This is a genomic window from Arthrobacter sp. 754, from assembly GCF_040548695.1.
GTDB lineage: Bacteria > Actinomycetota > Actinomycetes > Actinomycetales > Micrococcaceae > Arthrobacter.
In genome coordinates this window covers 570202-1027233 of record NZ_JBEPSC010000001.1, presented here as the reverse complement: position 1 = coordinate 1027233, position 457032 = coordinate 570202, and the positions used below count along the sequence as shown (strand labels likewise).

The window sequence follows — 457032 nt, the reverse complement described above, 5'->3', positions numbered from 1 at the left end:
TGCATGCCCTCCGCTCACCCCAGTTGCCAGCGTGCAGCCAGGAACTCGAGTTCCTGACGGACCTGACACAACGGGAATCGTACGGCGCCGCCGTCCTCGACGTAGCCCAGTCCACCGGATCCCTTGCAGCCATGCGCCCCTTCCTCGAAGACCTCCGGCCCGTGGACGCGACAGTGGACTGGCCGGAGCCCTCCACGGAGTGGCGCAACCGTGTCATGGCCAAAGAGCCCGGCAGTGCCCGGCTGATTGCCATTGCCCAGGCGCCCCTAAAGGACAAGCCAAGAATGCTGTTCCGTGCGGTCTTCCCGCGGCCGGAGGTCTTCCTGAGCGGGAACATCTATGCGGACATGTCCTTCCGTGGACGGCTCCGGCAGCACCGGGCCAGGTGGGCCCGGTTTCTGCGTTCGCTACCCAATATCGTGCGGGACCTGAGCAAACGCCGCCGCTGATGGTGCCGTGCTGACGCTGCGCAGATTCGCTGGCATTGCGCATATTCCGTGACGCCCCCTGCATAACGGTGGCGCCGGGGAAGATGCGCGTCATAGCCGGGTTCGCGCGTCGATATCGGCAGAACGCGTACGACGGCGGGGCACGCCGGCCGCGGCCAGCTTGCGTTCCAGCGTCCCGGCTTTCATGAGCTCGGCCCAGTCCCACCGCACCACGTCGAGACCCGTGGCACGGCTCCGGTTTTCTCGGTTCTTTTCCGCCACGACGGCCTGCGACGGGGTCCGGCCGTTGAGGTACGCGGCCTTGGCGTACTTCTCCTCACCGTCGAACTCGCCCACAACCTTGGACCGCTTCCAGTAGAAGTCGGTGTAGCCCACCAGGCCAGCGGAGTCGTAAATGGCCTGCTGGAGGAAGGGGGCTTCGAAACCGGCCACATGGATCAGCGCACGGCTCAGCGACTCACCGGCCGAGCCTGAGGCAGGATCGGAAAACTCGATGACCGCCCGGATCCTCCTCCCGGCGGCAGCTGAATACGCAGACCCGATGCCGGCCTCCAGTTCAGCCTTGGTCACGGCGGCCAGGCGCCGGGCCCGGTCAGGCCGGAGCACATGGTCCACTGGAGCCACAGCGTGGGTGAAGGGCATGAACGCGGCAAGGTCCAGGACGGTGCGGATGCGGTCCGTGACAAGAAGACCCTCCCGCCGGACGACTTTCAGTCCCGCCGGCGCAGCGAAGTGGCGGCTGACTCCGGCACGTGACCGGCCGCCGTCGTTCTTCAGGGTGAGGGCTTCGACCGGATGGTGCTGGCCGATGGTGGGGATTCCCCACACGCTGGCGGCGGAGTGCCGCGCGAAGACCGTGGGTTTCTCAAAGGTCTGGGCTGCTGCCTGGACGCGGAGGCGGTACTGTTCCCACGGTTTCAGTTCCCTCCAGGCCTGACCGTCGGTGTAAACGCCCTGCCGGATGCGGACCAGGGTGCCGGCTTTCACCCGCTTGGCGAGATCGTTCGGGGTCAGCCCGCGCAAGAGTCGCTCGCGGGACAGGATCAGCGGGGGAAGGTCGGTCATATCCCGACGCTGCCAGCAAGAGTGCCGCGGTGGGAGGGCCAGGAGCAGTTATGTGGACAAGTGCAGGCGACGCGCCTGGTCCCTGACGACGCGCAGGTTCCTGGGCGCACCCCGGATTTGGGCTGCGCAGGGGAATAGGCGCGTCGAAAAGGAATTTGCGCGTCGAAAGGGGGCCGCACGGGCACGCAGAAAGACCAGGCAGAGGGCGGTCGGCGGAGCAAAACCTGGCGGGTTCCTTGACGCCTCCAGCGGCTTCCACATATCCTGAACGAACGGTCGGTAAATAATTCAGTCCACGATGACCGTGCATAGGAGCAATCATGGAAGCCACCGCACTGAGCGACGCCGAAGGCCAGGCGAACTTTGACCGCGTGATCGCCGAGGATTCGCGGATCGAGCCCAAAGACTGGATGCCGCCGGCCTACCGCAAGACCCTGCTGCGCCAGATCTCCCAGCATGCCCACTCGGAGATCATCGGCATGCAGCCGGAGGCCAATTGGATCTCCCGCGCCCCGAGCCTGAAGCGCAAGGCCATCCTCATGGCCAAGGTGCAGGACGAGGCCGGCCATGGGCTGTACCTGTACTCCGCCGCGGAGACCCTCGGCCAAAGCCGCGACGACATGATGGACGCGCTCATCGCGGGCAAGGCCCGCTACTCCAGCATCTTCAACTACCCCGCACGCACCTGGGCGGACATGGGTGCCATCGGCTGGATGGTGGACGGTGCCGCGATCGCCAACCAGGTGCCGCTGTGCCGCGCCTCCTACGGCCCCTACGGCCGCGCCATGGTCCGGGTCTGCAAGGAAGAGTCCTTCCACCAGCGCCAGGGCTTCGAGATCCTGCTGGAACTCGCCAATGGCACCCCGGAGCAGCGGGAGATGGCGCAGGACGCCGTGAACCGCTGGTACGCCCCGGCCCTGATGATGTTCGGCCCGCCGGATGACGATTCACCCAACTCCAAGCAGTCCATGGCCTGGAACATCAAGCGCTTCAGCAACGATGAACTCCGCCACCGGTTCGTGGGCATGATGGCTGAGCAGGTCAAGGTCCTGGGCCTCAAGCTCCCGGATGACCAGATCCGCTTCAACGAAGAGACCAAGAAGTGGGAGCACGGCCCGCTGGACTGGGACGAGTTCCACGAGGTCCTGGCCGGCCGCGGCCCCTGCAACGCCCAGCGGCTGGACCGCCGCAGGGAAGCGCACGACGACGGCGCCTGGGTCCGCGAGGCAGCCGCCGCTTATGCGGTAAAACAGCAGGCAAAACAGTCAATGGAGACGAAGGAATACGCAGCATGAGCCCCCACGGCAACCCGGAAGTCCCGGCCAGCTCGGCCACCGAAATCAACCGCGAGGCAGAAAAGGTTTCAGCAGGCCCGGCCGCAGAAACCCACACGAGCCACAGCCAGGGCTGGGGCCTCTGGGAGGTCTTCGTCCGGTCCAGCCGCGGCCTGAGCCACGTCCATGCAGGGTCCCTGCACGCGCCGGACGCCGCCATGGCCCTGCGCAACGCCCGCGATCTGTACACCCGCCGCAACGAGGGCGTGTCCATCTGGGTGGTCCCGGCGGACGCCATCGCCGCCAGCGATCCCGATTCGAAGGGTGCCTTCTTCGAGTCCCCGCAGGGCAAGGACTACCGCCACGCCACGTACTACACCAAGAGCGAAGGGGTGAAGCACCTGTGAGCGGCCACGGCAACATCTCCACCGGCGTGGCAGGCGACAGCAACGCCTCCGCCACCCGCATCACCCCCGGCAACGCCCTCCGTCCCGAGGACATCGCCCTCGAGGTCCGCACCGGCTTGGCCCGGCCCACGGAGGATGTGGCCGAGTTTGCCCTGCGCCTGGGCGACGATGCCCTAATCCTGGCCCAGCGGCTGGGCCACTGGATCTCCCGTGCCCCTGAGCTGGAGGAGGACGTGGCCCTGGGCAACATCGCCCTGGACCAGCTGGGCCACGCCCGCTCCTTCCTCACCTACGCCGGCGGCGCCTGGGACAAGACCGAGGACGAGCTGGCCTATTTCCGCCGCGAGCATGAGTTCCGCTCCGTCCAGATCTTCGAGCAGCCCAACGGCGACTTCGCGGCCACCATCGCCCGGCAGTTCATCGTGAGCTACTACCAGTACGAGCTGTACCGCAGGCTGACCAAGTCCACCGATGCCACGCTCGCCGCGATCACAGCTAAGGCCGTGAAGGAAGTGGACTACCACCGTGACCACAGCGCCCAGTGGGTCCTCCGCCTGGCCGGCGGCACGGACGAATCCCGCCGCCGGATGACGCATGCCCTCAAGCTGATGTGGCCCTACGTCGAAGAGCTGTTCCGCGACGACGAGCTGACTGCCCGCCTGGCCGAGACCGGCGCCGCCGTCCAGCCCTCCTCCCTGCGTGCCGAGTTTGACCGGCTGACCGGCGAGATCCTCGCCGAAGCCGAGCTGGAGGTCCCGGACGTTCCCCCGGCACCCGGCGGCGGCCGGCGCGGTGAGCACTCCGAGCACCTGGGCTACATCCTGGCCGAGATGCAGGTGCTGGCCCGCGAACACCCCGGAGCAAGCTGGTGACCGCCGTGTACATCGAACCCATTACCCGGCGGAGCGCTGCCGAGCAGAAGGCCTGGGATATTGCCGCGACCGTCTGCGACCCGGAAATCCCGGTGCTCACCATTGCGGATTTGGGGATCCTTCGGGACATCCACGTAGCAGAGGACCAGAGTGTTCGGGTCACCATCACGCCCACGTACTCGGGCTGCCCGGCCATGGACGCCATCCGGGACGACCTCAAGGCCGCGTTCGCCAAGGAGGGCTACGCCAGCGTGGACGTTGACCTGGTGCTCGCCCCGGCTTGGACCACGGACTGGATGACCGAGTCCGGCAAGGCCAAGCTCAACGAGTACGGCATCGCGCCTCCCACGGGCAAGTCCGACGCTGCACGGCATGCAGGCCCCATCCGCCTGAAGATGGCCGTGAAGTGCCCGCAGTGCTCGTCCCTGAACACCAAGGAACTCACCCGCTTCGGTTCCACCTCCTGCAAGGCGCTGTACGTCTGCCAGGACTGCAAGGAACCGTTCGATTACTTCAAAGTCCTGTAAGGAAGCCCCATGCCTGTTGTCCGCCAGACCGCCGCCGAGACGGCGCAGGCCACCGGCCGCCGTCGTCCGTCCTTCCACACCCTCACCGTCTCCGAGGTCCGCCGGCTGACCGAGGACGCCATCGAGGTCACGTTCGGCGTCCCGCCGGAGCTCGCCGGCCAGTTCGACTACCTGCCCGGGCAGTACGTGGCCCTGCGCACCACGCTGCCGGACGAGAACGGCGAACCGAAGGAAATCCGCCGCAGCTACTCCATCTGCGCGGAGCCTCGCAGCTTCCCGGACGGCAGCAGCGAGATCCGGGTGGCCGTGAAGAAGGACCTGGGCGGGCTGTTCTCCACGTGGGCCAACGCCGAGCTGAAGGCCGGGGACACCCTGGAGGTCATGAGCCCCATGGGCGCGTTTGTGTCCAAGCACGGCCGGGACGGCAAGCCGGTGGACCAAAACGTCATGAACTCCATGAACCACCCGGAGGAGCTGGCGGGGGAGCCGGGCAGCTTTGTGGCCATCGCGGCGGGGTCCGGCATCACCCCGGTGATCGCGATCGCCCGGACGCTGCTGGCCGCCAACCCGGAGACCCGCTTCGACCTGATCTACGCCAACAAGGCCGCCATGGACGTCATGTTCCTGGAGGAGCTGGCGGACCTGAAGGACAAGTACCCGCAGCGCCTGGCCATCCACCACGTGTTGTCCCGCGAGCAGCGGATCGCGCCGCTGCTGTCCGGCCGGATCGATTCCGAGAAGCTGCAGCAACTGCTGGGTACCGCCATCCACGCGGACGATGTGGACGAGTGGTTCCTGTGCGGGCCGTTCGAACTTGTGCAGCTGTGCCGGGACACCCTGGCCGAGCGCGGCGTGAAGCCGGAACATGTCCGGTTCGAGCTGTTCACCTCCGGCAAGCCGGACCGCCCCGAGGGCAACGCCGGCCGTCCCGTTCTGGTGGACGAGTCCAAGGAGACGTACAAGATCACGTTCAAGCTGGACGGCCTGCAGGGCGAGGTGGCCAGCCCCACCCACGCCCGCGAGTCCATCCTCAACGCCGCGCTGCGGGTCCGCCCGGACGTGCCGTTCGCGTGCGCCGGGGGAGTGTGCGGCACGTGCCGCGCCAAGCTGGTCACCGGCACCGTGAACATGGACGAAAACTACGCGCTGGAGCAGGATGAACTGGACAAGGGGTACGTGCTGACCTGCCAGAGCCACCCCACCAGCAAGGAAGTCACCGTCGACTTCGACGTCTGAGAATTTCTCTTCGCCCACGAACCAGGAGCCCCATGATTTCCCTCTCCATCGCCAACGGCGTCGCCGAAGTGGTCCTGAACGCCCCGCACAAGCTGAACTCGCTGGACGAACAGGCTCTCGCGGATTTAACCCAGGCGTACGACGACGCCGCTGCCGCCGCATCCCGCGGTGAGGTCCGGGCGCTGCTGCTCAGGGGAGAGGGCCGCGCCTTCTGCGCGGGCCGGGACATCCAGAACGTCTCCCCGGAAAGCGACGACGCCGAGGCGTACCTGGCGGGGCTGGTGCAGCCGCTGCTGCAGAAGATGGCAGCATTCCCCGCCCCGACCTTCGCAGCCGCCCAGGGGGCCTGCCTGGGCGTGGGGCTGGGCCTGCTGCTGGCCACGGACGTGGTGTACGTGGCGGAGAACGCAAAGTTCGGGTCGCCGTTCGCCAAACTGGGCGCAACCCTGGATTCTGGCGGGCACTGGTACTTCACCGAGCGGCTGGGCATGCACCGGACGCTGGACCTGATCTACACCGCTGTGCTGATGACTGGAACTGAAGCCGTGGCGCAAGGGATGTTCAGCCGGGCCATGCCCGCGGATGAACTTCTGGACAACACCCGGGCAATTGTGTCGAAGGTGGCCACCGGGGCAACGGGTGCGTTTAATGCCAGCAAGGAGCTGGTGGCGCACATCCGTGACCAGCGGCTGGGCCTGTGGGAGGCCATGACGGAGGAGAACGCGGAGCAGGCCCGCCTCTGCAAGACCGACGACTATGCCGAGGGCTTCCGGGCCTTCCAGGAGAAGCGTGAGCCAAAATTTACGGGATAGAAATTGCTATCTGGAGGGCTTGATTTGTAGGGTTCACCTATGACAATGGGGAAATCTATAACCAAAGCCGTCATTCCTGCTGCCGGCCTGGGAACTCGCTTCCTGCCCGCCACCAAGGCGATGCCGAAGGAAATGCTGCCGGTGGTTGACCGTCCGGCCATCCAGTACGTGGTTGAGGAAGCCGTCAACGCGGGCCTCACCGACCTGCTGATGATCACGGGCCGCAACAAGCGCGCCCTCGAGGACCACTTCGACCGTGAACCGGGCCTGGAGCAGGCACTGGAAAGGAAGGGCGACCAGGACCGCCTGGACCTGGTGCAGGAGGCGTCCCAGCTAGGCCCCATCCACTACGTCCGCCAGGGCGAGGCCAAAGGCCTGGGCCACGCCGTGCTGTGCGCTGCCCAGCACGTGGGCAACGAGCCCTTCGCGGTCCTGCTCGGTGACGACCTCATTGACGAGGCTGAGACCCTGCTGAGCACCATGATGGAGGTGCAGCAGAAGACCGGCGGTTCCGTTATCGCCCTGATCGAGGTGGATCCCACCGAGATCAGCGCCTACGGCTGCGCGGACATCTCAGCCATCGAGGGCGAGGACTACGTCCGCGTGAACAGCTTGGTGGAGAAGCCGGCTGCAGGCGAGGCACCGTCCAACCTGGCAGTCATCGGCCGGTATGTGCTGCACCCGTCCGTTTTCGGTGTCCTGGAGAACACCGAGCCGGGCCGCGGCGGCGAAATCCAGCTCACCGATGCCCTGCAGACTCTTGCCGCCGGCGAGCGCGAAGGCTCCGGCGTGTACGGCGTGGTGTTCAAGGGCCGCCGCTACGACACCGGCGACAAGCTGAGCTACCTGAAGGCGGTCATCACCTTGGCTTCCGAACGGGTGGAGTTCGGTGAGGACCTGAAGACCTGGATGAAGGCTTTTGTCGGGTAGCCTCTGAAGCTTCTGTAACGCCCTACGGGCCCGCCACCGCGAGGTGGCGGGCCCGTAGCTGTTTAAGGGCCGCAGCGGCCAGCAGAGCCCCTATGACAGCCCCTCCAGTATTTGTGACAACATCCAGCGGGCTTGCGAACCGGTTGTGAAGAAACAGAAGCTGACCCAGTTCCATAATCCCGGAGACGATCAGTCCAAGTGCGCCGATTTGCCACCAGCGTTTTTCGGCGAACGCCAGTGATGCCACCGCGCCCAGCGGAATAAAGAGCACCACGTTGGCAGATGCCTCAACGAACTGGTAATTGAACCATCCCGGAATTCCGCGGGCGTGGAGGAATCTCAGAAGGGCCGATAGCTGCCCCTGCACGGGCTGATCCACAGGGCTTGGCCAGTAAGCCACGAAAGCCAGTGGGATCAGCATGGCTATCAGGACAGTGCGCCAGAGCTTTGGGTTTTTGAGGTAGTTCAAGGGGCGCTCAGGACGTTCGCAGCAGGGCCAGTGCAGCAGTTCCAAGCGCGGTGACGGCCAACAGCCCTAAGAGGATATAGGGGAGGGCCTGTGTGCGGGGGAGGGGTATGGAGTAGTCGAACTGCCGCGGTGCTCTTCGCCAATGTCTCCCCATAGCTCTAATAGATACCACAGGTTAAATGCAGAGGGTGGATGGTTCTCCGGTTTTCCGGAGAACCATCCACCCTCTTTGGTGTTTGTAGGTGCTGCGGTTACGCTGCTGCCTCGGTCTTGGCGCGGCGGCGTACGACAACTACAGAGGCTGCGCCGGCGGCAAGTGCGCCAGCTCCAACCAGAGTCCACAGGATCAGGCCTGAGTCGGATCCGGTGTTGGCAAGGCCGGATCCGGTGTTGGCGAGTGCAGCGCCACCTCCGGTGTTGGACAGCGGTGCACCATTGCTGGCGAAAGCGGGATCCACAACAACCGTGACGGGGCCAACCGTGCTACCTGAAACATTGCCCGTTGCGGTGATGAAGTAGGTGCCGGCTTCGGTGATCGTGATCGGCACGGAGAAGTTGCCCTGAGCGTCCGCCTGAGCGCCGAAGGTCTGCGCCTGGAAAACGGGGATCTTTACGGCAACTGACCTGCCCTGGGATGCGGGCGGGTTACCCGGCGTCACAGTGATCGTCAGGGATTCACCAGCAAAGGGGCCGCGGCCGCGAAAGACAAATTGTTCGCCCGGACCAACGGTGCCGTCAGACACGGCGGCCTGCGGCGGGATGGGCGGGTAGTTGGCGGCGATGGCCGGCGCGGTGCCGACCAGTGCGAGAGATCCTGCAAGTGCGAGTGCTGCGAGCGTTTTTTTCATTAGTGTCCCCCCGGAGACGTTTATGTTTTGATGTACCCGAATTGAGGAGGTTTCCTCTCCGCACGAGACCTGTGCAGAAATCCCGGATATATATCCCACAACGACATTACCATCCGCGTCGAGCAGCTAGCAATCTCTATCCAGTCGGTTTACATAGTGTTAACGCACTGTCTATAACTACTACCCACACGAGAGAATTTCTGTGGGCAGGATCACATCTTTGACAGCTTGGATAGTAGGTGTGACGACGACGTTAGGTTCCGTGTGTTGCACGATCTTCCCGAAAGTAAACTCCACGGTGCGGCTTTCACCTGGTGCGAGTTTGATCGCCATGACGCCTACGGGTCTGTTGCTGTGGATGTAGGTAGCGAAATCGGTTCTCTGTCCGTCCAACCTGGCTGTCTCTGCGTTGGCCTGAACAGGACCGTAGGCCACAATGTTTGTTTGCACGGACCCCGGGGGCACCCCGAAGGAGCCGCCACCCGTCACATAAGCCGGAAGAGTCGTCGCTGCATCCGCTGGTGCAGTGTTCGTGCTCCTAATGCGTAAAGTGATTTGCTCGTATCCGTCCTTGGGACATTCCTTCACCAGGTGGACAGTCCGCTTTACGTAATAGTCCATCTTCGCGCCGGTGCCGTCGTTGAAGTAGACACCGAATTGTGAGGGGGCAATGCTGGGTCCAGCAATGGATCCGCTCAAGGGGTATTGGGCGATGACAGACTGTTCGTCCGTGAGGCCCGACCAGACCAGCACGCGCCCCTCGTCGCTACCGCGAGCGAGCCCTTCTACGAGGCCTTTCGCGTTTCCTTTACCGTCCGACAGGGCGGCGAAGATTTCTTGAGCCACCCCGGCGAAGTAGGCGTCCTGGAGACGGGGCTGTTCGAGCTTGGCATACACGTCAGAAAGCAAGGTCTGAACGACATTGTGGCCGGTCAACTCTGTAGGCAGGCCAGCATCTTCGAGTGCCACGAGTTCAGGCTGACTGATGTTCACCGGACCAGTGGCATCCAAGATGTATCCCAGCGCCACGGGGTCAATCGATATCACCCCGTCAACGCGCTGTCCCGTCTTCCTCTCCCACATGGTTTGGGCAGTGGCGGCCGCTGTCGGGAAATCGGGAGTTAAGTTCACATCTTGCATGAACTTCCCCGCGCGACCGGAGTAGATTGCTTGTTGTTCGGGGTCTAGATGCACAATCGGCGACATCGCGCCGAGAGCTGCCGCACTGCTCTGCGAGCCAAGGCTCAACTTGCCCTTGTCCAGGCCTACAACGGCCAGAGCCCCGGGTATGCCGCCCGAAGCCCTTACCTCCGCATTATTTTGAATCATGAGGAGGTAATTGCGCGGTGTCTGCGCCCCGAGCATGCCCGGCGTGATCTTTGCGGCGGCGGCGGCAGCGTTCAGGGCTCCGGTAACGTCGTTTAGTTGGTCTCTCGCTTGAGTCAATGGGTCGGCCACCTGCGGTAACAGCCTGCTGGCGTCGATCTGATCTAGCCTGTCAGCTGACAGCCAGACGGCGTGCGCTGCAGCCGAGATGCTTGGCGAAGCTTCCTCCAGCGTTGCCAGATCAGCACCTTCGCTGGTGGGAAGCAAAGCTTCCCAATCCAGGGTGCCATAAACACTCACCAGCGGTTCGAGACCAAAGCCGACCACATCGTCCGCCGAGCGTGCAACCTCTGCCACAGCGCTGAAGTTTGAACCTAGCCCAGGCAGGCCTGTGGCTAACGTCCACAGGGGATCGTTGGCTGCTTCCTTTGCTGCAACAGTGTGGGCGCGCAGTTGTGTCACGGTTTCAAGAGCTTTGCCGGAGCTGTCGCTCGTGATGTTCTCTTTCAAGGTCGGGATCAAAAGTGTTGCCGTATTGAGTTCAGAGCTGATCGCCGATGCCTTGCTTCCCAGCCAAGCCGCACTTGCAATGGCGACGAGAATGAGACCACCAAGTGACAACAGCGCAAGCATTAGTGACCTGCGATGCCGTGGTTTGCGAGACTTCGGAACGCTAAGACCGCTGGATCCCAGGTCACGCTCCGCAGGTTGCTGAGTGTCCGCCATCTCAGGGTCGACCCAGGCCTCGGTAGACCCAGCCGGCTGCGCGCCACTTGGCGGCGTCCAGGACATTCCGGCCATCAAGGATCCGGCGCGAAGAAACAGAGCTTCCTAAGCCATAAGGGTCCAGGTCGCGATATTCCTGCCACTCTGTGAGTAACAGCAGAGCATCCGCCTTCATCACGGCAACGGAAGTCTCCACTTCGTAGTGCAGTTCAGGAAATCGACGAGCGGCATTCGGTAGGGCCTTAGGGTCTGTAACTGTCACAACCGCCCCTTGCAATTGGAGTTGAGCAGCGATGCTTAGGGCGGGGGAATCGCGAACGTCATCACTCTCAGGCTTGAACGCAGCGCCCAATACCGTGACTCGTTTGCCTAAAAGGGTTCCTCCGCAAAGGTCGCGAGTAAGCTCCACCACACGGGTTCTTCGACGCATATTGATGGCATCTACCTCGCGCAGGAAGGTAAGTGCCTGATCGGCGCCAAGCTCTCCCGCCCTCGCCATAAAAGCGCGGATGTCCTTGGGCAGGCATCCGCCGCCAAAGCCGATGCCCGCATTGAGGAATTTTCGGCCGATCCGATCGTCCATACCAATGGCGTCAGCGAGTTGAGTGACGTCTGCTCCTGCCGCCTCGCAAACTTCGGCCATTGCATTAATAAATGAAATTTTGGTTGCGAGAAAGGAATTTGCGGCTGCCTTCACGAGCTCAGCCGTCGGGTGGTCGGTCACTAAGCGGGGCGTGCCCGATGCGAGCGGAGTCGAATAGACGGCGTCCAAGACGGCAACTGCAGGATGGTCTTCCGAGCCGTCCAAGACTCCGTACACGAACCGATCGGGCTGTAGCGTATCCGAAACTGCATGGCCCTCCCTGAGGAATTCTGGATTCCAAATCACGTGCGCATCGGGTTGTTTGGCTCGGACTATGTCCGCCAAGCGTGAGGCCGTTCCGACGGGCACTGTCGACTTTCCGACCACAACATCGTTTGGAAAAAGATATGGGAGAAGTCCGGTTGCGGCGCCGTCTACGTACGTCATGTCGGCAGCATTTTCACCCGTTTTTTGAGGCGTGCCGACGCAAATGAAGTGCACAGCACTTCCTGCGGCAGCGGCTAAATCGGTGGTGAAAGTCAGACGTCCCGTATCCTGCACTTCCCTCAAAAGCTTGTCGAGTCCTGGCTCGTAGAACGGTGCACGTGCCGCAGACAGTTCTTCGATTTTTCGCTCGTCCACATCAACCCCGACCACCTCGTGGCCCAACTTCGCCATACAAGCCGCATGAACAGCGCCCAGATAGCCGCAGCCGATTACAGATATGCGCATTGTGATATTTTCCTTCCCCAAGGGGTCAGCTATTAGCGTGGCTTTGAAACGAGGTTAGCGAGATTAGTAGGCGCCGGTGCTACCAAAGACAGCACGGACTGTCCGGAGGATGATGACGAGGTCGCCGGCTAGCGACCAATTTTCCACGTAGTACAAGTCCAGTCGGACTGAGTCCTGCCATGATAGGTTCGAGCGCCCACTCACCTGCCAAAGTCCCGTTAGCCCCGGCTTCACCAGCAAACGACGACGTACGTCGCTTTCGTAGGCCTCGACTTCCCGGGAAAGAGGAGGACGTGGGCCAACCAAGCTCATGGAACCACTAAGGACGTTTAGCAGCTGAGGCAATTCATCCACGCTGAATCGCCGCAGGAAAGCGCCAACGCGCGTCACGCGTGGATCGTTCTTAATTTTAAAGAGCGGACCACTACCTTCGTTCTTTGGGGCCAACTCCGCAAGGCGGGTTTCGGCGTCGGACACCATTGAACGAAACTTGAGCATAAAGAAGGGGTTTCCCTCCATTCCCACGCGTTCCTGACGGAATAGGACCGGGCCCGCACTATCCAGCTTTATCAATAGGGCCACCAAGATCATTGTGGGCGATGCCAGCAAAAGCAGTAGGGCCGCGGCGAACACGTCAAAAAGCCGCTTGGCGACGCGTTGCCCGCCTTCAAGCGTGGGCGTCGTCACATGAATGAGCGGAAGCCCGGCTACCTGTTGAGTGTGTATTCGAGGCCCGGCAATATCCGTTAGTGCAGGCGCCATGATTAGACCAATGTTCCGAGCCGCCAGCTCCCAACCCAAGTGACGCAGCGTTTGAGGTTGAAGTTGAACACCGGCGGACACTGCTACTGCATCGGCACCGCATGCCTCCAGAGCCGTGACTATGGAGTGTGGATCGGGTTTGTGGCCCACGATCTTCAGTCCCGAGTTGGGTTCCACGCCAACGCCAGCTTCTAGTCCAGGAATGTATGCCGCGACTGGGAGATAACCAGCGTGCTTGGCCCCATGCAATGACGCCGCCAGGTGCGCAACAGCCCCGGGACCTCCAAGCAAAAGCAGACGAGACATGCTCTGCCCTTGCCCGCGTTTGATGCTTAGGTGTTGCCTGATCAACCATCGAGCGAGTAAAAGTCCGAGTAGCCCAACTGGCAGAGCGAGTCCTACGTAGCCGCGAGCGGTATCAATCCGGAATACATAGGAAACAATTGCAACGATGCCAAACAACCACAGGGAGGCTGCGGCGACTCGCTTGTATTCGTCGGGTCCGGACCCAAGAATGCGGCTCTGTCGGCTGTTCCACGCTCCCAGCATTACCCACCACGCGGCAGCAAGGACGACAGAGAACCAGACGTACAGGACATCTTGGCCAGCAGAACTAGAATCTTGGTCCAGACCAAAGCGGATTAGGTAAGCTCCCACCACTGCCCATATGACAACAAAGGCATCGACTGACCGCAGACGCCGGGAAGAACGCCTCCGCCAGTTGGCGTCCTCACTCAACGAGTTCCCCCATTTCCAAGGCCGATTAGCTGCGAACGGAGAGAAAGTTGTCCCTGAACCACTTGACGGTTCCGCGAACGCCTTCTTCAAGTCCGATTGATGCGGACCAGCCGGCGTCGGCCAACTTGGACACATCAAGTAGCTTCCTCGGTGTGCCGTCAGGCTTTGTGGTGTCCCACGCAATTTCGCCTGTATAGCCAACCGCTGATGCCACCAACGTGGCAAGCTCCTTGATGGTGACGTCGCTTCCTGTCCCAACATTGACTTGGGACGGGCCGTCGTAGTTCTCCAGCAAGTGAAGACACGCTGACGCCATGTCGTCCACATGCAGGAACTCCCTGCGAGGTGATCCCGTTCCCCAGTTGGTTACAACCTGGGCCCCTGACTTTGCCGCCTCGTCGTAGCGCCTTATCAAGGCGGGCAACACATGTGAACCAGTTGGCGAGAAGTTGTCTCCAGGGCCATACAGGTTTGTCGGCATGGCGGAGATCCAGGGAAGTCCGTATTGCCGCCGGATAGCCCGGATGTGCATAATGCCGGCAATCTTAGCAATTGCATAAGCATCGTTGGTTGGCTCCAAGTGGCCGGTAAGCAATGAATCTTCGCGAATCGGCTGCTGTGCAAATTTCGGATAGATGCAGGATGAACCTAGGAATAGGAGACGTTCCACACCATGTTCCCGAGCGGCATCGAGGACGTTTACCTGGATCCTCAGGTTGTCGCTAAGGAAATCAACGGGATAGGTACTGTTGGCAAGAATGCCGCCGACCTTTGCTGCGGCCAGCACCACATAGCGAGGCTTCGTCTCCGCGAAGAAGGCGAAAACCGCATCGCGGTCCGTCAGATCGAGTTCTGACGACTTGCGCCCTACCAGATTGGCGAAGCCCTCGGCTTCCAAATTCCTCCAGATCGCTGAGCCCACGAGTCCGCGATGTCCAGCGACATAGAAGGTCGAGGCGCGGTCAAGTGGAGCAGGCTCGAAGGTTACATCTTCAGACACTAGCTTTTCCAGCTTTCCAACTCGACAGTGTCGATCCAATGGTTCCCAGCGTGCTTAAGGGCTTCGATGTCAGCGTCCACCATAATGCGAGCCAACTCAGGAGTATGCACTGAAGCCTTCCAACCCAGCTTCTCCTGCGCCTTCGACGCGTCACCGACCAAGGCGTCCACTTCCGTGGGACGCAAGTAGCGCTCATCGAATTGGACATGGTTTTCCCAATTCAGGCCGGCGTGCTCAAAAGAAATCTGGAGAAAGTCGCGAACGGTGTAGTTCCCACCGGTTGCAAGCACGAAGTCGTCGGGCTCATCAGCCTGGAGCATCCGCCACATACCTTCGACGTACTCGGCGGCGTAGCCCCAGTCCCTCACGGCATCGAGGTTGCCCATATACAAAAGGTCCTGTTTCCCGGCCTTAATGGCGGCTACGGCACGGGTTATCTTACGCGTGACAAAGGTCTCGCCGCGGCGGGGTGATTCGTGGTTGAACAGAATGCCGTTGACCGCAAACATGCCATAGGCCTCACGGTAGTTCTTTGTGATCCAGTAGCTGTATACCTTCGCTGCTCCATACGGAGACCGTGGATAAAACGGAGTTTCCTCGTTCTGCGGGGGAGGGGTAGCTCCATACATCTCTGAGGACGAGGCTTGGTAAAAGCGTGTTTCGATGCCGGACATCCGGACGGCTTCAAGCAACCTTATGGTTCCAACGCCTGTCGTGTCGGCTGTGTGCTCGGGCTCGTCAAAGGAAACTCGAACGTGTGACTGTGCTGCAAGGTTGTAGACCTCATTGGGCTCTATTTCAGCCAATAGAGTCACCAACCGTGCACCGTCGCTCAGATCGCCATAGTGCAGAAAAAGCTTAGCCTTGAGGTCGTGAGGGTCGACGTAAAGGTGATCTATGCGTGCCGTATTGAACGTGGATGCGCGGCGGATGAGGCCGTGAACCTCGTAACCCTTGCGGAGTAGCAATTCGGCTAGGTACGAGCCATCCTGTCCGGTGATGCCAGTAATCAGTGCGCGCTTTGTCATTTTGCCCCCATGAAGCGAAAAAAGAGTCGCGTAGCCTAATGGCTGCGCGACGTTGCCAGACTCGTAATGAACACATCATAATGGTCAACAGCTGCAGACTTGGACAGTGTGTCACGACTGAAGCGAAGTCCGCGTGCTCCGAGTTCCGAAGCCGCTGATGAGTCCTGACCGAGAGCCTGCGCAGCGTCAACGAGGGCAACCGGGTCGGCGGCATTTACTCGTATGCCTCCGCCGGACGCAGTGATCTCGAACGAAGTGACACTCTCCTGATCTGTGGCAGCCAACACCGGCACCCCCGCGTTGAAGTAGGACGTCAATTTACTTGGGACAGCCATGTCTTTGACCCCGGGCAGCTCATTCACCAGCAGGACGTCGGCTGCGGCGAGAGCCAACTGAAATTCGTTCCCAGGCAACGGATCGACAAATTCCAGGTTGCCAACATCCTTCGCGAGTGACTCAAGATGCTTGCGTTGATTCCCGTCGCCCATAAGAACGAAACGCAACCGGCTCTGGCGGGACTGAGCAATCCGCGCAGCATTGATCACATTTTCGAGTCCCTGCTTTTTACCCATGTTTCCTGCATGCAGAACAACGATATCCTCGTTCTCCCAACCGAATTTTTGACGAAACGCCTCCCGTCCCTCTGTTGGGGACGCAGACAGATGCGTCCAGTTGCGGATAACAGCCACGGCGCCCCGTGAAACACCAAGGGAACTTACGATGTGTTCGCGGAACCGTTCATGGATTGCTACTACGCCATCAGCCGAGCGCAGGATTCTTGATTCAATGCGAGCGACCATGCCCGCCGCCCGACTGCCGCTCGCTCCGGTTTCTATCAGCCCTCGGCTGTAGATGTCCTGAACCCATATACCGATCGCCGGTCTCCGCCGCTGAGCGCGTGCGCGAAGCATGACGAGTCCACTCGAAAACAATGCGGGGCTGACCAAGAGCACGACATCTGGCCTACCCCAGGCGGCGCATAATGCCCTCACCCCGAAGCTCAACTCCATGTGCATTCGTTGTATTGTGTTCGGTCTGCTGGGAACATGATGGCGAAGGCGCCGTACCCTGATGCCGTTAATGAGTTCATCTCGTGACCACCCGTCGTATCCCTCCCGCCTTCGCCATTCCGGGTAGTGCGGGTAGCCCGTTATGATCCGGACAGTGTGACCGGCATCTGCTAGCCCTTCCGCCAGGCTGGCAGTGTAGGGAGCGTTGCCCGTGGGTTCCGGGGCATAGTTGAGGGCAAGAATAGTCACGCGCAATTTTGGTGGAGTCACAAGTGCAAGAATAGCGTCGGGAAGTGGACGCGTGATCGACTGACCCAACGCGCAGCTGATCGGGGGAACATGAGCAAGGAACATCGGGTCATTGACCTCTCCCGCGCACCGGGTGAGCGCACAAGTTGGGGCAGGCCGAAGGTAGTGGTTTACCTCTGGGCTGCAGCGGAACTGTTGTTTGTTACGAACGCGTGGCAGATTAGTTCGAAACTGAGGATAAAAGTACTCCGTGTGTTTGGTGCAAAGATCGGTTCTGACGTGATTTTCCGTCCGAGGACGCGCGTCAAATTCCCGTGGAACCTGCATGTGGGAGATCGCGCCTGGATTGGCGAGGGTGTATGGATACACAACCAAGACGATGTCATCCTGGGTCACGATTCGGTCGTTTCACAAGAGACATTTATCACAACAGGTAGCCATGCGCACCGACGAGACATGGCGCTGATAACCAGGCCGGTGATTGTTGAGCCTGGCGCATGGCTGACAGCTCGTTCAGTCGTGCTGGGTGGGACGACTATCGGAACGTCCGCGATAGTCACACCAAACTCGGTGGCGGGACCAAACCAAGTGCTCGAGGCCGGTGGAATATATTCAGGCAATCCTGCCCGAAAGTCGGGCGAGCGGTTTCCCGAGTGATGAATGCCCTGATTGTTCGGCTTGAACGTAGATCGAGATGAGATTGTGAAACCTTCTACTTTAGTGAATGCGACCGTCGTAATTTTAACGAGAAATGAGGCGCGTCATATTCGACGGGCAGTCGAAAGTGCGCGCGATTTCCGCTATGTCTTGGTGGTTGATTCGGAGAGCGATGACGCTACGGCTCTAATTGCCGAGCAAGCGGGTGCGCGTGTGTTGCAGTTCAACTGGAACCGTCAATACCCCAAGAAGAAAGAATGGAGCCTCGCTCATACTGAAACAGACTGGGTTTTCTATCTGGATGCTGATGAGTACTTTGAGCCGGGTCAAATTGAAGATATTCGGCGGATCATTGACGACAGTTCGGCCGCAGCCTACGAAGTTCCACTTCGGTATTTTTGGGTAGGGCGTGAACTCAAGCATGGTCACCGCGTAACAAAGCGAATCGGAATGCGCAAGAGTAAGTCGTTCTGGCCGAGACCTGATGATCTTGACGTGGGAAATATGTGGGAAGTAGAAGGTCACTACCAGCCTCAGATCACTGAAGGATCAGTCATCAGGGCACAGTTGCCCATTGGTCACCAGGACGAGGACGGCTTGTATGACTACTTTGGTCGACACAACCGCTACAGCGACTGGGAGGCCCACATGCTACATAAAGGCGATGAGGTGTCCCGTCAGAGTAGGTCACGATTGGGTCGTATCGCAGTGAAGTTGCCAGCCAAACCCGTTGTGTTTTTTATTTATTCCTATTTCTTACGGCTCGGATTCTTGGACGGCTCGGCTGGTCTGAGTTATGCGATTGCTCTTTCGTTTTACTACTGGCAAATTGATCTTAAGATTAGGGAACTGAAAAACTCATAGAATCCACAAGGATACAGCTACCGACTAGAAGTTGAGGAGAAGCAAAATTAGCGAAATTCATCAAGCTTATGATTTTTGCGTCGTCGGCGCGGGCACCCTCGGCATCTACTTGGCCGGCATGCTTGCCTCTACCGACAAGAAAGTGCTTCTTCTTGAGGCTGGACGTAGTGCAGGAGACGGGCGGACATCAATCGTTCAATCCGCGGCCGCAAAAGCGGGCGGGCACACTGGCATCCAGGACGGCTGGACCACCGGCCTAGGCGGAACTAGCCAAATCTGGGGAGGCCAACTATGGCCATGGGAACGCTGGGAAATGAGCTTGGACTCAGTTGCTGGGTTGAACCAGTGGCCCATCGAATACGATGAAGTCTTCCCCTACTATGAGAAGGTCTTGGTTGGGATCGGGCTGTCGGGCGCCCACAGTGACATACATGAGGGTCGACATCTGATGGCATCTTCGAAATCGTCGAGCACAGATGTAGATATAAAGTTTTCGACTTGGATGGGATGGAGATCGCGGAACTTTGCCGTCAATCCCGTGTTGCGGCGAAAGTTGTCGGGCGCACATGTTGTTGAGGGATCAATTGTTTACGGGATCAGAGAGAACTCGGGTGAAGTTGCAGAGATTGAGGCGACAGATCGATTCGGGGAGACAGTAACTTACCGCGCGAGGACCGTGATTCTTGCTGCGGGGACGTTCGGAAACACCCGTATCTTAGCGGGCAGCGACGTCGCTGCCGATCTGCCTCAATTGGGCTCTGGATTCGTCGACCATGTATCCAAGCGAGTGGCGGCCTTGTCAGTTACTGACTGGGATAGATTCCGTGATTTCGCCAGTCACCGGCGATATAAGGGAGTTCTATGCTCCCCACGCTTAGTACCCACGGAACGGTTCGTACGTCGAAGCACTCTACTTCCGAGTTACGCCCACTTTGAGTTCGAGCTACCTGCAGAATCATTCCCGCGCCAAGCACGAGATCTGCTAAGGGCGAGGCAGGCAAACGCAAAGTCGCCAGGGCTCTTGTCGGTATTGACCTGCGGGGTGAGAGACCTGCCCCAGCTTCTGGAGTCAATTTCCAAATCCATAGTCAAGAGTCAGAGACCCATTTTCAAGTCCTCTAATGTGTATTTACGAGTCGATGTTCAGCAACCTACACGACGCGAGTCTCGCCTCACATGGCAAAATGCAGGCACGCCGGGAAAAGAAGTCCAGCTGGAGTGGTGTGTCGGGGCTGAAGAGAATGACTCAGCAAATGCGTTTGGCAGGGAAGTCCTCGCCGTTTTGGAAGACATGAATGTAGGAGCCAATACCCGCGAGCTTCTACCTGACGCTGGTTTCAAGGATATATTTCACATGATGGGCGGCACATCGATGGCCACGTCTGCAATGAAAGGCGTTGTGGACACTAATCTCAAGGTGTTCGGAATGGACAACGTCTACGTTGCGGGAGCGTCTGTATTCCCCAGTGGGGGTCTGGCCAATCCCACTTTTACCGCCCTAGCCCTAGCACACAGATTAGGCCTGTATCTTGAATCAAATTGACTCCACGACCATCCCAGGCGCGGCGGGACGGCTAACGTCCAGGGTCGGGTTGGGGCTAGCAACTCTTATGCGCGAAGGTTCACGCACGAGACGGCAGAGAATCTTCGACACTGCGTACGAGGCCGGAATCCGCCATTTTGATGTAGCACCCTTGTATGGGCTAGGGATTGCTGAGAACGAATTGGGCCGTCTACTTCCGCGGACTATGGGAGACATCACAGTCGCGACCAAGTTTGGATTGCTTCCTTCCCCCGGCACACGCATAGTTGCCAAAGTTCAACGGCCCCTTCGCCAGCTACTAGCTCGTTCGGATCGACTTCGAACGATGGCACGCTCTTACTCGAAGCCGGCCGTCGCGGTCGAGGCTCCAAAGATAGCCGATGTTCGTGCGAGTCTTCGAAGGAGCTTGCGCCTGCTGGGCCTGGAGCATATCGATATTCTGCTACTGCACGATATGGCCTGGGCGCCGGAGGTCGAGGATTTGTGCGGCGAACTAAGCGGGAGTGGCGCTCTGCCGGAAGTCGGGGTACTTGGTGTGACGGGTGACGCTGCAATCCTTAATCAGTATCCTGAATCCTTCCTGGCCGATGTTAAAGTGCTCCAGTTGCCGGGCAGTTCCACAATTCCGAGCGTCAGTCGCCGTGGTGGCGCTCTCATCATCAATTATGGGCTATTGTCTACGTCACTTTCCCAATTAGACAGCTGGCTGGACGAAAATAGCCAAAGTCAGAAAAAGCTGGAAGAAATTGTGGGACAAGAGCTCCGTACGATTGAATCGAGAGCCTCTCTTCTTGCGTCTCTGTCACTATCCCAGGACAATTCCTCGATCCTACTCCTTGGCTCCACTCAACCTTCACACATCCAATCGCTTTGCACGGGTGTTAGCCGAATTCATCCAACTCTACTGGAAAATCGGAGTTTGGTCGAAAGTCTTCTTCGAAATAGCGAAAATGGGAGGTTTAAATATGACGCCTAAGAATGGAAAAAAAGTCTTGAAGATTTGTCAGGTAAACTCCGTTGTAGCAGAAGTCTATGGTGGCCCGTCAATTGGTTCAGTTGCGCTCAACTCAAAACTCCGTGAACTCGGTGTCGATGCAGTGTTGTACGGAACAAATCTAAACGGGGCGCCCGGGTCGCGAATCAGCTCAGCGGAAGAAGAGCGGTACAGGGAAAGCGGAGCTGTAATAGAGCTTTTCGAATCGACATGGCCTTCGTCAATGCAGAATGGTCGAGGATTCTTGAGGTCTCTAATCCGGATTGGCCCAGATTCTGATTTATTCCATTTAGACGGTCAGTATCAATTGCCCCTCATCTATGGATATTTTGTTGCTCGGTGGTTCAAGGTCCCCTATGGTATCCAAGCACACGGCAGCCTCGAGCCCTACCAGCGCGCAAAGTCCCGTCTCAAGAAGTGGATTTATGGTGCCGTAATTGGAAACCGTATTCTCAGAGAGGCAACGTATGTTCATTTCGCGTCGGCTTCTGAGGCCGAGAGAGCCAGAGACGTCGTCCGACCAGACCAGGAAGTTATCGTCCCGCTGGGAGCAAGCTTGCCGGCAGAAAAGGCTCTTTCCTCACTTTCTAATCTTTTCAGTGAAACGGAGAGAAATGAGCGAGTACTATTCCTGGGTCGACTAACCCACAAAAAGCGTCCCGACTTACTACTGGAGGCTTGGGCTCAGGCTACTCGCTCAAGAAACTCAGTGTTAATCATTGCAGGTCCCGATGAAGATGTGACAGCAGCTGAACTGCGGCGGCTCGCAAGTATTCTTGGTGTAGCCGAATCGGTGGTATTTACTGGCCAAGTCACTGGGCCGGAAAAATCTTGGCTTTATCGCAATTGCGGAACGTTTGTTTTGGCATCTGAAAATGAGAACTTTGCACTGACCGTAGGTGAAGCAATGCTAGGAGGATGCCACGTAATAGCATCCACTGGTGTCGCAGCCAGCGAATTCTTAGTACTCGCGGAATCCGGGCGCGTCTTGGCGGATATGAATGTGCGCTCCTTGTCTAACGCAGTGTCAGAGGCGTTGGCAAATGACGATGTTACTGCTAGGTCGGGTCGCCGAGCAGCCGCGTACGCGGACGAGCACCTTAGTTGGCGGCCATTGGCATCTGCCCTAGCTGAAATTGCTGGGCGTACCCGTAAAGCGTAGATTGTATGCATCCATAAAAACAAACAATCCTCCTGATTTATATTCCTTTGGTGATACTTGGTAAGTGATACAAGCTTATTGAAGCAGATCCTTGGTTTCGGTTCTTCAACGCTGCCGTCCGTTGAACCTGGGCACTACAGGCAGAGAGGACGTCGTCACGTGCTGGGCATCTTTCAGAATAAAACCTACATGCGTAGAAATAGCGAGGTTGGAGTTTTCGGACGTCATCAATCGTCGCGATCAATCGTTATCTTTGAACCGCTGCTATTTGGTAAGTGCCTGCGATGCAGCAGCAGAGTTTGATAGGTCGAAGACATTGATCCTTGTTCAGTACGTGAGATCCAGTGTTACTGGACGTGTAGCGGAACTTCTAAGTGTTGGCTATACACCTTGAAGGGACTTTGGCGCCTACTACTTGGAGTTGGACTAACTCAAATTGCCCTGCTGGCTACGGGGGTGCTCGTCGCTCGGAGTCTCGGACCTGAAGGACGTGGCGACGTAGCGACTGCCATGCTGGTGGTCACTTTGTTGTCGTTCGTTTCGGGCAACTCGACGTCGAGCTTGGCCAATCTGTATGCTTCAAACGGTGCAGCTGTGTCGAATGTTGTATCTACAGTCTCTCGTTCGATACTTCCAATAGCCTTTTATTCCGGAGTTCTGGGCTGTTTCATATTGCTGGCCTTGGGAATTCATTTGGCGACCGCCCTCGCTAGCACTATTTTGGTTTTTGTATTAGCTCTCAACCCCGCTATTGGCGGTGCATTGACTGGTGCAGGGTGCTTCGTTCGAGCTGCGATTTGTCAATCCTCGGCCTCCGTAGTTTATGCCCTGGCTCTTACGGGCATATTGCTGTTCTCAGTGGTCACTTTCGAAGGCGTAATCTGGGCCTGGTTTGGTTCCAACTTGATTGCGCTTGGTCTTGGGTTATTCCTCATCCGAGGTGGCGGCGCCACAGCAGATCCACCGAAAATTAGGATGCGATCTCCCGCGGCAATCCGTCGTAGGGGTCTGCGTGGGCTCTTTTCATTGCATTCCCCGTTGGAGAGTTTTCGCATCGATCAGCTGGCCGTTGTTGCAATGTCCGCCAGTACAGGCCTGGGTCTGTATACAGCGGCGCTGTCGCTGGCAAATCTTCCTAAGTTGTTGGGGCAAACCCTCGGAACCCTAGTCGCTGTTGCGCTTTCCTCTAGGCGCAGATTGCGCGTACTTCTAGCGGCAGCGCTCGCTCCTATCCTCGCTGGCGTTGCGATGGCCGCCCTTTCGGGGGTTGCAGTTGACTTTTTATATGGCCCAGAGTTTCGGGCGGCAGCTTCATTGAGCTTTTGGCTTTGCCTTGCGGGTGGATTCATGGGGGCGCGTAAGATCGTGAATGAAGCTTTGCGGTTTCATAAGCGTGACGGTGCAGCATCCGTAAGCGAAATCGCTGCATCGATTCTATTCCTCGTGTTGGTTGTCTCCACATATGGCTTCCTTGGACTCAACGGTATTGCCATGGCCCTATGCGCTGCCGCTTTTTCTTCATGCGCGATTGGTGTAGCCACCCTGATTCGAATCGGCAAAAGCTCCGGTGAAGGTATGAAGAATTAACATGATATTTTTGACATTTGTCCATCAGTAATAATAGTCATCGACCAGCTGTTGTCGGTGAACTGTTTTTCACTTTGAAGTTATGGCACTCCCAATTTGTAGTAATTTAATCAACGGCTGGTGAGTCCTCTGCTACACGAAACTATTTTCCCCGGAAACCTTGAAGAGATTCCCTAACGCTTGTACAGCTTCTTAGCTGTTGACGGCAGCCACTGTCACCAGGTGTTCTACATTGACGCAAAGTGCCTTCGATCCGGGACGGGGCCGTCGTTGGACCGTTGACGGCTCTCCGTGGTTCGTGGTGAAACGGACTCCGTGTCTTGAAAGCTGAAGGGCTCGTAGCCCTGCTCTGATGGATGTTCTCTACGCATTCATCAAGAGTCAGGAGCTACGAGCCTTGATCGAGCCTACTTCGCCGCGCCCAGATGCTGCCACCGCGATTTGCAACCTGCCCGACTACCGCGTCACCGCAACTGATGTCCTCGCTTTCGGGCAGCGTCGGGTCCACGTCGAAGCCACTGCCGAGTCCGGTTGCCCTTGCTGCGGCGTGATCAGCGCCCGGGTGCATTCACGCCGACCACAACGTCTGCGTGATATCCCTGTCGCCGGCCCGGTCGAGGTGATCTGGGCCAATCGGAGATTCTTCTGCGATGAGTACCTTTGCCCGAGGCGGACATTCGCGGAAGAAACAGCCCAGGTCCCGCGCCGGGCGAGGTCCACCCGCCGGCTCCGCGACGCCCTCGTAGCAGCCGTCATTGGATCCGGAAGGGCCGCCGCGGAGGCGGCGTTTTCGTTCGGTGTCTCGTGGTGGTGCCACCGGGAACCTGCAGACCGCCTGGCTGGTCAAGGAGCAGCTCCGGACGCTGCTGGCCACCGGGTCCCTGGCCGACGCTGCCGCCGCGAAAAACCGGCTGCAGGCCCTGGTCGAACAGGCAGCTCAGCCTGAAACGAACCGGCTCTGGCGCACAGTCTGCCGATGGTGGAAAGAGATCGAAGTCCTCATTGTCACCGGCGCGACAAAGGCGAAAGTGGAAGCCCACAACACCGCGATCAAGCACATCAAAAGGACAGGGCGGGGATTTACCAACGCACGGAACTACAAGACGCGTATCCTGTTGCGCAGTGCCGCCAGAACATCGGCATGAACATCCATCACGGCAGGACATTCACCACGAACCGTGAAGAGCCCCGTTGACTGACATTCCCGGGCTAGTGAGTGGGAAAGCGCCAGTGGCCTTTGGGGCCGAGCGGCCCAGACGGGCCCTTCGCAGATGAGCATGTTTAGGGCGTCTAAACTTCGGGTTCTTCTGCGCACAGGATCCCTGGAAGCCGCCGCGGCAGCGAAAGGCGAACTTGAGGAACTCGTCAAGAAAGCAGCACGGCGGGAGACAAACAGGCTCTACCGCACCGTTTGCCGGTGGTGGAAAGAGACCGAGGTGCTCATGATCACGGGGGCGACGACAGGCAAGGTAGAGGCAAACAACACAGCTATCAAAAATATCAAGCGCACCGCCCTTGGCTATCGCAACCCTGCCAAAGTCAAGTCAGTTCCCGCCACCACTTCCCTCAATCGGGTCTGCTTGGAAGCAGGCTAGGGGCGACGATCTCTTTCACGAGCCACGACGCCCAGTCGAAACCGGAACCACCGCGGCCCGTCCCAAGGGCACTGTAAATGACGACCACCCGCCCTCAACAGCGGGTCTTAATAGACATAAGCCACTTTCGACCGGTTGACAGTCTAGCTTTCTGGTCCTAATTCGTAGCCCAGCCTGACTTGCACGGCCCGCAGCAGGCATCCCGTGGCAACTCCCATGGGATACGGTCTTGACATGGGACTAATGGAAAAGATGGTTTACCGCCGAAAAATCCGTGTGGTAAGGGAATTATTGTTGCTCGTGGCAGGACTTGAAGTCCAAGCAGGGACGAAGATTGGTAAAGATCTGCAGCTTCAGCACCGGGGCATGGGGATTGTCATCCATCCAAGCACCACCATTGGGGACCGCGTGACGCTGTACCACCAGGTAACGATCGGCAGGAAAGATGCGCATATACCCGAAGCGGATAGTGTGATGGAGGGCATCGTGATCGGTGACGACGCGATCCTATTCCCAGGCTCAAAAGTCCTGGGTGGCCCCGGAGTTACCACTGTAGGGGCCCGAACAATCCTGGCGGCTAACGCCGTGCTGACACAGTCAACCGGCGAAGACGAGATTTGGGCTGGTATTCCGGCCCGCAAGGTCGGGGACCGTAAGGTTCAATAAAACCGGAAAATCTCCTTGGTAGGACAGCCGGAGGTGTCAAAGCCGGGCCAGCATCGACCCCGGGCTCTTAGCCGCATCGGCAGCAAGCCGCAGGAACCCGGCAGCCGTGACGCGGTTACATACACGTTGGTCGAAGGGTGAGCGCCAGCTAAGGTACGTTTTTTTGTTGGCGTAGCCGGATAATGTCTATGCAGAGTCCCACGCCGTCACGGTAGTTCAGCGCGAGATTTGTCGTTGCGGGTGACAGCAGCGCCATTGTCTGAAGTGGCTGATGACCTTCCGACGGTGTCGCGGCGCCTATAGGTCTTGGGGTCGAATTGCACAGGGGCGCCCGCCGCGTAAGCCGCGGCGTCTGCGGTGTCCGATCCGAAGGTCCCGGGATGACGGCTTGGCATTCCAGCCAGCAACCCCGAGATTTAGGACGTCCTGGGTTTCGATACGCTCATCTCAACTGCCGGACTGCTCATGGTCGCCTCCGCCGCCTTTCGCACGATCAGGCTGGTGTCGCCGGACCCCTGCACCGAATCATGGTCAACGCCAAGTGCTGGGCCATACGCACGACCAGCCGTGAGATGACCGCGCCCAGCTTCCCGGGAACCCTGGTGCGGAGCAGCAGCAGGTCATCGGCGGCCTTCTGGGCGGCAGGCTCCGCCAGCGTGCTGTCGTTGAGGAACTTGAAGCAGCCACCCTGCGCGGGGCTCGGGTCCGCCCGGTCGTGCCACTGCCGCCGGGCGTCCATAACCGATCAGCACACTCCCTGAACCGGCCTTTCTTCTTCGCGGTACGTCGCGGTCGCGGTTTCAGCCGCCGCAGGAGCGGACGCCCCCAATCGGGGCTACCGAGATGAACGGCTTGCCTACCTGCAGCGTCTGCCTGGTTTCGCCGTGCAGCGCTTGGCAGTCTGCTAGGCGATGGGCTGGTCCAGGCGGATCTCATCGCCGACGGACACGAGCCAGTTGACCAGTGCGGCTTCGGTTAGGCCTTCGCCGAGGTCGGGCAGCAGGAATACTTTCGGTTTACACGGCGGATGGGCACGGCGAGGGGGCGCCGAATAACCTCGACCGAAGGATCAACGCCAAACTCACTAGGGACCGGAGAATGACCGTGACTGGGGCGGCCGAAAACGTCCAGATTTTGCGAGCCCACGCCTATACCCGCATCGCCAGGCTGACCAGCGAAGGTGTGCTGACTAAATTCATCGCTTTGGTGGACCCCATCAAGGCCGGACTGAAGTCGTTCGCCCATGTACGCTGAAGGGTAGCCGACACTCCTTGCGTGAATTGCGTGAATTGCGTGAATTGCGTGAATTGCGCGAGGAGCTCAGCTCACTGCCGGAGGTGCATCGCATCGCCCTCCTGAGAGGCGATTTTGACGTGTTCCTGCTGATGCGCGCCATCGACAACACCGACCTGCGACAGGTGATCTTCAACCAACTGCAGTCGATGCTGGGGGTCCTGGATCGCAGAACATTTCTGGTGATTGAGGATGCGGAGACGCGTTGAGTGTCGTTCGGAAACGGCCAAGGGCACTCGTCAGTTCGTGAACGCTCGATACGTCCCTGTCCAGCTTGGCTGCATCCCTGTAGGCCCCGACCAAACGCCGTGGCTTGAGACGGGTAGAATTGCAAAGAAGGTACAACAAAGTCTTCCGACAGGCTCATCAAACTGCGCTTCCGTCGCGCCAAACAGGGGGAATTAGTCTTGGATTTAAGCGAATATATGCGCGTTGCTCGGCGCCATTGGGTCATGATCCTCGCCATGACATTGAGTGGGTTGCTAGCTGGCGGTGCACTATCAGTTCTTACTAAAGCCACCTACACCGCCGACACTCAACTCTTCGTCGCCATCCAGAGCTCCGGGACAGTCCAAGAACTTCAGCAAGGCAACACATTCAGTCAGGCGCGTGTTCAATCCTATGTCAAGACGGTGTATTCTCCGGCTGTTCTTCAACCAGCGATAGATTCCTTGGGCTTGGCAATGACCGCAGTGGATCTAGCTAGTCGAGTCAAGGCGAGCAGCGATGTCAATACGGTACTAATTGACATCTCGGTCTCTGATAGCTCGCCCGTTCAGGCGGCTGCGATAACCGAAGCCGTAGCCAACAGTCTGATCAAGGCGATCGATTCATTTGAAAAGCCGAAGACCGGTGGCACATCACCCGTGAGTCTCTCGATCATCAAACCAGCTCTAGCCCCGGCTAGTCCCTCCGCCCCAAATACCCGTCTCAACTTGCTGCTGGGACTCCTCTTAGGACTGGCTTTTGGGATGGCTGGCGCCATCCTTAGGTCGACGCTCGACAACCGTATCAGGGGCGAGGCTGACCTTCGTCGAGTTACGGACGCCCCTCTTTTGGGCGGAATTTCATTTGATCAAGACGCGATTAAGCGTCCACTCTTGAGCCAGACGGCTCGACAGAGCCCTCGTGCCGAATCCTTCCGCCAGCTTAGAACGAACCTCCAATTTGCTAATGTCTCTGGGAAGGCGAGGACTCTCCTCATCACCTCATCTTTGCCAGGCGAGGGCAAGAGTACAACATCCATAAACCTTGCCATTACTCTCTCTCAAGCGGGTCAAAGCGTTTGTCTCATTGATGCGGATTTACGCCGGCCCATGGTCAACGAATATCTTGGCCTCGACCGTGGCGCAGGGTTAACGACGGCACTTGTTGGAATTGCCGACGTAAACGATCTCCTCCAGCCCTGGGGTGAAGGCAACCTTTTCGTACTAACATCTGGACAGATCCCTCCCAATCCGAGCGAGCTGCTAGGTTCAGAAGAAATGTCGAACTTGCTGCAGGGTTTGGAGCAAGCTTTCGACGTCGTTATCCTCGATGCACCACCGCTTCTCCCTGTAACAGATGCCGCTGTTCTCTCACAACACGTCGGCGGCGTTGTTATTGTTGTGGGTTCCCACAAGCTCAGAGCTCAAGATCTCGAAAAGTCCATGAGGGCCCTTGGAATGGTCGCCTCCAACATATTAGGTGTGGTGCTTAATCGGCTACCCGCAAAGGGGCCGGACGCATACGCATACAGCTACTACGGCCCGACTAATACGGCAAAGGCACGGACCTCGACCACGTCGGGTGTACACGATGATCAGAGCACCGCAAATTACGCTTCGGAGTTACTGAAATAATTTCCCGAGCGCTCCTCAATCTTGACGAAACCACGCGAAGCCGCCTACCGCGCGCCTGTACAAATAGCTAGCATAAGGCCATTGTTACTGCTGCCATTTGGTGCTAACGATTGACGGTTACTCGTTCGCCGCTGCCGCATCCTTGAAACCCCGTGCGGAGCGGGTTCCGCCCTGTTATTTGACCTTTCAGTGAGGGGCTTACGCACGGCAGGTCCGGCTCCCTGGCGCCCGGTGTTCGGCCGGCCTGTGCTCCTGCTGTGAGCCAAGGGCCACTGGCGAAGATCGGGCTTAAACTACTCGAGCACGACATTCACTGGGGAGCACCACTGGCAGGGCTCGGGGTTCTCCTCCCTGACCTACCAGTTCGGCGTCTCCTGGCACACTGCGTGGACGCCCTCGAGGCAGAAAGCCCTCAGAAGCATCGGGACTACTGACCGGCCGGCCGACGTCAACGCGCTCGGCGTCAATGTGCGCTGGATCTGATTTCTGGACGGGCGGGGAGCGCGATCGTCGCGATCGATCCCTCGGCCGCATTCCCGGAGGCGTTGCGGATGTGGCTTCCACGTACCGCCGTCGCGGTTAATCATTTCCACTTGGTCTCCTTAGGCAACCAGGCCATGACCGACGCCCAGAGGAAACTGTCGAAACAGGCTAAGGCCGCTGCGGCCGTGGCGTGGGCACGCCGGATGCCTCGAGAGTCCTCGCAAGGCAGGACATGAAACTGCACAAGCCTTGAGTCTTCCTTGAGTAAGTCTTGCGACTTGCTTTATAGCATCAACTGCTATGGGGACTAATCATTTGGACGGCCATCAGGTGTTGCTTTCAGATAAGGCCGTGAACGCTGTGGCACGGCATATGTACGGCGAAGCTGAGTATGATGCGCTGGAGTATTCCGCCACCAAAGACGAATACCGTAAAAAGGCTCGGGTTTTGCTTCAGCTTGCGGTGGATGCAGCCGAGGCCGATTAGCGTATATAGGCCGGGATGGGGAACCCCTTTAGACGGTGATGGCACCGGGCTCCTGACGTACCAACACCGCTGGAGGTTCACCCCGTCTTACTTGCCCCTTAGACCAGCCCGAGCGTCGTCAGGTTGTGGGTTGCCACTTGGGCTAAGTTTGAGCATAGGTGTCAGCCGTGGCAGTGAAGACTCTCACTTGAAGTCGACTTGTATCATGGTGGCGTTGACCGGAGCCACAAGACTGCACGGAACGATGCGGCCCGTATGATTGCCTCTTGCACCCGTCAGGGCCGCGCCGGAGTGCTACGCACGCGGGCGTAACCTCCGCGGAAGTGCAAACAGTCTACAACTCGCCGTGCATTAGAGTTTGTTGCTGTTGTCATGTCTTAGTTGGGGGAATCATGAATTATCGGCCTGAAGTAGACGGCCTTCGAGCGGTCGCCGTGTTGAGCGTTATTTTCTTCCACGCTGGTTTTGGCTTATTCGGTGGCGGTTTCGTCGGAGTCGATGTATTCTTCGTCATCAGTGGCTATCTAATTACCACGATCATCGTCAATCAATTGGCGACTGGCACATTCCACCTTGGCAAATTCTTTGAACGCCGAGTGAGGCGGATTTTGCCCGCCCTCTTCGTGGTGATGCTGCTCTGCATTCCATTCGCCTCCCTTTGGATGCTCCCCGATGAGTTGGAGAACATGGGGCAATCGCTCGTTGCCTCTACGTGGTCATCGAACAACATCCTCCTAGCCATGACAGCGGGCTACTGGGAGGCCGCTTCGGAATTCAAACCATTGCTGCACACGTGGAGCCTGGGAGCCGAAGAACAGTACTACTTCTTTGTTCCTCTAATCCTTATGGTCATCTGGCGCTTCGCCCGCACCAAGATAATGATTCTCCTCGGAGTTATGGCCGTGGTGAGCTTTGCATTGGCCCAGTACTGGTTGGTCACCAAACCCGACTTTGGGTTTTATATGCTCCCTTCCCGCGCTTGGGAACTTCTCGTCGGCGCGCTCGTGGCACTCTCGATGCGAGGCAGGCATGAGCTGCCAAGGGTGTCGCCGCGGCGGCGCCACTTGGCCTCCCGCGGGGGATGGCAGTCCCGGCTGCTTCCGCTGGCAGGTTTGGGCATGCTGTTGGGTTCGGTGGCCACTTTGGATTCCACCAACCCCCTTATGGCGACAGCCATGACCTTTCCCGTCGTGGGTACAGCGCTCATCATCCGCTACACCGAGCCCGGGTCGCTGGTAGGAAAAATTCTGGGGCAAAGGATCCTCGTCGGCGTGGGCCTAATCAGCTTCAGCGCCTATCTGTGGCACCAGCCACTCTTTGCCTTTGCCCGCATCTATTCGCGTGAGGCACCCAACGCCCTCGTTTTCATTGCGCTCATACTGGCTACGGTCGGCTTGGCTTGGGTTACCTATCGCTGGGTTGAGACGCCGTTCCGGAAGCCCGGTCAGATCAGCCGCCGAGTGCTCTACTCGTCTGTGAGTGTCGCGGCGCTCTTGACTACCGGAATTGGCCTGAGCATGAATGCTACCAACGGCTTCCCCGGACGAATTTATGCTGATAACGCGGATGACTTCGCTGGAAGCATGACGATCAGTTACAACGAAAAGGTCTTCGAGCTGAAGCAGGCCTCATTCCCGGAGGTTGCACCACCCGGAGCCGTGAACATGCTAGTTGTAGGCAATAGTTTTGCACGCGACTTCACCAACGCGGTGCGCGAAGTTTTCCCGGCGGAAGCATGGAATATCGTCTACCGCGATGATCTCTATGATTGCTCCTCCGGTAAGATGCTTTCGCAAGACATTTACGTAGATGCGGACGTCGTCGTGTTCGCGAGTGGAGTAGCATCGCCGGACTGTGTTCAAGAGTCCATCACACGGATTGAAAGCGACGGCAAATCCGTGTTTTATGCAGGGACGAAGCACTTCGGGGACAATCTGAACTGGTTAACTCGTGTGCCGGAACAAGAACGCGGACACCTGACAAACGTGATTCCGGCGCTGACGCTGACTGAGGAAGCGGCGCTGAAACAAGATGTCCCCGCAAAGAACTTCATTTCGTGGTTTGATCACGTGGCAGAGGACGGGCGGGTGCCTTTCACGGACAGCTCCGGCCGGCTGCTTTCGGGGGATCGCAGGCACTTCACTGAGTTTGGCGCGAGGTACTTTGGAGAGCGTGCGTTGCTGGATTCGCCGCTGGCTGCGCTCGTAAAAACGAGCTAGCAGACGCTTCAGGGCTTCCCAGCAGTTTCGAGCCCACCGATAAATCCCGTCCTTCAAAGGTCGGTGCTTCGTGCTTCAACTGCAACACCCAGGTCCCTTAACCAGAGTTGATCACCCTTACACTTCGCGCCATGGGAATCAATGAACGGGAGTGGTCGGCACCTACTGTGGCCACCTGCGCAACGCCCGCACTTGGCGGAAAATCGTGCTTTGGTGTGCCGTTGCGACGGCCATCTTGGTGTTCGTAGTTGGCGTTCTGGCGACTACAGGATACGCATCTGGGCCCCACCAACGAAAATCGCCGGGGCGCTGTGCGGCGGCGGGTCGTTCGCCCAGTAATTCAGCAGCCACGGTTACCGGACGGACCCGGACCCGGACGAAAATCCCATGTAAGCATTTTGCGGCGCTTCCCGGGACATGAGCGCATTGTGACGTTCCCCGCGCGCAATCTTGGGTGGTCGCTCGGGAACGGGGGCTGACATGCGGTCACTGCTAGATTTGAACCATGGACGGAAAAACAGTAGCTTCGCTCGGCGGATTCACGGTCGGCGCAGTTTGCTTGGCAATTGGGGCTCATGCCTTTTATGGATGGTGGGCTAGACCTATCCCTGTGATCCTTGTTGCAGCAGCGGCTTGGGAGAAAATGCCTAACCGGAGCGATGACTGATGCAAAAAAGCCCTCTACCCCTAACAAGTGCTGACCTCGCCTTCGCGCCGTTAGCTCTGGCGGCGATAACGGCAACCTGGGTGCCGCTGGCTGTCGGCGGGCTTCAGTTGGTGGACATCTTCATTGCACTGTCCGCGCCGCTCTGTCTCGTCCATATACTAGCCACGCGTCGGCAGATTCCACGACTTCCGTGGTGGTTGATGATCGGAACTCTGGGGATAGTCCTCGTGATCGTGGCACACACCTTTTTCCCCACCTCTGACTCTTATATGGCCCGCCGCTCGATCCTGTCCGCTAAGGACATGGTTTTTGACACTCCGGAGGCGTCCGCATTGGGCGGGGTTCAGTGGATTCTGGCGCTGCTCGTTCTGCCAGCTCTAGTTGCCATAGCCGTTCAAGGAAAAAAGCAGCGGGCGTCGGCGCTACTGCGGTTTTGGATGTTGGGCGCTAGTATTTCCTCCCTTGTAGCCATCACAGATTACGTAGGGGTTACTAGTATTAACCTTGCTCTGACCGGCCTGGTGAATATCAGCGGACGGGAGGGCGGGCTTACTCTGCATCCCAACAACATGGGTATTGCCGCGGCGCTGACAATCCCGGTGGCCATACACTACGCGACACGTAATCGCTTTCTCGGATCGGTCTGCATCGTCACCTTGGCTGCAGGTGCTTTTCTTTCCGGGTCGCGCGCCGCACAGATCGCCACATTGGTTGCTGTGGTCGTCAGCATCGCATGGTCAAAAAGGAAGGGGCCGATCGTCCGGCGCTTGGCAGCAACGGTTATTGCATCCGCCGTCGTGGTGCAGACCCTGTTCTCAGACATGATCACCAAGGCTTTTGGCCTTTTCAGGTTCGACTCGGTTACTGCAGATGATAGCGACGCCGGACGAGCGGTCATCTTCGCCCAGGGATTATCTGACTTCTTTGAGCGGCCGTTCTTCGGCGTTGGACTTGAGGTGATAGCTCACGCCCACAGTATCTATGTGCAGATTCTTGCGGCAGGAGGCCTGGTCTTAGCTCTCACAATGGCATGCTTCCTCTGTGGAGCGCTGGCCCGGTCTACTACCTTGGCGCGAACTGGGGAGGTTCTGGGACCGGTCTTTATGGGTTCGCTGGCAGCGTGGCTGGTGGCTGGCATCGCCTCAAACCAGCTAACCGACAGATACATCTACTTTGGTATCGCGGCCATGGTGGCGCTTGACGCCTACGGTCGGGCCGAGGCAGACGAGCCAGTACTGGCGATCGCCACTACCGCGGTCTCGACTAGGCGAAAGCTGCCGCGACTGCCGGCGACTGCCCTGCTGGGGGCGAGCCGTCGGTGATTGCCGACGAGCGAGGCGGCAATCACTGAATGCTGTCCCGATAGGCCTTACGCTGGCTGCGAACAGCGCCGTTCGCGCCGGGGCCGCAGCCGCCGGTGCTCGTTCATCGACGCCTACGAGGCCAGCTGGTTCACGGCTGCCAACAGCCCGGGATTCGACTTTGACGGGGCGCACCCGAACACCGCCGGGCACGCGCATCTTGCCGAGAAGTTCCTGGAGTCCTGGGCCACTTTGACTCAGTGAGCCGCCTTCTGCGGACGCGGCCATTTTTCGTAGACACCGTCTGCTAACGCGTATCAACATCCTCAAACACCAGGAAAGTCTGCGTATCCAGCACGCCCGGCATTGACTGGAGCTGGTCGAAGATCACCCGGCGCAGATCAATATTGTCGATGGCGCGCACGAGCAGGATCACATCAAAATCGCCTCCCACCAACGCAATGTGGTGCACCTCCGGTATCGAGCGGAGCTCCTCGCGTAGCTCACGCCAGGAGTGCTGGCTTACCTTGAGCGTCACATACGCAGAGGACTTCAGGCCGGCTTTGATGGGGTCCACCAGGGCCGTGAACTTGGTCAGCACTCCCTCACCCGTCAGCCTCGCGATGCGCGTATAGGCGTGCGCCCTGGAGATATGGACGTTCTCCGCCACCTGCGTGACGGACATCCGCCCGTCCCGGGTGAGTTCCGTGATGATCCTCCGGTCGACGTCGTCCAGCGGCACCTCGGCGTTGTCCCCTTCACGTCCTGCCAATTCGTCCACCAGTCCCATTCGTTGTCCAGCTCACACTTGCGATTCGTCTTCCAGACTAGGCTGTTTCGACGGTACCCTCCACAATTCTGGGAAGTACTGGATACGAAACGTGCCTGGGGACGATACTGGGAATGACTAGTGGCTACAGAAGGACTGACCAATGACGATCTCCGCGGACCACTCTGCGCCGGACCAGGCCCAACGGCTACCGGCTGAAGATGCCGTATCGGAAGCGGTGCGGAAGTTCGGCATCACTGCCGAGGACTACATGCTTCCCGCCCACCATCAGATTGAGATGGTAGCCCCGGACGGACGGCTCAAGGCCGAAAGCGAGCAGGGCACCGAACCCGGCCACGAATACCCGCTGCCAGCCGACGAAGAACTGTTGGCCGCCTACGAGCAGCTTGTGGTCGGGCGCCGGGTCAACGACCAGAACTCGGCGCTCGTCCGCCAGGGGCGCATGGCCGTCTACCCGTCCAGCCACGGCCAGGAAGCCTGCCAAGTGGCAGCCGCACTCTGTCTTTCCGAGGGCGACTGGATCTTCCCCACCTACCGGGACGCTGTCGCGGTCATGGCACGGGGAGTCGATCCTGTGGAGGCCATGACCATCTTCCGCGGTGACTGGCACAGCGGTTACGACCCCGCCAAACACAAGGTGGGAATCCAGTGCACGCCGCTCACCACCCAGCTTCTCCACGGCGTGGGCGTTGCCCATGCGGCGAAGCTCCGCGGCGAGGACACCGTGGTGCTGGCAATGTGCGGCGACGGCGCCACCAGCGAGGGCGACTTCCACGAAGCCCTCAACTTCGCTGCCGTCTTCCATCTGCCCGTGATCTTCTTCGTCCAGAACAACAAGTACGCCATCTCGGTGCCCCTGTCGCAGCAGTCCGTGGCGCCGTCGCTCGCCCACAAGGCAGTGGGCTACGGCATGGCCGGCGAAAGGGTGGACGGCAACGACGTGGTGGCCCTACTCGCCGTCCTGGACCGGGCAGTCAAGCTCGCCAGGGACGGGTCGGGGCCGCTCCTGGTGGAGGCAAACACGTACCGGATGCAGGCACACACCAACGCCGATGACGCCACGCGTTACCGGCCGGACAGCGAAGTGGCCGAGTGGCTGGCCAAGGACCCCATCAGCCGGATGAAGACCTACCTCACGGACCGGGGCCTGCTGGACGACGACGGCGAGTCCCGGATCGCGGCGAAGGCGGAAGCAGTTGCCACCCAGCTCCGTGAGGGCCTGAGCGAGGACGTTCCCGTGGACCCGCTGGAACTCTTCCGGCACGTCTTCTCCGCCCCCACACCCCAGCTGCAGGAACAGTCAGCCATGCTCGCGGATGAACTGACCCGCGAAGCGTCCTCCGAGGAGTCCACCAAATGAGTCCCACCGTGACCACATCCTCCGAGGCTAACGGCAATGTCAGTGCCGCCACCGCACGGGCTGCCGCCTCCGCCGCGGCAGTCCAAGAGGCAACGGGACCGCAGGCCATCACCATGGCCAAGGCCCTCAATACCGCCCTGGCCGACGCGATGCAGGCCGACCCGTCCGTCCTGGTCTTTGGCGAGGACGTTGGCCTCCTGGGCGGGGTCTTCCGCATCACCGACGGCCTGACCAGGACTTTCGGCCAGCAGCGCTGCTTCGACACCCCGTTGGCCGAGTCCGGCATCGTGGGCATGGCCGTGGGCATGGCCATGAACGGGATGCGTCCCGTCGTGGAGATGCAGTTCGACGCGTTTGCGTATCCGGCGTTCCAGCAGATTGTCAGCCATGTGGCCAAGATGCACAACCGCACCAAGGGCGCCCTGAAGCTGCCCATGGTGATCCGGGTTCCGTACGCCGGCGGCATCGGGGGAGTGGAGCACCACTGCGACTCTTCCGAGTCCTACTACGCGCACACCGCAGGCCTCAAAGTCTTCACGCCCGCCACCGTCGCCGACGCCTACCGGATGCTGCGGGAAGCCATCGATTCGGATGACCCGGTCATGTTCATGGAGCCCAAGAAGCTCTACTGGTCCAAGGACATGGTGGACCTCGCGGACCTCCGGGCCCAGCACGCCGCCAACACGGAAGCCGGCACGTCCTCCGAAGGCCGGGCCGCCGTCGCCCGTCCCGGGACTGACGCGACCCTGATCGCCTACGGCCCGTCCGTTCCGACGGCGCTGGCCGCCGCTGCTGCGGCCGCCGAGGAAGGCCGCTCACTGGAAGTCATCGACGTCCGCTCGATCGTCCCCTTCGACGACGAAACCGTGTGCGCGTCCGTCCGCAAGACCGGCCGGGCCGTGGTGATCGCTGAAGCGCATGGCTTCGCCTCCGTCTCCTCTGAAATCGTGGCGCGGGTCCAGGAACGCTGCTTCCACTACCTTGCCGCGCCCATCCGCCGCGTGACGGGATTCGACATCCCCTACCCGGCACCGAAGCTCGAGCACTACTACCTGCCCGGCGTGGACCGCATCCTCGACGCCGTTGACGACCTCCAGTGGGAAGACTGACAATGACCGCAACGCAAGTATTCCTGCTCCCCGACCTGGGCGAAGGCCTCACCGAAGCCGAACTGCTCAACTGGCTGGTAGCCGTGGGGGATGAGATCCGGGTGGACCAGCCCATCGCCGAGGTGGAGACTGCCAAGTCCGTGGTGGAAGTGCCGTCGCCGTACGCGGGCACCGTCACGGTGCTCCACGGCGAACCCGGCCAGACCCTGGAGGTCGGCAAGCCGTTCATCTCGGTGGCTCCTGTGGGCGCGCCGGTTCCTGCGGCTGAAGCCGCGGCCGATACGTACCGCGAGGAGGAGAAGGCCGGGTCCGGGAATGTGCTGATCGGTTACGGGACCCCGGGCGGCAGCGGCGCCACCGGACGGACCAGGGCGCGGCGCAGCAGCGTGGCCTCTCTGGACTCCGGCAACGACAGCGCATCTCCGGAGCCTTCTGACGCAGAGAAAGCGGCCGATGACCTGCTGCTGCTCCGCACACGGGTCCCCGGAAAGCTGGGTGCCGTCATCTCCCCGCTCGTCCGGCGGATGGCCCGGGAACACGGCGTTGACCTCGGCGCGGTGCACGGGTCCGGCGACAGCGGCCTGATCATGCGCAAAGATGTGGAGGCTGCCATCAGCAGTCCGGCGCCTGCTACGGCACGCCCAGCAGACGTGGAGACGCCGGTTTCCGTACAGGCTCCATCACCCACGCCGACACCGGCTGCCGGAGGCGCCGATTCCCGCACGGGCCTGGGCATTTCCGCCCGGACACCGGTGAAGGGTGTCCGCAAAGCGGTCGCCGCCAACATGGCCCGCAGCCGTACGGAGATCCCGGAAGCCACCGTCTGGGTGGACGTGGACGCCACCGCGCTGGTGGAGCTCCGGGCGGGGCTCAAAAAGGCAGACCCGCACAAAACGCCGGGGCTGCTCGCCTTCATCGCCCGTTTTGTCACGGCCGGGTTAAAACGGTTCCCTGAGCTGAACACCCGCATCGAAACCAACTCTGAGGGCTCGCAGGAGATCGTCTCCTTCAGCGGGATCAACCTTGGCTTTGCGGCCCAGACTGACCGCGGGCTGATGGTTCCCTCCATCCGTAGCGCCGACAAACTCAGTGCCCGCGAACTGGACGGGGAGATCCGCCGGCTCACCGCCGTCGTACGCGACGGCAAGGCGACGCCGGAGGAACTGGGCAGCGGCACGTTCACGCTGAACAACTACGGTGTGTTCGGGGTGGACGGTTCGGCGGCCATCATCAACCATCCCGAGGTGGCGATCCTCGGGGTGGGGCGCATCATGGACAAGCCGTGGGTGGTGGACGGCGAACTGGCCGTCCGAAAGGTCACCGAACTGACGCTCACCTTCGACCACCGCGTGTGCGACGGCGGGACGGCTGCCGGATTCCTGCGGTTCGTTGCCGATGCGATCGAAAACCCGGGGTCGGTGCTGGCGGATATCTAAACTGCTTCGACGAGCGGAGGGATGCTCGTGCCGCCGAGTGGCGCCAGGTGTTAGGTGCTGACTCCTTGGGCTCCGCACCGTAGTGGAGCGACCAGCGGACCCGTGCCGTCGGCGCGCCAGTTCAGGCCGTGTCGCGGCGCAAGCCTGGCCAGAGAGTCTGTTGGAGGCGAGCATCACGCCGGGATGGCATCCCATGCAGCCGCGACATGCCGGCGCCTCCTGACCATGAATGTGACAGCGGCCCCGCCGGTCAAGGACAGAACTGCTCCTACTGCGATGGCCCAGGCCGGGTTGTTTACTCCAGCGGTGGCGTGACTCTCCACAGCGTCTTCGGATGTACCGCCCGCAGGAATGATAGAGGCGACAGAAGTCGAGCTCACCGGCGGGGTCAGAACCGCTATTGACGACGTTTCCGGAGATGCCTTTTCAGCTTCTTTGACTTCATTCACCACCGGCAGAGGAGAAATTACCTCGGGTTTGGCCAGCGTCACTTCCTGCGCCTCGCTGCTGGCAGCAGGGATAAGTTTGACCTTGGGCCCGGCAGCCTGCGGTGAGGGAACATCGGTCCGCACAGGAGCCTGCTGTGCCCGGGCAGCGGCGGGAACCGTGGCAGCCGCAGCAGAAGCTGGTGCTGCCAAGGGGGCGTCTTCAGTAAAAGAAGGTGCGGAGTCAGGAGCAGCAGGAGCGGACTCAAAAGGAGCAGCAGTTTCAGTGGGGCTGGGCGCGGGGGCAGCCTCAGTGCTGGAGAGAGTGGAAGCTGCTGATCCTTGCAACCCACAATGTGTGCCTACCCCAGCCCATGCATCCCCGAGCTGGAGATTGGAGCAGGACGGTGGAACGGGTGGAGTACCCATGACAAAGAGCAAACGGTTAGGGGTCGCTCCCTTGTTGGCACCGACCACACCGGTTGTAGCGTTGGCGATCATCGCTTGGTGAACCTGCGCAGGAGACAGCGTGCGGTCACGGGAGAGCATGACTGCCGCTGTACCGGAAACGAGAGGAGTGGCCATCGAGGTGCCGCTCATGGTGTTGGAGCCGGTGGGTGAGTTGTTCCAGGCGGATCTGATGGATACTCCCGGCGCTTGAATGTCCACGCACGAACCGTAACTGGACCAGGATGCCTGAGCGTCGTTGATGTCCGTCGCGGCAACGGTAATGGCGGACGCGATGCGGGCGGGGGAGTAAATGCAGGCGTCCACCCCCTCATTGCCTGCTGCCGCCACCACCGTGATGCCGTCATTTATCGCGCTTTGAACGGCCTGGTCAAAGGAGTCACTGGTGAACCCGCCGATGCTGAGATTCATGACTGCTGGCTGGCCGGCGACGTGATGGGCGACCACCCAGTCGATGCCAGCTATGGCGGTCGAGTTCCAGCCGCTTCCATCGCATTCGACCACCCGGACGGGAATGATATTTGCTTTTTTGGCAACGCCGTAGGTTGTTCCGGCGGCCGTTCCGGCGACGTGCGTCCCATGCCCGTTGCAGTCATTGACCCCGTTACCGTCACCGATTCCGGTCCAGCTGGCAAGAACTCTGCCGGTGAATTCCGAGTGCGACATGTAGAGGCCGGTGTCAACGACGTAGACGTTCACTCCGGCGCCTTCATCACCAATGGCGAATTGGCCGTCCCGTCCTGTTCGCTGATCTATCCGATCAAGGCCCCAGATGGATGTAGCGCCCGAAATTGAGAAAGGGGTGTCCCGCTCAACTGATGCTACGTCTTCGGATTTCTTTAGTGTGTCTATCTCAGTGGACGTCGCCACAATGACTGACGCTTTCATTACGTGAGAAAGGGTCTCTGTGACTTCGATCCCTCGTTGTTGGAGGGAACTGGATACCGCTTCTGCATTCACATCGTTGCCATATCTCACGATGTAGCGCTGCTCCCCGTCAGGCAGGGCAGAGGAAGGCGAAGGAGAAGGAAATGTCTGTGAGGGCGGGCGGTCAGTTTCAGCATCAGCATGAGCAACAGCCGGGGCCGACAACAGAGCCAGTGCTGCAAGGACAACGCATGTAATGGTTCTCACGCGTGGGTTCCGCCAACCGCGAGGGGTAAGCCGGCATTGTCGAAATTCGCGCTCTGGGTGACCATGGGCTCAACCGTACAGCCGGGACTGATCATTCGACGGCCGAATAGTAGCTGGCTTTCCAAACGTTTCTCGGCGGCCGCATGGGTCATACAGACCGAGGCGGCCCCGGCCGGGTCATAGACGAACCGACCCCGGAACGACTTATACTTCACCCACAGGTTCAGGCGCTTGGTACCGGTTCGGCTGGAAGTCGGGGGAACAATGGCTGGGGAGCATCACGATGATCTGCTGATGCAGTCTTTGCTGCTGGATGAGATCGGCCAGTCGGTGATCGGCATGGACAGCAACTGGCGGGTCACTTACTGGAACCGTGCCTCGGAGCGTCTGTACGGTTTCAGTGCTGCCGAGGTGCTGGGGATGACTCCGATTGACCTGGGTATCGTCAGCAGTCTCGCCTCGCATGGTCCGGGCCCGACCGGTCAGGAGATCGCCGACAGGTTGGCCCAGGGCCAGGATTGGTCTGGAGAGCTGTGGATGCGGCACCCGGCCGGACGGGAGTTTCCGGTCCACGGAACGGTCAGCCCGATCAGGGGCAGGCACACCGTTCCCGTGGACATCGTCGCGATTTCCAAGGACATCACGGACCGCAAGCACACAGAGGCCGTCCTGCGCCGGTTCTCGGCGATGGTGGAGTCCTCCGGGGACGCGATCATCGGGGCTGACCTGAAAGGGAAAATTACCAGCTGGAATGCGGGCGCAGCCAGAATGTTCGGCTGGAGTGCCGCGGAAGCCGTCGGCCAGGCCCACCATCTGCTCACTACCCGGGACGCGGCGGACTTCAGTGACCAGGTCACTGCGCGCATCCGCAACGGAACCTTCGTCACCGGAGTGGAGGCCCGCTGGAAACACAAGGACGGGTCCTTGATTGACGTTGAACTGACGGTTTCCCCGGTCTACGGCCAGGACGGCGAGCGGCTCGGGGCGTCCGCCATTGCCAGGGACATCACCGAAATCAAGCGGCTGAAGTCAGAAGCCGCGGCGGAGCGGCGCCGGCTCCTGGCCGCCCAGGAGATGGCGCATGTTGGAAGCGTCGAGCACACCCTGCCCACAGGGGAGATCTGGCATTCGGAGGAATTTGCGCGGATCCTGGGCATGGGTCCGGGTGAATCCCCATCGCGGGAGTGGATGCTGGAACGGACGCATCCGGAGGACCGTGACCGTGTCAGCCAGGTATGGCGAAGCCTGGAGGCCGGCCTGGGGTTCGCGGACTTCGAGTACCGGTTCATCAGGCCCGATGGCCGAGAGCGGTGGCTCCATTCACGGATCCGGAGCGTGAACGGCCCTGACGGAAAACCCCTGCGGTTCCTCGACACAGTATTGGACATCACGGACCGCAAGAACGCTGAACAGATCCTGGAATGGCAGGCCCGCCACGACGCCCTCACCGGGCTGCCGAACAGGTACCTGATCACCGAGGTACTTCAGAGCTTCCTCGACCGGGGCGCCCGGCCGGTGGTGATGTTCGTCGACATCGACCGGTTCAAACTGATCAACGACGGCATCGGCCATGGAGGCGGGGACAAGATCTTGATGCTCCTGGGGGACCGGTTGCTGAAGGCGATCCGGGCCGGGGACACTGTTGCCCGGTTTGGCGGGGACGAATTCATCATCGTCTGCGAGAACATGCGGATGCGTGCCGCCAAGCTGCTGGCTGAACGGATCAGAGACTGCGTCAGGGCCCCTTTCGAAGTCGATGGCCGGCAGGTCTTTCTCAACGTCAGCGTCGGTATCTCCCTGGCCGGCCCGGATGAGACTGCCGAGTCCATGCTGGGCGGGGCAGACACAGCCATGTACCGGGCGAAATCAACCGGCGGTGACGCGTCGGTCATCTACGACGCGCGGATGACCCGGCAGGCCAGTGGGCGGCTGGATCTGGAGTCCGATTTGCGCCAGGCCCTGGACCGCGGAGAACTGTGCCTGAATTACCAGCCGGTGATGGACCTCGATACTGAAGCGCCCGTCGGTTTTGAGTCGCTGCTGCGGTGGAACCACCGGGAACATGGCCTGATCATGCCGGACACGTTCATCCCCATCGCCGAGGAGACCGGGCTGATCCTCCCCATCGGCGGATGGGTACTGCGGGAGACCCTGCGCCAGGTGCAGCAGTGGCGCGACGAGGTGCCCGGGGCCGGCGACTTGACCGCAGCGGTGAACATTTCCGGGCGCCAGATCGTTGCAAACGATTTTCCCGACATCGTGGAGGCCGCAATTCTTTCCGCCGGTATCGATCCTGCCGCGGTGCATTTGGAAATAACCGAAACAGTTCTCATGGGTGAACCGGACCTGCCGAAGGAGAGCCTGCAGCGTCTGCGCCGCCTGGGTGTGCAGATCTCGATTGACGATTTCGGCACCGGCTACTCGTCCCTGAGCTACCTGAAGTGGCTCTCGGCCCGCACGCTGAAGATTGACCGCACCTTCATCCGCGAACTTGGCATCGACCCCCACGGTGGGACAGTGATCGAACTCGTCGTGGGCATGGCCAAAAGCCTCCGGCTGGACGTCGTCGCAGAAGGCGTCGAAACCCAGGGACAGCTCGCCGAACTCCGCCGCCTGGGCGTCAATCTGGCCCAGGGCTTCTTATGGAGCGAGCCGCTGGCCCCGGAACACGTCCCGGCATGGCTCAACACACAGACCGCACTTCCGCGCCCGCGAGAATTCACACAGCGGCAGGCGTGAGTGTTATCCCACTTTCAAAGGTGCGGTAGGAACGAACAGCGGCCGGAATACTGGGGTTTGTCGCCGATGCGATAGTGAACCCGGGGTCCGTGCTGGCCGATATCTAGGCCGCGTACTAAGCGTTCATCCAGCCTTCACCCAGCGGGGTTATAGAAACGTTATGTAAGCTGGATGGGTGAATTCTTGGTCAAGTAGCGGAACTTTAACAACTCTGGAACGCCCTGTTGCGCCCAATAACGGGCTCATTTCGGGACGGAAACACGCCCTCGACGGGCTGCGGACCGTGGCGGTAGCGATGGTCTTCCTCTTCCATACGGTGACGGAACTGACCCCCGGCGGGTCCATCGGCGTCGACGTTTTCTTCACGCTCAGCGGCTTTGTGATCACTCTGCTGATCATGAAGGAGTACCAGGCCACCGGCCGGCTGCGCCTGGGTGTCTTCTACGCCAAGCGGCTCGCCCGGCTCTGGCCTGCGCTGCTGGCGGTCTGCGCCGTCGTGGTGACCGTGGCTCTGGTCTTTCCCCAGTCAGGGTGGGGCGGCCAGGGCGCTAATGCCATCCCTGCGGCGGCGTACGTGATGAACCTGGCCAACTTCGGCGCCTTCGGTTCCTCCACCGGCGGCAACGCGCTGAGCCCCACCTGGACACTGGCCGTGGAGGAGCAGTTCTACCTCGTCTGGCCGTTGCTCCTGTTAGTGATGCTGCGGTTCTGGAAGGTCCGCACGGTCGCCTGGTTGACCGCAGTCCTGGCCGCCGGGTTCCTCGTCTCGCGGTCTCTGCTCGTATTCGGCGGGGCACCGCTGGCCCGGCTGTACAACGGGCCCGACACCAGGGCCGACCAGCTGCTGCTGGGGTGCACACTGGCCCTCGTGTTTGCGTCCGTCACCCCCGGGTCCCGGGTCCAAGCCTCCCTGCAGTCCGCGGCCCGCTGGGCCGGCCCGCTCGCCGGGCTCGCCCTGGTGGCCGCGGTGTTCGCCCTCAAAGAGCCGGCCACGCCGGGAGCCTGGTTTGCTGTCTTCTGGTCCGCGGGCCCCACGGTTTTGGCACTGCTGTCCGGCGTGGTCATCGGCTCGCTCGTCCTCCGGCCGGCCGGTTTCGCCTCGAGAATCCTCAGCCACCCCTGGCTTGCCAACCCCGGCCGCGACCTCTCCTACGCCGCGTACCTCTGGCACCTGCCGGTCTACCTCCTGTTGATCCCGCTGGTTCCGTCCCTCTGGCTCCGAGTGCCGCTGGCGGCAGCCCTGACCGTACTGATGGCCTGGCTGTCATTCCGGTTCGTGGAACGGCCCCTCCGGCGCTGGGCCTCCAGGAAGCTGGAGCCCGACGTCGGCACGGTTACGGCGCGTCGACCATCCTGACGCCGTCGGTCAGGTCCTGCCAGAGCTCCGACTCGGTGGCCAGGCTGCCGGGGCAGGCCAAGGCGAGTTCCATGAGCCCGTTGCTGCTGGCGGTGGCACGGACGGCCATCCGGTAGGTGACGTCAACGTCCTTGTCGTTCTTGAAGCGGAGCCGGGCTTCCTGGAGTTCGATGTCCTGTCCGCCGTCGCGCAGGCTGACGTAGGTTGACGCGGCGTCGTCGACCACTTCCACAGGCTTACCGGCGGACGACCTCACGGCTTCGATTTCCGAGGCCATGACCAGCGCCGTGGTGGCCTCATCGCCGGTTTCCCCGGTTGGCTCCAGGACCGCCTGATAGGTGGTGAAGGTGCACTGCAGGCCGGCGTTGCGGTAACGCAGCATGCCGTCCTTGACCTCTTCCTTGGTCCAGCCCTTCGGCTCCTGGATGGCCCAGGCGGGCGGGGTGCTGAAATCCGACTCGTTGAACAGGTAGATGGCACCCGCGGCCTCTGCTCCGGAGCTGGGCGAGGCGTCGGCCGACTCCCGGGGAGGGGCCGATTCGCTCGCGCTGGGAGCAGGGGCGGGCACGGCATCCGGCCTCTTATTTCCGCCGGAGAGGCCATTGAACGCCAGGACACCCGCGACGGCGATGACAGCCACCACGCCCACTCCGCCGGCCACCCAGCCCCACACGGGCATACCCGGCTTCGGTGCGGGCTGGGTGAAGGCGGGAGCCTGACCGTACTGCTGGGGGTGGGGAGGCGGCCAGCTTTGGCCCTGCCCGTCGTCCGGCTGCTGCGGCTGGTTGTTGGGCTGCTGCGGCCATCCTGGCTGCTGGTTGTTATTCACTTGTTCCCCAATATTCGGCGCGAAAGTACAAGGACCATCATGCCTTTGCCCGGCGGAGGCCGCGATGGGGAGCGGTGCCCATGACGTCAGCCCACGTGGACCCAGGGGCGTTTGGTGACGTCCGGCACCGCCTCGCGGAGAACTTCCCTGGTGACGGGGGCGATCTCGCCTTCACCCAGGAACAGGAACTTCACGAGGTTGGTGACCGGGTTCCCTTCGGTCCAGCGGAAGTAGATATGGGGCATCAGCCCGGTGACGTCCCTGATGTGGAGCAGGACCGACGCGATGGTGTTCGGGACAACGGGCCCGTGAACTTCGAGAATCCTGTACCCGTGGCGGATCACGCCGCGGACGTGGAGTTCGGTTTCGAAGTCGGAGGAATCGTCCACCACCACCTCCAGGAACAGCGACTCCTGCCCGAGGGGGAGGTGGCTGACTTCGATGGCTGAAGCAAGTTTGTCCTGGTAGGCCTCGGGAGAGGTTCGGAGCGGCTCGTGGGCAATGATGGCGATGGGGCCTTCGAGGGTGCCGGACATGAATTCCAGGGCCTGCCGGTCCAGGTGGACGCGGGTGGCGTGCAGTTCGAAGGAGCGCCCCACCCGGGAAAGCAGGGAAATCACCACGATGCCCAGGATGAACATCCCGGCGATCCGGATCCCTTCAGGGCGTTCGAAGATGTTGGCAACGGTGGTGTAGACAAAGACCACGGCGATGGCGCCGAAGCCGACGGTGCGTTTGCGCTGGGCACGGCGGCGGGCCGAGAGGGTAACCGCGGCGGCGGCGGAGGTCATCAGCACCAGGACGCCGGTGGCGTACGCGCCGCCCTGGGCGTCGACGTCGGCCTTGAACAGGAAGGTGATGAGGAACCCGACGGCGGTGAAGACGAGCACCAGCGGGCGCACGGCTTTGGCCCATCCCGGGGCCATGCCGTAGCGGGGAAGGTACCTGGGCACCAGGTTCAGCAGCCCTGCCATGGCGGAGGCGCCCGCGAACCACAGGATGGCGATGGTGCTGATGTCGTAGATGCTGCCGAAGCCCACGCCGAGGTATTCATGGGCCAGGTAGGCCAGGGCGCGGCCGTTCGCCTGGCCGCCGGGCTGGAACTCCTGCTCCGGGATCAGGACCACCGTGATGAAGCTGGTGGTGATCAGGAATCCGCTCATGATCACCGCGGCCGTGGTGAGCATGCGCCGGGTTCCCCGGATCCGGCCCGCCGGATTCTCCGCGGTGTCGTCCCCGTCCCCCCGGACCTGGGGCATGACGGCCACCCCGGTTTCGAAGCCGGACAGCCCAAGTGCCAGCTTCGGGAAAACAATCAGCGCGATCGCCACCGCCATGAGCGGGTTCCCATGGGACGTCAGCAGGGCGGTCCACCAGCCGCCGACGGCAACCGGGTGGCCGAAGACCTGGACCAGCGTCGCGGCCACCACCACAGCGTTAAGGCCGAGGTACAGGACCACCAGAACGACGGCGACGCCGACGGCTTCCCTGAATCCGCGCAGGAACACGGCGCCCAGCAGCGCGAGCAGGAAGAGGGTGACCGGGACTTGCTCGCCCTGCAGCCAGCCCGGGGCCACGGGGTTCTGGATGAGGTGTGCCGTCGCGTCCGCCGCGGAGAGGGTCATGGTGATCATGAAGTCCGTGGCGGCGAACCCGAGCAGGACCAGGACGAAGAGCTTGCCGCGCCAGCGGGGCAGCAGGCGCTCCAGCATGGCAATCGACCCTTCACCGCTGTGGCTTTCGCCGGCGACGCGGCGGTAGACCGGCAGGGCGCCCAGCAGGGTCACGGCCACCAGCACCAGCGTTGCCAGCGGTGAGATGACCCCGGCGGCCAGTGCCGCGATGGCCGGCTGATAGCCCAGGGTGGAGAAGTAATCCACACCGGTGAGGCACATGACCTGCCACCACGGATGCTGCTGGTGGCTGTCACCGCCGACGGCGCCGGGGCCGGGATGGGTGCCTTTGCGGTCCTGGAGCCCGAACAGCAGCCAGTTCTTCAGGGCCTGGGTGCCGCGTGGCCGGGGCTCGGAAGGATCAGCAGGGGGCCTGCTCAACGTGGTCATGGTGTCTTCCCCGCGCTGCGCACTGCACCGCGTCCACTGCCGAAGCTAACACCGGCGCTGAACGGCGGATCGGGGAGAGGGTTTTTATTTGCGAATCCTTAACGCGCCAGGAGGATGTCCGGAAAGCCGTGGCCGCGAACATGTCCCGCAGCCGCGCGCAGACCCGCGGAGCCTCAGGTGGGTACCGACTCCGAGTGCTCCGCACACCGCACCGAGGCAATCAGCGGGCCGCCGCCGTCGTCCTTCTGATAGCGGGTCACGTGGTTGGTGGTCTTGCCGCACGACGGGCAGAAGGTCTTGTGCTGTTTAGTCCCCATACCCAGAGTGTAAGGGTACGGAAGTTACGTGCAGGTAAATCCTATGACGGATGACGGACCGCTAGATTTGGCGGGTGAAGAGAAACGGTGGGGGCGTCAGCGTGACCAGGCAGGAGTGGATCAGATACGGTGCGCTTCTGGTGCTGGCGGTGGTTGCCTTCGGGGTGGCCGCGCTCGCAGTGATGAATACGCGCGGTCCAGGCGACGCCGCAGGCACCGCGACGGCAACGCCGGCTGCTTCGCCCTCTGCCACAGCCACGCCCTCTGCCAGTGCGACGCCGGGGCCCACGCCGACAGCGACGCAGACTGCCGCCGCGTCGGCCCAGCCGCTGAAAATCCGGATTCCCGCCCAGCCCGTCCTGCTGATTGTGGGCGACTCGTACACTGCGGGCGACGGCGCAGACCGGGTGGACCAGGGTTGGGCATACCTGGTGGCCGGCGAGCTCGGCTTCCCTGCCAACATCGACGCCATTGGCGGGACAGGATTCGTGTGGGGCGGTGGTTCGCGGGACGACCGCGGCCAGGAATACGGTGTCCGGCTGCGGGGAATTGCCGCCACCACCCCTGCCTTCGTCCCCAACCTCCTGATTCTTCAGGGCGGGCAGAACGATGCCCTGTCCAACAACCCTGCCGCAATCCAGTCCGCCACCACAGAGACCGTCGAACTGGCCCGGACGCTCTGGCCGGGCGTCCAGGTGGTGGTCCTGGGGCCCTCCGCGCCACAGCCGCTGGCTGACTATCTCCGCGACGCGAACAACGCCGTCCGTGCAGGAGCCGCAGCCGCCAACACCCCGTTCATCGACGCCTACGGTGCCGGCTGGTTCACGGCCGCCAACAGCCAGGAGTTCTATGCCGACGGCGCCCACGTGAACACTGCAGGCCACCGCTACCTTGCCGACAGGTTCCTGGCGGCATGGAACACCCTGGTCCAATGAACCGGCCTCCGCGAAGGGCCCGTGGGTAGAATCAAAGGCCAAAGACGAACGCAAGTGCTTTCCGGAGGTACGGAGTAACAATGTCAGAATGGCTCGACGTCGGCGCGGACAACTACGTGCTGGTCACCGAAGGTTCACTGTTGAATACCGGCCTGATTGTGGGCTCGGAGCGGGCCATGGTGATCGATACCGGCTGCGGGCCGCGGCAGGGGAAAGAGATCCTCGAAGCGGTGCGGGAGAAGACGGACCTGCCGCTCGTCGTCGTCAACACCCACGCCCACTACGACCATTTCTTTGGCAACGCCGTGTTCGCGTCCGACGGCGTCACAGAGTTCTGGGGGCACGAGAACTGTGCGCGCGAGATCGAGGCGCACGGGGACCTGCAGCGCCGGTTTGTCGGAACGCTGGAGCCGGAGATGTCCACCGGCGAGGGCGAGAACGTGGAACTGGTGGTGCCCAACGCCATCGTCAAGGACCAGCCCGTGCTGGTGGATCTCGGCGGGGTGACCGCCACGCTCTTCTACCTCGGCCGCGGCCACACGGACGGCGACCTCCTGGTGGGCAGCCCCACCACACTCTTCGTGGGCGACCTCGTGGAACAGGGCGCGCACCCGTCCTTCGAGGACTCCTACCCGGAGGAATGGGCGGATTCGCTCCGGCACATCTCAGCCCTGCGCCACCGCTACGAGTTCCTGGTGCCCGGCCACGGCGAGACCTGCAGCGACCAGTTCGTCAAGACCATGGCCAACACCATGACCACCGCCGTCCGCCAGGCCCAGCAGTCCATCCGCGAAACCCCCACCGACGCCACCAAGGCCATCCCCGTGCTGCCCTATGGCCCGGAGCAGTCCCGCTGGTTCATCAAGCGGCTGCAGGAGACCCGGCCGCTGCACTAGGTTTGCTGCACCAGGGGAGAGTGACCGGATGACACCGGCAGCAGCGATCCAGGCGGAGCGGGTATCCAAAACGCTGGGCGGTCTCCGCGTCCTGGACGCTGTGTCCCTGGACGTGGGTCCGTCAGAGATCCACGCCCTGGTGGGACTGAACGGGGCCGGAAAGACGACGTTGATGCGGATCCTGCTGGGAATGCTGAAGCCGGACCACGGCTCGCCCCGCCTGGCGGGGCTTCCGGTTTCCGGCGCAGAGGCACAGTTATGGTCCCGGGTGGGGCAGATGCTCGAGACCCCGTTCGCCTATCCGGAGCTGACCGCCCGCGAGAACGTGTACTGCTCCGCGCGGCTGCACGGAATGAGTAAGGACGGCGCAGAGTCCGCCGCAGCACGGGCGTTGTCAGAGCTGGGTCTAGGGCAATATGCCGACCAGCGGGCCGGGACCCTGTCGCTGGGAAACCGGCAGCGTGTGGGCCTGGCAGCTGCCCTGGTCCACGGCCCGGACGTCCTCGTCCTGGACGAACCGACCAACGGACTGGATCCCCGCGGTGTCATCGTGCTTCGCCGGCTGCTCCAGGAGGCATGCCGGGACAGGGGCGCCGCCGTCCTGGTCTCCAGCCATCACCTTGACGAGGTCTCGCGGATGGCGGACAGGATCAGTGTGCTCCACCGGGGACGGGTCATCGGCACGCTGCAGCCGGGGGCTGTGGACCTTGAGCGTAGTTTCTTTGACCTGGTACTGCAGTCCGACCTGAACGACCACGGGCTGGAGCCATGATGGGCGCTTCCGGACAGGCCATCGAATTCGAGGCCCTGAAATTCCGGCGAGCGCCGGTGGTGCGGACGGTCTCTGCCCTGCTCGGTGTTGCCCTGCCGGTTCTTGCTGCGGCTTTCATGGTTGCCGCCACCGCCGACGGGTCCAGCCAGATCGGGCTCAAAGCCGCGGCCATGCTGACGGGTACCGGCTGGACCGGATACCTGGCGATGGTGGGGATGCTGGAATCCGTCGGGGGGCTGATGGGGGTTGGCTTCGTGGTGTGCTGGTGCTTTGGGCGTGAGTTCACCGAAAAGACCCAGGCCTGCCTGTTCGCCCTGCCTGTCAGCCGGCGGCGGCTTGCGTACGCGAAGTTTACGGTGATCATGCTCTGGGCCCTGCTGCTGTGCCTGGTCAGCGTAGCGGTCGCCTTTCTTGCCGGAGCCCTTATCGGTCTGGGCATACCCGGGCCTGAGGATCTGTTGGTCGCGGGCAAGGCGTTGGCCGCGGGCGTCCTGGCGGCCCTGCTGGCCTGTCCCCTCGCGGTGGTGGCCAGCATGGCCCGCGGCTATCTTCCCGGCGTCGGCGCACTGGTGCTCCTGGTGGTCATCACCCAGGTGGTGACCGCGTTCGGTGCCGGGGCGTGGTTTCCCTATGCGGCCCCCGGGTTATGGATGGGCATGGGCGGCGCGGCGGCGGCCGAAACGGTCACCCCGCTGCAGCTCTTCCTCTGCGCCCCGGTCTCCGCGCTGGGCATCATCATTACCGGCCAATGGTGGAAGGGCATGCAAATCAGCTCCGGGTGAGAAAGGGCAACAACGACAAAGCAGCCCCGGCCGTCTGGCCGGAGCTGCTTCTGGTGATGCCGAGGTATCAGTTATTCACGATACGGACAGGGCCCGTAGCGGTGTCGCAGATGGTTGCATCGTTGCCTGACGCGTCCACTGCCTCGCCCAGAACGGCGATTGATCCGATGTCGGCAACATCGCAGAGCGTGGCGGCGACGGCCGCTGCAACGTTGACATCAACAGCGTCCTTGACGATGACATCGCCAACGGTGACATTGACCAGGCCGTCATTGAGGGTGTTGTTGCCCACGGCCTGTGATGGTGCTGCGACGGCGCCAAGCAGGAAAAGAGTTCCGGCGGCTGCTGCGGTGGCTTTTTTGGTAAATGACATAGTTTTGCTCCCTTTGTATGGGCCCCGGTGCGGGGTCCTCGATTGGTTGCTTCTTGTGCGGCCGTGGAATACGGCGGTGAAATCGGGCTAGCTCGCGGTTGCGGCAGTTGGTGGGCATTGGCCCCAGATTCTTCCAACCACTATCGAGTTACATTATTCGCTGAGCGCCGTTCACTCAGAAAACACTAATGCTAAGTATGCTTACGGTCAAATCGGGCAGCTACCTCGGTGCCAGCGAGAGGGCCTCGGTGTCCGCCCCGGGGAGGGTGATTGCTGCCGTGGTTCCCTCACCCATGCTGCTGAAAAGGGTGATGTTTCCCCTGTGGTTTTCGACGATGGACCGGGTGATGGCCAGCCCCAGGCCGGCGCCAGGAATCGTGGACGAGTGTGAGCTGGCGGCCCGGAAGAAGCGGGTGAACGCCTGTGCCAGTTCCTCCTCAGTCATTCCGACCCCGGTGTCGCTGACTTCGCATCTGAGCTGGTTTCCGGCTGTGCTGACCCGTACGGTGACGGTGCCGCCGTCGGGGGTGTATTTGATGGCGTTCGAGATCAGGTTGTCCAGGGCTTGGCCGAGCCGGTCCGGGTCAAACCGTCCGGTGGCTGGACTGTCTGTTTCCAGCGATAGGAAGACGCCGCCGGCCTTGGCCTTGGGCTTGGCGGCTTCCACACTTTGGGCGGCGACTTCGGCAAGATCGGCCGGACGGGGGTCGACTGTCAGGGCGCCGGCGGCGACGGTGAGCAGGTCCCCGACCAGGTTCAGCAGCCGTTCGGCGTTGCGTTTGGCCACGGTCAGGTAGTGGTCCATTTCCGCGTCCAGGGGGCCTTCGTCCAGCGCCAGGGCAAGGTAGCCCAGAATCGACGTCAGCGGGGTGCGCAGTTCATGGGAGACACTGGCGACGAACTGGTCCTTCGCGGACAGCGCTTCGACCAGCGCTGTGACGTCGGTGAAGGCAAGAACCGCGCCCGAGTGCGGCCCGTCGGAGTCTTTGATGAGCCTGCAGGTCGCTGAGTAGGCCCGTTGCCCTGTTCCGGTTCCGATCCAGATCAGTTCGTCGGTGAAGGCCTCGCCTCTGGCTGCCCGGGTCCGGGGGTGCAGGTCGGGCGGCAGGGGATGCTCCCGGTCGGTGCCGTAGACGGGAATGCGGTACTGGTCGGCAGCCGGTAAGTCACTGAGGGGGTTGACGAGTTGGCTGCTCAAGCGGTGGTTCACGAGTATGGTCCGGCCCTGGGCGTCGAGGGCGCAGACGCCGACGCTGACGGTGTCCATGACTGTGCCCAGCAGCTGCTCGCGGTGTTCACTTGCAGTCAGGAGCTTCCGGACCTCAGTGTCCTGGTCTTCAAGCAGCCGCCGCTGACGGGAGATCGCGTTCGCGACCGCGTGGGTTGTGAGTGCGATGGCGCCAAGAATCACCGGCAGGAGCGCAATCCTGATGAAGGAGGCGCTGGTGAAGCCGGTGCCGAGGATCACCGGGGGGAGAACGGCGCTGAGGATGGTCGCGAGTACGGCGAGGACTACTCCGCTCGGATGCTTGCCGACAGAGAGCCAGACGACCGGAAAAACGAGCAGGAAGCCCAGTACGGCGAGGTATTGGTCACCTGCCTCCCGTGACAGGCCGATGGCCAGGCAGTCCAGCACGGGGATGATAAGTACGGCTGGCCTGGGTAACCGCTCCCACGGAACGAGCGCGCAGGCAGCGAGCAGGACCAGATGGACTGCCAGGCTGTACAGGAATGGACCGGACCACTCGAGCGCCGGATGCAGAAACGTTGTAAGCAACGTAACGAGCAGCATCGTCATGGACAGCGGAAGCTGGAACATCACGGTCCGCCCGCGATGGCCCAGCGTGCGGAAGTACCTCTCGACCGCTTCAAAAAACAAGATGTCCCCCATCCATGCCTGAATTCTGGCCTTAATTACGAAGCCTACTGCCAGTCCCGGGTCTGGTCTGGGAATCCGGGCGTCGTCCGGACCTGGAACAGGTCCTAACGCACCGGTTCGGTTCCCGGAAGACCCGAAGCGGCCAGCCGGCGTCCCACCAGCACCGCCGCCAGTGCCAGCGCACAGCACACGGCCATGGACACCGCCATCGGGACCGCGCTGTGCTCCCCGGCCACGCCGGTGAGCGGGGACACGAGCCCGCCCACGAGGAACTGGAGCAGGCCCAGCACGGCGGACCCGGCGCCGGCCCGCCCGGGGACGCGCCCCTGGGCGAGTGCGGTGGTGTTGCCCATGACGAAGCTGACGCACAACTGCGTGAGGAACAGGTGCACCAGCGTGGTCCAGCCGGTGATCCCGGCCAGGATCAGGCCCAGGCCCGCCACGTTGACGATGGTCATGACCACCACCGCGGTCCGCAGGATCATCGCGGGTTCCACCCGGTCCACCAGCCGGGTGTTGGCCAGCGCGCCCACGATCATCGCGCCCGCGTTGACGGCGAAGATCACCGAGAAACCCAGTGCCGAGTAGCCAAGCACGTTCTGCACCACAAAGGACGATGCGGAAATGTAGGAGAACAGCGCCCCGAAGGTGAAGGCGAAGGTCAGCGCATAGGCCATGAACGACGGCGTGCGCAGTACAGACCAGGACGCGCCCACCACCGCCCCGACCCCGCCGCGGTGGCGCTTGTGCGGCGGCAGGGTTTCCGGGACCACAAACACTGAGCTTGCCAGCATCAGGGCTCCGAAGCCGGTCAACGCCCAGAACACTGCCTGCCACGGCGCCACGGTGGCGATCACGCCGCCGAGGAGCGGTGCCACCACCGGTGCGAGGGAGGTGATGGTGGCCAGCATCGAGTAGAGCTTGGCGGCCTGCCGGCCGGTGGCCATGTCCGAGACGGCAGCCCGCGCGATCACCACCCCCGCCGCGCCTGCCGCACCCTGGAGCGCGCGTAAAGCCAGGACCACCTCGATGCTGGGAGCGAGGGCAATGGCCACCGAGCTGAGCAGGAACAATACGTTCCCGGCGACCATCAGCCGGTGGCGGCCCAGGACGTCGGAGATCGGCCCCAGCAGGAACTGGCCCATGGCCATGCCCACCATGTAGGCGGTCAGGGTGAGCTGGACCGCGGAGGTGGACGTCCGGAAGTACTCCACCATGTGCGGCATGGACGCCAGGTACATGTCCGTTGCCATGGGGCTGACAGCACTGAGGATCCCGAGCGCCGCCACCAGGAACATCCGGTCCTTGCGCCCCGTGAGGTTCAGGCGGGACCGGAAGCGGTCCTCGTGGTGGGGAGAGTCCATGGAGATCCTTCGGCATGGTTGGGGTTGCCTGCCGATTCTAATAGTCCGGTAAGAGCGGGCAGGCTATGTGTCGCCGGTGGCGTTGGCCCACGGATTGCCTCTTGACGGCCGCCAATTTCAAGTTAACGTTGTTAATATGAAAATGGTCGGGGAGACCAGACGGCCTTACCGGATGGGCGCCCGTTCCGAGTCCGCCGCCGCAACCGGCGAGGCCATTCTGGATGCCGTCACCGAAATCTTCTGGGAACAGCCGTCGGACCAGATCCGGCTTGAGGAAGTGGCGGCGAGGTCCGGAGTCACCGTCCAGACCGTCATCCGCCGGTTCGGAAACAAGGAGAAGCTCTTCGCCGCCGCGGCCGGACGCCAGTCGGAAAAGGTCCGGGAAGCCAGGGCACACGTGACCCCCGGTGACGTCGCCGGGGCCGTTGCCAACCTGATGGACCACTACGAGCTCATGGGCAGCCGCGTCCTGCGGATGCTTGCCGAGGAAGAGCGACTGCCCGCCATCAAGGGTCTGGCTGACGAGGGACGGCTCTTCCACCGTCAATGGTGCGAGCAGGCGTTCGCGCCGTTCCTGCCCGGCCGGCGTGGCTCCGTCCGTACCCGGCGGACCGCCCAGCTGGTGACCATCTGCGATGTCTACACCTGGAAGCTGCTGCGCCTCGACAGCGGGCTCAGCCGCAGCCAGACCGAGCAGGCCCTCCTGGAGATGCTTGCTCCCTTCACAATGAATGCTCCTTCATAAAGGACGTGACCTGATGTCCACCATCCTCGCCTACACCTCGCCCGCCATCGGGCATCTCTTCCCCATGACCCCGGTGCTCCTGGAACTGCAGAACCGCGGCCATCAAGTGCACGTCCGCACCCTCGCCAGCAAGGTGGGGCTGATGCGGGACCTCGGATTCACGGCCGTTGCCCTGGATCCCCGCGTCGAGGCCATTTCCCATGACGACTACCTGGTCCGGGGCCCCAGACGCGGCCTGGCAGCCGCGGCCCAGACCTTCGCCGCCCGCGGCCGGTTCGACGCTCCCGCGTTCCAGGCAGCAGTGGATGACGTCCGGCCGGATGCTGCACTTGTGGACATCAACGCCTGGGGCGCCTGCTTCGCTGCCGAAGCGTGGGGCGGCCCGTGGGCGTCCTTCTCGCCGTACATCCCGGTGCTTCATTCGCCCGGTACGCCGCCGTTCGGTCCCGGTGTGCCTCCGCTGGGCGGTGTGGCCGGCCAGGTCCGGGACGCGGTGCTCCGCAGGCTGGTGCTGGGCGCTGTGGAGGGGGCACTGACGCCGGGTATCAACGCGTTGCGGGCAGACGTGGGGCTACCGCCAGTTGTATCCGCCGAGGAATTCCTGCGCAAGGCGCCGCTGATGCTGGTGACCACCGCCAAACCCCTCGAATACGCCACCACGGACTGGGGGCCCGACGTCGTCATGATCGGTGCCTCGGCGTGGGACCCGCCGCAGGAAACGCCCGACTGGCTCGATGCCATCCAGCAGCCGATCATCCTGGTCACCACCTCCTCGGAGTTCCAGGACGACGGGGTGCTGGTCCGCACGGCGCTGGAGGCCTTCCGCGGTGAACCCGTGCACGTGGTGGCCACAATGCCTGCGGGCATCCCTGCCGGCCTGGACATTCCGGCCAATGCCACGGTGAAGGCCTTTGTTCCGCACAACGCCGTGCTGGACCGCGCGGCCGTGGCCGTCACCCACGGCGGCATGGGGGCGACCCAGAAGGCGCTCGCCCACGGGGTTCCGGTGTGCGTGGTCCCGTTCGGCCGTGACCAGCTGGAGGTGGCCCGCCGGGTGCAGGTGAGCGGCTCGGGCACCCGTCTGCCGCGCAGGAGGCTCTCTCCGGCGCGGCTCCGCAAATCGGTTGCGGCGGCGATGGCACTGCGGGCGGGAGCCGAACGGGTGGCTGAAGGCTTCAGGGCGGCCGGCGGGGCTGTGGCCGCTGCCGACGCCATCGAGTCGCGCCTGATCTCCACACCGGAACGTCCGGTGCAGAACCGCGGAAACCGGGAATTGGACAAGGGACACGGCCCTGAGTGATTTGTCACAGGTGTGACCTGCGGCTAGCGTTGCTGGTGATCACATGGGGGATCACTGCTACCAACGGAGGCCGCTTTGGCTCTCATTGACTATGCCCTGGCGCTCTGTGCGCTGCTCGGCACCTTGCTCATTCCGTTCGCTGCCATGTACCAGGTCCTGCGGCTGAAACGGCGGGCAGTGCGGGTGCCCGCTACGAGGAGTAACCGAAGCTGACATGCCGTACGTCGACATCAACCCCCACAAGGGCCGTCCCAAGTGGCAGGCCTACGCCGTGCTCGCAATCCTTTTGGTCCTCACCGCCGGCGTTGTGGTGGCCGCCCTTACCCGGATCTGACCCCGCGGTTCCGCCCAGCACCTAGACTTGCAGTTCAGTAAGTGCCGCAGAACAGTTGCCGACGTCCGGGGGGACAGACATGCCAGATCCGGCGGATAAGAACGCACGCGCCATTGCAGACCATGCAGGGCAGCCGCCCGCGACCCGCCGACGCCGCGACCTGCGCCGCGCCGACGGGCCGCTGCCGGATGCCCGGACAGGAACCATGCCAGCAGTAACTCCCGACCTTTCCGAGACGCCAGCGCCCGACGCCGGCACACCGGTTCCGCGCCGCAGCTCCTGGGCGGAGGCCGCTGCCGCCGCCGACCAGGCCAGCACCCCGGCTTTCCTTCCCGCCCCCACCCGCCGCCCGGCGAGGCCACCGGTCACGCCACAGCCGCTGGGCGGCATCGGTGCACAGCTCCCGACGGCGGAGGCGCCGGACGCACACCAGCCAGCCGAGGCCGTGCCCGCCACCTCCACAACGGTGGACGACGGCGTGGACGCCGCGCCGCCGTCGTCGTCCGTTCCTGACGAAGCGCCGGCCTTCCGGCGGGCCCGGCCGACCGCTGCGGACGTTATTGCGGACACCCCCATGCCTGACTTCATCAGCTCGCCGGGACTGTTTGTCCGGGAGCAGAAGCCCCGGCCGGTGGGCGGCGTCCGCGGCGCGGTCTACAACATGACCGGCGGGGCCTGGAACATGGGGCCCAGCGCCAAACAGCGTGACGAGGACGAACTCGGCCGGCGCATCGCCCGCCAGCTGCAGGGCAGCTACAACACCGCGGTGCTGAGCCTCAAGGGCGGCATCGGCAAGACCTCCACCACGGTGGGCGTGGGCCTGACCCTGGCCGAATTCCGCGGCGACGCGCCCTGCGCCATCGACGCGAACCCGGACTCCGGCGACCTCGTGGAACGCGCCCTGGGCGAGGGGATCTACCAGCAGTCCAGCCCGCGCACCATCACGGATCTGCTCAACAACATCGAATCCATCGACTCCCTCACGGCCCTGGCCCGGTACATGCACCACGCCGGCCGGCTGCACCTGATCGCGGGGGAGCAGGACCCGGAGGTCTCGGACTCGCTCACCGCGGCCGAGTACCTGCGGATCCGGAAGCTGATCTCCAACTACTACTCCGTGGCCCTGACCGACTGCGGCACCGGCGTGACGCACAACGCCATGAGCGGGATCCTCCAGTCAGCGGACAACCTGGTGATCGCCGCCGGGTACGCCGTTTCAGGTGCCAAGCGTGCCCGCAGCACCCTGCACTGGCTGGCCAGCCACGGGTACGAGGACCTGGCCCGGAACGCGATTGTGGTCATCACGGACAAGGACGAGGTTTCCTCCCGCGTGGACAAGGACGCCATCGAGGAACACCTCGCCGGGATCTGCCGCCAGCTCATCGCCGTCCCGCACGACCGTGGCGTTGCCGACGGCGACCTGGTCACCCTGGACGTTCTGCGGCCGGAGACGCGGCGGGCCTACAAGGAGATCGCGGCGGCGATTGTGGACGGGTACCGCTAAAGGGACTGCATGCCCATGTGGTCAGAGGGCCTGACCGCGCCCCGGGCGCTGTCATAAGCGGCGTGGGCGCTGTCATAAGCGGCGTGCGCGCTGCTCACGTCGCCGTGGACAACAGCCTCGGTGTGCTCAGCGCACTGGACCTCGGCAGTCAGTGAGCCGCCGGCGTCGTCCTTCCGGTAGTGCGTCACTTGGTTGGTGTTCCTGCCACAGGTGACGCAGTAGGTCAGGTGCTGTTTTGTCCACATGGATGAATAATACGCACGTTCGGGTTTCGCGGAAGTAACTGTGCGGGAAATTGTGGGTCTCCGCAATCGGCAGGGGCGGGCCGCAGGAGTGCATCCAGGGTAGGGGTGACGCAGGGCAACGGCGGTATGCTCAGTACATTCTGGTGGGGTCCGGAATGGGGTCGGTGAGGGAAGAGGAAGGCCTTGGCCACGACCTTCGTGAAGCGTTGCCTGAAGGCGTCCGCGCTGGCGGTTCTGGTGTGCCTCGGAGCTGCAGGCTGCGACCCCGCGAGCCCCTCCGTGGACGGCTCGGGAGGCGGCGGACCGTCCGTGCATTTCACTGCGGCAGGGGATGTAGGGCTGGGTGATGCCGCCGGGAACGTGCTCGACAAAATGGCCGAGCTGAAGCCTGACCTCAATCTTGCCGTCGGGGACTTCTCCTACCAGGCAGGCGCGGAGGGGGCGTTCTGCGACATGGTCACCGGAAGGCTCGGCAAGGAGTTCCCCTACGAACTGATTGCGGGGAACCACGAGAGCGACGGCAGCGACGGCGACATCGGCAAATTCGTCAAGTGCCTGCCCAACAGGCTCCCGGGACTCCAGGGCGAGTACGGCAAGCAGTGGTACGTGGACGTTCCCCAGGACCAGCCCCTCGTACGGTTCATCCTCATCTCGCCGGGACTGACCTTCCAGGACGGGGTGCAGCTTGACTACTCGAAGGGCAGCGAACGCCTGGCCTGGACTGAATCCGCCATCAACGGCGCCCGAGAAGCGAAGATCCCCTGGACCGTGGTGGCCATGCACAAACTGTGCTTCAGCATGGGCCGCTATGACTGCGACGTGGGCGAGCCCCTGACCAACATGCTCATCAGCAAAAACGTGGATCTGGTGGTCACCGGCCACCAGCACGCCTACCAAAGGACCAACCAGCTCCGCGTCGGTGACCGCTGCAGCTATATAAGGGCCGGAACGTTTGACCGGAACTGTGTGGCCGACACCGACAGCAAACATGCCCAGGGCAACGGCACCGTCTTCGTCACGGCCGGGACCGGGGGCTACGGCCTGCACGGCGTCAACGGCAACGACACCGAGGCCGGCTACTTCAAAGCCTGGTCCGGGGCCAACAACGGCGGGGCCTTCGGAGTCCTGGATGTCACGGTCAACACGAAACGGCTGGACGCCAAGTTCGTGCCAGCGCAGGGGTCCCTATTTAAGGACTCCTTCGTCATCCAGCGCTGAGGGCCCACACCGAGGCTCCGCCGCCCAGCCGGCACGCTATGAGATGGCCTCCAGCCATCTGGACAGCCGCCTTCGTGGGGCACTTCGACACAGACACGCCGTCACCTGAGTCCGAATTGCCCGCCAGCGGCGGCAATGTGCCCCACGAGGGAGAGGCAGACCCGTGCTCACCGTTTCGCGGCCGTGGCATCCAGCCACTGATCGAACGTCTGGCGTCCGACGGCGGCAGCCGGTCCCGGGAGCAGGTAACCCTTGCGCATCGCTTTGCCTACGGGTCCGGGGGCAGGCACCTGCACCACCAGCTTCCGCCGGCCAGTCTTGCGGACGTAGGCACGGGCCAGGTTTGCCAGCAGCTCCTTGCCCGGGCCGCCCATGTCAGTCAGGCGTCCCCGGGGTCCCGCCTCCGCCGCGTCCACGAGGGCCTCCGCGACCTCCGCGGCAGCCACCGGCTGCAGCAGCATGCGCGGAACCATGGCCAGCGGACCGGCAGACGTATAACCGAGGGTCATCGGCACGAACTCGTGGAACTGTGTGGACCGCAGGATGGTCCAGGGCACGTCCCCATGAATGACGGCTTCCTCCTGCGCGCGCTTCCCGGCGTAAATGCTTGACGGGGCCTTTTCGATGCCCACCGTGGAGAGCAGCACGTGATGCTTCACGCCGGCCTTCTTCTCCGCGGCCAGCAGGTTCTGGGTGCCGGTGGTGAAAAAGTCAACGTTCTTTTTCGTGGACAAATCCCGGATGCCGGACACATCGATGGCCACGTCCACCTTCTGGAGGGCTTCGTTCAGCCCCTTGCCCTTGACCAGGTCCACGCCTTCGCCACGCGACAGGCTGACCACCTCGTGGCCACGTTCACGCGCAATGCGGACCACATGCCGCCCCACTGTTCCGGTTCCCCCGGCAACCGCAATCTTCATACTTCGAAGTTTATGCCGGGTCAGGGTTCCGCAGGGAAGCACGGCCGGTCCCCGTGAGGATTTCCGCAATGACGCTGGCCAGCGGCTTTCTACTGGCCCTCGACCTGCGCAGCAATTCCTCAAGGGCGCGGTCCGGGCTGAAGCCGTATTGGTGCATCAGGACACCCTGCGCCCGGCCGGCGTCGTCCCGGCTGTGCAGGGCAGCCCCCAGAACCTCCGTAAAGCGCCGCGGAGCGTCGGAACCCTGCACGTTGTCCAGCAATGTTGATGCGGCAACGGCGAATTTCTCCAGGGTCCGGGCGGTGGCGGCGTCGAACACCGCGGGCTGCGGTGAGTAGATTTTCAGTGTCCCCAGGCACTTGGTGCCCACCGTCAGGGGCGAACTGACCACCGACCGGATGGACAAACCGCTGACGCTCCGGGACCACGGCGGCCACCTGTCATCAGTGCCCGCGTCCCGGACCAACACGGTGCCCCGGGTGGACCACGCCGTCAGGCAAGGACCTTGGCGGAGCCCATACTGCGCGGCGTCAGCTTCCAGCACCACGGCATCTGTGGAACCCACGCTGGCCCCGCCGTCGTGTTCGTCGCCGCCCTCTTCGTCCAGCAACGACACGCCGGCACCTGAACCAGGCGGGAGAGCGTCACGGATTCCCTCAGTAAGCTGCCCCACTGCACGGTGGGCCTTTTCCCTGGTCAGAAGGAGGCCGTTGATGCGCGCAGCAGTGAAGGCTAATTCGTTGAGTGGGAGACGTTGGGGCACAGGAGCAGACCTTCGGCATCAGGACACTTGTGTCCTGGAGGGTGCCCCCTGCTTGGGCCGGGAACGGGAAACTGCACCCGCTCCACAACCAGCATACCGACAGATCAGGCGGCGAGGAGAGCCGTTCCAGCCAGGGCAGGGGCGCGCGGGGCCAGGACACTGACATTGCACCGCTTCTGCTGGGGGTCGATCTTCGAGGGAAGGTGGTGGTTCCGGGAGCAGTCCTGCAACTGCTCCAGCGCTTCGTCGTCGACCCACGCGTTGCTGATGTCCAGCTCGAGGGTGAGCCCCTGCTTCAGTGAGTTGGCGCGTTTGACCACTACATAAAGGGCCTGGACGCTGTGTACGGTGATGTGGCCTTTGGCGACAACCTGGGCACGTGCGTGGTCGAGATCCACGCGGACAAGAATGTTGAGCTTCGAGTTCATGAGGTAAAGCCTTCCCCGGCATCGGCTGCGACGCTGCAGCCCTTGCGTGTGGCCCGTTTGCATAAGCCTTGTCCAGAGTAGGCATCCAATGTGAGCCACGCAACACTACTGGCGGGTAGGTTACGGAAGGTGTGTCACGCCATCTCCTTCGGGGGAGTGAACAATGGAGGCATGTCACGAGGTAATCTGCGCATTGTCCCGGGAGCGGCGCCGGGGGAGGGGAAGACGCTGGCCCTGCTCGAGGAGGGCCGCCGGCTTGCTGCCGACGGCGCCGACGTGGTGGTCGGTGCCGCTGATGTGGGGCCAGGAGCCGGGCCGGGGGCCGGCGATCTCCTTGACGGCCTGGAACGGTGCCCGGCTCCGGGCGCAGAACAGGGAACCGGGCCGGCGCTCGACGTCGACGCGCTGCTCAGCCGCTCGCCCGCCGTCGTCCTGGTGGACGACCTCGCCGCCAGCGACGCCGGCGTTCCCCGCTGGCAGCAGGTCGAGAGGCTGCTCGACGCCGGAATCGACGTCGTCTCCACCCTGGACATCCGCAACCTCGAGTCCCGGTCCGAAGACCGTGCCCTGCACAGCAGGAGCGTACCGAACGGGGAGCGGGTCGTGGTCGGGATCAGCGGGAAACCCGACGATGAGGCACTGATCCGGCGGGCAGCGCGGATGCTGGCCGCCGCCGCGGGCGGTGAACTGCACGTGGTTCACGTGCGCACCGCCGCGGCCCGGGCCGTCCCGTCCGGCAAGGAACTCGACCGGCTGCGGACGGTGACGGCCGGCGTCGGCGGCGTGTTCCATGCGATCGGCGGGGAGGACATCCCGACGGCGTTGCTCCGGTTTGCGCGGAGCGTCACCGCCAGCCAGCTCATCCTGGGGACGTCCCGCGGCAGGCGGGCCCTGCCGCGGGCAGCGGGGCTGCCCGGCAGGGGCGGGACCGTGGCCGCCGTGGTCCGGAACGCCGGCAGCATCGATGTGCACCTCGTGGCGCAGAAGGCTGGCCTGCCGGACCGTACCCGCGCCCGCCCCGGCCTGGGGCGGGCCCGGCAACTGCCCGCCTTCGTCCTCGCGGTGGGCCTGCCGCCGGCCCTGCAGTTCTTCCTGGAGCAGCTGCCGCACGACCAGCTGTCCACCGACATGCTGGTCCAGCTCACCGGCGTCATCGCCGTTGCGCTGCTCGGCGGGCTCTGGCCGGCGCTGGTGGCCGCGGTCCTGGCCGGATTGACTGTTAACTACTTCAGCGTCCGCCCTGTGGGATCGCTGACCGTGATCGACCCCGAACACGTCCTGGCCCTGCTGATTTTCGTGCTCGTGGGAGTGGCCGTCTCGCTGGTGGTGGACAGGTCCGCCCGGCTCAGCAAGGAAGCGTGGCGGGCCGGCAATGAAGCCTCCGTCCTGGGTGAACTGAGCCGCCGGGCCGTCGCCGAAGGAAACAGCATCCCGGCGTTCCTGGACCAGGTCCGCGAACATTTCCAGGTGGCCGGAGCCGGGCTGTGGGTCCGGCAGCAGGCAGGGGAGCGCGGCGGGCACCCGGTAAGGCGCCCGGAGAGCTGGGCGCTGCGGGAATACTCCGGTGCTTCGCGGCCGGCGGTGCCTGACCAGACGAACATCGCCGAGCAGCTGGACGGGGAGAGGATGCTGACCCTCACCGGCCGGGAGCTTTCCCAGGACGAACGGCGGCTGCTGGCAGCGTTCGGCGCCCACCTGCTGGCCATGATCCAGCGCGAGGAGCTCTCCGCGAGCCAGCGCGAAAACCTCCGCCTGGCCGAGGGGAACAAGATGCGGACCTCCATCCTGCGGGCCGTCTCCCACGACCTCCGCACCCCGCTTGCCGGCATCAAACTCGCCGCCAGCAGCCTGCGGGACCGGAGCATCCGCTTCAGCCCGGCCGAGGAGGAGGAACTCCTTGCCACTATTGAATCCGGGGCCGACCGGCTGGACCGGCTGGTCAGCAACCTCCTGGACATGTCCCGGATCACCGCCGACGCCGTATCGCCCCTGATCCGCCCGGTCCACTGGGCCGACGCCGTGGGCGAGGCCCTGCGCGGCCTGGACTCCGACCGGTTGCGGCTGCTCCTGCCGGACAACATGCCGCCGGTGGACGCCGACCCGGGGATGCTGGAACGGGTGATCGCCAACCTGGTGGAAAATGCCCTGAAGTATGCGCCCGACTCGGACGTGGTGATCTCCGGCTCGGTGGGCGGGGCCGGCAGTGCAACAATTGGGGACACCCCCGCCAGCGAACTCACCGTGGTGGATCACGGCAGGGGCATCCCCGCCGAGGATGTCCTGGCAATGTTCAGGCCGTTCCAACGGGCTGACGACACCAACCCGGGCACCGGAATCGGGCTGGGACTGGCCGTGGCCAAAGGCTTCACCGAGGCCATGGGCGGGGTCCTGCTGGCCGAGCCCACTCCGGGCGGGGGACTGACCATGGTGGTGCGCCTGCCGCTTTCGACGGGCGCGGCCCCGGCACGCCGCCCCGAACCGGGCATCCGCACGCAACCGGACATCCGCACTGAACCAGGCAAGGGAGGGACGGCATGGCGGCAGTACTGATCGTTGATGACGAGGTCCCCATCCTCCGCGCCCTGCAGATCAACCTGCAGGCCCGCGGCTACTCAACCCTGACGGCCTTCACCGGCCACGGGGCGCTGGAGCAGGCAGCCGCGCACCAGGCCGACGTCGTGATCCTGGACCTCGGGCTTCCGGACCTCGACGGCGTGGAAGTCATCCGCCGGCTGCGGCGCTGGAGCGACGTGCCCATCGTGGTCCTGTCCGCCCGGCACGGATCGGACGACAAGATCCAGGCCCTGGACGCCGGCGCGGACGATTACGTGACCAAACCGTTCGGCATGGATGAACTCCTGGCCAGGCTGCGCGCGGCCCTGCGGCGCGGGACCTCAGCCGACCTCCCCGTGGTGGAAACCGAGCACTTCACCGTGGACCTGGCGGCGAAGCGGGTCACCCGGGCCGGCGAACCTGTCCGGCTGACTCCCACTGAATGGAAGATCCTGGAGCTGCTGGCCAGGAACCGCGGTGCCTTGGTCACCCACGACGAACTGCTTAACCAGGTCTGGGGTCCGGCGTACGCCGGCGAGACCAACTACCTGCGGGTCTACCTGGCCCAGCTGCGGCGGAAACTGGAAACCGACCCCGCCAACCCGCGCCACCTGCTCACCGAACAGGGCCTCGGCTACCGCTTCCAGGAGTGAGCCCGACGGCCCCGGTGAGCGCCGCCGTCGGGCGTTACACGGGACGCTATACCGGGCGTTAAGAAAGCATTAAGATCCCCGGAATTCCGGGGTTTTGGGCCCTGACCCGGTGCTACGCTCCGTTGGTTATAGGCGGCACACTGCTCCCGGAGCGGGCTGTACGTGCCCGCCCCCGCAGCAAAGAAGGACATGTCCTTGACGGCTTCAGCCCAGTTTTCCATCCCAGCCACCGTGCCCAACCCGGAACAGGAACCCAAGCCCGGTAACGCTCTGGTCAGGTGGCTGCTGGAGCACAAGGTCCACCACCCGGCCGGTCCCGAGTCAGCCGAAGACCACGTCCACCAGCAGAGCTGGTGGAAGGTCATGTGCCTCACCGGCGTGGACTACTTCTCCACCCTGTCCTACCTGCCGGGCATCGCCGCGCTCGCCGCCGGCGCCCTGTCGCCGCTGGCCACCCTGCTGATCGTGGCCCTGACGCTGGTGGGGATGCTGCCGATGTACCGGCGCGTGGCCGTTGAGAGCCCGCACGGCCAGGGCTCGGTGGCGATGCTCGAGCGGCTCCTGCCGTTCTGGCGGGGCAAGATATTCGTCCTGGTCCTGCTCGGCTTTGTTGCCACCTCCTGGATTGTCACCATCACGCTGTCCGCCGCGGATGCCACCGTCCACCTGCTCGAAAACCCCTACCTGCCGCCGTTCCTGGAGGGCCAGGCGGTGCCCATCACCGTGGCGCTGCTCCTGATCCTGTGCGGCGTGTTCCTGCTGGGCTTCTCCGAAGCCGTCGCCGTCGCCATCCCGCTGGTGGCGGTGTTCCTGGTGCTGAACGCGGTGATCATCGGCGTCGGGATGTACGACGCCGTCACCTCGCCGGGTGCCCTGAGTGACTGGACCGCGGCGCTCACCTCCGCCGGAGGCGGGATCGGAGGCGTGGTAGGCCCCGCGCTGGTGGCGTTCCCCCTGCTGGTCCTGGGGCTGTCCGGCTTCGAAACCGGCGTCAGCATGATGCCGCTGGTGGCGTCCAAGGGCGCCACGCCGGAGGAAAAGCTGGCCAGCAGGGTGAAGAACACGCGCAAGCTCCTGACCGTGGCCGCCCTCATCATGAGCGTCTACCTGATCGGCAGCAGCTTCGTCACCACCGTCCTCATCCCGGCCGAGGCCTTCCAGGCGGGCGGCGAAGCCAACGGCCGCGCCCTGGCGTACCTGGCCCACGAACTCCTCGGCAACGGCTTCGGCTCGGCGTACGACGTCAGCAGCATCCTGATCCTCTGGTTCGCAGGGGCCTCGGCGATGGCCGGCCTGATTAACATCGTGCCCCGGTACCTGCCTTCCTACGGCATGGCTCCGGACTGGTCCCGCGCGGTCCGCCCCGTGGTTCTGGTGTACACGGCCATCAGCATCCTGATCACCCTCGGCTTCAAGGCCGACGTCAATGCCCAGGCCGGCGCCTACGCCACCGGGATCCTCGCCATGATGGTCTCCGGCGCGGTGGCCGTCACCATCTCGGCCATCCGCCGGAAACAGCGGGGTGCCGCAATCGGGTTCACTATCCTGACGCTGGTGATGCTCTATGCCCTGGCGGCGAATGTGATTGCCAAGCCGGACGGCATCACCATCTCCGGATTCTTCATCCTGGGCATCGTGGCCGTGTCCCTGGTGTCGCGGATCAGCCGCACCACCGAGCTGCGCGTGGACACGATCAAATTCGACGACAACGCCCGCCGCTTCGTCAGCGACACCCTGGAATTCGACGGCCGGATCAACCTGATCGCCAACCGGCCGCAGAAAAGGGACGCCGCGGAATACGCCGACAAGGAAGCCACCCAGCGCGAGAACAACCCCGTTCCCGGCACCGCCGACGTCATCTTCCTCGAAATCGACATCACCGACCCCTCAGGTTTCAGCGAAATCCTTGAAGTGCGGGGGATCGAGGTGGACGGCCACCGGGTCCTGCGGGCGGACAGCCCGGCCGCGCCCAACGCGATCGCCGCCATCCTGCTGGCACTCCGGGACGCCACCGGTGTCCGGCCGCACGCCTACTTCGAGTGGGCTGAGGGAAATCCGCTCGCCCACCTGATGCGCTACCTGCTGCTGGGACGCGGCGACACAGCCCCCGTGGTCCGCGAAATCATCCGCGAAAACGAGCCTGACCCTGACCTCAGGCCGGGGGTCCACGTCGGATGAGGACCGTCGGATGAGCACCAAGGTGGACCGGGTCGCGAAGAAGGAAAACTTCATCCGGCGGGCACTGTCCCATCCGGTCCGTTCCCTCCCGCTGGCCTTCCTGGCGGTGATCATCCTGGGCGCCGGGCTGCTGATGCTCCCCATTGCGCGGACGGATTCCGGCGCCGACATATTGATGCCCGCGCTCTTCACGTCGGTCTCGGCCGTCTGCGTCACCGGCCTGGTGGTGGTGGACACGGCAACGTTCTGGACCCCGTTCGGCCAGGCCATCATCCTGGGACTCATCCAGGCCGGCGGGTTCGGCATCATGACGCTGGCCACGCTGCTGGCGCTGCTGGTCCGCAAGAGCATCGGGCTGCGCGGCCAGCTGGTGGCCCAGTCCGAAACGCACACGCTCAACCTCGGCGACGTCCGGGCGGTGCTGGTGCGGGTGGCCAGGATCATGCTTGTCTTCGAAGGGGCAACCGCGGTTCTCCTCACCGGCCGGTTCTGGCTGGCCTACGACTCAAACCCGGCCACGGCCCTGTGGCACGGCATTTTCCATTCCGTCTCGGCGTTCAACAACGCCGGCTTCTCGCTTTTCAGCGACAACCTGATCGGCCTGGCGTCCGACCCCTGGATCATCACGCCCATCTGCCTGGCCATCATCGCCGGCGGCCTGGGCTTTCCGGTGATCATCCAGCTGCTGCGCGGCGAGAAGCCCAGGAACTGGAACATCCACCTGCGGCTGACCGTCTACGGAACGCTGCTGCTCCTGGCTGTGGGAATTGCGCTGTTCGCCGCCTTTGAGTGGAACAGGAACGAAACGCTCGGGCAGCTGTCCCTGACCGGCAAGATCATGGCTTCGGTGGCCGGCGGCGTCTTCCCCCGCACGGCGGGCTTCAACAGCATCGACTACGGCCTCGCATCGCCGGAGACGCTGATGGCCACCAACATCCTGATGTTCATCGGCGGCGGCAGCGCCGGAACGGCCGGCGGCATCAAGATCACCACGTTCCTGGTGCTGGGCTTTTCCATCTGGAACGAGGTCCGCGGACGCGACGAAGTGGTCATCGCACACCGCTCGGTCAGCCCGTCATCCCAGCGGCAGGCCCTGTCCGTGGCACTCCTGGGTGTGGCCGCCGTCGTCGCCGGGACCATGCTGCTGCTCATGCTGACCGACTACAGCCTCGAAAAAGTCCTCTTCGAATCGATTTCGGCGTTCGCCACAGTTGGCGTGAGCACAGGGATCACCTACCACCTGCCGCCGTCGGCGGAGTGGGTGCTGATGGTGCTGATGTTCACCGGGCGCATCGGGACGGTGACGGTGGCCTCCGCCCTTGCCCTGTCCGCACACCCTCGACTGTTCCGGCTGCCTGAAGAGCGGCCGATCATCGGCTGACCGGCCTGCCCGCTCACCGGCACTATGGAAATTAGTGATCCCGTTTCCTTTATGAACGTTCAGGCCGCCCACCAATTCCGGCGCTGCCGCCAAGGACCAGCGCTGGCTTTCCGGTTCAAAAGAGATCACCACTGACTCTTCGGCCCGGCGCGCCTCGTCGATGGCAAGGAGCAGTGCGTCCTCAATGTGCCGAGCGTATTCCTGCCGTTCGGCAAACGAGCCCGGCAGTTCGCCGTCGTCAATTACAACGTGGGCCTTCCCCTCCATAATGACCTTGAGCGAATAACCCTGGTCCTCGTGAAGCGACCCGCGGGTTGACGCAATTTCCGTGACCTTATCCGCCCGGACCAGACTGTTGTGTATGGTGCGGATCCACACTTCACCCATGGAACCTCCCTCTGGTTTGACGAGGGCGCAGCTGCAGTGCCCCTCAAGGCAAACGGTAGTCCTCCTGAGGCTTCTTGTGACCCCCTGAATCTGCTCCAATTTTCTTACTTTCAAAAAAACTAAGATAACATAGCAAATATGAAATCTACCGTGCCGCTGCTCGCGCCACTCCTGCGGTCCAACCTGCAGGGTGACGTACTGGCGGTGCTCCTGTTGAGCCCGGAAGAGCAGTGGAACATCACTGCCCTGGCGGAGCGCGTTGCCACGAACCTTCCCTCGGTCTTGCGCGAAATCAATCGACTGCTTCAGGGTGGCATCGTCCGTGAGCGCAAGCTCGGCCGAAATCGGATGATCTCGGCAAACAGGGCACACCCCCTGTTTCATCCCCTGGTTCAGATGCTGGAGTACTCTTACGGACCACTCGTAGTCCTCCCCGAGATTCTCTCGGGAATTTCGGGAGTCGAAAAAGCGTACATATACGGCTCGTGGGCCGCGCGCCATGAGGGCGTGGAGGGAACCGATCCGGCTGACATAGATGTGCTGGTGGTTGGGACGCCCAACAGACTTGCCATAGCGGATGCGGCGGAGGCTGCCAGCCGCAGGCTCGGCCGAGAAGTGAACATCCGGACTATCTCTGCCGAGTCGTGGAAGGATGACAGCGAATATTTCATCAGAAGCATCAAAGAGCGTCCGATACTTGAACTCGACGTGGAACGGGGGAGCGACTCATGACACCTCACTGGCCTTTTGGGGAGGCTCACATCGAAGGTCTCCTTAGGAACGGGGAACTCGACCTCGTCGCTCCCGATAGAGGCCTTGCCCTGAAATATCTCGAGCAGGCCGAGCAGCACCTCAGGGGTTCGGAAGCGGCCCACGACGTTGACCCGACCGGAAGTTTCAATTTGGCCTACGACGCAGCCCGCAAGGCCATGACGGCGCTGCTGCTCACCCAGGGCCTGCGGCCAAAAGGCGATGGCGGACACAGGGTCGTCCAGGAAGCCGTCCTGGAACAAGTAGGGTCGGCGGGCCAAGAGGTATTTGGCCAATTCCGCTGGATGCGACAATTACGCAACGACAGCCAGTACCCGGCCGTCGGCAAGCCCGTGGCCGGCCCGGAGGAGGCCGTCGATGCACGAACCGCGGCACGTGACATCATCGAGAAAGCCTCCGAACTAGTGAGAGTCATGCCGCCCTTCCAGAGGTGAGCGCAGCCGCCTGCGGCGCGGAAGTGACGGTTTGAGCACGCAAGGGGAGGACGCCGCTGCGGCCTAAGATAAATCTGATGACTTCGCCAGGATCCCCGCAGCCTTTCAACTTCCGAAGCATCGCCATACCCGCATTCGGCCCAGCGCTGCTCTTCTGCATCGGCGAAGGCGCTGTCCTCCCGGTGGTTGTCCTGTCCGCCCGCGACCTCGGCGCCTCGGTGGCCGTGTCCGCGCTGATTGTCACGCTGATCGGGCTCGGCTCGTGGTTCTTCAACCTGCCGGCGTCCCTCATTACGCTCAAGTTCGGCGAACGCTGGTCCATTGTCGGCGCTGCGGCGACAGGCGCCCTGGCGCTCGCGGCCGCCGCCATGTCCTCCCTGATCCCCAACGGACTGTGGCTGCTCGCGGTGGCGATGGTCGTCGTCGGGATGGCCGCGAGCGTGTTCAGCCTGGCCCGGCAGAAGTACCTCACCGAGGCCGTGCCCATCCAGTTCCGGGCACGGGCGCTCTCCACGCTGGGCGGCGTGAGCAGGATCGGTGTTTTTGTCGGCCCGTTCATCGGCGCCGGCGTGATGCAGTTCGCCGGGATCGCCGGGGCGTACTGGGTGGGCGTGGTGGGCATGGCGGCGGCCGCGGTCCTGGCCGTCACCATCCCGGATCTGGTGGTCCCGCCCGCGCCCGACGGCGGACACAAGGGTCCGGAGCCGACGCTGCGGAATGTGGCTGTGTCGCATGGCCGCGTCTTCCTGACGCTGGGCGTGGGAATCCTGCTGCTGAGTGCCCTGCGCGCGTCCCGGCAGGTGGTGATTCCGCTGTGGGCGGACCACCTGGGGATGGACCCGGCCCAGGCGTCAGTGATCTACGGGCTGTCCGGGGCGATTGACATGCTGGTGTTCTACCCGGCCGGGAAGGTGATGGACCGGCGCGGCAGGCTGTTCGTGGCCATCCCGTCCACGGTCATCATGGGGATCGCGATGTTCCTGATCCCGCTCACTGCCTCTTTCACCGGGCTGCTGCTGGCCTCGCTGCTGATCGGCTTCGGGAACGGCATCAGCTCCGGCCTGATCATGACGCTCGGCGCCGACTTCTCGCCCGACCGGGGCCGCGGCCAGTTCCTGGGGCTGTGGCGGTTCATCGCGGATGCGGGCTCCACGGGCGGGCCTGTCCTGCTCTCCGGGGTGACGGCCCTGGCGACGCTGGGTGCGGGCGTCTCGGCCACGGGGGTCCTGGGCTTCGCGGCGGCGGGTGTGTTCGCCGTCGTGTTGCCGAGACTGAGGCACCGGCGGAATTACTAAGGCTACTTCGGATTAACGGTATCCTCGAAGTGTCCCCTCATATCGGAACCCTGGAAGGGGAACTTCATGCTTCTCATCTTCGGCCTCAAAACCGTTGTCCGCGCCCTGCCCGGGCGGGCCGCCACCTGCCAGAACTGCGGACAGTTCGTCCAGCATTACCTGGACGAGCACGCCCGCAAGTTCACACTGTTCTTCATTCCCATCCTGACCACGTCGCGGACCTACCAGATCACCTGCTCGAACTGCGGCCGGGTCTCCTCGATCAGCTCGCGGGAGCGGAAGGCTCTGGTGGGGCTGTAACCGGCACGTCCGTCAGGCATTTGTGCTGGTCAGGGCGTGGCGGGCCGCAAGGTGCTCCACCACATACTCCGCGTCCCGGCCAACCCCGCCCACGATCGCGGAGGTCAGGGCGTACTGGAACGGCATGCCCACGAAGTACAGGCCCGGGATCTCCGCCACCACGCCCCGGGTGGTTGCCGGCCACCCGAGATCATCCACGGGCAGGCCTTCGATCCAGCCGAAATCCGGGCGGAAGCCTGTTGCCCAGATGACGGTCCGGAGGTTGGCGGGCGCGGCGCTTGGGGCGGTACCCGGCGCGGCACCCGGGGCGGGGGTCCCGCCGTCGGAGGTCCCGGCGCCGAACACCGGCTTGCCGGCTGAGGCGCCGGTGAGGCGGGGGAGACGGATGACGCCTGCGCGCTCGACGTCCTCCATGGACACCCGGATGAGCGGGGCGCCGCGGCGATGGAAGCCCTGCGCCACCTTTCGTCCGGGCTTGGTGTCCAGCGTGAGCACCGAATTGACCAGGCGCCAGTAGAGCGCGCCGGCATAACGGAAAACGGCGTCGGGGATGTGCGGAGTGGGCCGTCCTGCCAGGAAGACCTGTCCGGAACGGTGCTTGTGGGCGAGTTCGAGGGCGATCTCCGCGCCGGAGGTCCCGGCGCCCACCACCAGGACGTCGCCCCCGGGAAGGCCCGCCGGGCTGCTGTAACCCGAGGAGTGAAGCTGCTGGATTTCTCCGTCCAGGTCCAGCGCCACGTCGGGGATATTGGGGGCCGAATTGGGACCCGCAGCAACCACCACGGCGTGTGCCTGCAATGGCCCATCGCTGGTCTGCACCTCGAACATGCTCCCGGCCTTGCGTACGGAGAGGACCTGAACCCGAGTGCGTACCGGCAGCTGGAAATGCTGCGCATAGCTCTCCAGGTAATCCGCGAACGCATCTTTGCCGGGGAAAGATCCGGCCGGTGCGGGGAACTTCAGTCCGGGAAGTGCGCTGTACCGGGCGGGCGTGAAGAGGCGAAGTGAATCCCAGCGGTCCCGCCACACGTCACCCACCCGGGCGTTGCCCTCAAGGATGACGAAGTCCATGCCGGCCCGCTTCAGGAAGTAGCCGGAAGCGAGGCCTGCCTGCCCTGCACCGACCACCACAACGTCAACTGTCTGTGAATCCATCGATGGCTCCTTAGCCAAACCCGGGGCGCTCCAGGCCGGAGGCCCTTCGGATTTCACTAGAATAGCATTCCAGTCAGTGGAGGACTAGTCTAAATTTTATGACTGATTCCCGGGCCGCAGTTGCGGAGTCCGACGCAGGGCCGAGGCCCACCCGCCGGGCGGTCCAGGCTGCTGAAACGCGGGCCCTCATAGTGGACGCGGCCGGGCGGCTCTTCGCCAAACAGGGCTATGTGCCCACCACCGTCGAGGCCATCGCTGCCGAAAGCGGCGTTGCGCTGCAGACCGTCTACAACTCCGTGGGGAACAAGGCTGCGCTGCTGTCCGCGGTGCTGGATGCGGCGGCGTCGGGCCCCCACTCGCCGTCGAACGTCCTGGAACTGATGCGGCGGCGGACCGCTGAAGCGCCGGACTTTGACGCCCTCATCGCCGTCCTCGCCGACTGGTTCCTTGAGGTCCATCAGCGCACCGGGCCTGTGGTGGGGCTCATCGCCCAGGCCGCCGCCGTCGACCCCGCCGTGGACAAGCTGCAGACGGCCCGGGCCCTGCAGCGGCTCGATAGGTACCGGGAGGCCGCCGCCGCGCTGCGGTCCCGCGGCGGGCTGGCGTCCGGGATGTCCGACGCCGATGCCGCCGCCGCCATCTGGTCGCTGGGCCACCCGCAGACGTACCGGACACTCGTGGGGGAGGGCGGCTGGACCAAGGCTGCCTACCGCGACTGGCTGGTCCGTTCCTTGGCGGCGGCATTGGCGTAGCCTGCACAGGTCAGGGCGGCGGCCGGGGTCAGGGCGACGCCGGGCGCACGACGATGGACGAGCCGCACTGGCTGATGAGCGTGCCGGAGCTTGAGGCTGCGGTGGCCGTCTTCGCGCCGGTTGGGGACGTATCGGTCAACGAGAGGAAGCCGACCTCGAGGGCTGCGTTCGACTTGGACGCGATGTTCGACGTTACGTCGCCCACCTCGGCCATGCCCGACGCTGGCGTGAAGGTCGTCGTCGCCGAGGTGGTGGAGTTCCGCACACCGTGTGCGGTCAGCAGCAACGCACCCGGTGTCGCCGGAGTGACCGACGGAGCCCGGACATCCGGGTAGGCCACCCCGCTGTTGGTGTCCGTGGCGGGCGTGACGTCCAGCGGCGTGGTGGTGTCTGCGCCTTGCACCGCAACCGTCGCCCAGGCATACCGGGAGGCGGGTTCAGGCACGCTCGGCGCGGTGTCGCCTGCCTGCATCACCCGGTACCAGACCGCCTGGTGCGCCGAGGTGGATCCGGCGCTGGTGAAGTCGGCGACTGCCCGTGTCCACCCCGCCGGAGCAGTGGTGTTCGCCGACCCCGCCACAGTGACCTGCGAGAACAGGAAGACCGTGTCGCCGGGCTGCCAGCCTGCCGGCAGGGTGGGCGTGTACGAACCCGTTGCAGTCAGCTCGCCGGCTCCGGAGGCCGACGACCGGACGGTCGGGGAGGTCGCCGGTGTTGGTGTCGGTGTGGGGGTTGGGGTCGGCGTCGGGGTGGGCGTGGGCGTGGGTGTGGGCGTGGGTGTGGGGGTCGCGGTTACCGTCGGCGTTGGTGTGGGGGTCGGCGTCGGGCTTGGCGAGGGTGCTGGGCGGGTGAGCGTAAAACGGTCGGAGTAGGTCCCGCCGGAGGCGCCGACGAACTGGCCGGTCAGCGTCGTATCGGTCACCGACACTTTGAGGAAGCCGTAGGTCGGGTTGTTGTTGCTGCCCATGAAGGTCTGGAAGTAGGGCGCCGTCGTCGTGTTGCTCTCGCTGTTGATGGACCTGCCGCCCGAACCTACGGTCGCAAGGATCGTCCCGGTCCCGGCGGCAAACTGGCCTGTGGGGTTGGTGTCGGCGACACAGTCTGGGTTAAAGCTGCTGACAGGGATCGCCGTACACGTGCCTTGGAGCGCGAGCGGGTAGCTGCGCGCATAAGCATGGTCGTGCGCCTGCAGGTAGAGGTCCACCTTCTTGGCCACCAGCAGGTTCATCAGGTCAGGGCTGCCGCCGCAAGGGTAGTTGACCATGGTCAGGCAGGCCATGTGCATGCCAACGACGACGAACGGGATCCCCGCAGCCCGTGCCGCGTCGATCGTGGATGACACGAAGTCGTAGCCCTGTGTGCCCACCTTGTAGGACCAGTTCTGCGTCGTCCCGCTGAAGGTCAGCTTCGGGGACACCATGATCACGCGAACCAACGGGCTCGCCGCCGGGTAGTCCGTGTAAAACTGCTGGCCGTAGGCTCCCATTGAGCCGAGCTGGTCCGGCAGGCATGCGGCGAAGTTCGACCACACCCCGTCGGGGCCGTCGTCCTCGTGGTTCCCGGACACCACCTCATAGGGCATCGCTCCGGCGTGCTGCGAGACGAAAGAACACCAGGAAGTCTCCGGGGTTATCTGGGAGTAGGACAGGTCGCCGAGGTTGAACATTGCCGCGGCTCCCGCGTTGCGTGCCGCGTCGATTACCTTGCCGGTCACCGTGTTGCCGCCGGTGTCGCCGACGAATCCCAGGCTCACCGTGGATGCGGCGGCGGCCGGGGAATCCTGCGATGCGGTGAGAGCGAATCCGTTGGCTAGAACCAGTGCCCCGCCGAGCAGGACGGCCAGAACCCGGCGCAGGGGGCGGCGCACGCGCGGCGCACCGGGGAGGCGGCGGTTCATCGACAGCTCCATTCGGTCGCGCGGCGCAGCCCGTTGGCTGCCGCAGAGAATCCGACCACAACGGTGGTGGCGCCCTGCCGTGACACGGAGTTCGCTGCCCCGGACACGCCGACGAACTGGCCGTCCGAACCCGGTGGCAGGATCCGGGCGTTCTTACCGACCCACATCACCGCCTGCGGACGCGACGCGCGGAAGGACGGCGTGCTGCCCGTTCCGACGGCGATTCCCGGTATGCCTGCCAGTGCGTTCGAGGCGGGGCCGGCGGCCGCTGCGCCCAGGTCGGTGATGCGGCCGGAGGCGTCCCAGTTGACCGCGTGGGTTCCCGCGGGCACGGCACTCTGGCCGAGGGCCTGCCCGGTGGAGTCGATCGCGAGTACCACACCGCCCTGCCCGGCGAGGGTCGGCAGGGCCTTCGGGGTGCCGTTCGGCGCCCATAGGACCGGCGTACCACCGTCGGCGAGGGTCACCCCGCCGATCGTGCCGTTCGTGCCGATCGCGAACGCGTGACCGCTCGTCGCGCCTGGGGGAAGTTTGAGCTCGCGGGGTGCCGCGGTCACGGCGGACCAGACAGCGGGACGCTCGTCGTCGTCGGCGCCGGGCCCGTCGGCGTGCTCCTCATCGTTGATCAGCGCCCCGACTACGACGCCGCTGTCCGACACCATCGACGGGAGCGCGATGTCACCGGGGCTTACGGGGAGCCGGTGGTACTGCCCGTCCTGCCACCACCAGCCCACCAGCACTTCACCGGCAGCGTCATACCCCGTGCCGACGACGACTCCGGCCCCGTTCACCGAGGTGGGGACGGCGGTCTGGAGCGGGATCGAAAGCGGGGTCGCCGTCCCGTCCCGCCAGAGGACGGGCGCGGACTCGCCCATGGCAGTGTCGGCGATGCCAGCCACCAGGCCGCTGCTGCTCGTCGCGACCGCGTTGCTGCCCCGGCCACCCAGGCTGTCGAGCAGCCGCACCGTACAGTTGGTGGCAGGGCGCATGTCACCTTCGGCTGCCGACGCCGCAACGGGCACCATCACCAGGGCACCCTCCGCGGCAAGCAGCAGCGCTGTCAGCAGTGCCTGGAGCCGCGTACGCCCGGCTGGGCGAAAAAATCCAAAGTCGTGCAATGTTGCTCCCCGGAGTCGGACTCCATGTTCCCAGCAGCATCTGCAGCACAATCGATCATTGCCATGGCCGCCTGTGCATCCGAGCCTAGGATTCAGTTCAAGCGGGTGTCACGAGTAACTGGTACCTACTTCGACGGCGCTGCGGTACTTGGGAGCCGGTATTTGGGAGGAACTTGTCAGCCAGGTTGTCCACATAGACGGGCGGAACGTGTTGCCATCGGGACACCCGAGGATCACCCTGAAGTAGCCGCATCGTTTCGACTGTGGTTGTTTCGACTGTGGAGGTCAGGCATGAGCACCGCCCCGGATCAAGTGTTCGACGTCTCTCCTGACGGTGACAAACACGAGCTCAAGCGGGTCATGGGACCTAAGCTCCTGCTCCTGTTCATCGTCGGAGACATCCTTGGCGCGGGCGTCTATGCCGTCACCGGAACCATGGCCGGGACCGTGGGCGGCATTGTCTGGCTGCCCTTCCTGCTGGCCTTCGTCGTGGCCACGCTGACCGCCTTTTCGTACCTCGAACTTGTCACCCAGTACCCGCAGGCGGCGGGCGCTGCCCTCTACACCCACAAGGCCTTCGGCATCCACTTCGTCACGTTCCTGGTGGCCTTCGCCGTGGTCTGCTCCGGGATTACCAGCGCCTCCACGTCCGCGAACGTCCTTGCGCAGAACTTCTTCGGCGGGCTCGCGATCAACGGCTGGATGGATGTGCCCGCGCAAGGCGTGATCACCGCGGTTGCCATGGGATTCATGCTCCTGCTGGCTGTCATCAACCTGCGCGGCGTGGGCGAGAGCGTGAAGTTCAACGTGGTCCTGACCATCGTTGAAATGACCGCCCTGTGCATCGTGATCGGCGTCGGCTTCTACGTGATGGCGCAGGGCACGGGGAACCCGGCGGAGATCTTCGTCTTCAACGACTACCAGGACAAGGGTCTGTTCCTGGCCGTGACTGCGGCCACCTCCATCGCTTTCTTCGCCATGGTGGGCTTCGAGGACTCGGTGAACATGGTGGAGGAAACCCGGAACCCGGAGAAGATCTTCCCGCGCACCATGCTCACCGGACTGGGCATCGCGGTGATCCTCTACATGCTGGTGGCCGTCTCCGTGGTCAGCGTCCTCTCGCCCACCGAGCTGGAGAACATCAGGGAAGCCGAAGGTGCGGCCCTCCTTGAAGTGGTCCACAAGGGCTCACCGGACTTCCCCATCGACAGGATCTTCCCGTTCCTCGCGGTCTTCGCCGTTGCCAACACGGCCCTGATCAACATGCTGATGGCAAGCCGCCTGATCTACGGCATGGCACGGCAGAACGTCCTGCCGCGGCCGCTCGGGAAAGTGCTCCCGACGCGCCGCACCCCGTGGGCAGGCATCCTGTTCTCCACCGTCCTGGCGCTGTTCCTGATCTGGTACGTCACCAGCGATCCCAAGAGCAACGTGGTGGCCAATCTCTCCGGCACCACGGCCTTCCTGCTGCTGCTCGTGTTCACCGTTGTCAACGTCGCCTGCGTGGTCCTCCGCCGAAAGCGTGACCCCAACCGGAAGGTGTTCTTCACTTCGCCCGGCCCGTCACCGCTGGTGGCCGCGCTGCTGTGTGCGTTCCTCGCCGGACCGTGGGTGGGCCGCAACATCATCCAGTACCAGATCGCCGGGGGACTGATGGCGATCGGCGTCGTGCTCTGGTTCATCACCTATCTGATCAACAAACGGACCAACACTGCTGAAGGCGAACCCGTGGGCATCCAGAAAGTCGGCAAGGACGACAGGCTCCCGCCGCCTCCCCACGGTCCCTAGGGTCCGTGGCGGCGCATCGCCGGGCTTCAGAAAGAGGTATTGACTCCGGCCCAACGCTTGAGATCGATGGCTCTGGGGGCAGCCACACTGGCGAGTTCTGCTCGGCGTGCCATAGGCGGAAAGCAGGTGCCGGCATCCTGCCGCCGAATGAACATGCGAAGTGCAGCCATATCTTTGATGCCATCCTCCGTTAGGAGGTTTGTCCACTCAGCAGCCATCACCCGCACGGGGCATTCTTCAGCAAGCTCACAGATGCTGATCATCCAGTTCACCGTCTTTTTAGGCACGGCCTTACGGCGGCGTTACTGCTCAAAGTGACTCAGACGGCCCGTATTTTCAAGCACCCAATGCCGATAACGCGGCAGTAACGCCCCTGCGGCTTTACTTTCCTGTGGAAGCGGAACCGGCCGCCCCCGGGCGGCCTGCTGGCGAGGAGACATTCGATGACTTGGTTTGGTTGGGAGAGCATGGGCGGCGTCCTGACATCGGGCCCCAGCGTATCGTCGTGGTCCACGGGCCGGCTGGACACTTTCGTCCGCGGGACTGACTCGGCTCTATGGCATAAGTGGTTCCAGAACGGGTGGTCCGGTTGGGAGTCCCTGGGTGGCGTGCTGACCAGTTCTCCCGGGGCGGTCTCGTGGAGCGACGGGCGGATCGATGTGTTTGTGCGCGGCACGGATTCGGCGCTGTGGCATAAGTGGTTCCAGAACGGGTGGTCCGGATGGGAGTCCCTGGGCGGTGTGCTCACGTGCGCCCCGTCGGTTTCCAGCTGGTCGGCCGGACGCCTTGACGTCTTTGTGCGCGGCACGGATTCGGCGCTGTGGCATAAGTGGTTCCAGAACGGGTGGTCCGGGTGGGAGTCCCTGGGCGGTGTGCTCACGTCCGCCCCGGCCGCCGTCTCATGGGGCAACGGGCGGATCGATGTTTTCGCCGTCGGCACCGACTCGGCACTGTGGCACAAGTGGTTCCAGAACGGGTGGTCCGGGTGGGAGTCCCTGGGCGGTGTGCTCACGTCCGCCCCGACTGTTTCCAGCTGGGCCCCGGGGCGGCTGGATGTGTTTGCTGTCGGCACTGACTCGGCGTTGTGGCATAAGTGGTTCCAGAACGGCTGGTCTGGTTGGGAATCGCTGGGTGGTGTCCTGACGACCGAAGCTGGGGCGGTGTCCTGGGGACCAAACCGGATCGACATCTTTGGAGCCGGAACCGACAGCGCCATGTGGCACAGGTGGTGGTCGCTCCGCCCCACCGTGCGCCTCCACGCAAAAGTCCTGACCGCCCCCTCCGTTGCCGTTAACACTGCCGTTCAGCGGATGCGGGACGTGTACGCAACGGCGGGAATCGGCGTGGAACTGGTGTCCACTGAAAACCTGAACCTGCCCGCCCTCAACGACATCGACGTCGGGAGCTGCGTTATGGGGGCGACGACTGCGGAGCAGAACCAGCTCTTTGCCAACCGCAACAACGCAGGCAACAACGACGTCGTCGTGTACTTCGTCCGATCGACCGTTCCCCCGTTCAACGGCTGTGCCGCCCACCCCCCGGGCCGTCCGGGTGCAGTGGTGGCTCAGGGCGCCACACAATGGACGCTCGGGCATGAAGTGGGGCATGTCCTCGATCTGCGGCACGTCAATGACAACGACAGGCTGATGACAGGAAACGGCACCGGCAACATCACCAATCCGCCACCGGATCTGGTCAACACCGAGGTGACTACCATGATCAACAGCGCCTTCACCCAGGATCTATAAGGAGCTAATCATGAGCGTAACGATGGAGGCCGTGCTCGAGGTCCTTGAACCTGACGAGCCGAATTACGACAAAGCCGCGTCCCTGGGCCCCGACGCACTCCCGCACCTGAAGACTTTGGTTATGGGGAATGACCCGATGCTGGCCGCCAAGGCCGCCTACGCCGCCAGCCTCCTCGAAGGCGACCAAGGGAAGGACGTTGTGGCGGCCGCAGCCCACAGTGAAACGGCGAGTGTACGCGTGGCAGCCGCGGCGGCTGCCACCAACCTTCCCACTGATTCTGCGGCTGAGGTACTGATGGACCTGGTTGACGACAGCGACGAGGGGGTCCGCAAAGTGGCTCTCTCCTCGGTTCCCGCCGATGCGCCACCGGAGCTCTCTGCGAAGCTTGAATCCCAGCCCGGCCGGGCGGCAGGCGCAGGCAGCGAAGCCGTTGCGGAGGCCCCGGAGGGGGAAGGCACCGCGGCCCGGATGCCGGGGGAGGGGCAATCCATGATGCCCCAGGAGAAGCCGGCCGCAGGGTTGATGCCCGGCGAAAAACCGCAGGCATCCGGGGGTGATGCGCAGGGTACTGGGCTGATGCCCGGTGAGAGGCACTGACAGGCGGCTGACCGGTAACCCGCCGAGAGCATATTGGAGGGATGCGTAATCGCCGAAAAAATGCCGGAGACGCGAGTCCCCCGCTCACTGACGGAACTCATCATCGAGGCCGGCCACCGGCCCTCACCTGGCATCACAGACGCCACGCGGCTGGCGGCCGCTGCCCAACGGGGTCGGCAGTTCGCCGATGAGAGTACCCGGACGGGGGTCACCAGGTCCACCCTTCTCTGGGCGCTCATGACGGTCGACACAGCGGTTAATGCCGCCCTCACCCGGAGTGGGGTGAACCGCGCCGACCTCGCCGGCATCCTCGCCATTGACGAGGCCGGAAAGCTGCCTGCACGGGAAGATGCTGAGCCCGAGCCTGAACTCGCCCGGGCCGTGGTTGACTACCTGAACCAACTTGCTCCTGATTCCGACGTCGGAACCCCCAGCCTGTCCTGGGCCATCGTATTTTCCGCACAAAACCAGTCCGGGGGCGCGCTCCCGCGGCGCCTCGAAAAGCTGGGGATCGACTACCAGGCCGCATTTGCCGCCCTGGAAGGAATAGGGGCAATCAACCCCTTCGGGCCGAAGGTCGCGGGCCCTGGCCCGAAGCAGGCCAAGGGCTCTGATTCTGAGGCCACTGGCCCCCGCCCGGAGCCGGAAGTCTCCGACAAGACCGGCTGGGTGCACGACGGTCTTGCTGAAAAGGACATGCTGGGACGCGATTATCTGGCCACAACGCTGGCGATGAAGCTCAGGGAGCTCAGGGAAATGCGCACCGGGACATCACCGAAGGGCGAGTCTTTCATGGTCCACATCGATGGTCCGTGGGGGTCGGGCAAGAGCACTCTGTTCAGGTTCCTCAGGAAACAGCTCGAGGCCACCGACGATTTCCTGATCATTGAAATCAACGCCTGGCGCGAGCAGAAGGTGGGGCTCCAGTGGTGGACCTTGCACAACGCCCTCCGTGAGGCAGTGGAGAAAGACGCGATCCGCCTCTCCCATTGGACAGCCCTGGCGTGGGTCCGCGCGAAGGCAACGAGCCGCGCGCATGTCATCCAAACCCGCTTGGTTCCTTTTCTTTCCGCCGTTGCTGTGCTGACCGTGGGACTCTTCGGACTCACGCTGCTGGCGAATCTCGACCTTAAAGCGGGGGCGGAGATGGCTGATTCGATAGGGAAGATCGCTTCCCTCCTGGTGCTGGGAGTGGCGGGCCTGTCCGCGGCTTACCGGTTCCTGCTCCCGGACTCGCACCGCCCGGCGAAGGACTTTGTTTCGGCTGCGACCAACCCCATGGTGGAGGTGAGGCGGCTCTTCGGCAGGACTTTGGGGCGCACGAAAAAATCGGCGGTGTTTCTCATCGACGACCTTGACCGCTGCGAGCCCGAGTACATTGTGGATTTCCTCAGCGTCATCCAGACCCTGGTCCGCGATGCGCGCCAGACAGTGGCCGGCCCGGCTTCCAAGGCTCCACCTCCGGGACCTTATGCGTTCGTCGCTGCTGACGGCCATTGGATCCGAACCAGTTACGAGGCCCACTACAACTCCGCCAGACCCGCCGAAGTGCTTGGCCGGCCGCTCGGCTACCAGTTCCTTGAGAAGATCTTCCAGCTCCAGGTGCGCCTCCCCTCAATATCCGAGGCAACCAAACAGGCCTTCTATGAGTCGTTGCTGAAACTCCAGCCCGGCAGCGATGCAACCGCTGAGGGGCAGGAGAACCTGAAGGCAGAGGTCCTGTCCCGGGTTCGCGACGCAGCGACGGGAGAGGACATCTCCAGGGCGGCCGCGGGCGCCAACCAGCTAACTGACGCCGCACTGCGCCTGGAAGTGCTCGGAACAGCCGCGGTCAGGTTTTCCGAGTCGCTAATCCAGGAGAGCACCCGCCACGCGCTCGCACCCTACGGCAGGTTTTTGGAACCGAACCCGCGGAGCATCAAGCTGTTCGTGAACACTTACAACGTACTGCGTTCCTTACGCATCCTTGAGGGCTTGACCAGCATTCCAATCAGGTCCCTCGCCCTTTGGGCGGTCCTGGAAATCCGTTGGCCCTTGCTTGCCGACCATCTCAGGGCTCACCCCGACGACATCAGCCTCAAAGGGAGCACCGCACTAAAACCACCGAAACCGATACAGGACCTTCTGGGGTCTGCTGAGGTGAAAGCGGTCATTGCAGATCCCGGGCTGGGACCGCTCACTTCGAACGACATCCGTGACTGTACCGGGCGGGCTGCCTCACGACCCTGAGTTATGCCGACTGCACCCCCGGGCACCGCTGCTGTCAGCGCCCTGGCGCGTCCGGCCGCCGGGCGGCGTAGGCAAACAGTGATGTTGTGGCCACGGTGGCAAGGTATCCGGCGATCACAATGAGCGAGATCCCGGCCCAGAAGTAGTTGGTGGTGCTGCCCTCCTGGGCAGGACCCGGCGCGATCTTGGCCAGCGAATACACGGCCACCGCCGCGGACGCGAGCCCGATGGCCACCGGCAAAGTCAGCCAGATCCTGGCCGACCCGATGTGCCTGCCGAAGCCTTCCCACACGTTCCATACCCCGCCGGTGCGGATGATCAGCCAGCCCGCGGGGATCATAAAGGCGCCCACCAGCAGGAAGGCGGCGACGACGTCGGCCGGGCGGTGCCACTGGTTGATCAGCGTGGAAACTCCGGACGCGATTGCGAACGTTCCGCCCACAAACCCGGCCATCGGACGCCAGCGCGGCGAGGACATCAGGAACACCGCAGCCGCCGCCGACGCTGCCAGGGTGGTGTGCCCGGACGGCAGCGAGTTCAGTTCCAGGGTCACCACGCCTTTGTCCGGGCGGGCCGGCAGCACGTCCTTCAGGATCTGCGTGGCTATATTGGCGCCGACGCAGGCCGCCACCGCGATCCCCGCCGCCGTCCAGCGGCGCCGGATCACGGTGACAAACAGGACCACGACGGCGGCCACCACCAGTGAGATGGTGGGCAGCCAGTCGAGGAATTCGGTGGCCGCCTTGCCCGCCGGCCCGTGGATGTCCACGGCTTCAACCAGCGCGGACTCGTCGATGAACTGGCCCGTGGTGGTCTGGACGAAGTAGTAGTACGTGGCGATCAGTCCCACGATGCAGGCCAGCGTGGCGAAGGCGAACATGAAGCCGGAGCCCGGGGCGGGGCGCATCCGGTTCCGGGCCGGGGCCTGTCGTGAAAAGGTCATCGGTTAAGGGTGTCACAGAAACCTTGGACCCGGCTTCACGTGAGCGACGCGGCCAGCTCCTCGATGATTTCGAACTGTTCGCGCACGCCGCCTTCCATGCCGGACTGCGCAATCATGTCCCGGACTTCCCTGCTTCCCGCATCGGTGCGGATCCGCACGGTGGTGCCGCCGCCGTCGGCCTCGTCAAAGGTGACGGTGTTGACCACGCCGCCGTCCTCACTGTCCGGGCCTGCGTCCGGCGTTTCCATGACCTCGGTGTTGACGATCCGCTCATTGGGCACGATCTCCCGGTACCTGCCGTGGAACGCGACCTCGAATTCGCCGTGCGCCACCATGACATACCGCCACGCCCCGCCCACCCGGAAGTCCATGTCCGCCACCGTCATCTCGCCGCGGCGTCCGGCCCACCATTTCCTGACGAGCTCCGGCGTGGTCCAGGCCCGGTACACCAGGTGCCGCGGCGCGTTGACGGTCCGGGTGATCAGGATTTCCTGGTCGCTGGGGAAGGTGACTTCCATGGTGCCGCTGCTTGTCTGTGCCATTGCCCTGCTCCTTACCTATGTGTGCTGCTGGACTTATGTGTCCTGCTGGTTCTCTTCATCCTTGAGGTCCTCCAGCACGTCCTCGAGGAGCTCAAACCGTTCCTCCCAGAGGTGCCGGTAGCTGGCAACCCAGTCATGGATGGGCTTGAGGGCCTGCGGATTCAGCCGGTAGAGCCGCTGCCTGCCCTCGCCGCGCACGTCCACGGCGCCCACCTCGCGGAGCACCCGGAGGTGCCGCGACACGTGCGGCTGGGCCAGGCCGAGGAGCTCCACGAGATCGTTCACCGGGCGCTCACCCTGCGTGAGGGCGTCCAGGATTTCCCGGCGGCGCGGCTCAGCCACCGCATTGAATGCATCTGCCGTTGTCGCTGCCCTTGCCATGCCCAAATTGTATACCCATATTGATATGCATTGGAAGGATTGGGGGTCTTTTGAACCTTCACAAAACCGTGAATCTGAGTAGTGTTCGAAATATGGAAACCATCATCCAGACCGTTGATTTGCACAAGCACTTCGGCAGGGTCCGCGCCCTCGACGGACTCAACCTCGACGTCCGGCGGGGCGAGATCCACGGGTTCCTTGGACCCAACGGCGCCGGCAAGTCCACCACGCTCCGCGTCCTGCTGGGCCTGGCCAGGGCCACCTCCGGCTCCGCCACAGTCCTGGGGCTGGACCCCTGGAACCGGTCCGTGGAACTGCACCGCCGCCTGGCCTACGTCCCCGGCGATGTCCGGCTCTGGCCCAACCTTTCCGGCGGCGAAACCATCGACCTCCTCTCGCGCCTGCGCGGGGGCGCCTCCAACGACGCGGCGTACCAGCAGCGCAAGGCATACCTCTGTGAGGCCTTCGACTTCGACCCGGGCAAGAAAGGCCGCGCCTATTCGAAGGGCAACCGGCAGAAGGTGGCACTGATCGCCGCCCTCGCCACCGACGCCGAGCTGTACCTCCTCGACGAGCCCACGTCCGGCCTTGACCCGCTCATGGAGGCGGTCTTCCGGCGCGAGGTGCTCGCCGCCGTCGAACGCGGGGCCACGGTCCTGCTCTCCAGCCACATCCTCTCCGAGGTGGAGGTGCTCTGCCACCGAGTGAGCATCATCCGCGCCGGCAGGGTGGTGGACGGCGGGACCCTGGACTCGCTGCGCCACCTCACCCGCAGCGAGGTCTCCTTCGCCGCCGACGGAGTGGACACCCGTGCCCTGGGCGAGCTGGGTGCCGTCCATGACCTGACGGCCGACGGCGGCAGGGTCAGGTTCGGTGCCGACTCGGACCGGATCGCTGAGGTGCTTCCGGTCCTTGGCGTCCTCGGCGTCCAGGGACTGATCATCACGCCGCCGTCCCTCGAGGAGCTGTTCCTGCGCCATTACGGCGACACGTCGGTGCGGGCCGGCGGGGATGTGGCCGCGGGGACCGCTGAAGGGGAGGCCGCCGGGGAGCACGCCCGGGAGCACACCCGGCGCCGGCACCTGCTCGGCGCGAGGGGACGCGGCTGAGATGGGCGAACTCCGGATCCTGTGGGGCCAGCGCCTGCGGCGCGACCGCTGGCAGCTCGCCATCTGGGTGCTCGGCATCGGCGCCATGGCGCTGTTCTCCGCAACAGCAATCCATCAGACCTACGGCAATGAGGCGGACCGCGCACAGATCCTGCAGGTCGCCATCGCCACCCCTGCCATCCTGATGCTCCGCGGCCTGGCCCGGGGCGCAAGCCTGGGAGCTTTCACGTTCTTCCAGATCTACTCCTTCCTTGCCCTGCTGGCCGGCCTGATGAGCACCTTCCTCGCCGTCCGCCACTCGCGGGCCGACGAGGAAAGCGGAAGCGCCGAGCTGGTCGCCTCAACCCCGGCCGGCCGCCTGATCCCGGCAGCCGCCACCATCCTGCACGGCACCACCGCCAATGTGCTGGTGGCGCTGTCCGTCTTTGCGGGCTTTTCAGCCGCCGGGCTGGACGCCGCCGGTGCCCTGGTGGCCGGGGCCGCAACGGGCGCGGTCGGCCTGGCCTTCCTGGGCGTCGGCCTCCTGGTGGCCCAGCTGATGGGAACCTCCCGCGGCGCAAACGGCTTCTCCTCGGCGCTGGTTGTCCTGGCCTACATCCTGCGCGGCATCGGGGACGCCACGGGTACGCCCAGCGCCGACGGGACCGTCATGACCGCGGGCGCGGCAAGCTGGTTCTCCCCGATCGGCTGGGGCCAGCAGACATTTGCCTTCACGGGCGAGAGGTGGTGGCCGTTGCTGCTGCCACTGGCGCTCGCCGCCGTCTGCGGGGCCGCTGCCTGGCTGATCCTGAACCGGCGGGACAGCGGCGCGAGCGTGTGGGGGGCGCTTCCGGGCCGGGCCGCGGCGCGCCCAGGGCTGAGCAGCCCCACCGCGCTGGCCCTGCGGCTGCAGACCGGTTCGATCATCGGCTGGTGCATCGGGGGGCTGGCCCTGGGGCTCCTGGCCGGCTCGCTCAGCAGCGCGATCGCGGCCGCGGACAATGTCGGCGGCAATATCACTGCCGCGCTGCGTGCCATGCTCCAGTCCCAGGGCGTGTCCCTGACACAGCTGATGATTTCGGCGATGTTCTCAATCGCCGGGATACTGGCGGCCGCCTGCGGGCTGCAGGCCGTCATCCGGCTGCGCCAGGAAGAGGCAGCCGGCACCGCCGAACTCCTGCTCGCGGCCCCCATCAGCCGGATGCACTGGCTGGTCAGCTACCTGCTGCTGGGCACGGCGTCGGTGCTGCTGGTGATGTTCCTGACGGCGTTCGGAACCTGGGCGTCCCTGGCCGGCTCGGCCGACACGTCCGTCAGCGCGCAGGCTGTGTGGGAGACCGCCGTGGCCCAGCTTCCCGCGGCCCTGATCTACCTCGCCATCCCCGCCCTGGTGTTTGTGCTGTGGCCCTCGGCCACCATCGCGGCGGGGTGGGCGCTGCTGGGGGCTGGCGTGGTGACGGGTATTTTCGGCGGAATGATCGGCCTGGACCAGTCCATCCGGGACCTCTCGCCATTCACCCACACCCCCGTTCCCAGCGGTTCGACGACGGACTGGAGCGGCGCGTGGTGGATGCTCGCGATCGCGGTGGTTGCCGGTGCCGCGGCCGTCATTGGCATGCGGCGGCGGGAAACGGGGACGGCGTGAGGGCCGGCGAGGCCGGGGTTAACGCGGCTGAGGCCAACGCCGGGGTCAATGCGGCTGGGGTCAACGCCGGGGTCAACGAAACGGACGTCAACGCGGCTGGGGTCAACGCCGGGGTCAACAAAACGGACGTCAACGCGGCTGCCGAAAAGGCGGCGGCAGGCTTCGCGGCGGCGGGCTTCCCCAAGATGCCCGCCCGTGCCCTGATGGCCCTGGTCTCGTCCGAGGACGGGAGCCTCACCGCCGCCGAGCTTGCGGACCGGCTGGGCGTGAGCGCGGCCGCGGTGTCGGGGGCCGTGCGGTATCTGCAGACAGTCGGGTTCGTGCAGCGGGTCTCGCAGCCGGGCAGCCGCCGGGATCTGTACGCCCTCCACGACGACGCCTGGTACATCGCCACGATGCGCAAGAGCCCCATCTATCAGAGCCTTGCCGTGCTGACCGATGCGATTGCCGAAGCGCTGCCCGCGGGATCGGCCGCGGGCGCCCGGGTATCGGAAATGGGCCGCTTCTACCGCTTCCTGCACGCCCGGGTTCCCGCCCTCCTCGATGACTGGGAACGCCAGCGAGACAGCGAATCAGCAGGGGCCATGTCCCAAGGAGGAAGGCCATGACCATCATCGACAACGCCGTTTATGTCGACGGGCTTCGGACAGAGGACCCGGAAAGCCTGGACGAGACATACTTCGTCCTTCGCCAGCGCGAAGGGATGGCATGGATCGGCCTGTACCGCCCGGACGCCGGCGAACTGCGGTCCGTCGCCGAGGAGTTCGACCTCAACGCGCTCGCCGTCGAGGACGCCCTGACCGGCCACCAGCGAGCCAAACTGGAGCACTACGGCGAGTGCGTCTTCGTGGTGCTGCGGCCCGCCCGCTACCTGGACGACGTCGAGAAAGTGGACTTCGGCGAGATCCACGTCTTTGTGGGGCCTGACTACGTGGTGACTGTCCGGCATGCCGAATCACCGGACCTGGCCCGGGTCCGCCGCCGGATGGAAGCCATGCCCGAGTTCCTGGCACTCGGGCCGGACGCGGTGCTGTACGCCATCCTGGACCAGGTGGTGGACGAGTACGAACCCGTTGCCGCCGGCCTGGAGAACGATGTTGACGAGATCGAGGACGACCTCTTCGGCGCCGATCCGGACGTGTCCCGCCGGATCTACGAGCTCTCCCGCCAGGTCATCACATTCCAGCGTGCCACCGGTCCGCTCGTCCCCATCCTGCAGGGACTGCTCACCGGGACCCCCGGGCGCCCGCCGGCCGACGAACTGCGGGACCACCTCCGTGACGTCCTGGACCACGCCATCCGGCTGAATGAACGGGTGGCCTCCTTCCGTGCACTGCTGCAGAACGCCCTGGCCGTCAACGCAGCCCTTGTGGCCCAGCGGCAGAACGACGAAATGCGCAAGCTCACCGAATCCAGCTTCTCCCAGAACGAACAGGTCAAACGCATTTCCTCCTGGGCCGCCATCCTCTTCGCGCCCACGCTGGTGGCCTCCATCTACGGGATGAACTTCCACGACATGCCCGAACTCAACTGGCTCTTCGGCTACCCCTTTGCGCTGGGTTTGATGCTGGCCATGGGGGTAACGCTCTACCTGACCTTCAAGCACAACAAGTGGATCTAGGTTGTCCACATAGGCTTCCCGGGGCGGCGTGCGCTGGCCGGGGCGCCGGTACAGTGAACCCATGCCCGCCCTTCCTTTCGCCCTCCCTCCCGCCGGGGAACTGCTGGCCAACGCGCATGTGGTGAGCCTGCCCATGCGGGTGAAATTCCGCGGGATCATGGTGCGCGAGTCACTTCTGCTGCGGGGCCCGCTGGGCTGGGGCGAGTTCTGCCCGTTCCCTGAATACAGCGACGCCGAGGCCTCCCGCTGGCTCGCTGCCGCCATCGAGGCCGGCTGGTCCGGCTTCCCTCCTCCTCTTCGGCCGGTGATTCCCGTCAACGCCACGGTGCCCGCCGTCCCTGCCGGGCGGGTGCCTGAAGTGCTGGCACGCTTCGGCCGCGTGGACGCCGTCAAGGTCAAGGTGGCCGAGCAGGGCCAGACCCTCGACGACGACGCCGCCCGTCTCGCCGCCGTCCGCTCCGCCTTGCCGGACGCCGCCATCCGCGTGGACGCCAACGGTGGCTGGGACGTGCCCGCCGCCGTTGAGGCGCTCACCCGGCTCGCCGCCGTCGGACTCGAATATGCCGAGCAGCCCGTACCCACCATTGACGGCCTGGCCGAGGTCCGCTCGCGGTTGCGGGCCGCGGGCACTCCGGTGCTGATCGCCGCGGACGAGAGCGTCCGCAAGGAATCCGATCCCCTTCGCGTGGCCCGGGCCGGCGCGGCGGATCTCATTGTGGTCAAGGTGGCACCGCTTGGGGGAGTGCGGCGCGCCCTGGACATCGTGGCGCAGGCCGGGCTCCCCGCCGTCGTGAGTTCCGCGCTGGACACCTCCGTGGGCATCCGTGCCGGCCTCGCCCTGGCAGCGGCGCTGCCGGAACTGCCGTATGCGTGCGGCCTGGGAACGGTCTCGCTGTTCACCTCGGACATCACCCTGGACCCGCTGGTGGCCGACGACGGCGCCATCCGCCTCCGCGACGTCGCCGCCGACGCCGGGCTCCTGGAGCAGTACGCCGCCCCGGCCGACCGCCGCGACTGGTGGCTGGACCGCCTCCGTCGCGTCCACGCCCTCCTCGGCTCCACCGCCTAACCCAAGCCCCGCCCCCCGCTCACCCCGCCCCTCACCCCGGGACGCTCTGGCACTTCCTGCACGCTTTCGGCCAACCCTCTGGCACTTCCCGTGCCTTTTCCAGCAACGCTCTTGCATATCCCTGCAGGTCACCGGCCATTAACCGGGATTTCATCTTGCTGACGGCTCCACGTTGGAACGGGCTGACAGGGTGGGCGGGACCCGATCGTCATACTGGAGGCAACCCTTGTCTGAAACGACACCCCGCAAATTCTCCCTGCTGCCCATGCTTGGCCACACCAAGGGCAAGCGCAGCGCCGTCACCTGTGCCCTGAAATGCGACAACGCATGCTCAGGCGACGTCTGCAACACCAGCTCAAACAGCTACTTCCGCGACATCGCGTCCGCCACGATGTCCCGCCGCGCCGCCCTGGGCTTCGGCGCCGCAGGTGCGCTCGCCGTCGTCCTCGGCTCTGCTGTGACGTCCGCGGAACCGGCAGTTGCCGGCGGCCCGGGCCTGGCACCCGCTGCGAAGGAGGGCTTCGGTGCCTCGAAGCTGAAGTTCACGCCGATCGCTCCGGTGGACAAGCGGGTTGACGCTGTTACTGTTCCTGAAGGTTTCACCTGGCAGCCCGTGATCCGCTGGGGTGACCCCATCTTCAACGGCACACCTGACTTTGACATCAACAACCAGACGGCCGCCGCCCAGGAAAAGCAGTTCGGCTACAACAACGACTACTCGGACATTATCGAGATCCCTGACACCAAGGGCCGCCGCGCCGTTCTGTTCGCCAACCACGAGTACACCAACGAGGGAATCATGTTCCCTCCCACGATGCCGGCTGCGCAGATGCGCGCTGTGGGACAGGCCGCGCATGGACTGTCCGTCGTCGAGTTGGAGCGCAAGAACACCACCAAACCGTGGACCTACGTCAAGGGCGCGGCACTGAACCGCCGCTTCCTGAACAGCACAACCTACGAACTGACCGGCCCGGTCGCCGGTTCGCCGCTGGTGAAGACGGCTGACGACAAGGCTGGCCGCTTCATCAAGGGCACTTTGGGCAACTGCTCCGGCGGGACCACCCCGTGGGGCACCATCCTCTCCGGCGAAGAAAACTTCAACGGCTACTTCGTGGCCCCCGGCACCTCTGATTACGACAAGCGCTACGGCCTCACCAGCAAAGCCACCGCGCGCCAGTGGGAAATTGACGAAGCTCGCTTCGACACCCGCAAGCCGGGCTACGAAAACGAAGCCAACCGCTTCGGCTACATCGTCGAAGTCGACCCGTTCGATCCCACTTCCACCCCGAAGAAGCACTCCTCGCTGGGCCGCTTCAAGCACGAGGGCGCCAACGTGATCATTGCCGAGAACGGCAAGGTTGTGGCCTACTCCGGCGACGACGAGCGCTTCGATTACCTCTACAAATTTGTCTCACGGGACTTCTACAAAGAGGGCGACCGCAAACACAACATGACGCTGCTCTCCGCCGGCGACCTGTATGTTGCGAAGTTCACGGGCAACTCTGCTGACTTCAAGGCCGGCGAGGTTCCGGCGGACGGCGCGTTCGATGGCACCGGTCAGTGGCTGCCCCTGGTAGTCAACGGCGAGTCCGCTATTCAGGACATGAGCGTTGAAGAGGTCTTGGTCTACACCCGCGTCGCGGCAGACAAAGTCGGCCCCACCAAGATGGACCGCTGCGAAGACGTCCAGCCGAGCCTGCACACCGGCAAGGTCTACGTCGCGTGTACCAACAACAGCAAGCGCGGCATCGAGGGCAACGTCTTCGCCGACGAGACCAACCCCCGCAACAAGAACAAAGACGGCCACATCGTCGAAATCACCGAGGTCGGCGGCCAGGACTCCACGACGTTTGCCTGGAACCTGCTCATCGTCTGTGGAGATCCCGCCGTCGACAAGTCCACCTACTTCTCGGGCTTCCCGGCGGACAAGGTCTCGCCCATCTCCTGCCCGGACAACCTCGCCTTCGACTCCGTCGGAAACCTGTGGATCTCCACCGACGGCGCGCCCTCCGGCATCGGCAAGGCTGACGGCCTGTTCAAAGTCACACTTGACGGCGCTGAGCGCGGAAACGTGGAGCAGTTCCTGGCCGTCCCGCGTGAAGGCGAAACCTGCGGTCCGATCGTGCACGACGAAGAGCGCACCGTATTCGTCTCCGTCCAGCACCCGGGCGAGGAAGGCTCATTCGCGGCCCAGCGCTCCTACTTCCCGGACTACGTGAAGGAAGGTGCGACGCCGGCAGCGGGCCAGGCCCGCGCTCCCCGTCCGTCCGTGATCCAGGTGTTCCGCACGGACGCATAGGGATCCGCACCAACGCTCTCTCACCTCCCGCAGGTTTTTGACCAACGCTCTCTCACCTTTTGTCCCGTTCGGGGCATTCGGTGGGAGAGCGTTTGGTTTAAGGCGACGGGAAGTGCCAGAGCGTTTGGTTCAAGGCGGCAGGAAGTGCCAGAGGGTCGCGGGGTGGCAGACTGGACCGGTGACTTCCCTGAACTCCCTCGCGGCGGCGAGGCTCGCCGTCGACGCCCTGACCGACGGCGGTATCCAGTACGTGGTGGTCTCGCCCGGCTCCCGCTCCGCCCCCATGGCCTACGCCCTGGCAGAGGCCGAAGCTGCCGGCCGGGTGGAGCTCCTGGTCCGCATCGACGAGCGCAGCGCAGGTTTCACCGCCCTGGGCCTGGCCCTCTCAACCGGCTCCCCGGCGGCCGTCCTCACCACGTCCGGCACCGCCGTCGGGAATCTGATGCCCGCGGTCATGGAGGCAAACCACGCCGCCGTCCCGCTGGTGATCCTGTCAGCTGACCGGCCCGAGGAGCTGCTGGGGACCGGCGCCAACCAGACCACCGTCCAGCTGGACCTGTTTGGCGAGCACGTGCGCTTCGCAACCGACGTTCCTGCCGGCAGCGACCCGGTCCGCGCCGTGGAAACCGCGCTGTCCGCAGCCACCGGCGCCTTCTCCGACCTCGCTCCCGGACCTGTCCAGCTCAACCTCGCGTTCCGCGACCCGCTGGTCCCGGCACCGGGGGAGGGGCTTCCGACGGCGGCCGCCCGTCCGAGGTTCCGCATCGGCACCGACCCCCTCACCACGGACCTGCAGCCCACTGCCGCCACCTTGGAGGAACGGCGCACCGTGGTGCTGGCAGGGCACGACGCCGGGCCGGTCGCCGAGGCGTTCGCGCGCGCCCACGGCCTGCCGCTGCTGGCCGAACCGTCGTCGAACGCGCGCTTCGGGCCCAACGCGGTGGGGCCCTACCGCCTCCTGCTCCAGCACTTCGGCCCTGATTCGGCGATGCCCATCGAGCGGGTGGTCATCTTCGGCCGGCCCACGCTGTCCCGGCCGGTTTCCGCCCTTTTGGAGCGCGCCGACGTCCCGTCCGCCCTGTATCAGCCCGTCCCGGTGGCCTGGTACGAGCAGGGCAGGCGGACCGAGTTGCCGCTGGAAAACCTTGCCGATCTCGCCGAGTTCGCTGGCCGCGGACCGTCCGCCTGGCTGGACACTTGGCTGCTGGCCGGCTCTGCCGCGCAGCACGCACTCGACGGGGTCCTCGCCGCGGAAGTCGATGCGACCGGCCCCGCAGTCGGTTCGCTGGTCTGGAAGCACGCCGGCGGCCAGCTGATGCTCGGATCCTCGAACGGCATCCGCGACGTCGACCTGGCCGGCCTTCCCGCAGCCGCGCCCGCCGCCACCGTCTACGCCAACCGCGGCCTTGCCGGGATCGACGGAACCATCTCCACCGCCACCGGCCTCGCACTCGGCGGCCGGCAGGAAACCACCCTCATGCTGGGCGACGTCACCTTCCTGCACGACGCCGGCGGCCTCCTCCTGGGCTCCGGCGAGGACCAGCCGCAACTCCGGATTGTGGTGCTCAACGATTCCGGCGGCGCCATCTTCAGCCTCCTCGAGCACGGTGCCGTAGAGGAATCCGGACGTTATGCGGACACGGTCGAACGGCTCTTCAGCACCCCCCACACAGTGGACATCGCGGCACTGGCGGCGGCATACGGCGTCGGGCACTGCTCAGTCAGCACGACGGCGGGACTCGCCGAAGCGCTCACCGCACCCGTGACGGGCCGCAGCATCATCGAAGTCCGCACGGACCGCACCGACCTCCGCGCCCTCCATGCCCGGATCAACAAAGCCGTGGCCGCCGCCGTCAACGGAGTCCTGGCGGGCTAGCAGCGCGTCGAAAGGCGGCGGCCTACTCTTCGATCTCGATGTGCGTCGGATCCAGGACGCGGCGCAGGAATTCCTTGGTGCGGGCCTGGGTGGGTGCGGAAATGACCTGCTCGGCCACACCCTCTTCAACCACCACGCCGCCGTCCATGAAGACCACGCGGTCGGCCACTTCGCGGGCGAAGCCCATCTCGTGGGTGACCACCAGCATGGTCATGCCCTCCTTGGCCAGGTTCCGCATGACCGAGAGGACGTCGCCCACGGTCTCGGGGTCCAGTGCGGAGGTGGGCTCATCGAAGAGCATCAGTTCGGGGTCCATGCTCAGGGCACGGGCGATGGCCACGCGCTGCTGCTGTCCGCCGGAAAGCTCGTCCGGGAAACGGTCAGCGAGGTGGCCCAGGCCAACCCGCTCCAGGTTGTGCAGTGAGACTTTGTCGGCCTCTTCCTGGGACCGCCTCAGGACCTTGGTCTGGGCGATCGAGCAATTGCGTTTGGCATTCAGGTGCGGGAACAGGTTGAACTGCTGGAACACCATGCCCACCTTGCGGCGCATCTTGTCGATGTCCACATCCGGATCGGTGGCCTCGAAGCCGCCCACCTGGATGGCGCCTTCGTTGGGCTGCTCGAGCAGGTTGACGCAGCGCAGCAGGGTGGACTTGCCGGAACCCGACGGGCCGATCAGGCACACCACCTCGCCGGGCGCCACGTCCAGGCTGATGCCCTTGAGGACCTCGTTGCTGCCGTACGACTTGCGGAGGTCCTTAATGGACACACCCGCCGCGTGAAGGGTGCCGGTGTTGCCGGCGGAGGAATTTACGACGTCGTTCATGGCTTCCCTGCCTATCGCTTGGTCCGCGCGGAGCGGCTTTCGAACTTCCGGGCCAGGAGGCTCAGCGGGATGGTGATGACCAGGTAGAAGGCACCTGCGACCAGGAGCGGCGTCAGTCCGGCGCCCAGGCTGGAGATGCCGTCGCGGCCGAACTTGGTGAGCTCGTACTGCGAGGCGGTCAGGCCCAGCACGTAGATCAGCGAGGAGTCCTTGGTCAGCAGGATGACCTCGTTGGTCAGCGGCGGCAAAACGATCTTGAACGCCTGCGGGATCACGATGGACACCATGGCCCGCCACTGAGGCATGCCCAGCGACCGTGCGGCTTCCAGCTGCCCCTTGGGCACAGCCTGCAGGCCTGCGCGAAGGGTCTCGGCGATATATGCCGCAGCCACCATACCCAGTGAGATCATCACAATGATGGTGACGTTCCACTGGACGCCGAACGCCAGGGGCACACCGTAACCGAAGGCGATGAAGACCAGCAGCGCCGGGATCCCTCGGAAGAACTCGATGTAGCCGGTGGCTATCCAGCGGTAGAGCGGGAAACTGGAGAGCTTCATCAGGGCCAGCAGCAGGCCGCCGGTGAGGCCCACCGCGAAGCCGAGGAAGGTATAGATCAGGGTGTTTTTGAGGCCCACCAGGAAGATGTCCGGAAACATCGGGCCGATCTTGCCGAAGTTGAAGACGCTGTTGCCGATGGTTTTCCAGTCGGTGGCCAGGACCAGCGCGACCACGGCCACAATGAAGATACCGATCTGGACATACAGGCTCACTCTGGCCCGTTGACGTGCGGTCATTGCCATGGGATGCTCACATTCGTTTGCGTGGCTGAGGCCCCGGACGGACTGCAGTGCAGTCTCGTCAGGGGCCCCAGCGGCGTAATTCTCAGGGCTGCAAGGCCTCAAGCGTGCATGAGGCCGACGTGCTTGCTACTTGGCCGTCTGGCCGAACCAGGTGGTTTCGAACTTCTTCAGGCTGCCGTCATCCGTGAGCCGCTTGAGGGTCGCGTTGACCTTTTCGGCCATGGCCGTGTTGCCCTTCTTGATGGCGATACCCAGCTTCTCGCCGGTGGCGTAGTCCTCGACGCGCTTCCACTCGGGCTTGTCCTTGATGGCATAGGCGAGAACGGACTGGTTTCCCAGGGCAGCGTCGATGGTGCCGGCCTGGATTGCCTGGACCAGAAGGCCGGAGTCCTCGAACTGCTGCGCGTCGATGCCCTTGTCGGCGGCGTACTTGGCCCCGGTGGTGGCCTGCTGGACGCCCACCTTCTTGCCCTTGGCGCTGTCAATGCCGGTGATGCCCGAGGCGGTGGAGGCCAGGAGGGTCAGGTCGTCATCCATGTACGGGGTGGAGAAGTCCATGGCCGCTTTACGGACGTCTGTGATGGAGATGGAAGAGACGCTGAGGTCGCACTGGGTCAGCGCGGTGCCGGTCTCGATCGCTTCGAAGGAGCTGTCCACAACGTTCAGTTCAGCCTTGAGGTCTTTGGCGACCTCGGCAGCGATGTCCATGTCGAAGCCGACAATCTTGCCGTCCTTCTGGAATTCGAACGGCTCGTAGGGGACGTCGGAGCAAACGGTGAGCTTGCCGGCGTTGATGAGCTGGACGCCGCCTTCGGAAGCTGCAGGGGTTGAGCTTCCGCCGCCGCAGGCCGTGAGGGTGAGGGCGCCGGCGGCAAGGAGGGCTGCTGCCTTGGCGGCGATTTTGGCGTGTGCCAGGGACTTGAGCTGCATGTTTCTTACCTTTTGTTGCAGGAGTGTGCGGTACTAAATCGGTTCATAGTGTATCGCCGAATGTGAGATGTGCATCACACGAAACACATTTTTACTATTGGATAACTAAACCACGGCAAGATCAAGTCCTGCGGGAGAACTAACTGCGGATTCCGAGGGATTCCAGCATCGGGCGGAACTTCGCCCACGTCTCCGCCAGCTCGGCCTCGGGCTGCGATCCGTCCACTATGCCGCAACCGGCATATAGCCGGACGGTGTGCAGGTCCTCGATGACGGCGCCGCGGAGCGCGATGCCCCACTCGCCGTTGCCTGCAGCGTCCAGCCACCCGACGGGTCCGGCGTAGGGCCCGCGGTCCAGGTGCTCCAGCTTGCGGATCAGGGCACCCGCCACCAAGGTGGGCGTCCCGCAGACGGCGGCGGTGGGATGCAGCGCGTTGATCAGCGCAAGGCAGGTGGGCACGTGGCCTTCAACTTCGGCCAGTTCCGCCTTGACGTCAGAGGCAAGGTGCCACACGTTCGGCAGTTCCAGGATAAAGGGCTCGTCGTGCGCGTTCATGGCCTCGGAAAACGGCGCCAGCTGTGAAGTGAGCGACTGGATGGCGATCTCGTGTTCGTGCCGCTGTTTCTCGGATCCGGCCAGCACCCGCTCGGCATAATCCATCGGAATCCCGTCCTCGCCGTGGGCATCCCGGCGGTCAAGGGTTCCGGCCAGGACGCGGGCCTGGGCGGTGCGGCCCTCCACCTGGATGAGCATCTCGGGCGTCGCGCCCACCAGCCCGTCCACACCGTAAGTCCAGCATTCGCGGTACCGGAGGGCGAGTTCGCGCAAAACCTTCGCTGCGCTGACGCCGGCCGGAAGGGTGGCCACGATGTCCCGCGCCAGCACCAGTTTCTCCAGCGCCCCGGTCCGGATTTCCGCCACGCCGGCCGCGACGGCCGCCATCCAGTCTTCCTCGCTGAGCGAACCGGTGTGCAGGGTTGCGCCGGCCGCCAAAGGCGAAGGACGTACGACGGCGCCGCCTCCCTTCCCGGAACCGGCGGGGGAGGTGCCGTCCCCGCCGGAGGGAACTGCCGACGTCGGGTCGTCACTAAAGGGGAGGTTCCCATCAGGGCTGCCGCCGCTGAGCCAGCCGTCAAGCGCAGCGAGGGCGCCCTCGTGGGTGAGTTCGCCGTCGTCGAACGTTAACTGGGTGAGCCAGTACCGGCCGTCACGGACGCCCACCACAATCTCGGGCACGATCAGCCGTGATTCAAACGGAGACTTCTTCGAGAAGGCGAACGAGCCGAACGCGACGGGGCCGGTGCCGGGAAGTTCCACGGAGTCGGCGATGTCGGCTTCGAGGACGAGGTGGCGCCACCAGATGTCCGCCTCGAGGAAGCGTTCGGGGCCGGTGGCGGTGAAGCGTGCGATCTCGCCGAAGCCCACCAGCCCGGCTTCGCGGCGTGTCCAGCAGAGGATGTCGTCCCGGACCAGAAACTGAGGCAGCCCCTCGGGGGATGCTTTTCCATCCAGCGGGACGGTCAGGGTCTTCAGGAGGCTGGTGCGGAACGTGCTCGTCATGATGAGACAACACTACTCGTTACAAACTTCACCGGGCTTTCAGCCCACAGCCCAAGATCCGCGTGTGGTTCGTGGCCGCGCGGAACATTTGCGACAATGGCATGGTGAACCGAGCATCCTTGGATAAGCGTCCGGACGAAGTAGCCACGATGTTTGACGACGTCGCACCTAAATACGACGTCGTCAACGATGTCCTCTCCATGGGACAGACCCGCCGCTGGCGCAAGGTTGTGGTGGAAGCCGTGGACGCGAGGCCGGGCCAGCGCGTCCTGGACCTGGCCGCGGGAACCGGCACATCCAGCGAACCATATGCCGATGCCGGCATAGATGTGGTCGCCTGCGATTTCTCTCTCGGAATGCTCAAAGTGGGCAAGCGCCGCCGCCCCGACATCAACTTCGTGGCCGGTGACGCCACCAACCTGCCGTTCGCGGACAATTCCTTTGACGCGAGCACCATCTCGTTCGGCCTGCGAAACGTCAACGAGCCTAAGAAGGCCCTCGCAGAGATGCTCCGCGTCACCAGGCCCGGCGGCAAGCTGGTCATCGCTGAGTTCTCCCAGCCCGTGGTCCCGCTTTGGCGCACCATGTATACGGAATACCTCATGCGTGCACTGCCAGCCATCGCCGTGAAGGTGGCGTCCAACCCGGACGCGTATGTCTACCTCGCGGAGTCCATCCGCGCCTGGCCGGACCAGGACAACCTGTCCGCATGGCTGCAGGAATCCGGCTGGGAAAGCGTCACCTACCGCAACCTGACCGGCGGGATCGTGGCCATCCACCGGGCCACCAAACCGCTGGAGTCAACCCCGGACGGGGCAGCCTCCGCCATCGCCGCGCACAAGGGCCCCGTGGCCAAGCTCCGCCGCAACATCACCCGCTGACAGCGTGAAGGTACTGATTGTCGGCGCCGGGCCGGCTGGGTCCACCGCCGCGTATTACCTTGCCCAGGCCGGCATCGATGTGACGGTCCTGGAGAAGACCAGCTTCCCGCGCGAGAAGGTCTGCGGCGACGGCCTGACCCCGCGCGCGGTCCGCGAAATCCAGAAGCTCGGCCTGCCGCATTCTGAGTCGGAGGGCTGGCGCCGGAACAAGGGCCTGCGCCTCCTCGCCGGCGGCCGGACCATCGAACTGCCCTGGCCTGAGGTCTCCGACTTTCCGCAGTACGGCCTGATCCGCACCCGCCTCGGCTTTGACGAGGAACTGGCCCGCCACGCCCAAGCCGCCGGCGCGGTGGTTCTCGAGCGGCACAGCGTCACAGAAGCCCTGCGTTCCGACGACGGGCGCGTGACCGGAGTCCGCGCAGCGCTCCTTGACGAGTCCGGGCGCAAGACGGGGGAGACGCGCGACTTCAGCGCCGACGTCGTACTCGCCGCCGACGGCAACTCCACCCGCACCGCCGTGTCGCTCGGCATCCAGAAGCGCGACGACCGCCCGCTCGGCGTCGCGGTGCGCACCTACTTCACCTCGCCACGCCACGATGACGACTGGATGGAAGGCTGGCTGGAACTCCCCGGCCGCGACGGAAAACTGCTCCCCGGCTACGGCTGGGTGTTCGGCGTCGGCGACGGCACCTCGAACGTGGGCCTGGGCATCCTGAACTCGTCCAAGGAATTCGGCAAGCTCGACTACAAGCAGGTCCTGCGCGAATGGACCGCCGCAATGCCCGCCGAGTGGGGCTTCAGGCCCGAAAACCAGGTGGGCGAGATCCGCGGCGCCGCCCTTCCCATGGGCTTCAACCGCACCCCGCACTACTCGCCGGGCCTGATGCTCCTGGGCGACGCCGGCGGCATGGTGTCCCCGTTCAACGGTGAGGGCATCTCCTATGCCATGGAGTCTGCGCGGTTCGCGGCCGAGTTCATCATCGATGCTTCCTCGCGCTCTGCTTCCAACGGAACGCACGACGCCGACGCCCACCTTTCGGGTTACGCGGACTATGTGCGGGACCAGTGGGGCTCGCACTTCACGCTCGGCCGGGCCTTTGCCGCACTGATCGGAAAGCCGGCGGTCATGAAGCTCGCACTGCGGACCGGCATGCCGATTCCCGTCCTGATGCGCTTTGTGGTGCGGCTCCTGGCGAACCTCACCGACCCGGCTGCGAAGGGCTTCGAGGACCGCGCCATCCGGGTCCTCGAGTCCCTGGTTCCGGCCACATCCAATACCTCCCCGGCTACGAACCAGCGGTATCCGCAACAAAAAGTTAGGGTTAACCCGTGACTAACTCCGCAGACCACAGCTGGACGCACGCCGGGCACGGCCTGCCGGACTCCGAACCCAGCCTCAACACCACCGCCATAGCTACGGGGCTCCAGCTGCCCGCGGGCTTTGCGGCGATCGCGGAGGACGCCGAGCTGGGCCCCGCCATCACCAACAACCTGGCGCGGGTGGAGAAGAAGCTGCGCGAGGCCATCGCCAACTCCGATCCGCTGGCTGACGCGACGTCGCGCCACCTGGTGGAAGCCGGCGGCAAACGCATCCGTCCGCTGCTGACGCTGCTGTGCGCGCACCTCGGTGACGCTTCGCTGCCCGCCGTTGTGCAGGCGGCCGTGGTGGTGGAACTGACCCACCTGGCGACGCTGTACCACGATGACGTGATGGACTCGGCACCGTTCCGCCGCGGCGCTCCCACGGCGCACGAAGTCTGGGGTAACTCTGTTGCCGTCCTCACCGGCGACCTGATCTTTGCCCGCGCCTCCATCCTCGTGTCCGAGCTCGGATCGCGCGCCCTGGGCATCCAGGCCCGCACCTTCGAGCGCCTGTGCCTGGGCCAGCTGCACGAAACCGTAGGCCCGCGCCCGGACGAGGACCCGGTGGAGCACTACCTCTCCGTCATCGCGGACAAGACCGGTTCCCTGGTGGCTGCTTCCGGCCAGCTTGGCGCGATTTTTGCCGGCGCCGACCCGGCCTATGAGAATGTGCTCGTGGAGTACGGCGAAAAGGTGGGCGTGGCCTTCCAGCTCGCCGACGACGTCATCGATGTCACGGGCGTCAAGGTCAAGTCCGGCAAGTCCCCGGGCACCGACCTCCGCGAAGGCGTCCCCACGCTGCCTGTGCTCTTCCTGCGGCGCGATGCCGCTGCCGGTGACCAGTCCGCCGTCGAACTTTTGAAGCTCATTGACGGCGACCTGACCTCGGACGAGGCGCTGGCCTCCGCAGTGGCCGGGCTGCGCGAGCACCCGGTAACCGCCGAGTCCTGGGTTGTTGCCCGCGGCTGGGCCGATGAAGCCATTGCTGCCCTGGCCCCGCTGCCTGAAGGTGTTGTGAAGGATTCGCTGTCCAACTTCGCGCTGGCAGTGGTGGACCGCGCCAGCTGATACTGGCTTTCCGGCCGCTGGCTGCCCTGATCCTGGTCTCCCGCTCGCAGCCTTTCCTTGAATTAAACGGAATAGCCCCGGGTTCTCAGCAACGATACGAGTCATACGTTGCGTCGAACCGGGGCTATTTCTCCGTTCGCATCAGATCCGCCGGAGGCGTTTAGCGGATCCGTGAATAGTCTATGACAGGTTTGTCACAAAGCGCAAGCCTGCTGTTATAGGTGTGTCACAGGCTTCCTCGCCCCTTTCGTGGGGCACTTTGCGGCCGCTTGGATTTAGTCCTCGGTCTGAAGGCGGCGAGTCCGTGTCGAAGTGCCCTGCGACGGCAGTCTTTTCCACATGGCGCAGCTTGGGCCCGCCATCTGCTGCGGTGCGGGGGCACTTTGGAGCCATGGATATTCAAACTTTCCTTGGTGCCCGCGCCGGCGTAGCCCGGGCATCGACGCTCCGTGGGGCAGGATTCTCGCGGACCCACCTCGAGAAGGCGTTGGCCGCCGGGCGCATTGTCAGGATTCGGCGAGGTGTCTACAGCACGCCGCGTGTGGCGGGAGCATTCGGCATGGCGCTGCAGCACAATGCCCTGGTCACGTGCCTGTCGGCCGCCCCGACCTACCGGCTATGGACTCTCCATGAAGCGTCTTCTGTCCATCTGAGTCCGGGACACAAGACGGCGCCACCGGGAACCCTGGCTCATGGTCGGTGCCCTCATCCCACCCACCCCTGGTTGCCGGTCGCTGGCCTGGCCGACGTACTGATTCATTGTCTGCGCTGCCTGCCCACGGTGGAGTCGCTTGTCATGCTCCAGTGTGCAGCCCAACGTGGCGACATCACCCTGGACTTCCTGCGGCGCAAGCTCCCCGGGAACCGTAATGCCCGCGCCAGGGCCCTCCTCGACAACGTCATCCCGCGGGCGGACTCCCTGCTGGAGGTGCTGGCCGACTACCACTTCCGCCGTGCGGGTCTACAGGTGCGGCGGCATGTAGAGATTCCAGGAGTGGGAGAGGTGGATTTCCTGATTGAGGATTGCCTCGTTGTGGAGACCGACGGAGACACCCACTTGGAGCCTCGCCAAGTGAAAAAGGACCGAAAGCGCAACAATGCCACCTTAGTTGGCGGGCGCCTCGGCCTCAGATTTGGCTACGACGACGTCGTCCATCACCCTGAGCAGATGGTGGCCCAGGTGATGGAGGTACTCGAGTTGTGCCGGCAGGGAGCCTTCGGCGCAAGGTGAGTCCCGCCGTCGTAGGGTTCAGCGGGAGGTGAGTCCCGCCGTCGTGGTGCACCTTGGGTTACGTAACTGCGGAAACGGGCCCAATGAGCGGCGAGTCCGTGTCAATGTGCCCCGTTTTGGTTGGGCGGCGGCCTCGAACCTGGCAGCGGTACGCGGACCTGAAGGGGGAGAGGGCTTAGTCCTCTTCGTCGTTGAAGGCCCACTCGAACATGTCGAAGACGAATTCGGAGAAGGTGCCTTCCTCGGATTTCCACTGGCCGCGGGCGTTGTTGCGGCGGTACACGATGGGGTCCGGGACGCTGAGGTCGCCGACGCGGATGCCCCAGGTGAACTGTTCCTCTTCGTCCTCGAGGAACATCAGGAAGCCTTCGTCGTCGACTTCCAGTTCTTCCGGATCCCAGAAGTAGTGGTAGGCCTCCATGAGGTCCTCGCAGCCGCCGACCGCCTGATAGAACTCCTTCAGCACCAGCGGAACCTGGAACTGGTGTTCGGCGAGGGCAGCTTCCAGCTCCTCCGTGGAAATGCCGTCCTCTTCCTGCCATTCGTCTTCGAGATACTTCGGAACCAGCGCGCGGAATTTCTCGAGGAACATGTCAGTCATGGCTCTAATCCTAGCTAATCGCCGGGACCCGAAAATCCGCCCGGAGAGCCGCCGGAAGAGCCGCCGGGTGAACCGCCCGAAGGACCGGCCGAAGGACCACCCGCCGAGCCCCCGTTCCCACCCCGCCGCTGCCAGCCATGCACCGCCAGCGGCGCCTGCCAGTGGCGGCGCCAGGCCAGGACCCGGAAAGTGAAGACGACGGCGGCAACGGCAGCCGCGGAGAGCACGTTGAAGCCGCCCGCAACCCAGAGAACAGCCGTCAGCGCAGACCCCAGGAACGCGGGCAGGGCGTAGATGTCCTTGGGGTTGAAAAGCTCCGGCACCTCATTGGCCGTCACGTCCCGCAGCAGGCCGCCACCCACCGCCGTCATGACGCCCAACAGCACAGCCGCCACGGGATGCATGCCGGCAGCAAGGGCCTTCACCGTGCCGGTCATGCAGAACAGGGCCAGCCCGCCGGCGTCGAACAGGGTAAGCAGCGACTTGAACCGCTTAACACTGGTGTACAGGAAGTAGACCAGGACCGTGGCCAGCAGCGGCGGGAACAGGTACGCGGGGTTGGTGAAGGCGGCGGGCGGGCCGCTGGCGAGGATGAGGTCGCGGATCACGCCGCCGCCCAGGCCCACGAGGGAGGCCAGGAGCAGAGAACCCACAATGTCGATGTTCTTCCGCGCCGCCAGCAGGGAGCCGGACACCGCGAAGAAGAACACGCCCAGCAGGTCCAGCCACACGGGAGCGTTGTCAAAGGCGAAGGTCATCGGTGTCCCGGCTACGTGAAAGTTGGGCGGACAGGGCGGCTCCAACGTTACGCTAGCCCCTATGAATAACCCGATCATGATCGCCTGTGCCCACGGGACGTCCAGCGCCCAGGGTGCGGCCGAGGTCAACGCCCTGCGCGCCGGCATCGCCGCGCTGCGCCCCGGCCTTGACGTGCGGGAAGCGTATGTGGACGTCCAGCAGCCTGACCTGGTGGACGTGGTGGCAGGCCTGCCCGAGGGTGCGGAAGCCGTCGTCGTGCCCTTGCTTTTGAGCGTGGGATACCACGTTAAAGTGGACATCGCGCGGGCCGTGAAGAGCAGGCCGGGGAGCCTGGCCGCCTCGCCATTGGGCCCTGATCCGAGGCTTGCGGCGCTCCTGGACCAGCGCCTCCGCGAGGCCGGCGTCACCGACCGCGACCTGATCGTCCTCGCCGCCGCGGGCTCGTCGAACCCCAACGCCGCCATCAGCGTGGAGGAGCTCCTTGGCCAGCTCCGTGAGTTGCGGAGCAACCGGATCGTGGCCGCCTACGGTGCCTCGGCCAAGCCGTCAGTGCCCGACGCCGTCGCCATGCTCCGCGAGGAAGCGGCCGGGGGTGCCGGGGCGGGGGAGTCCGCGGGAGCCGTGGACCTGGGCGGCCGGGTGGTGATCGCGTCCTACCTGCTGGCGCCGGGCTTCTTCCACGACCAGCTGGGCAAGGCGGGTGCCGACCTCGTCACGGAGCCGCTGCTGCCATCGCCCGTGCTCGCCGAAATCGCGCTGGACAGGTACGACGTCGCCGTCGCCGGCGGGCACTAGGGAAGGGTCCCGGGAAGCACAGCGGCAGGGCATCTTCAAGGCTCTTCGGCGTTTCGTGACGAAATGTTTCCCTAGGTGACTCAACGTTTCCGGACCTTTGTGACGCCCTTCGCGGGCACCCTACAGTCGATGCATGACTGATACAGCTCTAGCCGGAGCGTCCGCGGACCCCGCTGCCACCAAGCGCCCCGCACGCACCGCCAACCGCCCCGCCGCCAAGCCGCACGGGCAGTGGAAAGTGGACGGCAAAACACCGCTGAATGCCAACGAAACCTGGAAACAGGAAGACGACGGCCTGAACGTGCGCGAGCGTATCGAGTCCATCTACTCCAAAGAGGGCTTCGACTCCATCCCCGGCCAGGACCTGCACGGCCGCTTCCGCTGGTGGGGCCTGTACACCCAGCGCAAGCCCGGGATCGACGGCGGCAAGACCGCAACGCTTGAGCCGCACGAGCTCGAGGACAAGTACTTCATGCTCCGGGTAAGGATCGACGGCGGCGCGCTCACCACCGAGCAGCTGCGCGTCATCGGCCAGATTTCCGTTGATTTCGCCCGGGATTCCGCCGACCTCACCGACCGCCAGAACATCCAGCTGCACTGGATCCGCGTGGAGGACATCCCCGAGATCTGGACCCGCCTGGAAGGTGTTGGCCTGTCCACTACCGAGGCCTGCGGCGACGTCCCGCGCGTCATCCTTGGCTCCCCGGTTGCCGGCATCGCCAAGGACGAGATCATCGACCCCACGCCGCTGATCGAAGAGCTGGGCGAACGCTTCATCGGCAACCCGCTGCTCTCCAACCTGCCGCGCAAATACAAGACCGCCATCACCGGCCACCCCAGCCAGGACGTGGTCCACGAGATCAACGACTTCGCCTTGGTTGGAGTCAGGCACCCCGAACTCGGCGTCGGCTACGACCTCTGGGCCGGCGGCGCGCTCTCCACCAACCCGATCCTGGGCAAGCGCCTCGGCGCGTTCGTCCGCCCCGAGGAAGCTGCCGAAGTATGGCTCGGCGTCACCAGCATCTTCCGCGACTACGGTTACCGCCGCATGCGCACCAAGGCCCGCCTGAAGTTCCTGATGGCTGACTGGGGTCCGGAGAAGTTCCGCCAGATCCTCGAGGACGAGTACCTCGGCTACAAGCTGGCCGACGGTCCCGCCGCCCCCAAGCCCACCTCCCCGGGCGACCACATCGGCGTGCACGAGCAGAAGGACGGCAAGTTCTTCATCGGCGCCACCCCGCTGGCCGGCCGTCTCTCCGGCGCGCAGCTGGTCAAGCTTGCGGACACCCTGGAATCCCGCGGCTCCTACCGCCTGCGCACCACCCCCCACCAGAAGCTCGTTGTGCTGGACGTTCCCAAGGAGCAGGTGGAGCCACTCGTGGCCGAGCTGGACACCCTGGGCCTGTCCGCCCGCCCGTCCGTCTTCCGCCGAGGCACCATCGCCTGCACCGGCATCGAGTACTGCAAGCTGGCCATCGTGGAAACGAAGGTCACCGCAGCCACCGCCGTCGCCGAACTGGAACGCCGCCTGGCAGACCTCACCGAGTCCGGCGAACTGCCGCACGCGCTGTCCCTGCACATCAACGGCTGCCCCAACTCCTGCGCCCGCATCCAGACCGCGGACATCGGCCTCAAGGGCATGATGCTGCCAACGCCCGACGGCGACCCCACCCCGGGTTTCCAGGTCCACCTGGGCGGCGGGCTGGCTTCCAGCGACCGCGAGGAAGCAGGACTGGGACGCACCGTCCGCGGCCTCAAGGTCTACGTCGAGGACCTGCCCGACTACGTCGAGCGCGTCGTCCGCACGTTCGTCGCCCAGCGCGCCGAAGGCCAAACCTTCGCCGAGTGGGCCCACGCAGCAGATGAGGAGGCCCTCCAGTGAGCAAACACGCAGCAGGAGTTCCAGTGGCAGGCGATGCCGCCCAGGGAGTGGCATCGGGCCTGTCGGAGCCGCGCGCTGAGCTGATCGAAGATCAGCTGCGCGGCGAAGGGGCGGGGGCGGCATCGCCTGCCGCGGCGCCCACCCTCCGCACCCACGACGAGCTCAAGGCCATCGCGGAGTCCGGTGCCGCCGAGCTCGGCTGGGACGCCCCGGCCCGCGACGTGATCGCCTGGGTGGAGCGCAACTTCGACCTCTCCGCAGTAGCGGTCGCGTGCTCCATGGCCGACGCCGTCCTCCCGGCGCTGGTCGCGGACCAGATGCCCGGCGTCGACGTCCTGTTCCTGGAAACCGGCTACCACTTCCCGGAAACCTACGCCACGCGTGACGAGGTGGCCGCGAACCTCCGCGTCAACGTCGTGGACGTGCTGCCGGAGAACACCGTGGAGCAGCAGGACCGGCTCCTGGGCAAGGACCTGTTCGCCCGCGACGCCGCCCAGTGCTGCGCCCTCCGCAAGGTTGCCCCGCTGCGCCGCACCCTGGCCGGCTACGAACTCTGGTTCACCGGCGTCCGCCGAGACGAGGCCCCCACGCGGACCAACACCCCGCTGGTGACCTGGGACGAGGTCAATGGCCTGGTCAAGGTCAACCCGGTGGCCGCGTGGAGCTTCGACCAGCTGGTCCAGTACTCCGATGACAACCTCCTGCCCGTCAACCCGCTGCTTTCCCAGGGTTACCCCTCGATCGGCTGCCAGCCCTGCACCCGGAAGGTTGCGCCGGGCGATGACCCCCGCGCCGGCCGCTGGGCAGGCACCGACAAGACAGAATGCGGACTACACGTATGAGCACTTTCCTAACTGAGGAGTCCAGTCAGGTGACTGAAGCTGCCGTTTCCACGCGCCTTTCCAGCCTGGACACCCTCGAATCCGAAGCGATCCACATCATCCGCGAGGTTGTTGCCGAGTTCGAGAAGCCCGCACTTCTGTTCTCCGGCGGCAAAGACTCCGTGGTGATGCTGCACCTGGCCACCAAGGCGTTCTGGCCGGGCAAGGTCCCGTTCCCCGTCCTGCACGTGGACACGGGGCACAACTTCCCCGAGGTCATCGACTTCCGCGACCGGACTGTCGAGCGGCTGGGACTGAAGCTCGTCGTCGGCTCCGTCCAGGAGTTCATCGACCGCGGCGAGCTCGCCGAGCGTGCCGACGGCACCCGCAACCCGCTGCAGACCGTCCCGCTGCTGGACGCGATTCAGCAGAACAAGTTCGACGCCGTGTTCGGCGGCGGCCGCCGTGACGAGGACAAGGCCCGCGCCAAGGAGCGCATCCTGAGCCTCCGGGACGAGTTCGGCCAGTGGGATCCGCGCAACCAGCGCCCCGAGCTGTGGAACCTGTACAACGGCCGCCACACCGTGGGCCAGCACGTCCGCGCGTTCCCCATCAGCAACTGGACCGAGCTGGACATCTGGCGCTACATCGAACGCGAGAACATCGAGCTGCCGGGCCTGTACTACGCCCATGACCGCGAAGTGTTTGCCCGCGACGGCATGTGGCGCGCGGTGGGCGAGGTTTCCCAGCCGCTGCCGCACGAGGAAGTCATCACCAAGACGGTCCGGTACCGAACCGTGGGCGACATGTCCTGCACAGGCGCCGTTGAATCGGCCGCCGCCACCGTGGGCGACGTCGTGATTGAAGTTGCAGCCTCCACCATCACCGAACGTGGTGCCACCCGCGCAGATGACCGCATCTCCGAGGCAGCCATGGAAGACCGCAAGAAGGATGGTTACTTCTAAATGAGCATCGACACTTTGGCCGCCGAGCTGGAAACAGCCCTGCCCACCACACTCTTCCGCTTTGCCACCGCAGGATCGGTCGACGACGGGAAGTCCACCTTGGTGGGCCGCCTCCTGCACGACTCCAAGGCGATCCTCGCTGACACGCTCGACGCCGTTGCCCGCACCTCCTCGGACCGCGGCTTCGGCGGCGAGAAGGGCGGGATCGACCTCGCCCTCCTGACCGACGGCCTGCGCGCCGAGCGTGAACAGGGCATCACCATCGACGTGGCCTACCGCTACTTCGCCACGGACCAGCGCAGCTTCATCCTCGCGGACTGCCCCGGACACGTGCAGTACACCAAGAACACGGTGACCGGCGCGTCCACGGCGGATGCCGTCGTCGTACTCATTGACGCCCGCAAGGGTGTCCTGGAGCAGACCCGCCGGCACCTGTCCGTGCTGCAGCTGCTGCGCGTGGCGCACGTGATTGTGGCCGTGAACAAGATCGACCTCGTGGACTTCAGCGAGTCAGTGTTCCGCGAAATCCAGGCCGACGTGCAGCAGGTGGCCCGCGAACTGGGCATCGGCTCCGGCGAGCTGGGCACCGCCGACCACATCGACGACCTGCTGGTCATCCCGGTGTCCGCCCTCGACGGCGACAACGTGGTGGACCGGTCCGAACGCACCCCCTGGTACGACGGCCCGGCCCTGCTGGAGGTCCTGGAAACCCTGCCCGCCGCCGACGAGATCGACACGCAGCTGGAGAGCTTCCGCTTCCCCGTGCAGCTGGTCATCCGGCCGCAGGGTGCGCTGGCTCCCGACGCCGTTGCCGCAGGCCTGGATGTTGAGGCCTACCGCGACTACCGCGCCTACGCCGGCCAGATCACCGAAGGTTCCGTGAAGGTGGGGGATTCCGTGTCGGTGCTGACGCCCGGCCAGGCTGCCCGCACCACCACCGTGGTGGGCATCGACTTCGCCGGTGAGTCCCTGCAGGAAGCGTTCGCCCCGCAGTCCGTGGCGATCCGCCTGGCTGAGGAATTCGACGTCGCCCGCGGTGACACCATCGCCGCCGCCGGGACCGTCCGCGAATCCTCCGCCGACCTGTACGCCGCCCTCTGCTGGCTGTCGCCGAAGCCTTTGCGGGAGGGTGCCAAGGTGCTGGTGAAGCACGGCACCCGCACCGTCCAGGCGCTGGTCCGCAACGTCAGCGGCAAGCTGGACCTTGCTTCGTTCAAGCTCGAAGCCACCTCAAGCCTGGAGCTCAACGACATCGGCCACGCGCAGCTCCGGCTCGCGGCCCCGCTGCCGCTGGAGAACTACACGCACCACCGCCGCACCGGCGCGTTCCTGGTCATCGACCCGCTGGACGGCAACACGCTGGCCGCGGGCCTGGTCAAGGACCACCCGGGCGACCACGAGGACGAGCGCTACTCGATCTGAGTTTTACCCGAGACCGCGGCTTGTTCGCAGATCCGGACCTTCACGGGCCGGTTCCGCGAACAGGCCGCGGTTTTGCCGTTCCGTATCCTTAAAGGGAGGGAGGCGACGCGGTGGAGACCATCAACAGCAAGCTCATCAACTGGGCCTCGATCCTGGAAGAGAAGACCCGCGAACAGGCCCTCGCCACGGCCACGCTGCCCATCATCTACCCGCACCTGGCCCTGATGCCGGACGCGCATTTGGGCAAGGGCGCCACCGTGGGCTCGGTCATTCCCACCCTGCACGCGATTATTCCGGCCGCGGTCGGGGTGGACATCGGCTGCGGCATGATCGCCGTGCGGACCCAGTATCTGGTGAAGGACCTGCCCAGGAACCGGAAACCCCTGCGTGAGGCCATCGAGCGCGCCATCCCGCTGTCTGCCGGCCACAACAACAGGATGGTCCAGGCCACCGCCGTTCCGCGGGTCGCCGAGCTTTCGAAGCTGGCAGCCAAAGCCGGCTTCAATCCCGCCCAGTATGTGGAGAAATGGGACCTGCAGCTGGGCTCGCTTGGCTCGGGCAACCACTTCATTGAGGTCTCCGCGGACGAGAACGACGCCGTCTGGCTGTTCCTGCACTCCGGCTCACGCGGCGTGGGCAACAAGATCGCCCAGCACCACATCGGCGTCGCCCAGAGTGTCACCAGCAAGCGCGGGACCCGCGTGCCCGATCCGGACCTGGCGTACCTGGAAGAGGGCACGCCGGAGTTCAGGAGGTACATCGAGGAGCTGCGCTGGGCCCAGCACTTTGCCCTGCTGAACCGCGAGGAAATGATGGACCGCGTCCTCATGCAGTTCCGCAATTGGGTAGGCGGGCCGGTCAAGGAACGGGAGCGGATCAACTGCCACCACAACTTCACCCAGCTCGAGACGCACTACGGCAAGTCGGTGTGGGTGTCGCGGAAGGGCGCCATCAAAGCCGAGCGGGGCGATCCGGGACTTATTCCGGGGTCCATGGGGACGGCGTCGTACGTTGTTGAAGGACTGGGGAACCCGGCCTCCCTGAACTCCTCCCCGCACGGTGCCGGCCGCGAATACTCCCGGAACGCCGCCCGCAAAACCTTCTCATTGACAGAACTCAAGCAGGCCATGCACGGCATCGAGTTCCGGGCCAGCGAGGCATTCATCGACGAAATCCCGGCCGCGTACAAGCCCATCGACGTGGTGATGCGCGACGCCGCGGACCTCGTGAAGGTACGGCACAAGCTGCGCCAGCTCGTCAACGTCAAGGGCAACTGAAGTCCGCGGAGACCGTCCCCAAGCCACTCAATGTGACGCTAGATGAACCAGCGTGACCCCCCGTTTCCGCGTCATTGAACGGGTTTATGACACTCCCTATGGTGAAACAATGACTAGTTCCAAGCCCGGGATGATCCGCATCGTGGCAGGCGAAAGCGCAGCTCCCCAGCGCAAGCGTGCCATCGAGGCTTTCCTGGCTATCGGTCTGGTCCTCCTGATCGCCGTCGGCGCCGTGGTGGCGTCCACCATCTCCCGTAACACGGACGCGCAGGCCGCAACACCCGAGCCCACCCCGGCCGCCGAGCTGAAGCTGGGCTACTTCGGAAACCTGACCCACGCCCCGGCGCTGGTGGGACTGAAACAGGGAATCCTGGCGCGGAACCTCGGCAGCACTAAGCTCAGCACCGAGACATTCAATGCCGGTCCGGCCGCCATCGAAGCGCTGAACGCCGGTGCCATCGACGCCACGTACATCGGCCCGAACCCGGCGATCAATTCGTTTGTCAAGAGCCGTGGCGAGTCCATCAGCGTCATCGCCGGTGCCGCCGCGGGCGGTGCCCAGCTGGTGGTGAAACCGGACATCACCTCCGCCGCCGACCTCCGCGGCAAAACCCTCGCCTCCCCGCAGCTGGGCGGCACGCAGGACGTGGCCCTCCGCGCCTGGCTTTCCGGCCAGGGCTACAAAACCAACGTGGACGGCAGCGGCGACGTCGCCATCAACCCCACCGAGAACGCCCAGACGCTGAAGCTTTTCCAGGACGGAAAGCTCGACGGCGCGTGGTTGCCCGAGCCGTGGGCCTCCCGCCTGGTGCTGACTGCGGGCGCGCACGTGCTGGTGGATGAAAAGGACCTCTGGGACGGTTCCGCCTCGGGCAAGCCCGGTGAGTTTCCCACCACCATCCTGATCGTGAACAGGAAATTTGCCGCCGCGCACCCTGAGACCGTGAAGGCCCTGCTCAAGGGCCACACCGAGTCCGTGGCCTGGCTCAACAACACACCTGTGGCTGAGAAGTCCGCGGCCATCAATGCCGCCCTGCAGGAATCCGCCGGCGCTGCCCTCCCGGCCGACGTCCTGGACAGGTCCCTGCAGAACGTTGTCTTCACCGTTGACCCGCTCGCCGGTACCTACCCCAAGCTGCTCAAGGACGGGGTGGAGGCCGGCACCACCAAGCAGGCCGACATCTCCGGCCTGTTCGAACTCCGCGCGCTGAACGAAGTCCTCGCAGCGGGAAGTGCCGGACAGCACATCTCAGCCGCCGGCCTCGGCCAGGACTGACCCCGCGTTACAAGCCATCCACCAACCTAAGGACGGGACCATGCCAGTCGTACTGGAAAACCTGGGCAAGCGCTTCGGCGACGGCGCCCCGGTGCTGGACGACGTCAACGCCACCATCGGCGCGGGCGAGTTCGTCGCCCTCCTCGGTGCGTCCGGCTGCGGCAAATCCACCCTGTTGAACATCATGGCGGGACTGGAAGTCCCGACGTCGGGCGCCCTCGAAGTGCCCAGCGACGGTGCCGCATTTATGTTCCAGGACGCCGCACTTTTCCCGTGGCTGACGGCGCGGGAGAACATCGAGCTGGCATTGAAGCTGCGCGGCGTTGGCAAGTCGCAGCGCCGGGTCAAGGCAGATGAGCTCCTGGATCTGGTGCACCTCGGCGAGGCCGGGGACAAGCGCCCGCACGAGCTCTCCGGCGGTATGCGCCAGCGCGTGGCACTGGCCCGCTCGCTCGCGCAGGACCGGCAGCTGCTGCTGATGGACGAGCCTTTTGCCGCGCTCGACGCCATCACCCGCGACCTCCTCCACGACGAGCTGGAACGCATCTGGAAGGAAACCGGGCGCACAATCGTCTTTGTCACACACAACGTCCGCGAGGCCGTGCGGCTGGGCCAGCGCGTCCTGCTGCTCTCGTCCCGCCCCGGCCGGGTGGTCCAGGAATGGGCTGTCTCCGAGGAACACCGAACCGACGCCGGCCTGGCCGGCCAGCTGACCGGGGTCATCACCGCCCGGCTGCGCGAGGAGATCCGCCGCCATGCCAAATAACCCCACCCCTCTGGCCGAAGAGAAGCCGGTAGCGGAGCACGCTTCCACGGAAAAGGTCCACGCCGCGTTGACCCGCTCGTCCACCGGGAACGAGGATCTGCGCGAGCTTGAAGCAGGCCTGGATTCCCTGCAGTCCGACGCCGCACGCAAGCACCGGATCGACTGGAGCCGCATCCTCTTGCCGGTTGCCGCCCTGGTGGTCCTGGTCCTGGTCTGGCAGTTCTACGTCTCCCTCGGTGTCAAGCGCCGCGACCTGGTTCCCGGCCCGCTCGATGTGCTGGGCCAGATCGGCGTGCTGTGGGGCGAGGGCAAGCTGCAGGAGGCTGTATGGACCTCGCTCCAGCGCGGCATCGTGGGGTTCCTGATTTCTGTGGCGATTGCTACTCCGGTGGGGCTGCTGCTGGCCCAGGTAGCGCCGCTGCGCCGGGCGTTCGGCCCGCTGATTTCCGGCCTGCAGGTGCTGCCGTCGGTGGCCTGGGTTCCGGCCGCGATCATCTGGTTCGGCCTTACCGACGCCACCGTCTACTTCGTGGTGTTCATGGGCGCCATCCCGTCCATCATCAACGGCCTGATCTCCGGCGTGGACCAGATTCCGCCGCAGTACCGCCGCGTGGGGACCGTCCTTGGTGCTAACCGCCTGCAGATGGCGCTGCAGATTGTCCTTCCCGCGGCCCTGCCCGGCTACCTCGGCGGGCTGAAGCAGGGCTGGGCGTTCTCGTGGCGCTCCCTCATGGCCGCCGAAATCATTGCAGTGGGCGGCACCATCGGCTTCGGCCTGGGCTCGCTGCTGGACCAGGGCCGCGTCCTGTCCGACATGACCGTGGTGATGGCCGCGATCCTGCTGATCCTGGCCGTGGGCATCCTGATCGAACTCCTTGTCTTCGCGCCGATCGAGAAGCGCCTCCTCCGCAGCCGCGGCCTTCTCGCCGGCAGCACCCGCTAGCCCTCTGTTTCCTGCAACGCGGGGTCAGATCCAGCCCAAAAAACACCGGTTATCGGGCCGTATCTGACCCCGCGTTGCTTCTAGGCCGGCGACGGAACCCCGGGACGGCACCCCGCGACGGAGAGCCCGACGGCGAGTCCCGCCGTCGTGCGCTGCCGTGCTGGGCGACCTAACGGCGTCCGAAAGCCCGCAGCGCCGGGGCACATTGACACGGACACGCCGCCAAAAAGGGCCGGTCCAAGGCCATATACCGCCAATGTGCCCCGTTGCGGCTGCATCAGAAGCTACGGCTTTGGGAACGGCGGCGGCCCCAGGATCTCGATGCCGCCGTTCAGCCGCCCGGATTCGCGGATGCGGTCAAAGTCCACAATGCCCGTAACGTCGCCGGCGGCGAGCGGTTCGCTGGCGCCGACATAGAAAGCCTGAGCGCCTCCCGGAGTGTGCAGGCACAGCACGCGGGTTCCATCCTGCGTGACTTTGAAGGCGTGCGGAACGCCTCTCGGTGCAATGGTCACCCCGCCGGCCGCGACCCGGTGCTCCACACCGTCCATGTTCATCAGAATCTCGCCGGAGAGGATGTACATCGTTTCGTCGGATTCCGGGTGGGTGTGGAGGGGAGTCACCTTGTTCAGGGCCATCTCATCCTCGAAGAGCAGGAACGCCCCGGCCGTGTCCTCCTCGGTGGCCTTCCAGGTCTGCACGCCGCCGCCGAAGAACCAGCGCCTCTGCCCCTCGCCGGGTTGGCGGATTATTGCTGATGCTGAATTCTTCGTCTTCATGGTGTCCGCCTCGGTGTTGAGAACCTTTATGGGACACATGTCCCATAACAAGACTCGTGTATCATGAGTGGCGTGTCAAGACCTTATCTGGACGTCGGAAGAACAGGGCAGAAGCGCCGCACCCTGGATGCGCTGGTAGCGGCGGCGCGGAACATCGTGGCGTCCGGTGCCACCCCCACCGTGGACGAGGCCGCCCTCGCTGCGGGGGTCGCGCGGAGTACGGCCTACCGGTACTTTCCCAGCCAGCGGGAGCTTTTGGCTGCGGCCCATCCGGAAACCGGGCGGAAATCGATGCTGCCCGAGGACCCGCCGGAGGGGGCAGCCGAGCGGGTTGATGCCGTGGTAGTCGAGTTCACCCGGATGATCATCGAGACCGAGGCGCAGCAGCGGACCATGCTGCGGCTGTCCCTCGAAGCCGCAGAGGGTCAGGAGCGCAGCCTGCCCCTTCGTCAGGGCCGCGCGATCGCCTGGATCACCGAGGCCCTTGCCCCGCTTCAGGGCCAGCTCACGGAGGCGGAAATCCATCAGCTAGTACTGGCGATCCGCAGCGCCACGGGAATTGAGGCGCTTGTCTGGCTGACCGACATTGGCGGGCTGAGCAGGGACGCCGCCGTCGCCTCGATGCGGTGGACGGCGAACGCACTCCTCAACCAGGCGCTGTCACGAGGGCTGCCGGCCGCCGAATGATCTGCCGTCCCTCCAACGAGGGGTCAGTCCCGGCCCAATAACCATCATTTATCGGGCCGGGACTGACCCCGCGTTGGTGGTTTCTGGGTTGTGCTTACGACGACGACGGCGGCCCGGCCTATGTGACGCAGCGTTACCTTACGTGAACTGGTGTTTCCGCGCCGTTGTTGGCGAATGTGACGGCAACCTACCGTTGATCCATGGCAATTCAGGATATTTACCCCACAGCGCTGCGGCTGCTCGGCCGCCCGGTGCTGGTGGTGGGCGGCGGCCCCGTGGCTGCGCGCCGCGCCAAGGGGCTGCTCGACGCCGGTGCCCGGGTCACCGTGGTCGCCCCCGTTGCCTCCGCCGCGCTCCGCGAACTGGCCGACGCCGGTCTCCTCACCTGGGAGCCTCGACCGTACCGCCCGGAAGACGTCGACGGCGTCTGGTTCGTCCAGACCGCAACCGGGGATCCCGCTGTGGACACCCGGGTCTCGGCCGACGCCGAGGCGCAGCGCATCTGGTGCGTCAACGCCTCCGACCACGAAGCCTCAGCCGCTTGGACTCCCGCCGTTGCGGTTGTCGATGATGTGCACATCGCCGTGAACGCCGGGGGAGACCCGCGCCGCGCCATGGCCCTGCGCAACGCCGTCGCCACCGCCCTGGAGACCGGCGACCTCCCGCTCCGCCGCCGCCGCGCCAGCGGGGCCGGATCAGTGGCCCTCGTGGGCGGCGGACCCGGCGACACCGGACTCATCACCGTCCGCGGTCGACGGCTCCTCGGCCAGGCCGACGTCGTCGTGGCTGACCGCCTCGGCCCCCGCGAGCTGCTCAACGAACTCGCCCCGGACGTCCGCGTGATCGAAGTGGGCAAAACCCCCGGCCACCATCCCGTACCGCAGGCTGAGATCAACCGGATCCTGGTGGAGGAGGCCCTCAAGGGTCACCGTGTGGTCCGGCTCAAGGGCGGGGACCCCTACGTCCTGGGCCGGGGCGGCGAGGAAGCCGAATACTGCCGGCAGCACGGCGTCGAGGTTGAAGTCGTTTCCGGCGTCACCTCTGCCATCTCCGTACCCGCCGCCGCCGGCATCCCGGTGACGCACCGCGGCCTGGCCAAGGGTTTCAGCGTGGTCACCGGCCACGAGGAGCTGTCCGAGGTTCCCGCCCGCGCGGACCACACCATCGTCCTGCTGATGGGCGTTGCCGCGCTCCGCGATTCCGCATCCGCCCTGGGCAGAGCCGGTTTGCCTCAGGACACTCCGGTTGGCATCGTTGAGAACGGCTATCTGCCGAATCAGCGCGTGACGATCGGCACGCTTGGTTCCATCGCCGACCAGGCGGAAGCCGCCGGCGTCGCGAATCCCGCTGTGATTGTCATCGGTGACGTGGTGCGCGTCAGCCCGTTCGCGCCGTCGCACTTCAAGACCGCCGATTACGGCACCACCAGCCCGAACAAGCCCCGAGTCCTCACCTCCTAGCTTCGAAGAAAAGGAACACAGCCGTGTCAACCAGCACCTCCGTAGGATCTGCCGAACGTCCGCTGCGCGTCGCCGTGGTGGGCTCCGGCCCGGCCGGCGTCTACGCCGCGGACATCCTCACCAAGAGCGAAGCCGTCAAGAGCGGCGAGCTGACCGTCAGCATCGACCTCTTTGACCGCTACCCGGCACCCTACGGCCTGATCCGCTACGGCGTGGCCCCGGACCACCCGCGCATCAAGGGCATCGTCAACGCCCTGCACAAGGTCCTGGACCGCGGCGACATCCGCTTCTTCGGCAACGTGGACTACGGCACGGACATCTCCATCGAGGACCTGCGCACCCACTACGACGCCGTCATCTTCGCCACCGGCGCCATCAAGGACGCGGACCTGAACATTCCGGGCATCGAGCTTGAGGGCTCCTTCGGCGGCGCGGACTTCGTCTCCTGGTACGACGGCCACCCCGACGTTTCCCGCGAATGGCCGCTGGATGCCAAGGAAATCGCCGTGATCGGCAACGGCAACGTGGCCCTGGACGTGGCGCGTGTGCTGTCCAAGCACGCCGACGACCTCCTGGCCTCCGAGATCCCGGACAACGTCTACGCCGGCCTGAAAAACTCCCCGGTCACTGACGTGCATGTCTTCGGCCGCCGCGGTCCCGCCCAGGTCAAGTTCACCCCGCTGGAGCTCCGCGAACTCTCCCACTCCAAGGACGTGGACATCATCCTCTACGCCGAGGACTTCGAGTTCGACGAGGAATCGGACCGCCAGATCCAGAGCAACAACCAGACCAAGACCATGGTTGGCACGCTCACCAACTGGATCGCCGAGCAGCCCGAGGACCTCTCCGAGCTCAAGGCCTCCCGCCGCCTGCACCTGCACTTCCTGCACAGCCCGGTGGAGATCTACGACGACGCCGAGACCCCCGGCCGCGTTGCCGGCATGAAGTTCGAGCGCACCGAGCTGGACGGCACCGGCAACGCCCGCGGCACCGGCGAGTTCGTGGACTACCCGGTCCAGGCCGTGTACCGCGCGATCGGCTACTTCGGTTCGGCCCTGCCGGAGATCGAGTTCGACCACAAGAAGGGCGTTGTACCGAACGACGGCGGCCGCGTCCTGGATGCCGCCGGCACCCACGTGCCGGGCATCTACGCCACTGGCTGGATCAAGCGCGGACCCGTCGGCCTCATCGGCCACACCAAGGGCGACGCACTGGAGACCGTGACCTACCTGCTGGAGGACCGCGAAAACCTGCCGGTTGCCGCCGTTCCCGAAGCGCATGCCGTCGTCGAACTCCTCGATGCCCGCGGCGTTCAGTTCACCAGCTGGGAAGGCTGGCTCGCCCTGGACGCCCACGAGCTCGCGCTCGGTGCCGCGGCCACCGAGGCCGGCGGATCCCACGGTGTTGAGGTCAAGCGCGAGCGCATCAAGGTGGTGCCGCGCGAGGACATGGTAGCCATCTCCCGCGACGGCGTGGCCGCCCAGGTCTAGCCCCATCCATCCAGCGCACCCCCTACAACCAACGCGGGGTCACTTTTCGCCCTCCCGGACGGGTTTATTGGGCGCAGAGTGACCCCGCGTTGCTTCTTAACCCGCCCCCAGGAAGCCTCCGTGGGTAGGATGTGCACAGGAGTTTTTGACTGGGTTGGGGGACCGGATGACGCATGCACTTGAGCTGGATCAGAAAGAACAGGCCGCGGCGTGGGACAGGCGGTGCCGGAAACTGCTGGTGGGCTATGGATTACTGACGTTTCTGACCGGGATGCCCGTGATGGGTGCCTTCTTCTACTGCCTCACCTGGTTCATCGAGCTGCTGACGCCCTTGGTGAACGGGGAACTGGCTTACGGAATGCCTGGCTACTACGAGTATCACTCGGCCAAAGACTCCGTCCTGGTAATCACCGCTGTCCTGCTTGTTGTCGTCATTGCGTGGACGGTGTGGGCCTACCGCTGGTACAAGAAACGCATTAGCGCACTCGGCCCCCGGCCAGGCGGATACCCCGGGAGATGGAAGACCTGGCTCGGCGCCCCGGACGCGGCATAGGCACCCTCCGGAACCAGGCGACTGACAGCCTACAACCAACGCGGGGTCACTTTTCGCCTTCCCGGACGGGTTTTTTGGGCGCGGAGTGACCCCGCGTTGCTTTTAGTTCCCCGCCCCGCCGGCGGCCATGAGTTCGAGCCGGTTCAGGGTTTCCCGGTTCCGCACATCGATCACCGGGCTGCGCAGCGCCTTGGGAACCAGTTTGCCCGGTCCGCGGATGGCGTCCTCCGAAATGGTCACCAAGGACTGCGTTCCCCGGTCCTCGAGCGTGATGACAACCTTGGCCTCGCCCAGCGGCCAGCCCCGTGCGACCAGTTCCAGGGAGCGGCCCGGTTCGACGGCGGTCACCCGCGAGCTGTCGTTGATCACCAGCGGCCAGACGCCCACTGAGTGGTGGAGCCGTGAGCCGACCTCCGGCCAGTGTGCGTCCACTGCACGGATCCGGGAGGCGCCCACCACCCAGCCGGAGTACAGCCAGCCGTCGGCGATCACCTTCCAGACGTCCTCCGCCGGGGAGTTGAACAGTTGGCTCACGGTTGACATGGCTTTCCTTCCGTTGATGGATCTGGTGGCTGCTCGTGCGGTTACATCCGGCCGAACCGGGCCCGGACCAGCGCGAAGATGCCGTAGCAGATGAAGCCGACTCCGATCGCGACCAGCAGGTAGGGGCCATAAGGGTGTTCCCGAAGCGCCTTCAGGCTGCCGTCCAGCCCCGTGGACTCCTCGGGTCTCTGCTTCGCGGCGGCGATGACGAACAGCAGCCCGACCAGGTTGAGCGCGATCCCTTTGGCCACGTGCCCCGTGACGCCCAGCAAGTCGATAAGCTTTCCGCGCCGCCTGCCCTCGAACCGGAACAGCTCTTCTTTGAACCCGCGACGCACCCCCTTCACCACAAAGTAGACGCCCACGCCCATGATTGCCAGGCCCACAGCCACGAGCAGCGGGAGACCCAGGGGCGCATGAAGGACGGCGGTACTGAAATCCCGCGTTGTGTCGCCGGAGTCCCCGCGCATCCCGACGGCGAAACTCGCGAAGCTGAGTCCCACGCTGCCGTAGGCGAGAAAAAGAAAGCCGGACGAAACCAGCTTCCCCAGCTGTTCCTTCCGGGGCAGGTGCCGGGCACGGAGCGTTGCCTCACTGAGCTGCCAAAGCGCCAGGCCGGTGCACGCAACCACGCAGGACCACAGCACGGCAGGCCCCCACGGGTTCGCCGCGAGCTGCTCGATGGCGCCGGTGGCCTCGGCCTGGCCCGGCTGACCGAAGGCCAAAGCAATGGCGATGGCGCCCACAATCATGTGGAGCAGCGCCATCACGGCAAAGCCCGAGCGCGCAACAACATCCAGCGCCTTGGTGTCCGACGCCTCCTCGACGGCGTCAGCCGCCTCGCTGATGGTGGAATCTGCATCGGACATGGTCAGCCGTTCATGGGTCCTTCGGCGTGCAGCTTGGCGGCGCCGGGTCCCTCGACGTGCACGGTGCAGCGGACCACGAGCTTGCCGGGAGCATGGTCCAGCTCCACCAGGCTGTCATTTGCGCTGAGGGCGGTGAAGACTTCGGAGCCGGCAACCACGGCCACACCCTTGGCCCGGGCGGTCTCAGTGGCGTTTTCCAGAGCTTCCTTCTCGAGGCCGGAGATGTACGCTTCGTCATCCTGACGGGCGGGATCGCCGAACGCCCAGCCGAACAAAGTTCCAGTGTTTTCCATGGCGACGATATTACGCGCAACCATACTGGAAGTCGGGGTTTCGTAACATTAGTAAGTGTGCTTACCATGGGCTGACCATGACTTTGATGGGACACGGCGGTGAAGACCGCTCCAGCGGCACCTCAGAACCGAATCGACGTAAGGAAACACATCATGGCAGGAAATCTTCTGGCCCGCTCAATTCATGATCTGACGGCCGGCGCGTGGTTTGGCGGATCGCTGATGGGAGCCATCGGACTGAACGGGGCCGCGGCGGAGGCCAAGGACCCGGCCGAGCGCACCAAGCTTTCCAGCTCCGGCTGGATGAAGTGGGCGCCCATTCAGACGGCGGCATTCGTCTCGCACCTGGCGGCGGACCTCGCCATCGCCTGGGAGAACAAGGAGCGGATCGCCAAGCAGGACGGCGTAGCACGGGACACGGTGATCAAGACGGCAGTGACCGTGGCCGGCGCAGCGGTGACGCTGTACGCAGGCATCCTCGGCAAGAAGGTGGACAAGCTCTCGGACCAGGGTGCGGTGGGCGCCACCGAGCCCCGGCCCGAAGCCTCGGATGAGCTGAAGTCGGCACAGCAGCAGCTCAAGGTCCTCCAGTGGGCCATCCCGGCCTTTGCCGGTGCCGTGATCATCCTTGGCGCCAAGCACGGCGAAATGCAGCGCCCGAAGAACGTCTTCGCCGGCCTCCGTTCCTAACCAGCAGGCAAGACCGGCATCGCGGGGTCACTCCGTGCCCAATTCAGCGACTTGAATGGGCGGGGAGTGACCCCGCGTTGTTGGAAGTACGACGTCGGGCCGGCACCCAGGTGCCTGCCCGACGTCGTGCGTTGTCCCGGCGAAGCGTCAGACGGGCTGGGTGTTGGGCGGCGGGAGGTCCGGGTTCATGTCCTGAAGGTTCGGGTCCTCGGCCGTCCACACCTGGATGATCGCCCACACCACGGCCGCGAGCGGGACGGACAGGACGGCGCCGATGATCCCGGCCAGGATGGTGCCGGCGGTCAGGGCCATGAGGATCACCAGGGCGTGGAGCTGCAGGGATTTGCCCATCACGATCGGCTGGAGCAGGTCGCCCTCGAGCTGGTTCACCGCCACCACCACGGCAACCACAATCAGGGCAACCACCGGACCGTTGGCAACGAGGGCAACCAGGGCCGCCAGGATGCCGGCAACTGTTGCGCCCACCAGGGGGATGAACGCCGTGATGAACACGATGATGGCCAGCGGAATGGCCAGGGGTACCTGGAGGATCAGCAGTGCTGCACCGATGGCCACGGTATCCACCAGGGCGACGATGGCTGTGCCTCGGACGTAGCCACCCAGTACTTCCAGCGTGCGGCGCCCCACCCGGCGCAGTTTCTCCTCGCGCTCACCCTTGAAGGGGCGGAGCATGAAATTCCAGATCTTGGCGCCGTCTTTGAGGAAGAAGAACAGGATGACCAGCAGCAGGCCGGCTCCAGCCAGGAATTCCGTCACCACAGACAACCCGGTGATGGCGCCGGAGCGGGCCTGGCTGCTGGTGGCGAACTGGATGATCCCCTCCCTGGCCTGGTCCAGCTGGGCCGGGTCTATCGGGATGGGGCCGTTGATCAGGAACTGCTCCAGTTCGTCGAGCCCGGCGGAGGCCTTCTCGGCCAGTTCAGCCCACTGGTTTCGGACCGACAGGTAGATAACCGTGCCCACCCCGGCGAGCACAACCAGAAGGGCCACAAACGCCACCGCGGTGGCTGCGCCGCCGGGAAGGCCGCGGCGGCGGAGCATGTTCACGAAGGGTCCGATTGCCGCGGCAAGAATCAGCGCGATCAGGACGGGAATGACGAGCAGCTTGATCTGCATCAGCGCGTAAACGGACACGGCAGCAACTACCAGGATCAGCAGGATCTGGGCGGACCGGATTCCTACCCGGCCCAAGGCGTCGGCCCACAGGGCGCTGGGCGGCTTTCGCCCCGGCGGCTGGGTGCCGGATGCGGCCGCAGCAGGTGGCTGGGCCGCGCTGCCCGGCGGCGCGGGCGGCTTCGGCGACGGCTCGTGCTCGGACAGGTGCGCTTCTTGCGCCATGGGTGCTCCTTCATCGGCCGGCACCCTGCGTGCGCGCGGCACCCAGGGATCTATTACCTACGTCAAACAGTAAGCCTACTGATGGTCTGGGTCCCAGCGGGGATTACGCGCGCAGCCACTCTGCACAGGAATGCAGGTTCCGGTTGACGGTGGCCACGGCGGCCTCCGGGTCGCGGGCTTCAATCGCCTCAACCAGCTCGCCGTGGCCCTCGTCCGTGAGGCCGTCAAGCCTGCCGCGGCGCTGCTGCTTCAACAGTTCCTGATGGAACACACCGCCGAAGCTGACGTAAAGCTCGTGCAGCAGCGGGTTGCCGGAGGCCCGGGCAACGCCCTCGTGGAATGCCCAGTCGGCCCGGGCCCAGCCCTCGTAATCGGCGGCCTCCCACGCGAGGGCGCGGGTGGTGAGCGTGGCCCGCAAGGAAGTGACGTCGTCGGCCGTTGCATTCCGGGCGGCAAGGCGGGCTGCCTGGGTGTCCAGCCCGAGCCTGACCTCGAGGATGTGTTCCTCCGTGTGGTCCTGGTACATCCGCCGTGCGGCGCCGGACATCTCGCTGGTGGCGCGGACGTAGGTCCCGTCGCCGCGGCGGACCTCGAGCATCCCGCCGTGGGCCAGGGCCTTGATGGCCTCCCGGAGCGTGCCCCGGGAGACGCCAAGCCGGGCCATCAGCTCGGGCTCGGAGGGTATCCGCTGGTTCAGCGGCCATTCGCCCGAGTGGATCATTTCCCGCAGCTTGGCGGTGACTTCGTCCGCAAGCGGCTGGCGGTGCGAGGTGCTCAGCGTCATGGCGTCCTAGTTCTTCCGGCCGGTGGTCCGGCCCGTGGCAGCGCCCGTTGCAGCGCCGCGGGTAATCAGGTGGGCCACCAGGACCTGGACCAGCGCGATGCCCAGCAGCAGCGCCAGGGGAAGCGTCCAGCCGCCGGTGGTGCTGTTCAGCAGGCCGGCACCGAACGGGCCTGCCGTGGCGAGCAGGTAGCCCGTGGACTGGGCCAGGGTGGACAGCGCTGTGGTTTCGGCGGTGCTGGTCCCGCTCCGGCTGATCATCACCATCACCAGCGGAAAAATTCCCAGGCCGAAGCCCAGCAGGACGGCGGGAAGAACCGCGAGGCTGACGGGCAGGAACAGCAGCGATGCCAGGCCGGCCACCATGATGATGCTGACCGAATAGAGCGCCGGCCGGAGCATTCGGGGCCGGGCGCCGACGGCGATCAGCAACATGCCCGCAGGCACTGACACCAGCTGCATGAGCCCGTAGAGGAGGCCGCTGTCCGCGGAGCTGATGCCGCGGCTGATCAGCATGGAAGGAAACCAGCTGATCAGTGAATAGGCAAGCAACGCCTGGAGCGCGAAGATGGCGGTGAGCAGTTGGCCTTTCCGGGTGCGCAGCAGTGGCCACGGGGAAACCCGGGCGGAGGTTCTGCGGACACTGTTGCGGTGCGCGTGCAGAGCCATGGGAAGGAAACCCAGGAGAGCGGCAACGGCAAGGAATCCGATGGCACCCAACGCGGCGGACGGCGATCCCAGCGCGAGTGCCAGGGGGACCGCGGTCACCGAAGCGACAGTGGCGCCCGTGGTCATCGTGACCGTGTACAGCCCCGTCATCAGTGAGGTCCGGCGGGCAAAATGCTCCCGGATGAACGACGGCATGGCCACGTTGCACACAGCCAGGCCGGACATTCCCACCACCGTGCCGGCCACCAGCATTCCGGTTGCCGGGATCCCGCGCAGCAGCAGCCCGGTGGCCAGCATTGCCAGCGAGAGCAGGATGGCTTTTTCGACGCCCAGCCGCCCGGTCAGCCACGAGGTCGCTGCCCCTGCCACGGCAAAACAGAGGATGGGGATGGACGGGATGAGCGCGGCCACCAGCGGACCGTAGCCCAGGACAAGCTGCAGATCGTGCAGGAGCGGGGAAGCGCCGGCAATCCCTGCCCGCAGGTTCAGCCCGATGAGCACCACGGCGATCACACCGAGTACGACGGCGGCGCGCGGCGTCGTCGCGGGAGCGGACGGTGCCGCGGGCTGCGGAGCCAATGGCGCGGCGGACGGTGCCGCGGACTGTGGAGCCGGTGGCGCGGCGGGTTGGCCGGTGGGACCGGAAAGTGTGGCGGGCATCCTTCAACGGTAGACGTTGGACGTTTGATGTTTCCGCATTTTGTGGGGAAACTCTCTCTTCTGCGGCGTCCAATCAACGTGGGGGCCGAGTTCACATTCGCGGCATACAATCGTTGCCTGTGACGGTCCACGCCCGGTTCTGCGGGTCGCATGCCCCATCAACGGTGAAGGATGGCGATTATGGATTCCCAAGGAGTTGAGGTCGAAAAGAAGTACGACGTCGGCGCTGACACCGAGGTGCCGGAGCTCGCGGAATTGCCGGGGGTTGCCCGGGTGGGGGAGCCTCGTGTGGACAACCTCGAAGCCGTCTATTTCGACACCCGTGCTCATGAACTGGCGTCCCGCCGCATCACCCTCCGCCGCCGCACCGGCGGGGCTGACGCCGGGTGGCACCTGAAACTGCCGTCGCAGGGTCCCGGGCCGGACTCGGAACCCCAAGGACCAGGCTCGGAACCCCAGCGGCCCGACGCGGAACCCCAGCGGCGCCGCGAACTGCACGCCCCGCTGGGCCAGCCCGCCGTCGTTCCAGACAGCCTGCAGGCGTACCTGTGGGTTTACCTGCGAGGCGAAGACACCAAACCGGTGGTCCGGCTGCGAACCCAGCGCACCACTTACCCGATGTACGGCGACGACGGCGTCCATCTGGCCGACCTCGCCGATGACTGCGTTACCGCCGAGGCGCTCGGCAATGGCGCCGGCCCCGGCAGCACACAGCAGTGGCGCGAGTGGGAACTGGAGCTGGTGCACGGTAGCCCGGACCTGTTCCCGGCCGCGGAGGAGCTGCTGGCGGCCGCCGGCGCGCTCCCTGCGAAGCATCAGTCCAAACTGGCCAAGGCGCTGGGGCAATCCGGTCCGGGAGAATCCGGCACAGGGCAAACCGGCCCCAAACCCGGCGTTGCACTTGAGGCCCTGAAGGCCCCCGGCAAAAAGGGCCCGGCCGCGGATCTCCTGACCGCCTACCTGGCGTCGCAGGTCCGCGAAATCCTGGTGAACGACCCTGGTGTTCGGCTGGAGGAACCCGAGGCCGTGCATGACCTCCGCTCGGCCACCCGCCGGGCCCGCTCGGCGCTCGAAGCCTACCGGCGGTTTTTCAACGCCCTGGCCGTCCGCCATCTCGCTGCCGAACTCAAATGGCTGGGCCGGGTGCTGGGTGTGCCGCGGGACGCCGACGTCATGCTGGACCGTCTCCGGTCGCACGCGGCGGACCTGCCGCCGGGATCCGCCTCTGTGGCGGTGGTGGACCGGCTGGAGGATGAACTGGGGGCGAGCCGGGACGCAGCCCACCGGAAGCTCCAGATGGCGATGGTTTCCGCGCGCTATTTCGACCTTCTGGACGCCCTCGAGGCGTTCCTTGGCAATCCGCCGGTCAGGCAGGGCGGTGCAGCGCCGGCCGGCGAGGCAGCCGGCAAGCAGATGGCCAAGGCTGCCAAACGGCTCCGGCGCTCAGACAAGGCGGCCCGGCGTGCACGCCGGGGAGCGGAGCACGAGACTGCCCTGCACAGCGTGCGGAAGGACGCCAAGCGGCTGCGTCACGTCGCGGAATCGGCGGAGCCGGTGCTCGGCAAACGTGCCGCGAAAATCGCCAAGGCCGCGCACAGCCAGCAACAGATCCTCGGCGAATTCCACGACAGCGTGGTGGCCCGTGACCTGCTGGCCAGGCTCCTCGCAGCGCCGGAACTGCCCGAAGCTGTTGCGTCGGCCTACGTCACGCTCCACACACAGCAGGTCCAGCTCGCCGCGGAGGCCGAAGCCCAATACCTGAAGGAGCGCAAGAAGTCCCGCAACCTCCTGCAACGCAGGGTCACTTAACGCCCTCTCCGGGCCCGGTTTTGGGCGTTAAATGACCCCGCGTTGCTGTTTGTGAGGGCTGCTGTTTGTGAGGGCTGCCGGTGTGAGGGGTGCGCTTTTTGCCGGGGGAGACGGTTTGTCAGGCCTGGCGGCCGCCAAGCCGGGCAACAGCGAGGGCAAGCCACAGCTGCACCCTGTCCGCCGTGACGGCGGGGTCGTAGCCGGTCAGCTCGGTAATCTGTGCCAGGCGGTACCGGACGGTGTTCCGGTGCAGCGTCAGGGCCTCGGCGACGGCGGCCACGGAACCGTTGTTGTTCAGGTAACTCTCCAGCGTGGTCATCAGCTCGGCACCGTGGGCTGAATCGAAGGCGCGCAGCGGATCCAGCGATTCGTGGGCCATGTCAGCCAGCGGCACGTCCTCGCTGGCCAGCAGCAGCGAGGTCAGGCTCAACCGCTCGGGCTCGTTCACGGGAAGCCCGTGCCTGGCGGCGTCCCGCGCCTCGAAGTAGCTCCACCGCAGGCCGTTCGGTTTGGTATAGGCACCGCCGATGCCGATCGTCGCGTGGATCCCGGCCTCGGCCAGGTGGTCGCTGAGCTTCCGGGCCAGCGCAGGCGCCCCGCCGCCGTCGTCGTTAATCACCACCACGAGGTCCTTCCCGACGACGGCGGCCACCGCGTTCTCCAGCGGCTGCGGCACCGAGGTGCTCACCAGTGCCTTGTGATGGGCGGCCGACACGGCCAGGAGGACCACGTTCTTCCGGGTGCTGTTGACCCCCACCCCCGCGAGCCGGCGTTGGGCTTCGCTTGTTTCGAGGGAGCCCTGGATGACGTCGCCGAGGACCTGGCCGCAAAGGGCGCGCTGGGCCTGGCGCTGCTTGACCATGTTGTTCAGTTCCACGCTGATCAGGTTCTGGGCATACCCGATGATGCCCGAATCCTCGAAGGGATGGCGGACCCACAGCGTGCAGGCATCCCGGCGGCCCGTGGGAACCGGATAGGACGCCCACCCGTCAGCGGTGGGATGGCCGCCGGTGCTGTTGTACAGCAGGGCGGTGAACTGGGTGAGGGCAATATCGGTCCGCAGCATGCCGCCCAGCTGCTTCAGCAGCTCGGCGAGCCCGCCGCCGGTGAGCAGTGCCCGGGCCAGGATCTGGTGGCCGGCGATCAGGCGCTCCAGCTTGGCGAAGTGGTCAGCCGACTGGGCGTCCGCCACCAGTTTGCCGATCGCGATAAAGGGCGTCTCATAGGGGACTTCGACGATGGGCAGTCCCCACCGGTTGGCTTCGGCAAGCAGGGCCGGCGGGACGGCGTCGTGGGTCAGCCCGATCCCGAATCCGATGCCCACCGCGCCGGCGCGCTGGACCTGCCGGACGAACCGCCGCTGCTCAAACGCGGACCGCAGGCGCAAGCCGGTGGTGAGTACCAGCTCGCCGCCGTTGAGGAACCGCTGCGGATCCTCGAGTTCGGTCACCGCCACCCAGTTGATGTCGTGGTGCCAGGTGGTTTCGGCAAGGCCTGCCTTGGACAGGTGGAGGGACTGCACACCTACCAGGGCAGCGAGGGAAATGGCCATCTGGACAGGATATCCGGGGCTGGTCAAACGCACTAAACACTTCGCTGACCAGTGTGCACGTGGCTATTCCGTGGGTGTGGCCGCTGGCATAGGCTCGAAGCAGCCCCATCTACCCGCTTCACAGCTGGTGACCCTTAGGAAAGAGGTTGTACGCCGTGGTTCAGACCTTGCAGAATTTCATCAACGGTGAGTTCGTTACGCCCGCGGGAACCGCCGTGCTGGACATCGTCAATCCCACCAACGGCGAGGTGGTGGCCACGTCGCCGGTCTCCGTCCAGGCCGACGTCGATGCAGCCATGAACGCCGCCAAGGATGCCTTCAAGACCTGGAAGCACGTCACCCCCGGACAGCGCCAGCTGATGCTGCTCAAGCTGGCCGACGCCGTCGAGGCCCACAGCGACGAGCTCGTCGAGGCCCAGCACCGCAACACCGGCCAGGTGCGCTCCCTCATTGCCACCGAAGAGGTGGCCGCGGGCGCCGACCAACTCCGGTTCTTCGCCGGCGCTGCGCGCATCCTTGAGGGCAAGTCCGCCGGCGAATACTTCGAGGGCCACACCTCATACGTCCGCCGCGAACCCATCGGTGTGGTGGCGCAGGTGGCGCCCTGGAACTACCCCTTCCTGATGGCCATCTGGAAGGTCGGTCCGGCCCTCGCCGCCGGCAACACCGTGGTCCTCAAGCCCTCCGACACCACGCCCGAATCCACGCTCGTGCTGGCCCGCCTGGCCGGCGAAATCCTGCCTGCCGGAGTCCTGAATGTGGTGCTGGGAACCGGTGAAACCGGCGCGCTGATGGTGGAGCACAAGGTGCCCGGCCTGGTCTCCATCACGGGTTCGGTCAGGGCCGGCATCGCCGTTGCCTCCGGCGCCGCGAAGGGCCTCAAGCGCGCACACCTGGAGCTGGGCGGCAAGGCCCCGGCCATCGTGTTCAAGGACGCGGACATCAAGAAGAGCGCCGCCGCCATCGCCGAGTTCGCCTTCTTCAACGCCGGCCAGGACTGCACCGCCATCACCCGCGTGCTCGTGGAGGACTCAGTCCACGACGACGTCGTTGCCGCCATGGTGGAACACACCAGGACCCTGCACACCGGCTCCCAGAACGACGCCGAGAACTACTTCGGCCCGCTGAACAACGTGAACCACTTCAATGCCGTGACCTCCGTGGTGGAGCACCTTCCGGAGAACTGCCACATCGTTACGGGCGGGCACCGGGCGGGGGAGAAGGGCTTCTTCTTCGAGCCCACCATTGTCACCGGCGCCAAGCAGACGGACGACATCGTCCAGAAGGAAACGTTCGGCCCGGTCATCACCGTGCAGAAGTTCGCCTCCGAAGCGGAAGCGCTCGAACTGGCGAACGACGTCGACTACGCCCTGGCCTCCAGCGTCTGGACGTCGGACCACGGCACGGCCATGCGGATGAGCCGCGACCTGGACTTCGGCGCCGTCTGGATCAACACCCACATCCTGCTCACCGCCGAAATGCCCCACGGCGGTTTCAAGCAGTCCGGCTACGGCAAGGACCTCTCCATGTACGGCGTGGAGGACTACACCCGGATCAAGCACGTCATGTCCGCGCTCGACGCCTAAACCCCATACACTCAGCAAAGAAAGAGCCCACCATGACCACCACCGCAAGCGAAATCACCTACCGGCTGGAGCAGAAGCGCCGCGTCCAGGCCGACTTCCCGGGGCCCAAGTCCATCGCCCTGACCGAACGACGCAAGGCTGTTGTCGCGGCCGGCGTCGCGTCCAGCGTCCCGGTCTACGTTGCTGACGCCGACGGCGGCATCATCCACGATGTCGACGGCAACTCCTTCATCGACCTCGGCTCGGGCATCGCGGTGACCAGCGTGGGCGCGTCCGATCCCGCCGTCGTCGGTGCTGTCAAGGAAGCGGTGGAGCACTTCACCCACACCTGCTTCATGATCACGCCGTACGAAAGCTATGTTGCCCTCGCCGAGCAGCTCAACCGCCTGACCCCGGGCACGCACGAGAAGCGCACCGTGCTGTTCAACTCCGGCGCCGAGGCCGTGGAGAACGCCATCAAGGTGGCCCGCCTGGCAACCGGCCGGGACGCCGTCGTCGCCTTTGACCACGCCTACCACGGCCGCACCAACCTGACCATGGCACTGACCGCCAAGGCCATGCCGTACAAGGCAGGCCCGGCCGGCAGCTTCGGACCGTTCGCGCCCGAGGTCTACCGCGTGCCCATGAGCTACCCGTACCGCGAGGAAAACCCCGCCATCACGGGTGCGGAGGCCGCCAAGCGGGCCATCACCATGATCGAAAAGCAGATCGGCGGCCAATCCGTTGCCGCCATCATCATCGAGCCGATCCAGGGTGAAGGCGGCTTCATCGTTCCCGCCGACGGCTTCCTGCCGGCACTCGCCGACTGGGCCAAGGAGAAGGGCATCGTCTTCATCGCGGACGAGGTCCAGTCCGGCTTCTGCCGCACCGGCGAGTGGTTCGCGGTCAATCATGAAGGCGTCGTCCCGGACATCATCGCCATGGCCAAGGGGATCGCCGGCGGCATGCCGCTGTCAGCCATTACCGGCCGGGCCGACCTGCTCGACGCCGTCCACCCGGGCGGCCTGGGCGGCACCTACGGCGGCAACCCGGTGGCCTGCGCCGCCGCCCTGGCCGCGATCGGCTCCATGGAGGAATACGATCTGGCCGGCCGTGCCCGCCACATCGAGGAACTGGCCACCGGCCGGCTCCGGGAACTCCAGGCCAAACTGGCCGCTGCGGGCACCGCCGTCATCGGCGACATCCGCGGCCGCGGCGCCATGCTGGCCGTTGAACTGGTCCACGCCGGCACCAAGGAACCCAACCCGGAGCTGACCAAAAACGTGGTTGCGGCCTGCCTCAACGAAGGCGTCATCATCCTCACCTGCGGCACGTACGGCAACGTCATCCGCCTGCTGCCCCCGCTGGTGATCACCGACGAGCTGCTCAACGACGGCCTGGACGTCCTGGCCCACGCCATCAAGGCCAACGCCTAGCAGCGCACCACTGCCCGGGACCCGCCACTACCCGGGACCGGCGACGTCCCTCGGACAGATTGACGTCGCCGGGCGTAAAATTGGACTCAGCAAGGCTCCTCCCTCGGACAGGACTGACATGCTGCGGACACCTTTTTGTGAACTCGTCGGCGTGGAACACCCCATTGTCCAGGCGGGCATGGGACCTTTTGGCAGCGGTTCCGAACTGGCAGCAGCGGTGTCCAATGCCGGCGCCCTCGGCACCTTGGGCGGAGTTGTCCGCCCCGCCGAAGACCTCCGGCAGCAGCTGGCTCTTCTGCGCTCCATGACCGACCGTCCCTTCGCGGTCAATTTCACCCAGCCGTGGCTTCAACAGCATCCGGAGTCGTTTGAGATTGCCCTGGAGCTGCATTCACCAGTTATTTCCCTCGCACTGGGTGAACCAGGGGACCTGCCGGCGCGTGCACATGCGGGCGATGCCCTCTTCATTCAGCAGGTGCATACCGTCGAACAGGCGATTCTGGCCGCTGACAGCGGGGTGGACGTGATCATCGCCCAAGGATCCGAGGCCGGCGGGTTCGGCGGCAGGATTTCGACACTGGCGCTGGTCCCACAGGTGGTGGACGCAGTGAGTCCGCTTCCGGTGCTGGCTGCGGGCGGCATCGCCGACGGCAGGGGCCTGGCCGCAGCGCTGGTCCTTGGCGCGCAGGGGGCAAACATCGGTACGCGGTTCGTCGCTGCGGAAGAAGCCTCGGTCAGCGACACATGGAAACGCGCCATTGTGGCTGCCGCCTCTCAGGACGCCGTGAAAGTGGAGGTGTGGGATGACATCTTCGACAAGCCCGGCAACGGCGCCTTCGATGTTGTTCCGCGGGCCCTTGAAACGCCTTTTGTTGAGCACTGGCAAGGGCAGCGCAGGGTTGCCGCTGCTGAGCGTTCGCGTCTCCAGGGAGAAATCATGGCGGCCATCCAGCAGCAGAACATGGAGCGCTTCGTGCCCTTTACGGGGCAGTCCGCCGGTCTTATTGCTGACATCAGGCCTGCCCGGGACATAGTTCTAAGCCTCGTCGAGGAGGCAACGGCAGCGCTGCAGGGGACCTCCCGCCGTTATGACGAAAAACCGCTATGAGCGAAGAGCAGTCCGCGCCAGCTTCTTGGCCGCAGAATTCCTTCGTGTAGCGCGGAGCATGTCCACGGTGAGCACCAGCAGTGCCAGCCAGACAACGCCGAAGCCGATCCAGCGCGAGGTGGTCATGGCCTCCTGGAAGACCACCAGTGCCACGATGAACTGCAGCACCGGCGCGACGTACTGCAGCAGTCCGATGGTGGTCAGGGGCAGGCGCCGCGCGGAGGCGCCGAAGAACAGCAGCGGCACTGCGGTCAGAACACCGGAGGCCAGCAGCAGCCAGAAATGCCCCGCGCCGTGGCTGGTCAGCGTGGCCGCACCGCTGAGGCCAAGGAACACCATGGTGGCCGCAGCGAGCGGGGCCAGCACGATGGTCTCCACGCTGAGGCTGGTCACGGCGTCCGCTTTCGGCCCCACCCGCTTCTTTACAAACCCGTACAGCCCGAAGCTGACGGCCAGGGTCAGTGCGATCCACGGCAGCTTTCCGTAGCTGACGGCGAGTACGCCCACGGCAATAAAGCCGATGCCGACGGCGGCCCACTGGAGCGGGCGCAGCCTCTCCTTCAGGATGAAAACGCCCAAAAGGACGGACACCAGGGGGTTGATGAAGTAGCCCAGTGACGCTTCGACAGCCTGCCCGGTGGTGACGCTGTAGGTGTAGGTCAGCCAGTTGACGGCGATGAGGGCGGCCGCCAATGCCAGCGTCCAGAACACCGAACGGTCACGGAACGCCGCGGCCAGGGTGCGCCAGGACCGCGTGACAGTGATCAGGAGAGCGCAGAAGACGAGGGACCAGACCACGCGGTTGGCCACAATCTCCACTGCCCCGGCCGGCATCAGTGCGAAGAAGTACAGGGGGAGCAGTCCCCACAGCCCGTACGCCCCGAAGCCAAAGATGATTCCCGCCGTCATCTCTTTGTCCACGGCTTTCAGTCCCGGGGCCTTGGCCCCGGGTGTCCCGGACCCTGCTTTTCCTGCCGTCGTCGTCGGGGCGGTGGTTTCGGTGGGGGAGTCGGGTCCCTGGGGAGTAGGCACCCTTCCATAACATCATGAGGAGTGGGCCTATTCCGCCAGATAGTCAGTAGGCTTGCTTTCATGACATGCCTGACCCTGCAGAAGGCCGCACCATGAGGCTGCGGCGCAGCAACGCCTCGGGCCGGGGCTACCGCCGCGTGGCCGCCGGAACTGGCTTCAGCTACCGGGACCTGGACGGTTCCACCCTCCCGCCGGGCCCTACCCGGGACCGGCTTGAGAGCATCGGCATTCCGCCGGCCTGGACGGACGTATGGATTGCCCCGTTCGAAAACGGGCACATCCAGGCCACGGGGCTGGACGCCGTCGGCCGGCGGCAGTACATCTACCATCCGGAATGGCGGGAACGGAAGGACCGGCTGAAGTTCGACAGGTCTTTGCAGTTGGCAGAATCACTCCCGGCCGCCCGCCGGAAGGTCACCATGGACCTGCGCAGCGAGGGATTCCCGCGCGAGCGGGTCCTGGCGGCGGCGTTCAGGATGCTGGACAGCGGATCGCTGCGGGTCGGGTCCGAGAAGTACACCAACGAAAACGGCAGCCACGGCCTGGCGACACTCCTCTGCGCTCATGCGCAGGTGCGCAAGGACACTGTCCTGCTGCGCTTCCCGGCCAAGAGCGGCAAGGACTGGGAATCGGAAATCCGCGACGCCGACCTTGCCGCCCTGGTGCGCCTGCTCAAACGCCGCGGTCCCAACGCCAGGCTCCTCGCCTACAAGGAGGGCCGAAGCTGGCGGCCGGTCACCAGCGCGGACATCAACGCCTATGTGAAGGAGCGCACGGGCTCGGACTTCACCGCGAAGGACTTCCGCACCCTGCGCGGCACCGTCTCCGCCGCCGCGAGCCTGGCCCGGACGGGCACCCAGCGGACCACCGCCAAACGGAAGCGCGCCATCAGCCGGGCCATGCAGGACGCCGCCGAGGTGCTGGGCAACACCCCCACGATCGCCCGCAAAAGCTACGTGGATCCCCGCGTGCTGGACCACTTCTCCGCCGGGGAGACCATCGACCCGAAGAGGGTTGACTCCGCCGAGTCTGAACTCCGGGCGCTCCTGTACCGGGAAGGGGACGTCGTCCCGCTGCCGAAAAGCGGCTGAAGCCTGGCGTCACGGCTCGACCGGCACGGCCTGCAGCCAATTAGAATGGGACATTGTGCGCAACCCGCACTGTGCGCTCCCCGGCGCAACCTCCCCACGATGAAGGGCTCCCGGTGTCCAACCCAGGCGAAACCACCTCCAAGCGTCCACTCCGCGTTGCCATTGTTGGCGCCGGACCGGCAGGTGTTTATGCGGCGGACATCCTGACAAAGTCCAGCGGTGTGAAGGACGGCGACTTCGAGGTCAGCATCGACCTTTTCGAGGCGTACCCCGCGCCCTACGGCCTGATCCGCTACGGTGTTGCCCCGGACCACCCACGCATCAAAGGCATTGTGAACGCCCTGCACAAGGTGCTGGACCGCGGCGATATCCGTTTCCTGGGCAACGTCACTTACGGCCGCGACCTCACGCTGCATGACTTCCGGGCGTTCTACGACGCCGTGATTTTTTCCACCGGCGCCATCAAGGACGCGGACCTGCCCATCCCCGGCATCGAACTTGAAGGCTCGTTCGGCGGCGCGGACTTCGTCTCCTGGTACGACGGCCACCCGGACGTGCCGCGCGAGTGGCCGCTGGATGCGAAGGAAATCGCGGTGATCGGCAACGGCAACGTTGCCCTCGACGTCGCCCGCATGCTCGTCAAGCACCCCGAAGAGCTCCTGTCCACCGAAATCCCGGACAACGTCTACCAGGGACTGAAAAGCTCGCCGGTCACCGATGTCCACGTCTTCGGCCGGCGCGGTCCTGCCCAGGTGAAATTCACCCCGCTGGAGCTGCGCGAGCTGAGCCACATGAAGGATGTGGACATCGTTCTGTACCCGGAGGACTTCGAATTCGATGAAGCCTCCGATGACGCCATCCGCAGCAACAACCAGATCAAGACCATGGTGAACACCCTCACCAACTGGCTGGTGGAGGAGCACGCCGAGGCCGAGGAGCCGTCCTCACGCCGCCTGCACCTGCACTTCCTGCACAGCCCGGTGGAAATCTACGGGAGTGGGAGCGGGAGCGACGACGGCGGGGCCGGGAAGGTGACCGGCATCAAGTTCGAGCGCATGGAACTGGACGGGACCGGCAACGTCAAAGGCACCGGCGAGTTCATCGACTACCCGGTCCAGGCCGTGTACCGCGCCATCGGCTACCACGGCTCACCGCTGGACGAGCTGGAATACGACGCCAAACGCGGCGTCATCCCCAACGAAGGCGGCCGCGTCCTGGACGCCGGCGGAAATCCCGTTCCCGGCATCTATGCCACGGGCTGGATCAAGCGCGGACCCGTGGGCCTGATCGGCCACACCAAGGGCGATGCCCTGGAGACCATCGGCTTCCTGCTCGAGGACCGGCTGCAGTTGCCGCCCGCGGAAAACCCCGATCCGCAGGCCATCATCCACCTCCTGGAGGAACGCGGCATCGAGTACACCACGTGGGAAGGCTGGATCAAGCTCGACGCCCACGAGGCAGCACTCGGTGCCGAATGGGTGGCGCAGGACGCCGAGGAAGCCGTGGTCCGGGAACGCATCAAGGTTGTGCCCCGCGAGGACATGATCAGGATTTCCCGGGGCTAAACTTTTAGGCAGTACACAGTGGGAGTTCGATGAGGAACCTGATCCACCCCGCAGCCCCCGGCGGCGACGACACCGCAGGGCGGCTCCAACGCGGTGCCCTGGCCGGCCATGAGCAGCTGGACGGCGGCCTGCTGTTCCCGGCCGCCCAAGAAATCCCCGGCCTGCGCAAACTGATCAGGGAATCCTGGCAACGGTCCGCCAGCCTCAAGGCCAACCCGGACAACCCTGAAGCCCCGCTGGCCATGGATGCGGACGAGCTCGAGGAATACCGCCGGCAGCACCCGCTCGCCAGCATCATGCCCGTGATCCACAAACTCCTGGTCCAGCCCAGCCACGACAGCGGGTTGCTCGTGGCCGTGGGCGACGAGGTGGGCCGGTTGCTTTGGGTGGAGGGCGACCCCGGCATGCAGCGCCGCGCGGAAGGCATGATGTTCGTCCCCGGCGCCGACTGGTCCGAGGCCACCGTCGGCACCAGCGCCCCCGGAACCGCCCTGGCCCTGGGCCGGGGCATCCAGATTTCCGGGGCGGAGCACTACCAGCGGTCCGTCCACCCGTGGAGCTGCACAGCCGTGCCGTTCCATGACCCGGATTCCGGGGCGCTGCTGGGCGTAGTTGACATCACCGGCACCGCCGCCGCGGTGGCACCCCACACCCTCTCGCTCGTCGAAGCCACCGTTGCCGCCGCCCAGGCACAGCTCCGCGTCGAGCGGCTCCAGCTCGCGGCCACCCTCGCCAGCCGCCCCGCACGACGGCGGAACACCGGCGCCGCTGCGGGGTCCGGTTCCGGGCGGGCCGGCTCTGCCCGGGCCGGCTCGGGCACGAAGGAAAGCAGCCTCTACCGCAACAGTCTCCAGCTGCTGGGCCGCGACCAGGCGTTGCTCAGCATCGAAGGCAAAACCGTGGCACTCTCCGCCCGGCACAGCGAAATCCTGGCCCTGCTCAGCGCCCACCACGACGGCCTGAGCGCCGAGGAGCTGTGCGTCCTCCTCTACCCGGGCGACGGCTCCACCATGACACTCCGCGCCGAAATGGTCAGGCTCCGCAAGGTCCTCCAGCAGCTCAATCCTGCTGCCGTCCCCGAATCCCGGCCGTACAAACTCGCCATGGACCTAGTCCCGGACAGCGGCCAGGTGCTCAGCTGCCTGCAGCGCGGCGCCCACCGCATCGCCCTCGAAATCTACCGCGGCGCACTGCTGCCGAAGTCCGAAGCGCCCGGCGTCATCGACCTCCGCGAGCGTGTGGCATCGCTCATGCGGGAGGCCGTCCTCACGGACGGCAGCGCCGAGACCCTGCTCAAGTATGCGGAGCTCCCGGAGGCAAGGGACGACGTCGGGGTGCGGCTTGCGGCCCTCAAACTCCTGCCGCCCCGCTCGCCCAAGCGGGCCGCCGTCGTCGCCGATCTTGAACGGCTGGAAGCCGAACTGAGCGCCTAAACCGAATCAGTTGCACGCCAGTGAGCTGGCTCACATGCCTGCAACCTGACTGCAACCTTCCCACTCCTACGCTGGATCCAACGGCGGCCGCAGCATCAGGCGCCGCCTCATGCACAGCAAAGGAGCTAGCAATGACTGTTTACGCCCAGCCCGGTACCGAGGGTTCGAAGGTCACCTTCAAGGACCGCTACGAGAACTACATCGGCGGCGAATGGGTTGCCCCCGTCAAGGGGCAGTACTTCGAAAACATCACCCCCGTCACGGGCAAGGTCTTCTGCGAAGTTGCCCGCGGCACCGCGGAGGATATCGAACTGGCGCTGGACGCCGCGCACAAGGTTGCACCGTCCTGGGGCAAGACCTCGGTGGCAGAACGTGCAGCGGTCCTGAACAAGATCGCGGACCGCATCGACGAGAACCTGGAAATGCTGGCCGTCGCCGAATCATGGGACAACGGCAAGCCCATCCGCGAGACCCTCAACGCGGACATGCCGCTCGCTGCGGACCACTTCCGCTACTTCGCCTCCGCCGTCCGCGCCCAGGAAGGCCGGCTGTCGCAGCTCGATGACGACACCACCGCCTACCACTACCACGAGCCGCTCGGCGTCGTCGGTCAGATCATCCCCTGGAACTTCCCCATCCTGATGGCGGTCTGGAAGCTCGCCCCGGCGCTCGCAGCCGGCAACGCCGTGGTCCTCAAGCCCGCCGAGCAGACGCCGTCGTCCATCCTGGTCCTGATGGAGCTCATCGGTGACCTGCTCCCCGCCGGTGTCCTGAACGTGGTCAACGGCTTCGGCGTCGAGGCCGGCAAGCCGCTCGCCTCCAGCCCGCGGATCCGCAAGATCGCCTTCACCGGCGAAACCACCACAGGCCGCCTGATCAGCCAGTACGCCAGCCAGAACCTGATCCCGGTCACCCTGGAACTGGGCGGCAAGAGCCCCAACATCTTCTTCAGCGACGTTGCCGAGTCCAACGACGCTTTCTACGACAAGGCGCAGGAAGGCTTCGCGCTGTTCGCCTTCAACCAGGGCGAGGTCTGCACCTGCCCGTCCCGCGCGCTGGTCCAGGAGGACATCTACGAATCCTTCATGGCAGACGCCGTGGCCCGGGTGGAAAAGATGATCCAAGGCAACCCGCTGGACACCGAAACGCAGGTGGGTGCTCAGGCCTCTAACGACCAGCTGGAAAAGATCCTTTCCTACATCGACATCGGAAAGCAGGAGGGCGCCAAGCTGCTCACCGGCGGCGCCCGCGCCGAGCTCCCCGGCGACCTGGCCGGCGGCTACTACGTCCAGCCCACCGTCTTCGAGGGCCACAACAAGATGCGCATCTTCCAGGAGGAGATCTTCGGCCCCGTGGTCTCGGTAGCGAAGTTCAGCGACTACGACGACGCCATGGGCATCGCCAACGACACCCTCTACGGACTCGGCGCCGGAGTCTGGTCCCGCAACGGCAACGTGGCCTACCGCGCAGGCCGCGAAATCCAGGCCGGCCGTGTCTGGGTCAACAACTACCACGCCTACCCGGCCGGTGCCGCGTTCGGCGGCTACAAGTCCTCAGGCATCGGACGTGAGAACCACTCCATGATGCTGGACCACTACCAGCAGACCAAGAACCTGCTGGTCAGCTACAACGAAAACAAGCTCGGCTTCTTCTAAGCCCGGCTGGGTGGGGCGGCCTCCCGGCCGCCCCTACCCCTTCACGATCACTACAACAACGCAAGGATTTCGCCAATGACGACGACAATGCAAGCAGCAGTAGTAACCGAATTCGGCAAGGATCTCCAGATCCAGGACCTCGCCATCCCCACCCCGGGGCCGGGGGAAGCCCTGGTCAAGGTCATCACCACCGGCGTCTGCCACACCGACCTTCACGCGGCGGAGGGCGACTGGCCCGTCAAGCCGTCGCCGCCCTTCATTCCAGGCCACGAGGGAGTGGGTGAAGTCGTTGCCCTCGGCGAAGGCGTCACTGACCTCGCCGTCGGCGACCTCGTGGGCAACGCCTGGCTCTGGTCCGCGTGCGGCGACTGCCAGTACTGCCGCACCGGGTGGGAAACGCTCTGCGAGGCACAGAAAAACGCAGGCTACAGCGTTGACGGGTCCTTCGGCGAGTACATGCTGGTGGACTCCCGGTTTGCCGCCAGGATCCCGGCCGGCTCGGACCCGGTGGAGATCGCCCCGGTGCTGTGCGCCGGCGTCACGGTCTACAAGGGCCTGAAAATGACTGAGGCCAAGCCGGGCCAGTGGGTCACCATCTCCGGCATCGGCGGGCTGGGGCACATCGCGGTCCAGTACGCAGTGGCCATGGGCCTTCGGGTTGCCGCCGTCGACATCGCCGACGACAAACTGGCCCTCGCCAAAGCCCACGGGGCCGAGCTCACAGTCAATGCCCTGCACGAAGATCCAGCAGAAGTCATCCAGCGCGAAACCGGAGGTTGCCATGGCGTCCTGGTCACAGCAGTGCACCCGTCAGCCTTCGGCCAGGCCATCGGCATGGCACGCCGGGGCGGGACGATTGTGTTCAACGGCCTGCCGCCGGGCGACTTCCCGGCGCCCATCTTCGAGATTGTGCTCAAGGGCCTGACCGTCCGCGGCTCCATCGTGGGCACCCGGCAGGACCTCGAGGAAGCCCTGGACTTCTACGCCCAGGGCAAGATCCACCCCACGGTCTCGGTCCGCGGACTCGGCGAAGTCAACGCCGTGCTGGATGAGATGAAGCACGCCAAGATCGACGGCCGTGTGGTGCTGAGGTTCTGATGCCCCAGCCGAGGCTCGACGCCGCAGTGACGCTGCCCGGGGAGGACTTCTCCCGGGTGGCGCTCACCGCGGAGGCCGTGGAACTGCTGCGGAAACTGTGGCTGCACCACGGCCCGCTGATGTTCCACCAGTCCGGCGGCTGCTGCGACGGGTCCTCGCCCATGTGCTACCCGGCCGGGGAGTTCATCACCGGGGACTCCGACGTCCTGCTGGGTCTGTTCGACATCTCGGACGGGATCGAGCCGCAGCCGCTGGAGTTCTGGATGTCCCGGGAGCAGTTCAGCTACTGGAGCCATACCCACCTCGCGGTGGACGTGGTGCCCGGCCGGGGCAGCGGGTTTTCCGTTGAGGCGCCGGAGGGGAAACGCTTCCTCATCCGGTCCACGCTGATGGACTGGCCCGTCTAAGCCGTTCGACGCTCAAGCCTTGAGGCCCTCCGAAAGGAGGGCCTCAACGTGTTTTCCGCAATTAAGTTCGGCTTCCTGCCCATCTCACCATGCGGAACAATTGGGAGGGTCCAGTGGATGGACCGTAAAGTTGATAAGTCTGTTTCCAACACAATCAGGATTGTGGAACTTCTTATGAACCTTCTCCGGACCAAATCCATCGAGCAGTCCATGGCTGACGCCGATGAGCCCGGACGCAAGCTCAAGCGTTCGCTCAGCACCTGGGACCTGATGATCATGGGCGTTGCCGTAGCTGTCGGCGCCGGCATCTTCTCAGTGGGTGCCAAGGCCGCGGCCAACTTTTCCGGCCCGGCAGTAACTGTCTCCTTTGCGGTTGCCGCCATCACCTGCGCCCTGGCCATCATGTGCTACGCCGAGTTCGCCACCGCCATCCCGGTCGCCGGCTCCGCCTATGTCTTCACTTACGCCACCATGGGCGAGCTCCTGGCCTGGATCATCGGCTGGAACCTCATCCTGGAACTGTTCACCGCCGCGGCAGTGATCGCCAAGTACTGGGGAATCTACCTCAGCAAGGTGTTCGCGCTGATGGGAGCCGACATCCCGCCGGCGCTGTCCATCGGCGGCGTGGACCTCTACTGGGGCGCCTTCCTGATCGTTGCAGTCTTCACCGTGCTCCTGGTGCTCGGCACCAAACTCTCCGCCCGCGTCGGCAACATCTTCACGCTGGTCAAGATCGGCGTCGTCCTGTTCGTGATCGTGGTGGGCTTCACCTACGTGAAATTTGAGAACTACAGCCCGTTCATCCCCACTGCTGTTCCTACCGGCGGCGGCACCGCCGACGTCCTTAAGCAGTCGTTCTTCGGCTTCCTCACCGGTGCCGCGCCCGCGCAGTACGGCACCCTGGGGATCTTCGCCGGCGCTGCCCTGGTCTTCTTCGCCTTCATCGGCTTCGACGTCGTGGCCACCTCCGCCGAGGAAGTCAAGAACCCGCAGAAGACCCTGCCGCGCGGCATCTTCGGCGGCCTCGCCGTGGTGACGGTGCTCTACATCCTGGTGTCCCTCGCGCTGACCGGAATGGTGTCCTACACCGACCTCGCCGCAGCCGAGAACCCCACCCTCACCACAGCCTTCGAGGCCGTCGGCAACACCACCGCCGCCAAGGTCATCGCCTTCGGCTCCCTGATCGGCCTCACCACGGTGATCATGGTGCTCCTGATGGGGCTCTCCCGCGTGGTGCTGGCCATGAGCCGCGACGGCCTGCTGCCGCGTGCCCTCTCCAAGACCAGCGATAAGCGTTCGACGCCGGTCCGCCTCCAGATCCTCTGCGGTGCGCTGGTCGCCCTGGTGGCCGGCCTGACCAACGTGGATCTGCTGGAGGAAATGATCAACATCGGCACGCTCTCGGCGTTCGTCGTCGTGAGCCTGGGCATCCTGGTGCTCCGCAAGAAGCGTCCGGACCTGAAGCCCTCCTTCCGGGTGCCTTTCGGCAAGGTCCTCCCTGTCGTTTCGGCAGTGCTCTGCTTCTACCTCATGACCAACCTCGCCGTCGAGACGTGGATCTTCTTCGCCGGCTGGCTGGTCATTGGCATCGCGATCTACTTCGCCTACGGCCAGCGGCACTCCCGCCTGAACGAAAAGTTCGCCGAGGCCAATGAGGCAGTAAACCGCGCCGCCGCGGACGCTGCGCCGGAAGCCGCCGACGACGACGAGCTCACCCGGGTCTGACACCTTGCAGACCGCTGTTGCCTGAGCCGCCGCATTGAACGGAACCGCCCGCCGACCACCGTCGGCGGGCGGTTCCGTTTGTCCGGGCGCGCTTCGTCTGTCCGGGCGCGCTTCGTCTGGCGCTCTCGTTTGGCGGGCCGGACCTGAGCAACGCGGGGTCACTCCGCGCCCAATCCACGCCCGGAATTGGGCCGGAAGTGACCCCGCGTTGGCCTTAGTTGCTCCTGACGGTGTGGCCGGCGGCGCCGTTAGGTAACACTTACTGCCGCCGCCGTCGTGGAGCTGTAACAATGTGGTTCGTGTGGTTCCTGTGGTTGACCTCACATTAGAGTTGGTTCAAACTTAAATTCGAACGCCTGTTCGAATCCCGAACATCCGGGCGTAGGGTGAGCGTAGACCCGCGCCATGTGCACATAGGAGTGAACATGAAACGTCGTATTTTCGCAGCCTTGGCCGCCGCGTCAGTCTTCGGCCTTGCGGCCTGCGGAAGTGGCTCGCCAAGTTCCACCGGCGGCGGCACGGCTTCCGGCGCAGCCACCGGTGACGCCACCCTTACCAAGGTCAGCGTCGGGGTCATTCCGATCGTCGACTGCGCGCCGATCTTCCTGGGTGCCAAGCAGGGCTTCTTCAAGGAAGAGGGTCTGCAGCTTGACATCCAGACGGCCACCGGCGGCGCAGCGATCGTTCCGGGCATCGTCAGCGGCAGCTTCGACTTCGCCTTCTCGAACCTCATTTCGGTCATGGTCGCCAAGGATAAGGGACTGGACCTGAAGTTTGTCGCCAACGGCGCCTCCACCACCGGGGAAAAGGGCAAGGACATCGGCGGGGTCGTCGTCCCTGCGGGATCGGGCATCAAGTCCGCGAAGGACCTTGCCGGTAAAACCGTTTCGGTGAACAACCTCTCCAACATCGGCGACACCACCATCAAGTCCGTCATCGAAAAGGACGGCGGCGATCCGAGCGGCGTGAAGTTCGTTGAGGTTGCCTTCCCGGACGCCCCTGCAGCCCTGGCCAACAAGCAGGTGGAGGCGGCGTGGATCCTCGAGCCTTTCCTGTCCAAGGCAGTAGCTGAAGGCGGAACGATCGTCTCCTCGAACTTCGTGGAGATGAGCCCGGAACTGGATATCGCCGGCTACTTCACCAAAGCGGATACCGTCGCGGGCAAGGCGGAACTGACGGCGAAATTCACCCGCGCGATGAACAAGTCCCTTGAGTATTCCCAGGCCCACCCGCAGGAAGTCCGCGACATCGTAGGCACCTATACCAAGATCGACGAGGCAACCCGCGCGAAGATGATCCTGCCGCGCTACCGCGTTGAGTTCAACAAGGATGCTTTCAAGACCCTGGGCGAGGCTGCCGCGAAGTACGGCACGCTGACCAAGGCCCCGAGCGCCGGCGATCTCCTCCCGTGAGCCTGAAAACTCCAGCCTCCGGTGGCGCCGCCCCGAGCGTGGAGCGGCGCCGCAGGAAGCCCAGCGGGATTCCATCGAAGCAGCTGCTCGGGGTGGCGGGGATCATCGGGTTCCTGGTTACGTGGGAACTTATTCCCCGGCTTGGCCTTATCGATCAGCGGTATCTGCCGCCGGCCAGCGAGGTCATCGCCGCCCTGGCTGTCGATTTCGGGCTCACCGCTTTCTGGGTTTCGGTTGGCGAGACCATGAAGGCCTGGTTCCTTGGCCTGGTCATCGCTGTCGCCCTGGCGGTGCTGGCCGGCTTCATCATCGGCTCCAGCAACTTTCTCAGGAAGGCCACCAACTCCACGGTTGAATTCCTGCGCCCCATCCCGTCCGTGGCACTGATTCCACTCGCCGTGCTGCTCTTCGGCGTGAAGATCGAATCCTCCCTGATGCTGATTACTTACGCCGCCTTCTGGCAGGTCCTGATCCAGGTCCTTTACGGTGTGGCCGACGTCGACATGGTCGCCAACAACACCGCGAAGACCTACGGCCTGGGACGGATGGCCCGGATCCGCTACGTCGTATTCCCCACGGCCCTTCCCTACCTGATGACCGGCGTCCGGCTCGCTGCAACGGTGGCGCTGGTCCTGGCCATAACGGCGGAGCTGGTGATCGGCTCGCCGGGACTTGGCCGCGAAATCGCGCTCGCGCAGTCCGGCGGCGCCATCTCGGGTATGTACGCCCTGGTCCTCGCCACCGGCTTGATCGGCGTCCTAATCAACGTGCTGATGCGGTTTATCGAGAAGAAGACACTGTCCTGGCACTCCTCCGTCCGGTCTGAGGTGATCGTATGAAAAGTCTGAAGACTCTCGGCTACATAGTGGGCCTGCCGGTTCTGCTGGTCCTGGTCTGGTGGGCTTCAACGCTGGGGAAGCCAAACTTCTTCGTCCCCACGCCTGCCAACCTGGTCGAAACGTTCGGTGAAGTCTGGTTCGGGGACCGTTTCTTCAGTGATGTACTGCCCAGCCTGGGACGGCTCCTGGTGGGTGTGGTTGCGGCCATCATCATCGGCGTCGTCGGCGGCGTCCTCATCGGATCGATCAAGTGGCTCCGGGCCCTGCTGGAGCCCACACTGGAATTCTTCCGGGCTGTCCCGCCGCCCGTCCTGGTCCCGGTGCTGATGCTGCTCATGGGCATCACCGACTCCATGAAAGTGGTTGTCATCATCTCCGGCTGCGTCTGGCCAGTGCTGCTGAACACCATTGAGGGCGTCCGTGCTGTTGACCCGGTGCTCTCCGACTCCACCCATACGTATGGCATCAGTGGCTGGGCCCGCGTCCGTTACCTGGTGCTGCCCTCCGCCAGTCCGCAGATCCTTGCCGGTGTGCGCCAGTCATTGTCCCTTGGGCTGATCCTGATGGTCATCTCCGAAATGTTTGCCTCGTCCTCCGGACTGGGCTTCACCATCGTCCAGTTCCAGCGGTCCTTCGCCATCCCGGAAATGTGGTCCGGAATCGTGGTTCTCGGCCTGCTGGGCGTGGCCATGTCATTCATCTTCCAGTGGGCCGAGCGGAACATCCTGCGCTGGTACCACGGCCAGAAAGAGGTAGAAAATGCAGCCTGACCCAACTCAGGGCAGCCCGGAGCCGATGCTCTCCGTCCGCGGCGTGAAGAAGGTCTACCAGACCGACGGCGGCGACGTCGAGGCTGTCCGGAACCTGACTTTCGATCTCCGTGCGGGCGAGTTGGCCTGCCTGGTGGGCCCGTCGGGGTCCGGTAAGACCACCCTCCTGAAATGCATCTCCGGGCTGATGGCCCCCACCGAAGGTGAAGTGCTGCTGGACGGCAAGCGCGTGGTGGGGCCGCCGAAGAAGATGGCAGTGGTGTTCCAGGAGTATGGCCGCTCGCTGTTTCCCTGGATGCGGGTCCGCGACAATGTGGAGCTTCCCCTGAAGAACCAGGGCATGCCCAAAGCCGAGCGTGACCGGATCGTCGACGAGGCGTTGGAAGCCGTGGGCCTGTCGCACGTTCCGCGCTCCTACCCCTGGCAGCTCTCCGGCGGCATGCAGCAGCGCGTGGCAATCGCCCGTGCGATCGCCTATCAGCCCGAAGTCCTGCTGATGGACGAGCCGTTCGCCGCAGTGGACGCCCAGACCCGCGCGGACCTGGAGGACCTCATCCGCGTGGTCTGGAAAAAGTTCGGCGTGACCGTGCTGTTCGTAACCCACGACATCGACGAATCCGTCTACCTTGGCGAGCGGGTCATCATCCTCTCCAGCTCCCCGACGGTGATTCAGGAGGACATCGTGATTGACCTCCCGGAGGTGCGCGACCAGTTGGAGACCCGTTCACTGCCGCGGTTCACCGAGCTGCGGCACCACGTCTACGAGCAGATCCAGCTGGCCAAAAAGGGCCACCGGCCGGCCGCTGCCGGCAGCCCTGCCGCAGGCACGCCTGCACCAGGCACAACCACGGCTGGCTCGACGTCGGCCTGAGCAGTACCTGCCCGGCTGTCCCGACCGGGCAGCCGGGCAACCAAACCGGGTGGGCCGTCACGGAGCCGCGTGCCGGCCCACCCACTCCACCAGTGGCCGCAGCTTGTCCCAACGTTCCGCGATCTCCTGGACCGCAGCCGGAGTCGCCGCCCAGTCAGGCTGGCCCAGCCCGACGCCCGCGGACAACGACTTGTGCTTGAGCAGCTCAGCCCGCGGATGGTCCCGGACATAGCCACGGGGCACGGTCTTGAGCTTCTCGCCCTCCACCGCGAAGCCGGCAGCAGCTACGCCGTCCACTATCTGCCGCAGCGACTCTCCTGTCCCGGACGCGTCCACGGAGTTCCGGAAACGGGCGAGCTGGGCCGGGGTGTGGGAGTGGTATCCGCCGCCCACCAGGAGCCCGTCCGCGCTGACCTGGAGGTAGTACCCCACGCCCTCCTGCGCCGAGGCGAAAGCGCCCTGCGCGGTCTTGTAGGGCGACTTGTCCTGTGAGAACCTGACGTCCCGGTTGGGCCGGAAGATCTTCGCCGGCCCGAACCGGGGTTCCAGCTCCGCCAGCAGGGCCGTGAGCGGATCCCGGACCAGGCTGATGTAGCTGTCCTTGTGCTCCAGCCACCACTCCCGGTTGTTGTTGTCCTCAAGCTCCGCATAGAACGCGAAGGCCCCTGGGGGAATGCCTTGGAAAGTAGTCATGCTGTGATCCTAGGGATCACGGGCAGCGCCAGCCAGAGCCGCCCGCGCCTATGTGGAAATCTCCCATGGAGCGCCCGGAACGTATGGAGTGCCCGGAACCCAGGACACCGGCATGCAGGACACCCCGCCACGGATAAACCGTGACGGGGTGTCCTGTTGCCGGAACTCGTGCCGGAACTCTTGCCGGCACGATGGCCGACAAGAGTGGCTAGCCGATCTTGTTGGCAGCCTCGGCGTCGGAGTCGGCGGCGGCGACGGTGCCCAGGTTGGCGCGCAGCTTGGCGCCGAGTTCGGCGTCGACGTTGGTCCAGTACTGGATGGCGCGTTCCTTGATCTCAGCGGTCTTCACGCCGCCCACGGCGCCGGTGATGGTGTCGAGCAGGCGGGCCTTGGCGCCGTCGTCGAACACCTCGCGGTACAGCGTGCCGGCCTGGCCGAAGTCGCCGTCCTCGGCGTGCAGGGAGTGCGCGGAGAGCGTGAGCTCGCCGTCGTTCTCCCAGCCACCGGCGGGGGAAGCCGGCTCAAGGGCTGCCGGGCCACCCACCGAGTTGGGGGCGTAGACCGGAACGGACGGAGCGTTGAAGTGGTACCGCCCGGCGCCGTCCTGGCTGTAGTTGTTGACCTGGTTCTTGGGCAGGTTCACGGGGATCTGGGCGTGGTTAGTGCCCACGCGGTAGCGGTGTGCGTCGGCGTAGGAGAAGATGCGGGCCTGCAGCATCTTGTCCGGGGAAGCGGCGATGCCCGGGACGAAGTTCGAGGGCGCGAAGGTGGCCTGCTCGATCTGCGCGAAGTAGTTCTCCGGGTTCCGGGTGAGCTCCATGGTGCCGACGTGGATCAGCGGGTAGTCCGCGTGCGGCCACACCTTCGTGAGGTCGAACGGGTTGAAGCGGTAGGTCTTGGCGTCCTCGTAGGGCATGACCTGGACGTGCAGCTCCCAGGACGGGAAGTTCCCTGCGGCGATGTTTTCGGACAGGTCGCGGATGTAGAAGTCCGCGTCCGAGCCGGCCAGTTCTTCGGCCTGGTCACCGGTGATGGACTTGACGCCCTGGTTGGACTTGAAGTGGTACTTGACCCAGAAACGCTCACCTTCGGCGTTGATCCACTGGTAGGTGTGCGAGCCGTAGCCCTGCATTTCACGCCAGGAAGCCGGCAGGCCGCGGTCGCCCATGAGCCAGGTGACCTGGTGTGCGGACTCCGGGGACAGGGTCCAGAAATCCCACTGCATGTCGGCGTCGCGCAGGTGGGTGCCCGGGAGGCGCTTCTGGGAGTGGATGAAGTCCGGGAACTTGATGCCGTCGCGGATGAAGAACACGGGGGTGTTGTTGCCCACGAGGTCGTAGTTGCCCTCGGAGGTGTAGAACTTGACGGCGAAGCCGCGGGGATCGCGCCAGGTGTCAGGGGAGCCGGCCTCGCCGGCGACGGAGGAGAAGCGGATCAGCATCTCGGTCTCGACGCCGGGCTGCAGGAACGCGGCCTTGGTGTACTTGGAGACGTCCGAGGTGGTCTTGAAGGTACCGAAGGCGCCGCCGCCCTTGGCGTGCACTACACGCTCCGGCACACGCTCGCGGTTGAACTGTGCGAGCTTTTCGATCAGGTAGTGATCAGTGAGGATGATGGCACCGTCGGCGCCGACGGTCTGGGAATGCGCGTCGGACGTGACGGGCGCACCTGACTGGGTGGTTGAAATGGCAGTCATTGTTCTCCTATTTCTCGATTACTTGTGAGGGATGTTCTGAAGGAAGTTTTTGGGACTGCTGGCAGTCCTGGCAGATGCCCTGGTACATCACATCGGCAATCTGGATGGTCATCGGCTTGGCGTTTTCGTCCCAGTGCGGGGTGAGGCAGGGGGCGTGCCCGACGGCGCACTCCACGTCCTCAACGCGGCCGCAGCTGATGCAGATGGCGTGGTGGTGGTTGTCGCCGACGCGCGTCTCGTACAGGGCGGGCGAATGCGGCGGCTCGAAGCGGCGGAGCATGTGCAGGTCCGTCAGGTCGCCCAGGACCACGTACACAGACTGTGCAGTCAGTTCGGGGAGCTCGGCGCGGGCGGCGGCCAGGATGCTCTCGGCCGGGGAGTGCGGGTGATGTTCGACGGCAGCCAGCACGGCGAGCCGCTGTTTGGTCACCCGGCGGCCGTGGGCACGCAGGGCAGCAGCCCATGCGTCGTGGCCGCCAAAGTTCTCCGTCATGGCTCCATTGAAGCACTTATTATGAACTCATCACAATAAGGCTTGGCTAACCTCCGGAAGCTTGAGCAGCACTTCCAAGGGATTGACCGGCTCGCCCACCGAGCGGCCCAGGGCATGGATCTCCAGCCGGGGACCTGCGGCATCGGCAGCTACGCAGCTGAGCCCGCTGACCCCGAGGCGCGTGACCAGGCCCGGCAGGGCAGCGGCCGCTGCCAGCAAATCAGCCGGGGCGATGTGCGGAGTGCCGGAATCCGTTGCCAGCATGGTGTGCCGCGGCCCGAGATCGGGTTCCGGCGGCCAGGACAGGACCGCGGGCAGGTCAACGGCCGGCGCCGCCCCGGCCTCAGGTTCCGGGACAACAGCCGTTCGCTCCAGAGCCGAGCGCCGCAGCGCAGCCCGGAGGCCGTCGTCGTACTTCATGAGTTCTGTGGCTGCAACGGGCAGACGGCGCTGCGCCGGAAGCAGCAACTGCGCGCCGGGGCTGACGGTCTCGCCGTCCCAGCGGCCGAAGAGATGGAACGTCGGCGTGGAGGATTCCACCTCGGGCTCGCCGATCGCTGCGCCGATGGGGTGCCACTGGTGCGCAAAAACCACAGCGAAGCCCGTGGCGCCCAGCACTTCGGCCAGGGCGCGGCGGGCGGCGCCCGCACACACCAGCCAGTCCTTGGCCGACTGCAGATCGAAGGCTATGGCCGGGTTGCTCAGCCGGATGAGGAGATGGCCGGCGGTCAGGGCTGTCCGGGGACGGGCCACTTCCCAGATTTCCGATGCGTAAAGCAGCCGCCTCGACAGATTCATGTGCCAACTCCTTCCCCCGCCTGAGGATAGCAAGCGTGTGACAAAAGAGGTGACGGATGAGCCCACTAGGGTTGCAGGGTGGGGAAACTGCTGGCCGATATCACACCGCTCAAGGAGAGCCCTGCGTTCCGCCGGCTCTGGCTTGGCTCCGCCGTTTCCGCCGTCGGGAGCCAGCTCACGCTGGTGGCCGTCAGCCTGGAGGTCTACAGGCTCACGCATGACAGCTTCTACGTGGGGCTGCTGGGTGTCTTCGCCCTGGTTCCCCTGGTGTTCGGCGGGCTGCTGGGCGGGTCCATCGCCGATTCGCACGACCGCCGCAGCGTTGCCCTCCTTGCCACCTCCGTCCTGTGGCTGACCACGGGCCTGATCGCCCTCCAGTCCTGGCTGCAACTGGGCAACGTCTGGGTGCTCTACCTCCTCGTGGCGCTCCAGAGCGGTGCCCAGGCCATCAACCAGCCGGCACGCAGCGCCATCATCCCCGTCCTGATCCGCAAGGAACTGCTCCCCGCCGCCAACGCCCTCAGCATGGTTTCCTTCGGGCTGGCCATGACTGTGGGACCGCTCCTGGCCGGCGTGCTGGTGGCCTGGGTGGGCTTCGGCTGGACCTACACCATCGACTTCGTCAGCTTCGCCTTTGTGCTGTGGGCCGTGTTCCGGCTGCCGTGCATGCCGCCTTCGGGCAGTGCGGGGCGGGCCGGCATCAGGTCCGTCATTGAGGGCTTCCGGTTCCTGGGCACCCGGCCCAACCTGCGGATGACGTTCATCATCGACCTCGTGGCCATGATCCTTGCCCAGCCGCGGGCGCTGATGCCGGCGATCGGCGCGGTGATGATCGGCGGCGGCGAGTCCACGGTAGGAATCCTGCTCGCTTCCACCGCGGTGGGCGCGTTCCTGGCCGGGCTATTTTCCGGGCCGCTGGGCCATGTCCGGCGGCAGGGGAGTGCCGTGGTGTGGTCCGTGATGGGCTGGGGCGCGTCGATCGCCGGCTTCGGTGTGGTGGTGCTTCTGGCCGGAAGAACGGACGACGGCGGCGTGACCGGTTGGCTGGTGCCGGCGGCTTTGTGCTGTGCCCTGGCAGGGATCGCAGATTCCATCAGCGCGGTCTTCCGCCACACCATCCTGCAGGCAGCGACGCCGGACCACCTGCGCGGACGGCTGCAGGGGGTTTTCATCGTTGTGGTGGCCGGCGGCCCGCGCGTGGGTGACCTGCTGGCAGGCGCCGGGACTAAAATTTTGAGTGAGGGCTGGGTGCTGTTGCTCGGCGGGATTCTGTGCATCGCCGTCGCATTGCTGGCGGCGCAGCTGCAGCCGGGCTTCAGGAAGTACGATGCCCATAACCCGGTGCCTTAGGACCGGCCACACGGAGACGGAGGAGCCGACGTGCACAAGCATTACAACGGCCTCAAGACTGCTGCGCTTTTCGGCGCACTGTGGGCTGTCCTGCTTGCCCTGGGCGCCCTGATCGGCCTCAACACCCGCAGTTCCGCGCCCATCTGGATCATGGCCGTCATCGGCGTCGCCACCACTGCCTACGGCTACTGGAACAGCGACAAGATCGCCATCCGCTCCATGCAGGCCTACCCCGTCACGGAGGCCCAGGCGCCCCAGCTCTACCAGATCGTCCGCGAGCTCTCCGTCCGGGCCAACCAGCCGATGCCGCGGATCTACCTCTCGCCCACCATGAACCCGAACGCGTTCGCCACCGGCCGCAATCCGCAGAATGCCGCGGTCTGCTGCACCGAAGGGATCCTGCAGTTGCTTGATGCCCGGGAGCTCCGCGGGGTGCTGGGGCATGAGCTGATGCACGTGTACAACCGGGACATCCTCACCTCGTCGGTGGCCGCCGCGGTGGCGGGCGTGATCACGTCCGTGGGGCAGATGCTGCTGTTCTTCGGCGGCGGCGACCGGCGCAACGCCAACCCGCTGGCCACGCTGGCGATGGCCCTGCTCGCACCGTTTGCGGCCTCGCTGATCCAGCTCGCCATCACCCGGACCCGGGAGTACGACGCCGACGAGGACGGTTCGCAGCTGACCGGGGATCCGTTGGCGCTCGCCTCAGCCCTGCGAAAGATTGAGCAGGGCGTGCGGATCGTGCCGCTCCCGCAGGACCAGAAGCTGGTCAACACCTCGCACCTGATGATCGCCAACCCGTTCCGGGGCGGTGGAATGACCAGGCTCTTCGCCACCCATCCGCCGATGCAGGACCGGATTACCCGGCTCGAACGGATGGCCGGCCGCCCGCTGACCTAGCTGCGGAAGTTGACGAACTGCAGGTCAGCCTCGTCGAAGTCCTTCAGCAGTGCCATGACGGACTGCAGGTCATCGCGGGACTTGGACGAGACGCGGAGTTCGTCGCCCTGGATCTGGGACTTGACGCCTTTGGGCCCCTCATCGCGGATCAGTTTGTTGATCTTCTTGGCCAGGTCCTGCTCGATGCCTTCCTTAATGGTGGCTTCCAGCCGGAATTCCTTGCCGGACGGGTACGGCTCGCCCGTGTCCAAGGACTTCAGTGAGATGCCGCGGCGGATCAGCTTGGACTGGAGCACGTCCAGGACTGCCAGGACGCGTTCCTCCGAGTTGGCCTTCATCAGGATCTTTTCGCCGCTGAAATCGACCTCGGCGCCGACGCCCTTGAAATCGTAGCGCTGGACCAGTTCCTTCTGCGCCTGGTTCAGTGCGTTGGCAACTTCCTGCTTGTCCACTTTGCTTACGACGTCGAACGTTGACTCGCCTGCCATGACTCTCCTTACGTTGATGGGTACCCTGACATGCCTCTGCAGGGCGGGGATCTCTGTATTCCAGCCTAATACGGATCCGCTGCTGCGCGGCGGTGTACAAGTCCCTGTTGCGGATTCACAGTTCCCTCCTAGCGGACGCCCGGCGGGAACGAAGCCGGGCCGGTGAGAGTTGGAGGAGTTGAAAAGCAGTCCGAAAGGGAAAGCAATGCACCGCAACGCCGTCCGCTACGTCACCCGAACAACCTCCGCCGCCGCCGGAGCAGTCGTCACCGCTGCCACCTCCGTTGCCGCCGCGGCGATCGCCGCCTCCATCATTTTCAGTCCGGTCCCGGATGCCTCGGCCCGCATGGACGGCGTGAGCGAGGACCTGCTGCGCGCCGTCCAGCTGAACCAGATCACTGAGGAGCAGGCGGTGAAGTTCGAGGCCAGACTCGCCGGACGGATACTGGGCGAGGCGTAGTTTTCCCGCCAGTTCCGCGGAATTGAGGGGCTTTGCGGGCCGTTTTCCACTGCCCTCCGCGCCGATTCGATTCTTCGGCAGAAGTTCTGTAAAGTTGTCTTGCCCGCGGTTACTGGAAGCGGAACGGCCCGGAAACGGACGTTCTGAACACTGCAGCCGGGGGTGATCTTCTTTTGAAGTTCGGCAGATTACCCGAGCGGCCAAAGGGGGCTGACTGTAAATCAGCTGGCAACGCCTACGGGGGTTCGAATCCCTCATCTGCCACCCAACGAAAAGGCTCCGGAACCACCAGGTTCCGGAGCTTTTTTGTGTCCAAAAACAGTTGCAAACCGTCGTCGACATCCGCGCTGGCCCCGGCGTAGGCTGGCAGCATCGGCGCACGAGCCCCGGTGCCCTGCGTCGATACCTCAATCGATGAAGGAGGACCAATGAGTGCTGTACGTGAATTCATGACTACTGATGCAAGGTGTATTCCGGAGAACCAGTCCCTCGTAGATGCCGCCAAGATGATGCAGGATCTGGACTGCGGATCACTGCCAATCTGTGGTGATGACGGCAAGTTGAAGGGCATGATCACTGACCGTGACATCGTGCTCAAGTGCGTCGCCGCCGGCCGCGACCCACGCGAAGTACTGGCCCGCGACCTCGCCACTGGCAAGCCGTACTGGGTGGATGCCGACGCGAATGTGGATGCCGCCATCGAGCTGATGGAGAGGCACCAGGTCCGGAGGCTGCCGGTCATTGCCGACCACAAGCTGGTCGGGATCATCAGCCAGGGCGACATCGCTCGCAATTACTCTGAAGCACGTGTGGGCGAACTGGTGGAGCACATTTCGGAACGTCACTCGGTGTAGCCGGATAAGGCCAACAAAGACCAGCGCCACGGAGTCCGCTCCGTGGCGCTGGTCTGTCATTACAACTGAGTCAGTTCAGTGCGATGAGGAGCATCTGGCTGGTGCCGGGGATGCAGGTCTGCAGGATGGCCCTGGGAAAACCGCCGAAAACCCGAATGACATCGTTGGTGGTCCCGGGGTTGGGTACCTGGCCACGCCCGGTCGCCGTGAACGTCCCGTAGCCCGGGATGCTGACAGTTTCGCCGACGCCGATCCCCGAGAAGCGGGCCCAGCCGCCGCAGAAATCGTGCTCCGTGATGAAGAGCGAGTAGCCGTCGTTGGGTGTGTAGTGGATGGGCCCGATGCACGCGTCCACCATGGACTGGCCGCCGGAACCTGCCACGTAGATGGTCCGGACGGCAGGTGCGGCCTGGACTACCGGCGCCGTAGCCGGCGCAGGTGCAGCAGCAACCGGTGCCGCAGCCGCCACTGCCGGCGCTGGCGCTGGCGCTGGCGCAGGTGCCGCGACGGCGGGTCCGGTCAGCTTCAGGGTCTGGCCGGGGACGATGATGCTATAGGCGCCCAGTCCGTTGGCGGCGAGCATCGCGTTCATGTCCACACCGAACCTGGCCGCGATCCCGCCGACGGTATCGCCGGGCTCCACCGTATAGACGTTCGTGTCAGGCGCAGGCGCAGGCGCAGGAGCAGGCTCAGGGACCGGGGCCGGCGGGGGAGGAGCCGCGGGTGCAGGGGCAGCCTCCGCCGGGGCGGCCGACGACGCCGGTGCGGCGTCCGGTTGGACCGCGCCAACATACGCTTCGTCCAACGGCAGTGCCACCAGTGGCCGGGCGACGGCCACAAGCGGTGCTGCCGCCGTCGTCATGTTGTCCGCGGGCGGGGTAATTTCAGCTGTGCGGGGCGGTCCCGCAATGGCTCCGACGGCCACGGCGGAGGCGACTGCCGCGATGGCCATCCCGGCCCACAGCCGGTTGCCGACGGGATTGCGGCCTGGAGTGAGGTCTGCCCGCGGGATATCGGTTTCGAAGTTTCGGTGGGGTGGTTCGGTCGTATTAACGGTCAACTGATTCATGGGGTTGCCCATCGCAGGTCGGCCCCGGTCGGCGGCACAGCAGTGTAAATCCGCTAATGCCACGTTGCAGGACGGATCGGGGTGTGATGCGCAAACGCGGTCCCGGCCGTGACCGGACCGCGCACGGATGCGCACGATGGGAGCCGTCCGCATACCCAGAAGATACGGAAACTCCACTATGAAGCGGCATCATCCACCCCAGCTCGGAGGATGCGCCAGCAACTTATTCGGCCCTAGGAACTCCGAGTCTAGGAAACAGGAACGGGGGCGGCACGAGTAGGAGTTACCCGAATTTCCCTGTGGATTACTTAGCCGGACGCAGCCATCTACTCAACCTTTTGGGGTCACTACCTGCGTACCCGCAGGTCAGAGGCTGCCGCGTTCCTTGAATTCGGCGATTTCGCGCCGCAGCGAAGCGATCTCCTCCACCAGCTGGACGGGCCAGGAGCCTCTCGAGGCGGTGACGGATCGACTTTACCGGCGATGTTACCGCCGGGTAACATCAGGGAATGCACCTCCTCCTGCGAACCATCCTGATGCTCTTCACGTCCGCCCGCCGCCCCGCGCTGACCATCTGGGACACTTCCTCCCTGCCGCTCAAGGTCCTGCCCACGGACATCGACATCGCCATGCACGTCAACAACGGCATGTACTTTTCCCTGATGGACCTGGGCCGGTTCGACCTCATGGTCCGCAGCGGCGTCTGGAAAACCATGCGCCGGCGCGGCTGGAGCCCCGTGGCGGCGGGGGAGACCATCGCCTTCCGGAAATCGCTGCAGCTGTGGCAGAGATACACGATAGAGACAAAGATCATCGGTCTGGACGCCAAAGCCATCTACTTCGAGCAGCGCATGGTGGCCGACGGCGAGATTTACGCCCGTGCCTACATCGCCACACGCCTGGTCAGCAAGGGCAAGCCGGTCAGCCAGGAGGAGATCCTGCGCGAGTTCGGCCAGCCCCCGGCGGGACTCGAACTCCCCGCGTGGATCCATGAATGGCGTGAAACAAACGCCCTCCCCGGCAGCCGGACGCCGGCCCCGCACGTGTGGGAAGCTGTGGCAGAGGCGGACCTAAGCGCCCACATCCCGGCGGCTCAGGGCAACGGCGGCCAGGACCACCAGGCCGGCTGAAATGCCCCAGAGCCACCCGGCAGCGGCCCAATCCGCGCCGTTGGCCACTGGCGAATTGCCGTAGGCCCAGTGGTACGGGCTCAGGTTCAGCAGCCACTCCACGTCCTGGCTTTGGCGTCCTACGGCGTTGAAGACATAACCGAGGACCCCCACCGCGGCACCGGCGGCCAGACCGTAAGTACGGCGGCCGGTGATGGCTCCTACGCACAATGCTACTGTTCCGCTCAGGAGGGCCAGCCCGGCGAAGAGAACTGACGCCCCGAAGAGGTTTTCCGGCCGGATCTCCAGCTGGGCCGGTTCGTTGAGCAGCCGGATCAGCACAAAGACCAGCGCCGTCAGCAGAACCAGCCTCAGCAGCAAGGCGAGGGCGCGCTCCAACACCACTTGGGCGCGCGTAACGCCGTGGGCAAGGGTGAGTTCGAGCTGGCCGGACTCCTCGTCCCCGCCCACCGCAGCGGCGCCCCACGCAACGGATGCGATGGTCATCAGCATGAACCCGATCAGCCCGAATTGTGTGGCCTGGGTATACCCCGGCCCGGTGGCGATCTGATCATAGTTCAGGGCCTTGGTCATCTCGGCGGGCAAAGCTTTGATCAAATCCCGCATCTGCGCGCTGCCGCCCAAGGACTGGTACAGCGGCAGGTACAGGAAGATCGCGGCGGCCAAGCCGGCTCCCCAGCCCAGGGTTGAGCGCCAGGTGTCAAAGAACGCCCGGCGGAACAGCGGAAGGGTGGTGCTCACGGTGCAACCTCCTGCGGGCTCGAGTACATCTTCAGCACCGAGTCCTCCAGGTCGGGTTCCTCGAGCACGAGGTCCTTGAGGTGCAGCAGCGTTCCCAGGGTGCGGATGAGTGGCTGGATATCACCCTCAAGAGTGGCGGAAAGGGTCACTCCGTCACCGGACTCGAGCACCTCCACATGTCCGACGCCGGGCACGGACCCCAGCAGCGCCGCGGCGTCGTGCGCTGTAATCCCGTCTGCCGTGAGCCGCATCCGCCGGACGGCGGCCTCGCGGAGACCGGCCACGGATTCCACGGTGATGATCCGGCCGTCGCGCAGGATGGCTACCGTGTCTGCGGTCTGCTGGACTTCGCTCAGGACGTGGGAACTGAGGAAGATGGTCTGGCCTTTGTGCCGCGCCTCGCGGACCATCGCGTGGAACTCCTGCTGGACCAGCGGATCCAGGCCGCTGGTGGGCTCGTCCAGGACCAGGAGTTCGGGCTCGTGCATAAACGCCTGCAGCAGGCCGAGTTTCTGCTTGTTGCCCTTGGACAGTTTCCGGGTGTGCCGGCCAAGGTCCAGCCCCAAACGCTCGGCCAGTTCATTGATCCGTCCTGGCGGAACGGGACCGCTGATGGCCGCATAGTGATCCAGGAGCTTGCGTCCAGTCACGCGGCCCTCAAGGAACAGCTCGCCGGGAAGGTAACCGATCCGGCGCCGGAGTTCCGGCCCGCCCACCCGTGGGTCAACGCCCAGGACCCGGACTTCCCCGGAGGTGGGACGGATGATGTCCAGCAGGCAGCGCATGGTGGTGGTTTTGCCTGCGCCGTTGGGGCCAATCACGCCGAAGACGGAGCCGGCGTCGACGGCGAAATCGATACCGTGGAGCACTTCACGCCGGCCGAATTTCTTGGTGAGCGACCTGACGGAAATTGCAGTGGTCATGCACCCTCCTTTGCCCGGTGTCCGGCGGCTGATGAGGCCAAGGGTAAGCTCCCGTGAGGCCGTCTGTACACGGACTTTCATCCTTATTCCCGATGACGCGGGAAGCGAACAGGGGACCCGTGGCCGCGACATCCGCCGCACGCTCGCGTACCGTTGAAGCCATGGCTACCCTAGACATCACAGGTGAACAGTTCGCATCGACCATCGAGGGCAATGACATTGTCCTGGTGGACTTCTGGGCTGAGTGGTGCGGTCCGTGCAAGCAGTTCGGGCCCACGTACAAGGCGGTATCGGAGAAGCACACCGATGTCCTGTTCACGAAGGTGGACACCGAGGCTGAGCAGCAGCTCGCCGCCGAGGCCGGAATCACCTCCATCCCCACGCTCATGGCGTTCCGTGAAAAGGTCCTGGTGTTCTCGCAGCCCGGCGCCCTGAACGCCCAGCAGCTCGAACAGGTGGTTGACGCGGTCAAGGCCCTGGACATGGACGAGGTCCACGCCCACGTGGCGCGCTCGCAGGCGGAAGCCGAAGCAACCGCCGGCGAGCCGGCCGGACCGCAGGACTGACTTTCGTTAAAGCAACGCGGGGTCACTTTCCGCCCAATAACTTCGGTTCTTCGGGCGAAAAGTGACCCCGCGTTGCTGTTTGCGGACGGCTAGATGCGCTCCACTTTGACCGGTTCGGCCAGCAGGGCGCTCAATGACTCGTTCAGGTCCTGGACGGCTGTGCCCTTGGAGTGCTTTTCCAGCTCTTCTTCCGACGCCCACTGCTCGGTCAGGACCAGCTTCTCTTCGGTGGCCTCGGTCAGCTCGTAGCGGATGCAGCCGGGCTCGTTCACCACCTCGTCAATGGCGATTTCCAGGGCGAGCTTCACACGGAAGAACTCGCCCTCGTTCGGGATGAATGTTGCCTTGAGGTCGATGGGTGCAGTCATGGATTTCACAATACCGGGGAGCGCAGGGTGTAGCGTGCCATCATGCGCGCTTACACAGCCGGGGACACTGACGTCCCGTTGCTCGAAGAGACCATCGGGACGAACTTTGAGCGTGTGGTGGCCCGGTTCCCCTTCCACGACGCACTGATCGAGGCCGCGGCCGTGCCCGGCGCCGACGCCCGCCGCTGGAGCTACACCAAGATGAACGACGACGTCGACCGCCTCGCGCGTGCGCTCCTCGCCTTGGGTGTTGCCAAGGGTGACAGGGTGGGCATCTGGAGCCCGAACTGTGCGGAGTGGACCATCCTGCAATACGCCACCGCCAAGGCCGGCGCCATTCTGGTGAACGTGAATCCCGCGTACCGTAGCCACGAGCTGGAGTTCGTGGTGAAGCAGAACGGCATGCGGATGCTGGTGGCTGCGCCCTCGGACCGCACTGCCGATTACGTGGCGATGGCGCGCAAGGCGCTGGCAACCTGTCCGGAGCTCCGGGAACTGGTGTTCCTGCCGGACTCCGGAACGGAGGGGCTCGACGCCGGCGTCCCCCAAAGTGCTGAGGAGCTGACGTACGCCGAGCTGCTCAAGCGGGCTGACGACGTCGGGCATTCCGGCCTGAAGGCGCGGATGGCCGAACTTGACCCGCACGACCCCATCAACCTGCAGTACACGTCCGGGACCACAGGTTTCCCCAAGGGTGCCACGCTGACCCACCACAACATCCTGAACAACGGCTACTCGATCGGCGAACTGCTGGGGTACACCGAACATGACCGGGTGGTTATTCCGGTGCCGTTCTACCACTGCTTCGGGATGGTGATCGGCAACCTGGCCGCGCTCAGCCACGGTGCTGCCACCATCATTCCCGGCCGCGGCTTCAACCCGGCCGCGGCGCTGGAAGCCGTGCAGGACTTCGGCGGAACGTCGCTCTACGGCGTGCCCACCATGTTCATTGCCGAGCTCTCCCTGCCTGACTTCGCCTCCTACGATCTCTCAACACTGCGGACCGGCGTGATGGCGGGCTCGCTGTGCCCCATCGAGGTGATGAACAGGGTGATCTCGGAGATGAACATGAAGGATGTGGCCATTTGCTACGGCATGACCGAGACGTCGCCGGTGTCCACCATGACCCGCGACGGCGACACCCTGCAGCAGCGGACCGAGACGGTTGGCCGCACCATGCCGCGGCTGGAAAGCCAGATTGTGGATCCTGCGTCGGGCGAGGTGCTGGAACGCGGCGAGATCGGCGAGCTCTGCACCCGCGGCTACGCGGTGATGCAGGGCTACTGGGACCAGCCCGACAAGACCGCGGAAGCAATCGATGCTGACGGCTGGATGCACACCGGCGACCTGGCCCGGATGGATGAGGACGGCTACGTGGTGATCGAGGGCCGGATCAAGGACATGGTGATCCGCGGCGGCGAGAACATCTACCCGCGCGAGGTTGAGGAGTTCCTGTACGGCCACCCCTCGATCCAGGACGTGCAGGTGATCGGCGTGCCGGACCCCAGGTACGGTGAGGAACTGATGGCCTGCATCATCCTCAAGCCCGGCGCGGAACCGCTGGACGCGGCCGCCGTCGCCGAATTCTGCCGCGGGCAGCTGGCGCACTACAAGATCCCGCGCTACGTGGACATCCGCCAGAGCTTCCCGATGACCGTCTCCGGAAAGATCCGCAAGGTTCAGATGCGCGAGGAAGCCGTGGCCCGGCTCGGCCTCTGACCACACCAAAGCAACGCGGGGTCACTCGTGGCCCGATAATTCGGCTTCTTTGGGCACGGAGTGACCCCGCGTTGCCGGGTCCGGGGCTGTCCTGTGGATAACTTCTGAAGGGAATCCTGCCAGGGTGCAGACTTGGTGCCATGGTTACGGCGAAGCCACTTCCCGAGGAGCTCTCCAAGCTTCCGTTCACGGTCTATCAGGCACGGGCCCTGGATGTTGCACCGAACCGCCTGCGGGCCAAGGACCTGGTGGGTGCCGGGCGGCTGATTCGGACGCACGCCGGGCGGGACCTTTCCCTGGTGGACCGGGCACGCGTGCTCTGCACTGCTACTCCGGACGCCTGGGTGTCCCACGAGACAGCGGCTGCTTTCTTCGATTTGAGCCTTCCTCCCTGGCTGGACCAGGAGCCGCGTTTCCACCTCAGCAAGCCGCATGGATTGCCCAGGGTGCGGCGCGCCGGCGTCGTCGGTCACCGCGTGCACGTGATCCCGGGCGAAGTCGTGGAAATAGACGGGATCAGGGTGAGCGGGCCTGCGCGGACGTGGCTTGACCTGGCCCATGAGCTGCCCCTGCGATATCTCGTGGCCATGGGAGACCAGCTGATCCGCGTTCCCCGGCCGGAGCTGGAGTTCCGCAGCACGCCCTTCGCCCATACCGATGGTCTGCGCCTGCTGATCCGGCAGCATCCCAACATGAAAGGCGTTGAAAAGGCGCGGCTGGCGCTGGATGAGATGCGGGTAGGGTCTGATTCGTTCCCCGAAACGTTCCTTCGGCTGGCGCTCGCGGACGCGCACCTGCCTGAACCCGAATTGCAGCTCCGTCTTGATCCCGACGATCCGAGGTCGCCCGCAGCCGATCTTGGCTTCCGGAAACACCGGATCGCGGTGCAGTACGACGGCGAACATCACCGGTCGCGGGAACAGCAGTCGCGCGATAACCGCCGCGACGAATTCTTCATCAGCGCGGGATGGTCCTATTTCAAACCGAACGCAGACGATCTCGCCGAGGATTTTCAGGGCCTCATTGCCAGAATCAAACGGGCCCGCCGCTAATAAAACCAACCCGGGGTCACTCCTGGCCCGATGACCGAGGTTTTTTGGGCCGGGAGTGACCCCGCGTTGCAGCGTTATTCGGGCTGGTTGCCTGCGGCGCCGTTGATGGTGAACGGTGTGGAGACTCCCTCGTACATGAGGTGCGCGACGAGGCCGTCGACAGCATGCGGGAGGGTGTGGCAGTGATCGCTCCAGATGCCCGGGTTGTCGGCCATAAAGGCTATTTCGTAGGACTCGCCGGGATGGACGTCGAGCGAATCCACCCACCACGGGCTTCCCGATGCCGGCGCCCCGTCGCGTGAAAGTACGACGACGTGGTGGCCGTGCAGGTGCATCGGATGCACCTCGCCGGTCTCGTTGACGATGCGCATCGCCACGACGTCGCCCTCGCTGACATGGAACATCGGGACGTCGGGGAAGAGCTGACCGTTGATGGTCCAGAAGTTGCCGGGGCGGCCGTCGATCAGGCCGTAGCGCCGTCCGATTACGTAGTCGAACGTCCGGTCCGGCGAACCCGCGTCGAAGCCGAGTGGGGCCGGGGCGCCGTAGGCCAGCAGGTCGAGCGTCTCGGCAGGCTGGCGCACTGGTGGCGCGGTCATGGCCGGATCGCCGATGGAGATGCTTCTGGCCCCGCCGGCATGGAGGCGCACCGAACCCTGCCCGGGCGCCGGCACCGTGACATCCAGACGCCCGCCTGCGGGGATGAGCACTCTCCTTCCTTCCACGGGCGTAGGGCCGTTAACCTCGTGCCCGTCAGTTGCGGCAACCCGGAAGGGAGCGTCCGACCAGACCGCAGCGGTGCCCTGGTCTGTGTTGATGATGCGGAACCGTACTGTGGAGCCGGGGACGGCGGCCACATGGTGGTCCTCCACCCGGCCGTTGAGCGTGTGCTGGCCCCCGTAGACGTGCAGGAGGGCAATAACGTCAGTTCCGGCGTCGGGTCCGGGCCCGCCGTCGTCGACCGCGCCGTTGTTGTCCCCGCCGGCCGGCGCCCCGGCCGCCAGCCCGGCGGGCGGCCCGGCGGGTTCGATCACAACCGCACCGAACAGCCCGCCTTCGACCTGCTCATGCGAGACCTGGTGCGAGTGGTACCAGTACGTCCCGGCGTCGGCGACGACGAACCGGTAGACGTGACGGCCACCGGCGGGGACCGCGTCCTGCGTGATGCCCGCGACGCCGTCAGCGGCATTCGGCACGTCAATGCCATGCCAGTGCAGGGTGGCTCCGGCCGCGACCGACTCGTTGACGAACACCACCTCCACGAGATCTCCCTGCCGCGCCCGGAGGGTCGGGCCTGGGGATGTGCCGTTTACCGTGTACCCCTCAACCGGATGCCCGCCAGGAATGTTGATGGCCTGCTGCCTGGCCACGAGTTCGACGCGGACATCAGGATGCCGGAGCGGGTCGGCGATCAGCCCCGTCACGCTGACGGCACTCACCTGACCGGGTGCGCCGGCGCCTGAACCGCCGGCGCCTGAACCGCCGGCGCCTGAACCGCCGCTGCCGGTGCCGGCATGGATATGGCCCGGGTCCCCCCGGCCCATATCCATGACGCCCATGTCCATGACCGAGTACTCGCCAAGCAGCGTCGAACTCCACGCCAGGGCGCCCAGGCCAAGCGCGCTGGTCACCGCGACGGCGGCGCCAACACGCCGGAACAGCTCACGTTGCGATGACATCGGAGGCGGGCTGCTCAGCCCTGACGGTCCTGGACTGCCTGATGCGCAGCGCCGCGTGCACGGCGGTGAGCAGTACGGCCAGGGCGTTGGCGCCGTGGATCAGGCCGAGGTAGGGCACATCGGTGATGGAGTATCCAAGGGTGATCTGCAGCGCCACCAGGCCAAGCACAATGGCCGCCCACAGGCGGGCAGCGCGTACCTTCACGAAGAATGCGACGGCCAGCAGGGCGAGGGCGGCCACCGGGATGACCATTCCGCCCACGATCCCGTGGATCGGGAACCCGAGCTCGCCGACGAAATTAGCCTGGCGGCTCTCCACGAGCGCTTTGTCAACGACGTGCCCTTCCTGGATGTAGTGCGCCACGCCGCCGAGGGCGAAGGCGATCGAGGCGGCCTGGACGGCGACCCCGACGGCGACGATCCAGGCGATGATCGAATAGGTCCTGCGCATGATGTCCTCCTGATCGTGCGGATTCCGCTCAGTGGCATCCGCCTTGGATCCGACGTTAGGCGTGCGGTTGTGAGGGCGTAACGCGGGTGGCCGCAGGGGGGATGGAGGCCAGCCGCGGGGGAGGGTAAGGAGGACCCCCTCCCGGGAAACGCACGGGAGGCGGATCATGGAATTGTGCTCCGACGATGGGGATTGCTTGCCACGCTGGCTCCGATCGGGGCGGCGGCGCTTCTTTATGTCGTGATCATCCGCGGCTTCGTGGACTCCAGTGCGGATCATGCCCTTGCCTGGCCCTTGCTCGGCGTGCTGCCCACGTTCGTTTTCGGCATGTGGCTGCTCACGGTGTCCTCATCCCGGTCTGCGGTTTTCATCGCGATGGCATCCACCGCCATGGCAGTCGGCTCGGCGAGTGAAACGGCGGTGCTCCGGAACGCCTGGTGGATCCAGGAGCCGTGGTTCCCGCTCCTGAACATCATCGGCGTAAGCGCAGATGCTGTGTCGACAGCCGCCTTCCTGACCATGTTCGTCACCTACCCCACAGGCACCCTGGAGCGGAGATGGCAACGGATCGCCGTCGTTTTCCTCTGGGTACCGGTGCTGGTGGGCCCGCTGACCCTGCTGACAACCCCACACCTGGTCCTGCAGCCATACTTGGGCATCAGCGGGGACTCCGTACCGAACCCCTACGTTGTGCCGTGGCTGGAATGGGCCGCCCCGGTGGTGTACTACTTCCTCATCCAGCCAACCGTGAGCGTGCTGCTAGGGCTTGGGCTGTTCTACTCCCGGGCCCTCTTCGGCGGTACCGAGGTCCGCGCGCGGATGCGGGTGGTCACGTGGGTGGTCACGGGGTCCCTGGTCAGTTTCATGCTGTGGTCCACCGTCCCGCCGCCGTGGGACGCTGCGGCCGCCTTTGCCGTCTTCGCTTCACTCATCGCGATTCCGCTGTCAGCCATCCACGGCATCTTCCGGTACGGAGCGTTCGACATCGCACCGGATGACCGCGGACGGCTTGTAGCCCGCTCGTCCGACCTGCTGATCACGGTGCTGTACGGGATCGGCACCGCGACGCCGGCGGTGCTTCTTGCTGACAGCCTGCCGGTGATCGGCGCCGTCCTGCTCACCGCTGCGCTCGCCATCTGCCTGCTGCCGGTGCGTGGCTGGCTGCAGAGGTGGATTCACCGCTCGGTCTTCGGGGACCGGGACCGCCAGTTGAGGCTGCTCAGCGAGCTTGGTTCCCGCCTGGAGCAGTCCGTCGAGCCCGGGGATCTGCTCACCCGGCTGGCAGAAACCGTGCGGTACGGACTTGACGCCGGCTGGGTGCGGATCCGGCTGGCAGCAGCTGACGGCGGGCTCGCCGGGTCGCCGATGGGCCTGGCCGGTGAGGTGGCAGGGGATCCGGTTGACTCCTGCGTCCTGGCGCGGGCCGATGAGATCCTGGGGCGCATCGACGTCGGCCCGCGTCGGCGCGGAGACTACACCGACGCTGAACGTGCGCTGCTCCGGACGGTCGCCGGACAGGCCGCAGCATCCGTCGCCAATGTCCGGCTGAGTGCCCAGCTCGCCCAGCAGCTCACAGACCTGACCGCCTCCCGGGAGCGCCTCGTTGCTGCCCAGGACGATGAGCGGAAGCGCCTGGAGCGGGACCTGCATGACGGAATCCAGCAGAATGTGGTGGCACAGATAGCCGGTCTTCGTCTGGCCCGTAACCGCCTCCAGCGCGGCGAGCTCACCGCCAACGAGCTGGTCGAACTGCAGGAGCAGGCCAGGGAAACGCTCACCGACCTTAGGGAGCTCGCGCACGGCATCCACCCGCCCGTGTTGAGTGACAACGGCCTCGTGGCGGCCATCGAGTCGAGCGTGGCCAGGTTCCCGATCCCGCTGACCGTCGAAGCCGCTGACGGCATACGCGCCGAGCGTTTCCCTGAGGACGTGGAGACGACGGCCTACTACGTTGTGCGGGAGGCGCTCGCAAACACCGCGAAGCACGCCCACGCTACCGCCGCCGCCGTCGGCCTCGAACGGCAGAACGGACATCTCCGGATCGCGATCACCGACGACGGCTGCGGGATCAGCACACCCCTGCGCGCCACCGGGGGCGGCCTGGCGAACATCCGCGACCGGGTGGCCGCGCTGCGGGGCACGGTGAACGTCTCCGGCAACGACCCGTCCGGCACCACCGTGCAGGTGGACCTCCCCGTCGAGCGGGAGGAGCGCCGAGTTGGATGAGCCGGGCGTCCTGCGGGTGGTCATCGCCGAGGACAACTACCTTGTACGCGAGGGGATCCGCCGCCTGCTGGAGGACTCGGGCGAAATCGATGTGGTCGCCTGCACAGGAAACGCCACAGAGCTCCTTGACGCCGTGCGCCGGTTCTCCCCGGACGCGGTGCTCACCGATATCCGGATGCCGCCCGGCCATCACATGGAGGGGATCGGGGCGGCCCGCCTGATCCGCTCATCGCACCCGGACACCGGCGTGGTGGTGCTCTCCCAGCACGCTGACCAGAGCTATGCGCTCGCCCTCTTCGCCGAAGGATCCGCGGGCCTCGGGTATCTGCTGAAGGACCGGGTCGGCGACCTCGAGGACCTCGTGCACGCCCTTCGGGAAGTGCGGGCTGGCGGCTCGGTCATTGATCCGCAGATCGTCGACACGCTGGTGCGCCGACGCAGCGCGGCCGCGGCGAATCCGCTCGCCGACCTCTCACCGCGTGAGCTCGACGTCCTGCGGGAGATGGCGCAGGGGAAAACAAACGCGGGCATCGAGCGCTCGCTGTTCCTGTCCTCATCCACCGTGGAAAAGCACGTCAACGCAATCTTCACTAAGCTCCGCCTCCCCGCGACGGGAGTACACCGCCGGGTTGCCGCGGTGCTCGCGTTCCTGCAGAGGAACGGCGAGGACACCGCGGCCCAGGAACACGAAACCTGAGGTCCGGCCCAGGTGCAACGCGGGGTCACTCCTTGCCCGATAATTGAGGTTTATCGGGCGTGGAGTGACCCCGCGTTGCTTTAAACAGGTGGGGCTAGCGGAGGTTGCGGTTGATGGCCCGCACGCCAACGGCCAGGCCGACGGCGGCGGTCACCGACGCTGCCAGCAGGCCCAGGAGGGTGTCCGTCCCGGCGGCGCCGGCGAACAGTTCGCGCTCTGCGTTGACGAGGTAGGTCAGGGGGTTGAACAGGCTGGCTGTCTTCATCCAGTCAGGCCCCGCTTCAATAGGGAGCATGATGCCGGAGAGGATCATCAGCGGGAAGAGGAGGGTCTGCTGCACACCCCAGAAGATCCACTCCTTATTCTGTGACACCAGGGCCAGGGCGTAGGAAAGCGCACCCAGGCCGATGCCGAAGATGCCCAGGATCACCAGGCCTGCCAGCACATGCAGCGGGTGGAAAACGAAGCCGAACGGGATGCAGGCCAGCACAATGATCAGTCCCTGCACCACCAGGGGTGCCCACTCCTTCAGGGCCCGCCCGATCATCAGCGACGAACGGGACAACGGGGTGGCCAGGATCCGTTCGTACGAGCCGGTCATGAGCTCATACTGCAAATTGGAGCCGGTCATGGAGGTACCGAACAGGGCAATCATCACCACGACGCCGGGCAGGAACCACTGCAGCGTGGACTGGCCCCCGAACGCCGGGGCACCCACGGCCGCACCGAGCAGCGGACCGAACAGCCCCAGGAACACGAGCGGCTGCAGGAGCGAAAAGACCAGCGAGAAGGGATCCCGCAGCGGCAGCAGCATTTCGCGCCAGAACACGTACTTCGTGTCCCGGAGCACCTGGCCGAGACCAGGTTTCGTCAGGACCTCTGCAGCACTTTGAACGGTCATCAGCGGTTCGCTCCTTCGCGCAGGTTGCGCCCGGTCAGTTCCAGGAACACGTCGTCCAGCGTGGGCGGTTTCAGTTCCAGCGACTGGGCCGGGGCGCCGGCGTCGTTCATCTCCTTCAGCAGTGCAGGAGCCAGCCGCGCGCCTTCGGTGAGCCGGAGCCGGAAGCGGACGACGCCGTCGTACACGTTTTCGTTCACCTCGCCGCCGGCGGCGGCTCGGCCCAGCAGCCCGCGCACTCCGGACGCCGCGTCCGCCGCCACCTCGACAGCCAGCAGGTCACCGGCGAGGTTGGCCTTGAGCCGGGCAGCCGTGTCGTCGGCGATGATTTCGCCGTGGTCGATCACGATCACCCGTTCTGACATCAGGTCGGCCTCGTCCATATAGTGCGTGGTCAGCACGATGGTGGTGCCGTGCTCGGCCCGCATCCGCATGATGTGCTCCCACAGGTTGGCGCGGTTCTGCGGGTCCATGCCGGTGGAGGGCTCATCGAGGAACAGCAGCCGCGGGGAGTGCATCAGGCCCAGGGCAACGTCCATCCGGCGCCGCTGCCCGCCGGACAGCTTGACGACGGTGCGTTTGGCGAGGTCGGTGAGGTCCAGTGATTTCAGCAGCTCCTGTGCCCGCGCGGCGGCATCTGCGCTGTTCATGCCGTAAAACCGCCCCTGCATCATTAGTTCGTCGATGACCCGGAAGCTGTGGCCGCCGCCGTTGCCCTGGCCGATGTACCCGATCCTGGCGCGCACGCCGGCCGGGTCCGCCAGCACGTCCACGCCGGCAACGGTGGCTGTGCCGGAGGTGGGCCTGAGCAGTGTGGTGAGCATCCGGAGGGTGGTGGACTTGCCTGCGCCGTTCGGGCCGAGGAACGCCACCAGCTCGCCCGGCGCAACGTCGATGTTGACGCCCTTGACGGCCTCGACTGCTTCCTTCTTAACGACGAAGGTCTTGGTCAATTTGTCAGTGTGGATCATGGCTGACTCCAGAGATTTCGGCATTCCGGGGCTCTGGTTCGGGCTCCATGGCGCCACGGTATACCCTTCGGAGCGGTCAGTCCACGGCAAATCCGTCAGTGCCGGCGGTGGTCCTGGATGGTGATCCGCGGCCCGAACGTGGGTTTGCGGAAGCCGCTCAGGCCGATCATGCGGACCACGCGCTGCCGGTGGCCCTTCCACGGTTCCAGCAGGGCCAGCATGCCGGCGTCATCGGTGCGCCGGCCGGTCAGGGCGGCCCCCACGTAGGCCGCCAGGTGGTAATCGCCCACCGCGATGGAGTCCGGGCAACCGTGCGTCCGCTGCACCACTTCCGCCGCGGTCCACACACCGATGCCGGGAATGAGCTGCATCTTTGCAGCTGCCTCGGCTGCCGGCAGCGCCGCCAGCCGTTCAAGCGCGACGGCGGAGCGCAGCGCCCGCATGACGGTGTCCGAGCGCTGCGGGCCGACTCCGGCCTGGTGCCACTCCCAGGACGGGATGCGCAGCCACTGCCCGGGGGTGGGCTGGACGAGGAGTCCCTCCGGCGCGGCGGTTCCGGCAGCAGGCGCCGCAGAGCCAAAGCGGTACATCAGGTAGCGGTAGCCCCGGCGCGCTTCGATGACGGTGACCTTCTGCTCGAGGATGGTGGGCACCAGGCAATCGACCATCCGGCCGGTGGAGGGGAGCCGGACCGCAAGGTTCCTGCGGCGGGCCTCACGGACCATCCGGGGGAGGGTGGCGTGGAAGGCCGGCTCGTCAAAGGCGGACCAGTCGTCGCCCGAGCCCAGGAGGCGGGGCACACCGGCGATACCGGCCTCTGCGCCGGGACCCCAGGCCTGGGCATCCACATGGGCTTCCCGGATGGCCCCGCCAGCCGCCCCCGTGGCCCCGCCGGCTGCCCCCGGGACCCGGCCGCCGCCCGCCCCGCCGGTTAAGGTCAGGCGCAGCGTGACCGGACCGTCCGCCGTCGTAAAGGCAGTCCAGAACCCGTCCGGGCGGGACGAAAACGAAGGATCCCCGGTGCCCCTGAGCAGAACTCCCAGGGTCTGGGACAGGCTGTACGGACCGTCCGGATACCACCGCAGGGAAGCGTCCGCTGCGGCGGCCAGGCCGGCCGGGAGCTCTGCGATGGTCACTGAACCATCGTCCCACGCGGGGCTGACAGGAGCCCCACCAGCGGAGCAGGGGAGGGACCAAAGACCCGTCGCGGAGGACCGATCCGGGACTAGAATCCCAGGTGTGGCGCGGACCGCCGCGTCTTCCCTACGACGTGTCAGGTGAGTGCAATGGGTGGAGTGGTCCATTTTGAAATTCCCGCCGATGATCAGGAGCGGGCCCGGAGCTTCTACAAGGACATTTTCGGCTGGCGGATCGACCCCATGCCCGATATGGCGTACAACATGGTGATCACCACGCCCATGGACGAAGCCACGGGCGCACCCACGCAGCCCGGTGCCATCAACGGCGGCATGATGGCCAGGGAAGGGGAGATCACCAGCCCTGTCATCACGGTGGATGTGGAGGACATTGACGCGACCCTGAAGACGGTGGGGGAGCGCGGCGGGTCGGTGGTCATGCCCAAGAACGAGATACCTGGCATGGGCTACTTCGCCTACTTCAAGGACTCCGAGGGCAACATCCTGGGACTGTGGGAGAACCTGCCCGCCGGTGCCTAAATCGGTCGGCGGTGAGGAGACGGTAACTTTGTACCTATGAAGTACGCCCAGTCCATTTTGGACCTCATCGGCAATACCCCGCTCATCAAGCTCAACCATGTGACCGACGGCGTCAAAGCCACCGTCCTGGTCAAACTGGAGTACCTGAATCCCGGTGGTTCCATCAAGGACCGCATCGCGATCAAGATGATCGAGGATGCCGAACGCGACGGCAAGCTGCTCCCCGGCGGAACCATCGTGGAGCCCACGTCCGGCAACACCGGAGTGGGCCTGGCCCTGGTGGCGCAGCAAAAAGGCTACAAGTGCATTTTCGTGGTCCCGGACAAGGTGGGCGAGGACAAGCGCGCCGTCCTGCAGGCCTACGGCGCCGAAGTGGTGGTGACGCCAACCTCTGTCGCGCCGGACAGCCCGCAAAGCTACTACAGCGTCTCGGACCGGCTGGTGACCGAGATCCCCGGCGCCTACAAGCCGGACCAGTTCTCCAACCCGGCCGCCCCGCGCAGCCACTACGAGACCACGGGGCCGGAAATCTGGCGGGACACCGAGGGCCGGATCACCCACTGCGTGATCGGCGCCGGCACCGGCGGCACCATCACCGGGACCGGGCGCTACCTCAAGGAAGTCTCCGCTGACCGTCCGGAGTCCGACGGCGGCGTGGTCAGGATCATCGGGGCGGACCCCGCAGGTTCGGTGTACTCCGGCGGGACGGGCCGCCCTTACTTCGTCGAAGGTGTCGGCGAGGACATGTGGCCGGCCAACTATGACAAATCCGTCCCGGACCAGGTCCTGGCCGTCAGCGATGCCGACTCCTTCGCCATGACCCGGCGGCTGGCCCGCGAGGAAGGGCTGCTGGTGGGCGGCTCGTCCGGCATGGCCGTGGTGGCTGCCCTGCAGACCGCCCGCGACCTGCCCGAAAACGCGGTGGTGGTGGTCATCCTGCCGGATTCCGGCCGCGGCTACCTGGCCAAGATCTTCAACGACCAGTGGATGCGCTCCTACGGCTTCCTGTCCGGCGGCGAGGAAGCGTCCGTGGGTGAGGTGATCAAATCCAAGACCGGCGAAATGCCGGACCTCGTCCACATCCACCCGAACGAGACCGTGCGCGATGTCATCAACATCATGAACGAGTTCGGCGTCAGCCACATCCCGGTCCTTTCGCAGGAACCGCCGGTGGTGATGGGTGAGGTCCTGGGCGCGGTTGATGAACGGTCCCTCACCTCCAAGCTGTTCCGCGGCGAGGCCAAGCTGACGGACAAGATCTCCGAGCATATGGGTCCCAAACTGCCGGTCATCGGCTCGCTGGAGACCATCTCGGCGGCCCGCGAACTGCTCTCCGACGTGGACACCGTGATGGTGACGTTCGTCGGCGCACCTGTGGGGATCCTGACCCGCCATGACCTCCTCGCGTACCTCAGCAACTGACTGCCCCGCAACTGACCTGCTTCAGCAACGAACTGCAAAGGAACCCCATGTCTGCAGAAAACCAGGGCTTCAACACCCGCGCCGTCCATGCCGGCCAGGCCTTCGAGCCCCGCACGGGAGCCGTGGTCCCGCCGCTGCACTTCAGCTCCACCTACGCCCAGGACGGCATCGGCAACCTGCGCGGCGGCTACGAGTACGGCCGCGGCGGCAACCCCACCCGGGATTCGCTGCAGGAGCAGCTCGCAGCGCTCGAGGGCGGCAACGCTGCCTTTTCCTTCAGTTCAGGCCTCGCGGCTGAAGATTCCCTGATCCGGGCCCTCACCAGGCCCGGGGACCATATTGTGCTCGGCAACGATGCCTACGGCGGCACCTACCGCCTCATCAGCAGGATCCTGGGCGACTGGGGGATCGGCAACACCCCGGTGGACATGGCTGACCTCGATGCTGTCCGCGCTGCCGTCGCTGCGAACAAGACCCGCTTCGTGTGGGTGGAGACCCCGTCCAACCCGCTGATGAAGATCACCGACATCGAGGCGCTCGCCGCCATTGCGCACGACGCCGGGGCCCTCCTGGTGGTGGACAACACCTTTGCGTCGCCCTACCTGCAGACACCGCTCGCCCTGGGTGCCGACGTCGTGGTTCACTCCACCACAAAGTACATCGGCGGCCACTCCGACGTGGTGGGCGGTGCCGTCGTGGTCAACGACGCGGAGCTTGCCGAGAAGATCGGCTTCGTCCAGTTCGCCGTGGGCGCGGTCTCCGGCCCCATGGACGCCTTCCTGACCACGCGCGGCCTGAAGACCCTCGGCGTGCGCATGGACCGGCACAGCGAGAATGGCCAGGCGGTGGCCGAATGGCTGCTGCAGCGCCCCGAGGTGGAAGCCGTGCTGTACCCGGGCCTGCCCTCCCACCCGGGCCACGAGCTGGCGAAGAAGCAGATGAAGAGGTTCGGCGGCATGGTCTCCGTCCAGTTCAAGGGCGGCGAGGCAGCGGCCCGCACGGTGGCTGAAAACACCTCCGTGTTTACCCTGGCGGAATCCCTCGGAGGCATCGAGTCGCTGATGAACTACCCCTCGGAGATGACCCACGCCTCGGTGAAGGGCACGGAGCTTGCCGTTCCGGTCAACCTGATCCGCCTCTCGTGCGGCATCGAGGACGTGGAGGACCTGATCGCGGACCTGGAGAAGGCCTTCACCTTCCTCAAGTAAGCAGCCCCGGGAACCTGGCTTTCTTAAAGAAAGTCAGCTACGGTTTCCGGTATGCCTCTCCGTTCAGACTGGTCCCAGCGCACCTGCAGCCTGGCCCGCGGCCTCGACATCCTGGGTGACCCCTGGAGTGTCCTGGTGCTCCGCGAGGTCTTTTTCGGGAACGGGCGCTTCGACGCCATGAAGTCCCGGCTCGCCGTCGCGGACTCCGTGCTCACCAAGCGCCTCGCGGGCCTGGTGGAGGCGGGGCTGCTCAGCAAAAGGGCGTACGACGACGGCGGCCGAACCCGCCACGAATACGTCCTCACCCCCAGCGGTGAGGACACCCTCCCGGTCCTGAACGCGGTCGCGATCTGGTCCGAGAAGCACCTCCGCGCGCCCTCGGACACTGCTCACATGTTCGTGGTCCACTCCGGCTGCGGCCAGCGCACCAGCTCGGCGGACACCTGCACCGGCTGCGGCCAGCGCCTCACCGCAGCCAACACCAGTTGGCACAGCCTCACCCGGACGCCGGACCCGGTTCCGTTGGCCACCGCAGCGCTACAGGCCACCGCAGCACTGCAGAACGGATCCGCAGCATGAGCGTTCCCGGGACCACCAGGCAGGCAGCACCGAAAAAGAGGATCCACCCCGCGTGGATCGTTGCGGCCGTGGCGTTCCTGGCCCTTGTGGGAGCTGCGGGATTCCGCGCCGCCCCGGGTGTCCTGATGATTCCGCTGCAGCAGGAGTTCGGCTGGTCCACCACGGTGCTTTCGGCGGCCGTCAGCATCAACCTGGTCCTGTTCGGCCTCACCGCTCCCTTCGCCGCGGCCCTGATGGAACGCTTTGGTATCCGTGCCGTGACTGCCACCGCGCTGGTCCTGATCGGAGCGGGCAGCGCGCTCACGGTCCTGGTCAACCAGTCGTGGCAGATCCTGCTGACCTGGGGCCTGCTCATCGGGCTGGGGACGGGCTCCATGGCACTCGTCTTTGCCGCCACCATCGCCAACACCTGGTTTGCCAAGAGCCGGGGGCTGGTCATCGGCATCCTGACCGCCGGCAGCGCCGCCGGCCAGCTGGTGTTCCTGCCGTTCATCGCCATGCTCGCCCAGGACCCCGGCTGGCGCCAGGCATCGCTGCTCATCGCCGCCGGAGCCCTTGCGGTTGTCCCGCTGGTGCTGAAGTTCCTCAAGAACTCACCGGCCGACGTCGGCGCCCTGCCTTATGGCGAAACGGCACCCGAGGTGCCGTCACGGCCGGCGGACAGGGTTCCCGTAGCGGGTCCTGTTCCGGACAGCGGCCGGAGCAGCAATGCCGCCGTGCGGGCCCTTCAGGTTCTCAAACGGGCCAGCAAGGTAAGGACGTTCTGGGCTCTCGTAGCGGGTTTTGCCATCTGCGGGGCCACCACCAACGGGCTGATCGGCACGCATTTCATCCCCTCCGCGCACGACCACGGCATGCCGGAAACCACGGCCGCCGGGCTGCTCGCCGTCGTCGGAATTTTCGACATCGTGGGGACCATCGCCTCCGGCTGGCTGACCGACCGCTACAACCCGCGCATCCTGCTCGCCGTGTACTACCAGTTCCGGGGGATCGGGCTGCTGGTCCTGCCGCTGCTGCTCAGCGCCACGGTCCAGCCCAGCATGATCGTCTTCGTGGTGATCTACGGGCTGGACTGGGTGGCCACCGTGCCGCCCACCGCCGCGATCTGCCGGCAGACCTTCGGGGCTGACGGCAGCGTGGTGTTCGGCTGGGTGTTCGCCGCCCACCAGCTTGGCGCGGCCGCTGCCGCCCTCGGTGCCGGCGCCATCCGTGACGCCACCGGCCAGTACACCTACGCCTGGTTCGGTGCCGCGGCCATGTGCACCATCGCAGCCGTGATCAGCGCGACCATCCGCAAGGATAAGGCTGCCAGGGAGCCCGTGCCCGCCCGAGTGGCGTAGCCGGGACTGCCATCCCGCAGGTTATTCGGCGGTCCCGATGCGGAACGTCAGCGTGCGGGCTTCCGGGCGGAGTGCGAAGTCCGGCCAGACGTCCTGGCCGCAGGCCCGCGAACCCAGGCCATGCTGGGCGGCGTCGAGGTAGAGGTAGCTGTGAGCACCTTGGGGCAGCTCGTGGGGGTGGGCCGCGGAGCTGACCTCCTGCGCCGTGTGGCGGGCCAGGGTGAAGCCGGGCCGGCGTCCCCGGGCATCCGCGATGGCGTCGATCCTCAGCCAGGGTGCGCCCGCGTTGTTCAGCTCAAGTGAACGCAGGGCACTGCGGTGCCCGCTCTCCTGGGGCTTCGCGTAAGGCACCGTGAGGTCCCCGATTGCAGCGGAGTACCGGCCAATCAACGCAGCGTGCATGCTGTCCGGATACGATTCCCTGGGCCCGGCACCAAACCAGGAGGCGCCGTCAACGGATGCGGGCAGGTCGAACCGGACACCCACGCGCGGCCAGACCATGTCCCAGCCTGCGCTGGGAATGATCTCCAGGCGCAGCCACAGCTCACCGTCCGTCAGCTGCCACTGCTCCTCAACAGTCACCGAGTCCGCGCTGTCGGCCGGGGCATACCGCGTCCGGACCACCACGCTGTCGGCTCCAGCGGCGAGGTCCTCCACACGGGCGCTCAGGCGGTCCAGGCCCGCTTTCCGCCAGACGGAGGCCGATGAAGGCGCCGGAACGCCGTTTCCGTTGTTCAGCCAGGGGTCGCCAAGGTCGTAGCTGCCGAAGCCGGCCCCGTAGTCGTTGTCCGTAGGTGCGCGCCACAGCTCGAGGCGTGGTCCGGCTGCAGGCAGACCGCCAAGCGACACGAGGCGGCCCTCCTCGAACACCGCGGGTCCCAGGGTCGCCGTGCCAGTCGCCACGGAGCCGCTCCGGCCGGCCGAGGCCACCGGGCGCGGTGCCTGTACGGCCGGCGCGGCCTCCGAGAGATCCAGTTGGGCGGCTGAAATCACGTGCCCGGCCGGTGCCCAGTCGGTGTCCTTGCGCAGGACGGCTTCAACTGTGAGCCAGTGTTCTCCGTGACCGGCGGCGGCAAACCCAGGCAGTTCCACCCGGACGGATTCGCCTGCGGCGAGCGCAGCGCCGGCCGCCCCTGAGACTCCCAGTTCTCCCGAATCGCTGCGGACGCCGTCCACCTCGGTCCGCCACTGGACCACGACGTCGGACGCATCGGCAGAGTGCCGCAGGTTGGCGACCGTAACGAATCGCCGCGCGCCGCCGTCGTGCTGTGTTTCCGCGGCAGAATCGGTACCGAAGCTGAGCCGGAGGGGCGCAACGATCTGCTTGTATTCGAACAGTCCCGGGCTGGGCGTCGAATCTGAGAGGACCATTCCGTCCATGACGAAGTTGCCGTCGTGGATGACCTCGTTGAAGTCGCCGCCGTAGGCAAAGAACTCGGTTCCGTCCGTCGTGCGGGTGCGGATGCCGTGGTCGCGCCATTCCCAGACGAAGCCGCCGTGCAGCCGGGGGTAGCGGTCCACGAGGTCCTCGTACTGGTCGATCGCGCCGGGGCCGTTGCCCATGGCATGGACGTACTCGCACAGGATGAAGGGCTTGGTCCGCTGGCGGGCCGATTCGGCCGCGGAACAGCCGAGGAGCAGCGAGCCGGAGTCGTCCCGGCCGATCGCCTCGGTTTCGGGCACAGAGGAGTACATCCTCGAATAGACGTCGGTGTAGGCGCCGGTGTAATCGCCCTCGTAGTGGACGGGGCGTCCGGTGTCCCGGGAATGCGCCCAGGCCGCCATGGCTGCGAGGTTGGCCCCCGTGCCTGCCTCGTTGCCGAGGGACCACATGATGATGGACGGGTGGTTTTTGTCGCGTTCGATGGTGCGCTCCATGCGGTCCACGAAGGCCTCGCGCCACGCCGGATCGTCGCTGGGGTTGCCGGCCCACTCCTGGGCGTGGAAGCCATGCGTTTCGAGGTCACACTCGAGCACCACCCAGAAGCCCATCTCATCGGCAAGGTCCAGCAGGCGCGGGTGCGGGGGGTAGTGGCTGGTGCGGATTGCATTGACGTTGAACTGCTTCATGAGGGCAAGATCGGCGCGGGCAAAGTCCTCATCGAAGACGCGGCCCCGGTCAGGATGGGTCTCATGCCGGTTCATCCCGTGGAAGACCACGCGGCGGCCGTTCACCAGGAAACGGTCCCCGACGATCTTCACAGTCCGGAAGCCCAGGCGAAGCGAGATGGTCTCGCCGGCGCTGGCTACCGTGGCGTCGTAGAGCCGGGGCAGTTCAGCAGACCACGGTTCCACTGCGTCGATCCCGATTGGGGCAACGTCCGCCGCCGAGTTCCATGTGACGTTCACACCCAGCTCCGGCACCGAAAGCGTCAGCGGAAAGGCATCATCGTGTGCCGTGATTTCAGGATCGATCGCGCCGGGACCGGACTCACCGGAGCCGCTGAATGAGGTACGCAGCCAGACGTCGTCGATGCCCCGGGCCGGCCGTGCCTGGAGCGTGACGTCGCGGAAGATGCCCGGCAGCCACCACTGGTCCTGGTCCTCGACGTAGCTCGACGCCGACCACTGGTGCACGCGGACCGCCAGGACGTTCGCCCCGGGGCGCAGTGCGCCGGTCACATCGAATTCCTGGGCGAGCCGGCTTCCGGTGCCCACGCCGATGGCCACACCGTTGACCCATACCTTGTAACGGGATTCGACGCCGTCGAACCGCAGCAGGATCCGCTCGGCCGCAGTCCATGACTCACTTAGTTCGAAGGTGCGCCGATAGTCGCCGGTCGGGTTTTCATCAGGGACGTTAGGGGCGTCGGTGGGGAAGGGAAACTGCACGTTGGTATAGATGGGGCGCCCATAGCGGCTGTCGCCTTCCAGGACCCAGTGGGCCGGGACCGGGATCTCGTCCCACGAGGAGTCATCGAGGGCCTCCTCGGCGATGCCCTCTATGGCCTCGCCGGCGGGCAGGACGCCGCGGCCGCCCGGGGTTCCCGGGGCGCCGGGCAGCAGCCGGAAGCGCCAGTTGCCGTTCAGTGACTGGGTGGGAGCATCGCTGTGCAGCCACGACCGGGCGGCTGACCGCCGGCCGGATCCGGGTCCGCGGTCCGTGATGTAGGAGTGATCGGTGCGCGCGGTTGCCGTGAAGTCGGTCATGTCTTTACTGCTCCTTTTGAAAGTCCAGCGCCGCGCAAATGTGACCTACGGCACGCGGGGATCCGGTCAGGAGAAACGCTAACACAAAATTCGAGTAGCTACTCAAGTTTCGGTCACGGGTGAATGTCCGCGCCTGTACACTGGCTTGCCATGACCACAAAAGCGGCGGGCCAGCCAAGCCGGCGTGGACCCTATTCGAAGTCCACTGAGCGCCGGCAGGCCATCATTGCCGCGGCCCACGCCGTGTTCGCTGCCCATGGGTACCGCGGGGGTTCGCTGCAGGATGTCGCCGACCGCGTCGGCATGAGCCAGACCAGCCTCCTGCATTACTTCCCGTCCAAGAGCGACCTGCTCCTTGCCGTGCTCGACTGGCGGGACTCGACTACCGGAGACGGGACAACACCTCCTGATTCGGAGGAAAAGCTCGTGGACGCCGTCATCAGCCAGGCACGCTTCAATGAGGGGATTCCCGGGGTTATTGAGCTGTACACGGTGCTTTGTGCGGAATCCGTCACAGACGGCCATCCGGGGCGGGAGTACTTCACGGAGCGTTTTGACCGGCTGCGGCGCAGCTACACCCGGCGGTTCAAGCAGCTGGCCGGCGAAGGGCGGCTGCGGCCAGGCGTGGAACCCGAAACCGCCGCGGCATCGCTGATCGCCCTCTGGGACGGAATCCAGACGCAGTGGCTGCTGGCGCCCGAAAGCGTGGACATGGCCGGGTGCCTCCGCGGATACCTGGAACTGGTCCTGCTGCCCGAATGAGTCCAGAGACCGCACGCAGCCACCACTAGGCTGGTCCAATGGCATCCACCCCACCTGACAGTATGGCCCGGCCCACCGCGCTGATCACGGGAGCGGGGAGGCTTGCAAGTATCGGCGCGGGGATCGCCCGGCAGCTTGCGGCCGAGGGCTGGGACCTCGTCCTTGCCTACTGGCCGGGCTACGATGCCCGGATGCCGTGGGGAAGCCAGCCGGACGACGTCGTGCGCCTGACCGCCGAGCTGGAAGCGATCGGCGCCCAGGTCCACGCCCTGGCCGCTGACCTCGAGGACCCGGAGGCAGCGGACCGGCTCATCGCCGAGGCGACCAGCCTCGCCGGGCCCCTTCAGGGCCTGGTGCTCAGCCACGCGGAGTCCGTTGACTCCGGGATTCTGGACACCACGCTGGAAGCGTTTGAGCGCCACTTCGCCGTGAACACGCGTGCCGGCTGGCAGCTGATCGCCGCGTTTGCGAGGCAGGCACCGCACGACGGCGGCGCCATTGTTGCGCTGACCAGCGACCACACAGCATTCAACCTTCCGTACGGGGCATCCAAGGGCGCCCTGGACCGGATTGTCATTGCCGCGGCGCGCGAGCTGGGGCCGCTGGGCATTTCGGCGAACGTGCTCAACCCCGGGCCCATCGACACCGGCTGGATGAGCCGCGAGGTCCGTGAAGAGCTCACCGCCCGGCAGCCCGGCGGCCGGCTGGGGACACCGGCGGACATCGGCGCCACCGTGGCGTTCCTGCTCTCACCCGCGGGCCGCTGGGTGTCCGGCCAGCTGGTCAAGGCCGACGGCGGCTTCTCGGCCTGAGTGCCCTGATTTCGGAGCCCGTGCTACCGGAACGCGTTGAGGCCGGTGATGTGCTGGCCGAGGATCAGGGTGTGGACTTCGTCCGTGCCCTCGTAGGTGCGGACGGACTCGAGGTTGGCGGCGTGCCGCAGCGGCGAATAGTCCAGGGTGATGCCATTGCCGCCCAGGATCGAACGGGCCTCCCGGGCGATCGCGATGGCCTCGCGCACGTTGTTCAGCTTCGCCAGCGAGATCTGCTCCGGCTTGAGCCTGCCCGCGTCCTTGAGCCGGCCCAGGTGGATGGCCAGCATGGTTCCCTTCTGGATCTCCACGACCATGTTGACCAGCTTCTCCTGGGTCAGCTGGTACCCGGCCAGCGGCTTCCCGAACTGCAGCCGGTCCAGGGAATACTTCAGGGCGGCCTCGTAGGAATCCCGGGCCGCGCCCATGGCGCCCCATGCAATCCCGTAGCGTGCCTCGTTCAGGCAAGTGAAGGGGCCGCGCAGGCCCAGAGCCGCCGGCAGCATCGCCTCCGGTCCCAGCCGGACGCCGTCGAAGTCCACATCGCACTGGATGGAGGCGCGCATTGACAGTTTCCCGGTGATGGGCGTGGCCCTGACCCCGGGCGTTCCGGCCGGCACCAGGAAGCCGCGCACGCCGTCGTCGGTCCTGGCCCAGACCACCATCACCCCGGCCACGGACGCCAGCCCGATCCAGCGCTTGGCACCGTCCAGCACCCAGCCGGCGTCGTCCCCGGTCCCGTCCCGGCGGGCAACCGTGGTCATGGAAGACGGGTCCGATCCGGCGGTGGGTTCGGTCAGGGCAAAGCACCCGATCACCTCGCCGGCGGCCATCCGGGGGAGCCACTCCTGCTTCTGGTCCTCGGAACCCCACTTGTGGATTGCCGTCATGGCCAGCGAACCCTGCACCGAGACGAAGGTGCGGATCCCGGAGTCGCCGGCTTCAAGTTCCATGGCGGCAAGACCGTATTCGACGGCGCTGCGGCCTGGACAGCCGTACCCCTCGAGATGCATGCCCAGGACGCCGAGTTCGCCCAGCTCGGGGGCGAGTTCCAGGGGAAAGACAGCGTCGTCATACCAGCGCGCGATGCCGGGTTTGATGCGCTGGTCCGTGAAGTCGCGGACCCGCTGCCGCACCGCCAGTTCGTCCGGTGTCAGGAGGGAGTCCAGGGCCAGGACGTCGGAGGGGTCCGGTCCCAGTGGCGCGTCGGCGTCGTAGCTCATGAGAGCATCCTACGGGCCTGCCGTGACCCCCGGCTTTCCGGTGAAGTACTCCCGCGTCGAGGGCAGGAACCGGCAGAGGACGGCCAGGACAACACCAAGGGCCAGGAGCACCACGCCGCTGACAAAAGCTCCGCCGACGCCGAAGATCTGGGTGTCACCGTAGGCCGGGTCCCACATCTGAACGGCGGAGATAAAGAATGCCGCGGTCAGGAGCAGAGCACCGGTGAGTGGCAGGATGCCGCGGAACCAGAGGTTGCGGGCTGAACTCCGTAGCGTGCCGCGGAAATACCAGACGCAGGAGAACCCCGTCAATGCGTAGTAGAACGCGATGAACAGGCTGATGGCGCTGATGGAATCGGAGAGCAGGTTCTCGCTCAGGAAGCTCATGGCCACGTAGTACACGACGGCGGCGGCGCCCATCACCTGGGTGGAGAATCCCGGCGTCTGGTTGCGCGGATGGACTTCACCGAACTTCGGCGGCAGCGCGCCGTGCACGCCCATGGACAGTGTGCCGCGGGCCGTCGGCAGGATGGTGGTCTGCGTGGAGGAGAGTACGGACGCGAGCACCGCCACGATGATCAGCCAGCCCCACTGGCCGAGGACCACATCCTTCATGGCCAGGAAGACGTCGTTCTGATTCGCCTCGTTGGCCAGTCCGATGCCTTCCGTGCCCACGGTGGCGTACATCATCACCAGCAGGGCAACCGATACATAGATGGCAACCAGGACAAACGCCGAAATGACCGCACCGCGGCCCGGCGTCCTGGAGGGATTCTCGGTTTCCTCGTTCACTGCCAGGCAGGTATCCCAACCCCAGTAGATGAACAGTGCGAGCAGGGCCCCGTGCACTACAGCACCCGGATCGGCAAAAGCGCCGGCCGGATTGAACCACTCGAAGTCGAAGGCCTGGCCCTCAGGGGCGCCGCCCGCGATTCTGGAAACCAGTGCCACGGCGAAAATGCCCAGCGAAACGTACTGTACGTACGTCAGGACACGCTGTACGTGCTCGCCCAGCCGGATGCCGCGGTAATTAACCAGGGTCATGAAGACGATGAACAGCACCCCGGTGGCCGTGACCACCACTTTGTCTGCGGCCAGCGAACCGTCGCCGATCAGGAGCCACAGGTACTGCCCGGCCACCTGCGCCAGGTTGGCCAGCACCACGATGCCGGCCAGGGCAACGCCCCAGCCCCCCAGCCAGCCGGCCCATGGCCCGAACGCGCGGCGGGACCACGTAAACGTGGTCCCGCAGTCAGGCATGGCGCTGTTCAGCTCGCGGAACGCGTACGCGATGAAAAGGACCGGGATGAAGCCAAGGATCAGGATGAGGGGAGTGTAGTTTCCGTTGACGGCCACGATCAGGCCCAGGGTGGCTGCCAGCGAATACACGGGCGCCGTGGACGCCAGGCCCAGCATGACCGAGTCGCCGAGGTCCAGGATCCCGGCGCGGAGCCCCTTTGCCGGGACGGCACCGCCGGACGGTCCTCCGGGGCCGCCGCCCGCCGTCGTGGTCTCTGTGCTCATAGTGCGATACCTGCCTTGCTGGAGTGGGCCTGCACCGAAAGCGGAGCGGGGGCGTCAATGGTGTTGGGCACAAAACGGCAGAAGTAATCGGTAATGGGGCCGTCGGATTCCCTGATCCCGCACCCCACGGACTCGCCATCGACCACCCAGAGCCCCAGGACCGGGTGGTTGCCGTCAAAGTCCGGCAGCGGGTGGTACTGCTGGTAGCACCAGCCTTCGCGGCCATAGCCGCCGGGCTGCTCGAGGCTGATGCCGGCGGCGTGGATCCTGATGTTGTCGCCTTCGCGTCCGTGCAGCGGCTTGGCCACCCATTCCTTCAGGGGCCCGGGCTCGTTGAGATAGGCGGGCAGCAGGTTGGGGTGATTCGGGTAGAGGTGCCACAGCGCGGCGAGCAGGGCCTTGTTCGAGAGCAGCATCTTCCAGGCCGGTTCCACCCAGCGCGGATTGTGCGCCCGCTGCAGCAGCCGGTGACCGAACGGCTCCTTCATCATCAGCTCCCACGGGTACAGCTTGAACATGGTGCTGATCATGAAGTTGTCCAGGTCCACGAACCGGTTGAGGTTGGGGTCCCAGCCGATGTCGGACATGTTGATGCCGATGGTGGTCCAGCCGGCCTGGCTGGCCACATCCCGCATGTAGGCGGCAGTCATCCAGTCCTCACCGGACTCCTCGGCCTCGGAGTGGGCGATGTGGAGGGTGCTCATGCCGGTCCGGTACTGCATCTTCTTCCACTGCCGGATCAGGGCCTCGTGGATGCCGTTCCACTGGTCCTTTTCGGGAAAGACGTCCTGCAGCCAGAACCACTGCGCCACGGCGGCCTCGATCAGGCCGGTGGGGGTGTCCGCGTTGTACTCGAGCATCTTGGCCGGGCCGCCCTGCCCGTCGTAGATGAAATCGAACCGGCCGTAGACATCCATGTCACCGGCCTGAAGCGACTCGGCCGCCAGTTCCAGAGCCTGCGGGCCGATGCCGATGTTTCCCATGGCGCCGGAGGCCAGGAACCTGGCCGCTTCCAGGCACATCCTGTGCATGTCCTCGGCCGTGACCTCGAGCGTTTCCACCTCGTCCATGGTGAATTCGTAGTAAGCGGCCTCGTTCCAGTACTCAATCTTCCGGCCGTCGGGCATGGTGGTGGTGGAGAAGACCAGGCCCTGCTCTTCGATCTTCTGCTTCCAGTCAGGCCTGGGCTCCGATAACAACCGCTTCACGCCTAGCCCCCCGTGCTTCCGCCCTTGGAGCTGCTGCCGAAGCCGCCCCGGCTGACCGTTCCGCCCTTGGTGCTGTACCCCGTGGACGCTTTGGCTCCGCTGGGAATGGTGCTGGTGTAGCTCGGGTATGAGGAACGGTTCTGGCCCACAGCGGGCACGCTGGCACCGCGGGAGTAGAAGTACCACGCAAACAACCCGCCTCCGCGACCGGCCGAACTGTTGCACTGGGTGTCCTCCACGCGCTCGCCGGTCTCGTCGTTGAAACACACCTGCGCGTACTCGGGCTCATCCTCGTTGCTGGCCACGATGGCGGTGATGGTGCCCGCGAGGAGCGCCGTGACGCCCAGGCCCACCACCACAGTCCGCCGCTGGGAGCGCTTCTTCCGCGCAGCCGCCTCATGGACCTGGCGCTCGCGGTCCTTCGCGAAGGGGTCCACCATCTGCGTGGGCTCATTGAGGAGTTCAGGGCGAAGTTCAGGCTTGGGCACCTGCCACGGCGGGGGCTTCGGCGCGCCTTGGGCGCCGTCCGCGTCAGGGCCTTGGTCCTTGTCAGGACCTTTGCCCTGGTCCTTGTCCGGGTCCATGACTTCCCCCTTGGTAGTCCATGCTGAATGTGGGCGGTCTGAAGGGCGCAACCCTGCGCCAGGAAAGCTCAATCCTGAAATCAGCCTAGCCGCTGCCCCTTGCTGCTGCGAGCAGAAACGGGGGGAGAACTGCCCACGCTTGACCAGCGGCTGGATCCGGCCTCGGGAACCTACACTGGAGCCATGGAAACCGCATCAGTACTTGCCGTCTGCCGCGTCCACCAACTGCTTCCGGACGACTCAAACGTGGGCGTCACGGCCATCGACAAGCGGCCCGTGGAGGGTCCGGTCAAGGTCCACAAACTGGGCCTCCGCGGCGACATCCAGGCCAACCGGGTCCATCACGGCGGGGAGGACCAGGCACTTTACGCATACTCCCAGGAGGACGCCGACTACTGGGCCGAAGAGCTGCAGCGGGACCTTCCTCCGGGGTTTTTTGGCGAGAACCTCCGGGTATCCGGCATCGAAACCACTGGGGCAGTGATCGGAGAGCGCTGGAAGATCGGGCTGGAGGTGGAGGTGGAGGTCACCTCGCCGCGCACGCCTTGCTCCACATTCCAGCGGCGGATGAAGGAGCCCCGGTTCGTCAAACGGTTCACCGAGGTTGGGCGTGTGGGAGCCTACCTGCGGGTGGTCCGGACCGGCACCATCCAGGCCGGCGACCATATCCACCGGCTTTACGTCCCCAAGCACGGCGTCACCGTCGGCAAGTGGTTCAGCGATCCGGACACTGATTCCATGGAGGCGTTGCGGGATGCCGATGCCGACGGCGAGATCCGCCTCCAGCAGCCGGAATTCAACCAGAAGTTCGAGGCGCTGCTGCGGCAGCTGGCCCGGTAACCGCCGGCCGGAACCGGCTCTTTTGGCCGGTACCGGAAGCCGTGTGCGCAAGGTCACCGCCGCCGTCGTACCTTCAATTACCCGCAACGGGGATCCATACCTTACACTTGAAACATCCCCCACTCCGGAAATCCCTTTATTCTGCCCAATTTTTGAGGCAGGACTGGCAAGTGTTGGGGCCCGCTAATGCGATGCGGGCATTTTCATAGGGAGAGCCGGCTAAAGAAAACGCTGTACAGACTGCTGGGATAGCAGCCAAGAGATGCAGCGGGAAGTCCTGCCACGGGATTGCGAAAGCGCCGGACTTCTATGTGACCGGCCGGTCAATGATTGCCCGGCACCCCCACGGCACATGTACTGCGGCTCCGCTCACCTCGGGTAGTGCCGCCTGGCCCCCTATGGATGAGGAAATTTCCCTATGCCCGAAAATCAAAACGACTCCGTCAACACCGAAAACACCGTGAACGACGTCGAGACCGCACCCGCCGCAGTCTTCATCGAAGCACCGATCGAAGCACCGCAGGCAGAAGCTGCAGAAGTCGAAGCCGTAGTGGCCGAGGCCCCCAAGGCTGAAGAATCACCCGCCGAAGAAGCACGCGCCGAAGAAGCCCCCAAGGTTGAAGAAGCCCCTGCAGCTGACCCCACCAGCGGCGAGGCCGGCACCGAAGCTGACGGCATCCGCTTCGCCGATCTCGGCATTGACGGCCGCGTCCTGGCAGCACTGCAGGACGTCGGCTACGAAAAGCCTTCCCCCATCCAGGCCGCAACCATCCCGTTGCTGCTTGAAGGCCGCGACGTCGTGGGCCTCGCCCAGACGGGCACCGGTAAGACTGCAGCATTCGCAGTACCGGCACTGTCCCGCCTGGCCGAGCTCCACGACCTCAACGGCCCGTCCCGCAAGACGCAGGCCCTGGTCCTGGCACCGACCCGCGAACTCGCGCTCCAGGTTGCCGAGGCTTTCACCTCCTACGCCAAGCACATCGATGACTTCACGGTCCTCCCCGTTTACGGTGGCTCCGCTTACGGTCCCCAGCTCGCGGGCCTCCGCCGCGGTGCCCAGGTTGTTGTGGGTACCCCCGGCCGCGTGATCGACCACATCTCCAAGGGATCGCTCGACCTGTCCGAACTCCAGTACCTGGTGCTGGACGAGGCCGACGAAATGCTGCGCATGGGCTTCGCCGAAGACGTGGAGCAGATCTTCCAGCAGACCCCGTCGGACCGCCAGGTTGCACTGTTCTCGGCCACCATGCCGAGCCAGATCCGCCGCATGTCCAAGCAGTACCTGAACAACCCGGCCGAGATCTCGGTGAAGTCCAAGACCACCACCGGTGCCAACACGCGCCAGCGCTACCTGCAGGTCATGGGCCCGCACAAGCTGGACGCGCTGACCCGCATCCTCGAGGTTGAAGAGTTCGACGGCGTCATCGCCTTCGTGCGCACCAAGATGGCTACCGAGGACCTGGCTGACAAGCTGAAGGCGCGGGGCTTCCAGGCCGCCGCCATCAACGGCGACATCCCGCAGCAGCAGCGCGAACGGACCGTTGAGGCGCTGAAGGAAGGCCGCATCGACATCCTCGTGGCCACCGACGTCGCGGCCCGCGGCCTTGACGTCGAGCGCATCAGCCACGTGATCAACTACGACATCCCGCACGACACCGAGTCCTACGTGCACCGCATTGGCCGCACGGGCCGTGCCGGCCGCAGCGGTGACGCTGTGCTGTTCATGACGCCGCGGGAGAAGTACCTGCTGCGTTCCATCGAGAAGGCAACCCGCCAGCCGGTGGAGCAGATGCACCTGCCCACGGCCGAGACGGTCAACACGCTGCGCCTGGGCAAGTTCGCCGAGCGCATCACGGAGACCCTCGAGTCCGAGGACGTTGCCGCGTTCCGCGATCTCATCTCCTCCTACGAGGAAGAGCACAACGTGCCGGCCTCGGAGATCGCTGCCGCGCTGGCCGTCATGGCCCAGGGCGGACAGCCGCTGCTGGTCAAGGAACTGCCCGCAGCTCCTGAGTTCCAGAAGCGCGAACGCTCCAAGGACGGCTTCGGCTCACGCGGCCCCACCCGCACGCTCACCGAGGGCAACGCCACCTACCGGATCGCCGTCGGACGCCGCCAGCGCGTCATGCCGGGTTCCATCGTTGGCGCCATTGCCAATGAAGGCGGCATCTCCTCGGCCCAGATCGGCGGCATCGACATCCGCTCGGACCACTCCCTCGTGGAGCTCCCGGCAGACCTCAGCCCCGAGCAGCTGCGCGCCCTGTCCCGCACCCGGATCGGCGGCGAGCTGATCAACCTCGAGCTGGACAACGGCCGCAAGCCGTCCGGCGGAGGCGAGCGTGGAGGCTACCAGGGCAACCGTGGAGGGGACCGAGGCGGTTACTCCGGCGGAGACCGTGGCGGCAACTTCAAGGGCAACGGCGGGTTCAAGAAGGAATTCCGCAAGTCCGACGGCGAGCGCAGCTCGGCTGACCGCGGTGGCCGCTCTTACAGCGACCGTTCAGAGCGCTCCGTAGGCGCAGACAGCGGTGCAAACCGCGGCCAGGCCAGCGACTCCCGCTTCGGCGGCCACGGGGACGGCTCACGCAAGCCCCGCACCGAAGGCGGACAGGGCGGTTTCAACCGCAAGGGCAAGTGGTAACCGTCAGCTAACCTGACACGTTTCGTCCCGAGGGGCCGGCTTTCGAGCCGGCCTTTCGGCGTTTAACGTCCGACGGCGGCCCGCCGCGGCGGGTGCGGTCCTTGGCAGCAGGTGCCTGCCCCCATACGATCGAGGGGCTACCGACGGCGTAGCTGCGGATCGACCTGGCCTGTTTTAGGCTGGTCGGCGCAAAGCCCAATGAAAGGCATCACTGTGGGATTCCTGGACGATCTGAAGAAGAACCTCGGGCTTGGAGACAAGAACGAGGCGAAGGACGCACCCCAGGCCGGGGCGGGCGTGGACGCCGGCACGAACAGCACCACCACGCAGGCGGCTCCGGCGGATGTGGCGCCGGAAGTGAACCAGAACGAGGCAGCAGCCCAGGCGGCGGCTGAGCAGGCTGCAGCGGACCAGGCAGCAGCCGACCGCGCAGCAGCGGACCAGGCTGCGGCTGCCCAGGCTGCGTCCGACCAGGCGGCAGCCAACCAGGCCGCGGCGGATGCTGCAGCCGCGCAGCAGGCTGCCGATGCGCAGGCTGCCGGTGCCGTGGCGGCGGCGCCCGCTGCCACCCAGCCGGCAGCGGTGTCGGAAGTGGTTGTTGAGGCCGGCGACACCCTCAGCGGCATCGCCGTGCAGTTCGGGGTGAGCCTGGACGCCCTGATCGCCGCCAACGCGGACACCGTCCCGAATCCGGACCTGATTTACCCCGGACAGGTACTGCGCCTGCCCTAGTTCCTCTGCCGGATTGAGGCCATAAAAAGGGCGCCGATGCAACTGTTTCGGCGCCCTTTGACCGGCCCTGATGCCGATTTGTTGGTGGCGAAATCTTCCGGTAGAGTATTTACTCGTTGCCCCCCTAGCTCAGTGGTAGAGCGCGTTCTTGGTAAGAACGAGGTCACCGGATCGATTCCGGTGGGGGGCTCTGGATGAGGGCCTGTGTCAAGGCGGTTTTTGACCGGCTGGCGCAGGTTTTTCTCATTCGTGGCGGTGTAGCTCAGTTGGTTAGAGCGCACGACTCATAATCGTGAGGTCGGGAGATCGAGCCTCCCCACCGCTACAGAGCAGGACCCCGAAGGCCAAACGCCTCCGGGGTCCTTTTGCATTCCAGGATCTGACGGGCCGACGCGCCGGCAGATCCAGGGCCGACGCCTACCCAACCCTGTCCCGCGGGGGCACAATGGGGCGCATGGGCAAGCTCATCTACCATTCCTCCGCTTCGCTGGACGGGTACATCGCGGACCGGGACGGCAATTTCGACTTCAGTGCGCCGGACGAGGAAGTCCATGGTTTCGTCAACGACCTCCAACGCGACGTTGGCACCTATCTCTTTGGCCGCAACATGTACGGGGTCATGTCGGTCTGGGAAACGTGGGACACCACGGATGAGCCGGCCGTTGTGCAGGATTTTGCGCGGATCTGGCACGGAACGGACAAGGTTGTGTACTCCACCACACTCCCCGCAGCCTCCACCGCCCGGACCAGGATCGAGCGGACCTTCGATCCTGCCGCTGTCCGCGAGTTGAAGGCCGGAACCGGGCAAAGTATCGGCATCGGCGGCCCCACCCTCGCCACCGCCGCTCTGCAGGCCGGGCTGGTGGACGAATGCAGTCTCTTCGTCACCCCGTTCGTGGTGGGCGGCGGCAAGAAGTACCTTCCCGATGGCCTGAACCTGCGTCTTGAACTCCTTGAGGAGCATACGTTCGGCAGCGGCACGGTGTACCTCCGCTACCGCGTGCTGCCCTGACCGCACGCGGAGACCACGGCGTGCCCCAGAGCGCCGCGGACGCTCGCTGGTCTGGTAGGGGCAGAATGGGGACATGACCCGCATCGCAATCATCGGCGGCCACGGCAAAGTGGCCCTCCACCTGTCCACCCTGCTTACCGGGGAAGGCCACAGCGTCACCTCGATCATCCGCAACCCGGAGCACGCGGCGGACGTCGCGGCAACCGGTGCCGCGCCGTCGGTCCTGGACGTTGAAAATTCGACGACGGCGGAAATCGCCGAGGCGCTCAGGGGACATGATGCGGTGGTCTGGTCTGCCGGTGCCGGCGGCGGGAGTCCCGAGCGGACGTATGCGGTGGACCGCGACGCTGCGATCCGGTCGATGGACGCGGCGGCGGAGGCCGGCGTCGGGCGTTACGTCATGGTCTCCTACCTCGGCGCCGGTCCGGACCATGGGGTGCCGGCGGACAACAGCTTCTTCGCCTATGCGGAGGCCAAGGCGGCCGCGGACCAGTACCTGCGCGGCACCGGCCTGGCCTGGACCATCCTGGGCCCGGGTGCGCTGACGGACAAGCCCGGGACGGGGCTGATCGAGGTGGATCCTTCTTCCGTTGGCAGCCGGGAAACGTCCCGCAGCAACACCGCCGGTGTGGCCGCGGCCGTGCTTGACCTGCCCGAGACCGCTGGGCGGACCATCGAATTTACCGACGGCACACTGCCCATCGCGGCGGCGCTGCAGCCCCCGGCCTAACCGCGGCCGGCCTTACGCCCGCGCCGGCAGTTCGAGGTCCAGGGCATGGGCTTCCACGTAGTCCAGCGCATGCCTGACTGCGCCGACCGTCACGATTGAATCGCCCAGGGGCGACGCCGTGACCCGGGGGACCGTGGCGGTGAACCGGGGCAGCCGTTCCATGATGCCCGGGAGCAGCAGCCCCGCTGACTCGGCCACGGCGCCGCCGATCACCACCTGCTCGGGGTTGGCCATGATGGCCACCGAGGCGATCACCCGCGCCAGGCGTTCTGCCAGCCTGTCCATGACGACGACGGCGGCGGGGTCACCGGCTGCCGCGGCCGCGAACACTTCACGGGCTTCGACGGTGGGCGGTTCCCCGGGCCTGGCAAACCACTCGCGGGCGAGGTAGGCGATGCCGTCGGCGCTGCCCACGCCCTCGATCATGTCCAGGTAGCCCATCTCGCCCGCGGCCCCGCTGTGTCCGTGCAGCAGCCGGCCGGATTCGATGATGCCGGCGCCCATCCGCTCGCTGGCCAGGATGACCACCAGGTCGTTCACGCCGGTTCCGGACCCCCGCCAGCGTTCACCCAAGGCGGCCAGGTTGGCGTCGTTTTCCAGTAGCACCGTCCAGCCATGGCGTTCTGCAAGGGCGGTGCGCAGCCCGACGTCGAACTGCCGCCAGAAATGCCTTGTCAGCAGGACGTTGCCGTCCCGGTCCACGGGCGCTGCCAGGCCGGCGGTCACCGCCAGGACAGCGGCCGGGCTGGTCCCTGCCTCGGCCAACGCCTCACCGCACGCCTGGTTCACCACATCGATCCGTTCGCCGGCCGGAATCTCGGCGCTTCGGAAGGAGCGGCCTGCCTTGCCCACAATGGTTCCGCGCAGGTCTGCCACCACCGCAGTGGTGGTGGCAGCGCCGATGTCGATGCCCACAACGAAGCCTGCCCGGGGGTTCAGCTCGAAGCGCCGGGCGGGCCGGCCCTGCAGCGACCCGGGCTCGCGGCCGGAGTCCAGCTCGCTGATCCACCCCCGGCGGAGCAGGTCTTCGCACACGGCAATCACGGAAGCCCTTGTCAGGCCCGTGGCAGCCATCAGGTCGGTGCCGGTGGCCACCCCGGTGCTCCGCAGGAAGGCCAGGGCGGCGTGGGCATTGACCCGACGCATCATCTGGGGCGTGGCCGCACCGCCTGCTTTCATGTGATCTTGACCTTCCGATACCCGGGACCGATAATTGATGGTGAGTATATTTAGATTCTATCTAAATTGCTTCCCCTGAGCGTAACCAACACCAAATGACCACGGCCGAGACCTCCGAAGGATTCCCTTGCCCAACACCGCCACGCTGGCAACCCTGTCCGATTCAGACCGCATGAGCGATCCCAACTGGTGGCGCCAGGCCGCCGTGTACCAGATCTATCCGCGCAGCTTCTCCGACTCGAACGGCGACGGCATCGGAGACATCAAGGGCATCACGGCCAGGGTTCCGTACCTGAAGGAACTGGGGATCGACGCCGTCTGGCTCAGCCCGTTCTACCCCTCGGCCCTCGCTGACGGCGGCTACGACGTGGACGACTACCGCGATGTGGACCCCAAGCTCGGTACGCTGGCGGACTTCGACGAAATGGCCGCCGCGCTTCACCGGGCCGGAATCAAGCTCATCGCCGACATCGTCCCCAACCACTCCTCCAACAGGCACGAATGGTTCACGGAAGCCCTCGCTTCCCCGAAGGGCTCCGCTGCCCGCGACCGTTACATCTTCCGCGACGGCAAGGGCCCCAACGGCGAGTTCCCGCCGTCGGACTGGGATTCAGTCTTCGGTGGCCCTGCCTGGGAGCGCATCATCGAGCCTGACGGAACCCCGGGCCAGTGGTACATGCACATCTTCGCCAAGGAGCAGCCGGACCTGAACTGGTCCAACCGGGAAGTCCGCGACGACTTCCTGAGGACCCTGCGCTTCTGGTCCGACCGCGGCGTTGACGGCTTCCGCGTGGACGTGGCCCATGCCCTCACCAAGGACCTCACCGAACCGCTGCTGTCCAAGCTGGAACTGAGCGCCGCCAACACCGGCGTGGACGGCTTCGACGACGGCACCCACCCTTTCTGGGACCGCGACGAGGTGCACGAGATCTACACCGAATGGCGCGAGGTCTTCAACGAATACAACCCGCCGCGCACCGCGGTGGCCGAGGCATGGGTCCACGCCACCCGGCGCGCCCGCTACGCCAGCCCGGAAGGGCTGGGGCAGGCGTTCAACTTCGACCTCCTCCAGGCCGATTTCGACGCCGAGGAGTTCCGCGAAATCATCACCCGCAACCTCGCCGAAGCGGCAGCTACCGGTGCTTCCTCGACCTGGGTGTTCTCCAACCACGACGTCGTGCGGCACGCCACGCGCTACGGCCTGCCGCAGTTCCCCAAGGACAGGACCAAGAAGCACGCCAAGGGCCAGGACGGCAAAGACTGGCTGCTGGCCGGCGGTCCGAAAGAGGAGCTGGATGTGGAGCTCGGTGAGCGCCGCGCCCGCGCAGCCACCCTGCTGATGCTCGCGGTTCCGGGTTCCGCCTACCTTTACCAGGGCGAGGAGCTGGGCCTGCAGGAGGTGGCGGACATTCCCGACGCCGAGCGGCAGGACCCCTCCTTCTTCCGGAACAAGGGCGTTGAGGTGGGCCGGGACGGCTGCCGCGTGCCGCTGCCCTGGAACGTCGAGGGGACCTCCTTCGGTTTCGGCGACGGCGGCGCACACCTCCCGCAGCCGGACTGGTTCAGCAAGTACGCGGTAGAGGCACAGGACGGGACCGAGGGCTCCACCCTGGAGCTGTACCGCAAGGCCCTCAAGCTGCGCCGGGAGCTCCAGGCCAGTGAGGAACTGACCTGGGTCCCCACGGCCAACTCGAAGGTCCTGCATTTCAGCCGTCCCGGTGGCTGGCAGTCAGTGACCAACTTCGGGGATCTCGCCGTCGAACTGCCCGCCGGTACCGTCCTGGTCAGCAGCGCGCCGCTGGAAGACGGCAAGCTGGCCGCCAACAGCACCGCCTGGCTGCGCTGACATAGCTGAATTCCCAAGCAGGTGGCGGGGCCCGGCCGGGCCCCGCCACCTGCGCGTCTGCCGCGGCTCGGAAAGAGTCATGAAAGAGTGAAGCAATGACTGAACACACCGCCCCATCGTCCGCGCAGGAGCTCATCTACGGCTGCATGGGCCTGGGTGGCAGCTGGTCCGACGAACCTCACGGCGCCGACCACGTCGACGAGGCCGCTGCCGCCATCGAGGCCGCGCTGGAGATCGGCATCACCCTGTTTGATCACGCCGACATCTACCGCAGGGGCAAGTCCGAGGCCGTGTTCGGTGAGGTCCTCGCGGCCACGCCGGGCCTCCGCGACCGCATCCGGCTGCAGACAAAATGCGGGATCCGGCTGGGCGAAAAGGGAATCCCCGGGCACTATGACCTGAGCCGGGACGCCCTCCTGGAGCGGGTCGGCGGCAGCCTGGCGAGGCTGCAGACGGACTTCGTGGACGTGCTCCTGCTGCACCGCCCCGATCCGCTGACTGACCTCGGGGAGGTGGCGGGCGCCGTCGGGCAGCTGATCGCCGAGGGCAAGGTACGCGCCCTGGGCGTGTCCAACATGTCCGGCGCGCAGATCCAGGCGCTGCAGGACCGGCTGGAAGTACCCATCCTGGCCAACCAGCTGGAGATGAGCCTGCTCAAGCGTGCCTGGCTGGAGAGCCAGGTGCTGGTGAACCATCCGGAGTCGCTGGATTACGGCTTCCCGCACGGAACGCTCGAATACTGCGCCCGGAACGGCGTCACGTTGCAGGCCTACGGCGCGCTGGCGCGCGGACTGTACACCGGTGCTGCGCCGGAAGATCCGACGACGGCTGAGACGGCCGCCGCAACGCTGGTGGCGGAACTGGCCGGGAAATACGGCACCACCGGTGAAGCAATACTGCTGGGATGGCTGATGAAGCACCCTGTGAAGATTTCGCCCGTGATCGGTACGGTCAATCCGGCCCGTATACGGGCCTGCGCGGACGCCACCCGGATAGCGGAGGCACTGACCCGCGCCGAATGGTACGGGCTGTGGATCGCCGCCCGGGGGAGCAGCATCCCCTGATACGTGACGCGGCACGCCCTTATTGGTCGTATTGGTCACCAGTGGGCGCTATCGCTTAGCGCTGGCGGTGCCCTGCCGGATACGGTAGATACATGACGTCAACCATCGCCACCGAGACCGTACGGCCGGAACGCAATATCCCAGCAGAAATCGCCCGTTCATGGCTCCTGGTGAACGCAATGAAAACCGAACTGTTCGGCCAGTCCGCCGCCTCGCGCGCGGATTCGATCATCCTCGATATCGAGGACGCCGTAGACCCTTCGCAGAAGGACCAGGCCCGCGGGCACGTCATTGACTGGCTCAGCGGCGGCGGCCAGGCGTGGGTCCGCATCAACGACGCCACCAGCCCGTTCTGGGCCGACGACCTCGCCGGACTGCGCGGAACCCCCGGCCTGCTCGGCGTGATGCTCGCCAAGACCGAATCCGCTGACCAGGTCACCGAGAGCTTCCACCGGATGGACGGCAAGACGCCCGTTATCCCGCTGGTGGAATCCGCCGTCGGGATCGAGGAAGCCAACAACATCGCCAAGGCGCAGGGCGCGTTCCGCCTCGCGTTCGGTTCCGGTGACTTCCGCCGCGACACCGGAATGGCTGCCACTGCCGAGGCCATGGCCTACCCGCGCGCCAAGCTCGTGGTCGCCAGCCGGGTCGGAAACCTGCCCGGTCCGATCGACGGGCCCACCGTGGGCACCAACCACCCCATCCTGCGCGAGCAGACCGGCATCACCGTGATGATGGGCATGACCGGAAAGCTGTGCCTGGCCATCGACCAGACCCCGGTAATCAACGAAGTCATCAGCCCCACGCCGTCCGACGTCGCCTGGGCCACCGACTTCATGGCCGACTTCGAGGCCAACGGCCGCGTCATCCGCGACGGCTCGGACCTGCCGCGCCTGGGCCGCGCCGAGAAGATCATGAAGCTCGCCGTGGCCTTCGGGGTCCAGCCCGCACTGTAACGCCTCACCCGCAACGCGGGGTCACTCAACGCCCGATCCCGCCGTCGGATTGGGCGTTATGTGACCCCGCGTTGCTGTTGCTGGGCACGAAGTACCTCGGGCCGCGGGGCTCGGTAGACTGTCCCGGTGCTCAAAGAATTCTGGGAGTCTGCGCCCACCTCGTACAAAGTCCTGGTTTTCAGTGCCATGGGCCTCATCGGCGTCGGGCTCATCCTGAACATTGCGGGCAACACCGGCAACAACCGGGACCTCGCCGTGGCGTCGCTGGCGGTCATCGGGCTGGGCCTGGTCCTGCATATTGTCGGCCTGGTGGTCCGCGGCCAGGCGATCCGGAAGAACCTCAGGCGCTAGCGGCGGCCGCGTTCCTGCTCACATGGCTGCGGGCGTGTTCCACAGCGGCCGGAAGGTCCTCGAACAGGTGCTTGTGGTGGCGGAGCGAGCGGATCACGCCAACGTTGGTCACCAGGGCCAGATGATCGGGCCGGACTCCCTTCAGCAGGACCGTGATGCCGCGCAGCTCCAGGGCGGCTATGACCTCCACGAGCGCATGGGCTCCGGTGGCGTCCAGCATCCTCAACTGGGAGAGCCTGATGATGGCCACCTGGACGTCCCGTACCTGGCTGATCTCCTGGAGGATACGCTCCGCGGCGCCGAAGAACATGGCACCATCGAGCCGGAAGACGGCAATATGCTCGTCACCTGCGGCGCGTGGCCCGGAAATCTCCTCGCGCTGCACACTGCTCAGCGAAGCGAATTTCCGCAGGGTGAAGAGGGCCGCGGCTGCCAGCCCGATCTGGATCGCAATGATCAGGTCGAAGGCTACCGTGATGATTGCCGTGAGGATGAAGACAGCGGCATCTGACCGCGTTGACCGCAGGATCGCCGAGACCGTCCGCCGGGACACCATTCGTGTAGCCGTGACCATCAGGACCCCACCCAGGGCCGCGAGCGGAATCTCTCCCACCAGCCCGGCGGCCAGGTAGACAATGCCCAGGAGCACCACGGCATGCACCACCGCGGAGAGACGCGTCCTGGCGCCGGAGCGCACATTCACGGCCGTCCTGGCGATGGCCCCCGTGGCCGGCATTCCGCCGAACAGGCCCGCGGCAATGGAGGCCAAGCCCTGGCCTGTCAGCTCGCGGTCGGGGCTGTAGGGGCCGCTGGGGGTTCCGTCCGGTCCCGCCATCCCGCCCGCCACGCGGGCCGACAACAGCGATTCGATGGCTGCGAGGGCTGCAATCGCGACGGCGGGCATCGCCAGCGCGCCCATGGAAGCCAGGTCCATGGCGGGAAGGGAGGGCGACGGCAGGGAATGCGGCAGCGCGCCGATCCGGGGCACGGCAAGCCGCAGGAGTCCGGCAGCCGCCGTCGCGAGGAGCACGGCGAGCAGGCTGGCCGGGAGAGCCCGGAAATACTTCTGGACCAGGACCATTACGACGGCGACACCCGCCACGATTGCCAGCGTCAGCAACACTGTGGGGGACTCCGCCCCGGACGCCGCTTCGATGGCCGCCAGCAGGGTGTTGTGGCCCGGGGTGCCCGCCGTGCCTGTGGCCAACGGAACCTGCTGGAGGAAGATGATGGCGGCAATGCCGAGGGTGAACCCCTCCACCACCGGCCAGGGAATGAAGGCCACCGCCTTGCCCAGTCCGCTGATGCCCAGGATGCAGACCATCAGCCCGGCCATCACCGAGACCAGTGCCACGCTTCCGGCTCCGTACACCGCCACTACCGGAGCCAGCACCACCACCATCGCTCCGGTGGGACCCGATACCTGGACATGCGAGCCGCCCATGACCGCAGCCACCAGTCCTGCCACGATCGCAGTGATGAGCCCGGCCTCGGCACCCACGCCCGAGCTCACGCCGAACGCCAGCGCAAGCGGCAGCGCCACAATGCCCACCGTGATCCCGGCCAGCAGGTCCGTCCGCCAGGAATGCCGGAGCCCGGCGTAGTCCGCCCGGGACGGCAGGAACCGCGTGAGCCCGCGGGAACCGGAACGCAGGGCCGTGCTCACGAGGCGGACCCGGCCGACAGGTGCCCGGCCGGCAGCTGCTGCGCCAGCCGGAGCTGTTCGTTGGAGCCGGCGAGGCTGTCCAGCAGGAAAGTGCGCGCGATGGCCAGCAGTTCCGATATGCCGGGGTGCGCCAGACTGTAGGTGACAGCGTTCGCCGTGCGCACCGACGTCACCACTTTGTGCTTGCGCAAGGTAGCCAGGTGCTGGGAGAGATGGGAGGCCTCAAGCCCGGTTTCCGCGAGCAGGTAGCTGACAGGGGCGGTGTTCTCCGGAGCCGCAGCCAGCAGTTCCAGGATCCTGATCCGCGCAGGGTGCGCCAGCGCCTTGAAGAGGTTGGCTTTGATCTCGTACAGCGGGGCCTGGGCGGCGGACAACATGACTGGCTCTCCTCTGCGGCGCCGGACCGGGCCACTTGATGGAATGATAAATCCATCATATCAGTGCGACACAAGGCCCTTCCGGCACAGCCCAAAGGATAGGCTTGGAGCCATGACTATCAATCCGGATCTGCAGGGCCGCAGCTACCCTGCCGCAGAGGTGTACGACGTCGGCCGCGAGAAGATCCGCGAGTTCGCCCGCGCCGTCAAGGCCACCCACCCCGCCCACTTCGACGTCGAGGCCGCCAAGGCCCTGGGCCACCGGGACCTCGTGGCGCCCCCCACGTTCGCCATCATCATTGCCCAGCGCGCCGATGCCCAGCTGATTGAGGATCCGGAGGCCGGCATCGACTTCTCCCGCGTGGTCCACGCAGACCAGCGCTTCACCCACCACCGCCCCATCATCGCCGGCGACCGGCTGGTTGCCGAGCTGCACGTCGACGGCGTCCGCGCCATGGGCGGCGGTGCCATGATCACCACGCGCTCCGAGATCTTCGCCGTATCCGACGGCGGCAACTCCGACGGCGGCAGCGATGGCCGCGAGCCGGTCACCACCACCACCTCATCCATCCTGGTCCGCGGAGAGGGACAGTAACCATGAGCCCCACCTTCAGCGAACTCACGGCCGGCCAGGACATCGGCAGCCGCACCATCGAGGTCACCCGCACCGACCTGGTCAAGTACGCCGGTGCCTCCGGTGACTTCAACCCGATCCACTGGAACGAGGCCTTCGCCACCGGGGTGGGATTGCCCGGCGTGATCGCCCACGGCATGTTCACCATGGGTGCCGCGGTGCAGCTGGTGACCGACTGGGCAGGCGACCCCGCCGCCGTCGTCGATTTCCAGACCCGTTTCACAAAGCCGGTCCCGGTGACTGATACCACGGGCACCCCGGAACCCGGGGCCACCATCGAGGTCAGTGGCGCCATTGGAAAGCTCGACGCCGACGCCGGCACCGCCCGCGTTGACCTCACCGTCATCTCGGCGGGCCAAAAGGTCCTGATGAAGGCCCAGGCCGTCGTCAGGGTGTCCTGACCCGCCCGGAGTCTGCGACCACCCCGGCGGCGACTGCTGCCGAGGTCATGCGCTGGCGCAACGCCGTCGTGGTGGCCTATGGCGCCAGCGGAGTGGCCTTCGCGTCGTGGGTGTCACGGCTGCCTGCGATCCGCGACGGCTTGGATCTGACTCCCGGCAACATCGGGCTGCTTCTGCTCTGCATGACGCTGGGATCATTCCTGTCCGTATCCGCCTCCGGGCTGATTGTGCTGCGGCTGGGCTCCAGGCTGACCATCCGGACCGGCAGCCTCATGGTGGGCGCCGGGCTGGCCATCACCGGCTTCGGTACGTCCGTGCTGGCCAATCCCGTGGCAGTAGCAGTGGGGCTGGCCGTCATCGGCCTCGGCACGGCCAGCTGGAACACCGCGTCCAACGTGGAGGGCGCGGCCGTCGAACGGGCCGTGGGCCGTCACATCATGCCGCGTCTCCACGGGGCCTTCAGCCTGGGCACCGTGGCAGGCGCCGGGCTGGGCGCGTGGGCGGCGGCAGCGTCGCTTCCGGTGTTCTGGCATTTGGCCGCGGCGGGCGCCGTCGTGGCAGTTTCCGTGACGACGGCGGCAGCATGGTTCCGCGCCGATATCACCCCGGTGGCCGGCGAACGCACTTACGTTCCGGACAACTTTGAGGATCCTTCCACGGGCCCCATCGCCATCATCGCCCCGGGCACCCGGCCGCTGGAAGGCTCCGACGTTCAGGCCGACACCGTTCAGCGCCGCAATGTTCCGCTGGACAACAAACGCAAGATCGCCGAGGCGTGGCGGGACCGGCGCACGCTCCTGCTCGGGGTGATGGTGCTGGGACTTGCCTTGGCCGAGGGAGCCGCCGGCGACTGGGTGGCGCTGGCGCTTGCCGACGGGCATGGCCAGTCGGATGCCGCCGGGGCAGCTGGCTATGGGCTGTTCGTGACCTTCATGACCATCGGCCGGTTCGCCGGGACGCTGGTGCTTGACCGCTTTGGCCGGGTCCCCGTGATGCGCTGGTGCGCCGCGCTGGCCGTGTTCGGGCTGGGCCTGTTTGTGTTCGCCCCTGTTCCCTGGCTCGCGTACGTGGCCCTGGCCATTTGGGGACTCGGCGCCTCCTTGGGCTTCCTGGTGGGGATGTCTGCCGCGGCGGACGATCCCGCTAAAGCAGCGGCGCGCGTCTCGGTGGTCTCCACCATCGGTTACGGGGCGTTCCTGTGCGGGCCGCCGCTGCTGGGCCTGCTCGCTGAACATGTGGGCATCCTGCACTCCCTGCTCTCGGTGATGGTCATGCTGGCGGTTAGTTTCGTGCTGTCGCCGGTGGCACGAAAAAGTCCGTCGACGCCACTGCGTTAAGCTGGGACGGTGACCCAAACACTGCTCTCCCACCTGACCACGTCCGCCGTCGGAGGCCCTGCCGGCACCTTCATCGAGGCCAGGACCGAGGCGGAGATCATCGACGCCGTCCGTTCCGCCGATGCCGCGGGTGAGCCGCTGCTGATCATCGGGGGCGGGTCGAACCTGCTGATTTCCGACGACGGGTTCCCCGGAACAGTGGTCAAAATTGCCTCCGAGGGGTTCACGGTCAACGCGGAGGACTCCTGCGGCGGCGTGTCCGTGGTGGTGCAGGCCGGACACAACTGGGATGCCGTGGTGGAGCATGCGGTCCTGCATGCGTGGTCAGGCATCGAGGCGCTGGCCGGAATCCCCGGCCTGACCGGAGCCACGCCCGTCCAGAACGTGGGTGCCTACGGCTCCGAAGTCTCCCAGACCATTGCGGCCGTGCGCACCTGGGACCGGACGCGGAACGCCGTGCAGACCTTCACCAACTCGGAGCTGAAGTTCGGGTACCGGGATTCCATCCTCAAGCAGACCACGGTGAACGGGTCGCCCCGCTACGTGGTGCTCACCGTGGAGTTCCAGTTGCCGCTGGGCCGGATGAGTGCTCCCATCCGCTACGCCGAGCTGGCCCGCTCCCTGGGCGTGGAACAGGGCCAGCGTGCGTACGCCAACGACGTCCGCCGCGAAGTGCTCAGGCTGCGCACCTCCAAAGGGATGGTGTGGGACGCGGCGGACCGTGACACATACTCCACCGGCTCGTTCTTCACCAACCCGATTGTCCCCGCGGATGTGGCGGCAGCCCTGCCTGAATCGGCGCCCAAGTACCCTGCCGGTCAGGACGGGCTCGTGAAGCTGTCAGCAGCCTGGCTCATCGACCAGGCAGGATTCGGCAAGGGCTACGGGCTGGAGGAGACCAGCGCCTCCGGCGGACGGGCTTCCCTGTCCACCAAACACTCCCTGGCAATTACCAACCGCGGCTCGGCAAGTGCCAAGGACATGCTGGCGATCGCGCGCGAGGTGCGGGCCGGCGTCGTCGAACGCTTTGGCATTGAGCTGCAGCCGGAACCGCTGCTGATTGGCCTGGCGCTGTAGTTCCTCGCGGACATCGGGCGGAGACGGCGGACTTCGGGCGGACGAGGGCCAGCTGGCGGATGAGGGAGTGAGTGGCATGGCGTCAAACCGGATCAGCCGCAGGCTCGTGGGCAGGCTCCGTCTCGCCTCCCAAGGACTGCTGGGCCCCGGGCTGGGCTCGGTTCCGGACGCGGTCCGCTGGATGACGGCCTCCCAGGCGCAGGATCTGCAGGCGGCGCTGTGGGCAGTCGGTGCACGGGTTCCGGGTGCCGGTCTGAGTGATGTCAGGGTTGCGCTGGACAGCGGCAGCGTGGTGCGCTCCTGGCCGATGCGCGGAACGCTGCACCTGGTGGCGCCGGAGGATCTGCGGTGGATGCTGGACCTCACCGCTGAACGCCTGACCCGAAGCATCGCCGGCAGGCACCGTGAACTGGAGATCGCCTGGACGGACATCGAAAAGAGCCGCGACGTCGCCCTGGAGCATCTGGCGGGCGGCGCTGCCTTGAGCAGGGCGGAACTTTTCGCCGTCTTTGAGTCGGCCGGACAGCCCACCACCGGCCAGCGCGGGATCCACATCCTGGGGACACTGTGCCGGCACGGCTGGCTGGTCCAGGGGCCCCTGGCCGGAAACCAGCAGCTGATGGTGGCATTCGAGGACTGGATTCCGGTTTCGCGGAAGCTTGGGCGCCAGCAGGCGATGGCCGAGTTCGCACTCCGCTACTTCCGCAGCCACGGCCCGGCCACCCTCCGCGACTTCGCCTGGTGGACCCAGCTTCCCCTGACCGAAGTGCGGGCCGCGTTCGAGCAGGTCCGCGGACAGCTGGTGGAGCTGGAGTTCGAGGGTACAAGCTTCTGGATGTCGCCGGAGACGGCGGCCCTGCTCGACGACGGCGTTCCGGGCCAGCGCTCCGTCCACCTGCTCCCGGGCTTCGACGAGTTTGTGCTCGGCTATACGGACCGGAGCATGGTCCTGGCACCGGAGCACGCCAACAAGATCGTCCCGGGCGGCAACGGTGTGTTCAAGAAAACCGTGGTGGCCGGGGGAGAGGTGATCGGCACGTGGGCCCGCGAAGGCACCAGCCGGAGCGCCGCCGTCGTGCCCCAACTCTTCGACGAAGCCAGACCGCTCGGGCCGGGTGCCCAGGCTGCCTTCAACAAAGTCGCAGACCGCTACCTCACGTTCCTCACCACCTGACAAAAACCAACGCGGGGTCACTTACGGCCCTTCCGCGGCTGCGGATCGGGCGGTAAGTGACCCCGCGTTGGTGTGTTGCCGGGAGGAGTGCTAGAGGTTCCCGGTGGCGATGTTGAGCATGCGGCGCAGCGGCTCCGCGGCACCCCAGAGGAGCTGGTCGCCCACGGTGAAGGCGCTGATGTACTGCGGGCCCATCTCCATCTTGCGGATACGGCCCACCGGGATGTCCAGGGTGCCCGACGCGGCCACGGGGGTCAGGCCGGCCATGGAGGCTTCCTTGGTGTTCGGAATAACCTTGGCCCACTCGTTGTCATCAGCGAGCAGCTTCTCGATCTCGGCCACGGAGAGTTCCTCGCGCAGCTTCAACGTCAGCGCCTGCGAGTGGGAGCGCATGGCGCCGATCCGGATGCAGAGCCCGTCCATGATCACGTGGTTCTCGTCGGAGGTGCCCAGGATCTTGTTGGTCTCAACCCCGGCCTTCCACTCTTCCTTGGACTGTCCGTTGCCCAGGTCCGCGTCGATCCAGGGGATCAGGGAGCCGGCCAGCGGCACGCCGAACTGGGTGGCGTCGATGCTGGTGCGCTGGTGGGCAAGGACCTTGCGGTCGATTTCGAGGATGGCCGACGCCGGGTCGTCCAGTTCGGAGCTGACCTCAGCGTTGAGAGTGCCGAACTGGCTGAGCAGTTCGCGCATGTGCCGGGCGCCGCCACCGGAGGCCGCCTGGTAGGTCATGGAGGTGCCCCACTCGACCAGGCCGTTCTTGAACAGCCCGCCCAGACCCATCAGCATGCAGGACACGGTGCAGTTGCCGCCGATGAAGTCCTTGGTGCCGTTGACCAGGCCCTTGTCGATGACGTCGCGGTTGATCGGGTCCAACACGATGATCGAGTCGTCATTCATGCGCAGCGTGGAGGCGGCGTCGATCCAGAGGCCGTCCCAGCCGCGGCCGCGCAGCTGGGTGTGGACGCGCTTGGTGTAGTCGCCGCCCTGGGCGGTGACAATAATGGGCAGCTTCGCCAGGGTGTCGACGTCGAACGCGTTCTCGAGTTTGCCGGCGCTGCCTTCTGCTGTTCCAGCAAGTGTCGGCGCGGCACCTCCAGCGTTCGAGGTGGAGAAAAATACCGGGTTGATCTTGGCGAAGTCGCCCTCGTCCTGCATGCGCTGCATGAGGACGGAGCCCACCATGCCGCGCCATCCGACCAGGCCGACGGAAGGGGTAGCTGCTGTAGTCATTCGTACAGTTTAGACTTCGGAACCGGCAGGGCGCAGTCGGTTACGTCACTGCCAGGAACGTACGACGGCGGCGCGGCGTGTGGCTGGGCGGTCACCGATGGTCGTGGTGTTCTTCTCCCGGAAATGGACGGGTGCTGTCCGGAAAGTTTTCCCGGGTGATCTCAATCCCGGACGGGTTGTCTTCGAACCAACTGCGCGCAGTGTCGTCAGACAGGGCGAAGCGGGGTTTGGGCTGCCCTTTCAGCCGCCGTAGTTTCGAGGCCCGCCACTCCCTGCGCAGGTTGCGGATTCCCAGCAGCCACCCCCCGGTAAAGAGGGCTGTGCATACGAGCGCCAGCAGGCCGAGGATGAGGTTCAGGCTGAGCACAGCGGCAATCAACAGAAGGGGTGCGACGATGGCCGGTATGGTCATCAGGATCGTTACAACGTAGGTGCCGGTGGTGGTGTGGACGGTGTAGTTACCCGATGGCTGCGCTCCGCCAATACCCCATTCATCCCGGCTATAGGCGTGGACTGTCCGTTCCATCCCCGTGGCGTAAAAGTAGGGACGCTCCGCGAAGGTCAGTGGCTGCGTGGGGTCAGCCTTCAAGGGGTGACCCCGTTTCGGACCTGAACTCCGCCGGGGCGGCACTGCTGCGCCAGCGCGTCCGGAGTTCGGCGACTTCGGCGCCCCACATAGTTCCCGCCACAAGGCATCGTCCCCCCAAATGTCAGCAGCAAATATTCTTCCGGCTGCATGCATAACCCTAATAGTGCAGCAATGAGCCGGCGATGGGCTGTGCTCCCCATGCGCCGCTGACCTGCTACTTCCGGCTGGACTCCTCGAGCACCGCAGCTTTGCGCGCCCGTACAGCGAAGAAGGCGCCGAACGCGAAGACCTGGGTCACTATCACCAGCACGATGGCGCCGGCGATCTTGTTGCCGCCCAGGATCATGGTCAGCCCGACGATCGCGGAGAGCAGCGCAAGCAGCGGAAGCAGCATGTAGCCCAGCACGAACAGTGTTTCCGGTTTTTTCAGCATTTTCAGCCCTGTGTCCTGACCCATTTGGTGAACCTGTAGCGTGTTCCGTTGGCCGCCGTCAGCCAGCCGTCCGGCGGAACGGAGGCGGCGGCTTCCCAGGTCTCATCGAGCTCCGGGGCGTAGGTGTCGCCGGTGGCTTCCACGTCGATGGTGGTGACCACGGCGACATTGGCGAGGTCGGTGGACTGGCGGAAAACCTCGCCGCCGCCCAGGATCCATACCGTCTCGCCGCCGTCGACGAACTGGGACTCCAGCAGCGCGTCGTCCAGGGAAGGGACGACGACGGCGCCCTCAGCCTCGGGCGTCCCGCCCCAGCCCTTCTGGCGGGTGATCACAATATTTGTCCGGCCTGGGAGCGGCCGGTACTTCTCCGGGAACGAGAGCCATGTCTTGCGCCCCATGATCACCGGACGGCCCATGGTGAGCCTGTTGAAGTGCTTGAGGTCTTCGGGCAGGTTCCACGGCATGTCGCCGTCCTTGCCGATCACTCCGCCGGAAGTCTGTGCCCACACGAGGCCGACGCCGGTGACGGATGCGGCCAGCTCTTCCGCGAAGGACTGCGGGTCTGCGGTGTTCTCGGTGCTCATACGGCGATCGGAGCCTTAATCGTGGGGTGGTGCCGGTAGTTCAGCACTTCGAAGTCCTCGAGGGTGTAATCGAAGATCGACTCCGGCTTCCTGGTGATCTTCAGCTGCGGGTAGTCATAGGGTTCACGGTCCAGCTGCTTGAGGACCTGGTCCATATGGTTCTCGTAGATGTGGACATCCCCGCCGGTCCAGACGAACTCACCCGGTTCCAGGCCGACCTGCTGGGCGATCATGCACGTGAGCAGCGCGTAGGACGCGATGTTGAACGGCACGCCGAGGAACATGTCGGCTGAACGCTGGTACAGCTGGCAGGAGAGTTTGCCGTCGGCAACATAAAACTGGAAGAACGCGTGGCACGGTGGCAGGGCCATGTCCTGGAGCTCGGAGACGTTCCACGCGGACACAATGTGACGGCGTGAATCAGGGTTGGACTTCAGGTTCTCCACCAGCTCGGCGATCTGGTCGATGTGGCCGCCGTCCGGAGTGGGCCAGCTGCGCCACTGGACGCCATAAACAGGCCCGAGTTCGCCGTCCACGTCAGCCCACTCATTCCAGATGGTGACACCCTGGTCCTGCATCCACTTCACGTTCGACTCGCCGCGCAGGAACCAGAGCAGCTCCACCGCGACGGACTTGAAGTGGACCCGCTTGGTGGTGATCAGGGGGAAGCCCTTGGAAAGGTCGAAGCGGATCTGGCGGCCAAAAACGCTGGTGGTGCCGGTTCCCGTGCGGTCGGATTTGTGCGTGCCGTGGGTCAGGACGTCGCGGAGGAGGTCTTCATAGGGCGTCGGTATGCTCACGCCACAAGTCTACCGGGGCTAATCGTCGAAGGGTTTGAACTGCTCCACTGCCACGATGCGGTTTTTACGGCCCGCCGCCACGTGGCAGACCAGCAGCTCTCCGGGCGACAAATACGGGTCCGAGGAGGGCAGGAGGGTCCGAAGCCGCGGTGCCATGTGCTTGCCAAGCTGGGCGAGCACGGTGGGCAGGGCTGGCCGGTGAGTGCAGACGGCGACGGCCTGCTGCTTGTCCAGGAGCGCGGCGATCACGGCAGCTGTTTTCTTGGGGGTCCGGTTGTGGCGGTGTTCAGTAAGCGCATCCACAAGCTTGACCTTTGCCCCGGTCGCCCTCGAGTAGGGAGCCACCGTTGCCACGCAGCGCCGCCACGGGCTGGTGACCACACGGGGCGGCCACCATGCCTGGAGCAGCCGGCCCACCGCCTGCGCCTGCCTGGTCCCGGTTGCGGCCAGGGGCCGTTCACCTTCTGCCTTGGACCAGGACGAACGGGGTTTCGCCTTTGCATGACGCACAAGAATGAACGGCCAGGTGTTCAGTTCGTCCCTTGCATGGGCGGCCTGCAGGTGTTCCAAGGGGACGACGTCGGAGGGGTTGGACAGCAACCGGGCGGCCTTTTCCGGGGCGCACCACATGATGCTGTCAACCTCGTTGCCGTCGGGGATCAGCCGGGCGCCGTTGGCATGGACGGCCCAGTAATGGACCACCTTGAGTCCGGATGCCACCCGGTAGTGGATAGGCGGCAACGGGATGCCAAGGGATGCGGACAGGCCGATCTCCTCCAGGACCTCGCGCGCCGCGCACTCCGGAATCGTCTCGCCGTCGTCGATTTTTCCTTTTGGCCAGGACCAGTCGTCGTACCGCGGACGGTGGATCAGGAGGACCTCAAGGCCGTTCGAGTTAACGCGCCACGGAACCGCGCCCGCGGCGACCACCGCGACCGCTTCGCCGGGATGGTCCGTCTGGTCCGGTACCAGGGTGTCGCTCACCAACGCGCAGCCCTACCGCCGGCTCAGGCTGCGCTGGCGGGTACGCGATTCCAGCAGCCAGGACTGGATGTCGTCCAAGGCGGTGCCGTCGTCGGCGATGTGGTGGCGGGCCCAGATTCCCTGGTTGTCCAGGTGCCAACTGGCCGTCTCCGGGTCCATGTACCGATGCAGGAGATCCAGGACGTAGGTGATGTCGTCTGCGTTGGACAGCTGGACCAGGGCTTCCACCCGGCGGTCCAGGTTCCGGTGCATCATGTCGGCCGAGCCGATGTAGACCACGGGGTCCCCGCCATTGGCGAAGGCGAACACCCGCGAGTGCTCCAGGAAGCGGCCCAGCACCGAACGCACGGTGATGTTGTCGCTGAGGTCCGGAACGCCCGGACGCAGCGAGCAGATGCCGCGGACGATGATGTCCACCTTCACGCCGGCCTGGGACGCGCGGTAGAGGGAGTCAATAATGGCCTCGTCCACCATGGAGTTGACCTTGATCTGCACCCTCGCGGCGAGCCCGGCGCGGGCGTTGCGGATCTCCGTCTCGATGCGGTCGATCAGACCCGAACGGACCGAGCGGGGAGCCACCAGGAGGCGCTTGAACGTGGATTTCGGTGCGTAGCCCGAGAGCTGGTTGAAGAGCTTGGAAAGGTCCTCGCCCACCTGCTCGTTTGCCGTCAGCAGGCCAAGGTCCTCGTAGTAGCGGGCAGTGCGGGGGTGGTAGTTGCCGGTGCCGATATGGCAGTAACGGCGCAGGCCGTCCACTTCCTGGCGGACCACCAGGGACAGCTTGCAGTGCGTCTTCAGGCCCACGATGCCGTACACCACGTGGACGCCGGCCTGTTCGAGCTTGCGCGCCCAGGAGATGTTGGCCTGCTCGTCGAACCTGGCTTTGATTTCCACCAGTGCCAGCACCTGCTTGCCGGCCTCGGCAGCATCGATCAGGGCATCAACAATGGGGGAGTCGCCCGAGGTCCGGTACAGGGTCTGCTTGATTGCCTGGACCTTGGGGTCTGCGGCCGCCTGCTCCAGGAACGCCTGCACCGAGGTGGAGAAGGAGTCATAGGGGTGGTGGAGCAGGATGTCGCGGCGGCGCATGGCCGAGAAGACGTTGGCGGCCTTGGACGTTTCGGACTCGTTGAGGAACCGGGACGTGTGCGGCATGTGCTTGGGATAGTGCAGATCAGCGCGGTCGATGCCGGCAATGACCGACAGCCCGCGGAGGTCCAGCGGAGCCGGGAGCGAATACACCTCGGACTCTTCCACCCCGAGCTCGCGGATCAGCAGTGCACGGATGTTGGGGTTGATGTCGTGCGTTACCTCAAGGCGGACGGGAGGCCCGAACCGGCGGCGAAGCAGCTCCTTTTCCAGGGCCTGCAGGAGGTTCTCGGCGTCGTCCTCTTCCACTTCCAGGTCCTCGTTGCGGGTGACGCGGAAGATGTGGTGTTCCAGGACCTCCATCCCGGCGAACAGCTTGTCCAGGTGGACGGCGATGACTTCTTCGAGGGCGATGAACCGCGCGACGCGCCCGGCCACGGCGCCGGCCCGCGGGCCATCGATGGAAATCAGGCGGGGGAGCTGGTCCGGGACCTTGAGGCGGGCGAAGAGCTCTTTATCGCTCACCGGGTTGCGGACCACCACGGCGAGGTTCAGCGAGAGGCCCGAGATGTAGGGGAAGGGGTGTGCCGGGTCCACAGCCAGGGGCGTCAGGATCGGGAAGACCTTTTCGGCAAACATGGCGCTGAGCTGCTGCTTGGCCGTATCGTCCAGTTCGTCCCAGTGCATCAGGTGGATGTGCTCGTACGCCAGGGCCGGGCGGATCTGCTCCGCGTAGACCTGGGCATGGCGCTGCTGGAGGCGGTGGGCTTCGTCACCGATCTTTTCGAGAACTTCCACAGGGCTTAACCCGGCGGGGGAAGGCACGGCGAGGCCGGTGGCGATGCGCCGCTTCAGGCCGGCAACCCGGACCATAAAGAACTCGTCAAGGTTGGACGCGAAAATGGAAAGGAAAGCCACGCGTTCGAGCAGGTGCAGGGTGGGATCCTCAGCGAGTTCCAGAACACGGGAGTTGAAAGCAAGCCAGCTGAGTTCCCGGTCCAGGAACCGGTCTGGCCGGATGTCACCCTCGGGGGCGGGGTTGGGCGCAAACTCGGGGATGTCGATCCGGTCCTGCGTCGCGCGCGACGCCGGGACCTCGGACGAACCGAAGCGTGCTCGCACTGGCACTGAAGCGCCCTCGGACGTGACTGTTCCGGCGGGTTCCGGGTTCATGGTCTCTCCTTGTTGGCTGGCGCTTGTTACCTGGCGCTTGATGCTGGCCGACTGCCTGCGCGGTCCTTTACCAACCTTACAATCAATCCCCGGCGTGAAGCCCTGTATTTCCGGCCGGCCGAAGCCGTTCATCCGGCGAGTGGGCTAATACACGAAGCCGGTGCCGGGCGGTACTAGACGGCGGCCAGCGGCCCGTACATGACGTCCATGTCCCAGCGAGTGAAGCCCAGGCCACGGTAGAGCGCGACGGCGGCGGTGTTGTCGGCGTCCGTGTAGAGCATGACCGCGTGCAGCCCGAGGTTCTGCAGGTACCTGATTCCCGCCACGGTGAGGGCCTTGCCCAGCCCCATGCCCTGGGCCGCGGGTGTCACGCCCACCGCATAGACCTCGCCGATCGCGGGGTGGTCGCCATGGCGCGGGTGCACTTTGGTCCAGTGGAATCCCAGCAGCCGGCCATCGGCGTCCACGGCAAGCAGGAAGCCGGCAGGGTCAAACCAGTCCTCTGCCATCCGTGCTTCCAGGTCCGCGCGGGTCATGGAGCCCTGTTCGGGATGGTGTGCAAAGGCGGCGCGGTTCGCAGCCAGCCAACTTTCCTCGTCCTGGCCTGGAACAAACGCGCGAAGCCTCACCCCGTCCGGAAGGCCGGCGTCGGGAAGTTCCGCCGTGGCGGTGGTCAGCCGCATCTTCCACAGCTCGCGCACCGGACCGAAACCGTAGCGTGCGGCGAGATCCGCCGCTGCCTCATGGTTGCCGTGGGACCACGCCTTCAGCCCGTCCAGACCCCGATCGGCCTTCAGCGCGCCCACCAGGCGGTCCGCAACGCCCTGGTTCCGGTAGCTCGGGTGGACCGCGATTTCCAGCACACCGCTGCCGTCCGGTTCCCCCACGACAACCGCGAACCCGGCCAGGTCCTGGCCGGAGGACGGGTCCGAGTCCTCGTCCGGCGCATAGAGGGCGAGGGTCAGGAGGGAATGCCCATCGGAGTCACCGGCGCGCAGCATGATGACGGTTTGCTCGGATAAGGACGGGTTGCCGTCGGATTCCTCGGCAGCTGCCAGGAGCGCGGTGCAGTCCTTCAGCAGTTGGTCATCCACGCCGCCGTGGACAACGAGGACGGGCCATTTCTCCGGGTGCGCAGGACTCATGAGGCTAGGCTATACGCCCGGGCCGGGAGCCGCCCGATTTTGTGGCAGGCCGGATCCGCCCGTATAGTCGTTATCTCACCCGGCAGTACCGGCCGGGAGCGAGGGGGATCCACCAGTGGGGTGGCCTCGATACGTTCGACCCGTATGTCCTCCACGAACAAAGCAACAGCCCCGGCCCAGTTCAAGTGGTCCGGGGCTGTTGCGTTATCTCAAGCTTCCGTCAGTTCGTCTTCCTGCTGCCGCACCAGAGTGAGGCGGTAGCCGACGTTGCGGACCGTGCTGATCAGGTTCTCGTGGTCGGCACCGAGTTTGGCCCGCAGCCGCCGGACGTGGACGTCCACCGTACGGGTGCCGCCGTAGTAGTCGTAGCCCCACACCTCGGTGAGCAGCTGCTGGCGGGTGAAAACGCGTCCGGGGTGCTGGGCGAGGTACTTGAGGAGCTCGAATTCCTTGAACGTCAGGTTCAGGGGCGCGCCGTTGACCCGGGCCGTGTAGCTCGCTTCATCGATGACGACGCCGGCCGCCCGGATTTCGGTGGGGGCGTCGTCCTTGTCCGGGACGGCACGGGCAACCGAGAGACGGATCCGGGCTTCAACCTCGGCAGGCCCGGCGGAGTCAAGCACGATGTCATCGACGGCCCAAGCCGAGGAGACAGCTGCCATGCCGCCCTCTGTCAGGATCAGGACCAGGGGAGCGCTCAGGCCCGTGGCCTTCAGGAGCTGAGTCAGGGAGCGGGCGCCGACCAGGTCTTTGCGGGCGTCCAGCAGGACAATATCGCAAGGGTCCGTCTCGAGCAGGGCCGTGGGCTCGGCGGCGAGGATATGGACGCGGTGGTTCAGCAATTCGAGGGCAGGCAGGATGTCCACCGATGAGCCGGTGCTGTTCGTCAAGAGCAGGATGTGCGACATTGTTCCTCCATGGGGCGTCCGCGCATCTTTGGGCGACTGAACCGGGTTTTCACCGGCCTGAAACTGTCTCACTGCCGCGGCCTGGACCGGGTAAGGATCTATCCGGCCGGCAACCGTAGCAGGAAGCGTAGCTGAACTCTGAGTATACCCAACGGCCCTTCCGCAGCCATGGATGCGGCTCCCGGAGGCATTCGTTTTGCGACATATGAGGGTCACATAAGGCAGGATTGAGCCGTGGGGCACAGAGCCCCCTGCCACGCATGGGCGGAGCCGCCCGGTCCACAGCCAGGATGGGATGCATCAAATTGAGTGCAGAGTCGAAGCCCCTTATCGGTAGGGATTCCGTATGACTGCCGAGGTGCAGGCCCCGGTACGGTCGATGGGCTCGTGGGTCATCGGCCTGGCCGGCATCACGGGCCTCGTGGCGATCATCGCCGGCCTGTACGCCTCCCGCGAGGCGCTGACCGTCGTCGCCGTCCTCATTGCCTTGGCCGTGGGTATCGGTTGGCCGCACTTCCTGCGGATTCCGGCCAAAAAGACCCTCGCTGCCGTTATCGGCCTGCCGGGTGCCGGTGCGGCACTGGCGGCGGGTTCCGTCCCGGCTCCGGGCTTCCTTGACTGGACCCCCGGTTTCATCGCCCTGGGCATGATGGCCGTCTTTGTGGTGCAGCTGATCCGCGGCACCGGCCAGGCGCAGAGGCTGGAATCAACTCTGGGGTGCTGTGCGGGCGTTCTGCTTTCCTGCCTTGGTGCGGGCTGGATTGCCGGTGCGCGGTTCAACGGCGTGAAGGAAATGCTGCTGGTTGCGGCCATCAGCGCTGCGGTGGCGCTCCTTGCCGGACTCATCAGGTGGCCGGACAGCATCATCGCCCCGTTGGGCATCGTTCTCGCGGGGCTCGCCGGTCCGCTCGCTGGCCTCGTTTTTTCCGACATTGCGGTCCTCCCGGCAGCCATCTTCGGGGTGGTGGTGGGCGGCGTGCTGGTCAGTTTCCGCCGGCTCGTCACACTTCGGGGCGGTCCGCTGAACCTTCTTGCGGCCCTTAGTATGGGCCTTGCGCCCGTCTCCGCGGTGGGTTCGCTGGCTTACTTCATAGACAAACTACTCATCTACTAAGCGTTAGGATGGCATCATGTCCGTACTTGCATTTGAAATCTTCTTCCTTGTCCTGCTCGGCATTGCCAGCCTTTCCATGGCCTGGTTCGCAGGGTTTGTGGTTTACCGCCTGTTCAAAGGCCAGAAGTAAATCCCTTTTCGGAGCTAGCTGTTTTCAGAGGTAGTTGCTGTGCCGATTGAAATACCCACAGACCTGACCCCCGAACTCGTTCCGCTTTCCTGGCTCATTGGTGAGTGGGAAGGCCGCGGCCGGCTCGGCAGCGGCGACGAGGACTCGGAGCACTTTGCGCAGCACGTCTCCTTCACGCACAACGGACTGCCCTACCTGCAGTACCGCGCTGAGAGCTGGCTGACGGACGACGACGGCATGCGGCTTCGGCCGCTCACCGTCGAGACCGGTTTCTGGGCGCTTGAGCGCAAGCAGCTGGAAGGCGACAGCGGCCCCGGCCTCGTCCCGGGGGACATCGTGCCTGTCCTGAAGAGCGCAGACGACGTCGAGGAGCTGCGCAACAAGGACGGCGGGTTCGACATCTCTGTCTCCATCGCCCACCCCGGCGGCATTTCGGAGCTGTACTACGGACAGATCAAGGGTCCGCAGATCCAGCTCACCACCGACATGGTGATGCGGGGCAGCCACTCCAAGGACTACAGTGCAGCTACCCGGATCTTCGGCCTGGTTGACGGCAACCTGTTGTGGCGCTGGGATGTGGCCTCGGGTGCGCAGCCGGGCAAGGGCCTGGAGGCGCACGCTTCGGCTGTCCTGAAAAAGGTTTCCTGACCAAGGAGCACACTGTGGATGAGACCCGGAACACCTCGGACTACAGCGACCTCAAGGCGCTGTTCTTCAACGGGACGCTGAAGAGATCGCCACAGACCTCCAACACGGACGGCCTGATCAACATCAGCAGGCTCATCATGGAAAAGCAGGGCGTCAGCACCACGGTCATCCGGACCGTGGATCACGACATCGCCAGCGGCGTGTACCCGGACATGAGGGAGTACGGCTGGGCCTCGGATGAGTGGCCGGACCTGTACCCGGCAGTCCAGGAAGCGGACATCGTGGTGGTGGCCGGACCCATCTGGCTCGGTGACAACTCCTCGCAGACGAAGAAACTCATCGAGCGGCTCTACGCGCATTCGGGCCAGCTGAACAGCAGGGGGCAGTGGGCCTTCTACCCCAAAGCGGGCGGGTGCCTCATCACCGGAAATGAGGACGGCATCAAGCATTGCGCCATGAACGTCCTCTACAGCCTCCAGCACATCGGTTTCACCATCCCGCCCCAGGCGGATGCGGGCTGGATCGGGGCGGTCGGGCCGGGCCCCAGCTACCTCGACGAAGGCTCCGGCGGCCCGGAGTCCGACTTCACCAACCGCAACACCACGTTCATGACCTGGAACCTGCTCCATCTCGCGCGCATGCTCAAGGACGCCGGCGGCATCCCGGCCTACGGCAACCTGCCCGAGGAATGGAAAGCCGGCACGCGCTTCGATTTCGAAAACCCGGAATACCGCTGACCCCTCCAGGATTCACGAGTCGTGCGGGGACCGGAATACACACCGACTAAAGGACGTTGCCCCCAGTATGACTACTCAGAGCCCTCTCCTGTCGCGCCCTGGCGCCGTCGAAGGAGCCGGCGCGGACGCCGGCGTCGCCTCCCACTACGGTGAGCCGCTGCGGGAGCAGCGCGCACTGGCAGCGGGCACCGCCGTCGTCGACCTTTCCCACCGCGGCGTGGTGACCGTAACGGGCCCGGACCGGCTGAGCTGGCTGAATACCCTCTCCTCGCAGCAGGTCACCGGCCTGCAGCCCGGCGAGTCCAGCGAACTGCTGCTGCTGAGCGTCCAGGGGCGTATTGAGTTTGACGCGCGGGTCATCGACGACGGCGGGACCACCTGGCTGATCGTCGAGGCCGCCGAGGCTGCGCCGCTGGCTGAGTGGCTGAACAAAATGAAGTTCATGCTTCGGGTGGAGATCGAGGACGTCTCAGCCGGCTGGTCCGTTCTCGGGTCCACCAAGGCTGTGCCCCAGTGGTCCGCCCTGCTGGTCTGGCAGGATCCGTGGCCGCACGTGGGAACGGGGGGCTACTCCTACTCGGTGGTTCCCGAGGACCGGCACCCCGGGCTGGAACGCCCCTGGTTTGAATACCTCGTTCCGGCAGCCCAGCTGGAGCAGACCGTCGGCGACCGTCCCCTGGCCGGGACCCTGGCCGCGGAGGCGCTGCGCATTGCGGCCTGGCGTCCACGGCTTGGCGCGGAAACCGACGACAAAACCATCCCGCACGAACTGGACCTTCTCCGGACAGCTGTGCACCTGGCCAAGGGCTGCTACAAGGGCCAGGAAACCATCGCGCGGGTCCACAACCTCGGGCATCCGCCGCGGCGCCTCGTGTTCCTCCAGCTGGACGGCTCCCAGCACACCATGCCGATGCCCGGAAATCCGGTGATGCTCGGCGAGCGCAAGGTGGGTGTGGTTACGTCGGTGGCGCAGCACTACGAGATGGGCCCGGTAGCCTTGGCCGTCATTAAGCGGTCCGTTGCGCCTGATGAAATACTGACCGTCATGGACGGCGAGGAACCGTATACCGCCGTCCAGGAAGTGATCGTTGCGCCCGACGCCGGCCAGGTGGTGGGACGCCAGACAGGATTCCTCAGGGGGACACACTGATGAGTGAAAACGCCGCACCCGCTCCTGGCGCACCCGCTCCCGCCGCACCCGGTCCGGCCCGGCCCGACGACGAGGCAGTTGCCCTTGCCCACAGGCTCTTCCAGGCAGCCCGGGACGGCGACACCGGCCTCCTGCGCAGCTACCTGGAAGCCGGGGCACCCGGCTCCATGACCAACGCGGCCGGCGACTCCCTGCTGATGCTGGCTGCCTACCACGGCCACGCGGACACGGTGCAGCTGATCCTTGAGCACGGGGGAGATGCCAACACCGCCAACGACCGCGGGCAGACCCCGCTGGCCGGGGCCGCCTTCAAGGGCTACGCTGACGTGGCCCGTGTGCTGTTGGACGCGGGAGCCGACCCCGACGCCGGTGCCCCCTCGGCACGTGCTGCAGCCCGGATGTTTGCCCGCACCGAGATACTCGACCTCCTCGGATAGACCGGACGCCGTCCGCGCGGTCCAAGCTGCCGGACAGTTTGACCGGGACCGCCCGGCAGCCCACAACCGCTAAGGAAAAACCCGTGGAAAACGTAGCAAGGCCGTGGCCTGCCCTCTGGTCCCTGGTGATCGGCTTCTTCATGATCCTGATCGACACCACCATCGTCTCGGTGGCCAACCCCCGCATCATGGAAGGCCTGGGCACGGACATCAACGCGGTGATCTGGGTCACCAGCGCATACCTCCTCGCCTACGCCGTGCCGCTGCTGATCACCGGGCGCCTCGGTGACAGGTTCGGTCCCAAGAAGCTGTACCTCGCCGGCCTTGTGGTGTTCACCCTTGCCTCGCTGTGGTGCGGGCTCGCCGGCGACATTCAGACGCTCATCCTGGCCCGGGTCCTCCAGGGCCTCGGCGCCGCCATCATGACGCCGCAGACCATGGCCGTGATCACCCGCATCTTCCCGCCGGACCGCCGCGGCGCCGCCATGGGCCTTTGGGGAGCCACCGCCGGCGTGGCCACGCTGGTTGGTCCCATCCTCGGCGGCGTGCTGGTGGACAGCCTGGGCTGGGAATGGATCTTCTTCATCAACGTGCCGGTGGGAATTGTGGGCTTCATCCTCGCCTGGCGCTTTGTCCCCTCCCTGAGCACCCACCCGCACAGGTTCGACATCCCCGGTGTGGTGCTGAGCGCCGTCGGCCTCTTCCTCCTCGTGTTCGGCATCCAGGAGGGCGAGACCTACAACTGGGGCACCATCGCCGGGCCCATCAGCGTGTGGGGCCTGATCATCGCCGGACTCGTGGTGCTTGCGGCGTTCATCCTCTGGCAGCGCTTGAACAAGGGTGAACCGCTGCTCCCGCTTGACCTGTTCCGGGACCGCAACTTCTCGCTGGCCAACATCGGCATCACCACGGTGGGGTTCACGGTCACGTCCTTCGGACTGCCGCTGATCTTCTACTACCAGATGGTCCGCGGCATGACGCCCACAGAGTCGGCCCTCATGATGGTGCCCATGGCCCTCATCTCCGGCGGCCTGGCCCCGGTGGTGGGCAAAATCATCGACCGCGTCAACCCGAAGTACATCACGGCTGCCGGCCTGGTCCTGATGGCCGTGGCGCTGTTCTGGAACTCGGCGCTGATGCACCCGGACACGCCCATTTTGCTCTTCCTCCTGCCGAGTGCGGTCCTGGGCTTTGCCAACGCCGGTATCTGGGCGCCCCTGAGCTCAACGGCGACCCGCAACCTGCCGCCGCGCCAGGCAGGCGCCGGGTCCGGTGTCTACAACACCACCCGCCAGATCGGTGCGGTGCTTGGCAGTGCCGCCATCGCTGTCCTGATCCAGGCCCGGCTCGCGGCCGAGCTTCCGGCCGCCGGCCAGGGCCCGGAAGGCACCACCATGACCGGGACACTGCCGGAAGCGCTCCACGAGGGATTTTCGACGGCGATGGGACAGTCAATCCTGCTCCCCGGCTGCGTGATCCTGATCGGCGCGGCCGTGGCTTTGTTCTTCGCCAAGCCGCAGGCAGCCAGATGGGGTCAGCCGGGTGTCCCCGCATCCGCCGGTGCTGAGGCGGGCAGCGGCACCCGCCAGGGGTAGCTACCCTTCAGCACCCCGGCCCAGGTGGACGCTGGTCTGGATGCCGCCGGCCGCAAGGCCGAGCTTCCGCCCCAGCGCCAGGGCCCCGGTGTTGCTGACTTCGGCGCGCCACTGGATGGTGAGTCCTGCCGCGAGGGCCTCGTGGGCTGCGATGGAGGCGGCCAGGGATCCCAGCCCGCGCCGCCGCCACTCAGGGTCCACCAGGACTCCCAGATGGCCAAGGAGGCCCTCCCATTCGGTGTAGGCACCGCAGGCCACCGGGACCCGCCGGCCGTCCACTTCATGGAGGATCGTGTACCGGTTTTCGAGTTCGGAGAGCCCCACTTCATTGACGTCGTCCGGCGGGCACAAGCCCTCCAGCTCGATCGCCTCCGGGTTGCCATGGGAAACGGTCAGCTCTTCCGAGGGCTGCCTCAGTGGCAGGTCGTCGGCAAAGAACAGGGCCGCCGCGCCAAGTCCGTGACCGCCATGCGAACGGGTCAGGGTCAGGAGGGTCACGTGGTGGGCCATCTCTTCGTCAGGAATTCCCGCCGCTGCGTCAATGACCCACTGAGGGCCAACCAGCGCCGAGCTGCCAAAGAGCCGGACGAATTCGACCGTCTTAACCGTTTCGTCCGCCCTGACCACCCGCTCACCGGTTGCGAGTGACGCACCGAAAGCGTCGTCGTCGAGCCCCAGGTGCCGGGCCCAGGCAAGCTGGATGATGGCGGCGGAACCGGGGTCAAGTGTCATGTGCCCAGCCTAGGGGGAGCGGGCGGCTCAGCCGAACAGGACAGCAGCTTCGTCGTACCGGTTCTGCGGAACGGTCTTCAGCTGGCCCAGGGCCTTCTCGAAGCCCACGTGCTCAATGTCGGTGCCCTTGAGCGCCACCATGGTGCCCCAGTAGCCTTCCACCACGGAGTCGATCGCGGCCATGCCCAGCCGGGTCGCCAGGACGCGGTCGAATGCGGAGGGAACGCCGCCGCGCTGGATGTGGCCAAGGATGGTGGCGCGGGTTTCGATACCGGTGCGGGCCTCGAGCTCGGGAGCGAGCTGGTCCGCGATGCCGCCCAGCCGGGGCCGTCCGAAGGTGTCCAGCCCGCGCTCGGAGTGGGGGGATTCCATGTGCTCGGGCACAAAGCCTTCGGCTACCACCACCAGGGGCGCGCGGCCGCGGTCGTGGGCTTCCTGCACCCACTCGGTGATCTGCTCGATGCTGACCTTCTGCTCGGGGATCAGGATGGCGTGTGCGCCCGCGGCCATGCCGGCGTGCAGGGCGATCCAGCCCACGTGCCGGCCCATGACTTCGGCGATCATGCAGCGGTGGTGGGATTCGCCGGTGGTCCTGAGCCTGTCGATGGCCTCGGTGGCGATCTGGACGGCGGTGTCGAAACCGAAGGTGTAGTCCGTGGCGTCGAGGTCGTTGTCCACGGTCTTGGGGACGCCCACGATCTTGAGCCCGACGTCGGTGAGCCGCTTGGCCGCTGCGAGGGTCCCTTCGCCGCCGATGGCGATGATGGCGTCGATGCCCAGCCGGTCCATGTGGGCTTTGATGACCTCGGGGCCGCCGCCGTTCTCGAACGGGTTGGTGCGTGAGGTGCCCAGGATGGTGCCGCCCTGTTTGGCGATGCCGCGGACCATGGTGCGGGGGATATCGATGATGTCCCCCTCCACGACGCCGCGCCAGCCATCGAGGAAACCTACGAATTCGTGGCCGTGGATGGCGATGCCCTTCAGGACGGCGCCGCGGATGACCGCGTTCAGTCCGGGGCAGTCGCCGCCGCTGGTGAGAATTCCAATTTTCATGTCTCGGCTCAAATCCTGGTTCAGTGGGTGTACAGGCAGAGCGCCACGCTGAGCTCACCTAGATTGTAGTGGCGGGTGTGGGGTACGACACAAACCGGTGACGGTCCATGGACAGACACCGCGAAGGCCCCCGTCCCGTGTGGAGTTGTCCACGGTGGGGCGGAGGCCTTGGGAGGTTCGGTTACGGACCTTTCAGGGACCGGCGGTCCAGGAAACCCTCGAGGGGGATGGAGTTCCGTTGGTCCGGAAGGATGAGCCAGGCGGCCAGGTAGAAGACCACCGCAGGGCCGGGGAGGAGGCAGAAGACCAGGAAAGCGATCCGGACAAATGCCACATCCACGTTGAGCTTGGCCGCGATGCCGCCGCAGACTCCGCCCAGCCAGCGCTCGGGCCCGCGTTTCAGGCCGAAGCCCCTGACGATGCTGAAGAATTTGTCCATGGTTCAAGACTTCCCTGTTGTTGTCCGGTTGTCACGTTTGCGGGCCGAGAGGAGCCCGCCGACCACCAGGGCCGCACCGGCACCGATCATGAGTCCGATCAGCACGTAGGTGCCGTTGAGGGTGATGATGCCCAGCTGGCCGACGATGATCAGGGCGGCGAGGGCCACTACGATCAGGCCCCAGACCACCGTGCCCACCCTGGCCGTTGGTTCGGCCTGGTTCTGTTCCGCATCAGGAATGATGCTGCTCATCTCAGTTGCCTTCCTGGATAGTGACGTTGCTGACCGTGCCGTTGATCCTGATGACCAGATGGCTGCCGGGCCGGTTGGTGTTGTAGCTGCTTTCGCGGGTGGTGGCGCCGCCACGGCGGTTGTTTCCCTCATTCAGGTTGCCCAGGGTCATGTCCGCTTTGATGTCCACCGGAACGTTGTCGGGGATGACGACAGTGACGTTGCTGGCGGTGAAATTCAAAGGAACTACGACGTCGGAACCCAGTGGGGGATTCAGCTGCAGGGTGGTGAGGTCCACCGTTCCATCGCCGGCAGTGATATCGAGGCCTTTGGTGGCCTGCTCAATGCTCGCCGGCGCCCAGTCAACGCGCTGGAAGCGGACCCTGTCGCTGTCGCCCACAATGTTGAAGATTCCCCCGGTGACCAGGGCAACCACTGCGAAGAAGCTGAGGATGCCGGCGGTGCGGCCCCGGATTCCGGAGAGGAGGATGCCCAGCCCGAGGACGGCGGCAGCACTGGCCCAGACCACAGCGTTGGCCGAATCGCCCAGGTTGATCAGGTTCCCGGCGTCGAGGGCCTTAAGCCCGCCGCCGACCAGCAGGGCGGCACCTACGCTGATGGCCACTGCGGGCGTGCCGGGACCGGCGGGCCGGTCTCTGGGTTCGCGTGCCGGACCATAGGGAGGCTGGCCTCCGCCGGTCGGTGTTCCACCATAGGGAGCGGACCCGCCATACGGAGCGCCGTACGGAGCGCCGCCGTAGGGCGTGCCGCCATGGGGAGCGGCAGGGTTGGCCGGCGAATAAGGCGGGGTGCCCGCCGTCGTCGTATCAGCCAAGGAATGGGAGGGACCATACGGGGTGTGCGGGAAGCCGGTGGAGCCAGCGGCGCTGCTGCCGGTGCTGCCGGCGCTGCCCGGCTGGGGGAGATTGGTGCTCAGGGGAGTTCCATTCGTGGCGCTGTTGCGCTGGACCAGGTAGTAGATGAACAGTCCGACGGCGCCCACCCAGAAGAGCGTCCACAGGAAGGGGCCGAAACCGCGGTCATTCCATCCCCAGAAGCCGCCGCCAAGGCCGGTGAGCCCCAGAATGGTGGCTATCAGGGAGCCTGTCATGCCGCTGGACCACCGTCCCGCGCTCGCTTCCTGGACGTGGATTCGTCCGTCCGGCTCCGGCAGGAACGCCCAGGCCAGGCCGTACAGGAGGACGCCGATGCCGGCGAAGATGGTCAGGACAATGAAAATGCCGCGGACTATCAGCGGGTCCACGCCCATCCGGTAAGCGATGCCGCTGGAAACGCCGCCGATCCACCGGTCGCGTCCGCGCGCGATGCCGTGGCTGCGGATCCAGGGGAAGAAATCGGTCGGCTGGCCGGGTGCCTTCGCTCCGGCGTACTGGTTCGGGTAGGGGCCGGACTGCTGGCTGGCAGAGGGACCGGCATACGGGCCGGCGTACGGGCCCGGGGCGGCGGGCGGCGGGGTGTCGGGCCGGTCGCCCTGCTGGGCGCCTTCCGCCGTGTCCTGCGGCGTTGCAGGCGGGGGAGGCAGAAGCGGTTCGGTTTGACGGGGCGCAGGGAGGGGCTCCGTGGGCTGGCCGTCGTCGGGGGTGGGGGTCTGCGAGTTCATACTTCGATCCTCCGCTCCGGGCACGCCAGGCTCTACTGGGGAAGACCCTGATCCGTCCCTGAGATCCCCCCGGTTAGGGTCCGAACCGGGTCCGGGATACCCTGATCCGTGCTTGGATTGATCCATGAACCCCGTCCTCATCCGCCCGCCCCTGGTGCGCAGCGGCGACCGCATCATCGCCGGTGTGTGCGCTGGCCTGGCAGACCATCTGGGCTGGCCGGTCAGGACGGTCCGGATCGCCATGGTCGTGGCATCCCTGGCAGGCGGTGCGGGCGTGGCGTTCTACGCCTGGCTCTGGATCATGGTGCCCACTGCCGACGAGAGCGCCCGGCGCAACGCCCGCCGCCCGGCGTCGGTCATTGCGCCCGCCGTGAGCCAACCCACAGCTGCCGCGGGCGGCCCATGGATGGCCCCTCACTCGGCGGTTGCCCCGCCTCTCTGGGCCACGGCCGACGCCGGTGCAGGCGGCGGTTATCCTGGCGGGTTTGCTGCCGGACCTGCTTCCGCGCCGGCCGCCGGTCCTGCCGGTCCTGCCGGTCCTGCCGGTCCTGCCGGCGGAGCCTATGCGGCCGACGGGTCGGTGGCTGCGGCGGATTACCCGGGCGCTGTTCGTCAGCCCTGGTTTGCGGTCCGCGGGATGCGGTACGGCAAGGAGATCCTCCTGGGCGCCGGCCTGCTCCTGGTCGCCGGCATCCTGATCGCCCAGCTCCTGGGCATCGACGTTCCGCTGGGAACCCTGATTCCGGCCGCTGCTGTCCTTGGCGGGGCCTCCATAGCGTGGATGCAGCTGGATGAGACGCGCCGGGCAGGGCTGGTGAACAAGACGAAGGCCGATCAGGCCGGCGGCTGGGGACGCCTTGCCGCGGGGCTGGCGCTGGTGGTGGCCGGCGTCCTGGTGATGGTGTCCGGCTCGGGGTCGTGGGAACAGACATGGCTGGCCCTGCTGGCCTCCGTTGCGGTCCTCGGCGGGGTGGTGCTGGTGCTGCTGCCCTGGGCCTTGAAGTTCTGGCGGGAGCTTGAAGCAGAACGCGCCGGGAGGGTCCGGGAAACGGAGCGGGCAGAGATCGCGGCGCACCTGCACGACTCAGTGCTGCAGACCCTTGCCCTGATCCAGCGTCGGGCCGGCAACGAACACGACGTGGTCCGCCTGGCCAGGGCCCAGGAACGCGAGCTCCGGGGCTGGCTTTTCCAGGATCCGGGCAAGGACGCCGGGCAGCTCTCGGACCGCATTAAGGCAGTCGCCGCAGAGGTGGAGGACCTTCTCGGCAATGCTGTTGAGGTGGTTAGCGTGGGCGACACGGGCATGACCGAAGCCTACGAAGCCCTCGTCCAGGCCAGCCGTGAGGCCATGCTGAATGCGTCCCGGCACGGCGGCGGGGCGGTATCGGTCTACCTCGAGGTCTCCGGCGACCATACCGAAATTTTCATCAAGGACCGCGGGCCGGGATTCGACCTTCGGGATGTCCCGGAAGACAGGCTGGGTGTCCGGGAGTCCATCATCGGCCGGATGCGGCGGCACGGCGGCGCGGCTTCGATCACCAGCACTCCGGAGGGCACCGAAGTCAGGCTTCGGATGCCGGCGGGGTTGCCGGGGGCAGAGACCGTGAACGTGGAAGGGAAGTCATGAGCATCGACCAAGGAGCCGGAGCCGGCGCAGGAGGAGGCCCGGTCAGGGCTGCAAGGTCGGTACGGGTGGTGATCGTGGATGACCACGCGATCTTCCGCTCCGGGCTAAAGGCGGACCTCGATGAGAGCATCCAGGTGGTTGGGGAGGCGGCAACGGTGGAGCAGGCCATCGCCGTGATCGCACAGGAACGGCCGGACGTGGTGCTTCTGGACGTGCACCTGCCGGGCGGGCTCGGCGGCGGGGGACGGGAAGTCATCGCAGGCTCCGCTTCCCTGTTGGCCACCACCAAGTTCCTGGCGCTCAGCGTGTCGGATGCTGCCGAGGACGTGGTGGCGGTCATCCGTGCCGGCGCCCGCGGCTACGTCACCAAGACCATCTCCGGTGCCGAGATCACGGACGCCGTGTTCCGGGTGGCGGGCGGCGACGCCGTGTTTTCGCCGCGCCTGGCAGGGTTTGTCCTCGACGCCTTCGGGACCGCGCCGGCCGACATCGCCGACGAGCTGGACAAGCTGTCCGCCCGCGAACTCGAGGTCATGCGCCTGATCGCCCGCGGCTACAGCTACAAGGAAGTGGCCAAGGAACTTTTCATCAGCATCAAGACCGTGGAAACCCACGTGTCCGCGGTGCTGCGCAAACTCCAGCTGTCCAGCCGCCACGAGCTCACTAAGTGGGCCGCAGAGCGCCGCCTCCTCTAGCCTCACCCCAGACGCTCTATCACCTAACGTCGCTTAAACCCAAGCGCTCTATCACTTAACGTCGCTTAACCGCCGACGCTCCATCACTCTCCTAAAGAAAGTGATAGAGCGTCCGCGGTTTTCCTGCAGGAAGTGAGAAAGCATGCCTATTTGGCCTTGCCCAGGAAGTCCTGGAGCCGGGCCACGCCGGTGGCGAGGTCGTCGTCGCCCAGGGCGTAGGAGAGCCGGAGGTAGCCGGAGGGGCCGAATGCCTCGCCCGGGACGACAGCCACCTCAACCTCGTCAAGGATCAGCGCGGCCAGCTCAGCGGAGGTCGACGGCGTCGCAGTGCCTGCCGCCGTCGGGAATTCCTTCCCCAGCAGCCCGCGGACGTCCGCGTAGACATAGAAGGCCCCCTTCGGCGTCGGGCATTCCACGCCCTCGATGGCATTGAGCCCGGCGACGATCGCCTTGCGGCGGCGGTCGAAGGCCACCTTCATCTCATCGACGGCGGTCAGCGGGCCGGAGACCGCGGCGAGGGCGGCGATCTGCATGATGTTTGAGACGTTGGAGGTCGCGTGTGACTGCAGGTTGGTCGCGGCCTTGATGACGTCTGCCGGTCCGATCATCCAGCCGACGCGCCAGCCGGTCATCGCGTAGGTCTTGGCGACGCCGTTGAGCACCACCACTTTGTCACCCAGCTCGGGAGCAGCGGTGGCGATGGAGGTGAAGGGCACTCCGTCGTAGGTCAGGTGCTCGTAGATCTCGTCGGTGACCACCCACAGTCCCTTGGCGGCGGCCCACTTGCCGATCTCAGCCACCTGCCCGGGAGAGTAGACAGCCCCGGTCGGGTTGGACGGCGACACGAACAGCAGGACCTTGGTCCGGTCGGTGACGGCAGCTTCCAGCTGGTCCACCGTGACCAGGTACTCCTGCTCCGGGCCGGCGAAGACCTCAACCGGCACACCGCCGGCGAGCCGGATGGCCTCCGGGTACGTGGTCCAGAACGGCGTGGGCATGATGACCTCATCACCCGGGTCCAGGAGGGTGGCGAACGTGTTGTAAACAGCCTGCTTGCCGCCGTTGGTCACCAGGACCTGGGACGGTTCCACGGCATATCCGGAGTCGCGCAGGGTCTTCTCGGCGATGGCCTTCTTCAGTTCGGGCAGGCCGCCGGCGGGGGAGTAACGGTGGTACTTGGGCTGGCCCGCGGCCTCGATGGCCGCCTTGACAATGTAGTCGGGGGTGGGGAAGTCCGGTTCACCCGCACCGAAGCCAATGACCGGACGCCCAGCTGCCTTCAGCGCCTTGGCCTTGGCGTCAACGGCCAGGGTGGCGGATTCGGCAATTGCGGATATGCGCTGGGAAACGCGGGCGGCAGACATGGCAGGTCCGTTCTTCGCTTGCAGCCCGAAGGCTGAATGGTGGAATTCGACGTGAACTACTCTATGCTGTTCAGCGGATCGTTCGGATTGCCGGCGTGGATGTGACTGCAGGTCAGGACACCCCCCAAAAGGCAGGAAGAACGGCCCGGAACGAGGCTGGTTCGACGTACGCGAAGTTGTTGCGTAGACTGGTTCTCCGGTGTTGAAAACACGGATGATGGCGTGCGCCCCAGTGAAAGCTGGCGTATAACGCGGGATTTTGGTTTTTGATCCATAGGGTAGTGGCGCAATTGGTAGCGCAGCGGTCTCCAAAACCGCAGGTTGCAGGTTCGAGTCCTGTCTGCCCTGCGCAAGCTGTCCCGGTATGAAGCCGGGGCAAGCGCAGCAACCATGGTTCTGATCAGAGCCGGGTAATCCAACATTGCAAAGATGAGCGAGGACCAGGTGACCGAAACAGCTGCCAGCAGCTCCAAGGGCCGCCCAGCTAAGAAGGCCGCCAAGGCAAACTTCTTCGCTCGCATTGCACTCTTCATCCGCCAGGTCATCGGCGAACTGAAGAAAGTTGTTGCACCAACCCGCAAGGAACTGATCAATTACACGCTCGTGGTGCTGGTGTTCGTGGCCATCATGATGGTCATCGTCAGCCTGCTGGACATCGGATTTGGATCCGTTGTCGGCTGGGTCTTCGGCGGAATTGCTCCCTGGGACCGCTAAGGGCGAATCGTCCGCAGGCCGTGTGGCCCTGTCCGGGTAACCGGAAGGGAAGCCGCTCGGTGTGCGGAATTGAGCCATTTAAATAGGCATGTTAGGCAATGAGGAAGCAGGAGACCAAGTGTCTGAGCAGGAGCTCGAGGTAACCGAGACTGAGCTGGAAGAGTCCACGGACAACACGGCGGCCGCCAAGGCTGAAACCGGTGAAGAGTCCGAGGTTGAATCCGCTGCGCCCGAATCCGCCGACGCCGATTCCGACGACGATTCTGACGCTGCCGTAGACGCCGCTTCAGAGGAAGACGGCTCAGAGGGTGACGCCGCTGACGGCGAACCCTCCGAGGTCGACTCAGAAGCAGGCGATGCTGAGGAAGGCGACGCTGACGCGTTGGCCGCCGCGGCCGCAAAGGCTGAGGTTGACCCGGCCGACGAATTCAAGGCCAAGCTGCGTCGCCAGGAAGGCGACTGGTACGTCATCCACTCCTACGCCGGTTACGAAAACCGCGTGAAGGCCAACCTTGAGACCCGCATCCAGACCCTGGACATGGAAGATTACATCTTCGAGATCCAGGTGCCCATGGAAGAGGTCGTTGAGATCAAGAACGCTCAGCGCAAGGTCATTAACCGCGTCCGCATCCCCGGCTACGTCCTGGTCCGCATGGACCTGACGGATGCCTCGTGGGGCGCCGTCCGCCACACCCCCGGCGTCACCGGCTTCGTGGGCAACGCCCACAACCCCGTGCCGCTGCGCCTTGACGAAGTCTTCTCCATGCTGGCCCCGGTCTTCGAAGAAGAGCAGGCTGAAAAGGGCAAGCCCGTCAAGCACGCTGCTGCTCCGGTTGATGTCGACTTCGAGGTGGGCGAGTCCGTCATCGTCAAGGAAGGTCCGTTCGAGACCCTCCCCGCAACGATCTCCGAGATCAAGGTCGAATCCCAGACCCTCGTGGTCCTGGTGTCCATCTTCGAACGCGAAACCCCGGTCACCCTGGCGTTCAACCAGGTCAGCAAGATCTAGTAATAAGCACAGAATTCGTTCCGGACTGCCCGCTTAGCAGCCCCGGAACGGCCGGTCGCCTCGCCATGGCGGCCAACAACCTGAGGCACGCTCCTGTGTCCCAGGAAGATATTGAGAGAAGGACCTTACATTGGCTCCCAAGAAGAAGGTCACCGGCCTCATCAAGCTGCAGATCCAGGCAGGTGCCGCTAACCCGGCCCCGCCGATCGGTCCTGCGCTTGGCCAGCACGGTGTCAACATCATGGAATTCTGCAAGGCGTACAACGCTGCCACAGAAGCCCAGCGCGGAAACGTCATCCCCGTGGAAATCACGGTTTACGAAGACCGTTCATTCACGTTCATCACCAAGACTCCGCCGGCCGCGGAGCTCATCAAGAAGGCTGCAGGCGTTGCCAAGGGTTCACCCACCCCGCACACCGTCAAGGTTGCCAAGCTGACCCAGGCCCAGGTCAATGAGATCGCCACCACCAAGATGGAAGACCTCAACGCCACCAGCCTCGAAGGCGCAGCAAAGATCATCGCCGGTACCGCCCGCTCCATGGGTATCACCGTAGAAGGCTAAACAGCCTTCCCCGTCGGGAAACCGGCACCACTGAAACATTGAACTGTTGGCATACGGATAAATCAGTCGGATCACCAACTTGTGGCAGGGCCCAGCGCGGTCCGCAGACCACAACTGCACAAGGAGAAATAGCAGCATGGCAAAGCGCAGCAAAGCATATGAGGCAGCAGCCGCCAAGATCGACGCGGAGAAGTTCTACGCGCCGTTCGAGGCAGTAACCCTCGCCAAGGACACCAACCCGTCCAAGTTCGACGCCACCGTTGAGGTCGCCTTCCGTCTCGGCGTTGACCCGCGTAAGGCTGACCAGATGGTCCGCGGTACCGTCAACCTGCCTCACGGCACCGGTAAGGTCTCCCGCGTCCTCGTTTTCGCAACGGGCGACAAGGCTGAAGCAGCAATCGCTGCCGGCGCCGACTTCGTTGGTTCCGATGACCTGATCGAAAAGATCGCAGCCGGCTGGACCGACTTCGACGCCGCCGTCGCCACCCCTGACCTCATGGGCAAGGTTGGCCGCCTCGGTAAGGTCCTGGGTCCGCGTAACCTGATGCCGAACCCGAAGACCGGCACCGTAACCGCCGACGTCGCCAAGGCCGTCAACGACATCAAGGGTGGCAAGATCGACTTCCGCGTCGACAAGCACTCGAACCTGCACTTCATCATCGGCAAGGTTTCCTTCGATGCCCTGAAGCTGGCCGAGAACTACGCAGCAGCACTGGAAGAGGTCCTTCGCCTGAAGCCGTCCGCTTCCAAGGGCCGCTACATCCAGAAGGCCACCGTTGCCACCACGTTCGGCCCCGGCATCTCCGTGGACCCCAACGTCACCAAGGTTCTGACTGAGGTCTGATCCTCCACCAGTTCCCTGCCGGATCCGTCCGGCACACTTAGGACCGCCCGGCATTGCGCCGGGCGGTCCTTCGGTTTAAGCCTGCCGACTTACTAGGCTGGGGGAATGACGGGTCAGCCGCTGGTGATCACCGCCGTCGCAATTCCTTCAACGCCCGACGCCGGATCGCACCAGGGCGCCCTCGGCGCCGGCGACGCCTCCCGCGTTGCCGAGGTCGCCGGCGCTGTCAGCGGCCTCCCCGAGTACCAGGCGCTGCGCGAAGCGCACGAACTGGAAAAGTGGGGCGACCTGGACCGCTGTCCCACTCTCAGCGAGAGCCTGGAATACTGGCGCGGGAGCGACTACGAGGACAGGCAACTTTTTATAGCACGGCTGGGTCAGGAAACGGTTGGCACCTGCTCCGTCACACTTCCCCTGCGCGAAAACACCTATACGGCCGGAATCTCAGTGGACGTGGCGGGAGCTTACCGGCGCCAAGGGTGGGGACGCAGGCTTCTGGAGCACGCCGAGGCCGTGGCGGTGCGGCGGGGCCGGACTTCCCTTGATGCATATTGCGAGGTGCCGGCGGCGCAGGTGGGCCGGGCAGCCAGGTTGCTGCATGCGAAGTCCGGGGCGGGCGGTCTGCCTGCTGATGACCCCGCCGTAGCGTTTGCGGCAAGTGCAGGATATGAGCTCGAGCAGGTTGAGAGAGCCGGCCGCCTGGCCCTTCCCGTGCACCCGAACCATCTCGAGTCACTGGAGACGGAGGCGTCCTCCAAGGCAGGCGGTTACGCGGTGGCGGACTGGGCAGACACCTGCCCTGACGAACTTGTGCATCAGTACGCGGCCCTCAAGGCGCGGATGAGCTCCGACGTGCCCATCGCCGGGCTGGACTGGGAGGCGGAGGTCTGGGATGCAGCCAGGGTGCGCCATGAGGAGCAGGCGAACATCCGCAGCGGGGTGCAAAGCCAGGTCGCCGCGGCACTGCACCGGACAAGCGGGGAACTCGTTGCCTACACGGTGCTGAACTGGCGGCCAGGGGTGCCCGGGTCGATTACCCAGCAGGACACGCTGGTGGTCGAAGAACACCGGGGGAAACGGCTGGGCCTGCTCATCAAGGCCGCGAACCTGCGGGCGGCCCAGCAACGCTGGCCGGCGGCGCGCTCGGTGCTGACATGGAACGCGGTGGAAAACCGGCATATGCTGGCGATCAACACTTTGCTTGGCTTCAAACCTGCAGGTTATGAGGGCGAATGGCAGAAACGGCTGGGATGATGCCCCTTATGGCAAACGATGTACGGATCGAGCAGCTGTGGATCCCGGACTCACTGGACGCACCCGAGGCGTCGGACTTCCTGGCCGCCGTGGAGGTGGGCAGGAAGGTCCGGATGCAGACCTGGGGGAGCGATGACCTGGCGTACACACCGCTGGAGAAGCTCCTGGAACTGGCGGACCCCTATGAGCGCCAGATCATCCTGGTTGCCAAGGTTGAGGGCCAGATTGTCGGAACCGTGGACATCGCCCTGCCTCTGACGGACAACCTGGACGTGGCGGAGTTCACGCTGGATATCCTGCCCGAATTCCAGCGGCAGGGAGTGGGCCGCAAGCTGCTCCACGAGGCAGAGCACCTGGTTCGGAGCGAGGGCCGCACCTCCATTCTGGTTGACACCAACCACCCCGGGGCATCCCTGCATGAGTTCGAAAAGGCTCAGCTGGTGCCGGGTTCAGGTCAAGGGTTTGTACCGCTGGAAAGCCGCGAGGTCGAGTTCGCCCAACGGACCGGCTACACCCTGCAGCACATTGAGCAGTTCAGTTCCTGCGCCCTGCCCCTGGACACCAAGCTGGTGGCCGATCTCCAGGCCGAAGCGGATGAAGCGAACAACGGCCGCTACCGGCTCCATCACTGGACCGACCGCTGCCCTGATGAGTGGCTCGAAGCCGTGGCCGTGCTCGAAAACCAGGCGGGCGCCGACGTCGACCCTTCCCTTGAGACTCCCGTCGAGCAGGACATGGTGTTCGACGGCGCCCTCCTCCGTGAAGCGGAAGAGGTCACCATCGCGCAGGGACGGCGGACGGTGGTCACCGCCGTTGAACACCTTGCGAGCGGGGCACTGGTGGGCCTGACCACCATCAGCGTCCTGGCCCACCGCCCCGACGTGGTCTTCCAGGATGACACCCTGGTCCTGCAGGGGCACCGCGGCAACAAACTGGGCCTGCTGATCAAACTGGCCAACATGGAGCGCCTCACCGAGCAGTTCCCCGATGCGCGCGTCATCTACACCTGGAACGCCCCCGAAAACAGGTACCTGCTGACCGTCAACCAGCAGCTCGGCTTCACCACGGCCGGCGTGACCGGGATCTGGCAGAAAGAGCTCCCGTCCCTGAAGTCAAGCGTCAGCTGAGGCCGATTTGGTGGCACGGCTGCACGTCCCGTAAGCTTGAACTACCAAAGACCGTCGGTTGTTGGAAATCCACTCCCCTGAGCAAAGCTCAATTCTGTAGTTCTGCGCGGGGGATTGAAGTGGCTTTCCGGACGAAGGACCCTCACGCAGGGCGGCCGGCGCAGGTGAACGAAGCAAAGCTCCACGGAATACCCGTGTTGAGCCAAGCCCCGTGCATCTGCGCGGGGCGTTTTTTAGTTTTAGCGATCCTGAGGGAACCTTCGAATACCGGCACTATCCCCGGAAGGAGGGTTATGGCAACGCCTACAAAGGTTTCAGCAGTAGCTGAGATCACTAACGATTTCAAGGAATCGAACGCCGCTGTCCTGACCGAATACCGCGGGCTCACCGTTGCACAGCTCAAGCAGCTGCGTGTTTCTCTCGGCCAGGACACCAAGTTCTCGGTCGTCAAGAACACCCTGACCGCCATTGCAGCCAAGGAAGCCGGTGTTGAAGCTTTCAACGACCAGCTCTCCGGCCCCACTGCAATCGCGTTCATCAAGGGTGACGCAGTTGCAGCTGCCAAGAGCCTGACGGATTTTGCCAAGGCCAACAAGCAGCTGGTCATCAAGACCGGTTACTTCGAGGGCAAGGCACTGAACGCCAGCGAAGTTGCCGCACTGGCAGCGCTCGAGTCCCGCGAGCTGCAGCTTGCCAAGGTTGCAGGCATCCTCAAGGCACCTGCTGCCGCGGCTGCACGCATCATTGACGCACTGCGCCTCAAGCTTGAAGAAGAGAACGGTGCACCGGCAGCTGCCGAGGCTCCCGCCGCTGAAGAAGCTCCTGCCGAAGAGGCTTCTGCCGAAGAGGCTCCCGCCGCAGAAGCTGAGGCCCCGGCCGAAGCTCCCGCTGCCGAAGAGAAGTAGTTTCTCTTTACCCACCAGACTCCGGTGTGAAAATGCGGCTGAGGCCGTTGAACACCACTACAGGAAGGACGCCACATCATGGCGAAGCTCACCAACGAAGAGCTCATTGAAGCTTTCAAGGAACTGACCATCATCGAGCTCTCCGAGTTCGTTAAGCTCTTCGAAGAGACCTTCGAAGTTACTGCTGCTGCTGTTGCCGTTGCAGGCCCCGCCGGTGGCGGCGCTGCTGAAGAAGCTGAAGAGAAGACCGAATTCGACGTCGTTCTCGAAGCTGCCGGCGACAAGAAGATCGCAGTGATCAAGGAAGTCCGCGCTATCACTTCCCTGGGCCTCAAGGAAGCAAAGGACGTTGTTGACAGCGCTCCGAAGGCTGTCCTCGAAGGCGTCACCAAGGAAGCTGCCGAGAAGGCAAAGGACCAGCTCGAAGCTGCCGGCGCCCGCGTTACCATCAAGTAACTCACGCTGCTTCACGAAAACCCCGTCCACTTCGGTGGGCGGGGTTTTCTGCATTAACGCCAGTCTCTAACTCCAACGCGGGGTCACTTCACCCCAACGCGGGGTCACTTATGGCCCTTAAAGAGCCCGGTATTGGGCGGTGAGTGACCCCGCGTTGCTAGTTCGGGTCGCTGATGTCCGCGACCACGGCGCCCAGCGCCGTGGTCAGGGCGTCGGCATCGACGAACGCGCTGTAGCCATGTTCGCCGGCGCCCATGGAGATCCTGCGCCCTGAGATGGCTACGTCCGCATAAACGGGCCACGCCGTGGTGCTGCCGAGCGGGGTGATGGTGCCGCGCTCGTAGCCCGTGGCCTCCAGGGCGACGTCGGCAGGCGGCAGCGAGAGCTTGTTGACCCCCACCAGGTTCCGGAGCTTCGGCCAGGAGATCTGGCGGTCGCCGGGGACGAGCGCGAACAGGAAGCTCCCGTCCTTGTGCTTGACCACCAGGGACTTCACGATCTCCGCGGGGGTGATGCCCAGGATCCCGGCTGCCTCCTCAAGGCTTTTGGCCGCGAGGCGCTCGACGAGCTGGACCTCCAGGCCGCGCGCTGCGGCGTCCGCCAGGAATCTCTGGCGCCCGACGGCGATGCCCCCGGCACCGACCTGCCCCGCCATCAGTCCCGGTACAGCAGGAGGGCTTCGCCCTGGCCGCCGCCGCCGCAAAGGGAGACCGCGGCTTTGCCGCTGCCACGCCGCTTGAGCTCATGGGCCGCGTGGAGGGCCAGCCTTGCGCCTGACGCGCCGATCGGGTGGCCCAGGGCAATGGCGCCGCCGTGGAGGTTGCACTTTTCCAAGGGGTAGTCCAAGTCCTTCAGGGACTGCACCGCAACCGAACCAAATGCTTCGTTGATCTCGATGAAGTCCAGGTCAGCAGTACTCCAGCCGGCCCGTCCCAAGGCCTCGTTGATCGCATTTGAAGGCTGGGAATGCAGCGAATTATCCGGGCCGGCCACCTGCCCGGGCTTTCCGATGACGGCCAAATATTCCAGGCCGTTCTCCTCGGCAAACCGGCGCGACGCCAGCACAAGGGCGGAGGCGCCGTCGGACAGGGGGGAGGAGTTGCCGGCGGTGATGGTCCCGTCCGTGACGAATGCGGCCCGCAGCCCGGCGAGGGACTCCACCGAGGTGTTGGGCCGGACGCCTTCGTCTGTGGAGACCACGATGGGGTCACCCTTGCGCTGCTTGACGCTGATCGGGGCGATTTCGTCGTCGAAGATCCCATTCTTCGCCGCAAGTGCTGCCCGCTGGTGGGACTGTGCTGCCACGTTGTCCTGTGAGGCACGGTCGATGCCCAGGCTGAGGTTCTTGGTTTCGGTGGACAGGCCCATGGACTGACCGTCGAAAGCGTCGGTGAGGCCGTCGTGGGCAGCCACGTCAAGAGCCTGGATGGCACCGTAGGTCCAGCCCTGCCGGGAGCCAGGCAGGAGGTGCGGCGCGCGGGTCATCGATTCCTGCCCGCCGGCCACCACCACGGTGGCATCCCCGCTGCGGATCAGCCGGGCCGCGTCAATCACAGCGGTCAGCCCGGACAGGCACACCTTGTTGATGGTGACTGTGGGAACGTTCCAGCCGATGCCGGCACCGATGGAGCTCTGGCGGGCCGGGTTCTGGCCGGCGCCTGCCTGCAGCACCTGGCCCATGATGACGGCGTCCACCTGGCCGGCGTCAATGCCGCTCGCGGCAATCGCCGCCCTGATCGCATGTGCACCGAGTTCGACGGCGGTGAAGCTTGCCAGCTGCCCGTTCAGCCGGCCCTGTGGCGTGCGTGCCCCTGCAAGGATGACAACGTCAGTGTTGTCTGTGGAATTGCCCATGGTTATCTCTTCCAACCCTTTTGTTGTCTTCTTCAATCCGGAACGATCTTGCCCCAAGGCTATCGTGAGCACCGTCACCTAACTATCCAAACGCAGGAGCGCTCCGGTGCATTCCGGCGGCGGGCCCGCGGGCCGCAGGGGAGAACTACCCATGCGGCGAATGTGCACTGCGTGGCCGGCCTGCGTAGGGTGGACGGCGACGGCCGTGCCGGAACATACAAACGCTGGACAGACAAACGCAGAACAGCCAGTGGAATAAACAGGGAGCAGCATCTTGAAGAAAATCCTCGCCGCGGCCGCCGTTGCAAGCCTCGCTGGACTTACCGCCTGCAGTTTTTCCACTCCCGCGCCGGAGAACCCCACCACCGCAGCAGCCTCTGCAACGTCCAGCCCCGCGACCTCGCAGGCGTCGCCGTCGCGGTCATCCACAGCCCGGTCTTCCACAGCCTCAGCGGCGCCTCAGGCGGGCGGCGTCAAGGCGGCCTGCGAGCTGTTCAATTCCCTCTACGTGCAATACCGGGCTGCCGCGAATGACTCCGACGCCTACGAGGACGTTTACCGCGCGGCGCGCGATGCCAAGGACGCCTACTCCGGGAACCTGAAGGGCCTGTTTGCTTCCCTCGGCGCCCTTGCCATTGACCACTCCTCGGCGGTGGATACCGGCGGACAGCCGGAGCAGGCATCCAAGGATGCAGTCCGGGATGCGGTCTTCGCGAACGCAGGAGCGTGCACGGCAGAAGGCATCACGCTGACGCTCTGAGCCTGTCGGAGACGCAACATTCCGGGGCTCGGGCACTCAAAAAATCGGTGCTTGCAAAAGGTGCGGATGTGGGGTAGACACGTTAATGGTTTTGCCGTATCGTAGATATTTGCGTCTTCCCTGTTTACCTTCAGCCTTCATATAGCGGTGGGCTTTGCCTGGCAGCTGACTATTAACGTGCCGTCAACAACGTCACACAATGGTCGGCCCAGGCCCCGGGTCATATAGCGGAACCGGATGGTAGCGCTGCAGAGACACTCTGCAGGGTGCACAGCGGGGGAGATCTGAAAACGCCTGAAGGTCTGTGGAAGGATCCCTCTTGGTCGCCTCGAGCACCTCTAATGTAAATAACACTGCCACCGCTATCGCATCAAACACCACTGATGGTGCCACTCGCCGGCTCTCATTCGCAAAGATTCACGAACCTCTTGACGTTCCGAATCTGCTTGCCCTGCAGACGGACAGCTTTGACTGGCTGGTCGGCAACGAACGCTGGCAGGCACGCGTAGCGAAAGCCGTCGAAGAAAACGATCTCAGCGTCGCCACTTCGTCCGGACTCTCGGACATCTTCGAAGAGATCTCCCCGATCGAGGACTTCCAGGGCACCATGTCCCTGAGCTTCTCCGATCCGGAGTTCGCTGATCCCAAATACACCATGGCCGAGTGCAAGGACCGGGACGCAACGTACTCGGCTCCGCTGTACGTTAAAGCCGAGTTCATGAACAACAACACGGGCGAAATCAAGCAGCAGACCGTGTTCATGGGTGACTTCCCGCTGATGACCGAGAAGGGCACCTTCGTCGTCAACGGCACCGAGCGTGTCGTCGTGTCCCAGCTGGTCCGTTCACCGGGCGCCTACTTTGAGCGCACCGCTGACAAGACCAGTGACAAGGACATCTTCACTGCCAAGATCATCCCGTCCCGCGGTGCATGGTTCGAACTCGAGATCGACAAGCGCGACCAGGTCGGCGTCCGCCTCGACCGGAAGCGCAAGCAGTCCGTCACGGTGCTGCTGAAGGCGCTCGGCTGGACCGAAGGCCAGATCCTCGAAGAATTCGGCCAGTACGATTCCATGCGTGCAACGCTGGAGAAGGACGCCACCGAAACCCGCGAAGACGCGTTGCTTGACATCTACCGGAAGCTGCGACCGGGCGAGCCGCCCACAGTCGAGGCTGCCCAGTCCCTCCTGGACAACCTGTACTTCAACTCCAAGCGCTACGATCTGGCCAAGGTCGGCCGTTACAAGATCAACCGCAAGCTTGGCATCGACCGCTCCCTTGGCGACAAGGAAGCTTCGGTCCTGCACGTTGAAGACATCGTTGCAATGATCAAGTTCCTCGTTGCCCTGCACGCCGGCGAAAAGACCCTCACGGGCAAGCGCGACGGCCAGGACCACGAGCTGCGCGTCGAGATCGATGACATCGACCACTTCGGCAACCGCCGCATCCGCGCCGTCGGCGAGCTCATCGAGAACCAGGTCCGCACCGGCCTGTCCCGTATGGAGCGCGTTGTCCGCGAGCGTATGACCACGCAGGACGTCGAAGCCATCACGCCGCAGACCCTGATCAACATCCGCCCGGTTGTTGCAGCCATCAAGGAGTTCTTCGGAACTTCCCAGCTGTCCCAGTTCATGGACCAGAACAACCCGCTCTCGGGTCTGACCCACAAGCGCCGTCTGTCCGCGCTTGGCCCGGGTGGTCTGTCCCGTGACCGCGCAGGCATGGAAGTCCGAGACGTTCACCCGTCCCACTACGGACGTATGTGCCCCATCGAAACCCCTGAAGGCCCGAACATCGGCCTGATCGGTTCGCTGGCATCCTACGGACGCATCAACCCGTTCGGCTTCATCGAGACTCCTTACCGTCTCGTCTCCGAAGGCGTTGTCTCCGATGAGGTCCAGTACCTCACCGCCGACGACGAAGCAGAGGTCCTGATCGCACAGGCCAACGCCCCGCTGGATGAGAACAAGAAGTTCGCCGAAGAGACCGTCCTGGTCCGCGCCCGCGGTGGGGGAGGCGAGCCCGTGCTGGTTCCCGCCGCCGAGGTCGAGTTCATGGACGTTTCCCCGCGCCAGATGGTGTCCGTGGCCACGGCCCTGATCCCGTTCCTCGAGCATGACGATGCAAACCGCGCACTCATGGGTGCCAACATGCAGCGCCAGGCTGTGCCGCTGGTCCGTTCCGAGGCCCCGTTCGTGGGCACCGGCATGGAACGTGCAGCCGCCGTCGACGCCGGTGATGTCACCATCGCCAAGAAGGCCGGTGTGGTCACCGAGGTCTCCGCTGAGCTGGTTATCGTGCTCAACGACGACGGTACGGAAACTAACTACCGCATCAACAAGTTCGCACGCTCCAACCAGGGCAACTGCTACAACAACCGTGTCCTGGTCAACGAAGGCCAGCGCCTCGAGGTCGGCGGCATCATCGCCGACGGTCCGGCAACGGACCAGGGCGAGCTCGCCCTGGGTAAGAACCTGCTCGTGGCATTCATGTCATGGGAAGGCCACAACTTCGAGGACGCCATCATCCTCTCGCAGCGCATTGTTGCCGAGGACGTTCTTTCCTCCATCCACATCGAGGAGCACGAGATCGATGCCCGCGACACCAAGCTTGGTGCCGAGGAAATCACCCGTGACATCCCCAACGTGTCCGAGGAAGTCCTGGCAGGCCTGGACGAGCGCGGCATCATCCACATCGGTGCAGAGGTTGAAGCCGGCGACATCCTGGTCGGAAAGGTCACCCCGAAGGGCGAGACCGAGCTGACCCCGGAAGAGCGCCTGCTGCGCGCCATCTTCGGTGAGAAGTCCCGCGAAGTGCGCGACACCTCCCTGAAGGTTCCGCACGGCGAGTCCGGTACCGTCATCGGCGTCCGCGTCTTCGACCGCGACAACGACGACGAACTGCCCCCGGGCGTGAACCAGCTGGTTCGCGTATACGTGGCCGCCAAGCGCAAGATCACCGACGGCGACAAGCTCGCCGGCCGTCACGGCAACAAGGGTGTTATCTCCAAGATCCTCCCGATCGAGGACATGCCCTTCCTTGCCGATGGCACCCCGGTTGATATTGTCCTGAACCCGCTGGGTGTTCCGGGCCGCATGAACGTCGGCCAGGTGCTCGAAACGCACCTCGGCTGGGTTGCCAAGACCGGTTGGAAGATCGAAGGCGAGCCCGAGTGGATCAAGCAGCTGCCGAACCTGCCGCGCGAGAGTGGCTCCACCACTGTTGCAACGCCGGTGTTCGACGGCGCCCGTGAAGAAGAAATCACGGGCCTGCTGGACTCCACCAACGTGACCCGCGACGGCGACCGCCTGATCAACTCCTCAGGCAAGACCCGCCTGTTCGACGGCCGCTCCGGCGAGCCGTTCCCGGATCCGATCTCGGTCGGCTACATGTACATCCTGAAGCTCCACCACCTGGTGGACGACAAGATCCACGCACGCTCCACCGGCCCGTACTCCATGATCACGCAGCAGCCGCTGGGTGGTAAGGCACAGTTCGGTGGCCAGCGCTTCGGTGAAATGGAAGTGTGGGCGCTTGAAGCTTACGGCGCCGCCTACACGCTCCAGGAACTCCTCACGATCAAGTCTGATGACATCCATGGTCGTGTGAAGGTCTACGAAGCAATCGTCAAGGGCGAGAACATCCCCGAGCCGGGCGTTCCTGAGTCCTTCAAGGTCTTGATCAAGGAAATGCAGTCGCTGTGCCTGAACGTGGAAGTACTCTCCACGGACGGAACCACAATTGAAATGCGTGACTCTGATGACGCAGTCTTCACGGCTGCGGAAGAACTGGGCATCGATCTGTCTCGTGCAGAGCCCAGTTCCGTAGAAGAGGTCTAGTCAGGTGACGTACCGGGAAAAGCAAGCGGCCCCGCCGCGCTGACTTTTCCCGGTACGTGGCCTCCCTCTTCCCGTAACCCAAGACTTCAGAATTTAGAGAACAAGAGAGAACAGGGACCATATGTCCAGCGAATCCTCCTTCGGCCTCATGCAGATCGGCCTCGCCACCGCGGAAGACATCCGTGGCTGGTCGTACGGCGAGGTTAAGAAGCCGGAAACCATCAACTACCGCACGCTCAAGCCCGAGAAGGACGGCCTCTTCTGCGAGAAGATCTTCGGCCCTTCCCGCGACTGGGAATGCTACTGCGGTAAGTACAAGCGCGTGCGCTTCAAGGGCATCATCTGCGAGCGGTGTGGCGTTGAAGTTACCCGCGCCAAGGTCCGCCGTGAGCGCATGGGCCACATCGAGCTGGCCGCCCCGGTCACGCACATCTGGTACTTCAAGGGTGTTCCGTCCCGCCTGGGCTACCTCCTTGACCTGGCGCCGAAGGACCTCGAAAAGGTCATCTACTTCGCTGCCTACATGATCACCAGCGTTGACGCTGACGCACGCCACGAGGAACTGCCCAACCTGCAGGTTGAGCACGACATCGAGAAGAAGCAGCTGATCGACAACCGCGACTCCGACATCGCCACGATCGCCCGTGACCTCGAAAACGAGATCGCGCGCCTCGAAGGTGAAGGTGCCAAGGCTGCCGACAAGAAGAAGGCCCGCGACTCCGCCGACCGCCAGATGGCCAACGTGCGCAAGCGCGCCGACGCCGAGATCGAGCGGCTCGAGCAGGTCTGGGACCGCTTCAAGAACCTCAAGGTCGCTGACCTTGAAGGCGACGAAGGCCTCTACCGCGAACTGCGCGACCGTTACGGCATGTACTTCGAAGGCTCCATGGGTGCCGAAGCCATCAAGAAGCGTCTTGAGAACTTCGACATGCAGGCCGAGTCGGACCTGCTGCGCGACATCATCGCCAACGGCAAGGGCCAGCGCAAGACCCGCGCCCTGAAGCGCCTGAAGGTGGTCAACGCGTTCCTGACCACCAACAACAGCCCGCTTGGCATGGTTCTGGATGCCGTCCCGGTAATCCCGCCGGAACTGCGCCCGATGGTCCAGCTGGACGGTGGCCGCTTCGCGACCTCCGACCTCAACGACCTCTACCGCCGCGTGATCAACCGCAACAACCGTCTCAAGCGGCTGCTTGACCTGGGTGCTCCGGAGATCATCGTCAACAACGAGAAGCGCATGCTTCAGGAAGCCGTTGACAGCCTCTTCGACAACGGCCGCCGCGGCCGTCCGGTCACCGGACCGGGCAACCGTCCGCTGAAGTCCCTGAGCGACATGCTCAAGGGCAAGCAGGGCCGTTTCCGCCAGAACCTCCTCGGCAAGCGCGTCGACTACTCCGGCCGTTCGGTCATCGTCGTCGGCCCGCAGCTGAAGCTGCACCAGTGTGGCCTGCCCAAGCAGATGGCGCTGGAGCTCTTCAAGCCGTTCGTGATGAAGCGCCTGGTTGACCTCAACCACGCCCAGAACATCAAGTCGGCCAAGCGTATGGTCGAGCGTTACCGTCCGCAGGTCTGGGACGTGCTCGAAGAGATCATCACCGAACACCCGGTGCTGCTCAACCGTGCACCTACCCTGCACCGCCTCGGTATCCAGGCGTTCGAACCCCAGCTTGTTGAAGGTAAGGCAATCCAGCTGCACCCGCTGGTTTGTGGCGCCTTCAACGCTGACTTCGACGGCGACCAGATGGCAGTCCACCTGCCGCTGAGCCCCGAGGCCCAGGCTGAGGCACGCATCCTGATGCTGTCCTCGAACAACATCCTGAAGCCCTCTGACGGACGCCCGGTCACCCTGCCTTCGCAGGATATGATCATCGGCCTTTACCACCTGACCACCAAGCGTGTCGGTTCAGCTGGCGAAGGCCGCGTCTTCTCGTCCGTTTCGGAAGCCATCATGGCCTACGACCTCCGCGAGCTGCACCTGAACTCGCAGGTCAAGATCCGCCTTGAAGGCTTCGTTCCGTACGCGGGCTGGGAAGCTCCGGAAGGCTGGGAAGCCGGCCAGCCGGTTCTCGTCCAGACCTCCCTGGGCCAGGTCATCTTCAACCAGACGCTGCCCGCGGATTACCCGTGGGTTGAGAATGTTGCAGACAAGGGCGAACTGTCCACGATCGTCAACGACCTCGCAGAGCGCTACCCGAAGGTGGTCACGGCGGCAACGCTGGACAACCTGAAGGATGCCGGTTTCTACTGGGCCACCCGCTCGGGCGTTACCGTTGCCATCTCGGACATCGAGGTACCCAAGGACAAGCCGCAGATCCTTGCCGGCTACGAAACCATGGCCGCCAAGATCCAGGGCCAGTACGACAAGGGCCTGATCGACGACGACGAGCGTCGCCAGGAACTGATCGAGATCTGGAACAAGGCAACGAACGAGATCGCCCAGGCGATGCGTGACAACCTCTCACCGATGAACACCATCAACCGCATGGTGTCCTCCGGTGCACGTGGTAACTGGATGCAGGTCCGTCAGATCGCGGGTATCCGTGGCCTGGTGGCCAACCCTAAGGGTGAGATCATCCCGCGTCCCATCAAGTCCTCCTACCGCGAGGGCCTGTCGGTGCTGGAATACTTCATCGCCACGCACGGTGCCCGTAAGGGTCTGGCTGACACCGCGCTGCGTACCGCCAACTCGGGTTACCTGACCCGTCGTCTGGTGGACGTCTCGCAGGATGTCATCGTTCGCGAAGAGGACTGCGGCACTGAGCGTGGCCTGGTCACGCCCATCGCTGTCCCGGACGCCAACGGCGAGCTGGTTCTGGACGAGAACGTCGAGAACAGCGCCTACGCCCGTACGCTCGCTGTTGATGTTGTGGACTCCAAGGGCAATGTCCTGGCGGCCGGCGGCACCGACTGCGGCGACGTCGTAATCGCTGAGCTGTTCGCAGCCGGCATCACCGAGGTCAAGGTCCGCTCCGTACTCACCTGTGAGTCCAGCGTCGGCACCTGCGCCCTGTGCTACGGCCGTTCGCTGGCCACCGGCAAGACCGTGGACATCGGCGAGGCTGTGGGCATCATCGCCGCACAGTCCATCGGTGAGCCCGGCACGCAGCTGACCATGCGTACGTTCCACACCGGTGGTGCTGTTTCCGCCAGCGGTGGCGACGACATCACCCAGGGTCTGCCTCGTATCCAGGAGCTCTTCGAAGCCCGTACTCCCAAGGGTGTTGCACCGATTGCTGAAGCAGCCGGCCGCATCACCATCGAAGAGTCCGAGCGCCAGATGCGCCTGGTCATCACCCCGGATGACGGAACAGAAGAGATCGCTTACCCGGTCCTGCGCCGTTCACGCCTGCTGATCGAAGATGGCGATCACGTCACCGTCGGCCAGAAGCTGATCAACGGACCGGTGGATCCCAAGCAGGTTCTGCGCATCATGGGCCCCCGTGCTGCACAGAAGTTCCTGGTGGACGAGGTCCAGGGCGTGTACCGCAGCCAGGGCATCGGTATCCACGACAAGCACGTCGAGGTTATCGTCCGCCAGATGCTGCGCCGCGTCACGGTCATCGAGTCCGGCGAATCGGACCTGCTGCCCGGCGAACTCGCCGAGCGCAGCCGCTTCGAGGAGGCCAACCGCCGCGTTGTGTCCGAGGGCAAGACTCCGGCTTCCGGACGTCCTGAGCTCATGGGCATCACCAAGGCGTCCCTGGCCACCGAGTCCTGGCTGTCCGCAGCTTCCTTCCAGGAGACCACCCGCGTCCTGACGCAGGCGGCCATGGAAGGCAAGAGCGATCCGCTGCTCGGCCTCAAGGAGAACGTCATCATCGGTAAGCTGATCCCGGCCGGCACGGGTCTCCCGCGCTACACCGAGGTCACCGTCGAGCCCACTGAGGAAGCAAAGGCCAACCTGTTCACCGGCCCGAGCGCATTCAGTGACTTCTCGTACGATTCCCTGGGCGGCGACGGAGCTCCTGAGTTCCACGCCATCCCGCTGGATGACTACGATCTCGGTAACGACTTCCGCTAACCGCTAAAGCAACGCGGGGTCACTTACGGCCCAATCCACACCTCGGATTGGGCCCGGAGTGACCCCGCGTTGCTGTTTAAGGTACGACGGCGGGAGGCGGCGCTGTCATATACACCCGATTCAGGCGCTCGGGCAAGCCGTGCTAGACTTTGTGTAATTGTTCTGTGTGGCAGTGGATGAAGGCCGCCGCAGCATCATTTTGGTTTTGTTCTCATGATGCTTCGGTGGGAGCTTGTTTCCGGGTTGCGGGCTAGGTGCGCAACGAATGCCACGCTTTTGCACGCCTAAGCAAGATTCTAGACCTCACGGCTGCAGGGACAACGCCAAACCGGTGCAACACAAGGGCTGACGCCCGAATGCACCGGTAGAGATCAAACCAACGGAGAACACGAGAGTGCCTACGATTAACCAGCTGGTCCGCAAGGGCCGCACGCCGAAGGTCAAAAAGACCAAGGCCCCTGCCCTGAACGGCAGCCCGATGCGCCGCGGTGTTTGCACCCGCGTTTACACCACCACCCCCAAGAAGCCGAACTCGGCTCTTCGTAAGGTCGCACGCGTGCGCCTCAACGGTGGCATTGAAGTTACCGCTTACATCCCCGGTGTAGGCCACAACCTGCAGGAGCACTCCATTGTGCTCGTTCGCGGTGGTCGTGTTAAGGACCTTCCGGGTGTCCGCTACAAGATCGTCCGTGGCGCCCTCGATACCCAGGGTGTGAAGAACCGTAAGCAGGCACGCAGCCGCTACGGCGCAAAGATGGAGAAGAAGTAATATGCCTCGCAAGGGTCCGGCCCCCAAGCGGCCGCTCGTACTAGATCCCGTTTACGGCTCCCCGCTGGTCACTCAGTTGATCAACAAGGTTCTCGTTGACGGCAAGAAGTCCACCGCAGAGCGCATCGTTTACGGTGCCCTCGAAGGCGCCCGCGCCAAGTCCGGCGGCGACCCCGTAGCAGCCCTCAAGAAGGCCATGGAGAACGTCAAGCCTTCCCTCGAGGTCCGCTCACGCCGCGTTGGCGGCGCCACCTACCAGGTTCCGGTTGAGGTCAAGCCGGGCCGCTCCACCGCCCTCGCACTGCGTTGGCTGGTTGGCTACTCCAAGGCCCGCCGCGAAAAGACCATGACCGAGCGCCTCCAGAACGAAATCCTGGATGCCTCGAATGGTCTCGGTGCCGCTGTGAAGCGTCGCGAAGACACCCACAAGATGGCCGAGTCCAACAAGGCCTTCGCACACTACCGCTGGTAATACTTCCCGGACGCCGCCGGCTCAACAGAGCCGGCGGCGAACGTGCAGTCCATCCGAAAGGGAGACACCGTGGCACAGGACGTGCTTACCGACCTTAGTAAGGTCCGCAATATCGGCATCATGGCCCACATTGATGCCGGCAAGACCACCACCACCGAGCGCATCCTGTTCTACACAGGTGTGAACCACAAGATCGGCGAAACGCACGACGGCGCTTCGACCACTGACTGGATGGAACAGGAAAAGGAACGCGGCATCACCATCACGTCTGCCGCCGTGACCTGCTTCTGGGAAAACAACCAGATCAACATCATCGACACCCCCGGCCACGTTGACTTCACCGTTGAGGTTGAGCGCTCCCTGCGCGTCCTCGACGGCGCTGTTGCCGTTTTCGATGGCAAGGAAGGCGTTGAGCCGCAGTCCGAGACCGTCTGGCGCCAGGCTGACAAGTACAACGTTCCGCGTATCTGCTTCGTCAACAAGATGGACAAGCTCGGTGCTGACTTCTACTTCACCGTAGACACCATCATCGGCCGCCTCGGGGCCAAGCCGCTCGTCATGCAGCTCCCGATCGGTGCCGAGAACGACTTCATCGGCGTCGTCGACCTGCTCTACATGCGCGCACTGGTCTGGCCCGGCGACTCCAAGGGTGACGTCACCATGGGTGCCAAGTACGAGATCCAGGAGATCCCGGCTGACCTCAAGGAGAAGGCTGAAGAGTACCGCGCAACGCTCGTTGAGACCGTTGCAGAGTCCTCCGAAGAGCTCATGGAGAAGTACCTCGAAGGTGAAGAAATCTCCGAGGAAGAGCTCAAGGCCGGCATCCGCAAGATGACGATCAACTCCGAGCTGTACCCCGTGTTCTGTGGCTCTGCCTTCAAGAACCGCGGTGTCCAGCCGATGCTTGACGCCGTCGTCGACTACCTGCCGAACCCGCTCGACGTCCCGCCGATGATCGGTCACGATCCCCGCGACGAAGAGAAGGAACTGACGCGCAAGCCGTCTTCCGAGGAGCCGTTCTCGGCTCTGGCGTTCAAGATTGCCACGCACCCGTTCTTCGGTCAGCTCACCTTCATCCGCGTGTACTCCGGTCACGTGGAAGCAGGCTCGCAGGTGGTCAACTCCACCAAGGGCAAGAAAGAGCGCATCGGCAAGCTGTTCCAGATGCACGCCAACAAGGAAATGCCGGTTGACGGCGCTACCGCTGGCCACATCTACGCAGCGATCGGCCTGAAGGACACCACCACGGGCGACACCCTGTGCGACTCCTCCAACCAGATCGTCCTCGAGTCCATGAGCTTCCCGGAGCCCGTGATCTCTGTTGCGATCGAGCCGAACACCAAGGGAGACCAGGAGAAGCTCTCCACGGCCATCCAGAAGCTCTCCGCTGAGGACCCGACCTTCCAGGTCTCCCTCAACGAAGACACCGGTCAGACCATCATCGCCGGCATGGGCGAGCTCCATCTGGACATCCTGGTGGACCGCATGCGCCGCGAATTCAAGGTCGAGGCAAACGTGGGCAAGCCGCAGGTTGCTTACCGCGAAACCATCAAGCGTGCTGTAGAGCGTCACGACTACACGCACAAGAAGCAGACCGGTGGTTCGGGCCAGTTCGCAAAGATCCAGATTGCGATCGCTCCTTTGGACACGTCCGAAGGCGAGCTGTACGAGTTCGAGAACAAGGTCACCGGTGGCCGTATTCCCCGCGAATACATCCCGTCGGTGGACGCCGGTATCCAGGATGCACTGAACGACGGCGTCCTGGCCGGTTACCCGGTTGTCGGCATCAAGGCCACGCTGATTGACGGCGCGTACCACGATGTTGACTCCTCGGAAATGGCGTTCAAGATCGCCGGCCGGATGGCTTTCAAGGAAGCTGCCCGCAAGGCGAACCCCATCCTGCTCGAACCGCTGATGGATGTCGAGGTCCGCACCCCTGAGGAATACATGGGTGAAGTTATCGGTGACCTCAACTCCCGCCGTGGCCAGATGCAGTCCATGGAAGATGCCCAGGGCGTCAAGGTCATCCGCGCGCACGTCCCGCTGTCCGGCATGTTCGGCTACATCGGTGACCTGCGCTCTAAGACCCAGGGCCGCGCTGTGTACTCCATGACGTTCCACAGCTACGCCGAGGTCCCGAAGGCATACGCCGACGAGATCATCCAGAAGAACCGCGGCGAGTAGCCTCCAGGCTCTCGCAGCAACAAACTCGGGTGCGTTTCCGGTTCCGGAAACCCACCTGGTGCAGATGGCCGGCTCCCCGGTCAGTGCCATCCGGTCCAGCCGGGGCCGGCCATCTGCACCGACAGGCTCGTGGGACTAGTATTAGTTCCTGAATCTGCAATTTCATCAATCCAAAGCCCCCCAAGTAGACTTACTCAAAGTTTCGCCGCGACAAGCGCGGTCGAAGGGTAAGTCATTTGAAAACGTTCTAGGAGGAACCTGTGGCAAAGGCAAAGTTCGAGCGGACTAAGCCGCACGTTAACATCGGCACCATTGGTCACGTTGACCACGGTAAGACGACGTTGACGGCCGCGATTTCCAAGGTGCTGTACGACAAGTACCCGACACTCAACGAGCAGCGCGACTTCGCGTCCATTGACTCTGCTCCCGAAGAGCGTCAGCGCGGCATTACCATCAACATCTCCCACGTTGAGTACCAGACCGAGAAGCGCCACTACGCACACGTAGACGCTCCGGGTCACGCTGACTACATCAAGAACATGATCACCGGTGCTGCACAGATGGACGGTGCAATCCTCGTGGTTGCCGCCACTGACGGCCCGATGGCTCAGACCCGCGAGCACGTCCTGCTCGCCCGCCAGGTTGGCGTTCCCTACCTGCTGGTTGCTCTGAACAAGTCGGACATGGTTGACGACGAAGAACTGCTGGACCTCGTTGAAATGGAAGTTCGTGAGCTGCTTTCCGCTCAGGGCTTCGATGGCGACGAAGCACCCGTCGTTCGCGTCTCCGGCCTGAAGGCCCTCGAAGGCGACCCGGTTTGGGTCAAGTCCGTCGAGGACCTCATGGAAGCTGTCGACAACTCGGTACCGGACCCCGTTCGTGACCGTGACAAGCCCTTCCTGATGCCGATCGAAGACGTCTTCACGATCACCGGCCGTGGCACCGTTGTTACGGGCCGCGCCGAGCGTGGAACCCTCGCCATCAACTCCGAGGTCGAGATCGTCGGCATCCGCCCGGTCCAGAAGACCACGGTTACCGGTATCGAGATGTTCCACAAGCAGCTCGACGAAGCATGGGCCGGCGAGAACTGTGGCCTCCTGCTCCGCGGTCTGAAGCGTGATGACGTAGAGCGTGGCCAGGTTGTCGTCAAGCCGGGTTCCATCACCCCGCACACCGACTTCGAGGCTAACGTCTACATCCTCTCCAAGGACGAAGGCGGGCGTCACAACCCGTTCTACTCCAACTACCGCCCGCAGTTCTACTTCCGCACCACGGACGTAACCGGCGTTATCACCCTGCCTGAGGGCACGGAAATGGTTATGCCTGGCGACAACACTGAGATGACCGTTGCGCTCATCCAGCCCATCGCCATGGAAGAGGGCCTCGGCTTCGCTATCCGCGAAGGCGGCCGCACCGTTGGTTCAGGACGCGTCACCAAGATCATCAAGTAACTTCTTGCTGATCTGTGATTGATCGCTGAACCGCAAGGCCGTCTGACGGCCTGAGGTGAAGTTTGGAACAGCCCCGCTGCTGGTGCAGCGGGGCTGTTCTTTGCTACAGTTAATCCAGTCATTGGATTAATGTTCAAGTTCAAACCGGACAGACGGCCTGTCTTCGGGAGAGGGACCATCGTGGACGATGAATCTTACGAAGCGGGCTATCGTGCCGGCCACCTGCAGGGGTGGCTGGACGCCATGGCCAGGGTTCAGGGCCTGACGACGGCGGGCAGTGTGCCCGCGCGGGCACCGTCAGTGCCTGCCTCGGAAGCCACTGGCCCCTTGGCGCCGGCGTTGCCGTTCGCTGAAGTATCGCCGCCTCCACCTGCGACGACCCCCGAACCTCCTGTGCGGGTGACTGTTCCGGCTCCGCCGGTTTCGCCGTCACCCCCGCTGTCGCCCTTGCACCCACGTTCCGGTTCCCCACGTCTGCCTGGCCGCCCCCGGGTTGCCGTGCCCCGTGCGGTCTCGGAGACGCCCGCCGAGCGGCAGGCGCGGCGGGAAAAACGGGACCGCCAGAACATCAACATCACCCTGTATGTCGCCAGCCTGTTGTTGGTGGCAGCTGCTGCGTTGTTCATTGGTACGAGCCTGCCACCGGTGCTGCGCTTCGCGGGTGTCTGCGTTGTGACCGCGCTGTTCTACGGTGCGGGGTTTGTGCTTCTTGCCCGGGTGCCCCGGCTCAAACCAGCGGCAGTGGCCTTTACAGGCACGGGCCTGGCTATGGTTCCCGTGACCGGACTCGCTCTGTACAACTTCGCCCTGCACGACGGCCCGGCTGCCTGGCTGATCACGTCGTTGATCGGCACGGCCGGCTACGTAGCGGCAGCGGTGCGCCTCGAAAGCCGGGTGCTGGTGTACCTCTCGCTTACCTTCGTTGCATCTGCCGCGTGCTCCGGTGTCTCCGTCCTTGGCGGTGCGTTGGTCTGGTACTTCGCCGTACTCATAGGCGTCGCCGTCATCCTGACGGCGCTTGCTCTGGTCAGGCCGGGCTGGTTGCCGCCGGTTTACGTCAGGCCGCTGACGGTGCTGCACCCGATGTTGGTTCCGGCTGTGGCGGCCACCGCCACGTTCCTGCCCGTACGGCTGGACAAGGCGGAATACGCCTTGGTCATGGGAATGTGCGGACTGTACTTCGCACTGATGTCTGCGGCTCCGTTGAGCCCGGTGGTTCCCGCTCGGCTGAGGCTGCTCAACCTCTACGGTGCACGTGCCGCCCTCACCCTTGCCGGCGTCGTCGAGGTCTGGCACCTGAGCGGCCGTGGGAGTGTCGCTCTGCTTGCTGCCGCCGCCCTGCTTGCCGTCCAGGCTGTGGCAGTGGCGTTGCTGTCAGAGCGGCTGGCCGCTTGGTTCCCGCAGCCCCCCACAACTGACTTGCCGGCCGTCCAGGACGCGCCGGGCCAGAGCGGCGGGCGCTGGCGCGTCGACGCGTCGTTGACTTTTGGACTGCAGATCGGGGCAGCGGCGTTGTATTGCCTCCAAGAAGTTGGTGTCCGAATCCTTCGCGGTGCCGCCTTCGGGGCAGTGGACGCGGGTTCTGTGCCGCTGTGGGTTCCGGTAGCGCTGTCTGTGGCCACGGGCATGGTGCTTGCCCTCAGGTGGGCGGGCCGGAGCGAATGGGCGCCCGTAGCCGGGCTGGCATTGGCAGTTGTCGCGTCTCCTTCGATGGGCGCATGGCCGCTGGCTGTCCTGCTGGTCCTCTCGGCCGGCTACTGGGCGGTCCGCGGCGTGTACTCCGCGGGTGATTTTCGGGGCCGCCTGATCACGGGTGCCCGGCTGGCCCTGACCTTGGCGGTTCCCGTGACGGTCGCGGCGGTGCTGGATGACAGTCCGGGGTGGGCGGAGGCTTCCGTGTTCGCCCTGCTGGTTGCACTGGTGTGCCAGCAGCTTGTGACCGCAATCCTGGAGCGTTCACGGGTCCGGACGTTGGCGCCGCAGGCCACCCTTGGAGTTTTCGGTGGCGGCGGGATGCTGGTCCTGATCGGGCTGGCGGCCTTGGAGGCGTCGCCCGACCGGACCCTTACGGCCGCCGGACTGCTCGTCCAGCTGGTAGCAGCACTCGTCGTCGGGACGCTGCTGGTTCCACGGCCCGCCGCGGAACGGGGCTGGTCTGCCACGGTGTGGGAAGCCTTGCCGCTTGGCATGTCCCTGGTCACCGCTGCGGTCGCGTTCGAGGCCGTGTCCCAGGCTGCCGGAAATCTGGCGCTTCTCCTGGTGGTTGCCTATCTGCTGGTCACGGCTGCGCGACTTCGCGCACGCCAGCACCGCTGGACTTACTGGTGGTTGGGCCGGGCGGCGGCCACGGTCCTCGCACTCACGGCGTTCCACCAACTGCAGGAAGAGGGCGGCCCGCTGGTCATCGCGCAGGACGTGCTTTATCCCGGCACGGTCCTCGTGACGGTCCTGGCACTCCAGCTGAGCTTTCCGCTGATCGCGGCCGCCCGCCGTCGGGCGCCCCGTTTCATTCTCGCGGACGCCGGCGCTGTCCTTCTTGTCCAGCTCGCCTGCGCTGCCGCTTTTGCCGGGGGTGACTGGGCAGGCTGGCAGGGGACCGTGGCTGTGGTCCTCGTGGCCCTCTGCGCCGCGGCCGCAGGCTATTTCCTCCGGAGTGAATCCGGCGCCGTCTGGCTGGCCCCCACTGCCCTGGTCCTGCTGCTGGCACTGACCGGCGGCGGCCTCCTCGAAATTGAACTGATCATCGGTGTGTTTGCCGTTTACTCCGCACTGATGGTGGTGGCCGAGCCGCAGCGTGTCCGGAAGGGCTGGTACTTTGTCGCTGCCCGCGTGCTGACTGCGGCTCTGGCGCTGGTGCTCAGCTACGACATCACAGCTTCGCCCACAGTGGTGTCCCTGACTTTCGCTGTGGTGCTGGCCTCCCAGCACGCGGTCCGCTGGATGATGCGCTCTCGGCTGTCCGAAGTACCGTTCCAGCAGGCGGCAGTCTGGATCACCCTGGCAGGGCAGGCCCTGCTGCCCCTGGCGTACGTCGTGCAGCCAGGCACGGCTGGGCTGCTCGCCCAGGACGGCGACGGCGGCCGCTGGGTAGTACTGCTGGAACTGCTGATGCTCGTGGCTTCCTCCGTAGTGGCAAGAAAACTCTTTGCCGCGCGGGGCGCCCTGTACTTCGCTGTCTACGCAGCACTGTTCTGGGTGCTTGCGCTGGGTCCGCTGGTCACTTTCGGCGGGACGTTCCTGGCGTCCCCGGTCCTGAGCCACACCGGAACCACTGCGGTACTGCTGTTCCTTGCCGTGATTTCGACCGCTGCCGGCGTCATTCGGCGGAACCGGAACGCGGGTGTGGACGACGTTGAACACTGGTTGTGGCTGGTCATGGCCGGATCCTCTGCCGCTGTGGCCCTAATCGTCTCGCCTCTTGCCGCGGACTGGGTGGCCGGCGGCGCGGTACTGGTCCTTTCGGGCGTCGGTTTTACTGCCTCACACGTCGAGAAGGTGCCGGAGTACTACCCCCCGGCAGCCCTGGCGGCAGTTGGCGGCGGTGTCATTCTTGCAGCCGAAGCTTATGCAGACCTGCCTGGTGCCTGGGGCGTATTCCTGCCGTGGCTGAGCGGGGCGGCGGCTGCTTCCGCCATCCTGTACGCTGCGAGGCTCTACCGCAGCGGGCCGCTGGGGAACGATCCGGTACGACGCTGGTCACTGGCGGGGGCAGCTTTCCTCGGCCTCATCGTCGCGGCCCTGGTTGGGGTCCGGCATGATGCAACGTCCTGGACGGCGGCTGCAGTGCTGGCCATCGCTGTCGCGGTTGCTTACCGGGAGGCACCGGCCTGGTCGCGCCGTGTTGTCTTCGAGGTTGGCGCGATTTTGGTGACCGCAGCGGTCCAGCGTGCTGCCCTCTTCGAGCTTGACGGGCAGGGAGGCGGCGCCGGCAGGCTGTGGGCCGGTCTGCCCGATCCGTTCTGGGCGGTTCAGTGGTATGTGCTGCTGGCGGCCGGTCTCGCTGCCCTGAGGTATGCCTCCGGCAGCCGGCCCGCCGGTCGTTTCCTGGCGGGTGCGGCGTCTGTGCTGCTGTCAGTAAGCGGGCTGGGCGTGGTGTTCGGCGGCGCCGGCGGCCAGCAGCTCTGGGTGCTGGTACTACTTGCCCTGCTCCTGGTGGCTGGACTCGGCTTGGGGGAGCGACTGTTTGTCTGGTGGGGTGCTGCCGGCGTTGCCGCCTGCATCCTGTGGGCGATGAGGAACTATACGTTCCTGCTGCTGGCGGTCATCGCTGCCGGGCTCATCGTCTTTGCCGTCTGGCGCCTGAACCGTGGCCCGGCAGCTGGTCCGGCGGCCGGCCCAGCGCTAGGGCCGGCTGTAGGCCCGCCAAGTTACGGGCCTGGACGTGACGCGCCTGGGGAAGCCGGACCTGAGCCCGTAGGGCAGGAGCCTGCCGGAGCCCGTGAGCCGTCCGGCAGGCCCTGATACTGTTGCTGGGAGCGAGAGGAGTACATCATGGAATGGCTGATTTTTTTGATCATTGCAGCGGCAGTGGTGGCCGGAGTGTTCTGGGCCAAGAAGCATTTCCGCAACGAGATTGACCGCGCCAAGCGCATCAACCGGGCGAACAAGAACCAGTAGGCTGCCGGCCGGGCAGAGAGCCGAAACGCGTCAGCCCAGCCGCGATTTCCGGGCGTGGCTGAGCGCCTGGTACCAGTAGAAGGATTCCTTCGGGGTCCGCTCCAACGTTTCGAAATCCACGTGCACCAGCCCGAACCGCTGGGAGTAGCCGGCCGCCCATTCAAAGTTGTCCATCAGCGTCCAGACGTAGTAGCCGCGGAGATCGACGTCGTGGGCAATCCCCCCGGGCGCGGTCGCTTCCATGGCATGGTGCAAGTGCCCCGAAATGTAATCGATCCGCTGATGGTCCTGGATAGGTCCCGTCACATGATCCGGTTCAGGGAAGCTCGCGCCGCTTTCAGTGATGTACAGCGGTGGCAGGTTCTCCCCGTAGCGGTCCTTGAGCTCGCGCAACATGGTGCCCAGGTGCTCGGGGGCCACCGGCCAGCCGAAACCCGTCGTCCCGTACTCGTGGAACGGCACCTGGTGCGCAGGAATCCGGACCATCGCTTCCGCGGGAACGGCAATGCTTTCGTAAGCGCCGCGCCCGGCCGCTACCCGCACCGGCTGGTAGTAGTTGACACCGTAGAAGTCCAGAGGCTGGTGGATCGTCTTCAGATCGGCATCGGAGATCCTGCCGAAGGAACGCAGCCATGGCTTGGCCAGACGCAAAGAGGAAGGGTACCGGCCCACAAGGATCGGATCGGCATAAATCCGGTTCAGCATCAGGTCGAACACCTTCGCGACGGCCCTGTCGGTGATCTTGCCTGTGGCCGGCTGGACCGGGGAGTGCAGGTTTGTTACCCCAACACCGCCCCGGACTCCTTCGGCCCGCAATGCCTGAACGGCCAGGCCGTGGGCGAGTAGCTGGTGGTGGACAGCGGGGAAAGCGTCGAAAAGCAGGCCCTGACCGGGAGCATGGACGCCCAGTGCGTAGCCGTTGAGCACCACGGAGGCAGGTTCGTTGAGGGTGACCCACTGGTCCACCCGGTCCCCAAAGCGGCGGCCGGCCGCTGCAGAGTACTCCGCGAAGCGCTCCGCGGTGGCCCTGTTCATCCAGCCGCCGCTGTGTTCCAGGGGCAGGGGTGTGTCCCAGTGGTACAGGGTGGCCATGGGGGAGATGCCCGCTTCGAGCAACTGGTCGATCAGGCGGTCGTAGAAGTCCAGGCCCTGTTCGTTATATGGACCGCGGCCGTCCGGTTGGATCCGCGGCCATGAGATGGAAAAACGGTAGGAATCCACGCCGAGCTCCCGCATCAGTGCCACGTCTTCTGGAGAGCGGTTGTAATGGTCGCACGCCATCGCGGGGGAGTGTCCATCCATGATGGCGCCGGGCTTTTCTGCGAAGGCATCCCATCCTGAGGCGCCGCGGCCATCGGCCGACAGCGCGCCTTCGATCTGGAAGGCTGCTGACGCGACCCCAAGGGTGAACGAGCGCGGCAGGCGGGCGGCCAGATTCCTCACGGAAGCGTCATGTTCGACGGTCATTCCCTTATCATCCATTCGGATGTTGCCGAAGGCAATGACCCGGGACGGACTGCGGCGGGAACCCGCCGGTGCTGCCGGCCAGCGACCCCACCTGCAGGGACGGCGTCGAACGCGGGAACGTGCGCCTCCCCTCGGCCCAATAGCCCAGATTCGCTTCTACGCATAATATCCGGCATACTAGATGAGTTGTTCAAGCGCTTCTTCGTGTCCCGATCCGGATAATGCCGGGTGTCAGGGTCCAAGTTGAAGACCAAACATAACCCACTCCCCACGGAACTGCGGATTTGTATGCGTGCCAAGCGCGACACGCCCGACCGCGGGGGTCGGTTACGCCGGCAGGTTGAGGAACCCGGATTCTTCCGGATTCAGCTTGTGCGGCGGGTGGCAGTTCAGACTTCAAATGCTTCGGCAGCCACATGCAACACGCAAGTAAACAGAGCAGCCCTCACCGGAGCAGCACTAACTGAAAGAGAGTCAGGCGACATGGCGGGACAAAAAATCCGCATCCGGCTGAAGTCATATGACCACGAGGTCATTGATGTTTCAGCACGGAAGATCGTTGAGACGGTCACGCGCGCAGGCGCCACGGTAGTTGGCCCCGTGCCGCTTCCGACGGAGAAGAACATCTACTGCGTAATCCGCTCTCCGCACAAGTACAAAGACAGCCGCGAGCACTTTGAAATGCGCACGCACAAGCGTCTTATCGACATCATCGATCCCACGCCCAAGGCTGTTGATTCGCTCATGCGTCTCGACCTGCCGGCAGACGTGAACATCGAAATCAAGCTGTAGGGAGGTGCTGAGAGACTATGACCGCAACCCGTAACGTAAAGGGCCTGCTGGGCACGAAGCTCGGCATGACCCAGGTCTGGGACGAGAACAACAAGCTCATCCCCGTCACTGTGGTCCAGGCAGATTCGAACGTCATCACCCAGCTGCGCAACGCAGACACTGATGGCTATGTCGCTGTTCAGATCGGCTACGGCCAGATCGATCCCCGCAAGGTCACCAAGCCGCTGGCTGGTCACTTTGAAAAGGCAGGCGTCACGCCTCGCCGCCACGTCGTCGAACTGCGCACTGCAGATGCTGACACTTACGAGCTGGGCCAGGAGCTTTCTGTTGAGCTCTTCGAAGCCGGCCAGAAGATCGACGTTATTGGCACCACCAAGGGTAAGGGCTTCGCCGGTGTTATGAAGCGTCACGGCTTCCACGGCGTTGGAGCTTCCCACGGTGCCCACAAGAACCACCGTAAGCCCGGTTCAATCGGTGGCGCATCCACCCCGAGCCGCGTCTTCAAGGGCATGAAAATGGCCGGCCGCATGGGCGCCGTTCGTCACACCACGCTGAACCTCACGGTTCACGCAGTTGACGTCGAGAAGTCGCTGCTCCTGATCAAGGGTGCCGTCCCCGGCGCCCGCGGCCAGGTCGTACTCGTACGCACCGCCGTGAAGGGAGCCTAGTTCAATGACTAGCACTGTCAAGGTTGACCTGCCCGCAGAGATCTTCGACGTACAGACCAACGTGCCTTTGCTGCACCAGGTCGTCGTTGCCCAGCTCGCTGCTGCTCGCCAGGGTACCCACAAGACCAAGACCCGCGCCGAGGTTTCCGGTGCAGGTCGCAAGCCGTTCAAGCAGAAGGGCACCGGCCGCGCCCGTCAGGGTTCAATCCGTGCTCCTCACATGACCGGTGGTGGCGTTGTCCACGGTCCCACACCGCGTGACTACAGCCAGCGCACCCCCAAGAAGATGATTGCTGCTGCACTGCGCGGCGCACTCTCTGACCGGGCCCGCAACGGACGCATCCACGTTGTTGCTGAACTGGTGGAGGGCACCAAGCCGTCCGTCAAGAACGCACTTGCAACCTTGCGCGGAGTTTCCGAGCGCAAGAACCTGCTGGTTGTCATCGAGCGCGCCAACGATGTTGCAGCACTTTCCGTGCGCAACCTCGCCGGTGTTCACGTTCTGTACGCAGACCAGCTGAACACCTACGACGTACTCGTCTCTGACGACGTTGTCTTCACCAAGGCTGCCTACGAAGCATTCGTTGCTGACAAGGCAGTAGCTAAGAACGAGGAGGATGCCAAGTGAGTGCAGCCACCATCAAAGACCCGCGCGACGTCGTGCTTGCACCCGTCGTATCGGAAAAAAGCTACGGCCTGATCGATGAGGGCAAGTACACCTTCCTGGTGGACCCCCGCTCGAACAAGACCGAGATCAAGCTGGCCGTGGAGAAGATTTTCTCCGTCAAGGTCGAATCGATCAACACCATCAACCGTGCCGGTAAGCGCAAGCGCACCAAATTCGGATGGGGTACCCGCAAGAACACCAAGCGTGCAATTGTGAGCCTCAAAGAAGGCACCATCGACATCTTCGGCGGTCCGCTCTCGTAGCGGAGACCACTTTAACGAGGAAATAAATTATGGGAATCCGTAAATACAAGCCGACTACCCCGGGCCGTCGTGGCTCGAGCGTAGCGGACTTCACTGAAATCACGCGGTCGACGCCGGAAAAGTCGTTGGTACGTCCCCTCCCGAAAAAGGGTGGCCGTAACAACTCCGGTAAGATCACGACCCGTCACAAGGGTGGTGGCCACAAGCGCCAGTACCGTCTGATCGACTTCCGTCGCCACGACAAAGACGGCGTCAACGCCCGCGTTGCCGAAATCGAGTACGATCCGAACCGCACGGCTCGCATCGCCCTCCTGCACTACGTTGATGGCACCAAGCGTTACATCATCGCCCCGAACAAGCTCTCCCAGGGTGACGTAGTAGAAGCAGGGTCCGGTGCTGACATCAAGCCCGGCAACAACCTGCCGCTGCTCAACATCCCGGTTGGTACCGTAATCCACGCAGTTGAACTGCGTCCGGGTGGCGGCGCCAAGATGGGCCGCTCCGCCGGCGCATCGATCCAGCTTGTTGCCAAGGAAGGCCGCTTCGCCCAGCTGCGTCTGCCTTCCGGCGAAATCCGCAACGTTGACGTGCGCTGCCGCGCAACCGTCGGCGAGGTCGGCAACGCCGAGCAGTCGAACATCAACTGGGGTAAGGCCGGCCGCATGCGCTGGAAGGGCGTCCGCCCGACCGTCCGTGGTGTCGCGATGAACCCGGTTGACCACCCGCACGGTGGTGGCGAGGGTAAGACGTCCGGTGGACGTCACCCCGTCAACCCGAACGGTAAGCGGGAAGGCCGCACGCGCCGCCCCAACAAAGAGAGCGACAAACTCATTGTTCGTCGCCGTCGTACTGGCAAGAACAAGCGATAGGAGCCTGGACACATGCCACGCAGCCTGAAAAAAGGTCCTTTCGTTGACCAGCACCTCTTTGTAAAGGTGGACAGGGAAAACGAAAAGGGCACCAAGAACGTCATTAAGACCTGGTCCCGCCGTTCGATGATCATCCCCGACATGCTCGGGCACACGATCGCCGTACACGACGGACGCAAGCACATTCCGGTGTTTGTCACTGAGTCGATGGTCGGGCACAAGCTCGGCGAATTCGCTCCCACGCGGACATTCCGCGGCCATGTCAAGGACGACCGTAAGGGCAAGCGCCGCTAGGCGCCTGCACTTACGTCAAAGACGAGAGAAGGAAAGCAATGGAAGCCAAGGCAATTGCGCGTCACATCCGCGTAACGCCTATGAAGGCCCGGCGCGTCGTCAACCTTGTTCGTGGTAAGCAAGCGAATGAGGCTCTGGCAATTCTGAAGTTTGCCCCCCAGGCAGCTTCGGAGCCGGTATTCAAGGTAGTTCAGTCGGCAATCTCCAACGCCCGGGTCCTCGCGGACCGCGACGGCGTGGCGTTTGACGAAGGTGACCTCATCATCAGCGAAGCGTTTGTTGATGAAGGCCCGACCATGAAGCGGTTCCAGCCGCGAGCCCAGGGTCGTGCATTTCAGATCAAGAAGCGCACGAGCCACATCACCGTGGTAGTCGCTACCCCGGAGAAAGAGGAGGCTCGCTAAGTGGGACAGAAAGTTAACCCGCACGGGTTCCGACTCGGCATCACCACCGATCACGTATCGCACTGGTTTGCTGACAGCACCAAGGCCGGCCAGCGGTACAAGGACTTCGTTCGCGAAGACATCCGTATCCGCCAGCTCATGTCCGTTGGCATGGAGCGCGCCGGTATCGCCAAGGTTGAGATCGAGCGCACCCGTGACCGTGTCCGCGTGGATATCCACACGGCACGTCCCGGCATCGTCATCGGTCGCCGTGGCGCCGAAGCAGACCGCATCCGCGGCGAGCTGGAGAAGCTCACCGGCAAGCAGGTTCAGCTGAACATCCTCGAGGTCAAGAACCCCGAGATGGAAGCACAGCTTGTTGCCCAGGGCGTTGCTGAGCAGCTGACTTCCCGCGTGGCTTTCCGCCGTGCGATGAAGAAGGCCATGCAGTCCGCGCAGCGTGCAGGTGCCAAGGGCATCCGTATTGCGTGCTCCGGTCGACTGGGCGGCGCAGAAATGTCCCGCTCGGAGTTCTACCGCGAAGGCCGTGTGCCCCTGCACACCCTCCGTGCGAACATCGACTACGGCTTCTACGAGGCCAAGACCACCTTCGGCCGCATCGGCGTGAAGGTCTGGATCTACAAGGGTGACGTCACCGCCAAGGAACTGGCTCAGCAGGCAGCTGCTGCTCCGTCCCGTGGCCGCGGCCCCAGCGACCGTCCGGGCCGTCCCGGCGGCGCTGACCGTGGTGACCGCCGCCGTCGTACCGACCGTCCGGCAGCAGAGGCAGCTCCGGCTGCCGCCGCTCCGGCAGTTGAGGCTGCACCCGCTGCAGTAGAAGGAGGACAGGCTTAAATGCTTATCCCACGTCGAGTCAAGCACCGCAAGCAGCACCACCCGGGTCGTACCGGTACTGCTACTGGCGGCACCAAGGTCTCCTTCGGTGAGTACGGCATCCAGGCTCTGAGCCCGGCATACGTTACCAACCGTCAGATCGAGTCTGCACGTATTGCGATGACCCGCCACATCAAGCGTGGCGGTAAGGTCTGGATCAACATTTACCCGGACCGTCCTATCACGAAGAAGCCTGCCGAAACCCGCATGGGTTCCGGTAAGGGTTCACCGGAATGGTGGGTCGCTAACGTCAAGCCGGGCCGGGTTCTCTTTGAGATCTCCGGCGTCGAAGAATCGGTAGCCCGCGAGGCCCTGCGCCTTGCAATCCACAAGCTCCCGTTGAAGGCACGCATTTTGCGTCGCGAAGGTGGTGAATAGAAATGGCAGTAGGATCCAAGGAACTTGCATCCGCACAGCTGGACACGTTCGACAACGAGCGCCTCGTTGAAGAACTCCGTAAGGCTAAGGAAGAGCTGTTCAACCTGCGTTTCCAGTCCGCCACCGGTCAGCTGGAGAACCACGGTCGTCTGCGCGCGGTAAAGAAGGACATCGCACGCATCTACACCGTTCTCCGTGAGCGCGAGCTGGGCATTCGTGCCGAGGTTGCCGCACCCGTTGTGGAAGCCAAGGAAGAAAAGAAGTCCAAGAAGGCAGCAACCAAGAAGGCCGACAAGGCTGAAACGGTTGAGACCGAGGAGGATGCCAAGTGACTGAAAAGGACGAGAACGTGACGGAAACTGTTTCCGCGGCAGCTACAGCTGCCGAGCGCGGTGACCGTAAGACGAAGCGCGGCTACGTGGTCTCGGACAAGATGGAAAAGACCATCGTTGTCCAGGTTGAGGACCGCGTGAAGCACGCCCTTTACGGCAAGGTCATCCGCCGCAACACCAAAATCAAGGCTCACGACGAAGAGAACACCGCCGGCATCGGCGACCTCGTTCTCCTCGCCGAGACCCGCCCGCTGTCCGCTACTAAGCGGTGGCGCCTGGTCGAGATCCTCGAAAAGGCCAAGTAACACCTGCAGCTCTGGTTCCAGAGTTGCTTTGGAAGCCCCCGTTCCCCTTTGTGGGAGCGGGGGTTTCCTGCGTCCGGGGGAGCGGGTGGCGTGCCGGCGCTGGGCGGCTGTCACGCACAGCACGGTTTTATCGACTGCCCGCCGGCGGCGGGCCGGGTTTTCGGGTGAGCGGCGCGTCAGGGGGGCCAAAAGCCTGCCGTGCGTGACGCCGTCGTCCGTCTTGCCTGGACGCTCTGTCACTTAACGCAGGTTTTTGGGGAACCCTCTCTCACCTCTCGTCCACAGGGCGGGAGGAAGTGACAGAGGGTTGTCCGGAAAGGCGCATTAAGTGCCAGAGGGTCGATGGAAAAGCGGCAGGGAGTGCCAGGGCGTCCGGGGGAGTGGCGATGGGCTTCCGCGTTGGGCGGTGGCAGTCCCCTGTGATATGGGGGCTGGGCTTTCCTGTGCTAGGATATTGAGTTTGTATGGCGCCGTTCGTGCGCCGTCATCTACCTCGTAAACAATCGTGCCACGGCATAGTGCCCCCTTGCGCAACGGATCCGTCCGGACCGCCTGGGAAGCAAATGTTTTTGGCACGGGAGTTTAGGCCTGGTCTGGCAAAATCCAGGCAGGTCAAGAGACACCCCGATCAACCGTTCCGCAAGGCTCATTCCGTAGGAAGATTTTCGGTCTGAGAACCGGCGCGACGCAAGGAGTAAATAGTGATTCAGCAGGAGTCGCGACTCAAGGTCGCCGACAACACGGGTGCTAAGGAAATCCTTACCATTCGCGTTCTCGGTGGATCTGGCCGTCGCTACGCAGGCATTGGCGACGTTATCGTCGCCACCGTCAAGGACGCAATTCCGGGCGGCAACGTAAAGAAGGGCGATGTTGTCAAGGCAGTCATCGTCCGTACCAAGAAGGAACGCCGCCGTGCGGATGGTTCCTATATCAAGTTTGACGAGAACGCAGCTGTGATCCTGAAGGCTGACGGTGACCCCCGCGGTACCCGTATCTTCGGACCGGTTGGTCGTGAACTCCGTGACAAGAAGTTCATGAAGATCGTTTCTCTGGCTCCGGAGGTGCTTTAGTCCATGGCTAAGATCAAAAAGGGTGACCTGGTTCAGGTCATCACTGGCGCCAAGGCTGAGCGCGGCGGCGACAAAGGCAAGCAGGGCAAGGTTCTGCGCGTATTCCCCGAGACCAACCGCGTGTTGGTCGAAGGCATTAACCGCGTAACCAAGCACACCAAGGTCGGTCAGTCGCAGCGCGGCACCAAGACCGGTGGCATCGAGGTTGTCGAAGCTTCGATCCACATCTCCAACGTGGCTCTGGTTGACCCGTCCACCAAGAAGCCCACCCGCGTCGGTTTCCGCACCGAGTCTGTTGAGCGCAATGGCGTGAAGCGGGACGTGCGGGTTCGCGTGGCCAAGAGCTCCGGGAAGGACATCTAATGACTGAGACTCTCGAGACTCCGGCAGCGAAGATCGTTCCTCGTCTGAAGACCAAGTACGCCGATTCCATCAAGAGCACGCTCGTTGAGGAATTCAAGTACAGCAACGTTAACCAGGTTCCCCGTCTGGTGAAGGTCGTTGTGAACATGGGTGTTGGAGATGCCGCCAAGGACTCCAAGCTGATCGACGGCGCTGTCCGCGATCTGACCCTGATCACCGGCCAGAAGCCGCAGGTAACCAAGGCCCGCAAGTCGATCGCACAGTTCAAGCTGCGCGAAGGCATGCCCATCGGCGCACACGCTACCCTGCGTGGAGACCGCATGTGGGAATTCCTGGATCGTCTGGTCACGCTGGCTCTGCCCCGTATCCGCGACTTCCGCGGCCTCAGCGGCAAGCAGTTCGATGGCAACGGCAACTACACCTTCGGTCTGACCGAGCAGGTTATGTTCCACGAAATCGACCAGGACTCCATCGACCGCGTTCGTGGCATGGACATCACCGTCGTAACCACTGCCAAGACCGATGACGAAGGCCGCGCGCTGCTTAAGGCGCTTGGTTTCCCGTTCAAGGCCGAAGACTAATCTAACTACGTAACAGGTCCTTCGGGGCAGCCGGACGCAGGCAACTGCGCCAGTGCCACCGAGGAAACCGTTATGAGGAAGGGCAAGAGCCCACCATGACAATGACAGATCCTGTCGCAGACATGCTTACGCGTCTGCGCAATGCAAACTCGGCATACCACGATTCCGTGTCCATGCCGTACAGCAAGCTCAAGGCACGCGTTGCCGACATCCTGAAGGCTGAAGGTTACATCGCCTCCTGGAAAGAAGAAGACGCTGAGGTTGGCAAGAAGCTGACCCTCGAGCTCAAGTTCGGACCGAACCGCGAGCGTTCAATCGCTGGCGTTCGCCGTATTTCCAAGCCGGGACTGCGCGTTTACGCAAAGTCCACCAACCTCCCGCACGTGCTCGGTGGCCTGGGTGTCGCAATCCTGTCCACCTCTTCCGGCCTCTTGACTGATAAGCAAGCCGGCAAGAAGGGCGTGGGCGGCGAAGTCCTCGCCTACGTCTGGTAACGGGAAAGGAAGAGAATAATGTCACGTATTGGACGTCTCCCCATCACCGTTCCCGCCGGCGTTGAGGTCAAGGTTGACGGCTCTGTCGTCAGCGTCAAGGGCACCAAAGGCGAGCTGAACCACACTGTGGCCAGCCCGATCGAGGTTTCCCTGGATGCAGACACCCTGACTGTCGCCCGCCCGAACGACGAGCGCGCCTCCCGTTCACTCCACGGCCTGACCCGCACCCTGATCTCGAACATGATCGAGGGCGTTACCAAGGGCTACGAGAAGAAGCTTGAAATCGTTGGTACTGGTTACCGCGTTCAGGCCAAGGGATCTGACCTTGAGTTCGCTCTCGGCTACAGCCACCCGGTAAATGTTTCCGCACCGGACGGCATCACCTTTGCAGTTGAGACCCCGACCAAGCTCTCTGTTTCAGGAATCAACAAGCAGCAGGTCGGCGAGGTTGCTGCCAACATTCGCAAGCTGCGGAAGCCGGACCCCTACAAGGGCAAGGGCATTCGCTACGCAGGCGAAGTCATCCGCCGCAAGGTCGGAAAGGCTGGTAAGTAACCATGGCCATCTCAATCAATAAGAAGCGTACGAACAAGAGCAAGTCTGCTTCGCGCAGCCGTCGCCAGCTTCGTATCCGCAAGCGCATCTCCGGTACGGCTGTACGTCCTCGTCTGGTCGTCAACCGTTCCGCACGCCACGTATTCGTCCAGGTTGTCGATGACACCAAGGGCCTGACCGTAGCGAGCGCGTCCACTCTGGAAGCCGACCTTCGTGCATTCGAAGGCGACAAGAAGGCCAAGGCCAAGCGCGTTGGCGAGCTCGTTGCCGAGCGTGCGAAGGCTGCCGGTATCGAAGCAGTTGTCTTCGACCGCGGTGGTAACAAGTACCACGGCCGGATCGCCGCCGTCGCTGACGGTGCACGTGAAGGTGGGCTGTCACTGTGACCGAAGCAAACAAGGAAAAGGACACTGTGTCTGCAGATCAGAAGGCGACTGAAGCCGTAGCTGCTCCGGCCACTGAGACCACTGCTCCCGCTGCTGCCGACGACCGCCGTGGTGGCGCTCGTCGTGGCGAGCGTGGAGACCGTGGCCAGGGCCGCGGCGACCGTGGTGGCCGTGGCGGCCGCGACGGCGGCCGTGAAGCTGAGAAGAGCCAGTTCGTAGAGCGCGTTGTCACCATCAACCGCGTTTCCAAGGTGGTCAAGGGTGGTCGTCGCTTCAGCTTCACCGCTCTGGTCGTCGTTGGTGACGGCAACGGTATGGTCGGCGTTGGCTACGGCAAGGCTAAGGAAGTTCCTGCCGCAATCGCGAAGGGCGTTGAAGAGGCTAAGAAGTCCTTCTTCCGCGTTCCCCGCATTGGCAACACCATTCCCCACCGCGTTCAGGGTGAGGCTGCTGCCGGCGTCGTAATGCTGCGTCCGGCTTCCGCCGGTACCGGTGTTATCGCCGGTGGTCCGGTCCGTGCAGTACTGGAGTGCGTGGGCATCCACGACATCCTCTCCAAGTCGCTCGGTTCCTCCAACGCCATCAACATCGTTCACGCGACCGTTGATGCCCTGAAGCGCCTCGAAGAGCCGGCAGCAGTGGCAGCACGCCGCGGCCTGCCCCTCGACGAGGTTGCTCCGGCGGCAATGGTGAAGGCTCTCCTGAACCAGAAGGCGGGTGTCTAAGTCATGGCTAAGAACCTGTTTCCCTCCGACCTTCAGTTGGAGATCACACAGATCAAGTCCGCCATTGGCGGCAAGCAGAACCAGCGCGACACCCTCCGGTCACTGGGCCTGAAGCGGATCGGACACACCGTTGTCCGCACCGCCGATGCCGTGACTGTTGGAATGCTCAACACGGTTCCGCACCTGGTAAAGGTAGAGGAGGCGAAGTAAATGGCAGAGAAGAACACTGCTGAGAAGGCACAGAGCGCCAACGCTGAGAAGCAGAACGCCCTGAAGGTTCACCACCTGCGTCCCGCCCCGGGTGCCAAGACCGCCAAGACCCGCGTTGGTCGTGGTGAAGGTTCCAAGGGTAAGACCGCCGGCCGCGGTACCAAGGGTACGAAGGCCCGCTACCAGATCAAGGCTGGCTTTGCCGGCGGCCAGCTGCCGCTGCACATGCGCCTGCCGAAGCTGCGCGGCTTCAAGAACCCGTTCCGGGTTGAGTTCCAGGTTGTAAACCTGGACAAGCTCAACGAGCTGTTCCCGGAAGGTGGCGCAGTCACCGTGGAGAACCTGGTCGAAAAGGGTGCCGTTCGCAAGAACCAGCCCGTCAAGGTGCTTGGCACCGGCGACATCACCGTCAAGGTTGATGTCACCGCCCACGCATTCTCGGCCAGCGCCGCAGAAAAGATTGCTGCAGCAGGCGGAAGCACCACCGCGCTCTAGTAGACGGTGGGCTGATGCCCGTTGTACGAAACTCCCGGGATGCAGGGCCGCAAGGCCTTGTATCCCGGGAGTTTCTTCGCGTATTACCCCCGCAATTTCCCGGACGACACCCGCGCGGGGCGCCCCGCTGATTATTCGCAGGGCGCATCCACCCGTTAGACTCGGTTGTTGGGATTATTGATCCCCATCACACCACGCTTATTTACAACTCAGGAGGACGCGTGCTTAGCGCATTTGGCCGGGCCTTTCGCACGCCTGATCTGCGACGCAAGTTGTTGTTCACGCTGGGAATCATCACCATCTTCCGCTTGGGTGCCTTCATTCCCTCGCCTGGTGTGAATTACCAGAACGTCCAGCAATGCTTGCAGAGCGGTCAGACGGCAGGCGGGCTCTACCAGCTCGTCAACCTCTTCAGCGGCGGTGCCTTGCTTCAGGTGTCCATCTTCGCCCTGGGCATCATGCCGTACATCACGGCCAGCATCATTGTGCAGCTGCTTCGGGTGGTCATTCCCCGGTTCCAGGAGCTGTACGAGGAGGGCGCCTCCGGGCAGTCCAAGCTCACGCAGTACACCCGCTACCTCACCATCGCGCTTGGGCTGCTGAACGCCACGACACTGGTGTCGCTGGCACGTTCAGGACAGCTGCTTCCGGGCTGTGCGCTGCCGATCATCCCTGACAGCAGCATCATCACCACCATCCTGCTGATCATCACTCTTACCGCAGGCACCGGCCTCATTATGTGGATGGGCGAACTCGTCACCGAGAAGGGTGTGGGCAATGGCATGTCGCTGCTCATCTTCACTTCCATCGCGGCGACCTTCCCCACGTCCCTGGGCGCCATCTGGAGCTCACAGGGCCCGGGTACCTTCTTCATGGTCCTTGCAATCGGCCTCGTGACCGTGGCCCTCGTGGTGTTCGTCGAGCAGTCCCAGCGGCGCGTCCCCGTGCAGTATGCAAAACGCATGATCGGACGCCGGACCGTGGGCGGCACCAGCACCTACATCCCCATCAAGGTGAACATGGCAGGCGTGATCCCCGTGATCTTCGCATCCTCCATGCTCTACCTGCCGGGACTGATTTCCCAGTTCAACCAGCCCAAGAACGGCGAGCCCATGCAGCCGTGGGTTGAATGGATCAACAACAACCTGACCCGAGGAGACCACCCGATCTATATGGCGCTGTACTTCGCCATGATCGTGTTCTTCACCTACTTCTACGTCGCGATCACCTTCAACCCTGAAGAGGTCTCGGACAACATGAAGAAGTACGGCGGTTTCATTCCTGGTATCCGCGCCGGCAAGCCGACGGCGGATTACCTGCAGTACGTGCTCTCCCGGATCACACTGCCCGGCGCCCTGTACCTGGGCTTCGTGGCGCTGATTCCGCTGGTGGCACTGGTACTGATCAACGCGAACCAGAACTTCCCGTTCGGTGGCACCTCGATCCTGATCATGGTGGGCGTTGGCCTTGAAACCGTCAAGCAAATAGACGCGCAACTACAGCAACGTCACTACGAAGGGCTTTTGCGATGACGAAAATGTTGATTATTGGACCTCCCGGCTCGGGAAAAGGCACGCAGGCGGAACGCATTTCCGAACGCCTCGGCGTTGTGGCCATCTCTACCGGTGACATCTTCCGCGCCAACGTTAAGGGCGAGACACCGCTTGGCATCGAAGCCAAGAAGTACATGGACAACGGCGACTTCGTTCCGGACAGCGTGACCAACAAGATGGTCCGTGACCGCCTGAGCGAGTCCGACGTCGAAGGCGGGTTCCTCCTGGACGGCTACCCGCGCACCACCGCGCAGGTGGATTACCTCGACGGGATCCTCGCCAACAGCGAAGAGAAGCTCGACGTCGTACTTCAGTTGACTGCCGACGACGAGGAACTCGTTCACCGCCTTCTGGGCCGTGCCAAGGAAACCGGCCGGAGCGACGACAACGAAGCCGTCATCAGGCACCGGCTGGACCTCTACCACGAGCAGACCGAAGCCGTCGTGGCCAAGTATGCCGAGCGCGGCATCCTGACCCAGGTGGATGGCATCGGCGGCATCGACGAGGTCACTGACCGCGTCATGAGTGCCATCAAGGCGGCCCAGGCCGCCTGACGCAGGCAAGCAGGATCTACGAGGCTCCTCCCGGCACCCGGGAGGAGCCTCAGCCATTGAGAGGACACACCATGGCCTTCGGCCAGCCCCGTATCGAATACAAAACCAACGCCCAGATGCGCACCATGCATGAGGCCGGACTGGTCCTGAGCCGTGCACTGGATGCCGCCCAGGCCGCAGCGGTGCCCGGCGTGACCACCAAGCACCTGGACGAAGCGTTCGCGGCCGTGCTGAACGAGGCGGGCGCCAAGTCGAACTTCCTGGGTTACCACGGCTTCCCTGCCACCATCTGCACCTCGGTGAACGAGGAAGTGGTCCACGGCATCCCCGGCAGCCGTGTGCTGAACGACGGCGATATCATCTCGATCGACGGCGGCGCCATCGTGGACGGCTGGCACTCCGACTCGGCGCGCACGGTCATTGTGGGCGAGGCTGATCCGGAGGACCAGCGGCTCTCCGACGTCACCCAGGCCGCCATGTGGCGCGGCATAGCGGCGCTGGCCTCCGGGACCCACGTGGGAGACATCGGTTCAGCCATCGACGACTACGTGTCCTCCGTGCCGGGCAAACCGCTGGGGATCCTCGAGGACTACGTGGGCCACGGCATCGGCTCCGAGATGCACATGGCACCGGACGTGCTGAATTACCGCACCAGCCACCGCGGCCCCAGGATCCGGCCCGGGCTGTGCCTTGCCATTGAGCCCATGCTGGTCCGCGGCAGCATTGAAACCGCCGTGCTCGACGACGACTGGACCGTGGTGACCACCGACGGCAAGCGCTCCTGCCAGTGGGAGCACTCGGTGGCCGTCCACGAGAAGGGAATCTGGGTACTGTCAGCCCCCGACGGCGGAGCGGAGCACCTGGTGCCGCTCGGCGTCGTGCCCGTCCCGATTCCCTAGCTTTCGACGCGCAAAGACGCCAAGGACACAGAAAATCCCTGGCGACACCTGAATTCGGGTGTCGCCAGGGATTTTGCGTGTCGCAGAGCAGGCGAGGGCGGGGGTCAGTTCAGCTTAGGCTTGACGTCCTTGGTGTAGATGCCTTCCAGGGCTTTCTTCAGTTCGGCCATGGTCGCCTTGACGTTTCCCTGCTGGGTGAGGATCTTCGCAGCGGCCTTGGCCATCTCCTGGTCGGCGCCGGGGAGGAAAACCCGGGCGCGGTCCTGGACCTTGGTCACGGCGAGCTGGTCCATGGCGGTCTTGATCTGGGGCGTCTTCGCCAGCACCGCAGTCATGTCTGCCGAGGTACGGGTGGACATGTACCCGGTGGCGGCGGAGAAGGCTGCCGTGTTTTCCGGCTCGGTCATGAATTTGATGAACGTGCCGGCGGCCAGCTGCTCTTCCTTCGTGATCCCGCTGGGGATGCCCAGTCCGGCACCGCCGGTGGGGCACACTCCGCTGGTGGCTTTGGGGCCGCCCGGGAGGAAGCCGACGCCTACGTTGAAAGTGGCTGAGTTCAGCACGCCCAGGAGCGAGCCGGTGGAGGAGATGGTGGAGGAGGTCAGGCCCGCCGAGAAATCGTCGGCCGCTTCCTTGGAGGAAACCCCTGCCCAGTTGTGCTTGTAGATGGAGTCCTGTGCCCACTGGAGGGCTTCGACGGATTCCGCCGAGTCACAGGTGATCTCCCAATCCTTTGACCAGGCACCACCCCAGCCCCAGAGGTTGTTTTGCAGGGTCCAGCCGGCGTAGCCGGCCAGTGCCGGGTAGATGTACGCGTACTGGGCTCCGGAGGATGCCTTCAGCTTGGGTGCCCACTCGCCGAATTCCTGCCAGGTGGCGGGTGCGCGGTCCGGCAGGCCTGCGGCCTTGAAGTGGTCCTTGTTGTAATAGAACAGGGGAGTGGAACGTCCGTAGGGGAGTGCCCACTGCTTGTTGTCGTACTTGTAGTCGTCCACAAGGGACTTGCGGAAGTCGTCAACTTTGATGTCCAGTGCCTTGATGAGCCCGTCCACCGGAATGATGCTGCCGTTGGTGAAGTAGCGGAACCACCAGACGTCGGAGAGGACCACTACCCCGGGAAGCCCTGTCTTGGCCGCCTGGGATGTCTGGAACTTCTGGGCGATTTCCTCGTAGTTCGCGCCTGCGGTGACCAGGTTGATCTTGATGTCGGGGAATTTGGCGTGGAATTTCTCGATGATTGCCTTTTCCACGTCCTGTGACTTGCCGGGGTGGTTGCTCCAGAAATCGATCTTCGCCGCCGGCTTCACACCGCTGAAGTCGATGTCTGCTGCTTCGCTGGCGGCCGGGGTGCCTCCCGTGTTGGGTCCGCCGCAGGCCGAAAGTGCCGCCGCGCCGGCGGTGGCGCCGGCCAGTCCGAGGAAAAGCCTCCGGTCAAGATTTGTTGCCATCATGGTTCCTTTCGATTGTTTCGTTGAGGATTTCGCTTCTGATGTGAAGTACGACGGCGGCCGGCGGGTCAGCCGGTGACGCTGCCTTGGGTGAGCCCGGCAACGATGTAGCGCTGCAGGGCTGCGAAAACGATCAGTATGGGAACAATGACCAGGACGGCGCCCGCCATGAGGATGCCCCACCCGGAGGCGTTGCTTTCGGAGTTCTGCAGCAGGGTCAGCCCCACTGGCAACGTCATGGTCTCCGGGCGGTCGGTGATGATGAGCGGCCAGATGTACTCGTTCCACTCACTGACCACCGTCACCAGTGCCACGGTGGCGATGGAGGGAACGGACACGGGCACCACAATCTGCCACATGCGCCGCCAATGGCCCGCGCCGTCAATCTCGGCGGATTCCAGGATGGAGGCCGGCAGGGTCATGAAGTGCTGGCGCAGGAGGAATGTCCCGAACGCTGTGCCCAGCCCAGGCAGGATGATGCCCCAGAGGGTGTTCTTGCCTCCCATGCCCGCGATCAGGATGTAGTTGGGCAGGATGGACACCTGGGGCGGCACCATCAGGGCCACGAGAATCAGCATGAAGATGACGTTCTTGAACGGGAACCGCACGAACACCAGCGCGTAGGCGGTCAGGATGGCCAGCAGCACCTTCACGGTTGCGCCCACCACGGTCACGATCGTGCTGTTGATGAAGAACTGGGCGAACGGCACAGTAGTCATCGCGATGTTGTAGTTCGTGAAGTTGAGGCTTTCCGGCAGGATCTTCAGGTCCATGGTGATGATCTCGCCGGGCTGCTTGAACGAGCTCAGGATCATCCACAGCAGGGGCAGGAAGACCACCAGTGTGGCGATGATCAGCGGAATGTAACCGCCGGCAATCGTCCTGATCAGGTTCGGGAGCGAGAACGGACGGTCCCGGGGGACGAAAGGTTCGGGTTCGGCCACCGGAGGGAGTGTGGGGTCAGGGTTGACCGGCGATAGCGAACTCACGAGTAATGCACCTTCCGTTCCACGAACCGCAGCTGGAGGACAGTAATGACCAGGAGGATGGCGAAAAGGACAACGGAGATCGCGGCCGAGTACCCGGCCCGGTTGAACGCGCCGAAGGCCTGCAGGTACGCCTCGTAGATCAGGGTGCTGGTGCCGGTTCCCAGGGGGGTCATGATCCGGATCAGGTCAAAGGCCTGGAGGGAGCTCAGCATGGTGGTGATGAGGAGGAAAAAGGTGGTGGGGGACAGCAGCGGGACGGACATGCTGAGGAACCGCCGGAAGCCGTTTGCCCCGTCCAGCGCAGCCGCCTCCATCACGTCCTGGGGAAGCGACTGAAGGCCGGCCAGATACACCACCGCACAGTAGCCCAGGTTCTTCCAGACATAGACCAGGATGACCATGACCAGGGACAGTTGCGGGTCGTTGATCCATTGCGGGCTCTGCTGGCCGATGCCACGCAGTATCCAGGCCAGGACTCCATAGCCCGGGTCGAAGATGAACAGCCACACCAGGCCCACCCCCACGCCGGAGAGCACATAAGGGGCGAAAACGGCAGAGCGGGCAAACGTCGTCCCGCGGACCCTGGAGTTCAGTGCCAACGCTATGAGCAGCCCCAGCACCATGGAACCGCCCACCGTCACCAGCGTGAACACTGCGGTGGTCCCCAGTACCTTCGAAGCGTCGTCGCTGCTGAAGAAGGTGACGTAATTCTCGATCCCCACCACGGTTGCCGAGGCGGACCCCAGCGTCCAGTCGAGCGTTGAGTAGTAGATGTTGCTGATGAGCGGACGGTAGGTAAACACCGCAATCAGCAAGAGGTTGGGAAGGGCCAGGGCAAGAAAAACGAAGAAGTCACGGCGGGAGCGGCCAGACCAGCGTCGTCGGCGCAGTTCTCTCGCCGTGCCGGACGGTCCGGGTGGTGCCGGCGGGCTGGTCGATGGAGTCGAATCGAGTTGACGGGTCATTCGGTTCTCTAACGGACGGGGCCTGCTTGTGGCTGGCCGGCGGGCAAGGGATCTAGCCATACTTCACCACAGAGATGGTGGGCAGGACCCTCGCACAAGCCCTCGTCAGAGGTTTATTGTTGAAGGCTTCATCGCCCGCTAATGCTGTGTTCGTTGCAGTATTGCACAACGTTCGCTTTTAGGCCCGGATGTCCAGTCCTCCTATACAGCACAATGGGAATCATGGGAGCGATCACGGACGTGCAGGGGATACGGGTGGGCCATGCCGGGAAGACCGGGGACGGGTGGCTGACCGGAGTCACGGTGGTGCTGCCGCCGCCAGACACGGTGGGGTCGGTGGACGTCGGCGGGGGAGGCCCCGCCACCCACGAGACCGACGCCCTGGACCCCACCACGCTGGTGACGACGGTGGACGCCGTTGTCCTCACCGGCGGCAGCGCCTACGGACTGGCTTCCGCCCACGGCGCCCAGCAGTGGTGTGAGGAGAACGGCCGGGGTTTCGCCGTGCCCGGGGGAGTCGTCCCCATCGTTCCCGCCGCTGCCATCTTCGACCTGGGCCGCGGCGGCAACTTCTCAGCGCGCCCGACGGCGGACATGGGCTACGCGGCGACCCTCGCCGCCGCCGCGCAACCGGAAGGGCACGACGTCGAACGCGGCAACGTCGGCGCCGGTACCGGGGCACTCATCGCCAGGACGTACAAGGGCGGCCTGGGCACAGCCTCGGCCACCCTCGAGAACGGGGTAGTGGTCGGGGCGTTGGCCGTGGTTAATGCGCTTGGGCTGCCTGTGGTTGCTCCGGGGAATCCCGAACCCAGCGACGCCCCAGGACTCAACACGACGCTGGTGGTCGTCGCTACCAACGCCGTCCTGGATGTGGCCGAGTGCAAGCGGACGGCGTCCGCAGCACAGGCCGGTATTGCCCGGGCTCTGAATCCGAGCCACACCCTGGCGGATGGCGACGTGGTCTTTTGTTTGGCCACGGGGGAGGTTGCGCTGGACCGGAGCACCGAAACTGCCCGGCAGGTGAGCCTGATTACCCTGCAGAGTGCGGCAGCCGACGTCGTACGCCTGGCGATCCTTGACGGGGTGCAGAGCGCGGAGACGGTGAGCACTCCTGCCGGCGAATATGGTGCGTTCGGCGGTCTGTAGGTTAGTATTCTCGATTTAACATTTACGGGGATAAAGGGTAGTGTTGCTTGTTGGTTGTCTGCCCTGCTGTGCCCTGTTTGGGGCCAGAGGTGACAACCGATCCAACAAAAACGTTCGTGGTCATGTCCGGTGCAATCCGGCGGGGCCGCGGCAACAACAGTTAGCGGAGGGTATGGCCAAGAAGGACGGGGTCATTGAGATCGAGGGCGTTGTGACTGAGGCGCTGCCTAACGCGATGTTTCGCGTTGAGCTCACCAACAAGCACATCGTACTTGCGCACATCTCAGGCAAGATGCGCCAGCACTACATCAGGATTCTCCCTGAGGACCGGGTAGTGGTGGAACTGAGCCCGTATGACCTCACTCGGGGTCGTATCGTCTACCGCTACAAGTAAATTCTGGGCAGCCTCAGCATGAGCTGAGCGCTGCTCCAGTTGACCAACTGCCACACGCAAAGGAATGCCATGAAGGTCAAGCCGAGCGTCAAGCAGATCTGCGAAAAGTGCAAAGTGATCCGCCGTAATGGCCGGGTCATGGTGATCTGCGAGAACCCGCGCCACAAGCAGCGCCAGGGCTAATTTCCCCTCACGGGAAATCCTGGGTTGCTAACCCACGCAAGTAAATAAAAAGGCAGCACAAGCTGAACTGGGACGTATGGGCCCGGACAGCTAACCCCCGGTCGGAGGCTGGGGCCGCACAGAACGTGCGGGTGTACTGCCTACGACCTCCGGTTTATTCAAGGAGCACTGCCACTATGGCTCGTCTCGCTGGCGTAGACATTCCCCGCGAAAAGCGGTTGGAAATTGCGCTTACTTACATCTACGGCGTGGGCAAGACCCGTGCACACGAAACCCTGGCTGCCACTGGCATCAGTGCTGACGTCCGCGTTAAGGACCTCACTGACTCCCAGCTGGTGGAACTTCGTGACTACATTGAAGGCAACTACAAGGTTGAGGGTGACCTTCGCCGCGAAGTAGCAGCAGATATCCGCCGCAAGGTTGAAATCGGCAGCTACGAAGGTATCCGCCATCGCAAGGGCCTGCCAGTACGCGGACAGCGTACGAAGACGAACGCACGTACCCGCAAGGGCCCGAAGCGTACCGTGGCCGGCAAGAAGAAGGCCCGTTAAATCCCTCGGGATTAACCGGCTCCCCAATAACTTTCTGTAGGAGAAAAAATGCCCCCGAAGACTCGTGGCGCGGTTCGCAAGCCGCGTAAGAAGGACAAAAAGAATATCGCGCTGGGCCAGGCGCACATCAAGAGCACTTTTAACAACACCATCGTGTCCATCACGGACCCGAACGGCGCTGTTATCTCTTGGGCTTCCTCAGGTGAGGTTGGCTTCAAGGGCTCACGCAAGTCCACCCCGTTCGCTGCCCAGATGGCTGCCGAAGCTGCTGCCAAGCGCGCTCAGGAGCACGGCATGCGCAAGGTTGACGTTTTCGTCAAGGGACCGGGTTCAGGCCGCGAGACCGCAATCCGCTCGCTGCAGGCCGCTGGCCTGGAGGTTGGCTCCATCCAGGACGTCACCCCCGCAGCGCACAACGGCTGCCGTCCGCCGAAGCGCCGCCGCGTCTAAGGCTTTTCCAGCAGCAGGAGCTTGCCCGGACCGTGGATGGTCGGGGCAAGCCCAGCCGCGTTAAGTCTTCAGACCGAATTTCCACCACCTGTGTTGCGTCATATAGCGGATGCTCGCCGAAAGGAAACCTAAGTGCTCATTGCACAGCGCCCCACCCTCTCCGAAGAGGTCGTCTCCGAAAACCGCTCGCGTTTCATCATTGAACCGCTGGAACCGGGCTTCGGCTACACACTCGGAAACTCACTCCGCCGTACCCTGCTCTCCTCCATCCCCGGCGCTGCTGTCACCAGCATCCGGATCGATGGCGTGCTCCACGAGTTCACCACGGTTCCCGGTGTCAAGGAAGATGTCACTGAGATCATCCTGAACATCAAGAGCCTGTCGGTCTCCTCCGAACACGATGAGCCGGTTGTTGCTTACCTGCGCAAGCAGGGCCCCGGAGTCGTCACCGCCGCGGACATCGCTCCGCCGGCCGGCGTCGAATTCCACAACCCGGATCTGCACATTGCCACCCTGAACTCGAAGGGCAAGTTCGAACTCGAACTGACCATCGAGCGCGGCCGCGGCTACGTTTCGGCAGCTCAGAACAAGTCCGGCGACTCCGAGATCGGCCGTATCCCGGTCGACTCGATCTACTCGCCGGTCCTGAAGGTTACTTTCCGCGTGGAAGCAACCCGTGTTGAGCAGCGCACCGACTTCGACAAGCTCATTGTCGACGTCGAGACCAAGCAGGCCATCGCCCCGCGCGATGCCGTTGCTTCCGCAGGTACCACCCTGGTGGAACTGTTCGGTCTGGCCCGCGAGCTGAACACCGCAGCTGAAGGTATCGAGATTGGCCCGTCGCCGACGGATGCTGCCCTGGCAGCAGACATGGCACTGCCGATCGAGGATCTGGACCTCACGGTCCGTTCCTACAACTGCCTCAAGCGTGAGGGCATCCACACCGTGGGTGAACTCGTAGCCCGCTCAGAGGCTGACCTGATGGACATCCGTAACTTCGGTGCGAAGTCCATTGACGAGGTCAAGGCAAAGCTGGTTGAACTGGGCCTGTCCCTCAAGGACTCGCCTCCCGGTTTTGACCTCGCAGCACGCGCCGCAGCAATTGAAGAGAACGACGCCGACTTCGGCGACGACGAACTCTAAAACAGATCTTGGCCGGCGGGCACCACGGTGTGCCCACCACCGGCTTCCATATGAGGAGAAACAATTATGCCTACCCCCACTAAGGGTCCGCGCCTCGGAGGCGGCCCGGCTCACGAGCGTCTCATGCTCGCGAACCTGGCAGCAGCACTGTTCGAGCACAAGCGGATCACCACCACGGTGACCAAGGCCAAGCGGCTCAAGCCGTACGCCGAGCGCCTCGTGACCTTCGCCAAGCGCGGCGACCTGGCTTCACGCCGTCGCGTGCTCGGCCTGATCAGCAACAAGGGCATCGTCCACGAGCTGTTCACCGACATTGCCTCGGCAGTGGAGAACCGCGATGGCGGCTACACCCGCATCACCAAGATCGGCAACCGCAAGGGCGACAACGCTCCCATGGCTGTCATCGAACTGGTCCTCGAGCCGGTTTCCGCCAAGCAGGCCGTTGTAGCTGAGGCTACCTCTGCCGCCAAGCGCGACGCTGACAAGAAGGAAGCCGCTGCTGCTGCTCCTGCTGCCGAAGAAGCTCCCGAGGCTGAGGTCGTTGAGACCGAAGCTGTTGAGGCTCCTGCCGAGACCGAAGCTGCTACCGAAGAGGCTCCGGCCGCTGAGGAAGCCCCGGCCGAGGAAGCTGCTGCTCCCGAGGCCAAGGAAAAGGACGCGAAGTAATTCGCTGATTCCTTCGCATAGACTTGTGTCTATGAACGACCAAAAACCCGCGGCCCCCGGTACAGGGGGCGGCGGGTTTTTGCGTATCCGGTTTGATCTGTCGTACGACGGCGGCCCCTTCAATGGGTGGGCGGTGCAGCCGGGCATGCGGACCGTCCAAGGCGTGTTGGAAGAGGCGCTGGCGCTGTTGATCCGCAGGCCGATCCGCGTGACCGTGGCGGGCCGCACCGACGCCGGCGTCCACGCCCGCGGCCAGGTGGTCCACCTCGACCTGACCGAGGCCGAGTGGCTGGGACTGCCCCGGGGGCACGAACTCGATCCCGCCGTCGCACTTCTCCGCCGGATCCGCGGCGCACTGAGCCGCGGCCTTGGCGACCTGACCGGCTCCATTGAAGTCCACAGCGTCTCCCTGGCCCCTGAGGGCTTCGATGCGCGGTTCTCCGCCCTGTGGCGGCGCTACAGTTACCGCATTGCGGACGGCCCGGCGCTGTGGGACCCGCTGGAACGCTACTTCACACTCTGGCACCCTAATCCGCTCGACGTTTCACTGCTCAATGAGGGAGGCTCCAAGTTGCTGGGGCTGCAGAACTTCCTGTCGTTCTGCAAGCCTCGGGAAGGCGCCACCACCATCCGTGAGCTGCAGCGGTTCGAGTTTGCCCGCAGCGAGGACGGCGTCATTGTGGCCACCGTGCAGGCGGACGCCTTCTGCCACAACATGGTCCGTTCCCTGGTTGGCTCCGCCTTATACGTGGGCGAGGGCGTCGAGGAGCCCGGCTGGCTGCACGAGCGGCTGCTGGCCAAAAAGCGCGACGCCAAGTCCATCCTGGCCGCACCGCACCCGCTGGTCCTGGAGGAAGTGGCCTACCCCTCCGACAGCGAGATGCTGGCCCGCGCCGAGCTGACGCGGGCAGTGCGGCAACACTAGTCGCCGGACCCATGGATCGCGGGTCAGAACGACCGCGGGTCAAAACGACGACGGAGGCCCGTCTGCCGGGAGCGTCACCGTGAAGGTGCTACCCTTGCCGTGGTCACTGCTGCAGGTGACCCCGCCCCCATGGCGTTCCACGATCATCTTGGTGATGGACAGGCCGAGGCCGGCTCCGGGGATGGCTGCCGCGCGGGCCGAATCGGTGCGGAAGTAGCGGCGAAAAACCCGGGCGGCGTCGTCGGGGCTCATTCCCATCCCGGTGTCGTGGACGCGGAGCTGCACCAGGTCCCCGGTGGTGCCCGCGCTGATGTCCACCACACCGCCGTCGGGGGAGTATTTGATGGCGTTGGACACCAGGTTGTCCAGGGCCTGCCCGATTCGCAGCGGATCCGCGTACGCCCATAGTGGCGAGGGAATGTCGGCCGCCAGCCGGACGCCTGAACGGTCTGCCTCGGCGCGTGCGGAGTTCAGGCTGCTCTCCACCAGGCTGGCAAGGTCGGTGCGTTTGGGGTGCACTTTCAGGGCTGCAGATGCTGTGGCCGACAGGTCCGCCAGCAGGGCCAGTAGGCGTTCCGAGTTGCGCTGCACAACGGCGAGTCGCTGGGCGGTGACCGGGGACAGCTCATCGCTCGCTTCCAGGACGAGGTCCACGTTGCCCAGGATCGAGTTCAGCGGTGTCCTGAACTCGTGCGAGACGTTGGAGATCAGCTCCTCGTTCGCAGCCAGGGCCTCCACCCAGCCGGTCACGTCGCTGTAAACCACTACCGCGCCGTTGAGCCGGCCATCCTCGTTGACGAGTGGCCGAGCGGCTGTTGAGTAGGCGCGCTGGGCAGGTTCTTCCCCGGCCCAGACCAGGTAGTCGGCAAAGGATTCGCCGGCGATGGCCCTGTTGATGGGCCGCTTCTCGGGTGGAAGCAGGGTCTGCCTGTCCTGCCCGAAAATGAGCTGGTGCCCCTGGCCCGGCATCTCGTCCGCCACGCCGGTGGCCTGCCGGAAGATGCGCTGCCGGTTGTTCGTGACCAGGTACCGGCCTGAACGGTCGACGGCGGCAACGGCGACGTCGGTGGCGTCCAGGATGGTCATGAGCAGTTTCTCGCGCTCCGTGCTTTGCGCGAGCAGCTCCCGGAGTTCCTCGCCCATGCTCTGCAGCTGCCGCTGCTGGAGCCGCGTGTTGGCGCTGGCGAACCGGATGGCGAGTGAGACTGCGAGCATCATGAGCGGGAAAAGGATCAGTGAAGTGATGTCCGCTGCCGTGAGGTGGGGGAATTTGCCTGATATTGACGGGAGCATGATCAGGAGCGGCCCTACTGCGCTCAACACGAGGCTGGTCCGGACCAGGATGCCGGACGCGGCGAGCCAGATGACTGGGAAGACGACAAGGATGGCAAGGCCCGGAAGGAGCGGGGCCGCGCCGTTCCTCAGGAGGCCGATTGCGAGCAGGTCAAGGGCAGGAATTACCAGATAAGCGCTGTGCGGCAGGCGTTCCCAGGGAATGAGGAAACAGGCGAAGAAAAGGAGGATGTGGACTGCCATGCCGGCCAGGTACACAGGGCTGGCCAGGAGCGACGGCCAGACAAAGGGGGTCATGAATCCGAGCACGGAGACAATCAGGGAAAGCGGAAGCTGGCAGAGGGCCACCTGGGCGCGGGGCCCGAGGGTCCTGAAATAGAGGGTCACTCCCCGAAGCGGGGGTCGTAAAGGCATAGGGCGTCTCCAACTTTCCTGACGGCCCCAATTCCGTCGCAAATCAATTCCTGCCCCCAAATACCTCCGGGCAGTCAGTCCACCCTCTGAATCCTAATGTGTAACGGGTGTCATAGTTATTGACTTTTCACAAAGAAGGGCGAATTGGAGTGTCATCTGCCGTTCATACTTGTAGCGTATAGAGAGTTGGAGTGGTTGAGGGGATTGGCGCTGGGCTGATGGGGGCCTCTTCCACCTGGCATCAGGGAAAGTTAATGGAAGATCTTGGGGTAGCAGTAGTAATTGAAGACGATGCGGACATCCGCAACCTCCTGGAGGGGGTGTTGCGGCAGGCGGGATTCGAGGTCCATACCGCGGCCGACGGCCGGGAAGGCGTGGAGGTTGTCCGGCATAACAATGCGCAGGTTGTCACTCTCGACATTGGCCTTCCGGACATCGACGGTTTTGAGGTCCTGAGGCGGATCAGGTCCTTCAGTGATGCCTACGTGGTGATGTTGACGGGCAGGACGGACGAGCCGGATCTGCTCTCCGCCCTGAACGCGGGGGCGGATGATTACATCGCCAAGCCGTTCCGGCCGCGGGAGCTCCGGGCCAGGGTTGCCGCCATTATGCGCAGGCCCCGCCACGACATCAGCCGGCCACACCAGACTGCGGCAGCTTGGGCGGCTCCACCGGCGGCGCCGGCAACGTTCACCCAGGCGGGCGTCCTGCAGCACAACGGACTGGTGCTGAACTACCGGACCCGCACCGTGGCGATCGGTGAGGCCAACCTGGGGCTTACCCGCAGCGAGTTCGACCTCCTGCATACCTTGCTCCGCGGCGAGGGAGCCGTGTGCACCAGGTCCGATCTTGTTCGCGCGGTCCGGGGTGACCTCTATGAGCCAGATGCCTACATCAGCGAGGCCGATGAACGTGCCGTGGAGGTCCACATCGGGAATCTCCGCCGCAAGCTTGGGGAGGATCCGCAGTCACCACGCTGGCTGCAGACCGTGCGGGGCGTCGGCTACCGGTTGGCGCCTAAACGGTCAGATCTGCCGAGACGGCCCTAACTGTCCTTCAGGATGTAGCTGGCCTGCAGTTCTGAGACGGTCTGCAGGCCGTGCTCGGCCACGCTTTCCAGCAGTAATTCGCCTTGGACGAAGTCGGTCCTGCGGATGGCGTCCTCGAGGGCCTGGGCCAGCACCGCCAGGCGGAGCCCGCCCACCATGGTGGACGCGATCCGCAGGCTGATGACGGCGTCCAGGGCGGCCGGGCGGTCCTGGATGCTAACTGCGGCCGCGAGTTTGCCGAAGCGCTGGTCCCACAAAGCGGCATAGTCGCGGGCGAATGCCTGGGCGAGGTGGGGACCGTCCAGTTCCTCCTCCAGCTCCGCCAGGATCTCCGGTTCAACCCACCGTGCCTCCGCGGCGTCTGCTGTGGGTAAGTCCGGGCCTACGTCCGCAACGGGGCCCGCTGCCGACGGCTGAGCTGGAACACCCCCGCTGCTGGAGGTGATTGGTGGACTGTCCATGAGTTCAAGGCTACTTCCTGTAATCACTCGGGCGCCTGTTTTTACTAGATCCTGTGGAAAACTTGAGTCATACTTGCCCCCGGGAGTTCAAGCCGTCATTGGCTGCTGAATGTGACAACCGTGTTGATAACGGCCGGGCCGAGGATTGCTATGAAAAGGACCGGGAAGATGAAGAACAGCAGCGGAAAGAGGATCATCACCGGGAGTTTCATCGCCTTTTCTTCGGCCCGCTGGCGGCGTTTGACCCGCATGACCTTGGCCTGGATCCGCAGCACCCGGCTAATGGCAATGCCGTAAGTATCCGCCTGGACAACTGCCTGGACGAAGCTCCGCAGTTCCGGAATGTTGGTCCGCTCGGCGAGGGCCTGGTAGGACTCCCGGCGGCTCCGGCCCACCTGCATGTCCTGTAGGGTCCGGACCAGCTCCTCCGCCAAGGGTCCCTTGCCGTTTTCGCCGGCGCGGGCCATCGCCCCCTCAAAGCCGAGACCGGCCTCCACGGAAATCAGCATCTGGTCAAGCGTGTTGGCCAGCTCAAGCTGCATGGCCTTCTGGCGCTCCATGCCTTTGCTGTAGAGCAGCAGGTCCGGGATGAAGTAGCCAAGGAAGAGCAGGAAGAGGCCGGCGAGCTTCATGATCGGCGTGGTGCCGACTGCGCTCATGTAGAGGCCAAAGGAGGCGCCGGCTATGCCGAGGGCAATTTTCGAGCCGAGCACCTTGCCTAGGGGCATGGACAGCGGACGTCCGGCGAGCGACAGCAAGCGGTCGAGCTTACGGACGTAGGCAGGGGGAGTCAGGCGGTGACCGATCCCGGCCACAATGCCGGGAGTGTTCTTCTCGGCCGTCTCAGTTGCCTGGTGGCCCCGGGTAAGGATGGCCACAGTGGCAGTTCGGGCCTTCCTGTCGACGGAGAGGATGGACCAGGTCAGGTAACCGATGGGGACGGATACCAGCAACAGCGAGAAGATTATCAGCGGACTCATCATCGCCTCAGAACTTCAGATCGATGATTTTGCGCATCCACAGGCTGCCGATCGTCATGAGTACCACGGATGCTCCGATCATGGCCCATCCCAATGGATGGGTGAACATGGAGTTCATGTAGCCGGGGTTGACGGTCATCAGCATCAGCACGATGCCGAAGGGCATCGCAATGAGAATGTAAGCGGAGAACTTTCCCTCTGCGGCGAGGGACTTGATGTGTCCTTTGATTTCGCTGCGTTCGCGAATGGTTTCGTTCACCTGGTCCAGAACCTCGGCCAGGTTGCCGCCCACTTCGCGGTTGATCTGGATGGCCTGGGCGATCCAGACGAAGTCCTCGTTCCGCATGCGTTCCGACGTGTCAGTCAAGGATGCCAACAGATCGCGGCCCAGGCTGGTCTCGGTGATGACGCGTCGCATCTCCTCGGATGTGGGGCTTTGCGACTCGGCCGCGGCTGCGTCGATGGCGCGCAGAATACTGTGGCCCGCCCGAAGGCCTCCCGAAAGCAGTTGCAGTGTGTCACCGAGCTGCGCATCGAACTTTGCCCGCCGTTTCCCGGCAAGGAATCCAAGCACCACGTGTCCTACGACGGGTGCCAGGACAACCAGCAGGACGGAGATCACTGGTACCCCGATTACCAAACCCACGAGGGCCCCCACCATGGCACCGGCAATGACCAACACCATGTATTCGGTTTGGGTGAAGCGGACACCGGCGTTCTCTAATGCGTCGCGGTTGTAGAGCCGGACGTTCCTGGTTCCAAGGAACCGGTCCAGGGCACCCACCGTCGCATCGGCCAGCCGGGTAAGGTTCGACGGCGGATCGGCTTGGAAGGGACGTCGCCGGTCGAGCGCGATTTCGCGAGTACTGGGCAGTATCAGCACGAAGCCCAGCACGATGGGGGCAAGGAACAGGAGCGCGGCTCCAACGACGATGAGCATCTCGTTCTAGGCCTTTCCGCTGCCGGCTGGGTTCGCACCAGCAGGACCCCCACCAGCTGGGGTGGCAAACACCGACGGCGATACGTGGATTCCAAGGTCCTCGAAACGGTCAATGAAGCGCGGCCGGATTCCGGTGGCCACAGGCTTGCCCAGGAACCGCCCGTGGGCGTCCACACCGGCGGAGTAGTCGAACACAAACGCATCCTGCAAGGTCACGATGTCCCCTTCCATGCCTTGGACCTCGGTCACGTGGGTGATTCGGCGGGATCCATCGCGAAGGCGCGAGATCTGTACGATCAGGTTCACTGCGGAGGCAATTTGCTCGCGGATGGCCCGCAGGGGCAGATCCATGCCGGCCATCAACACCAGCGTTTCCAAGCGGGCGACGGCGTCGCGCGGTGAGTTGGAGTGCACCGTCGACAGGGAGCCATCGTGGCCGGTGTTCATGGCCTGCAACATGTCCAACGACTCGCCTCCGCGGACCTCACCCACCACGATGCGGTCTGGGCGCATACGCAAGGAGTTCCGGAGGAGCTCGCGAATGGTCACCTCACCTTTGCCCTCGGTGTTCGGCGGGCGGCTTTCCAGCCGGACCACATGGTTTTGCTGGATCTGGAGTTCCACAGCATCTTCAATCGTTACGATCCGCTCGTCCGCCGGCAGGAAGGATGACAAGACGTTGAGCAGGGTGGTTTTTCCAGTACCGGTTCCGCCCGAGACGATGATGTTGAGCTTGGCCTTCACGCAGGCGTTCAGCAGTTCTGCCATCTCGGGAGTGAGTGTGCCGAAATCGATGAGGTTACGGACAGTGAGGGGTACCTTGCTGAACTTACGGATGGTCAACGAGGAGCCGCCGACGGCCAGGGGAGGGATCACCGCATTGACACGGGAACCGTCTTCCAGACGCGCATCCACCAGGGGAGAGGACTCATCAATGCGGCGGCCCACCTTGGATACAATGCGTTCAATAACCTTGCGGAGGTGCTCCTCCGAACTGAAGCGCGAGTCTGCCAAGGTGAGGTGGCCCTTACGTTCCACGTAGATCTGGTCCATGCGGTTAACCATGATTTCGGTGACTGCAGGATCGTCAAGCAGGCGCTGCAGTGGGCCGTAACCCAGGACGTCATCTGCCACATCTTGGACCAGCCGCGTGCGCTCCTCTGCGGAGAGCGGAACTTGTTCGGCGTCGATGATACGCGTGAGCTCTTCGCGGGCAGAGGTCTTCAGTTCGTGCTCCGTGATGGCGGAGTCGTTGAACCGGGCCCCGAGTCGTTCAAACAAGGCCGTCGCTGCCCGTTGTTTAAGGGCGGCGAAAACATCGACGGGTTGTTGGAGTCTTGGCTTCGGCTCTTCAATGTGCGCGCTGGCGGGCGCGACAGCGGCGGCTGCGGGTGCCGTCGTCGTCCGTTTTTCCTGGGTCTGTTCCAGCCACTGCACCCGCTGGGCGGGAACCTCGGGACGCGGCACGTCGAGCGTGGGAGCGGAGGCCTTGGCAGATGCGGGCGGGGCAGGCGGTTGGGTTTTCGCCTGCGCGGCATTGATGCGCTCTGAAAGTTTCATCTAGACCACTACCCTTCGGTGCAGTTTGCGCTGGGACTTTGCCCGCCACGCAGGGTTGAATCGCTCCACGAGGTGATTAAGCCCCTTGACGGCAGGGTCCTTCACTGGCTCTTGGAGGACCGGGATTCCTCGGTTTGTGGACAGGGCAACTGCGCGGGAGCGTGGGATGCTCACATCAATGGGCGCCCCGATCGTTGACTCGAGGTCCTGGACGGTGAGGCCGTTCTTGGAGTCAGCCATGTTGAGCACCACGTGGCGGGTGTCGGGAACGATATTTAGCTGGCGCAGGATATCCAGGCCGGAACGCAGACCACGCACGCTGGGGATGTCCATTCCGCTGACCCAGACCACATCGGTGCACTTTTCCATAGCCGCCAGGCCAATCTCGGGCAGCCCCGGCGCGGTATCCACAACCACGTACTGGAACTGCTCTGACAGCTGTTCGATCAGCCGGCTGATCTGGTCCGGAGTGATCTCGTCGGCATCGACCGGAGTGGGGGGAGCGCAAAGGGCGTAGATGCTGCCAGGATGCACCGTGAGGAAGGCCTTGAGGACCAGGGAATCCTGGCTTGCGGCCGGGGATACGGCGTCGGTCACGGTGTGTTCCGGGTTCAGATAGAGCCCTGAGGCGACGTCACCGAACTGGAGGTCGAGATCCACAATGACGACGCTCATGGGTGCGATCTTTCCCAACCCGATGGCGATATTGGTGGCGATGGTGGTTTTGCCCACGCCGCCCTTGGGAGAGAAGACGCCGATCACCAGTCCCTTGTTGCTCTGAGCCTCCTGCTGGGGTGCGAGTGTGCGGTGCCGGCTGGCGAAGGACTGGCTGGCACGCTCCAGCAGGACCCGCAGCTGGGCGGCGTCCGAATCGGGGGAGGCGATATCGGTGATGCCCGCACGCATGGCATGCAGGAGGAAGTCGGGCTCGGGTTCTGCGGCGACAATCACGGCGAGTTCGGGGAAGCTGACCTTCAGGACAGTAGCGAAACGGAGTGCTTCGTCCAACGGGACCTCAGGTCCCATAATCAGGACCTCAGGCTGTTCTTGGTCCAGGCTCGCAAAGAGCTGGTGCGGGTCAGCGGGCAGCATGCTGGTGGAGAAGGTCTGCACACCACCCTGCAGACCACCGGCGACGGCCTGGCGGAGACGGGAGTCGAAGTCAGCATCCGGTGTGATGAGGACGAAGCGGCTCATTTGTAGAGGTCCTGCCTGGTCATGACGCGGGGTCCGCTGTCGGTAGCGTCGAGGGGTTCCTTGCTGAGCCAGACGGAGGCGAATTCTGACGCGAAGACAATCTTGTCCGCGTTGATGTCGTTCACGGCAACGGTCACCATCAGGGAACCGGTGGGGAGATTGACATCCCGCGGGTCCGGTGCGGGCGCATCGGTTGCCGTGGGGGCGGGCTTTGCCACCGCCCCTTCCGGAGCGCGTTGAATGGCGGTGACTAGCACTTTGTGGATGGAGAGCTGGACGGTCTCCTTATCCGGCTTCGCCTCGATCCCGCCATTGGGAAGGGAGATGAAGATGCCGACGGTGTCTCCGGGGGCCAGGCGTCCGCCCACGACGCGCTGAGGTTCAAGCTGGAAAGAGACTTCCTGAAGCCCTGCCGGAACATGCACCGAGCCGGCGGTCTTCAATTCTTCGGGGGAGACTAGACGTTCGGCCAGAAGCTGCTCACCGGGGACAAGGTCTGCGGCGGTTACCTTTCCAACTGCTCCGTCCAGCGTGTTAAGCGCGGTTTTTGCTACAGCGGTGCCCGGAATTTGATGAACTTCCACGGCTGCTTTGAGGGTGTCGACGGACGACCCGGCAGGGACTGCCTTGCTGACAACGAGGACCCCCACCGGGTCCAGACCGCTGACGGCCCGCTGGTCTGCGCCCTGGGCGTACGACACCACGATGACCGCCCCTACGATGGCCAGCAGGACTGCGACCACGCCTGCCAACAAACGTGACTTCACTGAATGCTCCTGTAGTTACTAATCATGGTGGCGTACTGGCCGGGAAACCAACGACCGTGGCGCCATCCGGCTTGACCTCACCCAATGTGTAGCCCTTCGCCAGGGAAACGTATTTGACGAACGTTCCGATAATTCCGCGGCACGGTTCCCTGCACTCCAACGCCGCCGGAACGTCCGGTGTTCTATTGCGGAAGGTGTAGGGAAGCCCCGGGTTGCCAACCTTCCACCCGGCAACTTTGAACGCGGCGAAAGTGGTAAGCCCGAAAACTGCATTTGTTCCTGTGCCGGTCACTTTATTGAAAATCGGCAGCAAGATGATGACGTCCTTGCCGGCGTTCATGTCTGCTGCCCAGGAGTTCAGTGTGTCTTCACAGTGGGGGGGCGAATTATTTCCGGTATCGCCGTTGCCCTCGGCCGCTGCGATGTCCACAACAGCTCCGCACGAATTGAGGTCTTGCTGGAGACCACCGAACCCGCCTTCAACTGCTGCGCCGGACGGTCCGTAGAAACAGCCGGGATTGGCTCCGGTTCCATGGAGGCGAAGGAGCTGCATAACGTCTGTCTGGCCGCGGACTTGGCAGATGGATACCGTAATAGGAAAGACGGTCAGTCCTTTTTCCGGGCTGCCCCAAACGACGGTCGACGGGGCATTAACCTCGGTGGTGTTGAAGCCCAGTGCGCGGGCAAGAAAGAGGGACACCTGATTTGGGGCGTGACCGGCTTCCTGGGATCCGACGGTGGCCGTCACGGTGCGGGTAGTCGTGTTGAGCACTATCGACTTGATATTGCTCAGTCCATCATTCGCGTTGCGGTTCGCGAGGCTCCTTGCCAGGGAAGAGGTGCTAGAGCAGTCGACGTCGCTGGTGTTTTTCGCGCACTTTTGGGCCACCGCCAAGGCTGCAGCGTCCGCTCCGTTTCGGAGTTGGGCGCGCTCGGCATACATCATGGCGACGTCTACGGCCATGGCGCCGAAGCCCAAAAGGGCTACCAGTATAATGGCGACGATCACGCTCACGGCGCCGCGTTCGCCGTCGATATTCTTCTTCGTTGGTGCTAGCCGCCGCACAGCATGGCTCCGTTGCCGGTCATCGTGAACGGTCCTGCTATTCCGGTCAGAGAGGACAGGGAATATGTGATGGTCACTGTAGCCTGGGGACTTGTCCCGGTGCTGACCATCGAGGGGCATGGCGTACCAAAAACTATGTTGGCGTCCTGCAAGCCCGGCTTCAGGGAAACCGCTGCGGACTTTGCTGCTGACCGCGCTGTGGTTGGGTTGCCGGTGATTGCCATCACCCGCACGCCTTCGCGGGCAGCGGCGGAAAGCGAAGCCTGAGCGTTATAGGCGCGGCTGAATTCCATAATGCCCAGCAGCAGCATGACAAGGACGGGTGCCACGATCGCAAACTCGACCGCAACGGCTCCGCGCTCGTTGTTCTGCATACGGTGCACCTTTGGTTGAACTGGTTCTATTGCATGGGCGTAGTTGGAAACACGATGTGCGGCGCAGGTACGCCTCCTGCACCGCACACATCGTTGGATAACACTTGTAACGGGTGGTGTGCACCCGTCCGAGGCCTAAAGCTCGGCGTTGATGTTTTGGAAGAACCCATTCAAGGTCCCGCCCAGAGTGCTGACTGCGACGATGATCACGACGGCGATGAGGCCAACCATGATGCCGTATTCGACGGCGGTCGCGCCCTTTTCATTGCTGAGGCGGTTCTTGAGGTTGAAACCGATGGTCTGAAGCGTGGCGATGAGAGAAAGCATTTCGTTACTCCTGAGCGAGTTGGGGTGGCTGGTCCTGCACCAGCTCTGACAAAAACATAGCAACGCTTGATGGCATATTGACGGGAATTTGCAGCATCCTGTGCTAAGGCTTCCCAAGGGGCTCATTTCCTGCGCTTATCCTTGGTTTCCGCTGCGAAGAAACTTGGAATCCGTGGCGTTCGGGCACACACAAACGGACCCCCTCGGTTCTGGGTTCCGAGGGGGTCCGGTCTTTGGGGCGCCCTAAGGCGCAGTGGGTCGGCTAGTTAGCTGAATGCTTCAACGATCTTGATCGCCGCCGGTCCGAGGAGCACGATAAAAAGCACCGGGAAGATGCAGAGGAGGAGAGGGAACAGTACTTTGACAGGGAGCTTCATCGCCTTTTCCTCGGCGCGCTGGCGGCGCTTTACTCTAGCCTGCTTCGCCTGGGTCCGAAGGACCTTAGCTATTCCGATGCCGTACTTGTCTGCCTGTACAACTGCCCTGACAAAACTACGAAGATCCTGAACTGAGGACCGCTGGGCCAGAGCTTCATAAGCTTCCTGCCGGGGACGACCAACTTGGATGTCCTGCAGCGTGCGGGTGAGTTCCTGTGCCATAGCTCCTCCACCATTGCCGCCAGCCCTTGCCATGGCCGCCTCAAAGCCCAGGCCGGCTTCAACGGAGATCAGCAGTTGGTCAAGGGTGTTGGGCAGTTCGAGCTCAATCTCCTGCTGGCGCTTCACTCCGGCGTTATAGATCAGCAGATCCGGAAGGAAATACAGAAGAGCGGCCAGGAATATGCCCAACGCGATGACTTGAGCGGACGGAGAATTAGCGTAGAGGAAAAGTCCAATTGCCGCGCCGCCTACGGCCAGCAGAGGCTTGGCAATAATCAGCCTGTCCAGTGGCATCGATGTGGGCCGGCCGGCCAGGGAGAGCCACCTGTCCAGCTTAGCCTCGTAGCCTTTGGGCGTTAGTCGCTTGGACAGAACCAGGAACGCCGGGGATCGCTGACCTATGCTGCCACCGTCTTGTGCGAAGCCTTGGGTCAGGTTGACCCGGACAGCCAAAATGCCTTTCCGGTCCGACGTCACAACGCCCCAAACGAGGTACGACATGGGCAGTACGATGAGCGCAATAAACAGCCATTCAATGGGAGCCATCGTTTTTCCTTAGAACTTGATCTTCACGACGCGGCTCATCCAGAACCCGCCGACGGCGAACATAACCAAAGCGCCAACCATCATCAACACGCCCAGCGGCTTTTCAACGAAGACGTTGAGGTAGCCGGGATTGATGAAAGCCAGTACGAAGGCAACCCCGACGGGCATAGCCATCAGGACATAAGCGGACATGCGTCCTTCAGCGCTGAGGGATCTGATCTGACCCTTGATTTCACTTCGCTCCCGGATGGTTCCCGCGACTTGCTCCAATACTTCGGCCAAGTCGCCGCCCACTTCGCGATTGATCTGGATGGCCTGGGAAATCCAATGGAAGTCTTCGCTGTCCATGCGCTCCGCGACGTCGTCGAAAGCGATCCGGGCGTCCTTTCCGATCCTCGTCTCATTGACGATCCGGAGGAGTTCCTCGGACGTTGGTGCGTCAGCCTCGTTGGCTGCCGCTTCCACTGAGCGAAGAACGCTGTGGCCGACCCTAAGGCCGCCGATAAGCATCTGGATGGTGTCTGTGAGTTGGCTTTCAAACTTCGCTCTCCGCCTGTCCCTGAGAACACTGAGTGCTACACGGGCAAGGAACGGGGTGGCAACGCCGGCCATCATTCCCAGGACTGGGTGTGTCAGCAGCGCTACGAATGCGGCGATGAGGACTGAAGCAATGCCGACACCGACGGTGAAGTCGGCTGGTGCAACCTTCACGCCTGCGTTGTAAAGGACTTCCCTGTTGTAAGGCCCCCCTGAGTCTCCGATGACGTTTTCGACAGCGGTCACAGCGGACTGCGACATCCGCGAGACCGCAGACTTGTCAGGTTCGGCCGCCGGGCGCCTACGCTCGAGAGGAATCGAGCCCAAAGTCGGTTTGAAGACGACAAAGACCACTAGGAGGATTGCCACCAGGCAGAGCGCCACTGCCACAATAAAGACGAACGGCGTATCCACTGCTACCGCCTCCCGACGGGCACGGCGCCAGTGCTGAAGATGGCTGGTGAGACTGCAATCCCCAGTTCCGAAAAGCGGTCCAGGAACCTTGGCCGAATGCCTGTTGCAATTGGTTTTCCGAGGAATCGTCCCTGCGAATCCACGCCCGCGGAATAGTCGAAGAGGAAGGCGTCCTGCAATGTGACGATTTCCCCTTCCATACCTTGAACCTCGGTAACGTGGGTAACGCGGCGAGTGCCGTCCCGGAGGCGGGTCACCTGAATAATCAGATCGACCGCAGACGAAACCTGTTCCCGGATCGCCCTCAAGGGGAGATCCATCCCCGCCATCAGGACAAGAGTTTCAAGCCTGGCGATCGCATCCCTCGGAGAATTGGCGTGCACCGTGGACAACGAGCCGTCGTGGCCCGTATTCATGGCCTGAAGCATGTCCAGCGATTCCCCGCTTCGGACTTCCCCGACGATAATTCTGTCCGGCCTCATGCGGAGCGAGTTCCGGACAAGCTCGCGGATACTGACCGCACCCTTGCCTTCAATGTTGGGTGGGCGGCTTTCAAGACGCACAACATGTTCCTGCTGCAACTGAAGTTCGACAGCATCTTCGATGGTGACGATTCGGTCTTCTGGTGGAATGAACGATGACAGAACGTTGAGCAGTGTGGTTTTGCCTGTTCCGGTGCCCCCCGAAACAATGATGTTCAAGCGTGCCCGTACACAGGCGCTGAGCAATTCCGCCATCTCTGGAGTCAGTGAGCCCCAATCGATAAGGTTCTGCACTGTCAACGGCACGTGACTAAACTTTCGAATGGTCAACGACGGGCCATTGACTGCGAGAGGGGGGATGATGGCGTTCACACGGGAACCGTCCTCGAGACGAGCGTCTACCAGAGGAGAACTCTCGTCGATCCTGCGGCCGACCTTGGAAACGATTCGCTCGATAACGGTCCGGAGATGCTCATCCGAGCTGAACCTGGTCCCTGTCAACGTCAAGTGTCCGTGGCGTTCGATGTAGATCTGGTCAAAGCGGTTCACCATGATTTCGGTGACCGATGGGTCTTCCAGCAGACGCTGCAGCGGACCATAGCCCATCACTTCGTCGGCAATCTCGCGGATCAGCCGACGACGTTCCTCAGGCGTTAGAGGAACCTGTTCCTGATCTATGACTGACGAGAGCTCCTCCACGGCAGTTGCCCGGAGACTCTCTTCTGATGAAGCGGTGTCTCCGAAGCGAGTGCCCATCCGCTCGAACAGCGCTTGAGCTGCTCTCTGCTTGAGGCCCGCAAGAGCATCTACAGACTGTGAAGGGGCTGCGGTCAAGCCTGAAGCCCCGGAAAGCAATGGCCCGTGGGACGTCGGGGTCGGCGGGGCAGCAGGAACAGGGATGGCAGCGGATTCCGAGGTCCCTGCCGGTGCCTGGGTGTCGGCAGTGACTTCGGGACGGCTGCCGGAAGCACCGCCGGCGGACCTGGAAAGACGATCTGAGAGTTTCACGAGACAACCACCCGTCGGTGCAGCTTGGTATGTGTGGAGGAGATCCATTGAGGATCAAACCGGTCGACCAGTTTCTTGAGCCCTTTGGCCGCAGAATCTCTTGCATTGCTTTGCAGAATAGGAACGCCTCTGTTCGTCGAGAACGGCAGGGTCCGTGAGCGCGGAATGACAGCGTCAATCGGCATCCCGATCGTTGCTTCGACGTCCTGTACGGAGATACCGCTTTTCCGGTCAGCGAAGTTCAGGACGGTGTGCCGGCCTTGCGGCAGGAGCTGAAGCTCCCGCAGTACGCCGAAGCATTTATGCAGTCCTCGGATGCTCGGCACGTCCATTCCGCAAACCCAGACACCGTCGGTAGCCAACTCAAGGGCGGCCAGGCAGTGCTCGCCGAGCCCGGGAGCAGTGTCAATGACAACGTATTTGAACTCGCTTGCCAGCTGGTTGATCAGCCTGGTGACGTGTTCCGCAGAAATGTAATCCGATTCAGCAGGTGTTTTGGGTCCACAGATCGCATATATTCCGGCCGGGTGCACGGTGAGGAATGCTTTGAGCACCATGGAGTCCTGTGAAGCGGCCCCGTGGACTGCGTCGGAGATGGAGTGTTCGGGCTCCAGGAGGAGCCCTGAGGCCACATCGCCGAACTGCAGGTCGAGATCGACGATGACCACGCTCATCGGGGCAACTTTTCCCAAACCAATGGCAAGGTTCGTGGCGACCGTGGTCTTACCTACGCCGCCTTTGGGCGACATCACTGAGATTACGCGTCCTCGATCCTGTGCGCCCTCTGCTGCCGGAGCCATACCGCGACGCCGGCTTGCAGATGCGAGGCAGGCACGTTCCAGCAGGACACGGAGATCGCTGACGCCAATCTCAGAGGTGACAACATCCCGGATTCCCGCGTGCATGGCCCGCATAACTAAGTCCGGCTCCGGTTCAGCGATCAGCAGCAGGCTGATCTCGGGATACTGGAGATCAAATACTGTAGCCAGCTTGAGGGCCTCGTCCGGCATGACCCCAGGGCCAAGGATAAGGACCTCAGGCGGTGAACCATTGAGCTGTTTGAAGACGTCGTCCGGCCCGCCTGAGAGTATGTCGGGAGACAGGGTCTGGAGCTCCCCATGGAGTGCCCCGGTAATTGCCTGGCGAACCCTGCCCTCAAAGTTGCGGACTGCAGTGATAGCCACGAAACGGCTCATTAGAACAGCCCTCCGAAGGTTGTAACGGGCGGATTGGTCTTGGCTGTGTCTGCGGTCTGCTTGGCCAGCCAGAGTTTCCCGAATTCCGCGCTGAAGACCAGCTTGGCGGCGTCGGCGTCGTTTCTGGCAACGGTGATGAAGGCAGAGCCACTGGGCATTTCCACAGCCTTCTCCGAGGTGCCTGAGCCGGAGCCCTCTTTCGATGGCGATGGAGCTTTCTGCACTGCCGTAATAAGAACATCGTGGAAGAGCAAGCCGGTTTTCTGATCGTCTTTTTCGAATGAAGTGAATATAGTCACCGTGTCTCCGGCTTCAATCCGACCACCCAGGATTCGTTCGGGCGACAGCAGAAGAGTGACTTCCTCAAGGCCTTGGGGAACCGGCACAGTGCCAGGAGTCAACTCGCGGGGATCTACCAGACGGGCTGAAAGCAACTGTTCCCCTGGCTCAAGGGCAACTGCTGTGACTTTCCCCGCCTGTTGGTCGAGGCTGGTCAGGGCACCCTCCGGAACGGCAGACTTCGGCAGCGCTTGGGACCGGACCTTGCCGGTAAGATCTGCCGACGAGGTACCGGCCGGTACCTGTTGGGTGACAACGAGGACGTCCACAGGCTCAAGGCCTGCCTGCGCTCGGGCGGAGGCGCCCTGGACATAAACAAAGAGGAGAATTGCTCCGACTACTGCAAGCAGTAATGCAGCCAGGCCTCCCAGTAGGCGTGATTTCACTTCGTTTGCTCCTTCATGATGGTGATAAAGCGAGATAGGTGATGGGCGGTTCTATTTAGTTAGATGAACCTTTGTGGCACCGAAGTTGAAACTTCCACTGGCGGCCACGGTGCCCTCGTCGATGGTGACGAAGCGAGTGAAATAGCCTTGAAGTCCCCTGCACTCACCGCTGCAGTCCGGGGCGAGATCGTCGTCGACCTCTAAGGAGCCGCCGAACCTGTAGCCAGTGACTTCAAATGCGGCAAACCCGATCAGCTTGTACTTTGTTTTGTCGCCGCCTCCATCCAAGGCGGAGCTGAAGAGTGGAATGAGTACGGGTTCGTTAAGGATCCCGGCTAGCACGTCTTGGCAGACTTTGTCGCTTCCCCCAACTTTGGGAAACGAGTTTCCCGGTTGGCCCAAGACCGTGCCGCCTGCAACGATGTCCGTCGAGCACTCAGCATTTGGTACCAGCCATCCGAAGCCGCCGGGTTCATAGCCGTTCTGAACGGCGCAGCCAGGGTAGTCGGGGGCATTTTTGTCGTATCGAAGCAGAATGTGTGTAGGTATGGGGTCGCCCGTGAATTTTCCGCTGGTGTCGAGTTCCGTCAGCTGGCTTGGCGTGAGGTACTTACGGAACACGCACTCGCTGACGGTCCACGGAAGTGTGGAACCAGAGCCAGGAGGGCCCCAAGATACCTCAGCGGCTGCAGTGATGCCTGTGGCGTCCATGCCTAAGACCTTGGCGAAGAAGAGGGAGAAATGATCTGCTCCGGTCCCGGCCTCACGGGCGTTCGTTTCCACCCGAACTGTATTGGCGTTAGGCTGCGTGACGGAAAAAACTCCCGTGGAAGCGTCGTTCGCATTTTCGTTAGCCAGCCGATTGGCGGATGCAGCCATGGCGGCAGTGCAATTCAGCCCTTTGGCGCAATCGCCGCCAATCGCCAAGGCAGTCGCGTCGGCTCCGTTCTGCACCTGCGCCTTCTCCGCGTACATTGCCCCGACGTCCACCGCCAAGGCGGAGACACCCAGGAGAGCCACCATCAGCACAGCCACAAATATCGTCGCAGCGCCCCGCTGAGGTTCCTGCTTTGTGTTCCTTGAGCCGGCCTTGGAAAAAGGAAGTCGCGTCATCCGCCACATCTCATTACCCCCACTCCAGTCATTTTCAGCGGAAAGACGCCTGGTGCGCCGAAGAAGCCAGCGTCAAGAAAACCTGTCATCGAGGACAGGGTCACCTTCGTGGTGACAGTGACGTTCGCCCCAGAAGTGCAGCTGGTTGCATTATTGGTGACTGTCACTCCGAGTCCGGCCAAAGCCGGCGCCGCAGCGAGAGCGGTTCCGCTGACGTCCAGTCCCGCTTCGCTGTGGTGAATGGCTGCGTAGCGCGCGCCTTCGCGGGCTGCCTGGGTCAAAGACACCTGGACGTTCAGGGCTCTGCCGAATTCGATAATTCCCAGAAGTATCAGCAGCAGCAGCGGGAGAACGATTGCCATCTCGACCGCTACAGCGCCTCTTTCCTTCCTGTCTGACTGCATGACTCTCCCCAGTGCGTCCCCGCGGTTTTAGTGAAAAGTTGGGCTCTTGTGGTGGCCAAGTTTGGTCACCACAAGAGCCCTTGGAGCCCTAAAGGGCTGTCGAAACTTGGGTGAAGAGGTCTGCGACCTTCGGACCAAGGACGATGACGGCCGCCATAACCACTACTGCGATGAAGGCGACCATGATGCCGTACTCCACCATGGTGGCGCCTTTCTCATTTGTGCTAAGGCGGGTCTTGGCGGTGTAAAGCACCGACGTGAGTGTTGCAAGGAATGCGTTCATTTTCTAGTCCTAACGGAAGTTGGAGCCGAGGCCGCCATACGTGCCGGGCGGGGGACAAAACGTGCGGGGTGCAGTTCCGACCCCCGTTTCCGGCCTGGACCTAGATGGCGTTCGATACGCTTGTGAAGAGGCCTGCGATCTTCGGGCCGAGAATGATGACGGCTGCCATCACCAGAACTGCGATGAAGGCAACCATGATGCCGTATTCAACCATCGTTGCGCCCTTTTCTTCGCGGTTAAAGCGATCCTTGACGCCGGCGATGAAAGCAGTCATTGAGACCATAAGAGAAGTCATTGTATTTTCCTTAATTCGATGAAATTTGAAATGGATACTTTCAACGAATTTCCAGCTGCCCCCATAATTCTTAGCGGTTGCCGGACTTCGCTAAGAAGAGATTGTCATTGGGGGTTCGACGCATCAATGCGTAGTTGTACTCGACTTTTTCAGGGGCCCCTATATGTGCGTACTCAGAACTCTCACGCGAGTACTCATAAAGCTAAAGGCATCTACGGCTGACTACTTGGACCCTTGCTGACCAGGCAGTCAGGGATGGAGGCAATGCTCGAAGCCTGTACTAGGGCATCAATGCGGAAATTGCCAGTACTGCCCCGACCATGGACGGCCCATGAGCCACCTCTGACGGGCGCTGTTTGCTGCTTCGTGCTACGACAAGCACGGTGACAAGGCCGTTCAGAATGAAACCCAGCAGTCCGCCGTACAGGAGTTGGCTCCAGCCTAGGTACCCCAAGTAGAGGCCCACGGGCGCAGCGAGCTTAACATCTCCCATTCCCAGGCTTGCTGGCGAAATTAACGCCAGAATCAGGTAGATGACAAAGAGAATCGTGGCGCTGGCCAGAGCGCGAACGAGACTGGACCACGGCTCCCCGCCAAATGTGGCGCCGAAAAAGAGCAACAGGCCCCCTGCCATTAGGGCAAGAACCAAGGGGTTCGGCAGTAAATGCAGGGAGACATCAATTCGGGCCAGCTGCACACCAAGAATGACGAAGAGGATGAATGCGGGCAATGCTAAATGCGCACCGAATCGGAACGCAAAGGCTGCACAGAAAACGGCGGTGACTATCGACGTCGTGATCCTTGCGCTCATAACAGGCGGCGGACCGACGCGGGGGAGGAGCCTGGCAATGAGCAGCTCAGTCAAGGGTGAGAGAGTGAGTCCGAAGAGGCCAATGGCGGCCACGAACAGTGGTCCGGCTGAGCCAGCGTCACCCCAAGAAGTCACTGCGTCCCCTGCATCGTCGGGCCGGCGGACGGCGAAGGACCTGTCCGGTCAGTCCATTTTGACCCTGGGGCCCGGTTCAAGCTAACATTGGTAGTCGTTGTGCGTGTCCTTTCTCGATGATGCGTGCCCGCTTGAGAATCCGGTTGCAGGATAACTACTCAACGTGCACATTCGGGACCTTAGGATGACTGGTTACATAGAGCCCTCACCTCTGTTCCGGTAGCGCATAGATAGTAGGTGCACACCTTAAGTGACGCCTAGACAAGAACGCCAGAACAAGAACGAGGCAAAAACCGTGCGTACGTACACCCCGAAGCCCGGCGATATCAACCGCCAGTGGCACGTCATTGACGCCACAGACGTTGTCCTTGGTCGTCTCGCGAGCCAGACCGCAATCCTGCTGCGCGGCAAGCATAAGGCCACCTTTGCGTCCCACATGGACATGGGCGACTTCGTCATCATCATCAACGCTGAGAAGGTTGCCCTAACCGGCGCCAAGCTGGAGCAGAAGCGCGCATATCGCCACTCCGGCTACCCGGGCGGCCTGACCTCCGTCAACTATGCGGAACTCCTGGAATCCAACCCGGTCCGCGCCGTTGAGAAGGCCATCAAGGGCATGCTCCCCAAGAACTCCCTCGCTGCACAGCAGCTGGGCAAGCTGAAGGTGTACCGCGGTGCCGAGCACCCCCACGCCGCCCAGCAGCCCAAGACTTTCGAAATCACCCAGGTCGCCCAGTAGTCCTGGCCACCAACAACTTATCTATACAAGGAGAATCGTGGCTCAGAACGAAGAGACCACCGAAGCCGTTGAGGCTGAGGAAACCCTGACCAGCTACACCTCTGAAAGCGGAGCTGCTGAAGCTGCTGCGCCGAAGAAGGAGCGCCCGGCACTGACCGTTGCCGGCGCAGCTGTTGGCCGCCGCAAGGAAGCTGTTGCCCGCGTCCGCGTTGTGCCCGGCTCCGGCAAGTGGACCATCAACGGCCGCGCGCTGGACAACTACTTCCCGAACAAGCTGCACCAGCAGGACGTCAACGAGCCCTTCAAGATCCTTGATCTTGACGGCGCCTATGATGTCATCGCCCGCATCCACGGTGGCGGCATCTCCGGCCAGGCCGGCGCACTGCGCCTCGGCATCGCCCGTTCACTGAACGAGATCGACATCGAGAACAACCGCGCCATCCTCAAGAAAGCCGGCTACCTCTCACGTGACGCCCGCGTCATCGAGCGTAAGAAGGCCGGTCTCAAGAAGGCCCGTAAGGCTCAGCAGTACTCCAAGCGCTAATCCCGTTTGCACGGAAGCCCGTCCCGCCAATGGTGGGGCGGGCTTTCTGCGACTCAAAGAACACTCATTTTGGAAGAACACTCACTTTGGCAGCCGCTGCCGAAGATCAAAAACGTCCATCGAACCTATTTGCTCAGAGACGAAGTTGGCCCGCACCCAGTCGGTTACTTCGTCGGCAAACTCCGCCTCGGGCTCGATGTCCTGAGAATCGTGCCGCACAAGGTAATACCTCAGCTGACCGGATTCGATGTAGTCGTTGAACTGAGAAATTCTGGGGTATGGGGTACTACCGTTAAACCCTCCAACAGGAATTACCGGTAACTCTAGGCTGAGCTGATAATGGGCGGCATTCAGGGAACCCGGAGAAGCTGCAGCCCAGCGTGACTCTACGTTCCCTGATTGGACGAGGAACTCTACGACATCGGCGTCGGCCGGGTGGCCGAGAGCGGACCCTCTGATCCGCTGGCTATTGCCGTCAGGCCAAAGAGACGGATCAGGCGAATCCAGAACCGCATGGCTTCCGATCATGGAAGCGGCCGGGGAAACTCCCGTGTGGGGACTGGCGATGGCAGAAACGGAAAACAACAAGGGTCCTAGCGCGCAGGTCGCAGCAGTGAAGGCGACAGCGGAACGGCGTGCAATTCGATGGCGGAGCCGAAACACGATCAGTTCGCAGCTGATCAGGCACAAAGCCACAACGGCCAACGCGAAAACAGGTCCCAACGATGAGGCATTTGTTAGGTATCCAAAAGCAATAATTCCACTTGCCAACACTGCGGAGGACAAAACGAGCCTGTACGGTAGCCACCTTTGGGCAGGCCGGAGTATCTCCCAGGTTCCACCAATGAGCATCGCAATCGGCGGCGCTAGGGCAATCAGGTAATACGGATGTATGACGCCGCCCATGAAGCTGAAAACAGCCGCGTAGCTCAATAGCCAGCCGCCCGCAAAGAGCAGAGTTGCGCGGCGAGGGTCTAGACGGGGCTGGTGGCGGAGGTAGACCAGCGCCGCGACCAGAACAAGAATGGCTGCTGGCAATAACCACGCACCCTGGCTCCCGAACGACGAATACTGTATTAGCCTGAGCAGTCCGGGAGTCGCCGGGGTTTGCCCCGGCGTCCCTCCCCCTGCCGCCCCCAGAATCCGGCCCAGGCCGTTCTGCCTGAGAAGGACTTCAACGAAGCTGTTGGTGAACGACCCCCCGGCATAAGGTCTGTCGTCTGGTGGTGTCCCCTCCGCCAGGACTATCCACCAACCTGCTGTTACGGCGACCGCGGCTAGACCTGCGAACAGCTGCAGCAGTCGCCGTTTGAGGCGTCCGGGACCGGAATACAAGTACACCACCCCTAGGGCCGGTAGCAGCAGCAGTGCTTGCGCAGATTTCGTTAGGAATGCGAGGCCTATGACTGCCCCGGCGCCCAGTACCCAGCGCCACCGTCCATCTTCCGACGCCAGAACCATGAAGTAAGTTGCCAGCGTCAGCAAGAATAAGAGAAGCGCATCCGGATTGTTATAACGAAACATCACCGCGGCCGCGGGAGTCAGCAGCATGATTATGCCCGCTACCATGGCAGAACTGTGACGAAAGTGGCGGCGGACTATGAGGTATGTGAGGACCACCGTCCCAACCCCGAGAAGTGCCTGCGGCACAAACAGGCTCCACGAGCTTAGGCCGAACAGTCGGATCGATAGGGCCGTGAGCCATAGGCTTGCTGGTAATTTATCAACGGTGATGCTGTTGCCACTGTCCGAGGAACCGAAGAAGAATGCCTTCCAATCCTCAGCGCCAGCCTGGGCGGCCGCCGCATAATAGCCATTGCCCCAGCCATTCAAATCCAGGCGCCAAACGTAGGCAACAGCAGCAGAAATGACAAGCGCGGCCAGTCCTACTGCTTCTCTTCGCTTCAATGCCGTACCTCCCGCTCGCCGCAGCCGGTAACACTGCGAGACCCCAATGCTCTGTAGGCGAACATACAGGAGGTGTTGGGGATCGACCACTAACACCACTTGAAAATGCAGAAAGCAATGGAATATGGGGATAAGCCCCCGCGCCCCCGTCCCCTAGACTTGACCCGATGTCTACATTATTTGGAACTGATGGTGTCCGGGGTCTTGCTAACGGCCTGTTGACTGCGGAACTGGCGATGCAGCTGGCTCAGGCTGCCGCCGTCGTGCTTGGTCATGACCGCAACACGAACGGCACCAGGCCCCGCGCCGTGGTTGCACGCGACCCCCGCGCCAGCGGCGAATTCATTGCCGCCGCCGTCGAGGCGGGGCTCTCCAGCTCGGGGATCGACGTCTACGACGCCGGCGTCCTTCCAACGCCTGCCGCGGCGTACCTCGTAGCTGACCTTGACGCTGACTTCGGCGTCATGATCTCGGCCTCACACAATCCCGCACCGGATAACGGGATCAAGTTCTTTGCCCGCGGCGGCCAGAAACTTCCTGACGACGTGGAGGATGCCATCGAGGAGCAGATGGGTAATGAGCCACAGCGGCCCGTCGGCGCGGACGTCGGCCGCATCCAGCGCTTCTCCGACGCCGAAGACCGCTACATCGTCCACCTCCTCGGCACCCTGCCGCACCGTCTCGACGGCATCAGGGTGGTCCTGGACTGCGCCCACGGTGCTGCCAGCGGCTGTTCTCCCGAGGTCTTCAAAGACGCCGGCGCTGACGTCATAGTCATCGGCGCCGAACCGGACGGCCACAACATCAACGATGGAGTCGGCTCGACGCACCTTGGCCCGCTCAAGGCTGCGGTCGTCAAGCACGGGGCAGACCTGGGCATTGCCCACGACGGCGATGCCGACCGCTGCCTGGCCGTCGACCACGAAGGCAATGAAGTTGACGGTGACCAGATCATGGCGATCCTGGCCGTCGCCCTCAAGGCGTCGGGCAAGCTAACTGACGACGTTCTGGTGGCCACAGTCATGAGCAACCTCGGGCTCAAAATCGCCCTCCGCAATGCAGGCATCAGCATCCGCGAAACTGCTGTTGGGGACCGTTACGTTCTGGAGGCAATGCGCGACGGCGGCTTCAACCTGGGCGGTGAGCAGTCCGGCCACGTCATCTTCGCCGATTACGCCACCACCGGCGACGGGGTGCTGACAGGTCTCCAGCTCGCTGCGCAGGTGGCGTTGACAGGCCGCTCGCTGAAGCAGCTCGCCACCGTGATGACGAAACTCCCGCAGGTTCTGATCAACGTCAAGGGCGTGGACCGGACCCGCGTCCACGACTCCGAAGCCCTCGCAGCTGCCGTCACCGTCGCAGAAGCACAGCTGGGGGACACAGGGCGGGTCCTGCTACGCCCGTCCGGCACGGAGCCCGTGGTCCGGGTCATGGTGGAAGCCGGCGACGAGGCAACAGCTGAATCCATCGCCGAACACCTGGCCCAAGTGGTCCGCTCAGAACTCGCGCTGGAGCTGGTAACCGAATAGCCGGGCCGAACCTAGACGCAAACAAGTGTGGCCCGCCTCCATCAGGAGGCGGGCCACACTTGTTTGGTGCCGAGCGCTATTAGCGGGCTTGGCTCTGCAGTGCGTCACGGATCTCGGTAAGCAGGGCGATCTGTGGGTCCTCTGCAGAGTCTGCCTTGGTCTCCGGGTCGATGCCGAGCCGGCGGTTGCGGCGTTCGATCATGTGGTTCATGGGGACGATGACAACGAAGTAGATGGCGGCGGCCACCAGCACGAAGGAAATGATGGAGGCGATGACGGATCCATACATGAATCCCTCCCACTGCATTTCCGCAATGCCCTTGGCATTGAACAGACGGCCGATCAGCGGTGTGAGCAGGCCCTCGACAATTGAGGTCACGACGGCGCCGAATGCGGCACCCATCACGACGGCGACGGCAAGGTCTACGACGTTGCCCTTCATGATGAAATTCTTGAATCCTGTCAACATAGGACCCAAGTTAGCGCACCAGGGTGACCCGCACATGGCCTGCCTGTAAATTTCTGAAGCGTGTCGGGAACTAAGGGAAGGTACTACCGTTCGCCAGTACCTCGGCCATGCGATAGGGAACTGGCCGGTCTGTTCGCCGACCCTGCCACCCGTGCCCGGAACAGTGAATGCATGCTCCAGGTCGCCCATTGGGCCTGCGCTGTTTGCGGGGCGGATGGCTGCCCCGAGGGCCGAGCCGCATGCAGGCTCAGCGCGCCAGCGTCATCGGTTCTGCTGGTAGCCCCAGTCCAGGGCGTCATGAACGCAGCGGACGCTGAAACCGGGATGGTCCGCCGTCAGCCGTTCCACTTGTTGGTCTGTTTCCTCAGGAGTCCACGCGTACCGGCCACCGTCCTGAATGAGCTTCCCGGCCCTGGCCATGGCATCATCCAGTTCCTCACGGGAGTGGACGCGGCCGAGTGTGTCATGGATAGGGATGGCCCCGAGGAACTGCGACTTCGAATGGCGCCGGTTGAAGTACAGGAGGGCGAAGACTCCGTCGAGGAGGCTTTCAGAGCGCGCTGTTTGGATCAGTTTTTCGCGGTACTGCCTCTCAACGTCCCTGTTGCCCATGATCATGAGAGTTCCGTACGCGAGAGTCCTGCGGTAAGTATCGCGTGAGAAGCCAGGAGCATCAACCTCCATCCGGGTCAGGATGGATTCAATGCTCTCGGCGTCGTCGAGGTGGGCATGCCCATAGCGTGACGCCTCTGACGCAAGGCGGTCTGCGCGGGTTTCCAGGTCCTCCAGTTCTGCGACCTCTAGGGTGGGGAACAGCTCAGGGAGTGACAGCTTCATGTGTTTGTTGTGTGCCAGCAGGGCGCGCCTGCGGTTGTGCAGGACAATAACGAAAACGGCGTCCGGGACGTCCAGTCCCCACGCTTCCTCGACCGCTTGTCGGCAGATGGACTGTTCGGTCCACTCAAGCCGGGAATGGTAGTTGGGAGGCCTCGACGCGCCGCTGTAGCCGAACGAGGACAGGGTGTACGAAAGGTCGTCACCGTCCACGCTGTCCTTCACCACGTAATGGGCGTCCTGGAAAGTCAGTCCGTCAAACCACGACCCGAACACGAGCAATGCCTCGGCGGCCAGCCGACGGGCCAAAAACCTGTCCGCATCCGACAACGTTGTCGCTTTCACATGGCTGTTTTTCGCATAGCGGCTCTCACCGAGCGCTCTGATATGAACATGGATCTGGTGTTCCCCCGAATCACGGTCCGCGGCGTCCTGGCTAAAGGTTACGACGGGGATTGAGCGGTCCTGCCATGTCAGAAGGAAGAGGTCGCCACCCGACTGGGCGGAACCGTTGACCAGTTCGAGCCTGGCCTGGCGGTCGTGATCCACAATGCAGCGCCGCCCGCCATAAATGTTGCCGTCCGGATACGCCTCAACCGTGAACATCTTCCCCCAATCAGGTGCGCCCTAACTCGGCCGCTACAGATGCATCCTAAGGGGCCAGGCCGACATTCAGGGATACCCCGGCGCCGCTTCCACCCCGAAGTACTCCTCCACCGTGCTGATGCCGCGGTTCGCCATGTCCGTGGCGGCTTCGACGCCGATGAACCGCAGGTGCCACGGCTCGTAGTAGTAGCCGGTGACCGGGTGGAACATCCACGGGTACCGCACCACAAAGCCGAACCTGTGGCCGTTAGCCTTCGCCCATATCGCGGCCGGCTGGTCGGCGAAGCAGGGCTGGAAGCCGCATGCCCCGCCGCCGTCGCCGATGTCGAAGGCCCACCCCGTCTGGTGCTCAGAGTAGCCGGGCCGTGCACTGGCGGTATCGGCGTCCGCCTGGCCGCGGGCCGCCACGTAACCGTTGTAGGTGGTCACCTGCGTGACATATGAGCGGTAACCGCTGGCCAGGGTCATGATTACGCCGTCCCGCGCGGCGGCAGTGAACATGGCCTCCGCGGCAGCCGCAGTCGTGCTGTTCAGGAGGGCAGCCTCGCCGGACACCGCTAGCTGGACGTTGGGTTGGACCAGGTCCGCCGGGACGTAATCCGCCGGAGCCAGCGGCCGGTGCTTGTTGACCACCAGCCAGGGGCTGGCAGGGTCCGTCAGCGAGAACTGCCGGGGCAGCGCTGCCGACGGCGATGCGGGAGCCGGCGCAGGCGGCTCAACTGCCGCCGTCGTACTTTCCGCCGTTGCGGACGCCACAGGGGAGGCGGACGCGGAGGTCACCGCAGGTGCAGCTTCTAAGGATGACGACGACGGCGCTGCCACCGGAGGCTCCGGCGGTGTGCACGCTGCCAACACCGTCAGCCCGGCGCCTGCGGCTAGGAACCGGGCGAAGGAGCGGCGGCTCGCCCCGGACTGAAGAGGGTCCGCCACGCAGTTGTGGCACATGCGTGTTAAACCTTTCGCAGGAGCATGCGGCGAATGGAGTGGTCCGCGTCCTTGGTCAGTACCAGCTGGGCCCGGCCCCGCGTGGGGAGGACGTTCTCCTCCAGGTTGGGCTCGTTGATGCGCTTCCAGATGTCGCGGGCGGTCCGCTCGGCCTCGGTGGGGGACAGAGTGGCGTAGCGGTGGAAGTAGGACTCCGGCTGGGCGAACGCCGTGCTCTGAAGCTTACGGAACCGCTCCACGTACCATTCCTCGATGTAGGCGGTCTTGGCGTCCACATAGATGGAGAAGTCGAAGAAGTCGCTCAGCGCCAGCCCCTGGCGGCCGTCATGGCGGGGCCGGGCTGGGGCGAGGACGTTCAGGCCCTCCACGATCAGCACGTCAGGGCGGCGGACCACCACTTCCTTGTCCGGAACGATGTCGTACGTGACGTGCGAGTACCAGGGCGCCCTGACCTCCTCCGCACCGCCTTTGACTTCGCTCACAAAACGCAGCAGGGCTCGCCGGTCATAGGACTCCGGGAAGCCCTTGCGTTCCAGCAGCTGGCGCCGCTTCAGTTCAGCCAGGGGATAGAGGAAGCCGTCCGTGGTGATCAGCTCAACGTTGGGTGTGCCGGGCCAGCGCCGCAGCATCTCCCGGAGCACACGGGCGATTGTGGACTTCCCCACCGCCACCGATCCTGCAACGCCGATAACAAAGGGAGTGCGCTGGGTCTGCTCGCCGAGGAACGTGGTGGTGGCCGCATGGAGCTGACCTGCGGCCTCCACATAGAGGTGCAGCAGCCGGGACAGCGGCAGGTAGACCTCGCGGATCTCCTTCATGTCCAGGGGATCGCCGAGGCCACGCAGGCGGACGATGTCCTCTTCGTTAAGGGGCTGCTCCATCTGGGCAGCCAGGCGGGACCAGGTTTGCCGGTCCAGCTCCACGAACGGGGAGACGCCTTCGCCGTTCGCTTCGTTGCGTTGCACAGTCACCATAGAGATTCTGCCCTTCCCGCGCCTAAGAGCGAAATGGGACGCCCCCGGTTTAGATCTCCCCAGCGCTGCCGATAAGCTGGAGCCCATGTGTGGAATCGTTGGATATGTGGGCCACTCTGCTGGCCGTGGAAATGCCGGTCACAGTGCGCTGGATGTGGTCCTTGAAGGACTGCGCCGCCTGGAGTACCGGGGCTATGACTCGGCAGGCGTGGCGGTGGTCTCCCAGGGTGCCATCGAATCCAGGAAGAAGTCAGGGAAGCTGAGCAACCTCCTGGCGGAGCTGGAGGCGCGTCCGCTGCCGGAGACATTCACCGGGATCGGCCACACCCGCTGGGCAACGCACGGCGGCCCCACGGACCAGAACGCGCACCCGCACCTGTCCGACGGCGGCAAGCTGGCCCTGATCCACAACGGCATCATCGAGAACTTCGCCGAACTCAAGCTCGAGCTCCTGAAAAAGGGCTACACCTTCGAGTCCGAAACTGACACCGAGGTTGCCGCCGTGCTGCTCGGCGACATCTTCCGCACCAAACTGAACGGTGACACGTCCGACGGCGGCCTGACGAAGGCCATGCAGCTGGCCTGCCAGCGCCTCGAGGGTGCTTTCACCCTGCTCGCCGTGCACGCCGACCAGCCCGATGTTGTGGTTGCTGCCCGCCGCAACTCACCGTTGGTGGTTGGCCTGGGCGAGGGCGAGAACTTCCTGGGCTCCGATGTTTCCGGGTTTATCGACTACACCCGCCGTGCAGTGGAGTTGGGCCAGGACCAGATCGTCACCATCACCGCGGACACCGTGGAGATCACCGACTTCTACGGCGCCCCGGCCGAGGGCAAGGAATACCACGTTGACTGGGACCCGGAATCTGCGGAAAAGGGCGGGTTCCCGTCCTTTATGGAGAAGGAAATCCACGACCAGCCCGACGCCGTCCTGCAGACCCTGCTGGGCCGCTCGGACATCAACGGCAAGCTGACGCTGGACGAGCTCCGGATCGACCCTGAGCTGTTGAAGAACATTGACAAGATCATCGTCCTGGCCTGTGGAACCTCCGCGTACGCCGGTCAGGTGGCCAAATACGCCATCGAGCACTGGTGCCGGATCGCCACCGAGGTGGAGCTCTCCCACGAATTCCGTTACCGTGACCCGATTGTGGACGCCAACACCCTGGTGGTGTCCATTTCCCAGTCCGGCGAGACCATGGACACGCTGATGGCCGTCCGCTACGCCAAGGAACAGGGCGCCAAGACCCTGTCCATCTGCAACACCAACGGCTCCACCATCCCGCGCGAATCCGACGCCGTGCTCTACACGCACGCCGGCCCGGAGATTGCGGTGGCCTCCACCAAGGCCTTCATAGCGCAGATTGCCGCCGCCTACCTGCTGGGCCTCTACCTCGCCCAGTTGCGCGGCAACAAGTTTCAGGGCGAGATCAAGGACATCCTGGCGGACCTGCACAAGATCCCTGCCAAGATCCAGAGAATCCTCGACAACGAGGCACAGATCAAGGAACTCGGTGTCTCCATGAAGGACGCCAAGTCCGTCCTGTTCCTGGGCCGCCACGTCGGCTACCCGGTGGCCATGGAAGGCGCGCTCAAGCTCAAGGAACTTGCCTACATCCACGCCGAGGGCTTCGCCGCCGGCGAGCTCAAGCACGGCCCGATCGCGCTGATCGAGGAAGGCCAGCCGGTCTTTGTGGTGGTCCCCTCGCCGCGTGGCCGGGACTCGCTGCACTCCAAGGTCGTCTCCAACATCCAGGAAGTCCGGGCCCGCGGCGCCAAGACCATTGTGATCGCCGAAGAGGGCGACGAAGCCGTGAAGGCCTATGCCGAGCACGTCTTCTACATCCCGGAAACCCCCACGCTGCTGGCTCCGCTGCTCAGCACTGTCCCGCTGCAGATCTTCGCCCTGGCCCTCGCCTCGGCCAAGGGCTACGACGTGGACCAGCCGCGCAACCTCGCCAAGAGCGTCACCGTAGAATAGCGCCGGCCGGCCTCACGGGGCTGATTCGCTGCACAGGGAAGCCCCGAGCCTCAGGCTCGGGGCTTCCTTTGTTTCGCTCAGCGGTTCTTAATGCTGCTCAGCCTGAACTGAATGATCCGTTCCGGGTCATCGTCTGTGAGCTTCAGGACGCGGATCTCCACGTCGTAACCGTCACGAACACCCTTGGCCGAGCAGGCCACATACATTGCGGTGACATTCGGCGGAAGCGGCGATGTTTCGCAGTCGCCTTCAACCCGCACTCCCAACCCAGCTCCGTCGCTGATCCTCTGGATGTCATTCCGGACCACTGGCTGCTGGGTTCGGTAACTGCGCCACATGCTGTCGCACGGCTCCACCACGGCAGTGCAGAACAAACCACCAGTTACGTTGTGGGCGTCTTCCTTCCAGGCAGGTGGTGGCTGCAGCCGATCAGCGAAGGCAACCATTTTGGCTGTGCCTATCACGTGGGAGAGTTCCAGCGCGAGGACGGGGGCCGCGAGGACCAAGAGCGCGAGAAGTACGCCTTTCAGCCACTTCCGGAGCCGCCTTTTCGGCGGCCGCTGCAAACCGTTGGGGTACGCTTCCATGCGCCATTATCTACATCGATTTGTCATATTCACAATGCCAAGTGTGAACTGGACGGCAGCGTGCTGTGCGCCGCAGGTTCAAACCGTCACCGTAGAATAGCGCCATGATTGTTGGCATTGGCGTAGACGTTGTAGACATCGAGCGGTTCGGCCGCCAGCTTGAGCGCACCCCCGGGCTCCGGGACCGGCTGTTTGTGCCCGCGGAACGCGAGCTGAACACACGGTCCCTGGCGGCGCGGTTTGCGGCCAAGGAAGCGGTGGCCAAGGTCCTCGGCGCGCCGGCCGGCATGAACTGGCAGGACTGCTGGATCGGCCTGGACCAGAACGGACCCACCGTCCAGATCAAAGGCACAGTCCTGGCCGTGGCCCAGGCCAAGGGCGTCAAACGCTGGCACCTGTCCATCAGCCACGACGGCGGGATCGCCACCGCCACCGTCCTGGCCGAAGGCTGAGCCCACCACGCGTAGAAGCCCGGAACCACCGACGGACCTGACATGATCAGCGCCTACACCGGAACGCAGGTCAGGGCGGCCGAACAGCCGCTCCTGGCAGCCGGCATGGGCGCTGTCCTGATGCAGCGCGCCTCCTACGGCCTCGCCAACGCGGTGGTCCGCGAGCTGCAGGCACAAGGAAAGCGCACTTACGGAGCCAGCGTGACCGTCCTCGCCGGCAAAGGAAACAACGGGGGAGACGGCCTCTTCGCCGCATCCTTCCTGGCGGCCAGGGGAATGCGTACGACGGCGGTACTCACCGGGGACGCCGCCCACCCGGATGCTTTGGCTGCTTTTGAGCGCGCCGGCGGACGCGTTCAGCACCTCACCGAGTCCAACGCCACCCAACTGGCCGCTGACGGGGGGAGCGCCGACGTCGTGATTGACGCTGTACTGGGGACCGGCGCCCAGGGCGGGTTGCGGGGACCCGCTGCCGCACTGGTGACCGCACTCTCTGCGCAGCGGCAGAGTTCCGGCCGGCCGGGGATAGTGGTGGCCTGCGACATCCCCAGCGGCGTTGATGCCGACACCGGTGCTGCCAATGAGCCCGTACTTTCCGCGGACCTGACCGTGACGTTCGGTGCGGCCAAAGTGGGGCTCCTGGCGGACCCGGGAGCCGACCATGCTGGCCGTGTCATCGTGGTGCCCATCGGCATCGAGGACGAACTGCCGTGGCCCGCGCTGCGCAGGCTTGAACCGTTGGACCTGGCCCGGCTCCTCCCTCAACCCGGAAGGCGCTCGCACAAGTATTCGCGCGGCGTACTGGGAGTAGTCGCGGGATCCGCTGACTATCCGGGCGCAGCGGTGCTGGCCTGCCGCGGCGCACTGGCCGCTGGCGTCGGCATGGTCCGCTACCTGGGCCCGCCTGAGGTGGCCGATCTGGTACGCCGGTCCTGCCCGGAGGTGGTGTGCAGCACCGGCACCGTCCCCGGGAACCGCGTCCAGGCCTGGCTGGTGGGCTCAGGCATGGGCCCCGGCGACTCCGAACAGCTCCAGCGGGCCCGCGACGCCGTCGACTCAGGCCTGCCCGTCATTGCCGACGCCGGCGCCATCCCGGCCCTGCCCGACGTCCTGGCACCGCAGGTGGTGCTCACGCCGCACGCCGGCGAGCTGGCGTCCCTGCTGAAGCGGCTCGGCTCTTCCCCGGACAGCCCGGACTTCGATCCCGCACCCGACCGCCCGGCAATCGAGGCCGCTACCCTTGCCTGGGTCCGGCACGCCGCAGTCCAGACGGAAGCCACCGTCCTGTTGAAAGGCGCCACCACCCTGGTTGCGTCGCCCTTCCAGGACTTCTACAGCCAGGCAGACGGCACTCCCTGGCTGGCCACCGCCGGCAGCGGCGACGTCCTCGCCGGGATCATCGGTGCGCTGCTAGCACAACTGGGTTCCGACGTCGGGCGCTTCCGTGACGCCGGTATCGATCCGGACGAGCGCTGGGCGGCAATCGCCGCGCTGGGTGCCAGCCTCCACGGTCTTGCCGGGACAGCAGCGTCCGACGGCGGCCCGCTCACCGCGGGGCGGACCGCGGACGCCATACCAGAGGTCTGGAATAAAATCAGCATGCTTAGTAAACAGGTGGGGCGGAAACGTAATAGTCACACCCACCCGCTACGGTAGGTCTAAGCCCTGAACCGGCAGGGGAGGCCATGCCTCCATGCCTGCCGTTGAACAACAATGAGGAGCACATATGGAAATCTGGCCCGGAACGGCGTATCCGCTTGGCGCCACATTTGACGGAACCGGCACCAACTTCGCGCTTTTCAGCGAACACGCTGAAAAAGTGGAGCTGTGCCTCTTCGACGAGGAAGGCGTGGAGACACGCTTCCAGCTCGATGAAGTGGACGGCTACGTGTGGCACGGCTACATCCCGCAGGTCCAGCCCGGCCAGAAGTACGGCTACAGGGTCTACGGTCCATACGATCCTGCGTCAGGCAGCAGGTTCAACCCGAACAAGCTCCTCCTGGACCCCTACGCCAAAGCCGTGCATGGGCAGGTTGACTGGGACCCCTCGCTGTTCTCCTACAACCTTGGCGAGCCTGACTCGGTCAACAACGAGGACTCCGCTTCCCACATGATGATGGGCGTGGTCATCAACCCGTTCTTCGACTGGGACGGCGACCACAACCTCCGTGTCCCGTACCACAAGTCGGTCATTTACGAGGCACACGTCAAGGGCCTCACGGCGCTGCACCCGGAAGTCCCCGAAGAGCAGCGCGGCACCTACGCCGGCGTGGCGCACCCGTCGGTCATCTCGCACCTGCAGAAGCTCGGTGTCACGGCCATCGAACTGATGCCCGTGCACCAGTTCGTCAATGACGGCACGCTGCAGGACCAGGGCCTGAACAACTACTGGGGCTACAACACCATCGGCTTCTTCGCGCCGCAGAACACCTACAGCTCCACCGGCGACACCGGCCAGCAGGTCCAGGACTTCAAGGCCATGGTCCGCTCGCTGCACCGGGCCGGCATCGAAGTGATCCTGGACGTGGTGTACAACCACACCGCCGAAGGCAACCACCTGGGCCCCACCCTGTCCTTCAAGGGCATCGACAACGCCTCCTACTACCGGCTGATGGAGGGCGATGAGAAGCACTACATGGACTACACCGGCACGGGCAACTCGCTCAACGTCCGCCAGCCGCACTCGCTGCAGCTGCTCATGGACTCGCTCCGGTACTGGGTCACCGACATGCACGTGGACGGTTTCCGGTTCGACCTCGCCTCCGCACTGGCCCGCGAGTTCTACGATGTGGACAAGCTGTCCACCTTCTTCGAACTCATCCAGCAGGACCCGGTAGTTTCCCAGGTCAAGCTGATCGCCGAGCCGTGGGACGTTGGCCCCGGAGGCTACCAGGTGGGCAACTTCCCGCCGCAGTGGACCGAGTGGAACGGCAAGTACCGCGACACCGTCCGTGACTTCTGGCGCGGCGAGCCGGCCACGCTGGGCGAATTCGCCTCCCGCATCACCGGCTCGGCAGATCTCTACGAGCACTCTGGCCGCCGTCCCGTGGCGTCCATCAACTTCGTCACCGCCCACGACGGTTTCACGCTGGCGGACCTCGTGTCCTACAACGAGAAGCACAACGAAGCCAACGGCGAAGGCAACAACGACGGCGAATCCCACAACCGGTCCTGGAACTGCGGAGTGGAAGGCCCCACCGACGACCCCGCTGTCCTTGGCCTGCGCGCCCGCCAGCAGCGGAACTTCATCGCATCCCTCCTCCTGTCCCAGGGCGTCCCCATGCTCCTGCACGGCGACGAAATGGGCCGTACCCAGCTGGGCAACAACAACGGCTACTGCCAGGACTCAGAGCTCACCTGGATCAACTGGGAGAACATCGACCAGCCCCTGGTTGAGTTCACGGCAGCGGTCAACGCGCTCCGCGCCAAACACCCCACGTTCCGCCGGAGCCGGTTCTTCGACGGGCGCCCCGTGCTGCGAGGAGAAGGCGAGCGGCTGCCGGACATCGTATGGCTCGCCCCGGACGGCACCACCATGGAGCCGGAAGCCTGGGACAGCGGCTTCGGCCGGTCCGTGGGTGTGTTCCTCAACGGAGACGGCATCCAGGGCAAGGACAACCGCGGACGCCGGATCACCGATGTGAACTTCCTGCTGTACTTCAACGCCCATGACGACATGGTGAACTTCACCCTGCCTTCCGACGAGTACGCCACCGCCTGGGACATCATCATCGATACCGCCGGCCACAACGCCGACACCGAGCCGGTCAAGGCCGGCGAAGCCCTGCCGGTGGATGCAAAGTCCCTGGTGGTGCTCCGTGCCCACAGCGTTCCCGATGTGGAGCCTGACCACTCCGTAGCCGCGTCGCTGGCCGCGCTGACCCAGACCACCACCAGCGAAACTGAGGCACTCAGCGCACCCATGGTGGCTGAGCCCGGGAAGACGACGAAGGTGGGGTCCCGCCAGAAGAAGGAAGCCAAAAAATGAGGGTCCCGGCCTCCACTTACCGGCTCCAGATCCGCAGCAGCTTCACGCTCTTTGATGCCGCTGCAAGGGTTCCGTACCTGAAGTCCCTGGGGGCGGACTGGGTGTATCTCTCGCCCATCCTGACCGCGGAGCAGGGTTCCGATCACGGCTACGACGTCACGGACCCTTCCTCCGTGGACCCGTCGCGGGGCGGGCCAGAGGGACTGCTCGCGCTGTCCAAGGCTGCCCGCGAGCATGGCATGGGCGTCCTGGTGGACATCGTGCCCAACCATGTGGGGGTGGCGTCGCCTGCCCAGAATCCGTGGTGGTGGTCGCTGCTGCAGGAAGGGCAGAAGTCGCCTTACGCTGACGCGTTCGACGTCGACTGGGACTTCGGCGGGGGCCGGATCCGTCTGCCCGTGCTGGGTTCGGATGAGGACCTGGACAAGCTGGAGGTCACGGACGGTGAACTGCACTACTACGACCACCGCTTCCCCCTGACGGAGGGCTCCTACTCGGACGGCGACTCACCGCAGGCGGTGCACAGCCGGCAGCACTACGAGCTGGTCTCCTGGCGCCGCGCGGACCGCGAGCTGAACTACCGGCGCTTCTTCGCCGTCAGCACGCTGGCCGGCATCCGGGTGGAGGATCCCCGGGTCTTTGACGAGGCCCATGCGGAAGTGAAGCGCTGGTTCAGCGAGGGGCTGGTGGACGGCCTGCGCGTGGACCACCCCGATGGCCTGGCGGATCCGGAAGGGTACCTGCGCCGGCTCAAGGAGATCAGCGGCGGAGCCTACGTCCTGGTGGAGAAGATCCTGGAACCGGGGGAGGAGCTCCCCGCGGAATTCGACTGCGAGGGGACCACCGGCTACGACGCCCTGGCCGATCTTGACCGCGTGCTCGTGGACCCGGCAGGCGAGGCGCGCCTGAACGCACTGGATGCGGAGCTTCGCGGTGCCACTGAGCCGGCTGACTATGCGGCGATGATCCTTGGCACCAAGCGCGCTATTGCGGACGGGATCCTGCGTGCGGAGGTCTTGCGCCTGGCACGCCTGGTGCCCGCCGACGCCGGCCTGACCGAGGATGCGGCCGCCGATGCCATCGCCCAGATCATTGCGGCGTTCCCGGTGTACCGCACCTACCTGCCCACGGGCGAGGACATCCTGCGCGAAGCATGCGTGGTGGCTTCGGAGTCCAGGCCGGATCTTTCCGACGCGGTGGACGTGCTGCTGCCCCTGTTGCTGAAGCCTGAGACCGAGCTCGGCCGGCGGTTCCAGCAGACGTCCGGCATGGTCATGGCCAAGGGCGTGGAGGACACGGCGTTCTACCGTTACACCCGGCTGGGAACCCTCACCGAGGTTGGCGCGGATCCGGTGGAGTTCTCCCTGTCCGTGGAGGAATTCCACCGGCGGATGCAGAAGCGCCAGACGGAGATCCCGCTGTCCATGACCACGCTGAGCACCCACGACACCAAGCGCAGTGAGGATGTCCGGGCCCGGATCTCGGTCATCGCCGAGCGCGTTCCGGAATGGACCCGGACGCTGACCGCGCTCCGCGACGCTGCGCCGGTCCCGGACGGTCCGTTCTCCACTCTGCTCTGGCAGGCCGTCGTGGGGGCTTGGCCTGCCAGCCGTGAACGCCTCCACGGCTACGCCGAAAAGGCTGCCAGGGAGGCCGGCAACTCCACTACGTGGACGGACCCGGACGAAGAGTTCGAGGCCGCCGTCATGAAAGCTGTGGACTCGGCCTTCGATAACCCTGCCGTGAACTCTCTCGTGGTGGACTTTGTGGACACCATTGCCCCGTTCGGTGCCATCAACTCGCTGGCCCTGAAGCTGCTCCAGCTGACCATGCCCGGGGTTCCGGACGTGTATCAGGGCACCGAGTTCTGGGACCGGTCCCTGACCGACCCGGACAACCGGCGTCCGTTCGACTTTGGCGCGCGCGAGTCCGCCCTTGCCGAACTGGATAACGGTGTCCTGCCCTCAGACGTCCAGGATGAGGCCACCAAACTGCTGGTGACCTCCCGTGCCCTGCGCCTGCGGCGGGACCGCCCGGAGCTGTTCCGGGGGTACCAGCCGCTGACGGCGTCAGGTGCTGCCGCTGACCACCTCGTCGCTTTCGGCCGGGGCGCTTCGGGCGCAACGGGCGCTGTGACGCTCGCAACCCGGCTTCCCTACGGACTGGAACGGTCGGGCGGCTGGCGGGACACCGCCGTCGAGCTTCCCACTGCTTTCCGGGACGAACTCACCGCGCGGACGTATGGCCCGGGACCCGTTCCGGTGGCCGATATCCTCCAGCCCTACCCTGTGGCGCTGATGGTGCCCGTGAACGGAGACAACGCGTGAGCCTGATGCACAACGGTTCCGGCCAGTTCGACGTCTGGGCGCCGAACGCCTCGGACGTCACGCTGCTCGCCAACGGTCAGCAGTACCCCATGGTGCAGGTTCCGGCTGCTCCCGGAGCCGAAGGCTGGTGGTCCGCGCCGGACGCCCCCGGGGACGCGGACGTGGATTATGGCTACCTGCTCGACGGCGACGCCCACCCGCTGCCGGACCCCCGCTCCCGCCGTGTTCCGGACGGTGTCCATGCGCTGTCCCGCACCTACGATCCCGCCTCCTACCAGTGGCAGGACGCAGGCTGGCGCGGCAAGGAACTGCGCGGCGCGGTGATCTACGAACTCCACGTGGGAACCTTCACCCCCGAAGGAACCCTGGATTCGGCGGCCGGAAAGCTAGGCTACCTGGCGGAGCTCGGCGTCGATTTTGTGGAGCTGTTGCCCGTCAACGGGTTCAACGGCACCCACAACTGGGGCTACGACGGCGTCCAGTGGTTCGCGGTCCACGAAGGCTACGGCGGCCCGGCTGCCTACCAGCGTTTTGTGGACGCGGCCCATGCGGCTGGCATCGGGGTCATCCAGGACGTGGTTTACAACCACCTGGGACCCAGCGGCAACTACCTGCCCAAATTCGGCCCCTACCTCAACCAGGGCGACGCCAACACATGGGGTGACTCCGTCAACCTCGACGGCCCAGGGTCCGACATCGTCCGGGAATACATCCTGGACAACGCCGCTCTGTGGCTCCGGGATTACCACGTAGACGGCCTGCGCCTCGACGCAGTCCACGCGTTGAAGGACGAGCGGGCTGTTCACCTCCTGGAGGACCTGGGCGCGCTGGGCGACGCCATCGCCGCGGAGACAGGGCTCCCCAAGACGCTGATCGCCGAATCGGACCTGAACAACCCGCGGCTGATCTACCCGCGTGACGCCAACGGGTACGGCCTGGCCGGCCAGTGGAGCGACGACTTTCACCACGCTGTCCACGTCAACGTGAGCGGCGAGACGGCAGGCTACTACTCCGACTTCGCGTCCGTGGGCGTGCTGGCCAAGGTCCTCAAGGACGGCTTCCTGCACGACGGCAGCTATTCCAGCTTCCGCGGACGCCACCATGGCCGGCCCATCAACACCTCCCTGGTCCACCCCGAGGCCCTGGTGGTGTGCAGCCAGAACCACGACCAGATCGGCAACCGGGCCATCGGCGACAGGCTCTCGCAGTCCCTGCCGTATGGCCCGCTGGCCGTCACGGCGGTGCTGACGCTGCTGTCGCCGTTTACTCCCATGCTCTTCATGGGTGAGGAATTCGGGGCCTCCACGCCCTGGCAGTTCTTCACCTCACACCCCGAACCCGAGCTGGGCAAGGCAACGGCGGAGGGCAGGATCCGCGAGTTCGAGCGCATGGGCTGGGATCCCGCCGTCGTACCCGATCCGCAGGACCCGGAAACTTTCCGGCGCTCCAAGCTCAACTGGGACGAGGCCGCCACCGGCGACCACGCGCGGCTGCTGGAACTCTACCGCTCGCTGACAGCTTTGCGGCGCACCTACCCGGAACTGGCCGGCTTGGGGTTCGCGGACACTGACGTAACGTTCGACGACGACGCCGGCTGGCTGCGTTTCGGCCGCGGATCGGTGGAGGTGCTGCTGAACTTCTCCGCCGAACCTGTCCGGCTTCCGGCAGGCACCGGCGCGGTGCTGCTGTCGACCGACGAACGTTCATTGCAGGACGGCGATTCGTTCCTGCTCGCAGCGCACAGTGGGGCGGTTCTGGCTGCTGGGGCCTAAGTAGCCTCAAAGTGACGTAGACACTGGAATTACACCGGCGTACTATGCGCGTACTGACCAGCCGTGATCGGCGGCTCGGTGATGGTGGGCGACGGAGGCCGTCATGGGTGACCACGTGGACAGCGCGTCAGATGTTCCGGCCATGCTGGAACTCCGGATCCATGGCATCCGCAACACCCCGCCGAATGAGCTTCTCCGGTCGGGCAGCCGGTCCCTCAAGCCGGACGACGTCGAGCTTTCCTGGGGTGATGAGCTCGCGGGCTTTTACCGGGCGAAGGACGACGGCGGCAGCACACGCCTGGTGGAAGCCTATTCGTGGGGCCGGCTGGCCCGGTTCACGGGGGTCGGAATGGCCGGGAAGCTCGGCGACGCCGCCGTGCGGACGGCGTGGTTCCTGCTCATGCCGTTCGGGCTCACCAACGCCGCCTACTGGAGCCGTCCGCTGCCTGTCATGCAGCAGTTGGCGGAGGCAGACCCGGCGACAGCCCCGGCGGCGGGCCAGGCAACAGACCCGGCGGCAGACCGGGCCGCGGCCCCGGCCACAGAGGCCGTGGCGAGGCTGACAGTTCCCCGCGTGGACTACGCGAGCGGATGGCAACCCGGGCACGACGGTGCGGGCCGGATCAGGCTGTTCGCTCTCGTTCTGACCCTCTACTTCGTGGTGACGGTGGCCGTGGTTTCAATGGACCTGATCGCGGTCCAGTGTTTCCCGGCGGACGTTGACGGCCAGTCGGGCCGGGTCTGCTCTGCCTTGCCCTCCTTCCTGGACGGGCTGGCCGGCTGGAGCCGGGGTCAGCGCGTTGCGTTGTTCGCCGTCATGCCCATGCTGGCGGTGGGCATCCTGGGCGCCATCGCCTACCTGGCACGGACCCGGTTCCATCCCAGGCCAAGCCTCGGGGCAGGCGCGCCGGGTTTGTCCGCGCCGGGTGTCCAATCCATACCGGTGCTGCCCACCCTCATGGTCCGGGACCTGTGGGAGGCCCGGAAGGAGATCCGCTACAACGGTCTGCTGCACGTGTGGGCGGCTCTCGCGGCGATTGCCGCCATCATTTCCTGGGACGGTTTCTGGCAGCGGGTGGGCGGCGATTCCTGCGGCAACGCGGGCACCTTCATTTCCGAGTGCCTTCCACAGTTGGGGTCCGGACACGTCAGCCCACTGGCGTACGTGCTCGCGGTGGCTTGGGTGGTCGCGGCCGGAGCTGTAGTGGCCGCAGGGATAGAAACGGTCCGGAAGTCGTGGCAGAATCCGGACCTGCCGTCCAAGGAAGGGAAGCCCTTGCTGCGGTGGATCGGCCTCGGGTCCTTCGCTGCCGCCTTTATGGCTGTGTTTGCCTCCATCCTTCCCTGCACCACCGTTGACTGTGGCGGCGCGAAGGCAACCCGCCTGCTCGGGCTCGGAGGCGCCCCTGCTGCACTCATGCTGGTGATGCTCGCGGTGATTCTCAGCATGAGCCTGCTCACCCGGCCCAACTATGAGAAGCGGATGCTGGGCTGGCAGGGCAAAGGCGCCGCGGTCTTCTCGACGCTGGCGCTGGGCGCGGCAACGATTCTCAGTTGCGCAATCGTTGGGGGCGCCGCCACCGTCCTGCAGCGAAATCTTGAGCGCCGAAGCGCCACCGACGACGGCATGTGGAGATTCGGCCCTATCGTCGCCGACGTCCTGGTTCCGCCGTCGGTCTTCACCCTCTTCAGCGGGTTGCTGCTCGTGGTGATCCTGGCGGCCGCGGCCGCATGGGGGATCTGTTCGCTGCGGGCCGTGCAGCGGATGGAGTGGAACACCCCGGACGCCGCGGTGGCGGAACTCCTGGCGGCGTACGATGCGCTTCCGCCACTGCCTCAGCGGGAAGCAGCCGGCCAGAAACTCGTTGCTGCCCGGCGGACCGCTTCCCTCGCCCACCGGGCCGAAGCCGTGGTTTCCCTGCTGGCCATCCTCATCTTTCTGGGACTGCTGTCCGCCCTGGTCCTGGCAAGCGTCAAGGACGTGTGGGGAATGGGAGGGGCGGCCGGACTGTATATGTTCATCGAAGGCATGGGAATCCTTGGCCTTGCGGCAGCCGGCGCCACGATTCTTGGCCTTGCGGTGCTGTCCGCCAGGCCCAATTCCCGGCCGTTGGCGCTGCTGTGGGACCTGATGTGTTTCATGCCAAAGACCGCCCACCCGTTCGGGCCGCCCAGCTACGGCGAGCGGGCGGTACCGGAATTCGCCGCCCGGATCGCTGCCTGGCTGGACGGCATGGACGGCGCGCCGCCTGCCAGGACCGGGATGGTGGCGATCTCCGCGCACAGCCTGGGCGCGGCAATCGCCGTCAGCTCCCTGTTCCACCTGAAGTCGACGCGGCCGGACCTGCCCTTCAACCGGATCGGCCTGCTGACCTACGGAACGCAGCTGAGGCAGTACTTCGGCCGCTTCTTCCCCGAACTCTTTGGCCCGGCAGTCCTCGCCACTGCCCCGGCTGCCAAAACCAGGCTCACCGCGGCCGGAAGCCCGGATGATGACCGGGCCGAAGTGGGCGGTCCGACAGGCCCGGCCTACCAGAACCTCAGCCATATCCTCGGCGGCGGCTCCAACAGATGGGTGAACCTGTACCGCAAGACGGACTACCTCGGCTTCCCTGTCCTGTACAAGGGTCCAGGAGGTGCCGAGAACGTCGAGAGCGACGCCTATGCCCAGGAAATGGACCCCTTCAGCTATCAGTTCATGGTGGTAAGCCACAGCGACTACCTCCAGGCGCCCCAATACGAGAAGTCAATTGCCGACGTCGTCAACGCATTGCCGGCTCCGCGGCCGTAACCGTGCCCCTCGCGGTCTGTTGTGCGCGTCACAGCTGGCAGGATGGTGGCTATGACTTATTCAGCCGCGGAAAACCGTTACGAATCCATGCCCTACCGCCGCGTCGGCCGCAGCGGACTGAAGCTCCCTGCCATTTCGCTGGGCCTGTGGCATAACTTCGGTGACGACAAGCCCTTCGAAGTGCAGCGCGCCATCCTGCGCCGCGCGTTCGATCTCGGCGTCACCCACTTCGACCTCGCCAACAACTACGGCCCGCCCTACGGCGCCGCCGAGACCAACTTCGGCCGCCATTTCAAGGACGACTTCAGGCCGTACCGCGATGAACTCATCATCTCCAGCAAGGCCGGCTACGACATGTGGCCCGGACCCTACGGCAACTTTGGCTCCCGCAAGTACCTGCTGGCCAGCCTGGACCAGTCGCTGGCGCGGATGGGCCTGGACTACGTTGACATCTTCTACAGCCACCGCCCGGACCCGGAAACCCCCATGGAAGAGACCATGGGAGCGCTGGACCAGGCCGTACGCTCCGGCAAAGCACTCTACGCCGGCATCTCGTCCTACACTCCGGAGCAGACCCTGGAAGCGGCACGGATCCTGAAGGAACTGGGTACGCCCCTGCTGATCCACCAGCCGAGCTACTCCATGCTGAACCGCTGGACTGAGAACGGTTCGCCCAACCTCTATGAGGCCCTGGACCAGGCGGGCGCCGGCTCCATCGCCTTCTCGCCGCTGGCCCAGGGGATGCTCACGGACCGCTACCTCAAGGGCGTGCCCTCGGATTCACGGGCAGCGCAGGACAAGTCCCTGGACGAGGGCATGATCACCGAGGAAAACCTGGACCGGATATGCGGGCTCAACCGGATTGCCGAGGGCCGGGGCCAGTCCCTCGCGCAGATGGCCATCGCCTGGATCCTCCGCGAGCAGGGCAAGGGCTCGTCCGTAACATCCGCCCTGGTGGGCGCGTCCAGCGTCCGGCAGCTGGAAGACAGCCTGTCCGCCATCAGCAACCTGGACTTCACGGACGAGGAACTGCATGCCATCGACGAGTTCGCGGTGGAGTCGGACATCAATCTCTGGAAGCAGAAGTAAGCAGCTCGTCACACACCGGCTGGCAGGGGGCGGGAACATTCCTGGCCCCTGCGCAGTTGGGTAAGATGAAAAGGCGCCGAATGGCGCTCTGCCTGCCGTCCGCCGTCGTACTTTCCAGTACTCACTGCCGGGATGGCTGAAGTTGTCTTCAAAGGAGTTCCGTGTCTTCAAATCCGATTCGTGTTGCAATCGTTGGTGTGGGTAACTGCGCCGCCTCGCTGGTTCAGGGTGTGCAGTATTACCGTGACGCCGATCCCCAGGCCACGATCCCCGGCCTGATGCACGTGGAGTTCGGCAAGTACCACGTCAACGACGTCCAGTTCGTGGCCGCGTTCGACGTGGACGGCAAGAAGGTCGGCGTTGACCTCGCGGATGCCATTCTCGCCAGCGAAAACAACACCATCAAGATCGCCGATGTACCGCCCACCGGTGTGACCGTGCAGCGCGGCCACACGCTGGACGGACTCGGCAAGTACTACCTCGAGACCATCGAGCAGTCCACCGAAGAGCCCGTTGACGTTGTCGCCGCCCTGCGCGAAGCGAAGGTCGACGTTATGGTCTGCTACCTGCCCGTCGGTTCGCAGGAAGCAGCAGAGTTCTACGCGCAGGCAGCGATCGACGCCGGGGTGGCCTTCGTCAACGCGCTTCCCGTGTTCCTCGCCGGCACCAAGACCTGGGCTGACAAGTTCACCGCCGCCGGTGTCCCGATCGTGGGCGACGACATCAAGTCCCAGATCGGTGCCACCATCACGCACCGTGTCATGGCCAAGCTCTTCGAAGACCGCGGCGTCACGCTGGACCGCACCTACCAGCTGAACGTCGGCGGCAACATGGACTTCAAGAACATGCTGGAGCGCGATCGCCTTGAGTCCAAGAAGATCTCCAAGACCCAGGCCGTCACCTCCAACGTCGAGGCAGACATCGCGCCCCGGGACGTCCACATCGGCCCGTCCGACTACGTCCAGTGGCTGGATGACCGCAAGTGGGCCTTTGTCCGCCTCGAAGGCCGCAACTTCGGTGACGCCCCCGTGTCGCTCGAATACAAGCTGGAAGTCTGGGACTCACCCAACTCGGCCGGCGTGATCATTGACGCCATCCGTGCCGCGAAGATCGGCCTGGACCGCGGCATCGGCGGCCCGCTGCTCTCGGCATCGAGCTACTTCATGAAGTCCCCGCCGGAGCAGTTCAACGACGACCTCGCCCGGGAAAAGGTCGAGGCCTTCATCCGCGGCGACCTGGAGCGCTAACCCCAACGCTCTCGCACTTCCTGCAGGTTTTCGCGCAACGCTCTTGCACCTCCTGCGGGTTTTGACCTAACGCTCTCTCACCTTGATCGGTGGGGGAGCGTGGTGCGTGGGTCCGCAGGGCGCCCGGCGCTACACTGAACCGACCGCTATGGTCGCTGACGTGGGGGGCAGCATGAAGTGGTGGCTCAAATTCGGCCTGGCGTTGGCATGCGTCTTTGGCATTGTTGCTGCCCTCTTCGCCGGGTTCCTGTGGCAGGACTACAACAAGAGTGCCGAAGCCGTCCCGCGTGTGAGGGCGGCAGCCGACCAGTTCGTCCCGGGCGACGGCTGGACCCTGACCAAAGATCACTTCAAAGAACCCGGAGCGTATTGCGTCGCGGTACGGTGCCCCGGCATTCAACGGATCTGGGAGCGCTACGATGCTCCGAAGGCTCAGGACGTCATCCGGATGATCACCGATTCCCGCTACCTCCTGAAGTTCTCGGACTGCCTGGACCTCTCCGTCGACGAAAAGAGCCCGGTCGCGAATAGCGTCAGAAATTACGGCTGCCAGACGACGCCGGTGGGGGACTTCCGCACGGAGGTGAACGTCTACATTAGCCGCGACTGGAATGCTGCCCCTGAGTCAGGGCAGCCGCCGTATGTTTACAGGTTGATTCTCCTGGTCAACAGGATCAGCTCCACTGACTGAGCGGTAAAGTCCCGGTAGAAGGCCCGACGCCGGCCCGAGGGCGCCCCGCGCCCCTCACCCTCCCGGCCGACGCTCCGGCACTTAACCTCGGTTTCCATCAGACGCTCCACCAGTTCCTGCAGGTTTCAGGCGAACGCTCTATCAGTCAATGCTGGCGAAACCTGCCGACTGGGGGTGGTCAAGCCATCCTGTGCGCAGCGCCCGCTTGACCTTCACAACTGCGAGCTCGAAACGGTCAGCAAGATCGGACTTGTCGAACACCAGCACAGTCCAGCCGGCTGATTCAAAAGCCTTGTCGCGTCTCCTGTCGCTGAGGATCTGCGCGTCGAGGAGGTGATGTCCGCCGTCGTACTGGATGGCCAGCCGACGATGACGGTAACCGAGATCCGCCGACGGCGAGAGCTCATCACCTGCGCGCAAGGGGACCTGGAGCTCTGGCTCGGGTAGGCCGGCATCCGCGAGGGCCAAGCGAAGGAGCGACTCGGGCGCGGAGTCCGCACCCACACGCATCAGGTCCATGGCCTCACGAGCCCGGACCACGCCCTGCAGGTTCGGGTGACGGCTGAGCAACGCACGCAGCCCTGCAGTCGTGGCGGAGGGCTCTGTCCTCTGCTCGAAGTCGAGCCTCGGGATGCGGAGCAGTTCATCTCCCATGCTGACCAGGTCGCTGAGTGGCAAGGTCCGGGCCAAATCCAGCCAAGTGCGGGACCGGGTGCTCATCCGGATGCCGTCGACCAGTTCGATCTCGTCCTCCAGCGCAAGTACGGTATGGCCGCAGACTCCCTTCCGCCGGACCGGTGAGAGCGAGCGGGGCTTGCTCAAATGGAGCTGGGTGGAATCTGCAAGCCAGGGAGGCAGCAGCTGACATCTAAGCCGGGCTGCAGTGACGTGTGAGATCCAGACGCCAGGCGATGCGGCTGAAAGTGCCCGGGCGGCCCCTTCAAGATCGAAGTCCCAGTCCGAAGGCCGGTAGAGTCCTCGACCAACGTGGATCACATCACGGAGGCGGAGCCTGCGTGGCGGGACACCGGAGGCAAGTGCTGATGCGAATGTGAACGGGGCGGCCGCCAACGGTCCGGGCAGCGCTTGAGGCTTTTCCATGCTGGCATTGTGGCTCAAAACCTTGTGCGGCCGCAGAAGTTATCCACAGGGGCTCATTCGGGCTTTGGGAAGTGCCAGAGGGTCGGCGGAAAAGGCGCAGGAGGTGCCAGAGGGTTGGCCGTAAACACGCAGGAGGTGCCAGAGGATCGGAAAGGGTCAGGTGAGGCCTACGGGGTTGCCTTCGTCGTCCACGTCCATGCGCATCGCTGCGGGGGCCGCGGGCAGGCCGGGCATGGTCATTACCGCACCGGTCAGGGCCACGATGAACCCTGCGCCGGTCTTGGGAATGAGGTCGCGGACGTGGATGGTGAAGCCCTTCGGCGCGCCGAGCCTGGCGGCTTCGTCGCTGAAGGAGTACTGGGTTTTGGCCATGCAGACGGGCAGCCCGGTCCAGCCGTTTTTTTCGATGTCTGCCAGCCGCTTCAGGGCTGGTACGGAGAAGTCCACGCCGTCCGCGCCATAGATCTCCTGGGCGATGGTCCTGATCTTCTCCTCCACAGGCAGATCCAGGGAATACAGGTGCCTGAAACTGTTCGGTGCGGCCACCACCGCCGCAACCTTGGCTGCCAGTTCGTCGCCGCCGTCCCCGCCGCCGCCTCGGCCCCAGACGTCGGCCACCGCGGCCTGGACGCCCTCCGCCGCACACCACTCCAGCAGCCAGTCGAGCTCCTCCTCCGTGTCGGACGAGAACCTGTTGATGGCAACCACCGGGGCCACGCCGAACTTCTCCACGTTGTGCACGTGCCTGCGGAGGTTCGCCACCCCCGCCTGCAGCGCCTCGAGGTCGGGTTCACGGAGCCTGTCCGCCGCCACGCCGCCGTGCATCTTCAGCGCGCGGATGGTCGCCACGACGACGACGGCGGACGGCGCCAGCCCGCCCACCCGCGCCTTGATGTCCATGAACTTCTCCGCCCCCAGATCAGCCCCGAAGCCGGCCTCCGTGACCACAATGTCCGCGAGCCGCCGCGCCGTCTGGGTTGCGATCAGTGAGTTGCAGCCGTGCGCGATGTTCGCAAACGGGCCGCCGTGAACCAGCGCAGGGGTCCCGGCGATGGTCTGCACGAGGTTTGGTTTGATGGCCTCCTTGAGCAGCAGGGTCAGTGCGCCCTGGACGCCGAGGTCCGCCACCGTGACCGGCACCCGGGCGTAGGTGTAGCCGAACGTGATCCTGCCGAGGCGCTCGCGGAGATCGGCCAGGTTCTCGGCCAGGCAGAAAACGGCCATGATCTCGGAAGCGACCGTGATGTCGAAACCATCCTGCCGGGGGACACCCTGGGTGGGTCCGCCGAGGCCGATGACCACCTCACGGAGCGCCCTGTCGTTCATGTCCAGGACCCGCTTGAACGTCATCCGCCGCGGATCGATATCCAGCTCGTTGCCCTGGTAGATGTGGTTGTCCACGAGGGCCATCAGCGCGTTGTTGGCCGAAGTGATCGCATGGAAATCACCCGTGAAGTGCAGGTTGATCTCATCCATGGGCAGCACCTGGGAGTAGCCGCCGCCCGTGGCGCCGCCCTTCATGCCCAGGACGGGGCCAAGCGAGGGCTCGCGCAAGGCGATCATCACCTTGTGGCCCAGCCGGGCCAGCGAATCAGCCAACCCCACCGTCGTGGTGGACTTTCCCTCACCCGCGGGCGTGGGCGACATCGCCGAGACCAGCACCACCTTCCCGGCCGGTGCCGGGGCCTCAAGCCGCGCGGGGTCGATCTTGGCCTTGTACCGCCCGTACTGTTCCAAGGCGGACCCGTTGATGCCGGCGGCTGCGGCAATCTCTTCGATGGGCCGGATTGTGGCCTGCCGGGCGATCTCGAGGTCGCTGAGGGTATTCCGTTCAGACATCCTTGTCCTTTGGTCGGGTACAGCCGGGTTCGGTCTAGGGCATCGGTACGGAAGGAACAGCAGGAACAGCAGGCACCGCCGGTATCAGCCGGCGCCCCAGGTAGTCGTCGACGGCGGCGCGGTACGTTTCCAGCGTGAGGGCGGCAGTGTGCTGCCAGCCGGAGTTCTGGGCCTGGATTGCCGCAGCGAGCCCCATGACCTCACGGGTGGCAGGATCGTCGTACATGGCTTCAAGCGCGTCTGCCCAGTCCGAGGCGTGGTGCCCGTCCACCAGCAGCCCGGTGCGGCCGTGGCTGATGGCCCGGGAGAGCCCGCCCACCCGGGTGCCGATCACCGGCGTTCCGCAGGCCTGGGCTTCGAGCGCCACCAGGCCAAAGGACTCACTGTAGGAAGGCATCACCACAACGTCGGCCGCCCTGAACCAGGACGCCAGCTCAGGTGCGCTGACCGGCGGAAGGTGCGTGACGACGTCGTCCATTCCGGACTCTGTGATCAGCTGCCGGAGGTTGAAATCCTTGTTGCCGCTGAGCGCCCCCAGGATGGTGAGCCGGAGATCGATGTCCGGACGCCGGGACCGCAGTTTGGCGGCGGCCTTGAGGAGGATCTGCGGTCCTTTCAGACGCTGGATCCGTCCGGCGAAGAGAATGTGGAAGGTCTCCGGGGCCACGCCATGTTCGGCCCGGGACCTCGACCGGAAGGCGGGGGTGAAAGTGCCCAGGTCCACGCCCGGCGGTGCGATGTCTATCCGGTCGAGGTCTGCACCGTAGTGGGACTCGAGTTCGGCGGCCTCGGCGCTGGTGTTGGCGATCAGGCGTGTGGCGCCGTCGACGATCCGGTGCTCGCCCTCTTCCCTCCGCCGCGGCTCGGGTTTCTCGCCGGATTCCAGCAGGAGGTTCTTCACCTTGGCCATGGTGTGCATGGTGTGGACCAATGGCACGCCCCAGAGCTCGGACAGTTCGAGGCCCGCGATCCCGGACACCCAGTAGTGCGAGTGGATGACGTCATACCTGCCGTGTTTCTGGCGCCGCCGGATCTGCTCGATCTCGGCCACCATGCTGTGCAGCAGCTCCGGAAGCTCTTCCTTCGGGATCCGCCGCGACGGCCCGGCCAGCACGTTGTGCACGCACACGCCGGGGTCCGGATGTTCGACGGCGGGCTGCTGGGCTGAGGTGGCACGCGTGAAGATTTCCACTTCCACGCCGGTTTCCGCCAGCGCAGATGCCAGCTCGCGGATGTAGACGTTCATTCCGCCGGCGTCACCGGAGCCCGGCTGCTCCATCGGGGAGGTGTGGAGGGAGAGTAGAGCGACCCTGCGGATCTGTGTCATCCCTTCCCCTTCCCGCTCCCGGAACGAGCGCCGGCCGCGCTGTTGACCACTCGGTAAAACACTACTCCTGCCGCCGCCAGAGCTGCCGCAACGCCGGGAACGCCTGTTCATAGCCGGCCAGCAGGGCCGCCCCCAGCCCGGCCGGGTCCACCAGGGGATGCCGGGCGAACGCCTCAACGGCTGCCGCACGGTCCCCGAGGGTGGCTGCCCGGACAGTGAGCCGTTCGACCTCCTTCACCTGGCGCAGCAACGCCAGCTGCTCCGGAGCCGGCGCTGACTGCGGAAGCGGCACCGCGCCGTCGGGCGTTACAGTGCACGGAACCTCGACGACGGCGTCCGCCTGCAGCCCGGGAATAGCCGGTTCGCCCGGGGTACTTTGGCCCGGGGTGCTTTGGCCCGGGGTACTGTGCGCCGCGCCCAGCCTGTTGGGCGTGTTCAGGATCAGCTGCGCGTCGCCGGCCCCGGCCAGGGCCCTCATGACCGCAAGTGCCACGCGTTCGTACCCGCCGCCGGCAAGGTCCGCCTCGTCGCGCTGCTCGCCGTGTGTCCGGGCCTCGGCGAGATAGCCTTCCTCACGGGAGCGGCGGGCATCGTCCCAGAGTCGATAGGCGTCGCTGCCGGCAGCGGCGAGCCGCGGATACAGCCCGGCTTGCTGGCGGTGGATGGACTCCCCGCGGGTGGCGGGCATGGCACGCATCGCGGCCGCTGCACTGTCCCGCTGGTAGTAGTAATAGAGGTATTCGTTGGGCAGTGCGCCCAGCCCGGCGAGGAACGGCTGCGGGAAGAGCCTGCCCTCCTCGAACGTCTGCAGCGCGTTTGCGTCGGCAAGAAGCCCGGGGAGCAGATCCCGGCCGCCGGACTCCAGCCGGTACAGCCAGCCGAGATGGTTCAGCCCGTAGTAGCCGACGCCGTCGAGCCGTCCGTCCGCCAGCGGGACGCCCGCTGCTCGCGCCGCCCGGTGCACCAGGCCGCCCGCCGAATCGCAGATTCCGATGACTTTCCGGCCGAGGACGGGCACGAGGGCCCCGGTGACCATGCCCGCAGGGTTGGTGAAGTTGATCAGCCACGCGCCCGGGCACAGCTCGCGCATCAGCCGTGCGAGGTGCAGCATTTCCGGGATGGTCCGCAAGGCATAGGAGATGCCGCCCGCACCCGTGGTTTCCTGCCCCAGCAGGCCAAGGTCCTGGGCCACCCGCTCGTCGGCGATCCGGCCCGCCGTGCCGCCGGGACGGATCGCTGCGAACACGAGGTCCGCTCCGGCCAGGGCTTCCGGCAGGGACGTGGCGGTGCGGATGGCAGGAGCCAGGCGCCCGCCGGGGGTACCGCCGCCGTCGGGCACGGGCATGGCGCGCAGCACAGCGGTGATCGCCTCAAGGCGGCCGGGGTCGACGTCGTACAGGACCACCTCGCTGACCAGCCCGGCGAAGGGCCCGGAGCCCAAAGCCCGGTACACAAGCGGCACGCGGAAACCGCCGCCGCCGGCAATCATGAGACGCATAGTCAGCAGTGTAGGCCGCACGCGGCAGGTCCCCTACCGTCAGGCCGCGGCAGGGCGTAGTCTGCGGCACATGGACGCAATTCCGGACCGCCGCTACGATCCGCTTTCCCTGGTCCGCCAGCCCTCCGACGGGCAGTTTGACCTGATCCTTGCCGGGACGGTCTTCCAGGACATCATCTTCACCGGACTGCCGCACGCCCCGGAGCCGGGCACCGAAATCTGGAGCGAGGGCATGGGCAGCTGCCCCGGCGGCGTGGCGAACCAGGCCATCGCCGCCGCGAGGCTGGGCCTGCGCACAGGACTGGCCGCCGCGTTCGGCGACGACGGCTACGGGGACTACAACTGGAAGATCCTGGCCGGGCAGGAACACGTGGACCTGAGCCTGTCGCGCCGGGTCCCCGGCTGGCATTCGCCGGTGACAGTTTCGCTCAGCGTGGAGAAGGACCGGTCCCTGGTGACGCACGGCCATCCGGCGCCGGTGACATCCTCCGAACTGATCGGTTCCCCGCCCGCGGCGCTCGCCGGAATCGCCGAGCTGGGAGTCGAAATTGAGCCCTGGGCCAAGGAGGCCTACCAGTCCGGAGTGAAGCTTTTCGGGGACGTGGGCTGGGACCCCAGCGGGGAGTGGTCTCCGGTCCGGCTCGAAAACCTGCAGTACTTCCACGCGTTCCTGCCCAACCAGCGGGAGGCCATGGCGTTCACCGGGAAGGACAACCCGTGGTCCGCGCTGTACGCCCTCGCGGACCGGGTGCCCGTGGCCGTGGTGACGCTCGGGCCGCAGGGTGCGATGGCGGTGGACTCCGAGACAGGGGAGGAGGAGTGGGTGCCTTCGCTGCCCGTGACCGCGTTTGACCCCACCGGTGCCGGCGACTGCTTTGATGCGGCCTTCATCGTGGGCACGCTGGCGGGCTGGCCGCTGGGCAACCGGCTCCGCTTTGCCAACCTCTGCGCCTCATTGGCCGTGCAGGAGGTGGGCGGATCGCTCGCGGCTCCCGGCTGGGGAGACATCGCCGATTGGTGGCAGAAGGCCAATTCCAGGCCCGAACGCCAAAGCAGCCAATGGCTCCGCCGCTTCGGCTTCCTGGCCGAGATCCTGCACGACGTCCCGGTGGGAGCGCAGCGACGGGCCACCGCCACCATCGCGCACCTCTCGGACGCCTGAGCCCTTGGGTTCGTGGGCGCCGCACCCGGCTGAAGGCACGGCGATTATCCGGCCCCGGGCGCCCGCACTAGAATCACTAAGGTGACTTACCCCGTAGCAACCGGTGACTTCAGCGCGGCCTCAGGAACTGATCCTCTGTACGAGCGGTCCGCCGTCATCGACCTGGACGCCATCCGGCACAACGTGCGAAGGCTGGCTGATGCCGCCTCACCCGCCAAGGTCATGGCAGTGGTCAAGGCCGACGCCTACGGGCACGGCGCAGTTCCGGTGGCGCGTGCCGCCCTCGAGGCCGGGGCCTCGTGGCTGGGAGTCGCGCACATCTCGGAGGCCCTTGCGCTGCGGGCGGCGGGCATCGACGCGCCGCTGCTGGCGTGGCTGCACACCACCGAAAGCAACTTCGCCGCGGCAGTGGCTGCCGGCGTCGACATCGGCTGTTCCGGCTGGGAACTGGACCGCATTGTGGCGGCCGCGCGTGACCAGGAACGTCCCGCCCGCATCCATCTGAAGGTGGACACCGGACTGGGACGGAACGGGGTAACTCTCGGGGACTGGGACCGGTTGCTGGGCGAGGCGATGGAGTACCAGGACGAGGGCCTGCTGCGCGTGGTCGGTATTTTTTCGCACCTCTCCGTGGCGGACGAGCCGGAGCGCCCGGAAACGGACGAGCAGTTGGCACTGTTCCGCGAGGTGCTGGCCGCCGCCGAGGACGCCGGCGTGGACCCCGAAGTCCGGCACCTGGCCAACACTCCAGCCACGCTGTCCCGGCCCGACACACACTTTGACCTCGTGCGGGTGGGGCTGGGCATCTACGGCCTCTCGCCCTTTGAAGGCCAGACGTCCGCCGAACTGGGCCTCCATCCGGCCATGACGCTGCGCACGGTGGTGTCCCAGTGCAAGGAGGTGCCGGACGGCCAGGGCGTTTCCTACGGCCTCCGCTACCGGACGCAGGGCACCAGCACCCTTGCCCTGATCCCGCTGGGCTATGCCGACGGCGTGCCCCGCGTGGCTACCGGCGGCCCCGTCCGGATTGCCGGCAAGACGTACCCGGTGGTGGGCAGGATCGCCATGGACCAGATGGTGGTGGACCTGGGCGACATCGGCCCCGCCGGTGCGGGACTCCTGGGCGCGGAAGCCGTCCTGTTCGGCAGCGGGGACGACGGCGGGCCCACCGCCGATGACTGGGCCGTCGCCGCGGGCACCAACAACTATGAGATTGTCACCCGGATCAGCCCGCGGGTGCCGCGCCGGTTCATCAATGACCGTCCCGCCGGCGGCACCCCGTCCGGCGCCGCCCATGCCAGCGGCCAGGCAACGCCGTGAGCGTGCCGGCCGCGGCGGAGGCGCCGAACTGGGAACTGACACTGAAGGTCACGACGGCGGACCGGACCCACGCGCTCGGCGCTGCTTTGGGGGCCGAGCTTGAGCGGGGGGACCTGCTGGTCCTGACCGGCGAGCTGGGTGCCGGGAAGACCACCTTCACGCAGGGGCTCGGCGAAGGCCTGGGCGTCCGGGCGGGGATCATCTCACCCACGTTCGTCCTGGTCCGCATCCATCCGAACCTGCCGGACGGACCCCGTCCCGGCGGCCCGGACCTGGTCCACGTGGACGCCTACCGGCTCGGTTCGGCGTCGGAGATTGATGACATCGACCTCGAGAACACCATGGACTCCTCGGTGACCGTCGTGGAGTGGGGGCGCGGGCGCGTGGAGCACCTGAGCGAGAGCCGGCTTGAGGTGGATCTGCACCGCGCCGTCGGGCTGGAAGCGCCCGGGCCGGGTGCCGGAGAACCGCACTCCGGGCACGCGGAAACCCTGGACTTTGACACGGATGACGACGACGAACCCCGCACCATCGTGCTGCGCGGGTTCGGGCCGCGCTGGAGCACCAGGCCTGTCCTTGGTGGGGCCATCAGCGCCGCCGCCATCGAAGGGACACCCTGATGCTGATCCTCGCCATCGACACTTCCGCAGTGGCCAGTGCCGCCCTCGTCTCGGACGACGCCCTCGAGGGTGTGGTGGCCAGCTTCTCGACTGAGGACACCCGCAGCCACGCCGAGGTGCTGGCCCCCGGCATTGAGGACCTGCTCTCTGGCGCCGGGGTCACAGGCCGGGACATTGACGCGATCGTGACCGGCGTGGGGCCCGGCCCGTTCACCGGCCTGCGCTCCGGGATCGCCACCGCCCGCACGCTGGCCTTCGTCTGGGACAAGCCCCTTTACGGCCTCATGAGCCTGGACGCCGTCGCCCTGGAAGTGGCCGAGTCCACCGATGCCGCCGCGGAATTCCTGGTGGTCACGGACGCCCGCCGGAAAGAGGTCTATTGGGCCCGGTACAGCCTCGCCGACGGGCAGCTGCCCCGGCTGGAGGACGGTCCCCATGTGGGCTTCGCCGCTGACCTGCCGGACCTGCCTGCTTTCGGGGCCGGCGCGGGACTCTACAGTGAGGTCCTGCGCGCGGACCCGGACTTCGCCAATGAGCAGCCGGACGCGCTGTACCTTGGCCAGTTTGCCCTTGCCCGGCTGGCGGCCGGCGGAAAGCTGCTGGACTCCACGCCGCTGTACCTGCGGGAATCCGACGCCCAGGTCCCCGGACCGCGGAAGCGGGCACTGTGACGGCGCCCCACGCTGACGGAGTGCTCCTCCGGGACATGACCCTGGAGGACGTTCCGGCGGTCAACACCCTCGAACAGCGGCTGTTCCCAGCCGACGCCTGGCCTCTTCAGATGTTCCTGGCCGAACTGTCCCAGCCGGACACGCGCCGTTACCTGGTGGCGGAAAGCGGCGGCGAGATTGTGGGCTACGCCGGGCTCATGTGCATCGAACCGATCGCGGATGTCCAGACCATCGCCGTCGTGCCTGAATTCGAGGGGCGGGGGATCGGCTCGGCCCTGCTGACCCGGCTCATCGATGAAGCCCGCAGCCGCGGGGCGGCGGACGTCCTGCTGGAAGTTCGCGAGGACAATCCACGGGCGCAGCAGCTCTATGTGCGCTTCGGTTTCGAAAAGATCCACGTCCGTCGAAAGTATTACCGCGACGGCGTCGATGCCCTGATCATGCGGCTGCAGCTGGTCCCGGACGGCGCCGGGACAACCACGGAACCCCCATCGGAAGCAGGCCACGCATGAACACCCCGCAGCCACTGGTGCTGGGCATCGAGTCCTCCTGCGACGAGACCGGCGTCGGGATTGTCCGCGGAACAACCCTGCTGACAAACACCGTCTCTTCGTCGATGGACGAACACGTCCGTTTCGGCGGCGTGATCCCGGAGATCGCGTCGCGGGCGCACCTTGATGCTTTTGTGCCAACCCTCCGGCAGGCGCTGTCCGACGCCGGCGTGACGTTGGACGACGTGGACGCCATCGCCGTCACGTCAGGGCCCGGGCTGGCCGGCGCCCTGATGGTCGGGGTGTGTGCTGCCAAGGCGCTCGCCGTGGCCACCGGCAAGCCGCTGTATGCCATCAACCACCTGGTGGCGCACGTCGGCGTCGGACTGCTGGACGGAAAGCACGACGGCGGTGCTGCCGCCGTTTCTGCTGGCGCCTCGGTTGCGGCCGGTCTCGGTCGCGGTGCCCCGAGCCTTCCCGGGAACCTGGGCGCCCTGCTGGTCTCCGGCGGGCACACCGAGATCCTGAAGATCAACAGCATCACCGACGACGTCCAGCTCCTCGGCTCAACGATTGACGACGCCGCGGGGGAGGCGTACGACAAAGTGGCCCGCATCCTGGGCCTTGGCTACCCGGGCGGCCCGGCCATCGACAAGCTGGCCAGGGAAGGCAACCCCAAAGCCATCCGCTTCCCGCGCGGGCTCACGCAGCCGAAGTACATGGGCACCGCGGAGGAACCGGGGAAGCACCGCTGCGACTGGTCCTTCAGCGGGCTGAAGACCGCCGTGGCCCGCTGCGTTGAGCAGTTCGAGGCCCGTGGCGAGGAGCTTCCCGTGGCGGACATCGCCGCAGCGTTCCAGGAAGCCGTGGTGGACGTGATCACGTCCAAGGCAGTGCTTGCCTGTGTTGAGCATGGCATCAAGGATGTCCTGCTGGGCGGCGGTGTGGCGGCAAACTCCCGGCTGCGCGAACTGACCGGCAAGCGCTGTGCCTCGGCGGGGATCACGCTTCATGTGCCGCCGCTGGACCTCTGCACGGACAACGGCGCCATGGTGGCCGCCCTCGGTGCGCAGCTGGTGATGGCCGGAATCGGGCCCAGCGGGATCCGGTTCGCCCCGGACTCCTCGATGCCGGTCACTGCGGTGTCACTGCCGGCCTGACACCGAACGAGGTGCTTACGCCGTCGGGCCGTTCCGCATCTGCTTGACCAGGTCCAGCACCACGGCACGCAGGTCTCCGCCGTGCTCGGCGGCGACACGGCGCTGGCGCTGGTAACCTGCGCCGCGGCGGATGATCTTTTCAACGTCGGCGAGTTCGTCGGGGCAGCCGAGCTTGGCCGCCACCGGCTCAAGCCGGTTCAGGGTCTCCATCAGGTTGTCGGTGACCAGCTGCTCCTTGCCCGCAGCGTCAAGGATGATGATGGCGTCCATGCCGTAGCGGGCGGCACGCCACTTGTTCTCCTGGACATGCCAGGGCGGCATGGTGGGGATGGTGCCGCCGTTGTCCAGGGTGGTGGAGAACTCGTCCACGAGGCACTGGGTGAGGGCAGCTATGGCGCCCACTTCCTCCAGCGTGGCAAGGCCGTCGCAGATGCGCATCTCGATGGTGCCGAAGTGCGGCACGGGCCGGATGTCCCAACGGATTTCGGACAGTGAGTCGATCACCCCGGTGGTGAACATGTCCTGGGCGTAGGATTCGTATTCCTCCCAGGACTTGAACTGGAAAGGAAGGCCCGCCGTGGGCAGCTGCTGGAACATGAGGGCGCGCTGTGATGCGTACCCGGTGTCCTCACCTCCCCAGAACGGGCTCGACGCCGAGAGCGCCTGGAAGTGCGGGAAGTAGTTGACCAGCCCGTCCAGCACCGGGAGGGCCTTTTCGCGCCGGTCCAGTCCCACGTGAACGTGGACACCGTAGATCACCATTTGCCGGCCCCACCACTGCGTGCGGTCGATCAGTTTGGCGTAGCGGGCTTTGTCGGTCACCGGCTGGAGCTGCGGCGGGCTGAACGGGTGGCTGCCGGCGCAGAAGATTTCCACGCCCATGGGGTCGGTGATTTCGCGGACGGCGGCGAGCGACCGGTTGAGGTCTTCCTTGGCTTCGCCGGCGGTCTCGCAGATGCCGGTGACCAGTTCCACCGTATTCAGGAGCAGTTCCTGCTTGATGTGGGGGTGTTCGTCATCCTCGTTCAATTCCGGGTGCTTGGCGGCGACGCCACGGAGAACTTCTTTGGCCACGGATGCCAGTTCTCCGGTCTCGCCGTCCACGAGGGCCAGTTCCCACTCCACACCAAGAGTTGATTGCTTCGATGAAGCGAAATCAATCTTCATGCGTTCCCCTAACTGTTCCCGTTGTGCCCGGCGCACGCCGCGTTCAAGTCTAGTGCAGGGGTAGCATGGTTCTGATGGCCTTGTTCCTGCGGACGCGTGACTCTTTTCATCAAACCACCCTCATTCTGGCTGCTGCCGCCACCGTGGCCGCTATGGCCGGTTGCTCGGCTGTCCCCGGCGCCGCTCCAGTGTCATCCGGCTCCGTTCCAGCATCTCCTTCAACTTCCGCCACAGCCTCGGCCGGGGGATCACCGAGTCCGGCGCCGGTTCCTCCATCCGCTTCACCCTCACCGGACCCGGGGCTGCGGCCGCTGGGCTGGGGCCCGGAACAGCGGGACCAGGACGCCGCCGCAGCCGCCGTGGCCGCCATGTCGGTGGAGCAGAAGGCAGGCCAGGTCCTCATGCCCTGGTACAGCGGGACCAACGTTGAAGCGCACGCCGCCACCATAGAACGGCTGCATCTGGCCGGCTCCATCATCATGGGCGACAACGTGCCACTTGACGCGAACGGCCAGGTGAATCCGGCGGCCATGACGGCAATCAACACGCGGCTGGCCCACGCCTCCCGCGCTGACGGCCGGCCATGGCCCGGGTTGATCGGGGTGGACCAGGAGGGCGGGATCGTTGCCAGGCTCGGCACCCCGCTGACCGAATGGCCAACGCCGATGAGCTACGGGGCCGCGGGTAACGCGGCGCTCGCCAAGGAGGCTGCACACGGCATGGCCGCCGAGCTGGCGCCGCTGGGGTTCAACGTGGACTTCGCCCCGGATACCGATGTCACCATCGGCCCGGCCGATCCCACCATCGGAGCCCGGTCCATGTCCGGAAACCCGGACACGGCCGGCGCCCTCGGCATCTCGTTTTTCCAGGGCATGCTGGCGGCCGGCGTTCTCCCGGCGGTCAAGCACTTCCCGGGACACGGTTCCGTTGCCGTGGACTCGCACCAGGACCTGCCGGTGCAGCCCGCCAGCCTGGACGAGCTCAAAGCCCGCGACTGGAAGCCGTTCCAGGCCGCCATCGCGGCCGGTGCGCCGATGGTCATGACCGGGCACATCGCCGTAGCGGCCCTGGAACCCGGCGTCCCGGCGTCGTTGTCCCGGCCCACCTATGCCGCACTGCGGGGGCTCGGCTTCAACGGCGTCGCCATCACCGATGCACTCAACATGGGTGCGGTGCAGAAGCACTACCCGGGTGGTTCCGCCGCCCCGGCAGCCCTGGCCGCCGGGGCGGACCTGCTGCTCATGCCCGCTGACGTGGGCCTGGCCCACGCCGCCATCGTGCAGGCTGTTGCCGCCGGCAGCCTGCCTGCGGAGCGGCTCACCGAAGCAGCCCAGCGTGTTGCGACCATGCTGACCTGGCGGGGGCGGCTCGCGGCACAGGCTGGAACACAGGCGGGAGTGCCGGCGGGAGCAGCCCCGGGCAGCGGCAGCGAATTGTCAGGCAGGGTCTCGGCAGCTGCGGTCACCGTGGTTTCCGGCCCGTGCAGTGGGCCCCTCGTCCCGGGCAGTGTCCAGCTTGCCGGGGGCTCCCCGCAGGACAGGGCGCGGTTCGAGGCGGCCGCCGCGAAGGCCGGGCTGGCCACCGGGAGTGGCCCGCTGGTGACCCTCATCGGCTACAACGGGCGCCCGGCGGGCGGAGACATCGCCGTGGCGCTCGATGCTCCCTGGCCCTTGGGAGCCTCCAGTTCCCCCACGAAAATCGCGCTGTACGGCCGGACCCAGGGGGCCTTCGACGCGCTGGCAAACGTCCTGTCCGGGAAGGCGGCAGCACCGGGGAAGCTGCCCGCCGCCGTCGGAACCTTCCCCGCCGGCACCGGCTGCCCCTAGAATCCGCCGCGGCTGATTACCGGGGCAACCCCCTGAAGCGGGCAACCGGCGGTTTAATGGACGGGTGCCCATACTCAATAAAGACATGACCCTGTGTATTTCACTCTCGGCCCGGCCCAGCAACAACGGGACGCGTTTCCATAACCACCTGTACGACCAGCTGGGCCTGAACTGGATCTACAAGGCCTTCGCGCCCACGGACCTGGGACAGGCCATTGCCGGCGTACGCGGACTGGGGATCCGCGGCTGCGCGGTATCGATGCCGTACAAAGAGGACGTGATCGCGCTCGTCGATGAAATGGACCCGTCAGCGAGGGCCATCGACTCCGTCAACACCATCGTGAACACCAACGGACACCTCAAGGCCTACAACACCGACTACACGGCCATCGAGCAGCTGCTGGCGGGCAATGCCGTTCCCACCGGCTACTCGGTCCTGGTCCAGGGTGCCGGTGGCATGGCGAAAGCGACCGTCGCCGCACTGCGGGACGCCGGATTCACGGACGTTACAGTGATTGCGCGGAACGAGGCCACCGGGCGGGCGCTCGCGGAACAGTACGGCTTCCGGTGGCAGTCAGGGCTCGACGGCGCGACAGCCGACCTCATCATCAACGTCACGCCGATCGGCATGCAGGGCGGTCCGGAAACCGACTCGCTGGCGTTGCCCGAAACCGCGATCGCGGCGGCCAAAGTGGTGTTCGACGTCGTGGCACTCCCGGCCGAAACGCCCCTGATCACGGCGGCACGCATCGCCGGAAAACCGGTCATCACGGGGGCTGAGGTAGCGACCATCCAGGCGCTGGAGCAGTTTGTGCTCTATACCGGCGTCCGGCCCACCGACGAACAGGTCAGGGCCGCCGAGGAGTTCATGCGGGCGCAGTAATGGGTTCCACCGAGATGGCCACCCGGTCCTCCCCAATGCGGGTCAGGACCAGGGTGGCTGTTTTGGTTCCGGCCCTCCTGCCGCCGCTCTTGCCTCCGGGCAGGAGCTGTTTGCGCAGTTCTTCCGGGGTGACGGACGTGCCGCGCTTCTTGATGTCCAGCACGCCGATGCCGTTGTCCTTGACCCAGGCCTTGAGCGCCTTGACGTTGTACGGCATGACTTCCAGGACCTTATAGGCCCGGGCGAACGGCGTGTCCAACAGGTCCGGCGCGCAGATGTAGGCGATGTGCTCATCCAGGAGGTGGCCGCCCAGCTGAAGGGCGACGTCGGCCACCAGGCCTGCGCGGATCACCGCACCATCGGGCTCGTAGAGATACCCCTCGGGCGGACCCACCGGGGCCACCGGACCGCCGTCGAAATCCTCCGCACTGGTGAGCTCGGCGGCGCCCTGCGGCCCCAGCAGCAGTGCCGCACGGCGGATTCCCGGCCGGCGCACAGCGTTGAACCAGAGCGCCACTTCGGTGACGTCGCCGCCCACAGATACCCACTGGGCTTCGCAGTCTGCCGGCACCGATTCGTGCGGCATGCCGGGTCCCATCTTGACGCCGACGGCGCGTCCGGTCGACGCGAGTGACTCCACGAAGGAAAGCGGCGGCGAAAAAGCCTCGGGGTCCCAGATCCGTTTGGTGCCCGATGTGGAGGTGGTCCGGCGTGCGGGATCCAGCCAGACGCCGTCGACCCCTTCAAGGGAAACAGCGGTGGCGTCCGAATGAACCACCGTGGCGTTAGGGAAGGGGATCAGGTTCACCGTGGCGCAGGCTGCCGTGGTTTCATCCATCTCCACGGCCGTGACCGTGATGTCCATCGATGCCAGGGCCAGGGAGTCCGCGGCGAGGCCGCAGCCGAGGTCAGCGACGTGCTTGATGCCGGCCTGCGCAAAGCGTTCCGCGTGGCGGGCGGCGACCGAGAGGCGGGTGGCCTGTTCAAGGCCGGCCTGGGTAAAGAGCATGCTCCGGGCGAACTCGCCGAATTTGAGCTCGGCCTTGGTGCGCAGCCTGGACTGGGTGAGGACTGCGGAGACCAGTTCGGGGGAGTGCCCGGCCTTCCGAAGCGCCGAATTGAGCTCAAAAGCCTTGTCCTCGCGGTACGGGCCCAGAGACGCCAGCAGTTCCCAGCCTTCGCTTGTGAGGAGTGGGGCGATCTGGTCCTGCGGTGCGTGAGCCATGGGTTCAAGCCTAGTGGAGGTGGCCCCGGAGCCCGTTCCCGCTAGGGTTGAAGGCATGACAGACAGTGCAGGCAGCCAGCCGTCCGAACCTCCCGAATCCGAGAATTCCGGCCTGGTGAAGTTTGCCCGCCCGGCCCTGATTGCCGGATCTGCTGTGGCTGTCGTGTGCATCGCGCTGCTTGTCATCATCTTCTTCCTGGACGCCTTCAACGCCACGGTCTACTCCGTTGGCGGCAAGAACATCCAGGATGAAACAGCCGAGGCGCAGGACATCCGTGCCCTTTACTCGGGGGCCCGCGTTGGAGGGAGCATCCTGCTGGTGATCTCGCTGCTCGCGGCCGTGGGCGGCGCCGTGGTGCTCTATTTGAAGCGCGGAACCACAAATGACGGGAACGACGGCGACGAAGACGTCGATTTCGACGACCTCGCAGGCCGCTGAGGCCGGACCCAGCTGTCCACCTCAGGCGTAATTCTGGCACTCGCCTTGACCGAGTGCTAACTCCTTACATAGAGTCGTCATTGGCACTCTCCCTAGGAGGGTGCTAACACATGAAGAGCTTTCAGCCAGGCTGCTGCCGGCACCGCGACGACGGTCAGCCAGCCACGGCGGAACAGTTTTCCAGTCCATAAATTTGCTGACGAAAAGGAGAGGTCCGAGTGTCGGTCTCTATTAAGCCTCTTGAGGATCGTATTGTTGTCCGCCCGCTCGAAGCCGAGCAGACCACGGCTTCCGGCCTGGTAATCCCGGACTCCGCACAGGAGAAGCCGCAGGAAGGCGAAGTTGTTGCAGTAGGCCCCGGCCGCTTCGACGACAACGGCAACCGCGTTCCCCTCGACGTTGCCATCGGCGACGTCGTTATCTACTCGAAGTACGGCGGAACCGAAGTCAAGCACAGCGGCACCGAGTACCTCGTGCTCTCCGCCCGCGACGTTCTGGCGATCGTCGTAAAGTAACTTTGGATCCCCGTGCCGCTGACCATGCATCCCGCTGGTCAGCTGCGCGGGGTTCTGTCTTGAAAGGACAAAACCATGGCAAAGCAGCTTGCGTTTAACGACGCTGCACGCCGGTCACTTGAAGCCGGCATCGACAAGCTCGCCAACACTGTCAAGGTGACGCTCGGCCCCCGCGGCCGCAACGTTGTTCTCGACAAAAAGTGGGGAGCACCCACCATCACCAACGACGGCGTCACCATTGCCCGTGAAATCGAGCTTGATGACCCGTTCGAGAACCTTGGCGCGCAGCTGGCCAAGGAAGTAGCCACCAAGACCAACGATGTTGCCGGCGACGGCACCACCACCGCCACCGTGCTCGCCCAGGCCCTGGTCAAGGAAGGCCTGCGCAACGTTGCTGCCGGCGCAGCTCCTGGCCAGATCAAGCGCGGCATCGAGGTTTCCGTTGAAGCCGTGGCCGCCCGCCTGCTCGAGAACGCACGCCCGGTTGAAGGCACCCAGGTGGCCAGCGTTGCTGCCATCTCGGCCCAGAGCGACGAAATCGGCGAGCTCCTTGCCGAGGCATTCGGCAAGGTCGGCAAGGATGGTGTGATCACCATCGAGGAGTCCTCCACCACGCAGACCGAACTGGTCCTCACCGAGGGCATGCAGTTCGACAAGGGCTACCTGTCCCCGTACTTCGTCACCGACGCAGAACGCCAGGAAGCTGTCCTCGAGGACGCCCTCATCCTGATCAACCAGGGCAAGATCTCCTCTGTCCAGGAATTCCTGCCGCTGCTGGAAAAGGCGCTGCAGAGCTCCAAGCCGCTGTTCATCATTGCTGAGGACGTCGACGGCGAGGCCCTGTCCACGCTGATCGTCAACCGCATCCGCGGCACCCTGAACGTGGTTGCCGTCAAGGCTCCGGGCTTCGGCGACCGCCGCAAGGCCATGCTGCAGGACATCGCCACCCTCACCGGTGCACAGGTTGTTTCCCCGGAACTGGGCCTGAGCCTGGACACCGTTGGCCTTGAGGTGCTGGGTACCGCCCGCCGCATCACGGTCACCAAGGACAACACCACCATCGTTGACGGCGCCGGTTCCGCAGAGGACGTCGCAGCCCGGGTTTCCCAGCTGCGCGCCGAGCTGACCCGCACCGACTCGGACTGGGACAAGGAAAAGCTCCAGGAGCGCCTGGCCAAGCTGGCCGGCGGCATCGGCGTGATCAAGGTCGGCGCAGCCACCGAGGTTGAGCTGAAGGAAAAGAAGCACCGCATCGAAGATGCAGTGTCCTCCACCCGCGCTGCCCTCGAAGAAGGCATCGTGGCCGGCGGCGGTTCCGCGCTGATCCACGCACTGAAGGCCCTCGACGAGGACCCTGCAGTCAAGGCCCTCGACGGGGACGCCGCCGCAGCTGTGGGCATCGTCCGCCGCGCGCTGGTCCAGCCGCTGCGCTGGATCGCCCAGAACGCCGGCTTTGACGGCTACGTTGTCGCGGCCAAGGTTGCCGAACTCGAAACCAACAACGGCTTCAACGCCAAGTCGGGCGAGTACGAAGACCTGATCGGCGCCGGCGTCATCGACCCGGTCAAGGTCACCCGCGCGGCCCTCCGCAACGCAGCTTCCATCGCCGCGCTGGTTCTCACCACCGAGACCCTCGTGGTGGAAAAGCCCGCTGACGAAGACGAGCACGCAGGCCACAGCCACTAGTCCTCTCAAGCAACGCAGGGTCACTCCCGGCCCGATAATGAACGTTTATTGGGCCGGGAGTGACCCCGCGTTGGCGTTAACGACGGCGGCGGCCCACCCATAAGAAGCCGGTCCAGCATCTGCTGGGCCGGCTTTTTTGTGCTCTCCACCCGGGGTTGCAGGGCATGCGTGGCAGACTGGTGCCATGCTGCTCGACGAGCTCGTGAGAACCTCGGATGCCGTCGCGTCCACCCGCTCCCGGCTCGCCAAGGTCGAGGCACTGGCCGACCTCCTGCGCAGGCTCGAGCCCTCGGACATCGCCACCGCCGTCGGCCTGCTCACCGCCAAGCCGCGGCAGGGCCGGGTAGGGGTCGGGTGGCGCGGCATGGCGGCGGCCATGGGGGAGCCGGCCGCCGAGCCCAGCCTGACTGTCACTGACCTCGACGCTGCACTGGACCGCCTGCTCCTGCCCACAGGGGCTGGATCGGCAGCCGAGCGCGCCGCAACACTTCGGCTGCTCACGGCGGCAGCCACCGAGGGCGAGCAGGCATTCATAGCCGGCGTGCTGCTCGGTGAACTCCGTACCGGTGCGCTTGAAGGCGTGCTGACCGATGCCGTCGCACGCGCAGCCGACCGGCCCGTCGAGGCCGTGCGCCGCGCGGCGATGCTCTCGGGCGATCTCGGCGGGACGGCACTGCTGGCGATCACGGGCACCCCGGCCCAGCTTGACGCCGTCGGCCTCGTGGTGGGCCGTCCCGTGCAGCCGATGCTCGCCTCGACCGCGGCCAGCGCCAGCGCCGCGCTGGAAGCCACGGGTGAGGCCTCGGTGGAATACAAGCTCGACGGGGCGCGCATCCAGGTGCATCGCGTGGGTGACGATGTGCGCATCTACACACGCACCCTGGCCGACGTGACCCACCGGCTACCCGAAGTGGTGCAGGTGGTGCGCGGACTGCCGGTGCGCGATGTCATCCTCGACGGCGAGACCCTCGCCCTCGACGAGGACGGCGGACCGCGGCCGTTCCAGGACACCATGTCGCGGTTCGGGGCGGATGTGGCCCGAACCACGGTGCTGCATCCTTGGTTTTTTGACGTGCTGCACATCGATGGGCGGGACCTGCTCGACGAGCCGCTGTCGACGCGCATCGGTGTGCTCGAACGCATCGCCCCCGAACTCCGGATCCCGGGGGAGATCACGGCGGATGCGGCGGTGGCCGAGGCAGTCGCGCGCGACGCGCTGGCCGCAGGCCATGAGGGCGTGGTCGTGAAAGCGGTCGGATCTGCCTACGCCGCCGGCCGGCGCGGTTCCAACTGGATCAAGGTGAAGCCGGTGCTCACCTACGACCTGGTGGTGCTCGCCTGCGAGTGGGGGTCCGGGCGTCGCACCGGGCTGCTGTCGAACCTGCACCTGGGAGCCCTGGACCCGGCCGGGGAGTTCGGCGAACCCGGGGGCTACGTGATGGTGGGCAAGACGTTCAAAGGCCTCACTGACGAGCTGCTGCGCTGGCAGACCCAGCGGTTCCAGGAAATTGAGGTGAGGCGCACGGCCGGCACAGTCCGGGTTGAGCCTGTCACCGTCGTCGAAATAGCGATCGACGGCGTTCAGCGATCCACCCGCTATCCCGGCGGAATCGCCCTGCGGTTCGCACGCGTCAAGCGCTACCGCGACGATAAGACGGCGGCGGAGGCCGACACTATCCAGACGCTGCGCGCGCTGCTGCGTTCGTAGCCGGACGCGGCGCAATCCTTCGGATCCGGCCGGTTGTGGACGGCGTGCGGCGGGCGTACCGTGACGCTTAAGTACCGTAACGGCCAGCGCGTGACGGCGACGAAGCCGGCCGGGCAGGCCGTCTGGCGAGGAGGCCGGTATGTCCACTGAAGCGGGCATTGATGAAGGCAGGGCCGCGTTCCGGGAACACCGCTGGACCGACGCCTTCAGAAGCTACACCGATGCTGACAGGCTCGGCGGCCTTCCCGCTGCCGACCTGGAGCAGCTGGCCACAGCCGAGATCCTGACCGGCAACACCCCAGCGGGCGTGGATACCCTGACACGGGCCCACGAGGAATACCTTGTGCTTGGCGACGTCGCGGGCGCGGCCAGGTGTGCCGGTTGGATCGGGATGCAGTTGATGAACCTCGGCGACGCGGCTCCGGCCGGAGGCTGGTTTGCCCGTGGGCAGCGGCTCGCGGATGAACTGCCCGAACCCGACGCCGTGCAGGGATTCCTGCTGGTCCCGGCAGGGCTGGGCAAACTCTTTGGCGGCGATCCTGCCGGCGCCAGGGAGGTCTTCTCCCAGGCTGCCGAGTTTGGCCGGAGATTCCAGGACAAAGACCTTTCCGCGCTGTCCCTTCTCGGCACCGGCCAGGCCACCCTCATGTTGGGGAGCGCGGACGAGGCGCTGCGGATGTTCGACGAGGCCATGGTGGCCGTGACATCGGGGGAAGTGTCCCCAATCCCCTCCGGCATCATCTACTGCGCGGTCATTGGCAATTGCCACCTGGCCTTCGACCTGCAGCGGGCACTGGAATGGACGGTGGCCTTGGACCGCTGGTGTACGGACCGCCCCGATATGGTGTCGTTCAGTGGCCAGTGCCAGCACCATCGCGCCGAGCTCTTCCGGCTCCACGGCGCCTGGACCGAAGCGTTGGGGGCAGCTGCCGTGGCCCAGGCACTCTTCGCCAAGGGCGATCCCCAGGCGGGATACGGCGGGTACTACGAGCAGGGTGAAATCCAGCGGCTCACCGGCAGGCTGGATGACGCCGAGTCCTCCTACCGCCAGGCTGCCCGAAGCGGCTACGATCCGCAGCCTGGGCTTGCCCTCCTTTTGCTGGCCCGTGGAGAGGCCACGCAGGCCCAATCAATGATCCGCAGGGCGGCCAGCGAAGAAGACGGGGCCACCCGCAGGCATCTGCTGCCGGCAATGGTGGAGATTGAGCTGGCCGCAGGTGATCTGAAGGCGGCGGTCCGGGGTGCCGCCGAGCTGGAATCCTTTGCCAGGGAGAACCCCAAACCCATGGTCCGGGCGGAAGCAGGCCAGGCTGACGGCGCGGTCCGGCTGGCCGGGGATGATCCTGCCGCGGCTTCGCAGTCACTGCGGCAGGCCTGGAGGCTGTGGCAGCAGCTGGGCGTTCCGTACGAAGCCGCACGGTGCCGGGTGCTGATCGGGCTCGCCTGCCGTGCCCTTGGCGATGAGGCCTCCGCCCTGATGGATTTTGAGGCAGCACATGCAGGGTTCCTCGAACTTGGAGCGGCACCGGCCGCCGCGTGGGCGGCGTCCCTGATGCAGGCCAGCGCCGACGACGCCGGATCCGCGGCGGGGCCCCTGACCCCACGGGAAACCGAAGTGCTGCGGCTGGTGGCATCAGGGAAAGGAAACCGTGCCATAGCGGCCGAGCTCTACCTCAGCGAAAAGACCGTGGCGCGCCACGTCAGCAATATCTTCCTCAAGCTCGGGCTGTCCTCCAGGGCAGCTGCCACCAGCTACGCCTATCAGCACGGGCTCGCCGGTTAGGCGCTGTGCACGTCGGGGCTGCATAAAAATACCCACGCAACCCCCGGACAGAATTACATGTTTTGGCCGACGCGGAGCCTGGCACCGCGCCCGTAGCCTCAAAACATGAACCTTCCACTGCTTGCCGGAACCCTCTCGACAGTCCTCTTTGCCCTGGGCATGCTGCCGATGCTTCTCAAAGCTGCGCGCACCAAGGACCTGGCGTCCTACAGCCTGGGCAACCTGGTGCTGAGCAACGTGGCCAACGCCGTGCACTCCATTTATGTCTTCAACCTTCCCGCCGGTCCCATCTGGGCCCTCCATCTGGCCTACGTCCTGGCTTCCGGGCTGATGCTGGCCTGGTGGGTGCGGTACAGGGAGCCTGGAGCGGCCGGCACGCATGGCAGGCGCGGGGACGGGGAGGCAGCGGAAGGTCCATCCCTGAAAATCCACGTGAATCACAAAGGAGCATAACGATGAACCACGATGATCTGACCGGCAGGCTGGACACGCTGGTCATTGGTGGAGGACAGGCCGGTTTGGCCATCGGCTTTTACCTCAAAGAGCAGGAGCGGAACTTCCTGATCCTGGATGCGAACCAGAGGATCGGGGATGCGTGGCGGAAGCGGTGGGACTCCCTCCGGCTGTTCACGCCCGCCAAGTATGACGGACTGCCTGGCGCGCCCTTCCCCGGGGATCCGTTGTCCTTCCCGTCAAAGGACGCGCTGGCTGCATATCTTGAGGGATACGCGGCGAGGTTTGACCTTCCTGTACAGACCGGGGTGCCGGTGGAGCGCTTGTGGCGCGACGGCGACCGTTACATAGTCAACTCCGGCGGCAATCGCTGGGAAGCCCGGAACGTCGTGGTGGCGACAGGCTCCACCCAAGTGCCCGAAGTGCCCAGCTTTGCAGGTGAACTGGCGGACTCAGTGGTCCAGCTGCACTCCAGCCAGTACCGGAACCCAGGGCAGTTGCAGGAGGGGCCGGTATTGGTTGTCGGGATGGGGAACTCGGGAGCGGAGATCGCCATCGAAGTCAGCAGGACCCTCCACACTACGCAGGTGGCCGGCAGGCCCGCCGGCGAGATTCCGGTGAAACACGGGCGGACAGCGGCACGCTACGCCTTCCCGGTGGTCCGTTTCCTCGGTCTGCATGTACTGACTCTTGGTACACCGATCGGACGCAAAGTGGTTCCGGCGCTGAAAGCGCATGCAGAACCCTTGGTCAGGACGAAGACCAAGGACCTCGCTGCCGCTGGCGTGCAGGTCGTGCCGAGGGTCACCGGGGTAGCCGACGGCATGCCCGTCGTGGCGGACGGGACCCGCCTCGAGGTCTCCAACGTGATCTGGTGCACCGGATTCCGGGAGGAATTCAGTTGGATCGATCCGGCCCTCCTCGACGCCGGCGCAATGCCCCGGCAGTGGCGCGGTGTGGCTCTTGATTCGCCCGGGCTGTTCTTCCTGGGACAACGGTTCCTGTACGCGGAGGTGTCGGACACCCTTCCGGGGCTCGGCCGCGATGCCCGTTACCTGGCTTCGAAGATTCCCGTCCCGGTCACCCGCGGGTCCGCCGTAGCTGCCACCTGAGCTGCCGCGCGGTTGCCTCGGGCAGCCTTTTGGAGACCACGCGGTAGAAGAGGAGGACAGCCACGGCGGCCACAACGATGCCGACGAGGTTCAGCAGCAGCTGGAACGCCGAGCCCGCCGCCTTCTGGAACTCGCCCAACACCAACGCCACTGACACGAATCCGGCCGCCGGGACGGTGGTGACCGAAATAAAGACGCCGATGAGCGCCGCCGAACGGCGGCTGATGACCGAAAGCATCCCGGCGGCGCCGGCCAGGACAGCGACGATCAGTGAATACGGTCCCGGATGGTAGATGAACTCGACGGCGGAACCGGTGCCCAGGACATCGGCGGGAAAGAGCCCGAGCGGGACTGACAGCCACGCAGTCAGGGCCGCCAGCAACATCGCCACGGGGAATCCGACAGCCAGGGCGACGGCGGCCCTCCGCCCGAGCTGCCAGTCACCCCGGGCCAGGGCCACGGCCAGTGCAGCGAGGGGGCCGAACTCCGGTCCCACGGCCATCGCCCCTACGATGGCGATCGTGGAATTGGTCACGATGCCGATGGCAGCCAGCTGCGTGGCAAGAACCAGGAAGGCCAGGTAGCTCCACGTAAGCCGGGAGTCCTCGCCGGTCTGGCTGGTGACCTCGTCCCAGATCAGCGCGTCGGCACCGTCTCCGGGGGCAGAGGACTCCGCCTTGTCCGCGCGCCGGGACAAGACGAGGTCGGGCATCGAAATGACGATGGACCCCACATCCTGGACCTTCAGGACATCGAGCTTCTCGAGAAGTGCCTCCACCGATTCCCTGGCAATTTGGATCTCGATGACATCGCCGGCCGGCTCCACGGACGCTCCGGCAAAGAACGCTGCTTCCGCCGTTCCCGTGTGGTCCCGGCACGCCTTCAGCGTCACCGCCGACAACTCTTCGGGCACACAAATCCGCAGCTGGACTATCACTCCGGCTCCCTTCCCTGGTTGTGGCCAGCATAGTTTGTGCACATGGCGCGTGATTCCCGTCTTTGAGGCGCGGCTGCCGGCGGCCACGGGGAAAGCCGACCCGGGGCGGCCGGATTGGGCGTGCCGTTGCTCACACCGGCCACCCGGAATAGGGGGATCGGCCGCGAGGTTCTAATATTTACTCAACGCTTTGACGCATGCATCCCATGTTTTGAGCAACCGACTTGATAAGGCCCTGCACGGACCAGTCCCGTAATGACGGGCTGGTCATTAGCTGCAACCCCTACCCGTGACCAGTAACCAAGGTAAGAGGCGCACTCATGACCCAGCCCGAGCACAATCCTTTCGGCTTCATCGGCCTGACCTACGACGACGTCCTGCTCCTCCCGGGCCACACGGACGTCATCCCCTCCGACGCCGACACGTCCTCGCGGATCTCCAAGCGGATCACGGTCCACACCCCGCTGCTGTCCGCGGCCATGGACACTGTCACCGAGTCCCGGATGGCCATCGCCATGGCACGCCAGGGAGGCCTCGGCGTGATCCACCGCAACCTGTCCATCCAGGACCAGGCGGACCAGGTGGACCGGGTCAAGCGCAGTGAGTCCGGCATGATCACCAACCCGCTGACCATCGGCCCTGAGGCCACGCTGGCGGAACTGGATGAGATCTGCTCGCAGTACCGGGTCTCCGGCCTGCCCGTCGTGGATGAAGGCATGCGTCTCCTGGGCATCGTCACCAACAGGGACACCCGCTTTGTCCCGGAGGCGGACTTCCCCCTGCGGCTGGTCAGCGACGTCATGACCAAGATGCCGCTGGTCACCGGCCACGTGGGCATCAGCCGCGAGGAAGCCTCCCACAAGCTGGCCACGAACAAGATCGAAAAGCTGCCGCTCGTTGATGATCAGGGCCGGCTTAAGGGCCTCATCACCACCAAGGATTTCACGAAGGCGGAGCAGTACCCGCTGGCCACCAAGGACGACGAAGGCAGGCTCCGCGTGGGCGCAGCCATTGGGTTCTTCGGTGACGGCTGGGAACGCGCCATGGCCCTCATCGACGCCGGCGTCGACGCCCTGTTCGTCGACACCGCCAACGGCCACTCCCAGGGCGTGCTGGACATGATCCGCCGCCTGAAGTCGGACCCCGTGGCGGCCCACGTGGACATCATCGGCGGCCAGGCCGCCACCCGCGAAGGTGCCCAGGCGCTGATCGACGCCGGTGCCGACGGCATCAAGGTCGGCGTCGGCCCGGGTTCCATCTGCACCACCCGTGTTGTGGCCGGCGTCGGCGTGCCGCAGATTACCGCCATCTACGAGTCCGCCAAGGCAGCCATCCCGGCCGGCGTTCCGCTGATCGCCGACGGCGGACTGCAGTACTCGGGCGACATCGGCAAGGCCCTAGTCGCCGGCGCCGACACCGTGATGCTGGGTTCCCTGCTGGCCGGGTGCGACGAGTCGCCGGGCGAGCTGATCTTTGTGAACGGAAAGCAGTTCAAGAGCTACCGGGGCATGGGCTCGCTGGGCGCCATGCAGTCCCGTGGCAAGAACACGTCCTACTCCAAGGACCGCTACTTCCAGGCAGATGTCTCCGGTGATGACAAGCTCATCCCCGAGGGCATCGAAGGCCGCGTTGCCTACCGCGGCCCGCTCGCGTCCGTGGCGTACCAGCTCGTGGGCGGCCTCCGCCAGACCATGTTCTACACCGGCGCTCCCACCATCCCCGAGCTCAAGGTCCGCGGCAAGTTTGTCCGGATCACTCCGGCAGGGCTCAAGGAGTCCCACCCGCACGACATCCAGATGACGGTGGAGGCTCCGAACTACGGTTCGCGCTAAAATTTTCAATAGAGACAGGCCGCGGGGAACAGTCCCCGCGGCCTGTCTGCTTCTTTCCGCGGGACTAGGCTGAATCCATGTCCGAACCACGCCACCCGGCCGAACTGAGCCCCAAGAGGGATGCTCAACGGCGTCTGGCGCTCAGACCCTACGCCCGAGCGGTCGCGCAGGTTCTGCGCGTCAGCTTCCGGGCCTCGCCGGCCGCCGTCGTCATGAAGGTTGTGGGGTCCCTGATCTCGGCGCTGCTCCCGCTGGTCACCACCTACTTCGCGGCACTGACCACCACGGCACTCGCTGCCGCGTACTCAGGGGACGCCGCCGCCGGCCAGCAGGCCATCGTCTACGTCATCATCACCGCTGCCCTTGGCCTGTTCTGGGGAGCCTTCAGCAGCGTGGACCGCTATATCCAGCAGCTCATGAGCTTCAAGGTGGGCGCCATAGTCGGCGACCAGATGTACGAGCGCTTCCTGGCTCTGGAGTTCTGGCGTTACGACGATAAAGAGACCGTGGACCTGTACGACCGGGCCAAACGGTTCTCCGATTCCTACGCCAGGGTCCTGGACCGCATCGCCGCGATCTTCACGCAGCTGGTCTCGGTGATCCTGGCGATCGGTGCCCTGCTGCTGGTCAGCTGGTGGATCGCGGTCATCGTCCTGATCGCAATCGTGCCCAGCGTCTACCTGCAGTTCAAGCTCTCCCGGGAACAGATCGCGCACTGGAACACGCAGGTGGATTCGCGCCGGCAACGCCGGATGATCGAAACGAACCTGCTCCGCCCGCAGCACATCGCCGAAATGCGCCTCTACGGGATCGTGGGTTATCTGATGGACTTCCGGTCCCGGCTGCGGGACGCTGACGAGCGCCGGCGCCTGGACTTCCAGAAGCGCTATATCCCCAAACAGCTGGCCGCCGACGCGCTGCAGTACGGCGCCGAAGTGGTCTCGCTGATCTGGGTTGTGGGGCAGATCATCGCCAGGGCCCAGCCGGTCGGCCAGTTCCTGTACGTCCAGCAGATCGTCAGCCGCGCCCTGTCCACAGCCAACAACCTGGTGTCGTCGCTGAGTTCCATCGATGAGGACCTGGCGAACCTCAAGGACTACGAAGTGTTCATGGCGCTGCCCGTCCACTCCCGCCACGCCCCGCCGCTCCTGCAGTCCCCCAGGAATGTTGAGCTCAGGGACATCCGCTTCACCTATACAGGCAGCGACGTCGAGGTGATCCGGGGGATCAGCATGACCATCCGCGAGGGGCAGCACATCGCCATCGTGGGGGAGAACGGTGCCGGGAAATCCACCCTGATCAGGATCCTGGCCGGGCTGTACGCCCCGGATTCCGGGCAGGTAATGCTCGACGGCGTCGATCTCGCCGCCGTCGATGTCAGCTCCTGGCACCGCCACCTGGCGGTCCTGAGTCAGGAGTTCCTGAAGTATGAGTTTGCTACTGCGGCGGACAACATCCGCTTCGGCGACGTTGATTCGCCACGGGACGATGACCGGATCCGGAAGGCCGCGGCCGATGCCGAGGCACTGGATTTCATCAACAAGCTCCCCAACGGCCTGGACAACCACGTCAGCAACTGGATGGAAGACCCGCGCGGACGCAAGGGGAGCGGGCTGTCCGGCGGCCAATGGCAACGCCTGGCCATGGCCCGGAACTTCTACCGGAATGCCGAATTCATGGTGATGGACGAGCCGACGTCGGCCATCGACGCGCTCGCCGAGCACCGGATCTTCACCCGGCTCTTCGCCGACCGCAGCAGTACGATTATCGCCATCAGCCACCGCCTGGCCACCATCGAAAAGGCGGACATCGTCTACATGCTCGAAGACGGACAGATCGTGGAACAGGGCAGCCACAAGGAACTCGTCGCCCTGCGCGGCCGCTACTTCCGGATGTTCGAGTCCCAGCTGAGCATTGAGGAATCAGAGGGGGTCTGACGCCGGTACCACCACAGTGGTGCAGACCCTCGCCAGGCTGGGCCGCGGCGGGACGCTGCTGAACCCGAAAGTCACCCCTGGCCGGATGTGGGCGAGCGCTCCGGCGTCAACCCCCTCCCAACTGACGACGGCGGAGCTGATGTGGTGCAGATCGCTCACCCCGTAATACTCGAGCCTGCCGCTGCCGGCTGTTCCCGATGTGCGGGCCCCCGGGCTGAGCATGGCGGCCACCGGACTGATTGCGCGCAGCCAGGCGGTGTGCACCGCAAGGCGCCGCGGCACTGCCTTCAGGGCGCTGCCCAGGAGGGTCCGGCCGCCTATGCCGGCGCGCAGTCGGAAGGGTCCGGCGTCGACCGTCAGAAGCCCTTCCGCCAGGAGCGCGTTCACATCCACCACGGTGACCTCGTCAAAGCTGTAAGTGGCGGAAATAAAGCCGGCCACCTCCTCCGTGGGGGCGAGCAGCAGCCGCTGCCCTGACGGAAGCTGGACCATGACGTCGGCAAAGGACCCGAAGGGGGATCGCTGCCAGACGCCCACGACGGCCCGGAGTCCTGTGGCGGTGCCGATGCCGGCAATGTGCCCGTCGAAGATCCAGCGTGTACCCATTGAGCCACTGTAGCCACGGTCCCGGGGGACCGGCGCCGCTGGGATAACCTAGAGCAGTGACTTACGAGATCGAGATCGGCCGTGGCAAGCGTGGGCGTCGTGCCTACTCCCTGGATGACATTGCGATTGTCCCCAACCGTCGTACCCGCGACCCCAAGGACGTATCTGTCTCCTGGCAGATCGATGCTTACAGGTTCGACATGCCGGTGATTGCCGCTCCGATGGATTCGGCCATGTCCCCGGAGACGGCCATCTCCCTGGGCCGGCTCGGCGGGCTGGGCGTGCTGGACCTGGAAGGCCTCTGGACCCGGTATGAGGATCCGCAGCCTGTCCTGGACGAAATCGGCGCCCTCAAGGACGAAACCAACAGCCCCGCAGTGACAGGCCGGATGCAGGAGCTTTACCGCGCCCCCATCCAGCCGGAACTGATCACCTCCCGCCTTGCCGAAATCCGAGCCGCCGGGGTAACCGTCGCGGGGTCATTGACCCCACAGCGCACCCAGGAACACTACAAGACCGTGGTGGCCGCCGGCGTCGACATCTTTGTCATCCGCGGGACCACCGTCTCAGCCGAGCACGTCTCGAAGGACCACGAGCCGCTGAACCTCAAACAGTTCATCTACGAACTGGACGTGCCTGTGATCGTGGGCGGCGCGGCCGGCTACACCCCGGCGCTGCACCTGATGCGGACCGGCGCCGCCGGCGTCCTGGTCGGCTTCGGCGGTGGAGCCACCACCACCACGCGCCGGGCCCTGGGCATCCACTCGCCCATGGCCTCGGCAATCTCGGACGTCGCCGCTGCCCGCCGCGACTACATGGATGAATCCGGCGGACGGTACGTCCATGTCATCGCCGACGGCGGCATGGGAACCTCCGGCGACATCGTCAAGGCAATCGCCATGGGCGCCGACGCCGTCATGCTGGGCAGTGCCCTCGCCCGGGCGGAAGAGGCGCCGGGCAAGGGCTGGCACTGGGGCCAGGAGGCCCACCACCTGGAACTGCCCCGGGGGGACAGGGCCAACGTCGGCACCGTAGGGCCCCTCGAAGAGGTTCTGTTCGGCCCGGGCCACCACACCAACGGCACTTCCAACCTGATCGGTGCCCTTCGCCGGTCGATGGCCACCACCGGGTACTCGGACCTCAAGGAATTCCAGCGCGTAGACGTCGTGGTCTCGCCCTATTCGGGTAACTGACGCTCCACGGCGCGCAGCCGCATGCTCAACCGTGCGGCAACGAAGTAGGGTGGTTTTTACGACCGGTAGCAGCGGCAACGGAGGCGTTCGATGAGCAGTGTTCCAAACCAACGCGGGGCCCTGGGCCCCGAGGCGCGGCAAGCATCCATTGCCCGGCTCAAGGCAACCGCCCTGCCTGGCAAGGAACTGGACATCCTCATCGTGGGCGGCGGAATTGTCGGCACCGGCGCGGCACTGGATGCCGTGACACGCGGCCTCAGTGTGGGAATCGTGGAGGCCAGCGACTGGGCGGCAGGGACCTCGTCCCGGTCGTCCAAACTGATCCACGGCGGGCTCCGCTACCTTGAAATGCTGGATTTCGGGCTGGTCAAGGAGGCGCTGCACGAGCGCGGACTGCTGCTCTCCGAACTCGCCCCGCACCTGGCCCGTCCCGTGCCTTTCCTGTATCCGCTCACCAAACCGTTCCTCGAGCGGCCCTACGTCGGGGCCGGCATCGCACTGTATGACCTGCTGTCCATCTCCGGCGGCCACAGCCGCGGCGTGCCGTTCCACAAGCACCTCAGCCGGCGGGGCACGCTCAGGGCCGCTCCCAGCCTGAAAAAGGACGCCTTCGTGGGCTCCATCCGCTACTACGACGGCCAGGTGGACGACGCCAAGTACGTGGCCAACCTCGTCCGGACCGCAGCCCACTACGGGGCCCATGCGGTGAACCAGATGGCAGTGGTGAGTTTCCTCCGTGAAGGCGAGCGCGTAGTCGGAGCGAAGGTGGTCGATCACGAGGACGGTTCGCAGTTCAACGTCAGGGCCAAACAGGTCATCAACGCCACCGGGGTGTGGACTGATGAAACCCAGGCCATGGTCACAGACCGCGGCCAACTGAAGGTTCGGGCGTCCAAGGGCATCCATCTGGTGGTTCCCCGGGACCGGTTCCAGTCCACGGTGGGGCTGATCCTCCGCACTGAAAAGTCCGTGCTGTTCGTCATCCCGTGGGGCCGGCACTGGATCATCGGCACCACAGACACCGACTGGAACCTTGATAAAGCCCACCCGGCGGCTTCCAGCAAGGACATCGACTACATCCTTGACCACGTCAACCAGGTCCTCAAGCGCCCGCTGACCAGGGAGGACGTTGAAGGCGTCTACGCAGGCCTGCGCCCGCTGCTGGCCGGCGAGAACGACTCCACCGCCAAGCTTTCCCGCGAGCATATCGTCGCTCACCCCGTGCCGGGCCTGGTGGTGGTGGCCGGCGGCAAGTGGACCACCTACCGGGTCATGGCCAAAGACGCCGTCGACGAGGCCACCCGAACCATGGACGAGCGCGTCCCGCCGAGCTGCACGGAAACCATTCCGCTGCTCGGCGCCAGCGGCTTCAAGGCTGCGTGGAACCGCAGGAACCGGACCGCCGAAGAGTCGGGAGTGCATGTGGCACGGGTGGAACACCTGCTCAACCGCTACGGCTCCATGACGCCGGAGGTGCTGGACATCATCGCCCGCGATCCTGCCCTGGCCGAGCCGCTCCCGGGTGCCGACGACTACCTGCAGGCCGAGGCTGTCTACGCCGCAACCCACGAAGGCGCCAGGCATGTCTCTGACGTACTGACCCGCAGGACACGCATCTCCATCGAATCCTGGGACCGCGGTGTCACGGCGGTGCCGGTGGTCGCTAAACTGATGGGTGAAGTCCTTGGCTGGAGCGACGAACAGCGCGAACGCGAAATAACCCACTACATTGCGCGGGTTGAAGCCGAACGGCTGAGCCAGCAGCAGCCGGACGACGAATCAGCTGACGCCGCGCGCCTCGGTGTGGATGACATCGTCCCCCTGCGCTGAAGGGCTGCCCGGCTGAAGGGCTGCGCGCACCAGCACTTCTCTCCTGACTGAAGGGACTCGCCTTGGCGGAACCACTTGACCGGTACGATGCCGAACTCACCACCCCCGAGATGGTGATCCTGGAACTGGAGGCATCGGACAAGGCGGACGCTGCCAGGCAGCTCGCAGAACGTCTCTACGCCGCCGGCCGGGTCACGGACCTGCCCGGATTCCTGGCGCACGTCAACGCGCGCGAGCACCAGCTTGCCACCGGCCTGCCGGGAGGCATCGGCCTGCCCCACGCCCGCAGCGAATTCGTCTCAAGGACCTCCATCGCGGTGGGGATCACCAAGTACGGGCACGCACTGGATTTTGGGGCCACCGACGGCCCGGCCACCGTCATTCTCCTGATCGCCACCCCTGCAAGCTCGTTTTCCGACCACCTGGAAGTGCTCGCCACGCTGGCCCGCTCGCTGTCCAAGGAGTCCTTCCGGGAGTCGCTGCGGCGCGCTTACGATGCCGAAGTCATCGCTGAGCTCATTAACTCCAGCCTGGTGTTCTTCGACCATTAACGGCGCCCTGGGTGCTGCTCTCGGCACCCTGCGTTTAGTTGTTCTACAGCGGAACGAAGTACGGTTAAGACGTGTGGAAAACAGCCCTTAAGCCCCGATGGATCGCAGGCCTGGTCTTCGCGATCCTCATCTCCGGGGTGTTTGTCCTGCTCAGCCAGTGGCAGTTCGGGCGGTCCACGCAACCCGAACTCCCGGCCAACCCGGCCACCGAGCAGGCCAAGGCACTCACGGATACTCTCCAGCCGGGCGCGTTCTTCCCGGGTTCGGTGGCCGACCAGATGGTCACCGCGGAGGGATCCTACGATCCCGCCAGGCAGGTTCTGGTTCCGGACCGGCTGAAGAACGGCAAAAGCGGCTACTGGGTGGTTTCCGCCTTCGCCGTGACCGGAGCGCCGGCGCTCAGCGGCGTAGCCGCTACCGCCCAGACCTGGATCCCGGTGGCCCGCGGCTGGGTGGCCGATCCCGCCGACGCCGGCGCACCGCCGTCGGGCGCAGTGAAACTCACCGGACGGCTGCTGCCCTCGGAGTCGCCGCTGCCGGGGACCTCACCGGAACCTGGGCTCGCCACCGCCGTATCGGTCGCCGAACTCATCAACTACTGGGACGTCAGCAGCTACCCGGGCTTCGTAGCTGCAACCGCCGAACTGGTGGACGGCTCCGACGTGAGTGCGGCTGCGGTCCCCGGGGTCCTGTTGCCGCTGGAAGTCGGACCCCAGCCGCCGGCCCAGCAGGTCAACTGGCTCAACCTCTTCTACTCGCTGGAGTGGGTGGTCTTCGCCGGCTTCGCACTGTTCATCTGGTGGCGGCTGGTGAAGGATGACTACCGGCGGGACCTGGAAGAAGAACTCGACGACGAAGCCCGCCACCAGCCGCATCCGCACCAATCAACTTCTGAACCGTCCCAACAAAAGGTAACGCCATGATCGAACCGAAACCGGCCATCCAGCCCGGTCCTGCGCAGGGTAAACCCAAGAAGCGCCGCTTCGGCGGCACAGAGCCGCAGATCCGCTCGGCCCTCAAGTTCTACAAGGTGATGGCCTACCTCACCGGTGGCATGCTGCTGCTGCTGTGCGCAGAGCTGGTTGCCCGTTATGGTTTCGGCCAGTACCTGTTCGCCGGCGGAACCAACGCCGTCACCGGCCAGCCGTTCGGCCTGGGGTTCGGCGACGCCGAGCCGCCGGGTGTGATCGGCGGCGCCAACATCTCGGTGGGCGTGCTGATTGTCCACGGCTGGATGTACGTGGTTTACCTGATCTCCAACTTCCGGCTGTGGACCCTGATGCGGTGGCCGTTCCTGAAGCTCATCCTGCTGGCACTGGGCGGCGTTGTGCCCTTCCTGTCGTTCATCGTGGAGAAGAAGTTCCACGCCGAGGTCGAAGCTGAACTCGCTGCCCACCCGCAGGCTGCCCAGCGGTACTGAGGGAAGCCGAGTCTGCTCCGTCACAGGGGCGGTCCGGAATGTGCGGCCTCGCTGTGCAGCCAAGTAGGCTAGTACGGTGACTACTCCCACTGCATCCCAGACTTCCCAGAAGCCGGTGCTGGTTGTTGACTACGGTGCCCAGTACGCGCAGCTGATTGCCCGCCGCGTCCGGGAAGCGAATGTGTATTCGGAAGTGGTTCCGCATACCTACTCCACCGAGCAACTCCTGGCCAAGAACCCCGCTGCCATCATCCTTTCCGGCGGTCCTGCCAGCGTCTACGCTGACGGCGCCCCGTCCGTCGGAGCCGACCTGTTCGAAGCCGGCGTCCCGGTCTTCGGCATCTGCTACGGCTTCCAGGCGATGGCCAACGCTCTGGGCGGGAAGGTCGACAAGACCGGCCTGCGCGAGTACGGCTCCACCCGGACCACCATCCTCGGCGAAGGCCGCTCGGTGCTTGAAGGAATGCCGCAGGCGCAGAACACCTGGATGAGCCACGGCGACTCAGTGCACGAGGCCCCCGAAGGCTTCGAAGTGCTCGCAACAACGGCCGGCGCGGAAGTGGCCGCCTTCGCCAACGAAGAGAAGTCCCTCTACGGCGTGCAGTGGCACCCGGAGGTCAAGCACTCCGCGTACGGTCAGCAGGTGCTGGAGAACTTCCTGTTCAAGGGCGCCAAGCTGGAGCCCAACTGGACCACGGGGAACATCCTCGAGGAGCAGGTTGACCGGATCCGCAAGCAGATCGGTGATGCCCGCGTTATTTGCGGCCTCTCCGGCGGCGTTGACTCCGCTGTTGCCGCGGCTTTGGTCCAGCGGGCCGTTGGTGACCAGCTGACCTGTGTGTTCGTTGACCACGGCCTGCTCCGCGAAGGCGAAGCCGAGCAGGTGGAACGCGACTTCGTGGCCGCCACCGGCGTCAAACTCTATGTGGCAAACGAGCAGGAACGCTTTCTGTCTGCCCTGGCCGGTGTCAGCGATCCCGAAACCAAGCGCAAGATCATCGGCCGCGAGTTCATCCGCGCGTTCGAAGAGGCAGAACTCGCCATCATCGCTGAGGCTGCGGCCCACGGCGAGAAGATTAAGTTCCTGGTCCAGGGCACCCTGTACCCGGACGTGGTCGAATCCGGCGGCGGCGAAGGTGCGGCAAACATCAAGAGCCACCACAACGTGGGCGGCCTGCCCGAGGACCTGCAGTTCGAGCTGGTGGAACCCCTGCGTGCACTGTTCAAGGACGAGGTCCGGGCCGTGGGCGCACAGCTTGGCCTGCCGCAGGAAATTGTCGGACGCCAGCCGTTCCCGGGCCCCGGCCTGGGAATCCGGATCGTTGGTGACATCACCCAGGAACGCCTTGACCTGCTCCGGAAGGCCGATGCCATTGCCCGCGCCGAGCTGACTGCAGCCGGACTGGACAACGAGGTCTGGCAGATGCCGGTGGTCCTGCTGGCCGATGTCCGGAGCGTCGGGGTCCAGGGCGACGGGCGTACGTACGGGCACCCGATCGTGCTCCGTCCCGTATCCTCCGAGGACGCCATGACAGCGGACTGGTCCAGGCTCCCTTACGATCTGCTGGCCCGGATCTCCAACCGCATCACCAACGAGGTGGACGGCGTCAACAGGGTTGTGCTGGACGTGACCAGCAAGCCGCCGGGCACCATCGAGTGGGAATAGCAGCGTGAGTGGCCGGTTTCCGTCAGCGGAGACCGGCCACTGTTTTTTATCCTTTGAATCCCCCTATTTACCGCGCACCAGTGTTGCGGTCGCTCATCCGGGCGTCTTTGCGGCTACTCTCGAAAGCATGCCGGTATGGTCCAGGGCGTCACGCGCAAGCGCAGAAAAGAAGGCAGTAGTGTCAGTTGGTCAAGGCCACCCGGAGGGTTCTGAGGAATTTGGAAAGTGGCTGTCCGGGCTCAAACCCGTCACCGGGGCAGACACCATGCTTCGATTCACCAAGACCCCCGAAGGTTCCATCGACCTGACCCACGCGCACCCGTCGGGTCTGGCCCAGCTGATGGCGGGCCGCCGCACCCGGCTGTCCACCCTGATCCGCGACCACCAGCAGTATGTGGTCGCCGCCCGGGCATCGCGGAACATCCGCTCGAAGATCTTCGAACTGTCGAATGACCGGGGCATTGACGCCGGGTACCTCTCTGCAGGCACGGTGGTGTGGACCTCCGCGGTGGGCGGCAAGCCCCAGCGGGTTTCCTCCCCGGTCATGCTCACCGCCATCTCGCTGACCGTCCGGCCGGGCGAAGACGACTACGAACTGCAGCTCACTGAGCAGGCCCACATCAACCCTGCCCTGGTCCGCCACCTGAAGAACGTGCACGGCATTGTCTTTGACGTCAACGCCGTCACCCGCTTGGCCTATAGCACGGCGCGCTTCGATCCCCAGCCTGTCCTGGACAGGCTCGCCACCCTCATCAGGCCCATCCACGGCGCCGAAGCCCAGCACAACCTGCTGGTGTCCACTTTCGCCGATCTCTCCGGCAACCTGGATGATCCCTGGATCAACGAGTCCAACCCGCTGGTGGCTGCGCTGGCCAGGAGCGGAAACGGGGAAGTCCTTGACGTGGACGAGCCGGACGCTTCCCGTTTCCCCGGCGTGGACAAGCGCCACCCGGCTGATGAACTCCTTCTGCTCGACGCTGACCCGGACCAGCAGTATGTCATCGATGCCGCGGGTGCCGGTGAGTCGCTGGTGGTCAGCAGCCCGCCGGGCACGGGGCAGACGCAGACCGCCATCAACACCATCGGTGCCTTAGTGGACGCGGGACGGTCGGTACTGGTAGTCGGTGACCGCCGGGCCAGCCTGAACGAGGTTTCCGCGCAACTCGAATCGCTTGGCCTGGAATCCATCCTGTTCCAGCTCTCCGGCACCGCGACACCGCAACAGCTCAAGGCCCAGCTGGTGCGGGCCATCGTGCGGAACGAGAAATCCCTCGAACCGCAGCTGGGGAACCTGCACAAGACCCTTACCGAGCACCGGCACGCCCTTATGGACCACGTGGCGTCGCTGCACAACGTGCGCCAGCGTTGGGGATGCTCGCCCTACCAGGCCATGCAGTCACTGGCTGAGCTGACCTCCATCCACCCCGCGCCCGCCACCACGGTAAGGCTCAAGCGGAGTGTCCTGGACAGCATCCGTGACCGCAACGAACTCGCGGGCCGGCTCAAGCGGGCCGCCGAGCTTGGCAGCTTCAGCCGGGCGTCCACCACCAGCCCGTGGCACGGGGCCCGGCTGCTGACCCGGAAGGAGACCGAAGAGGCGCAGGAGCTGTCCCGCTCGGTCGCGAAGAACCTGCCGGCCCTGCGCGAGAAGATGAACAGCGTGGCCGAACACGCGGAGATCCGCCTGGGGACTTCCTTCGCCGAATGGGGCGAGCAGCTTGAACTCCTGATGGCCGTCCGCGAAAGCCTGGACAAGTTCACTCCCGATATCTTCGACAGGCCTGTCCACGATCTCATTTCGGCCACTGCATCCTCCGCCTGGCGCCGTGAGCGGAACGTCGACATGGCTTCCATGCAGCGCTCCCGGCTTCGCAGGGTAGCCAAGGAGTATGTCCGCCCGGGCGTGCACATCGCCGACCTCCACAGCTCCCTGGTGCTCGTCCAGGAGCAGCGCGCCCTCTGGTCCGGCTACGCCACTTCCCAGCGCCACCCTGCCGTTCCCTCGGGCCTGGCCGAAATGAACGCGATGTACCGTTCGCTGGACGGGGAGCTGAGCCAGCTGGGTGACGCGCTCCGGCATACGGCGGCCGGAGGATCGCTGGCCACTGCCCGCTATGAGGACCTCATGGAGCGGCTTGAGCGGCTTGTGGCAGACACCCACACACTGAAGACCCTCCCCGAGCGCACGCTCCTGGTGGAGAACATGCGTGAACACGGGCTGGGCGAACTCCTGGCCGATCTTGCCGACCGCGAGGTTCCCGCCGAGTCCGTGGCCGCTGAACTGGAGCTTGCCTGGTGGCAGTCGGCACTGGAAGCCATGATCAGCGGCGACGACTACCTGGCCATGTCCGACGGCGACGCCCTCCGGCAGCTGGAGGCCGAATACCGGCTCGCTGACAACGCCCACATCGCCAGCGGCGCGGCACGCCTCCGCTGGGACCTCGCCGGGCGGTGGCAGGCCGCCCTGGCCGAACACCCGCGCCAGGCCCAGCTGCTGCGGAGCCTGCTCAAGGACGGCAGGGTCACCCTCGCCGCGCTGACTGCCCAGGCCCCGGAGCTTGTGACCAAGCTCGTTCCCGTCTGGTCCGTGAGCCCTTATCTCATGACAGGGCTCCTGCCGGCGGAACAGCGCTTCGATGCAGTGGTCATCCTGGATGCCGAGGCTACCTCCCTGCAGGCTGTGCTGCCCTCCATCGCCCGCGCAAAACAGGTCATCGCTTTCGGTGACGCCAAGATTGCCAGCCCCCGGACCTTCACGGTAGGCGTGGAGCGCCTGGCGGCCGGAGAAACGGCCCACCAGCGCGTCGAGAGCGCCTTCTCGGCACTTGCTTCCGTGCTGCCCGTCTGGCGGCTCAACTTTGTCTACCGGGCCGTGGACGAGGACCTGGTCCTGCAGCTCAGCAAGAACCATTACGACGGCGGCCTTCGCCGTCTCCCGGAGGGGCAGTCGGCAACGGGTCTGGACCGTGCCCTGCTGGTGGAATACCTGCCCGACGGGACAGGCCTGCCCAGCGCTGACCATGAAGGCGTCGAATCCGTGGTGGCGGAGGTCAACAAGGTTGTGCAGCTGGTCTTCGAGCACGCGCGGACGCATTCCCGCACCTCGCTGGCCGTGGTCACGGCCAGCCTGCGTCACGCTGCCCGGATCGGTGAGGCCATCCGGCTTCAGCTGCCGAACCACCCGAACCTGGCCAGTTTCTTCAGCGCAGGACCTGAGTCGTTCCGGGTGGTTGACCTCGAACGGGCCCAGGGCCTGGTCCGGGACCACGTCATCTTTTCGCCCGGCTTCGGACGTACCCCGCACGGCCGTGCGCTGCACAACTTCGGCCCGCTCTCTGCCGAGGGTGGGCGGGAGAAATTTGCGCTGGCCATGACGCGGGCCCGGCGCTCCCTCCACGTTCTGACCTGCTTCCAGCCGGAAGACCTGGATCACACCCGACTCGCTCACGGCGCCGTCGATTTCTATGAGCTCCTGAACCGTGAGATTGCGGGCAAGACCGACCTCGGAACGCCGGCCTCCCGGGCAGCGGCCAGTGAGCAGGCACTCGGCGCAGACCCGCTTGTTGCGGACCTGGGCGACCGGCTGCGCGCCCGGGGTGCACGCGTTTGGCACCAGTACGACGGCGTTATCGATGTGGTTGCCGCAGCAGACCCGCTGAGCACCATGGGCCAGGACGATGCCGAGATCCCACGGCCGGTGGCGATCGAATCGGATGGCACAGAGGAGTACCGGACCATGAGCGTCCGCGAGCGGAGCCGGCTCCGCCCGCAACTCCTGGAACGGCTGGGCTGGCGGTATATGCCGCTGTGGACCATCGAAGTCTTCACGGACCCGTCCGCCTGCGCCGACAGGATAGGCGCCTACCTGGGACTTGAGAACGTTTTGCTGCCGGGCCGGACGGCAGCAGCCGGTTTCTTCGACGAGGACGTGGACTCCCTTGCGCTGGGGACCACCGGACCCGAAGACACGGAAAGCCAGGCGGCCAAGAACAGGAACGAGTACCGGGCCGGAAGCCCGGAGAGCAAGGAGGCGGTTGTTGTGAACCCGCAGAACGCCGGTCAGCCGGATCAGGAGCAGGAGCCTGAGGACCTTGAGCAGGAGGCAGCGCCGGGTCAGCAGCAAGCGGGCGCCGCCGGCATCCTGCCTAACAAGGCTGCCGAAGATGACCCGAGGCGCTGGGGCGATGCCCCGGACGATGATCACGATGAGTGGTTGAAGGAAAACAAGCCGCCGCATTGGGGCTGAGCGACAGCCCTGTTGAGCGGCGGCCGGCCGGAGGGTCCGCGGCCGCACCCTAGGGCCCCACCAGCACGAAGAACAGCTTTCCCTGGGTTGAGGCGCCCGCAAGGCGGGCGGACTGCTCCGGCGATGCCGCCACAACAATCAGCCCTTCCGTCTCACCGGTACCGAGCCATTCCCCCGTTTTGCCGCCATGGCCCGATGTCCATAGGACCGGAATGGCGGAGGCCAGCACCTCAGGCGGGGATTGTTGGTCGTAACCATGGGAACCGGTCAGCACCACGTTCACCAGCTGCCCCGGGGATACCAGCTGGATCGAGGACGGGTCCGCCATCCGCAGGGGCACGGCGGCGGAGCCCGGGGGAGTGCCGGCCAGGAGGCCTGGCCCCAGCAGCTGGGAGTCGGCCAGCAGTTGGCCCTTCCGCAACGGGGCTGCCAGCTGCTTGCCGGCCGCCTCGCTGCTGTCGGCCAGGGAACCGGCGGTGATCAGCCGCTGGGGGATCGGCGTTGCCACCAGATCGGCGGCCGCCAGAGCCGTGCCTGCGGGAAGGTCCCGCGCCGCGGCGAGGACGGTCTCGGTGTCCGCGGGCGGGGGAGTGAGCTGGTGGACTGTTATTCCGGCGGCAAGGCAAAGCAGGAGAGCAATCGCAAGACGCCGGTTCCGGCTGAGCCAGGACGACAGCCGGTGGCCGCTACGGCGGCCTGTGCGGATCGATGGCAGCGGGCGCCTGGGCTGTCGACCGGGCGCGGCTGATCCGCGGCTTCGATGGAAGAGGGTAGCGGGCATGGAAACCACGCTACGCAGGCGGAACTAAGCCCAACAGGCGCAAAGGTTCCTATGTGGACAACAGGGCTGCCGGCGTCGGACGCTGCTCAGTGAAGAGCCGGCACGCAGGCCTTCAGCTCGCGGCAGCGGCGGCGGGTGCCGGTGCAGCTGCGGGCGCGGCCGGTGCGGCAGAAACGGTGCTTCCCTTGGCGTCCCGGGAATCGGTGCGGTAGAAACCGGAGCCCTTGAACACAACGCCCACGCTGTTGAACTTCTTGCGCAGGGCTCCCTGGCACTCAGGGCAGGACGTCAGGGTGCTGTCCGTGAAGGACTGGAAAATATCGAAGGCATGGCCGCAATCCTTGCAGGCGTACGCATACGTGGGCACTGGTGCTCCTCCTCTTGGACAAACGAGAGGTCCCGTGCTGCCTGGAGCGGAATCAACCGATCATTAGCAGTCGCAGGGCCTGACTGCTAATTCTAGCATCCCGGTCAGGGGCGCTTCCCGACGGCAACCACCCTGTCAGGAGCGGGCAGCCAGCGGAACAAAGCCTGACGGGGTCAGGGCAGCCGGAACCCGCCGGTCAAAGGCCTCGGCAGGGATGCTTCCGGGCGGCAGGAGTTCGGAATCGAAGACTATGGCTGCCACCGGGATCTCCAGGCCTTCAGCGGCCAGGGCGGCCAGCAGGACGTCGTAGTAGCCGCCGCCCTGGCCGATCCGGTTTCCGCTTCGGTCCACTGCCGTTGCGGGAATGAAGAGCGCGGACACGGTCGCCATGACCTCAAGGTCAAGGCGCGGCCCGGCGGGTTCCAGGACCGGGGCGAAACGGCTGCGGACAAACTCGACGGCGGGGGTCCAGTTCGCCCAACTCAGTCGTCTTCCGGGCTCGCAGACCGGGAGCAAAACGCTGTGGCCCTGCTGGTGGAGCGCCTGCAGCAATGGCAGCGTTGGCGGTTCGGGGACGACGCCCAGGTAAGCGCAGAACGTCGACGGCGTTCCCCCCGTCAGCGTTTCCGCCCACGCAGAACCGTGGACGGCGAGGGCATTGCCTGCTTCGTCACGCCGGCCCGGGTCCGCAGCGGCACGGCGCTCGCGATGGCGTGCGCGGATGGCTTCCTTGGTTTCGCTGCTGCCCTCGGACATGCCGCTCCTAATTACTGAATGAATGGCCCCTGACGCTAGATTAGTCCAGTGACTACCACTCAGCAGACAGTACGCAAGGCCGTTATTCCTGCCGCCGGACTTGGCACCAGGTTCCTGCCCGCGACGAAGGCGATGCCCAAGGAAATGCTTCCGGTGGTGGACAAGCCTGCTATCCAGTACGTCGTCGAAGAGGCCGTCAAAGTCGGCCTGAACGACATCCTGATGATCACAGGCCGCAACAAGCGCGCCCTTGAGGACCACTTCGACCGCGTTCCCTCGCTGGAGGACACCCTGTCCGCCAAGGGCGACACGGCAAAGCTCGAGTCCATCCAGGCAGCCAGCAACCTCGGCGATATCCACTACGTTCGCCAGGGCGATCCCCACGGCCTCGGCCATGCGGTACTCCGCGCCAGGCAGCACGTCGGCGAGGAACCTTTTGCAGTGCTCCTCGGTGACGACCTGATTGACGCCCGGGACGAACTTCTGAGCACGATGATCGAAGTCCAGGCCAAGACCGGTGGATCCGTGGTGGCCCTGATCGAGGTGGAGCCTTCCCAGATCAGTGCCTATGGCTGTGCCGACGTCGAGCAGATTGACGGAGAAGATTACGTCCGGATCAACAAGCTGGTAGAAAAGCCCGAGGTGGATGAGGCGCCTTCAAACCTTGCGGTCATTGGCCGCTATGTGCTGCACCCGGCCGTTTTCGATGTCTTGGAACGGACCGGCCCGGGCCGCGGCGGAGAGATCCAGCTGACCGACGCACTGCAGGAACTCGCGGCCGGCGACGGTGAAGGCCACGGCGTCTACGGTGTGGTCTTCCGTGGTCGCCGGTACGATACCGGTGACAAACTCAGCTACCTCAAGGCCTGCGTCCAGCTCGCCATTGACAGCGATGACCTCGGCCCCGGACTGCGGGAATGGCTGCCTGGCTTCACCGCCGGCCTGACTAAGTAACTGCCGTGCGTCCCGGACCCATCTGGCCGGTCAAGCTGGAGTGCGGCGACCTGGTGCTGCGTCCCATCCGGTACCGGGACAAAAAGGAATGGACGCAGGTGCGGGCGCGCAACAACGAGTGGCTGGCGCCCTGGGAGGCGTCGAACCCGATACCCGGCGGAGGCCTGCCGGATTATCGGCAGATGGTGCGGTCCCTGAAGGCACAGGCGGCCCAGGGGACTGCCCTGCCCTTCCTCATCACAGAACGTACGCCGTCGGCGTCCGCGCCGGTCATCGTGGGCCAACTGACAGTGTCCTCGATTGTTTGGGGCTCGGCCATGATGGCAACGCTGGGTTACTGGGTTGACCGGGAACGGGCAGGTCATGGCATCGCGCCAACGGCCGTAGCGATGGCAACGGACCATTGCTTCCAGGCCCTCGGTCTCCACCGGATGGAGATCAACATCCGTCCCGAAAACGGCCCCAGCCTGCGGGTTGTGGAGAAGCTGGGCTTCCGCGACGAGGGATATCGGCCGCGTTATCTGCACATCAACGGAGAGTGGGCCGACCACCGGACGTTTGCCCTGACGGCGGAGGAAGTTCCGGAGGGCCTGCTAACCCGGTGGCTCGCGTCCCGGACCTGAGGCCGCGGGGCCGCTGCGGACATATCTCCATTCATTTACCACGTTACTGGCGACACACCGCGGCTAATGCGGGAGCGGCCGACGTAATGCTCATACGGTTTTGAGTGTGGACTTCCCCCTAAGCAGCTCAGTGATCCTTGTGGTTGCCGTCGTGCTCTGGATCGTGTGGGTCGCACCGTACATCCTTCGTAACCGCCGGCACCCGGTCCAGGCCGCTGCCGAGTACATGGCGGAAGTGCCAGCCTTTGAATCGGACCCGCGAGCCGGGATGGTACTCAACGTCACCGCCCAGCAGGAGAACGCCATGGAGATCAGGAAGAGCCCCGAAACGGCTACGGAACCGTCCGGCGATGCGAAGCCGGGTGAGTTCCGGATCCGCTACGGCAGAACAGGCATTGCGCTCGTCGCCGTCGCTGCACTGTTGACTGCATTCGTTTCCGGCCTTCTCCTGATCTTTGGAATCGGTTCAGCGATGCTGCCGCTCTCCTGTGTCGGAATAACAGTTTCAGCGCTGGTCCTCCTGCGGTTCTTGGCTGTCCGGGACCGCAAGGCCAAGGTGAATGCCGCATTTCGTGCGGCCATGAGTGCTCCGCAGCGCCGTCAGGGTCCCGCGACGCCAGCCGCAACCGTCCAGAGCCCGGCTGCGGTACAGCGGGAGAGCCGGCTGTTCGACGCCGAGGAGCACCAGCCCGCTCCGAAGCCGTTAACGGCCGTAGAGCTCCGCGCCGCTGCTCTTGCCGTGGCAGTCGCAGCCGGAGACACAAGCGCCACGGCCGCACCCCACACGGTGCCCGCTGACACTACCTGGGAACCTGTGGACGTGCCCAAGCCCGTCTATGTAGAGGCCGCAAAGGCCGAGCGTCCGGCTCCTGCTCCCCTTGACCTTCCCGAGGCTCCGAAGGCAGCCGGCAAGCCGTCCCTGAAGCAGGGCACCCCCGGTGCGGCTCCTGAGGCTGCTCCGGCCAAGCCCCTCACCAAGGCCCAGAGTGCGCTGAGCAACCTCGACGACGTCCTGCAGCGCCGCCGCGCCTGATTGGCAATGCGCCGGGAAAATTTGTAGCCTAAGGACACCGGTGCCGCAGTCTTCGGAAATGCGGACTGTTCCGGGGCTATAGCTCAGTTGGTAGAGCGCTTCGTTCGCATCGAAGAGGTCAGGGGTTCGAATCCCCTTAGCTCCACTGACTTGACTCCTGGGCGGAGGTGTCGGCCGCCACCCTCCCTTCACTTCCCGCCACCTCCTCAAGCGTTACCACTGGATTGGACAGTATCAATGAGTTTGATCCGGCTGAATGACGTCAACGTGAGCTTCGACAAAACACAGGTGCTCCGTGAAGCTTTCTTCAAGCTGGAAGCCGGAGACCGGGTGGGCCTGATCGGGAAAAACGGGTCGGGCAAGTCGACCATCCTCGAACTGATCCAGGGCAGGGTGGTTCCTGACACCGGGACCGTGGCCGTGGAGCTCGGGACCAAGACCGCCTACTTCTCCCAGTTTTCAGAGCTGAACGGCGCATCCAGCATCTCCGAGGTCCTGACAGAGCTGTTCGCCCACGTCCAGGAGATCGAAGCCGAACTGGCCGGGATCGATGAAGAGATAGCAGCCGATTCCGCCAACGCAACCCGCCTGGATGAGCTGATCCACCGCCAGTCCGAGCTCTTCGAAGCCATGGACAGGCTCGACGGCTGGGACTACCCGCGCACCATCGACAAGGTCCTGACCACCCTGGGATTCAGCGGCCACCACCGCACCTGCGCATTTGACGAACTCTCGGGCGGCTGGCGGAACCGGGCGGCCCTGGCGAAGATCCTCCTCGAAGCCCCGGACGTCCTGCTGCTTGATGAGCCCACGAACTACCTTGACGTGGCCGGTGTCGAATGGCTCGAAGGCTGGTTCCGGACTTTCAAGGGCGCTGCGATCATCGTTTCGCACGACCGGAAGTTCCTGGACGCCGTCGTCACCCGGGTCATGGAGGTGGAGAACTTCCACCTCCATGAATACCCCGGAAACTTCGCCGAGTACGTGGTGGCGAAGCCGTTCAGGCTCAAGAGCCTTGAGAGCCAGTTTGTGCACGAATCGGAGTTGCTCGCCTTCGAGGCCGAGGGCATCTCTGACCGCCGCGAGGCCGCCAAAGCGGCCGGCAAGGGACTGGCCAACCAGCTGGCCAAAATCAAGAAATCCCGGGCGCCCCGGCCGGTGGACCAGATCATCACCGAGATCTACGGCGGTCTGTACGTCAAGGATGTCCTGTGCCGGGTGGACGCACTTACCAAGGCCTACGGCGGCAGGACGCTGTTCAGCGGACTCAGCTTTGAGATCGGCAGAGGCAACAGGATCGCGGTCATCGGTGCCAACGGCAGCGGCAAGACCACGCTGCTCCGTGCCCTCACGGGTGAGGAACCGGCCGACTCCGGCACTGTTGCCTGGGCGAAGGGAGCGCGGATGGTCTCCTACAACCAGGTCCTTGAAGAACTGGACGACGACGACACGGTCACCCATGCGGTCAATGCGATGCCGGACAGCCTGGCACTGACGGCGACGAAGAAATCGGTCAACAGGTTCCTGTCGATGTTCCAGTTCTCCGAGGCTGATCTCAAGCAGCGGATCGGCAACCTCTCCGGTGGCCAGCGCTCCCGCGTTGCCATGGCGCAGTGCCTGCTCTCGGGCGCCTCGGTTCTCCTGCTGGATGAGCCAACCAACCACCTCGACCTCTCCAGCACCCAGGTCATGGAACGCGCACTGCTGCATTTCCCGGGTGCGGTGGTAGTGGTGAGCCACGACCGCTTCTTCACAGACAAGATCGCCAACCGCCGGCTCGTATTCACCCCTGAAGATTCCGCCCGCGGCAATGTGGAGCTGCTGGTCGCCTGACGACGGCCCACTGGCGCTGCCCTACAGCCAGTCCTTCCTACGGAAGATGGCGTGCATCACAGCTGCCGTGGCTGCCATCAGCGCGATTGCCATGGGGTAGCCCAGAACCCAGTGAAGTTCGGGCATATGGTCGAAGTTCATGCCGTACACCCCGGCCACGAACGAGGGGGCAAAGAAGATCGCAGCCCAGGAGGAGATCTTCTTGACCTGTTCGTTCTGTTCGGCGCTGGCCTCATTCTGCCGGTTGGCGGTCAGGGTGCCGTCAAGCGTCAGGGCGTTCTGCAGCAGGTCCCGGAACGAATCCGCGCGCGAAATCACCCGCTCCACGTGGTCCTCAACGTCGCGCAGGTTGTGCTGCAGCCCGGAGTTCACGCCGTACTTCTCAAAGCCCCTCCTGAGCTGCTGCATCATCTCGGGCAGCGGATGGATGGCGCGCTGGAACTGGATGACTTCGCGGGCGAGTTCATAAATGCGGCGGGACACGGTCGTATCGCCGCTGAACAGCTGGTCCTCGATTTCGTCGATATCGTTCTCGAGTCCGGCCACCACCGGGGCATAGTCGTCCACCACAAGGTCCAGCAGGGCGTACAGCACGGCTTCCGGACCGTTCCTGAGCAGCTCCGGGCGGTCCTCGAGGCGGCGCCGGACCCTCCCAACACCGGACATTTCCGCATGCCGGATAGTGATGACGAAGTTCCTGCCGGTGAAGATGTGCAGCTCGCCGAACTCCACGGTCTCGGTGGCATCCAGATAGCGCGCCGGGCGGAGCACCGTGAAAAGATGCTCTTCGTAACGCTCAAGCTTGGGGCGCTGGTGCGCCGAAATGGCGTCCTCGACTGCCAGGTTATGAAGCCCAAATTCGTTAGCGACGGCGGCCATTTCCGCGTGCGTGGGCCGGTACAGTCCAATCCAGGCCATGCCGCCGTGGTGGGCAAGGGTTTCGAAGGTCTGTTCCAGGTTCTGCGGTTCCGCGGTGCGGACGCCGTCCACATAGACGGCATTATCGATGATCGTCACGTCAGGACATCGCCCCGATGATGGCGCCGGACACCGTCATCGCCAGAAGATCGTGGCCGGAGTCGATCAGCGTGACGGCTGCGGGACGGCCTGCGAAACCGTTGTGGATGACGTGTCCGCCGGCCCGGAAGACCAATCCAACTACCAGCGCGAACAAGCCACCGGCCACCGCATTGTCCAGGCCCAGCTTGCTGATGAGGACTGCCAGCAGGGCGGCAGTCAGGGCGGCTGCAGCCATCATGGGCACCCAGATTCCGGCACCGCCGCCGATGTCCTTGAGGTCCTCCTGGGTCTTTCCGATCGCGGCCATCCACCGGTTGCCCAGTACGGCGGGCATGTACCAGACAAAGCCGATGGCCATGCTGGCAACAAAGGCCAGCGTGACGGCCAGCCAGTTGATTTGAGAAATGTGTGAAAGCCAGTCCATCTTCGAATCCTAACGGGCTCCTTATGGTGCCCGGCAGCGCCCCGGACTTTACCGGGGCCGTGTTGCGGTGCCGCCACCGGCCTGCGCGAGACGGCTTATCAGGGGCTCGGTCCGGTAAGGAATGTGGGTGTGCAGTGCCAGCACTGTTTCTGTCCGGATGACCCCCTTGATCCTCAGGACCTGGCGGAGGGCTGACTGCAGATTGTGGGTGTCTGTGGCGGCCACGCGGCACCAGACGTCGCCCCGGCCCGAAATTTCGTGGACCTCCAGGACGTGGGGGAGCAGCCGCAGGGCCCCTACCACCCCGTCCAGTTCGCGGTGCGTCACCTCGATCGTGACGAAGGCGACGACGTCGAACCCCACCGAGGCGAGATCAACTTCGCGCCCGCCGTCCTGCAGCACCCCGGTTCGGAGCAGGCGGCGGACGCGGGACTGCGCCGTGTTGCGCGCGATTCCCAGGTGCTCGCTGAGCTCGCCGATCTGGACACGGGGATCCCGGATGAGTTCCAGCAGGATCTTCAGGTCAGTGGGATCAAGATTATTCATACTGTCACTTTCAGTTTCGGATGGCGCTCAGGATTGAGTATTTTGCTCAATTGTGCCACCAGCAGCAGCCCGATAAGGCAGTTATGGATCATTCTTTAGGTATCCACGTTCAATCCCGGGGCGGCTCCCACAAGGACCTTCCGTCCCGATCAGCACCAAGGCAGCGCCAATGACAGTCTTCAGTGAGCTCCGCATGCGTCCGGCCACCGCGCGCCGGGGCTGGGACGCCTCCACCACGGCACGGCTGGTGATGGCGGGCACCGTCATTTTCACGCTGCTGGTGGGGGCGAACCTGGCCACGCCCCTGTATCCGCTGCTCCAGGCGAACCTGGGACTCTCCGCGCTCGGCGTCACGGCAGCCTTTGCCAGTTATGTCCTGGCACTGGTGGCCACGCTGATGCTTGCCGGCCACTGGTCGGACCACATCGGCCGGCGGGCGGCGCTGATTCTTGCCGTCATCGCCGGGCTGGCCGGCGGCTGGATATTTTCGCAGGCGGACAGCCTCGTGTCGCTGTCAGCCGGCCGTGCACTGCAGGGGGTGGCCGTTGCCCTGGCCACCGGCGCCAGTGCCGCTGCGCTGCGCGAACTGCTGCCGTCCCGCCCGGAGTGGGCATCACGGTTCACCCTGTTGGCGACGTCGGGGGGTGTGGCCGCGGGTCCGTTTATCGGCGGCGTGCTGTCCATGCTGCCGGGGCCCACCACGGCCCCGTATTACCTGCACTCACTGGTGCTGGCGGGACTGCTGGTTCCGCTGAACCTGCTCCAGGCCCGCCCTGCCATCAAGCCGCCCGCCGACGGGCGGCCTCTTCGGGTCCTGGCTCCGCGCCGGCCTTCAGTCTCTGCTTCGGCGAGGGGTGCCTTCTGGCTGGCGGCCGCCGTGGGGTTCCTCAGCTTCGCCGTGTTTGGATTTTGCCTCTCTCTTGCCCCCGGCTACTTCGCCCAGATAGTCCAGACGGAGTCGCGCCCGCTGATCGGAGCCCTGGCGGGGATGACGCTTGGTGCGTCGGCCCTGAGTCAGCTGCTCTCTGTCCGCGGCCGCTTTGTAGTCCCTGCCGGGCTCGCCCTGCTGGGAGTCTCAGTCCTGCTTCTGGCAGTGGCGGCGGCCTGGAGCAGCCTGCCGTTGCTGGCCGTTGCCAGCGTATGCGCGGGTCTGGGCCAAGGCGTCGCATTCAGGATGGTTTTCAATGATGTGGCCGCCAAGGTGGAGTCGTCACAGCACGCCCAGATTGTCAGCACCGTCTACGTCATCACGTACCTGGGCAGCGCCGTACCGGTGATCGGGCTGGGCTGGGCCACTGCGGCGTTCGGCCTGGAGGCCTCGGTAACCGGCTTCGTGGCCCTGTGCAGCGCGGCAGCCCTGCTGCTTTCGGCGGCGACACTCAGGACGGCTTTGCGCCTCACCCGGTAGCTCTTATTCCGGCAGCGGACCGTGGTTGCCCTGGATGTGGTCAAAGACCAGGGTGGTTTCGGTGTGGCCCACCACGGGGTCCGTCGCCAGGTTGTCCAGCACCCAGTCCCTCAAATCCTCAGTGCTGGCGACAGCGATGTGCAGCAGGTAGTCCACGGAACCGGAAGTGTGGAAGGTGGACAGGACCGCGGGCAGGTGCGGGACGCGGGCCGTAAACCGGTCAATCTGATCACGGTCATGGGCCCGCAGCCGGACGGCGACCAGCGCCTGGACGGAGCGGCCTATGGCCGAGAGGCTGAGTTTTGCCTCGAATCCCTGGACGATGCCGCGTTCGGATAATGCCCGGGTGCGCATGAGCGCTGTCGACGGAGCGATGCCCACCAGTTCAGCCAACTGCTTGTTGGAGATCCGGGCGTCATCCACCAACGCTGCGAGGAGCCGCTCATCAATGGCGTCCAGCGGTTCGAAGTGGCTGCCCGGCCGGATGTTTTTGGCGTTGCTGCTCACAGAATCTCCTCGTACGTCTTTCAGTTCATCCTAGACTCCCGTTGCCGGCCTCTCACGCCCGAATGCCCGGTTTCCTCGAAGAAACTGCTGTCAACCCCGGACTCCGGTGTCGGATAGTTCAGTGAGCCCGGTCCGGGTCCTGGTCCGGGTGGACCACGGCGACTGTAGCCGCCGTGACAGCGGCAAGGACCATAATTGCCAGGGCCAGCGCCGTCCAGCCCAGCGACTGGAACACCAGGCCGCCCGCCCAGCCGATGACACTCGAGCCGAGGTAATACGCCAGGTTGTAGAGCGAGGATGCCTGGGCGCGCCCGGTGGTGGCAATGCTGCCCGTCCAGCCTGCGCCGATGCTGTGCGCCGCGAAGAAGCCACCCGTGAACACCACGAGGCCGGCCAGAATCATGGCGAGTATCTGGGTCAGCGTCAATGCCAGCCCCGCGATCATGAGCACGATGCCCGCCAGCAGGATATTCCGACGGCCGAAACGCACTGTCAGCCCGCCGGCCCAGCGGGAAGAGAACGTCCCGGAGAGGTAGGCGAGGAATATCAGGCTGACAATAGTGCCGGGCAAGGCGAATGGCTCGGCGGACAGGCGGAAACCGAGGTAGTTGTAGACCGCCACAAAGCCGCCCATCATCAGGAACGCCTGGATGTAGAGGGCCAGCAGCCTGGCGTTGCGTAAATGCCCGCCGAGGGTCGCCAAGGCCCCGCGAAGGCCGGCGGCCTGGGCGGCGGTGAACCCCTTTGCCCTGGGTATCAGGACAAGGAAGAGTACTGCGGCCACCGTTGCCAGCAGCGACACACTGAGGGCGGCCGCCCGCCAGCCCCACAGTTCGCCGACCGGCCCCGCCACCAGCCGGCCGGCAAGGCCGCCCAGGGTTGTACCGGCTACGTAACTGCCGGCGGCCATCGCGGCGTGGGCCCGGTTCACTTCCTCGTTCAGGTAGGCGATCGCGATCGCCGGTATCCCGCCAAGTGCCATGCCCTCCAGGAGCCGAAGGGCGAGCAGCATGCCGAAGCTGGTGGCCAACGGCACCAGAAGGCCCAGGACGGTTGCGGCACTGATGCCGATTGCCATGGCCCTGACCCGGCCGATCCTGTCGGCCAGGAAAGACCACGGGATCACTGTGATGGCCAGGCCCACGGTGGCCAGCGAAATGGTCAGCGCAGCCTCTGCCGCACTGACGTGCTGTTCGGCGGCAATGATGGGCAGCACGGCCTGGGTGGAGTAGAGCTGGGCAAACGTGGCCACCCCGGCGAAAGCCAGCCCCGCCAGGATCTTGCCGTAGGCGGCGGAGCCCTTGGGATGCCCGTCCCAGGACGTCCGGCTGGGCGCGGGGCGGACTGGTGGCGTGGGATCTTCAGGCATGGGTCCAGCCTAGACTTTCCAAATGTTCCCACCGTTCGTGCACCGTTCAGTAGGCTGGATCGGTGACTGACTCCGAGCACCCCCAGACCGCACCTTCCGCAGCTGAGCCTGGCCCGCTGGCCGGCGTCATCATCGGCCTGGACATTGGCGGCACGAAGACCCGCGGCGTTCGTTTCGAGGACGGGGTTGCGGTGGCTGACCAGTCGGCCGGCAGCTCGAATGTCCAGAACGTCAGCCGCGAAGAGGCTGCACTGAACCTCGCGGACCTGTTCTCCCGGATCGGCGGAGGCCAGGTGTCCCACGTTTACGCGGGTGCCGGGGGCATCGATACCGACGACGACGCCGCCGCCCTCGCAGCGCTGATCGAACCTCATGTTCCGGGGGCCAAAATCACGGTGGTCCACGATTCCCGGTTGTTGCTCGCCGCCGGCGGTGCGGCCACCGGCGTTGCCGTGATTGCCGGAACCGGCTCCGCTGCCTGGGGCAGGAATTCACTGGGCGAAGAGGCCCGGGCCGGCGGCTGGGGGTACCTGCTCGGAGACGAAGGCAGCGGATACTGGCTGGGGCGGGAGGCAGTCCGGCACAGCCTGCGCCGGATGAACCGGGGACTCCCCGTCGATGAACTGACCACTGCGCTGCTGGCTTCCTGCGGTGTGGATCATCCGAACCGGCTGATCGCGCTTTTCCACTCCCCGGCGACCGGCCGCCGGTACTGGGCCCAGCAGGCGCGACTGGTGGTGGACGCTGCCGCGGCCGGCCATGAGGGGAGCCAGCAGCTTCTCGACCAGGCCGGCAAGGACCTCGCAGCCCTGGCCGGGCAGTCCCTCCGGCGCCTCGGAATCAACGGACCCGTGATTCTGGGCAGCGGGCTGGGCATGAATGTGGTCCCGCTCCAGGTGGCCTTCCGGAAATACCTGGCGGCCGACGGCATCACCGATGTCCGGGTCCTGAACCAGGATCCCGTTTTTGGCGTCCTGAAACTTGTGGCGGACCGGCCAGAGTCCAACTGACCCATCCGGACGGTCCTGTCTGACGAATGATCACAGTAGGGCTTCTCTTGCCCGGATTGCCTTCAGTACTGGTTACGCTGGGAACGGATTGCGTTACCGTAAATATCAGTGTGCTGATGACCAGCTTTCCCCACTGTCCGATGCCATCCAACAGAACGGGTAAGTCCGCAGAATGGACCAGGCCATGATTGAGTTCCAGAGCGTCACCAAGCAGTACCAGGGCGGGCTTCCGGCCGTGGACCAGCTCACGATGTCCATTGACAAGGGTTCGATCACTGTCTTCGTGGGGCCTTCCGGCTGTGGAAAGACCACCTCGCTGCGGATGATCAACCGGATGGTGGAACCGACGTCAGGCGTCATCACCGTGGACGGGCGGGACGTGACGGACGTTCCCGCAGCGGAATTGCGGCGTTCCATGGGGTACGTGATGCAGTCCTCGGGCCTGATGCCGCACCGCTCCGTGCTGGACAACATCGCCACAGTGCCGCGACTCAACGGCGTTTCCAAAACCGAAGCCCGCAGGCGTGCCGAGGAACTGCTCGACGTCGTCGGGCTGGCATCGGCGCTGGGCAAGCGGTATCCGGCCCAACTCTCCGGCGGCCAGCAGCAGCGCGTAGGCGTTGCCCGGGCGCTCGCCGCCGATCCGCCTGTACTGCTGATGGATGAACCGTTCAGCGCCGTGGACCCGGTAGTGCGCGACGAACTGCAGCAGGAGTTGCTGAGGCTGCAGAAGGACCTTGCCAAAACCATCGTGTTCGTCACCCATGATATTGATGAAGCCACCGTGCTGGGCGACAAAGTGGCCGTTTTTGCGGTGGGCGGCAAACTGGCCCAGTACGCCACTCCCGAAGAGATCCTTCGCGCCCCGGCCAACGACTTTGTGGCAGCCTTTGTTGGACGGGACCGCGGGTTCCGCCACCTGGGGTTCACCGCTTCCGACGGCGTGGCCATCCACCCGGTGCCCACGCTGGTTTTTGATGGTGGTCAGTTCGCAGGGGACCCGGCAGCTTTGACCGGCTGGCAGCTGGTGGTGGATCCGGACATGCGCCCGCTGGGCTGGGCCCGGCCCGGGACAGACACTGAAGTTATCCCCGGGGGTTCGCTGTTCCGCCCGGGCGAGAGCCTGCGGCGGGCACTTGATGCAGCGTTGTCATCTCCTTCCGGCCAGGGCGTGGCCATCGACGGCGACGGCCGGGTTCTGGGCACCGTCAGGTCCCAGGAAGTCCTGGCCGTCATTGAGGATGCCCGCCAGGTACGGCAGGCTGCCCTCTGATGGATTGGTTCCTGTCCAATAGCGCGACGGTCCTTGAACGGGCCGGGCAGCATCTGGTGCTGGCGCTTATTCCCATGGTGCTGGGGCTGCTGATCTCCCTTCCGCTGGCACAGCTGGCGCGGATTCATCCGGCACTGCGGTCGGTGGTGGTGACGGCAAGTTCCCTGCTCTACACCATCCCGTCGCTGGCGCTGTTCATCATTCTTCCGCCACTCCTGGGTACCCGCATCCTGGACCCGGTCAACGTCATCGTCGCACTGACAATCTACGCAGTTGCCCTTCTGGTGCGTGCCGCGCTCGATGCCTTCGACTCCGTCGACGAAGACCTGCGCCAGGCGGCTGTTGCCATGGGCTACAAGCCGTGGCGCCGCTTTTTCGATATCGACCTGCCTCTGTCGCTGCCGGTGATGTTCGCCGGACTTCGGGTGGTTTCCGTCAGCAACATCTCCCTCGTCAGCGTCGCGGCCCTCCTCGGGGTGGGTAATCTCGGGATGCTGTTCACCGACGGGCTGCAACGCAACTTCGTCACGGAAGTGGTGGTGGGGATCGTTGCCATCCTGGTGCTCGCGTTGGTCATGGACGGGGTCCTGGTGCTGCTCGAAAGGCTGCTGACCCCGTGGACACGGGCCGCCAAGGCATCCGGTCCGGCAGCCCCTCTCGCTGCCGGCTACGTGGCTGATGCCCGTATACATGCAGCGGCCGGGCCATGAGCAATATCTTTGCTGACACCTTCTCCTGGATCGCCGATCCACTCCATTGGACCGGCAGTTCCGGCATCCCGGCCCGGCTGCTGGAGCACCTCCAATACAGCGGCCTGGTCCTCGTCATTGCAGCTGCCATTGCGGTACCCGTTGGGTTATACATCGGGCACACAGGACGCGGACGCGTGGTGGCCGTTGCTGTGGCGGGAGCACTGCGGGCCCTGCCCACCCTTGGCCTGCTGGTCCTCTTTGCCTTACTCGCAGGGAGCGGTCTCATGCCGCCGGTGTGGGCGCTGGTGATCCTCACGGTCCCGCCCCTCCTGGCTGGAACATATGCCGGGATCTCCAGCGTGGACCGGACAGTGGTGGACGCTGCCCGCGCGATGGGGATGACCGAACTGCAGATCCTGTTCCAGGTGGAGTTGCCCAACGGGCTCCAGGTGATGTTCGGTGGCATCCGGACGGCGGTGCTCCAGGTGATTGCCACCGTGTCAGTTGTGGCGTACCTTCCCCTGGGCGGGCTGGGCCGCTATCTGTTCGACGGCCTGGTCCTCCAGGACTTCCCCCGGATGCTGTCCGGTTCGGTGCTCATCGCCGGACTGGCCATTGTTGTTGACCTCGTCCTCGCCGGAGTGCAAAGAGTCCTTCTGTCGCCTGGCTTATCAACTGATTCCCGCGGTGGCCAGCAGGCCGCCGCTGATCTCCCAGCTGCCGCGCCTGCGCCAGCTGCTGTTCAAGGAGGTACCCCATGAAAGAAAACGTCCGCAACAGCCTCACCCGCCGTGGACTGGCCGGCCTGGCGGCCGGCGTCGGCCTGGCCGTGGCTCTGACCGCCTGCGGCGGCAGCGATCCGCTGTCAACGGCCACAACCAGCGCGGGAGGCGGGGGCACGGCCGGCGGTTCGCTGGTGGTGGGCTCGGCCGACTTCCCGGAGAGCCAGATTGTTGCCGAAATCTATGCCGGTGCCCTGACGGCCGCCGGCGTCACGGCTACAACCAAGCCGAACATCGGTGCCCGCGAAATCTACTTCAAGGCCGTGCAGGACGGGTCGGTCGACCTTGTTCCGGATTACTCGGGGAATCTGCTCTCGCACGTGGACAAGGAAGCCGCCGAGGTCTCGGCCGATGACATCTACAAGGCCCTGCCGGGGAAACTGCCCAAGGGCGTGGCGGTCCTGGAGGCGTCGAAGGCCGAATCCAAGGATGCCATGGTGGTCACCAAGGCCACCGCGGAGAAGTACCAGCTGAAGTCCATCGAGGACCTCGCCAAGGTCTGCAAGGACCTCACCATGGCGGCGCCGGCGACGTTCGAAACCCGCGCCTATGGTTTCCCGGGCCTTAAGGCGAACTACGGTTGTGAACTCAAGGCCCTCAAGCCGTTCAGCGACGGCGGCGGCAACCTGACGCTGCAGGCCCTCCTCACCGACGAGGTGCAGGTGGCTGACATCTACACCACCACCCCGTCGATCGCGGACAACGATCTCGTGGTGCTGGAGGACCCGAAGAACAACTTCAAGGCCCAGCAGGTCCTGCCGCTTTACAACACGGCGAAAATGACGGACAAGGCCAAAGAGGCGCTCAACAACGTCTCCCGGATGCTGACCACGGAGGACCTTGTGAACCTGAACCGCGCCGTGAGCGGCAGCCAGAAGCAGAACGCCAAGGATGCTGCCGCGTCCTGGCTGAAGGAAAAAGGCATCGTCAAGTAGGAACCTGACTGCCCCATAACAGCAGACGACGGCGGCTGCCGCACCCGGCCAGGTGCGGCAGCCGCCGTCGTCCGTGTGTCTCACGTCTCAACGGAAGTACATCCTTCCTGTGGCATATTTGATGGATGGCAGAATTCAGGCAGTCCACGAAGCTCAACAACGTCCTTTACGACATCCGTGGACCAATTCTTCAGGCCGCCCAGCAGATGGAGGCGGAAGGTCACCGGATCCTCAAATTGAACATCGGCAACCCCGCCCCGTTCGGATTTGAAGCGCCTGACGCCATTCTGGTGGACATGATCCGCCACCTGCCCCATGCCCAGGGCTACAGTGACTCCCGCGGCATTTTTTCGGCGCGTACCGCCGTCTCGCAGTACTACCAGACCCGCGGTATCCAGAACATCCACGTGGACGATATCTATCTGGGCAACGGTGTCAGCGAGCTCATCACCATGTCCCTCATGGCGCTGCTGAACGACGGCGACGAAGTGCTGATCCCGACCCCCGACTACCCGCTGTGGACTGCGTCGGTGGCCCTCGCGGGCGGCAAGCCGGTCCACTACCTGTGCGATGAGGAATCCGGCTGGCAGCCGGACCTGGAGGATCTTGAAGCCAAGATCACGCCCCGGACCAAGGGCATCGTGGTCATTAATCCGAACAACCCCACGGGCGCTGTGTACCCGGAAGAGACGCTCCGGAAGATTGTTGCACTGGCCGAGAAGCACGGCCTGGTGATCTTTGCCGACGAGATCTACGAGAAGATCCTGTACGAAGACGCTGTGCACGTGAACATGGCCGGCCTGACCGGTGACGACGTCCTGTGCCTCACTTTCAGCGGACTGTCGAAGGCCTACAGGGTCTGTGGCTACCGGGCGGGGTGGATGGGCATCTCGGGGCCCAAGAAGGACGCAGCCGACTACCTAGAGGGCATCAGCCTGCTGGCAAACATGCGGTTGTGCGCAAACGTCCCGGCCCAGCACGCAATCCAGACGGCGCTCGGCGGCTACCAGAGCATCAACGATCTCATCCTGCCGGGAGGCCGTCTGCTCGAGCAGCGCAACAAGGCCTACGACATGCTCAACGCCATCCCCGGTGTCAGCACACAGCAGGCCCGGGGCGCCATGTACCTCTTCCCGAAACTCGATCCCGAGGTGTTCCACATCCGCGACGACGAAAAGTTCGTCCTGGACTTGCTGCGGGAGCAAAAGATTCTGGTCTCGCACGGCCGGGCGTTCAACTGGGTGCGCCCTGACCACTTCCGGATGGTCACCCTGCCCCTGGTCAAGGACCTCGAAGAGGCAATCAACCGCATGGCGGACTTCCTGAGCCGGTACAAAGGGAACTAGCCTAGGTTCCACGTGTCCATAGGCACGTGGAACCTTGGGAAAGGACCGTCATGGACGGCGTCGTCGAGTTCAAGCAGCACCCTTCCGACACACTGAGGATCGGAAAGGACTTTTCCCTCGCCGCCGCGGATCCGGACGCCACACCCGGGTATCCGGGAAACAAATCCGACGGCCAGACAATACTGGCTGAGCTGGACGGCGCAGTGGCCGAATTCCAGGAAAAGCTGTTCGCCGAGTCACGCTTCGGCGGAAAGAAACGGTTGCTGCTGATTCTGCAGGCCATGGACACGGCGGGCAAGGGCGGAATCGTCAACCATGTCATTGCTGCCATGGACCCGCAGGGAGTGCAGTTCAAGGCCTTCAAGGCACCCACAGACCAGGAGAAATCCTATGACTTCCTGTGGCGGATAGAGAAGGAAGTCCCGGCCGCCGGAATGGTGGGCATCTTTGACCGGTCGCACTATGAGGACGTCCTGATTCACCGGGTCCACAACTGGGCGACGCCTGAAGAGATCAAGCGCCGCTACCGGGCCATCAACGAATTCGAGGCGCGCCAGACCGACGCCGGCACCAAAATCGTCAAGGTGATGCTCAACATCAGCAAGGATGAACAGAAATCCCGGCTCCTCGCGCGCCTGGACAACCCGGCCAAGCACTGGAAATACAGCAGCGGGGACCTCAAGGAGCGGGCGTTCTGGAACGACTACATGGACGCCTACCAGGCCGCCTTCGAGGCAACGAATACCGAAGCGGCCCCGTGGCACGTGGTTCCGGCCAACAAGAAGTGGTACGCCAGGATCGCCGTGCAGCAGCTGGTGCTCGGAGCATTGTCTGACCTGCGGCTGGAATGGCCCAAAGCCGAGTTCGATGTTCCCATCGAACGCGAGCTGGTCGAAAGGTCCTGAACAGTTCGGGCCGGCATGGTCCCGGGTCTGGTCAGAGCGGCTGGTCGCGTGCGGCCGCCAGCCGCTTTCTTGCCCCCTCCAGCCACTCCTCACAGCGTTTGGCCAGGGCTTCACCGCGTTCCCACAACGCCAGCGACTCCTCGAGGCTGGCACCGCCCGCCTCGAGCCTGCCCACCACCTGCACCAGCTGTTCACGGGCTTCCTCGTAGCTCAATGCTTCGATGTCAGAACCGGTTTTTGCCTCAGTCATGTCATTCTCCTTCTTCAAGTTCGCCGGTGGAGGCCGCGCCGAAACGGCCCTGTGCCACCCGGACCGTCAACGGTGTTCCTGCCGGGGCCTGCGCGGGGTCGCGGACCACAGCGTGCCCCGACGGTTGGTCTGGCCGGGCCGCGCGGCCGGTGACGAGCTCCACCACGGCATAACCCCGGTCAAGGGTTTTCTGGGGCGACAGGGCCCGTACCTGGGCCTGCAGATGGACCAGTTGGTCTGCCGCCCGGACCACCGTGGAGCTCACGGCGGCAGATGACCTCCGCAGGAGGCGTTCAATTTCCTCGGAGCGGACAGTGACCATGCCTTCCGGGGTGGCAAGGACCGGCCTCGAATGGAGGGCGGAGAGACGCTCCGATTCCCGTTCCACCAGCCTCCCGATGAAACGGCGCAGGTGTTCCCGGGTCTGGCGTACGCTGGCCAATTCCTCGGCAACGTCAGGAACGATTCTTTTGGCAGCGTCGGTGGGCGTGGAGGCGCGAAGATCGGCGACGTCGTCGAGCAGGGGGCGGTCCGCTTCATGGCCGATGGCGCTGACCACCGGGGTGGCTGCAGCTGCCACGGCCCGGATCAGTTCCTCGCTGTTGAAGGGCAGGAGGTCCTCGAGGGCGCCTCCGCCGCGGGCTATGACAATGACGTCCACGTCTGCACGGCCGTCCAGTTCGTTGAGGGCGCGGATGATCTGGGAGACTGCGGTGTTGCCTTGGACGGCGACCTCGCGGACCTCGAATTCCACCGCGGGCCAGCGCAGCGCGGCATTTTGGAGGACGTCCTTCTTGGCGTCCGAATCCCGGCCGGTGATCAGGCCGATGCGGTGGGGGAGCAGGGGCAGCGGCTTCTTCCTCGAGTCAGCAAACAGGCCTTCCGCGGACAGGGCCTGGCGCAGCCGTTCGATACGTGCCAGGAGGTCGCCCAGGCCGACGGGCCTGATGTCCCGGACCTGCATGTTGATTCGTCCGGTCTTCAGCCAGAATTCCGGCTTGAGCAGGGCGACCACGCGGGAACCACGCTCCAGGGGCAGGTTCTGCCGCTCAAGGATCTTGGACCAGACCGAAGCCGGAAGAGACACCTCGGCATCGACGTCGCGCAGGGTCAGATAGGCATTCGTGCCGCGCCGGTTAAGCTCGATCACCTGGCCTTCGACCCAGGCGGCAGGTGCCCGGTCGATGTGCAGTTTCAGTTTCTGCGACAGCAGCTGAAGGGGCCAGGGATTGTCCGGGCTCGTGTCCGCAGCGGTGGCAGGCAGGGTTGAGGGTGCCGTGCCGGGCAGCGCAGCCTGTTCAGACATGCGCCGGCCCTCGGAAAGGTGTGGCTGGTGGCATCGGCGGTCCTCTGGCTGAAGGGTTCGTGACAGGGTTCGTGTTTGAGGGTTTGTGTTTCAGGGTGGTGTTGCAGGGGTGGTGTTTCAACCTTATCCATAACCTGTATCACCCCGGACTGACATTGATCGTCCACCCGGCCCCTCTAAGATGGCACTGCCGCCCCGATGATTAAGGACCCTGCTGTGCGTACTGTTGTTTCTGCCGTTGCCGTCATCCTGGGCGTGGTGCTTGCAGCACTGGCCGTCCCGGCGATCTGGCTTGACCGCAGTGTGGTGCAGGAGGATGGCTTTGTGGCACTGGCTGCGCCGCTCGGACGTGATGCCGAGTTCCAGCAGCGGCTGGCTGCAGCCGCCGTCGGCACCATAGACACCAGTGCCGTCCCTCAGTTCCTGACAGGCTTCCTCGAGCCGGTGCTGAAATCGGCAGCCGAGTCCCTGACCGGGCTGCCGGGTTACCCTGCCGCCTGGGAGGAGACCATCCGCCGGAGCCACCGCCTCAGCTTCGCCGACCCCGGAAGCCTCCCGGCCGAGGTTGACTCCACCACTGCGCTGACCCTGGATGTCGCCCCGCTCGTTGCCCTGGGTGTGGAGGAGTTAAGCCGGACTTCGGGGCAGCCGATGGATCCGCCCGGCCAGACGCTGATCAACGTCGGGCAGGCCAACCAGCGCCAGCTCATCGAACAGGTGGCGGCTTACGCGCCGCTGGGGTACAGCCTCGCCATCGGTGCCGTCATCGCATTTCTGCTGGCACTGGTCGCCGCCCGTCGCCGCTGGGTGGTGGTTTTCAGCGTCGGAATTGCTGCACTCCTGCTCGCCGGTGTGTGGACCGCCGGATCCCAATTCGCCGGAGACACCGTGCTCGCGACAGCGAGTGGCAATGAAATCGCGGACATGTTCAAAAACGAATTCGTCGCTGCGGCTGCAGAGGGCTTCCGGACCTGGACCCTCACTGCAGCCGTGGCAGGCGGGGCCTTCGCAGTGGCGGGCCTTGTGGTGCGCATCGCTTCTCCGGGGCGCCGGGGTTCAAACCGGTAGCATGGAGAAATGACCTCCACCGCTGTGCCCCTTTCGATGCCAACCGTCCCGCGCAGGCGGCGTACGCCAGAAGAAGTGTCCGCGGCTGCTCCGGTATCGGGCCCCAAGAAAGTCCTGCTGGCGGCTCCCCGCGGGTACTGCGCCGGTGTCGACAGGGCAGTCATCGCCGTCGAAAAGGCGTTGGAGCACTACGGTCCGCCCGTCTATGTGCGGAAGCAGATCGTGCACAACGTCCACGTGGTCAGTTCCCTCGAGGCCCAAGGCGCCATCTTCGTCGACGAGACGGATGAGGTCCCTGAAGGAGCGCTGGTGATTTTCTCCGCCCACGGTGTGTCACCGGCCGTCGTCCAGTCCGCCGAGGACCGAGGGCTGCGCACCATTGATGCCACCTGCCCGCTGGTCACCAAGGTGCACAAGGAAGCCGTGCGCTTCGCCAAGGACGACTTCGACATCCTGCTGATCGGCCACGACGGTCATGAAGAGGTTGAGGGAACGGCGGGCGAAGCCCCCGAACACATCCAGATCATCAACGGCCCCCACGAAGTGGACAAGGTCACTGTCAGGGATCCCGAGAAGGTCATCTGGCTGTCACAGACCACGCTCAGCGTTGACGAGACCATGGAGACGGTGCGGCTGTTGAAGCAACGGTTCCCAACCCTGCAGGACCCGCCCAGCGACGACATCTGCTACGCCACCACGAACCGCCAGGTGGCCATCAAGAAGATCTCGCCCCAGGCCGAGCTGGTGATCGTGGTGGGATCAGCCAACTCCTCCAACTCGGTGCGCCTGGTGGAGGTCGCCCTGGAATACGGGGCCAAGGCCTCGTACCGGGTGGACTTCGCCAATGAGGTGGACGAAGCGTGGTTCGAAGGCGTGGCCACGGTGGGTGTCACATCCGGCGCTTCAGTGCCCGAGGTGCTGGTCAAGGACGTGCTGCGATTGCTGGCCGATTACGGCTACGGCTCGGTGGAAGAAGTGGTCACGGCCGAGGAAGATCTCCTGTTCTCCCTGCCCAAGGAGCTCCGGGCAACCCTGAAGGAGGCCGGCGACGTCAGCCGGGCCCTGGGTGGCCGCCGGGCCCGCAGCTAACAGCTTCTATTGGCTGCGACCGACACAACTGGAACCGCCGGCTCATCGTAGGGCGGCATCAGGCGGCGGTGTCATCCTCCTGGAGCTCCGGCGCCGCCAGTGAACGAGGGGTTACCTCCAGGGCGGCCGGCGTTACCAGGCCCGCTTCGTCCAACGCATTGAGCTTGCGTGCCGTCGGCAGGATCCGCGCTTCCAGGGTTCCGACCATCGAGTTGTAGCGGTCCACTGAAGACTTCAGCGATGTGCCCAGCTTGCTCACGTTCTCACCCAGCGTTCCCATGCGCTCATAAAGCTGCCGGGCGAGGTCAAAGAGCTCCCGCGCACTGTCTGTGAGCACATCCTGTCGCCAGGTGAAAGCCACCGACTTCAGCACTGCCAGCAGGGTGCTCGGTGACGCCAGGACGACATTCCTGGACAGTGCATGGTCCAGGAGTGTCGCATCCGCGGTCAGGGCAGCCGCCAGGATGGATTCGGCAGGCAGGAAGCAGATGACAAGCTCGGGGGAGTTCCCCGCAATATCCCAGTACTTCTTGTTGCTCAGGGAGTCCACATGGGCGCGGAGGGCCTTGGCGTGAGCCGCCAGCAGGGACTGTTGGCTGGCAGGGTTCCTTGCCGCGGCGCCCGGCACGTGCTGCATCCCCAGTTCCTGGGCCTCCAGGTAGGAGGACAGCGGCACCTTGGCGTCCACCACCAGCTGCTTCTGCCCGGGCAGCTGGACCACAAGGTCAGGCCGGAGCGCAGCATCAGATCCGGCGCTGTGGACCTGCTCAAGGAAGTCCACGTGCCGCAACATGCCGGAGGCTTCAACCACCCTGCGGAGCTGCACCTCACCCCACTGCCCACGCGCACTGTTGGACCGGAGGGCCGACTCCAGGGCATGGGTTGTGCGGATCAGCTGGGCGTCGGACAGCCTTGCTTCCTGAAGCTGCTGGGCGAGCTGGCCATACTGTTCGAGGCGGTCGCGTTCCAGGAGCGCTACCTGTTGCTGGACCGCGCTGAGTTTCTCGGCGACGGGCGCCAGTGCCCTCAGCACACTTCCGTCCTGGTTCCGGGCCTCACCCAGTTCCCGGTTCTGGAGGGAAAGGAGGCGGCGCTCCGCGTCAGCGGCCGCAAGCTGGGCGGTTACGCCCGAAAGGCGGGAGGAGACGGCGTCGAAGTCCTCCTCCAGCGCGTGGGTGCGCCTTCGCAGGAGGAAGTAGGCGGCCGCGGCGCCAGTAACGGCACCCACCAGCAGCATCAACAGGGCGAGAATCAGGGCTAAAGCATCCATAGCCTCACTGTGGCATGAGGCTGTGACAATTTGCGGAACCGACATATTCCACCAGCGCGGTCACCTGCGGCGGCCCCGCGGGCCATTGCCTCCTGCAACCGGTAGAATCAATGCTCGTGGCTCTTACTATCGGCATCGTCGGACTGCCCAACGTCGGCAAATCAACTCTCTTCAACGCACTGACCCGCAACCAGGTGCTGGCAGCGAACTATCCGTTCGCCACCATCGAACCCAATGTCGGCGTCGTGAACCTGCCGGATCCCCGGCTCAAGCAGCTCGCGGAGATCTTCGGCTCCCAGCGCCTGCTGCCCGCACCGGTATCCTTTGTGGACATCGCCGGCATCGTGAAGGGTGCATCCGAGGGTGAGGGCCTGGGCAACAAGTTCCTGGCCAACATCCGTGAGGCCGAAGCCATCGCCCAGGTGGTCCGCGTGTTCGATGACCCGGATGTGATCCACGTGGACGGCAAAGTGGATCCCCGCTCGGACATGGAGACCATCAACACCGAGCTGATCCTGGCCGACCTCCAGACCATCGAAAACGCCATTCCCCGGATCGAAAAAGAAGTCAAGATCAAGAAGCGGGACGCGGCCGAACTGGCAGCCATCCAGGCAGCCCAGAAGGTGCTGGAACGCGGTGACACCATCTTCGCCTCGATCAAGAGCGACAAGCTTGAAATGGAGCACCTCAAAGAACTCAGCCTGCTGACCGCCAAGCCGTTCATCTACGTGTTCAACGCGGACGAAGGCATCCTGGGCAGCCCGGAGAAGCAGGAAGAGCTGCGCGCCATGGTGGCTCCCGCGGATGCCATTTTCCTCGACGCCAAGCTCGAGTCCGACCTCGTTGAGCTGGACGAGGAAGAAGCCCGCGAAATGCTGGAAATGAACGGCCAGGATGAGTCCGGCCTTGACCAGCTGGCCCGCGTAGGTTTCCACACCCTAGGCCTGCAGACCTACCTGACGGCAGGGCCCAAGGAAACGCGTGCATGGACCATTCACCGGGGCGATACCGCGCCGCAGGCCGCGGGCGTCATCCACACCGACTTCCAGCGCGGCTTCATCAAGGCCGAAGTCGTTTCCTTCAACGACCTCATCGAAGCCGGCTCAATGGCCGAAGCCAAATCGCGTGGCAAGGTCCGTATTGAAGGCAAGGAATACGTGATGGCTGACGGCGACGTCGTGGAGTTCCGCTTCAACGTGTAGTTCATGCTGGAAAATCGCGTCCGGGCACAGCCGGGGCGCGATTTTCCATACCCGGCCGGAGTCCATCACAAGGGTTTATCCACATGCCCGAATATGGCGTTTACGTGCGGCCCGCAGTCCGGCGATGCTTGGCCAATGGGAATCCGATATTACGCGTACGCATTCGACGGCAACCTGACAGGTCAAGCGCTTGCCGATCCTCTCAGCTTTCTCTCCGATGATCCGCTCGCCGATGCTTGGGGATTCGACCGCGGTGTCACCATTGCCACCCCGACGTTTAAGCAAACCGTGCCTCGCCGGGACATGCTGTACCTCGACAAAGCCTGGCGGCAGCTGGAGTGCCTCACTGCACCAGCGGAACCAGGCCTGATCGCCCGTCGTGCCCATCGGATGTTCGAGGGCTCAGTGGATATGAACGGCATGGGGTGGGAGCCTTGGGTGCGGACATTGACCCCACCGGATGTCTTGGCTGTCGCGGGGGACCTGGAGCATATCTCCGACAAGGACGTGGAGTTGCGGCTGCGGGAATTGCGTTTCTTCGGTCAGGACTTTGATGATGAGTTCGGCATTGTCGTGAACTACCTTCGGCAGGCGCGGACCTTTACGGCGAACCTCGCTGCGGAGGGACGCGGCATGGTCTACATGATCGGATGATGGCCGCAGACAGTCGGGGAACTACCCGGCCGGAGTCCAGCCCAGGGCGGGCCCCAGTCTGGTGGCCATGTCCGTGAGGATTTGGACGTAATCCTCACGGACGAAGCTGAACGGCAGGGCGAAGGCCACTTCGTCCACCTCCAGAAATCCTGCATGGGCGTACAGCTGTTCGGCGATCTGATCGCTGGTGCCGATGAGGTCGGGGGCGAACAGCATCCCCTTTGGCCCGTGCGGCGCCCGGGTACGGGGAGTGCGTTCATCGACGTACCGCTGGTACTTTTCCCGCTGCTCCGCTGAAGCCGTATCGGTCGGAATCACCACGAGGCCCTGGGAGACCCGGGCCGGTCCGTGCGCCGGAACTGATGCCGCGGCGGCCTCACGGTAGGCGCGGATTTGTGATTGCTGGATCCGGGCAAACGACGGCTCCTGATTGGTGTCGGCGAAGATCACGCTGCTGGATAGCAGATGGAATCCGTGTGCCCCGGCCCAGATCGCCGATTTCCTGCTTGCGGCCCCGTACCAAAGACGTTCCCGCAGCCCGGAAGAGTGCGGCTCCACGCGGTTGGAGAACTCCTCAACAACGCCCTGCTTGCCGGAAAATTCCCGGACCGGCTCGCCTGCAATCAAACGGGCAAGCCGCTCCACGCGTGCGTAGCTGAAGTCCTCCAGCCCGGCGGAGTCCGGGTATAGCTCGTGCTTCACCGTGTCGTAGTGCATTGGTTCACCCACGCTCAGGCCAGGATTGATCCGTCCGCCCGCAAGCAGATCCACGGTGGCCAGGTCCTCGGCCAGGCGCAACGGGTTTTCCCATCCCATCGGGGTGACAGCGGTTCCAAGCTCGATCCGCGACGTGCGCTGACTGGCTGCGGCCATGACCGCGATGGGCGAGGAGATGCCGAACTGCAGATGGCGGTGGCGCAGCCAGGCGCTGTCGAATCCAAGCCGCTCGCCCAGTTCGATGATCCTCAAGGTCGATTCGTGCCCCGCGGCTGGATCCGCAGGATCGAACAGCCCAATAGTGAGGAATCCGAGCTTGCGTAACGGTTGCGAGGAATCGGGCATGGGCTTCCTTCAGGGATCGGTGCACGGCTGATCCTCATGATATGCCGACAGTGACCCATGCCCTGAACAGCTAGAATTCAAGGAAAACAAGGACATTCCACGACGTGCGGGCATAGAGGTCTGTTCCGCTTCAACGTCTGATACCGGACAGGCAAAGGAGACGGCATGCCCCTGAGGCGTTTGATTCAAGTCATCACCGGGGCCGTCGCTGCTGCTCTGGTTCTCTCGGGGTGCTCGGGTTCCGGCGGTTCCGCCCCAGTGGTGGTTGGCGAGACAAACCGTGGCGGCAGCGTGACCGTGGCAGAAGTGAACGCATTTACGTCGTTCAACCCCTTCAGTGCCGACGGAAATACTGACATCAACACCAAGATCGGCCATATCACCCATTCCGGGTTCTACTACGTCGACGACTCTGTCAAAGTGGTCCGGAACGAGAAATTCGGCCGCTACGAGAAGATTTCCGACAAGCCACTAAAAGTGAGGTACACGGTCAACGAGGGCGTGAAATGGTCCGATGGCGCCGCCATCGACGCCGGCGATCTCCTCCTGTCCTGGGCAGCCGGTTCCGGCTACTTCGATGATGCCGACGCATCGGCGGGGACCGGCACCACCTACTTCGCGGCTGCAGGCGACAAGACCGGCCTCGGCGCCACGGTCTTTCCCGAGATCGGGAGCGACGGCCGATCCATAACCCTGGAGTACACCAGCCCATACGCGGACTGGGAGACGGCGTTCGACGTCGGAGTCCCCGCCCACGTCGTAGCCGCTAAAAGCGGCCTGAACGATGAAGCGGACCTCGTTGACCTGATCAAGGAGTCACCCGGGGGCGACCCCACAGATCCCACAGTCAATTCGACGCTCAAGCGCGTCAGCGACTTCTGGAACTCGGGCTTCGACGCCAGGACGCTGCCGGATGACCCCGCGATTTATCTTTCCAGCGGTCCTTACATCGTTCGGGACATCGTTCCCGGCGCGTCGATCAGGCTGGTGCGCAACAGGGACTACGTTTGGGGACCCGAGCCGTTCCTCGATGACATCACTGTCCGCTTCACCGGGGCCGTCCCTGCTGCGGTCGCCGCGCTCAGGAACGGACAGGCCGACATCATTGCCCCTCAGCCAGCGGCCGGTACCCAAAGCCTTTTCGACGGACTGAAGGACCAGGGCAACACCGTAGTGCAGTATAGCCAGGCCGGTTACGACCACCTTGATCTCAAATTCTCCGGCCCGTTCGCCGGCAAGGACGTCCGTCAGGCGTTCCTGGAAACCGTCCCGCGGCAGGAGATCGTGGAGGCAATTGCCGGGAGCGGGTCCGCGGCCGACGCTAAACCACTTGATTCCCAGGTTTTCCTGCCGTCCCACCCCAAGTACCAAGAGACCGTGAAAAACAACGGATCCGACGGGTATTCGGAGGTTGACATCCAGGGCGCAAAGTCGAAGTTGCGTGACGCCGCCCCGACCATCCGGATCCTGTACAACAGGGACAACCCCAACCGGGTGCGTGCTTTCTCCCTGATCCGCGACTCGGCCCGCCTGGCCGGGTTCAAGGTTGAGGACGCCGGGCTTGGCAACACCGAATGGGCGGCCGCACTCCGAAGCGGAAGCTACGATGCTGCGATACTCGGCTGGATCAGCACCGGAATCGGAGTCGGGCGGGTCCCGCAAATCTTCAAGACCGGTGGAGGCAGTAACTTCAACGGCTTCTCCGACCCCGACGCCGACAAAGCCATGGATCAGTTGGCGGCCACCACTGATCTCGCCAAGCAGGACGAGTTGATGGCAGAGGTCGACCGGCGCGTGTGGGACAGCGCCTATGGCCTGCCGCTTTACCAGACCCCGGGAACGGTAGCTTTCAGCAACCGTGTGACGGGAGTGAAGCCCAGTCCGGGCCCCCTCGGCATCTGGTGGAACGTTTGGGAATGGCGTTTAAGCAAGCCGTAGGGGTGTCCTGAGGGGCCAGCTCAGCCTCGATTCGCCGCGCGAACTACCAAGAAGTAACATGTGACGTGCACAACTTCCGGCGCCCGGCTAGTTATCGGCGATTAACTGGTTACGGTTTGGCAACGGTGTACCAGCATTTGGACATTGTGCGGCTAGGCTTCTCGTATATGTAGTCTCCGTCACAGTCCAAACCTGTGACTGACCTGCTGGGGAGCAAAAGATTTCCCCTGAATATCTCCCACAACTCATAGGAGGCGGAATGCGTTTTACGCGCACTTCCAAAGCACTCGGCATGGTGGCAATCGCCGCCCTAGCCTTGACCGGCTGCGGCGCTGGAGGCGGCAGCAATGACGGTGCCAGCCAATCTGCCGGCGACCCGAACAAGGTCATCACTGCCTACAACAGTGAACCCCAGAACCCCTTGCTGCCCGCAAACACCAACGAAACCAACGGTGGCCGGGTAGTTGAACTGCTCTTCGAAGGCCTGCGTGCCTACGACCCCGACGGCAAGCCGGTCAACGCCCTGGCGGAGTCCATTGAGTCGCCGGATGCCCAGAACTGGACCATCAAGGTCAAGCAGGGCCAGAAGTTCACGAACGGCGAGGCGATCACCGCCAAGACGTTCGTTGACTCGTGGAACTTCGCCGCGAACTCCAAGAACCTGCAGAACAACGGCTTCTTCTTCGAGTCCATCGACGGCTATGAGGCGGTTTCCGCAGTCACCACCACCACATCGGCTGACGGCAAAAAGACAAGCACTCCTGCGCCCACCGCCGAAACCATGTCCGGCCTGAAGGCCACGGATGACTCCACCCTTACCGTGAAGCTGGCACAGCCGGAGGCCGACTGGTCGCTTCGCCTCGGCTACTCGGCCTTCTACCCGCTGCCGTCCGCAGCCTTGGCTGACCCCAAGACCTACGGCGAAAACCCGGTAGGCAATGGCCCGTACAAGTTCGAAAAGACCGGTGCCTGGGTCCACGACCAGTCCATCTCGCTGGTGAAGAACGCTGACTACAGCGGTCCCCGGGCAGCGAAGAACGGTGGCGTGACCTTCAAGTTCTACACGGACCCGAGCCCCGCCTACACGGATATCCAGGCCGACAACCTGGACATCACCGACGTGCTGCCCTCCAACGCCACGAAGACCTTCGCGACTGACTTCCCGGACCGCAACGCCAGCAAGCCCGTAGCCACAAACGGCACGCTGAACATCCCCGGCTACAACGTCAACTTCCAGGGCGAAGCCGGAAAGCTGCGCCGCCAGGCCCTCTCTTACGCGATCAACCGCGAGGAAATCACCAAGGTGGTCTTCAACGGAACCCGCACCCCGGCCAAGGGCTTCGCCCCGCCGGTCATCGATGGTTTCAAGGAGAACATCCCGGGCAGCGAAGTCCTGAAGTTCGACGCCGCCAAGGCCAAGGACCTGTGGGCCCAGGCTGAAAAGATCCAGCCGTACGACAGCTCAAAGCCGCTCCAGATCGCCTCCAACACCGATGGCGGACACAAGGAATGGATTGACGCCGTAGCCAACGGTTTCAAGAACAACCTCGGCATCCAGGCTGAAATCCAGCCCTTCGCCAAGTTCGCCGAAGTCCTCAACCTCCGCAAATCCCAGTCCCTCCCCGGTCTGACCCGCGCAGGGTGGCAGGGTGACTACCCGTCGCTCTACAACTTCCTCGGACCGGTCTGGGCCACGGGCGCTTCCTCCAACTACGAGAAGTACTCGAACCCGGAGTTCGACAAGCTCCTCAAGGAAGGCCTTGCCGCCAAGTCCACCACTGAGGCGAACGACAAGTTCAACAAGGCACAGGAGATCCTTTTCAAGGACCTTCCCGGCCTGCCGCTCTGGGATTACGCGAAGCCGATTGTGTGGAGCAACAACGTTGTGAAGGCCGAGACCGGCTGGAACGGCGGAGTCCTGTACTACAACATCACGGCCAAGTAATCACCACGATCTAACTTGCCGACAGGCGTTTTGGGGGTCCGGTCAACAGCCGGGCCCCCATTGTCCTGTACGGCAGGAAGGCACAAATGTCATCCCTTGCTTCCCTCCCGGAAGGCCGGTGATCCAGTGGTCCGCTTTATTCTTCGCCGGCTGCTCCAGGTAATTCCCGTCTTCCTAGGCACCACCCTGCTGGTCTATTACATGGTCTTCGCCCTCCCAGGTGACCCGATTGCGGCATTGTTCGGCGACCGCCAGCCACCGCAGGCGGTCATTGACACCCTGCGGACCCAGTACCACCTGGATGAACCGTTCTGGGTTCAGTACGGCATTTTCCTCAAGAACCTCTTCACCCTTAATCTGGGCAACGACTTCACCGGTCAGCCGATTGCGGCCACCCTGGGCAGGGTCTTCCCGGTCACGGCCATGCTGGCCGTAGAAGCCCTCATCATCCAGGCAGTCTTTGGGGTGGCCTTCGGCGTGTTTTCCGGTCTCCGCCGCGGCGGCTGGTTTGACTCCACAGTCCTGGTCGTCTCCCTTTTCGTTATCGCGGTCCCCACGTTCGTCCTGGGCTTCGTCTTCCAACTGGTCTTCGGCGTCAAACTGGGCTGGGCAAAACCCACTGTTGGTGCGAATGCGGACTGGGGCAACCTGCTGTTGCCCGCCGTCGTTCTGGGCCTGGTGTCGTTTGCGTACGTTCTGCGACTGACCCGCGCTTCGGTCAGTGAGAGCATGAACGCGGACTACGTCCGGACAGCCACAGCCAAGGGACTTTCCCGTCCCCGCGTTGTCATGGCCCACATCCTGCGCAATTCGCTGATCCCCGTGGTGACGTACCTTGGCGCGAACCTCGGCGGCCTCATGGGCGGCGCCATTGTCACGGAAGGTATCTTCAACGTTCCGGGAGTTGGAAACAAGCTATACCAGGCCGTTCTCCGGACCGAGGGTCCCACCATCGTTTCGATCGTCAGCGTGCTGGTGCTCGTCTTTGTGGTGGCCAACCTCCTCGTTGACCTCCTGTACGCCTGGCTCGACCCGAGGATCCGTTATGACCAGTAATCACAACCACTTTGTGGCGCCCATCGACGAGACACCGTTGCTGGCAACTGACGCCGTAAAGAACGACCAGGCACCGCTCAGCCTGTGGTCCGACGCCTGGCGGAAGCTCCGGCGTCGTCCGCTGTTCATCATTTCTGCGCTGCTCATCATTGCCCTGACGGTCATCGCACTGTTCCCGGGCCTGCTTTCGCAGGTAGCGCCGAACGATGGCTGCGAATTGGCCAACTCGGAGGCCGGTCCCACGGCCGGACACCCCTTCGGGTTCACGTTCCAGGGCTGCGACATCTACTCCCGCGTCATCCACGGAACCCAGGCGTCGCTGTCTGTGGGCGTTCTGTCCGTGCTGTGCGTGCTGATTATCGGCGTGACATTCGGGGCACTCGCCGGTTTCTACGGCGGCTGGCTCGACATCGTTCTTGCCCGTCTCGGTGACATCTTCTTCGCGTTGCCTTTGATTCTCGGCGCTCTGGTGATCACGCAGCTGCCGCTGTTCCGGGAGAACAAGAGCGTCTGGACCGTCGTGCTTGTCATCTCGCTCCTCGCCTGGCCCCAGATGGCACGCATCACCCGCGGTGCGGTCATTGAGGTGCGCAATGCCGACTTCGTCACGGCGGCCCGCTCGCTCGGCGTCTCCAGGTTTGGCGCCTTGATCCGCCACGTCCTGCCAAACGCCCTAGCGCCGATCATCGTGCTTGCCACCTTGGAACTGGGTGTGTTCATCGTGGCCGAAGCGACCCTATCGTTCCTGGGCATCGGCCTTCCCGAGGGCGTTATGTCCTGGGGGCATGACATCGCCGCAGCTCAGTCCTCCATTCGGACCAAGCCGGAAATCATGCTCTACCCCGCGGCGGCTCTGTCCATAACAGTGCTGAGCTTTATCATGCTCGGCGACGCCGTCCGTGACGCCCTCGACCCGAAGAGCCGGCAGCGATGAAAGACAAGAAGATGACAATTCCAGAGATCCGCGTCGACGAGACGGGGTACGCCGGCACCAGGCCGCTCCTGGAAATCCGCGACCTCGCCATCACGTTCAAGACCGGCGGCGGCGACGTCCAGGCGGTCCGGAACGCCCACCTGACCATCATGCCCGGCGAAACCGTGGCCATCGTGGGGGAGTCGGGATCAGGTAAGTCCACTACTGCCCTTGCCGCCATCGGTCTCCTGCCGAACAATGGCAGTGTTTCCGCCGGTCAGATCCTGCTCGACGGCGAGGACATCGCCCATGCCACTGAGCAGCGGATGATCGAACTGCGCGGCAACACCATTGGCATGGTCCCGCAGGACCCCATGTCCAACCTGAACCCGGTCTGGAAGATCGGTTACCAGGTCAAGGAAACCCTCAGGGCAAACGGCCGTCCCAGCGGGCCCGATGACATTGCCAAAGTACTGTCCGAGGCGGGTTTGCCGGATGCTCACCGGCGTGCAAAGCAGTATCCGCACGAATTCTCCGGCGGCATGCGGCAGCGTGCGCTGATCGCCATCGGACTGTCGTGCCAGCCGCGGCTTCTGATCGCCGATGAGCCGACGTCGGCGCTGGACGTCACGGTCCAGCGACAGATCCTGGATCACCTTGACACCATGACCACCGAACTGGGGACGTCCGTCCTGCTCATTACCCACGACCTGGGGCTTGCGGCAGAGCGTGCTGACAAAGTTGTGGTCATGTACCGGGGGCAGGTGGTGGAGGCCGGTCCTTCGCTGGAGTTGCTCCGGAATCCGCAGCACCCGTACACCAAGCGGCTGGTTGAGTCGGCGCCGTCACTGGCGAGCCGAAGGATCCAGGTCGCCAAGGAACAGGGCGTGGAAGCCTCAGACCTGCTCGCGCCGGCCGCGGAAACGTCCGTTTCGGAGAACGTGCTGCAGATCCAGGACCTGCGCAAGGTCTACAAGCTCCGCCAGGGCCTGGGGAAGACGACGGATTTCGCGGCCGTGGACGGGGTGAGCTTCGACGTGAAGCGGGGCACCACCACCGCGATCGTGGGCGAGTCCGGCTCCGGCAAATCCACCGTGGCAAAGATGGTGCTGCAGCTGGAGAAGCCGACGGACGGGAAGATCCTGTTCGACGGCGTCGACACGTCGCTGCTGAAGGCCAAGGAACTGTTCAAGTTCAGGCGGCGGGTGCAGCCGATCTTCCAAGATCCGTACGGCTCACTGGACCCGATGTACAACATTTTCCGTACCATTGAGGAGCCCCTGCGGGTCCACAAAATCGGGGACGCAGCCAGCCGGGAGAAGAAGGTCCGCGAGCTGCTCGACCAGGTATCGCTGCCGCAGTCCACCATGCAGCGTTATCCGAATGAGCTTTCAGGCGGCCAGCGCCAGCGTATTGCGATCGCACGCGCTTTGGCCCTGGACCCCGAAGTGATCATCTGCGACGAGGCTGTCTCGGCACTGGACGTTCTTGTCCAGGCCCAGGTACTCAATCTCCTGGCGGACCTGCAGACCAATTTGGGGCTGACCTACCTGTTCATCACCCACGACCTGGCTGTGGTCCGGCAGATTGCCGACCACGTGTGCGTAATGGAAAAGGGAAAGCTGGTGGAGACGGGCTCCACGGACGAGGTCTTCGACGCTCCGCAGCAGGATTACACCAAGGCACTGCTGAACGCCATCCCGGGAGCGAAGCTCATGCTCCCGCCCGAGGTGGCCTGACGCTTCGTTTGATTGAGTGGTTGGAGTCGGCGCCCTTGGGGCGCCGGCTCCATCCTTTTTCGCCCACCAAGCCCCGGATTCCCGTGAGCTTGGTCACCTAGGCGGCCGTGATGGGCGGCACTCTAACCCCCGCGGAGGAGGGTCCCGCTGCGATTTTTAGGCCAATAAAACCCTCAGCGTCTAGAATGATGGAAGGCGCCCTGTGTTAATGGGCCAATCCGTCGTGCGTTCCGGTTGGAAATGCGGCGATACAACAGCTGACTTCACCACTGAATCGAGCAATAACGCATGTCTGAAACCACCACCAACACTGCGGTAGCCACTGCATCACGCAGTGACCTGCGTAACGTCGCGATCGTGGCCCACGTTGACCACGGCAAGACCACTCTGGTCGACGCCATGCTCAAGCAGACCAACTCCTTTGCCGAACACAACCACCTTGAAGACCGCGTCATGGACTCCGGTGACCTTGAGAGGGAAAAGGGCATCACCATCCTGGCCAAGAACACCACCGTGGCCTACAACGGACCGTCGTCCAATGGTGAAACCATCACCATCAACGTGATCGACACCCCCGGCCACGCCGACTTCGGTGGCGAAGTGGAGCGCGGCCTGTCCATGGTGGACGGCGTTGTACTCCTCGTTGACGCTTCCGAGGGCCCGCTGCCCCAGACCCGCTTCGTGCTGCGCAAGGCCCTGGCCGCGCACCTGCCGGTCATCCTGCTGGTCAACAAAACGGACCGCCCCGACTCCCGCATCGAGGAAGTCGTCCACGAGTCCATGGACCTCCTCCTGGGCCTCGCCTCTGACCTTGCGGATGAAGTTCCGGACCTGGACCTGGACAAGATCCTCGAAGTTCCGGTTGTCTACGCAGCCGCCAAGGTAGGCCGTGCCTCCCTCGTGCAGCCTGCAGATGGCTCCGCCCCGGACAACGAGAACCTTGAGCCGCTGTTCAAAGCCATCATCGAGCACATCCCCGCGCCTACGTACAACCCGAATGGCGTGCTCCAGGCACACGTGACCAACCTCGACGCCTCCCCGTTCCTGGGCCGCCTCGCTCTGCTGCGCATCTACAACGGAACACTGCGCAAGGGCCAGACCGTTGCCTGGGCCCGCGCCAACGGCGAGCTCAAGAACGTCAAGATCACCGAACTGCTGGCTACCAAGGCCCTGGACCGTGTTCCGGCCGAGTCCGCCGGCCCGGGCGAAATCGTCGCCGTCGCCGGCATCGAGGAAATCACCATTGGTGAGACGCTGACCGATGTAGACAACCCGCAGCCGTTGCCGCTGATCACCGTGGATGATCCCGCGATCTCCATGACCATCGGTATCAACACCTCGCCGCTGGCTGGCCGGGTCAAGGGCGCCAAGGTCACGGCCCGCCAGGTGAAAGACCGCCTGGACAAGGAACTGATCGGTAACGTCTCCATCAAGGTTCTCCCCACTGAGCGTCCCGACGCCTGGGAAGTCCAGGGCCGTGGCGAGCTCGCGCTTGCCATCCTGGTTGAGCAGATGCGCCGTGAGGGCTTCGAACTGACGGTCGGCAAGCCGCAGGTTGTCACGAAGACCGTCGACGGCAAGATCCACGAGCCGATGGAACACATGACCATTGACGTACCGGAAGAGTACCTCGGTGCCGTCACCCAGCTGATGGCAGCCCGCAAGGGCCGCATGACCAACATGGCAAATCACGGCACCGGCTGGTGCCGGATGGAGTTCATCGTTCCGGCCCGTGGCCTGATCGGCTTCCGCACCAAGTTCCTCACCGACACCCGCGGTGCCGGCATTGCTTCCTCCATCGCCGAGGGCTACGAGCCGTGGGCCGGCCCCATCGAGTACCGCACCAACGGTTCGATCGTGGCTGACCGCTCTGGCGTGGTCACCCCGTTCGCGATGATCAAGCTCCAGGAACGCATGTCATTCTTCGTGCAGCCCACCTCCGAGGTCTACGAAGGCATGATCGTTGGCGAGAACTCACGCGCCGATGACATGGACGTGAACATCACCAGGGAAAAGCAGCTCACCAACATGCGTGCAGCGTCCTCGGACACCTTTGAGAACATGACCCCGCCGCGCAACCTGACCCTGGAAGAATCCTTGGAATTCGCCCGCGAAGACGAGTGCGTTGAGGTGACCCCGGAGTCCATCCGTATCCGGAAGCTCATCCTGGACGCCAGCGAACGCGCCAAGTCCAACCGCGCCCGCGCGAAGGTCTAAGCGCTAAGAGCCAACAAAACTGCCGGTACGGCGAGCGGGATACCCGCCGTCGTACCGGCAGTTTCTTTTTTGCCTGAAGCCAGCCGCGTGTGGAACTCAGCCGCGGGGGCGCCGTCGCGGCGGGGCGGGCGGCACTTCCTTCGCCGCCACCACGAGCTCCAAGGGGATCACGACGTCGGCCTGCCGCGTGCGGACCGTGCAGTGGCCGTCGTCGCAGGCCACCAGCAGCCCCAGCGCGTCGGTCAGGCCGCCGTCAATACGGTAGCGGACCACCACCCGGGTTCCCGCCGTAGCAGCAGCCAGGAATTCCGCGGGCGAAGGCGTAGTGAGACTCACCACTTCATACTAAGTGGGCTGGCTAGGTTCGCGGGAACGGGCTGGGAGATAATAGGCTCAGTAGTCAACAGTCCGGCCCACCGTGCCGGATTCAGAGCCGGCGGCCGCCGGAAAATCGTGGAGAGGCAAGGGACGTGACGTACGTAATCGCGCAGCCGTGTGTAGATGTCAAGGACAAGGCATGCATCGAAGAATGCCCCGTTGATTGCATCTATGAGGGTGAGCGTTCCCTGTACATCCATCCGGATGAGTGCGTCGACTGTGGGGCCTGTGAACCGGTGTGTCCGGTCGAGGCAATTTACTACGAGGATGACACCCCCGAAGAGTGGGCCGATTACTACAAGGCCAACGTCGAGTTCTTCGATGACCTGGGCTCGCCCGGCGGCGCTGCCAAGATCGGCAACACCGGCAAGGACCACCCGATGATCGCCGCCCTTCCGCCGCAGAACCAAGACTGACCCGGGCCCACCGTTGACCGCAGCCGTGAACAGCTTTGGCCTGAACCTGCCCGACTACCCTTGGGAGGCGATGGCGCCGTACCTTGCCAAGGCTTCGGAGTACCCTGGCGGGGCCGTGAATCTCTCCATCGGCACTCCGGTGGACCCGACCCCCGCTTTGATCCAGGAAGCCCTGAGGGCCGCGGCGAATGCCCCCGGCTACCCCACGGTCCACGGCGCGGTTCCGCTGCGGGAGGCCATCGCGGCATGGTTCGAACGTCGCCGGGGCGTTCCCGGACTGGACCCGAAGGACATCATGCCCACGGTCGGTTCCAAGGAACTGGTGGCGTGGCTGCCGCTGCTGTTGGGGCTCAAGCCGGGCGACGTCGTCGTCCGTCCCAAAGTTGCCTACCCCACCTATGACATCGGGGCCACGTTTGCCGGCGTCACGTCGGTCGCCACGGACAACCTCGACGAACTCGATGATGCTACCCGCGCACGCGTGCGGCTGATCTGGGTCAATTCACCGGGAAACCCCACCGGCAGTGTCCGGGACGTTGCGTCCCTGAAGGCGCTGGTGGCGCAGGCGCGGGAAATCGGTGCCGTCGTGGCGTCGGACGAGTGCTACGCCGAGCTCGGTTGGGGCAGCTGGGACGTTCAACGGGGCGGTCAGCCGGTGCCCAGCATCCTGGACCCCCGCGTGGCCGGCGGCTCCCATGAGGGGCTCCTGGCCGTTTACTCACTGAGCAAGCAGTCCAACGTGGCCGGTTACCGCGCGGCCTTTGTGGCCGGCGATCCCGTGATCATGGCCAATCTGGTCAACAGCCGCAAACACGCGGGCATGATCGTTCCGTACCCGGTGCAGGAGGCCATGCGCGTGGCCCTGGGCGATGACGCCCATGTCAATACGCAGAAGGACCTTTACCGCGGCCGCCGGGAGCGCCTGTTGCCCGCACTGCAGGAATTCGGCCTGGAGATCAAGGAATCCGACGCCGGACTGTACCTTTGGTCCACCGCAGGGGAGAGCACCTGGGAGAGCGTGGACCGTCTCGCTGCCCGCGGCATTGTGGTGGGGCCGGGCGTGTTCTACGGCGAGGCAGGCAACGGATTTGTGCGTGTTGCGCTCACCGGCACTGACGAGCGGATCGACGCAGCAGTCGCCCGGCTGGCCGCCACGCCGTAACAATGGTGTGACTCGCGCCACAATGACCGCCGTTTGCGGGCATTTCGGCCGTCGTCGATTAGTGGCACACGCCAGGGGGCGGTACTTTTTAAGTGACTATCAATGGTGGCTTTCTACAAGATGGCAGCCCGGGTGTTGTAATCCTGAACGATCAGGGACAGTGCGCGGCTCACCGGATGTTGGATCAAGCTTTCGACAGAGGCCCAGACGCCTCATGAAGGGGACTCCATGACTGAGACCAACAGCGCAACCCTGCACCATGCAGGTGGCGAGCTCAAGCTCCCGCGCATCCAGGTTGTTGAAGGAAACGAAGGCTACGACGTTTCCAAGTTGCTCAAGCAGACGGGCGCAGTCACTTTTGACCCCGGCTTCATGAACACCGCGGCAACTACTTCCGCTATTACCTACATCGACGGCGATGCCGGAATCCTGCGCTACCGCGGATACCCCATCGAGCAGCTGGCACAGCACTCGAGCTTCCTGGAAGTGTCCTACCTGCTGATCTACGGCAACCTGCCCACGCCGGCCGAACTGGACGCATTCGACCAGAAGATCCGCCGCCACACACTGCTGCACGAGGAGCTCAAGGGCTTCTTCGGCGGCTTCCCGCGTGACGCCCACCCCATGCCCGTGCTGTCTTCGGCGGTTTCTGCGCTGTCCACGTTCTACCAGGACTCCCTGGACCCGTTCAACGCTGAACAGGTGGAAGTCTCCACGATCCGCCTCATGGCCAAGATGCCGGTCATCGCTGCCTACGCGCTGAAGAAGAGCATTGGCCAGCCGATGCTGTACCCGGACAACTCGCACAACCTGGTGGAGAACTTCCTGCGGCTGAGCTTCGGCCTGCCGGCAGAGCAGTACGAGGTGGACCCGGTCATCGCCAAGGCACTGGACCTGCTGCTGATCCTGCACGCGGACCACGAGCAGAACTGTTCAACCTCCACCGTGCGCCTGGTCGGTTCTTCGAACGCCAACCTGTTCGCATCGGTTTCGGCAGGCATCAACGCCCTCTTCGGTCCCGCCCACGGCGGCGCCAACGAAGCAGTGCTGAAGATGCTCCGCCAGATCCAGGCCGACGGCACCAAGCCCGAGGACTACATGGAGAAGGTCAAGAACAAGGAAGACGGCGTCCGCCTCATGGGCTTCGGACACCGTGTCTACAAGAATTACGATCCCCGCGCCAAGATCGTCAAGGCCACTGCCCACGAGATCCTCACCAAGCTCGGCGGCAACGACGAACTGCTGGATATCGCCATGCGGCTCGAAGAGAAGGCGCTGAACGATGACTACTTCATCCAGCGAAAGCTCTACCCGAACGTGGACTTCTACACCGGCCTGATCTACAAGGCCATGGGCTTCCCGGAGAAGATGTTCACGGTGCTGTTCGCCATCGGCCGCCTGCCGGGCTGGATCGCCCAGTGGCGTGAAATGATCAGCGATCCCAACACCAAGATCGGCCGCCCGCGCCAGCTGTACATCGGCGAACCCGAGCGCGATTACCCGGTGCGCTGATCCACACCAACTGAATTACGACGTCGGCCGGTAACCTTCTCCGCGAAGGTGACCGGCCGACGTCGTTAAGCCCCACTAACAGCAACGCGGGGTCACTCCACGCCCAATAAAACGTCCCGGAAGGGCGTTAAGTGACTCCGCGTTGGCGTTTAAGAGGCGTAGCCGAGGGGATTGTTCTTCTGCCAGCGCCAGTGGTCCTCGCACATCTGGTCCACTGTCTTGGTGGTGGACCAGCTGAGGTCGGCGAGGGCGGAGGTGGCGTCGGCCCAGAAGGCGGGGAGGTCGCCGGCGCGCCGTGCGGTGATCTCGTAGGGGATCGGCTGGCCCACGGCCTTCTCGAAGGAGCGCAGGACTTCCAAGACGGAGGATCCCTTGCCGGAGCCAAGGTTCCAGCGGAAGACGCCTGCGCGCTCTGCTACGTGGTTGAGCGCGGCCACGTGCCCGCCGGCGAGGTCGACGACGTGGATGTAGTCCCGGAGGCAGGTTCCGTCGGGGGTGTCGTAGTCGCCGCCGAAGACCATCAGTTTCTCGCGGCGCCCCACCGCTACCTGGGCGATGAAGGGCACCAGGTTGTTGGGGATGCCCTGGGGGTCCTCGCCGATCCGGCCGGACGGGTGGGCGCCCACCGGGTTGAAGTAGCGCAGCAGGGCTATATGCCAGCGGGGATCGGCGTCGCCGAGGTCCGAGAGGATGTCCTCGATCTGTTCCTTGGTGCGGCCGTAAGGGTTGTTGGCGCCGATTTCCATCTTTTCCACGTAGGGGATGGGATTGTGCTCGCCGTAGACGGTGGCGGAGGAGCTGAAGACGATGGAGCGGACGTCGTGGCGGTCCATGACCCGGATCAGGTTCAGGGTGCCCACGAGGTTGTTGTAGTAGTACTTCAGCGGTTCCCGGACGGACTCGCCCACGGCCTTGAGCCCGGCGAAGTGGATGACGGCGTCGATCGCGTTGGCGGCGAAGACGCGTTCGACTGCTGCCTCGTCAACCAGGTCCACGTTGTGGAAGTCAGCGGTTTTGCCACTGAGCTCGGCAACCCGGCGCAGGGATTCCTCGCTGGAGTTCACCAGATTGTCGACGACCACCACGTCATGACCGGCTTCCTGCAGGGACAAAACAGTGTGGGAGCCGATGTACCCGGTGCCACCTGTGACCAGAATTTTCATGCCCCCAACGCTATCCCACATCCGTGGATAAGTGGATTACCGCACGGGTGTGCTAAATAGTACTAGTGCCTAAAATTGTTGATGCCGAAGCCCGGCGCACGGATATTGTTGCAGCGGTCTTCCGGATCATCGCCGTGGATGGGCTGGAGCGCGCTTCGCTGCGGGAGGTTGCAGACGAGGCGGGCCTCGCGGTTGGCTCCGTCCGGCATTACTTTGCCGGCAGCGAGGAAATGCTCAGTCACTCCTTCGCCGTGGTGGTGGACCGCATAACGGCCCGGCTCCAGGCCGCACTGCCTGCCGTCACTGAGAACACAAGCGCCAGTGGTCAGCACCGCGAGGCCGTATTAACCCTGCTGGGTGAACTCCTGCCCCTCGATGAGGAGCGGGCAGTGGACATCTGCGTCTGGATGGCCTTCCGGAACGCTGCCCGGATCCGTCCCTTCCTGGCCCCGATCGGGGACCGGAGCCACCGGGAGGTGGCCGCCGTCATCGGGCAGGTGGTCAGCAGCCTCGTGACGGACGACGGCGACGGGCACCACCCGCTGGTGGTCGAGGCCGAGCGCCTGCTGGCCACCATCGACGGGCTGTGCATGCACGCCCTCCTGCAGCCCGAATGGATGACGGCGGCAATGTGCCGCGACGTCCTGGAGCGGCATTTGACCAGCCTGGCTGTCCCGGTGGCCTGACCAACTGTCGGCCGACACGTCCGGCGGCATCGGGAATAGACTGGGAGGCGGGGGAGCGGAGCCGGGGCACCCGCGCCGGATCAGGCAGGCCACAGGAGGAATAGGGATGAACCAAATTGGCGGTTCCGACTGGCAGATCACCACGGATACATCCGGGCCGCTGATGATTGCACTGTTTGTCCGAGACACGGCCGGCCTTGACGGTGCCGGTCACCCGGCGTTGTCGCACGCGTCTCCCAAAATCCGGCCCTCGGACCATTCACATCTCACTGCAGAGGTAGGCGGACTGAGCGCGCTCAAGACTGAGTGGGAAGCCTGGTGGGAGCAGTTACTGAAGGCGTATCCACAGACATCGCCGGAGCTGACCCCGCCTGAATTTGAGGCCTTCGGCAATTCCCCGGCACTCCAGCGCGTCCTGCAGGCACACTTCGGTGCCGCCCTGACGTGGGCCCGCGAACGCCGCAGTGAATATGCCCGGCTTGAAGCTGAGCGCGTGGCCAGCGGATCAGACCAGCTGTTGGGCGAAATGGTGGGTGACCGGCTGATGGAGGTTGGCCGCAAGGCCAGGGACTTCAACCTGACCATTATTGAGCTGCCATTGGATGAGCAGCGGGCCTGGTATCTGGAGCCGGACAAGATTCTCATGAGCCACGAGCTGATGTCCCAGCCGGAACTCTTCCGCAGCTACGTCCAGCCGGTGGTGGAGATCCTGGTCTGAGGAAGCTGCATCCGCATGGCGGTCCTCAGGTGCCTGTGCCTGCCGGTGCCACCGTGATCCGGACCTGGCCATCCGCAGCGTCCGACTCCTGCCATCCGTCAGCATCCTGACGCTGCCAGCTCCTGCCTGAGACATCAACCCGCGTCACCGCCAGTTCCTTGGCGTTGGCAACCGCCCACTGAGCCACGGACCAGGCCTGGCTGCCGCTGGCCTCAACCACCAGTGTGTCGCCTTCCGTGACGGTGCCAAGGGGCCCGTACGCCGCGGCAAGCCCGCTCTCAACTGTCGACGGGAGGCCGGCCTCCTGCGGCGCGCGCAGAGTACAGCGCACAGACTCCGGGGTTTGTCCCGTCAGGCCTGAGGCGAACGAGCGGCCCATGTCCTCGTGCTGGGCATACGCGCGGGGATACGCCGAGCGCTGGACCCGCTGGGCGGCGTCGGTAATCTCCAGTGACTCATAGGCGGGAATTTTGACCAGAGCATCGTAGAAGGCGTTGGTGGCGTAGTAAGGATCCATGACCTGAGCCTCCGTTCCCCACCCCTGCGAGGGCCGTTGCTGGAACAGCCCGCGGGAATCGGGGCCGGCCTGATCGCCGTGCACGATGTTGCGCAGCTTGGACTCCTGCATGGCCGTAGCGAGGGCGATGCTGGCAGCCCGCGGCGGAAGCCCGCGCCGCACGGCCAGAGCCGTGATCAGGGCGGCATTACCAGCCTGGTCGGTTGCCAGCTCGGCGCTCTGCGTACCGACGTCGGCTGTGCAGCGCTCCGTAACCAGGGTTTCGGAGCGCTGCAGGAAGGACACAGCTGTATAGATCCCGCCGCCTACCAGAGCCAGAGTCAGCAGAAGCACGGCAAAGCGCCGTACACCACGTCCACGTGCCACTGACAGGTCAGTTAGCGTGGAGGGCGTCGTTGAGTTCCACGGTCTGGCCCTTGCGCGGCAGCGCCTCCACGGCGCCGGTGGTGGAGTTGCGCCGGAACAGGAGGTTGGGGACGCCGGACAGTTCAGCGGCCTTCACGATTTTGGTGGTGTCTTCGCCGACCTCGTCCTTGGGGCCGGGAACGCGGACACGGGTTCCTGCCGTGACGTAGAGCCCTGCTTCCACCACCGAGTCGTCGCCGATGCTGATACCGACGCCGGAGTTGGCGCCCAGCAGGACGCGTTGGCCGATGGAGATTTTTTCCTTGCCGCCACCGGAGAGAGTGCCCATGATCGATGCGCCGCCGCCCACGTCACTGCCGTCGCCTGCGACAACGCCGGCGGAGATGCGGCCCTCGACCATGGACGTGCCCAGCGTGCCGGCATTGAAGTTCACGAAGCCTTCGTGCATGACGGTGGTGCCTTCGGCGAGGTGGGCGCCAAGGCGGACGCGGTCGGCGTCGGCAATCCGGACACCGGAGGGCACCACGTAATCCACCATGCGGGGAAACTTGTCGATTCCGTAGACGGTGACAGCGCCGCGGCGGCGCAGCTTGGCACGGGTCAGTTCGAAGCCCTCCACGGCGGCGGGCCCGAAGTTGGTCCAGACGACGTTGGCGAGTTTGCCGAAGACGCCGTCCAGATTGATGCTGTTGGGCTTGACCAGGCGGTGGGACAGTAGGTGCAGACGCAGGTAGGCATCGGCTGTGTCGGCGGGTGCTTCGTCCAGGTTGATCTGGACGAAGACCACCTTCTGCTCGGTCCCGCGGTCCGGGTCGGTGCCGTCTTCGGCAAGCCGGAGGAGGGTTTCGTCCGCGTTTTCCACCGCGCGCAGCTTTTCGGCGGCAATGCCCAGGGCCGGGGCAGGGAACCAGACGTCGAGGACGGTTCCGGCGGCTACGGTAGCCAGGCCGAAGCCGTAGGCGGAGCGTTCGTCGGTGGTGGTGTTCTGGTTTTCGGGCACGGCAGAAGTAGCGGTCTCAGTCATGGCCCCAGTCTAGCGAGAGGCGGCCACCCGGTTCGAACTAGACTGGCAACGTGACTGCCGATACCGCTGCCTCCGAGTCCTTGACCTCGCCTCTGGACCTGCGCCAGGACGTTGCCCTCCTGACTGCTGCCCTGATGGACATCAACAGTGTGTCCGGGAATGAGACGGAGCTCGCCGACGCCGTCGACGCCGCCCTGCGGACCGTACCCGGGCTCCAAATAGTCCGCGACGGCGACTCCATCATCGCCCGCACCGAACTGGGGCTGCCGGAGCGGGTCATCCTCGCCGGGCATCTGGACACGGTGCCGCTGCCGGTCACCGACGGCGCCCGCGGAACGGTGCCTTCCACCTGGGAATCCGGCATTGCAGGGGAGGGCATCCTGTACGGGCGCGGAGCGACGGATATGAAGGGCGGCGTCGCGGTCCAGCTCGCGCTGGCGGCCACAATGTTCGACGGCGGCGCGTCGCCGCAGCGGGACGTCACCTTTATCTTCTACGACCATGAGGAAGTGGAAGCGGTGAAAAGCGGCCTGGGCCGCCTGGTCCGCAACCACGGCCATCTCCTTGACGGTGACTTTGCCATCCTGCTCGAACCGACCCACGGCACAGTGGAGGGTGGCTGCAACGGCACAAGCCGCTTCGAAGCCACCACCGTGGGGGAGGCCGCACATTCGGCACGGGCGTGGATGGGCAGCAACGCCATTCACGCTGCGGCGCCCATCCTTGCCCGCCTGGCAGCCTACGAACCACGGACCATCAACGTTGACGGCCTGGACTACCGGGAAAGCCTCAACGCCGTGAAGATCAACGGCGGCACAGCGGGCAACGTCATTCCGGACCGCTGCGTGGTGGAAATCAACTACCGCTTCGCGCCGGACAAGTCCCCGGACCAGGCGGAGGCGCACGTCCGGGAACTGCTGGAAGGCTTCGAGGTTGTCCGCACTGACGCGGCGGCCGGCGCCCGGCCGGGACTCAATCACCCTGCTGCCGCGTCCTTTGTGGCCGCGGTCGGTGCCGAGCCCAAACCGAAATACGGCTGGACCGACGTCGCACGCTTCAGCGAACTGGGCATCCCGGCGGTGAACTTCGGCCCCGGCGATCCGCTGCTGGCCCACAAGGACGACGAGCACGTGGATGCTGACGCCATCCGGGAATGCCTCCGGGCGCTGCGAAGCTGGCTGTCTGCTGAATAACAGCAGAAGAGTCGCTTAACAGCAGGAGGGTCCGCAGCCGACAGGCTGCGGACCCTCCTGCATGAATGGCCGGTGCTGCTACTTCGCGTCCGGAAGTTCCGGAGCCACGACGGCGGTCGGCGCCTTCGCGACACCGCCCGCGGCCTTATTGGATCCACGGCGTTCGATCCAGACAGCGATCCGGGACACGATGATGTTGATCGTGATGTAGATGGCCGCGGCGACGAAGAAGATGGGGAACAGGAAGGCGTTCCCCAGGAAGTCGGCCATCACCTGGACTGCCCGGAGGAGCTCGCCGTAGGCCACGATGTAGCCAAGCGAGGTGTCCTTCAGGAGCACCACGAGCTGGGCAACCAGCGATGGCATCATCCGCCGGACAGCCTGCGGCAGCTCGATCAGCATCCGTGACTGGAAGCTGGTCAGCCCGATGGTCAGGCCTGCTTCCCGCTGACCTTTGGGCAGGGACTGGATGCCGGCCCGGATGATCTCCGCGAAAATGGCCGAGTTGTAGAGGACAAGCCCGGCAATCACCGCGACGAAGGAGCTGGTGCCGAACACCAGCAGCACAAACAGCATCATCAGGACCACCGGCATGCCACGCAGGAACTCGAGGACCACACGGGTGGGGATCCGGATCCAGGCGACCAGGGAGATCCGCAGCAGGCAGAGCATCAGACCCAGGGGGAATGCGATGACTGCGGCGATGGCGGCGGCACTGAGCGTGGCGCCGATGCCGTTGCCCAGGAGCCTCCAAACATCGGCGCGGGTGAAGATGGCCCAGCGGCGGCCTTCAAAAATGCCCTGCTGGGCCAACGTCATGACGATGAAGGCGAGCAGGCCGAGAATCAGGATGGAGCCGATCACCGAACCGATCAGTGATACCCGGCGTGCTTTCGGACCGGGGACGTCGTAAAGGACTGAAGTCATCGGGCAATCGCCACCTTTCGCTCCACCGTGCTCGCCAGAATGCCCAGCGGGATGGTGAGGAGCAGATAGAAGAATGCCACGCCGAGCAGCACGGCCATGACCTGGTCGCCGTTGGCGTTGGCCATCTGGCGGCCGTAGCCGAACAGTTCAAGCACGAAGAAAGCGCCTGCCACTGAAGAGTTTTTGACGAGGGCGATGATGATGTTGATCAACGGCGGGATCACCGTCCGCAGGGCCTGGGGCAGGATGATCAGGGAAAGCACCTGGCCGAACTTCATGCCGATGCTGCGTGCGGCTTCGGCCTGGCCGATCGGAACGCTGTTGACGCCGGAGCGGACAGCTTCGGCGATGAAAGCGGCGGTATATGCACTGAGGGCAATGATGGCAGCGACCTCGAACTGCTCGAATGTCACGCCGAGGCGTGGCAGGACGATCGCTGCAAAAAAGAACGCAATGGTCAGCGGGGTGTTCCGCAGTACTTCCACATATACGGTGCTGAACCCGCGGAGGGCCGCAACGGGGGAGACACGGGCTGCTGCCAAAAGTGTTCCCACGATCAGTGCGATGATCCCCGAGACGACAGAAAGGAAGAGAGTGCGGAGAAGGCCTTCCCAGTACAGGGGGAGGTTTTCAATGATGACGTCCATAGGATCCTTCGGCTCTGGGCGTTGGGGGTGAAGACAGGAAACGGTTGCCGGGACGAAGCTGGTGGCCTCGTCCCGGCAACCTCAGGCGCTGCTTAGTAGCGGTTGATCTTGGGCAGAGCCGGGGCCGTCTTGATGACGGTGCCCGCGGTGGCTTCCCAGGCCTTCTTGTAGGACCCGTCCTTGTCGAATGCCTCAAGCTGGTCGTTGATCCAGTTGCGGAACTCGGTGTCACCCTTCTTCAGGCCGATGCCGTAAGGCTCCTTGGTGAAGGTTTCATCCGAAGCAAGCTTGAAGGCCTCAGGCTCCTTGTCCACAAAGCCGGCGAGGATCACGTTGTCCGTGGTGATGGCTTCAACCTGCTTGTTGCGCAGCGGCTCGAGGCAAGCGGAGTATGTGGCTGCAGGAACCAGCTCGGCCTTGTACTTGTCCACAATGGTGGCAGCAGGGGTTGAACCGGTAACCGAGCAAACCTTCTTGCCGGCGACGTCTTCAGGCTTCTTGATGGTGTCGTTGTCCTTGTTCACCATCAGTGCCTGGCCGGCCTCGTAGTACGGACCGGCAAAGTCAACAACCGTTTTGCGCTTGTCGTTGATGGTGTAGGTCGCGATGACCAGGTCCACCTTGCCCTGCTCGATGAACGGTTCGCGGTTGGCAGAGACAGTCTCAGACCATTCGATCTTGTCAGCCGCGATACCCAGCTTGGCGGCGATCAACTTGCCCATCTCGACGTCAAAGCCGACCGGCTTGCCGTCAAGGCCAACCTGGCCGAAGAGCGGCTGGTCGTACTTGGTGCCGATCTTGATGGTGCCTGCACTCGAAAGTTTCGCCATGGTGGTGCCGGCGGCAAAGGTGGGCTTCTCGGCAACCTTCGGATCGCTGGTGGTGCCGGGCGTGCTTCCGCCACATGCGCTCAGGGACAGGGCCAGGGCAGCGGTAGCCGCCACGAAGAACGACTTCCGCCGGGTCATAAATGCCTTCATGACATTCCTTTCATTGATCGGCCGTGGGTCACGGCCTGGGTGCGAACTGGAGTGTTTGTTCGTTTTTGGGTTACTAGTGGGTAAGCAGCTTGGACAGGAAGTCCTTTGCGCGGTCGCTCTTGGGTTTGGTGAAGAATTCCTCCGGCGTGGCGTCTTCAACGATCTGGCCGTCAGCCATAAAGACCACGCGGTCCGCGGCCTTCCGGGCGAAGCCCATCTCGTGGGTGACCACCACCATGGTCATTCCCTCCTTGGCCAGCTGGATCATGACGTCGAGGACTTCATTGATCATTTCGGGGTCCAGGGCCGAGGTTGGCTCATCAAAGAGCATGACCTTCGGTTTCATCGCCAGGGCACGGGCAATGGCCACGCGCTGTTGCTGACCGCCGGAGAGCTGCGCCGGGAGCTTGGGCGCCTGGTGTCCCACACCCACACGCTCGAGCAACGCCATGGCTTCCTTGTCCGCCTGCTGCTTGGGCACACCTTTGACTTTGATGGGCCCCAGGGTCACGTTTTCCAGGATGGTCTTGTGCGCGAACAGGTTGAAGGACTGGAAGACCATGCCGACGTCGGCCCGAAGCTGCGCCAGTTCCTTCCCCTCCTCCGGCAGCACCTTGCCGTCGATGCTGATGCTGCCGCCCTCGATGGTTTCCAGGCGGTTGATGGCACGGCACAGCGTGGACTTGCCGGAACCTGATGGCCCGATAACCACAACAACTTCGCCCTTGCGGACGTGCAGGTTGATGTCTTTCAGAACGTGCAGCTGTCCGTAATGCTTATTCACACCATTCAGGGAGACGAGCGCGTCGCCGGGCACAGGAGTAGTCATAAGAAGAATCTAGCGAACAATGGCTGGTTATGAACTGAATCACCCCAAGTTCGCGCGGATCGTGATTCAAGAGATACCTGCCGCCATGGGCGCGGCCGTGGGGCTAGCCTTGGGAGATGAGCATCAACGCAGATCCGGCTAAAACTTCCCAGCCGCGCCGCAAGGGTCCCCTGGAACTCCGCCGCAAGCAGGCTGCGGTGGAAATGTCTGACCAGCATCTGCTTGATACCAAAGGGCCTGGCCAGTTTGTCCACACTGATCCTTGGCGCGTCATGCGGATCCAGAGCGAGTTTGTTGAGGGCTTCGGGGCCCTGGCGGACCTCGGCCCTGCTGTCAGCGTCTTCGGTTCGGCCAGGACCAAGCCAGGCAGCCAGTACTACGACATGGGTGTCGAAGTTGGCCGGCACCTCGCAGCCGCCGGCGTGGCGGTCATCACCGGGGGAGGGCCCGGCTCCATGGAAGCGGCCAACCGCGGCACCGTCGAAGCCAACGGCGTCTCCGTTGGCCTGGGTATTGAACTGCCCTTTGAGCAGGGCCTGAACCAGTGGGTGGACCTCGGCATCAACTTCCGCTACTTCTTTGCACGGAAGACGATGTTCGTGAAATACGCCCAGGGATTCATCGTCCTGCCGGGCGGACTGGGCACTTTGGACGAACTTTTCGAGGCCATGGTCCTGGTCCAGACCCGCAAGGTGACGTCGTTTCCCATCGTCCTGCTCGGCGTCGCCTTCTGGGGTCCCATGATCGAATGGATCCGGGGAACCCTAGTGGCAGAAGGAATGGTCTCGGAAAAGGACCTGGACCTGATCCAGCTTGTTGACGACCCTGCCGAGGCGGTGGACCGGGTGCTGCATGAAGGCATCACGCCCTCGCTGAATGGAGAGCAGCGGCCTGAATAGCCAGCCCGCGCAGCCCGGCTGTCCGGATCTGGCACGATGGGTGCTGTGAGTTTTTTCCTGGTCTTCCTCGCCATCGTGCTGATCGGCGCCACACTGTGGGCTGGCACCGGTGGCCCCCGCGGGATCCTGCGCAGGTTCCGCCGGAACGGAGCACCGGATGACGGCGCACCAGCAGCCGAAACCGACCCCGCCACAACGGATCCAGCCGGACCGGACCCAACCACAACTAACCCGGCCGGACCGGACCCAACCACAACGAACCCGGCCGGACCGGACCCCGCCACAACCGTCTCAGCCGGAACGGACCTGGCCGAACGTGGTCTTCTGACCGGCGGGTTCGAACAGCCGCCCGCAAATCTTCCGCCGGTGCTGCTGCCTGCGGAAGCGTCACCGGCCGACATCGACCGGATTCGTTTCTCCCTTGGACTCCGCGGTTACCGGATGGACCAGGTGGACCAGGTCCTTGACGAACTGCGGGACCAGTTGGCCGCCAAGGATGAGGAAGTGGCCAGGCTCCGGGCACGCCTGCTTGACGCCGAACGGGTAGCCCGGCCGGAGCCAGGCGCTTGAGCACCAATACAGGCGACCGGACCGGCACTGCGGCCTCGGTCAGCGCCTTTGCCGCCCGCGCCCAGGATGCGCTCCGGCGTTGGCCGTGGTGGCTGCAGGTGGGTGTCCTTTACGTCGTGGCGAGGCTGGTCAGCGCCTGTGTTTTCATGGCTGCAGCGCTTCACCAGGGGCCGAATCCCTGGTTTCCTCCAACGCCTGACTACTGGAACTTCATCAACATCTGGGACGCGCGCTGGTATGGGCGGATCGTTACCGACGGTTACCCGTCCGTCCTCCCGAAGGACGAGGCGGGCAACGTCCAGGAAAATGCATGGGCGTTCTATCCTCTCTTTCCGGCTCTGGGACGGGCCCTCTCGGGACTGACAGGGTGGAGCGCGGCCGCGTCGCTGACGGTCATCGCAGTGCTTTCAGGCCTGGCGGCGGCACTCGCTGTCTACAGCCTGTTCAGGCATAAGGCTCCGCACGGTACAGCCCTTTGGGGGGTCGCATTCTTCGCGACTTCTCCAGTGTCCGCCATTCTCCAGGTTCCCTACGCGGAGCCCTTGACCCTCTTCCTGCTTGCCACGGCGCTGCTGCTGGTCATCAGGCATCGCTACCTCTGGGCCATGCCGGTGGTTCTCGTGTTGTGCCTGTCCCGCCCCGTGGGGGTCCCTTTCGCAGCAATGCTGGGACTCCTGTTCATCTTCGGGCTGGCGGCACGCGTCCGCGGCGATCAGCAGGTCTCCACCCCAAGCCTGCGTGAACTGGCTTCGCTGGCCGGCCTCACCGCTTTGTGCGGCCTCGCGGCGTTGCTCTGGCCCGCTGCGGCGTGGGCGGCCACCGGCGATATTGAGGCCTATACCAAGACCGAAACAGTGTGGCGCGGCCACGACCTTGTGCTTTTCAAACCGTGGTTCGACACCGGCGTCGACCTCTTTGGGCCCGTCCTGGGTGTGCTGGCGCCATTTGTCTTTGCGGCCCTGTTCGGGCTCATGCTGTTCACTCCGCCGGTGGTGCGGCTCGGCGTCGAGCTCCGCCTGTGGTGTGCCTGCTACATGGGCTATCTGCTGCTTTTCCTGCACCCGCAGACCAGCACTTTCCGAATGCTGCTTCCGCTTTTCCCGCTCGCCCTGGCCGCCGCGCTGCTGTCCCGGTCCCGTGCCTACCGCGGCACGGTGGTGACAATGTTTGTGCTGCTCCAGATCGTCTGGGTCGTCTGGCTATGGGCGTGGGCCCAACTCCCCGGCGGCGGCGATTATCCGCCGTGACAGCGTGCGCCGCCGGGCCGGTCATTCGGCCGATGCGACGCGGCCGGAAATGTCCATCGATTAGCTACGTGCGGGTAATTACAGGATAATAGTTAGTAAGCAAGGACAAAATCATTCAGAAATGTTCAGCCATGGCGGCATCAGTACGGGCCGCCATAGCGGCTTGATATGACCATGCGGACACAGCCCGCCCGGGCTGCTATGTCCTGGGACTAAATGGAGGGGAAATTCCTCATGGCGGCTATGAAACCACGCACCGGCGACGGCCCTATGGAAGTCACCAAAGAGGGCCGCAGCCTGATCATGCGCGTTCCGCTCGAAGGCGGCGGACGGCTTGTGGTCGAACTGAACGCGGCGGAGGCGGCCAATCTTAAGGAATGCCTCGTAGGCGTTACCGAATAATCCCGCCTTGCCAGGGTCCGCAGCTTGATGCTGCGGGCCCTGTTCTGTTTTGGCCCCGTTTATTGGGGCCCGTTTTATTGGGGCCCTGTCAATATCGGGTCCTCTTAATTGGGCCCGGTCTTATTTCTTGACTGCCACCAGCAGGCCGTCGCCGGTGGGGAGCATTGCAGCTGCCAGGCGGTCGTCGTCGCGGATGGCCTTGCCCACTTGGCGGAGAACCACGGTATTGGCGTCCCGGGCTGCGGGGTTGGCCACGCGGTCCTTGTCCAGAGCGTCATTGATGATCAGGAGGCCGCCGGCCTTCAGAAGCCGGATGGCCTGCTCAACATAGCCCGGCAGCCCGGGCTTGTCAGCATCGATAAAGACCAGGTCATAAGCGGCGTCGGTCAGGCGCGGCAGCACATCGCCTGCACGGCCGGAGATGGTGCGGGTACGGTTGGCCGGGCTGCCGGCTTCCGAGAACGCCTCGCGGGCGGCCTTCAAATGCTCGACGTCAACGTCGATGGTGGTGAGAACGGCCTGCGGGCCGAGGCCCCGAAGGATGCAGACTCCCGAGACGCCTGCCCCTGTCCCGATTTCGACGGCGGTCTGGGCCTTGGATCCGGCAGCAAGCACCGTGAGGACCGCTCCAACACCCCGGCTGATGGGCGTCACCCCCAGCTCGAAGGAGCGCTCCCTCGCCCGAAGCATGACCTCGTCCTCTACGGGCAGATCTTCTGCATAGGACCAGCTCGTGGACTTGTCGGCGCTCATGGGTATTCGCTTTCTGGGCGGCAGGGGAGTGTTTAGTACAGCCTACTGTGTCTGCGGGTACCATCCCGGGAGGGTAACCAGTTGCGCCTTTGGCTGAAAACAACTCCGGCCAGGTAATTCCCAGCCAATTTTGAAATGATTAGTATCCGGTCATCCGCAAGGCGGCCGGCGCCGAACCAGAGATGTCAAATTATCCGGGCGCAAGCAATGCACGAGGGGAGTGGACGATGTCAGCATCAGGCGTGGCACCTGTCCCTGCAACACAGGATTCCGCCGATTGGGTCAGGCCCACCTGGGAAGAAGTTGTGGCCAACCACTCCGCCAAGGTCTACCGGCTGGCCTACCGCCTGACCGGCAACAAGTTCGACGCCGAGGACCTCACCCAGGAGGTGTTCGTGCGCGTCTTCCGCTCGCTGGAGAACTTCAAGCCAGGGACGCTCGACGGCTGGCTCCACCGGATCACCACCAACCTGTTCCTCGACCAGGCCCGCCGCAAGAGCCGCATCCGGTTCGACGCGCTGGCGGAGGATGCAGAGTCCCGGATTCCGGGCCGGGAGCCCGGGCCGGAGCAGAGCTTCGAGCTGAACAACCTTGACCTCGACGTCCAGGCCGCCCTTGAAGAGTTGCCGCCGGACTTCCGCGCCGCCGTCGTCCTGTGCGATCTGGAAGGGCTGTCCTACGACGAGGTGTCCGCCGCGCTCGGCGTCAAGCTGGGTACGGTCCGTTCACGCATCCACCGGGGCCGCACCATGCTGCGCGAAAAGCTGGCGCACCGGGATCCCCGCCCCCTGCAGGGCCGGAAGCCAAAGCTGTCGCTGCCGCGCATCGCCGGCATCCTCTGATCGGCACCATGACGCCCCAAAACCCCTTCGGACGCCGGCATCACCGCGGCGCCGATCACGTACGGACCTGCACTGAATGTGCCGCGGCGGTGAACCGCGAACGCCAGTACATTGAGCGGCTCCGCGAAGCGGCAGTTCCACCGGCAAGCGAGGACCTGGCCGCACGGCTGCTGGCCAGGACCGAGTTGCTCGCGGCCACTCCGGACCCTGCCCCGGTCCGGCATCCTGCTGCCAGGGTCCTGGCGTTGACCGCCGGCGGAACCGCGGCCGCTGCCGGAATCCTGGCCATCAGTGCGTTCACGCTGGCCGGGGACAACCTCCCCCTGGCCGGCACCGGGACCGTCATGAACGGCAACCTGGTCCAGCAAGCATCCCAGCTGCCCGCTGACGGCAGGGAGCTCAGTGAGCCCCAGCTGTCCGCCCTCCGGTCCGAGGGCTGGGTCTGTCCGGAACTGGAATCACTCGGCTTCCATCTCCAGGCTGCCAAAGCCGTCACCCTCAACGGCCGGCCGGCCGTTGAGGTGCACCTGTGGGATGGCCAGCATTACGCCACGGTGGTGGAGCAGCGCTCCGCGGATCCCGGGCTGAAGGCCGGTGAGCTCCTGGTCAGCGGTGAGGCTCCCTGGACGGCCAGCTATAGGACCGCGGCCGGCACGTTCCTGGTGACGTCCGACCTCCCGGCTGAGCAGGCCGACGACGCCGTTCCCCTGCTGCAGAGGCTCAGTGAGCTTGCTGTCGAGGGCATCAACGCCGGTGTCGGCACGGTGGCTTCGGCAACGCAGGCCGCGGCCCCTGACGAATCCCCGGCTGACCGGATGGAGCGGGGAATCCGCAAAATCACAGAAATGCTGGGCCCGTGATCGGGACAGGTTCAGCAGCCCTGGTGCAGGAATCGTCAGCCGGGCTCCGGAGAGGGTAATCTTCCTAAAGTGTTTGGAATCAACGGCCCGGAGTTCTTCCTTCTGCTGATCATCGGCATCCTCGTGATCGGTCCCCAAAGGCTGCCCGAATACACCCAGAAGCTTGCGAACCTGGTGAAGGAAGTCCGCCGCATGGCTTCCGGTGCGCGGGAGCAGATCAAGGAAGAAGTGGGGATCGACATTGACGATGTCGACTGGAAGAAATACGATCCCCGCCAGTACGACCCCCGGCGCATCATCAAGGAGGCCCTCCTGGACGATGACACCAAACCTGTCAGTTCGGGTGCACCCGCAGCTGTTGCGGCTGTCGCAGGCGCCGCCGCTGTCGGTGCAGGCGCCGGCACGGCAACCGGACCCGCCAACCGACCTGAACGGGTTGTCCAGGTGCTGCCGCCGGGAGAAGCGGCCCCCTTCGATACCGAAGCCACTTAGTCTTCCGATTGCCCGCTGCCGATTGCGCGCTGCGGACTTCGGGCTGGCGATTACCGCGGCTGCAAGCCGAGCTTCATCCCCGTCAGGCCGCGCGGCCTGGCCGCCAGTTTGCCCGCAATCCCCGTAAGCGCGATGGCTGCCGGAGTCTCCGGCCTGCCAAGCACAATAGGGTTACCGGCGTCGCCGCCCTCGCGCAGCAGTATGTCCAGCGGGATCTCGCCCAGGAGCGGCACCTCGGCTCCCACTGTGGCGGTGAGCCTCTGGGCAAGGACTGCTCCGCCACCGCTTCCGAACAGCGCCATTTTCCCGCCGTCGGGCATCTCCAGGTAAGACATGTTCTCGATGATGCCGGCCACCGACTGTCCGGTTTGGGTCGCTATCGCACCGGCGCGCTCGGCGACGTCGGCGGCGGCTGCCTGCGGCGTGGTGACCACCAGGATCTCCGCCTTGGGGAGCAGTTGCGCGACGGAAATCGCGATGTCTCCGGTGCCCGGCGGCAGGTCCAGGAAGAGGACGTCGAGGTCGCCGAAGTAAACGTCAGTCAGGAACTGCTCCAGGGCGCGGTGAAGCATGGGCCCGCGCCACGCCACTGGCTGGTTGCCTGACACGAACATGCCGATGGAGATGACTTTTACCCCGTACGCCACCGGGGGCAGGATCATGTCATCCACGCGCGTGGGTGCCTGCGTGATGCCCATCAGGGCAGGGACGGAGAAGCCGTAGACGTCGGCGTCCACGATGCCCACCCGCAGCCCCTGGGAGGCCAGTGCGCACGCCAGGTTTACAGTAACGGAGGACTTGCCGACGCCGCCTTTTCCGCTGGCCACAGCGAAGACCTTGGTGAGGGAGCCCGGCTGGTTGAACGGAATGCCGCGCTGGCCGCCGGCACCCCGGAGCTGTTCCTTCAGGGCGTCCCGCTGTCCCTGGTTCATCACCTTCAGTTCGACCTCGACGGCGGTTACACCGGGAACTGCGGACAGCGCCTTCTCGGAGTCGGCCGTAATGGTGTCTCTGAGGGGGCAGCCGGCGATAGTGAGCAGTACGGCCAACCTGACGCGGCCGTCGTCGGAGATCTCAACCGAGTCCACCATGCCAAGCTCGGTAATGGGGCGGCGGAGCTCGGGATCGATCACGGTGGCCAGGGCAGCATGCACTGACTGCTCCAAGGTGGGACTCATTCGGGCAGTACTCAGCTTTCGGGGTTGGGGGGCTGCGGTGGGGCAGCAGGATCCTTGAAGACCGGGTTCCCGAAGGCCGTGTCTGCAGGGGTCGTGTCTGTAAGGGCCGCATCCTTCATGGCCGCGTCCCTCGGATTCTCGTCCTTGTAGGCGGCGTGGCTCGGCTTAACCTTGGGAATCTGCTGCGTGCGGGGGTTCCGCTGTTTGTCGCGCTTTTCCTTCAGTTTGTCCTTGACCTTCTCACGCGGGGACTCGTGGCTGCTGGCACCGGCAGGATCGTGGGTCCGCAGTTCTTCCTGCGCTTCCAGCAGGTCCTCAAGGAGTGAGCGCAGTTCCGCCCGGACGTAGTCACGGGTGGCCACTTCGCGCAGGGCGATCCTCAGTGAGGCCAGTTCCCGGGTGAGGTACTCGGTGTCGGAGAGGTTCCGTTCGGCGCGTTGCCGGTCCTGCTGGAGCGAGACGCGGTCGCGGTCGTCCTGCCGGTTCTGGGCCAGGAGCAGGAGGGGCGCCGCGTAGGAGGCCTGCAGCGAGAGCATAAGGGTCAGAAGGGTGTAACCGAGGAGGCGGGAGTCGAACTGCCACTCAGTCGGCGCCCAGGTGTTCCAGACCAGCCAGACGACAACGAACACCGTCATGTAGACCAGGAACTGCGGTGTACCCATGAACCGGGCGAAACCTTCGGTTGCGTGGCCGAAGGCGTCCGGATCGGGTGAGAACTTGGGCAGGATGCGTTGGCGGCCGCTCAGCGGGGTGTCAAGGCCGCCCTTGTCCGCATTCTTGGCGGCGCCCCGCCGGCTGGGGTTCTTAGGGTCGCTGGTCTCAGCCAATGCGGCCTCCAAGCTTTCTTATCGGGGCTTCGCCATCATAGGCCCGCCAGTCATCGGGCAACAGATGATCCAGAACGTCATCAACAGTCACCGCCCCCACAAGCCGGCCGGCATCGTTGACCACCGGTAGGGAGTTCAGGTTGTAGGTTGCCAGGGTGCGTGCGACTTCACTGATGTGGGCCTGGTCCGACAACGGTTCGAGGTTCTTGTCCAGGAGGTTTCCCAGCGGCTCGAACGGCGGGAACCGCAGCAGCTGCTGGATGTGGACCACGCCCAGGAACCGCCCTGTGGGGGTTTCCAGCGGCGGCCTGGCGATGAAGATCGAAGACGCCAGGGCAGGGGACAGTTCTTCGCGTCGGACGTGCGCCAGTGCTTCGGCGACTGTTGCTTCCGGGGGCAGGATGACCGGAACAGGGGTCATCAGACCGCCGGCGGTGTCCTCGTCATACTCGAGCAACCGCCGGACGTCTTCGGCGCCTTCGGGTTCCATCAGCTGCAGCAGCTGCTCTGCCTGGGCGGACGGCAGCTCGCCGAGGAGGTCGGCGGCGTCGTCAGGGTCCATCTCCTCCAGGACGTCGGCTGCACGCTGGACGTCAAGGGCTGAGAGGATTTCCACCTGGTCGTCTTCCGGGAGCTCCTGAAGGACGTCGGCCAGCCTTTCGTCCTGGAGTTCGCTGGCAACCTCGAAGCGGCGTTTGTCGCTCATTTCCTGCAGCGCCTCGGCGAAGTCGGCAGGTTTGAGGTCTTCGTGGGTGGCCACGAACTGGGTAGCGGCCTGCGGTTCGGTCCGCGCACCCTGCAGGGCGTCGGCCCAGTCGATGATCAGCGTTTCGTTGCGGCGCAGCCGGCTCAGCGGCGACAGCGAATGGCCGCGCCGGACGAAGAGCTTGCTGACGAACCAGTCGCGGGACCGGTGCTGGTCCATGGCGATGTCCTCGATGGTGGCGTCGCCGCTGCCGTCCCTGAGGGTGACCCGGCGGTCGAACATTTCCGCCACGACCAGTGTTTCGGCGCCGCGCTGCTCAAAGCGGCGGAGGTTGACCAGGCCTGTACAGATGATTTGTGTCTGGTCAATGGACGTAATGCGGGTCATGGGCACAAAGACGCGCTTCTTGCCCGGGACCTCGACGACGATGCCCACCACGTGGGGGGCGCCACGGCTTCCGCGCGAGAGCACAACGACATCACGCAGCCGGCCCAGCCGGTCACCCAGCGGGTCGAAGACGTCGAGGCCCAGAAGGCGCGCCACGAAGACGCGTGTAGGAGTTGTACTCACCTCTACAGGCTACCGAGTCTGCTCACTTTTAGCTGAATTACAGGCGGCACACATGCAGATGGGCAAGAATGGGAGTATGTCAAACATTTTTGGTGCTCCCAAGGCCGGTGGCCCCGCCGGGCCCGATGACGCCCGTGCGGTTCCTGCCGGTGACACCGTCGGTTCGTACAACTCCTACCTGGATGCACAGAAGGCGGTGGACTACCTGGCGGACCAGCAGTTCCCGGTCCACATGGTCTCCATTGTGGGCAACGAACTCAAAATGGTGGAACGGGTAACCGGCCGCCTGAGCTACCCGCGGGTGGCTCTTTCGGGTGCGCTCAGCGGTATGTGGTTCGGCCTGTTTGTTGGCGTGATGCTGTCCTTCTTCGCGCCGTCGCCGGGGTACTTCTCCATCCTGGCATCCGTGCTGATGGGTGCGGCTTTCTTCATGCTGTTCGGCATCGTCACCTATGCCATGCAGCGGGGAAAGCGTGATTTCACCTCCACCAGCCAGGTGGTGGCCACCAACTACGACGTCGTGGTGTCAGTGGAAGCTGCCCACGAAGCGCGCCGGCTCCTGCAGCAACTGCCCATGACCCGCTCCGACGCGGCAACGGGTGCCTACCGTTCGCAGGGCTACCAGAACCAGCCCTACAGCCAGCCTGGCCAGCACGACGCGCACGGTCAGCCGGGCCAGACGGATAACCAGCAGGGCCAGGCCCCCGTCCGTCCCGCGAGCTGGAACGATCCGTACGGGCAGCAGGGCGCAGGCAGCGCCGCCGTTCCCGAAACGGGACCGCAACCTGTCCAGCAGGACAGTGCTGCAGCCCAGCCCGCGAAGGCGCCGGCCGCAGTCCGTTATCCGGACCTTCCCGACGGCCGGCCCCAGTACGGAGTCAGGGTTACGGAACAGCCTGCATCAGGCCACCCGGCCCAGGCCCAGCCTGTTGCTGACCAGCCCAAAGCCCAGCCGGATTCCGGCAAAGACGGCGGAGGAGCCACGCCCTAGCGGCGAATCGATATGCTAACGCACAAACGGGTCAGGCCCGGGGGAGGAAATCCAACCCCCGGGCCTGACCCGTTAAGTGCCTGGCTGACGCCGCTACCTGACGCCGCTACCTGACGCTTGCTACTTCACGCTTCCCGCGGTCAGGCCGCCAACGAGGTACTTCTGGAACATGAAGTACAGCACCACCACCGGAACGGCACACACCAGCGCGGCGGCCATCAGCTGCGAATAGACCGGGATGGCTCCACCCTCAACGGCGGAAGCGAAAACCTGCAGTGCCACCGCGGCAGTGTGGGTGTCCGGACGGGTGAATACGGAGGCGAACAGCACATCGTTCCAGCCCAGGAGGAACGCGAAGATCGCCGAGACGATGATTCCGGGCCAGCTGAGCGGAATGATGATCCTGAACAGGATGCCAATGTTTGATGCGCCATCAATGCGCGCCGCTTCCTCCAACTCCCGCGGCAGGCCGCGGAGGTAGGTGACCATGACCCATGTTGAGAACGGCAAGGCGAAGGTCAGGTAAGCGATGAACAGGCCCCAGAGGGTCCCAATCACGGTCACCCCCAGGTAGGTGCCCGCGGAGGAGAAGAGCACGAACACCGGCAGCAGCATGAGGGTTCCAGGTATGGACTGGAGTCCCAGCAAGCCACGCAGTACGGTCAGGCGTCCCCGGAACTCAAAGCGGACCAGCACGTAGGCCGTCCCGATGGCCATGATGGCCGAGACGATTGCTGTTGCCCCGGAAACGATCAGGCTGTTGCCGATGGCCTTTGCCAGCCCGACGGAATCCCAGATCTTGCTGTAGCTGTCCAACGAGAAGCTGCTTGGCCAGAACTCTCCGCTGGCCACCCCGACGTCCGTGTTCAGCGAGGCAAGGAAGATGTACGCGATTGGCGTCAGGACCAGGGCGCACAGCAGGATCGTCAGGACGGCCAGCAGCGGTCGCGGCATGAGGCGTGTGACCTCCAGGGCCGCGTCACGCCGGATGGGCTGCTTCTTCTGCTGCTCGATCGGATTCGGGGGGGCCTCGAGGGTCATTTCTTTCCTCCCTCGTGCACGTCAAGCCGGACTGCACGCAGGTAGATGAAGAGCGGAATGGCAATCAGGATCAGCGACACCACTGCCATGGCGGCGCTGAGGCCAAACCGGAAGCTCTGGAAGCTGGTGACGTAGACCAGGATCGGCAGCACGTTCACGTCCGACGGGGCCGGTGCGCCAAAGAGCACATACGGGAGGGTGAAGTTGTTGATGTGGTTCAACGTGGCCAGCAGGAAGGCAAGCGAGACGGGGCCCTTGAGGTAAGGGAAAATCACGTACCGCAGCTTGTTCCACCACAGTGCCCCATCAAGGGCCGATGCCTCGTGGACCTCGTGATCCACCGCCTGCAGGCCGGACAGTGCCAGCAGGTAGATGAAGGGCCAGGCCGCCCAGATTTCCACCCACACCAGCGTCCAGTACGAGTTGGGACCGTTAAGCCACAGCCCGCCGTCCATTCCCATGTTGTTCAGTGTCACGTTCACGATGCCGTCCGGCTGCAGCATGGTGCGCCACACGCTGGCCACCACAAACGAGGGCAGGACATAGGGGATGAGGAAAATGGACCGCACCAGTGCGCGGCCACGGTAGGCGTTCTGGGTAACGACGGCGGCAGCCACGCCCAGCGGTATGGTCACCACCGTGGAAATCACCGCGAAGGAAACCGACAGCCAGATGGAGCGGAGCAGGTCGCTGCTGAGTGCCGCTTCGATGTAGTTCTGGACGCCTATGAACTCGGCACTGACCCATTTGCGGAGGGTGTACTGATCCAGGTCGATCATGGACATCCAGATGCCCATGGCCAGCGGAACGAGGATGACAATCGTCATCAGCAGTCCGCCGGGAATCAGGAGCCAGAGGGGCCTGTTCTTCTCACTCAGCCCTTTTCGGCGCTTCCCCGGGGGTGTGATTTCGCCTGGTCCGGCGGCCGCCCCGGCCGTCGGACTGCTGTCCGACGGCCGGGGCTCGGTAACGCTGCTAGCCATTATCTGTAACCTTCCGCAGCTGTTCTGCCGGGCTTACTTCTTGGCCCGGTCCAGGGCTGTCTGCGACTTGGCCTGCTCGTCCTTGAGACGCTGGGCCAGGTTGCTCTCGCTGACCGAACCTGAGGAAAGGTCAGGAATGGACTGGACGACGACGTTGGTCAGGGACAGCTGGACGTCGCCCCAGGCACCGCTGAACGGCGTCGCCACAGACTTCGCACCGGAGTCCAGGGCCGGGGCGATGACCTCGTTGCTTGCAAGTTCCTTGGCCGCTGCCTGGTTGGCGGGAAGCTGGCCGAAGACCTTGAAGTAGTTGAGCTGGACGTCCTTTTCGGTGATCATCTTGATGAACGCGAAGGCGAGGTCCTTCTGCTTCGAGTAGTCCGCCACCACGAGGTTGTCACCGGAGAGGATGCTGGCTGCAGGCTTTCCGCCGGAGGGGTTGGACTTCTCGCCCGGAGGAACGGTGGGCATCAGGGCGTACTTGTACTTCCCCTTCACCGCGGAGGCATCCAGGGCCGGGATGGAAAGCGGGGAGGTCATGGGGAAGTAGGCTGCCTTGCCGGCGGCGAAGGCCGCCAGTGCCTGCGGATTGGCCCAGCCCACGGCAGAGGGATCGACCACCTTGTCCTTGGTCACCCAGCCGAAGTAGGTCTCGTAGGCCTTCTTGGTGATGGGGTCATCGAGGCGGACCTTGTTGCCGTCAATGATGGGATTGCCGGCCTGGATGGACATGCCCCAGATGTACTTCCAGGGGTCGAAGTTGTCCTTGTAGGCGACGGCGATGCCGTACTGGTCACCCTTGGTGAGCTTCTTTGCCTGCTCGGTGAATTCATCCCACGTGGTTGCGGGCTTTTCAATGCCGGCAGCAGCCAGCAGTTCGGTGTTGTAGGCCATCACGAAGGGCCTGCTCACGAAGGGGATTCCGATCTGGTTGGACTCATCGGGCCCGGAAATGCCCAGTGCTGCGGGAACGAACCTGTCCTTGCCCCCGAGCTGGTTCCACTCTTTGTCCCCGAGTTTGACGAAGGCTCCGGTGGAGTAGGCAGTAGGCGTGAACGTGGTGCCAAGGCCGTAGACATCCGGGCCCTGGCCCGAGACCACAGAGGTCTGGATCCGGGTCATTTCGTCATTCGCGGTAGCGAACGTCTCCCACTGGATGTCCGCACCGGTTTCGGTCTTGAACTTGGCGCTCATTTCCTTGAACCAGGCCTGTTGCTCCTGGGGATACTGCGCGGTGACGTTCATCAGCACGTTCAGCGTCTTACCGGTGCCGTCCACCTTTCCGGGGGTGGCCCCGGAGGTCTGGCCCGAAGATCCGCCTGAGCCGCCGCACGCGGCAAGCATGAGTGCGGAGATGGCCGCGGCGGCGATTGCACCAATGCGACGTGGTCGTGACATACCCATGAAACTTCTCCTTTGAAGGCATAGATTGGCAGAGAACCGAAACTGAACCCAGTCTACGATTTCTTTCTCCGGGCCAAGCGTATTCATCAGGATTCTTATTGGCAAGCGATTGCCAAGGAATTGTTATCGGAGCTTCACCAACGGTTGCCTGAAATACGGGTATTCCGCGCCGTTGCGGGTGGCAGGCCCTGTTGCCAGGGCCTTGCCTCAGTTGCCAACCGCGTGATTGACCTCGCGGTAGATCCCTTCCATCCAGGACTCGACGTCCTCGGCTTTGCGCGGCAACTCAGCGCTGAGGTTGACCGGACCGTCGGCTGTCATCAGGATGTCGTCCTCGATCCGGACCCCGATCCCGCGGTACTCCTCGGGAATGCCCAGGTCTTCATTCTTGAAATAGAGGCCAGGCTCGATGGTGAAGACCATGCCCGCGGTCAGGACGCCGTCAAGGTAGAGCTCCCGTTTGGCCTGCGCGCAGTCGTGCACGTCCAGGCCAAGGTGGTGGCTGGTGCCATGCGGCATCCAGCGGCGGTGCTGCTGCCCCTCGGGGCTCACCGCTTCCTCCACGCTCACGGGGAGCAGGCCCCACTCGGCGAGGCGCTCGGCCAGTACCGTGGTTGCCGCGGTGTGGATATCCCGGAATTTCGTGCCGGGCCGGGCCGCTTGGAAGCCGGCATCCGCGGCGTCCAGGACGGCTTCGTAGACTTTTCGCTGGACATCGGTAAACCTGCCGTTGACCGGCAGGGTCCGGGTCACGTCTGCGGTGTACAGCGAGTCGGCTTCCACCCCTGCGTCCAGCAAGAGCAATTCACCGGCATTGATAGCGCCGGTGTTACGGGTCCAGTGCAGCACGGTGGCGTTGTTGCCGGCGGCGGCGATGGTGTCGTAGCCCAGTTCGTTGCCTGCTTCGCGTGCACGGGCAAAGAAGGCGCCTTCAACCACCCTTTCGCCGCGGACGTGGGTCAGCGCACGGGGAAGGGCCTTGACCACTTCCACGAACCCCTCCACGGTGGCGGCCACCGCAGTCTTCATCTGCGCAATCTCCCACTCGTCCTTCAGGAGCCGGAGTTCGGAAAGGGCTTCGGAGAGTTTTTCGTCCAGTGCGTCCAGGACGGCGAGGTCCAGGTTCTCGGGATCCTTGGCCGTGTTGTAGCGGGCGGTGTCCACCAGGGCATCGATGTTCTCGTCAACCTTGCGGACGAGGCGGATGGAAATGCCGCCGATTTCGGGGGCCCCGACATTCTTGGTGATGGCCGCTTCGAGTTCATCGATGTGGGCCGTCGCCAGGCCAAGGCGTGCTTCGAACTCGGCGAGAGTCGGCCGTGCCCCTATCCAGAACTCGCCGGAACGGGAGTCGGCATAGAACTGCTCTGTATCCCTGCCGGCCAGGGGCCGGAAGTACAGTGTGGCCCGGTGGTGACTGCCGCCGTCGCCCGTTCCCTCCGCAACCGGTTCCAGGATGAGCACGGCATCAGGTTCGTGGTCCAGTCCCAGCCCTGTCAGGTGTGCGAAGCCTGAATGCGGGCGGAAGCGGTAGTCGCAGTCGTTGGAGCGGACCTTGAGCGGGCCGGCGGGAAGGACCAGGCGTTCGCCTTTGAACAGGCCCGAGATGGCTTTGCGCCGGTTGGCGGCGTGGCCTGCGACGTCGTCGCGCTCGGGCAGTTCCTGGCTGGACGGTGCCCAGTTGCTTGCCATGAAGGCCTTGAAGGCCTCGGAACTGGGCCGCTGCGAGCGGTTGTTGACGCGCTCTTCGAGGGGCTGGGATGCGGAGTCAGGGGTATTTTCGGCAAAGTTCACCGCACCATCGTCTCACCAGCGGCGTGAGTCGGGCCACCACGCCCGAGGTCAGGCAAAAGCGGGCCGCATTCCCCGGTGCCGGGCGCCCGCGTCAGGCTGACGCGGTGAACTAGGCTGGGCAGGTGAGGATTGACCTGCATGCCCACTCCAACGTTTCCGATGGCACGGAAGCCCCTGCCGATGTGATGGCTTCAGCCGCCCGGGCGGGCCTGGATGTCGTCGCACTGACGGACCACGACTCCACCGATGGCTGGGCGGAGGCATCCGCCGCGGCGCTCAAAAACGGGGTTGTCCTTGTGCCGGGCATGGAGGTTTCCTGCCGGACTGAGCTGGGCATCAGCGTTCACCTGCTCAGCTACCTCCATGATCCTGCCCACCCGGGGCTGCTCGAGGAAATCACCAAGGCCAAGGACGCCCGCCTGACCCGGGCGGAGCGCATGGTGACCCTCCTGGCGGAGGACTATCCGCTGACCTGGGATGACGTCATCCATCACGTGGCGCCCGGCGCCACCCTCGGACGCCCGCACATCGCCGACGCCCTGGTTGCTGCCGGGGTGGTCTCGGACCGGGCCGAGGCATTCGCATCGATCCTGACGTCGCGTTCGCGCTACTTCGTCCAGCACTACGCGCCCGACCCCGTCACCGCCGTCGAACTGGTCCGGGCGGCCGGAGGCGTCCCCGTCTTTGCGCACCCGGTAGCTTCCGCGCGTGGCCGGATCGTGGGGGAGCGCACCTACCTGGACATGATCGACGCCGGCCTGGCCGGCCTGGAGATCAACCACAGGGACAATCCCGCGGAGGGCCGGGCATTCCTCCACAAACTGGCCGAGCGCTACGGCCTGCTCATCACCGGTTCCTCGGACTACCACGGCACAGGTAAACCCAATCTCCTGGGGGAGAACCTCACCAGCCCGGCGGTGCTGGCACGGATTGAAGAGATGGGCACCGGAACGCCGGTGGTGCGGGGAAAAACTACAGCATCTTGACCAATCGGGCCGGCTGAGTAAGGTTGCGCTTGCCGGGGTGCGGCTGTTTGAACCGCGACCAGTGTTCGGTCTCTCGTCAATTAGTGGAGACATCATGATCAGGAAATTTCTAGCCGTCGGTGCCGCAGCGTTCGCGCTGATGTTTGTCGCTCCCGCCGCACAGGCACTTCATTGCGAGAATGTCAGCCGGCCTGTGGACACATCCCATGCGAAAGCAGTCGTGTTGGACTTCGGCACTGTCTACGTGCAGGGTAACTGGGTAGTGCTCCCCTTCGAACCGGATGTTTGGATTTTCGTTCCCCCGGGAACGTTGTCGCTCATTGGCGTGACAGATTCGGTGACACCCGCCGGCCAAAAGGGCAATTACATGAACGGCGAGGCCGTCACTTTGCTGGCCAATATGTGTGCAGGCAACGGACTGGCTTTGGATAACCGCCAGACCGGGCATGGCATCCAAGTGGTATGTGCTGCTCCCTGACCGCGAAAGCCCAGAGTAGGGATAAGGCTTTCACAGCTCTCTTGCCCGGAACGAAGTGAAGTCTGCGTGGGTCCCGAGCCGCTTCGCCATCACATCGATGGCAGGCTGGTTCTGGTCCACGCAGACAAACTTCCTGTCCAGCTTGGCCGCCACGGCGCCAAGCGTTCCCGAACCGGCGAAAAAGTCCAGGCACCAGTCGCCCGGGCGGCTTGACGCCGCCACCACCCGGCGGATGAGGCCCTCGGGCTTCTGGGTGGGGTAACCGGTCTTTTCCTTGCCCGTGGGGGAGACGATGGTGTGCCACCAGACGTCCGTGGGCAGCTTTCCGAGTTCGCGTTTGGCGGGGGTGACCAGGCCGGGTGCCATGTACGGCTCACGGTCCACCTCGGCGCTGTCGAAGTGGTATTTCGCCGGGTTCTTTACATACACCAGGATGTTGTCGTGCTTGGTGGGCCAGCGGAACTTCGCTCGCGCGCCGTAGTCGTATGCCCAGATGATCTCGTTGAGGAAGCACTCCCGGCCAAAGATGGCATCAAGCATGACCTTGGCGTAGTGCACTTCCCGGTAGTCCAGGTGGAGGTAGAGCGTGCCGTCATCGGCCAGCAGGCGCCAGGCCTCCACCAGCCTGGGTTCCAGGAAGGACCAGTAGTCGCTGAACGCGTCGTCGTAACGGTGAAGCGCGCCTTTGATGGTGTCGTAGGAACGGCCCTTGAAGCCCACGCGGTCGCCGTCGCCGTCGGTGTTGAGCACCATCCGGGTTTCCTGGCGCTTCTGGACCCTGCCGGTGTTGAACGGCGGGTCAACGTATATCAGTGTGAAGGCGCCGTCCGGCAGCGTGGGGAGGAACTCCGCGTTGTCTGCGTGAACCACCAGGTTGCTGCCGTCCGGCGCCCAGACGGTGTCAGTCATTGAGGTTTTTAGGCCTCGGTGCTGCCGGGCAGCGAGCCGTTGTCGGCGCCGGCCACCACTTCGCCGTTGCGGCGGCGGGTCCGTGTCCGGCTCCTGCGGGTACGTGAGGGCTGCTCGGCGTCGGACGGTGCCGTTGCCGGGCTTTCGACAGCCGGGCCAGTTCCTGCGGCTGCGGCTTCGGACGGACGACGGCGGCGCTCACCGGAGCGGCCGGCTGAATCGCCGGTGCCGCGGGAGCTCCGGACGCGGTCGCGGCTGGTGTCACGGGCACCCTCGCGGCCGCCGTCACGTGCGCCGCCGGCGCGGGAGTTGCTGTCCCGTCCACTGTCCCGGCCGCTTTCGCGTCCGCCGCTGCTGCGCGTGTTCTTCTTCCCGGTTTCGCCCAGATCCTCCAGGACCTCTGCATCGACGCCGGCCAGGGTGCGCTTGTTGCGGGGGAGACGCCCCTTGGTTCCCTCCGGGATGTCCAGCTCTTCAAAGAGGTGGGGTGAAGAGGAGTACGTCTCCACCGGCTCAGGGACACTCAGGCCCAGTGCCTTGTTGATCAGGCCCCAGCGGGGCATGTCGTCCCAGTCGACGAAGGTCACGGCGGTGCCCTTGTTGCCCGCGCGGCCGGTGCGGCCAACCCGGTGCAGGTAGATCTTTTCGTCCTCGACGCACTGGTAGTTGATCACGTGCGTCACGTCGTCGACGTCGATGCCGCGGGCCGCTACGTCTGTGGCGACGAGAACGTCAACCTTGTTGTTGCGGAACGCCCGGAGGGCCTGCTCGCGGGCGCCCTGGCCGAGGTCGCCGTGGATGGCTGCGGCTGCGAAGCCGCGGTCCACGAGTTCCTCCGCTACCTTGGCTGCGGTGCGCTTGGTTTTGGTAAAGATGATGGTGCGGCCACGGCCGCGTGCCTGCAGGATGCGGGCAACAACTTCGATCTTGTCCATGCTGTGGGCACGGTAGATGAGCTGGCGGATGTCGCGCTTGGTCAGGCCCTCGTCATCGGGGTCGGCGGCGCGGATGTGGGTGGGCTGCGTCATGTAGCGGCGCGCCATGGCGATGACGGGGCCGGGCATGGTGGCGGAGAACAGCAGGGTCTGGCGGACCGCGGGCGTACCGGCGATGAGTGTTTCGACGTCGGGCAGGAAGCCGAGGTCAAGCATCTCGTCGGCCTCGTCTAGGATGACGATCTTGACGTTCTTCAGGCTCAGGTGCTTCTGCTTGTAAAGGTCGATCAGGCGGCCGGGGGTTCCCACCACGATCTCGACGCCCTTCTGCAGGGCTTCCACCTGGGGCTCGTAGGCGCGGCCGCCGTAGATGGTGGTGATACGGGCGTTGCGCTTGCGGGATGCAGTCTGGAGATCGTTGGCCACCTGGACGGCCAGCTCACGGGTCGGAACGATGACCAGGGCCTGCGGGGCGCCCGGGACGGCGAGCTTGTCGAAGCCGGCGTCGTCCGGTCCCACCACGCGCTGCAGTGCAGGTATGCCGAAGCCGAGGGTCTTGCCGGTACCCGTCTTGGCCTGGCCGATGATGTCGTGACCCGACAGGGCCACCGGCAGGGTCATGGCCTGGATGGGGAAGGGGTGCGTGATCCCGGCGTCGGCGAGGGACTCCACGATATCGGCGCGGACGTTGTAGTCCGCGAAGGATTTCTCCTCGATCTCATGGGGCTTCTCGTCCGAGATAATGGTTTCTTCCGGTTCGAGGGTCTCGATGCCGGAGTCGTCAGTCAGCAGTTGGTGGGTATGCAATTCACTCACAGGGGAGTTTCCTTATTCATTTGGGCATTGGCGCTGCCTGCTCAACGGGCCGGCCAGATGACCGTTCCGGAGCACGCTCGAAGCGCGCAAGCAAATCCAGTGGAAGCCGATCGCGGGCTATCTAAATGCTGGCACTGGGGACCAGCGGGTGGATCTCAAGATCGCGTAGGGGCGGGCTTGTTGAATTCAAAATCAAGGAAATCAACGACCGGGCATCCATTTCTACTTCTTCAGTCTAGCCGCACAGACCCCGAAAACCGGCTTTGGTCCGTTCAAACAGGATGCGGGAGTTTCAGGCCAGCAGTTCGAAATGGATCTCCCGGGTGGCGATGTCCGAGGAGATCAGGCGCACCCGGACCTTGGTGCCGGATTCCAGATCTCCCGCGCACCGGGCCGTCACGGCGGGTTCGGCAATCTGGATGACCCCGGAAGGGCCGTTCCCGTTCTTCCCGTTTCCGTTCTTGCCGTTTCCGTTTTTTCCGTTCCCGTTGTCTTTCTGCGGTTTGGAACCGGAAATCACAATTGCATCAAAGTCCTGCCCGATGTGATTGACCAGGAGGGCAGCCTCCACGGTGTCCAGCGCCATGCGCTCCATCCGTGCTGCAAGCTGATCAGATCCCGCCATGATCTCCGGCAGGGACGGCAGGGCCTCCCGGGCCCAGTCCGGTACCGGCCGCCCGTTGCTCAGGGCCTCGCAGATCACCAGGACAAAGCGGTCGATCAGTCTGCGCAGCGGGGCAGTGGTGTGGGCATAAGCGGCGCCGATGGCCGACTGGATGGCGTCGTCGGGGACAGCTCCGTCAAACGCCGTGTAGCTGGCGCCACGGAACAACATGCCGGCGGAGTGGAGCACGGCAAGCTGCCGGGGATCGGTCGGATCGAGGCTGCGGAGGTATTCGCCGTAGCTGATTTTCCCGTCCCACGGTTTGCCCAGGGCCTCGGTCTGGATCCGGAAGTGCCGCAGCGACCTCTCGTCCGGGGCGGGCATGGTGCGCAGGATGCCCACCTTTCCGTCAAGCATCAGCTTGGCGGCAGCCATCCCTGTCATCAGGGAAATCTGCGCATTCCAGTCCTCCACCGGAAGCTGCGGTGCCGCGGCAATGCGGTAGCCGCCGTCGGGCAGCTGGACGATTTCCTGCTCCGGCATGTTCAGGCTTGCCCCGCCGCGCTGGCGCTCCAGCTCCACGCGCTTGAGGCCCACTTCCTTCAGGAGCTGCAGCACCGTGTTGTTTGATCCCGCGTCCAGCTCGGCCTGGACACCCTTGTAGGAAAGCTTGGCCCGGCTGGACATCCGGGCCCGGCTGACGGTCACTGAAGAGACGTGTGCGGCGTCGTCCAGTTCAAAGTCCCAGACAAAGGCCGAGCAGAGCTGGCCGGCCAGGAGGCTTCCGGCCCCTTCGCTGATGACTTCGGGGTGCAGGGGGATGCGGCCGTCGGGAGCGTAGAACGTCTGGCCTCGCCGGCGGGTTTCGGCGTCCAGGCCGCCGCCGGGGCGGACGAAGGACGGGACGTCGGCGATGGCATACAGGACGCGGTACCCGGCACCGTTGCGTTCGATGAAAAGCGCCTGGTCAAGGTCGGTGGACGAGGCCGGATCGATGGTGAGGAACCCGACGTGCGTCAGGTCGGCTTCTGGCAGCTCGTGGGAAGCGACGGCGGCCTCGGCGTCCCGGACCGCCTCTTCCGGGTAGGGCCCCGGCAGTTCCAGCTCAGTCCGAAGGGCACTCAGGGCCGCCTCAAGGGCGTTGGTGTGTTCGCGGACATACGGAGCCAAACGATGATGTGACACAAAAGTCAGATTAGCCCGATTTTCGCAGATCGTGCACGCGGTGACCCGCCGCGCGGGGGATTGCCTGGCGGCACGCCATTGGGCGGCGCGGCGTCAGGCAGCCGGGTCAGGCGGCACCCGCGTCCAGAGCAGCCAGGAGCGCGGCGGCCGCAGCCGCCGGGTCATCGGCCTCGGTGATGGCGCGCACCACCACAATCCTGCCTGCCCCCGCCGCCACTACCTTCTCGACGTTGCCGAGGTCGATCCCACCGATCGCGAACCAGGGAACGGTGGCCTGGTCGCCGCCGGCCGCCTTCACAGCCTCCGCTGCATACTGCACCAGTTCCAGTCCGACGGCGGCCCTGCCGGGTTTGGTGGGTGTGGCCCAGACGGGGCCCACACAGAAATAGTCCAGGCCGCCGTCGGGCGTGCTCAGGGCGGAGGACAGCCGTATGGCCCCTTCCACCTGTTCCGGGGTGTGCGTCGACAGCCCGATCACTCCGTTCGCGCCAAGCAGCGAGCGGGCGGATGCCACCGGCAGGTCCTGCTGTCCGATGTGGAAGACCGGCGCTCCGGACAGCAGCGCGATGTCCGCGCGGTCATTGACCGCCCACAGCCGCCCGTGGCGCTCGGCCGCCGCCCGAAGCACCGCCAGCAGCTCCAGTTCCTCGGCAGCCTCGATCCCCTTGTCGCGGAGCTGGATGATGTCCACCCCGCCGGCAAACGCCGCTTCCACGAACTCGCCAAAGTCCCCGCGGTCCCGGCGGGCATCGGTGCAAAGGTACAGCCTGGCGCTGCCGGGGAGGCCGCCGGCGGAATCAGGTGTGGAACCGGAGGCGGCGGGACCGGAAGGGGGTGCGGAAGTCACGTTCATGGATGCCAGCCTAATTCCCCTACACTGGTCGGGTACTGCGGGAGCCCGCTGCAGCCGTCATAAAGCTGCGGGGCTGAGAGGGCGTCAGAGCCGACCGCTTGACCTGATCCGGCTAGTACCGGCGTAGGGAAGGAACGTCCTCATGCTTCACGCTGGGAAGACGCTTCAAGCTGACGTGGCGGTGATCGGCGGCGGAGTCATCGGCCACTGCATTGCGTGGGAAGCACGGCGCTCGGGCCGCTCCGTGGCCCTGATCGATGACGCCCCGGGGCAGGGCGCCAGCTGGGCAGCTGCCGGTATGCTCGCCCCTGTCAGCGAGCTCCACTACCAGGAGGAAGACCTCCTCGAGCTGATGCTCGAATCCTCCCTCCTGTGGCCGGCTTTTGCAGCCGACCTTGCCCGCGCGGGAGCAGCGGATCCCGGCTATCTGACGACGCCGACCCTTGCCGTAGGCGCGGACGCGGCGGACCGCCGGGCACTGATGGACCTGCGCACCGTGCAGCAGGCCAGCGGACTGGAAGTTGAACCGCTCACCGTCCGCGAGGCCAGGGCCAAGGAAGGCCTCCTCAGCCCCGCCATTTCCTGCGCCCTGGAAATCGCCGCCGACCACCAGGTGGATCCCCGGAAGCTGGTGGCATCCCTGAGGGGGCTCCTGGCCGTCCACGAGCCCGGTGCCGGAACCGCGGTTGGGGGTGCACGCGGCGGATTCGCCGTCGACGACCGGGCCCGGTCCCTCCTCTGGGAGAACGGCCGCGTCACGGGCGTGGGCCTTGCGCAGGGCCGAACAGTTCAGGCGCGCGAGACCATTGTGGCCAACGGGTTGCAGGCGCCCTCCCTGGGCGGCTTGCCGGAGGGACTGCACCTTCCCCTCCGGCCCGTTTACGGGGACATCCTCAGGCTGGCTGTTCCCCGGCACCTCCGCCCGCTGGTCACATCCACCGTCCGCGGGCTGGTCCGCGGCGTGCCTGTGTACATCGTTCCGCGGCAGGACGGCTCAGTGGTGATCGGGGCGACCCAGCGGGAAGATGCGGTGTCCGCTGCAGAGGACCCCGTGAAGTCGGACACGGCAGTCTCAGCCGGTGGCGTCTACCAACTGCTGCGGGACGCCCAGGTCCTGGTGCCTGCGGTCTCGGAGCTGGAACTCCTGGAATGCACGGCCAGGGCGCGTCCCGCCACCCCGGACAACGCACCGCTCCTCGGCCGCGTCCCTGATGTTCCCGGGCTGATCATCGCCACCGGGTTCTTCCGCCACGGTGTGCTGCTTGCCCCAGCGGCGGCGGCTATTTGCCGGGCCCTGATGGAGGGCCGGGGGGACCGGCGCTGGGCGGCCATGAATCCGTCAAGGTTTTCACGCCCGAAGGCCCCCGGCCAGGATCTACCGGGTGTCATCGACCACCAGAAGGAATCAGCATGAACATCACCCTCAACGGTTCGCGGCATGCCGTAGCCGACGACGCCTCAATCACCACCCTGGTCAGCCAGGTCACCGGCCGGCCACTCGCTGCCAGTGGCCAGGCGACCGACGGGCAGAAACTGGGCGTCGCCGTCGCCCGCAACTCCGAAGTAGTACCCCGCAGCCAGTGGTACGTGACGGCTCTCGCCGAGGGCGACGACGTCGAACTGGTCACCGCAGTCCAGGGAGGCTGACACCATGACAGAAACCAACACCACCGCTGCGTCCCGAACAACGGTGGACAACGCAGGGCGCAGCGACTGCCTGACCATCGACGGCGTCGGGCTCGGCTCGCGCCTCATCATGGGCACCGGCGGCGCCCCCAGCCTGGACGGGTTGGGCGCAGCCCTTCTGGCGTCCGGAACCGAGCTGACCACCGTGGCCATGCGCCGGTATTCGCCTGCCGAGTCCGGGTCTCTCTTCCAGCTCCTGGTGGACCACGGGATCCGGATCCTGCCCAACACCGCGGGCTGTTTCACCGCCCGCGACGCGGTCATGACGGCCGAACTGGCACGTGAAGCGCTGGAGACCGACTGGGTCAAGCTCGAGGTTATCGCCGACGAACAGACGCTGCTGCCGGACGCCGTGGAGCTGGTGGATGCCACTGAACAGCTCGTGAACCGCGGCTTCAAGGTGTTCGCCTACACCAACGATGACCCCGTCCTTGCCTTGCGCCTGGAAAACCTGGGGGCCACCGCCGTGATGCCATTGGGCGCTCCCATCGGCACAGGCCTGGGCATCCTCAACCCACACAACATCGAGCTGATCGTCTCGCGGGCCTCCGTGCCCGTGGTCCTTGACGCCGGCATCGGTACGGCCTCTGACGCGGCGCTCGCCATGGAGCTGGGCTGCGACGCCGTGCTGCTGGCCACAGCGGTGACCCGCGCCCAGAACCCGGCACTGATGGGCGAGGCCTTCAAACACGCAGTCATCGCCGGTAGGCTGGCGAAAGCGGCCGGCAGGATACCGCGCCGCGAGCACGCCCTGGCGTCATCGGCCATGGAAGGCCGCGCGGAGTTCCTCTAGGCCGGCACCTGGTGCCGGCCGTCGGGCCGGGCTGTGGAGTAACGAGCCAAGGAGTCCGCTATGGCCGGCATGGAAGACATACTCACCCGGGACCGGCTCGACGCGGTCCTGGCTGCACTGCCCGATTGGCGGTACCGGCTCGGCGGTCTGGTCACCGTCTACAAGGCGCCGACGTCGGCCGCCGCACTTGAGCTGATAGCCGCCGTCGGACGTTTCGCGGAAGAGCAGAACCACCACCCCGACCTGGACTGGCGGTACAACCGGGTGTTTATCCGCTACACCTCGCATGACGCCGGGGGCCAGGTCACCGAGCGGGACGCCGCTGCCGCGAAGGCGGCGGGCTCCGTGGCCGCCGAAATAGGGGCAGAGGCGCAGCCGGGGCTGTTCCGCACGGTGGAGATCGGCATCGACACGGCGGACGCTGCGGAGATCGCCGAAGTGTGGCGCGTCGCGCTGGGGTACAAGAAGGGTCCCGGCGGGGAGCTGGTGGACCCGTACGGCCGTGGGCCGGGTATCTGGTTCCAGGAAACGCCCACGCCAAACAGCAACAGGCTCCATCTTGATGTCCACTGGAGCCTCGCCGAATCGGGGCCGGTCCTGGACAGGACGGCGGCAACCGGAGCCTTAATGAACCGTGACCACGCACCCGATTGGGTGGTGGTCACGGATGCTCAAGGAAACCGGCTCTGCGTGTGCACCGAGGCGGGGCACCAGCCGGAACACTGATTCTGAAGTCCGGCCCGGCTCAGAGCCGGCTCCAACTACAGGCCTCCAACTACAGCCTGAGAGCCTGCGTCAGCCGCATGGTGTCGTGGCGGGTGCGCGTGCGGCCAAGGTAGATGACGGCGCCGATGGCTGCCGCGGTCCCGAGAAGCATGGGCAGGATCCAGGGAATCCACGTCAGGCCGGGAAGGTAGCCAAAACCTGCCGTCATGAAGATGATCCAGCTCAGCGCGCCCACGGCTACGGCTACTCCCGCGGGCAACCCCATGCCGTACCTGGCATGGCGTTTGTCATTGGCCCAGACCACAAAGCCGGCGGCCGCTGTAACGAGGACAACAATGGTGAGTGAGAGCATGGATGCCAGCTGTCAGAACTGGCCGAAACCGACGCGGCGGGACTCTTCGGCACCGATTTCCACGTAGCCCAGGGCGTTGCCGGGAACGATGATGACGCGTCCCTTGTCATCCTTGAGGCGGAGTTCGCTGCCCTTGGTGATGGCCTCTTCGACAATCTTGGCAATGGCGTCGGCGTCCTGGTTGGATTCCAGGATGATTTCGCGGCCAATATTCTGTACGCCGATTTTAATTTCCAATGCGGGGCCTCCCAGCCAATCAAAATTCAGTAAGGGTCTCTTATTTGTAGTCTAGGTCTCTTTGGGAAAGCGCGAGATTCCGCGCCAAGCTAAACGGTAAATGAGGTCGCTGGCCACATCGAGGTCCAGATTGCCGTCCGTTTCCAGCCAGTAGCGGGCGCTGACCTGGGCCATTCCGGCCAGTCCGCGGCCCAGGAGCTGGGCTTCCAGGTGCGGCAGCTTGGTGTCCTCGGCGATGACCCGTGCCACGGCATCAGCGAAGGTCTTGTTGAAGGTTTCGAGCCGGGAACTGACATCGGGATCATTGATGAGGTCCGATTCAAAGACCAGCCGGTGGGCCTGGTCGTCGCTGGCGATAAAGCGGTAATACGCCCGCATCACCGCCTGGACGCGTTCGTCATTGTCTGTGGTGGAGTTCAGCGCGCCAAGCATCAGATCCGTCAGGGACGCGAGATGGCTGTCCAGCAGGGCAATGTACAGCTCGCGTTTGGAGGGGAAGTGCTGATAAAGCACAGGCTTGCTGACATGGGCCGTCTCGGCGATCTCGTCCATTGCTGCGCCGTGGTAGCCGTTGGCTACGAAGACCTCCTGGGCCGCGGCGAGCAGCTGCGCGCGGCGTTCGTCCCGGGGAAGCCGGGCGGATCGTTGTCCTGTGCGCGGAGGTACGGCAGGTTCGCCGCCGGACGCCCGGTCAGCCCGTGCTTCATGGACCACAGTTGTCCTACTTTCGCTTGCAGTTAACTCCACTTTACTGTGCGGTAATATGACCGCGCGGTATCTGGGGGCATACATTGAAGTATGGCTTCAACATTCACCGCAAATGTCTCCCCTGTTACTCTCGAACCGCTGGTGGAGCCCGCCGGTGAACTTACTCCGGCTGAGGTGGAACGCTATTCCCGGCACCTCATTATTCCTGAGATCGGTGCTGTGGGGCAGCGGCGGCTGAAGAACGCGAAGGTCCTGGTCATCGGTGCCGGGGGACTGGGCTCGCCGGCGCTGCTCTACCTGGCCGCCGCCGGCGTCGGGACGCTGGGAATAGTCGACGACGACTCCGTGGACCTGAGCAACCTGCAGCGCCAGGTGATCCATGGCGTTGCGGACGTGGGCCGGCCCAAAATCGAATCCGCCCGGGACGCGATCGCCGCGCTGAACCCGCTTGTGGAGGTCCGCCTGCATAATCTCAGGCTTGACGCCTCCAACGCACTGGAGCTCTTCGGGGACTATGACCTGATCCTGGACGGGGCGGACAACTTTGCCACGCGCTACCTGGTCAACGATGCCGCCGCGATCCTGGGCAAGCCCTATGTGTGGGGCTCCATCTTCCGCTTCGACGGCCAGGTCAGCGTGTTCTGGGAGAAGCACGGCCCCACCTACCGCGACCTCTACCCGGAGGCGCCGCCGGCCGGTTCCGTGCCGTCCTGCGGTGAAGGCGGCGTATTCGGCATGCTGTGCGCGGCCGTGGGATCCCTCATGGTGACCGAAGCGGTCAAGCTGATCACCGGCGTCGGGCGTTCCCTGCTGGGACGCGTGGCCCTGTTTGATGCCCTGGGCGGCAGCTGGCGGGAGATCCGCGTGTCCAAGGACCCGGCGGCGGAGCCGATCACGGAACTGACGGATTACGAGGCGTTCTGCGGCATTGCCCCGGCCGCCGGCACCGATACCGAGCACACTGTCACGGCAACGCAGCTGGCCACCATGCTGGCATCGCGCAAGGCGGGCCTGAAGGACTTCGAACTGGTGGATGTCCGCGAAACCGGTGAACACGAGATTGTGAGCATCGACGGTTCCGTGCTGATCCCGCAGGGCCGCATCCTGGCAGGGGAGGCCTGGGCCGAGCTGCCGCAGGATAAGGACATCGTGTTCCACTGCAAGGCCGGTACCCGGTCAGCCAATGTCCTGGAAGCGGCCCGGAAGGCCGGCTACGAGCGGGTCAGCCACCTCGACGGCGGCATCCTGGCCTGGGTTCGTGACGTGGAGCCCCAGAAGCCCGTCTACTGACCGGTTGCCCTATCACTTTTGGTCGCCAAAACGGCCGGTTGAGGGCTAAAACTGATAGGGCAACGTGGCCGTCAGGCGGTTTCGAGGCCTTTGTGGTCCACCGGGCATTCCGCCGGGGCCGGCGCGGCCGGCTGCTCGACGGTGATCCCGTAGAGGGTCTCGAGGGCTGAGACGTAGTCGTCCTGCTGCCCGTTGGCCGCCAGCTCGCGGGCACGCACCGTGGGCACGTGCAGCAGCTGCTTGACCATCCGGCGGAGGGCGAACTCCACTTCCTCAGCGGCCGCGGTGCAACCGTGGCGCGCACGCACCTTCTCCATTTCGGCGTCCAGGACGTTCATGGTGTGCCGGCGGAGCGCCACGATGGCCGAATCCACGGACCGGACTTCGCGCTCCTGCTCGAAGGCCCGGGCTGCGCCGGAAACGATGCCGCTTGCCTGTGCCAGCGACTCGGCCTGTTCCTGCGGTGCCGCCAAACGAACCGATTCCAGCGTGAGCAGCTCAACGCCGTCGAGCTCTCCAACCTCCGGGTCAAAGTCGTGGGTGAGGGCAAGATCGATGGCGATCAGCGGCTGAGGTGATCCGCCGCGGATCTGGGCCAGTTCTGCGGCCTCAACGCGGGTATCGGAACCACTGCAGCCGATCATGACGTCTGCGGCAGCAACGGCTGGCCGCAGCGAATCTGAATCAAGTGCCGTGCCGCCGCGGGTGGCGACGAAGCCTTCCGCCCGGCCTGAGGAGGAGAAGACGGAAATGTCGGTGCAGCCGCGTTCACGGAGCAGCGCCATGGTGGCACCCGCGTACGCTCCCGTGCCGAACACCACGACTTTCTTCGCTGACCAGTCGGGGTTCTCGGAAAGGTCCGTTGCCAGGTCCAAGGCCACGGAAACGATCGAAAGCCCCCGTGAGCCCAGGGCGGTCTGGGCGCCGACGTCCTTGGCGGTTTTGGATGCGGCCTGGAACAGGCGGACGAGGCCCGAACTTGCGGTGCCTTCGTGCTGGGCGGTGATGAGGGCCCGCCTGACCTGCCCGGCAATTTCGCGTTCGCCAACGACGGCGGAGTCCAGCCCGGCGCTGACAGCGAAGAGGTGCTGGGTGACCTCGGAGCCGGTCCGGGTGCTGAAGGAGCGTGAGACCAGCTGTTCGTTCAGGCCGCTGAGGCCGCTGATCTGCGAGACGAGGGCGGCGCGGGCGGCTTCGACGTCGTCCGGATGGGGCGCCTCGCCGTAGATTTCGTAGCGGTTACAGGTGGCAAGGACTACCGCACCCGTCACTGCCGGCGATCCGGAGAGTGCGGATGTGGCGATCTCTGAAGCACCGTTGCTCAACTGAGCAACGGTCTCAAGATCGATGTCGGCGTGTGTAGCCACCAATGAGAAAAGAACCACAGCAGATCAATCATAGCTTTTTCGTTGCCCGGTAGAACAACCATTGAGCGTGGGACCGGCAACAAGGCCCTGTGATACATGCCACCGGCCGGGCAGGGAGGCTGGAGGGATGGGGCGGGGTGACAGGCTGTCGTTATCTTTTGCGCCCGATTTTGGGCACAATCGGAGCATGACTTCCAGCTCCGCCGTGTCCAATGCCGTGTCCAGCGTCCCGTCCAGCGGCCGTGCGCTCGCTGCCAGCCACCCGCTGATGGATGGCCGCACCGCGGATTCCCCGCTGATCACCGTTTACCGGGGCGGCAAGCCTTCCCGGCGCCCGGTGTGGTTCATGCGGCAGGCCGGGCGCTCCCTGCCGGAGTACCTCAAGGTGCGCGAAGGTGTGGCGATGCTGGACTCGTGCCTGCGCCCCGAGCTCGCGTCCGAGATCACCCTGCAGCCGGTCCGTCGCCATGACGTTGATGCGGCAATTTTCTTCTCCGACATCGTTATTCCGCTGAAACTCGCCGGCGTCGGCGTGGACATCGTGCCCGGCGTGGGACCCGTGCTGGAGAAGCCCGTCCGCACGGCGGCCGATGTTGCCGCCCTGCCGCAGCTGACCTGGGAAGCTCTGGAGCCCATTCGGGAAGCGGTCCGCCTGACGGTCGCCCAGCTTGGCAAGACGCCGCTGATCGGCTTCGCCGGCGCACCCTTCACGCTCGCGGCGTACATGGTTGAAGGCAAGCCGTCCCGCGACCACCTCGGCCCGCGCACCATGATGCATGCTGACCCGGAAACCTGGACGGCCCTGGCGAACTGGGCTGCCGACGCCTCGGGCATGTTCCTGCGTGCCCAGCTTGAGGCCGGCGCGTCCGCAGGGCAGTTGTTTGATTCGTGGGCCGGTTCCCTGGGGCTGGCCGACTACACCAAGTACGTGGCGCCCGCTTCGGCGCGCGCCCTTGACCACGTCCGCCACCTCGGCGCCCCGCTGATCCACTTCGGCACCGGAACCTCCGAGCTGCTTGTTGCCATGCACGACGTCGGCGTGGACGTGGTGGGTGTGGATTACCGCCTGCCGCTGGACGAAGCCAACCGGCGCCTTGGCGGTACCGTCCCGCTGCAGGGAAACATCGATCCGGCGCTGCTCTCCGCACCGTGGGAGGTCCTTGAAGCCCATGTCCGCGAAGTCATAGCGGCCGGGGCGTCGGCTCCCGGCCACGTGCTGAACCTTGGCCACGGCGTGCCGCCCGAAACCGACCCCGCCGTGCTGACCCGGGTGGTCGAACTCATCCACTCCATCTCCCCGGAGTAGACCTGTGGGCAGCCCGACGAAGCCCGCCCGGACAGCACTCGTCCTGGGCGGCGGCATCTCCGGCCTGCTGGCCGCACGGGAGTTGGCCGCTGCAGGCCTCACTGTGACAGTTCTGGAGGCGACCCAAAACTGGGGAGGCTGCGTGGGCAGCCATGTTGTGGCCGGCCTCACCCTGGACAGCGGGGCCGAGTCCTTCGCCACGCGCTCAAGTGCCGTTGCGGACCTTGCCGGTGAACTGGGGCTCGCGGAAAAAATCGTTGAACCCCGCCCCGGCGGCGCCTGGGTTCAGCTTCCCGGTGGCGCACGCGAACTGCCCAAAACCGGAGTGCTGGGCATTCCCGCCAACCCGTGGGATCCCGAGGTCCGCAGGACGCTGGGCTTTGCGGGCTCGCTCCGGGCGTCGCTGGACAGGTTCCTGCCGGCGTCGCTTGGCGCGTCCGAAGATGTCACCAGTGTCTCGGCGCTGGTGCGGGCACGGATGGGCCGCCGGGTCTTGGAACGGCTCGTGGCGCCGGTGGTCGGGGGAGTGCACTCCGCGGACCCGGGCCTCCTTGACGTGGACATGGTGGCACCCGGCCTGCGCGCCGGGATCAGGCGCCACGGCTCCCTTGCCGCCGCTGTCGCCGCCCAGCGGCGCAGTCCCGCCGCCCCGGAAACGCCAGTGCCGCCGTCGGGAACATCCGGTTCCCCCGACGCCGGCAGGCAGCCACTGGCCAAGGCCGGGTCCGCCGTCGCGGGCCTCGAGGGCGGCATGCATACCCTCGTCTCCGCACTCCTCGACGATCTGCAGAAACGCGGCGTCACGCTGCTGGGCGGCTCCGCCGCGACCCTTGTGGCCCGTACATCGGACGGCTGGCACGTCACTGCCGCCGGAGCAACGTACGACGGCGGCCTGCTGGTGGTGGGCCTTCCTGGCCCGGCTGCCGTCGGGCTGCTTCTGCCGGCCGTGCCCGCACTGGCCGGCAGAAGTCCGGAGAGCGGTCCCGACGTCCGGTTGGTCACGCTCGTGGTGGACGTCCCCGAGCTGGACCGGCGTCCGCGGGGCACCGGGATCCTCGTTGCGCCCCAGGCGCCGGGGATCGAAGCGAAAGCCCTCACCCACGCCACTGCGAAGTGGGACTGGCTGGCCGCCGCGGCAGGCCCGGGTACCCATGTGCTGCGGCTGTCCTATGGCCGCCGGGAAGGATCTGCAGTTGCGGGCATCCCGGCGGCGGGTCCGGCGCCGGCCAGCGACGCGGAGCTCCTGGCTGCCGCCCTGCGCGACGCTTCGGCTCTGCTGGAAGTACAGCTCGAGGGGAAAGACGTTGTTGACTGGGACGTTGTCAGGTGGGAAGGGGCGCTGCCTTTCGCGGCCGTAGGGCACAGGGCGCGGGTGGCCGAGGTCCGGGACCTTTGCGCCGAACAGCCAGGCCTGGCCATCGTGGGCGGGTGGGTGGCCGGCAACGGGCTCGCCGCCGTGGTGTCCGACACACGCCGGGAAATCCAAAAAATGCTCGGCTGACCATCGCCCCTGTTCAACGGAAGATTGGTCCTGCAGGGACGGCCGAGCGGGGACTTTTTCGGTTTTTCCCCGACCTGCCGGTGTGGCTAGTGTCGATACCTATGGTTATTGACAGGTCCGAAACTTCCCGTTCCCGGACCAGTATCCATGGGGGACTCCGGCGCAGCGCTGCAGCGGCTGCCATCGGAGCGGTACTGGTTCTTTCCGCTGGCGTGCCCGCCTCAACTGCGGCCGATGACAGACAGCCGCCCGCACCCGGGCAGGCAGCCACTTCCGGCAAGAACCCGGCGCACAGAGGTCCGTTGAAGGACCGGTTGGGCGTCACCCAAGGCTCTGCCGACGCCACCGACACAGCCTCGCCGGTTCCGGCGCCGACACCCCCGCCCGCAGCTTCCGGTAACGCCGGAACACCGTCCGCAGCCACTCCATCGCCGGTCCCCACGGCGCCGGAGCCTTCTTCCACTTCACCTTCTTCTTCCGCTGTTCCTGCGTCGGCTTCGCCGGGCGAAGCAGCTTCCGGCACAGCCGACCAGAGCCCGCCCGCACAGGCTCCAGAAGGTCCGCCGCGGTCGGACACGGGTGCGGATCCCGACACAGTTTCAGGGGCGGCCGGAGGTTCTCCGGCCGCTGGCGGGTCCGTGTCCGGTGTTCCGGCAACCGGGCCGAGGAGTCCAGGCCAGCCGGATTCGGCCCAGGCTCTCACGCCCGCCGAAAGCCCCTCTCCGTACGGTGCCACGGGCGCAAGCGCCTCCCCGGCAGCCGGTGGAGGAACTGCCGGCAGCACGCCCTCGAGGAGTGCCACGGCAGCGGCCCCCGACGCTGGACCGGCTCCCGAAGCGGCAAAAGTCTGGCTCGGTGTGGGGCTGCTGGGCTCCGCCGGAGCGGCCGGACTCGTTTTCGCCCGCATCCGCCGGATCTGAGGCCGCCGGGAACGCCTGGGGGCTCCGCCCGGCGCCGGATCTGTGAAATTCACCACTTCTACACCCTGTAGAAGTCGCTGGTTTCGACTTGCCGGTTCGGAAGGGGCAAACTGGTAACCATGAGCCACACTTCTGCCGAATCTGTCACTAAAACCGAAGAAACAGCCGAGCAGTTCTTCACGCTTTGGACGGTTTTCAAACGGTCTGAGAATTTCGTGCGCAGCGCTGACGCTGCAGCCGACTTCGAGGCCCTGCTGAGCCGGCTGGCCGAGGCAGGCGTGACGCACCGCGGAAGCTATGACGTCTCGGCAATGCGCGCGGACGCCGACGTGATGGTGTGGCTCCACGGGCCGAAACCCGAGGCCCTGCAGCAGGCCATCCGCGACATCCGCCGCAGCACCCTTTTTGCCGGAACCGAGATCGTCTGGTCCGCCATGGGCGTCCACCGGGAAGCCGAGTTCGCCAAGAACCACACGCCGGCCTACTCGCGCGGCGTGGCGCCGGCCGAATGGCTGTGCGTGTACCCGTTCGTCCGCTCGTACGAGTGGTACATCCTGCCCGAAGAGGAGCGCGGCAAGATGCTGCGCGATCACGGCATGCTCGGCCGCGACTTCCCGCAGGTCATCTCCAACACGGTGTCCTCCTTCGCACTGGGGGACTGGGAATGGATCCTGGGGCTCGAAGCTCCCGAACTGGTTGACCTGGTTGACCTTATGCGGCACCTCCGTGCCACCGAGGCACGCAACCACGTCCGGGAGGAAATTCCCTTCTACACCGGACGCCGCGTCTCCGCTGCCGAGGTTGCAGAGGTCCTCGCATGACCCCGCTGGGCGCCCGGGCCGGGTCCGGAACCACGGCGGTCAACCCTGTCACCGAGGCCGGCCGGATGCCGCCCAAGGATTACGACGCCGTCCTGCTCGCCTCCTTCGGCGGACCGGAAGGCCAGGAGGACGTCCTCCCGTTCCTGCGCAACGTCACCCGTGGCCGCGGCATCCCCGATGAGCGGCTCGAAGAGGTTTCCCACCACTACCGCGTCAACGGTGGCATCAGCCCCATCAACGAGCAGAACCGCCAGCTTAAGGCTGCCCTCGAGGGAGAGCTCGCCGCACGGGGGATTGAACTGCCTGTGCTCTGGGGCAACCGCAACTGGGACCCCTACATCCCGCAGACCCTGCAGGACGCGTACGACGCCGGCCACCGCAAACTGCTGATGGTCACCACCAGTGCCTACTCCTGTTACTCCAGCTGCCGCCAGTACCGGGAGGACATCGGCGTCGCGCTGACCGAGAGCGGGCTTGACGGCCGGCTTGAGGTGGACAAGGTCCGCCAGTACTTCGACCACCCCGGCTTTGTGGAACCGTTCATCGAAGGCACGGCTGCCGGCCTCGCGGATGTGCGTGCGCAGCTGGCCGCGGCGGGCACCCCTGACGCTCCGGTGCATATCCTTTTCGCCACGCACTCCATCCCCACCCGGGATGCCGAGGCCGCCGGCCGGTCAGAGGCCGAGCCGCGCGAATTCGAGGAAGGCTCGGCCTACGTTGCCCAGCACCTGGCCACCGGCGCGGCGGTGATCGAGAGGGTTCAGGCTGAATCGGGGCTGACGGCGCCGTGGTCGCTGGTCTACCAGTCCCGGTCCGGCGCCCCGCATGTGCCGTGGCTCGAACCGGACATTAACGATGCCATCGGGGAGCTAGCCGGCCAGGGCGTCAAAGGCATCGTCATCGTGCCGCTTGGGTTCGTCAGCGACCACATGGAAGTTGTCTGGGACCTGGACACCGAAGCGCTGGAGACCTGCCGCAGCCTGGGTGTGGCCGCCACGCGCGTTCCCACGCCGGGTACGCACCGGAAGTTCGTCACCGGCCTGGTGGACCTCATCTCCGAACGCACCCGCGCCAACAACATCAGTGACCGGCCTGCCCTGACCGGGCTCGGACCGTGGTACGACGTCTGCCGGCCCGGGTGCTGCGCGAACTTCCGCGGGGAGAAGCCCACCATTGCGGGGGCTGACACCACCGTTGGTACCGGGCATGACCCCTACCCGGCCGCGTCAGCTGACGCAGCCGGGGGAGCAGGCGCCCGGTGACCGTCCGGATCGGAACCAGGGCCAGCAAACTTGCCCTGACCCAGACCCAGCAGACCGCAGACCAGCTCTCCGCCGTCGGGGGCTTCCCTGTTGAGCTTGTCCGCATCACTACGGAGGGTGACGTCAAGACCGGCTCGCTGTCCCAGATGGGCGGCACCGGCGTGTTCGTCGCTGCCCTGCGGGACGCCCTGCTGCAGAACACGTGTGACGTTGCGGTGCACTCGCTCAAGGACCTTCCCACGGGTTCTGCGCTTGGCCTCACCATTGCGGCCACCCCCAAACGCGTCGACGTCCGCGATGTCCTGTGCGCGCGGGACGGCCTCAAGCTTGCAGACCTGCCTCAAGGTGCCAAAGTCGGCACGGGCTCGCCCCGTCGCGCTGCCCAGCTGCTCGCCGTCCGGCCGGACCTGAACGTTCAGGACATCCGCGGCAACGTGGACACCAGGCTGGGCCGCGTGCCCGGCCTCCCGGGCAACGCGCCGGACGCCCCAGGTGACCTCGACGCAGTGGTGCTCGCGGCAGCAGGACTGGAACGGATCGGCCGGCTGGACACGGTGAGCGAGTTCCTCGAGACCGATGTCATGCTCCCGGCCCCCGGCCAGGGTTCGCTTGCGATCGAGTGCCGCACGGCCGATGCTCCGGGTGGTGCCGGGTCCGCCGCAAGCCCGCAGGGCGTACTTGCCCAGGCACTCGCCGCCCTCAACGACGTCGACACCCGGCTGGCGGTGACCGCCGAACGCGCCGTACTGGCGCGTCTGGAGGCTGGCTGTGCTGCACCGGTGGGCGCGTTCGCGTACCGCAAGGGCAGCATGCTCTACCTCGAAGCGGTGGTGTGCGCCGTGGACGGCACCAGGACAGTACGCGAGAAGAAGGCCACAGACGGTCTCACCGAGATCGGCGCGACGCTGCTCGGTATCGAGGTGGCCGAGCTCCTGCTTGCTGCCGGCGCCGCGGAGATCGCGGATCTTGCCGCGTCCTGATGACCTGGGCGCCCTCGGTGGCAGGCGGGTCCTGATCACCCGGAGCGCTGACCGGGCACGCCCGCTGGCCTCGCTGCTCAGCAGCCTCGGGGCCGAACCGTTGCTCCTGCCGCTCATCGACTTCGAGCGGGCAGCGGACCAGTCCGCCCTGGATCACGCCTTGGATGCACTGGCGGCCGGAGCCTTCGACTGGCTCGTGGTCAGCAGCATCACGACGGTGCGCGTGCTTCTGGAAAAGGCCGCCGAGCGCGGGACCCCGCCCGCCGCACTGGTGCCGGCCCGAACGCGCGTGGCCACGATCGGCCCATCCTCCAGGCAGATACTGGAGGCCGTGGGTATCCCAGTGGCGCTGGCCCCGGTGGACATCCAGTCCGCCGAGGGACTCGTGGATCTGTGGGCCGCCGCTCCGGTGAGCGTGCTGCTGCCGCAGGCAGACATCGCTGCCCCCGCCCTGCGTGAGGGGCTGGCTGCCAAAGGCGCCGCCGTCACCGCCGTCATCGCCTACCACACCGTCGACTTTCCGGCCCGGCCGGGGCTCCGCCTGGAAGCGGAACTGCCTGCCGCCGTCGGCGGTTCCACCGCTGCCGCACCCCAGGAACTCAGCCCCTCGCAGACCAGACGGGAGCTCGACGGCGGGACGATCGACGCCGTCGTGGCCGCCTCACCCAGCGCCGTACGCCGTATCGCCGCGACCCTGCTCCCGCTGGGCAGTTGCCGTTTCGTCGCGATCGGGCGTCCGACGGCGGCAGAAGCTGCCGCGCTGGGCATCCCGGTGGCGGCCACCGCCAAAGTACCCACCCCGGACGGCATTGCGGCCGCCCTGGGCTCCGTATTCGCCAACGAAGGGACCATCCGATGAGCTTTCCGAACCACCGCCCGCGCCGGCTCCGCACCACCCCGGCCATGCGCCGGCTCACCGCGGAGTACCGGCTGGCCCCGGCGGATCTGATCCTGCCCGCGTTTATCCGCGAAGGCATCAGCGAGCCCGTCCCCATCACCTCTATGCCGGGCGTTGTGCAGCACACCACCGAATCCCTCAAGCGGGCCGCGGCCGAGGCTGTCCAACTGGGAGTCGGCGGCATCATGCTCTTCGGCGTGCCGGCCGTGCGCGATGCCCGCGGCACGGCGTCCCTGGACCCGGAGGGCGTGCTTAACAAGGCCATCCGGGATGTCCGTGCCGAGGTGGGCGATGACCTGGTCATCATGGGCGACGTCTGCCTCGACGAATTCACCGACCACGGCCACTGCGGCGTCCTCGACGCCGACGGTTACGTGGACAACGACGCCACCCTGGAAATCTACGGCCAGATGGCCGTAGCCCAGGCCGACGCCGGCGCTCACGTCCTGGGCCCTTCAGGCATGATGGACGGCCAGATCGCCGTCATCCGCCAGGCCCTGGAGGAGTCAGGCCACAAGAACACCGTCATCCTCGCCTACGCGGCAAAGTACGCCTCCGCCTTTTACGGCCCCTTCCGCGAAGCCGTGGACTCCCAGCTCAAAGGCGACAGGCGGACATACCAGATGGATGCCGCCAACCGCCGCGAAGCCATCCTTGAGGTGGAACTGGACCTTGAAGAAGGCGCCGACATGGTCATGGTGAAGCCGGCCATGAGTTACCTGGACATCCTGGCTGACATCGCTGCGATGAGCCCCGTGCCGGTGTCGGCCTACCAGATTTCCGGGGAATACGCGATGATCGAGGCCGCCGCTGCCAACGGCTGGATCGACCGGCGCGGCGCCATCACCGAATCCGTCCTCGGCATCAAGCGGGCGGGTGCCGATACCGTGCTGACGTACTGGGCTTCCGAACTTGCCGGCTGGCTCAAGGAATCCTGACGTGTTGAATCGCGGCGACCGGGAATGTTTCCGGACGGCCGGAGGTTTGTATGCGTATGCATGAAAATAAGCAGCTTCCCGTGACCAGTCCTGTAATCCCGGACAACCCCACCGCCCCTGTCCCGGCGGACACCATCCGGCTGGGCGTCAGCACTTTCGGCGACGTCGACCTGGCGGCCGACGGCACACCCAAACACCACGCCGAGGTACTGCGCCAGGTGGTGGAACAGGCCAAGGTGGCGGACGCCGTCGGGCTCCATTCGTTTGGCGTGGGAGAACATCACCGCAAGGATTTCGCCATCAGCGCGCCGGAGGTGGTGCTGGCGGCCATCGCCACAGCCACGGAGAATATCCGGCTCGGCAGCGCGGTAACGGTCCTGAGCTCTGACGATCCCGTCCGCGTTTTCCAGCGGTTCGCCACTCTCGACGCTCTGTCCAACGGCCGGGCCGAAGTGATCCTGGGCAGGGGCTCCTTCACGGAATCCTTCCCCCTGTTCGGGTACGACCTTGGGGACTATGACGTCCTGTTCGAGGAGAAGCTGGACATCTATGACCGTGTGCGTACCCAGAACCCGGTGAACTGGGATGGCCGTACCCGGGCCAGCCTCCGCGGACAGATGGTCTACCCGCACGTTGAAGGGCGCCTGCTTCCCACCTGGATCGGAGTTGGCGGCTCGCCGCAGTCCGTGGTCCGCACCGCTTCCTACGGTTACCCGATGGTCCTGGCGATCATTGGCGGCGAACCGGAACGGTTCCGCCCCTATGCCGACCTGTACCGGCGCACCCTGGCCGAGGCCGGCAAGGAACCGCAGGCTTTGTCCGTCCATTCACCGGGCTACGTGGCCGAGACTGACGAACAGGCCCTTGAGGAGTACTACCCGCATTGGCTGGCCACCAGGAACAAAATCGGGGCGGAGCGCGGTTGGGGCCCCGCCGGCCGTGGCGAGTTCGAAGCCGCCGCCGACGAGGACGGCGCGCTGTTCATCGGTTCCCCGGACACGGTGGCCGCGAAGGTGGTCAGGCTCAAGGGCACCCTCGGCGCGGACCGCTTCGAGATGAAGTACAGCAGCGGCACCCTGCCCCACGGGCAGATGATGCGCTCCATCGAACTGTTCGGTTCCAAAGTGGCGCCTCTGGTCGCGGACATGCTCGCCGACATGCCCGCGGACCGCTGACGGACGGCTGACCTTAACCGTCGTCGGCTGCCGCCGGAGCCCGCGCGGCCTGGGCTCCGGCGGCGCCTTGGAAGATGGGGCGCGCGGGGATGGGAGAATAAGGGCATGACTCGTTCCGATGACCTCTTTGCCCGTGCCCAGACCCTGATGCCCGGCGGCGTCAACTCGCCCGTCCGGGCCTTCGGCTCGGTGGGCGGGACGCCGAAGTTCATGGTTTCTGCCAAGGGCCCATACCTGACCGATGCCGACGGCATCGAGTACGTGGACCTGGTCTGCTCCTGGGGCCCGGCACTGCTTGGCCACGCCCACCCTGCCGTCCTTGAGGCGGTGCACGCCGCCGTGGACCGCGGACTGTCCTTCGGTGCCTCGACCCCTGACGAGGCGAACCTTGCAGCCCTCGTGCAGGAGCGTGTTCCTGCCGCCGAGCGCGTGCGGATGGTTTCCACCGGCACCGAGGCCACCATGACCGCCGTCCGACTGGCCCGCGGCTACACCGGCCGGAACCTCATCATCAAGTTCGCCGGCTGCTACCACGGCCACCTCGACGGTCTGCTGGCCGCCGCAGGATCCGGTGTTGCCACCCTGGCTCTGCCGGGCTCTGCCGGCGTCACCGAAGCCACAGCCGCCGAAACCCTGGTGCTGCCGTACAACGACCTCGCCGCCGTCGAGGCCGCGTTTGCTGCTCACGGGCCCAACATTGCGGCCGTCATCACCGAAGCCGCCCCGGCCAACATGGGCGTTGTCACGCCGGGGGAGGGCTTCAACCTCGGACTGTCCCGCATCACCCGCGAGCACGGCGCCCTGCTGATCGTTGACGAGGTCCTCACCGGCTTCCGGACCGGCTACTCGGGATACTGGGGCCTGACCGGCGGGGCGCCGGATGCCGCCGAGCCGTGGACCCCGGACCTGCTCACCTTCGGAAAGGTCATCGGCGGTGGAATGCCGGCGGCGGCGCTCGCCGGGCGTGCGGACGTGATGGACTACCTGGCGCCGCTCGGCCCGGTCTACCAGGCCGGCACACTCTCCGGTAACCCGGTGGCCATGGCAGCCGGGGTAGCCACGCTGACGCACGCCACCCGCGATGTCTACTCCTTTGTGGACGTCCGCTCGCTGGAGCTCTCCTCGGCGTTGTCCGCCGCCCTCGACGAAGCGGGTGTTGACCACTCCATCCAGTTCGCCGGAAACCTCTTCTCCGTGGCATTCGGAACGTCGGCCAACGGTGTGCACAACTATGCAGACGCCCAGGCCCAGGAGACCTACCGGTACGCGCCGTTCTTCCACTCCATGCTGGACTCCGGCGTTTACCTGCCACCGTCCGTCTTCGAAGCCTGGTTCCTCTCGGCAGCCCACGACGACGCAGCCATGAACCGTATCTTCGATGCCCTCCCGGCCGCGGCGAAAGCCGCCGCAGCCGCGCAGGCCTAGCGTCGCCGTCGGGCGTCAACTGTGCCTGAAAGGCGAAAATCCCCGCCTCCCTGACAAATCCCCGCCTCATGCGAGGGGGAACAGTCCGGGAAGCGGGGATTTCTGTCGATGTGCCTAGAGGACGTCGGAGAGGAAGCCTTTCAGGCGTTCGGTTTCGGGTGCGGTGAAGATCTTTTCGGGCGGACCCGACTCCACCACAACACCGGCGTCCATGAACGTCACGGTGTCCGAGACGTTGCGGGAGAAGCCCATTTCGTGGGTCACCACCACCATGGTCATGCCGCCTTTGGCGAGATCGGCCATGAGGGCCAGGACGCCTTTGACGAGCTCGGGGTCCAGCGCCGAGGTGGCTTCGTCGAAGAACATCACCTCCGGCTTCATGGCCAGAGCGCGGGCGATTGCGACGCGCTGCATCTGACCGCCGGAGAGGTTGGCCGGCCGTGCGTCAGCTTTGTGCTTCAGGCCGACCAGGTCAAGCTGCTCCAAAGCTTCGGCGCGGGCCTGGTCCTTGGACAGCTTACGGAGCTTGCGCAGCGCCAGGCTGACATTGTCCACCACCGTTTTGTGCGGGAAGAGGTTGAACTGCTGGAACACCATGCCGATCCGCTGGCGCAGTTCGTCAGGGTTGTCCTTCAGAACCGAGCGGCCGTCCAGCAGGATATCGCCCTGGTCCGGTTCGATCAGCCTGTTCATGACCCTCAGCAGCGTCGACTTACCGGAGCCGGAGGGGCCGATGACCGAAGCCGTGGTGCCCTTCTCCACGTGGAGGTCGATCCCGCGCAGCACGTGGTTGTGGCCGAATGACAGGTGCAGGTTCTTGCCGGTCAGGGTGCCGGAGGTGAATTCGGTCATGCCTGTGCCCCCTTGCCGATAGGTGCTGCCAACTCGTCCGGTTCCTTCTTCTCCGGCCGGCCAGTCCTCAGCCGGTTGTCGATGAAGTTCACGAAGTGGGTCAGTGGCACGGTCAGAATCAGATACAGCAGGCCTGCGGCAACCAGGGGTGAAAGATTCCCTGTGTTGGCCATGGCATCGTTCCCGATCCGGAAGATTTCGCGGTCTGAAGAGGCAAGGCCCAGCATGAAGACGAGCGAGGAATCCTTCAGGAGCGAGATGAACTGGTTAACCAAGGCAGGAAGGACCCGGCGGATGCCCTGCGGCACCACCACCAGGCGCATGGAGCTGCCATAGCTGAAGCCCAAAGCCCGCGAGGCCTCCAGCTGGCCTTTCTCCACGCTCTGGATGCCGGAGCGGAAGATCTCACCAATGTAGGCGCCGGCGATGAGGGTCAGTGCCAGGATGCCCAGCGGATAGGGGTTGCGGTTGCCCGTGAGTTCCCTGGCTATGGGGCTCAGCCCAATGCCGATCACCAGGATGACCAGAATGGCGGGAAGCCCCCGGAACAGGTCGGTGTAGATCCTCGCTGCCCAGCGGGCCACCGGATTCCGGGAAATACCCATGAGTGCCAGTGCCAGCCCCAGGAGGGAGCCGAGGATGCCCGATGCAACGGCCAGGATCAGGGTGTTGGGCAGACCCACCATGAGGAGGGAGGGAATGACTTTCGCCATTTCCTCCCAGTTGAGGAACGTATCGCCCAGTTGCTCCAGGAGATCCATACGCGGTGAGGCCCGGGTCAGCTCTTGGGAACCGTGACAGCCTTGCTGCCCGGCTTCCAGTCGGCGGGGGTCTCGCGGTTCGGGTACCACTCCTTGGTCAGCTTGGACCAGGTGCCGTCAGCGATTACGGCGTCAAGTCCGGAGTTCAGGGCGTCGATCAGGGCCTTGTTGTCCTTGTTCACTGCGTAAGCCGTGAAGTTCTGGGTGTTCACTACGGATTCGGCGATGACCGTGCCGTCGCCCTCCTTCACCTGTCCGGTGGCCTGCTGGGAAGGTGCTACCCAGGCATCGATCTGGCCGTTGCGCACGTTTGCGTACACGGTGGCGTAGTCCGGGAAGCGGACCGGCTCCAGTTTCAGCGTGTTCGTGACGTAGTCGTCCTGGACGGTGCCCTGGACGACGCCGATGCGGACGTTGGCGTCAAGGTCGGCGAAGCCCTTGACGTCGCTGTCGGTCTTGGCCACTACAGCCATGAAGCCGAAGTCGTAGCCGTTGGTGAAGCCGACATTGGCGCGGCGGGCGTCGGTGGTGGAGATGGAGGAGGAGCCCATGTCGAACTGCTTCGTCTGCACCTGGGAAAGCAGGGCCGAGAAGTCAGTGGCCACAAATTCAACCTCAAGCCCCAGCTTGCCGGCAATGGCGCGCAGGAGCTCGTTGTCGTAGCCGGTGAACTTGCCCGAGGGGTCGATGAAGATATTCGGCGGCGCGTCGGAGAGCGTGCCAACCTCGAGCTTGCCTTCAGTGTTCAGGCCCAGCTTGGTCTTGTCGATCTTCTCGATCGGGGTGACGTCGGCGGTGGTGTACCGGTCCAGCGTCTGCTTGTCGCTGCCGGCCAGCGCGTCCGTGGGGGTGCCGCTGGGCTGGGCTGTGCCCGAGCCGCAGGCGGCCAGCGAGAGCGCCAGGGCCACCGCTACCGGAGCGGTGGTCAGCCACTTCATGGCTTTAGTCTTCATGAGGTAGTCACTTTCATCTGAGTCAGAAGTTCAACCGGGCCGAAAGGCTACGCGTGTGGCGCCTGGAGCGTTGCTCCCAGAATGCCGGCCGGCCGGGGCGGGTTTACCGCAGAACTTAATCATCTCATTTTCCACTTTTAGGCATTTCACACGAAGTAACGGTGGCAAAATGGGCGCAACGTCGAATTTTGCGTAGCTTGGGATATCCGCTGAACATCAAATGAATGGAAAGTGCAGACTGAACCGAATCCCATGGAGGCGGCGGGGCGGCCCGCTTCCAAGGGGAGAAGCGTGAGTTAGCTCTCAGCTAGAATTCGCCGCGCCCGCCATCTTCCGGCGGCAGGACCGGCCATTCGCCCTCGATCACGGCGGCAGGCTTGGTCTTTCGAAGGTAGTTCTGGAAGTCCGCTGCCTGGCTGACGGCCCAGTCCTTCTGCAGCTCGTGAAGCTGGCTTGCGGGCATTTTCAGCTTGGGGAACTTGATGGCCATGGCATCGAGCATCCGGAGCGTGGCAAGGGCATCGGCTGCGGAGGTATGGGCGTTGTCCAGGGTGATGCCGTATTCCTCGCACAATGCCGTCAGGGTGCGCTTGCCCTTGCGGTATCTGTCCACCTGCTTGTTCATGATGTATGGATCCAGGACGGGGAACCGGCTGAGCTGCCGGATCCCGTGGCGGGCAGACTCCGCCGCGAGGACTGTGAAGTCGTAGCTGGCATTGAAGGCGATGACTGGAATTCCGGCGTCGAACAGTTCCTGCAGTACCGTGGCCAGCTCGCCCGTGACTTCGCCGGCCGGCCGGCCCTCACGCCGGGCCTGCTCGGTGGTGACTCCATGGACGTCGCTGGCTTCGGCCGGGATTTCGACACCCGGATCGGCGAGCCACTCGTGTTCCTTGATCACATCGCCCTTGTGGTCGACCACTGTCACTGATGCTGTGACAATGCGCGCAGCACGCGAATTCCGGCCGGTGGTTTCGAGGTCGAACGCTGCACGGGGGAGGGTGTTCCAGGTGGTCATGCTTCAACGCTACCGGCGGGCACCGACAGGATCGTGGAACGCCACTGCGGCTAATCTGGATCCATGCGGATTGAGTACGTCGAGGCGGTGCTGGCGGTGGTTGAGCTGGTTCCCTCAGGAACCGCAGTGGCCTACGGGGACGTGGCCGAGCTCCTGGGGTCCGGCGGGCCCCGTCAGATTGGGCGTGTGATGAGTCACTACGGCAGTGACGTTCCCTGGTGGCGGATCCTCAAATCCAACGGCCAGGCCCCCGAGGGTCACGAGGCCAGGGCTCTCCGGCACTACCTTGCGGAGGGGACGCCTCTCCTGGGTGATCATGAGGGCTACCTCAGAACCGGCGAGGGCCGCTGGCGGGTTGACCTGACGGCAGCCCGCTGGTCACCGGGTGAGGACGATTTCGACCGGATTGATGCCATTGCGGAGCAACTGGAGCGGCGGCTCCGCAGATTGTCAGTGGCTGATGATGGAATGTCTGTGTGACCGCAACTATCCCTGAAGTCGAACCCCTTGGCAGTTCCCACGGCGACTCTGAGCCGAACTTCGGCGCAGGCCGCCCCGGCGGGACGGGCCTGCGCCTCCTTCCGCCACGGCAGGTCCACCACGAGGTTCCGGTGTTGTCTGCGGACCAGCGGGAGGCTGTTGAGGTACCGCACGGTGCGGGCCCCGTGCTCGTTCCGGGCGCGCCGGGGACCGGCAAATCCACGGTCCTGATCGAAGCTGCCGTCCGCCGCGCTCTGAAGGACGGAGTGGATCCGGAACGCATCCTGATCCTGGCTCCGGGACGCCTCGCCGCCGACTCGCTCCGGGACCGGTTCACGGCCCGGTTGGACCGAAGCCTGAGTACCACGCCGGCCAGGACGTGGGCCTCGTACGCCTTCGACCTGATACGCCGGGCCAAAGCGGAAGGAATCCTCCCGCTTGCGCGTCAGCCGCGCCTCCTCTCCGGCCCGGAGCAGGACCTGATCATCCGCGAACTCCTGGAAGGCCACCGGATGCCGGGACTGGAACTTCCCTGGCCTGCGGATCTGGAAGCGGCACTTGAGACCCGCGGCTTCCGCCAGGAGGTTCGGCAACTGTTTGACCGCATCATCGAATCCGGCAGGACAGCAGAGGACCTGGCGGAACTGGGCCGCCAGTGCGGCCGGCCGGACTGGATCGCCGCCGCGGCACTGTACGCCGAGTACCGCGACGTGCTGGACCTGCGGATGCCTGAGGCGTTTGACCCCGCCGGGATCATCACCACGGCGCGGCAGATTTTCCAGGACGTCCCCGGCTTTCTGGCGGCGGAACGGGAACGGCTCCAACTGGTCCTGGTGGACGACGTGCAGGAAGCCAACCCTGCCGTTTTCGAACTGCTGGCTGACATCGCCGCGGGCAAGGACTGCTATGTGGCCTATTCTCCGGACACCGTGGTGCAGGGCTTCCGCGGTGCCCGGCCCGATCTCGTCGCGGACCTCCCACGGCTGCTTGCCCCGGGAGGCAGCGTCATCGAGCGGCCGCTCTGGCATACCCATCGGCACACCCCCGCCATCGCCGAGGCATGGCTCGGCGTCGCCGGGCGGATCTCGCAGCGCGCCGGCGGCCAGTTGGCCCGGCGGCTGGAGCAGCCGCAACCTGAGGCCGGGCCACTGCACGGGTCCGGGGCCGCGGAACGCGGCACACCGAACATGGGCACCGTGGAAGCACACCTCGTGCCTTCTCCGGTGCACGAACTGCGGTACGTTGCCCAGCGCATCCTGGACCAGCACGTCAACCACGGCCGGGATCTTGCCGAAATCGCAGTGATCGTGCGCAACGGCGGCCAGCTCAGCGAGCTGCAACGCTACCTGTCGGGCCAGGGAATCCCGGTGCGCGTCCCCGTGGCTGAATCCGCTGTCCGCGACGAAGTCGCGGTCCGGCCGTTGCTGGATGCCTATGCCATCGCGCTCGACCCGGCGCTCCTTACGCCCGAGACCGCCGTCGCGCTCCTGACATCCCGGATCGGCGGCGCCACCTCCATTGAACTTCGCAGGCTCCGGCAGTCCCTCCGGCAGGAGGAGCTTCAGGGCGGCGGCGGGCGCACCAGCGACGCCCTGCTGGTGGAGGCGCTTTTGGAACCGGGCGCACTGGGGACGCTGGGCATGGAAGGCCGCGCCGCCCGTCGCACTGCGCGTATGATCCAGGCCGGCCGCGCTGCGGCAGCCGGGCCGGGAGCCAATGCCG

At 64.8% G+C, this 457032-nt stretch carries 427 protein-coding genes, 5 tRNA genes, 4 pseudogenes and 1 riboswitch (2 of these 437 cut by a window edge); of the genes and pseudogenes, 274 read left to right on the top strand and 162 right to left on the bottom strand.

Going from position 1 to position 457032, the window contains the following annotated elements:
• Positions 1 to 449, top strand: partial view of a nucleotidyltransferase family protein gene (locus ABIA70_RS04860; protein WP_354146427.1) — the final stretch only. Its footprint begins 457 nt before the window's first position; 449 of the gene's 906 nt are visible here — the last part of the coding sequence; its start codon lies off the left edge, out of view; its stop codon occupies positions 447 to 449.
• 90 nt (positions 450 to 539) lie between these two features.
• Here ABIA70_RS04860 and ABIA70_RS04855 read toward each other — a convergent pair whose 3' ends face one another.
• Complete coding sequence (locus tag ABIA70_RS04855; protein ID WP_354146426.1) at positions 540 to 1514, bottom strand: hypothetical protein; 975 nt, start codon at positions 1512 to 1514, stop codon at positions 540 to 542.
• A 320-nt stretch (positions 1515 to 1834) separates the two neighbouring features.
• On the opposite strand from ABIA70_RS04855, the gene paaA reads away from it, so the two are divergent.
• From paaA to galU (ABIA70_RS04820), 7 genes are read left to right on the top strand one after another with little or no spacing between them, the layout of a single operon-like run.
• Positions 1835 to 2809 carry a 1,2-phenylacetyl-CoA epoxidase subunit PaaA gene (gene paaA / locus ABIA70_RS04850; RefSeq protein WP_354146425.1) on the top strand — a complete coding sequence of 325 codons (975 nt, stop codon included), beginning with the start codon at positions 1835 to 1837 and terminating at the stop codon, positions 2807 to 2809.
• Positions 2806 to 3195 carry a 1,2-phenylacetyl-CoA epoxidase subunit PaaB gene (paaB, locus tag ABIA70_RS04845; RefSeq protein ID WP_354146424.1) on the top strand — a complete coding sequence of 130 codons (390 nt, stop codon included), beginning with the start codon at positions 2806 to 2808 and terminating at the stop codon, positions 3193 to 3195. Before paaA ends, paaB begins: the two co-directional genes overlap by 4 nt.
• On the top strand, positions 3192 to 4067 hold the full coding sequence (gene paaC / locus ABIA70_RS04840) for a 1,2-phenylacetyl-CoA epoxidase subunit PaaC (RefSeq protein ID WP_354146423.1): 876 nt from the start codon (positions 3192 to 3194) through the stop codon (positions 4065 to 4067). Before paaB ends, paaC begins: the two co-directional genes overlap by 4 nt.
• On the top strand, positions 4064 to 4594 hold the full coding sequence (gene paaD / locus ABIA70_RS04835) for a 1,2-phenylacetyl-CoA epoxidase subunit PaaD (protein ID WP_354146422.1): 531 nt from the start codon (positions 4064 to 4066) through the stop codon (positions 4592 to 4594). Before paaC ends, paaD begins: the two co-directional genes overlap by 4 nt.
• A gap of 9 nt (positions 4595 to 4603) precedes the next feature.
• On the top strand, positions 4604 to 5830 hold the full coding sequence (gene paaE, locus ABIA70_RS04830; RefSeq protein ID WP_354146421.1) for a 1,2-phenylacetyl-CoA epoxidase subunit PaaE: 1227 nt from the start codon (positions 4604 to 4606) through the stop codon (positions 5828 to 5830).
• A gap of 32 nt (positions 5831 to 5862) precedes the next feature.
• Positions 5863 to 6642, top strand: a complete 780-nt coding sequence (locus tag ABIA70_RS04825; protein ID WP_354146420.1) for an enoyl-CoA hydratase/isomerase family protein — start codon at positions 5863 to 5865, stop codon at positions 6640 to 6642.
• Between the two features lie 39 nt (positions 6643 to 6681).
• Positions 6682 to 7572 (top strand): UTP--glucose-1-phosphate uridylyltransferase GalU, encoded by an 891-nt coding sequence (gene galU, locus ABIA70_RS04820; protein WP_354146419.1) that lies wholly within the window; start codon positions 6682 to 6684, stop codon positions 7570 to 7572.
• Between the two features lie 22 nt (positions 7573 to 7594).
• Here the strand turns inward: galU (ABIA70_RS04820) and ABIA70_RS04815 are convergent, their stop codons facing one another.
• The 8 genes from ABIA70_RS04815 to ABIA70_RS04780 form a co-directional block, all read right to left on the bottom strand.
• Positions 7595 to 8086 carry a VanZ family protein gene (locus tag ABIA70_RS04815; RefSeq protein ID WP_354146418.1) on the bottom strand — a complete coding sequence of 164 codons (492 nt, stop codon included), beginning with the start codon at positions 8084 to 8086 and terminating at the stop codon, positions 7595 to 7597.
• A 206-nt stretch (positions 8087 to 8292) separates the two neighbouring features.
• Complete coding sequence (locus tag ABIA70_RS04810) at positions 8293 to 8889, bottom strand: LPXTG cell wall anchor domain-containing protein (RefSeq protein ID WP_354146417.1); 597 nt, start codon at positions 8887 to 8889, stop codon at positions 8293 to 8295.
• A gap of 180 nt (positions 8890 to 9069) precedes the next feature.
• Positions 9070 to 10848, bottom strand: a complete 1779-nt coding sequence (locus tag ABIA70_RS04805) for a DUF4012 domain-containing protein (RefSeq protein WP_354146416.1) — start codon at positions 10846 to 10848, stop codon at positions 9070 to 9072.
• Between the two features lie 94 nt (positions 10849 to 10942).
• Complete coding sequence (locus tag ABIA70_RS04800; protein ID WP_354146415.1) at positions 10943 to 12256, bottom strand: UDP-glucose dehydrogenase family protein; 1314 nt, start codon at positions 12254 to 12256, stop codon at positions 10943 to 10945.
• A 63-nt stretch (positions 12257 to 12319) separates the two neighbouring features.
• Entirely contained in the window at positions 12320 to 13756 is a 1437-nt protein-coding gene (locus ABIA70_RS04795; RefSeq protein WP_354146414.1) for a sugar transferase, read from the bottom strand.
• A 25-nt stretch (positions 13757 to 13781) separates the two neighbouring features.
• Positions 13782 to 14756, bottom strand: coding sequence for a GDP-L-fucose synthase family protein (locus ABIA70_RS04790; RefSeq protein WP_354146413.1), 975 nt, complete (start codon positions 14754 to 14756; stop codon positions 13782 to 13784).
• Positions 14756 to 15784 (bottom strand): GDP-mannose 4,6-dehydratase, encoded by a 1029-nt coding sequence (gene gmd, locus ABIA70_RS04785; RefSeq protein ID WP_354146412.1) that lies wholly within the window; start codon positions 15782 to 15784, stop codon positions 14756 to 14758. Before gmd ends, ABIA70_RS04790 begins: the two co-directional genes overlap by 1 nt.
• Positions 15785 to 15819: 35 nt before the next feature.
• On the bottom strand, positions 15820 to 17148 hold the full coding sequence (locus tag ABIA70_RS04780) for a glycosyltransferase (RefSeq protein WP_354146411.1): 1329 nt from the start codon (positions 17146 to 17148) through the stop codon (positions 15820 to 15822).
• On the opposite strand from ABIA70_RS04780, the gene ABIA70_RS04775 reads away from it, so the two are divergent.
• The 9 genes and pseudogenes from ABIA70_RS04775 to ABIA70_RS04730 all read left to right on the top strand — a co-directional run bounded on the left by ABIA70_RS04775 (position 17134) and on the right by ABIA70_RS04730 (position 26111).
• Complete coding sequence (locus tag ABIA70_RS04775) at positions 17134 to 17700, top strand: LbetaH domain-containing protein (RefSeq protein WP_354146410.1); 567 nt, start codon at positions 17134 to 17136, stop codon at positions 17698 to 17700. The genes ABIA70_RS04780 and ABIA70_RS04775 overlap by 15 nt on opposite strands.
• 63 nt (positions 17701 to 17763) lie before the next feature.
• On the top strand, positions 17764 to 18564 hold the full coding sequence (locus tag ABIA70_RS04770) for a glycosyltransferase family 2 protein (protein WP_354146409.1): 801 nt from the start codon (positions 17764 to 17766) through the stop codon (positions 18562 to 18564).
• 313 nt (positions 18565 to 18877) lie between these two features.
• A complete protein-coding gene (locus ABIA70_RS04765) occupies positions 18878 to 20107 on the top strand; it encodes a GMC oxidoreductase (RefSeq protein ID WP_354146408.1) in 1230 nt (409 codons plus the stop codon).
• Positions 20094 to 21083 (top strand): aldo/keto reductase, encoded by a 990-nt coding sequence (locus ABIA70_RS04760; protein ID WP_354146407.1) that lies wholly within the window; start codon positions 20094 to 20096, stop codon positions 21081 to 21083. Before ABIA70_RS04765 ends, ABIA70_RS04760 begins: the two co-directional genes overlap by 14 nt.
• A complete protein-coding gene (locus ABIA70_RS04755) occupies positions 21073 to 22263 on the top strand; it encodes a glycosyltransferase (protein WP_354146406.1) in 1191 nt (396 codons plus the stop codon). The genes ABIA70_RS04760 and ABIA70_RS04755 overlap by 11 nt, the downstream gene beginning before the upstream one ends.
• Before the next feature lie 510 nt (positions 22264 to 22773).
• The gene (locus ABIA70_RS04750; RefSeq protein WP_354146405.1) at positions 22774 to 23850 is read left to right on the top strand and encodes a lipopolysaccharide biosynthesis protein; all 1077 of its coding nucleotides are present in this window, start codon (positions 22774 to 22776) and stop codon (positions 23848 to 23850) included.
• A gap of 397 nt (positions 23851 to 24247) precedes the next feature.
• Positions 24248 to 24995, top strand: a pseudogene (locus tag ABIA70_RS21640) (transposase).
• Between the two features lie 126 nt (positions 24996 to 25121).
• Complete coding sequence (locus ABIA70_RS04735) at positions 25122 to 25445, top strand: transposase (protein WP_354146403.1); 324 nt, start codon at positions 25122 to 25124, stop codon at positions 25443 to 25445.
• A gap of 234 nt (positions 25446 to 25679) precedes the next feature.
• Positions 25680 to 26111: a hypothetical protein gene (locus ABIA70_RS04730; protein ID WP_354146402.1), complete on the top strand. Its 432-nt coding sequence runs from the start codon at positions 25680 to 25682 to the stop codon at positions 26109 to 26111.
• A 493-nt stretch (positions 26112 to 26604) separates the two neighbouring features.
• Here the strand turns inward: ABIA70_RS04730 and ABIA70_RS04725 are convergent, their stop codons facing one another.
• Positions 26605 to 26850, bottom strand: coding sequence for a hypothetical protein (locus ABIA70_RS04725; RefSeq protein ID WP_354146401.1), 246 nt, complete (start codon positions 26848 to 26850; stop codon positions 26605 to 26607).
• A gap of 165 nt (positions 26851 to 27015) precedes the next feature.
• Positions 27016 to 27075, bottom strand: a complete 60-nt coding sequence (locus ABIA70_RS04720) for a hypothetical protein (protein WP_354146593.1) — start codon at positions 27073 to 27075, stop codon at positions 27016 to 27018.
• 134 nt (positions 27076 to 27209) lie between these two features.
• Between ABIA70_RS04720 and ABIA70_RS04715 the strand changes: the two are divergent.
• The 6 genes and pseudogenes from ABIA70_RS04715 (at position 27210) to ABIA70_RS04690 (ending at position 34422) form a co-directional block, all read left to right on the top strand.
• A pseudogene (locus tag ABIA70_RS04715) lies at positions 27210 to 27613 on the top strand (Lrp/AsnC family transcriptional regulator).
• Between the two features lie 198 nt (positions 27614 to 27811).
• A complete protein-coding gene (locus ABIA70_RS04710) occupies positions 27812 to 29245 on the top strand; it encodes a tyrosine-protein kinase domain-containing protein (protein ID WP_354146400.1) in 1434 nt (477 codons plus the stop codon).
• 452 nt (positions 29246 to 29697) lie between these two features.
• Positions 29698 to 29964: pseudogene (locus ABIA70_RS04705) on the top strand (transposase); the annotation flags it as partial.
• Positions 29965 to 30028: 64 nt separating this feature from the next.
• The gene (locus ABIA70_RS04700) at positions 30029 to 30214 is read left to right on the top strand and encodes a hypothetical protein (protein WP_354146399.1); all 186 of its coding nucleotides are present in this window, start codon (positions 30029 to 30031) and stop codon (positions 30212 to 30214) included.
• 392 nt (positions 30215 to 30606) lie between these two features.
• Positions 30607 to 32433, top strand: coding sequence for an acyltransferase family protein (locus ABIA70_RS04695; RefSeq protein WP_354146398.1), 1827 nt, complete (start codon positions 30607 to 30609; stop codon positions 32431 to 32433).
• A gap of 666 nt (positions 32434 to 33099) precedes the next feature.
• The gene (locus ABIA70_RS04690) at positions 33100 to 34422 is read left to right on the top strand and encodes an O-antigen ligase family protein (RefSeq protein WP_354146397.1); all 1323 of its coding nucleotides are present in this window, start codon (positions 33100 to 33102) and stop codon (positions 34420 to 34422) included.
• Between the two features lie 286 nt (positions 34423 to 34708).
• On the opposite strand, the gene ABIA70_RS04685 is transcribed toward ABIA70_RS04690, so the two are convergent.
• Positions 34709 to 35173 carry an Lrp/AsnC family transcriptional regulator gene (locus tag ABIA70_RS04685; protein WP_502917171.1) on the bottom strand — a complete coding sequence of 155 codons (465 nt, stop codon included), beginning with the start codon at positions 35171 to 35173 and terminating at the stop codon, positions 34709 to 34711.
• Between the two features lie 160 nt (positions 35174 to 35333).
• On the opposite strand from ABIA70_RS04685, the gene pdhA reads away from it, so the two are divergent.
• From pdhA to ABIA70_RS04670, 3 genes are read left to right on the top strand one after another with little or no spacing between them, the layout of a single operon-like run.
• On the top strand, positions 35334 to 36551 hold the full coding sequence (gene pdhA, locus ABIA70_RS04680) for a pyruvate dehydrogenase (acetyl-transferring) E1 component subunit alpha (protein WP_354146395.1): 1218 nt from the start codon (positions 35334 to 35336) through the stop codon (positions 36549 to 36551).
• A complete protein-coding gene (locus ABIA70_RS04675; protein WP_354146394.1) occupies positions 36548 to 37660 on the top strand; it encodes an alpha-ketoacid dehydrogenase subunit beta in 1113 nt (370 codons plus the stop codon). Before pdhA ends, ABIA70_RS04675 begins: the two co-directional genes overlap by 4 nt.
• Positions 37661 to 37662: 2 nt before the next feature.
• The gene (locus ABIA70_RS04670; protein ID WP_354146393.1) at positions 37663 to 39096 is read left to right on the top strand and encodes a dihydrolipoamide acetyltransferase family protein; all 1434 of its coding nucleotides are present in this window, start codon (positions 37663 to 37665) and stop codon (positions 39094 to 39096) included.
• A gap of 173 nt (positions 39097 to 39269) precedes the next feature.
• Here ABIA70_RS04670 and ABIA70_RS04665 read toward each other — a convergent pair whose 3' ends face one another.
• Positions 39270 to 40688, bottom strand: a complete 1419-nt coding sequence (locus ABIA70_RS04665; protein ID WP_354146392.1) for a S8 family peptidase — start codon at positions 40686 to 40688, stop codon at positions 39270 to 39272.
• A 729-nt stretch (positions 40689 to 41417) separates the two neighbouring features.
• Between ABIA70_RS04665 and ABIA70_RS04660 the strand changes: the two genes are divergently transcribed.
• Together ABIA70_RS04660 and ABIA70_RS04655 are read left to right on the top strand one after the other, a co-directional pair.
• Entirely contained in the window at positions 41418 to 43862 is a 2445-nt protein-coding gene (locus ABIA70_RS04660; RefSeq protein WP_354146391.1) for a sensor domain-containing protein, read from the top strand.
• 175 nt (positions 43863 to 44037) lie between these two features.
• On the top strand, positions 44038 to 45219 hold the full coding sequence (locus ABIA70_RS04655) for an acyltransferase family protein (protein WP_354146390.1): 1182 nt from the start codon (positions 44038 to 44040) through the stop codon (positions 45217 to 45219).
• Here ABIA70_RS04655 and ABIA70_RS04650 read toward each other — a convergent pair.
• From ABIA70_RS04650 to ABIA70_RS04640, 3 genes are all read right to left on the bottom strand, one after another.
• On the bottom strand, positions 45197 to 46048 hold the full coding sequence (locus tag ABIA70_RS04650; protein ID WP_354146389.1) for a hypothetical protein: 852 nt from the start codon (positions 46046 to 46048) through the stop codon (positions 45197 to 45199). The two genes, ABIA70_RS04655 and ABIA70_RS04650, sit on opposite strands and share 23 nt — an antisense overlap.
• Before the next feature lie 86 nt (positions 46049 to 46134).
• Positions 46135 to 48111: an APC family permease gene (locus ABIA70_RS04645; protein ID WP_354146388.1), complete on the bottom strand. Its 1977-nt coding sequence runs from the start codon at positions 48109 to 48111 to the stop codon at positions 46135 to 46137.
• A gap of 173 nt (positions 48112 to 48284) precedes the next feature.
• On the bottom strand, positions 48285 to 48428 hold the full coding sequence (locus ABIA70_RS04640) for a hypothetical protein (protein ID WP_354146387.1): 144 nt from the start codon (positions 48426 to 48428) through the stop codon (positions 48285 to 48287).
• A gap of 74 nt (positions 48429 to 48502) precedes the next feature.
• Between ABIA70_RS04640 and ABIA70_RS04635 the strand changes: the two genes are divergently transcribed.
• The 4 genes from ABIA70_RS04635 to ABIA70_RS04620 all read left to right on the top strand — a co-directional run bounded on the left by ABIA70_RS04635 (position 48503) and on the right by ABIA70_RS04620 (position 51813).
• Positions 48503 to 49363 (top strand): SGNH/GDSL hydrolase family protein, encoded by an 861-nt coding sequence (locus ABIA70_RS04635; RefSeq protein ID WP_354146386.1) that lies wholly within the window; start codon positions 48503 to 48505, stop codon positions 49361 to 49363.
• A gap of 80 nt (positions 49364 to 49443) precedes the next feature.
• On the top strand, positions 49444 to 50259 hold the full coding sequence (locus ABIA70_RS04630) for an MBL fold metallo-hydrolase (RefSeq protein ID WP_354146385.1): 816 nt from the start codon (positions 49444 to 49446) through the stop codon (positions 50257 to 50259).
• Positions 50260 to 50287: 28 nt separating this feature from the next.
• Complete coding sequence (locus ABIA70_RS04625; protein ID WP_354146384.1) at positions 50288 to 51031, top strand: ABC transporter ATP-binding protein; 744 nt, start codon at positions 50288 to 50290, stop codon at positions 51029 to 51031.
• Positions 51031 to 51813 (top strand): ABC transporter permease, encoded by a 783-nt coding sequence (locus ABIA70_RS04620; protein ID WP_354146383.1) that lies wholly within the window; start codon positions 51031 to 51033, stop codon positions 51811 to 51813. The genes ABIA70_RS04625 and ABIA70_RS04620 overlap by 1 nt, the downstream gene beginning before the upstream one ends.
• A gap of 67 nt (positions 51814 to 51880) precedes the next feature.
• On the opposite strand, the gene ABIA70_RS04615 is transcribed toward ABIA70_RS04620, so the two are convergent.
• From ABIA70_RS04615 to ABIA70_RS04605, 3 genes are all read right to left on the bottom strand, one after another.
• On the bottom strand, positions 51881 to 52186 hold the full coding sequence (locus ABIA70_RS04615) for a hypothetical protein (RefSeq protein WP_354146382.1): 306 nt from the start codon (positions 52184 to 52186) through the stop codon (positions 51881 to 51883).
• Between the two features lie 220 nt (positions 52187 to 52406).
• On the bottom strand, positions 52407 to 54077 hold the full coding sequence (locus ABIA70_RS04610; RefSeq protein WP_354146381.1) for a sensor histidine kinase: 1671 nt from the start codon (positions 54075 to 54077) through the stop codon (positions 52407 to 52409).
• Between the two features lie 92 nt (positions 54078 to 54169).
• On the bottom strand, positions 54170 to 55429 hold the full coding sequence (locus tag ABIA70_RS04605; protein ID WP_354146380.1) for a multidrug effflux MFS transporter: 1260 nt from the start codon (positions 55427 to 55429) through the stop codon (positions 54170 to 54172).
• Between the two features lie 136 nt (positions 55430 to 55565).
• Here ABIA70_RS04605 and ABIA70_RS04600 point away from each other — a divergent pair, with 136 nt between their 5' ends.
• The 4 genes from ABIA70_RS04600 to ABIA70_RS04585 all read left to right on the top strand — a co-directional run bounded on the left by ABIA70_RS04600 (position 55566) and on the right by ABIA70_RS04585 (position 59312).
• On the top strand, positions 55566 to 56174 hold the full coding sequence (locus ABIA70_RS04600; RefSeq protein WP_354146379.1) for a TetR/AcrR family transcriptional regulator: 609 nt from the start codon (positions 55566 to 55568) through the stop codon (positions 56172 to 56174).
• 13 nt (positions 56175 to 56187) lie between these two features.
• Positions 56188 to 57474 carry a glycosyltransferase gene (locus tag ABIA70_RS04595; protein WP_354146378.1) on the top strand — a complete coding sequence of 429 codons (1287 nt, stop codon included), beginning with the start codon at positions 56188 to 56190 and terminating at the stop codon, positions 57472 to 57474.
• Between the two features lie 75 nt (positions 57475 to 57549).
• Positions 57550 to 57687 (top strand): hypothetical protein, encoded by a 138-nt coding sequence (locus tag ABIA70_RS04590; protein ID WP_354146377.1) that lies wholly within the window; start codon positions 57550 to 57552, stop codon positions 57685 to 57687.
• A gap of 200 nt (positions 57688 to 57887) precedes the next feature.
• The gene (locus tag ABIA70_RS04585; protein WP_354146376.1) at positions 57888 to 59312 is read left to right on the top strand and encodes a MinD/ParA family protein; all 1425 of its coding nucleotides are present in this window, start codon (positions 57888 to 57890) and stop codon (positions 59310 to 59312) included.
• Here ABIA70_RS04585 and ABIA70_RS04580 read toward each other — a convergent pair.
• Complete coding sequence (locus ABIA70_RS04580) at positions 59309 to 59557, bottom strand: hypothetical protein (RefSeq protein WP_354146375.1); 249 nt, start codon at positions 59555 to 59557, stop codon at positions 59309 to 59311. The two genes, ABIA70_RS04585 and ABIA70_RS04580, sit on opposite strands and share 4 nt — an antisense overlap.
• A 183-nt stretch (positions 59558 to 59740) precedes the next feature.
• On the opposite strand from ABIA70_RS04580, the gene ABIA70_RS04575 reads away from it, so the two are divergent.
• Positions 59741 to 60775, top strand: coding sequence for a metallophosphoesterase (locus tag ABIA70_RS04575; protein WP_354146374.1), 1035 nt, complete (start codon positions 59741 to 59743; stop codon positions 60773 to 60775).
• A 167-nt stretch (positions 60776 to 60942) separates the two neighbouring features.
• Here the strand turns inward: ABIA70_RS04575 and ABIA70_RS04570 are convergent, their stop codons facing one another.
• From ABIA70_RS04570 to ABIA70_RS04560, 3 genes are all read right to left on the bottom strand, one after another.
• Complete coding sequence (locus tag ABIA70_RS04570; protein WP_354146373.1) at positions 60943 to 61695, bottom strand: SDR family oxidoreductase; 753 nt, start codon at positions 61693 to 61695, stop codon at positions 60943 to 60945.
• A gap of 10 nt (positions 61696 to 61705) precedes the next feature.
• Positions 61706 to 62458: a GAF domain-containing protein gene (locus ABIA70_RS04565; protein ID WP_354146372.1), complete on the bottom strand. Its 753-nt coding sequence runs from the start codon at positions 62456 to 62458 to the stop codon at positions 61706 to 61708.
• A 104-nt stretch (positions 62459 to 62562) separates the two neighbouring features.
• Complete coding sequence (locus tag ABIA70_RS04560; RefSeq protein ID WP_354146371.1) at positions 62563 to 62886, bottom strand: hypothetical protein; 324 nt, start codon at positions 62884 to 62886, stop codon at positions 62563 to 62565.
• Positions 62887 to 63057: 171 nt separating this feature from the next.
• Here ABIA70_RS04560 and ABIA70_RS04555 point away from each other — a divergent pair, with 171 nt between their 5' ends.
• The 8 genes from ABIA70_RS04555 to ABIA70_RS04520 all read left to right on the top strand — a co-directional run bounded on the left by ABIA70_RS04555 (position 63058) and on the right by ABIA70_RS04520 (position 72838).
• Positions 63058 to 65436: a DUF4118 domain-containing protein gene (locus ABIA70_RS04555; protein WP_354146370.1), complete on the top strand. Its 2379-nt coding sequence runs from the start codon at positions 63058 to 63060 to the stop codon at positions 65434 to 65436.
• A complete protein-coding gene (locus ABIA70_RS04550) occupies positions 65421 to 66092 on the top strand; it encodes a response regulator (RefSeq protein ID WP_354146369.1) in 672 nt (223 codons plus the stop codon). The genes ABIA70_RS04555 and ABIA70_RS04550 overlap by 16 nt, the downstream gene beginning before the upstream one ends.
• A gap of 189 nt (positions 66093 to 66281) precedes the next feature.
• A complete protein-coding gene (locus ABIA70_RS04545; RefSeq protein ID WP_502917156.1) occupies positions 66282 to 68270 on the top strand; it encodes an APC family permease in 1989 nt (662 codons plus the stop codon).
• A gap of 10 nt (positions 68271 to 68280) precedes the next feature.
• A complete protein-coding gene (locus ABIA70_RS04540) occupies positions 68281 to 69651 on the top strand; it encodes a TrkH family potassium uptake protein (RefSeq protein ID WP_354146367.1) in 1371 nt (456 codons plus the stop codon).
• Positions 69652 to 70176: 525 nt separating this feature from the next.
• Positions 70177 to 70770 (top strand): nucleotidyltransferase domain-containing protein, encoded by a 594-nt coding sequence (locus tag ABIA70_RS04535; RefSeq protein WP_354146366.1) that lies wholly within the window; start codon positions 70177 to 70179, stop codon positions 70768 to 70770.
• The gene (locus tag ABIA70_RS04530; protein WP_354146365.1) at positions 70767 to 71243 is read left to right on the top strand and encodes a HEPN domain-containing protein; all 477 of its coding nucleotides are present in this window, start codon (positions 70767 to 70769) and stop codon (positions 71241 to 71243) included. Before ABIA70_RS04535 ends, ABIA70_RS04530 begins: the two co-directional genes overlap by 4 nt.
• 77 nt (positions 71244 to 71320) lie before the next feature.
• Positions 71321 to 72538, top strand: a complete 1218-nt coding sequence (locus ABIA70_RS04525; RefSeq protein ID WP_354146364.1) for an MFS transporter — start codon at positions 71321 to 71323, stop codon at positions 72536 to 72538.
• Between the two features lie 66 nt (positions 72539 to 72604).
• A complete protein-coding gene (locus ABIA70_RS04520; RefSeq protein WP_354146363.1) occupies positions 72605 to 72838 on the top strand; it encodes a zinc-ribbon domain-containing protein in 234 nt (77 codons plus the stop codon).
• 12 nt (positions 72839 to 72850) lie between these two features.
• Here the strand turns inward: ABIA70_RS04520 and ABIA70_RS04515 are convergent, their stop codons facing one another.
• Positions 72851 to 73993: a flavin-containing monooxygenase gene (locus ABIA70_RS04515; RefSeq protein WP_354146362.1), complete on the bottom strand. Its 1143-nt coding sequence runs from the start codon at positions 73991 to 73993 to the stop codon at positions 72851 to 72853.
• A 98-nt stretch (positions 73994 to 74091) separates the two neighbouring features.
• On the opposite strand from ABIA70_RS04515, the gene ABIA70_RS04510 reads away from it, so the two are divergent.
• Entirely contained in the window at positions 74092 to 74745 is a 654-nt protein-coding gene (locus ABIA70_RS04510) for a TetR/AcrR family transcriptional regulator (RefSeq protein WP_354146361.1), read from the top strand.
• Positions 74746 to 74773: 28 nt separating this feature from the next.
• Here the strand turns inward: ABIA70_RS04510 and ABIA70_RS04505 are convergent, their stop codons facing one another.
• A complete protein-coding gene (locus tag ABIA70_RS04505; RefSeq protein ID WP_354146360.1) occupies positions 74774 to 76642 on the bottom strand; it encodes a metallophosphoesterase in 1869 nt (622 codons plus the stop codon).
• Positions 76639 to 77760 carry a hypothetical protein gene (locus ABIA70_RS04500; RefSeq protein WP_354146359.1) on the bottom strand — a complete coding sequence of 374 codons (1122 nt, stop codon included), beginning with the start codon at positions 77758 to 77760 and terminating at the stop codon, positions 76639 to 76641. Before ABIA70_RS04500 ends, ABIA70_RS04505 begins: the two co-directional genes overlap by 4 nt.
• Before the next feature lie 291 nt (positions 77761 to 78051).
• Between ABIA70_RS04500 and ABIA70_RS04495 the strand changes: the two genes are divergently transcribed.
• The gene (locus ABIA70_RS04495; RefSeq protein ID WP_354146358.1) at positions 78052 to 79548 is read left to right on the top strand and encodes an APC family permease; all 1497 of its coding nucleotides are present in this window, start codon (positions 78052 to 78054) and stop codon (positions 79546 to 79548) included.
• A gap of 26 nt (positions 79549 to 79574) precedes the next feature.
• Here the strand turns inward: ABIA70_RS04495 and ABIA70_RS04490 are convergent, their stop codons facing one another.
• Positions 79575 to 79835, bottom strand: coding sequence for a hypothetical protein (locus tag ABIA70_RS04490; protein ID WP_354146357.1), 261 nt, complete (start codon positions 79833 to 79835; stop codon positions 79575 to 79577).
• Positions 79836 to 79991: 156 nt separating this feature from the next.
• Between ABIA70_RS04490 and ABIA70_RS04485 the strand changes: the two genes are divergently transcribed.
• Genes ABIA70_RS04485 through ABIA70_RS04475 form a run of 3 tightly spaced genes read left to right on the top strand, consistent with a single transcriptional unit; the run spans position 79992 to position 84123 of the window.
• On the top strand, positions 79992 to 81296 hold the full coding sequence (locus ABIA70_RS04485; protein WP_354146356.1) for a PLL family lectin: 1305 nt from the start codon (positions 79992 to 79994) through the stop codon (positions 81294 to 81296).
• 10 nt (positions 81297 to 81306) lie between these two features.
• A complete protein-coding gene (locus tag ABIA70_RS04480) occupies positions 81307 to 81894 on the top strand; it encodes a hypothetical protein (RefSeq protein ID WP_354146355.1) in 588 nt (195 codons plus the stop codon).
• Positions 81895 to 81954: 60 nt separating this feature from the next.
• On the top strand, positions 81955 to 84123 hold the full coding sequence (locus ABIA70_RS04475; protein WP_354146354.1) for a KAP family P-loop NTPase fold protein: 2169 nt from the start codon (positions 81955 to 81957) through the stop codon (positions 84121 to 84123).
• A gap of 34 nt (positions 84124 to 84157) precedes the next feature.
• Here the strand turns inward: ABIA70_RS04475 and ABIA70_RS04470 are convergent, their stop codons facing one another.
• Genes ABIA70_RS04470 through ABIA70_RS04460 form a run of 3 tightly spaced genes read right to left on the bottom strand, consistent with a single transcriptional unit; the run spans position 84158 to position 85989 of the window.
• Positions 84158 to 85066, bottom strand: a complete 909-nt coding sequence (locus ABIA70_RS04470) for a phosphatase PAP2 family protein (RefSeq protein WP_354146353.1) — start codon at positions 85064 to 85066, stop codon at positions 84158 to 84160.
• 35 nt (positions 85067 to 85101) lie between these two features.
• Positions 85102 to 85608, bottom strand: a complete 507-nt coding sequence (locus ABIA70_RS04465; protein WP_354146352.1) for an SRPBCC family protein — start codon at positions 85606 to 85608, stop codon at positions 85102 to 85104.
• A gap of 33 nt (positions 85609 to 85641) precedes the next feature.
• A complete protein-coding gene (locus ABIA70_RS04460) occupies positions 85642 to 85989 on the bottom strand; it encodes an ArsR/SmtB family transcription factor (protein ID WP_354146351.1) in 348 nt (115 codons plus the stop codon).
• A gap of 92 nt (positions 85990 to 86081) precedes the next feature.
• On the opposite strand from ABIA70_RS04460, the gene ABIA70_RS04455 reads away from it, so the two are divergent.
• The 7 genes from ABIA70_RS04455 to menD all read left to right on the top strand — a co-directional run bounded on the left by ABIA70_RS04455 (position 86082) and on the right by menD (position 95587).
• A complete protein-coding gene (locus tag ABIA70_RS04455; protein ID WP_354146350.1) occupies positions 86082 to 87098 on the top strand; it encodes an ABC transporter ATP-binding protein in 1017 nt (338 codons plus the stop codon).
• 1 nt (position 87099) lies between these two features.
• Positions 87100 to 88722 (top strand): ABC transporter permease, encoded by a 1623-nt coding sequence (locus tag ABIA70_RS04450; protein ID WP_354146349.1) that lies wholly within the window; start codon positions 87100 to 87102, stop codon positions 88720 to 88722.
• A complete protein-coding gene (locus tag ABIA70_RS04445) occupies positions 88719 to 89330 on the top strand; it encodes a GbsR/MarR family transcriptional regulator (protein WP_354146348.1) in 612 nt (203 codons plus the stop codon). The genes ABIA70_RS04450 and ABIA70_RS04445 overlap by 4 nt, the downstream gene beginning before the upstream one ends.
• On the top strand, positions 89327 to 90343 hold the full coding sequence (locus ABIA70_RS04440) for a magnesium and cobalt transport protein CorA (RefSeq protein WP_354146347.1): 1017 nt from the start codon (positions 89327 to 89329) through the stop codon (positions 90341 to 90343). The genes ABIA70_RS04445 and ABIA70_RS04440 overlap by 4 nt, the downstream gene beginning before the upstream one ends.
• Before the next feature lie 61 nt (positions 90344 to 90404).
• Positions 90405 to 91412, top strand: coding sequence for an o-succinylbenzoate synthase (locus tag ABIA70_RS04435; protein ID WP_354146346.1), 1008 nt, complete (start codon positions 90405 to 90407; stop codon positions 91410 to 91412).
• A gap of 226 nt (positions 91413 to 91638) precedes the next feature.
• Positions 91639 to 93711, top strand: a complete 2073-nt coding sequence (locus ABIA70_RS04430) for a PhoX family protein (protein ID WP_354146345.1) — start codon at positions 91639 to 91641, stop codon at positions 93709 to 93711.
• Positions 93712 to 93889: 178 nt separating this feature from the next.
• Positions 93890 to 95587, top strand: coding sequence for a 2-succinyl-5-enolpyruvyl-6-hydroxy-3-cyclohexene-1-carboxylic-acid synthase (gene menD / locus ABIA70_RS04425; protein WP_354146344.1), 1698 nt, complete (start codon positions 93890 to 93892; stop codon positions 95585 to 95587).
• Between the two features lie 22 nt (positions 95588 to 95609).
• Here the strand turns inward: menD and ABIA70_RS04420 are convergent, their stop codons facing one another.
• The 4 genes from ABIA70_RS04420 to ABIA70_RS04405 form a co-directional block, all read right to left on the bottom strand.
• Complete coding sequence (locus ABIA70_RS04420; protein WP_354146343.1) at positions 95610 to 96413, bottom strand: amino acid ABC transporter ATP-binding protein; 804 nt, start codon at positions 96411 to 96413, stop codon at positions 95610 to 95612.
• A gap of 11 nt (positions 96414 to 96424) precedes the next feature.
• The gene (locus ABIA70_RS04415; protein ID WP_354146342.1) at positions 96425 to 97216 is read right to left on the bottom strand and encodes an amino acid ABC transporter permease; all 792 of its coding nucleotides are present in this window, start codon (positions 97214 to 97216) and stop codon (positions 96425 to 96427) included.
• Between the two features lie 126 nt (positions 97217 to 97342).
• Complete coding sequence (locus ABIA70_RS04410) at positions 97343 to 98146, bottom strand: ABC transporter substrate-binding protein (RefSeq protein ID WP_354146341.1); 804 nt, start codon at positions 98144 to 98146, stop codon at positions 97343 to 97345.
• A gap of 139 nt (positions 98147 to 98285) precedes the next feature.
• A complete protein-coding gene (locus ABIA70_RS04405) occupies positions 98286 to 99707 on the bottom strand; it encodes an isochorismate synthase (protein ID WP_354146340.1) in 1422 nt (473 codons plus the stop codon).
• 104 nt (positions 99708 to 99811) lie between these two features.
• On the opposite strand from ABIA70_RS04405, the gene ABIA70_RS04400 reads away from it, so the two are divergent.
• The 4 genes from ABIA70_RS04400 (at position 99812) to ABIA70_RS04385 (ending at position 104249) form a co-directional block, all read left to right on the top strand.
• Complete coding sequence (locus tag ABIA70_RS04400) at positions 99812 to 100588, top strand: demethylmenaquinone methyltransferase (protein WP_354146339.1); 777 nt, start codon at positions 99812 to 99814, stop codon at positions 100586 to 100588.
• Positions 100589 to 100592: 4 nt separating this feature from the next.
• Positions 100593 to 101921: a geranylgeranyl reductase family protein gene (locus ABIA70_RS04395; protein WP_354146338.1), complete on the top strand. Its 1329-nt coding sequence runs from the start codon at positions 100593 to 100595 to the stop codon at positions 101919 to 101921.
• Positions 101918 to 103018, top strand: coding sequence for a polyprenyl synthetase family protein (locus tag ABIA70_RS04390; protein ID WP_354146337.1), 1101 nt, complete (start codon positions 101918 to 101920; stop codon positions 103016 to 103018). Before ABIA70_RS04395 ends, ABIA70_RS04390 begins: the two co-directional genes overlap by 4 nt.
• A 391-nt stretch (positions 103019 to 103409) precedes the next feature.
• Entirely contained in the window at positions 103410 to 104249 is an 840-nt protein-coding gene (locus ABIA70_RS04385) for a type IV toxin-antitoxin system AbiEi family antitoxin domain-containing protein (protein ID WP_354146336.1), read from the top strand.
• A gap of 175 nt (positions 104250 to 104424) precedes the next feature.
• On the opposite strand, the gene ABIA70_RS04380 is transcribed toward ABIA70_RS04385, so the two are convergent.
• Positions 104425 to 104850: a hypothetical protein gene (locus tag ABIA70_RS04380; protein ID WP_354146335.1), complete on the bottom strand. Its 426-nt coding sequence runs from the start codon at positions 104848 to 104850 to the stop codon at positions 104425 to 104427.
• A gap of 14 nt (positions 104851 to 104864) precedes the next feature.
• Positions 104865 to 105608, bottom strand: a complete 744-nt coding sequence (locus tag ABIA70_RS04375) for a trimeric intracellular cation channel family protein (RefSeq protein WP_354146334.1) — start codon at positions 105606 to 105608, stop codon at positions 104865 to 104867.
• 61 nt (positions 105609 to 105669) lie between these two features.
• On the opposite strand from ABIA70_RS04375, the gene ABIA70_RS04370 reads away from it, so the two are divergent.
• The 9 genes from ABIA70_RS04370 to ABIA70_RS04330 all read left to right on the top strand — a co-directional run bounded on the left by ABIA70_RS04370 (position 105670) and on the right by ABIA70_RS04330 (position 115756).
• Positions 105670 to 106404 (top strand): sirohydrochlorin chelatase, encoded by a 735-nt coding sequence (locus ABIA70_RS04370; protein WP_354146333.1) that lies wholly within the window; start codon positions 105670 to 105672, stop codon positions 106402 to 106404.
• Between the two features lie 133 nt (positions 106405 to 106537).
• On the top strand, positions 106538 to 108286 hold the full coding sequence (locus tag ABIA70_RS04365) for a nitrite/sulfite reductase (protein WP_354146332.1): 1749 nt from the start codon (positions 106538 to 106540) through the stop codon (positions 108284 to 108286).
• A 95-nt stretch (positions 108287 to 108381) separates the two neighbouring features.
• The gene (locus tag ABIA70_RS04360; protein WP_502917170.1) at positions 108382 to 109128 is read left to right on the top strand and encodes a phosphoadenylyl-sulfate reductase; all 747 of its coding nucleotides are present in this window, start codon (positions 108382 to 108384) and stop codon (positions 109126 to 109128) included.
• Positions 109125 to 110072: a sulfate adenylyltransferase subunit CysD gene (cysD, locus tag ABIA70_RS04355; protein WP_354146331.1), complete on the top strand. Its 948-nt coding sequence runs from the start codon at positions 109125 to 109127 to the stop codon at positions 110070 to 110072. Before ABIA70_RS04360 ends, cysD begins: the two co-directional genes overlap by 4 nt.
• Complete coding sequence (locus tag ABIA70_RS04350; protein WP_354146330.1) at positions 110073 to 111494, top strand: sulfate adenylyltransferase subunit 1; 1422 nt, start codon at positions 110073 to 110075, stop codon at positions 111492 to 111494. It abuts the gene before it with no gap.
• Between the two features lie 110 nt (positions 111495 to 111604).
• Positions 111605 to 112771, top strand: a complete 1167-nt coding sequence (locus ABIA70_RS04345) for an RtcB family protein (protein ID WP_354146329.1) — start codon at positions 111605 to 111607, stop codon at positions 112769 to 112771.
• A 130-nt stretch (positions 112772 to 112901) separates the two neighbouring features.
• Entirely contained in the window at positions 112902 to 114047 is a 1146-nt protein-coding gene (locus ABIA70_RS04340; protein WP_354146591.1) for an ABC transporter substrate-binding protein, read from the top strand.
• Positions 114048 to 114087: 40 nt separating this feature from the next.
• Positions 114088 to 114813 (top strand): ABC transporter ATP-binding protein, encoded by a 726-nt coding sequence (locus ABIA70_RS04335; RefSeq protein WP_108598526.1) that lies wholly within the window; start codon positions 114088 to 114090, stop codon positions 114811 to 114813.
• A complete protein-coding gene (locus tag ABIA70_RS04330; RefSeq protein WP_354146328.1) occupies positions 114803 to 115756 on the top strand; it encodes an ABC transporter permease in 954 nt (317 codons plus the stop codon). The genes ABIA70_RS04335 and ABIA70_RS04330 overlap by 11 nt, the downstream gene beginning before the upstream one ends.
• A 284-nt stretch (positions 115757 to 116040) precedes the next feature.
• Here the strand turns inward: ABIA70_RS04330 and ABIA70_RS04325 are convergent, their stop codons facing one another.
• Positions 116041 to 116535: a cupin domain-containing protein gene (locus ABIA70_RS04325; RefSeq protein WP_354146327.1), complete on the bottom strand. Its 495-nt coding sequence runs from the start codon at positions 116533 to 116535 to the stop codon at positions 116041 to 116043.
• Positions 116536 to 116598: 63 nt separating this feature from the next.
• Here ABIA70_RS04325 and ABIA70_RS04320 point away from each other — a divergent pair, with 63 nt between their 5' ends.
• From ABIA70_RS04320 to ABIA70_RS04305, 4 genes are all read left to right on the top strand, one after another.
• Positions 116599 to 117222 (top strand): TetR/AcrR family transcriptional regulator, encoded by a 624-nt coding sequence (locus ABIA70_RS04320; RefSeq protein ID WP_354146326.1) that lies wholly within the window; start codon positions 116599 to 116601, stop codon positions 117220 to 117222.
• Between the two features lie 200 nt (positions 117223 to 117422).
• Positions 117423 to 118682 (top strand): uroporphyrinogen-III C-methyltransferase, encoded by a 1260-nt coding sequence (gene cobA / locus ABIA70_RS04315; protein ID WP_354146325.1) that lies wholly within the window; start codon positions 117423 to 117425, stop codon positions 118680 to 118682.
• Between the two features lie 23 nt (positions 118683 to 118705).
• The gene (locus tag ABIA70_RS04310; protein WP_354146324.1) at positions 118706 to 120172 is read left to right on the top strand and encodes an FAD-dependent oxidoreductase; all 1467 of its coding nucleotides are present in this window, start codon (positions 118706 to 118708) and stop codon (positions 120170 to 120172) included.
• Between the two features lie 166 nt (positions 120173 to 120338).
• Positions 120339 to 120725, top strand: a complete 387-nt coding sequence (locus ABIA70_RS04305) for a hypothetical protein (protein WP_354146323.1) — start codon at positions 120339 to 120341, stop codon at positions 120723 to 120725.
• A 102-nt stretch (positions 120726 to 120827) separates the two neighbouring features.
• Here ABIA70_RS04305 and ABIA70_RS04300 read toward each other — a convergent pair whose 3' ends face one another.
• Genes ABIA70_RS04300 through ABIA70_RS04290 form a run of 3 tightly spaced genes read right to left on the bottom strand, consistent with a single transcriptional unit; the run spans position 120828 to position 122430 of the window.
• Positions 120828 to 121268: an SRPBCC family protein gene (locus ABIA70_RS04300; protein ID WP_354146322.1), complete on the bottom strand. Its 441-nt coding sequence runs from the start codon at positions 121266 to 121268 to the stop codon at positions 120828 to 120830.
• A gap of 41 nt (positions 121269 to 121309) precedes the next feature.
• Positions 121310 to 122137 (bottom strand): DUF1206 domain-containing protein, encoded by an 828-nt coding sequence (locus ABIA70_RS04295; RefSeq protein ID WP_354146321.1) that lies wholly within the window; start codon positions 122135 to 122137, stop codon positions 121310 to 121312.
• A gap of 2 nt (positions 122138 to 122139) precedes the next feature.
• A complete protein-coding gene (locus tag ABIA70_RS04290) occupies positions 122140 to 122430 on the bottom strand; it encodes a hypothetical protein (RefSeq protein WP_354146320.1) in 291 nt (96 codons plus the stop codon).
• A 153-nt stretch (positions 122431 to 122583) separates the two neighbouring features.
• Here ABIA70_RS04290 and ABIA70_RS04285 point away from each other — a divergent pair, with 153 nt between their 5' ends.
• A complete protein-coding gene (locus ABIA70_RS04285) occupies positions 122584 to 123120 on the top strand; it encodes a hypothetical protein (RefSeq protein WP_354146319.1) in 537 nt (178 codons plus the stop codon).
• Between the two features lie 147 nt (positions 123121 to 123267).
• Here ABIA70_RS04285 and ABIA70_RS04280 read toward each other — a convergent pair whose 3' ends face one another.
• From ABIA70_RS04280 to ABIA70_RS04270, 3 genes are all read right to left on the bottom strand, one after another.
• The gene (locus ABIA70_RS04280) at positions 123268 to 124479 is read right to left on the bottom strand and encodes an AI-2E family transporter (protein WP_354146318.1); all 1212 of its coding nucleotides are present in this window, start codon (positions 124477 to 124479) and stop codon (positions 123268 to 123270) included.
• A 103-nt stretch (positions 124480 to 124582) separates the two neighbouring features.
• Positions 124583 to 125263, bottom strand: coding sequence for a FadR/GntR family transcriptional regulator (locus ABIA70_RS04275; RefSeq protein WP_354146317.1), 681 nt, complete (start codon positions 125261 to 125263; stop codon positions 124583 to 124585).
• Between the two features lie 6 nt (positions 125264 to 125269).
• Positions 125270 to 126589, bottom strand: a complete 1320-nt coding sequence (locus ABIA70_RS04270) for an MFS transporter (RefSeq protein ID WP_354146316.1) — start codon at positions 126587 to 126589, stop codon at positions 125270 to 125272.
• 180 nt (positions 126590 to 126769) lie between these two features.
• Between ABIA70_RS04270 and ABIA70_RS04265 the strand changes: the two genes are divergently transcribed.
• Positions 126770 to 128398: a CYTH and CHAD domain-containing protein gene (locus ABIA70_RS04265; RefSeq protein WP_354146315.1), complete on the top strand. Its 1629-nt coding sequence runs from the start codon at positions 126770 to 126772 to the stop codon at positions 128396 to 128398.
• Between the two features lie 118 nt (positions 128399 to 128516).
• Here ABIA70_RS04265 and ABIA70_RS04260 read toward each other — a convergent pair whose 3' ends face one another.
• Positions 128517 to 129950 (bottom strand): PucR family transcriptional regulator, encoded by a 1434-nt coding sequence (locus tag ABIA70_RS04260; protein WP_354146314.1) that lies wholly within the window; start codon positions 129948 to 129950, stop codon positions 128517 to 128519.
• A 155-nt stretch (positions 129951 to 130105) separates the two neighbouring features.
• On the opposite strand from ABIA70_RS04260, the gene ABIA70_RS04255 reads away from it, so the two are divergent.
• The 3 genes from ABIA70_RS04255 to ABIA70_RS04245 all read left to right on the top strand — a co-directional run bounded on the left by ABIA70_RS04255 (position 130106) and on the right by ABIA70_RS04245 (position 134059).
• Positions 130106 to 131536 carry a gamma-aminobutyraldehyde dehydrogenase gene (locus tag ABIA70_RS04255; RefSeq protein WP_354146313.1) on the top strand — a complete coding sequence of 477 codons (1431 nt, stop codon included), beginning with the start codon at positions 130106 to 130108 and terminating at the stop codon, positions 131534 to 131536.
• A 32-nt stretch (positions 131537 to 131568) separates the two neighbouring features.
• A complete protein-coding gene (gabT, locus tag ABIA70_RS04250; RefSeq protein ID WP_354146312.1) occupies positions 131569 to 132951 on the top strand; it encodes a 4-aminobutyrate--2-oxoglutarate transaminase in 1383 nt (460 codons plus the stop codon).
• Between the two features lie 118 nt (positions 132952 to 133069).
• On the top strand, positions 133070 to 134059 hold the full coding sequence (locus ABIA70_RS04245) for an NAD(P)H-dependent flavin oxidoreductase (protein ID WP_354146311.1): 990 nt from the start codon (positions 133070 to 133072) through the stop codon (positions 134057 to 134059).
• Here the strand turns inward: ABIA70_RS04245 and rarD are convergent.
• Complete coding sequence (rarD, locus tag ABIA70_RS04240) at positions 134054 to 135091, bottom strand: EamA family transporter RarD (protein WP_354146310.1); 1038 nt, start codon at positions 135089 to 135091, stop codon at positions 134054 to 134056. The genes ABIA70_RS04245 and rarD overlap by 6 nt on opposite strands.
• 92 nt (positions 135092 to 135183) lie before the next feature.
• Between rarD and ABIA70_RS04235 the strand changes: the two genes are divergently transcribed.
• The 11 genes from ABIA70_RS04235 (at position 135184) to ABIA70_RS04185 (ending at position 147957) form a co-directional block, all read left to right on the top strand.
• Complete coding sequence (locus tag ABIA70_RS04235) at positions 135184 to 136182, top strand: DNA topoisomerase IB (RefSeq protein ID WP_354146590.1); 999 nt, start codon at positions 135184 to 135186, stop codon at positions 136180 to 136182.
• Positions 136183 to 136295: 113 nt separating this feature from the next.
• Positions 136296 to 137747: an FAD-dependent oxidoreductase gene (locus ABIA70_RS04230; protein WP_354146309.1), complete on the top strand. Its 1452-nt coding sequence runs from the start codon at positions 136296 to 136298 to the stop codon at positions 137745 to 137747.
• 29 nt (positions 137748 to 137776) lie between these two features.
• The gene (locus ABIA70_RS04225; protein ID WP_354146308.1) at positions 137777 to 139180 is read left to right on the top strand and encodes a GAF domain-containing protein; all 1404 of its coding nucleotides are present in this window, start codon (positions 137777 to 137779) and stop codon (positions 139178 to 139180) included.
• Between the two features lie 131 nt (positions 139181 to 139311).
• A complete protein-coding gene (gene exaC, locus ABIA70_RS04220; RefSeq protein ID WP_354146307.1) occupies positions 139312 to 140835 on the top strand; it encodes an acetaldehyde dehydrogenase ExaC in 1524 nt (507 codons plus the stop codon).
• A 75-nt stretch (positions 140836 to 140910) separates the two neighbouring features.
• On the top strand, positions 140911 to 141933 hold the full coding sequence (adhP, locus tag ABIA70_RS04215; RefSeq protein ID WP_354146306.1) for an alcohol dehydrogenase AdhP: 1023 nt from the start codon (positions 140911 to 140913) through the stop codon (positions 141931 to 141933).
• The gene (locus ABIA70_RS04210; RefSeq protein WP_354146305.1) at positions 141933 to 142340 is read left to right on the top strand and encodes a DUF779 domain-containing protein; all 408 of its coding nucleotides are present in this window, start codon (positions 141933 to 141935) and stop codon (positions 142338 to 142340) included. Before adhP ends, ABIA70_RS04210 begins: the two co-directional genes overlap by 1 nt.
• Before the next feature lie 174 nt (positions 142341 to 142514).
• Positions 142515 to 144065: an amino acid permease gene (locus ABIA70_RS04205; RefSeq protein WP_354146304.1), complete on the top strand. Its 1551-nt coding sequence runs from the start codon at positions 142515 to 142517 to the stop codon at positions 144063 to 144065.
• Positions 144066 to 144490: 425 nt separating this feature from the next.
• Positions 144491 to 145477, top strand: a complete 987-nt coding sequence (locus ABIA70_RS04200) for an ABC transporter substrate-binding protein (protein ID WP_354146303.1) — start codon at positions 144491 to 144493, stop codon at positions 145475 to 145477.
• Positions 145474 to 146316, top strand: a complete 843-nt coding sequence (locus ABIA70_RS04195) for an ABC transporter permease (protein WP_354146302.1) — start codon at positions 145474 to 145476, stop codon at positions 146314 to 146316. Before ABIA70_RS04200 ends, ABIA70_RS04195 begins: the two co-directional genes overlap by 4 nt.
• Positions 146313 to 147086, top strand: a complete 774-nt coding sequence (locus ABIA70_RS04190; RefSeq protein ID WP_354146301.1) for an ABC transporter permease — start codon at positions 146313 to 146315, stop codon at positions 147084 to 147086. The genes ABIA70_RS04195 and ABIA70_RS04190 overlap by 4 nt, the downstream gene beginning before the upstream one ends.
• Positions 147076 to 147957, top strand: a complete 882-nt coding sequence (locus ABIA70_RS04185) for an ABC transporter ATP-binding protein (RefSeq protein ID WP_354146300.1) — start codon at positions 147076 to 147078, stop codon at positions 147955 to 147957. Before ABIA70_RS04190 ends, ABIA70_RS04185 begins: the two co-directional genes overlap by 11 nt.
• Positions 147958 to 148014: 57 nt before the next feature.
• Here the strand turns inward: ABIA70_RS04185 and ABIA70_RS04180 are convergent, their stop codons facing one another.
• The 4 genes from ABIA70_RS04180 to ABIA70_RS04165 all read right to left on the bottom strand — a co-directional run bounded on the left by ABIA70_RS04180 (position 148015) and on the right by ABIA70_RS04165 (position 151637).
• Positions 148015 to 148650 (bottom strand): DUF2461 domain-containing protein, encoded by a 636-nt coding sequence (locus ABIA70_RS04180; protein ID WP_354146299.1) that lies wholly within the window; start codon positions 148648 to 148650, stop codon positions 148015 to 148017.
• 208 nt (positions 148651 to 148858) lie between these two features.
• Positions 148859 to 150346 carry a catalase gene (locus ABIA70_RS04175; RefSeq protein ID WP_354146298.1) on the bottom strand — a complete coding sequence of 496 codons (1488 nt, stop codon included), beginning with the start codon at positions 150344 to 150346 and terminating at the stop codon, positions 148859 to 148861.
• A gap of 7 nt (positions 150347 to 150353) precedes the next feature.
• A complete protein-coding gene (locus ABIA70_RS04170; RefSeq protein ID WP_354146297.1) occupies positions 150354 to 150839 on the bottom strand; it encodes a Fur family transcriptional regulator in 486 nt (161 codons plus the stop codon).
• Between the two features lie 30 nt (positions 150840 to 150869).
• Positions 150870 to 151637, bottom strand: coding sequence for a hypothetical protein (locus ABIA70_RS04165; RefSeq protein WP_354146296.1), 768 nt, complete (start codon positions 151635 to 151637; stop codon positions 150870 to 150872).
• A 78-nt stretch (positions 151638 to 151715) separates the two neighbouring features.
• Between ABIA70_RS04165 and ABIA70_RS04160 the strand changes: the two genes are divergently transcribed.
• Both ABIA70_RS04160 and htpX read left to right on the top strand, forming a co-directional pair.
• The gene (locus tag ABIA70_RS04160; protein WP_354146295.1) at positions 151716 to 152987 is read left to right on the top strand and encodes an MFS transporter; all 1272 of its coding nucleotides are present in this window, start codon (positions 151716 to 151718) and stop codon (positions 152985 to 152987) included.
• Between the two features lie 30 nt (positions 152988 to 153017).
• A complete protein-coding gene (gene htpX, locus ABIA70_RS04155; RefSeq protein WP_354146294.1) occupies positions 153018 to 153887 on the top strand; it encodes a zinc metalloprotease HtpX in 870 nt (289 codons plus the stop codon).
• Here the strand turns inward: htpX and ABIA70_RS04150 are convergent.
• Positions 153884 to 154375: a YajQ family cyclic di-GMP-binding protein gene (locus ABIA70_RS04150; RefSeq protein ID WP_354146293.1), complete on the bottom strand. Its 492-nt coding sequence runs from the start codon at positions 154373 to 154375 to the stop codon at positions 153884 to 153886. The genes htpX and ABIA70_RS04150 overlap by 4 nt on opposite strands.
• Positions 154376 to 154580: 205 nt before the next feature.
• Between ABIA70_RS04150 and ABIA70_RS04145 the strand changes: the two genes are divergently transcribed.
• From ABIA70_RS04145 to ABIA70_RS04135, 3 genes are all read left to right on the top strand, one after another.
• Positions 154581 to 154835, top strand: a complete 255-nt coding sequence (locus ABIA70_RS04145; protein WP_354146292.1) for a hypothetical protein — start codon at positions 154581 to 154583, stop codon at positions 154833 to 154835.
• A gap of 182 nt (positions 154836 to 155017) precedes the next feature.
• A tRNA-Tyr gene (locus ABIA70_RS04140) sits at positions 155018 to 155099 on the top strand.
• 164 nt (positions 155100 to 155263) lie between these two features.
• Complete coding sequence (locus ABIA70_RS04135) at positions 155264 to 155689, top strand: CBS domain-containing protein (RefSeq protein ID WP_354146291.1); 426 nt, start codon at positions 155264 to 155266, stop codon at positions 155687 to 155689.
• 70 nt (positions 155690 to 155759) lie between these two features.
• Here ABIA70_RS04135 and ABIA70_RS04130 read toward each other — a convergent pair whose 3' ends face one another.
• Complete coding sequence (locus ABIA70_RS04130) at positions 155760 to 156758, bottom strand: LysM peptidoglycan-binding domain-containing protein (RefSeq protein ID WP_354146290.1); 999 nt, start codon at positions 156756 to 156758, stop codon at positions 155760 to 155762.
• 509 nt (positions 156759 to 157267) lie between these two features.
• Here ABIA70_RS04130 and ABIA70_RS04125 point away from each other — a divergent pair.
• The gene (locus tag ABIA70_RS04125; RefSeq protein ID WP_354146289.1) at positions 157268 to 157888 is read left to right on the top strand and encodes an acyl-CoA thioesterase; all 621 of its coding nucleotides are present in this window, start codon (positions 157268 to 157270) and stop codon (positions 157886 to 157888) included.
• On the opposite strand, the gene ABIA70_RS04120 is transcribed toward ABIA70_RS04125, so the two are convergent.
• Both ABIA70_RS04120 and ABIA70_RS04115 read right to left on the bottom strand, forming a co-directional pair.
• Positions 157829 to 158629, bottom strand: a complete 801-nt coding sequence (locus ABIA70_RS04120) for an ABC transporter permease subunit (protein ID WP_354146288.1) — start codon at positions 158627 to 158629, stop codon at positions 157829 to 157831. The two genes, ABIA70_RS04125 and ABIA70_RS04120, sit on opposite strands and share 60 nt — an antisense overlap.
• Positions 158626 to 159552 (bottom strand): ABC transporter ATP-binding protein, encoded by a 927-nt coding sequence (locus ABIA70_RS04115; RefSeq protein ID WP_354146287.1) that lies wholly within the window; start codon positions 159550 to 159552, stop codon positions 158626 to 158628. The genes ABIA70_RS04120 and ABIA70_RS04115 overlap by 4 nt, the downstream gene beginning before the upstream one ends.
• Positions 159553 to 159713: 161 nt before the next feature.
• Here ABIA70_RS04115 and trxA point away from each other — a divergent pair, with 161 nt between their 5' ends.
• The gene (gene trxA, locus ABIA70_RS04110; RefSeq protein WP_354146286.1) at positions 159714 to 160118 is read left to right on the top strand and encodes a thioredoxin; all 405 of its coding nucleotides are present in this window, start codon (positions 159714 to 159716) and stop codon (positions 160116 to 160118) included.
• A gap of 89 nt (positions 160119 to 160207) precedes the next feature.
• Here trxA and ABIA70_RS04105 read toward each other — a convergent pair whose 3' ends face one another.
• Positions 160208 to 160486 (bottom strand): putative quinol monooxygenase, encoded by a 279-nt coding sequence (locus ABIA70_RS04105; RefSeq protein ID WP_354146285.1) that lies wholly within the window; start codon positions 160484 to 160486, stop codon positions 160208 to 160210.
• Between the two features lie 42 nt (positions 160487 to 160528).
• On the opposite strand from ABIA70_RS04105, the gene ABIA70_RS04100 reads away from it, so the two are divergent.
• Together ABIA70_RS04100 and ABIA70_RS04095 are read left to right on the top strand one after the other, a co-directional pair.
• The gene (locus ABIA70_RS04100) at positions 160529 to 162205 is read left to right on the top strand and encodes an AMP-binding protein (RefSeq protein WP_354146284.1); all 1677 of its coding nucleotides are present in this window, start codon (positions 160529 to 160531) and stop codon (positions 162203 to 162205) included.
• 140 nt (positions 162206 to 162345) lie between these two features.
• A complete protein-coding gene (locus ABIA70_RS04095; protein WP_354146283.1) occupies positions 162346 to 163257 on the top strand; it encodes a hypothetical protein in 912 nt (303 codons plus the stop codon).
• Between the two features lie 74 nt (positions 163258 to 163331).
• On the opposite strand, the gene ABIA70_RS04090 is transcribed toward ABIA70_RS04095, so the two are convergent.
• Both ABIA70_RS04090 and ABIA70_RS04085 read right to left on the bottom strand, forming a co-directional pair.
• The gene (locus ABIA70_RS04090; RefSeq protein ID WP_354146282.1) at positions 163332 to 164936 is read right to left on the bottom strand and encodes a multicopper oxidase family protein; all 1605 of its coding nucleotides are present in this window, start codon (positions 164934 to 164936) and stop codon (positions 163332 to 163334) included.
• The gene (locus tag ABIA70_RS04085; RefSeq protein ID WP_354146281.1) at positions 164920 to 165387 is read right to left on the bottom strand and encodes a hypothetical protein; all 468 of its coding nucleotides are present in this window, start codon (positions 165385 to 165387) and stop codon (positions 164920 to 164922) included. Before ABIA70_RS04085 ends, ABIA70_RS04090 begins: the two co-directional genes overlap by 17 nt.
• A 174-nt stretch (positions 165388 to 165561) precedes the next feature.
• On the opposite strand from ABIA70_RS04085, the gene ABIA70_RS04080 reads away from it, so the two are divergent.
• Both ABIA70_RS04080 and ABIA70_RS04075 read left to right on the top strand, forming a co-directional pair.
• On the top strand, positions 165562 to 167613 hold the full coding sequence (locus ABIA70_RS04080) for a sensor histidine kinase (RefSeq protein ID WP_354146280.1): 2052 nt from the start codon (positions 165562 to 165564) through the stop codon (positions 167611 to 167613).
• On the top strand, positions 167606 to 168310 hold the full coding sequence (locus ABIA70_RS04075) for a response regulator transcription factor (protein ID WP_354146279.1): 705 nt from the start codon (positions 167606 to 167608) through the stop codon (positions 168308 to 168310). Before ABIA70_RS04080 ends, ABIA70_RS04075 begins: the two co-directional genes overlap by 8 nt.
• A 94-nt stretch (positions 168311 to 168404) precedes the next feature.
• Here ABIA70_RS04075 and ABIA70_RS04070 read toward each other — a convergent pair whose 3' ends face one another.
• The 3 genes from ABIA70_RS04070 to ABIA70_RS04060 all read right to left on the bottom strand — a co-directional run bounded on the left by ABIA70_RS04070 (position 168405) and on the right by ABIA70_RS04060 (position 171315).
• Positions 168405 to 169211, bottom strand: a complete 807-nt coding sequence (locus tag ABIA70_RS04070) for an ABC transporter permease (protein ID WP_354146278.1) — start codon at positions 169209 to 169211, stop codon at positions 168405 to 168407.
• Positions 169211 to 170179 (bottom strand): ATP-binding cassette domain-containing protein, encoded by a 969-nt coding sequence (locus ABIA70_RS04065; protein ID WP_354146277.1) that lies wholly within the window; start codon positions 170177 to 170179, stop codon positions 169211 to 169213. The genes ABIA70_RS04070 and ABIA70_RS04065 overlap by 1 nt, the downstream gene beginning before the upstream one ends.
• A gap of 95 nt (positions 170180 to 170274) precedes the next feature.
• Complete coding sequence (locus ABIA70_RS04060) at positions 170275 to 171315, bottom strand: DNA-3-methyladenine glycosylase family protein (RefSeq protein WP_354146276.1); 1041 nt, start codon at positions 171313 to 171315, stop codon at positions 170275 to 170277.
• 150 nt (positions 171316 to 171465) lie between these two features.
• On the opposite strand from ABIA70_RS04060, the gene ABIA70_RS04055 reads away from it, so the two are divergent.
• The 5 genes from ABIA70_RS04055 to ABIA70_RS04035 are packed head-to-tail and all read left to right on the top strand — an operon-like array spanning position 171466 to position 176404.
• Entirely contained in the window at positions 171466 to 171855 is a 390-nt protein-coding gene (locus ABIA70_RS04055; protein WP_354146275.1) for a VOC family protein, read from the top strand.
• A gap of 36 nt (positions 171856 to 171891) precedes the next feature.
• Positions 171892 to 173277, top strand: coding sequence for a cystathionine beta-synthase (locus ABIA70_RS04050; RefSeq protein WP_354146274.1), 1386 nt, complete (start codon positions 171892 to 171894; stop codon positions 173275 to 173277).
• A 47-nt stretch (positions 173278 to 173324) separates the two neighbouring features.
• Entirely contained in the window at positions 173325 to 174485 is a 1161-nt protein-coding gene (locus ABIA70_RS04045) for a cystathionine gamma-synthase (RefSeq protein WP_354146273.1), read from the top strand.
• Between the two features lie 51 nt (positions 174486 to 174536).
• Positions 174537 to 175064: a winged helix-turn-helix transcriptional regulator gene (locus ABIA70_RS04040; protein WP_354146272.1), complete on the top strand. Its 528-nt coding sequence runs from the start codon at positions 174537 to 174539 to the stop codon at positions 175062 to 175064.
• Positions 175061 to 176404 carry an MFS transporter gene (locus ABIA70_RS04035; RefSeq protein ID WP_354146271.1) on the top strand — a complete coding sequence of 448 codons (1344 nt, stop codon included), beginning with the start codon at positions 175061 to 175063 and terminating at the stop codon, positions 176402 to 176404. Before ABIA70_RS04040 ends, ABIA70_RS04035 begins: the two co-directional genes overlap by 4 nt.
• 21 nt (positions 176405 to 176425) lie before the next feature.
• Here the strand turns inward: ABIA70_RS04035 and ABIA70_RS04030 are convergent, their stop codons facing one another.
• Positions 176426 to 179554, bottom strand: a complete 3129-nt coding sequence (locus tag ABIA70_RS04030) for a glycoside hydrolase family 2 TIM barrel-domain containing protein (RefSeq protein WP_354146270.1) — start codon at positions 179552 to 179554, stop codon at positions 176426 to 176428.
• 150 nt (positions 179555 to 179704) lie between these two features.
• Here ABIA70_RS04030 and ABIA70_RS04025 point away from each other — a divergent pair, with 150 nt between their 5' ends.
• Together ABIA70_RS04025 and ABIA70_RS04020 are read left to right on the top strand one after the other, a co-directional pair.
• A complete protein-coding gene (locus ABIA70_RS04025) occupies positions 179705 to 180316 on the top strand; it encodes a TetR/AcrR family transcriptional regulator (protein WP_354146269.1) in 612 nt (203 codons plus the stop codon).
• A 38-nt stretch (positions 180317 to 180354) separates the two neighbouring features.
• On the top strand, positions 180355 to 181128 hold the full coding sequence (locus ABIA70_RS04020) for an SDR family oxidoreductase (RefSeq protein WP_354146268.1): 774 nt from the start codon (positions 180355 to 180357) through the stop codon (positions 181126 to 181128).
• Positions 181129 to 181151: 23 nt separating this feature from the next.
• On the opposite strand, the gene ABIA70_RS04015 is transcribed toward ABIA70_RS04020, so the two are convergent.
• Genes ABIA70_RS04015 through ABIA70_RS04000 form a run of 4 tightly spaced genes read right to left on the bottom strand, consistent with a single transcriptional unit; the run spans position 181152 to position 185667 of the window.
• On the bottom strand, positions 181152 to 182351 hold the full coding sequence (locus ABIA70_RS04015) for an acyl-CoA dehydrogenase family protein (RefSeq protein ID WP_354146267.1): 1200 nt from the start codon (positions 182349 to 182351) through the stop codon (positions 181152 to 181154).
• A 9-nt stretch (positions 182352 to 182360) separates the two neighbouring features.
• On the bottom strand, positions 182361 to 183875 hold the full coding sequence (locus ABIA70_RS04010; RefSeq protein WP_354146266.1) for an APC family permease: 1515 nt from the start codon (positions 183873 to 183875) through the stop codon (positions 182361 to 182363).
• Entirely contained in the window at positions 183872 to 185083 is a 1212-nt protein-coding gene (locus ABIA70_RS04005; RefSeq protein WP_354146265.1) for a glutathionylspermidine synthase family protein, read from the bottom strand. Before ABIA70_RS04005 ends, ABIA70_RS04010 begins: the two co-directional genes overlap by 4 nt.
• A 2-nt stretch (positions 185084 to 185085) precedes the next feature.
• Positions 185086 to 185667: a Tat pathway signal protein gene (locus tag ABIA70_RS04000; RefSeq protein ID WP_354146264.1), complete on the bottom strand. Its 582-nt coding sequence runs from the start codon at positions 185665 to 185667 to the stop codon at positions 185086 to 185088.
• A gap of 183 nt (positions 185668 to 185850) precedes the next feature.
• On the opposite strand from ABIA70_RS04000, the gene ABIA70_RS03995 reads away from it, so the two are divergent.
• From ABIA70_RS03995 to ABIA70_RS03965, 7 genes are all read left to right on the top strand, one after another.
• Positions 185851 to 186507 carry an MOSC domain-containing protein gene (locus ABIA70_RS03995; RefSeq protein WP_354146263.1) on the top strand — a complete coding sequence of 219 codons (657 nt, stop codon included), beginning with the start codon at positions 185851 to 185853 and terminating at the stop codon, positions 186505 to 186507.
• Between the two features lie 418 nt (positions 186508 to 186925).
• On the top strand, positions 186926 to 189148 hold the full coding sequence (locus ABIA70_RS03990; protein ID WP_354146262.1) for a DEAD/DEAH box helicase: 2223 nt from the start codon (positions 186926 to 186928) through the stop codon (positions 189146 to 189148).
• Positions 189149 to 189346: 198 nt separating this feature from the next.
• Entirely contained in the window at positions 189347 to 189880 is a 534-nt protein-coding gene (locus ABIA70_RS03985) for a LysM peptidoglycan-binding domain-containing protein (protein WP_354146261.1), read from the top strand.
• Between the two features lie 118 nt (positions 189881 to 189998).
• Positions 189999 to 190070: transfer RNA gene (locus tag ABIA70_RS03980), tRNA-Thr, on the top strand.
• A gap of 61 nt (positions 190071 to 190131) precedes the next feature.
• Positions 190132 to 190205 (top strand) — tRNA-Met (locus ABIA70_RS03975).
• 129 nt (positions 190206 to 190334) lie between these two features.
• Complete coding sequence (locus tag ABIA70_RS03970; RefSeq protein ID WP_354146260.1) at positions 190335 to 190892, top strand: dihydrofolate reductase family protein; 558 nt, start codon at positions 190335 to 190337, stop codon at positions 190890 to 190892.
• A gap of 73 nt (positions 190893 to 190965) precedes the next feature.
• Positions 190966 to 191622, top strand: a complete 657-nt coding sequence (locus ABIA70_RS03965; protein WP_354146259.1) for an SDR family oxidoreductase — start codon at positions 190966 to 190968, stop codon at positions 191620 to 191622.
• Positions 191623 to 191634: 12 nt separating this feature from the next.
• On the opposite strand, the gene ABIA70_RS03960 is transcribed toward ABIA70_RS03965, so the two are convergent.
• On the bottom strand, positions 191635 to 192801 hold the full coding sequence (locus ABIA70_RS03960) for an ROK family protein (protein WP_354146258.1): 1167 nt from the start codon (positions 192799 to 192801) through the stop codon (positions 191635 to 191637).
• 127 nt (positions 192802 to 192928) lie between these two features.
• On the opposite strand from ABIA70_RS03960, the gene ABIA70_RS03955 reads away from it, so the two are divergent.
• From ABIA70_RS03955 to ABIA70_RS03940, 4 genes are all read left to right on the top strand, one after another.
• Entirely contained in the window at positions 192929 to 194647 is a 1719-nt protein-coding gene (locus ABIA70_RS03955; RefSeq protein ID WP_354146257.1) for a glycoside hydrolase family 13 protein, read from the top strand.
• Positions 194648 to 194742: 95 nt separating this feature from the next.
• Entirely contained in the window at positions 194743 to 195711 is a 969-nt protein-coding gene (locus ABIA70_RS03950) for an aldo/keto reductase (protein WP_354146256.1), read from the top strand.
• A 92-nt stretch (positions 195712 to 195803) separates the two neighbouring features.
• The gene (locus tag ABIA70_RS03945) at positions 195804 to 196667 is read left to right on the top strand and encodes an HpcH/HpaI aldolase/citrate lyase family protein (protein ID WP_354146255.1); all 864 of its coding nucleotides are present in this window, start codon (positions 195804 to 195806) and stop codon (positions 196665 to 196667) included.
• 126 nt (positions 196668 to 196793) lie between these two features.
• Positions 196794 to 197018, top strand: coding sequence for a DUF3188 domain-containing protein (locus tag ABIA70_RS03940; protein WP_354146254.1), 225 nt, complete (start codon positions 196794 to 196796; stop codon positions 197016 to 197018).
• Here ABIA70_RS03940 and ABIA70_RS03935 read toward each other — a convergent pair.
• Entirely contained in the window at positions 197008 to 198684 is a 1677-nt protein-coding gene (locus ABIA70_RS03935) for a SulP family inorganic anion transporter (protein ID WP_354146253.1), read from the bottom strand. The genes ABIA70_RS03940 and ABIA70_RS03935 overlap by 11 nt on opposite strands.
• A complete protein-coding gene (locus ABIA70_RS03930; RefSeq protein ID WP_354146252.1) occupies positions 198681 to 199061 on the bottom strand; it encodes an ArsR/SmtB family transcription factor in 381 nt (126 codons plus the stop codon). The genes ABIA70_RS03935 and ABIA70_RS03930 overlap by 4 nt, the downstream gene beginning before the upstream one ends.
• A gap of 112 nt (positions 199062 to 199173) precedes the next feature.
• Between ABIA70_RS03930 and ABIA70_RS03925 the strand changes: the two genes are divergently transcribed.
• The 5 genes from ABIA70_RS03925 (at position 199174) to ABIA70_RS03905 (ending at position 203684) form a co-directional block, all read left to right on the top strand.
• Positions 199174 to 199656 carry an FAS1-like dehydratase domain-containing protein gene (locus ABIA70_RS03925; protein ID WP_354146251.1) on the top strand — a complete coding sequence of 161 codons (483 nt, stop codon included), beginning with the start codon at positions 199174 to 199176 and terminating at the stop codon, positions 199654 to 199656.
• A gap of 2 nt (positions 199657 to 199658) precedes the next feature.
• Positions 199659 to 200096 carry a MaoC family dehydratase gene (locus ABIA70_RS03920; RefSeq protein ID WP_354146250.1) on the top strand — a complete coding sequence of 146 codons (438 nt, stop codon included), beginning with the start codon at positions 199659 to 199661 and terminating at the stop codon, positions 200094 to 200096.
• Positions 200097 to 200143: 47 nt separating this feature from the next.
• Positions 200144 to 201433 carry an MFS transporter gene (locus ABIA70_RS03915; RefSeq protein WP_354146249.1) on the top strand — a complete coding sequence of 430 codons (1290 nt, stop codon included), beginning with the start codon at positions 200144 to 200146 and terminating at the stop codon, positions 201431 to 201433.
• A gap of 9 nt (positions 201434 to 201442) precedes the next feature.
• Complete coding sequence (locus ABIA70_RS03910) at positions 201443 to 202510, top strand: UDP-N-acetylmuramate dehydrogenase (protein WP_354146248.1); 1068 nt, start codon at positions 201443 to 201445, stop codon at positions 202508 to 202510.
• Positions 202511 to 202586: 76 nt separating this feature from the next.
• A complete protein-coding gene (locus ABIA70_RS03905; RefSeq protein ID WP_354146247.1) occupies positions 202587 to 203684 on the top strand; it encodes a winged helix DNA-binding domain-containing protein in 1098 nt (365 codons plus the stop codon).
• A gap of 90 nt (positions 203685 to 203774) precedes the next feature.
• Here ABIA70_RS03905 and asd read toward each other — a convergent pair whose 3' ends face one another.
• From asd to ABIA70_RS03860, 9 genes are all read right to left on the bottom strand, one after another.
• Positions 203775 to 204917, bottom strand: coding sequence for an aspartate-semialdehyde dehydrogenase (gene asd, locus ABIA70_RS03900; RefSeq protein WP_354146246.1), 1143 nt, complete (start codon positions 204915 to 204917; stop codon positions 203775 to 203777).
• Positions 204918 to 205008: 91 nt separating this feature from the next.
• Entirely contained in the window at positions 205009 to 205506 is a 498-nt protein-coding gene (locus ABIA70_RS03895) for a hypothetical protein (RefSeq protein ID WP_354146245.1), read from the bottom strand.
• A 214-nt stretch (positions 205507 to 205720) separates the two neighbouring features.
• Entirely contained in the window at positions 205721 to 205939 is a 219-nt protein-coding gene (locus tag ABIA70_RS03890; protein ID WP_354146589.1) for an NF038396 family protein, read from the bottom strand.
• Positions 205940 to 205941: 2 nt separating this feature from the next.
• Positions 205942 to 206526, bottom strand: coding sequence for a dihydrofolate reductase (locus ABIA70_RS03885; RefSeq protein WP_354146244.1), 585 nt, complete (start codon positions 206524 to 206526; stop codon positions 205942 to 205944).
• On the bottom strand, positions 206523 to 207326 hold the full coding sequence (locus tag ABIA70_RS03880) for a thymidylate synthase (RefSeq protein ID WP_354146243.1): 804 nt from the start codon (positions 207324 to 207326) through the stop codon (positions 206523 to 206525). Before ABIA70_RS03880 ends, ABIA70_RS03885 begins: the two co-directional genes overlap by 4 nt.
• Positions 207327 to 207344: 18 nt before the next feature.
• Positions 207345 to 208313 carry an NUDIX hydrolase gene (locus ABIA70_RS03875; RefSeq protein WP_354146242.1) on the bottom strand — a complete coding sequence of 323 codons (969 nt, stop codon included), beginning with the start codon at positions 208311 to 208313 and terminating at the stop codon, positions 207345 to 207347.
• Between the two features lie 9 nt (positions 208314 to 208322).
• Positions 208323 to 210572 (bottom strand): RNA degradosome polyphosphate kinase, encoded by a 2250-nt coding sequence (locus ABIA70_RS03870; protein WP_354146241.1) that lies wholly within the window; start codon positions 210570 to 210572, stop codon positions 208323 to 208325.
• Between the two features lie 173 nt (positions 210573 to 210745).
• Positions 210746 to 211717 carry a mycothiol synthase gene (gene mshD, locus ABIA70_RS03865; RefSeq protein ID WP_354146240.1) on the bottom strand — a complete coding sequence of 324 codons (972 nt, stop codon included), beginning with the start codon at positions 211715 to 211717 and terminating at the stop codon, positions 210746 to 210748.
• A 209-nt stretch (positions 211718 to 211926) separates the two neighbouring features.
• Positions 211927 to 212625 carry a winged helix-turn-helix transcriptional regulator gene (locus ABIA70_RS03860; protein WP_056344481.1) on the bottom strand — a complete coding sequence of 233 codons (699 nt, stop codon included), beginning with the start codon at positions 212623 to 212625 and terminating at the stop codon, positions 211927 to 211929.
• A 346-nt stretch (positions 212626 to 212971) separates the two neighbouring features.
• Here ABIA70_RS03860 and ABIA70_RS03855 point away from each other — a divergent pair, with 346 nt between their 5' ends.
• The 6 genes from ABIA70_RS03855 to ABIA70_RS03830 all read left to right on the top strand — a co-directional run bounded on the left by ABIA70_RS03855 (position 212972) and on the right by ABIA70_RS03830 (position 218436).
• Complete coding sequence (locus tag ABIA70_RS03855) at positions 212972 to 213739, top strand: permease (protein WP_354146239.1); 768 nt, start codon at positions 212972 to 212974, stop codon at positions 213737 to 213739.
• A 169-nt stretch (positions 213740 to 213908) separates the two neighbouring features.
• On the top strand, positions 213909 to 214517 hold the full coding sequence (locus ABIA70_RS03850; protein WP_354146238.1) for a nitrobindin family protein: 609 nt from the start codon (positions 213909 to 213911) through the stop codon (positions 214515 to 214517).
• A gap of 14 nt (positions 214518 to 214531) precedes the next feature.
• Positions 214532 to 215254 carry a flavodoxin family protein gene (locus ABIA70_RS03845; RefSeq protein WP_354146237.1) on the top strand — a complete coding sequence of 241 codons (723 nt, stop codon included), beginning with the start codon at positions 214532 to 214534 and terminating at the stop codon, positions 215252 to 215254.
• Positions 215255 to 215321: 67 nt separating this feature from the next.
• On the top strand, positions 215322 to 216404 hold the full coding sequence (gene ygfZ / locus ABIA70_RS03840; RefSeq protein WP_354146236.1) for a CAF17-like 4Fe-4S cluster assembly/insertion protein YgfZ: 1083 nt from the start codon (positions 215322 to 215324) through the stop codon (positions 216402 to 216404).
• Positions 216404 to 216841, top strand: a complete 438-nt coding sequence (locus ABIA70_RS03835; protein ID WP_354146235.1) for an ankyrin repeat domain-containing protein — start codon at positions 216404 to 216406, stop codon at positions 216839 to 216841. Before ygfZ ends, ABIA70_RS03835 begins: the two co-directional genes overlap by 1 nt.
• A gap of 83 nt (positions 216842 to 216924) precedes the next feature.
• Complete coding sequence (locus ABIA70_RS03830) at positions 216925 to 218436, top strand: DHA2 family efflux MFS transporter permease subunit (protein ID WP_354146234.1); 1512 nt, start codon at positions 216925 to 216927, stop codon at positions 218434 to 218436.
• On the opposite strand, the gene ABIA70_RS03825 is transcribed toward ABIA70_RS03830, so the two are convergent.
• The 5 genes from ABIA70_RS03825 to ABIA70_RS03805 all read right to left on the bottom strand — a co-directional run bounded on the left by ABIA70_RS03825 (position 218437) and on the right by ABIA70_RS03805 (position 222512).
• Positions 218437 to 219168: a GNAT family N-acetyltransferase gene (locus ABIA70_RS03825; protein ID WP_354146233.1), complete on the bottom strand. Its 732-nt coding sequence runs from the start codon at positions 219166 to 219168 to the stop codon at positions 218437 to 218439.
• Between the two features lie 27 nt (positions 219169 to 219195).
• Positions 219196 to 220221 carry an ATP-dependent 6-phosphofructokinase gene (locus tag ABIA70_RS03820; protein ID WP_108599746.1) on the bottom strand — a complete coding sequence of 342 codons (1026 nt, stop codon included), beginning with the start codon at positions 220219 to 220221 and terminating at the stop codon, positions 219196 to 219198.
• Positions 220222 to 220402: 181 nt separating this feature from the next.
• Positions 220403 to 220660, bottom strand: a complete 258-nt coding sequence (locus ABIA70_RS03815; protein ID WP_354146232.1) for a PspC domain-containing protein — start codon at positions 220658 to 220660, stop codon at positions 220403 to 220405.
• A 3-nt stretch (positions 220661 to 220663) separates the two neighbouring features.
• Positions 220664 to 220912: a hypothetical protein gene (locus tag ABIA70_RS03810; protein WP_354146231.1), complete on the bottom strand. Its 249-nt coding sequence runs from the start codon at positions 220910 to 220912 to the stop codon at positions 220664 to 220666.
• 1 nt (position 220913) lies between these two features.
• A complete protein-coding gene (locus ABIA70_RS03805; RefSeq protein WP_354146230.1) occupies positions 220914 to 222512 on the bottom strand; it encodes a PspC domain-containing protein in 1599 nt (532 codons plus the stop codon).
• 124 nt (positions 222513 to 222636) lie between these two features.
• Here ABIA70_RS03805 and ABIA70_RS03800 point away from each other — a divergent pair, with 124 nt between their 5' ends.
• Positions 222637 to 224139, top strand: coding sequence for an ATP-binding protein (locus ABIA70_RS03800; protein WP_354146229.1), 1503 nt, complete (start codon positions 222637 to 222639; stop codon positions 224137 to 224139).
• On the top strand, positions 224136 to 224834 hold the full coding sequence (locus tag ABIA70_RS03795) for a LuxR C-terminal-related transcriptional regulator (protein WP_354146228.1): 699 nt from the start codon (positions 224136 to 224138) through the stop codon (positions 224832 to 224834). Before ABIA70_RS03800 ends, ABIA70_RS03795 begins: the two co-directional genes overlap by 4 nt.
• Before the next feature lie 146 nt (positions 224835 to 224980).
• On the opposite strand, the gene ABIA70_RS03790 is transcribed toward ABIA70_RS03795, so the two are convergent.
• Entirely contained in the window at positions 224981 to 226198 is a 1218-nt protein-coding gene (locus ABIA70_RS03790; protein ID WP_354146227.1) for a pyridoxal phosphate-dependent aminotransferase, read from the bottom strand.
• 275 nt (positions 226199 to 226473) lie between these two features.
• On the opposite strand from ABIA70_RS03790, the gene ABIA70_RS03785 reads away from it, so the two are divergent.
• The 9 genes from ABIA70_RS03785 to rplL all read left to right on the top strand — a co-directional run bounded on the left by ABIA70_RS03785 (position 226474) and on the right by rplL (position 233069).
• Positions 226474 to 226546: transfer RNA gene (locus tag ABIA70_RS03785), tRNA-Trp, on the top strand.
• A gap of 81 nt (positions 226547 to 226627) precedes the next feature.
• Positions 226628 to 226912, top strand: coding sequence for a preprotein translocase subunit SecE (secE, locus tag ABIA70_RS03780; RefSeq protein ID WP_354146226.1), 285 nt, complete (start codon positions 226628 to 226630; stop codon positions 226910 to 226912).
• Between the two features lie 118 nt (positions 226913 to 227030).
• Entirely contained in the window at positions 227031 to 227921 is an 891-nt protein-coding gene (gene nusG, locus ABIA70_RS03775; protein WP_354146225.1) for a transcription termination/antitermination protein NusG, read from the top strand.
• Between the two features lie 130 nt (positions 227922 to 228051).
• Complete coding sequence (gene rplK / locus ABIA70_RS03770) at positions 228052 to 228483, top strand: 50S ribosomal protein L11 (protein ID WP_024365990.1); 432 nt, start codon at positions 228052 to 228054, stop codon at positions 228481 to 228483.
• A 136-nt stretch (positions 228484 to 228619) separates the two neighbouring features.
• Complete coding sequence (gene rplA, locus ABIA70_RS03765; RefSeq protein ID WP_108599516.1) at positions 228620 to 229327, top strand: 50S ribosomal protein L1; 708 nt, start codon at positions 228620 to 228622, stop codon at positions 229325 to 229327.
• A gap of 105 nt (positions 229328 to 229432) precedes the next feature.
• Positions 229433 to 230581: a GNAT family N-acetyltransferase gene (locus tag ABIA70_RS03760; protein WP_354146224.1), complete on the top strand. Its 1149-nt coding sequence runs from the start codon at positions 229433 to 229435 to the stop codon at positions 230579 to 230581.
• 8 nt (positions 230582 to 230589) lie between these two features.
• A complete protein-coding gene (locus ABIA70_RS03755) occupies positions 230590 to 231708 on the top strand; it encodes a GNAT family N-acetyltransferase (RefSeq protein ID WP_354146223.1) in 1119 nt (372 codons plus the stop codon).
• Between the two features lie 293 nt (positions 231709 to 232001).
• Positions 232002 to 232613: a 50S ribosomal protein L10 gene (rplJ, locus tag ABIA70_RS03750; RefSeq protein ID WP_354146222.1), complete on the top strand. Its 612-nt coding sequence runs from the start codon at positions 232002 to 232004 to the stop codon at positions 232611 to 232613.
• 78 nt (positions 232614 to 232691) lie between these two features.
• Positions 232692 to 233069 (top strand): 50S ribosomal protein L7/L12, encoded by a 378-nt coding sequence (gene rplL / locus ABIA70_RS03745; RefSeq protein WP_354146221.1) that lies wholly within the window; start codon positions 232692 to 232694, stop codon positions 233067 to 233069.
• A 157-nt stretch (positions 233070 to 233226) separates the two neighbouring features.
• Here rplL and ABIA70_RS03740 read toward each other — a convergent pair whose 3' ends face one another.
• On the bottom strand, positions 233227 to 233724 hold the full coding sequence (locus tag ABIA70_RS03740; RefSeq protein ID WP_354146220.1) for an aminoacyl-tRNA deacylase: 498 nt from the start codon (positions 233722 to 233724) through the stop codon (positions 233227 to 233229).
• On the bottom strand, positions 233724 to 234923 hold the full coding sequence (locus ABIA70_RS03735) for an acetyl-CoA C-acetyltransferase (protein ID WP_354146219.1): 1200 nt from the start codon (positions 234921 to 234923) through the stop codon (positions 233724 to 233726). Before ABIA70_RS03735 ends, ABIA70_RS03740 begins: the two co-directional genes overlap by 1 nt.
• A gap of 274 nt (positions 234924 to 235197) precedes the next feature.
• Between ABIA70_RS03735 and ABIA70_RS03730 the strand changes: the two genes are divergently transcribed.
• From ABIA70_RS03730 to ABIA70_RS03690, 9 genes are all read left to right on the top strand, one after another.
• Positions 235198 to 235683 carry a hypothetical protein gene (locus tag ABIA70_RS03730; RefSeq protein WP_354146218.1) on the top strand — a complete coding sequence of 162 codons (486 nt, stop codon included), beginning with the start codon at positions 235198 to 235200 and terminating at the stop codon, positions 235681 to 235683.
• A gap of 319 nt (positions 235684 to 236002) precedes the next feature.
• Positions 236003 to 239521 carry a DNA-directed RNA polymerase subunit beta gene (gene rpoB / locus ABIA70_RS03725; protein WP_354146217.1) on the top strand — a complete coding sequence of 1173 codons (3519 nt, stop codon included), beginning with the start codon at positions 236003 to 236005 and terminating at the stop codon, positions 239519 to 239521.
• A 121-nt stretch (positions 239522 to 239642) separates the two neighbouring features.
• Positions 239643 to 243542: a DNA-directed RNA polymerase subunit beta' gene (locus tag ABIA70_RS03720; protein ID WP_354146216.1), complete on the top strand. Its 3900-nt coding sequence runs from the start codon at positions 239643 to 239645 to the stop codon at positions 243540 to 243542.
• A 394-nt stretch (positions 243543 to 243936) separates the two neighbouring features.
• On the top strand, positions 243937 to 244311 hold the full coding sequence (gene rpsL / locus ABIA70_RS03715) for a 30S ribosomal protein S12 (RefSeq protein ID WP_018773658.1): 375 nt from the start codon (positions 243937 to 243939) through the stop codon (positions 244309 to 244311).
• Between the two features lies 1 nt (position 244312).
• Entirely contained in the window at positions 244313 to 244783 is a 471-nt protein-coding gene (gene rpsG, locus ABIA70_RS03710; protein WP_011692813.1) for a 30S ribosomal protein S7, read from the top strand.
• A 69-nt stretch (positions 244784 to 244852) separates the two neighbouring features.
• Complete coding sequence (gene fusA / locus ABIA70_RS03705; RefSeq protein WP_354146215.1) at positions 244853 to 246967, top strand: elongation factor G; 2115 nt, start codon at positions 244853 to 244855, stop codon at positions 246965 to 246967.
• A 260-nt stretch (positions 246968 to 247227) separates the two neighbouring features.
• On the top strand, positions 247228 to 248418 hold the full coding sequence (gene tuf, locus ABIA70_RS03700; RefSeq protein ID WP_108600234.1) for an elongation factor Tu: 1191 nt from the start codon (positions 247228 to 247230) through the stop codon (positions 248416 to 248418).
• 180 nt (positions 248419 to 248598) lie between these two features.
• Entirely contained in the window at positions 248599 to 252879 is a 4281-nt protein-coding gene (locus ABIA70_RS03695; RefSeq protein WP_354146214.1) for a hypothetical protein, read from the top strand.
• Positions 252880 to 252909: 30 nt separating this feature from the next.
• Complete coding sequence (locus tag ABIA70_RS03690; protein ID WP_258229142.1) at positions 252910 to 253035, top strand: hypothetical protein; 126 nt, start codon at positions 252910 to 252912, stop codon at positions 253033 to 253035.
• 30 nt (positions 253036 to 253065) lie between these two features.
• Here ABIA70_RS03690 and ABIA70_RS03685 read toward each other — a convergent pair whose 3' ends face one another.
• A complete protein-coding gene (locus ABIA70_RS03685; protein ID WP_354146213.1) occupies positions 253066 to 254502 on the bottom strand; it encodes a GH1 family beta-glucosidase in 1437 nt (478 codons plus the stop codon).
• A gap of 483 nt (positions 254503 to 254985) precedes the next feature.
• Here ABIA70_RS03685 and rpsJ point away from each other — a divergent pair, with 483 nt between their 5' ends.
• From rpsJ to map, 23 genes are all read left to right on the top strand, one after another.
• The gene (rpsJ, locus tag ABIA70_RS03680) at positions 254986 to 255294 is read left to right on the top strand and encodes a 30S ribosomal protein S10 (protein ID WP_038464699.1); all 309 of its coding nucleotides are present in this window, start codon (positions 254986 to 254988) and stop codon (positions 255292 to 255294) included.
• 17 nt (positions 255295 to 255311) lie between these two features.
• A complete protein-coding gene (rplC, locus tag ABIA70_RS03675) occupies positions 255312 to 255962 on the top strand; it encodes a 50S ribosomal protein L3 (protein WP_108599010.1) in 651 nt (216 codons plus the stop codon).
• Between the two features lie 4 nt (positions 255963 to 255966).
• A complete protein-coding gene (rplD, locus tag ABIA70_RS03670; RefSeq protein ID WP_108599009.1) occupies positions 255967 to 256590 on the top strand; it encodes a 50S ribosomal protein L4 in 624 nt (207 codons plus the stop codon).
• Positions 256587 to 256892 carry a 50S ribosomal protein L23 gene (gene rplW / locus ABIA70_RS03665; RefSeq protein ID WP_018773664.1) on the top strand — a complete coding sequence of 102 codons (306 nt, stop codon included), beginning with the start codon at positions 256587 to 256589 and terminating at the stop codon, positions 256890 to 256892. Before rplD ends, rplW begins: the two co-directional genes overlap by 4 nt.
• A gap of 29 nt (positions 256893 to 256921) precedes the next feature.
• Complete coding sequence (gene rplB / locus ABIA70_RS03660) at positions 256922 to 257761, top strand: 50S ribosomal protein L2 (RefSeq protein ID WP_056344386.1); 840 nt, start codon at positions 256922 to 256924, stop codon at positions 257759 to 257761.
• 12 nt (positions 257762 to 257773) lie between these two features.
• Complete coding sequence (gene rpsS, locus ABIA70_RS03655; RefSeq protein WP_011692805.1) at positions 257774 to 258055, top strand: 30S ribosomal protein S19; 282 nt, start codon at positions 257774 to 257776, stop codon at positions 258053 to 258055.
• Between the two features lie 38 nt (positions 258056 to 258093).
• Positions 258094 to 258459, top strand: a complete 366-nt coding sequence (gene rplV / locus ABIA70_RS03650) for a 50S ribosomal protein L22 (protein WP_003803798.1) — start codon at positions 258094 to 258096, stop codon at positions 258457 to 258459.
• Positions 258460 to 259293 carry a 30S ribosomal protein S3 gene (gene rpsC / locus ABIA70_RS03645; protein ID WP_354146212.1) on the top strand — a complete coding sequence of 278 codons (834 nt, stop codon included), beginning with the start codon at positions 258460 to 258462 and terminating at the stop codon, positions 259291 to 259293.
• Positions 259294 to 259710 (top strand): 50S ribosomal protein L16, encoded by a 417-nt coding sequence (gene rplP / locus ABIA70_RS03640; protein WP_354146211.1) that lies wholly within the window; start codon positions 259294 to 259296, stop codon positions 259708 to 259710.
• 2 nt (positions 259711 to 259712) lie between these two features.
• Positions 259713 to 260042 (top strand): 50S ribosomal protein L29, encoded by a 330-nt coding sequence (rpmC, locus tag ABIA70_RS03635; RefSeq protein ID WP_275212244.1) that lies wholly within the window; start codon positions 259713 to 259715, stop codon positions 260040 to 260042.
• Complete coding sequence (gene rpsQ / locus ABIA70_RS03630) at positions 260039 to 260347, top strand: 30S ribosomal protein S17 (protein ID WP_354146210.1); 309 nt, start codon at positions 260039 to 260041, stop codon at positions 260345 to 260347. Before rpmC ends, rpsQ begins: the two co-directional genes overlap by 4 nt.
• Positions 260348 to 261048: 701 nt before the next feature.
• Entirely contained in the window at positions 261049 to 261417 is a 369-nt protein-coding gene (rplN, locus tag ABIA70_RS03625) for a 50S ribosomal protein L14 (RefSeq protein ID WP_024366126.1), read from the top strand.
• Between the two features lie 3 nt (positions 261418 to 261420).
• A complete protein-coding gene (rplX, locus tag ABIA70_RS03620; RefSeq protein WP_354146209.1) occupies positions 261421 to 261780 on the top strand; it encodes a 50S ribosomal protein L24 in 360 nt (119 codons plus the stop codon).
• On the top strand, positions 261780 to 262361 hold the full coding sequence (gene rplE, locus ABIA70_RS03615) for a 50S ribosomal protein L5 (RefSeq protein ID WP_056344366.1): 582 nt from the start codon (positions 261780 to 261782) through the stop codon (positions 262359 to 262361). The genes rplX and rplE overlap by 1 nt, the downstream gene beginning before the upstream one ends.
• 95 nt (positions 262362 to 262456) lie before the next feature.
• Positions 262457 to 262855 (top strand): 30S ribosomal protein S8, encoded by a 399-nt coding sequence (gene rpsH / locus ABIA70_RS03610; protein ID WP_056425243.1) that lies wholly within the window; start codon positions 262457 to 262459, stop codon positions 262853 to 262855.
• A gap of 18 nt (positions 262856 to 262873) precedes the next feature.
• Positions 262874 to 263410, top strand: coding sequence for a 50S ribosomal protein L6 (gene rplF / locus ABIA70_RS03605; protein ID WP_108599822.1), 537 nt, complete (start codon positions 262874 to 262876; stop codon positions 263408 to 263410).
• 2 nt (positions 263411 to 263412) lie between these two features.
• Positions 263413 to 263796, top strand: a complete 384-nt coding sequence (gene rplR, locus ABIA70_RS03600; protein WP_108599823.1) for a 50S ribosomal protein L18 — start codon at positions 263413 to 263415, stop codon at positions 263794 to 263796.
• Positions 263793 to 264521, top strand: coding sequence for a 30S ribosomal protein S5 (rpsE, locus tag ABIA70_RS03595; RefSeq protein WP_354146208.1), 729 nt, complete (start codon positions 263793 to 263795; stop codon positions 264519 to 264521). The genes rplR and rpsE overlap by 4 nt, the downstream gene beginning before the upstream one ends.
• Before the next feature lie 3 nt (positions 264522 to 264524).
• The gene (gene rpmD, locus ABIA70_RS03590; RefSeq protein ID WP_108599824.1) at positions 264525 to 264731 is read left to right on the top strand and encodes a 50S ribosomal protein L30; all 207 of its coding nucleotides are present in this window, start codon (positions 264525 to 264527) and stop codon (positions 264729 to 264731) included.
• A complete protein-coding gene (gene rplO / locus ABIA70_RS03585) occupies positions 264732 to 265226 on the top strand; it encodes a 50S ribosomal protein L15 (protein WP_108599825.1) in 495 nt (164 codons plus the stop codon).
• Positions 265227 to 265447: 221 nt separating this feature from the next.
• The gene (secY, locus tag ABIA70_RS03580; protein WP_354146207.1) at positions 265448 to 266758 is read left to right on the top strand and encodes a preprotein translocase subunit SecY; all 1311 of its coding nucleotides are present in this window, start codon (positions 265448 to 265450) and stop codon (positions 266756 to 266758) included.
• 5 nt (positions 266759 to 266763) lie between these two features.
• Positions 266764 to 267333 (top strand): adenylate kinase, encoded by a 570-nt coding sequence (locus tag ABIA70_RS03575; RefSeq protein WP_354146588.1) that lies wholly within the window; start codon positions 266764 to 266766, stop codon positions 267331 to 267333.
• A gap of 71 nt (positions 267334 to 267404) precedes the next feature.
• Positions 267405 to 268232, top strand: coding sequence for a type I methionyl aminopeptidase (map, locus tag ABIA70_RS03570; RefSeq protein ID WP_354146206.1), 828 nt, complete (start codon positions 267405 to 267407; stop codon positions 268230 to 268232).
• Positions 268233 to 268336: 104 nt separating this feature from the next.
• Here the strand turns inward: map and ABIA70_RS03565 are convergent, their stop codons facing one another.
• The 3 genes from ABIA70_RS03565 to ABIA70_RS03555 form a co-directional block, all read right to left on the bottom strand.
• Positions 268337 to 269680 (bottom strand): ABC transporter substrate-binding protein, encoded by a 1344-nt coding sequence (locus tag ABIA70_RS03565; RefSeq protein ID WP_354146205.1) that lies wholly within the window; start codon positions 269678 to 269680, stop codon positions 268337 to 268339.
• Between the two features lie 68 nt (positions 269681 to 269748).
• On the bottom strand, positions 269749 to 270624 hold the full coding sequence (locus ABIA70_RS03560; protein ID WP_354146587.1) for a carbohydrate ABC transporter permease: 876 nt from the start codon (positions 270622 to 270624) through the stop codon (positions 269749 to 269751).
• Between the two features lie 41 nt (positions 270625 to 270665).
• Positions 270666 to 271634 (bottom strand): carbohydrate ABC transporter permease, encoded by a 969-nt coding sequence (locus ABIA70_RS03555; RefSeq protein WP_354146204.1) that lies wholly within the window; start codon positions 271632 to 271634, stop codon positions 270666 to 270668.
• 222 nt (positions 271635 to 271856) lie between these two features.
• On the opposite strand from ABIA70_RS03555, the gene ABIA70_RS03550 reads away from it, so the two are divergent.
• The 8 genes from ABIA70_RS03550 to ABIA70_RS03515 all read left to right on the top strand — a co-directional run bounded on the left by ABIA70_RS03550 (position 271857) and on the right by ABIA70_RS03515 (position 277095).
• Positions 271857 to 272783, top strand: coding sequence for a P1 family peptidase (locus ABIA70_RS03550; protein ID WP_354146203.1), 927 nt, complete (start codon positions 271857 to 271859; stop codon positions 272781 to 272783).
• Between the two features lie 172 nt (positions 272784 to 272955).
• Positions 272956 to 273177 (top strand): translation initiation factor IF-1, encoded by a 222-nt coding sequence (gene infA / locus ABIA70_RS03545; protein WP_009358723.1) that lies wholly within the window; start codon positions 272956 to 272958, stop codon positions 273175 to 273177.
• A 69-nt stretch (positions 273178 to 273246) separates the two neighbouring features.
• Complete coding sequence (gene rpmJ, locus ABIA70_RS03540; protein WP_009358722.1) at positions 273247 to 273360, top strand: 50S ribosomal protein L36; 114 nt, start codon at positions 273247 to 273249, stop codon at positions 273358 to 273360.
• 176 nt (positions 273361 to 273536) lie between these two features.
• A complete protein-coding gene (gene rpsM / locus ABIA70_RS03535) occupies positions 273537 to 273911 on the top strand; it encodes a 30S ribosomal protein S13 (protein ID WP_104062624.1) in 375 nt (124 codons plus the stop codon).
• Between the two features lie 48 nt (positions 273912 to 273959).
• A complete protein-coding gene (gene rpsK, locus ABIA70_RS03530; RefSeq protein WP_018769149.1) occupies positions 273960 to 274361 on the top strand; it encodes a 30S ribosomal protein S11 in 402 nt (133 codons plus the stop codon).
• A gap of 132 nt (positions 274362 to 274493) precedes the next feature.
• Positions 274494 to 275504 (top strand): DNA-directed RNA polymerase subunit alpha, encoded by a 1011-nt coding sequence (locus ABIA70_RS03525; RefSeq protein WP_108600151.1) that lies wholly within the window; start codon positions 274494 to 274496, stop codon positions 275502 to 275504.
• Positions 275505 to 275570: 66 nt separating this feature from the next.
• Positions 275571 to 276170: a 50S ribosomal protein L17 gene (gene rplQ / locus ABIA70_RS03520; protein ID WP_354146202.1), complete on the top strand. Its 600-nt coding sequence runs from the start codon at positions 275571 to 275573 to the stop codon at positions 276168 to 276170.
• A 31-nt stretch (positions 276171 to 276201) separates the two neighbouring features.
• The gene (locus ABIA70_RS03515; protein ID WP_354146201.1) at positions 276202 to 277095 is read left to right on the top strand and encodes a tRNA pseudouridine synthase A; all 894 of its coding nucleotides are present in this window, start codon (positions 276202 to 276204) and stop codon (positions 277093 to 277095) included.
• 39 nt (positions 277096 to 277134) lie between these two features.
• On the opposite strand, the gene ABIA70_RS03510 is transcribed toward ABIA70_RS03515, so the two are convergent.
• On the bottom strand, positions 277135 to 278802 hold the full coding sequence (locus tag ABIA70_RS03510; RefSeq protein ID WP_354146200.1) for a sensor histidine kinase: 1668 nt from the start codon (positions 278800 to 278802) through the stop codon (positions 277135 to 277137).
• A gap of 254 nt (positions 278803 to 279056) precedes the next feature.
• On the opposite strand from ABIA70_RS03510, the gene ABIA70_RS03505 reads away from it, so the two are divergent.
• A complete protein-coding gene (locus ABIA70_RS03505; protein WP_354146199.1) occupies positions 279057 to 279851 on the top strand; it encodes a response regulator transcription factor in 795 nt (264 codons plus the stop codon).
• Here the strand turns inward: ABIA70_RS03505 and ABIA70_RS03500 are convergent.
• From ABIA70_RS03500 to ABIA70_RS03410, 19 genes are all read right to left on the bottom strand, one after another.
• Positions 279848 to 280312 (bottom strand): Hpt domain-containing protein, encoded by a 465-nt coding sequence (locus ABIA70_RS03500; RefSeq protein WP_354146198.1) that lies wholly within the window; start codon positions 280310 to 280312, stop codon positions 279848 to 279850. The genes ABIA70_RS03505 and ABIA70_RS03500 overlap by 4 nt on opposite strands.
• Positions 280313 to 280407: 95 nt before the next feature.
• Positions 280408 to 281292, bottom strand: a complete 885-nt coding sequence (locus ABIA70_RS03495; RefSeq protein ID WP_354146197.1) for a type II secretion system F family protein — start codon at positions 281290 to 281292, stop codon at positions 280408 to 280410.
• A 7-nt stretch (positions 281293 to 281299) separates the two neighbouring features.
• Positions 281300 to 282232 carry a type II secretion system F family protein gene (locus tag ABIA70_RS03490; RefSeq protein WP_354146196.1) on the bottom strand — a complete coding sequence of 311 codons (933 nt, stop codon included), beginning with the start codon at positions 282230 to 282232 and terminating at the stop codon, positions 281300 to 281302.
• A 6-nt stretch (positions 282233 to 282238) separates the two neighbouring features.
• Positions 282239 to 283792 carry a TadA family conjugal transfer-associated ATPase gene (locus tag ABIA70_RS03485; protein WP_354146195.1) on the bottom strand — a complete coding sequence of 518 codons (1554 nt, stop codon included), beginning with the start codon at positions 283790 to 283792 and terminating at the stop codon, positions 282239 to 282241.
• The gene (locus ABIA70_RS03480; protein ID WP_354146194.1) at positions 283793 to 284989 is read right to left on the bottom strand and encodes a CpaE/TadZ family protein; all 1197 of its coding nucleotides are present in this window, start codon (positions 284987 to 284989) and stop codon (positions 283793 to 283795) included. It abuts the gene before it with no gap.
• On the bottom strand, positions 284986 to 285756 hold the full coding sequence (cpaB, locus tag ABIA70_RS03475) for a Flp pilus assembly protein CpaB (RefSeq protein WP_354146193.1): 771 nt from the start codon (positions 285754 to 285756) through the stop codon (positions 284986 to 284988). Before cpaB (ABIA70_RS03475) ends, ABIA70_RS03480 begins: the two co-directional genes overlap by 4 nt.
• Positions 285757 to 285778: 22 nt before the next feature.
• Positions 285779 to 286771, bottom strand: coding sequence for a pilus assembly protein TadG-related protein (locus ABIA70_RS03470; RefSeq protein WP_354146192.1), 993 nt, complete (start codon positions 286769 to 286771; stop codon positions 285779 to 285781).
• A 38-nt stretch (positions 286772 to 286809) separates the two neighbouring features.
• Complete coding sequence (locus tag ABIA70_RS03465; RefSeq protein ID WP_354146191.1) at positions 286810 to 287196, bottom strand: TadE/TadG family type IV pilus assembly protein; 387 nt, start codon at positions 287194 to 287196, stop codon at positions 286810 to 286812.
• 135 nt (positions 287197 to 287331) lie between these two features.
• Positions 287332 to 287523 carry a Flp family type IVb pilin gene (locus ABIA70_RS03460; RefSeq protein ID WP_354146190.1) on the bottom strand — a complete coding sequence of 64 codons (192 nt, stop codon included), beginning with the start codon at positions 287521 to 287523 and terminating at the stop codon, positions 287332 to 287334.
• 266 nt (positions 287524 to 287789) lie between these two features.
• Positions 287790 to 288668, bottom strand: a complete 879-nt coding sequence (locus tag ABIA70_RS03455; RefSeq protein ID WP_354146189.1) for a type II secretion system F family protein — start codon at positions 288666 to 288668, stop codon at positions 287790 to 287792.
• Between the two features lie 9 nt (positions 288669 to 288677).
• Positions 288678 to 289619, bottom strand: coding sequence for a type II secretion system F family protein (locus ABIA70_RS03450; protein ID WP_354146188.1), 942 nt, complete (start codon positions 289617 to 289619; stop codon positions 288678 to 288680).
• A 2-nt stretch (positions 289620 to 289621) separates the two neighbouring features.
• A complete protein-coding gene (locus ABIA70_RS03445; RefSeq protein ID WP_502917154.1) occupies positions 289622 to 291109 on the bottom strand; it encodes a TadA family conjugal transfer-associated ATPase in 1488 nt (495 codons plus the stop codon).
• Entirely contained in the window at positions 291106 to 292305 is a 1200-nt protein-coding gene (locus ABIA70_RS03440) for a CpaE/TadZ family protein (protein ID WP_354146186.1), read from the bottom strand. The genes ABIA70_RS03445 and ABIA70_RS03440 overlap by 4 nt, the downstream gene beginning before the upstream one ends.
• The gene (gene cpaB, locus ABIA70_RS03435) at positions 292305 to 293030 is read right to left on the bottom strand and encodes a Flp pilus assembly protein CpaB (RefSeq protein ID WP_354146185.1); all 726 of its coding nucleotides are present in this window, start codon (positions 293028 to 293030) and stop codon (positions 292305 to 292307) included. Before cpaB (ABIA70_RS03435) ends, ABIA70_RS03440 begins: the two co-directional genes overlap by 1 nt.
• Before the next feature lie 51 nt (positions 293031 to 293081).
• Positions 293082 to 294143 (bottom strand): pilus assembly protein TadG-related protein, encoded by a 1062-nt coding sequence (locus ABIA70_RS03430; protein WP_354146184.1) that lies wholly within the window; start codon positions 294141 to 294143, stop codon positions 293082 to 293084.
• Positions 294140 to 294547 (bottom strand): TadE/TadG family type IV pilus assembly protein, encoded by a 408-nt coding sequence (locus tag ABIA70_RS03425; protein ID WP_354146183.1) that lies wholly within the window; start codon positions 294545 to 294547, stop codon positions 294140 to 294142. The genes ABIA70_RS03430 and ABIA70_RS03425 overlap by 4 nt, the downstream gene beginning before the upstream one ends.
• An 88-nt stretch (positions 294548 to 294635) precedes the next feature.
• Positions 294636 to 294830 carry a Flp family type IVb pilin gene (locus tag ABIA70_RS03420; RefSeq protein WP_354146182.1) on the bottom strand — a complete coding sequence of 65 codons (195 nt, stop codon included), beginning with the start codon at positions 294828 to 294830 and terminating at the stop codon, positions 294636 to 294638.
• 100 nt (positions 294831 to 294930) lie between these two features.
• Positions 294931 to 295125 (bottom strand): Flp family type IVb pilin, encoded by a 195-nt coding sequence (locus tag ABIA70_RS03415; RefSeq protein WP_354146181.1) that lies wholly within the window; start codon positions 295123 to 295125, stop codon positions 294931 to 294933.
• Between the two features lie 280 nt (positions 295126 to 295405).
• The gene (locus ABIA70_RS03410) at positions 295406 to 295990 is read right to left on the bottom strand and encodes a prepilin peptidase (protein ID WP_354146180.1); all 585 of its coding nucleotides are present in this window, start codon (positions 295988 to 295990) and stop codon (positions 295406 to 295408) included.
• Positions 295991 to 296366: 376 nt separating this feature from the next.
• On the opposite strand from ABIA70_RS03410, the gene rplM reads away from it, so the two are divergent.
• Together rplM and rpsI are read left to right on the top strand one after the other, a co-directional pair.
• Positions 296367 to 296810, top strand: a complete 444-nt coding sequence (gene rplM, locus ABIA70_RS03405) for a 50S ribosomal protein L13 (protein ID WP_015937805.1) — start codon at positions 296367 to 296369, stop codon at positions 296808 to 296810.
• Positions 296811 to 296847: 37 nt separating this feature from the next.
• Positions 296848 to 297354 carry a 30S ribosomal protein S9 gene (rpsI, locus tag ABIA70_RS03400; protein WP_131682862.1) on the top strand — a complete coding sequence of 169 codons (507 nt, stop codon included), beginning with the start codon at positions 296848 to 296850 and terminating at the stop codon, positions 297352 to 297354.
• A gap of 81 nt (positions 297355 to 297435) precedes the next feature.
• On the opposite strand, the gene ABIA70_RS03395 is transcribed toward rpsI, so the two are convergent.
• Entirely contained in the window at positions 297436 to 299262 is a 1827-nt protein-coding gene (locus ABIA70_RS03395; protein WP_354146179.1) for an ArnT family glycosyltransferase, read from the bottom strand.
• A gap of 167 nt (positions 299263 to 299429) precedes the next feature.
• Here ABIA70_RS03395 and glmM point away from each other — a divergent pair, with 167 nt between their 5' ends.
• Positions 299430 to 300791 (top strand): phosphoglucosamine mutase, encoded by a 1362-nt coding sequence (glmM, locus tag ABIA70_RS03390; protein ID WP_354146178.1) that lies wholly within the window; start codon positions 299430 to 299432, stop codon positions 300789 to 300791.
• Between the two features lie 79 nt (positions 300792 to 300870).
• Here glmM and mscL read toward each other — a convergent pair whose 3' ends face one another.
• From mscL to coaA, 4 genes are all read right to left on the bottom strand, one after another.
• Positions 300871 to 301260: a large conductance mechanosensitive channel protein MscL gene (gene mscL, locus ABIA70_RS03385; RefSeq protein WP_354146177.1), complete on the bottom strand. Its 390-nt coding sequence runs from the start codon at positions 301258 to 301260 to the stop codon at positions 300871 to 300873.
• Positions 301261 to 301521: 261 nt separating this feature from the next.
• The gene (locus tag ABIA70_RS03380) at positions 301522 to 302700 is read right to left on the bottom strand and encodes a hypothetical protein (protein WP_354146176.1); all 1179 of its coding nucleotides are present in this window, start codon (positions 302698 to 302700) and stop codon (positions 301522 to 301524) included.
• Positions 302701 to 302766: 66 nt separating this feature from the next.
• Complete coding sequence (locus ABIA70_RS03375; protein ID WP_354146175.1) at positions 302767 to 303645, bottom strand: M15 family metallopeptidase; 879 nt, start codon at positions 303643 to 303645, stop codon at positions 302767 to 302769.
• 5 nt (positions 303646 to 303650) lie between these two features.
• Positions 303651 to 304619 carry a type I pantothenate kinase gene (gene coaA, locus ABIA70_RS03370; protein ID WP_354146174.1) on the bottom strand — a complete coding sequence of 323 codons (969 nt, stop codon included), beginning with the start codon at positions 304617 to 304619 and terminating at the stop codon, positions 303651 to 303653.
• Between the two features lie 85 nt (positions 304620 to 304704).
• On the opposite strand from coaA, the gene glmS reads away from it, so the two are divergent.
• On the top strand, positions 304705 to 306597 hold the full coding sequence (glmS, locus tag ABIA70_RS03365; RefSeq protein WP_354146173.1) for a glutamine--fructose-6-phosphate transaminase (isomerizing): 1893 nt from the start codon (positions 304705 to 304707) through the stop codon (positions 306595 to 306597).
• 77 nt (positions 306598 to 306674) lie between these two features.
• Here the strand turns inward: glmS and ABIA70_RS03360 are convergent, their stop codons facing one another.
• Entirely contained in the window at positions 306675 to 307184 is a 510-nt protein-coding gene (locus tag ABIA70_RS03360; RefSeq protein WP_354146172.1) for a hypothetical protein, read from the bottom strand.
• Positions 307185 to 307288: 104 nt separating this feature from the next.
• Between ABIA70_RS03360 and ABIA70_RS03355 the strand changes: the two genes are divergently transcribed.
• The 9 genes from ABIA70_RS03355 (at position 307289) to ABIA70_RS03315 (ending at position 321541) form a co-directional block, all read left to right on the top strand.
• Complete coding sequence (locus tag ABIA70_RS03355) at positions 307289 to 307636, top strand: holo-ACP synthase (protein ID WP_354146171.1); 348 nt, start codon at positions 307289 to 307291, stop codon at positions 307634 to 307636.
• 42 nt (positions 307637 to 307678) lie between these two features.
• Positions 307679 to 309292: an NAD(P)H-hydrate epimerase gene (locus ABIA70_RS03350; protein WP_354146170.1), complete on the top strand. Its 1614-nt coding sequence runs from the start codon at positions 307679 to 307681 to the stop codon at positions 309290 to 309292.
• A 70-nt stretch (positions 309293 to 309362) separates the two neighbouring features.
• On the top strand, positions 309363 to 311624 hold the full coding sequence (gene glgX / locus ABIA70_RS03345) for a glycogen debranching protein GlgX (protein WP_354146169.1): 2262 nt from the start codon (positions 309363 to 309365) through the stop codon (positions 311622 to 311624).
• The gene (gene treY, locus ABIA70_RS03340) at positions 311621 to 313951 is read left to right on the top strand and encodes a malto-oligosyltrehalose synthase (RefSeq protein WP_354146168.1); all 2331 of its coding nucleotides are present in this window, start codon (positions 311621 to 311623) and stop codon (positions 313949 to 313951) included. The genes glgX and treY overlap by 4 nt, the downstream gene beginning before the upstream one ends.
• A gap of 5 nt (positions 313952 to 313956) precedes the next feature.
• Complete coding sequence (gene treZ, locus ABIA70_RS03335; protein ID WP_354146586.1) at positions 313957 to 315723, top strand: malto-oligosyltrehalose trehalohydrolase; 1767 nt, start codon at positions 313957 to 313959, stop codon at positions 315721 to 315723.
• 103 nt (positions 315724 to 315826) lie between these two features.
• On the top strand, positions 315827 to 318514 hold the full coding sequence (locus ABIA70_RS03330) for a hypothetical protein (protein WP_354146167.1): 2688 nt from the start codon (positions 315827 to 315829) through the stop codon (positions 318512 to 318514).
• 51 nt (positions 318515 to 318565) lie between these two features.
• Complete coding sequence (gene mgrA / locus ABIA70_RS03325) at positions 318566 to 319603, top strand: L-glyceraldehyde 3-phosphate reductase (RefSeq protein ID WP_354146166.1); 1038 nt, start codon at positions 318566 to 318568, stop codon at positions 319601 to 319603.
• 161 nt (positions 319604 to 319764) lie between these two features.
• The gene (locus ABIA70_RS03320) at positions 319765 to 320850 is read left to right on the top strand and encodes an inositol-3-phosphate synthase (protein ID WP_354146165.1); all 1086 of its coding nucleotides are present in this window, start codon (positions 319765 to 319767) and stop codon (positions 320848 to 320850) included.
• 172 nt (positions 320851 to 321022) lie between these two features.
• Entirely contained in the window at positions 321023 to 321541 is a 519-nt protein-coding gene (locus tag ABIA70_RS03315) for a hypothetical protein (protein WP_354146164.1), read from the top strand.
• A gap of 141 nt (positions 321542 to 321682) precedes the next feature.
• On the opposite strand, the gene ABIA70_RS03310 is transcribed toward ABIA70_RS03315, so the two are convergent.
• The 4 genes from ABIA70_RS03310 to ABIA70_RS03295 all read right to left on the bottom strand — a co-directional run bounded on the left by ABIA70_RS03310 (position 321683) and on the right by ABIA70_RS03295 (position 327306).
• Positions 321683 to 322642: a DUF559 domain-containing protein gene (locus ABIA70_RS03310; protein ID WP_354146163.1), complete on the bottom strand. Its 960-nt coding sequence runs from the start codon at positions 322640 to 322642 to the stop codon at positions 321683 to 321685.
• A 156-nt stretch (positions 322643 to 322798) separates the two neighbouring features.
• Positions 322799 to 324481 (bottom strand): formate--tetrahydrofolate ligase, encoded by a 1683-nt coding sequence (locus ABIA70_RS03305; protein ID WP_354146162.1) that lies wholly within the window; start codon positions 324479 to 324481, stop codon positions 322799 to 322801.
• Between the two features lie 34 nt (positions 324482 to 324515).
• Entirely contained in the window at positions 324516 to 325808 is a 1293-nt protein-coding gene (gene mshA, locus ABIA70_RS03300; RefSeq protein WP_354146161.1) for a D-inositol-3-phosphate glycosyltransferase, read from the bottom strand.
• Between the two features lie 61 nt (positions 325809 to 325869).
• Complete coding sequence (locus ABIA70_RS03295) at positions 325870 to 327306, bottom strand: family 4 glycosyl hydrolase (RefSeq protein ID WP_354146160.1); 1437 nt, start codon at positions 327304 to 327306, stop codon at positions 325870 to 325872.
• Between the two features lie 70 nt (positions 327307 to 327376).
• Here ABIA70_RS03295 and ABIA70_RS03290 point away from each other — a divergent pair, with 70 nt between their 5' ends.
• The 6 genes from ABIA70_RS03290 to tsaD all read left to right on the top strand — a co-directional run bounded on the left by ABIA70_RS03290 (position 327377) and on the right by tsaD (position 332730).
• Positions 327377 to 328468 (top strand): carbohydrate kinase family protein, encoded by a 1092-nt coding sequence (locus ABIA70_RS03290; RefSeq protein WP_354146159.1) that lies wholly within the window; start codon positions 327377 to 327379, stop codon positions 328466 to 328468.
• Between the two features lie 81 nt (positions 328469 to 328549).
• Positions 328550 to 329788: an alanine racemase gene (gene alr / locus ABIA70_RS03285; RefSeq protein WP_354146158.1), complete on the top strand. Its 1239-nt coding sequence runs from the start codon at positions 328550 to 328552 to the stop codon at positions 329786 to 329788.
• A complete protein-coding gene (gene tsaE, locus ABIA70_RS03280; protein ID WP_354146157.1) occupies positions 329785 to 330408 on the top strand; it encodes a tRNA (adenosine(37)-N6)-threonylcarbamoyltransferase complex ATPase subunit type 1 TsaE in 624 nt (207 codons plus the stop codon). The genes alr and tsaE overlap by 4 nt, the downstream gene beginning before the upstream one ends.
• Positions 330408 to 331079: a tRNA (adenosine(37)-N6)-threonylcarbamoyltransferase complex dimerization subunit type 1 TsaB gene (gene tsaB / locus ABIA70_RS03275; RefSeq protein WP_354146156.1), complete on the top strand. Its 672-nt coding sequence runs from the start codon at positions 330408 to 330410 to the stop codon at positions 331077 to 331079. Before tsaE ends, tsaB begins: the two co-directional genes overlap by 1 nt.
• 35 nt (positions 331080 to 331114) lie before the next feature.
• The gene (gene rimI / locus ABIA70_RS03270; RefSeq protein ID WP_354146585.1) at positions 331115 to 331591 is read left to right on the top strand and encodes a ribosomal protein S18-alanine N-acetyltransferase; all 477 of its coding nucleotides are present in this window, start codon (positions 331115 to 331117) and stop codon (positions 331589 to 331591) included.
• Complete coding sequence (gene tsaD, locus ABIA70_RS03265; RefSeq protein WP_354146155.1) at positions 331588 to 332730, top strand: tRNA (adenosine(37)-N6)-threonylcarbamoyltransferase complex transferase subunit TsaD; 1143 nt, start codon at positions 331588 to 331590, stop codon at positions 332728 to 332730. The genes rimI and tsaD overlap by 4 nt, the downstream gene beginning before the upstream one ends.
• 15 nt (positions 332731 to 332745) lie before the next feature.
• Here tsaD and ABIA70_RS03260 read toward each other — a convergent pair whose 3' ends face one another.
• Positions 332746 to 333897 (bottom strand): glutamate--cysteine ligase, encoded by a 1152-nt coding sequence (locus ABIA70_RS03260; RefSeq protein WP_354146154.1) that lies wholly within the window; start codon positions 333895 to 333897, stop codon positions 332746 to 332748.
• Positions 333898 to 334265: 368 nt separating this feature from the next.
• Here ABIA70_RS03260 and ABIA70_RS03255 point away from each other — a divergent pair, with 368 nt between their 5' ends.
• Complete coding sequence (locus tag ABIA70_RS03255) at positions 334266 to 335723, top strand: glycoside hydrolase family 3 N-terminal domain-containing protein (RefSeq protein WP_354146584.1); 1458 nt, start codon at positions 334266 to 334268, stop codon at positions 335721 to 335723.
• 85 nt (positions 335724 to 335808) lie between these two features.
• The gene (locus ABIA70_RS03250; RefSeq protein WP_354146153.1) at positions 335809 to 336606 is read left to right on the top strand and encodes a shikimate 5-dehydrogenase; all 798 of its coding nucleotides are present in this window, start codon (positions 335809 to 335811) and stop codon (positions 336604 to 336606) included.
• Here the strand turns inward: ABIA70_RS03250 and ABIA70_RS03245 are convergent.
• Positions 336590 to 337831: a THUMP-like domain-containing protein gene (locus ABIA70_RS03245; RefSeq protein WP_354146152.1), complete on the bottom strand. Its 1242-nt coding sequence runs from the start codon at positions 337829 to 337831 to the stop codon at positions 336590 to 336592. The two genes, ABIA70_RS03250 and ABIA70_RS03245, sit on opposite strands and share 17 nt — an antisense overlap.
• A 55-nt stretch (positions 337832 to 337886) precedes the next feature.
• Here ABIA70_RS03245 and ABIA70_RS03240 point away from each other — a divergent pair, with 55 nt between their 5' ends.
• The 7 genes from ABIA70_RS03240 to ABIA70_RS03210 all read left to right on the top strand — a co-directional run bounded on the left by ABIA70_RS03240 (position 337887) and on the right by ABIA70_RS03210 (position 345527).
• A complete protein-coding gene (locus ABIA70_RS03240; protein WP_354146151.1) occupies positions 337887 to 338270 on the top strand; it encodes a hypothetical protein in 384 nt (127 codons plus the stop codon).
• Positions 338271 to 338488: 218 nt separating this feature from the next.
• Positions 338489 to 338785 carry a co-chaperone GroES gene (gene groES / locus ABIA70_RS03235; RefSeq protein ID WP_108598130.1) on the top strand — a complete coding sequence of 99 codons (297 nt, stop codon included), beginning with the start codon at positions 338489 to 338491 and terminating at the stop codon, positions 338783 to 338785.
• Between the two features lie 75 nt (positions 338786 to 338860).
• On the top strand, positions 338861 to 340471 hold the full coding sequence (groL, locus tag ABIA70_RS03230; RefSeq protein ID WP_354146150.1) for a chaperonin GroEL: 1611 nt from the start codon (positions 338861 to 338863) through the stop codon (positions 340469 to 340471).
• Positions 340472 to 340655: 184 nt separating this feature from the next.
• The gene (locus tag ABIA70_RS03225; protein WP_354146583.1) at positions 340656 to 342179 is read left to right on the top strand and encodes an ATP-dependent DNA ligase; all 1524 of its coding nucleotides are present in this window, start codon (positions 340656 to 340658) and stop codon (positions 342177 to 342179) included.
• Positions 342180 to 342318: 139 nt separating this feature from the next.
• The gene (locus ABIA70_RS03220) at positions 342319 to 343962 is read left to right on the top strand and encodes a LuxR C-terminal-related transcriptional regulator (protein ID WP_354146149.1); all 1644 of its coding nucleotides are present in this window, start codon (positions 342319 to 342321) and stop codon (positions 343960 to 343962) included.
• A 105-nt stretch (positions 343963 to 344067) separates the two neighbouring features.
• Entirely contained in the window at positions 344068 to 344415 is a 348-nt protein-coding gene (locus ABIA70_RS03215; RefSeq protein WP_354146148.1) for a hypothetical protein, read from the top strand.
• 2 nt (positions 344416 to 344417) lie between these two features.
• Positions 344418 to 345527 carry a flavin-containing monooxygenase gene (locus ABIA70_RS03210; RefSeq protein ID WP_354146147.1) on the top strand — a complete coding sequence of 370 codons (1110 nt, stop codon included), beginning with the start codon at positions 344418 to 344420 and terminating at the stop codon, positions 345525 to 345527.
• Here the strand turns inward: ABIA70_RS03210 and ABIA70_RS03205 are convergent.
• Positions 345496 to 346419, bottom strand: coding sequence for a DUF389 domain-containing protein (locus ABIA70_RS03205; RefSeq protein WP_354146146.1), 924 nt, complete (start codon positions 346417 to 346419; stop codon positions 345496 to 345498). The genes ABIA70_RS03210 and ABIA70_RS03205 overlap by 32 nt on opposite strands.
• Positions 346420 to 346784: 365 nt before the next feature.
• On the opposite strand from ABIA70_RS03205, the gene guaB reads away from it, so the two are divergent.
• A complete protein-coding gene (guaB, locus tag ABIA70_RS03200; protein ID WP_354146145.1) occupies positions 346785 to 348296 on the top strand; it encodes an IMP dehydrogenase in 1512 nt (503 codons plus the stop codon).
• Between the two features lie 77 nt (positions 348297 to 348373).
• Positions 348374 to 350233, top strand: a complete 1860-nt coding sequence (locus ABIA70_RS03195) for an ABC transporter ATP-binding protein (RefSeq protein ID WP_354146144.1) — start codon at positions 348374 to 348376, stop codon at positions 350231 to 350233.
• Here ABIA70_RS03195 and ABIA70_RS03190 read toward each other — a convergent pair.
• Positions 350219 to 350839 carry a hypothetical protein gene (locus tag ABIA70_RS03190; RefSeq protein WP_354146143.1) on the bottom strand — a complete coding sequence of 207 codons (621 nt, stop codon included), beginning with the start codon at positions 350837 to 350839 and terminating at the stop codon, positions 350219 to 350221. The two genes, ABIA70_RS03195 and ABIA70_RS03190, sit on opposite strands and share 15 nt — an antisense overlap.
• Positions 350840 to 350895: 56 nt before the next feature.
• On the opposite strand from ABIA70_RS03190, the gene ABIA70_RS03185 reads away from it, so the two are divergent.
• The 7 genes from ABIA70_RS03185 to ABIA70_RS03155 all read left to right on the top strand — a co-directional run bounded on the left by ABIA70_RS03185 (position 350896) and on the right by ABIA70_RS03155 (position 361745).
• Positions 350896 to 352032 (top strand): GuaB3 family IMP dehydrogenase-related protein, encoded by a 1137-nt coding sequence (locus tag ABIA70_RS03185; RefSeq protein ID WP_354146142.1) that lies wholly within the window; start codon positions 350896 to 350898, stop codon positions 352030 to 352032.
• A gap of 90 nt (positions 352033 to 352122) precedes the next feature.
• Complete coding sequence (locus tag ABIA70_RS03180) at positions 352123 to 353862, top strand: glycerol-3-phosphate dehydrogenase/oxidase (protein WP_354146141.1); 1740 nt, start codon at positions 352123 to 352125, stop codon at positions 353860 to 353862.
• A 62-nt stretch (positions 353863 to 353924) separates the two neighbouring features.
• Positions 353925 to 354413 (top strand): PTS sugar transporter subunit IIA, encoded by a 489-nt coding sequence (locus ABIA70_RS03175; protein WP_354146140.1) that lies wholly within the window; start codon positions 353925 to 353927, stop codon positions 354411 to 354413.
• Positions 354414 to 354484: 71 nt separating this feature from the next.
• On the top strand, positions 354485 to 355336 hold the full coding sequence (locus ABIA70_RS03170) for an SURF1 family protein (protein WP_354146139.1): 852 nt from the start codon (positions 354485 to 354487) through the stop codon (positions 355334 to 355336).
• Entirely contained in the window at positions 355333 to 355833 is a 501-nt protein-coding gene (locus ABIA70_RS03165; RefSeq protein WP_354146138.1) for a DUF3817 domain-containing protein, read from the top strand. The genes ABIA70_RS03170 and ABIA70_RS03165 overlap by 4 nt, the downstream gene beginning before the upstream one ends.
• 76 nt (positions 355834 to 355909) lie before the next feature.
• Positions 355910 to 357499, top strand: a complete 1590-nt coding sequence (guaA, locus tag ABIA70_RS03160; protein ID WP_354146137.1) for a glutamine-hydrolyzing GMP synthase — start codon at positions 355910 to 355912, stop codon at positions 357497 to 357499.
• Between the two features lie 127 nt (positions 357500 to 357626).
• Positions 357627 to 361745, top strand: a complete 4119-nt coding sequence (locus tag ABIA70_RS03155; RefSeq protein ID WP_354146136.1) for an AAA family ATPase — start codon at positions 357627 to 357629, stop codon at positions 361743 to 361745.
• A 49-nt stretch (positions 361746 to 361794) separates the two neighbouring features.
• On the opposite strand, the gene cpaB (ABIA70_RS03150) is transcribed toward ABIA70_RS03155, so the two are convergent.
• From cpaB (ABIA70_RS03150) to ABIA70_RS03140, 3 genes are all read right to left on the bottom strand, one after another.
• Complete coding sequence (gene cpaB, locus ABIA70_RS03150) at positions 361795 to 362526, bottom strand: Flp pilus assembly protein CpaB (protein ID WP_354146135.1); 732 nt, start codon at positions 362524 to 362526, stop codon at positions 361795 to 361797.
• 112 nt (positions 362527 to 362638) lie between these two features.
• Positions 362639 to 362893, bottom strand: a complete 255-nt coding sequence (locus tag ABIA70_RS03145) for an FmdB family zinc ribbon protein (RefSeq protein ID WP_354146134.1) — start codon at positions 362891 to 362893, stop codon at positions 362639 to 362641.
• A gap of 135 nt (positions 362894 to 363028) precedes the next feature.
• Complete coding sequence (locus ABIA70_RS03140) at positions 363029 to 363649, bottom strand: 5-formyltetrahydrofolate cyclo-ligase (RefSeq protein WP_354146133.1); 621 nt, start codon at positions 363647 to 363649, stop codon at positions 363029 to 363031.
• Between the two features lie 48 nt (positions 363650 to 363697).
• Between ABIA70_RS03140 and galU (ABIA70_RS03135) the strand changes: the two genes are divergently transcribed.
• From galU (ABIA70_RS03135) to ABIA70_RS03115, 5 genes are all read left to right on the top strand, one after another.
• Positions 363698 to 364603 (top strand): UTP--glucose-1-phosphate uridylyltransferase GalU, encoded by a 906-nt coding sequence (galU, locus tag ABIA70_RS03135; RefSeq protein ID WP_354146132.1) that lies wholly within the window; start codon positions 363698 to 363700, stop codon positions 364601 to 364603.
• A gap of 5 nt (positions 364604 to 364608) precedes the next feature.
• Complete coding sequence (locus ABIA70_RS03130; protein WP_354146131.1) at positions 364609 to 365226, top strand: GNAT family N-acetyltransferase; 618 nt, start codon at positions 364609 to 364611, stop codon at positions 365224 to 365226.
• 106 nt (positions 365227 to 365332) lie between these two features.
• Positions 365333 to 366259: a hypothetical protein gene (locus ABIA70_RS03125; RefSeq protein ID WP_354146130.1), complete on the top strand. Its 927-nt coding sequence runs from the start codon at positions 365333 to 365335 to the stop codon at positions 366257 to 366259.
• Between the two features lie 72 nt (positions 366260 to 366331).
• Positions 366332 to 366404: transfer RNA gene (locus tag ABIA70_RS03120), tRNA-Ala, on the top strand.
• Positions 366405 to 366496: 92 nt separating this feature from the next.
• Positions 366497 to 368092 (top strand): ABC-F family ATP-binding cassette domain-containing protein, encoded by a 1596-nt coding sequence (locus ABIA70_RS03115; RefSeq protein WP_354146129.1) that lies wholly within the window; start codon positions 366497 to 366499, stop codon positions 368090 to 368092.
• A 21-nt stretch (positions 368093 to 368113) separates the two neighbouring features.
• Here ABIA70_RS03115 and corA read toward each other — a convergent pair whose 3' ends face one another.
• Genes corA through ABIA70_RS03100 form a run of 3 tightly spaced genes read right to left on the bottom strand, consistent with a single transcriptional unit; the run spans position 368114 to position 370082 of the window.
• Entirely contained in the window at positions 368114 to 369109 is a 996-nt protein-coding gene (gene corA, locus ABIA70_RS03110; RefSeq protein WP_354146128.1) for a magnesium/cobalt transporter CorA, read from the bottom strand.
• 1 nt (position 369110) lies between these two features.
• Entirely contained in the window at positions 369111 to 369536 is a 426-nt protein-coding gene (locus ABIA70_RS03105; RefSeq protein WP_354146127.1) for a DUF1761 domain-containing protein, read from the bottom strand.
• Between the two features lie 48 nt (positions 369537 to 369584).
• A complete protein-coding gene (locus ABIA70_RS03100; RefSeq protein WP_354146126.1) occupies positions 369585 to 370082 on the bottom strand; it encodes an Lrp/AsnC family transcriptional regulator in 498 nt (165 codons plus the stop codon).
• A 169-nt stretch (positions 370083 to 370251) separates the two neighbouring features.
• Here ABIA70_RS03100 and ABIA70_RS03095 point away from each other — a divergent pair, with 169 nt between their 5' ends.
• Positions 370252 to 371490, top strand: a complete 1239-nt coding sequence (locus ABIA70_RS03095) for an MFS transporter (protein WP_354146125.1) — start codon at positions 370252 to 370254, stop codon at positions 371488 to 371490.
• A 3-nt stretch (positions 371491 to 371493) separates the two neighbouring features.
• On the opposite strand, the gene ABIA70_RS03090 is transcribed toward ABIA70_RS03095, so the two are convergent.
• On the bottom strand, positions 371494 to 371997 hold the full coding sequence (locus ABIA70_RS03090) for an Lrp/AsnC family transcriptional regulator (protein WP_354146124.1): 504 nt from the start codon (positions 371995 to 371997) through the stop codon (positions 371494 to 371496).
• Positions 371998 to 372115: 118 nt separating this feature from the next.
• On the bottom strand, positions 372116 to 373366 hold the full coding sequence (locus ABIA70_RS03085; protein ID WP_354146123.1) for an MFS transporter: 1251 nt from the start codon (positions 373364 to 373366) through the stop codon (positions 372116 to 372118).
• Positions 373367 to 373428: 62 nt separating this feature from the next.
• Between ABIA70_RS03085 and ABIA70_RS03080 the strand changes: the two genes are divergently transcribed.
• From ABIA70_RS03080 to ABIA70_RS03050, 7 genes are all read left to right on the top strand, one after another.
• Positions 373429 to 374376 carry an N-acetylglucosamine kinase gene (locus ABIA70_RS03080; RefSeq protein ID WP_354146122.1) on the top strand — a complete coding sequence of 316 codons (948 nt, stop codon included), beginning with the start codon at positions 373429 to 373431 and terminating at the stop codon, positions 374374 to 374376.
• Between the two features lie 172 nt (positions 374377 to 374548).
• On the top strand, positions 374549 to 375649 hold the full coding sequence (locus tag ABIA70_RS03075; protein ID WP_354146121.1) for an ABC transporter ATP-binding protein: 1101 nt from the start codon (positions 374549 to 374551) through the stop codon (positions 375647 to 375649).
• Positions 375649 to 376359 (top strand): ABC transporter permease, encoded by a 711-nt coding sequence (locus ABIA70_RS03070; RefSeq protein ID WP_354146120.1) that lies wholly within the window; start codon positions 375649 to 375651, stop codon positions 376357 to 376359. The genes ABIA70_RS03075 and ABIA70_RS03070 overlap by 1 nt, the downstream gene beginning before the upstream one ends.
• Positions 376356 to 377102 carry an ABC transporter permease gene (locus tag ABIA70_RS03065; RefSeq protein WP_354146119.1) on the top strand — a complete coding sequence of 249 codons (747 nt, stop codon included), beginning with the start codon at positions 376356 to 376358 and terminating at the stop codon, positions 377100 to 377102. Before ABIA70_RS03070 ends, ABIA70_RS03065 begins: the two co-directional genes overlap by 4 nt.
• A complete protein-coding gene (locus tag ABIA70_RS03060) occupies positions 377099 to 378058 on the top strand; it encodes an ABC transporter substrate-binding protein (protein WP_354146118.1) in 960 nt (319 codons plus the stop codon). Before ABIA70_RS03065 ends, ABIA70_RS03060 begins: the two co-directional genes overlap by 4 nt.
• Before the next feature lie 125 nt (positions 378059 to 378183).
• On the top strand, positions 378184 to 379404 hold the full coding sequence (locus ABIA70_RS03055; protein WP_354146117.1) for a pyridoxal phosphate-dependent aminotransferase: 1221 nt from the start codon (positions 378184 to 378186) through the stop codon (positions 379402 to 379404).
• A gap of 50 nt (positions 379405 to 379454) precedes the next feature.
• Positions 379455 to 380309, top strand: coding sequence for a PPK2 family polyphosphate kinase (locus ABIA70_RS03050; protein ID WP_354146116.1), 855 nt, complete (start codon positions 379455 to 379457; stop codon positions 380307 to 380309).
• Between the two features lie 31 nt (positions 380310 to 380340).
• On the opposite strand, the gene ABIA70_RS03045 is transcribed toward ABIA70_RS03050, so the two are convergent.
• Positions 380341 to 380559, bottom strand: coding sequence for an exodeoxyribonuclease VII small subunit (locus tag ABIA70_RS03045; protein ID WP_354146115.1), 219 nt, complete (start codon positions 380557 to 380559; stop codon positions 380341 to 380343).
• 1 nt (position 380560) lies between these two features.
• The gene (gene xseA / locus ABIA70_RS03040; RefSeq protein ID WP_354146114.1) at positions 380561 to 381865 is read right to left on the bottom strand and encodes an exodeoxyribonuclease VII large subunit; all 1305 of its coding nucleotides are present in this window, start codon (positions 381863 to 381865) and stop codon (positions 380561 to 380563) included.
• A gap of 216 nt (positions 381866 to 382081) precedes the next feature.
• Between xseA and ABIA70_RS03035 the strand changes: the two genes are divergently transcribed.
• Together ABIA70_RS03035 and ABIA70_RS03030 are read left to right on the top strand one after the other, a co-directional pair.
• The gene (locus tag ABIA70_RS03035) at positions 382082 to 382933 is read left to right on the top strand and encodes a hypothetical protein (RefSeq protein ID WP_354146113.1); all 852 of its coding nucleotides are present in this window, start codon (positions 382082 to 382084) and stop codon (positions 382931 to 382933) included.
• Positions 382934 to 382942: 9 nt separating this feature from the next.
• Positions 382943 to 384022: a 4-hydroxy-3-methylbut-2-enyl diphosphate reductase gene (locus tag ABIA70_RS03030; RefSeq protein WP_354146112.1), complete on the top strand. Its 1080-nt coding sequence runs from the start codon at positions 382943 to 382945 to the stop codon at positions 384020 to 384022.
• A 58-nt stretch (positions 384023 to 384080) separates the two neighbouring features.
• Here ABIA70_RS03030 and ABIA70_RS03025 read toward each other — a convergent pair whose 3' ends face one another.
• Entirely contained in the window at positions 384081 to 385292 is a 1212-nt protein-coding gene (locus ABIA70_RS03025; protein WP_354146111.1) for a DNA recombination protein RmuC, read from the bottom strand.
• Positions 385293 to 385408: 116 nt separating this feature from the next.
• Here ABIA70_RS03025 and ychF point away from each other — a divergent pair, with 116 nt between their 5' ends.
• Together ychF and ABIA70_RS03015 are read left to right on the top strand one after the other, a co-directional pair.
• A complete protein-coding gene (ychF, locus tag ABIA70_RS03020) occupies positions 385409 to 386494 on the top strand; it encodes a redox-regulated ATPase YchF (protein WP_354146110.1) in 1086 nt (361 codons plus the stop codon).
• Between the two features lie 135 nt (positions 386495 to 386629).
• Positions 386630 to 387148 (top strand): hypothetical protein, encoded by a 519-nt coding sequence (locus tag ABIA70_RS03015; RefSeq protein WP_354146109.1) that lies wholly within the window; start codon positions 386630 to 386632, stop codon positions 387146 to 387148.
• Between the two features lie 21 nt (positions 387149 to 387169).
• Here ABIA70_RS03015 and ABIA70_RS03010 read toward each other — a convergent pair whose 3' ends face one another.
• Positions 387170 to 388210: an LLM class flavin-dependent oxidoreductase gene (locus tag ABIA70_RS03010; RefSeq protein ID WP_354146108.1), complete on the bottom strand. Its 1041-nt coding sequence runs from the start codon at positions 388208 to 388210 to the stop codon at positions 387170 to 387172.
• Positions 388211 to 388375: 165 nt separating this feature from the next.
• Between ABIA70_RS03010 and ABIA70_RS03005 the strand changes: the two genes are divergently transcribed.
• From ABIA70_RS03005 to typA, 6 genes are all read left to right on the top strand, one after another.
• Complete coding sequence (locus ABIA70_RS03005; RefSeq protein WP_354146107.1) at positions 388376 to 390148, top strand: ABC transporter family substrate-binding protein; 1773 nt, start codon at positions 388376 to 388378, stop codon at positions 390146 to 390148.
• 259 nt (positions 390149 to 390407) lie between these two features.
• Positions 390408 to 392093, top strand: a complete 1686-nt coding sequence (locus ABIA70_RS03000) for a peptide ABC transporter substrate-binding protein (protein WP_354146106.1) — start codon at positions 390408 to 390410, stop codon at positions 392091 to 392093.
• Between the two features lie 126 nt (positions 392094 to 392219).
• Entirely contained in the window at positions 392220 to 393149 is a 930-nt protein-coding gene (locus ABIA70_RS02995; protein WP_354146105.1) for an ABC transporter permease, read from the top strand.
• Positions 393139 to 394083 carry an ABC transporter permease gene (locus ABIA70_RS02990; RefSeq protein WP_354146104.1) on the top strand — a complete coding sequence of 315 codons (945 nt, stop codon included), beginning with the start codon at positions 393139 to 393141 and terminating at the stop codon, positions 394081 to 394083. Before ABIA70_RS02995 ends, ABIA70_RS02990 begins: the two co-directional genes overlap by 11 nt.
• Positions 394084 to 394094: 11 nt before the next feature.
• Positions 394095 to 395801, top strand: a complete 1707-nt coding sequence (locus ABIA70_RS02985) for an ABC transporter ATP-binding protein (RefSeq protein ID WP_354146103.1) — start codon at positions 394095 to 394097, stop codon at positions 395799 to 395801.
• 288 nt (positions 395802 to 396089) lie between these two features.
• A complete protein-coding gene (gene typA / locus ABIA70_RS02980; RefSeq protein WP_354146102.1) occupies positions 396090 to 398018 on the top strand; it encodes a translational GTPase TypA in 1929 nt (642 codons plus the stop codon).
• Positions 398019 to 398114: 96 nt separating this feature from the next.
• On the opposite strand, the gene ABIA70_RS02975 is transcribed toward typA, so the two are convergent.
• Positions 398115 to 398357 (bottom strand): putative acetyltransferase, encoded by a 243-nt coding sequence (locus ABIA70_RS02975; protein WP_502917153.1) that lies wholly within the window; start codon positions 398355 to 398357, stop codon positions 398115 to 398117.
• Positions 398358 to 398488: 131 nt separating this feature from the next.
• Here ABIA70_RS02975 and fdxA point away from each other — a divergent pair, with 131 nt between their 5' ends.
• From fdxA to ABIA70_RS02960, 3 genes are all read left to right on the top strand, one after another.
• Positions 398489 to 398812, top strand: a complete 324-nt coding sequence (gene fdxA, locus ABIA70_RS02970) for a ferredoxin (protein ID WP_108600463.1) — start codon at positions 398489 to 398491, stop codon at positions 398810 to 398812.
• 13 nt (positions 398813 to 398825) lie between these two features.
• Entirely contained in the window at positions 398826 to 399974 is a 1149-nt protein-coding gene (gene dapC / locus ABIA70_RS02965; RefSeq protein ID WP_354146100.1) for a succinyldiaminopimelate transaminase, read from the top strand.
• 228 nt (positions 399975 to 400202) lie between these two features.
• Entirely contained in the window at positions 400203 to 401486 is a 1284-nt protein-coding gene (locus ABIA70_RS02960) for a citrate synthase (RefSeq protein WP_354146099.1), read from the top strand.
• Positions 401487 to 401635: 149 nt separating this feature from the next.
• On the opposite strand, the gene galE is transcribed toward ABIA70_RS02960, so the two are convergent.
• Positions 401636 to 402649, bottom strand: a complete 1014-nt coding sequence (gene galE / locus ABIA70_RS02955; protein ID WP_354146098.1) for a UDP-glucose 4-epimerase GalE — start codon at positions 402647 to 402649, stop codon at positions 401636 to 401638.
• Positions 402650 to 402714: 65 nt separating this feature from the next.
• Here galE and ABIA70_RS02950 point away from each other — a divergent pair, with 65 nt between their 5' ends.
• Both ABIA70_RS02950 and ABIA70_RS02945 read left to right on the top strand, forming a co-directional pair.
• Positions 402715 to 403335, top strand: a complete 621-nt coding sequence (locus ABIA70_RS02950; protein WP_354146097.1) for a TetR/AcrR family transcriptional regulator — start codon at positions 402715 to 402717, stop codon at positions 403333 to 403335.
• A gap of 106 nt (positions 403336 to 403441) precedes the next feature.
• Entirely contained in the window at positions 403442 to 404053 is a 612-nt protein-coding gene (locus ABIA70_RS02945; protein ID WP_354146096.1) for a hypothetical protein, read from the top strand.
• Positions 404054 to 404078: 25 nt separating this feature from the next.
• On the opposite strand, the gene ABIA70_RS02940 is transcribed toward ABIA70_RS02945, so the two are convergent.
• A complete protein-coding gene (locus tag ABIA70_RS02940; RefSeq protein ID WP_354146095.1) occupies positions 404079 to 404936 on the bottom strand; it encodes a transglycosylase SLT domain-containing protein in 858 nt (285 codons plus the stop codon).
• Between the two features lie 7 nt (positions 404937 to 404943).
• Positions 404944 to 405960 (bottom strand): 2,3,4,5-tetrahydropyridine-2,6-dicarboxylate N-succinyltransferase, encoded by a 1017-nt coding sequence (dapD, locus tag ABIA70_RS02935; protein WP_354146094.1) that lies wholly within the window; start codon positions 405958 to 405960, stop codon positions 404944 to 404946.
• A gap of 50 nt (positions 405961 to 406010) precedes the next feature.
• Between dapD and dapE the strand changes: the two genes are divergently transcribed.
• Positions 406011 to 407153: a succinyl-diaminopimelate desuccinylase gene (dapE, locus tag ABIA70_RS02930; protein WP_354146093.1), complete on the top strand. Its 1143-nt coding sequence runs from the start codon at positions 406011 to 406013 to the stop codon at positions 407151 to 407153.
• Positions 407154 to 407231: 78 nt separating this feature from the next.
• On the opposite strand, the gene ABIA70_RS02925 is transcribed toward dapE, so the two are convergent.
• From ABIA70_RS02925 to ABIA70_RS02910, 4 genes are all read right to left on the bottom strand, one after another.
• The gene (locus ABIA70_RS02925; protein WP_354146092.1) at positions 407232 to 408080 is read right to left on the bottom strand and encodes an amino acid ABC transporter permease; all 849 of its coding nucleotides are present in this window, start codon (positions 408078 to 408080) and stop codon (positions 407232 to 407234) included.
• Entirely contained in the window at positions 408077 to 408727 is a 651-nt protein-coding gene (locus ABIA70_RS02920) for an amino acid ABC transporter permease (protein ID WP_354146091.1), read from the bottom strand. Before ABIA70_RS02920 ends, ABIA70_RS02925 begins: the two co-directional genes overlap by 4 nt.
• Before the next feature lie 92 nt (positions 408728 to 408819).
• Positions 408820 to 409707: a glutamate ABC transporter substrate-binding protein gene (locus ABIA70_RS02915; protein ID WP_354146090.1), complete on the bottom strand. Its 888-nt coding sequence runs from the start codon at positions 409705 to 409707 to the stop codon at positions 408820 to 408822.
• A gap of 73 nt (positions 409708 to 409780) precedes the next feature.
• Positions 409781 to 410536, bottom strand: coding sequence for an amino acid ABC transporter ATP-binding protein (locus tag ABIA70_RS02910; protein ID WP_354146089.1), 756 nt, complete (start codon positions 410534 to 410536; stop codon positions 409781 to 409783).
• Between the two features lie 116 nt (positions 410537 to 410652).
• Here ABIA70_RS02910 and ABIA70_RS02905 point away from each other — a divergent pair, with 116 nt between their 5' ends.
• From ABIA70_RS02905 to ABIA70_RS02890, 4 genes and pseudogenes are all read left to right on the top strand, one after another.
• Positions 410653 to 411435, top strand: coding sequence for an LOG family protein (locus tag ABIA70_RS02905; RefSeq protein ID WP_354146088.1), 783 nt, complete (start codon positions 410653 to 410655; stop codon positions 411433 to 411435).
• 321 nt (positions 411436 to 411756) lie between these two features.
• A pseudogene (locus tag ABIA70_RS02900) lies at positions 411757 to 412005 on the top strand (DivIVA domain-containing protein); the annotation flags it as partial.
• Positions 412002 to 413252 carry a putative hexosyltransferase gene (locus tag ABIA70_RS02895; protein ID WP_502917152.1) on the top strand — a complete coding sequence of 417 codons (1251 nt, stop codon included), beginning with the start codon at positions 412002 to 412004 and terminating at the stop codon, positions 413250 to 413252. The pseudogene ABIA70_RS02900 and the gene ABIA70_RS02895, both read left to right, overlap by 4 nt.
• A gap of 234 nt (positions 413253 to 413486) precedes the next feature.
• On the top strand, positions 413487 to 413654 hold the full coding sequence (locus ABIA70_RS02890) for a DUF3117 domain-containing protein (protein ID WP_009357720.1): 168 nt from the start codon (positions 413487 to 413489) through the stop codon (positions 413652 to 413654).
• Positions 413655 to 413774: 120 nt separating this feature from the next.
• Here the strand turns inward: ABIA70_RS02890 and ABIA70_RS02885 are convergent, their stop codons facing one another.
• Positions 413775 to 414407: an O-methyltransferase gene (locus ABIA70_RS02885; RefSeq protein WP_354146087.1), complete on the bottom strand. Its 633-nt coding sequence runs from the start codon at positions 414405 to 414407 to the stop codon at positions 413775 to 413777.
• A 227-nt stretch (positions 414408 to 414634) separates the two neighbouring features.
• On the opposite strand from ABIA70_RS02885, the gene sigE reads away from it, so the two are divergent.
• The 3 genes from sigE (at position 414635) to ABIA70_RS02870 (ending at position 416601) form a co-directional block, all read left to right on the top strand.
• Positions 414635 to 415249, top strand: coding sequence for an RNA polymerase sigma factor SigE (gene sigE, locus ABIA70_RS02880; RefSeq protein ID WP_354146086.1), 615 nt, complete (start codon positions 414635 to 414637; stop codon positions 415247 to 415249).
• 8 nt (positions 415250 to 415257) lie between these two features.
• Positions 415258 to 416109 (top strand): anti-sigma factor, encoded by an 852-nt coding sequence (locus ABIA70_RS02875; protein ID WP_354146085.1) that lies wholly within the window; start codon positions 415258 to 415260, stop codon positions 416107 to 416109.
• Between the two features lie 69 nt (positions 416110 to 416178).
• Positions 416179 to 416601, top strand: a complete 423-nt coding sequence (locus ABIA70_RS02870) for a twin-arginine translocase TatA/TatE family subunit (RefSeq protein ID WP_354146084.1) — start codon at positions 416179 to 416181, stop codon at positions 416599 to 416601.
• Positions 416602 to 416651: 50 nt separating this feature from the next.
• Here ABIA70_RS02870 and ABIA70_RS02865 read toward each other — a convergent pair whose 3' ends face one another.
• The 3 genes from ABIA70_RS02865 to ABIA70_RS02855 are packed head-to-tail and all read right to left on the bottom strand — an operon-like array spanning position 416652 to position 419882.
• The gene (locus ABIA70_RS02865; protein ID WP_354146083.1) at positions 416652 to 417779 is read right to left on the bottom strand and encodes an Mrp/NBP35 family ATP-binding protein; all 1128 of its coding nucleotides are present in this window, start codon (positions 417777 to 417779) and stop codon (positions 416652 to 416654) included.
• A gap of 11 nt (positions 417780 to 417790) precedes the next feature.
• Entirely contained in the window at positions 417791 to 418618 is an 828-nt protein-coding gene (locus tag ABIA70_RS02860; RefSeq protein WP_354146082.1) for a DUF1003 domain-containing protein, read from the bottom strand.
• Positions 418599 to 419882, bottom strand: coding sequence for a magnesium transporter MgtE N-terminal domain-containing protein (locus ABIA70_RS02855; protein ID WP_354146081.1), 1284 nt, complete (start codon positions 419880 to 419882; stop codon positions 418599 to 418601). The genes ABIA70_RS02860 and ABIA70_RS02855 overlap by 20 nt, the downstream gene beginning before the upstream one ends.
• A 76-nt stretch (positions 419883 to 419958) precedes the next feature.
• Here ABIA70_RS02855 and ABIA70_RS02850 point away from each other — a divergent pair, with 76 nt between their 5' ends.
• On the top strand, positions 419959 to 420873 hold the full coding sequence (locus ABIA70_RS02850) for a YflT domain-containing protein (protein ID WP_354146080.1): 915 nt from the start codon (positions 419959 to 419961) through the stop codon (positions 420871 to 420873).
• Positions 420874 to 420993: 120 nt separating this feature from the next.
• Here ABIA70_RS02850 and ABIA70_RS02845 read toward each other — a convergent pair whose 3' ends face one another.
• From ABIA70_RS02845 to ABIA70_RS02830, 4 genes are all read right to left on the bottom strand, one after another.
• Positions 420994 to 421827 carry a carbohydrate ABC transporter permease gene (locus ABIA70_RS02845; protein WP_354146581.1) on the bottom strand — a complete coding sequence of 278 codons (834 nt, stop codon included), beginning with the start codon at positions 421825 to 421827 and terminating at the stop codon, positions 420994 to 420996.
• A gap of 83 nt (positions 421828 to 421910) precedes the next feature.
• On the bottom strand, positions 421911 to 422897 hold the full coding sequence (locus tag ABIA70_RS02840) for a carbohydrate ABC transporter permease (RefSeq protein ID WP_354146079.1): 987 nt from the start codon (positions 422895 to 422897) through the stop codon (positions 421911 to 421913).
• A 33-nt stretch (positions 422898 to 422930) separates the two neighbouring features.
• Positions 422931 to 424301, bottom strand: coding sequence for an ABC transporter substrate-binding protein (locus ABIA70_RS02835; RefSeq protein WP_502917150.1), 1371 nt, complete (start codon positions 424299 to 424301; stop codon positions 422931 to 422933).
• A gap of 207 nt (positions 424302 to 424508) precedes the next feature.
• Positions 424509 to 426095 carry an aminopeptidase P family protein gene (locus tag ABIA70_RS02830; RefSeq protein ID WP_354146077.1) on the bottom strand — a complete coding sequence of 529 codons (1587 nt, stop codon included), beginning with the start codon at positions 426093 to 426095 and terminating at the stop codon, positions 424509 to 424511.
• 122 nt (positions 426096 to 426217) lie between these two features.
• Between ABIA70_RS02830 and ABIA70_RS02825 the strand changes: the two genes are divergently transcribed.
• Positions 426218 to 427081, top strand: coding sequence for a PHP domain-containing protein (locus tag ABIA70_RS02825; RefSeq protein WP_354146076.1), 864 nt, complete (start codon positions 426218 to 426220; stop codon positions 427079 to 427081).
• Between the two features lie 94 nt (positions 427082 to 427175).
• Positions 427176 to 427559: a hypothetical protein gene (locus ABIA70_RS02820; protein WP_354146075.1), complete on the top strand. Its 384-nt coding sequence runs from the start codon at positions 427176 to 427178 to the stop codon at positions 427557 to 427559.
• A 30-nt stretch (positions 427560 to 427589) separates the two neighbouring features.
• On the opposite strand, the gene ABIA70_RS02815 is transcribed toward ABIA70_RS02820, so the two are convergent.
• From ABIA70_RS02815 to thiE, 4 genes are all read right to left on the bottom strand, one after another.
• Entirely contained in the window at positions 427590 to 428468 is an 879-nt protein-coding gene (locus ABIA70_RS02815) for a DNA-methyltransferase (protein ID WP_354146074.1), read from the bottom strand.
• Between the two features lie 8 nt (positions 428469 to 428476).
• The gene (locus ABIA70_RS02810) at positions 428477 to 430219 is read right to left on the bottom strand and encodes a DEAD/DEAH box helicase (protein ID WP_354146073.1); all 1743 of its coding nucleotides are present in this window, start codon (positions 430217 to 430219) and stop codon (positions 428477 to 428479) included.
• A gap of 292 nt (positions 430220 to 430511) precedes the next feature.
• Complete coding sequence (locus ABIA70_RS02805; RefSeq protein ID WP_354146072.1) at positions 430512 to 432008, bottom strand: RNB domain-containing ribonuclease; 1497 nt, start codon at positions 432006 to 432008, stop codon at positions 430512 to 430514.
• Positions 432009 to 432114: 106 nt separating this feature from the next.
• Positions 432115 to 432861 carry a thiamine phosphate synthase gene (gene thiE / locus ABIA70_RS02800; RefSeq protein WP_354146071.1) on the bottom strand — a complete coding sequence of 249 codons (747 nt, stop codon included), beginning with the start codon at positions 432859 to 432861 and terminating at the stop codon, positions 432115 to 432117.
• 27 nt (positions 432862 to 432888) lie between these two features.
• A riboswitch (TPP riboswitch) is annotated at positions 432889 to 433008 on the top strand.
• On the opposite strand from thiE, the gene thiO reads away from it, so the two are divergent.
• The 4 genes from thiO to ABIA70_RS02780 all read left to right on the top strand — a co-directional run bounded on the left by thiO (position 433004) and on the right by ABIA70_RS02780 (position 436066).
• Entirely contained in the window at positions 433004 to 434275 is a 1272-nt protein-coding gene (gene thiO, locus ABIA70_RS02795; RefSeq protein ID WP_354146070.1) for a glycine oxidase ThiO, read from the top strand. It overlaps the preceding riboswitch by 5 nt.
• Positions 434272 to 434508, top strand: a complete 237-nt coding sequence (gene thiS / locus ABIA70_RS02790; protein WP_354146069.1) for a sulfur carrier protein ThiS — start codon at positions 434272 to 434274, stop codon at positions 434506 to 434508. The genes thiO and thiS overlap by 4 nt, the downstream gene beginning before the upstream one ends.
• Positions 434509 to 434512: 4 nt before the next feature.
• Entirely contained in the window at positions 434513 to 435340 is an 828-nt protein-coding gene (locus tag ABIA70_RS02785) for a thiazole synthase (RefSeq protein WP_354146068.1), read from the top strand.
• 60 nt (positions 435341 to 435400) lie between these two features.
• Positions 435401 to 436066, top strand: coding sequence for a 4a-hydroxytetrahydrobiopterin dehydratase (locus tag ABIA70_RS02780; RefSeq protein WP_354146067.1), 666 nt, complete (start codon positions 435401 to 435403; stop codon positions 436064 to 436066).
• Between the two features lie 49 nt (positions 436067 to 436115).
• Here ABIA70_RS02780 and ABIA70_RS02775 read toward each other — a convergent pair whose 3' ends face one another.
• Genes ABIA70_RS02775 through ABIA70_RS02765 form a run of 3 tightly spaced genes read right to left on the bottom strand, consistent with a single transcriptional unit; the run spans position 436116 to position 437369 of the window.
• Positions 436116 to 436418 carry a hypothetical protein gene (locus ABIA70_RS02775; protein WP_354146066.1) on the bottom strand — a complete coding sequence of 101 codons (303 nt, stop codon included), beginning with the start codon at positions 436416 to 436418 and terminating at the stop codon, positions 436116 to 436118.
• 12 nt (positions 436419 to 436430) lie between these two features.
• Entirely contained in the window at positions 436431 to 436655 is a 225-nt protein-coding gene (locus ABIA70_RS02770) for a DUF3107 domain-containing protein (protein WP_354146065.1), read from the bottom strand.
• Between the two features lie 51 nt (positions 436656 to 436706).
• Entirely contained in the window at positions 436707 to 437369 is a 663-nt protein-coding gene (locus ABIA70_RS02765) for a TetR/AcrR family transcriptional regulator (RefSeq protein WP_108600604.1), read from the bottom strand.
• A gap of 84 nt (positions 437370 to 437453) precedes the next feature.
• On the opposite strand from ABIA70_RS02765, the gene moeB reads away from it, so the two are divergent.
• Positions 437454 to 438653: a molybdopterin-synthase adenylyltransferase MoeB gene (gene moeB, locus ABIA70_RS02760; RefSeq protein ID WP_354146064.1), complete on the top strand. Its 1200-nt coding sequence runs from the start codon at positions 437454 to 437456 to the stop codon at positions 438651 to 438653.
• A gap of 71 nt (positions 438654 to 438724) precedes the next feature.
• Here the strand turns inward: moeB and ABIA70_RS02755 are convergent, their stop codons facing one another.
• Positions 438725 to 440038, bottom strand: a complete 1314-nt coding sequence (locus ABIA70_RS02755) for a glutamyl-tRNA reductase (protein WP_354146063.1) — start codon at positions 440036 to 440038, stop codon at positions 438725 to 438727.
• A gap of 169 nt (positions 440039 to 440207) precedes the next feature.
• On the opposite strand from ABIA70_RS02755, the gene hemE reads away from it, so the two are divergent.
• From hemE to hemL, 9 genes are all read left to right on the top strand, one after another.
• Positions 440208 to 441326, top strand: a complete 1119-nt coding sequence (gene hemE, locus ABIA70_RS02750) for a uroporphyrinogen decarboxylase (protein WP_354146062.1) — start codon at positions 440208 to 440210, stop codon at positions 441324 to 441326.
• A gap of 4 nt (positions 441327 to 441330) precedes the next feature.
• The gene (hemG, locus tag ABIA70_RS02745; protein ID WP_354146061.1) at positions 441331 to 442827 is read left to right on the top strand and encodes a protoporphyrinogen oxidase; all 1497 of its coding nucleotides are present in this window, start codon (positions 441331 to 441333) and stop codon (positions 442825 to 442827) included.
• A gap of 1039 nt (positions 442828 to 443866) precedes the next feature.
• Positions 443867 to 444568: a hydrogen peroxide-dependent heme synthase gene (hemQ, locus tag ABIA70_RS02740; protein WP_354146060.1), complete on the top strand. Its 702-nt coding sequence runs from the start codon at positions 443867 to 443869 to the stop codon at positions 444566 to 444568.
• The gene (locus ABIA70_RS02735) at positions 444565 to 445830 is read left to right on the top strand and encodes a ferrochelatase (protein WP_354146059.1); all 1266 of its coding nucleotides are present in this window, start codon (positions 444565 to 444567) and stop codon (positions 445828 to 445830) included. The genes hemQ and ABIA70_RS02735 overlap by 4 nt, the downstream gene beginning before the upstream one ends.
• Positions 445827 to 446810: a hydroxymethylbilane synthase gene (hemC, locus tag ABIA70_RS02730; protein WP_354146058.1), complete on the top strand. Its 984-nt coding sequence runs from the start codon at positions 445827 to 445829 to the stop codon at positions 446808 to 446810. Before ABIA70_RS02735 ends, hemC begins: the two co-directional genes overlap by 4 nt.
• Positions 446797 to 447669, top strand: coding sequence for a uroporphyrinogen-III synthase (locus tag ABIA70_RS02725; protein ID WP_354146057.1), 873 nt, complete (start codon positions 446797 to 446799; stop codon positions 447667 to 447669). Before hemC ends, ABIA70_RS02725 begins: the two co-directional genes overlap by 14 nt.
• Positions 447666 to 448646 carry a porphobilinogen synthase gene (gene hemB / locus ABIA70_RS02720; RefSeq protein WP_354146056.1) on the top strand — a complete coding sequence of 327 codons (981 nt, stop codon included), beginning with the start codon at positions 447666 to 447668 and terminating at the stop codon, positions 448644 to 448646. The genes ABIA70_RS02725 and hemB overlap by 4 nt, the downstream gene beginning before the upstream one ends.
• Before the next feature lie 56 nt (positions 448647 to 448702).
• Positions 448703 to 449821 (top strand): LLM class flavin-dependent oxidoreductase, encoded by a 1119-nt coding sequence (locus tag ABIA70_RS02715; RefSeq protein ID WP_502917149.1) that lies wholly within the window; start codon positions 448703 to 448705, stop codon positions 449819 to 449821.
• A gap of 105 nt (positions 449822 to 449926) precedes the next feature.
• On the top strand, positions 449927 to 451246 hold the full coding sequence (gene hemL / locus ABIA70_RS02710; RefSeq protein ID WP_354146054.1) for a glutamate-1-semialdehyde 2,1-aminomutase: 1320 nt from the start codon (positions 449927 to 449929) through the stop codon (positions 451244 to 451246).
• Positions 451247 to 451360: 114 nt separating this feature from the next.
• Here the strand turns inward: hemL and ABIA70_RS02705 are convergent, their stop codons facing one another.
• The 4 genes from ABIA70_RS02705 to ABIA70_RS02690 all read right to left on the bottom strand — a co-directional run bounded on the left by ABIA70_RS02705 (position 451361) and on the right by ABIA70_RS02690 (position 454830).
• On the bottom strand, positions 451361 to 452098 hold the full coding sequence (locus ABIA70_RS02705) for an amino acid ABC transporter ATP-binding protein (protein ID WP_354146053.1): 738 nt from the start codon (positions 452096 to 452098) through the stop codon (positions 451361 to 451363).
• A complete protein-coding gene (locus ABIA70_RS02700; protein ID WP_354146052.1) occupies positions 452095 to 452859 on the bottom strand; it encodes an amino acid ABC transporter permease in 765 nt (254 codons plus the stop codon). The genes ABIA70_RS02705 and ABIA70_RS02700 overlap by 4 nt, the downstream gene beginning before the upstream one ends.
• Before the next feature lie 17 nt (positions 452860 to 452876).
• Complete coding sequence (locus ABIA70_RS02695; RefSeq protein ID WP_354146051.1) at positions 452877 to 453812, bottom strand: substrate-binding periplasmic protein; 936 nt, start codon at positions 453810 to 453812, stop codon at positions 452877 to 452879.
• 307 nt (positions 453813 to 454119) lie between these two features.
• Positions 454120 to 454830 (bottom strand): 3'-5' exonuclease, encoded by a 711-nt coding sequence (locus ABIA70_RS02690; RefSeq protein ID WP_354146050.1) that lies wholly within the window; start codon positions 454828 to 454830, stop codon positions 454120 to 454122.
• Between the two features lie 63 nt (positions 454831 to 454893).
• On the opposite strand from ABIA70_RS02690, the gene ABIA70_RS02685 reads away from it, so the two are divergent.
• Together ABIA70_RS02685 and ABIA70_RS02680 are read left to right on the top strand one after the other, a co-directional pair.
• Positions 454894 to 455310 carry an MGMT family protein gene (locus ABIA70_RS02685; protein WP_354146049.1) on the top strand — a complete coding sequence of 139 codons (417 nt, stop codon included), beginning with the start codon at positions 454894 to 454896 and terminating at the stop codon, positions 455308 to 455310.
• 89 nt (positions 455311 to 455399) lie between these two features.
• Positions 455400 to 457032: the 5' end (the start) of an ATP-dependent helicase gene (locus ABIA70_RS02680; protein ID WP_354146580.1), read on the top strand. Its footprint extends 1715 nt past the window's final position; 1633 of the gene's 3348 nt are visible here — the first part of the coding sequence; it begins with the start codon at positions 455400 to 455402; the stop codon falls past the right edge of the window.

What these genes read in the sequence shown, in the direction of transcription:
- ABIA70_RS04855 (WP_354146426.1), bottom strand. Translation starts at nt 1,514, where the DNA reads ATGACCGACCTTCCCCCGCTGATCCTGTCCCGCGAGCGACTCTTGCGC.
- paaA (WP_354146425.1), top strand. Translation starts at nt 1,835, where the DNA reads ATGGAAGCCACCGCACTGAGCGACGCCGAAGGCCAGGCGAACTTTGAC.
- paaB (WP_354146424.1), top strand. Translation starts at nt 2,806, where the DNA reads ATGAGCCCCCACGGCAACCCGGAAGTCCCGGCCAGCTCGGCCACCGAA.
- paaE (WP_354146421.1), top strand. Translation starts at nt 4,604, where the DNA reads ATGCCTGTTGTCCGCCAGACCGCCGCCGAGACGGCGCAGGCCACCGGC.
- ABIA70_RS04825 (WP_354146420.1), top strand. Translation starts at nt 5,863, where the DNA reads ATGATTTCCCTCTCCATCGCCAACGGCGTCGCCGAAGTGGTCCTGAAC.
- galU (WP_354146419.1), top strand. Translation starts at nt 6,682, where the DNA reads ATGACAATGGGGAAATCTATAACCAAAGCCGTCATTCCTGCTGCCGGC.
- ABIA70_RS04810 (WP_354146417.1), bottom strand. Translation starts at nt 8,889, where the DNA reads ATGAAAAAAACGCTCGCAGCACTCGCACTTGCAGGATCTCTCGCACTG.
- ABIA70_RS04805 (WP_354146416.1), bottom strand. Translation starts at nt 10,848, where the DNA reads ATGCTTGCGCTGTTGTCACTTGGTGGTCTCATTCTCGTCGCCATTGCA.
- ABIA70_RS04800 (WP_354146415.1), bottom strand. Translation starts at nt 12,256, where the DNA reads ATGCGCATATCTGTAATCGGCTGCGGCTATCTGGGCGCTGTTCATGCG.
- gmd (WP_354146412.1), bottom strand. Translation starts at nt 15,784, where the DNA reads ATGACAAAGCGCGCACTGATTACTGGCATCACCGGACAGGATGGCTCG.
- ABIA70_RS04775 (WP_354146410.1), top strand. Translation starts at nt 17,134, where the DNA reads ATGAGCAAGGAACATCGGGTCATTGACCTCTCCCGCGCACCGGGTGAG.
- ABIA70_RS04780 (WP_354146411.1), bottom strand. Translation starts at nt 17,148, where the DNA reads ATGTTCCTTGCTCATGTTCCCCCGATCAGCTGCGCGTTGGGTCAGTCG.
- ABIA70_RS04765 (WP_354146408.1), top strand. Translation starts at nt 18,878, where the DNA reads ATGAGCTTGGACTCAGTTGCTGGGTTGAACCAGTGGCCCATCGAATAC.
- ABIA70_RS04755 (WP_354146406.1), top strand. Translation starts at nt 21,073, where the DNA reads ATGACGCCTAAGAATGGAAAAAAAGTCTTGAAGATTTGTCAGGTAAAC.
- ABIA70_RS04750 (WP_354146405.1), top strand. Translation starts at nt 22,774, where the DNA reads ATGCTGGTGGTCACTTTGTTGTCGTTCGTTTCGGGCAACTCGACGTCG.
- ABIA70_RS04735 (WP_354146403.1), top strand. Translation starts at nt 25,122, where the DNA reads ATGAGCATGTTTAGGGCGTCTAAACTTCGGGTTCTTCTGCGCACAGGA.
- ABIA70_RS04730 (WP_354146402.1), top strand. Translation starts at nt 25,680, where the DNA reads ATGGGACTAATGGAAAAGATGGTTTACCGCCGAAAAATCCGTGTGGTA.
- ABIA70_RS04725 (WP_354146401.1), bottom strand. Translation starts at nt 26,850, where the DNA reads ATGGACGCCCGGCGGCAGTGGCACGACCGGGCGGACCCGAGCCCCGCG.
- ABIA70_RS04700 (WP_354146399.1), top strand. Translation starts at nt 30,029, where the DNA reads ATGGGGACTAATCATTTGGACGGCCATCAGGTGTTGCTTTCAGATAAG.
- ABIA70_RS04695 (WP_354146398.1), top strand. Translation starts at nt 30,607, where the DNA reads ATGAATTATCGGCCTGAAGTAGACGGCCTTCGAGCGGTCGCCGTGTTG.
- ABIA70_RS04690 (WP_354146397.1), top strand. Translation starts at nt 33,100, where the DNA reads ATGCAAAAAAGCCCTCTACCCCTAACAAGTGCTGACCTCGCCTTCGCG.
- pdhA (WP_354146395.1), top strand. Translation starts at nt 35,334, where the DNA reads ATGACGATCTCCGCGGACCACTCTGCGCCGGACCAGGCCCAACGGCTA.
- ABIA70_RS04675 (WP_354146394.1), top strand. Translation starts at nt 36,548, where the DNA reads ATGAGTCCCACCGTGACCACATCCTCCGAGGCTAACGGCAATGTCAGT.
- ABIA70_RS04670 (WP_354146393.1), top strand. Translation starts at nt 37,663, where the DNA reads ATGACCGCAACGCAAGTATTCCTGCTCCCCGACCTGGGCGAAGGCCTC.
- ABIA70_RS04660 (WP_354146391.1), top strand. Translation starts at nt 41,418, where the DNA reads ATGCAGTCTTTGCTGCTGGATGAGATCGGCCAGTCGGTGATCGGCATG.
- ABIA70_RS04645 (WP_354146388.1), bottom strand. Translation starts at nt 48,111, where the DNA reads ATGACCACGTTGAGCAGGCCCCCTGCTGATCCTTCCGAGCCCCGGCCA.
- ABIA70_RS04640 (WP_354146387.1), bottom strand. Translation starts at nt 48,428, where the DNA reads ATGGGGACTAAACAGCACAAGACCTTCTGCCCGTCGTGCGGCAAGACC.
- ABIA70_RS04630 (WP_354146385.1), top strand. Translation starts at nt 49,444, where the DNA reads ATGTCAGAATGGCTCGACGTCGGCGCGGACAACTACGTGCTGGTCACC.
- ABIA70_RS04625 (WP_354146384.1), top strand. Translation starts at nt 50,288, where the DNA reads ATGACACCGGCAGCAGCGATCCAGGCGGAGCGGGTATCCAAAACGCTG.
- ABIA70_RS04620 (WP_354146383.1), top strand. Translation starts at nt 51,031, where the DNA reads ATGGGCGCTTCCGGACAGGCCATCGAATTCGAGGCCCTGAAATTCCGG.
- ABIA70_RS04615 (WP_354146382.1), bottom strand. Translation starts at nt 52,186, where the DNA reads ATGTCATTTACCAAAAAAGCCACCGCAGCAGCCGCCGGAACTCTTTTC.
- ABIA70_RS04610 (WP_354146381.1), bottom strand. Translation starts at nt 54,077, where the DNA reads ATGGGGGACATCTTGTTTTTTGAAGCGGTCGAGAGGTACTTCCGCACG.
- ABIA70_RS04605 (WP_354146380.1), bottom strand. Translation starts at nt 55,429, where the DNA reads ATGGACTCTCCCCACCACGAGGACCGCTTCCGGTCCCGCCTGAACCTC.
- ABIA70_RS04600 (WP_354146379.1), top strand. Translation starts at nt 55,566, where the DNA reads ATGAAAATGGTCGGGGAGACCAGACGGCCTTACCGGATGGGCGCCCGT.
- ABIA70_RS04595 (WP_354146378.1), top strand. Translation starts at nt 56,188, where the DNA reads ATGTCCACCATCCTCGCCTACACCTCGCCCGCCATCGGGCATCTCTTC.
- ABIA70_RS04585 (WP_354146376.1), top strand. Translation starts at nt 57,888, where the DNA reads ATGCCAGATCCGGCGGATAAGAACGCACGCGCCATTGCAGACCATGCA.
- ABIA70_RS04580 (WP_354146375.1), bottom strand. Translation starts at nt 59,557, where the DNA reads ATGTGGACAAAACAGCACCTGACCTACTGCGTCACCTGTGGCAGGAAC.
- ABIA70_RS04570 (WP_354146373.1), bottom strand. Translation starts at nt 61,695, where the DNA reads ATGAAGATTGCGGTTGCCGGGGGAACCGGAACAGTGGGGCGGCATGTG.
- ABIA70_RS04560 (WP_354146371.1), bottom strand. Translation starts at nt 62,886, where the DNA reads ATGAACTCGAAGCTCAACATTCTTGTCCGCGTGGATCTCGACCACGCA.
- ABIA70_RS04555 (WP_354146370.1), top strand. Translation starts at nt 63,058, where the DNA reads ATGTCACGAGGTAATCTGCGCATTGTCCCGGGAGCGGCGCCGGGGGAG.
- ABIA70_RS04550 (WP_354146369.1), top strand. Translation starts at nt 65,421, where the DNA reads ATGGCGGCAGTACTGATCGTTGATGACGAGGTCCCCATCCTCCGCGCC.
- ABIA70_RS04545 (WP_502917156.1), top strand. Translation starts at nt 66,282, where the DNA reads ATGTCCTTGACGGCTTCAGCCCAGTTTTCCATCCCAGCCACCGTGCCC.
- ABIA70_RS04540 (WP_354146367.1), top strand. Translation starts at nt 68,281, where the DNA reads ATGAGCACCAAGGTGGACCGGGTCGCGAAGAAGGAAAACTTCATCCGG.
- ABIA70_RS04535 (WP_354146366.1), top strand. Translation starts at nt 70,177, where the DNA reads ATGAAATCTACCGTGCCGCTGCTCGCGCCACTCCTGCGGTCCAACCTG.
- ABIA70_RS04530 (WP_354146365.1), top strand. Translation starts at nt 70,767, where the DNA reads ATGACACCTCACTGGCCTTTTGGGGAGGCTCACATCGAAGGTCTCCTT.
- ABIA70_RS04525 (WP_354146364.1), top strand. Translation starts at nt 71,321, where the DNA reads ATGACTTCGCCAGGATCCCCGCAGCCTTTCAACTTCCGAAGCATCGCC.
- ABIA70_RS04520 (WP_354146363.1), top strand. Translation starts at nt 72,605, where the DNA reads ATGCTTCTCATCTTCGGCCTCAAAACCGTTGTCCGCGCCCTGCCCGGG.
- ABIA70_RS04515 (WP_354146362.1), bottom strand. Translation starts at nt 73,993, where the DNA reads ATGGATTCACAGACAGTTGACGTTGTGGTGGTCGGTGCAGGGCAGGCA.
- ABIA70_RS04510 (WP_354146361.1), top strand. Translation starts at nt 74,092, where the DNA reads ATGACTGATTCCCGGGCCGCAGTTGCGGAGTCCGACGCAGGGCCGAGG.
- ABIA70_RS04505 (WP_354146360.1), bottom strand. Translation starts at nt 76,642, where the DNA reads ATGAACCGCCGCCTCCCCGGTGCGCCGCGCGTGCGCCGCCCCCTGCGC.
- ABIA70_RS04495 (WP_354146358.1), top strand. Translation starts at nt 78,052, where the DNA reads ATGAGCACCGCCCCGGATCAAGTGTTCGACGTCTCTCCTGACGGTGAC.
- ABIA70_RS04485 (WP_354146356.1), top strand. Translation starts at nt 79,992, where the DNA reads ATGACTTGGTTTGGTTGGGAGAGCATGGGCGGCGTCCTGACATCGGGC.
- ABIA70_RS04480 (WP_354146355.1), top strand. Translation starts at nt 81,307, where the DNA reads ATGAGCGTAACGATGGAGGCCGTGCTCGAGGTCCTTGAACCTGACGAG.
- ABIA70_RS04475 (WP_354146354.1), top strand. Translation starts at nt 81,955, where the DNA reads ATGCCGGAGACGCGAGTCCCCCGCTCACTGACGGAACTCATCATCGAG.
- ABIA70_RS04470 (WP_354146353.1), bottom strand. Translation starts at nt 85,066, where the DNA reads ATGACCTTTTCACGACAGGCCCCGGCCCGGAACCGGATGCGCCCCGCC.
- ABIA70_RS04465 (WP_354146352.1), bottom strand. Translation starts at nt 85,608, where the DNA reads ATGGCACAGACAAGCAGCGGCACCATGGAAGTCACCTTCCCCAGCGAC.
- ABIA70_RS04460 (WP_354146351.1), bottom strand. Translation starts at nt 85,989, where the DNA reads ATGGCAAGGGCAGCGACAACGGCAGATGCATTCAATGCGGTGGCTGAG.
- ABIA70_RS04455 (WP_354146350.1), top strand. Translation starts at nt 86,082, where the DNA reads ATGGAAACCATCATCCAGACCGTTGATTTGCACAAGCACTTCGGCAGG.
- ABIA70_RS04450 (WP_354146349.1), top strand. Translation starts at nt 87,100, where the DNA reads ATGGGCGAACTCCGGATCCTGTGGGGCCAGCGCCTGCGGCGCGACCGC.
- ABIA70_RS04440 (WP_354146347.1), top strand. Translation starts at nt 89,327, where the DNA reads ATGACCATCATCGACAACGCCGTTTATGTCGACGGGCTTCGGACAGAG.
- ABIA70_RS04435 (WP_354146346.1), top strand. Translation starts at nt 90,405, where the DNA reads ATGCCCGCCCTTCCTTTCGCCCTCCCTCCCGCCGGGGAACTGCTGGCC.
- ABIA70_RS04420 (WP_354146343.1), bottom strand. Translation starts at nt 96,413, where the DNA reads ATGAACGACGTCGTAAATTCCTCCGCCGGCAACACCGGCACCCTTCAC.
- ABIA70_RS04415 (WP_354146342.1), bottom strand. Translation starts at nt 97,216, where the DNA reads ATGGCAATGACCGCACGTCAACGGGCCAGAGTGAGCCTGTATGTCCAG.
- ABIA70_RS04410 (WP_354146341.1), bottom strand. Translation starts at nt 98,146, where the DNA reads ATGCAGCTCAAGTCCCTGGCACACGCCAAAATCGCCGCCAAGGCAGCA.
- ABIA70_RS04405 (WP_354146340.1), bottom strand. Translation starts at nt 99,707, where the DNA reads ATGACGAGCACGTTCCGCACCAGCCTCCTGAAGACCCTGACCGTCCCG.
- ABIA70_RS04385 (WP_354146336.1), top strand. Translation starts at nt 103,410, where the DNA reads ATGGATATTCAAACTTTCCTTGGTGCCCGCGCCGGCGTAGCCCGGGCA.
- ABIA70_RS04380 (WP_354146335.1), bottom strand. Translation starts at nt 104,850, where the DNA reads ATGACTGACATGTTCCTCGAGAAATTCCGCGCGCTGGTTCCGAAGTAT.
- ABIA70_RS04375 (WP_354146334.1), bottom strand. Translation starts at nt 105,608, where the DNA reads ATGACCTTCGCCTTTGACAACGCTCCCGTGTGGCTGGACCTGCTGGGC.
- ABIA70_RS04370 (WP_354146333.1), top strand. Translation starts at nt 105,670, where the DNA reads ATGAATAACCCGATCATGATCGCCTGTGCCCACGGGACGTCCAGCGCC.
- ABIA70_RS04365 (WP_354146332.1), top strand. Translation starts at nt 106,538, where the DNA reads ATGACTGATACAGCTCTAGCCGGAGCGTCCGCGGACCCCGCTGCCACC.
- cysD (WP_354146331.1), top strand. Translation starts at nt 109,125, where the DNA reads ATGAGCACTTTCCTAACTGAGGAGTCCAGTCAGGTGACTGAAGCTGCC.
- ABIA70_RS04350 (WP_354146330.1), top strand. Translation starts at nt 110,073, where the DNA reads ATGAGCATCGACACTTTGGCCGCCGAGCTGGAAACAGCCCTGCCCACC.
- ABIA70_RS04340 (WP_354146591.1), top strand. Translation starts at nt 112,902, where the DNA reads ATGATCCGCATCGTGGCAGGCGAAAGCGCAGCTCCCCAGCGCAAGCGT.
- ABIA70_RS04335 (WP_108598526.1), top strand. Translation starts at nt 114,088, where the DNA reads ATGCCAGTCGTACTGGAAAACCTGGGCAAGCGCTTCGGCGACGGCGCC.
- ABIA70_RS04330 (WP_354146328.1), top strand. Translation starts at nt 114,803, where the DNA reads ATGCCAAATAACCCCACCCCTCTGGCCGAAGAGAAGCCGGTAGCGGAG.
- ABIA70_RS04325 (WP_354146327.1), bottom strand. Translation starts at nt 116,535, where the DNA reads ATGAAGACGAAGAATTCAGCATCAGCAATAATCCGCCAACCCGGCGAG.
- ABIA70_RS04320 (WP_354146326.1), top strand. Translation starts at nt 116,599, where the DNA reads ATGAGTGGCGTGTCAAGACCTTATCTGGACGTCGGAAGAACAGGGCAG.
- cobA (WP_354146325.1), top strand. Translation starts at nt 117,423, where the DNA reads ATGGCAATTCAGGATATTTACCCCACAGCGCTGCGGCTGCTCGGCCGC.
- ABIA70_RS04305 (WP_354146323.1), top strand. Translation starts at nt 120,339, where the DNA reads ATGACGCATGCACTTGAGCTGGATCAGAAAGAACAGGCCGCGGCGTGG.
- ABIA70_RS04300 (WP_354146322.1), bottom strand. Translation starts at nt 121,268, where the DNA reads ATGTCAACCGTGAGCCAACTGTTCAACTCCCCGGCGGAGGACGTCTGG.
- ABIA70_RS04295 (WP_354146321.1), bottom strand. Translation starts at nt 122,137, where the DNA reads ATGTCCGATGCAGATTCCACCATCAGCGAGGCGGCTGACGCCGTCGAG.
- ABIA70_RS04290 (WP_354146320.1), bottom strand. Translation starts at nt 122,430, where the DNA reads ATGGAAAACACTGGAACTTTGTTCGGCTGGGCGTTCGGCGATCCCGCC.
- ABIA70_RS04285 (WP_354146319.1), top strand. Translation starts at nt 122,584, where the DNA reads ATGGCAGGAAATCTTCTGGCCCGCTCAATTCATGATCTGACGGCCGGC.
- ABIA70_RS04280 (WP_354146318.1), bottom strand. Translation starts at nt 124,479, where the DNA reads ATGGCGCAAGAAGCGCACCTGTCCGAGCACGAGCCGTCGCCGAAGCCG.
- ABIA70_RS04275 (WP_354146317.1), bottom strand. Translation starts at nt 125,263, where the DNA reads ATGACGCTGAGCACCTCGCACCGCCAGCCGCTTGCGGACGAAGTCACC.
- ABIA70_RS04270 (WP_354146316.1), bottom strand. Translation starts at nt 126,589, where the DNA reads ATGCCCGCCACACTTTCCGGTCCCACCGGCCAACCCGCCGCGCCACCG.
- ABIA70_RS04265 (WP_354146315.1), top strand. Translation starts at nt 126,770, where the DNA reads ATGGATTCCCAAGGAGTTGAGGTCGAAAAGAAGTACGACGTCGGCGCT.
- ABIA70_RS04260 (WP_354146314.1), bottom strand. Translation starts at nt 129,950, where the DNA reads ATGGCCATTTCCCTCGCTGCCCTGGTAGGTGTGCAGTCCCTCCACCTG.
- gabT (WP_354146312.1), top strand. Translation starts at nt 131,569, where the DNA reads ATGACCACCACCGCAAGCGAAATCACCTACCGGCTGGAGCAGAAGCGC.
- ABIA70_RS04245 (WP_354146311.1), top strand. Translation starts at nt 133,070, where the DNA reads ATGCTGCGGACACCTTTTTGTGAACTCGTCGGCGTGGAACACCCCATT.
- ABIA70_RS04235 (WP_354146590.1), top strand. Translation starts at nt 135,184, where the DNA reads ATGAGGCTGCGGCGCAGCAACGCCTCGGGCCGGGGCTACCGCCGCGTG.
- ABIA70_RS04225 (WP_354146308.1), top strand. Translation starts at nt 137,777, where the DNA reads ATGAGGAACCTGATCCACCCCGCAGCCCCCGGCGGCGACGACACCGCA.
- exaC (WP_354146307.1), top strand. Translation starts at nt 139,312, where the DNA reads ATGACTGTTTACGCCCAGCCCGGTACCGAGGGTTCGAAGGTCACCTTC.
- adhP (WP_354146306.1), top strand. Translation starts at nt 140,911, where the DNA reads ATGACGACGACAATGCAAGCAGCAGTAGTAACCGAATTCGGCAAGGAT.
- ABIA70_RS04210 (WP_354146305.1), top strand. Translation starts at nt 141,933, where the DNA reads ATGCCCCAGCCGAGGCTCGACGCCGCAGTGACGCTGCCCGGGGAGGAC.
- ABIA70_RS04205 (WP_354146304.1), top strand. Translation starts at nt 142,515, where the DNA reads ATGAACCTTCTCCGGACCAAATCCATCGAGCAGTCCATGGCTGACGCC.
- ABIA70_RS04200 (WP_354146303.1), top strand. Translation starts at nt 144,491, where the DNA reads ATGAAACGTCGTATTTTCGCAGCCTTGGCCGCCGCGTCAGTCTTCGGC.
- ABIA70_RS04190 (WP_354146301.1), top strand. Translation starts at nt 146,313, where the DNA reads ATGAAAAGTCTGAAGACTCTCGGCTACATAGTGGGCCTGCCGGTTCTG.
- ABIA70_RS04185 (WP_354146300.1), top strand. Translation starts at nt 147,076, where the DNA reads ATGCAGCCTGACCCAACTCAGGGCAGCCCGGAGCCGATGCTCTCCGTC.
- ABIA70_RS04180 (WP_354146299.1), bottom strand. Translation starts at nt 148,650, where the DNA reads ATGACTACTTTCCAAGGCATTCCCCCAGGGGCCTTCGCGTTCTATGCG.
- ABIA70_RS04175 (WP_354146298.1), bottom strand. Translation starts at nt 150,346, where the DNA reads ATGACTGCCATTTCAACCACCCAGTCAGGTGCGCCCGTCACGTCCGAC.
- ABIA70_RS04170 (WP_354146297.1), bottom strand. Translation starts at nt 150,839, where the DNA reads ATGACGGAGAACTTTGGCGGCCACGACGCATGGGCTGCTGCCCTGCGT.
- ABIA70_RS04165 (WP_354146296.1), bottom strand. Translation starts at nt 151,637, where the DNA reads ATGAATCTGTCGAGGCGGCTGCTTTACGCATCGGAAATCTGGGAAGTG.
- ABIA70_RS04150 (WP_354146293.1), bottom strand. Translation starts at nt 154,375, where the DNA reads ATGGCAGGCGAGTCAACGTTCGACGTCGTAAGCAAAGTGGACAAGCAG.
- ABIA70_RS04145 (WP_354146292.1), top strand. Translation starts at nt 154,581, where the DNA reads ATGCACCGCAACGCCGTCCGCTACGTCACCCGAACAACCTCCGCCGCC.
- ABIA70_RS04135 (WP_354146291.1), top strand. Translation starts at nt 155,264, where the DNA reads ATGAGTGCTGTACGTGAATTCATGACTACTGATGCAAGGTGTATTCCG.
- ABIA70_RS04130 (WP_354146290.1), bottom strand. Translation starts at nt 156,758, where the DNA reads ATGAATCAGTTGACCGTTAATACGACCGAACCACCCCACCGAAACTTC.
- ABIA70_RS04125 (WP_354146289.1), top strand. Translation starts at nt 157,268, where the DNA reads ATGCACCTCCTCCTGCGAACCATCCTGATGCTCTTCACGTCCGCCCGC.
- ABIA70_RS04115 (WP_354146287.1), bottom strand. Translation starts at nt 159,552, where the DNA reads ATGACCACTGCAATTTCCGTCAGGTCGCTCACCAAGAAATTCGGCCGG.
- trxA (WP_354146286.1), top strand. Translation starts at nt 159,714, where the DNA reads ATGGCTACCCTAGACATCACAGGTGAACAGTTCGCATCGACCATCGAG.
- ABIA70_RS04105 (WP_354146285.1), bottom strand. Translation starts at nt 160,486, where the DNA reads ATGACTGCACCCATCGACCTCAAGGCAACATTCATCCCGAACGAGGGC.
- ABIA70_RS04100 (WP_354146284.1), top strand. Translation starts at nt 160,529, where the DNA reads ATGCGCGCTTACACAGCCGGGGACACTGACGTCCCGTTGCTCGAAGAG.
- ABIA70_RS04095 (WP_354146283.1), top strand. Translation starts at nt 162,346, where the DNA reads ATGGTTACGGCGAAGCCACTTCCCGAGGAGCTCTCCAAGCTTCCGTTC.
- ABIA70_RS04090 (WP_354146282.1), bottom strand. Translation starts at nt 164,936, where the DNA reads ATGTCATCGCAACGTGAGCTGTTCCGGCGTGTTGGCGCCGCCGTCGCG.
- ABIA70_RS04085 (WP_354146281.1), bottom strand. Translation starts at nt 165,387, where the DNA reads ATGCGCAGGACCTATTCGATCATCGCCTGGATCGTCGCCGTCGGGGTC.
- ABIA70_RS04070 (WP_354146278.1), bottom strand. Translation starts at nt 169,211, where the DNA reads ATGACCGTTCAAAGTGCTGCAGAGGTCCTGACGAAACCTGGTCTCGGC.
- ABIA70_RS04065 (WP_354146277.1), bottom strand. Translation starts at nt 170,179, where the DNA reads ATGATCCACACTGACAAATTGACCAAGACCTTCGTCGTTAAGAAGGAA.
- ABIA70_RS04055 (WP_354146275.1), top strand. Translation starts at nt 171,466, where the DNA reads ATGGGTGGAGTGGTCCATTTTGAAATTCCCGCCGATGATCAGGAGCGG.
- ABIA70_RS04050 (WP_354146274.1), top strand. Translation starts at nt 171,892, where the DNA reads ATGAAGTACGCCCAGTCCATTTTGGACCTCATCGGCAATACCCCGCTC.
- ABIA70_RS04045 (WP_354146273.1), top strand. Translation starts at nt 173,325, where the DNA reads ATGTCTGCAGAAAACCAGGGCTTCAACACCCGCGCCGTCCATGCCGGC.
- ABIA70_RS04040 (WP_354146272.1), top strand. Translation starts at nt 174,537, where the DNA reads ATGCCTCTCCGTTCAGACTGGTCCCAGCGCACCTGCAGCCTGGCCCGC.
- ABIA70_RS04035 (WP_354146271.1), top strand. Translation starts at nt 175,061, where the DNA reads ATGAGCGTTCCCGGGACCACCAGGCAGGCAGCACCGAAAAAGAGGATC.
- ABIA70_RS04030 (WP_354146270.1), bottom strand. Translation starts at nt 179,554, where the DNA reads ATGACCGACTTCACGGCAACCGCGCGCACCGATCACTCCTACATCACG.
- ABIA70_RS04025 (WP_354146269.1), top strand. Translation starts at nt 179,705, where the DNA reads ATGACCACAAAAGCGGCGGGCCAGCCAAGCCGGCGTGGACCCTATTCG.
- ABIA70_RS04020 (WP_354146268.1), top strand. Translation starts at nt 180,355, where the DNA reads ATGGCATCCACCCCACCTGACAGTATGGCCCGGCCCACCGCGCTGATC.
- ABIA70_RS04015 (WP_354146267.1), bottom strand. Translation starts at nt 182,351, where the DNA reads ATGAGCTACGACGCCGACGCGCCACTGGGACCGGACCCCTCCGACGTC.
- ABIA70_RS04010 (WP_354146266.1), bottom strand. Translation starts at nt 183,875, where the DNA reads ATGAGCACAGAGACCACGACGGCGGGCGGCGGCCCCGGAGGACCGTCC.
- ABIA70_RS04000 (WP_354146264.1), bottom strand. Translation starts at nt 185,667, where the DNA reads ATGGACCCGGACAAGGACCAGGGCAAAGGTCCTGACAAGGACCAAGGC.
- ABIA70_RS03995 (WP_354146263.1), top strand. Translation starts at nt 185,851, where the DNA reads ATGGAAACCGCATCAGTACTTGCCGTCTGCCGCGTCCACCAACTGCTT.
- ABIA70_RS03990 (WP_354146262.1), top strand. Translation starts at nt 186,926, where the DNA reads ATGCCCGAAAATCAAAACGACTCCGTCAACACCGAAAACACCGTGAAC.
- ABIA70_RS03985 (WP_354146261.1), top strand. Translation starts at nt 189,347, where the DNA reads ATGAAAGGCATCACTGTGGGATTCCTGGACGATCTGAAGAAGAACCTC.
- ABIA70_RS03970 (WP_354146260.1), top strand. Translation starts at nt 190,335, where the DNA reads ATGGGCAAGCTCATCTACCATTCCTCCGCTTCGCTGGACGGGTACATC.
- ABIA70_RS03965 (WP_354146259.1), top strand. Translation starts at nt 190,966, where the DNA reads ATGACCCGCATCGCAATCATCGGCGGCCACGGCAAAGTGGCCCTCCAC.
- ABIA70_RS03960 (WP_354146258.1), bottom strand. Translation starts at nt 192,801, where the DNA reads ATGAAAGCAGGCGGTGCGGCCACGCCCCAGATGATGCGTCGGGTCAAT.
- ABIA70_RS03950 (WP_354146256.1), top strand. Translation starts at nt 194,743, where the DNA reads ATGACTGAACACACCGCCCCATCGTCCGCGCAGGAGCTCATCTACGGC.
- ABIA70_RS03945 (WP_354146255.1), top strand. Translation starts at nt 195,804, where the DNA reads ATGACGTCAACCATCGCCACCGAGACCGTACGGCCGGAACGCAATATC.
- ABIA70_RS03930 (WP_354146252.1), bottom strand. Translation starts at nt 199,061, where the DNA reads ATGTTGTCCGCCGCCCAGGCCCCGCTGTACGAGATCAAAGCCAACCTC.
- ABIA70_RS03925 (WP_354146251.1), top strand. Translation starts at nt 199,174, where the DNA reads ATGACTATCAATCCGGATCTGCAGGGCCGCAGCTACCCTGCCGCAGAG.
- ABIA70_RS03920 (WP_354146250.1), top strand. Translation starts at nt 199,659, where the DNA reads ATGAGCCCCACCTTCAGCGAACTCACGGCCGGCCAGGACATCGGCAGC.
- ABIA70_RS03915 (WP_354146249.1), top strand. Translation starts at nt 200,144, where the DNA reads ATGCGCTGGCGCAACGCCGTCGTGGTGGCCTATGGCGCCAGCGGAGTG.
- ABIA70_RS03905 (WP_354146247.1), top strand. Translation starts at nt 202,587, where the DNA reads ATGGCGTCAAACCGGATCAGCCGCAGGCTCGTGGGCAGGCTCCGTCTC.
- asd (WP_354146246.1), bottom strand. Translation starts at nt 204,917, where the DNA reads ATGACTACAGCAGCTACCCCTTCCGTCGGCCTGGTCGGATGGCGCGGC.
- ABIA70_RS03890 (WP_354146589.1), bottom strand. Translation starts at nt 205,939, where the DNA reads ATGCTGAAAAAACCGGAAACACTGTTCGTGCTGGGCTACATGCTGCTT.
- ABIA70_RS03885 (WP_354146244.1), bottom strand. Translation starts at nt 206,526, where the DNA reads ATGAGCACCGAGAACACCGCAGACCCGCAGTCCTTCGCGGAAGAGCTG.
- ABIA70_RS03870 (WP_354146241.1), bottom strand. Translation starts at nt 210,572, where the DNA reads ATGAACCCGGAACCCGCCGGAACAGTCACGTCCGAGGGCGCTTCAGTG.
- mshD (WP_354146240.1), bottom strand. Translation starts at nt 211,717, where the DNA reads ATGAGTCCTGCGCACCCGGAGAAATGGCCCGTCCTCGTTGTCCACGGC.
- ABIA70_RS03860 (WP_056344481.1), bottom strand. Translation starts at nt 212,625, where the DNA reads ATGTCGCACATCCTGCTCTTGACGAACAGCACCGGCTCATCGGTGGAC.
- ABIA70_RS03855 (WP_354146239.1), top strand. Translation starts at nt 212,972, where the DNA reads ATGACTGCCGAGGTGCAGGCCCCGGTACGGTCGATGGGCTCGTGGGTC.
- ygfZ (WP_354146236.1), top strand. Translation starts at nt 215,322, where the DNA reads ATGACTACTCAGAGCCCTCTCCTGTCGCGCCCTGGCGCCGTCGAAGGA.
- ABIA70_RS03835 (WP_354146235.1), top strand. Translation starts at nt 216,404, where the DNA reads ATGAGTGAAAACGCCGCACCCGCTCCTGGCGCACCCGCTCCCGCCGCA.
- ABIA70_RS03825 (WP_354146233.1), bottom strand. Translation starts at nt 219,168, where the DNA reads ATGACACTTGACCCCGGTTCCGCCGCCATCATCCAGCTTGCCTGGGCC.
- ABIA70_RS03820 (WP_108599746.1), bottom strand. Translation starts at nt 220,221, where the DNA reads ATGAAAATTGGAATTCTCACCAGCGGCGGCGACTGCCCCGGACTGAAC.
- ABIA70_RS03815 (WP_354146232.1), bottom strand. Translation starts at nt 220,660, where the DNA reads ATGGACAAATTCTTCAGCATCGTCAGGGGCTTCGGCCTGAAACGCGGG.
- ABIA70_RS03810 (WP_354146231.1), bottom strand. Translation starts at nt 220,912, where the DNA reads ATGAGCAGCATCATTCCTGATGCGGAACAGAACCAGGCCGAACCAACG.
- ABIA70_RS03805 (WP_354146230.1), bottom strand. Translation starts at nt 222,512, where the DNA reads ATGAACTCGCAGACCCCCACCCCCGACGACGGCCAGCCCACGGAGCCC.
- ABIA70_RS03800 (WP_354146229.1), top strand. Translation starts at nt 222,637, where the DNA reads ATGAACCCCGTCCTCATCCGCCCGCCCCTGGTGCGCAGCGGCGACCGC.
- ABIA70_RS03795 (WP_354146228.1), top strand. Translation starts at nt 224,136, where the DNA reads ATGAGCATCGACCAAGGAGCCGGAGCCGGCGCAGGAGGAGGCCCGGTC.
- ABIA70_RS03790 (WP_354146227.1), bottom strand. Translation starts at nt 226,198, where the DNA reads ATGTCTGCCGCCCGCGTTTCCCAGCGCATATCCGCAATTGCCGAATCC.
- secE (WP_354146226.1), top strand. Translation starts at nt 226,628, where the DNA reads ATGAGCGAGGACCAGGTGACCGAAACAGCTGCCAGCAGCTCCAAGGGC.
- rplA (WP_108599516.1), top strand. Translation starts at nt 228,620, where the DNA reads ATGGCAAAGCGCAGCAAAGCATATGAGGCAGCAGCCGCCAAGATCGAC.
- ABIA70_RS03760 (WP_354146224.1), top strand. Translation starts at nt 229,433, where the DNA reads ATGACGGGTCAGCCGCTGGTGATCACCGCCGTCGCAATTCCTTCAACG.
- ABIA70_RS03755 (WP_354146223.1), top strand. Translation starts at nt 230,590, where the DNA reads ATGGCAAACGATGTACGGATCGAGCAGCTGTGGATCCCGGACTCACTG.
- rplJ (WP_354146222.1), top strand. Translation starts at nt 232,002, where the DNA reads ATGGCAACGCCTACAAAGGTTTCAGCAGTAGCTGAGATCACTAACGAT.
- rplL (WP_354146221.1), top strand. Translation starts at nt 232,692, where the DNA reads ATGGCGAAGCTCACCAACGAAGAGCTCATTGAAGCTTTCAAGGAACTG.
- ABIA70_RS03740 (WP_354146220.1), bottom strand. Translation starts at nt 233,724, where the DNA reads ATGGCGGGGCAGGTCGGTGCCGGGGGCATCGCCGTCGGGCGCCAGAGA.
- ABIA70_RS03735 (WP_354146219.1), bottom strand. Translation starts at nt 234,923, where the DNA reads ATGGGCAATTCCACAGACAACACTGACGTTGTCATCCTTGCAGGGGCA.
- ABIA70_RS03720 (WP_354146216.1), top strand. Translation starts at nt 239,643, where the DNA reads ATGTCCAGCGAATCCTCCTTCGGCCTCATGCAGATCGGCCTCGCCACC.
- rpsG (WP_011692813.1), top strand. Translation starts at nt 244,313, where the DNA reads ATGCCTCGCAAGGGTCCGGCCCCCAAGCGGCCGCTCGTACTAGATCCC.
- ABIA70_RS03690 (WP_258229142.1), top strand. Translation starts at nt 252,910, where the DNA reads ATGGAATGGCTGATTTTTTTGATCATTGCAGCGGCAGTGGTGGCCGGA.
- ABIA70_RS03685 (WP_354146213.1), bottom strand. Translation starts at nt 254,502, where the DNA reads ATGACCGTCGAACATGACGCTTCCGTGAGGAATCTGGCCGCCCGCCTG.
- rpsJ (WP_038464699.1), top strand. Translation starts at nt 254,986, where the DNA reads ATGGCGGGACAAAAAATCCGCATCCGGCTGAAGTCATATGACCACGAG.
- rplC (WP_108599010.1), top strand. Translation starts at nt 255,312, where the DNA reads ATGACCGCAACCCGTAACGTAAAGGGCCTGCTGGGCACGAAGCTCGGC.
- rplD (WP_108599009.1), top strand. Translation starts at nt 255,967, where the DNA reads ATGACTAGCACTGTCAAGGTTGACCTGCCCGCAGAGATCTTCGACGTA.
- rplB (WP_056344386.1), top strand. Translation starts at nt 256,922, where the DNA reads ATGGGAATCCGTAAATACAAGCCGACTACCCCGGGCCGTCGTGGCTCG.
- rpsS (WP_011692805.1), top strand. Translation starts at nt 257,774, where the DNA reads ATGCCACGCAGCCTGAAAAAAGGTCCTTTCGTTGACCAGCACCTCTTT.
- rplV (WP_003803798.1), top strand. Translation starts at nt 258,094, where the DNA reads ATGGAAGCCAAGGCAATTGCGCGTCACATCCGCGTAACGCCTATGAAG.
- rplP (WP_354146211.1), top strand. Translation starts at nt 259,294, where the DNA reads ATGCTTATCCCACGTCGAGTCAAGCACCGCAAGCAGCACCACCCGGGT.
- rpmC (WP_275212244.1), top strand. Translation starts at nt 259,713, where the DNA reads ATGGCAGTAGGATCCAAGGAACTTGCATCCGCACAGCTGGACACGTTC.
- rplX (WP_354146209.1), top strand. Translation starts at nt 261,421, where the DNA reads ATGGCTAAGATCAAAAAGGGTGACCTGGTTCAGGTCATCACTGGCGCC.
- rplE (WP_056344366.1), top strand. Translation starts at nt 261,780, where the DNA reads ATGACTGAGACTCTCGAGACTCCGGCAGCGAAGATCGTTCCTCGTCTG.
- rpsH (WP_056425243.1), top strand. Translation starts at nt 262,457, where the DNA reads ATGACAATGACAGATCCTGTCGCAGACATGCTTACGCGTCTGCGCAAT.
- rplF (WP_108599822.1), top strand. Translation starts at nt 262,874, where the DNA reads ATGTCACGTATTGGACGTCTCCCCATCACCGTTCCCGCCGGCGTTGAG.
- rplR (WP_108599823.1), top strand. Translation starts at nt 263,413, where the DNA reads ATGGCCATCTCAATCAATAAGAAGCGTACGAACAAGAGCAAGTCTGCT.
- rpmD (WP_108599824.1), top strand. Translation starts at nt 264,525, where the DNA reads ATGGCTAAGAACCTGTTTCCCTCCGACCTTCAGTTGGAGATCACACAG.
- rplO (WP_108599825.1), top strand. Translation starts at nt 264,732, where the DNA reads ATGGCAGAGAAGAACACTGCTGAGAAGGCACAGAGCGCCAACGCTGAG.
- ABIA70_RS03575 (WP_354146588.1), top strand. Translation starts at nt 266,764, where the DNA reads ATGTTGATTATTGGACCTCCCGGCTCGGGAAAAGGCACGCAGGCGGAA.
- map (WP_354146206.1), top strand. Translation starts at nt 267,405, where the DNA reads ATGGCCTTCGGCCAGCCCCGTATCGAATACAAAACCAACGCCCAGATG.
- ABIA70_RS03565 (WP_354146205.1), bottom strand. Translation starts at nt 269,680, where the DNA reads ATGGCAACAAATCTTGACCGGAGGCTTTTCCTCGGACTGGCCGGCGCC.
- ABIA70_RS03555 (WP_354146204.1), bottom strand. Translation starts at nt 271,634, where the DNA reads ATGACCCGTCAACTCGATTCGACTCCATCGACCAGCCCGCCGGCACCA.
- ABIA70_RS03550 (WP_354146203.1), top strand. Translation starts at nt 271,857, where the DNA reads ATGGGAGCGATCACGGACGTGCAGGGGATACGGGTGGGCCATGCCGGG.
- infA (WP_009358723.1), top strand. Translation starts at nt 272,956, where the DNA reads ATGGCCAAGAAGGACGGGGTCATTGAGATCGAGGGCGTTGTGACTGAG.
- rpmJ (WP_009358722.1), top strand. Translation starts at nt 273,247, where the DNA reads ATGAAGGTCAAGCCGAGCGTCAAGCAGATCTGCGAAAAGTGCAAAGTG.
- rpsM (WP_104062624.1), top strand. Translation starts at nt 273,537, where the DNA reads ATGGCTCGTCTCGCTGGCGTAGACATTCCCCGCGAAAAGCGGTTGGAA.
- rpsK (WP_018769149.1), top strand. Translation starts at nt 273,960, where the DNA reads ATGCCCCCGAAGACTCGTGGCGCGGTTCGCAAGCCGCGTAAGAAGGAC.
- rplQ (WP_354146202.1), top strand. Translation starts at nt 275,571, where the DNA reads ATGCCTACCCCCACTAAGGGTCCGCGCCTCGGAGGCGGCCCGGCTCAC.
- ABIA70_RS03515 (WP_354146201.1), top strand. Translation starts at nt 276,202, where the DNA reads ATGAACGACCAAAAACCCGCGGCCCCCGGTACAGGGGGCGGCGGGTTT.
- ABIA70_RS03510 (WP_354146200.1), bottom strand. Translation starts at nt 278,802, where the DNA reads ATGCCTTTACGACCCCCGCTTCGGGGAGTGACCCTCTATTTCAGGACC.
- ABIA70_RS03505 (WP_354146199.1), top strand. Translation starts at nt 279,057, where the DNA reads ATGGAAGATCTTGGGGTAGCAGTAGTAATTGAAGACGATGCGGACATC.
- ABIA70_RS03500 (WP_354146198.1), bottom strand. Translation starts at nt 280,312, where the DNA reads ATGGACAGTCCACCAATCACCTCCAGCAGCGGGGGTGTTCCAGCTCAG.
- ABIA70_RS03495 (WP_354146197.1), bottom strand. Translation starts at nt 281,292, where the DNA reads ATGAGTCCGCTGATAATCTTCTCGCTGTTGCTGGTATCCGTCCCCATC.
- ABIA70_RS03490 (WP_354146196.1), bottom strand. Translation starts at nt 282,232, where the DNA reads ATGCTCATCGTCGTTGGAGCCGCGCTCCTGTTCCTTGCCCCCATCGTG.
- ABIA70_RS03485 (WP_354146195.1), bottom strand. Translation starts at nt 283,792, where the DNA reads ATGAAACTTTCAGAGCGCATCAATGCCGCGCAGGCGAAAACCCAACCG.
- ABIA70_RS03480 (WP_354146194.1), bottom strand. Translation starts at nt 284,989, where the DNA reads ATGAGCCGCTTCGTCCTCATCACACCGGATGCTGACTTCGACTCCCGT.
- ABIA70_RS03465 (WP_354146191.1), bottom strand. Translation starts at nt 287,196, where the DNA reads ATGCAGAACAACGAGCGCGGAGCCGTTGCGGTCGAGTTTGCGATCGTG.
- ABIA70_RS03460 (WP_354146190.1), bottom strand. Translation starts at nt 287,523, where the DNA reads ATGCTTTCTCTCATCGCCACGCTTCAGACCATCGGTTTCAACCTCAAG.
- ABIA70_RS03455 (WP_354146189.1), bottom strand. Translation starts at nt 288,668, where the DNA reads ATGGCTCCCATTGAATGGCTGTTTATTGCGCTCATCGTACTGCCCATG.
- ABIA70_RS03440 (WP_354146186.1), bottom strand. Translation starts at nt 292,305, where the DNA reads ATGAGCCGTTTCGTGGCTATCACTGCAGTCCGCAACTTTGAGGGCAGG.
- ABIA70_RS03430 (WP_354146184.1), bottom strand. Translation starts at nt 294,143, where the DNA reads ATGACGCGACTTCCTTTTTCCAAGGCCGGCTCAAGGAACACAAAGCAG.
- ABIA70_RS03425 (WP_354146183.1), bottom strand. Translation starts at nt 294,547, where the DNA reads ATGCAGTCAGACAGGAAGGAAAGAGGCGCTGTAGCGGTCGAGATGGCA.
- ABIA70_RS03420 (WP_354146182.1), bottom strand. Translation starts at nt 294,830, where the DNA reads ATGAACGCATTCCTTGCAACACTCACGTCGGTGCTTTACACCGCCAAG.
- ABIA70_RS03415 (WP_354146181.1), bottom strand. Translation starts at nt 295,125, where the DNA reads ATGACTTCTCTTATGGTCTCAATGACTGCTTTCATCGCCGGCGTCAAG.
- glmM (WP_354146178.1), top strand. Translation starts at nt 299,430, where the DNA reads ATGTCTACATTATTTGGAACTGATGGTGTCCGGGGTCTTGCTAACGGC.
- mscL (WP_354146177.1), bottom strand. Translation starts at nt 301,260, where the DNA reads ATGTTGACAGGATTCAAGAATTTCATCATGAAGGGCAACGTCGTAGAC.
- ABIA70_RS03380 (WP_354146176.1), bottom strand. Translation starts at nt 302,700, where the DNA reads ATGTTCACGGTTGAGGCGTATCCGGACGGCAACATTTATGGCGGGCGG.
- ABIA70_RS03375 (WP_354146175.1), bottom strand. Translation starts at nt 303,645, where the DNA reads ATGTGCCACAACTGCGTGGCGGACCCTCTTCAGTCCGGGGCGAGCCGC.
- coaA (WP_354146174.1), bottom strand. Translation starts at nt 304,619, where the DNA reads ATGGTGACTGTGCAACGCAACGAAGCGAACGGCGAAGGCGTCTCCCCG.
- glmS (WP_354146173.1), top strand. Translation starts at nt 304,705, where the DNA reads ATGTGTGGAATCGTTGGATATGTGGGCCACTCTGCTGGCCGTGGAAAT.
- ABIA70_RS03360 (WP_354146172.1), bottom strand. Translation starts at nt 307,184, where the DNA reads ATGGAAGCGTACCCCAACGGTTTGCAGCGGCCGCCGAAAAGGCGGCTC.
- ABIA70_RS03355 (WP_354146171.1), top strand. Translation starts at nt 307,289, where the DNA reads ATGATTGTTGGCATTGGCGTAGACGTTGTAGACATCGAGCGGTTCGGC.
- ABIA70_RS03350 (WP_354146170.1), top strand. Translation starts at nt 307,679, where the DNA reads ATGATCAGCGCCTACACCGGAACGCAGGTCAGGGCGGCCGAACAGCCG.
- glgX (WP_354146169.1), top strand. Translation starts at nt 309,363, where the DNA reads ATGGAAATCTGGCCCGGAACGGCGTATCCGCTTGGCGCCACATTTGAC.
- treY (WP_354146168.1), top strand. Translation starts at nt 311,621, where the DNA reads ATGAGGGTCCCGGCCTCCACTTACCGGCTCCAGATCCGCAGCAGCTTC.
- treZ (WP_354146586.1), top strand. Translation starts at nt 313,957, where the DNA reads ATGCACAACGGTTCCGGCCAGTTCGACGTCTGGGCGCCGAACGCCTCG.
- ABIA70_RS03330 (WP_354146167.1), top strand. Translation starts at nt 315,827, where the DNA reads ATGGGTGACCACGTGGACAGCGCGTCAGATGTTCCGGCCATGCTGGAA.
- mgrA (WP_354146166.1), top strand. Translation starts at nt 318,566, where the DNA reads ATGACTTATTCAGCCGCGGAAAACCGTTACGAATCCATGCCCTACCGC.
- ABIA70_RS03315 (WP_354146164.1), top strand. Translation starts at nt 321,023, where the DNA reads ATGAAGTGGTGGCTCAAATTCGGCCTGGCGTTGGCATGCGTCTTTGGC.
- ABIA70_RS03310 (WP_354146163.1), bottom strand. Translation starts at nt 322,642, where the DNA reads ATGGAAAAGCCTCAAGCGCTGCCCGGACCGTTGGCGGCCGCCCCGTTC.
- ABIA70_RS03305 (WP_354146162.1), bottom strand. Translation starts at nt 324,481, where the DNA reads ATGTCTGAACGGAATACCCTCAGCGACCTCGAGATCGCCCGGCAGGCC.
- mshA (WP_354146161.1), bottom strand. Translation starts at nt 325,808, where the DNA reads ATGACACAGATCCGCAGGGTCGCTCTACTCTCCCTCCACACCTCCCCG.
- ABIA70_RS03295 (WP_354146160.1), bottom strand. Translation starts at nt 327,306, where the DNA reads ATGCGTCTCATGATTGCCGGCGGCGGCGGTTTCCGCGTGCCGCTTGTG.
- ABIA70_RS03290 (WP_354146159.1), top strand. Translation starts at nt 327,377, where the DNA reads ATGGACGCAATTCCGGACCGCCGCTACGATCCGCTTTCCCTGGTCCGC.
- tsaB (WP_354146156.1), top strand. Translation starts at nt 330,408, where the DNA reads ATGCTGATCCTCGCCATCGACACTTCCGCAGTGGCCAGTGCCGCCCTC.
- rimI (WP_354146585.1), top strand. Translation starts at nt 331,115, where the DNA reads ATGACCCTGGAGGACGTTCCGGCGGTCAACACCCTCGAACAGCGGCTG.
- tsaD (WP_354146155.1), top strand. Translation starts at nt 331,588, where the DNA reads ATGAACACCCCGCAGCCACTGGTGCTGGGCATCGAGTCCTCCTGCGAC.
- ABIA70_RS03260 (WP_354146154.1), bottom strand. Translation starts at nt 333,897, where the DNA reads ATGAAGATTGATTTCGCTTCATCGAAGCAATCAACTCTTGGTGTGGAG.
- ABIA70_RS03255 (WP_354146584.1), top strand. Translation starts at nt 334,266, where the DNA reads ATGTCGGTGGAGCAGAAGGCAGGCCAGGTCCTCATGCCCTGGTACAGC.
- ABIA70_RS03250 (WP_354146153.1), top strand. Translation starts at nt 335,809, where the DNA reads ATGACCCTGTGTATTTCACTCTCGGCCCGGCCCAGCAACAACGGGACG.
- ABIA70_RS03245 (WP_354146152.1), bottom strand. Translation starts at nt 337,831, where the DNA reads ATGGCTCACGCACCGCAGGACCAGATCGCCCCACTCCTCACAAGCGAA.
- ABIA70_RS03240 (WP_354146151.1), top strand. Translation starts at nt 337,887, where the DNA reads ATGACAGACAGTGCAGGCAGCCAGCCGTCCGAACCTCCCGAATCCGAG.
- groL (WP_354146150.1), top strand. Translation starts at nt 338,861, where the DNA reads ATGGCAAAGCAGCTTGCGTTTAACGACGCTGCACGCCGGTCACTTGAA.
- ABIA70_RS03225 (WP_354146583.1), top strand. Translation starts at nt 340,656, where the DNA reads ATGCTGCTCGACGAGCTCGTGAGAACCTCGGATGCCGTCGCGTCCACC.
- ABIA70_RS03220 (WP_354146149.1), top strand. Translation starts at nt 342,319, where the DNA reads ATGTCCACTGAAGCGGGCATTGATGAAGGCAGGGCCGCGTTCCGGGAA.
- ABIA70_RS03215 (WP_354146148.1), top strand. Translation starts at nt 344,068, where the DNA reads ATGAACCTTCCACTGCTTGCCGGAACCCTCTCGACAGTCCTCTTTGCC.
- ABIA70_RS03210 (WP_354146147.1), top strand. Translation starts at nt 344,418, where the DNA reads ATGAACCACGATGATCTGACCGGCAGGCTGGACACGCTGGTCATTGGT.
- guaB (WP_354146145.1), top strand. Translation starts at nt 346,785, where the DNA reads ATGACCCAGCCCGAGCACAATCCTTTCGGCTTCATCGGCCTGACCTAC.
- ABIA70_RS03195 (WP_354146144.1), top strand. Translation starts at nt 348,374, where the DNA reads ATGTCCGAACCACGCCACCCGGCCGAACTGAGCCCCAAGAGGGATGCT.
- ABIA70_RS03190 (WP_354146143.1), bottom strand. Translation starts at nt 350,839, where the DNA reads ATGGGTACACGCTGGATCTTCGACGGGCACATTGCCGGCATCGGCACC.
- ABIA70_RS03180 (WP_354146141.1), top strand. Translation starts at nt 352,123, where the DNA reads ATGAGCAGTGTTCCAAACCAACGCGGGGCCCTGGGCCCCGAGGCGCGG.
- ABIA70_RS03165 (WP_354146138.1), top strand. Translation starts at nt 355,333, where the DNA reads ATGATCGAACCGAAACCGGCCATCCAGCCCGGTCCTGCGCAGGGTAAA.
- ABIA70_RS03155 (WP_354146136.1), top strand. Translation starts at nt 357,627, where the DNA reads ATGCCGGTATGGTCCAGGGCGTCACGCGCAAGCGCAGAAAAGAAGGCA.
- cpaB (WP_354146135.1), bottom strand. Translation starts at nt 362,526, where the DNA reads ATGCCCGCTACCCTCTTCCATCGAAGCCGCGGATCAGCCGCGCCCGGT.
- ABIA70_RS03140 (WP_354146133.1), bottom strand. Translation starts at nt 363,649, where the DNA reads ATGTCCGAGGGCAGCAGCGAAACCAAGGAAGCCATCCGCGCACGCCAT.
- ABIA70_RS03115 (WP_354146129.1), top strand. Translation starts at nt 366,497, where the DNA reads ATGAGTTTGATCCGGCTGAATGACGTCAACGTGAGCTTCGACAAAACA.
- ABIA70_RS03105 (WP_354146127.1), bottom strand. Translation starts at nt 369,536, where the DNA reads ATGGACTGGCTTTCACACATTTCTCAAATCAACTGGCTGGCCGTCACG.
- ABIA70_RS03100 (WP_354146126.1), bottom strand. Translation starts at nt 370,082, where the DNA reads ATGAATAATCTTGATCCCACTGACCTGAAGATCCTGCTGGAACTCATC.
- ABIA70_RS03095 (WP_354146125.1), top strand. Translation starts at nt 370,252, where the DNA reads ATGACAGTCTTCAGTGAGCTCCGCATGCGTCCGGCCACCGCGCGCCGG.
- ABIA70_RS03085 (WP_354146123.1), bottom strand. Translation starts at nt 373,366, where the DNA reads ATGCCTGAAGATCCCACGCCACCAGTCCGCCCCGCGCCCAGCCGGACG.
- ABIA70_RS03075 (WP_354146121.1), top strand. Translation starts at nt 374,549, where the DNA reads ATGGACCAGGCCATGATTGAGTTCCAGAGCGTCACCAAGCAGTACCAG.
- ABIA70_RS03070 (WP_354146120.1), top strand. Translation starts at nt 375,649, where the DNA reads ATGGATTGGTTCCTGTCCAATAGCGCGACGGTCCTTGAACGGGCCGGG.
- ABIA70_RS03065 (WP_354146119.1), top strand. Translation starts at nt 376,356, where the DNA reads ATGAGCAATATCTTTGCTGACACCTTCTCCTGGATCGCCGATCCACTC.
- ABIA70_RS03060 (WP_354146118.1), top strand. Translation starts at nt 377,099, where the DNA reads ATGAAAGAAAACGTCCGCAACAGCCTCACCCGCCGTGGACTGGCCGGC.
- ABIA70_RS03055 (WP_354146117.1), top strand. Translation starts at nt 378,184, where the DNA reads ATGGCAGAATTCAGGCAGTCCACGAAGCTCAACAACGTCCTTTACGAC.
- ABIA70_RS03050 (WP_354146116.1), top strand. Translation starts at nt 379,455, where the DNA reads ATGGACGGCGTCGTCGAGTTCAAGCAGCACCCTTCCGACACACTGAGG.
- ABIA70_RS03045 (WP_354146115.1), bottom strand. Translation starts at nt 380,559, where the DNA reads ATGACTGAGGCAAAAACCGGTTCTGACATCGAAGCATTGAGCTACGAG.
- xseA (WP_354146114.1), bottom strand. Translation starts at nt 381,865, where the DNA reads ATGTCTGAACAGGCTGCGCTGCCCGGCACGGCACCCTCAACCCTGCCT.
- ABIA70_RS03030 (WP_354146112.1), top strand. Translation starts at nt 382,943, where the DNA reads ATGACCTCCACCGCTGTGCCCCTTTCGATGCCAACCGTCCCGCGCAGG.
- ABIA70_RS03025 (WP_354146111.1), bottom strand. Translation starts at nt 385,292, where the DNA reads ATGGATGCTTTAGCCCTGATTCTCGCCCTGTTGATGCTGCTGGTGGGT.
- ABIA70_RS03015 (WP_354146109.1), top strand. Translation starts at nt 386,630, where the DNA reads ATGGGAATCCGATATTACGCGTACGCATTCGACGGCAACCTGACAGGT.
- ABIA70_RS03010 (WP_354146108.1), bottom strand. Translation starts at nt 388,210, where the DNA reads ATGCCCGATTCCTCGCAACCGTTACGCAAGCTCGGATTCCTCACTATT.
- ABIA70_RS03005 (WP_354146107.1), top strand. Translation starts at nt 388,376, where the DNA reads ATGCCCCTGAGGCGTTTGATTCAAGTCATCACCGGGGCCGTCGCTGCT.
- ABIA70_RS03000 (WP_354146106.1), top strand. Translation starts at nt 390,408, where the DNA reads ATGCGTTTTACGCGCACTTCCAAAGCACTCGGCATGGTGGCAATCGCC.
- ABIA70_RS02990 (WP_354146104.1), top strand. Translation starts at nt 393,139, where the DNA reads ATGACCAGTAATCACAACCACTTTGTGGCGCCCATCGACGAGACACCG.
- ABIA70_RS02985 (WP_354146103.1), top strand. Translation starts at nt 394,095, where the DNA reads ATGACAATTCCAGAGATCCGCGTCGACGAGACGGGGTACGCCGGCACC.
- typA (WP_354146102.1), top strand. Translation starts at nt 396,090, where the DNA reads ATGTCTGAAACCACCACCAACACTGCGGTAGCCACTGCATCACGCAGT.
- ABIA70_RS02960 (WP_354146099.1), top strand. Translation starts at nt 400,203, where the DNA reads ATGACTGAGACCAACAGCGCAACCCTGCACCATGCAGGTGGCGAGCTC.
- galE (WP_354146098.1), bottom strand. Translation starts at nt 402,649, where the DNA reads ATGAAAATTCTGGTCACAGGTGGCACCGGGTACATCGGCTCCCACACT.
- ABIA70_RS02945 (WP_354146096.1), top strand. Translation starts at nt 403,442, where the DNA reads ATGAACCAAATTGGCGGTTCCGACTGGCAGATCACCACGGATACATCC.
- dapD (WP_354146094.1), bottom strand. Translation starts at nt 405,960, where the DNA reads ATGACTGAGACCGCTACTTCTGCCGTGCCCGAAAACCAGAACACCACC.
- ABIA70_RS02925 (WP_354146092.1), bottom strand. Translation starts at nt 408,080, where the DNA reads ATGACTTCAGTCCTTTACGACGTCCCCGGTCCGAAAGCACGCCGGGTA.
- ABIA70_RS02920 (WP_354146091.1), bottom strand. Translation starts at nt 408,727, where the DNA reads ATGGACGTCATCATTGAAAACCTCCCCCTGTACTGGGAAGGCCTTCTC.
- ABIA70_RS02915 (WP_354146090.1), bottom strand. Translation starts at nt 409,707, where the DNA reads ATGAAGGCATTTATGACCCGGCGGAAGTCGTTCTTCGTGGCGGCTACC.
- ABIA70_RS02910 (WP_354146089.1), bottom strand. Translation starts at nt 410,536, where the DNA reads ATGACTACTCCTGTGCCCGGCGACGCGCTCGTCTCCCTGAATGGTGTG.
- ABIA70_RS02905 (WP_354146088.1), top strand. Translation starts at nt 410,653, where the DNA reads ATGAGCATCAACGCAGATCCGGCTAAAACTTCCCAGCCGCGCCGCAAG.
- ABIA70_RS02890 (WP_009357720.1), top strand. Translation starts at nt 413,487, where the DNA reads ATGGCGGCTATGAAACCACGCACCGGCGACGGCCCTATGGAAGTCACC.
- ABIA70_RS02885 (WP_354146087.1), bottom strand. Translation starts at nt 414,407, where the DNA reads ATGAGCGCCGACAAGTCCACGAGCTGGTCCTATGCAGAAGATCTGCCC.
- sigE (WP_354146086.1), top strand. Translation starts at nt 414,635, where the DNA reads ATGTCAGCATCAGGCGTGGCACCTGTCCCTGCAACACAGGATTCCGCC.
- ABIA70_RS02875 (WP_354146085.1), top strand. Translation starts at nt 415,258, where the DNA reads ATGACGCCCCAAAACCCCTTCGGACGCCGGCATCACCGCGGCGCCGAT.
- ABIA70_RS02865 (WP_354146083.1), bottom strand. Translation starts at nt 417,779, where the DNA reads ATGAGTCCCACCTTGGAGCAGTCAGTGCATGCTGCCCTGGCCACCGTG.
- ABIA70_RS02850 (WP_354146080.1), top strand. Translation starts at nt 419,959, where the DNA reads ATGTCAAACATTTTTGGTGCTCCCAAGGCCGGTGGCCCCGCCGGGCCC.
- ABIA70_RS02845 (WP_354146581.1), bottom strand. Translation starts at nt 421,827, where the DNA reads ATGCCGCGACCGCTGCTGGCCGTCCTGACGATCCTGCTGTGCGCCCTG.
- ABIA70_RS02840 (WP_354146079.1), bottom strand. Translation starts at nt 422,897, where the DNA reads ATGGCTAGCAGCGTTACCGAGCCCCGGCCGTCGGACAGCAGTCCGACG.
- ABIA70_RS02835 (WP_502917150.1), bottom strand. Translation starts at nt 424,301, where the DNA reads ATGGGTATGTCACGACCACGTCGCATTGGTGCAATCGCCGCCGCGGCC.
- ABIA70_RS02820 (WP_354146075.1), top strand. Translation starts at nt 427,176, where the DNA reads ATGATCAGGAAATTTCTAGCCGTCGGTGCCGCAGCGTTCGCGCTGATG.
- ABIA70_RS02815 (WP_354146074.1), bottom strand. Translation starts at nt 428,468, where the DNA reads ATGACTGACACCGTCTGGGCGCCGGACGGCAGCAACCTGGTGGTTCAC.
- thiE (WP_354146071.1), bottom strand. Translation starts at nt 432,861, where the DNA reads ATGAACGTGACTTCCGCACCCCCTTCCGGTCCCGCCGCCTCCGGTTCC.
- thiO (WP_354146070.1), top strand. Translation starts at nt 433,004, where the DNA reads ATGCTTCACGCTGGGAAGACGCTTCAAGCTGACGTGGCGGTGATCGGC.
- thiS (WP_354146069.1), top strand. Translation starts at nt 434,272, where the DNA reads ATGAACATCACCCTCAACGGTTCGCGGCATGCCGTAGCCGACGACGCC.
- ABIA70_RS02785 (WP_354146068.1), top strand. Translation starts at nt 434,513, where the DNA reads ATGACAGAAACCAACACCACCGCTGCGTCCCGAACAACGGTGGACAAC.
- ABIA70_RS02780 (WP_354146067.1), top strand. Translation starts at nt 435,401, where the DNA reads ATGGCCGGCATGGAAGACATACTCACCCGGGACCGGCTCGACGCGGTC.
- ABIA70_RS02775 (WP_354146066.1), bottom strand. Translation starts at nt 436,418, where the DNA reads ATGCTCTCACTCACCATTGTTGTCCTCGTTACAGCGGCCGCCGGCTTT.
- moeB (WP_354146064.1), top strand. Translation starts at nt 437,454, where the DNA reads ATGGCTTCAACATTCACCGCAAATGTCTCCCCTGTTACTCTCGAACCG.
- hemE (WP_354146062.1), top strand. Translation starts at nt 440,208, where the DNA reads ATGACTTCCAGCTCCGCCGTGTCCAATGCCGTGTCCAGCGTCCCGTCC.
- hemQ (WP_354146060.1), top strand. Translation starts at nt 443,867, where the DNA reads ATGAGCCACACTTCTGCCGAATCTGTCACTAAAACCGAAGAAACAGCC.
- ABIA70_RS02735 (WP_354146059.1), top strand. Translation starts at nt 444,565, where the DNA reads ATGACCCCGCTGGGCGCCCGGGCCGGGTCCGGAACCACGGCGGTCAAC.
- hemB (WP_354146056.1), top strand. Translation starts at nt 447,666, where the DNA reads ATGAGCTTTCCGAACCACCGCCCGCGCCGGCTCCGCACCACCCCGGCC.
- ABIA70_RS02715 (WP_502917149.1), top strand. Translation starts at nt 448,703, where the DNA reads ATGCATGAAAATAAGCAGCTTCCCGTGACCAGTCCTGTAATCCCGGAC.
- hemL (WP_354146054.1), top strand. Translation starts at nt 449,927, where the DNA reads ATGACTCGTTCCGATGACCTCTTTGCCCGTGCCCAGACCCTGATGCCC.
- ABIA70_RS02705 (WP_354146053.1), bottom strand. Translation starts at nt 452,098, where the DNA reads ATGACCGAATTCACCTCCGGCACCCTGACCGGCAAGAACCTGCACCTG.
- ABIA70_RS02700 (WP_354146052.1), bottom strand. Translation starts at nt 452,859, where the DNA reads ATGGATCTCCTGGAGCAACTGGGCGATACGTTCCTCAACTGGGAGGAA.
- ABIA70_RS02695 (WP_354146051.1), bottom strand. Translation starts at nt 453,812, where the DNA reads ATGAAGACTAAAGCCATGAAGTGGCTGACCACCGCTCCGGTAGCGGTG.
- ABIA70_RS02690 (WP_354146050.1), bottom strand. Translation starts at nt 454,830, where the DNA reads ATGACCACCTGGAACACCCTCCCCCGTGCAGCGTTCGACCTCGAAACC.
- ABIA70_RS02685 (WP_354146049.1), top strand. Translation starts at nt 454,894, where the DNA reads ATGCGGATTGAGTACGTCGAGGCGGTGCTGGCGGTGGTTGAGCTGGTT.